The organism is Methylocystis sp. Sn-Cys, from assembly GCF_016745395.1.
GTDB lineage: Bacteria > Pseudomonadota > Alphaproteobacteria > Rhizobiales > Beijerinckiaceae > Methylocystis > Methylocystis iwaonis.
The window spans coordinates 113351-565919 of record NZ_JAERVJ010000001.1 but is presented as its reverse complement, the minus strand read 5'-3'; the positions used below and the strand labels follow the sequence as shown (position 1 = coordinate 565919).

Sequence of the window (452569 nt, the reverse complement as noted above, 5' to 3'; positions counted from 1 at the left end):
CGATCGGGAATCCAGAGCCAAAATAGCGCTGTTTTGCTCTGGATTCCCGATCGCTCGCTGCGCGAGCGTCGGGAATGACACCCGAACCAATCAAGCGGATCCCCTATCATATCTCCCGCTTCTCCTCATGCGGTTTGGCGTGCGCACGGCCTTTTTCTTCGGCGCGCTTCAGCTCCTCGGCCTCTTCGGTTTCGAGCGCATGTTCGGCGTCTTTCGCCGCCTGCTCGACTTTGCCGCTCTCGACGAATTTCCGCTGCGCCTCATTATATTGCCTGGCGGCCGTGCGGTTGCCTTCGCCTTCGTTGCGCGGCGCCGTTTCATTCTGTTTGGTCATTGCCGTCTCCTTGCGAGAGAACAATGAGCTAGCGCCTGCGGCGCGAGCGGAAATAGCCGACGTTCGAAATGGCGGGGCCAAATCCTGTTCAAAAGCTGAAGGAACAACAAAACCGGGTTCGCGTTGCAGGGAGTGGCGTTGGGGCTTTGGCGGACAAGGACCCAGGAGAAGGCGATGAGGAACCTGAGTAAGACGTTTACCGCGGCGCTCGCGGCCACCATGCTGGTCGGCGCGCTTTCCGTCGCGACGCCCGCCGACGCGGCCTGGGGTCGCTGGGGCGGCGGCGGTTGGGGCCATGGCTTCGGTGGCTGGGGGCATGGCGGCTGGGGCCGTGGTTGGGGATATGGCGGCTGGGGTCGCGGCTGGGGCAGCGGCTGGGGATATGGCGGCGCGGCGGCGGCCGGCCTGCTCGGCGGTCTGGCGCTCGGCGCGGCGGCTTCCTCGCCCTATTACGGCGGCTACTACGGCTATGGCGGCTATCCCTACGGCTATTCCGCGGCTCCCTATTATCCGGCTACCTACGGCTACGGCGGCGGCTGCACCTGCTGGTGACGCGCGGCGAGCTGATCTAAGATCGCGGTCTGACACGCAAAAAATTGCAACCGCGCAGCAGCGCGGTTGCAGTCAGGATGATCGATGCTGAACGATCGGCGCCAGCGTTTCGCCGGCTTTGCGCTTCTCTTACCGTTACTTTCGTCGCCCGCCCTCGCGGGCTCGGTCGCTTCGTCGAATTGGATGGTTCCCAATAAGGACGTTGCGCTGCATTGCGCGCCGCTGCCTTACGAGATCCATTGCTCGATTTCGCGATTGGCGAACCCCGAATATAGCTCCCACTGCTTCTACGTCGGGCCCGATGGAAGCTCCTATCCGATGAAGCGCGACTATCGCTTCGGCTTTTACAACGGCATCGTGAGCATCAAGGTCCACGACGGACCGCGCATCTCCGGTCAGCTCACCGAGGAGAGGACCGGCCGGCGCGCGGTCTGTTCGGAATAAGCGCGGTGCGACTGCACTTCGAGCGTGAGGCATTTGGCGCCGCCGCCGGATTTCAGGAATTCCGATAGCGGCGTCACCACCGGTTGAAAGCCTGCCGCCGCAAGACGCCCCTGGAGGGAACGCGAGCAGGCGTTCATAAAGACTCGGCCGCCCGCCTCGACGGCGTTGCAGGCGAAGCCCATGGCGTCGGCCTCGTCGACTTCGATCCGCCGCTGCGCAGGAACGCGCGCCGCGATCTCCGCGCGCGACGCCTCATCGAAGGCGCCCGGATAATACATCAGCCACCCGCCGGAGAGCGGGCAGAGGCACGTGTCGAGGTGATAGAAGCGGGGATCGACCAGCTTCAACCCGACAGCCTCGCGGTCGAAGATGTCGGCCAAATGCGCCGCCGCCCGCGCATGCGAGCGCCAGCCATGCCCGCACCAGATCAGAGGCTGCGCACGATCGGGCAAAGCGTCTCCGGCGCCCTCGAAGGCGATGTCCTCGGGCCAGGGCGCGATCGTGAAGCCCCGCGCTTCGAACCAGTCGCGAAACAGATCTTCCTCGGGCCGACGCTCCCTGGCGTGGAAGCGCGCGACCGCGACCGTGTCGCCGATCGCCAGTCCGGCGTTCGCCGTGAATACCATATCGGGCAGGCCCTCGGCGGGCGGGACAAAATCCAGAGAGACATTGGCCCCGAGGTGGCGGCGTAAATTTTCCCATTGCTCGCGCGCGCGCGCGAGATCGGCGCGGCCGATTTGGTTCTCCATCCAAGGGTTGATGACGTAATCGACGCCGAAATGGTCGGGCGCGCACATGAGGATGCGCGCGCCTGGCTGCGCGGCGCGACGATTCGGCTCGTGCATGGTTTCGGCTTTGAGATGGACGTTCACGTCGAGGAGGCTCCTGGAGAGAGAGGGAAGTTAGTCGGAGAGTTTCATCGGCTCGGGAAGCGCGTCGCCGCGCGCCTGCCCCGTTTCGAGAGGATGCAACAGGGAGAAGAGGTCTTTCGGATTCGTCGGCGCGGCCGTCAGCTCCAAACCAGCGCCAACGCCGGTTTCACGCGCGAGGTCGCGCAAGAGTCGCAGCGCCGAAAAATCCTCGACCGCGAAGCCGACGCTGTCGAAGATCGTGATGGCGTCTTTGGACGCCCTGCCCGGCTTGCGGCCGGCGAGAAGCTCGTGCAGCTCAGTGGCCGGATGATCGGCGGGGAGCTGCTGGAGCTCGCCCTCGAGCCGCGTCTGCGGCGCATATTCGACATAAATGTCCGAGCGCAGGAGCAACTCGCGCGATAGTTCCGTCTTGCCGGGACAGTCGCCGCCGACGGCGTTGATATGCGTTCCGGGCGCAATCATGTCCTCGGACAGAATCGTGGCGCGCTTCTTATCGGCCGTAATTGTCGTGACGATATCCGCGCCGTGCGCCGCGTGACGCGCATTGTCGCAACGCGTTATGCCGAGACCAAACCCCGCGACGTTGGATTCGAACTTGTCGGCGGCCTCTTCGTCGACGTCGAAAATGCGCAGCCGGTCGATGCCGAGAACCTCGTGGAAAGCCCAGGCCTGGAATTCCGATTGCGCGCCGAGGCCGATGAGCGCCATCGTGCGGGTTCCCGGCCGCGCCAGATGGCGCGCCGCCAGAACGGACGTCGCCGCCGTGCGAAAGGCCGTCGCGAGCGTCATATCGGACATGAAGACCGGATAGCCCGTCGCGACGTCGGCCAGCGCCCCGAAGGCCACGACGGTCTGCAGGCAAAGCTGGGTGTTGCCGGGATGGCCATTGACGAATTTGAAGGCGAAAACCTCGCCGTCGCTCACCGGCATAAGCTCGATGACGCCGCCGGGCGAATGGCTGGCGAAGCGCGCGCATTTGTCGAAACGATCCCAGCGCAGGAAATCGTCGCGAAGACCCTCGACCAGACGCTCCCAGAAACGGCGCGCGCCAACGCGGCGCACAATCTTGGCCACGTCTGAGGCGTTCAGAAAAGTGACCATATCCAAGCCTCCAACATCCTCGGCGTGCGCCTGATGTTACGGGTGGCCGGCATCGATAAAAATCACAAATATATGCATAATATCGTAGCTTATTGAGCAAATTGACATAAGCTATCTGCAATTCGACAGGGACGCAGGCATGGACGATCTCGACCGCCGCTTGATCGCCGAGTTGAGGGCGGACGGCAGAGCCTCGCTGTCCGAGTTGGCGAAGCGGCTCGGCGTCTCGCGCGGCACGGTGCAGAACAGGCTCGACCGCTTGATCGAGTCCGAGGTCATTCTGGGATTTACCGTGCGGTTGAAGAGCGTCGCAGACGACGACCGCATCCGCGCGATCATGATGATCGAGGTCGCAGGAAAGAGCACCCGCCGTGTCGTACAAGTGCTCCGTGGCCTGCCTGAGATTCACGCGCTCTACAGCACAAATGGGGCTTATGATCTCATTGCGGAGATCGAGGTCGCCAATCTGGGGGAATTCGACAGGGTGCTGTCGACGGTAAGGTCGATCGAGGGTGTCGCGCGAAGCGAAACCAGCCTTCTCCTTGCGCCAGCGTGAGCGCAAGCGCGCCTGAAGGCGCGCGGTCCGGGCGCCGCATTGGACCGCGCGCCTTCAGGCGCGCTTCAGCTCGTCACAACGCCTGCTGAAACCGTATTGGCTTGCCCCGAGAGGGCGTCACCAGCTCGCCCTCCCACATCACCCGCGCGCCGCGCACGAAGGTCCCCACCGGCCAACCCGTGACTTCCGCGCCGTCGAATGGCGTCCAACAGGCGCGCGAAGCGATCCACTCGTTGCGGATGACCTCACACCGCTTCATATCCACGACAGTGAAATCCGCGTCATAGCCTTTGGCGATGCGGCCTTTACCAGCCATGCCGAAAACGCGCAGCGGGCCGGCGCTCGTCAAATCGACGAAGCGCGCGAGCGTCAGCTTGCCATTGTTCACGGCGTTGAGCAGCAGCGGCACCAGCGTCTGCACGCCCGTCATGCCGGACGGGCTTTTCGGATAGGGCTGCGCCTTTTCTTCGAGCGTATGCGGCGCGTGATCCGAGCCGATAACGTCGACGACGCCCTGCCGCAAGCCTTCCCACAGCGCGTCGCGGTGATGCGCCTCGCGCACCGGCGGATTCATCTGCGCCAGCGTGCCGATCCGCTCATAAGCGGAGGCGTCGAGCGTGAGATGATTGGGCGTGACCTCGACGCTCGCCAGATCTTTGTGATGCGACAGAAGCTCGATCTCTTCCGCCGTCGTCACATGCAGCACATGGATCAGCGCGCGCTTCTCGCGTGCGATCTTCAACAGGCGCAGGGTCGAACGCAGCGCCGTCTCGACGTCGCGCCAAATGGGATGCGAACGCGGATCGCCTTCGACGCGCAAATCCTTGCGCTCGTTCAAGCGATATTCGTCCTCGCTATGGAAGGCTGCGCGCCGGCGCGTATGCGCGAGCACCTCGGCAATGCCCTCATCGTCGGCGACGAGCAGCGAACCCGTCGACGAGCCCATGAAAACCTTGATGCCCGCCGCGCCCGGCAGCCTTTCGAGCTCGGCGGCGTGTTTGGCGTTCTGATGCGTGCCGCCGACCCAGAAAGCGAAGTCGCAATGCATGCGGTCCGTCGCGCGCGCGACCTTGTCCGCAAGCTCGGCTTCGCCCGTTGTGAGGGGCGTGGTGTTGGGCATTTCGAAAACGCCCGTCACGCCGCCAAGAACGGCGCTACGCGAGCCTGATTCGAGGTCTTCCTTGTGCGCAAGCCCCGGCTCGCGAAAATGCACCTGCGAATCGACGACGCCGGGGAGAATATGAAGGCCCGTGCAATCGATCGTCTCGCCGGCCGAAGCGCGGGAGAGATCGCCGATCGCGGCAATCTTGCCGCCGCGAACCCCCACATCCCGCAAGCCCTCGCCGTCCTGGTTGACGAGCGTGCCTCCAGATAGGATGACGTCGAATGTCTGCGGCATGAATGGCGCCCCGTTTGCAGCGATCCTGCCTAGATAAGCACAAGTCGCCGATGCGCCAAGTCAAATGCGCCAGTCGAATGCGCGAGCGAGCGTGCGATATGTCTTGCGCGCTCAAGCAACAGGAACAGAAAATGACCACAGCGATCCTGCTGACGGACCGCGGCGTCGTCGAGGTGAGCGGCGAAGACGCGGCCAAATTTCTTCACAATATCGTGACGAACGATGTGAAGTCCCTCGAGCCGGGCGACGCGCGCTTCGCCGCCCTGCTGACGCCGCAAGGTAAAATTCTCTTCGATTTTGTCGTCTTCGCGTTGGGAGAGGGACGTTTCCTACTCGATTGTCCGCTTTCGCTCGCGGACGATCTCGAGAAGCGGCTGAACCTGTACAAGCTGCGCGCGAAGATCACCGTGACGAATCTCAGCGACAGGCTGGAGGCCGTCGCTTTCCCGGACGCGGCGGAGCGCCCGGAAGCGCCAGCGATCGCGCTGGCGCCGGACCCCCGCGCCGAGGCGCTCGGTTGGCGCGCGCTTGCGGAAAAAGGCAAGATCGCCGCCTCCGGTCCGCTCGCAGACTATGAGATGCGCCGCATCCGCGCCGGCGTGCCGCTGGGCGGCGTCGATTTCGACTATAGCGACGCTTTCCCACATGAAGCCGATATGGACCTCTTCGCCGGTCTCGACTTCAAGAAGGGCTGCTATGTCGGCCAGGAGGTCGTCTCGCGCATGAAGCATCGCAATCTCGTGCGCAAGCGCGTGACGCAATATCGCGCCCCCGGCGGCGCGCCCAAGCCCGGCGAATCGATCCGCGCGGGCGATGTCGAGATCGGCGTCACGGGCTCTGCGATCGGCGAAGAGGGCCTCGCCCTCATCCGTCTCGACCGCCTCGCCGACGCCAAGGAAAAAGGCGAGGCCCCGATGGCTGGCGGAATCGCGCTGGAATTCATCGAGAGAGGGTAGCCAAAATCAATCGCCTCCCGACCCTGGGCGTCGGAAGGCGATCTTGAGCTTGACGACAGCCATTCCCTTTGCCCCGTTGCGGGAGGGCTGGGGCGAGATTGTGGCGCGCCTCTTTCAAATCACTCGGTGAGGAGCGCGACGCCCTCCTTGCCGAGTAGGCGGTGCACGTTCAGCAGGAGCTGAAGCACGACGCCGAAGACGCCGAGCGCCATCCAGCCGAAGAACACGAAGCCCCAATGGAGCGGCGCGACGAAGAGTTCCTCCATGAACCAGAACGTATGCCCCCATTCATTGAGGCCGACATTCGGGATGATCATGAAGGGGCCGATTGAGACGATCAGATAGGCGAGCGAATAGCCCTTGGAAAAGTAAGGGATGCGCGTCCTCGCGTGGAAGAAGCAGCCGACCGCCAGGATCGAATAGATCGGGTAGCTCATATAGAACTCGATGATATGCGAGGGCGTGAAGTCCGTGTCGCGGATCACCGTCATATGCCAGGTGCCATCCTGCTCGGTGAAGAAGGACGCGCCCCAATAGATCGCCGCCGCATAGCAGACGAGCCATTTCACATTATCGACGACGGCGCGCATTTCCTGACGCGGCGTGACAAGCGACATATCGCGCACGCGGGTCTTCCAAAGATAGCCGGCGAGGCCAAGGCCCGCGATCAGCTCCAGCGGAATTTCCGACCACAGGATCGACATCCAATAGGTCTGGAACTCGGGCGCGAATGAATCGAGGCCCGCGCGCCAGCCGAAGACTTGCTCATAGACGCGGACGATCAAATAGAAGCTGTTGAGCAGCCCCAATCCGATCCACATGCCTCTAAGATCCACGATCGGCTTTTCGGCCGCTGCGGCGCCTGCTGCAGTTTGTGTCGTTGCACTCATTTTTCTTCTCCATTGCGACCGGGAAACGACCGGCGTTTCCGGTGAGGAAGGAGGATAAAGAGCGCCTTACGCTTGCCAGCATGGCGAATTTGCCATTACTCTTGCAAAGTCAGACAGCGAATTTGCCACAAGACAGGCATTTTCCGCCAAGCGGGTCAGGTTATGGATATCGCCGTTCTCGGTTACGAAAACTGCTTGGGCCTCGGATTCATCGGCGCGGCCGATCTCCTGATGCTCAGCAGGCGCATGCTGAAGACGAAAGAGCGGCCGTCGCCCTATCGCGTCGTAACGGTCAGCCAGAGTGGCGCGCCGATCTGCGACGGCTCGGGCCGGACGCATGCGGTGGACGAGGCTTTCGGCACGCTCGATTCATGCGCGGCCGTCATCGTCCCGCCCTTCTTCTGCGAGGGCGGCAATTCTCTGCCGCCGACGCCCGAGATCAGCGCCGCAGCCGCCTGGTTGAGGCGCCAGCACGCTTTGGGCGCGATTGTCGCCGCCGCCTGCAACGGCGTCTTCCTGTTCGGCGAGGCGGGCCTGCTCGACGGGCGCCGCTGCACGACGACATGGTGGCGGCACGATGAATTGAAAGCGCGCTATCCCCGCGCCGACGCGGCGCGCGGCGCGTCGCTGATCGAAGATCGCCGCGTGGTGACCGCCGGCGGCCCGCTCTCATGGATCGATCTTTCTCTCCATCTCATTCGCGCGCTTGTCGGCGATGAAGCCGCAAAAACGGCGGCGGACTTCACCGTGGTCGACGCGGCGCCGTCGACCCAGACGATCTACATCCCGCCCGGCCATGTCTCGGCGTCCAATCCCTTCATCCTGCAAGCCGAACATATTGTGCGGCAGGCGGGCGACTCGCCGCTGACATCCGCGCAATTGGCGCAGGCGCTCGGAGTCTCGGATCGGACGCTGCATCGGCGCCTCAAGGAATTTACCGGCGAGACGCCCAAAAGCTTTCTCGACCGCGTGCGCTTCGAGACGGCGCGCATGCTGCTGGAGACGACGCAGAGTTCGGTGAAACAGCTCGCCAGCGCGTCGGGCTATGCGGACGAGACGAGCTTCCGGCGCGCGTTCCGGCGTTACGCCGGAATGACGCCGGGGGCCTACCGTAGCTGGTCTCTCGCAAGGCGCGGCGTGAAGGCGTAGAGGACACGCCCCCGGCCTCATACGGATCAGCGGCTTGCAAGCTCACGACGAACTGAGGGTGTCGTCGGCCTCGCCGTTGGCGCACGGCCCTTGAAGACGAATCTTTCGCGAGCAAGGTGATATGAAGGATCGGGTCCGAAGAAATTGATCCGCATCCGCGCGAGCTCCTCGGCGCGATAGGCCGCGAGCTGCTTCACCCGCTCGTCCTTCACGCGCTTTTCATGCTTCTCACGCAGCAGATTCCAGAAATCCATGCGCGTTGCGAGATGGGCCGCCCGCTCTGTAACTTCCTGCTGGAAGCTTTGCGCATTGCCGCCGAAGACATTGTCGATGAAGCCGATCGCCTTGGCCTCATGCGTCCCCATCGGCCGGCAACCGTTCATTACGTCATGCGCGCGCGCGGCGCCGACGCGTCTGGGGAGAAGATAGGTCCAGTATTCGGAGCCGTAGAGCCCGCCCATGCTCTTATAGTGCGGATTGAGGACGACGCCCTCGCGCGCAAAGACGCGATCCGCGGCGAGCGCCAGAATCGCGCCGCCCGCGCCGGCGTTGCCACACATGGACGCGATGACGATATGCGACATGGTGCTGACGATCTCATAAACGAGATCGTCGATGGCGTTGATGTTTCGCCACGATTCGAGCGCTGGGTCCTCGGCCGCCTCGATGACGTTCAAATGGATGCCATTGGAGAAATAGTCCTTGCCGCCGTGCAGCACGATCACGCGCGTCGGCCGGCTGCGCGCGAGAAGGAAGGCGTCGCGCAGACGATAGCATTGCTCCGTGCTCATCGCGCCATTGTAAAAATCGAAATGGATGTGCCCGACGCCGCCACGCTCGACATAGCGGATGTCGCGAAAAGTCTGGTAATCGATTTCCTCGTCCACGCGCAGCGCCGATTCCGGCGCGCCGCGCAGCAAGGGACCCAGTATGTCGCCGGCCGGCAGCTTGATCCCCGACACCGGGCAGAAATGCTCGTTGCAGTAATCGCAACCCTGTTCCGCAAAGCGGCAATTGGCGTCGTGCGCATCGCTTTTGAGCTTGAGATGCGTGATCCAGACCGCGCCATCGATCGTGGCGCGGCAGATCGCGCCATTGCGCTTGGCGATGATCGTTCCCGGCGGCCCCTTCAGCCCGTCTTCATAATGCGCGCCATAGAGAAACACCGGCAGGCCGAACAGCTCGTCCAAAACGCCCGGCGCGCTGTCGGCCGCGCGAATCTTGCGCACGACGTCGTCGGTCGGGTCGCGCGTCCAGTCGATGGCGCGATCCTTCTGCATCATGGTCGGGCGCAGCCGGCCCTGCGTGAGCGGGCAGGAATAATCGAGCGGCCAGGGCTTAAAGCTGCCGGATTCGAACTTGTCGACCGCTTCCAAAACCCCGCGCACGGCCGCTTCCGTCACCTCGTTGCGGTAAAGGCTGCCCTTAGCGTCGGCGACCTCCGGCAGGTCGAACTCATGGCTCGCCCAGATCGGCCCCGCGTCCATTTCCGCCGCCGCCTGCAGCACTGTCACCCCCCAGCGCCTCTCGCCGTCCATAATCGCCCAGTCGAGCGAAGACGGCCCGCGATCGCCCATGATTCCCGGATGCACGATCAAGCAGACGCGCTGCGTCCAAATCTCCTCCGGCACGGCCGCCTTCAACATGGGCGCGATGATGAGGTCGGGGTCTTGGGCCTCGACCGCGTTGAGCATCGCCGCGCCGCTGTCGGCGATGGTCACCGCGACTTTGTGGCCGCGCTGCGTCAGCTCGATCAAAAGGCGCTGACTGAGACTGTTATGCGCCGTCGTCAGGAACAAGATTTTCATGGGAAGCCTCTCCTATTGTAGGAAAGTCGATTGGAAGCGCTCTCGATATTCATTCGGGCCGACGGCGAGATTCCGCTTGAAGGCGCGCCGCATGCGCTCGATCGTCGTAAAGCCGCAGATTTCCGCAATGGTCTGAAGGGGGAGGCTGGTCTGTTCGAGTCGGCAGCGCGCGGCCTCGACACGGGCATATTCGACAAAGCGCGCGGGCGTCATGCCCGTCTCCGCGCGAAACCGCCGGGCGAAGTTGCGCGGGCTCATCGCAAGCTGCTCGGCGAGCCGCTCGACCGTGAGGTTTTCGCTCGAATTGCCGAGGATCCATGATTTCAGCTCGGCGATGTCCCGGCAGTTTCCCGTCTCCGCCTGGAGGAAAGGGCTGAATTGCGCCTGTCCACCGGGACGGCGCAGGAAGACGACCATCATGCCCGCCACCATGCGCGGGACTTCCCGGCCGAGATCTTCTTCGATCAGCATGAGCGCCAGATCGATTCCGGCTGTAATGCCGCCGGAGGTGTAGACGCCGCCGTCACGCACGAAGATGCGGTTTGCCTCCACGCAAAGAGAGGGATAGGCCGCCGCGAGCTGATCGCACCAGAGCCAGTGGGTCGTCACCTTGCGATTATTGAGAAGCCCGGCTTTGGCGAGGAGGAAAGCGCCCGTGCAAATCGAGGCGAGACGCCGCACGCCACCCGATATGCCCTTGATCCAGTCTATGAGGCTCTCGTCTTCGCAAGCGGCGAAGGCGCCCTCGCCGCCAGCGACGAGCAGCGTGTCGAGACCCGTGGGAATTTCGCTACAATCGTGGGTCGCTCTGAGTTCGAGGCCGCATTTGGCTCTGACGAGCCCCTTCGTCTGTGCGATGACGACGCATTCATAGCCCGGCTCGCTCGCCCGCTCGCAGCCGAGAGCGCGGTCGGCGTAATAGAAAACGTCAAGCGGGCCGCAAAGATCGATAATTTCAAAGTCAGGATAGATCAGAATGCCTATTTTTCGGTTCCGTCGGATATCCGAACGAACCGGCTCAGGCCATAGAGCGCCACGGAGATCGAATGGAGGCTCAACGCTTGTCATACAAATACTTTCCGGCCTGACGCGGACGCGCACAATGACAAAATCGCGACAAATTCTGCCACAGCGCTACTGTGGCTCAATTATCCATCCGGATGAGGCGGGCGGGCAAAAGGCTCCGATCGGCGTTGAAAAAACAAAGCCTTCCGACCTGTTGGGCGGAAGGCTGGGATTTCTCGCGCTCTAGCTGAGTTTAGCGGTGGATGGCGTCCAGCGCGATATCCAGGGCGCGGACCACGCCAATGTTAGCGAGGACGACGCCGAGGACCGCGAGCGCGGCGATTGTCGCGTCCCGTAAGGAAATCTCGTGCACCCTGAACTCCTGCCTGTCCATATCGCCCACCCAATGAAGAGAACTCCGCCTACGCCTCTTGTTTGAAACTTATGCGACAGAGGTTAAAACCATCTGGACGCTTGCGCGTCGCGAGCCGCTTTCGTTTCGCCGCAAAGACCGATAAGTTCGCGCCCGCGCCTGCCGCTGGCGGGATTCTCCGCTTTTATAGAGCGCCGGGAATCGAGCGGTAGAGCCACAGAAATTTCGAGGGAAGGACCACTAGTGAGCGCTAGCGAAAACACCGGCCGCGTCACGGCCAGCGTCAACACTCTCGCGGGCGAGATCGTCGACCGTCTCGTCGCCGGCGCCGAGCGCTATCGCGTTTCGGTGTCGCGCGGCAGCCTCGGCGAATTGCTGATCGACGCGGGCGCCAAGGCCGCGGGCGGCGTCGACGCCGGCCTGCTGCTCACGGAAATCTGCATGGGCGGTCTGGGCAAGGTCACGCTCTCCCATGCGCCGGGCGCCGCGAAATGGCCGTTCTGGCTCACCGTCTCCAGCAATGATCCCGTCGTCGCCTGCCTCGCCAGCCAATATGCCGGCTGGAGCCTGCAACACGAGAAATTCTTCGCCCTGGGCTCGGGCCCGGGCCGCGCCCAGGCGCGCGTCGAGAAGCTCTTCGAGGAGCTTTCCTATAAGGATCGCGCCGACCGCGTGACGATCGTGCTGGAATCGGCCGCGCCGCCGCCCAAGGAAGTCGTCGAGAAGGTCGCGGCGAAATCCGAGGTTTCCCCCGACAAGGTCGCCTTCGTCTACGCGCCCACGCAGTCGCTCGCCGGCAGCGTTCAGGTCGTGGGCCGCGTGCTCGAGGTGGCGCTGCACAAGGCGCATGAGCTGCATTTCCCGCTGGAGAACATCGTGGACGGCATTGCGACCGCGCCGCTCTCGCCGCCCCATCCCGATTTCATCCAGGCGATGGGCCGCACCAATGACGCCATCATCTACGCCGGCCGCGCGCATCTCTTCGTGAAGGGCCCCGCGGCGGCGGCCAAGGAGCTCGCGGAAAAGCTGCCGAGCAGCACTTCTCGCGACTACGGCCAGCCTTTCGCGGAAATCTTCAAGGCCTATAAGGGCGACTTCTACAAGATCGACGGCAGCCTGTTCTCGCCGGCCGAAGCGCTGGTGACGGCGGTCGAAACCGGCGAAACCTTCCGCGCCGGCAAGATCGACGAGGCGCTGCTCGACAAGTCGTTCGGCGGCTGATTAGTCGCCTCTCCCCGTGAAAATGGGGAGAGGCCTTCCCACGTGTGAGAACCGTCATGGCCGGGCTTGTCCCGGCCATCCACGCCAGTGTGCACGGCCTACCCTGGGGCGGGAGTTCAAACCCATTCCTCCATATGAGCTACCATTGCGCGGCGTGGATGGCCGGGACGAGCCCGGCCATGACGAGGCGGCGAATTGACGATGTCTGCATGCGGTAGCCCTGGACGCGGCGAGAGCGGGCTGCCCCGCGTCGCCGTCTTCACCGACAAGCTCGACTGGCATGTCGAGCACACGCTTGCAGCTTTCCGCGCATTGGGGGCGACGCCGGTCGCCGTGCGGCTTTCCGCCTGCCGGATCGATTCGTCCCGCCCGCACGGCCTCGCCATTCCAGGCTTTCACGCGCTTCCCGACCTCGTCGTCGTGCGCGCCATCGGCGACGGCTCGCTGGAGGCGATCACCATGCGGCTCGGCGTGCTGCATGCGCTGGAAGCCTTGGGCGTTCCGCTCGTGAACAACGCTCGGTCGATCGAGCGCTGCACCGACAAAAGCATGGCGAGCTTTCTGCTCGCGCGCGCCGGCGTCCCGGCGCCCGAGACCTTCGCGACGCAATCCCTGGCGCAGGCCCGTGAAATCGCGCGGCGGGAATGCGCCAGCGGCGTCCTTGTGATGAAGCCGCTTTTCGGCGCCCAAGGCTGGGGCTTGCGGCTCGTGGAAAAGGAAAGCGACATTCCTTCGCTCGGGGAGGCCCGGGGCGTCTATTATCTGCAGCGCTTCGTCGGCCCTGAGCGCCCGCCCTATGAAGACATGCGGATTCTCGTTTCACGCGGCGAGGCAGTCGCGGCGATGAAACGTCGTTCGAGTCATTGGATCACCAATGTGCGCCAGGGAGCAAAGCCCGTCGCAGCGGAGCCGACGCGCGAAGAGCGCGACATGGCGCTTGCAGCGTCGGAGGCCATGGGAACGATCGTCGCCGGCGTCGATCTCATCACGAGCGCGCAAGGGCGGCCCATGGTTCTGGAAGTCAACAGCATGCCGGGCTGGAGCGGCCTGCAACGCATCACGCCCTTCTCCATCGCCGAGCGGCTGGCGGCTGACGCGCTTTCCCTCCTTCCCGCTCGCCGCAATGCGGTGAGCGCGTTAGGATGAGCGACGCAGCGGCGCTCTCGCAGGCCGCCCAGTTCGATGATAAACCTCGAGGCGGCCTCTCCTTCGAGACGCGAGCTTCGCTCGCTCCTCAGGATGAGGCCTAAGTGTTTGACGAAGTTTCGGAAGCCCCTCATGCTGAGGAGCCTGCACAGCAGGCGTCTCGAAGCACGAGGGGCGTCACCGCCACTTTGTCGGCAATCTGAGCGACGCTCTCGGACGCCTCCCCTCGGGTAAGCATATCATTCGCAACGTGACAGCCCCCCTCGCCCCAATCAATGCCGCGGTCGCCCAAGCCTTCGTCGCGGCCTGCGAGGCGGAGCTTGCCGCGCCCAAGCCCGGCAATGTGCATCACTTTGCGCCGGGCCATGGCATGGAGGCGCGGGACTTCATCGAGAGCGCCCGCGCGGCCGCGCCTTTCATCGCCGCGCCCGGCGCGAGCGTCGGCCAACGCATCCTCGGCGCAGTCGAGGCCACCTGGGCGGCGGTCGCTCAAAACACCAATCTCGGCATCATCCTGCTCTGCGCACCGCTCGCCCACGCCGTGCTGACCGCCGAATCGCCCGACCTTCGCCGGGAGACCGCGCGCGTGCTCGCGGCGCTCGACGTCGCCGACGCCGACGCTGCGTTCCGCGCCATCAGCCGCGCCAATCCCGCGGGCCTCGGCGCGGCGAATGAGCATGACGTCTCCGGCCCGGCGCAGACGTCTTTGCTGGAAGCCATGCGCGCGAGCGCCGATCGCGACCGTATCGGCTATCAATACGCCCATCATTTCGTCGATATTTTCGAGACCGGGCTCGACGCGCTGCAGCGCGCCCGCGCGCGCGGCCATGACGCGCCGCGCGCAACGCTCGAAACATATCTGGCGTTTCTGGCCGCTTTCCCCGACAGCCACATCGTCCGCAAGTATGGAATTGAAAAAGCGCGCGCCGTTCGTGAGGACGCCATATGCGCAGCCGCACGCATCGAAAGCGCCCCGCGGCGCGACGAAGCCTTCGCATTGGCGCTCGATTTCGACCAGAACCTTAAGAAAAACAAAATCAATCCGGGCACGAGCGCAGACCTGACGGTAGGCGTTCTTTTCGCCGATTCGCTTCCCGCCATCTTGGCAAAAGCCCACAAAAATGGTTGAGTCCGCGCCGCGCGGGGTGGTCTCGCGGCTATCCGGCTAACCGGTCGGGCGATTAGGCCGACGTCGAAAACGAAGGATAGAGGCGGTCGCGGCGCGCAGCGCGCGAACGCTTGGGGGAAGCTGAAAGGGAACGCACAAATGGCGAAGATCAACAAGATGCTGGTGGGCGAGTCGCTCGTCGGCGAAGGCAACGAAGTCGCTCACATCGACCTGATCATGGGCCCGCGCGGCTCGGCCGCCGAGCTCGCTTTCGCGAACGCTCTCGTCAACAACAAGGACGGCTTCACGACCCTTCTCGCGGTTGTCGCGCCGAACCTGCTCTGCAAGCCCAACACGATCCTCTTCAACAAGGTCACCATCAAGGGCGCCAAGCAGGCCGTCCAGATGTTCGGCCCGGCTCAGCACGGTGTCGCCAAGGCCGTCGCCGATGCGGTCGCCGAAGGCATCATCCCGGTCGAGGAAGCTGACGACCTCTTCATCTCCGTCGGCGTGTTCATCCACTGGGACGCCAACGACGACAAGAAGATCCAGGACTACAACTATCAGGCCACCAAGGAAGCCATCGCCCGCGCCGTCGCCGGCGAGCCGAAGGCCGCCGAAGTCGTCGCCAAGCGCAACGACGCCAAGCACCCCTTCGCTCCGAACTGAGTTCGGAACGCCTGAGCGTTTTCGATCCGAAAACGCTCGAGCCAGCGAGATAATCAGGGGAGCCGGAGCCGGCTCCCCTTTCTGCCGAACACGATACGCGCCGCGGTCAAATCCGGCGTTCAACGGACAATCGGGCTCCGCGCGGGCGCGCAATAAACAAGCCGCTGGACGCGAATGGCGCCGGGAGGGATGAACATGGCTTCTTTCTTTGAAAAGATTCTGGGCGCGCTGTTTCCGAAGCCGGCGACGGGCTTCGCGGGCTCCAGCAGCGCCAAGATGGGCGTCGGCGAATCGCTCGTCGGCGAGGGCAATGAGGTCGCCCATATCGACCTGATCATGGGTCCGCGCGGCTCGGCGGCGGAGAAGGCGTTCGCCAACGGCCTCGTGAACAACAAGGACGGCTTCACGACGCTGCTCGCGGTCATCGCCCCGAACCTGCTCGTCAAGCCCTACACCATGATGTTCAACAAGGTGACGATCAAGAACGCCAAGCAGGCCGTGCAGATGTTCGGCCCGGCCCAGCATGGCGTCGCCAAGGCTGTTGCGGATTCGGTCGCCGAAGGCGTCATTCCGCTCGACAAGGCTGAAGACCTGTTCATCTGCGTCGGCGTCTTCATCCACTGGGAAGCCAACGACGACCAGAAGATCCAGGACTTCAACTATCAGGCCACGAAGGAAGCCATCGCTCGCGCGATGAAGGGCGACCCGAAGGCCTCGCGCGTCGTCCAGGAGCGCGTCACCGCCAAGCATCCTTTCGCCGCCAACTAAGCGCGAAAGTTTTTGCAATCAGGGGAGCCCGTTGCGGCCCCCCTTTTTTATTTTGCGGAAATCCGGGAGAGGTCCGCCCGGCTCAGGCGGCCGTCATGCAGAGCGGTGGCGACAAGCGCGCCGGCGGCGCCGGCCTCTTTCAGGGCGACGAGATCGTCGATCCCGCGCGCGCCACCCGCAGCGTAGATGTTTTTTCCTTTGGCCCGCGACAGAATTTCATTGAGGCGGCCGAGGTCCGGCCCCTGACCCGCGCCGACGCGCGCAAGCGTCATAACGATCACCTTCTCAGGCCACAAGTTGGCGTCACGCTGGATTTCAGCGTCGCCGAGGAAGCCTTGTGCAGAAAAATCCAATGAGAGCGCGAAACGCGCATTGTTTCTAACGGCGCGCAATTCGCCCGCGTCTTTTAGGCTTTCGCTGCCGATGACGATATTGACATTGTGCTGGGCGAGCCAACGCTCGGCGTCAGCGCGCCGCGCGATCCCCGCATCCACCCAGAAACACGCGTCGGGAAAGGCGCCGCCGATGCGCGTGATGAGCGCATAATTATCGTTCCGGCCTTCGATCGCATCGAGATCGGCGATATAGAATGTGCGAAACGGATGGAGCGAGGCGAGACCGCGCGCGACATCGAGTGGCGCGCTCGTTTGTGCGAGCGGCGTCTGCAACGGCTGATATTCGGAACGTCGACCCGCGACGGCGCGCACGGTGACGCCATTGCGAATATCGATGACGGGGATGACCTGCATGAGGCATTATAGGCGCATGCTGATGAGAAGACACCTCGCGCTTGCCTTGACGGCCCAACTCCTCCTCGCCACGTCGGCAGTCGCGCAATCCGCGCAGAGCGACTGGCCCTGTAAGCAGGTGCGCGTTCCCGAGATCGCGCTGGGCGGCGTTTGGACCGGCCCGTCCATCGAGACAGAGCGAAAGAGCTGGCGCGATGACGGCGCCATCGCCGACCTCGTGGCGCGCATCGCCGCACGCCGCACGCCGATCGAGGAAGCTGAAAAGCTCATTGGCGAATTCTCGAAGAGCGCCGGCGATCATCGCAAGGAACGTCTGACGATGCTCTTTGCCGGTCTCTATGAGCGCATGAACGACGAGCGCCGCGACGTCGTAAACGGTCTCGACCGCTTCGGCCGTCGCCTCAAGGAGATGGCCGAGAAAACCCGCGAGGAGACCCAGGCCTTTTATGATTTGCAGAACAAAAAGCCGCCGCTCGACGCCGAGTCGATGCGGAAGGCGGCCGAGACGCTGCAGTGGCGCGTGCGGCTCTTCGAGGAGCAGCGCAAGATGGCGAGCTTTGTTTGCGAAAGTCCGGCGCTAATCGAACAGCGTTTCGGCGAGCTGGCGCGCAAAATCTTGGCGGAGATGGCGTAGCCCGGACGCGGTAAAAGCTACTCGCGCGGCTCAGGCTTGCGTTCTTCGAGCGGATGCTTTTCCGCGGCCCAGCCATCCGTGCCTTCCGGATACCAGGAGATGTTGGAGTAGCCGAGCGACATGGCGCGCTTGGCGGCGTTCCAGGACATCCAGCAATTGGTCAGGCAATAGAAGACCAGCGCCTTCTTTTTGTCCTGCCCCGTCGCCTTGGCGAGGCCCTTTTCGAAATAGGCCTGCGTCGCCTCCGAGAGCGCGCCAAAACCGGTGTCGGGCAGCCAAATACTGCCGGGAATATCGAGACGCGGCTGCTCGCGCCAAACAGCCTTCTTCGGCAAGCCCTCGGGCTTTGGCGCATGCGGCAGCGCATCGACGAAGACCGCCGCCTTGGCGCGCCACACGTCGAAAGCCTTCGCAGTGTCGACGACAACAGCGCCTTTCAGCGTCGCAGGCACGGGCGCGCGGTAGGCGTCGAGGCGGTAACCTTCAGGCTCTGGCGTCGGCGCGACTGTTTCGGCCCACGCAGTCGATGAAAAGGCGGCAATGAGCGCGGCGACGGCGAGCCGCCTCATTGCGCTTTCCTCAGCGGCTGACCGGCTTCGTCGAGCATGGGCACGCCATAATCGGCCAGGATCTTTTCGATCTCGGCCTTGTTCTGGCCAATGAGATTATTGAGCTCGCGCTTCCAGTTCTGGTCTGAGTTGCGCACGCCGAATCCAATGCGAAAAGCCATGCGTACGCCCGGGGTTTCCGGGAGCAGCGTCACATCGAGCTTTGCGCTCGATTGCTTCGCATAATAGCCGGCGATCGGCCCCCAGAGCAACGCCACGTCGATGTCGCCCGTCTCGAGATCGTGGATCATCGTCGCGCTCGACGATTCGACACGCGTGTCGACCATCAGCGGATAGGGCTTCACGAGGCCGATCATGCCGTTCTTGGCGAGGACATTGCCCGGCGGCGTATTGGCGACGAGGCCGATGCGGCCTTTCTTTTCCTTCAGACGCGGATCGTCGAGGTTCTGTATCCCGTCGAGATCAGAACCGGCGCGCGTCACCATGGCGTAGGTCGTGCGGTAATAAGGATTCGTCGGCTGCACGAGATCATTGCCCTGCGGCATGCCGAGAATGACGTCGCACAGATGCGCGTTGAGCGTATTGCGCACGAAACCCGTCGCGCCGGGATAGAAGGCGTAGGCGAGTTCCTTGTGGAGCTTTGCGGCCAGGAACTCCGCGATCTTGTTCTCGAAACCTCCGCCCTTCTCGTTGGAGAACGGCAGATTATTCGGGTCGGCGCAGACGCGAAGCGTTTTGGGATCGATGAGCTCGATCCCGCCGGCGTTGTCGGAGCCCTTGGCGCCCGCATCCGGGCCCATATGCTGCGCAAAGCCAGACGCCGCCGCGAACAAAATCGCGGCGGCGCCGGCTGAGGACAGGAGCGCGGCGAGGCCGCGCTGATATGTCCGGGAGACGATCATGTGATCGACCTCTTTGTAACGGGCCTTACTTGGCGGCCATGCAGTCGGCTTCGGCCTTTTTGAAGGCCTCCGGCGCCGGCTCTTTCTTCTCCGGGCGGCCAGGCTGGACGGCGCCCGTCGACAGCGCGCGGAGATAGACGTAAAGGTCGTCGATGTAGCAGACGGCGTTCTTATTGTCGGCGAAGGCCGGCATGACGCTGTTGCCGTTCTGACGGCCGCCGATGACGATGCCCGCGAATTCGGCGTAGTTGAAGCGCTTCACCGACTCCTTCAACGCCGGGGCGTAGGTCGAGCCGCCGCCGTTCGGGCCATGGCAGACGTGGCATTCGGCGTGATAGCGGCGATAACCGGAGAAGGTGTACCAATCGACCGCGCCGTCGGCGCCGACGTTATAGGTGGGATCGCCTTTCGCGTCGAAATATTTGCCGTTCTCGGATTTGACGGCTTTGGGATCTCCGGGGGCCTCGGCCATGGCGGAGGTTCCCACAAACATCATGACGCCCAGGGCGACAGCCCCGGCAATCGACGATCTCATCACACACTCTCCTGGTCGGTTCTTCATTCACTCGTAAACGACAGCGCTCGGCGAGGCCCTTATTGTCAGGGTTCGCCGAGCGCCGGTTTTCTATCTTACGCTCTGCTTAGTTGGGCAGGGCGAAGACGGTCAGCACGCCGCCGAGGGCGGTGTAATTGGCGAGCGAGGCGTAGTTGCCCACCGCGCCGAGACCTTCGTTCGACTTCGACAGACCGGCCGCGAGGCCGATGCCCGCCCAGCCGCCGACGCCCGACAGAACCGCCACATACTGCTTGCCGGCCGATTCATAGGTGATCACGTTGCCGATGATGCCCGACGGGGTCTTATACTTGTAGAGCTCCTTGCCGGTCTTCGTGTCGACCGCCTTCAGATAGCCCTCCAGCGTGCCGTAGAAGGTCACGCCGCCGTCCGTCGACACAGCGCCCGACCAGGCCGAGAACTGCTCCTTGTTCGACCAGACGATCTTACCCGTCCGCGCGTCCCAGGCGATGAAGTTGCCGGTGTGGTTCGTGCCGTCGCCCAGCACCTTGCCCGCCGGGAACATTTCCAGCGTCGCGCCGACATAGGGCTGGCCCGCCGTGTAGGACACGCGGAACGGCTCATAGTCCATGCAGACGTGGTTGGTCGGCACCATGAACAGGCCCGTCGCCGGATCGAAAGAAGCCGGCTGTTCGTCCTTCGAGCCGAGAGCGGCCGGGCAGACGTTCTGGGTGTTCGTGTCCTCGCCATTGTGCTGCGTCGAGTATTTGTCGACGACCAGCGGACGGCCATAGGTCTTGGACGACTTGTCCATGTCGACCTTCGTCGCCCAGTTCACCGCCGGATCATACTTCTCGGCGACGAGCAGGTCGCCGTTGGTGCGATCGAGCGTATAGGCGAAGCCGTTACGGTCGAAGTGGACGAGCGTCTTGACCTTCTTGCCGCCGATGTCCTGGTCGGCGAGGATCATCTCGTTGATGCCGTCATAGTCCCACTCGTCGTGGGGGGTCATCTGGTAGAGCCACTTCACCTTGCCGGTGTCGAGGTCGCGCGCCCAGATGGTCATCGACCAGCGGTTGTCGCCCGGACGCTGGTTCGGGTTCCAGGTCGAGGGGTTGCCGGAGCCGTAGTAGACGAGGTTCAGCTCGGGGTCGTAGCTATACCAGCCCCAGGTGGTGCCGCCGCCGGTCTGCCACTGGTCGCCCTGCCAGGTGCTGATGCCGGAGTCCTTGCCGACCGGCTGGCCGAGATGGGTGGTCTTCTCGGCGTCGATCAGCGTATCGGCGTCCGGGCCCATGGAGTAGCCGCGCCACGCCTGCTTGCCGGTCTTGACGTCGTAAGCGGTGATATGGCCGCGCACGCCGAACTCGCCGCCGGCGATGCCGACGAACACCTTGTCCTTGAAGACATGCGGCGCGGCGGTCGAGGTCTGGCCCTTCGACGGATCGCCGTTCTTCACCGACCAGACGAGCTTGCCGGTCTTGGCGTCGAGCGCGATCAGCGTGGTGTCGGCCTGAGCGAGGAAGATTTTGCCGTCGCCGTAAGCGAGGCCGCGGTTGACCGTGTCGCAGCACATGACCGGAACGACCGCCGGATCCTGCTTGGGCTCATATTTCCAGAGGATCTGATGCGCCGGATCCTTGGCGTCGAGCGCATAGACGATATTGGGGAACGGCGTATGCAGATACATCACGTCGGTCGTGATGGTCTTGCCGGAGCTGTCGGTGACCGACACATTGTTGAGAACGAGCGGCGCGCCCTCGTGGCCGCGCAGCACGCCCGTCGAAAACTGCCAAGCCGGCGCAAGCTTGCCGACGTTGTCAGCGGTGATCTGCTTGAGGCCCGAATGGCGGAGATTGGCGTAGTCGCCGGTCGGAGAGACCCACTGCTTGGGGTCTTTCGACAAGGTCAGCAATTCGTCGTCGGCTTTCGCAGCGCCGACTGAAAACAGCGCAAGAACACCAACTGAAGTCGACAACAACAGCTTATGCATGAGCATTTCCTCCTGAGACGCCGAGGCGCGCCTTACCGTTGCGCCGCCGCCGACGTCACGCCTCTTTGGGCGCCTCGACATTGGGAAGGCGTTTTCCGTCTTGCTCCCGGGCCGCTTGGGCAAAAAATTGCCTGCAGCGCCGGGATGCTTCCGGTTCCCGTCCGGAAGGCATCTTCTAACTCGGAAACGGCGGGATAATATGTCGCGTGCGGCTGAATCGCAATCGCAAAAAACGGAGGCGTGAGCGTGGCGCCTTGTGGCGCTGAAGCTCCGTAATAAATCAATATGTTGCCATCTCTTCTCGCTCTTCTCGCCATGTGTCTCGGGGTTTTTTGCGCCCCCGCTCTCGCGCGCGACGCGGCGCCTTTCACGCTCGATGAGATCGCGCCCGGCGTCTATGCCCATCAGGGCGAAACGTCCCTGATGACCCGGGAAAATTTCGGCGGCATCGCCAATCTCGGCGCTATCGTCGGGGATGACTCTGTCGCCGTGATCGACACGGGCGGGAGCCTCGTTCAGGGCAAGGCTTTCCTTGCCGCGCTACGCGAGAAGACGCAAAAGCCGATCCGCTATGTCATCAATACGCATGCGCATCCGGACCATGTCTTCGGCAATGGGGCCTTCGTCCTGCCGGGCGTGACATTCGTGGGCCACAAGAATCTGCCGCGCGCCCTCGCCGCCCGCGGCGAGCACTATCTCGCCTCCTTCCGCCAGATCATGGGCGACGCGCTCGACGGGGTGACGATCGTTGCGCCGACGATGCTCGTCTCGGAGACGACGACGCTCGATCTCGGCGGCCGGGAGATCGTTCTACAGGCGTGGAAAACGGCGCATAGCGAGGCGGATTTGACCGCGCTCGACACGAAGAGCGGCACGCTCTTCGCCGGCGATCTGCTGTTCCTGCAGCATGTGCCGGTGGTCGACGGCAGCCTGCTGGGCTTTCTGGACGTCGCCGACCGTCTGGCGGGAATCAAAGCCGAGCGCGTCGTGCCGGGGCATGGCCTCGAGGTCGCGCCCTGGCCCAAGGCGCTCGACGACGAACGCGCTTATCTCTCGCGGCTGACCGCCGATCTGCGCGCCGCGATCAAGAAGGGCGAAAGCGTCAAGGACGCCGCGAAGGATGCCGGAAGCGAGGAACGCGGCAAATGGCGCCTTTTCGACGATTATAACGCCCGAAATGCCACGGCCGGCTTTGCGGAGCTGGAGTGGGAGGGGCCGTGACTTTGTCTCACGCTCAGGCTCCAAGCTGCGCTAAGCTCTCGCGAGAGTTTTGGAGGATTCCCATGTCAACCGCCCGCACGGCGCTCGCCGCCGCAATGCTTGCCGCCGCCCTCGCCTCTTCGGCGTTGGCGGAATCCAACGCGCCCGACCCGTGGCCGGGCCTCGTCACGGACATTTTCCACGGCCGCGAGATCGCCACGGCCGACGGCGCCGTTTCGCTCGACGCGCCCAAGCGCGCGGAGGATGCGGCGATCGTGCCGATGACCTTGCGTTTCCCCGAGCCCGCCAAAGTGAAGACGGCGACGCTCGTCATCGATCAGAACCCCATGCCGATGGCCGCAAGCTTTACCTTCGGCGAGAAGGCCGGCGTGGATGCGATCGAGACGCGCGTGCGGGTGAACAGCTACACCAATGTCCACGCCGTGGCGGAGACGCGCGACGGCAAGCTTCATTCGGAAGTGAAATTCGTGAAGGCCTCGGGCGGATGTTCGGCCCCTGCCGGAAAGGACCCGGACGAGGCGCTCGCCAATATGGGCAAGATGAAATATCGCGAATTGAAGAGCGCGGCGGCGGGCAAGCGTGACGCGCAAATCATGATCCGTCACCCGAATAACTCCGGCCTGCAGATGGACCCGATCACGCGCGCCTATACGCCGGCGCATTACATCGACGCCGTCGAGGTCTGGCAGGGCGACGATCTGATCTTCAAGATGGAGGGCGGGATTTCGCTTTCGGAAGACCCGAACTTCCGCTTCACCTATGCGCCCAACGGCGCCAGGACGCTGCGCGTGATCGCGCATGACAATATGGGCGGAGAGTTCAAGGGCGAATGGCCGATCGCCGACGCCTCGTGAGGGACAGGGAGCGCTTGCCGCTCCCTTAGACTGCCGATAACGCCCCTCGTGCTTCGAGACGCCTGCTGCGCAGGCTCCTCAGCATGAGGAGCTTCTGCTACTTGGTTAAACACTTAGGCCTCATCCTGAGGAGCGAGCGAAGCTCGCGTCTCGAAGGACGAGGCCGCCTCGGAGGTTTGCCAACAGACTGAGGGAGCGCTCCGTCTCCGGCCCAACCTCAGCCGAAAATCGTTACGGCCGCGCAGAAGGCGAGCGGCAGCGTCGCCAAAGCGCAAAGCGCCGTCACGCAGGCCAGTTTCTCGAATTCGGGCGCCTCGTCGCGCATTCTTCTCACCAACGCCATCTTACCCGCTCCCAAGCAACGCTTATCGCGCGCTCGTTGACGTTGGCGCGCCGATGTTAACGCGCATCGACGTAGATTCGTTGCAATTATAACGTCGTAGCGGCATTTCCAATGTTGCCGATCTCATACCCGAAACGTGGTTACGCCTGGGTTAAGCGCGGGCGCCGGCGCGGCCATTTGGCGGCGAATTTTCGCTGAAGAGCTCCGCTAGCTTTTCGGTCATGGCGCCGCCGAGCTCCTCGGCGTCGACGATGGTCACGGCGCGGCGGTAATAGCGCGTGACGTCGTGGCCGATGCCGATAGCGATCAGCTCCACCGGCGACTTGGTCTCGATGTCGAAGATCACTTGGCGTAGGTGGCGCTCCAGATAATTCCCCGGATTGACGGAGAGCGTCGAATCGTCGACCGGCGCGCCGTCGGAGATCATCATCAGGATGCGGCGCTGCTCCGTGCGCGCCAGCAGACGCCGATGCGCCCAATCGAGCGCCTCGCCGTCGATATTCTCCTTCAGGAGCCCCTCGCGCATCATCAGGCCGAGATTGCGCCGCGCCCGCCGCCAGGGCGCGTCGGCGGCCTTGTAGATGATATGGCGGATGTCGTTGAGGCGGCCCGGATTGGGCTTCTTGCCTTCATTGATCCAGAGCTCGCGCGACTGGCCGCCCTTCCAGGCGCGGGTGGTGAAGCCCAGGATCTCGACCTTCACGCCGCAGCGCTCCAGCGTGCGGGCGAGAATATCGGCGCAGGTCGCGGCGACTGTGATCGGGCGGCCGCGCATGGAGCCGGAATTGTCGAGCAGCAGCGTCACCACCGTATCGCGGAAATCCGTGTCCTTCTCGCGCTTGAAGGAGAGCGGCTGCTGCGGATCGATGATGACGCGCGGCAGGCGCGCGGGATCGAGCATGCCCTCTTCGATGTCGAATTCCCAGGACCGGCTCTGCTGCGCCATCAGCCGGCGCTGCAGGCGGTTGGCGAGGCGCCCGACGACAGACGACAGATGCAGAAGCTGCTTGTCGAGATAGGCGCGCAGCCGGTCGAGCTCCTCCGAATCGCACAGCTCCTCGGCCCGCACGGTCTCGTCGAAACGGGTGGTGAAGGCGTGGTAATCCGCGCCGGAGCGGTCGGCGGCCGTTGTCGAGGGGCGGCGCGCGTCGGCGGCCTCCTCCATATCGCCCGTATCGGACTCTTCCGCCGATTCGCCATAAGGCGCCTCGGCGGATTCGCTCTCTCCCTCCTGCTCGGAGTCCTCGGCGGCGAGCGCGGTCTCCATCTCGGCGGCGCTCTTGGCCTGATCTTCTTCCTGCTGAGGCTCTTCGCTTTCCTCGGGGTTCTGCGGCGCTTCGCTGCTGTCCTCGTCCGCCTCGGTCTCTTCCGGCGCCTCGGCGCCGGCCATGTCGAGATGCGAGAGAAGCTCGCGCACGATCTGCGCAAAATGCTTCTGGTCCTCGACCGCGCCGACGAGCCGGTCGAGATCGCCGCCGGCGCGCTGCTCGATCACCTCCCGCCAGAAATCCACGATCTTCGCGCCATGCGGCGGCGGTTCGAGGCCGGTGAGGCGCTCGCGGGCCATCAGCGCCAAAGCGTCTTCGAGCGGCGCGTCGTCGCGGCTGGTTATCTTCTCGGAATGGCTGCGCGCATAACGGTCTTCCAGCATCGCGCCGATATTGGCGGCGACGCCGGCCATGCGCCTTGCGCCGACCGATTCGACCCGGGCCTGCTCCAAAGCGTCGAAGGCGGCGCGCGCCTCCATCGTCTCGGGGGCGTAGCGCCGATGCAGCGTATCGTCGTGGCAGGCGAGGCGCAGGGCGATCGAATCGGCCTGGCCGCGCAAAATCGCCGCGTCCTTGGGGGAGAGCTTGCGCGGCGGGTCCGTCAGCCGCGCCTTGGCGCCCTCGGGCGAGGCGAGAAGCGACGGGCGCTCGGGCGCGAAGGCCACTTCGAGCTTGGCGGTTTTCGCCATGGCGCGCATGGCTCCGGCGACGGCCCTTTTGAAGGGTTCCTGCGGGGCTTCCTTGGGAGCGGCGGGGCGACGGTTGGTGGGCGCGGGCGGCATGGCGCCACTATATGCGCGGGTGCGGGGAAAGGAGCAAGTCGGCAGGCGCTCCAGCGGGGACGCGCATCGAGGTAACATCGAGAAACCGGACGCGCGCCGCCTCCGCCCCACTCGTTGGGCTACGGGGGGCACAGATTCCGCGAACGTCAGGTCGGGCCGGACGAGCTCGGCCATGAGAGGCTGCAAAGTTCACAATGTGTGCATGCCATAGCCCTTGGGGGCAGGATGCGCGCCGCCGCCCAGGAAGGCGTGTTATCCCCTCTAATCCTCCGACAGTCGCGTCTTCCCCGGCCCATGTGGCTCCACTACGGCGCCGAAATCATGCGGCTCCTTGCGGGCGCGGCGTAGCGCCGCTTCCAGGAAGCGCGTGACGGCGTCGATGTCTTCCTCATGGGTGCGGTGATTGATGATCGCCGCGCGGATCGCCGGCGCGCCGTCGAGGATCGTCAGCGAGGGCGCCGCCTCGCCGCGTTCGTGCAGCTCCATCACGATCTCGCGGGCGAGCGAGCCGTCGTCGTCGCCCTTCACCCCAAAGCACACGATATTGAGCGCCACTGGCGCGCGCATCACGAAACTGTCGGACGTCTCGATCCAGGCTTCGAGCCGCTTCGCCATGCGGCAGCATTGCTCGATGCATTGGGCGAGCTTGTCGGCGCCAAAGGTCTCGATGGTCATCCAGGTTTTCAGCGCGCGAAAACCGCGCGAGAGATCGGGGCCGAGATCGCAGGGCCAGGTGTCCCCGGCGGCGAGCCCGCGCGGCGCCCGCGAGAGATAGGCGGCGTTGGCGGCGAAGGCGCGTTTATGCGCCTTGGGATCGCGCACCAGGAAGAAGCCGGCGTCGTAAGGCACATGCAGCCATTTGTGGAAGTCGAAGGCGATGCTGTCGGCGCGCTCCAGCCCCTTCACCAGCGGCTTTAGGCGCGGCGAGAGCGCCGCCAGAGCCCCGAAGGCGCCATCGACATGGAACCACAAATCCTCCGAATGGGCGACGTCGGCGAGGCGATCGAGCGGATCGATCGCGCCCGTATCCACCGTCCCCGCCGTGCCCACGATGAGGAAGGGCCGGAAGCCCGCCGCGCGGTCGGCCGAGATGGCGTGGCGCAGCGCGCTGATCTTCAGGCGGCGGTTGTCGTCCGAAGGAATGAGCCGCAGATGCCGCGCGCCGAGGCCGGCAAGCTCCATGGCCTGCCGCACGCAGTTGTGCGCCTCGCGCGAGGCATAGGCGATGAGCTGGCCGCGCTGCGCGCAGAGCCCGTTGAGGCGAACGTCCTTGTCGCCATAGGCCTGGTCGCGCGCGACGAGCAGCGACAGGAAATTCGCCATTGACGTGCCGGTGACGAAAATTCCCGAGGCGTCTTCCGGCAGGCCGAAAGCCTGCGCCATCCATTTGGCGATCTGTCGCTCGACGTCGATGGCGATGTGGTTGCGCCCGCCGCAGTTGGAATTCATGCCGGCGGCGAGCATCTCCGCGATCATGCCGACCGGCGTGCCCGCGCCCTGCACCCAGCCCATGAACATCGGATGGATGTTGCCGGTGGCGAAGGGCTTGATGTAGCGCTCGAAATCTTCGAGCACGGCGGCAAGCTCGCGGCCCTGCGCCGGGAGGTCGCGATCGAAACGCGCCTTGGCCTCCTCGCTCGGCGGCGTCCAGACGGGCCGCGTGCGCAGGTCGCGCAGATAGTCGATCATGGAATCGAGCGCGCGATGGCTCTCGGCGCGGAACGCGTCCCAATCTTCGGGGTCGAGATCGACCGGCTTGGTCATGTCGCGGCGCTCCCGCGCCAGGGCGGCGCAAAGGCGGTCATATGGGGCATGCGCCGCGCGTCTCCCGGCGTTTCAACGGCAAAGCCAAATAGCCGCCTTTGCCCGCCTTGCGCAACCCGGCCTTGTGCGCTGCGTCGATCATAGGAAATCTGCTCATGGGTTTCCCGACGCTCGCAAAGCGAGCGATCGGGAATCCAGAGCAGAATCAGCGTACTTGGGGCTCTGGATCCCCGGTCGGGCCTGCGGCCCGCCGGGGATGACGACCCACGCGCGCTGTTCAAGCGGAAACAGAGTCACCTGGCGAAAGTGACGCGGACGGTCCCCACGCCCGCGATCTCGCCCTCGGCCGTGTCGCCCGGCTGCAGCGCGCCGACGCCCGAGGGCGTGCCGGTGAAGATGAGGTCGCCCGGAGCCAGCGCGACATAGGTGGAGATCGCCGCAATGATCTGCGGCAGGCTCCAGATCATGTCGCAGAGGTCGCCCTGCTGGCGCACCACGCCGTTTACCGAGAGCGCGATGCGCCCCCGCGCCGGATGGCCGATGTCGGACGCCTTGCGGATCGCCCCGATCGGCGCGGAGTTGTCGAAGCCTTTGGACATATCCCAGGGCCGCCCGGCGTTGCGCGCGGCCGTCTGCATATCGCGGCGGGTGAGGTCGATCCCGGCGGCGTAGCCATAGACGCAATCGAGGGCGCGATCCGCCGCGATGTCAGCCCCGCCAGACTGCAGCGCGGCGACAAGCTCGATCTCGTGGTGCAGATCCTGCGTCAGCCCCGGAAAGGGAATGGTCTCGCCGTCGGCGACCACGGCGTCGGCGGGCTTGGTGAAGAAGAAGGGCGGCTCGGCGCCTTTCCCCATTTCGCGCGCATGGTCGGCGTAATTCAGGGCCACACAGAAAATACGCCGCACCGGAAAGCGCCGCGCATCGCCGGCGACCGCGACGGAAGGGGTGGGCGGCGGAGGAAAGACGTGGGACATAGCGATTCCTCTACGTTGCGTCGTCCGCTTATAGAGTGACTTCGCCTGACGCGGCTATTGTTTTGGACATGAGCTTGACTGGGAGCATAATCGCCGACGAGGCGCTCGCGCGCGGGCAAATCGGGCTCGCGGTGGCGGATGAGCGTCTCTTTGTTCGCCAGCGCTTCGGGCCGCTCAGCGCCTGGCTGCCCCGCGTGGGGACGCCCGTCTGCGACTCGCCGCTCCTCATCCATATGGAGGCGGCTTTCGCACGCCTGCGCGAAGAAGGGGGCGAGATTGTTCTCCCCTCGATGCGCGCCGCCTTGGAGGGCCGGCGCGTCACGATCTCGATCGGCTGGAGCGCGCGCGCCCAAGGCTACCTCATCGTCACCACGCCGGATCACGGGTCGGAGCAGATCGACCGCCTGCTGGCCTCGGACCGGCGCGAGAAACAGCTTTTGCAGCAGCAGGCCGACGCCGCCGCCGCGCGACTCAAGGTCGCCGACGCGCTCTATCGCGACATTGTAGAATCCTCCGGCAATCTGGTCTTGCGGTTCACGCCCGACTTCCGGCTGGTCTTCGCCAACCGGGCGGCGGCGTCCTTCCTCGGCAAGCCGCAGGATGCGCTGATCGGCGAAGCCCTCGACAAACTCTTTCCCTCTCAGGGCGCTCCCTGGCGGCTCGGCCGCGGCGCCGAGGGGCGGTCCTTCGAGATGTCGGCCCGCGACGCGAGGGGTCGCGCCTTCTGGCTTTCCTGGGACATTCGTTTTCTGGGGCCCGAGGCCGGCGGCGAGTTTCAGGCCGTGGCGCGCGACGTCACCGCCGAGCGGCGTCTGCGCGTCGAGCGGGAGAAGGCGCAGGAAGAGGCGCGCGCGGCGGCAGTCGCCCATGAGCGTTTGCGGATCGCCCATGATCTCCACGACACGCTGGTGCGCTCCATCGTCACCATGATCGCCGAGGCGCGGCTGATCGCGAAGAAGACCGCCGACCCCGAGGCGAAGAAAGCCTTGGCCGAGGTCGACGCGCATGCGCGGCAGGGCTTATGGGAGGCGCGCGAGGCCATCGCCCAGATGCGCGAGACGCGACGCGAGGACGCCGATCTGCGCGCCATCGCTTTGGCGTTCCAGGCGCGCTGGCCCGATGTCGCCGTCACGCTGGATTTTGCCGCCGAGCGGCCGCTCGCGGCGCAGACCGAAATGCTTTTCGCGGCGATCCTGCGCGAGGCGTTGCGCAATATCGAGCTGCATTCGGGCGCGAAAAACGTGCGCGTCGCCCTGCAGGTGAACGACGCGCACGCAGAGCTCGTCATCGAGGATGACGGCGCAGGTTTCGACCCAACGGCGCCGACGCCCGGCCATTTCGGGGTGCTGGGCATGCGCGAGCGCGCGAGCCTCGCGGGCGCGACGCTGGAGGTCGAGAGCGCGCCGGGCGAGGGGGCGCGGCTGAGGCTCCAAATTTTCGGGGTGTAACCACTTCTGCCGACATCAAACCGCACAAGCTCGCGTGGCCACAGCTCCTAACATCTCTTCCGGCCTCACTGCGTTGAGCTGACTGCGCCCTCAGAACTCCTCCCAGCCGCTCTCCTTCGCGTCGGCGGCGAGCTTTCGAACCGCGGCGCCGCCAGCCGATGCAACGTGCTTCAACGCGACGGCGGCTGATTTCCTCCCAGCGGAAGGGATCGACGCCCGCGCAGCGAGATTTTGCGCAACCTTGAAGTCTTGCACGGAACGAACAAGACCTTCGGTCTCCTGCAGAAGATTGTGGGTCGCCGCAGTGGTTTCCTCCACCATCGCGGCGTTCTTCTGGGTGTCCTGATCCATCTGTCCGATTGCAATGTTGATCTGCTGTATTGCTGCGGACTGCTCGGAGGCGCCTGACGCCATTTCGGCGATGATCTGATTGACTCGCACCACTTCGGCGACGATGCGCTCGAGCGCCTTCCCGGTTTGCGTCACCCTTTCGACGCCCACGCGGACGTCGTCCGACGAGACCGAAATAAGTCCCCTTATCTCCTTCGCCGCTTCCGCCGACCTCTGCGCAAGCGCGCGAACCTCGGCGGCGACGACGGCGAACCCTCTGCCGGCGTCGCCCGCGCGCGCCGCTTCCACTCCCGCATTGAGCGCCAGAAGATTGGTCTGGAAGGCGATCTCGTCGATCACCCCGATGATTTGGGCGATGTCTTGTGACGACTTCTCGATGCGGCTCATCGTATCGATCGCGCCGCGGACAATCTCGTTGCTCTTTTCGGCCTCGGATTTGGCGTGCGACACGGTCTCCCGGGCCTGGCGTGCGCCCTCTGTGGTTTTGACGACGGTGTTAGAGATCTCGTGGATCGCCGCGGCGGTTTCTTCGAGCCCAGCGGCGGCCTGCTCGGTGCGTCGCGCCAGATCATTCGCCGCGCTCGTGATTTCGCGCGTCGTCGAGCAGAGCATATCGGCGCCGCCGATGATACCCGTCAAAGCGCCTTCGAGCTGGCCAGCCGCTGCGTTGAAATCCTGCTCGAGACTGCGATATGTTCCGGGGAAATTTTGAAGTCGGGCTGTGAGATCCCCCTCGGCCAAGCTCTTCAATCCCTGTCCCAGCTCATCGACGATTTGCGTCTGCTCCGCTGCGGCCTTGGCCCGCGCCGCCTCGACGGCCGATTGCGCTTTCACTGAATCGTTGATGACCTCGGCGGCGTTGCGGAACGCGCCGTCCAGACCCTCCAGAAAGATGCGCCGGTAATAAACATTGCGACATACGGCTGCGAGACTTGCCGTCGCTTCGCGCACGAAAGCGTCGGAGCGGTCGATCATGTCGTTCACTTTGTGCTGCACGTCCGCTTCGCCGCCGATCTCTTGAATGTCCGTAATTCGCGCTTCGAAGTTCCCTTTGGCGGCCTCTCCGCAGACTGTCGCAATCTTGTTTATCACGCGCGCGTGCGCCCTGTCGTTCTTCACAAGCGCGATGAGCGAGAGGACGCCAAGCGCCGCCGATGCGACGGCCCCAGCATGCTCGAGCGTATATGCGCCGAAAAAGCCGGCCAGCGCCGCACACGCCGATGCGCTCGCCGCAGCGATAATGGCGGTCTTTCCTAGGGCGGAAGATTCAAAGCGAGAAAATGAGCGCGTCATAGGTCGTGTGCTTCGATTGGAGGAAGTTGACGACGAAGTCGAAGCCGGCGGCGAGCTGTTTCTGCCCGTTTTGGTGCTGCTGCTCTTCGCTCAGGATCGCGGCGTAGAGCGGGGCTATGACGTTCTCGACGACGTTGCGATTGGGAACCCGACGGGTCGAGTGGAATCCGACAAGGTTTCGATTTTTGTCATAGGAAGGCGTGGCGTGCGCGAATACCCAATAGTAATCGCCGTCCTTGGTCATGTTCTTGACGTAGGCGAATATCTCGCGACCGTCGAAAAGCGTGTCCCACAAGAGCTTGAAGACCGCGCGTGGCATCTCGGGGTGGCGGACGATGCTGTGGGGCTGCCCCATGAGCTCGGCTTCGCTATAGCCCGCGATCTTGCAAAATGTTTCATTGGCGTAGGTGATACGCCCCTTGGTGTCGGTTTTGGAGACGATAATCTCGTCCGCCGGAAAGAAGACTTCCCTGTGAGTTGGCGTGATTCTCTTCATGGGCCTGCACGATCGAACGCTGCGAAAACGCGGGGGCCAGCCCGAGCCCTCATGCTGGCGTGCACGGCGGCCTCAAGGCTGCGACGAGAGGGGTAATGCCGGAGTGGAACCGGCCGGGGTCGTCGGCGTCATGCCTCAAATCTCGAAAGCGAACGAGAAAAGCGAACCGCCCGAAGAACATGCGTTGTTATTGGTTAAAGTCTGGTCATTGCGCAGGGTGTGCGGATAAGCGGCGCCCTGCGTCAAATTGACGTAGTCACTGGCTAAGTCGAGTTCGAGGCTTCAGGCGAGGACGCAGCGGCGCCTGGTCCGGCGGCTGATTTCCGGTTGAATAGCCCGCATGGGAACTTGTCGTTCCCGGCGGGCTGAAAGCCCGCCCGGGAATCCAGAGCCACAAAAGCGCTGGTTTGGCTCTGGATTCCCGATCGCTCGCTCGAGCGAGCGTCGGGAATGACACCGGCCCAATCAAGCGGACCTCGTAGGAGACGTCTGGGTCTAACCATTTTATTCTATACCCATTATCGCTGATTGGTCAGGCGCGTCGAGGCTGCATGGGCAGCCTGAACGAAGCCACGCCGATCATATAGAGTGTAGCCTCAGCCGCCCGTCATCCGCTCCAGATGCTCCGGATAACGGTCTCCCTGCACGGGAATCTGCGCCGCCGCCGCGTCGATCTCAGCGAGGTCATCACCCGTCAGCTCCAGCCCCGCCGCCGCGAGGTTCTCCTCCAGGCGCGCGCGTTTCGTCGTGCCGGGGATCGGGACGATCCATGGCTTTTGCGCGAGGAGCCAGGCGAGGGCGATTTGCGCTGGCGTGGCCTGTTTGCGCTCGGCGACCGCGCGGATCAGCGCGATGAGCGCCTGGTTCGCCTGCAGCGCCTCGGCCTCGAAACGCGGCAGTCCGCTGCGCATATCCTTCGCGTCGAAGGTCGTGCTTGCGTCCATCTGCCCCGTGAGGAAGCCGCGCCCGAGCGGGCTGTAGGCGACGAGGCTGATGTCCAGCTCCTCCAGTGTTGGGAGGATTTCCGCCTCCGGTTGCCGCCACCACAGCGAATATTCGTTCTGCAGCGCCGTCACCGGCTGCACGGCATGCGCGCGGCGGATCGTCTGGACGCTCGCTTCCGACATACCGAAATGCCGGACCTTGCCCTGTGCGATGAGGTCCTTCACCGCGCCCGCCACATCCTCGATCGGCACATTGGGATCGACGCGATGCTGGTAGAGAAGATCGATCGTCTCGATCTTCAGCCTTTTGAGCGACGCCTCGACGACGTCCCTGATGTGTTCGGGGCGGCTGTCGAGACCGGTCCACGGCCATTTGCCATTGGGGTCGACGGCGAAGCCGAATTTCGTCGCGATTACTAAATCCGCGCGCAGCTCCGACAACGCCTCCCCGACAAGCTCCTCATTTGCAAAAGGGCCATAGATCTCGGCGGTGTCGAAGAAGTTCACGCCGCGCTCGACCGCCGTGCGGAGCAGCGCGATCATCTCGCGCTTATCTTTGGGCGCGCCATAGGCGCCGGTCATCCCCATGCAGCCGAGACCGATGGCCGAGACCTCCAGGCCGCTCGCGCCTAATTTGCGCTTTTGCATGTCTGCGCTCCTCGAATTCGCGCCTTACGCCTTCAACGACGCCATGTCGATGACGAAGCGATATTTCACGTCGCTCTTGAGCATACGTTCGTAAGCCCCGTTGATGTCCTGCATCGCGATCACCTCGACGTCCGAGACGACGCCATGCGTCGCGCAAAAGTCGAACAGTTCCTGCGTCTCCGCCATGCCGCCGATGAGCGAGCCTGCGACGGACCTGCGGCCCATGATCAAGGGAACCGTGCCGAGCGCGGGTTCGAGCCCGCCGAGATAGCCGACGAGCACCAGCGTCCCGTCGATGGCGAGCGTCGGCAGATAGGGATTGAGATCGTGAATGGAGGGCACGGTGTCGATGATGAGATCGAACTTGCCCGCGGCGCCCGCCATTTGCGCTTCGTCGGTCGAGACAATGATCTCGTCCGCGCCGAGCCGCTTGGCGTCCTCGGCCTTGCCCGGCGAACGGGTGAACAAAGCGACCTGCGCGCCGAGCGCCTTGGCGAGCTTGATCGCCATATGCCCGAGCCCGCCAAGACCGATGACCGCGACCTTGCTTCCCGGACCGACCTTCCAATGGCGCAGCGGCGAATAGGTCGTGATTCCTGCGCAGAGCAGCGGCGCAGCGCCCGCGAGGTCGATTCCGTCGGGGATCTTCACCACGAAGCGCTCTTTGACGACGATGCGGTCGGAGTAGCCGCCCTGCGTCGGCTGCCCGTTCTTGTCGAGCGCATTGTAGGTGAAGGTCGGGGAGCAGTTGCAGAATTGCTCCTGTCCCTGCTCGCAAGGCTCGCAGGTGAGGCACGAGTCGACCATGCAGCCGACGCCCGCATGGTCGCCGATCTTGAAGCGCGTGACCTGCGGCCCGACCGCCACCACGCGCCCAATGATCTCGTGACCGGGCACCATCGGATAAATCGAATTGTTCCAGTCGTTGCGCGCCTGATGCAGATCGGAGTGGCAGACGCCGCAATACAGAATTTCGATTGCCACGTCGTCGGCGAGCGGGTCGCGCCGCTCGAAGTGGAACGGAACCAGCGGCGTGGTCGCCGAATGCGCGGCATAGCCGAAAGCTTTGATCGTCATCTGCGGGTCTTCTCCAACGGCGCGGGCGGGGACGCCTCTGCGCCGGAGATAACACCTGGACTGTCGCCTCATTAGAGCGCTATATCCGCATGCGCTTATGAATAGGGTTCATGAATGTTCCGGCAGAACGCCCATGATCTTTTCGGCTTCGTCGCCGTCGCCTCGGAGCGCAGCTTTACGAAAGCGGCGGCGAAGCTCGGCGTCTCGCAATCGGCCCTGAGCCATGGCGTGCGCGGGCTGGAGGAGCGTCTCGGCGTGAGATTGCTCTCGCGCACGACGCGCAGCGTGGCGCTGACGGCGGCCGGCGAGCGCCTGCTCGAAGCCCTGGGGCCGCGTTTCGACGAGATCAATCTGGAACTCGCGGGCTTGAGCGACTTGCGCGACAAGCCCGCGGGCGCGATCCGCATCACGGCCAGCGAGCACGCCGCCGAAACCATCCTGTGGCCGGCGCTCGCCAAGCTCGTGGCCGGCTATCCCGACATCAAGATCGAGATCGCCGTCGAGCAGGCGCTGACCGATATCGTCGCGGAGCGTTTCGACGCGGGCGTGCGCTTCGGCGAGCAGGTGGCCAAGGACATGATCGCGGTGCGCATCGGGCCGGACGCGCGCATGGCGGTCGTCGGCGCGCCGTCCTATTTCGTGCGGCGCAAACGGCCAAAAAGCCCGCAGGAGCTGACCGAGCACATCTGCATCAATCTGCGACTGCCGACCTATGGCGGTTTCTACGCCTGGGAGTTCGAGAAGGGCGGGCGCGAGGTGAAGGCGCGCGTCGACGGCCAGCTCGCCTTCAACAGCCTGCGGCTGATCCTCGACGCGGCGCGCGCGGGCTACGGACTGGGCTATCTCCCCGAAGATATGGTCGAGGCGCCGCTTGCGCGCGGCGAGCTGATCCGGGTGCTCGCCGATTGGCTCCCGCCCTTTCCGGGCTATCATCTCTATTACCCTAGCCGGCGCCAGCCCACGCCGGCTTTCGCCTTGGTGGTGGAGGCGTTGCGTTACCATGGCGGTTAGGAAAAATTGGCGTGGCCGCCTTCCGATTTGTCTGAGGGCTTCCTCTTAATCGAAAGCCCCGGCGGCCAAGTTTCTCTCGAAATCAAAATGCTGGAATGAATTTTTCGTTAGAATTCGCTTTGAAGAGCGATGCTGCGCTGCGCAATTACATTTTTGTCGTTATGTGCTTTTAAGGAGGCGTCACTGCATTTTTTTTCATCAGGAGCGCTTTGATGTCCGCATTTACGTTCGAATATTCTCGAGGAGGCGAGACGCCGCTTCTCGCCGAGAAAATCGAGATTTCGGACCGCGCGGCCATCTGGCGCCATGTCGAGACGCTGGCTTTGCGCTTTCCAGAGTGCCCCGGCGCCCTCATCCGGGTGCGCGACGAGCGCGGGCAGGTCGTGGTGCGGGCGGGCGTCGCCACTGCTCTCGCGGCGATCGAGCAATGTCCCTGCGGCTGTTGCGAGCTAAAGGAGACGGCGCGGGGCGAGAGAAAAGTCGATGATCTGAGGCGCTCGTCTTGCACGAACTCCGGCGCCTGCCCTTGCGAGGCGCATTCGGCGCCGAAAAACTAATCGAAATCCGCCGGATCGAAGCTTCTGAAGGTCGCGCAGAATTCGCAGGTGACGCCGATGCGCCCGTCGTCGCCGACCATGTCGGCGCGCTCCTGCGGCGTGAAGCTTTTCAGCAGCCGCTCGATGCGCTCGGTCGAGCAGCGGCAGAATTCTTCGAGCGCGCGCTCGTTGAACACTTTCACGCCACGCTCATGAAACAGCCGATAGAGCAGCCGCTCGCCGGAGAGCGAGGGGTCGACGAGTTCGTGGTCTTCGAGCGTCCCGGCGAGCGCCTGACCCTCCATCCAGGCGTCGTCCTGCTCTTCTAAAGCAATCTCGCCATCGTCGGGCGCGTCGCCCGGCGCCAGATCGCGCACGCGCGCGCCGGCCACAGGCAGATATTGCAGCAATAATCCGCCCGCCCGCCAGCTTCGGCCCTGCGGCGTCACCACTTCCGCGACGGCGAGGCGCACGAAAGAGGGAATTTGCTCGGACTGGCGGAAATAGGTGTGCGCCGCCTCGGCCAGGCTCTCGCCTTCAAGCGGCACAACGCCCTGATAGCGCGCGGCGTCTTCCTCTCGTTCGATCGTCAAGGCGAGATGCCCACGCCCCAGCAGCGCCGCCGGCGCGGGGTCGGTGATCTCGCTGAGGCGCGCGGCGTCGAAGCGGGCGAAGCCGCGCAGCTTGCCCGGCGCGTCATAGTCGACGACCAGCATATCGACCGGGCCGTCGCTGCGCGTCTGCAACTGGAAACGGCCATGCGACTCCAGGATCGAGCCGAGCAAGGCCGCAAGCGCGATGGCTTCGCCGAGCAGGCGCGCCACCTGCGGCGGATAGTCATAGTGATCGAGGATCGCGTCGACCGTCGGCCCGAGACGCACGAGACGCCCGCGCAGATCGAGCGCCTCGACGGCGAAAGGCGTCACGCGATCGTCGCGCGCCTCTTTCGATACCGGCCGGCTCGGCGCCTCCTGCATCAATAAATTCCCGGCGCGAGGCACCAGGCGAGCACGCCCTTCTGGGCGTGGAGGCGGTTCTCGGCCTCGTCGAAAACAACCGATTGCGGTCCGTCCATGACCTCGTCTGTCACTTCCTCGCCGCGATGGGCCGGCAGACAATGCATGAAGACGGCGTCCTTGGCGGCGGCGCGCATGAGTTTGGCGTCGACCTGATATGGCGCAAGAACCCTGCGACGGAAGTCCTCGTCTTCATCGCCCATGGAGACCCAGCAATCCGTGATGACGGCCTGCGCGCCGGCGACCGCAGCGTAAGCGTCGGCCGTGACGTTCATCGCGCAGCCATTGGCCTTGGCCCAATCGAGGAGGGCTTGCGGCGGCGCGAGCTCCGGCGGGGTCGCGACATTGATCGTAAAGCCGAAACGCGCGGCGGCGTGCACCCAGCTCGCCAGCACATTGTTCGAGTCGCCGACCCAGGCGACCGTGTTGCCGTCGATGCGGCCGAGGCGCTCCTCGAAGGTCAGCAGATCGGCCATGATCTGGCAGGGATGCGACAGCTTGGTCAGCCCGTTGATGACTGGCACGCTCGCGTGGCGGGCAAGCTCGGTCAAATCTTCATGCGACAAAATGCGGATCATCACCGCATCGACGAAGCGCGACAGCACGCGCGCCGTATCGGCGATGGTTTCGCCGCGGCCGAGCTGCATCTCGCCGCCGGTGAGCATGATCGTCTCGCCGCCGAGATCGCGCATGGCGATATCGAAGGAGACGCGCGTGCGGGTCGACGGCTTGTCGAAAACCATCGCCAGATATTTGCCGGCGAGCGGGCGCTCTAGGGGCGGCACGCCCTTCACGCGCTTGGCTTTCAGGGTTTTGGCAAGCTCGAGGATCTGGCGCAGCTCTGGGCCGGGAAGATCGCAGATATCCAGAAAATGACGCGGCCGCGTCATGGTGTGCGCGGTCATCATGCCGCCCCCAATTGCTCGGCTGTCGCGGCGAAACGCGCGCAGGCCCGATCGAGGCGGTCAAATGCCTCCGATATATGGCTCTCGTCGATAATGAGCGGCGGGAGCAGGCGAACGACATTGTCTCCGGCGATCGGAAGGAGCAGCCCCTCCGCGCGCGCGGCGGCGGCGAATTCCCCATTGGGAACGCGCGTCTTGACGCCGAACATGAGCCCTTCGCCGCGAATGGCCTCGATCACGCGCGGATGGCGGTCGTGCAGCTCCGCGAGGCGCTGGCGCAGAAGGCCGCCCAAGGCGGCGACGCGCGCGAGGAAGCCCTCGGCGAGAACGACGTCCAGCACGGCGGCGCCCACTGTGGTCGCGAGCGGATTGCCGCCGAAGGTCGAGCCATGCGTGCCGAGCGTCATGCCTTTGGCCGCCTCTCGCGTGGCGAGGCAAGCGCCGAGCGGGAAGCCGCCGCCGAGCCCCTTGGCGAGCGCGACAATATCGGGCGTGACGCCGGAGTGCTCGCAGGCCAGGAATTTTCCGGTGCGGCCGACGCCGCACTGAACTTCGTCCAGCACGAGCAGCAGGCCGCGCGCGTCACACAAAGCGCGAAGCTTTCGCAGGAATTCATGCGGGAAGACGCGCAGACCGCCCTCGCCCTGCACGGGTTCGAGCAGCACGCCCGCGGTTTCCTCGGTGATGGCGGCTTCGACGGCGGCGAGATCATCGAAGGGGACCTGGTCGAAGCCGTCGAGCGGCGGGCCGAAGCCATCGAGATATTTCGGATTGCCGCCGGCGGCGATGGTCGCGAGCGTGCGCCCGTGAAAGGCGCCCTCGAAGGTAATGAGGCGGTAGCGCTCCGGCTGGCCATTCGCCGCATGATATTTGCGGGCGGTTTTGATGGCGCATTCCACGGCTTCGGCGCCGGAATTCACGAAGAAGACCGTTTCGGCGAAGGTAACGGCGACAAGGCGCGCCGCGAGACGTTCGGCCTCAGGGATGCGGAAGAGATTGGAGACGTGCCAGGGCTTTTCAGCGGCGGCCTTGAGCGTCGCGACGAGATGCGGGTGGTCATGGCCAAGCGACAGCACAGCGACGCCTGAAGCGAAATCCAGGTAGCGGTCGCCGTTCTCCGCGAACAGCCATGCGCCTTCGCCCCGCGTAAAGGCGACGTCGGCGCGCGCATAAGTCGGATAGAGCGCAGAAGTCAAAATTATGCTCCAAGCCAACAGATCCGCCATTTCGGCGGTCGGGCCAAAAAACAAAGCGCCGCCCTTTTCGGGGCGGCAGTTTGAGAAGGCGATTTTATGCGGGCAGGCTGTTTCGGTCAAATCCTAACGTCGCAGCCAACTTGGCTGACGCGCCGAGACGCGCTTTTGTTTCGACTTCGGCGCGGAGTGAGTCGTTGCGGCAACACTCCGCGCATAATGCGCTCAGAAAGCCTGTGCAGAACGCGCCCTTTGGCTTGCCAGCGACTCTTGCCCGTGATTCAAAGGTTTTGTTAAGTTTTTCCCGCCGGCGCGGTAGCGTTGTTTCCGCCTGGCGTCCCTCGAGTTTCGATGCGCGCGACGTCGCCGCTGGTTCGCTCCGGCGCAGCGAGGGTTGGTGGATTCTGCCCGGTTGCGCGCTCGAACCGGCCGCTTGGAGGTCAAAATGTCTTGGACCGATGAACGCGTCGAGCTGCTGCGTAAGCTTTGGAGCGACGGTCTCAGCGCGAGTCAGGTCGCAGCGGAGCTTGGTCCCGGCATCACGCGCAATGCGGTGATCGGCAAGATTCACCGTCTTGGCCTCGCCGAGCGCGCCAAGACGGCCAGCGCGCCGCGACCCCGCGCCGCAAAGCCGGCGTCGCGCCAGGCGGCGGTTTCCGCCCCCGTGGCGGCGGCGCCGCGCGTCGGCGGGCACGCCGTGCACGGCAATGTCGCCCTCGCCTTCGCGCCCGAGACGGTCGTGGTGGCGCGCGTGACGCCGGATACGGAAGTCGTCGTCCCGATGTCCGAGCGCGTGACGATCATGGAGCTGCGCGAGTCGATGTGCCGCTGGCCGATGGGCGATCCGACGTCGCCCGAGTTCCGCTTCTGCGGCGGCAAATCCCCGATCGGCGGCGGGCCCTATTGCGCGCATCACGCCCGCATCGCCTATCAGCCGGCGCAGGATCGCCGGCGCGCGCGCGATCAGCTCAGGGCGCCGCGTTACGCCTGATAAAGCGCGGGCGCGCGATCGGCTGCGGCCGACGTCACTCCCGGCCGAAGGTCTCGTCGAAGGAATAGCCGGAGCCGCGCACCGTGCGGATCGGGTCTTTTTCGCGGCCGCGGATGAGCGCCTTGCGAAGCCGTCCGACATGCACGTCGACCGTGCGCTCGTCGATCTCCGCCGACATGCCCCAGACGCTGTCGAGGAGCTGGGCGCGGGTGAAGACGCGGCCGGGCTTCTCCATGAAATATTCGAGCAGCCGGAATTCGGTCGGGCCCAGATGGATTTCGCGCCCCGAGCGGCGGACGCGGCGCGTCTCGCGGTCGAGGTCGATGTCGCCCAGCGTCAGCTTGGAGGCGACGCGCTCCGGCCGGGCGCGGCGCAGCAAAGCGCGCACGCGCGCCATCAGCTCCGGCGTCGAGAACGGCTTCACCACATAGTCGTCGGCGCCGACCGAGAGCCCGCGCACGCGCTCGGCCTCTTCGCCGCGCGCCGTCAGCATGATGATCGGCATGTCGCGCGCTGTGTCGCGCGCGCGCAGGCGCCGGCAGATTTCGAGGCCCGAGACGCCGGGCAGCATCCAGTCGAGCAGCATCAGGTCGGGCGGCGATTCCGCGATGCGCAGCTCGGCTTCGTCGCCATTATCGACATGCTCGACCTGATAGCCTTCGGCCTCCAGATTATAAACCAGCAGAGTCGCGAGCGGGACCTCGTCCTCGACGACGAGAATCCTCGGGGCGCGGTCGCTCTTGCCGTCGCGGGCGCCGGTCGGCGCGGTGGTCGCGTCACTCATGCGATGCGTCGCCCCCTGCGCCCAGAACGCCTGGCCGCGCCTTTGGGCGCTCGAGCGGCATGGATTCGCCGGTCACGAGATAGACGATCGTCTCGGCGATGTTGGTCGTGTGATCGCCGATGCGCTCGAGATTCTTCGAGCAGAACAGAAGATGCGTGCAGAAGGAGATGTTGCGGGGATCTTCCATCATGAAGGTGAGAAGATCGCGAAACACCGAGTCTTCCAGCGCGTCGAGATCGGCGTCGTTCATCCACACGGTGCGGGCGCGCTCCTCGTCGCGCAGCGCATAGGCGTCGAGCGCGTCCTTGAGCTGCGTGGCGGCGATTTCGTGCATCGACTTCAGGCCGACGATGGCGCGCGGCAAACGCGCCTCGGAGGCGATTTTGAGCGTGCGCTTGGCGATGTTCTTGGCGAGGTCGCCGATCCGTTCGATGTCGCCGGAGATGCGGATCGCGGCGATGCACTCGCGCAGATCTATGGCAAGCGGTTGCCGCCGCGCGATCGTCATGACCGCGCTCTCTTCGATCTCACGCTGAAGCGTGTCGAGCCGCGCGTCGCTTGCGACGACTTGCTTTGCGAGCTCGACGTCGAGGTTGGACAGCGCGTCCATGGCCTCGGCCAGCATTTTTTCGGCAACGCCGCCCATCTCGGAGATGCGACGTCCCAGCGACTCGAGGTCGCGGTCATAGGACTTGACGGTGTGGTCAGTCATCGCTCGTTCCTTAAATGAGCTTCAGCCGAAGCGGCCGGTGATGTAATCCTGCGTGCGCTTTTCTCTCGGCCGGTTGAAGACGTCGTCCGTGTCGCCGAATTCGATGAGCTCGCCCAGATACATGAATGCGGTGTAGTCGGAGACGCGCACCGCCTGTTGCATATTATGGGTCACGATCGCGATCGTGTATCTCGTCGAGAGCTCCTCGATCAGCTCTTCGACCTTCGCCGTCGAGATCGGGTCCAGCGCGGAGCAGGGCTCGTCGAAGAGCATGACCTCGGGTTGGACGGCGACGCTGCGGGCGATGCACAGGCGCTGCTGCTGGCCGCCGGAAAGGCCGAGCCCGCTCGCCTGTAGCTTGTCCTTGACTTCGTCCCAGAGCGCCGCGCCGCGCAGCGCCTCCTCGACGCGAACGTCCATATCGGCGCGCGACAATTTCTCGTAGAGGCGGATGCCGAAGGCGACGTTCTCATAGATCGACATCGGGAAGGGCGTCGGCTTCTGGAAGATCATGCCGACGCGGGCGCGCAGGGCGTTGAGGTCGATCGCCGGATCGAGGATGTTCTCGCCGTCGAGCAGCACCTCGCCCTCCGCGCGCTGGCCCGGATAAAGGTCGTACATCCGGTTCAGCACGCGCAGCAAGGTGGATTTGCCGCAGCCCGATGGGCCGATGAAGGCGGTCACCTTATGGGTGTGCAGCGACAAGGACACGGATTTCAGGGCGCGGGTGGCGCCGTAGTAGAAATCGAGGCTGCGAACCGAGATCTTGGTCGCGGACTGGTTCACCTGAGCGAGGGCGTTCATTTCGATTTTCTCCGGCCGGCGCTCAGCGCGCGGGCTGTGATCGACAGGGCGAGAACGGCGAAGGTGATCAACAGGGCGCCCGTCCAGGCAAGCTGCTGCCAATCTTTGTAAGGGGACAGGGCGAACTGGAAGATGACGACCGGCAGGCTCGCCATCGGCGCGTTGAGGTCGGCGCTCCAGAACTGGTTGTTGAGCGCGGTGAAGAGCAGCGGCGCGGTTTCGCCCGAGACGCGCGCCACCGCGAGCAGAATGCCCGTGACGAGACCCGCCTTGGCGGCGCGATAGGCCACCTTGCCGATGACGAGGGCGCGCGGCGCGCCGAGCGCGCTCGCGGCTTCGCGCATCGAGCCCGGCACCAGCAGCAGCATGTCCTCGGTCGTGCGCAGAACGACCGGGATGACGAGCAGCGCGAGGGCGACCGCGCCGGAGATGCCGGAGAAGTGCCCCATCGGCCCGACGAGCAGCGTGTAGACGAAGAGGCCGATGACGATCGACGGCGCGCTGAGCAGGATGTCGTTGATGAAGCGCACGACGATGGTCAGCTTCGAGTAGCGGCCGTATTCCGCCATATAGGTGCCGGCGAGCATGCCGAGCGGCGCGCCGATGGCGACGCCGATGATGGTCATGACAAGCGAGCCGGCGATGGCGTTCAGGAGGCCGCCCTGGCTGCCGGGGGGCGGCGTCATCTGGGTGAAGACGGCGGGAGAAAGTCCGCGAAGCCCTTCGTAGAGAAGCGCGGCGAGGATCAGCAGCAGCCAGGTAAGGCCGAAGATCGCGGCCCCCCAGGCGAGGCTGGTCGCCATCGAATTGCGCCGGCGGCGCGTGGCGTAGAGCGACATGGGCGCGGGGCTCCTTAAGCCGACTTCCGCTCGATGCGCATCAGCATGTAACGCGCGATCGCCAGAACGATGAAGGTGATGACGAAGAGGATCAGGCCGAGTTCGATGAGCGCGGACGTGTAAATGTCGCCGACGGCCTCGGTGAATTCATTGGCGATGGTCGCGGAGATGGTGGTTCCCGGCGCAAGCAGCGACGGCGAGATTTTATGGGCGTTGCCGATGACGAAGGTGACCGCCATCGTTTCGCCGAGCGCGCGGCCGAGGCCCAGCATGACGCCGCCGATGACGCCGACGCGCGTGTAGGGCAGAACCACATAGCGCATCAATTCCCATGTCGTGCAGCCGACGCCGATCGCCGCTTCCTTGAGGACCGGCGGCACGGTTTCGAAGACGTCGCGAGAGATGGAGGCGATGAAGGGCAGCACCATGATGGCAAGAATGAAGCCGGCGGTCAGCATGCCGATGCCATAGGGCGGGCCGGCGAAGATCGAGGACAGCACGGGCACGTCGCCAAAGAGCGAGATCAGGCCGGGCTGCACATGGGTCTGCACGAAAGGCGCGAAGACGAAGAGGCCCCAGATGCCGTAGATGATCGAGGGGATGCCGGCCAGAAGCTCGATGGCGACGCCGATCGGACGGCGCAGCGCATGGGGGCAGAGCTCGGTGAGGAAGGTTGCGATGCCGATGCCGACGGGCACGGCGATGAGCATGGCGATGACCGAGGTTACGATCGTGCCGAAGATCGCCGGCAAGGCGCCGAAATTATCGGTGACGGGGTTCCACGCCTGCGAGAGCAGGAAACCCGGGCCGAAGGCCCTGATCGCCGGCAGAGAGCCGTGAACGAGCGAGACGATGACCCCGCCGAGGATGATGAGCACGATAACCGCGGCGGCGCGCGTCACCTGGAAAAAAATCCAGTCGAGCAACGCAATGCTCGAAAGCGCCTTTGTGCGGTCGACGACCGCTGGACGCGGCGCAGCGCTCTCCATTGCTAGCTCCGACATATTGCCCGCTCCATTCGATCCACGTTGGGTGGGTTCGCTCGTCGTCATCGGTTACTCCTGACGCCGGTTCTCTCGAACCGGCGTCCATGGTCGCTGGCGGCTCCTCATTGAGCCGCCGTTGATGCGCGGCTCAGTGCGCGAGCGGCTTGCCGTCCGCGCCCTTCACATTCGCCCAGCTCTTCTTGATCAACTCGACGACCGGCTTCGGCATCGGGATATAGTCCAGCTCCTCGGCGGCCCTGGCGCCATTGGCGAAGGCCCAGCCGAAGAATTTCAGGGCTTCCGAAGCCGCAGCCTCGTCCTTGGAGTCCTTCGGGAGGAGGATGAAGGTCGCAGCCGAGATCGGCCAGGACTTGGCGCCCGGCTCATTGGTGATGATCTGGAAGAAGCCCGGGGATTTCGCCCAATCCGCGCTGGCGGCGGCGGCCTGGAAGCTCTCGACGCCAGGCGCGACGACCTTGCCGGCGGCGTTGATCAATTTGGTGTGGGTCAGCTTGTTCTGCTTGGCGTAGGCATATTCCACATAGCCGATCGCGCCCTTGGTGTTGGCGACGTTGTTGGCCACGCCTTCATTGCCCTTGGCGCCGATGCCCGTGGGCCACTCGACCGCTGAATTCTCGCCGACCTTGGACTTCCAGTCCTCTGAGACCTTGGAGAGATAGTTGGTGAAGTTGAAGGTCGTGCCCGATCCGTCCGAACGATGGACGACGACGATCGGGGCCGAGGCGAGCTTGGCCTTCGGATTGAGCTTCTTGATCGCGGCGTCATCCCAGCTCGTGATCTGGCCGAGATAGATTTTCGCGATGGTCGCGCCGTCGAGGACGAGCTCGCCCGGGACGACGCCGTCGAGATTGACGACCGGCACGATGCCGCCGATGACCTGGGGCCACTGGATGAGATTGGCCGCGTCGAGGTCTTCCGGCTTCAGCGGCTGGTCGGAGGCGCCGAAGGTCACGGTGCGGGCCTTGATCTGCTTGATGCCGCCGCCGGAGCCGATCGACTGATAGTTGAGGCCGTTGCCGGTCTCTTTCTTATAGGTCTCCGCCCATTTGGCGTAGATCGGATAAGGGAAGGTCGCGCCTGCGCCGGAGATATCCAGCGCGAACGCCGCGCCGGCCATGGTCGCGAACGCCATCGTCGCGACGGCCGCGCGCTTGAAGAAGTTGGAGATCATTCGATGATCGCTTTCAGCTCGAGAATATTACACGAGAGGCGCGGAGCGCCTGTCACGCCCTAGTCCTTTAGCGGCCAGGCAAGAGAGTTTTGTGATAGTTTTATTACAGTACGATGACATAAGAATTTCATATAAAAACAGCATTTTAGTCACTTTCCTTGAGCTTGGTCGATTGCCGGAAGCGTCACACGGAAGAGCGACCCCTCGCCCAAAGCGGACTCTATGCCGAGCCGTCCGCGATGGCGCAGCACAATATGTTTGACGATCGCGAGGCCAAGCCCGGTGCCGCCTTTCGCGCGGCTCTTGCCGGCGTCGACCCGGTAGAAGCGTTCGGTCAAGCGCGGAATATGCTCCTGCGCCACGCCGGGGCCATGATCGCGCACCGAGAAGACGGCGGTCGCGCCTTTGCGGGCCAGCGAAATTTCGACCGGCTCCGGCCCGTTTTCGCTTTGGCCGTATTTCAGCGCGTTCTCGATGAGGTTCTCGGCGATCCGCGCGAGCTCGTCGCGGTCGCCGGGGACGATGACATTAGGCTCGAGGTCGAGCGCCAGCGGAATGTTGTTTTCTTCCGCCATCGGCGTCAGCGTGTCGACGATATGCGCGACGAGCATAGTGAGATCGACCGCTTCGGCCGGCCGCACATGCATATGCTGCTCGATGCGCGAGAGCGACAGCAGATCGTCGACGAGGCGCGCCATGCGTTGCGCCTGCTCGCGCATGATGCTCAGGAATTTGTCGCGCGCCGCCGGATCGTTTTTCGCCGGACCCTGAAGCGTCTCGACAAAACCGAGAAGCGAGGCGAGCGGCGTGCGCAATTCATGGCTGGCGTTGGCGACGAAATCGACGCGCATGCGTTCGACGCGATGCGCTTCCGTCAAGTCGCGCATGCTGATCATGGCGGCGGTCGCGTAGCCGGGGAAGCGAATGGGCGCGATATGCGCCTCGAACCAGCGCTCGAGAGGAAGACGCTCCACCCATGAGGCCTTCTCGGCGTTTCCGCCGGCGAGCACGCGCATGGCGGCGTCGAGCATGTCCGGCGAGCGCAGGCTGCGCGACAAAGGTTCGCCGATGCGCAATGTCGGCGCAAGGACGCGGGCCGCCGCATTGAAAGCGAGCGCGTGAGTCTCCGCGTCGATGACGAAGACGGGCTCCGCCAGCGCGTCGATCACGGGGCCGAGCATATCCTCGGCGGGCCATTTGAGGTGCGCCATGTGAAAATCGCTTCCGGCTGAACGTCAGGTCCGTTCTTCGATGATGCGCGCAACGGCGTCGCGCAATGCGCCCCAGCGGCGCGCGCCCTCGTCGGCGCCGAGCGTGGCGAGCGCGACGATGAAGGGCAGGAAATAATAGACGACGCGGAAAAGCAGCAGCGAGGCGAGAACGCTCTCCTGCGATGCGCCCGGCAGCGCATGCAACATCGTGGCCTCGAAGACGCCGATGCCGCCCGGCGCATGGCTGACGACGCCGAGAATGCAGGCGAGGACATAGACGGCGAGGAAAGCCGTATAATCGAGGTCGACGCCTGCCGGCAGCAGCATGTACAGCACGGCCGAGGCGGCGCACAGATCGGCGACGCCGACGGCGAGCTGCTCGACGGTCGATCCCACGCCCGGCATTTCAAGCACATGGCCGCGCAGGCGGATGCGCCGCGGCTCGAGCGCCACCCAGGCGCCATAGCCGGCGACCATCGCCAGGATGACGACGCCGATTGCGGTGTGCAGCGGGGTGGGCAGGCCATCGAGCGCCGCGAGGGAGCCGGCCGCCTTCACCAGCGTGAAGCCGACGACCGCCGTCATGCCGAGCCAGAAGGTGACGCCGGTGATGACCGTGAGATTGGCGACCTGCAGTGCGCTCATTCCGATGCGCGAGTAGATCCAATAGCGCACGGCCGCTCCGGTGACGATCGGAAAGCCGAGATTGAAGGAGATGGCGTAGCTCGCAAAGGAGGCGAGCGCCGTCACCCGATAGGGCGAATAATGGCGGATCTGGCGAAGCGCCGAGACGTCATAGCCGGTGAGCGCGACATAAGAGAGGATTGTGAAGAAAAGCGCGGCGAAAATCTGACCGCCGCTCGTCGCCGTCAGCGCCTCGGCGACGTCCGCGAAGCGGACATGCGACAGGGTGTTGGCGAGGATATAAGCGGCGATCCCGAAGAGCGCGAGGCTGGCGAGGACGCCGAAAAGATGGCTCGCCCCATGGGGAAGGCGCTCCTGCAGCGACTCGAAAAAGCTCTTGCGCCGGATGACGGCCGGCAGGCCGGAGTGAGACGATATGGCGAGGTCCTCGTCTTGTTGCATCTACCGCTCGTTGGACGTGGGGCCGGTTTCGCAGGCGAGCGCCGGCCAAAGACTTCGTCCTGAAAAGATGACGTCAGAATGACGGACAACCGCCTTTTAGCTTGGCGCCCGCGCCGGTCGAGTCAAGACAGGCCATGCACGAACCAGCGGGGATCGTCGGTTTCCCGCCCGTAAAGCCCCTCGCGGAAGAGCCAGAACAATTGGCCGTTTTTATCCTGTGCGTGGAAATAATCCCGGGTAAATTGCTGCGGCGCATCGCCCCACCAGGGCGCGGCGATGCGCTCCGGCCCCTCGAAGGCGACGATTTCCCGCAGAACCCGCCGCCAGCGGAATTTGAGCGGCGGGCCGTCGGGAAACAGCGCGATGGCCTCGATCGGTTCCGGGCGCTCGAAAAGCCGCAGCGGCCGCATCGCGCTTTCCGCGGATTTTTCAGTGTGGGGCGGAGGCGCCCCGAAGGCGGCCGGAACGGCGGCCACGGCGAATTCCGGCAGATGCGCGGCCTCCGGGTGAAGCCGCAGCACGCGGCGCAGGCCGAGCCGCGCGCCGAGCCGGTCGAGAAGATCGCCGAGGTCTTCGTCGCTTCCCCCGCCGCGCGGCGGGGCGACGAAGGCCGTCTGCGGGGCCGCCGCGCTCTCGACCTCGGTCGCCGCAAGTTGCAGCACGTCGAAGCCATAGCCGGTGTCGAGCCCCTCCTCCGCGACCGCCGACAGGCGCTCGGCAAGAAGGGCGGCGAGGCGGGCGGGGTCGCGCAGCGGCCGGCTGGTTCCGGCCGCGATGCGTTTCACCGCGCCGTCGACGCGATAGAAAACCGCCTCCAGCCGCCGCGCGCCGACGCCGGCGCGTTCGAGCATGGGGCAGAGATCGCCGGCGAGGCGCGTCAGCGTCGCCGCGAGATCCTCCTGCCGGGTCAGCCCGTCGGGAAAGCGCCGCTCGGCGATGAAGGCCGGCGCCTCGAAGCGCGGCGTGATGGGATCGCGGATGCGGCAGGTGAGCGCGTCGAGCCGCGTCAGCGCCTGGGCGCCGAAGCGCGCGGCGAGCGGGGCGCGGGGCCGCTCGAGGAGATCGCCAATGTCGCGCAGACCGGCGCGGCGCATGCCGGCGAGGGTCTCCGCTTCGAGTCCCAGCGCGTCGATCGGGAAAGAAGCAGCGAGGCGGTCGAGCTCTTCCTGCCGCGCCTGCGCGGCGACGAGGCGGGTGTCGGAAAAACGCGCCAGCGCCCGGGCGAGGGCCGGGCCCGGCGCGATGGCGGCGCGGGCGGTAAAGCCCAAAGCGCGCAGGCGGCTTTCGATGTCGCCCAGAAGCGCCGCCTCGCCGCCGAAAATATGCGCGGCGCCGGTCACGTCGAGCAGCAGGCCGTCTGGCGGGTCGGGCGCGGCGAGCGGGGTGAAGCGGCGGCCCCAGTCGGCGAGCCCCGTAACGAGCGCGGCCTCTGCTTTCGGATTGGCCTCGGCCAGCGCCAGCGCCGGGCAACGCGCGCGGGCGTCGGCGACCGCCATGCCGGGCGCAAGGCCGCGCTTTTGCGCCCGCGCGTCGACGGCGGTCAGGCGCTCCGCCCCCTTCAGGCGGGCGTAGAGGGCGAAGGCCTCAGGCGCGGCGCCGCGACGGCGCCGCAACAGGCGGTCGGTCGCGAGCCTCGGCAGGAAAACGCTCAGGAAACGCATGACGAAACGCTACTCTTTCAGGATCGAAGGCGATGTGGCGCCATTGCGCCGGGTCGATCTCGCCCGGCGCGCCCAGAAGGCCGGCGCGAGCTTTGAGGACCCGCAGCCGCCACAGGAAGGGCGCCAGCGGAGAGAGCGGCGGGCGCGCCGCGGGGAGCGCGGACGAAGGGACCGGCGCAGATTTGGCGGCGATCTCGACGCGCAATTCGGCGGCGCTGGAGACGCGTCCGGCCGGCGTCCCCTGCGGCGCAAGAACGCCCAACGCGCCGCCGCGCCTTGCGGCGAGCAGCAGGCGGCGCGAAGCGGCGAGGTCATAGAGGCGGGCGTCGAGAAAAGCCTCGGTGACGACCGCCGCGCAGCCCGGGCTTTTCAACGCCTCCTCCATGGCCCAGAGCGCCTCGCGCGGCCGGCGGACCCTGACGAGCGCGACGCGGGAAAGATCGACGCCCGCCGCCATGAGGCCCCGCCCGTAAGGCAGGCCGAATTCGCGCGCGCTCATATCCTCGATAATGAAGACGAGCGCGCCGCCGCCGCGCGCCGCCTGCGCCCGCAGCGCCATGGCGAGGGCGAAGGCCGCCGCAGCGGGCGCGTCCGGCGGGCGGGCGGAGAAAATCTCGCTCAGGGCGCCGCGACGGGCGGCGAAAAGCGGCTCCAGAAAATCATCGCCGTCATTGGGAGCGCAGCGAAGCAATCCAGGGCCGCGATGGGGCTCTGGATTGCTTCGTCGCTGACGCTCCTCGCAATGACGGGGGGAGTCGCGCGCCGCCGTTGTATCCCGCGCCTCGATGGCGGCGATGCGGCGGCGCAAAAAGAGGATGCGTTCCGAAACGCCGCTCTGCGACATCGGTCCAAAAGCCCTGATCTGGAGAGAGCGCCCTCGGCGCGTGTTCGATATTTGTTCTCACCTGAGGAAGAGTCAAGCCGGATTCTAAGATCGGGGCAGACCATTGGAGCCGTGCGCCCGATGGTTTGTCGGAAAAGCGACATTGGCGCGTCGTCCATCCCAGAGCCCATTGGGCTTTCTACTCTTTTCGCGTCAGGAACAGGTTTTGCTTGCCTTGCGCCCGTATGTATTCCCTGCGAGGACCGACATGCCCCTTTACGCCTATGCCTGCAACGACTGCGAGGCCGAGTTCGAGCTTCTGGTGCGCGCTTCCGACACCCCGCAATGTCCCGCCTGTGGGTCCGCCAAATTGACGCAGCAGGTGTCGCGCATCTGCAATGAAATCAAATATCCGGCCATCGCCCGCTCGTGGCGCCGCCGCGCGGCGGCCGAGGGCGATCTTTCGAATTTCAGCAAAGCCGAGCGCGGGAAACTCTAAGAAGGGCTCTTTTGCTCTTCGCCAACGCGCTGACCGGCCTCGCGCCCTGTCGGACAAACCCGCGCGCCGAAAGCCGCTGAAAAACAGTGATCTTGCGCAGGGGGAGCGCTCAGCCTATCCCACCGTTACGGTCAAGCGTTCGAGAGACGAACGCGGCCCGGCGGAGGAGTCCAAGCATGAGCGCAAAGGGTTACGACGGGGACATTCCGCAGAACTACGATCGCGGGCTCGGCTCTGTCCTCTTTCTGCCTTACGCCGAAGAAGCGGCGCGGCGCATCGCTGCGTTGGAGCCGCAGGACGTTCTGGAGGTCGCCGCGGGCTCCGGCGTCGCGACCCGCGCGCTGCGCGACCGGCTTCCCTCGACGGCGAAACTGACCGCGACCGACATTGGCGCGGACATGCTCACAATCGCCCGCTCCAAAATCGGCGACGGCGAGCAGGTGAGGTTCGAGACCGTCGACGCCTGCGCGCTTCCCTATCCGGACGCGAGCTTCGACGCCATTGTCGGCCAGTTCGGCTATATGTTCTTTCCGGAAAAGCAAAAGGCGATGCGAGAAGCCTGTCGCGCGCTCAGGCCGAACGGCCATTATGCGCTCAGCGTATGGGACGCCGAGCAATATAATCCCTGGGCGAGCCTCTGCCTCGAGGTCTTGAAAGGGTTTTTCCCCGAGAACCCGCCGCAATGGATGCGCGAGCCGGTTTCCTGCGCGGCGATCGACCCCATCAAGGAAAATCTCCTCGCCAGCGGCTTCGAAAACATCTCTGTCTCTGTGCTGAAACGGGCGCGTGACATCGACGCCCTCGCATTCGCGCACGGCATCGTCTTCGGCAGTCCGGTTTTCGACGAAATCCGCGAGCGCGGCGGCGTCGAGCCGGAAACCGTCATGCAGGCCTATGCGGAGGCCCTCACCCGCGCTGTCGGGCGCAGCATGCCGATGCAAGCGATCATGTTCGAGGCGCAAAAGCCCGCCTGACCGGCTCTCAGTTCGTTGACAAACTTCCGAGGCGGCCTCGTCGAGACGGACGCTTCGCGCCCTCCTCAGACCGCCGGCATGGCCGGATGTGCCCGCAACGCCGACGCGAATACGTCTTCCATGAGGCTTCTCTCCTTTTAGGGCGTCAGCATGGCCTTGCCGACGCAGCTCGCGCCTTTCGCCATGAGCAGCAGGACCGTCTCGCAGGACGGCGCCGACGCGGTAATCGATGAGAGGCGGCAAGAAAGCGTCGCGAGGTTACGCGATCATGCCTGACTTTGGCGTTGCGGCGAGCCTGGACCATTTTCGAAGGCATTTGCCGTCTATGTTTTGTCCAATACGCGAGAAACCTTTCGCGGCTAAGGCGCAAGCCGCGAGCTTTGCATCGCGCGGTCCACACGACCTTGCAGCCACCGAAACAGAGAATGAAATTCCATAAGTCGCGACTATGCAACACATAAATAAAACAGAGATTGCGATGAGGATTTTCTTCGCGATAGTTCGTTCCAACTCGCGAGGGAGCGCGTGATGATTTGTCGTCGATATTTCAATCGAGCGGTCGTCGCGTCCGCTCTCGCCCTACCCGGCGTCGCACGGTCGGAATCTTCCGTGCTGCGCCTCGGAACTATGCGTCTGAATAGCGCCGCGCCGTTTTTTGTCGCGTCCGACAAAGGCTTCTTCGAGGACGAAGGTTTGAAGGTTCAAATCGAATATTTCGACGCCGCCGCTCAATTGCCCGTCGCCGCCGTCGCAAATTCGATCGACGTCGGCATGACCGCCTTCACCGCCGCTTATTTCAACCTCGCCGCAAAAGGCGGGCTGAAACTCATCTGCGGCGATAGTCGACCGCACCCGGCCTTTCCCAATAACCAATTGGTGGCTAGCCGCAATGGCTACGACGCCGGATTGCGCTCTTTCGCCGACATTCGAGGACGACGCCTGGGCATAACGACCATTGGATCGTCGTTCCATTATCAATTCGGCGTGATTGCTATGAAGTTCGCCTTCCCACTGTCACAAGTCGAACTCCTCCCTCTGCAAACTTTACCGAACGTCGGTTCGGCGGTTGTAGCGGGAAAACTGGATGGCGCCATCCTTCCCTCGACGGTCGCAGACCCCTTGATTAGAGCAGGCTCTGGCGTCTTCATCGGAAATACGGCCGAAGTCGATATGACGCAAGGAAGCGGCGTGTTTACCCGCCCCGATGTCATCGCCGCCAATCGCGCGGGGATAGAGCGCTTCATCCGTGCGCATCGGCGTGCGATGGCCTTTAGCAACAGAGCTGTCAATCGGATCGACGAGCAAGGCCGACCGGTCACTAGCGACGAACGAGAGGAGCTTCTCGAGATCGTCGCTCGCCGCACCGGCCAGACCAGGCAGCAAATCAGTTCGACTTTTGGCTATTACGATCCCGCCGCCAGCTTGAATGTCGAGGACGTTCGCAAGGTGCTCAGATTTTGGCAAGACCTAGGGCTCGTGAAGCGAGAAGTCGACGCCGAACACGTCGTCGACCTCTCTTTCGCGACTTGAAGTCGACCTCGAACCCTCGGGGAGGACGGCATGGAACTGGAGCTTCGAGGATTGGGGCACGACTTCGGGCCGTTGACCGTCCTCGACGACGTCTCGTTCGCGGTGCGCGAATCCGAGATCGTCTCTGTCATCGGTCCCTCCGGTTGCGGAAAGTCGACTCTGCTGTCGATCGCCGGCGGCCTCATCGCGCCGTGCCGAGGATCGGCTGTCACGGTCGGTGTTCCGCCGGCGGCGAGCCTCAACCCTTTCACCTTCGTTTTTCAGGACGCCGGGCTGCTGCCGTGGCGAACCGTGGCAGGCAACGTCGGGCTGGCGCTGGAGGATCGACTACCATCGAGAAAAGCGCGGGCTGAGATTATCGAAGAAGTGTTGGAGCGAACCGGTCTGCGCGAGTTCGCACAAGCGTATCCGAAGCAATTGTCCGGGGGCATGAAACAGCGCGTCGGCATCGCCAGGGCGCTGGCCGCTCGTCCAGCCTTCCTTCTCATGGATGAACCATTGTCCGCCGTAGACGCGCAGACGCGCGAACTTCTGATGGAGGAGTTCCTTACCCTGTGGCTGCGAGACCGCGTTTCGATCCTCTATGTCACACATAATCTCGACGAGGCGGTACGACTTTCCGACCGGATCGTCGTGCTCTCCAGACGGCCCGGCCGGATTCGCGAAATCGTCGACGTCGGAATTCCGCAAGCCGAGCGCGGCCGCCCCGATGTCGCGAGCGAGTTGTCGGCGATGCAGAACGACATCTGGAACCTGCTTCGATCGGAAGCGCGCAACGCTGACCGAGAGCTTCTGTCCCTGGAACAAGCCGATGTCTGAAGTCCATGCGTCATCTGCGATCGGAGCGAGCACGGTAAGATTCCGGGGCGGTGGATTCGAGATCACCCCGAAGCGGTGGTTCGCTCCGGCATTTGCCGCTGTGCTCGTCGGAGCCTGGCAGGTCGGATCGACTTCAGGGCGGATTGATCCGCTGCTGCTACCGGGGCCGGTCGATGTCCTGGAGACACTCTACCACGAGCTAGCGCGAGGGGACTTGGCGATCCATATCGGCCAGTCGCTCACGCGACTGCTGTTGGGCTGGTCGATCGGAAGCCTCACCGGCCTGAGCGTCGGCCTCGCAATGGGCCTCTGGTCCTGGTGCCGAGCGATCGGCGACGCCGCGATCTCCTCCCTGTACCCCATCCCCAAGATAGCCCTTCTGCCCCTCTTCATACTCTGGCTCGGAATCGGGGAGTCCAGCAAAATAACCACGATTGCTCTCGGCGTTTTCTTTCCTATGGCGGTTTCCGTATGCGCCGCCGTGGACGCCGCGCCACGTCCTTTCATACGCATGGCCCAGAGCTTTGGACTCGCTCGCCTGTCGATCATCATCAAAGTCGTACTGCCGTCGGCCCTCCCGGCCATGTTGGCCTGCGCGCGTATAACCATTTCCACCGGTCTCGTGCTTCTCGTCGCCGCCGAAATGATCGGCGCACAATATGGGATCGGCGCCTATATTCTCGCCGCCGGTAACATCATGGACTCCGAGAAGCTTCTCGCGGGCGTTTTCGTACTCTCTCTACTCGGAACATGTGCCGGGGCCGTGATCGCGACGCTCGAACGCACGCTCTTGCGCTGGCGTTGATCTGCTCGCTCATCGGATCGTCATTCATGAAAGCTCTCCAAAAAACTGCGCCGACCTTCGGAGTCGAGTTTCGCGAGGTTCCCCGTCCAGTTCCTCGCCCCGGCGAGGCGCTTATCGAAATCACTGCCGCCGGCGTTTGTGGGACGGACGTGCATATCTTTGAATGGAGCGGCGGCTATGATTTCATGGCGCGATTGCTTCCGCTGACGCTCGGGCACGAGTTCGCCGGACGCGTGGTCGAGGTCGCCGGTGAAGCAGAGGGCCTGGCGCCCGGCGAGCTCGTCGCCGTAATCCCTTCCGCCCCATGCGGAAGTTGCGCACATTGCCTGAGAGGTGCAGCGGAACACTGCGAACATCGATCAGCCAAAGGCACCAGCGCTGACGGCGGTTTCGCGCCTTGGATCACAGTGCCTGTCGTCAATTGCCTCAAGGCGCCGAACGGCGTGGACGACGAACTCGCTGCGCTCGTTGAACCATTAACTGTCGCGCAAGAAGCCGTCCTGAAAGGCGGAGTGATGCGCGGCGATCGGGTGCTCGTCGTCGGCCCGGGCACGATCGGACAGGCGATCGCCCTTTACGCCCGCATGGCCGAAGCCGCGGAGGTCGTCGTCGTGGGGAAGAATGATCCTCATCGTTTCGAAACGCTACGCGCTCTGGGTTTTTTGGACCTTATCGACACGCGCGACGGCGACCTCGAAACCGCGCTGGCGTCCCGCTTCGCAGGCCGGAAATTCGATATTATTTTCGAGGCGACCGGCGTTCCGGAGGTGGTTCAAGGAGCTCTCACATTCTTGCGGAAGGAGGGCGTTCTACTCGTTGCTGGGATACACCCGCGCCCGGCAGCGCTCGATCTCACCCGCCTCGTGCGCGAAAGACATCAAATCCGGGGGTCACAACGCGCGCCGCGTCATGTCTGGCCACGTGTGCTCGACAGCCTCGTGACCGAAGGCGAAAGGATTCGCCACATGATCACTCATCGCATGCCACTCGATCAAGGCGTAGAGGCATTGGAGTTGGCGCGCACTCGTCAGGCCTCGAAAATCATTCTCTCACCGGTTACTCGAAAGAGAAGTTCATGACCGCCGTCTCGATCGCCCCCCATGGAAATGTTGTCGTAATTTCGATCGATCGCCGAGAGCGACGAAACGCCATCGACATCGACGTCGTCCACGGACTGCAACACGCGTTCGCCCAATTCGACGCATCCGATGGCCGCGTCGCGGTACTGACCGGGGCCGGCGATGATTTTTCCGTTGGATCCGATCCCCATGTCCCGGTAACAGAGCTCTGGCGCTGCATGCCGACGATCGGAACCGTCACGAAAAAGCCCATCGTCACCGCCGTCGCTGGCGAATGCCGAGGTAGCGCCTTTACTCTCAATATGTTCGCGGATCTCTGTGTCGCAGATGAAAGCGCGAACTTTTGTTATCCAGAAGGAACGCACGGGGCCTGGGGCGGTCTCGCAGCAGGTCTTGCGGCGCGCGTTCCGCACAAGATCGCGATGGAAATTCTGCTGTTATCGCAGCCTATCTCGGCGCGTCGCGCCTATGAAGCCGGGCTCGTCAACCGCGTCGCGCCACGAGGAAAGCATCTGGAAACAGCGCTCGGAATCGCCCATGTCGTCGCGACGCGCGCTCCCCTCGTCATGCAGTCGATGAAGCATTTCGTGACAGATCATGTGCTCGTGCAGAGCCCATCGGAGATACTCGGCCGGACGACGCGCGATCTTACGGGGGTCCGCGCGAGTCAAGATGCAGCAGAAGGCAAACGCGCGATGGCCGAAGGACGTCCACCAGAGTTCGTCGGCAGATAAGCGCCGTGCTTAGTGATAACAAGGGAAACCGACCGACCGCGACGACGCGCGCCGTCGATGCAGGCACGATCATTCGCCGCAATCTCCGAGATGACCCGCCGCGCGTCTTGACGACTGATCTCTGTGTGGTGGGGTCGGGAATTGCCGGCGTATCCGCCGCTATCGAAGCGGCAAGGCTGGGGCATCGGGTCGTTTTAGTCGAGGCGGGCGGATCTCTTGGCGGTCAGTCCGTCGCAGCGCAGATCAACACCTTTTGCGGGTTCTATGCGAATGGACCCATCCCAAGACAAATTGTTTTCGGCATAGCGGACGAAATACTCACCGACCTCGGGAAGAGCGGTGACATCATGCTGCTTCGGAGCCGTCATAACTCGTTCGTCGTGCACTACGATAGCGTCGCTCTGCAGCGCTGGATCGAGCGCACGACGGGCCGCGAGGGCATTACTCCACTCCTCGGTGCGGCGCTGTTCGATGCTCGCGTCGAAGACGAGCGTCTGGTCTCCATTTCGGTGGCCGCGCGTTCGGGAATTGTGCACATCGAAGCCGAGTCCTTCGTGGACGCGACGGGAGACGCCGCTATCGCCTGGACGAGTGGGCTCGCCACGCGAGAGCCGGCCACCGGACCGATCTACGGGTCACAGAACGGCATTCTTCGCAATGTCGATGAGCAGGCGCTCGCGGCGATCGATCGCGCTACCCTACGGTCACGCCTCGCCGACAAAGGCCGCGCCTATGGCTTGGACCGAAGCGACGCCTTCGTATTCACAGCGCCCGGATCGGGCGAGACGCTCATCAATATGACGCATGTAGAGACGCCTCTCGATCCCATCGAGGCAAGTAAGATGGTGGCCGTGGGCCATGACAAGATGGATCTCGCCGTCGATTTTCTCCGCGCTGAATTTCCCGAAGCTTTTTCTCGCGCCGTTGTAAGCATATATGGCGCGCTCGGCGCGCGCCAGACGCGGTGGTTCAAGAGCCGCTATCAGCTAAGCGCGGACGATGTGCGCGCCGGAACGGTCTTCGATGATGCGATCGCCCGCTGCGCCTGGCCGATCGAGCTCCACAACAATCTGGAGCAAATTTATTTCGAAGCATTCGACGAGAAGCACATCCATACGATTCCGTTTCGCTGCATGGTTCACGACGAGGTAGAAAACCTGCTCGCAGTCGGCCGATGCGTGGATGGCGACGCGCTCGCTCTGTCCTCTATTCGCGTGATGGGGCCATGTATCGCAATGGGGGCCGCGGCCGCCCACGCTTTCGATCTGACCGGCGGCCGGTTCGACCACGTGCCGATTGGGCGCCTGCGTAGACGTCTGGCCGCCAATCTCGGGTTGGTGGAACTCGCGTGAGCGCTTTGGCCGTCTCCTAGCCCCGGCTTCGACTTAAGAAAAAAGCGGCTTGAATTACATTATTTCTATAGCTATAATAGACTTATATCGGGGAGTTCCTGACGCATGTCTTTGAACTTTCAGCCGCGGCGAAATGCAAATACGGCGCTCGCGCCGACGCGAGCCGACCGGCCGTCCGGCGTCAGCGTCATTCGCAATCAGATTCTCGAGAATGACCTTCTCCACGTGTTCGTGACTGTCGTCGATCAAGGCGGGTTCACTGCCGCCGCCCGCACGCTGCACAGAACCCAAGCGGCCGTCAGCCTCCAGATCAAGCGTCTCGAAGAAGTTATCGGCGTCAGCTTAATCATGCGTCCGCAGAGGGGTTTCCGCCTCACTCCCGAAGGGGAGCTCATGCTCGATTACGCGCGGCGTATGTTGGCGCTCAATGCCGAGGCGCTTCGCACGCTCCGCGCGGAAGAAACCGATTGCACGGTTCGCCTCGGCTCGATCGATAATTACGTCGCGAACACTCTGCCACCGCTTGTCGGCGCATTCTGCCGTTTGTATCCACGCGTCAATGTCGAGCTCTACGGCGGCATGCCGAGTTCCATGCTCACGCGCATTGGCACGCATTTCGATATTGTGATCGCCATGGAGCCGGCGGGCACAAGCCAGGGACAGGTGCTTCGTCGCGAGCCGGTCGTATGGACGACATCGTCCGAGCACAATCAACATGAGCGATTGCCCTTGCCGCTGGCTGTCGCTCCGCCCGGAAGCATGTTTCGTCACTGGGCGATCACCGCCCTTCAACAACGTGGCGTTCCATGGCGCCTCGCCCATGTAAATTCGAATGTTTGCGGCATCGAAGCTGCCGTGCGACAAGGCTTGGGTGTAGGCGTGTTCAAAGCGAGCACGATCGATGATCGACTGCAGCGTCTCGATGAGGGTGACGGCTTCCCGCGACTTCCCGATGTGGACGTAGCGCTCTATTCGATTCGCTCGTCTCCGTCCTCGCCGACCATGCGGTTACGAGACTATCTCATCGAGCGGCTCGGCGATCCTTCTCACTCAGAATGATGACCACGCGAGAACTGAACATGCTGCGCCGGTTATTCGACGAATAACGGGATTTCGTGTTTCCAAATCTGCATGGTCGAAGCAAATTCGTCGGTCGTGAGCGCGTCGCCGAGGAGGCGGCGATTGCGGGAATCCATTATATTTCGTGGCCATGATCAACGTGTATCCGAGCCTTTGTCCTCGACCGTTTGAATATGATAAATCGAATGTCCTGAGCTCGGACGGCGTGAACATCGCCGTGAGACGATGGGGCAACCGCCGAGGGCGGCCAATCATCTTCATTCATGGCTTCGCGCAGAGTGGCCTCGCCTTCATCCGGCAATTACGGGACGTGCGACTGGCAGAGAAATATCACCTGATTACCTACGATCTTCGCGGCCATGGGGCGTCGGACAAACCGCTCGATCCCGACGCCTACCAAGACAACAGGCTCTGGGCGCATGATCTGCGCGCTGTGGCCGCTTCCGTCGACGCCGAGCGGCCGGTTCTTGTCGCCTGGTCATTCGGCGGCCGCGTCGTATGGGACTATCTCAAGGAATATGGCGGCGAGAGCCTCGCCGGCGCTCAGCTCGTCGGATCGTCGTGGCGCCGAAGCCCCGAATGGGCGAGCGAGGCTTCGGCCGCGAGTCTGCCCTTGATGCTCGAAGATGATCTCCCTACCAATATCGTCGGAACGATTGCCTTTCTTTCGAGCTGCTTTGCGACGCCGCCGGCGCCGGAGGAGTTCGCGCAGATGCTTGCCTATAATATGACGCAGCCGCCCGCAGTGCGCAGGATGATCGTTGGACGTCCGCCGCAGCCGCAGGAGTTCATCGCCTCGATCTCTCTGCCACTTGCTTTCGTCGTCGGCGAAAAGGATCTCCATTGCGATCCTCGCGCCTCGCGCGCCTCCGCCGAGCATATTCGCGGCGCAAGTTTTCTCGAGCTGCCCAATGTCGGCCATTCGCCGTTCTACGAGGACGCGCTGGCGTTCAACACGCAGTTGCTCGGCTTCGCGGAACGCGTCCTTACGCGCGGATGAGGGACTCCATCGTTCCTCGATATTCGACTCATAAGAAGAATGAGCGTTGCCTGAGCTTTTCAAAAATCTTTAGCTTTCTGGACTATGTCGTTGCGTCAGAAAGTTTGAATGATGAGACGGTCGCTTATAGCCGCTATTCCGCTTTGCTTCGCCCACACTATCACCAGCGTCGCGCAAACGCTTCCTGCCGAGGAGGCGCGAGTTCCAGAAGTCGTGATCTCCGCGCCGAAAACAACCGCCGATTTGTCCGAGCGTCAAGCAACCGCATTCCAGACGACGCCGCAGGCAGCAACCGTCATCACGAAGCAGCAGATCGACGCGTTGCAGATCAGCAATCTTCTGCAAGCGCAAAAGCTCGAACCGAGTCTGCAGATCCGCTTCGCCGACGTTCGTTCGCTGACCGTCAATGTCCGAGGGTTCGGGTCATCGACGTCTGTCGCAACCGATGGAATTTTCGGCGGCGTGCCCATCTATGTCGACGGCATATATCAGCCTCGGCCAGGTCAAGCCATCTTCGATATTCCCGACCTCGTCGGCGTCGACGTCTTGAAAGGGCCGCAAGGAACCAAAGGCGGTATGGATGGAACGGGCGGCGCCGTCTATCTCAACACAGCCGCTCCGAGCTTCGAGAGGCAACAGAAAGTCGAAGTCTCTGCCGGCAACTATAGCAATGTCCAGGTTCGCGGATCGGCGACGGGCCCGATCGCCGACAGCGACAAGCTGGCGTTCCGCCTTTCATTCGCCAGCGTCGATCGTGACGGATATGTCTCCAGCTATTACAGCGGCCAAAAATACAATGACTGGCACAACAAGAGCGTTCGCGCGCAGTTCGTGTTCCTGCCGACCAACGACCTCAGCGTGCGTCTGATCGCCGATTACTCGCATGTCCATCAGGCGTGCTGCCCGAATGTACTGAATGGCGTCGTTGCAAATTATGCAAATGGCGCAGTGGTTCCGAACAATCTCTACGCTCGCTTGGCGAGGCTGAACTATGTGCCGACGTCATTCTACAATATCGACAGCTACAAGGGCGACATCTCCGGCTACCTTCAGAACACGCAGCAGAGCTATGGTGTGGCGGCCATAGTCGGCTACAACGCCGGCGGCTATGAGTTCTCCTCTCTCACCTCCTTTCGTGGATGGAACTTCGATCCGCTGAACCAAACGAGCAGCGCGCTCGCCCCGGTGCGGACAACCAACTCGAACAATCAAATCGCCGAGCGGTCGCTGCAGCAAGAATTCAAAGTATCGACGCCCGCCAATGGCCCCATCGAGGGAACAGCAGGCCTCTTCTATCTATTCGAGCAGCTCTATGACTGGGGATACTCGAGCTATGGCCCAGCGGCCGGCGGCTGGTACGGTTCGCCTGCGAATTCGATAGCCTTTAACGATATCGCACTCAATAATCTCGCCTCGAAATCCTACGACAATCCCCGCAGCCATATCATCGCGCCTTATGCGAGGGCGGTCTGGCATGCGACGCCGGATCTCGATTTCACCTTCGGTCTTCGCTACTCCTATGCGGCGAAGAGCACGCTCTTTCGCCAGTATCAGTTTGCCGCCAACAGCCTCGACGGACTGGCGGGGGCGCAACAGGCAGCGGCGCGCAGCATGCGAATTGGCTTGATCGGGGCAGATCGCGAATTCAACGCAACAACGCGCCAGGGACTGATTTCCGCTCTGGCCTCCGCCTCCTATAAAATCTCATCCGACACGCTCGCATACGCGACCTACGCGCGCGGAGGACGCGCTGGAGGTCCAAATCCGATAGCGAATCTGCCGACGACGGCCTCCACGACAGTGCGGCCGGAGGAATTGGACGATTACGAAATCGGACTGAAGACCACCTTCTTCGAGCGTCGATTTCTCGCGAACGTCGCCGCATTCATCATGGTCGATCGAAATTACATCACCAATATCACCGATATATCGGGCGCTCGACCGATCACCTATCTTTCCAACGCCAAGAGGGCGATCTCGCGAGGAGTCGAGTTTGACCTGCGAGCGAGTCCGGTAGAGGGGCTGACGACATATGGTTCTGTCACCTACAATCACACTTATTACGGTTCATTCGAGAACGCGCCTTGCCCCTTCGAGCTCGGGTTCTCGAGGTCTTGCAGCCTGACCGGCCGACCGATCTCCCTGACGCCGCGATGGGCTCTCGCCGTCGGCGGCGAATATGCACATGACATCGGACGAGTGTTCGAGCCGATCGAAAAATCGGTGGTTGCCTATTTCGGAGCCGATTTTTCATATCAAACGAAGTTTTTTTCGGTTCCAGATGATTCGATCTACAGCATCATCGATGCGTACGGCCTGCTCAATCTGCATGCGGGACTGCGCCTCACTGACGAGCGTGTCGATCTGTCTGGATGGGTGCATAATGTGACGAATAAGCATTATTTCACGACCGTGTCGCCGAATTTCACTGCCGGAGGAGTGATCGGCACCCCCGCTGATCCGATTATGGCGGGGTTCACGCTGAAGGCGAAATTCTGAATGCGAGTCCAAAGTCGGACCCGTCGTCCCCAAGCAATGTTCGCGATTGCTCTGGGCCTCGTCGAGCTGCGCGGAGTCGGCGAGCGCCTACGCGACTCTGACGACCGACGCTGGGCAAATGTGCAGCGCGTTCGGCATGACACGGCGATCGCATGTTCGCGAATGACGTGGTCGCAGGCCGGGGGCCTCCCTCCGGTCGAGAGGCGCATTAGCCGGAGCGATCACACACATAATCGAAACGAGCATTGCTAAATGCGACCGAAATCAGCATAGCAAGGAAACGTGCTTGTGCCCATCCCTGTCGAGTTATCCCGCGAAATGTCGCTCGAGCAACAGAGCCGCAGCAATGGAGTTATCGCCGCTCACGATCGGTGGCGTTGGGTCCGCTTCGCGGTGTTGCTCACGGGCGTTTTTCTATCGCCGCTCGATTTTTTCATCGTCAATATCGCGCTGCCGGCGATCAAAGAGGAGTTCGGCGCGACGCCCTCCGATCTGCAGCTCGTTGTTTCCGGCTACATGACGACCTATGCCGTTTTCCTTATCACGGGGGGTAGGCTCGGAGACATTTTCGGACATCGGGCGATCTTTTTGGCCGGACTCGCCGGTTTTGCCGGAGCATCGGCGATATGCGGTTGGGCCCCCTGTTCCAGCGTTCTCGTGGCGGGCCGAATTTTCCAAGGACTTGGCGCAGCGCTGATGGTTCCCCAGGGGCTCGCGTCCATCAATATGATTTTCGCGCCGAGAGAAAAATCGCTCGCGCTGGGTCTTTATGGCGCAACGCTCGGACTTGCCGCGGGGAGCGGACAAATCCTGGGCGGATTCCTGGTCTCGGCTGATGTCTTCGGTCTCGGCTGGCGGATCGTCTTTCTCGTCAATCTGCCGATCGCAGCGGTCGTTCTCATTTTAGGTCTTCTCTTATCCGGCGCCTCTAATCCACGTCCGCCGCGGCTCGACATTTTCGGCGTAATGCTTTCGGCCCTCACGCTCGCGCTCGTCGTCACGCCGCTGATCGAAGGACGTGAACAAGGCTGGCCGCTCTGGTCCCTACTATTACTGATGGCGGCGCCGATCGCTGGATCGCTGTTCCTGCGGAATGAGGACAAACTTCTGCGGGAGGGCGGAGCTCCGCTTTTCGACCCGCGCGTCATGGAACTGCCAGGCTTCTCCCTGGGGTTGCTGGCGGCCCTCTTCTTTTACGCTATCGGCGCGTTTTTTCTTATTTTCTCCATTTATCTGCAAAGTGCGCTCGGCGAATCTCCTAGAGAGGCGGCGCTCGTCTTTCTGCCATTCGGCGTCGGCTCATTTCTCGCTCCACTTCTCAGCCCCTATGCCGGCCGGATGCTCGGCCAGCGAACAGCTCCCGCAGGAATCGCTCTCGAGACGATCGGCATTCTGAGCCTAGCTTTGGTCGTTTGGAATTGGCGAACCGACCAGCCGCTCGATCACGCGCTTCGCGGCCTTTCATTGTTCGCGATCGGCTTTGGGCAAGGGACGGCGTTACCGAGCCTCCTTCGCGCCATTATCGGCAAAGTAGAGCCGGCATGGTCGGGTCTCATATCCGGCATTATCAACACCACCTTGCAGGTAAGCTCCGCATTGAGCATTGCCACTGTTGGCGGACTGTTTTTTGCGATCGCCGGTCGTGAACCCGTCGCTGACAATATCTCGTTCGCCCTGGTGGTCTCGTTGCTCGCTACCGCGTGCTGCCTCGTCATTGCCGCGCTCGCAACCGTCGCTCTCACGCAACCGACGCTCGTCAAGCGCCGCACGCCGACCGAAAAGAAAATACCCTAGCGCGCGCCAGTCGATGTAGTTCGCGATCGGCATCGCGTGCAGCACAATAAATAACCAAAATAAATTTTTATACTGCCTATAATTAATAATAATGTTGCTATTTTCAAACGACGCAATATTATATATACGCCAGCATATCTGCTACAATATTTGCTTGTTTTATGTGCGGTATTTACGGATGCTCAGACTCGCTCTGGATTTGTTCTCGGGAGGCCCGAATGACGCCCCGACAATTCGTCGAAACAGATAACAAGAATTTTTTCAGGGTGCATCGGCAAGTCTATGTATGTGAAGACACATGGCGCCGGGAGCTGACGCAAATATTCGACAAATGCTGGCTGTATGCCGGTCATGCAAGCGAGTTCGGAAAGCCCGGCGACTTTCTCACGCGCAAGATTGGCGGTCGGCCCGTCATCTTGGTCAGAGACGTAGCTTCCGAAACGCCGCTCGCGTTCTTGAACGCCTGCGCGCACCGCGGCGCCGTCGTCTGCTCGGACGCGAAAGGAACCACGAAGCGATTTGCATGTCCCTATCACGGATGGATGTACGATACGTCCGGCGCGCTCACCGGCGTGCCGGGAAGGTCCGCGTATGGACGCATCGGCGAGGGACTGCCCGAGCGCTCCTTGCCGCAAATCAAGCTCGACGATTATCGCGGTTTTCTATTCATCAGCTTCGGCGAACCGTCGGCGAGCCTCGCCTCCTATCTCGGAGGTGCGAAGGAATACATAGACCTGGTCTGCGATCAGTCCGAAGGCTCCGTCGAAGTGCTGCCCGAACACCTTCATCATTCCATACGAGCCAATTGGAAACTACTCGCTGAAAACGGCGTCGATGCTTATCATCTGCCAATTGCGCACAAGCGATTCCTCGACCTTCTCGATTCGCTTGGCACAGATCCGAACTCGCACAAGCGCAGCGGCATCGGCTATGCACTCGGTGGCGGCCACGCCGTCATAAAGAGCGGGCCGCCTTCGACTGGACGGCCAATTGCCTATTGGAGTCCGCTTTTCCCAGCCGAAATGAAAGCGGAGATCGATAAGAAGTTCGACGATCTCGTTGCCCGTGTCGGGCGCCGACGCGCGGAGGACATGGCTCATACCAACCGCAGCCTTTTTATTTTTCCAAATCTGGTCATCAACGACATACTCGGCTTGAACATCCGGACTTTTTTCCCAACGTCCCCCGACGAGGTCGAAGTGACCGTCTGGGGCGCGGGATTTTCGGATGAGACGACGGAAGAAAGGGCCATGCGCGTCAGCGCGCTTATCTCCTTCATCGGGCCGGGTGGATTCGGAACGCCCGACGACGTCGAAATTCTGGAATCCTGCCAGCGGTCATACGCACACGCGGGCATCGGCTACAGCGACTTCTCGCGCGGCATGAGCGTCGGGACGACAAATCATACGGATGAAGAGCAGAACAGAGCCTTCTGGCGTGAATGGGCCAATTATGTGGAGCAGCCGTAATGACAGCAACATCCGTCGTTTCCTATATAGGCGCCGTCCCCATCGTTTCGGATATCGTAAGCCGCATCACCTCCTTTCTCGCCTTGGAAGCGGACCTGCTCGACGATTGGCGCCTCGAAGACTGGTTTGAGCTTTTTGAACCGGGTGGACGCTACATTGTCGCTCCATTGCAGCGCCACGCCGAAAGCGCGCCTGAGCAAGCCCTCTGCCTGATCTTGGACGACTATGACCGATTGCGGGCGCGCGTTCGGCATTTCGCGGGCGCGTCGACCTGGATGGAACAGCCGCGCTCGCGTACGCGTCGCCTGATGTCCAACTTGCGACTTTTGGCCCCTCCGACCGAAGAGATCGTTGTGAGAGTGAACTTCGTTGTCTATCAATTTCGAAATCACGAATCCTGGGAGTTCATCGGCAGCGCGAGATATCGGCTCGTCACGCATGAAGCCGAATTTCGAATTCGCGAGAGATTTGTGCATTTGGACCACGAGTCCATTTCGAAGCAACGGCGCATCAGCATTATCATCTGAGACGTTCTCGGAGAACGCCATGCAGAACCATGACAGCAATTTGAAGAACGAAAGTGAAGCCTATATCCATGATGTCGGCTACGCCGATCGGGAGCGATTGGAGATATTGACCGAGCTATACGACCCTGCGAGTAGAGACTTCGTCTCGAGCCAGCTTCCTAACGACGCTCGTTCTGTGTTGGAAATTGGATGCGGGCATGGCCAAATGGCGTTCTGGTTCACAGATCAGGTCAGGTCACGCAACGGCGTTGTAGTGGGGATAGACGAGTCGCAAGCTCAAATCGACGTCTGTCTCCATAGACGAGACGAGCGCGGGATCGACAATATTCGCTTCATTCGCCACGACATGACATCCACGCTGGACATCGGACAAGCGTTCGACGTCGTCTACTGTCGCTTCGTTCTCGCGCATATCACTAACTGGACGACATTTTTCGAGAACGTCCTATCTCTATGCAAGGACAACGGCTCGATTATCATCGAGGAGCCGACGACACGGCGCTTTTCCATTCCGCATCATCCCTCCATCCCCCGTTCGGTCGAGCTGCTCGAAAGGCTGGGCGAGATAATCAACGTCAAATTCAATTGCGCGGAGCCGCTCTGGACATATGTGCAGAACATCGACGTCGATATCGAAGCGGCGCAGTTCACGCAACCGGCGCTCAGGAGCCCGCGTCAAAAGAGCCTAATCTGGCGTTCGTTCGATCAGATCCGAGATCGGCTGCGAGAACTCGGGCTCGCGACCAGTCCAGAGATCGAAGCTCTCGACCGCGACCTCCGGAACATCGCAGAGGACGATGGCTACCTACTGGAAGGCGTTCGTATTCTTCACCTGCATTTGAGAAAGCGTTCTCCCGTGCGAAACTAAATGGTGACAGTCCGAGCGCGGAGCTACACGGCCGAGCGTCTCTTCATCCTTCGGCCGCGTGGCGGAAACGGCCACGAAATCAGGTCTGCGGAAGAATGCGGGAGTCTGCATGTCTCATAATAGTTTCGGCCGCCTCTTCCGCGTCACGACATTCGGCGAGAGCCATGGGCCGGCGCTTGGGGTAGTGGTCGACGGTTGTCCGCCCGGCATTGAGCTGACGGCAGCAGAGATTCGACATGCGCTCGACAGACGTCGACCCGGCCAGTCGCGCTTCACCACGCAACGGCGGGAGCCCGATGACGTGAAAATTCTCTCCGGAATCTTCACGGACGGAGATGGCCGGCAGATCACGACGGGTACGCCGATCGCTTTGATGATAGATAACACCGATCAGCGCTCGAAAGACTACAGCGAGATCGCGAACAAATTTCGTCCCGGTCATGCAGACTACGCCTATGATGCGAAATATGGAATTCGCGACTATCGCGGTGGCGGACGCGCATCCGCGCGGGAAACGGCCGCACGCGTTGCGGCGGGCGCAGTCGCTCGTAAAGTCGTCGCGTGCGTGTCGATTCGCGGGGCGCTCGTGCAGATCGGCTCGGACAGAATCGATCGTGAGCGCTTCGATTGGAGCGAAGTGGGCAGAAATTCGCTATTTTGCCCGGATCCACAAGCGGCGCGGCGTTGGGAGGATGCTCTCGACGAGGCGCGGAGAGCGGGTTCATCCATTGGCGCTGTGATTGAAGTGATCGCGGAAGGCGTCCCCGCAGGCTGGGGCGCACCGATCTACGGTAAGCTCGACGCCGAACTCGCGAGCGCCCTCATGTCGATCAATGCCGTCAAGGGAGTTGAAATCGGGGCGGGCTTCTTGGCCGCGGAACTCTCGGGTGAAGCCAACGCCGATGAAATGCGCTCGGGCAAGGACGGCAGACCGGTCTTTCTTTCCAATCACGCCGGCGGCGTGCTCGGAGGTATTTCGACGGGACAGACGATCATAGCGCGTTTCGCTGTCAAACCGACATCATCAATCCTCACGCCGCGGCTGACAATAGACAACCTCGGCGGAGACACGGAAATCGTCACGAAAGGCCGGCACGATCCCTGCGTCGGCATTCGCGCGGTGCCCGTCGGCGAAGCAATGATGGCGATCGTGCTTGCCGATCAATTTCTGCGGCATCGTGGTCAAGTCGGATAGAGTCGAAAGCGCTAGAAACTTGGCGTCGCGCGGCGAACCTGCGTATCTCCGCTGGGAGCGCTGGACCGCCGCGAATCGCCCTCGCGCGGGCGCGCCAGTCTGGTCAATAGCCGGGTAAGCGCTGCATCAAAGACGGACGTGCGGGGCTGTGAGGGCCGCAGCCGGCCTAAAAGCGATGGTCGCTGCGCACTGCGATTCGGCGCTCAAAGTTTTTCGAGTGCGCGTCTCCATTGAGAACCGAAAATGGTCGCTCTCGCCGTTGTTGCAAGAAAGCTCTCTCCTCGACGGCCTATTCCAGAATTCTACGCCGTGGCGCGATCAACCGCTTGATCCTGAAGCGGTGGGCTCTTGACCGAACCTACGATTGGCGGGCGCCGCCCGGGGGGCCTGAACTCGATGTCTCCGGCTCTTCTCCAATTCACACAGATGGCTTTGTCGCCTGTATCCTAACTGGCGGATCAGATTGTGGAGTCGATCATGCGCCGCGCCGACTTTAATTTGCTCGAAGCAGCGGGTTTCGATGATGTGCGGCGCTTGATCATTGCCCCAGGAGTAAAGGACGATAGCCAAGCGGGGCGCTTTTGGAGCGCAACTCCAACGCGGCGGCATCGAGTGGCGGCCGCACGTCGATCTGCGAGTTCTGGAGCGACTTTCCGCCTCGTCGAAACTCGCGGATTATTTTAATGCTGTCGCGTTACGGCTCGGCGCCGCCTCAAGCGAGAACCAGGTCGCCAAGAGCCTTCCGCAGTGGTGGGGGTCTTTCACCGCCGGCCACTCAAGGACCGTTACAAGGTCGACGGCTGGCGGCGCTGCACGACGTCCACCCGCGCGCCGCCTTCCAGCGCTGGGCGCAAAATCCGCAAGTCCTCAACAAGGTGCACGGGTCGCCGAGTAGAAGGAGGACGCCAATCCCAGGGCCGCCGCCCACTGGAGAGACGACCACGACGAGTTTTTGACCTGTTTCCGCCTCAAGATCGAAAAAAGCGAGAAAGCGGTTGCGAACCAAGAATGCCATCGAACGGGCGGTTTAGCGAAGCGCGCCGAAGAGCCCGCCACGTGATGGGCGCCTTCCAGGACAAGACCAGCTTGGACCGCATCCTTTTCGCTGTCTTCACCTACGAAAAAAAATCACAAGGCGTCCGCTGCCCTTTCTCGCTGATCCAAACAATTTGACGTTATCCAAGCTTGATCATTTCGTCGTTGTGATCTCGCATACCGCAATGCGCCACACCGATTGCGCCGTTCGATATTTCGATCCCAGTTTCCAATAGCCTCCACTACGAATACGAACTTCTGTTGTAGGATTGGAGTGAGATTTGAGTTTTTCTTCTGCGTCGCGGGCCCGTCAAGGACCGAACAGAGATGTTTAGTCGCCAAACCAATGTCCCTGTTCACCGTCCTGACGGAAATTCCCAGTTTTGCTGCGATTTCGGCATTGTCTAGTTCGTAAACCCGACTGAGAAGAAAAATATCGCGACAACGACCAGAAAGTCGGGACAATTCCGTGAGAACGGCGTTAAACGTGAGCCAATCGTCGAAGGGTGTGTCGCTCGTCATGTTAATTGTAGAGCATTCGTCAACCCCATCGGCTTCCACCAGAAAAGCGGCGCGTGTTCGCGCCTTGCGCAACCAGTCAATAGCGATATAAAGCAACGACGCCTTTCCCTATTGTAGGAAGCGCGCCGCCGACCGCGGTAAGCGGACCGCCTAAGAAAATGATGGCGAGCACGAAGCTCGTCAAAGTGCCTTGCGAAACGGAAGCGTAACGTGGCGCAATCAAGAGCATCACGCCGAGAAGAATAAAAAATAACATTTCCGCCGAGCGATCAACCGACACAAAAATGACGAAGGCCTTCATGCGTTGCATCTTCAACGCATGAGCGGAGCGGCGCAATTCATCGTCGAGAAAAGCGCGCCGACGCTCCGCATTCATTTTGAGCTCCTTGCCGCCTTCCGTGGCGGCGCGAAAGAGCCCAAATATGGCGTTTTCCGTTAGACGTGCGCGATCCAGGAACGACCATGCCCATTTCTGTGGGACATATAGAATAAACACGCTCAACGCGACAGAGCCGAAGACAAAGAGGAAGAACGGCGGCGAGACGGACCAAAGATAGACAAAGACGGCTAGAACTTTTGAACCCTCGATGAAAAGCGTCGGAAGGACTTCTTGAGCGGTCACGACATTATCAACGTCGGTCGTCAGCGCAGCCATCAATTTGTGGGGCCCGAGTATCTGAATGTTGCGAAGCGGCGCGGCGAGAACGCTGTGGCTGAGCCAGAGCCGGATCTTGAACAGATTTTCTTGAGCGATTTGACACAAGAGAATCTGCGAAGCGGCGCTGGAAGCAAGAGAGAGCAAGCAGAGCGCAAAGAACGACAACGCAAGATCCACTGTCTCTTTTTGAGGCGACTCAATCGTTTGAGTGACAAGGGCCAACAGCCATGCGCTGGCGGAGCCGCCGATCAACCCGGTCGCGACAGAAGATAAGAATAGGAGCTTGGACGCTGCGAAAACGCGCATAAGGCCAAGCACGGAGGCCGGGCTCGTTGCCGCTGCTTCCTCGAACAAGCGCCTCTCCCAGCACTTTCGCGGCACAAACGCGTAGCGCCGCTTCTCTTCTCGCTAAGAGAGACGATTCGAGCGGCCGAATCCGGCCAAATTAATTCAGAGCGTCAACCAGCGCGCCCCGCCCGCAAGCTACGTCGTCAGCGCGGAAAGCCCATCCTGATTTTTTTTGGCGTGAATGTCGTCGAAAATCGTCTCACCCAATAGGGGGCGTCATCTTGCGTCAGCCGGTAAGCGTGAAAGAAGGTGCGCCATGGCGGAAGGAGCGCAAACGCTGGCAGGCGGTAATGCGCCGCGTTCAGGCGATTTGAAGTCGACGTTCAAGCCCCAGGGCGTGCAGGCGGGATCGATCGATGAACTCGATCGAGACTTCCAGATCGGCGCCGACAAGGCGCAATTTCCCATATATTCATCCTTCGGAAACGACCTTCTGACGCGTCAGGCGGATATCGAATCCAATGCGAGGACGTATCCGCGCAAAATTCCCCTTGCGCTAAAACGGGGCAGGGGAATTTACGTCGAAGACACAGAAGGGCGAACCTTTATCGATTGCCTTGCCGGCGCCGGCGCGCTCGCACTCGGTCACAGCCACCCGGTCGTCATTGAGGCGATTCAGTCCGCTCTGGCGGAAGAACCGCCGCTTCAAACTCTGGACTTGCCAACTCCCTTAAAAGATCGGTTCACCCGTGAACTCTTTGACAGTCTGCCGGCGGCATTCCAGGAAAATTACAAGATCCAGTTCTGCGGCCCCTCGGGCGCTGACGCAGTCGAAGCCGCGCTAAAATTGGTGAAAACAGCGACTGGCCGGAGAGGGCTCGTTTCGTTTAGCGGCGCGTATCATGGCATGACGCACGCGACCCTAGGCCTAACAGGGGAGCCGACGCCAAGGCGCGCCGTTGGGGGCCTAGGGGGAGAGGTGCAGTTTCTCCCATTCCCTTCAGAATATCGTTGTCCTTTCGGAATCGGCGGCGAGGCGAGCGCGGCGATCAGCGCCAGATACATCGAGACCCTATTCGACGATCCGAATAGCGGCGTTCTGACGCCCGCGGGAATGATAATCGAAGTGATTCAGGGCGAAGGCGGGGTGATTGCGGCGCCGGACGGATGGCTTCGTCAATTAAGGGACATCACTAAGGCGCGTGGAATCCCACTCATCGTTGACGAGGTTCAGACCGGGCTTGGCCGAACGGGCCGCCTTTATGCCTTTGAGCATGCCGGGATCGAGCCAGATGTCGTCGTGCTCTCGAAGGCGATCGGCGGCGGTCTCCCACTTTCAGTGGTGGTCTATCATCGCGACCTCGATCAATGGAAATCCGGCGCGCATGCAGGAACATTCCGGGGCAATCAGCTCGCATTCGCGACCGGCGCGGCGACCATTTCCTACGTCAGACAGAATTCTCTCGATTCGCACGCCGCGAAGATGGGCGAGCGTCTCATGGCGGGTCTCAGGGTTATTGCCGAGGAGCATCCATGCATCGGCGACGTGCGCGGACGCGGCCTGATGGTGGGGGTCGAGATTGTTAATGGAGACGCGACGAACGCGCCGGCGCCTGATCCCGCGCCAACGCTCGCTAAAACAATCCAACACGAATGCTTGCGTCGCGGCCTGATTCTGGAGCTCGGCGGCCGCTTTGGAGCCGTCGTCCGATTCTTGCCGCCACTGATCATCGCACAGGATGAGGTCGATGCAATTCTCGAGCGGTTCGGCGCAGCTGTCGTCGCAGCGCATCGTCAATAGCAAATTGCGGCGAGGGTTGCGGCAATTGCTGCTGGGAATAATGAGCAGGAGGGCGATATGGCGTGGGACGAAGAAGATCAAACAATTTACGCGATCGTTGTCAACGACGAAGAGCAATATTCAATCTGGCCGGAATACAAGCAGTTACCGGCTGGTTGGCGCACAGTCGGCAAGTCCGGACCGAAGGCCGAGTGCCTCGCTCACATCAAGGAAGTGTGGACCGATATGCGCCCCTTGAGCCTGCGCAAGCAGATGGATGCCGACGCGCGAGGCTCCGCGCAATGAGCATTACGACCGAGACAACGCAGTCGCACAGTCACATCGCCGCGCAGGACGAAATTGACGGGCACGGCGTCGATACGGTGCCGCATCTGACTAGCGTGGAATTCGCCGAACGCTATGTGGCGAAGAACCGGCCGGTGCTCATTAAACGCGCCCTTGCGGACAGTGTGGCGTTCAAAAGCTGGACATTCGATCGTCTCCGGCAACAATCCGGCAGTAACACCGTTTTGCTAAAGGATTGGCGCCCAGGTGGCGAGATATTGACGCGACAATCGAAGATCGCCGCATATCTCGACGAGATCGAACAATATGAAGTGAGACGGGCGGCTGGCGACGATCGCGCAAGAAGACCCGCTTATCTGCATGATATGCCGCTGACGAGCGTCTTTCCGGACGCCGCCGCGGGCCTTGCGGCGTTTCCACAGAATTTCTTTCCGAGCTGGTACGGCGCGAGTTGGACGGACTTCGCACAGTTCTTTTTGGGCCCATCCTGGAGCTATACGCCGCTGCACTTCGATTGTCTGCTGACGCACAACCTCTTCTTCCAACTGCGCGGAAGAAAGTGTTTCACCGTGTTGGATTACGATCAGCGGAACTATTGTTACGTCCATGATTGGCGGTGGTCCGCCGTCAATCCCGAGTCCCCTGATTTCGATATGCATCCACTTTTTCGTCACGCGAGGCCGCAGCAGGTCATCGTCGAGCCGGGTGACGTCTTCTTCATGCCATCCGGAATGCTGCACCATGTGCGCAGTCTCGACGCAGCCATGTCATTGAATGTCGACTGGCACACGAAGAGTAGCGCAGCCAGAGGCGTTCTCGCCTTAACCCAAGGAATGCCGCTGAAGAACGTCTACTACAACGCGCTCATCGCATTCGGGCTTTGGACCGGCGCGGGTCGGGACCGGATTTTCCCGTATTACCGGTCCTATCTCAATTACGTCTCGTGATGGCGCGCAGCGCGCGACATTCACGAAAGCAGCAGGGGCTTTCAGCATGACATTTTCCTTTGAAGCATCTTCGAAGCAACTGTCGCCATACGCAGCCGACAATCTCGTCGATCTGCTCAAAGCGCGGGCCGTCGAGCAGGCTTCGAAGCTAGCCTACGTCTTTTTGGAAGATGGCGAAAGGGAAGGGGATCGTCTCAGCTACGCGGATCTTGATCGCCGCGCGCGCGCGATCGCCGCGCGATTGACCTCTCTTGGCCTTCGAGGCGAGAGAGTCCTACTCCTTTATCCTCAGGGCCTCCCCTATATCGAAGCCTTTTTCGGCTGCCTTTATGCCGGAGTCGTCGCGGTTCCGGCCTATCCGCCGTCCGGGCGCCATATCCAGCGGCTACAATCGATCTTCCGCGATGCGACGCCATCGATGATCCTTACGACGGCGGCGTTGCGCGATCGGTTCGAAACAGAAGCGCAGTCTCAGCTTTCCGCTATTGCCTGCGGTTGGACGACGACAGACGAGATAGCAGTCGACGAAGCGGAGTCCTGGGACGGATATACGCCAGATCCCAATCAAATTGCATTTTTGCAATATACGTCCGGATCGACGGGCGATCCGCGCGGCGTGATGATCACCCACGCCAACTTGCTGAGCAACGAAGAGCTCATCAAGAAAAGCTTCGCGCATGACGATCTTTGCGATCTTGTCGGATGGCTGCCGCTCTATCACGACATGGGCTTGATCGGTAACGTATTGCAGCCGCTCTATGTCGGCGCCACTGCCTATCTGATGTCGCCGATGGCGTTTCTCGAAAAACCGGTGCGCTGGCTGAAGGCAATTTCTAAATACCGAGCCCACACAAGCGGCGGACCCAACTTCGCGTATGATCTTTGCGTTCGTAAAGTAAAGGAAGAAGGAAAAAAAGAACTCGATCTCAGTTGCTGGCGGATCGCTTTCAGCGGCGCCGAACCGGTTCGCGCGTCGACGCTTGATCGTTTCTCGGCCGCTTTTGCGGATGTCGGCTTTTCAAGGACGAGCTTCTTTCCGTGTTACGGTTTGGCCGAGGCGACGCTCGTTGTCACCGCGCCGCGCCGCGGCGAGCTGGCTCCCGTATTGAAAGTAGACCGCCAAGCCCTCGAGTCGCTTAATGTTGCGCCGAGTGACAGCCTTAAATCTGTGTCGATATCGTCGGATGTGGACACGTCTGGTCGGGAACCCATGTCGAGGTTGTTCATCCAGAAACTTTTGTCCGCTGTTCGGAAAACAAAATTGGTGAAATTTGGATCAAAGGCCCCGGCGTAGCGAAAGGCTACTGGCAGCGACCGGAGGAAACCGCGCGGACATTTGAAGCGACGATCCACGGGGACGACGGCCGTGAATATCTGCGCACTGGCGATCTCGGCTTTTTCAGCGGCGGCGACTGTTTCATCTCGGGAAGACTGAAGGATCTCATCATCGTCGCCGGACGCAACTTCTATCCCCAAGACATCGAAAGCGTTATCGAGGAGCGGACTCCCGGCGTTCGGCCCGGCTGTTCGGTCGCTTTTTCTTTTACGCAAGACGACCAGGAAGCTCTCGCGGTCATTCTCGAACCTGATCGAAGCGTTGCGGGCGCTTTGGAAAAAGGCGGCGCGCAGGACTTTTTCGCCAGGATTCGAAGCTGCGTGGTCGAAGCGGTCGACATAGAGCCGAGCGTCATCGCGCTTATCCTGACCGGCTCCCTGCCAAAGACGTCGAGCGGAAAAGTCCGACGGTCGGAATGCCGGAGAAGATTTCTTGCGGGCGAATTGAAGCTTCTGGCGCGTTCGGACAGACTGGCGCCGGCCGCGGGGGCCGGCGTGGAGCCGCCGGCATGGTCGCCCGAGGCATTCATCGCGAAGGCGTTGCCACATCTGCCCCGCGATCAGCAAGTCGAAGCGCTGACGCGCTTGCTGATAACGAACGCCGCTGCGCTTCTGAAGATGCCCGAAAGCATGATCGTTCCATCGGCGACGCTGCCGGAGGCGGGCTTGTCATCCATCCGATCGATCGAACTCAAGCATCGCCTCGACGCGACGTTGAGAATCGAAAGTCCGATCGGTCTGCTTCTATCAGACTCTCCGATTTCCTCTGTCGCGTCCGCCCTCGCGGATTGTCTGCGTTCGGTCGCGACGGAAACCGAAGCAAGTCCGTCCCCGTTCTCGCAGAAGGCGTCTTTGTCGCGCGCCCAGTCCGCGATGTGGACCATCCATCATCTCGATCCCGAGAGCAATGCTTATAATTTGCACCTCGCGCTCGAACTGAAGGGGGAGCTTTCCGGCGCGCAGATCATTTCCGCCCTCCGCGATGTCGTGCAGCGTCATGCCCAGCTGAGGTCGGTTTACGCGCCAGCGCCTCTGGGCGCCGTTCAAAAGGCTCTTCCCTCTGACGCGTCGAATGCATGGCTGACGCAAGAAAATGCAGACGACGCGTCCGACGCCGACCTCCAGCGCGCGATGGCCGCACAGGCGCGCAAGCCGTTCGATCTGGAGAGAAGCCCGCCGCTGCGCGTCACTGTCTATAATCGGCGGGGCAGGCCGACGATGGCGCTGTTTGTCGCGCATCATATCGCGATCGATCTTTGGTCGCTGCTCCTGCTGTTGAAACAGCTCGACGTCGCGCTGCGGTCAGATGCAGGCTCTGACCTGACGACCGCCGAGGATTACAGCGATTTCGTAGCCCGCGAACAGGAATTTCTCTCCTCACGAGCCGCGGAGGCGGACTGGGCCTTCTGGTCGAAGCGCCTCGAGGGACCGTTGCCGGTTCTTGCGTTGCCGGAGCGCAAAGCCTCGCAAGGCGCGCCGGACTATAGCGGCGGATCGGTTCCGCTTCGTCTCGATGCCGGGACGACTCGGCGCCTCGAAGCGCTTGCGAGAAAGAACGGCGCGAGCCTGCATACGCTGCTCGCTTCGATCTATTTCGTACTGCTGCATCGCTTGACCGGTCAGACGGATCTGATCGTCGGGACGCCGACAAGCGGCAGACTCGACCGCCGTTCCGCGCGGCTGATCGGCAACTGCGTCAACCCTGTTCCAATTCGCCTCGCGCTCGACCGCAGCGATCGCTTCACGGACGTGCTGCGGCGCGCCCGTATGGAAATGAGGGAGGTACTTGAGCATCAGCTCATGCCATTCCCCGTCATCGTCGAGCGCCTGCAGCCCGAGCGCGACGGCGGATATTTGCCAATCTACCAGACCTGGTTCGTCCTTCAGGAAGCGAACGCCGATCTTCCGGCCGAGTACGCGGCGCTGGCGCTCGGAGAAGCAGGGGCCTCCATCTCGCTTGGAGCGGGCGAGGCCAGAACCGTAAAATTGCTCGACCGCGTTGAACTTTTCGATCTGAAAGTTATGGGCGCCCGGCTCGGCGACGAGCTCCTTCTCTCCTTCCAATATCGAACGCAAGTCTTCGACGCTGCGATAGTCGAACGCTTCGCCCGCTATTTCAAAGCGTTGACGGACGAAATCTGCCGAGATCCGGATGGCGCAATCGCACGCTATCGTCTGCTCGACGACGCCGAGAGGCAGCAGATCCTTGTCGACTGGAATGCGACCGCTGACGACTTTCCACGTAATCTCGCACTGCATCAGCTTTTCGAGGCGCAGGCGGCGCGCGCGCCGCACGCTCTCGCGCTGGCGTTCGAAGACCAAACGCTCACCTATGGCGAATTGAACGCGAAGGCGAACCAGCTTGCGCATGGCCTGCGACGTCTCGGCGTCGGAGCGGAAGCGACCATCGGATTATGCCTCCATCGATCGGTCGAAATGGTCGTCGGGATGCTCGGCGTCCTGAAGGCGGGGGCCGCCTATCTGCCTCTCGATCCAGACAATCCCGACGAACGCCTTGCGTTCATGATCGAGGACGCAGCTCCCGCGCTCGTCCTGACGTCGACCGCGCTAAAGCCTCGCTTGCCGGGCGAGGTGTGCGCTCTAGCGCTCGACGGCGACTGGGCGACCTTCGCGAGCGAAGGTGGTTACAACCTCGAAGCGATCGCGCGCCCACTCAATCTCGCTTATGTCATCTACACCTCCGGCTCCACTGGGAAGCCGAAGGGCGTCGGCATGGCGCATGAGGCGATTGTGAACAGGCTCGACTGGATGCAGAAGCGCTATGGCCTCTGTGAGACAGACGCCATACTGCAAAAAACGCCCTTCGGTTTCGACGTCTCGGTGTGGGAGTTCTTCTGGGCCTTATCTACGGGCGCGCGCCTTATACTCCTCTCTCCGGACGCGCATCGTGATCCATATCAAATCCTGCAGGCGATCAATCGCTACGGCGTGACAACGCTCCATTTCGTGCCGTCCATGTTGCAGGCCTTCCTGAGTGCGGTCGATCTTCGCGACGCGCCCTCTCTCCAGCGAGTCTTCTGCAGCGGAGAGGAGCTCTCTGCGACTCTCGTGAAGAGCTTCCAGACCGCGTCGAATTGCGAACTGCACAATCTTTACGGACCGACCGAAGCCGCCATCGACGTTAGCGCCCACCAATGTTCGCCATGCGAAGGCCACCGCATCCCGATTGGGCGGCCGGTCTCCAACGTCTCGCTCTATGTCCTCGATTCGAATCTCGAGCCTACGACGATCGGCGTCGCAGGGGACCTCTATATTGGCGGGGTGTGTCTCGCCCGGGGATATCTGAGGCGTCCAGATCTTACGGCGGACCGCTTCGTCCCCAGTCCCTTCGATGAGCCGGGCGGAAGACTCTATCGCACCGGCGACGTCGCGCGCTATCGAGCGGATGGGGAAATCGAATATCTCGGGCGAAGCGATCATCAGGTCAAAGTCCGAGGATTCCGGATCGAGCTGGGCGAAATCGAAGCGGCGCTTTCGGCTCTGGACAACGTCGCGCAAGCTGTGGCGGTCGTGCCGCCTGCGCATGATGGCGGCAGGGTCATCGTCGCTTACGTCACTGGCGCCGGCGTCGACGTCGACCAGATCAGGATGGGTCTGCAACGCTGCCTCCCCGAATACATGATTCCTCATTTCATCGTCGCTCTCGATGAGATGCCGCTTTCGCGGAATGGCAAGATAGATCGGAGCGCCTTGCCTGCGCATAGCGCTGTCGCCTCGTCCGCCGGCGAGTATGTCGCCCCGGCCAGCAGGGAAGAAGAGGCAGTCGTCGAAGCCTTCGCCGATGCGCTGGGTCTCGAGCGCGTCGGCGCGCATGACGGCTTTTTCCGCCTCGGGGGCGATTCGATCAGGGCCATTCAGGTCGCCGCGAGATTGCGGCAAGCCGGCTACGAGCTTACTCCCCGTCAATTGTTCGAACGGCAGACTGCCGTGGCGCTCGCGCCGGCGCTGCGACGGTTGGGCGACGCTGACGCGCAAGTCGAGAATGACCGGCGCGCTTTGCAGGCGCTCGCGCCAAATTTCGCGCTGGCCGAACTCAATCCCGAGGAGACCGCCGGCCTCCGCCTCGAATTTGGCGACGTCGAGGATGCCTATCCGCTGACGCCTATGCAGGAAGGCATGTATTTCCACGCTCTGTCTCATAGCGGCACCGGCCTCTACCATATGCAGGAGCGCTACGAGATCAAAGGCGCTCTCGATATCCCGAAATTCGCCGAAGCTTGGCAGTGCGTCGTCGATCGGCATCCGAATTTACGCACGTCGTTTAGAGCCGCCGCCAATGGTCGCGTTCATCAGATCGTGCTCGGCAGAGCGCGCCTTGACGTCACGGTCGACGCGATTGATCACCTGTCTGCAGACGAACAGGATGCCTATGTCGACGACCAGTTGAAGGCTGAACGCGCCGAGGGTTTCGACCTGTCGCAAGCGCCTCTCGTGCGTATTCGAATCATCAGATTGTCGGCTGACCGCCACATCTGCGTGCGCAGCTTCCATCACATCATCATGGATGACTGGTGCACGTCGCCGCTGCTTCTCGACATGCGTCAGCATTATGCAGCGGCCTTGCGCGGCGAGGCGCCGCATACTGCTCCCGCGGGGCGCTTCCATGATTACATCGCGTGGCTACGCATCCGCGACGTCGCGGCGGCGGAGAAATTCTGGCGTAGCTATCTCCAGGGGTTCTCAGAGCCGACGCCCCTTATCGGCGCGACCGCCCTTTCGCAGGACGCCGCCGAGAATGTCGCCGACGCGATCGTGCGCATTTCTCCTGAGAGCTACGAAAATCTGAAGACTCTCGCACAGCAGAGCCAGCTTACGGTCAACACCTTCGTCCAGGGAGCGCTCGCTCTGCTACTGAGCGTCCTTTCGGGGCGCGAGGAGGTCGTCTTCGGCGTGACCGTTTCCGGACGCCCCATCGACCTGCCTGGTGTCGAGTCGACGCTGGGGCTCTTCATCAACGGACTGCCGCTGCGCGTCAAGTTGCGGCGAGACACGAAGGTGGTCGATTGGCTGAGAGAGATCCTCTCTGACAATCTCGAAATGCGCCAGCATGAGTTTCTGTCTCAACCGGCCATCCAGCGCTGCAGCGCGATCTCGCGCGCGGATGGCCTGCTGTTTCAACATCTGCTGACTTTCGAGAATGCGCCAATCGACCCATCGCTTCGTAGTGAGAAGGACGTTCTGGATATCGATCTTCTGCAGCTGCGGGTTCATACGAACTATCCGCTCACTTTCGTCGCGATTCCGGACGGCGATCTCACATTACGGCTGACTTACGATCGCGAGCGCTTCGACCCCGCCTTCATCGAAACCGTCGCCGAACGCTTCAAACGCGCCGTCGAGGAACTTGCAGCCAAATTCGACGGCCCGCTCGGCGAAGTTTCTCTGCTGAGTCGGGAGGAACATTCCACTCTATTGGAGATATCCGGTGGACGCGATTTTGACTACGGTTCTCCTCTCGACTTGGTCGACCGTTTTGAGGCGCAGGCGCTTCGTGAGCCTGAGACTGTTGCGGCGCGTTGTGACGGCGCGTCGCTGAACTATGGAGAACTGAACAAGCGCGCGAACGAGCTTGCGCATGTTCTGATCCGAGAAGGGGTGGGGCCGGATGTGATTGTGGCGCTTCTCGACGCGCGCGGGCTCGATTTCCTGATGATGCTGCTGGCGATCTTCAAGGCGGGCGGGGCCTATCTGCCGCTCGATCCGGCGCATCCGGACGGCCGCATCGCACAGGCGCTGGAGGAGAGCAGAGCTACGTTTCTGATTGTCGGGCGCGACATGCTGGCGCGCGGACAGACGATTGTGTCGGGGCTGTCGGACGCCGCGCAGCAGCAACAGCCACAGCTTCTGGCTCTCGAAGCGCTTCAAAATAAGCACGGCGCGACGAGCAACCCGCCCCGTTGTCACAGCCCCGATAATCTTGCTTTCATCATCTACACCTCTGGTTCGACGGGCAAACCGAAGGGCGCGATGGTCGAGCATCGCGGAATGTTCAATAATTTGATCACAAAGGTTCCTGTGCTGGGTTTGACGACGAACGACGTCATCGCCCAGACGGCGTCGCAATGCTTCGACATTTCGGTGTGGCAGTTCCTCACCGCGCTCGCGATCGGCGCGCGCGTCGAGATATTCCCCGATACGATCTCGCGCGATCCGCGACGCCTCGGCGCTGAGATCGCCGCTCGCGGCGTCACCATCCTCGAAGCGGTGCCCTCGATGATCCGCGCGCTGCTGGATCTCACCTTTGACGATGAGACGCCGCTTGCGGGGTTGCGCTGGCTGCTGCCTTGCGGCGAAGCCTTCGCGCCGGAACTGTGCCGGCGCTTCATGGCGCGCTATCCGCGGGTGCGTCTGCTGAACGCCTACGGCCCGGCCGAATGCTCGGACGATGTCTCCTACTTTCCGATCGAAACGCCGCCCGCGGGCGATGATCTGAGCGTGCCGATCGGACGGCCGGTCGACAATACGCAGATCTATCTGCTCGACCGCTGGCTGGAGCCGGCGCCGGCCGGCGTCGCGAGCGAGATTTGCATTGGCGGCGTCCAGGTTGGTCGCGGCTATTTGCATCGGCCCGATCTCACGGCGGCGGCGTTTACGCCCAATCCTTTTGGGCCACCTGGGAGCCGGCTCTACCGCAGCGGCGACCTCGGACGTTGGCGAGATGACGGCGTGATCGACTTCCTTGGCCGCGTCGATCATCAGGTGAAGATCCGCGGCCATCGCATCGAACCCGACGAAGTCGCCGCCTCTCTTCTGACCCATCCCGGAGTTGGGACCGCAACTGTCATTGCGCGCGCGGCCACGCCGGGCGTTTATCAACTCGTCGCTTATGTTGTCGCACAGGCCGACGCCATTGAGATCGACGAACTGCGGCGCCATCTGCAGCAAACGCTTCCCGACTATATGATCCCGTCGGCTTTCGTCTTCCTCGACGCCCTGCCGCTGACGCCCAACGGCAAGATCGACCGCAAGGCGTTGCCCGAACCCGACCTCGACGCGCTGGCGGCGCGCGCCTATATCGCGCCGCGCACGCCCACCGAGGCGGCGCTGTGCCGCATCTGGGCAGACGTTCTTCGGCTCGAACGGGTCGGCGTCTACGACAATTTCTTCGAACTCGGCGGACATTCGCTGTTGGCGATGACCCTGATCGAGAAGATGCGGCGTGAAGGACTGCGCAGCGATGTGCGCTCGCTCTTCGTCCAGCCGACGCCGGCTGGACTGGCCGTCGTCGTCGGACGGGAAAGCGCGATCGTCGTTCCGCCCAATCTCATTCCTGCTGGCTGCGACGCGATCACGCCCGAGATGCTAACGCTGGCGGATCTTACTCAAGAGGAGATCGACCGCATTGTCGCGGCGGTTCCGGGCGGCGCCACAAACGTGCAGGACATCTATCCGCTGACCCCGCTGCAGGGAGGTATACTCTTCCATCATCTCATGGCGACAAAGGGGGATCCATATCTATACCCCACTATCCTCGCCTTTAATAGCCGCGAACGTCTTGATGCGTTTTGCAACGCACTGCGGGCAGTCATCGCGCGCCACGACATATTGCGTACGGCGGTGATGTGGGACGGCTTGCGGGAGCCGATGCAGGTTGTGTGGCGGGAGGCTTCGCTTGCCGTGGAGGAAGTTAGCCTCGATCGGGCGGCGGGCGATGCTGCGCAACAACTGCTTGAGCGCTTCAGTCCTCGCCAATTTAGAGCCGATGTTCGTCAGGCGCCAATGATTCGTGTCTTCTGGGCAAAAGATGCGGCAAACGACCGAGTCGTATTGCAATTGCTTGTCCACCACTTGGTCCTGGATCATGCGGCTCAGGAATTCCTGCTTGGCGAGATCGCAGCCTATGTAGTGGGCCGCGCCGACGAACTGGCGCCTCCGATTCCCTTCCGCAATTTTGTTGCGCAGGCCCGGCTGGGGGTGAGTCAGGCGGAGCATGAAGCGTTTTTCGATGCGATGCTTGGCGACGTGACGGAACCGACCACGCCGTTCGGGTTATTGGACGTGCGGGGCGACGGCTCTGGCGTCGCGGAGGCCGAGCTCGACCTCGATCCGCGTCTCTCGAGACGCCTTCGCGGGGCAGCGCGTCTGCTTGGGGTGAGCGTTGCGAGCCTGTGGCATCTGGCCTTTGCGCAAGTGCTGGCGCGCGTTTCGGGGCGCAACGACGTGGTGTTCGGCACGGTTCTGTTCGGCCACATGCACGGCGGCGCAGGCGCGGACCGGGCGATTGGGATGTTCCTCAACACGCTGCCGATCCGCGTGCGGGTCGGACAGGAGAGCGTCGAGGAAAGCGCACGCGGCATGCATGATCGCCTGACAGCTTTGCTGCGGCACGAGCACGCGTCTTTGGCGTTGGCGCAGCGTTGCAGCGGCATCGAAGCGCCGGCTCCCTTGTTCTCGGCCTTGCTAAACTATCGCCACAGCGCGCATGAGGGAGCGTCTGTGCTCGCCTCGCAGGGGTTGGAAGGTGCTACCGAACTTTATTGGGACGAGCGAACCAACTATCCGTTTGATGTTTCGGTCGACGATTTTGGCGACGGTTTCGGTTTGAATGTCCAGACTCGATGCTCGGTCGATCCCAATGCCGTCTGCTCCTATATACAGGCTGCGCTTACAGGCCTTGTCACGGCTCTTGAAACGGCGCCCGAGACGCCGGCGCTGACAATCGATGTGCTGAGCGAAGCGGAGCGCCATAAACTTCTCGTCGAATGGAATGATACGGCGGCAGATTATCCGAAGGATGGTTGCATTCACGAACTGTTCGAGGCGCAGGCGGCGAAAACACCTGAAGCTGTCGCGGTCGTGTTCGAGGAGCAAAGTCTGACCTATGGCGAATTGAACGCCCGAGCCAATCAGCTGGCGCATCATTTACGTCGACTTGGGGTTGGCCCCGAGACGCTGGTTGGCGTGTCCATGACGCCATCAGACGACTTCGTTATCGCAATTCTTGGTATCCTCAAGGCCGATGGCGGATACGTTCCAATCGACCCATCGTACCCTTTAGAGCGTACCAGATACATATTGAAGGACGCCAACCTAAAGTTGATTCTGGCCTCGGAAGAGGTTGCCGGCAGCCTCGCCCATTTGCCAGATCCAAATGTCGCCATAGGAATCGATTCACTTCAGCTTGAGTCACTTCCAAGATCGGCGCCGCCGCGGCGGGCAAGCGGACAAAATACGGCCTACGTGATTTATACGTCAGGTTCCACTGGGCGCGCTAAGGGGGTGCCGATTTCACATAGCAGTGTTGTTGCGTCCACGTCTTCCCGTGCTCATTATTACGGCGCTTCTGTTCAAAACTTTCTGCTGATGTCGTCATTCGCCTTCGACAGCTCCGTCGCGGGACTATTCGGAACGCTTTGTCAAGGCGGAGCGCTGCATATCACCTCGGAAGAGAGACGCCGCGATCCGCGCGCGCTTGCGCAATTGGTTGCCGAGCGACAGATAACGCATTTGCTATGTCTTCCTTCGTTATTCTTCGCATTTTTGGAATCTCTCGGGCCTCATAGCGGTTCTAGTTTGCAAGTCTGCATCGTTGCTGGAGAGGAGTGCAAAAGCGATCTGGTGTTCCGGCATTTTAGTGAGCTCGCGCATGTCAGGCTTTACAATGAATATGGACCGACTGAGTGCTCCGTTTGGAGTACGGTACACCAATGTGAGAGCCGAGAGGTAAAGGCGGTTTCCGTTCCGATTGGCCGCCCGATATCGAACACGCAAATATATCTTCTTGACGGGTCTCTTGAGCCTGTTCCGGTTGGCGTTTCTGGAGAGCTCTACATTGGCGGGGCTGGTCTCGCGCGTGGCTATCTTGACCGGCCCGATCTCACGGCGGAACGATTTGTCCCCAATCCGTTTGGTTCTCCCGGGCAGCGACTTTATCGCACGGGCGATCTGGCGCGCTACCGTCAGGACGGGAACATCGAATACCTTGGCCGCGCCGATCATCAGGTTAAGATCCGGGGCTTCCGGATTGAGCTTGGCGAGATCGAGGCGGCGCTGGGGCGCCTGGAAGCGGTGCGTGAAGCGGTGGCGCTGGCGCGGGAAGACGCGCCGGGCGACAAGCGGATTGTGGCTTATATTGTCGGCAGAGATGGGGCAGAACCGAACAGTGAGCAGCTACGCGGGTCGCTGATGAGCGATCTGCCCGACTATATGATCCCGTCGGCTTTTATGTTTCTCGAAGCGTTGCCGCTGACGCCCAATGGCAAGGTCGACCGCAAGGCGCTGCCCGCGCCGGATCTCGATGCCCAGGAGACGCGCGTCTATGTCGCGCCACGAACCACCGCGGAATGGCTGCTCCTAAAGGAATTCAAGAATGTTCTCGGTCTGGAATCGATTGGAGTCGATGACAACTTCTTCGAACTCGGCGGGCATTCGCTGACAGCAATAAAGCTGATCGATGGAATTCGGCGCAAGATCAGTGGAGACTTGCCCACTATGGCGATCTTTCAAGCGCCAACGGCGAGAAAGCTTGCGGAGATGATCTCCGGTCATCAAAACGATAATCGATCTCTCGTCGTTCCGCTGTGTAAGGGGGGAGGAAATCCGCCGATCTATTGCATTCACCCTGCGGGAGGGTCGCCAATTCGTTATCAGGCGTTCGCGGATTCGCTGCAGGGGCTCGCACCGGTTAACGGCATTCAATCGCGTCGCATATTTGATGATCGACATATCGACGAATCGCTTGAGAAAATGGCTGAATGCTATGTTCGCCAGATTCGTGACCATCAGCCTCAAGGGCCCTATTTTCTACTGGGCTGGAGCAGCGCTGGCGTTACAGCAGTTGCAATCGCGGAGAAGTTGGAAGCGCTCGGCAAAAAAGTTGCTTTCGTTGGGGTAATCGATTCGTTTCTTGATTTCCCTAGCTTTGGCGATGGTGTCGATATTGCAAACGGTCCGACCGCCGTTCTGGACGGTTTTAGAGAATTTGCTATATTGGAAGGTAAGAATCCGGATGAACTCTTGACGGACGACGATCGCAAGCATCTCTTGGCTATGTCTGATCGGTTATCGGCCAAGGAACAAGTCCGATACATCGCGGTCTGGGGTCAAGAGCGAGGCTACTGGCAAGGGGTATCCAGCGAGTTAATTGACTTCATTTACACGGATACCGTGAACGCCATCAGAATGATTTGCGAACACGATCTAAAAAAAATTCAGGCGCCCATCCATTATTGGGCAGCACAGCAGTCGCTTAAGGCCGACGAAGCGACAAAATCCGAGTGGTCTCAGATTACGCAAAGCGGTCTGAAATTTCAGATCGTAGCCGGCGACCATACCTCGATCGTGTCGGACCCGATCTTGCATGCGCAAATTCGAGATGCATTGACCGCCATCTGGCGTGGCCACGCGGCCGACGCCTCATCGGCGAAACATGAAGCAATGCTGGAATGATTTGATACGCGGCTGAGTAACAATTTTGCAACAGTGTGGCAGTTCGGTTCGGCAATGCTCGATTCAATTCTTGAACTTTACCGTAGTTTCGACGACGATTTCATCGTCGGAGCCGCGGTGAATCTCGCTTCCCAGATTCGACCACAGGGGTAGGAAAGGTGGCATCCAAGACGATTCGGGCCCGTGGGCTGGCTGGGAACTGGACCAGTCGGCTCGCCGTCGCCGCGGCTGCTTGGCTGTTCGTTCTGCAGGTGCTTGCCGGATTTTGCTTCTCGCATCTTCCTGCAGGCTCGGCGCACGCTCAGATTGACTCGTCGTTGTCACAGCCCTTGTCAAACTGCTCGGCGATTGACATTGCAGATAAATCGACGCCTCCAGCAGGTGGCCAAATTGCGCTATGCTGTGTTTTTCATCATGGCGGCGATGACCAATTTTTGGCTCCCACCCGCTCGAAACGGATTGACGACCAAGCCTATTCAAATAATCAGCCTGCCGTTCCCAGAATCTTTGACGATACTCGTATCGCTGACGTTGAGCGTACTGGCTGGCTGAGTTCCTGGTCCGCGCTGGCCCCTCCTCGTACCTCCTGACTCTCATCGCCGTTCGAGGCCGTGCGCCTCGCTCCCATTGAGATATTAGCGGCTCAAACGCCGCATCAGGAATATGGCTATGCTTCTCAGTGTCTTCACGCGCGGCGTTTCCGCCGGCGCGCTCACTCTTGCGTTCTCCACCTGGGCCGTCGCCCAGCAGTCCCTGCCCACGATCGACGTGGGCGGCCAGCGACGTGCGGCGGCTGCGCGCACGCCAACGCACCGCGGCCAAGCTGCTTCGGTCGGTTCGGTCGGGCAGCCTTCGACGGCAGTTCCGCTTAATACGTCCGGCCTGCGGCTCGAGCCGAAAACGCCGACCGAGGCCTATATCGTTCGCAATGCCGATTCGGCGACCAAGATGGACGTTCCGATCAAGGAGATTCCTCAATCGATCGAAGTGATCCCCAGGCAGGTGCTGGTCGATCAACAGGTGACAAACCTCAAGGACGCGGTCAGCAATGCCAGCGGCGTGCTCTCGAACAATCTCGAGGGCCTCGGCGCGCAGTTCCATATACGTGGATTCAGGCAGAACTTCATATTCAGAAATGCGCTGTCCTTGTCGCAATTTACCAGTATGCCAATGCTTGTGGACACCGCCAATGTCGAGCGCGTCGAGGTGCTCAAGGGCCCCTCGTCGATACTTTTCGGCAGAGCGGATCCTGGCGGCGTCATCAATATCGTCACCAAGCAGCCGCTTGATGAGCCGCTCTATCGCGTCGACCAGCAGATCGGCTCCTATGATCACTACAGAACTCAGTGGGATGTCTCGGCGCCCATCGCCGAGGTTCCCGGCCTCGCCTACCGGGTGTCGGGCGCTTATCAGAATAATGGTTCGTTTCGCCAGTTTCAGGGTGGACGCAGGGCGTTTCTCGCCCCGGTCGTGCGTTATAGCCCGTCGGCCTGGACAGAGTTCACGGCCGAGGCCGAACTCCTGACCTCCAGGATACAGCAGGATCTCGGACTTCCGAGCGGCTCGCTTTTTGGCCCCCTGATCGCGCCACTCCCGCACACGCGTTCGTTCCAGGAGGCGAACGACCCGAAGGACACTTTCGATCGATATCTCGTCAGCTATAACTTCCGCCAGAATCTCAACGATGACTGGAAGGTGACCAATCGTTTTCTCTATCAGGACAGTCGCTCTGCCTCGAACATGTTGTCGAACGCAGGCTTTGGCCAGTTTGCTTACGACACGAGCTTCAACCCCGAGCAGTTTTTTCAGATGAACAGGCAAACGCAGTTTCAGGACTTTAAAAGGTACAATCTTTCGACAAATATCGACCTCAGCGGCAAGTTCGAGGCGCTCGGCGCCAAGCACAATTTTCTGTTCGGGCTGGATTACGCGAATCTAGGTTACGACTATGTCTATAATTTTGGGTTCGATAATTATCCGATCAACATCTACGCCCCCGTTTACGGAACCGTGCCGAACTCGGCGTTCTATGACTCCGTGATCGGGCGCGGCTACAAGTCCAGCTCCTCGGTGGTGGCGCGTCAGAAAGGAATGTACGTTCAGGATTATATTACCTTCGACCGGCTGCATCTGATGATCGGCGCGCGCTACGACATCGCCGACCTAACGAGAGGCAAGTCGCGATCCAATTTCGGCCTGTTCCCGGTTCTGGCGTCCGACAAGGAACTGGCGATCGCGGCTCGCCTTCGTCAGCCAACCACCATCTCTACCGGCTGGAGCCCGCGCGTCGGCGTCGTCTTCGACATTCTGCCCGAACTCAGCGCCTACGCCAGCTATTCCAGATCTTTCGGCCCACAGGCTGCTTTCGACGCCAAAAGCGTCGCCCTCCCGCCGGAGCGTGCCCTGCAATGGGAAGTCGGATTCAAGGCGCAGCCGCTTCCCGGCCTGCTCGCCACGCTTGCATTCTACCAGATCACGAAATCCAACGTCGCGACTGCGCTATTCGGAACAGTTGGAGTGTCGCAGCTTGCAGGTCTGCAGCGCAGCCGCGGCGTCGAGTTCGATTTGATCGGCGCGCTGACGGATCGCATGACGGTCATCGCCAACTACGCCTATATCAACGCGAAGGTGATAGACGACAATGCGCCGAACCGGCTGAATCCATTCGGTCTTCTTGATAGTGCGGTGTTCGGCGCACAGGGCGGCTTTCTCGGCAACCATCTCGAATTCGCGCCTCGTCACAGCGGCAAGCTGTTTCTCACTTACGACTTCGGGGACAACGGTCTTGGCTTTCGCGCCGGCGGCGGCGTGACCGCCTCCTCCAATTGGTGGGGCGATCTCGAGAATACATTCGTTATGCCCGGTTTTGCGCGGCTCGACGGATTCGCCAGCTACACGGCGGAACTCTACGGACACAGGATAACGGCGCAGCTCAACCTGCAAAACATCAACAATGTGCGTTACTTCGACGCCGTCGACGATACGTTCAACTACAACGCGGCGCCCAAATTCAGGATTCCCGCTCGTCCGTTCACGGCAGTGGGAGCGCTGAGCTTCAAATGGTGAGCGCGAACCTTCGCGACCTCAGGCCGTCCCGAAACGGGGCGGCCTCTTAGCCCTTCTCGTATCGAGGAGCCTTTTGATGTTGACGCGCGCGTTCTGGGTCTGGCTTCACCGCTGGGCGGGCCTCGTGATGGCTGGCTTTCTCATCGTCGTCGGGCTGACGGGAAGCCTGCTGGTGTTTTGGCTCGAAATTAATCATTGGCTGACGCCGGAGATGTATCCGGGCGATCGGCCCGGGATCACGCTCGATGCCGCGACGTTGGCGCGCCGCGCCGAGGCGATCGTTCCGCAGGCGCAAACGAAGACCGTATATCTCGGCTATCCCGGCTCGGTGATGATCGGCATGGAGGCGCGTGAGGGCGCCGCGCCGCTCGATTTTGACTACATCCATCTCGATCCGATCGACGGACATGAACGCGGGCGCGCGGCATGGCATGGACTGCCGAAGACGAAGACCGACATCATGCCCTTCGTCTACGCCCTACACATGTATCTCGCGATGAGCGGGATCGGCGACTGGATACTTGGCGTTGTCGCGTTCTTATGGACGATCGACTGCTTCGTCGGGTTCTACCTGACGCTGCCGACGCCGACCGGCCATTCGCGCAAAGGGTTTCTCGCGCGCTGGAAGCCGGCTTGGCTCATTAAGTGGCGCGGCTCCTCAGCCTACCGCGTCAATTTCGATCTCCACCGCGCCTTCGGACTTTGGCTCTGGGTCATGCTGCTGATATTCGCCTGGTCCAGTGTCTATTTGGATCTCAATTTCGTTTACACGCGCGTGACGCAATTCGTGCTCGATTATGAGCAGCCGATGTGGGCGCGTAGTGACGTCAAGCCGCCGGCGCCGTCGGGCCGGGAGCCGATGTCATGGGAAGAGGCGCTGGCGACCGGAGAGCGCCTGATGGCGACCGAGGCCACCAAGCGCGGCTTAACGATCGAACGCGTTCTCGCGCTATACCATTCCAAGCAGCTCGGCGGCTGGGAGTATCGCGTGCGCTCGTCAAGAGACATCGGCGACAAATACGGATCGACGTCGGTTTATTTCGACGCCTTCGACGGAAGGTTGCTCGGCGTCAAAATCCCTACGGGAGAGCAGAGCGGGACGACGGTGACGACGTGGCTCGTACAGCTTCACACCGCAAATCTGTTCGGCATGCCTTACAAGATTTTCGTCTGCGCCCTCGGCCTCGTCATAACGACGCTGTCCGGCACGGGCGTTTACATCTGGTGGCGGAAGCGGCGCGCGCGGAAGCGCCACGTAACTGGAGCTTCGCTTGCGGGTGTGCCGGCGAGCAGGAGTCCCGCTGAGTATTTCAGGCTTTTACGCTAAGGAGGAATTTATGCGCTCTCGCAATATCGATATGCAACTGCTCCGCCGCAGAATTTCGCGCCCGGCGCGTTTTGGCTTATGCGCGCGCGCCGCTTGTCGCGTTTCTGCGCGACCGGCTCGTTTCCCTTTCGACGCCGCCGCGATTGATGCTTTCGCGGCGTCATCGACGGCGGACCGGATCATGAACTCATGTGCCGTTTCACGATCGAGGGGGACGGGCAAGGACGCTCCTTCGTCGTGCCGCTGAGCCAGCTCTCTTTAGGCCGGGACATCCAGTTTCCAAATGCGCTCTCGCGTGAGTCTCGAATAGATTACCGACAACGATCGGAGCGCGCGGCCGGGGTACGGCGGCAAGGATCACGCGCGTGATTTGTCGTATACTGGCGTTTACTGGAGTTTCTTTCCAATGAGGATCGACGCAAAGGGAAAGAAAATTTCGATCGTCGGCGCGCTCGTATTTTCTGCGGTGGTTTTGTGCCTGACTCTCTGGTGGTCTTTCGGTAGCGGAAACGCCGACGCGACGCGCCTCTACCAAACGCAACTCCTTGGCCGCGGCGTCGTCGAGCGGAGCGTTACGGCGTCTGGCGCGGTCAAAGCGCTGGTGACGGTCGACGTGGGTTCGCAAGTTTCCGGGCCGATCACGGAGATGAAGGTCGATTTCAACAGCAAAGTGAAACAGGGCGATCTCATCGCCGTGATCGATCGCGCGCCGTTCGACGCGAAAGTGCAGGCCGCCTCGGCTAATCTCGCGATCGCCAGGGCGGATGTCTCGCGGCGCGAGGCGGCGATGGCGAAGCTGCAAAAGCAGCTTGGTCTGCTCGATCGCAATGTCGGGCGCTACAGCGCGCTGGCGTCGGCCGCGGGCGTCTCCCGCCAGCAGCTCGATCAGGCGCAAACGGAGAGCGGCGCCACGCGCCATGAACTCAGCGCGGCGCAAGCTGACCTCGAGTCGGCGAAAGCGACTGTCGCGCTGCGGCAGGCCGAATGCGATCAAGCCCAGATCAATTTCGATCGCACTTTGATCAAATCGCCAATCAACGGCGTGGTGATCGACCGAAGGATGCAGCGCGGGCAGACCGTGACGGCGGAGTATCAGACGCCCGTATTGTTTCAGATCGCACAGGACCTGTCGCAAATACAGATTCTGGCGCAGGTCGACGAGGCGGATGTCGGCGCCATCCGCGTTGGCGACGAAGTGAAGTTCACCGTCGAGACCTTTCCCGTCGAAACCTTTTACGGCGTCGTCGAGCAGATACGGCTGGCGGCGACGAAAACGAGCGGCGTCGTGACCTACACGGTCGTCGTTCGCGCGCAAAACCCGGACATGCGGCTTTTTCCGGATATGACGGCGACGGTTCGGATCGTGACGGCCCGACGCGAGAATGTGCTGAACACGCCAAACGAAGCGTTACGGTTTCATCCCTCCGCCGCCGTTTCGGACGACGCCGCGCCGCGCGCGGGGCAGACACGCCTCTGGGTTCTCGACGCGACAAATTCGCTGAAGTCGCGATCCGTTCGCCTGGGCGTCAAGGGTGACGCGGCGACCGAGATTCTCGACGGCGATCTGAAGCCGGGCGACGCGGCGATCCTGCGGGCGACAGTCGCCGCGACGCCGGAGAAATGACAGTGTCCTCCGCGTCGCCAGATCCCGCCATCGAATGCGTGGGGCTGACCAAGACTTACAATCTGGGGAACGAGAAAGTGCACGCTTTGCGCGGGGTGAGCTTTTCCGTCGCGCGCGGCGAGTTTGTCGCGATCATGGGCGCGTCCGGATCCGGCAAATCGACGATGGCGAATCTGATCGGGGCGCTCGATACGCCGACGTCCGGCGTCTTGAAGATCCACGGCCAGGCCGTGGCGTCGATGACGGGCGATGATCTTGCGCATTTGCGCAATCTTAGCATCGGCTTTGTATTTCAGCAGTTCAATGTGATGGCGCGGATGTCGGCGCTCGAAAACGTCATGCTGCCGCTCGCCTATTCGTCACGACCGGGCGTCGACGCCTTCGAGTGTGCGCGCGCGCGATTGCAGCAGGTCGGGCTCGGCGACAGACTCAGCCATCGGCCCAATCAGCTTTCCGGTGGACAGCAACAGCGCGTCGCGATCGCCCGCGCGCTGGTGAATGATCCCAAAATCGTCATCGCCGACGAACCGACGGGGGCGCTCGACACGCATAATTCGCATGAGATCATGTCGCTTCTTTCGTCACTCAACGAAGAAGGGCTGACGCTGGTCGTCATCACGCACGAGCCTGATATCGCGGCCTATGCCGATCGGCTACTGCGCTTTTGCGACGGCGAGATTGTCGAAGACGTGTGTCAGCGTCGCAGCGGCGCGCGTGCGAAGGAGCCAATGGCGTGACGCTTCAGACGCTTTTTCGAGAGGCGATCAACGCGCTTCGACTGAATCTACTACGCAGCGCGTTGACGGCGTTCGGCGTCATCATCGGCGTCGGCAGTCTCGTCTTGATGAGCGCGGCGAATTCGGGCGCGAACAAGCTCGTCGAGCGCCAGATCTCCGATCAGGGCACGGATGCGCTCGTCGTTCGCGCGGCCAAGGTGGAGAATGCGCTCCGGCGCGGCGCGGTGGTCGTCCTAACCGACCAGGACGCGAATGCGGTCCGTGAACTGGTCTCGAACATACAATATCTGTCGCGCGAGGTTTACAGTAAAGTCCCGCTTGTCGCGGGAAACTCTAGCTGGATCACCGAATATTGGGGAGTCGACGCGTCATACGAGCAGGTTTGGGGCGTCAAGCTTTCCGAGGGGCGGTTTTTCGACGAGGCCGAGGCGCGTTCCGGCGCAAAGGTCATCGTCATCGGCGCGACAGTTGCAAGAAAGCTGTTCGGAACTGCGTCTCCGCTGGATCAGACAGTCCGCCTGGGCACTATACCCGTCCGTATCATCGGCGTGCGCAGGAAGCGCGGCTCCTTCGGTGGCGTCGATGAGGATAATTTCATCATTCTTCCGATCAAGACGGCGCGCGCGCATATCCCAAACTCGGAAATGTCGACCGCTCGACAACTCAGCCTGATCGATATGAAAGTTTCTCCAGGCGCCAACCGCGAGAAGGTCAAACAGGACGTTCTCGCGCTTCTGCGCGAGCGCAAGCATTTGCGCGGCGCGCAGGAGGACAAGCTCGATGTGATCGACCTCACGCAGATGGTTCAGTTGCTGAACACGACACAATCCACGCTGAACCGGCTTCTCCTCGCGACGGCGGCGATCCTGCTTCTCGTCGGCGGGGTCGGGATCATGAATATCATGCTCGTGTCGGTCACCGAGCGCACGCGGGAAATCGGACTTCGCATGGCGATCGGCGCGCGCCGGCGCGACATACTCCTGCAGTTTCTGGCCGAAGCCGTCACGCTGTCCGTTGTTGCGGGACTGATCGGTCTCATGATCGGCCTCGCGGGAAGCGTTCTCGTGGCGCGCCTCGTGGACTGGCCGCTCATTATCCCGCCATTGGGCGCAGCGGCGGCCACTCTGGTTTCTGTCAGCGTCGGGATCATATTCGGCTACCTACCCGCGCGCCGCGGGGCGGGATTGAATCCAATCGACGCTTTGAGGAGGAAGTAACGCCTTGCGATTTTCCAGCGGCGGCAAGCAGCGACGGCGCGGCGCGCTCGCAAAGGAGTCGACGGCATGACTCCGCGCACGCTCCTGCAGGAGGCGGCCACGGCGCTTCGCTCGAATCTGCTGCGCAGCGCCCTGACGGCGATCGGGGTCATCATCGGCGTCAGCGGCCTCGTCGTCATGAGCGCGGCCAATGCGGGCGCGAATAAACTCGTCGAGCGGCAGATCGCCAGCGCGGGCACGGATGTGCTTTTCGTATTCACGACCAAGGTGGAGAATGCGCTCCGGCGCGGCGTGGCGGTCGTCCTAACCGACCAGGACGCGAATGCGGTTCGTGAGGTCATCCCCAACCTGCAATATCTGTCGCGAGAAATAAACGGCGGCGTCACCGTGGTCGCCGGCGATAAGAGCTGGAACACCAAATATTATGCCGTCGAGGCGACCTATCAGACGGTTTTCGGCGTCAAGCTCCTCGAGGGCCAATTCTTCGACGAGGAAGAGGTTCGCGCCGGCGCGAAAGTGGTCGTTCTTGGAGCGACCGTCAAAGAAAAATTATTCGGAAACGAGTCGCCGCTGGATCAGACCGTGCGCCTCGGCGCCGCTCCGGTTCGCATCATCGGCGTGCGGACGAGGCTCGGTTCGATGGGCGGCGAGAATATGGACAATTACATCTATCTTCCGATCACGACGGCGCGCGCGCATCTGCCGAATTCCGCATTGTCGAGCCCCCGGCAAATCAGCTCCATCGACATGAAAGTCAGGCCCGGCGCCGACCGCGAGAAGGTCAAAGAGGAGGTTCTTGCGCTATTACGCGAGCGCAAACATCTCGTCGGCGCTCAGGAGGACAAGCTCAACGTCTTCGACTCGACCCGATTTGTCGAGCTGCTGAACACGACGCAAACCTCTCTAACCTGGCTTCTCTCGGCGGCCGCCGCGATCTCGCTCTTCGTCGGTGGCGTCGGGATCATGAACATCATGCTCGTCTCCGTCACCGAGCGCACGCAGGAAATCGGGCTGCGCATGGCGATCGGCGCGCGCAAGCGCGATATCCTCCTGCAGTTTCTCGTCGAGGCCGTCACGCTATGCGTCGTCGCAGGGATCATCGGTCTTGGTATCGGCCTCGCGGGAAGCGCGCTCGTCGCGCTCCTGGTGGACTGGCCGCTCATTGTCCCTCCGGTGAGCGTCGCGGCGGCTCTGTTGGTCTCCGTCGGCGTCGGCGTGCTCTTCGGCTATCTCCCGGCGCGTCGGGCGGCGGGATTGAATCCGATCGACGCGCTGAGGTGGGAGTAGACTATGAGATTGCGGCTTCCCACGCTGCTGGTCGCGATGCTGCCGGCGTTCGCCGGAAGCGGCTGCAATCTCGACTGGGAGAAGCCGGATCTTGGCGCGCCGCCGCCCGAACGATTTCGCGCAGCGAGACCACGTTCCGCGCCGCCGCTGCGCGCGACTTCGTGCCGCTCTTCCGATCAAGGGAACTGACCGGATTCGTTGACCAGGCGCTCGATCAAAATCTCGACATCGGCGCGGCGGTCGCCCGGATAGAGCAGGCCGACGCGCAGGCGAGGGTGTCGAGCGCGGCGCTGTGGCCGTCTCTATCGGTGAATAACATCGCCCAGACGAACCGCACCCCGGGAACGGTCCTGGTCCCCACATCCGGCGCGGGTGGACTGACGCCCGCGAGTTCCGACGCCCTCGCCACTTCTGACTTCCAGGCTGTCAGCTTCGGCTTCTTTCAGCTTGGTCTGACCGCAAGCTATGAGATCGATTTTTGGGGCAAGATTCAGGACGCTTCCAGCGCTGCGCGGCTTCTCGCCAACGCCAGCCGCTTCGACCGCGACGTCGTGGAAATCACGACAATCGCCGCGGTGCTGAACGCCTATTTTCAGACTCTGGCGGCGCGCGACCGTCTCCGCATCGCCCGCGACAATGTCCGGATCGCAACCGAGGTGTTCGAGACGATCAAGCTGCGGTTCGGCGTCGGCACGGCGACGGGGATGGACGTCGCGCAGCAGCAAGCGATCCTCGCGGATCAACGCGCCTCGATTCCGCCGCTTGAGCAAAATTTGCAGCAGACGGAAAACCTCCTCGCGGTGCTGCTCGGCCGCGCGCCCGAGGACTTGCTGCTCGAGGGCGGATCGCTGGCGAAGCTCGCTGTTCCGGCTGTCGCGCCCGGCTTGCCGTCGGAAGTGTTGCTGCGCCGTCCGGATATTGCGCGGGCGGAAGCAAGACTCGCCTCGCAGGAATTTTCCGTGCTTCGCGCGCGCGCCGCGTTTTTTCCTTCGATCACTCTCACCGGACTCTATGGCTTGCAAAGCGCGCTTCTGAAAAACCTGCTGCGGCCCGAGGCCGTCGCCTGGCAATTCGGGTCCGAAGTGGCGCAACCTCTATTCGACGGCTACGCCTTGCAGGGACAATATGAGTTGCAGAAAGGCAGATATCAGGAGCTCGCGACCCTTTACCGCAAGCAGATTCTCTCCGCCTTGACGGATGTCGAGAACGCGCTCGTAGCCGCGCGCGAGACGGAGCGTCAGGTAATGCTGCAGGTCGAATCAGTCACGGCCTGGCGCCGCGCCTATGCAACAGCGTTGGCGCGGCTGCGCGAGGGGACCATCGACACCGTCACGCTCGCCATAACGCAGACCTCGCTCTTCCAGAGCCAGGATCGCCTTGCGCAGGCACGTCTGGCGCGCTTCCGAGCTGCGACCAGCCTCTATCAGGCGCTGGGCGGCGGTTGGTCGCCAACAACCCGCGACATCGAGATCGCGCAGGCGAACTCAGTCTACGAAGCCGAAAAGGGACCCTGGCCGTAGTCTCTCGTCGTCACCGCCGCACCCTCGACAGGCTTGTATCAGACGCCGAGCTGCCAGGAAGCCAAACTGGCAGGCATTGTGGAGCGGATCGGCGCCTGCGGAAACGACCGCGCGGGTTCTCGATCCCGATGGAGTAAATCCGCGCCTATCGGCCTCATCCTTCATCTCGTCGCCCAGAAGCATTCCTGAGGCACGTCAACCAAGTCACATGCGCCCAGCGGTGCTTCACACGGCGCCGTGGGACGAAGGAGGCGATCGAAAGGATTGTTTTCGGTCGCGAGCCTGAGAGGCTTGCCGCGGTCATGAGCGCCGAGGAAGTCGTTCCTGGAAGCGGTTGACGGACTACGCAACCGCGTCGCGCTGGCGACCGCTTATGCGGTAGGTTTACGGGTCAGAGAAGTTACGCTTCTGAAGGTCGCCTCGATCGACAGCACGCGGATGTTGATCGACGTCGAGATCGGTAAAGGCGGCAAGGGGCGCGTGACGTGGTGTGAAATGGACCCGCGGTTGCGTTCTAGCCTATTTGGAGATAGGAAAGATTTGGTTGAGGACTGCGCGGCGGCATTCTCTCATGTTTCGTACGATTTTCATTGTGTTTCTGGTATTGGCCCAGTCTGCTTTTTTGGGGCTGGGGTCTGCCAATCCGTTCGTAGCTCATAACGAGCAGGGTATTCAGGACGTAATATGCTCTACCAGCAATCTAAAAGAGCCGCTGTTGGCTTCCGACAGCGCATGCCGATTTGATGGCGTTTGTTGCCTTACCTCTTGTTCATGCTCATCACTTTTCCAAGGTCCCATCTCGCGCGGGTTCACGACGCGCACGCAGCTTGAAGCGCGCACGCATACGCTAAATGCGTCACTCCCTATTGGGCGCTATTGTTCGAGTTCATCGCCTCACCAACCCCGCGCGCCGCCTGTCCAATCCTAACATTGCATTTTTTCATATCTGCACCATCAGCGCCGTGAAAAAAGCGATTGATTTGGATCACTCGCGACTTTGATGCGCATCGTCTTGCGGTGGTGTTCTTCATTCGCTTGTCCCGCACGATCGTGCTGGCGAATGTAGTTCTGCGCCCACGGTTCTGAAGCGGTCCTCGGCGACGATGGATTGAGTCGGAACTGAACTTGGTGCAGCAGATCGGCTTTTTAACTGTTTTTAGCGCTCCAAATTTATGGGAGGCTTGAATGCGGCTCTCTAATGCGGCGATTGAAACCCTGTATCGAGATGAACATAAATCTCTGTGTAGAGTAACTCGGCGGAAAATGAACCACCAGGACTCGGAAGACGTTGCGCAAGAGGCGTTCCTCCGCTTACTCGAAATGGAACGGCGCGAGACCATAGCCGACCCACGTAGTTATCTTTTTCGTATTGGGTTGAATGTAACATTGAGAGACTGGGTCTGAGCCTCTCCAAGGAGACCGATGTTAACTCTCGGACAACGCCCGACTTTGCGCTCGCTCGGCCTGCCGCCCTGGAACTCAGCAAAATTACGCATCTCTATCGGAGTGAAGAATCTGAGGTGCGTCATCAACTCGGCCCGATCAACCTTCGCATTGACCCTGGCGCGCTTCTGTTCGTGACGGGCGGCAATGGGAGTGGAAAAACTACGCTGGCGCTGATTTTACTTGGCTTGTTTCCCCCCGACGACGGCGAGATCAAATTGGGCGGCCGCCGGGTTACGTACGAAAATCGCGAATCCTATCGCCAGAATTTCTCGGCGGTGTTTGCGGACGCCTACGTATTCGATTCCCTTCTTGGCTATTCCGGCATCGAGTCGCAGGCGCGGGCGCAGGAAATGCTTGTAGCGTTGAAGCTCGAAAACAAACTTCAGATCAAGGACGGCCGATTCTCAACGACGGAGTTATTGCGGGGGCAGCGGAAGAGACTTGCGTTGCTAACCGCGTATGTCGAAGATCGACCGTTTTATTTGTTCGATGAATGGGCAGCCGAGCAGGACCCGCAGTTCCGAGACGTTTTTTACCACCAACTGCTGCCGGAGCTCAAGGCGCGTGGCAAGACCGTGATCGTCATCACCCATGACGATCGCTATTTCCATATTGCTGATCAGGTATTGCGAATGCACGCCGGCAAAATCGTATCTTTTGCCGAACAACCTCGAACGACCGAGTTGCAATCGTGATAAGCGCCGCTAGTAGAACCATGCTTCGGAGAAGCGCGCTTGTCGTGCTTGGCGGCGCCGCCTCCTTGGTTATCGCCTGCTACGCCGCAGTGTCTTCTCTTCCATCTATCCAATTTCCTTCTGGACCACGGAACACGCCCGGGCTTAGCGCGGCTGTTTCGATCAATCTGGATCATTACGGCGTCCCGCATATCGAAGCGCGAACACGCGAGGACGCCTTTACAGCTCTTGGCTACATGACGGGCCGGGATCGTCTTTTTCAAATCGACATCATGCGCCGCAAGACCGTCGGCCGGCTCGCGGAGATTCTCGGCGAGCCGCTCGTTGAAGACGATCGCTTGAACCGCACCTTCGGCTTTTCGCGTCTGGCGGAACAGATCCTTGCGCGGCTGCCAGAGTCACAACGGACGGTGCTCGCCGCTTACGCGGCGGGCGTCAATCAGGCGATGGACGATTTGTTGACGTTGCCGTTCGAATTCTGGGCGCTCAATTACAAACCGGAACGATGGTCGCCCAAGGACAGCATTCTCGTGGCGCTCAATCTTTCAACGCTATCTTACGCCGTCGAGGAGGAACGCATGGCGAGCGTCATGCGTGAAGCGCTCCCGGCGGCTGTCGTTTCGTTTTTGACGCCGGATAGCGACTGCTACAATGAAAAGGTCGCTCCAAGCGGCGCGAACATTTGCGCCGATACTTCGCGCCCTCCCGATGAACTGCGCACGCTCCTTCATCAATCGACCAAGAGAGCCATTAAATCTGGTGCGATCCGAGAAACGAGCGCTGCGCGCGGTTCAAACGCCTGGGTCATTGGCGGCGGCAAGACACGTGATGGGCGCGCAATGGTCGCAAACGACATGCATCTCACTCTTGGATTGCCAAACATCTGGTACCAAGCCGATCTCCGCTACGGCCCGTATCGCATGGAAGGGCTTTTTCTGCCAGGCTTGCCGATGATGATCGGGGGATCGAATGGTCATATCGCTTGGGGGCTCACCAGCGTGGACGGCGATTTTTCGGATCTCGTCCGGCTGCGTAAAGACCCCGGCGACAACAATCTCTATGCGACGCCGAAAGGCGTTCGAGCATTTTCTTCCCGGTCGGAGAGCATCGCTGTAAGAGGCAAGAAGAGCGTCTCCGTCGACGTTCGGGATACGATATGGGGACCCGTTCTACCTCAACCGCTTCTCGAGGAAGAAGTCGCGGTCGCATGGTCGATGTTGGACGCCTCGGCGACAAATCTCAACCTGTTGCAATTGGATGAGGCGCGGACAGTTCGTGAAGCTCTGCCGATCCTGCAATCCGCGGGAACCCCGCCGCTAAATGGTTTGGTAGCTGACGATCGGGGGTCGATTGCCTGGACGCTCATGGGCAAAATCCCAGCGCGGCGCGGGCTTCGAGGAATTTATTCGGAACATTGGGACGCCAGCGAAGTTGGTTGGGACGGTTTTCTATCGCCTTCGGCGCTTCCAACGATTGTTGATCCTCCAGAGGGCCATATCGTCAGCACAAATCAGCGCATGTTGCCAACCTCAGTCTTTTCGACGCGCTTGAGTCGAGATTATCCCGGCGGATTTCGCGCTTGGCGCGTTGACGACGCTCTCAGGGGTTCATCGAAGCTCGGCGTCGCGGACATGGTCGCCTTGCAGCTCGATACAAAGACCGACTTCTATCGCTTCTATCAAGACATTGCCCTCAGAGCGCTAAAGGGCCCTGCTTCACAAGGCCAGCCCGAAGCCGCGCGGCTTCTCGCGGCCTTGGAATCTTGGGACGGTCGCGCAGAACCCCGAAGTAAGGGGTTGGCGTTGATCACGGAGTTCAGGCAAACTCTGCTCCAAGAAATATTGTCTCCAATTTTCGAAGATTGCCGGCGGTTGGATCCGGGTTTCACCTACAGATGGTCCAACTCCGACGTCCCGTTGCAAGCTATCATTCGCAGCGGCGATCCGTCATTCCTGCCAAAGTCAGAAAATTCGAGCGATTGGACCAATTTTCTGCAGGCTGCGCTGGCCGAAAGCGCGAAGCGCCTTGAGGCGAAACACGGTCGTCCAATATCGGAAATCAGTTGGGGCGACGTGAACCAAGTCGCGATCACTCATCCATTTTCGAGGGTGGCTCCATTTCTGTCAGCACTTCTTGATTTGCCGCGTTCGCCCGTTGCGGGCTGCCCGCAATGCGTGCGACTATATGAGGTTGCCGACGGCGAGGGAGTCGGCGCCAACGCCCGGACCGTCATCGTTCCCGGGGAGGAACAAAAAAGCGTGATCCAATTCGCTGGAGGCCAATCCGGTCAGTTCGGCTCGGCGCACTACGCTGATCGGCAGCAGGACTGGGTTTCCGGCCGCTCTACGTCTCTGCGCTCTCAAGAAGTCGTTTCCACGATCCTGTTGACGCCGGCGGGCGCTCGCTACAATCAATAGCGCCTTTGAAGGGCGGCACTGAAACCAGCCGATGTTTGAGCGCGATCGAAGGCCCCTGTCGCTATACTGTTTTCCATGCGCCGGCGGGAGCGCAAACTCGTTCCTGCGATGGCGCCCGAGTCTTCCGCCATGGATCAGAATTCGTCCGGTCGAGCTACCGGGTCGGGGCGTCAAAATTCGTGAGCCGCTGCTTCGCGATTTTGATGCGGTTGTCGAGAATCTGACGCAAGAACTGGTGCGTGAGTCTTCCGATCGCTGCGTATTTTTCGGGCATAGCCTGGGCGCGCTGATAGCCTATAGATGCGTGCACGCCCTACGCACCCGGGGAAAAGGTGAGCCGATGGCGCTCATCGCTGCTTGCAGCGCTGCGCCCTCTCGGCGCCGCGACGAGCGCTTAGCGCGCCTTAAAACCGATGCAGACCTTATCGGAGAGCTTGTGCGTCTGAACGGCACGCCCCCCGAACTCTTTACTGCTTCGACTCGCGTTGGATACGCTCGCCGCCGATTTTGCCGTTTGTTCGAGCTTTTCCTTCAAGAAGCGCGAAAAACTCTCTCTCGATATCGTTGTTTTGGGCGGGCGCGACGATATGATTGAAGAGGACGCCCTTTCCGCCTGGAGAGAGGAGACGCTCGGTCAGACGGCGCTGCTCATGTTCGCCGGAGGACTGAAAATAAAGCGTGTCAAAGCATACGAAGTCCAGCCTCACAGCTCAGGGTACGTGAGAACCCTTGTCCGCGGCAAGTCGCGTGGATAACCGCTACCTTTTCGTGAAAAAATTTCCATAGTCGCTCTGACGCGCGAGAGAAGCAGCGTCATCGATGTCCTCGTGAACGCCGATGATCCCCACCGACGCCTTTGTCAGCTTCGCGAGGCTGTCCGAAAGCGCATGGGGCGTCGACCATCTGACGGCGGAAAACGGATCGACCAAACGCGGTCGGCGTCGGAACCCCACCGCCCAGAAGCCTCCGTCCGCTGCGGGTCCAAACACCGCATCCCGATCTCCCAAGAGACGGAACGCGTGCGCGATTTCCTCCCGTGTGACGCCTGGAATATCGGAGCCGATGATGACTACAGGTCCTGGAGGAGGCGCTTTGGCGACGCGCATCATGCGGCGCCCCAGATCGCCGTCGCCTTGCGGCAAAAGCGGCAAGCGCATCGGCCAGGGGCCCGAACGATCGGGCGTCACTGCAAGCCAGGTCCGCCAGCGTGTGTCGGTCCCTAATCGGCGAAGGGTGTTTGCGAGCAGCACCCTCTGGACCCTCAACGCGCCAACGGGGCCAATGTCCGCCGCGAGGCGTCGCTTGCCCGCCCCGAACTGCGGCCAGCGCGTAAAGATGATGAGATGCGCGCGCACGCCCATGGTCAGCCGTAGATGCGTTTGATCATATGCGGCGGAACGCCCGCAAAATACAGCGAGAGACAGAGCAGATTGCGCGCGCTGCGTCTGAACCAGCCCTCCCGGCGCCAGCGCGCCGCCGACGTGCGGGCGGAGACAGGAAGGACCGCAAGTCGATCACGACCGATCCGGCGGACGAGATCGACATCCTCCATCAGCGGCAGCGCCTCGAATCCCCCCAGCGCTCGATAGAAATCACGGTGGATGAGCAATCCCTGGTCGCCATAGGGCAGGCCGAGCTTCCGAACGCGCCACGCGACCATCCTTTCAAGCCGGCGCGCTTGCAGCGACGGATCGTCGAGCGCGAAGCGGAACGCCGCCGCCTTCGCCCGGTTTTCCGGCACAGCGCAAAAGCCCGAGACGGCTTCCCGCCAGCCCTCCTCCAGAATCGTGTCTGCGTGAACGAACAACAGCCAGTCGCCCTGCGCCGCATCGGCTCCGGCGCGAAGCTGCGCGCCGCGTCCCCTCGGGGCCGCGATGACGCGGGCGCCGAGCGCCTCGGCCAACGCCACGCTGCCGTCGGTAGAGCCGCCGTCTACCACCACAATTTCGTCGTGGCCCCGCGCCAGAGCCGCAACGGTTTGTCCCAGGGTTCGGGATGCGTTCAGCACAGGAATGATGATCGACAATTTCATTGTCGGCGACGCTCCCCCGAGAGCCCGGGACGATCGGGCTCTATAATCCGTCGACGCGACGATTCGGCGCCGTCGAGTGAAACCTTTCATATCAGACGCGCGAAATCAGCGAATGGGGAGGCGGGGCGATCAATGCCAGGAGACCAACAACCCGCCCGGGAAGGCTTCCCGCGGCCCATCGCCAAATTTGCCGATCCCCAGGTCACCGCCAAAGGCGAGCGGCGGGCCGCCGTCTCTTTCCAGCGCCTGCAGACATTGTGGTTCAATACCGGCACCCTCTGCAATCTCGCCTGCAGCGGATGCTATATCGAGTCCTCTCCGCGAAATGACGCCCTCGTTTATCTGACGCGCGCCGACGCGGCTTCCTTCCTTCGTGAAGTCGAGGACCTCGCCCTCCCGGGCGCGCGGATCGAGATCGGATTTACGGGCGGCGAACCGTTCATGAATCCTGACATAATGGAGATGATCGAGGACAGCCTGGCCGCCGGCCATCGCGTCATCGCGCTCACCAACGCCATGAAACCCATGCAGCGCGTGAAGGAGGCGCTGCTTCGCCTGCGAGAAAAATATCCCGCCAGCTTCACGATCAGAGTGTCGCTCGACCACTACGAGCCGAACGGTCACGAAAGGATTCGGGGACCGAATAGCTGGGAGCCGGCGATCGAGGGCATCCGCTGGCTCGTTTCCAACCAATTCAGCGTGACGATCGCCTCGCGCCTGGCGTGGGGCGAGACGGAAGTCGAAGCGCGCAAAGGGTTCCAGTCGCTTTTCGACCGTCTTGGAGTGGGGTTTGGAGCGACCGAAGAACGGCTGGTTCTTTTCCCGGAGATGGACGCAGCCGAAGATGTTCCCGAGATCAGCGAAGGCTGCTGGAGCATATTGGGGAGAAAGCCCGACGATATGATGTGCGCGACCTCTCGCATGGTGGTCAGGCGCAAAGGCTCGGAGCGCGCGACGGTCGTCTCCTGCACGCTTTTGCCTCATTCGGAAGACTTCGAGCTGGGATCGACCCTGGCCGAATCCCTTCGGCCCATCAGCCTCAACCATGTCTTCTGCGCCCGCTTTTGCGTCCTCGGCGGCGCCTCCTGTCGTGCGCAGCCGAGCGCCGATGTCTGAGACGATCAATTGCGACTTGTGCGTCATCGGCGCGGGCTCGGCTGGCCTCTCCGTCGCCGCCGGGGCGGCGCAGATGGGCGCGAGCACGGTGCTGATCGAAGCCAACCGCATGGGCGGCGATTGCCTGAATTCGGGCTGCGTCCCGTCGAAATCGCTGCTGGCAGCCGCGAAGGCGGCGAAAAATTGTGGCGACGCTACCCGGTTCGGCGTCGATGGCGGCGCGCCACGCGCCGACTTTGCTGCTGTCCATGCATATGTCCGCGGCGTGATCGCTTCTATCGCCCCGCACGATTCAGTCGAGCGTTTTACCGACCTCGGTTGCACGGTGATAAAGGGGCGAGCCCGGTTTATCGACGATCGGACGGTCGAAGCCGACGGGAAACTCATCCGCGCCCGACGCTTCGTGATCGCCACCGGCAGCCGCGTCGCCATTCCCGATATTCCGGGCCTCGATGACGTCCCCTTTCTGACGAGCGACACGATCTTCGACAATGCGGTTTTGCCGGAACATCTGATCGTCATCGGCGGCGGACCGATCGGATGCGAACTCGCGCAGGCCTATCGCCGTCTGGGCGCGAAGACGACGCTGGTGGAGATGGCGCGCATACTGCCGAGAGAAGACAAAGACGCCGTTGATGTCGTGCGGCAGTCGCTCCTCGCGGACGGCGTCGTTATTCTGGAAGGCGTCCGTCTTTCGCGGATCGAAAAGGATCGGGACGGCGTCGCCGTCTTTCTGCAAGATCGGGAAGAGACGCGGATCGCTGGCTCACATCTGTTGGTCGCCACGGGCCGAAGGCCGAACGTCGAGACGCTCGGCCTCGAAGCGGCCGAGGTCCGCTATTGCGCGAAAGGCGTCGACATCGACGCCAGGTTACGCACGACGAACAAGCGCATCTATGTCGCCGGCGACGCCGCCGGTGGGCCTCAATTCACCCATATGGCGAGCTATCACGCTGGGATCGTCATTCGTAACGCGTTGTTCAGATGGCCGGCGAGAAACAGGCCAGCGGCGTTCCCAAGGGTTATCTACACCGGCCCCGAACTCGCACAGGTGGGCCTGAGCGAAAGCGAGGGGAGAGAACGCTATGGCGACGCCGTTCGTATCCTGCGCGCGGATTTCAAGGACAATGATCGGGCGCAAACCGAAGGGCTCACGCGCGGCTTTCTGAAAGTCGTCGCCACAAAGCGCGGGCACATTCTCGGCGCGACAATTGTCGGCCACGATGCGGGTGAGCTGATAACGCCCTGGACGCTGGCGATCTCTCAGAGGCTCGAGATCAGCGCCCTTGCAAATCTCATCACTCCCTATCCGACCTTGAGCGAGATTTCGAAGCGCGCTGCGGGAAGTTACTATACGCCGGCGCTGTTCTCGCCACGCACACGAAGGCTGGTGCGTTTCCTGAGGATTTTCGGATGAGATTCGCGCGATACGCGCCTATTCTTGCTCTCACCGTCGTTATCGCGGCAGCCTTCGCGTTTCGCCTGGATCGTCACCTGACGCTCGATGCGGTAAGAGACAATCGCGCATTGCTCATTGCTTTCGTCCAATCTCACGGTCCTCTCTCTGGCGTCGTCTTCGTCGCCGTCTATGCCGCGGTTGTCGCTCTCTCCCTGCCAGGCTCGACGATTATGACGCTCACCGGGGGATTTTTGTTTGGCGTCCCCTTTGGGGTAATGCTGTCCGTCGTGGGCGCGACATTGGGAGCGACCCTGCTTTTCGTCATCGCGCGCTCGGCTCTTGGCGACATGCTGTTCGAGCGCGCCGGCCCCACGCTCTCCCGGACGGCGAAAGGTTTCCGCAAGGACGCCTTCAGCTATCTGCTTTTCCTCCGCCTCGTGCCAGCGTTTCCATTCTGGGCGGTGAATCTGGCCGCGGCGGCGCTGGGGATGCGCCTGAAATCCTATGTGGCGGCGACCTCGATCGGCGTCATCCCATCAGCGATCATCTACGCGGCCTTTGGCGCCGGCCTGGCTAAAATATTCGATGCAAGCGGCGAAGTGCGGCTGGAAGAACTTTTGAACCCGTCCATGATCGGCGCCCTTGTCGGCCTCGGCCTGCTCGCGCTTCTGCCGGTCGCTCTGCGTCGCGACCGGGCGTCGCAACCTTGATCATCAACTTTCGGAGCAGAGAATGTCCGTCATCCCGGCAAAGGATTTGTCCGATTATCCGTGGTTCATCCGGCTTTTTTTCTGGAAGCAAAAGCGAACATATGGCCGCGTTCTCGATCCCGGCCTGTTGTGGGGGCGGTCTCCCTGGGTCTTTGCGGCCGTGGCGCTACTTTACGGCGCCCTCGATCGGCGGCGGTCCCCCTGTTCTCCCACCCTGCGTTCTTTGGTCACGGTCAGGGTTTCCCAAATCAATCACTGTGCATTCTGCGTGGACATCAACTCGGCGACGCTCGCAAAGCGCGGGGTTGCGATGGACAAGATCGACGCCCTTTCGAAGTGGCGCGATAGCGACCTGTTCTCGCAGGAGGAAAAACTCGCGCTCGAATATGCGGAAGCCATGACGATCACGACCCCCGGGGTCAGTGACGGGCTGCGTGCGAAGCTGAAACAACAATGGCCCGACGACACGATCGTCGAGCTGACGGGCTTGATCGCCTTCCAAAATCTCTCTTCGAAATTCAATGCGGCGCTCGATGTTCCGGCTCAAGGCTTCTGCAAGATTCCGATCGAACGCGATCCTTCGGCCACAGGCCGCGAGGTTTGATTCCCGCCTGATCGAACCGGACGCCGCCCCCAACTGCAATGGATACGGGCGGCATGGTCACTTGCAGAGCCCCTCCGGGAGACGGAGCATTCGCTGTCGTCCCCAGGAGCCGTCGATGAGACGGGGGCTCTGCGATCGGGGCCAATCCGATAATTAGCTGACTTCGCCACCCAATCGGACGCCGAAAGCTGCTATGAGGGCGTGGATACCGGGCTGGAGAGCGTGCGCCTGACGACGCCGAAGCTCTATTCCGAGGGTGACAATCGCATGCCGACTGAGAGATACGACCGCGCGAATACGGCGCGCGAGGCGCGGTGGCGGACGCTGATGAGCGCCGCACAGGAGGGGGACAACACCGCCTATGCGACGCTTTTGACCGAGATGCTTCCCTTGCTTCGACGATCGGTCGCCTACAAGCGACCCGGCGCATCGGACGTCGAAGATATTGTTCAGGAAATTTTGATTTCGATCCACACCGTCCGGCACACCTACGATCCGGGACGTCCTTTTATGCCTTGGCTCATGACGATCGTCGCACGCCGAGCGATCGACGCTCTGAGGCGGCAATCGGCACGAAGCGCGCATGAGACCACGGTGGATGTCTTGCCAGAAACCTTTTCGGGGGATGACGCGAAGAGCGAACAGGAGGTCTCAGATGACCAGGAATTCTTGCGGCGCGCGCTGGCGCAATTGCCCGACGGACAACGTGAGGCGATCGAGCTTATGAAAATAAGAGGTCTATCGCTCCAGGAGGCTTCGGTCGCGACCGGCAGGAGCGTGGCCTCGCTGAAAGTCAGCGTCCACCGGGCGATAAAGACAATGCGCGACTACCTGAAAAAAGAGAGCTCGAAGCGATGAATACCGAAGAGCTCATTCGTCGGCTAGCCCGCGGCGCTTTGCCCGTGCGCCGTTTACCACACCCCTTCGTCCGGACGGCTGTCTGGTTTCTTCTGTCCCTCACCTTCATGGGGGCCATGGTTTTTGTCGTGGGGCTACGACAAGATTTATCCGTTCGAATTAGAGAACCGCGGTTTATGATCGAATTGGCGGCCGCTGTCTTGACCGGCATGATGGCCGGAGCGGCTGCTTTCTGTTCGACCTGCCCCGGCCGGCCATTGTGGGAGCGTCTCGCGCCTTTCCCCTTCCTCGCTCTGTGGCTTGCCTTTATCGGCGAAGGATGCCAGCGCGAGATCGCCCTGTCCGGAATCCGGGCGCTGCATCTCAACCTGGATATCAGTTGCGTGTGGAAAATCGCGGCGGCAAGCGCGGCGCCGGCTGTGCTGATCTTCGTCATGGTCAGACGCGGCGCGCCGATTGCGCCTCACCTGACGACCGGTCTCTCGGCGCTCGCCGCCACGTCGCTGAGCGCCGCCGCGATGCTTTTGGTCCACAGGCAGGAGTCCGCCATAATGGTTCTCGTCTGGCAGTTCGGCTCGGTCATTGCGTTATCTGCCTTCGCTGCGCTGTTCGGTCGTCGGCTTCTCTACTGGCGAACCGCAGAATTGACTGCGCTTGAGAACGACACGATCTCTCATTGCTGAGGCGAGCAAATGAAGATTCAAGCAGTCAAGGATTACTACGGGAAAACCCTGAAAGGCTCGGAAGATCTGAGGACAAAGGCTTGTTGCACATCTGACAACATGCCCGAGCGGGTCAAGGGGCTTTTGGCCAATATTCACGAGGAAGTGCTCGCGAAATATTATGGCTGCGGGCTCGTCGTTCCCGAGCTATTGGGCGGGCGCCGCGTTCTCGATCTCGGTTGTGGCTCCGGTCGTGACGTCTATGCGCTTGCGCAGCTCGTCGGCCCAGATGGCGAAGTCGTCGGCGTCGACATGACCCCCGAGCAACTCGCCGTCGCCGAAGCTCATGTCGAATGGCACAGGACGAAGTTCGACTTTCCTCGCAGCAATGTGCGATTTATGCGCGGATATATCGAGACGCTCGATGCTCTGGGCCTGGAGGCCGGAACTTTCGACGTTGTCGTCTCCAACTGCGTCGTCAATCTGTCCGTCGACAAACTTGCCGTGCTGAGAGGCGCATTCAAGCTGCTCAAGCCGGGCGGCGAGTTTTATTTCGCAGACGTCTACGCCGATCGCCGTCTCGACGAGGCCCTCCGCGCCGACCCCGTGATCTATGGAGAATGTCTCGGCGGCGCGCTTTATTGGGGAGATTTTCTTTCCCTCGCAAAGGCCGCCGGCTTCGGCGATCCCCGACTCGTGACAAGTCGACCGCTGGAAATCGCCGATCCCCAGATCGAGCAAAAGATCGGCAATGCGCGCTTTTATTCCGCGACTTATCGTCTGTTCAAAATCGAGGGTCTCGAACCTGCCTGTGAAGATTACGGGCAGGCCGTGATCTACAAGGGCGGCGTTCCAGATGCGCCGCATGTGTTCGAGCTCGACGAACATCACAAATTCGAAAAGGGACGCATTTTTCCGGTCTGCGGCAATAGCTGGCGGATGCTCGCCGAAAGCCGCTTCGCAAACCATTTCGACTTTATCGGGGATTTCTCACGCCATTTCGGCATCTTTCCGGGTTGCGGCGCTAATACCCCGTTCGGCCCGGATAGCGCCGGCAAGAGCGCATCATCGGGGGCGTGCTGTTGACCGTATAGTCGCAGCGCCTTTGGAAGCGATGCGAAGCGCGCCGGGAGCGCAGCTTCGCCGCCGCTTGTCATGGAATCATCCAGTCTCCGACAGGCTCGACCGCATCATTTCTGTCCGGCGAGGTCCGCACGACGAAAACGCCGTGAGAAGCGACCCGCTGTCCGGGACCGAGAGAAAGACGCGGGAATATGCCCGGGTTCAGATCTCCCTCCGCTTCGTGCTCGACATTCTCGACAAGATAGTCGCGGAAGAAGTCCGTCTTGAGACGCCCAACCGCGGCGTCGAGGAGCGACAGGGCGTAATATGTCTGGAACTGAAGCGTTTGATTGGTGATTTGAACGCCACGCGTATTGATCCATGCGCGTACGCGGAAGGATAGAGGATGAGACCCGACGTCGACCTCGTAAGGGTCAACGAAAAAGAGACGGTCTGCGAAAGGCTGCGCCCATTTGCTTCTCGCGAAATCCAGTTTGTGTGAAGGTAGATAAAGAGGAGCCGCGGCAGGCGAAACAGACAACAAGGACGCGATCTTTTCATCGTCCATTTGTCCGGGCCACAGGACGACGCCGTCGGTCGCGCCATTCGACGCTGGTCGACGGCCAGCAATGTTGTCCGCTGCGGAGATCGTCTCCACGTCGACGCCCGCTGCGCGCGCCCCTTGCTCGAAAACCTTGGCCGGCTCGGCCGCGAGAGGCCCCTCGCCGACAATTTGCCGAATCCGCTTCTTTTCCCCTGTGCGGCGCGAGAAAAAAGTTACGAGACCCTTCGCTTCCAACTCGAGGCCGTGAGTGAAGTAGAAGGTCCGACTATCCTTGCGGTTTCCCAGCAGTTCCGTATTGGGAAAAAGAGCGGGAATTTTCTGGCTGTCGGAAAATTCGGCGATCGGGCCCCAGACGGGCGCCAGTCCGGAAACGAGCGCGAAGACGGGCTGAGCTCGATATTTTTGTTCAAGCTGCTCCGGCCAGCTCTCCGGCGCTCCGTCGAGCTCCCAAACATGCAGACGCCATTTGCGTGTTGCGGAGATGAGCTCGGATTGATGGTAGGGAGAAAATCCTTCTCGGCTGCGTTCTCCGCCGGAATTCTTGTTCGCCCAATCGAAATACGCCTCGATGACAGAAAGCATGGCGGCGCGGTCTTGTGGCGCCGCATCTTTACTGACGACCGTCGCAAAATGAAGCTCCTCGTCAGTGACGCCAGGATCGATTTTCGCCGAGAGGTTTTTCAGGAAGGCCTGAAGATTCGCTACATCGGCGTCCGAAAGCTCGTAGCGCGGCATAATGGGGTCGAGCTCTTGCCCCGCCGCGTCGACGCCATTTCGCAAAGCGCGTCCGAGCGTATCGAAATCATAGGCAGGCCGCATATGCGGCTGGCTGAGGCGCGCGCGATAGCGCTGCGGTTGCGCCTGCTCGAAGCGATTGAGAAGGAAACGTCCGCGGTCGAGTTTCCGTTCGCTGAACAGCGTCGCGCCGTTGATGGGAGGGACGAAATAGCCCCCCTCGCTGGTTCCGAATCCGCTCGGTCTATGGCAGGTGACGCAAGCCGCGCGCGAACCAGGCAAAGGCACATCGCTCTGCGTTTTTGCCAAGAGCGGCGAGCCGTCGACTTTCCGCCCTTCGAAATACAGGCGTTCGCCGAGAGCGGCGTCTGGGGCCGGCTCCCCGGCGGTCGCCAAAGGCGGGAGTGCGCCGAACGACAGGATTACCGAAATCGCGCGCGCGGCGCGCTCAATGTAGGTGGTGGGCGTTTTCGACAACGGATCGGTACTCGCTTACGAGCTGCTTGCAGTTGATGAGCCCTTCAATGCGGACCCAAGGCTGATCGGGAGCCCCGCGGAGATAAGTGTAAGCGCGATGGTTTGCTTTTGCATCATTTGCAAAGCGTGCGTCAAAGGTCGCAAGCACCCGCGCAATGTCGTCGCTGCGTCCCGTCAGCAGCCTCCAGTGGTCGTCGAGCGGGAAGTTCCCCGCAAACTCATGCAGGCGCTCGGGCGTATCGTAATCGGGGTCAATCGTGATCGAAATAGCTTGGTAGTCGCCGCCTATCGCCGATAACTCGTTCCTAGCCGCCGCCAGAGTCGAGGTGAGGACGCCGCAAATGGTCGTACAGCTCGTAAAAATGAACTGAACGATGACCGGTCGGCGCTCAGCCAGAAGCTGATCCAAACGCACGGGGCGCCGGGCGTCGTCCGTCAGGGTGATTTCGGGCGCGACGAAACGCAATTCACTACGAACGATCGCTGTATCGAGCTGGGCGGCGCGCGACCCAGCCAATGTTACGAGAGAGAGCGAAACAGAAAGCGCCACCCATATAGGAAGGCGGGGGGCGATACCGAAATTTGCCATCGTCGCCTCTTGCCGGGCAGGCGCCGGTAGTTCCGGCGCCTGCATTTTCATTAATGGATCGACCAGATTGCCTGCTCGTGATGGAGTGGATCGAACTGGTAAAGACGCAAGCGAAGCGACGGCTCGTAATTGAGCTTCAGGATCACTGTATGCTCGCCCAGCACGTCCCCGTTGGACACCGGGTAGCTCGGCGTCAAACGACCCCGGTGAACCGTCTTGCCCTCGGGATCCATTTCACGCTGCCAGAGATTCCGGTGCGCGAAGATCTCCGGCTTGATCTCGTCGAGCTCCTTCGTTTCCTCCTCCGACGTCCTGTAGCGCGGTCCCGGCGAAGCTGGGCCCGGCGTAGCGGCGGGGACAAGCACCGGAGTCGGCGTGTTCATCTCCCACCAGGCGCGGCCGAAGGTGAAGAAAGCGCCCGCGCCGTTCACCGGCAACGTATTTTGGAACGTGTTTTCCCAACCGCGCATGCCGCCGAAGTCGACCGCGACATAGCCATGGGGGAAGTAGTCGCCATTGATCAGCTTGACCTTCACCTCTGCGCCGCGCAGATGCCACTTCTCCAGAATCGGCTGGGCTTGATTGTTGACGACGATCCCCTTTTGGTGGCCGTAGATCGTGTTGTCCGCATAGAACAACGTCATGTCCGCGTTCGGATCCTCAGTCACGCCATCCGGCAGCGCGTTACGATCCTGCCACTGGAAGAAGGCGCGCTCGGCTTCTGCGATGACCGAGGGATTGAATCCACCCTGCTGAAGCTTGCGGAAAGCCTTCCACATGCGCTTCGACGGGGCGAGGTCGCCGATCATGCCGATCGCCGCTTCCTTTGCCGCCTGGCTCGCGCGCGGGTTTTCGCCGAAAGTGTCGGTTTCCCACTGCACGAGCGTGCGGCCCATCGCAACCTTGAGGGCGTTTTCCTGCACCTCGACGCGCGGGGGATGCCGGCGCCAACCCCAATGGTAGGTAAGGTTGAAGTTCTTGCCCGGCGCCATGGACAGTGGAATCACAGTGCGTGTGCCGTCTTCCATCGGGAAGAAGGTCAAATCCATGGTGACGAGCGGGATCGCGCCATTGCCGCCCGACGGATCGACATACATCTGCATCGGCGCGAAATCCTCGCGGCCTCGATTCAGCGTATCGAGCGTGTAAGTGACGGTGAAGGGAACATCCAGGACGTCCGACGGGTCGATGAACGCGGTGTCCGACTCGATATGCGTATCGAACCAGACCTGATGGACATGGACGTTGCCGCCAATGACCTTGCCATTCGCGTCCTTGACGGGGATAACCTTCTTCACCTTGTTCGGGCCATCATAGTGCATCATGGGGATGCCGCTATAGGCCCGATCCGAGATCGGGTTTCCCTCGAGAATGTCGAGCGCGCGCTGGACGTCCGCCTGCTTGAAGCCTGAAGGCGAATAAGGGTGTTTGTCGTCGCCGTGGCCGCGGTCGTCGCCCCGTCCAGGATTGTCCTTCCGGCGCCAGGCATTGAAAATCGCCGCGAGGTCGTCCGTAGGCGATGTCTTGTTTATCGGCGTGATCACCGGATCGGGGTGAAGGTTGTAGGGATGCTGTGGCGTAGACGACAGTGTGTTTGGAATTTCGTTCCCATCGGCGCCTTTCACATTTTCATAGCGCGTGGGAAGAAGATTCGTCGGATTGACCCACGGATCCGACTTCGGGAAAGGCCCTTCCGGCGTAATGAAAGTCGTCGTCTTTCCATCTGCCGAGTCGATGCGCGTGTAGCTCGAAGGCATCGGGAAAGGATTAGGAACGCGGCTATCCGGCGGGGGCGGCACTTGCGCAAAACTCGAACCGCCGAGGAAAAGGGCGATCACCGTCGAGGCGATCGTCACCTTGGGTGAATAATTCCACTTCATGACGTTGCTCCGATCGCTTCAAATGGCCCGATTGTTGAAGGAAGGTCCGTCCTCGTCGAGGCGACGCGGACCAGCCTGGACGAGTTCGCCCGTCACCGGCTTTCCATTCATGACCGACTTGACCCGCCACAGCGCGTCGTCCGGCCCGATCAAGGCCGGGAAGCTGGCCCACAAGCCAACAGCGTCATTGCCGTAGTGAACGAGATCGACGGAGGCGGGACGAGAGGGATCCCGGCCATGCTTATAGAGGCGCGACGCGTAAGCCGCATTGCCGCCGTTCGGCGCGCGGACGAAGGTCCAGCCCTTTGGCGCGCCGAATTTTTCGGCGAAGGCCGCGAGACGCTCCACCGTATCGTTTTCAGGATCGCCGGTTATGGAGATGATCCGAACCTCTTCTTCCATCCGGTCGCCGAGCAGCTTCGCGACTTTCGCGAGGCTCGCTGTGATGGGGAAACTCTCCTCGTTCGCGATCGACATGAAATTGATCATGACGACCTTGTTACGGATGAGATCGCCGTAGAGCTGCAGGTTGCGGCCGTCGTGCGTCTCGACGGCCGTTTCCGGCAATTGGCTGCGGCCATAGAGCTGAACGCCGCTATGGACATGCTCGTTCTCCTGCCCGGTCGTCATGGCCTGCGCGGCGTTGACGGCAGGCAGCAAACCCGCGAGCGACAGCCCCGCGAGGAATTTACGCCTCTCGTTCATCTAACTCTCCTTGGAATTGTTGCTGGCGGATCAGAAGCCCTGGCCGGGCTTCACGATGTCCCAGCGGATCATCATGGAATGGTCCTCATGCACGACGTTGTGGCAGTGCATGACATATTTGCCGAGGAAGTCTCGCCAGTGGCCATAGAACTTGACTTCGTCGCCCGGTCCGAGCTCGACAACGTCCTTTCGGGCGTTCAGCATGGAGCCTGGCGCGATCGGCTTTCCATTCCTTTCGATGATCTGGAATTCTTCGAAGTGTGTGTGGATCGGGTGCGACCAGTTGTTGCCGCCGTTTCGGATTGTCCAGATTTCGGCCGTGCCCTGCTCGATCGCGGCGTCGATGCGGCTCGGAACCATGAGCTTGCCGTTCACCGTCCAGAGACCATTGTCGTAGTCGAAGACGAACAGGCGCTCGCGCTTGACGTCCTTGAGGTTGATCGGCGGCAGCTCACGGAACTCGTCGGGAATGCGGCTCGGATCGAAGGCCATGGGGCCGACGACGTCGAAGCGCATGATCAGGTCGCCTTGATCCAGCAGATGACCCGAAAGACCAGCACCGTCTGTTCGCATGCCGAGGCGGTTCGTCAGATAGATCTTGTCGCCAGCGTTGAACTTCGAGAAGTCGACGATGATGTCGCAACGATTTGCGACCCAGAGATCGACATTGTCCGTCAGTATCGGCTGCGGCAGCAGATTGCCGTCATTCGAGATCGCCACGAACGGAATCGCGTCGTTGCCTTGCTTAGTGAGATAGAGCTTATAAAGACGCGAGGGGCCGCCATTCAGGAGGCGGAAGCGGTATTTGCGCCGCTCGACCCGGAAATAAGGCTGAATGCGACGGTTGACCGTGAAGCGGTCGCCGAGCATGCCATGGTTAGTATAGACCTCATTGCCGACGTAGCCGCCCAATTCGTGCGAATTTGTGATCGGATGTGCGCCAGTGAAGTCCCAAACCGGTTGGCCGTTCTGGTCGAATAGGACATCGTGCAGAATGAGTGGAACGTCGTATCTGCCGCTCGGGAGACGATAGGCCTTGGGGCTCGGATCCCGTTCGTTGCCCGAGTCGGCCTCGTCGAACATCAGATAAAAGCCCGACAATCCGGCGTACACGTTCGGCGCGGTGAAATCGAGACGGTGGTCGTGATACCACAGCGTGCTCAGCGCCTCGCGAGGATCATTGCCTGCATAGATGTTGGGATAGTGGTGATCCCAGAATTCGCCCGGGAACGTGAAGTCCGCGGGGTTGCCGTCGCTCTCGGACGCCTGATGGCCGTTATGGGTGTGGATCGTGCTCGACGGCAGCGCAAAGGAGACGTTTCCCGTCCCCACGGGCGGCAGATTGTTGATGCGGCGGACGAAGATCGGTTCGCCATAGCGCGCCATGAATGTTTCGCCCGGCGTCGCGCCGTTGAAACCGTATGCCCACGAGCCGTTCGCGTAAGGGCCTTCCGGATGGTAGACCCACCTGAATTCCGACAGAACCTGCTTGTAAAATTTCTTCGGCAGAAACTCGTTGTAGCGCTGATGCCGCGCCGGATCGGGCGGCGTTCCGAGAGCGCCGACGGGAACCGGTTGCGCGGTCGGCATGACATATAAAGGCGCGACAAACGGCGTCGCCGGCGGGCTCGGATGCGCCTGAAAGCCCGGGATATAGCCGTCGGGAAACAGCAGCCCGCTTTGCGGAACCGCATTCGCTTCTTTTGCGACGATTCCTGCGCCTGCGGCGCTCAGCCCCAATTTCAATGCATTGCGTCGGTTTACCATATTCAGCCCCTCCATTGCCGCCGCGCTGTAAAGAGAATGACGATTACTACTAAGTCAAGCTTAAATATCATCAATATTCCACCACGATCAGTATTTGTCAGATATTATCCGCCTGTAAGCAGAGACAATACTATGCATTCGGACGAAAGACGTTGCGTCTTCGCGTCCGCTACTACATTTCAGACAAAAGGAACCACGCCCGGCACACACCGTGTGCGGCCGAGTTATCAAGCCCCGTGCGCGATGAACGCACGAAGGAAAAATGTCAGCTTCGGAAATTCGGAGACATGCGTCCGCGCACATCCCGCCGCCATGCGCGACGCGAATGCACTCTCTCGAAAAATATTTTTTGGTGAGTTGTGCCCCCGCCTTTTCCCCCTAAGGGGACGCCCCACAAGGATTATTTCCGAAATCGAAAGACCTTCAAGCCACCAACGGTTGTATTTCAACCAATGCGAGAGTTCGACGCCATGCGTGACGGCTCATGTAACTTCCGCCCAATCCGTTTCGAATTGGATTGCGTAGCTGAGTAGCAGCGAAGCGCTTGCACGCGCGTACAATATCTACGACAGAGGAAGACGAATGAAGACCAACATCATTTCGGGCGCGACCCTCGCCGCCGCCGCCATTGCGCTCGCCGCCAGCGGCGTCGCCACGTCCAGCGCGCTCGCCAAGAAGGCGCCCGCCGAGCCCGTTCATTGCGCCGGCATCAACAACTGCAAGAGCATGGGCGCCTGCAAGACGGCAAGCAGCTCGTGCAAAGGCATGAATTCATGCAAGGGCCAGGGCTGGCTGCCGGCGAAATCCGCGAAGGCGTGTGAAGCCAAGGGCGGCACGGTTCAGACGATGTAATGGTCCTGGCGGGACCGGCGAGAAATCGCGCGCGTCCCGCCCCACAATCTCGGAATGGTCAACGACGTGACGACGCCTCGCTCGCTCGGCTTCGGGCTCGGTTTGCGGCCGATCTACTATCCCGACATTCTGGAGCGCAATCCGGCGGTCGACTGGTTCGAGATCATCTCGGAGAATTACATGGTTCCGGGCGGGCGTCCGCTCGTGATTCTCGATCGTATTCGAGCCTCGTACCCGATCGTGATGCATGGCGTCTCCATGTCTCTGGCTTCCGTCGATCAGCTCGATTTCGATTATTTGACCGCATTGAAGGCGCTCGCTGCGCGGATAGAGCCCGCCTGGATTTCGGATCACCTCGCCTGGACAGGCGTTGACGGCGCGAATCTGCACGACCTGCTGCCAATTCCATTTACGTCCGAAGCGCTCCGTCACGTCGCTGAGCGCATCATGCGCGTGCAGGATTTTTTGGGCCGAAGGATCCTCGTCGAGAATGCTTCCACTTACGTTTCGGTCGACGGGTCCGAGATGAGCGAGCATGAATTTTTAACCGAACTCGCCGAAAGCGCGGATTGCCTCCTGCTGCTCGACGTCAACAATGTATTTGTCTCCTCCTTCAATCATGGCTTCGATCCGGTCCGATATATCGACACGCTTCCGGCGGATCGCGTCCAGCAAATACACCTCGCTGGTCACAGCGATTACGTCACCCACAAGGTCGATACGCACGATCACCCCGTCTGCGGAGACGTCTGGGAGCTGTACGCGCACGCCCGGAATAGATTTGGCGACGTTTCGTCGATGATCGAGCGGGACGATCAATTCCCTCCGTTCGAGGAGTTGATGCGAGAGGTGGAAAAAATGCGAGGGATCGCGGCGTCGGTCGACTCGGAAAAGGTCCTCGCGTGAGTCTCCTTTCTTTCCAGAGAGCCTTTCAGGCAGCGATTCTCCAGCCTGAAGAACCGGATGCGAGCGAGCTTGGATTCATAGCGCCGCCGCGGCGGATAGACCGCGCGGCAGCTTTCGGCGTCTACCACACCGCCTACCGCCTGCGCCTGGCGGAATTCATCGCAACAGATTTTTCCGTCTTGCGTCGCCATCTCGGCGATGACCGCTTTGGTCGCCTTGTCGAAGAATACGTTTTGTCGAAGCCGTCGTCACATCGCAATGCGCGATGGTATGCGAGCGGTCTGCCAGAATTCATGCTCAGCTCGCAATCTTGGAGCGCTGATCCACGTTCTTGCGATCTCGCGCGATTTGAGCGCGCGCTCGCGGATGCTTTCGATGCGGCCGATGCGGCGGCCTCGAACTTTGAGGCGCTTCATCAGATCGACGTGGACCTCTGGCCGAATGTCGTTTTCTCGTTCCATCCCAGCCTGACCCTGCTCGACCTCGAACACGGAACCGTCTCGCTATATGAATCATTGCGAGACCAATTGGAGGCGCTCGGGACGGCCGATCGGGCCGAAAAAGATGTGGTCGCAGTTTGGCGGCGCGAATATGAGGTTTTCCATTGCGTCCTGGGCCCCGACGAACGCCTCGCCCTCAATGAGGCGATGCTAGGAAAGAAATTTTCCGACGTCTGTTCGCTCCTGTCGTTCAAATTCAACGGCGAAGACGTCAGCCAACTGATTGCCGGCTTCCTCTCCGCCTGGGTCGAAAACGGGCTGATTACAAATATCAGCGTCGAGCCGTGACGTGACGATCTCGCTCGGTGCGGCGCCGCTCGTTTGGTAACTTTCACGCATCGAGGCGCGAAGAACAGGAGTGAGACAATCTGATGCGAACGGGTCGCTGAGGCCCGTAGAGGAGGAAATAATGAACGATAATCGCACCTGCACAATGTTGATCGTTGCGGGCGCGCTCGCGACGGCGCTGTCGTCGATCGACTCGGCCAGCGCCAAGATCGAGCAGGAAAAATGCTACGGCGTGTCGTTGAAAGGAAAGAACGATTGCGCGGCTGGTCCTGGCTCCAGTTGCGCGGGATCAGCGACCAAAAATTATCAGGGCGACGCCTGGAAATATGTTCCCAAGGGAACCTGCACCTCGATTGTCACGCCCAAGGGAAAGGGCAGCCTCGACCCCATCGCCAATTGACGATTCCGACGTCGTGGAACGGGGAAAACGATGGACTCGGTGGAATCCGGCGCGTGCAGCGTCGGCGTCGGCTTCAAACCGCAGCACGCCGACGATATCGCTGATGCGCCAGGCTGCGTCGACATGTTCGAGGTTCACGCGGAAAATTATATGAGCGCCGGCGGCGCACGAATTGCTCAGCTCGAACGCATTCGGCGCGACTATCCCCTCTCCCTGCATGGTGTGGGATTGTCGCTTGGCGGGCTCGATCCCGTCGACCGCGCGCATCTTGCACGCGTGAGCCGCATCGTCGATCGATTTCAGCCGCATTTGTTTTCCGAGCATCTCGCGTGGTCGTCACATGCGGGGCGGTATTTCGCCGATTTGCTTCCCCTGCCCTATACGAGCCAAACGCTTCACCGCGTCGCGTCCAACATCGAGATGGTTCAAGACGCGTTGAAGCGGCGCATACTCCTCGAAAATCCAGCGACCTACTGCCGCTTCGAAGACTCACCGTTCGCCGAAACGGAGTTCCTCAGGCGAATTACGGGTCTTACCGGTTGCGGCCTATTGCTCGATGTAACCAATGTCGTTGTCTGCGCGTGCAATCATTGCTTCGACCCGGACGCCTATATCGACGCCTTTCCGATGTCTGCGGTGGAGGAAATTCATCTCGCCGGATATGCGGAGTCGCCAAATGAAGACGGCGACCTGCTCCTGATCGATGCGCACAACTCGGCGGTCCCGGACCCCGTATGGCGGCTTTACGAGCGCGTGCTGGCGAAGCGCGGACCCGTTCGGACTGTGATCGAATGGGACAACGACGTCCCTGAATGGGCGACGCTCTTGAACGAAGCCCAAAGCGCCAGGACCATCCTGCAAAACGCTCGAACTCTTACTGCGCCATCGAGAGGACGCGCCTGACCATGCGTTCTTTCGACCATGCCGGGCCATTCGCGGCAGCGTTGCTCGATCCCGACGCCCGGCCTCCGCAGCCCCTCGAGGCGCCCGATGTCGCGCGCCGTTTCGCGGTTTATCGCAACAACGTGTTTTCCAGCCTCATACATGCGCTGGAAGCCCAGTTCCCCGTCTGCCGCAGACTCGTAGGCGACGATTTTTTTAGAGGCATGGCGCAGGAATATATAAGGCGTTCGCCTCCGGCGTCTCCGGTGCTCTCGGAATATGGCGTCTCCTTCCCCGACTTCGTCGCGGCATTCGATCCAGCTCTCGAGTTGCCTTACCTTCCGGATGTCGCCCGGCTGGAGTTCGACATTGCGCGTTCTGGCGATGCAGAGGATGCAACGCCGATTTCAAATGAGGATCTTCTCGCCCTGTCGGGAGAGCAGATCGCCCGATCCCGGCTGCGGTTGCATCCCTCCTTGTTTCTGCGGTCATCCAGCTATCCGATCGTATCGATCTGGCTCACGAACAGCTTCGACGCCGAGGTCGAAACTTTGGACGCTTCCGTGGCGGAAGATGCGCTGATTGTTCGTCCATATCGGAACGTCGAGGTTCACCGGCTCCCCGCCGGGGGATTTCATTTCATGCGCGCCCTCGCCGAGGGCCACACGCTTGCTTCCGCGGCCCCCGTTGCGCAAGCGCGGGAGCCGCGCTTCGACCTCGCCGCTTGCGCCGGGCTGCTGATCTCGTCTGGCGCGATCCTGGCCTTGAAGCCTCTTCTCCCCGCCGCCGACAGTTGAGCCGGAGACCCCCATGAGACTGTTTCACTCGATCGCACACTATCTGGACGCGATTCCCTACTCGGTGCTCGCGCTTGTTCTGCGCTTTGTCGCCGCCCGGCCTTTCTTCATCTCGGGGCAGACAAAAATTGAAGGACCAACGATTGGCGGAGAATATTTCAGCTATGATATGACGATCCAGATTCCGACCAGCCTGCGAGACGCGACGGTCGCGTTGTTCGAGAATGATTATAAATTGCCGTTTCTTCCGCCCGAGAAAGCCGCTCTGCTGACAGCGGGGCTCGAATTCATTCTGCCTCTGCTGGTGTTTCTTGGCCTTGCAACGAGAATCTCGGCGTTGGGTTTGCTTATCATGACGCTGGTCATCCAGTTTTTCGTATATCCCGACGCTTGGTGGACCGCGCATGTCTACTGGGCAACGCTGCTGCTCATTCTCGTTGCGCGCGGTCCCGGAAAAATCTCCCTCGATTTTTTGCTTTTTCGGGAACGGCGCGCCTGATCTTCCGTAACCTTTCCACGCGTTCTCACGAAACCGATTACGACGCCGCGGTCGGTATCGTGCCCCAAAAACGTCGGCCGTGCGTCGACTCTCAGGCGGTGGCGGCAGGAGAGCGCTCGCTCTCGACGTCGCCTCCCTGCCTGAGAGTTCGAATGCGCTGGCGCCGTGGATGTACAAGAGGGTCATCCATGACAAATGCGGTTTGGCTGGCGCTTTTCGCGCTCGCCGCCTTCGCTCTCGAGGGGGCGTTGTCCTTGTCGCCGGCGCAAGCTCAGGCCGACATGCCGGCGCTGCAAACCAATAGTTCGCAATTCGTCGAACTGAGGCCCAGGTCCGACGCGCCCCAGCTTTCATTGGAGAGACTCGACGGAAAGTCGATGCGACTGGACGCTTTCCGAGGAAAAGTGATTCTCATGGCCTTCTGGGCGACATGGTGCCCGCCCTGTCGAAGAGAATTACGCTCGCTGCAGCGTTTGAGGGCGCAGGCGAATCCTCGCAAGCTCGAAATCGTCCCGATCTCCGTCGACACGCAGGGAAAAAATGCCGTCGCAGGGTTTCTGCAGCGCATGGACGTGAACGAACTCCCCATTTATCTGGATAACCGGCAAAAGATCGCCGCCCGCGCAGATGCAGAAGCAAATGCGCCGTTCACCCTCTACGGGATGCCGATCACTTATGTGATAGATAAAAATGGTTCGGTCGTCGGTTACATCACGGGCGAAGTCGATTGGACGTCGCCGGAAGCCATGTCGTTCCTGACATATTTTACAGAGCAATGAACTTACGGCTTCGGGGGACAGACCGGATTGTCGCAGTGCTTCGCGTTTGGAAATAAGTCTGTCGACAGCTTTTCTTCCCGGCCAACCGAGGAAACCGCCCCCCGCGATAATGGATGACGGGGTCATGGACATTCCGAGATCGGCCGCAAGGCGCGCCTGCCCCGCAAGACATCATGGTTGCGACACATCGCGCGCCGCGTCAGCAATAGTCTTTTCAAGCTTCGGACGCCGATTCATGCCTATACGCGCTCATCGTGAGGTGACATCTCGTTCGTTCATCTCAAAGACCTGCGCGAACGTAAAGGCGCAAGGACAGCGCGATCCTCGCGGTGATCGACGCTAGGTTTGGAGGGGCGGCGCCGATCAGACTTTTGGTTCGCGCAATCTCACCCGAGGTTACGCATGAGACGCCAGTAGCGCTCCCGAGACGCAATCTCTTTCGTCTTTCCGCAATTGCAACAGTAACCATCCGGCGACTTTCCCGAAATCATCTTCGTTGCGTCGCCGCTTCCACTAAAGGAAACTGGACCTATGAATATGCAATTTTTCGCGCGGCTTTTCGCCGCCGCCGGCATTATGCTCGCTCTGCCCGCCCAGGCAGACGACACAAAAAATCTCGTCGTCGCCTTGCGCGGCGCCGCAATAGGGCAGGTAAGGCCTGTGCCAAGGACGCCACAAGGCTCGACGCAAGCCAACTGCTTCGATCTTCAACTGGTCGACGTGCGGAAGGGCGAAATCATTGGAACCGCGACCGACTGCCTGTCGGATTTCACGCCGGAGGGCAATGGGACATCGCTGACCGCCACGACCATTTTCCATTTCCGCGAGGGTACTCTGGTGTCGCGCGGCCGCACGACGGTTCAACCTGTAAGCCCTACCGCCGCTCCGTCTCCCGCGACGCACATCACAGGTTCGATCCCCGTACCGGGAAGCAATGAAGTTCTTTCCGGCGACGGCAGGTTTCGTGGAAAGGCCGCGACAGTCCGTCTCTCCGGCGCGGTCGATTTGAGCCAGCTTGCAAGCGCGAACAAGATCGCGTTCGACTGTATTTTCGTTATTGACTTTCTGTAATCCGTAGTACGAAGCGGCGGGCCGACCTGCGACGCTCGGTCCGCCGATTGCCTTTGCAATTGTTCAAGTCTCCAAAGACTGCTCGATCTTGATTGGCGCAATGCGAAACATTCTCGGCCGCTCGAAAAGGCAACGCCAACCCAATCGCTCGGCGGCATGATAGATCGATAGCGCGCCCATTAGGCTTGAACAGGTGACGACCATCGAGACGAGGCCTACGTCGCTGATGACGCCGGTTTTCACCAGAACAGCGCGCGACAGCGCCATCGGCAGGAAGAATGCGAGATAGATTGCAATAGAGCGCCGGCCGAAGTAGCGGAACACGCCGAAGACCTTCGCCTCCGCCAGGAGCGCAGCGACTGAAATTACGGCGAGCGCGCCGAAGAGACCTAGAAAGAACGATACTAACGGGAATTGCGCATAACCGACAGACACGAGGAGCCCGTTCAGGACGCCCCAAACCAGGAGGCCGAAGAATCCCTGCGCCGGGCGAGACCGAACCGCCGCCGCAAAAGCAAAGATTTCTGACGAGAAGATATATCCCGTGAGGAAAAAAACGTATCGCGCCGCAAATTCGTCGACGAGTAGCACACCGGTGTGGAAATGAGCGACCTCTAAGGCGCCGGCGAGGACGTAGAGCAAGAGCGGCGGCACGCCCTTCAGCAGCTTCGTGGTCACGAAAAAGACAGACAGGATATAGACGAACCAGAGCGTCCCGAAGGGCTCGACAAAAGCTGTCAGATAATCTCGAAGGGCCGTCCAGCCGTCTGAATGGGCGATGATGGCGGGGGCTTTGAAGGCGAATTGTATCGTCAGCCAAAGAACGTAGAAATAGGCAAAATGCAGGACTTTGCGGTCGAGATATAACCGCCAGTCCCGTTCGATCGTCCTGGCAAGGAACAGGCCCGAGATCAGAAAGAAATCAGGCATCCTGAACGGCTTTGCAAACTCGACAAACGGGTGAACGAAACCCTCCGACGATAGCGCATTTTCAACTCCCAGCGTCGAATGCATCATAACGACGAGCACAATGCAAAAGCCTTTGGCGTAATCGACCCAATCCACCCGCGCGTCTTCCGCCAGTTTGGAACGCCTGAGGAAGATCGCCGCCCGAATGCTTTGATTCGGGCCGATTTCGAGCTCAGGCGCAATTGGCCCGTTATCTGCGAAATTTCCCGCAACTGAGCTCATGCGGTCCTCCAGAATTGAGCTTGCGAATTACAGCGAATTTCAGAAGCCAATTCGCGTGGCGCCCACGCAGAGGTTACGAAGGCGCTCACGAATAAAGTGGAGGCTACCATTAATAGTAAATTCTCGATTCCATTCGAAGCACGGACAACCGCCGCTCCTTTGGCGTTGAGATCGCATCGGCAGATAGCAACGAACCAGCGGCGCTCGGACGCGTTGCGCACCCGGTGGCCTGTCGCGCACGGTGACGCTCAAGGATTGACAATGGCCATTTCGAATGTCGCGAAAGTAGAGGCGGACGCCTTTCTAGCAAGGGGCCAGCAAGGGCGCGGAGGTAAGTCGCCGAATATCGGAGCGTACGATTGCGAAGAGAGGGGCGCCCGCGAGGTTCCCTTAAATTATGAGTAGGATTTCGGAGGATGGGAGTGGTGCCCAGGGGCGGAATCGAACCACCGACACTGCGATTTTCAGTCGCATGCTCTACCAACTGAGCTACCTGGGCGCGCGCGCAGCGCGTGGAGGGGCTTATAGAAAGGGCTTTGCCTCTTGTCCAGCGGTCGAGCGAAACTTTTCTCGCTTCTTGCCGGCCGGCCGAGCTTCGCCTAAACCCTCGGCGCAAACTCCGGGAGGCATTATGAGCGATATCAGGCGAATTGGCGCGGGCCCGCGCATGAGCAAGGCGGTCGTGCGCGGCAACGCCGTCTATACGGCGGGCCAGGTGGCCGAAAAGACCAAGGGCGGCTCCGTCGCCGACCAGACGCGGGAAATTCTCGGCCTGATCGACGAGCTGCTCGCCGAGGCCGGCAGCGAGAAGGCCAAGATCCTCTCCGTCACCATCTATCTTTCCGACATTTCGACCTTTCCCGAGATGAACAGCGTCTGGGACGTCTGGGTCGACAAGCAGAACCCGCCCGCCCGCGCGACGGTCGAGGCGAAGCTCGTGGCGCCGGAATATAAGGTCGAGATCGCCGTTATCGCGGCGAAATAGTCCCCGACAGCAGATTCTCGGGGTCCCAGGCGTAGCGCAAAGTCTCGAAGCGCATCGCGAGCGTGTCGATCAGGAGCAGGCGGCCGACGAGCCCCTCTCCGAAACCGACAATCTCGCGAATCACTTCGAGCGCCATCATGGAGCCGGCGACGCCCGTCAAAGCGCCGAGAATGCCGGCCTCCTCGCAGCTCGGCACGGTCCCGGGCGGCGGCGGCTCGGGGAAGAGGCAGCGATAGGTGGGGTTGGGGGCGCCGTCCGCCCCCGCCTCGAAGGGGCGCAGCGTCGTGAGCGAGGCGTCGAACCCGCCGACAGCGGCCGTGACCAGCGGCTTTTTCTCGAAAAAGCAGGCGTCTGAAACCAGATAGCGGGTGGCGAAATTGTCCGAGCCGTCCGCCACCACGTCGTAGCGCGCAATCAGGGCCCGCGCATTGTCTTCGGTGAGTCGCATCGCATACTGCTCCACGCGAACATGCGGATTGAGGCGGGCGATGGCCTCCCGGGCGCTTTCGACCTTCAGGCGGCCGACGCCGTAAGTCTCGTGAATGATCTGGCGCTGCAGATTGGAGAGGGACACGGCGTCATTATCCACGATGCCGATCGTCCCCACGCCGGCGGCGGCGAGATATTGCAGCAAGGGCGCGCCGAGCCCGCCCGCGCCGACAACGAGCACCCGCGCCGCCTTGAGCTTCTGCTGGCCCGGCCCGCCGATTTCGCGCAGAACAAGATGGCGGGCGTAGCGTTCGATCTCCTCCGGCGAGAGGCTCATTCTGTCTTCCTGTAACGGCGCTTGCATAACGCGCCAGCTCGGCGATGCTGCGTTCGTCGCCGATTCGCTCGGCACAGCAGACGGTCCTTTTCATGACCATAACCTCTTCGGCGCCCGCCCTCCAACTGGCGGATTACGAGGCGATCGAATCGACGCTCATGGCGACGGCGCGCGGCCGCGCATTCCTCGCTGAATATGCGCGCCGGGCGCGCGGGTCGGACAACGCCAGTCTGCTGGCGGCGATCGAACGGCTGGAGGCGCGGCTCGACGCGCAAGCCGGCGCGATTGCGGGTTTGGTCGAAGAGGCCGCAGACGGCGCCTCGGGCGACGCCCCTGACGCGGAAACCGCGGTTATCGCGGCGCCTCGGCCGGAACCGAGCTCGCCCGTCGACGACCCGCGCCTCGCGGCGCTGTCACGGCTGGACGGTCTGCCCCTTGTCGACCGCCTTGCGCTGTTCTCCTGAATTCTTCAGGGCTGCGAGGCCAACCGGCCCCAACGACGCTGCGCCACGCGCATAGGCGATATTGTCGAGAAATTCGCGGGCGCAATTTTCCCAAGTGAAGGCGCGCGCATAGGCGTGAGCCGCCTCGCGCGGGATGTCGAGCGCCGCCAGCGCCGCCGTGCGCAGATCTTCGTCCAATACGCCGACATTGCTGCCGCCCAAGACGTCGAGCGGCCCCATCACCGGATAGGCCGCCACTGGCAGGCCGCAGGCGAGCGCCTCCAGCAGCACGATGCCGAACGTGTCGGTGCGGCTCGGGAAGACGAAGACGTCGGAGGAGGCGTAAAGCGCCGCAAGCTCGGAAGGCGTCTTGAAGCCGAGGAAACGCGCGTCAGGGAATCGGGCCTCCAACGCCGCGCGGTCGGGGCCGTCGCCGGCGATGAGCTTCGTTCCGGGCAGGTCGAGCGCGAGGAAGGCCTCGACATTCTTCTCAACAGCCAGACGCCCGGCATAGAGAAAAATCGGCCTAGGGAAATCGAGCGGGATTTTGGCTTTCGGGTTGAAAATCGAATGGTCGACGCCGCGGGACCAGCGCAGCAGGCGGCGAAACCCGCGCGCGTCGAGCTCGCGCGCAAGGCTGGGCGTCGCGACCATCACGCCGGCGCCGGCGTTATGGAAGCGCCGCAGCGCCGCATAGGCCAGGCCCACCGGCAGGCCGGTGCGCGCATGGATATATTCCGGAAAGCGCGTGTGGAAGCTCGTCGTGAAGACGCGCTTGTCCCGCAGGCAGACCGCGCGCGCCGCAAGGCCAATGGGGCCTTCGGTGGCGATATGGATATGGTCGTAGCCTTGGGCCAACCGGCGGCGCACGGCGCGAGGCGTCGCCAGCGCGAGCGAGATCTCGCGATAGGTCGGCATGGGAAAGGAATTGAAATCGCGCGGCGTCAGAAAGTCGATCTCGGCGCCGAGAGGCCCCGCCGCCTGCGCGATTGATTCCAGAGACCGCACGACGCCGTTGACTTGCGGGCGCCACGCATCCGTCGCAACAAGTATCCGCATCTTACGCAGCCGCCGCCTTCGGCGCAGGCAGCGCCTTCACAGGCTGATTGGCCGACGCGGCCGCGCGCTCGGCCGCCGTCGTGCGCCAGCGCAAAATTTCGAAACTGCCGTCCTCATGCTCGGCGATGGCCGTGCAGCTCTCGACGAAATCGCCGGTGTTCACGTAAAGCATGCTGTTGATCGTCTTGATCGTCGCATGATGGATATGGCCGCAAACGACGCCATCGACGCCGCGGCGCTCGGCCTCGGCGGCGAGGGTCTCCTCGAAATCGCCGATGAAGTTGACTGCTTCTTTGACCTTCAATTTCGCCCAGGCGGAGAAGGACCAATAGCCGACGCCGAACAAGCGGCGGGCGCGGTTGAGGACCGTATTGGCCGCGATGGCGGCGTCATAGGCCCAATCGCCGAGCAAAGCGAGCCAGCGGGCGTTGCGGACGACGATATCGAATTCGTCGCCGTGTATAATGAGCATTTTCTTGCCAGTGGCGGTCTCGTGGATCGCATGATGCACGACCTCGACGCCGCCGAAGGTCAGCCCGGTATAGTCGCGCGCGAATTCGTCGTGATTGCCGGGGACATAGATGACCCGCGCGCCCTTGCGCACCCTGCGCAGCAGCTTTTGCACCACGTCATTGTGCGCCTGCGGCCAATGCCAGCCTTTGCGCAGCTTCCAGCCGTCCACAATGTCGCCGACGAGATAGATCGTCTCGGCGTCATTGTGCTTGAGGAAATCCAGCAGCAGATGCGCCTGTGAGGCCTTGGCGCCGAGATGCAGGTCGGAAAGGAAGAGGGTGCGGTAGCGCTTGGGCTCGGGCTCGACCGCCAGATTGGCGCGGAAATTCGCAAGATTCTGTTCGGGCATGAGCGTGTTCGCCTCCCCGCCATCGGATTAGTCTTGCGTCATTCAACAGATTCAGGTCACAGCGAGATGACAGCGGGGTGGGCGTCCCCGTCATTGCGAGCGCAGCGACGCAATCCGCGAGCCTCGGTGGCCGGCCTGGATTGCTTCGTCGCTACGCTCCTCGCAATGACGGCGTTAGCTCAGACCCCCGCCTCGGCCTCCTGCGGCGTCACCCGCAGCGCAGTTACGCGGTTTCGGATCCGGCGCATCACTTCGAAGCGGAAGCCGTGGAAGGTGAACACCTGGCCCGCCTCGGGAATCGCGCCCGCCTCATGGATCACGAGGCCAGCGATGGTCGTCGCCTCCTCGTCCGGCAGGCTCCAGGCCATGACGCGGTTGAGGTCGCGCACCGGCACCGCGCCGTCGACCAGCACCGAACCGTCCGGCTGCGGCCGAACGCCCTGCACGGCGAGATCGTGCTCGTCGCGAATATCGCCGACGATCTCCTCCAGAATGTCTTCGAGGGTGACGAGGCCCATCACCTCGCCATATTCGTCCACGACCAGCGCGAAATGCGTCTTGCGCTTGAGGAAGGCCTCGAGCTGATCTTCGAGCGTCGTCGCCTCCGGCACGAACCAGGGGGCGAACATCACCTCGTCGACGTCAATCTTCGCGGCGTCGCCGCCGGCGGCGTCCAGCGCCCGCAGCAGATCCTTCGAATGCAGCACGCCGACGAAATTATCCGGTCGCTCCCGCCACAGCGGCAGGCGTGTGAACGGCGACGACAGCACCTCGCGCACGATCTGGACGGGAGGAAGATCGGCGTCGATCGTGCGCATTTTGGTGCGGTGGATCATCACATCGGCGACATGCAGTACCTGCAAATCGAGCACGCCGCCGAACATGTCGCGCGCCGAGCGCTCGACCTCGCCCTCTTCATGCAGAATATCGACCGCGCCCTTGAGCTCCTCATAGGGCGAGATCAAGGTGCGGCCATGGCTGAGCTCCACGCCCACGAGGCCCAGCACGGTCCGCACGAACCACTCCACCGCCGCCAGCACCGGCCCGAAGATCGAAACAAACGGCATGATGAAACGCGCCACGCGCAGCGACATGGCGTCGGGGTGGTTGATCGCGAGCGTTTTCGGCAGAACCTCCGCGAAGACCAGAAGCAACGCCGTCATGAGGATCGTGGCGTAGACCGCGCCGTTTTCCCCGGCGACCGCTGTCAGCACGCTCGTGGTGAAGGCCGAGCCGCCGATATTGACCAAAGTGCTGCCGAGCAGCAGCGCCGCGATCATGCGGTTGCGCTGACGCAGCAGCCGGTTGACGGCTCCGGCGCGCTTGTCGCCCTCTTTTTCGAGCGTATGCATGCGGGCGTGCGAGGCCGCAGTCAGCGCCGTCTCGGAGCCGGAGAAAAAGGCCGACAGCAAAACGCAGGCGATGACGACGAGCACGTCCGTCCACGCGAAAGACCCGCCGCCGCCGGTGTCGAGCCCGTGCATGACCGTTACCGCGCCAATTCGTCGTTGAGAAAGCCAAGGACCTCGGTCGGCTCGACCGACTTCGCGATGAAAGCTTCGCCGATCGCGCGCAGGAGAATGAAGGTGAGAGCCCCGGCTTCAACCTTCTTGTCTTGATACATGGCGCTGACGATGGCGTGAACGTCGGCGTTCCAGCCGGGGATCTGCCGGATTTCGGTCGGCAGGCCGACGCTCGCGAGATGCCGCGCGATGCGGTCGGCGTCTTCCTTCGAGCAGAGGCCGAGCCGAGTCGAGAAGCGCGCGGCGCAGGCCATGCCGATGGCGACGCCCTCGCCATGGACGAGCCGCTCGCTGTCGTAGCCGGTGAGCAGCTCGAAGGCGTGGCCGAAGGTGTGGCCGAGATTGAGCAAGGCGCGGTCGCCTTGCTCCGTTTCGTCCCGCGCGACGATCATCGCCTTGGTCTCGCAGCTCACCGCCACGGCGCAAATCTGTTCGGCGCGGCTGTGGAACACGGCCTCGACGTCGGCCTCCAGCCATTCGAAGAAGCGCTTGTCGCCGATGAGGCCATATTTCACCACCTCGGCGTAGCCGGCGCGGAACTCGCGCAGCGAGAGGGTGCGCAGCACGTCGACGTCGGCGAGCACCAGCAAGGGCTGGTGGAAGGCGCCGAGGAGATTCTTGCCGAAGGAGGAGTTGATCCCGGTCTTGCCGCCAACCGAGGAATCGACCTGCGAGAGGAGCGTCGTCGGGATTTGCACGAAGAGCGAGCCGCGGCGCACGCTCGCCGCGACATAACCCGCGAGATCGCCCACGACGCCGCCGCCGAAGGCGACGATCAGGTCGCGGCGCTCGATCTTGGCCTCGAGCACCTCGTCGCAGACGCGCCCGAAGGTCGTGAGCGACTTAGAGCCTTCGCCAGGCTTCACGACGATCGTCGAATAGCGGATGCCCGCCTTTTTCAGGCTTTCTTCGAGCGTGGCCAGATGCAGCCGGGCGACATTCTCGTCGGTCACGATCGCGCAGGCCGCGCCGGGCGCGACGCGCTTGATATGCTCTCCCGCCTCTTCGAGGAGATTAGAGCCGATGAAAATGTCATAGGAGCGCCCGCCCAGCGCGACATGCACGGTCTCTCGATGCGCTGCGCCCTGCTCGGTCTGCGGACGGTCCAAATGCAGATGGGTCATGGCCTTGGTAAAATCCTTCTTCTGCGCGGCGCGGGCGGCGGCAACGCGCGGCAGGCTGGCGAAAAGGGCGTCGAGCGTCTCCTCCACCATAACGTCCTGCGGCTCGTCGCGCGATTGAACGCGAATGTCGGCGAGCTCATAGACCGGCCGGCGCTTTTCGAGGAGCTGGCGCAGCGTTTCTTCTGGGTCGTCAGTGTGGAGCAGCGGGCGGTCGTTCTTGCGGCGCACGCGCTTCATCAGCGTCTTCAGATCGGCGTCCAGCCAGACGGAAATCGCCCGCTCGCCGATCCGCTCGCGCGTGCGCGGGTCCATGAAAGCGCCGCCTCCGGTGGCCAGCACCATCGGCCCCGCATTGAGGAGCCGCATGATCACCCGGCGCTCGCCGTCACGAAAGTAGCGCTCGCCATATTTGGCGAAGATCTCGGGGATAGTCATGCCGGCGGCTGCCGTGACGATCTCCGCGTCGGCGTCCACGAAGGGCAATCCCAGGCGCATCGCGAGGCGCTGGCCGATAGCGCTTTTGCCCGAGCCCATCATGCCGACGAAGACGAGGGCCCGGCCGGCAAGCCCGGCCCGGATGGCGGCAATGTGCTCGTCTCCGGTGCAGCCGAATGTTTCCGTTCGTGTCATGGCCGGCAATCTATACCGAGCAAAGGGGAAATTCAGCCGGGGAATTTCAGGCCCAAGCAGCCGCGTGGGCCAGAAAGGCGGTCATGAAGGTCGGAAGGCGCGGATCGACGTGACGCCCCGGCGCCAGCATATGCGCGTCGCTGAGCTCTGGCTTGGCCTCCCCCGCGATATGCGCGCGCACTTGTTCTCTTATCGCCGAGGCCGGCGCCGGCCAGTCTATCCGTTTGAGGCAGGCGATGCGCTGGCCATCGAAAATCACGCTCCAGCCCGGCGCCGCGGCGCCGTCGGCAGCGTGAAGCCCCGTCTCTTCGAGAAGCTCGCGCACGAGACTTCCCTCCAGATCGACCACGCCGCCCTCGATGACATCGGAGGGGTCGGGTGTGCCGCCGGGAAAATAGCGGTAGCCGGCGACGGAATGGCCGGGGCCCATCTCGCCCAGGAGATAGCACCCGTCGCTAGAGCGCACGGCCGGCATGGCGAAGCAGTTGAAAACACTCGTATCCCGCCAGCCCAACTCCCGCCAGCCAAGGAAATGCGAAAAGCGGGTCTCGAAGGCGTCGAGCCTGAGCGTCCGCTGGCCGGCGTCCTCGACGACCTCGGCGCGGCAAGCGAGCAGCACAGGCCCGTCATAGAGGGCCGGATTGCGTGCGACCCGCTCGTCCCAATGCCGGCCCATCTCCTCGGCCGCTTCCTCGGCGTAAGCCCAGCGATGCGCGACGAGACGGCAATCGAGCCTGTCGACCTCGACAATTTGCGGCGCGTCGCTCAAATGAACAGCCTCCCCTGCCCGACGCGCACCACCTGGCCGCCAATGGCGATTCGCGTCAGCTCCCGGTTCTCGACCGCCATCCGCAAGGTGATGCGCGACGGGCGGCCCATTGCGTGCCCTTGCTCGATGAAGAGCTGATGCTCGCCGTCAGCGGGACGTTCGAACTCCAGCGCCACTCCGGCGAAGGCCGCGGCGGCGGCGCCGGTCGCAGGATCTTCGTCTATGCCGACCCCATTAGCGAACATTCGGGCGTTGATGGCGCAGGCCGTATCGACTGTCTCTCTTGTGTAAAGATAGGCGCCGACGGCCGCGCCCATCGCCGCGGAAAACGCATCCGGCGAGCGGCGAGCCCGATCGAGAACCTCGCGCGAGCGCACCGGCACAAAGACGAAGGCCGGACCAGCCGCGTAAACGACCGGGACATGCGACCCGAAGCCGATGTCCTCGACTGAAAGCGAGAGTGCGGAAGCAAGTGCTGCGGCCGAAGGGGCGCCGTCGAGGCGCTGCGGCGTGAAGGGCGGCGTGACTTCGACATAGGTGGCTTTGCCGAAGCCCCGCAACGCCTCGCAGCGTAGCACGCCGATCGCGGCTTCCAGCGCCACCACGATCCCATGCCGGGAGAGAAGCTCTCCTGCCCGCTGCTCCGCAAGAAGAGCTGCGGCGCCAATGGTCGGGTGGCCGGCGAAGGGCAGTTCGCGCTTGGGCGTAAAAATGCGGATGCGGGCGCTGTTCGTCGGGTCTCGCGGCTCCGAGAGGAACACCGTCTCGCTGAGATTGAACTCGCGGGCGACGTCCTGCATCTCGGCGTCCCGCAACGGCGCGTCGAGCTCCACGACCGCAAGCGGATTGCCCGCGAAGCGGCGGTCGGTGAATACGTCAAGGAGGTGATAGGAGAGGCTTCTCGTCACGTCTCTCTCGAACTAGCCCTGCATCTGCAGGAGCGCGACATTGTCGCGGAACTCCAGGAGCTCGACGATCATCCCGTCTTCGAAGCGTACGAAATTTGCGAGGTCGACGACGCCGCGCCGGCCCGTGCCGCGGTGGCGCCACTCCACGGAGCGGCGAACGGCGAGCGCCCCGCCATCGACGATCATCTCCGGCGCCGCGCCGCCTACCTGCTCGAATTCCATGCCCACAGTCCGGATGATATTGGTGAGAGCGTCGATCCCGCGGTGGCGGCCCGCATAGAATATCTTCGAGCGATCGCCGACAAATTCGCAGACGACATCCGGCGAGCAATATTGCCGGAAGAGCGCGACGTCCGGGCCCTGGCGGGAAAAGCTTCCGACGTCCGTCATCCGCTGGACCATCTCGTCCCGGGCGAGACCGGGCTCCGGCGCGCGCATCAGCTTTTCCAGACTTCCCGGCGGATCGACCGCGCGCGAGGCCGCGTGATGATCGATGAACTCGTGCATCCGCACGATCTTGTCCTTCCGCCAGCGCAGGAAATAAGCCATGTCCATGGCGTAGACTCGGCCGGTCGCACGGCGTCGCCAATTGGCGACGCAATGGAGCGCAGCGGCGGCGCCCTCAACGAGCACCGACCGAACCTCTGCGTCGAGTGGCTCATATTCGATGTCGGTGCGTCTTAAATTCTCGCGCAAGGCGTCGCGGCCGCGCCACTGGCCGGTTGGAAAATAGCCGACAGTTGCGCCGTTGTGGCTGATTTCCACATCGTCGGCGAAATAGTCGAGGACGGCCGGCGCGTCGCCCGCCATGCGCCGTTTCAAGAGATCGTGGACGCGCCTGCGCGTCTCATTGTCGGCGTCCTGGTTCGAACGCCAGTCCCACCCGTGCATTTGAGCCTGCGCCTCGAGGGCTCCATTCGCCCCGCGCCAAGCCGTCTGCCCCTCAGGCGGCTTGGTTTGCTTCTGATTAATTATGCAGGCGAGGCTGCTTTGTCGACACGCTTACGCCCGTAAGCGGCGCCAGCGAAGCCCAAATAGCAGTCAGTCCTGCATGCGTATGAGCGTGCCGGTGTCTCTAAACTCGATAAATTCGACGACTAACCCATCCTCGAATCTGACAAAATCGGCCAGCTCCGAACATCCGGCCCGACCGGTGCCACGGTGACGCCAAGCCACCTGCCGGCGTCCCGCCACTCTGGCCTCATCCGCAATCATTTCCGGCACGACAAGCGGCCATTGTTCGAAATCGACGCGGATCGCCTGGATAATGCCGAGCATCGTCTCGATCCCTTTATGACGGCCCGCATAGGGAATGCGTAGTCGATCCCCCATGAATTCGCAGACGATGTCCGGGGAGCACCATTCGCGCAGAAGGTCGAGATCGGGCCCGTCAGCTTCGAAACTGACGAGGCGGCGCGCCCGCTGTTCCATATCCTCGCGGCTCAAACCGGAGGGCAAAGGCGTCAACAGGCTTTCGAAATTCGGCTGAATCGGCGTCGCGGACAGCGCGGGGCTATGGGCGTCGAAGAACTCATGCATCTCGACGACGCGGCCGCCAGGGCCCCAGCGCAGGAAATGGGCGGCGTCTATTGTGTAGATCTTGCTGGTGGCGTGGCGCCGCCAATCGCCCCGCCAGCGGACCGCGGCGCGATCGCCGTCGACCATAATGTCGAGGATCTCGTGCTCGAGCGGGAAATAATCCTCGTCCGTGCGGCGGAAAAGCTGGCGCAGCGCCGGGGCCCCGTTCCAAACGTCGGGCCCGACAATTCCCTCTCGCCATGCGTTGCAATAGACAACGACCCGAGGGTCGAGATAGGCGGCAAAGCGCGCGTAATCGCGGCGCATGCGCAGCTCGAGCATTTCGGAGATGAGGCGACGCATTTCCGCGGCGGTCAGCCCAACCGTGCGGTTGCCCCCACTCTGCATGCCTCCTGCCCCCGTCGCGAGAAACCGGCGCGGGAGCCCCTTCCCGCGCCGGCCTTATTTTGCCTTAGTTTCGCTCTTTGTCGACCAGCTTGTTCTTGCCGATCCAGGGCATCATGGCGCGAAGACGCGCGCCAACTTCCTCGATCGGATGCGCGGCGTTGCGCGCGCGCGTCGCCTTGAACGACGTCTGGCTGACCTTGTTTTCGAGCATCCAGTCGCGGGTGAACTTACCCGACTGAATATCCTCGAGAACGCGCTTCATCTCGGCCTTGGTGTCCTTGGTGACGATGCGCGGGCCGGTGACATATTCGCCATATTCGGCCGTGTTGGAGACCGAGTAATTCATATTGGCGATGCCGCCCTCATAGATGAGGTCGACGATGAGCTTCACCTCGTGCAGGCACTCGAAATAGGCCATCTCGGGGGCGTAGCCCGCCTCGACCAGCGTCTCGAAGCCATTGCGAATCAGCTCCACGAGGCCGCCGCAGAGCACGACCTGCTCGCCGAAGAGATCAGTCTCGCATTCCTCGCGGAAGGTCGTCTCGATGATGCCGGCCTTGCCGCCGCCGATCGCGGAGGCATAGGAGAGCGCAATGTCCTTGGCGTTGCCCGAGGCGTCCTGATGGACCGCGACGAGGCAAGGCACGCCGCCGCCCTTGAGATATTCGCCGCGCACCGTGTGGCCGGGGCCCTTGGGGGCGACCATCAGCACGTCGAGGTCCTTGCGCGGCTCGATGAGGTTGAAGTGGATGTTGAGGCCGTGGGCGAAGAATAGCGCCGCGCCCTGCTTGAGGTTCGGGGCCAGCTCATTGGCGTAAATCTCGCCCTGCAGTTCGTCGGGCGTGAGCATCATGACGACGTCGGCCCATTTGGCGGCCTCCGGCACGCTCATGACCTTGAGGCCGGCGCCTTCCGCTTTGGCGGCGGAGGCGGAGCCCGGACGCAGGCCGACGGCGACTTCCGGAACGCCGCTTTCCTTCAGGTTCAACGCATGGGCAAAACCCTGGCTGCCATAGCCGATGATGGCGACCTTCTTGCCCTTGATCAGATTGATGTCGGCGTCCCGATCATAGTAAACGCGCATTTCCTGTCGTTCCCTTGGGTGTCTGTTGTTTTGGCGGATGACGGGACCGCCCGTAACGTCATTGAATGTCGCGCCCCTTCTACGCGGGGCGGCCGCCAAGGTCAAAGGCCGCCGAGCGTTCGCGGCCTTTTTCACGCGCAGCGGCGGCAAGAAAGGTCAGTAGCTGGCGGCGACCGGCGCGGGCGCCGCGCCGCCGAAACGCCAGTTGAGGCCAACACGGGTGACGTTGGTCGTGAAGCGGCTCGTTGTGAAAGCGCCGGCGAAGGGCGTGAGGCCAAGGCCCACGGCAGGACCGCTGACGCCGTCGAGGCTGACGTAAAGATATTCGGCTTTCAGCGAAAGGTTCTGCGTCAGCGCATATTCGGAGCCGCCGCCAACCGTCCAGCCGACATGCGTGCGGGCGCCCGACCCTGAAAACAGCGCGCCGGCGAACTGCAATCCCGTCGTGGTGATTTCGCCATAGGCGACGCCGCCCGTGGCGTAGGCCAGGGCGCGCCCCGAGGCAAAGCCCAGACGCGCGCGCGTCGTGCCGAACCAGCTCATGCCGTTCGGCGTGTCGGTGAAGACGAAGCCGCCGGGAACCCCCACGGTCGTCGCCTGGTGCCAGGCCTTCACGCCGCTCCATTGCGCGTCGCTTTCGACGCCAAGGACGATTTGGTTGGCAAGCTGATAATTATAGCCGATCTGTCCGCCCGCGATGGCTCCGCCCGTGCGGTTCGAGGCATAGGTCGAGAAGGCGAGGCCGGGTTGCCCGAAAGCCGTGACGCCCCCGACCTTGCCGCCGCCATAGCCGCCGTTCACGCCGACATAAAAGCCGGTCCAATCGACCTCCGGCTTTTGAAACAGCATGGCCAAAACCCCGCCTTCCGGCAGGAAGTCGCCGGCGCCGCCAAAGTGGTAGTTGACCCCTGCGCGGACCATATGCGCCTGCATCAGGCCGGTGGAGAATGAGCCGACCAGCGCCGGCAGCGGCGGCGCCGTCAGGCCGGCTGCGGGGGCGGAGACGCCCGGCAGTTGGAGATAAAGATACTCCGCCCGCGCCGAGAGGCGGTTTGAAAGGGAGATATCGAGGCCGGCGCCCGCGGTCCAGCCCACATTGGTGGAGCGCCTATAGCCGGAGGTGACGAGGCCTGCGGCGAGCGCCTGCACGCCATTGGCGGAAACCTCGCCATAGGCGACGCCGCCCGTCACGTAAGGAAGCAGGCGCCCAAAGGCGAAGCCGAGCCGGCCGCGCGTCGTGCCGAACCAGTCGAGATTCTGCCGCGTATTGGCGTAAGTGAAGAGCAATGGCGCGGAGGCCGTGGTCGTCGCCTGATGCGAGGAGCCGAGGTCGCTCCATTGCATATCGCTCTCGAGGCCGAGCACGACGCCATTGGCAAATTGGTAATCGTAGCCGACCTGCCCGCCGATGAACCAGCCGCCGCCCTGGTCGAAGGTGCGCGTCGTCGTTCCCAAGAAGGGATTGGCGATGGCGACATTCGCCGAATATACCGCGCCGCCATAGCCGGAATTATAGCCGATGTGGAAACCCGTCCAGGTGAAGATCGGCGCGGGCGGGGCCGGCGGCGGACCCTTGCGGGAGGGAAGATCGGCAGCTTGCGCGGGAAGCGCCAAGGCCCAGAACGCCACGCTGGAGAATAAAAGCTTTTTGAACATTCGGGCGCTCCACGCCGGGCCTGCATTGGCGGCAGTCGTACGTCCCAGAATGATCAAGGCTGGTAAAGCGTCAACGCGCGGCGTCCCGGCAAGCTTTACCGCCGGGCGCTTTTGCGCGCGGCTGTGTCATTTGGGCAACGAAGCCCGTTCGACCGAGCTCGAGGCGGGCGCTCAGATTGGCTCCGGCCCGCGCGAAATGGCGGCGACGCCGGTGCGCGAGACTTCGACAAGGCCGATGGGCCGCATGAGATCGACGAATTCGTCGATCTTCTCGGGCCTTCCCGTCAGTTCGAAGATGAAGCTCTCGGTCGTCGCGTCGACCACACGGGCGCGGAACGCCTCGGCAAGCTGCAGCGCGTCATTGCGATTGTCGCCGCGCCCGCGCACCTTGACCATGGCCAGCTCGCGCTCGAGCGCCCGCTTCGAGAGCGTGAGATCCGTCACCTGCCGCACGGGAACGATGCGCTCCAGTTGATGATGAATCTGCTCGATCGTCTCGGGGGCGCCGGAGGTGACGATGGTGATGCGCGAGCGGTGCTCGGCATGGGCCACCTCGGCGACGGTAAGGCTCTCGATATTATAGCCGCGCCCCGAAAACAGGCCGACGACGCGCGCGAGCACGCCCGGCTCATTGTCGACGAGCACGGAAAGCGTGTGCGACTCGACCTTGGAGTTGGGCGTCGCCGCGGAATAGGGGGACGGCGGGGAAGCTGGAGCGTTCATGGGTGTCGGCCTGTTCAGCAACCGCCGTCATTGCGAGCCGAAGGCTGCGCGCAATGACAGCGCAAATTATTGGGCAGCGAAGCGCGTCGAAACTTAAACGAGCATCTTGCCCTTTTCGTCGATGATCGCGCCGATGTCGACGCCTGCGTCATCCGAAAGATCGGCGAGCAGCATGTCGTTGTGCGCCTTGCCCGAAGGGATCATCGGGAAGCAATTCTCGACCTTGTCGACGAGGCAGTCGAAGAGCACCGGCCCGTCATAGTCGATCATCTCCTGAATGGCGGCGTCGAGCAGCTTGGGGTCCGAGCAGCGAATGCCCTTGGCCCCGAAGGCTTCGGCGAGCTTCACGAAATCCGGCAGCGCTTCCGAATAGCTGTGCGAATAGCGCCCGCCATGCAGCAGCTCCTGCCACTGGCGCACCATGCCCATATATTCGTTGTTGAGGATGAAGACCTTCACCGGCAGGCGGAACTGGATCGCCGTCGAGAGTTCCTGAATGTTCATCAGGATCGAGGCCTCGCCCGCAATGTCGATGACGAGCGCGCTGGGATGAGCGAGCTGCGCGCCGATGGCGGCGGGCAGGCCATAGCCCATGGTGCCGAGCCCACCGGAAGTCATCCAGCGGTTCGGCTCCTCGAAATGATAATGCTGCGCGGCCCACATCTGATGCTGGCCGACCTCGGTCGTGACGTAAGAGTCGCGGTCCTTGGTCAGCGCATAGAGACGCTGCACGGCGTATTGCGGCTTGATGGTCGTGTCGGAGTTGCGGAAGGCAAGCGATTTCTTCTCCCGCCATTCCGAGATCTGCGACCACCACTGATCGAGCGGCTGCTTGTCGGCGTGCATCGCCTCGGCGCGCCAGATGCGCACCATGGCTTCGAGCACATGGCCGCAATCGCCGACGATGGCGAGATCGACCTTGACGTTCTTGTTGATCGACGAGCGGTCGATGTCGATGTGGATTTTCTTCGAGCCCGGCGAGAAAGCGTCGAGACGCCCGGTGATGCGATCATCGAAGCGCGAGCCGACCGCGATCATCAGATCGCAATCATGCATGGCGTTATTGGCTTCATAAGTGCCATGCATGCCGAGCATGCCGAGCCAGTTCTGGCCGGAGCCCGGATAGGCGCCAAGACCCATCAGCGTCGAGGTGATGGGAAAGCCCGTGAGGCTCACCAATTCGCGCAGCAGGGTCGAGGCCGAAGGGCCGGAATTGATGACGCCGCCGCCGGTGTAGAAGATCGGCCGCTTGGCGGCCGCCATCATCTTCACCGCCTCGCGGATCGCGTCCATATCGGCGTCGAGCTTGGGCTGATAGGTCTTGTGCTGCGCGACGCGCGGCGCCGAATATTCGCCGCGCGCGAATTGCACGTCTTTGGGAATGTCGATCACCACCGGGCCCGGACGGCCCGAGGTCGCGACATAAAAGGCCTCGTGCAGAATACGCGGCAGGTCCGCGATATTTTTCACGAGATAATTATGCTTGGTGCAGTGGCGGGTGATGCCGACCGTGTCGCATTCCTGGAAGGCGTCGGAGCCGATGAGATGGGTCGGCACCTGGCCGGTGATGCAGACGAGCGGGATCGAATCCATCAGCGCGTCGGTGAGGCCGGTGATCGTGTTGGTGGCGCCGGGGCCCGAGGTGACGAGCAGCACGCCCACCTTACCGGAGGAGCGCGCATACCCCTCGGCCGCATGGGCCGCGCCCTGCTCGTGACGCACGAGAATGTGCTTCACCTGCTCCTGGTGAAAAAGAACGTCATAGATCGGAAGGACCGCGCCGCCGGGGTAGCCGAAGATAATCTCGACGCCCTGATCCTTCAGGGCCTCGACCACCATTTCTGCGCCGGTCATTTCCTTCGACATGGTCATTTTTCCGTTTCAACTCAGCGGCGGGCAATAAAAAAGGCCCTCTCCGGGGCCTTGGGGTCAAGCGCCATTGGCGGAATGCGGGCCTACTCCCGCTCCGTCTCCGGCGCCACATCTACTACGAGAAGACCGCGCATCGCGCCCCGCCTATCTTGATCTAGCGCGCAGAGGTTAAGGGAGGCGGGGCGGAGAATCAAGCGGCGATAACGGGCGCATTCGTCATCAAGCGTGACCCGCGCCCGTCATTACGAGCGAAGCGAAGCAATCCAGGAGCAGGCCCAGCCGCAGTGGGTTGTTGCGCCCGCTCGCGCCAGATCGTCACGCCCCCTCCGCGGCAAGCACATTCTTCACCGCCGGGTCCGCGGCCATCATGTCATGATGGGCGCGCACGGACGGAAATTCCGACAGCCCGTCATCCAGCAGGCTTTGCGCCCAGCGCTCCATGGGAAAGATATAGGCGTCGAGATAGCTGCGCCGCTCGCTCAGGAAAAAGCGCCGGCCGGCCAGATGCGCGTCGACAATGGCGAATTTTTTGTGCGCCAGCGCTTTCGCCGCCTCGCGAATATCGTCGAAGGCCTCCTTCTCCCGCGCACGCGTGTAGCGGTTCGGCACGAAGAGCGGGAAGAAGGCGGGGTGCAGATCGCCCGTGATGAAAAAACTCCAGCGGTCGGCCTCGGCCTCCTCCCGCGCCGAGCCATGGATGGCGAGGCCCGCTTTGGGAGAGCGCAAGGAGAGGTAGCGCAGGATCGCCGCGTCCTGGGTCAAAATCCAGCCCTCGCCATCGTCGAGCGCGGGCACGGCGCCGGCGGGGTTGATCTTGAGATAGTCCTTGTCGCCGAACGCGACTTCCTTCGTCGCATAGGGCTCGCCGATCCATTCGAGCACGATATGGGCGGCAAGCGAGCAGGCGCCGGGGTGGTAGTAGAGCGTGAACATGGCCGGAGCTCCTTTAGGAGACGCCCGGTTCAAATAGTGCGGCCCGCTTCCCGGCCGACACACGAGGCTCCGGGCCCGCCATCAACGGCTGGCGTAACGGGCGGGAGAGCTGACGATGGAAATGCTCGCGCCTTCGTTCTGGACCATTTCATAAAGCATCTTGGCGTGTTCCGGAGAGAGACGGACGCAGCCGTGTGAGGCGGGCGTGCCGAGCGCCGACAGCGCGTAAGTGCCGTGAATGGCGTAGCCGCCGCGAAAGAAGATCGAATAGGGCATCGGCGAGTTGTGGTATTTCTTCGAGTAATGCATCCGCTCCATGCCGATCGGCGCGAAACGCCCGAGCGGCGTCGTGAAGCCGGCGCGCGCCGTCGAAACCGGCCAGTCATAAGAGCCCGTGGCGGATTGGACGTGCATGTTCTGCGTCGTCAGATCGACGTCGATAACAACTTCGGCCTTCGCCGCGGAACCAATAGCAAAAACCGAAAGAGCGCCAGCGATGAGCGCGCAACTGAGAGATTTCTTCATTGTTGTATCCCCCTTGGCGGCGGTTCCCCTCGAACCGATGACGCCAAATTAGGAGGAAGAGGCTCGGGCCTCTGTGCGACAATGCACGCGGCCGGCATGGGCCTGTTTTCAGTGGAAGGCGATCGCGCCGGATCGGCTGGGCAGTCGTAGGGTTCTCATACGAGATCCGCTCGATTCGGCGCCATCGCCGACGCTCGCGCCGTTTGGATACACAGGGTATCACCGCCGTCATTGCGAGGAGGCGGAGCCGACGAAGCAATCTAGGGCCGCATCGCCGCCCTGGATTGCTTCGCTTCGCTCGCAATGACGGGCGCTGGGCAAAACTAGCGCTCTTGCGGCTCTGGATTCAAATGGCAATCCGAGCTGTTCAAACGGAAACGGGATCACCCCTTGGCCTTCGCGACCGCCGCCGCCATCACCCCCTGCACCGCGCCTTCGAGGACAGTGGCGGGGTCGGCCGTTTTCGCCGGATCGAAATGGCCGGAGATGGTCAGCATGGCGACGCCATGCGCCGCGGCCCAGATTTGCAGCGCCACATGACGCGCGCCCTGCGCCGAAGCGCCGGCCTGCTGCAGCCAGGCCACGGCGGCGCGCCACAGGATTTCGAGCGCATGGTCGGCCGCGCCGCCCGCCTGGGGATCTGCAAGCGTCGCCGCCTGGCCGAACATGGCGGCGTAGAGGCCCGGCTCCTCGCGGGCGAATTTGAGATAGGCCGCGCACATAGCGCGCATGGCCGATTGGGCGTCCGGCCGGCCCTCGTCCCAGGCCGCTTCTATCCGCGCGCCGAAGGTCTCGAAACCCTGGCGGGCGAGCTCGGCGAGCAACGCGTCGCGGCCGGAAAAATGCCGGTAGGGGGCGGCGGGGGTGACGCCTGCGCGGCGGGCGGCTTCCGTCAAAGTGAGGGCGGAAGGCCCGCCCTCGGCCAATATCTCGATCGCCGCATCCACCAGCGCCTGCTTGAGGGAACCGTGATGGTAGCGGCGTTTCACATGCATCGTGTCGGGCTCGCTTTCGGAGCGCGTTTCTCTCCCGGGCAACCGGGCAAAAGCCGGGCGTGAGCTTATCCCTCCCCTTTACGGGGAGGGTGGCGCGCGAAGCGCGACGGGTGGGGTAAGCCCCCAGCCGCTGCCGTCGCTGCATGGGCCCCACCCGGCGGCCTTTGGCCGCCGACCTCCCCGTAAAGGGGAGGTATGGGGATCAACGACGTTGGACCGCTATTCTACCAACAGTCTCAGCCTGCGAGCTTGGCCATCAGCGCGTCTGAAATCTCGAAATTGGCGTAGACGTTCTGCACGTCGTCATTGTCTTCGAGCGTGCCGACGAGCTTCAGGATCTTCTCGCCCACTTCATCGTCGACCTTGATCGTGTTCTGCGGCCGCCAGACCAACGCCGCCTTCTTCGGCTCGCCGAATTTGTCCTCCAGCGCCTTGGCGACGTCGCGCAAGCTTTCGACCGAGGTGACAATCTCGTGGGTTTCGTCGGTCGAGGAGACGTCGTCGGCGCCAGCCTCGATCGCGGCCTCCATCATGGCGTCCTCGGACGCGACCTTCTTGGCGAATTCGATCAGGCCGACACGGTCGAACATGAAGGACACGGCGCCGGTTTCGGCCAGCGCCCCGCCCGCCTTGGTGAAATAGGAGCGCACCTCGCCCGCCGTGCGGTTGCGATTATCGGTCAGCGCCTCGATGATGACGGCGACGCCGCCGGGGGCGTAGCCCTCGTAGCGCACCTCGTCGTAGTTCTCCGAATCGGCGCCCGAGGCCTTTTTGATCGCGCGGTCGATATTGTCCTTGGGCATATTCTCGGCCCTGGCCGCCAGAACCGCGGCGCGCAGCCGGGCGTTCATGTTGGGGTCGGGGAGCCCCATCTTGGCGGCGACGGTGATTTCGCGGGCGAGCTTGGAGAAGAGCTTGGAGCGGATCGCGTCCTGCTTGCCCTTCTTGTGCATAATATTCTTGAACTGACTATGCCCGGCCATCGTCCTTCGCCCTTGCGTCCAGCTTTCTTCGCCTCTAGCGGCGTCCGGGCCGTCTATACCTCCCAGCGCAACGGAAATAAAGAAAGGCGCGCGGCATGAGCGGGATCGACCACTCCGACGGCGAAGAGCCCGCCCCGCCCGATCCCTTCCGACGCCGCGAGCCGCTCCCGGAAGAGCGGCCCAAACCTCTCGATGACGACCCCGAAGCAGCGCAGCGGCTGGCGGCCCTGCTCGCGAGCCCAGCTTATCGAGAGGCCGACTCCGACGTTGATTTTCTCGCGACCGGCGATGCGCGCGGCCCAAGACTCGGGCTCGATTATCTGAAGGCCGAGCTGCTGCTGCAGCGTCATGGCGTCACAGACACGATCGTGGTCTGGGGCTCGACACGCATTGTCGAGCCCGGGGCGGCGCGGCAACGGCTCGAGCAGGCCGAGGCGGAAGCGGCGGCGCGGCCGGAGGACCCGGAAGCCGCCCGTCGCGCCAGGACCGCCCAGCGAATCGCTGAGAAGGCGCGTTTTTACGACATCGCGCGGGCGTTCGGCGGGATCGTGGGCGCGGCCGGCAACCTTCCCGGCGAACGGCGCCTCGCCATCGTCACGGGCGGCGGGCCGGGAATCATGGAGGCGGCCAATCGCGGCGCATTCGACGCCGGGGCCGAGACCGTCGGGCTCAATATCGCCCTGCCGCGCGAGCAATATCCCAACCCCTACATCACGCCGGAGCTTTGCTTCCGCTTCCATTATTTCGCGATGCGCAAGCTGCATTTCGTTTTGCGCGCCCGGGCGCTCGTCGCCTTCCCGGGCGGTTATGGGACGCTCGACGAAGTCTTCGAGACCCTCACCCTGTCGCAGACCCGCGTCTTGAAGCCGCTGCCGATCGTTCTCGTCGGCGAGGCCTATTGGCGGCGTGTGTTCGATCCGGATTTCCTGGTCGAGGAAGGGGTTATCGCCCCTGAGGATCGCGCTTTGTTCTGGTATGCGGAGACCGCGCAGGAGATTTGGGACGGAATTTTGCGCTGGTGGGAAAAGGCCGGCGAACCACTGATTTAGCCGCGTGAAGCCCGGGGCGCGGCGTTCCGCGTCATTGTATCGCCGCAGGTCGGTCCCTATCTGACGGGCGGCGCGGCGCACGCCGCCCGAGTTAAGGAGATGGATAGATGAGCTGGCTCAAAGCAATTGTCGGCGGCGCCATCGGCGCGGAAGCGCTCAGCCTCATTAAGGATTATGTCGAGAAGCAGGGCGGCCTCGACGCCGTGGTCAAGCAGTTCCAGGAGGGCGGCTTCAAGCGCCAAGTCGATTCCTGGGTTTCCACCGGCAAGAACGAGGCGATCAACGCCATCGAGGTCGGTCAGGCCATCGGCATCGAGAACGTGAAGAAATTGGCGGCGAGCGCCGGCCTCGACATCAACAAGGCGCGCGACCTTCTCGCGCAATATCTCCCCGTGGCGATCGATCAGGCGACGCCGGAGGGCAAGCTGCCCGCGCCCGGGACAGACGAAGCCAAAAAGGCGGATTGATTTAGCCGTCAGGGCTCCCGAAACTTCGCCGCCGGCCCGCGTCGGCGGCTTTTCCTTTCTCGGCCCCGAAAACGCGCTTTCTGCCGCGACTTGCCTCGCCGGGCGCGATTCAGTAAGCCCTTCGGCCGAGCCATTGGACAGGGAAGATTGATGACCACGCGCGCGCTTGTGACAGGCATTACGGGGCAGGACGGGGCCTATCTCTCGCAGTTTCTGCTCGGAAAGGGTTACGAGGTGCATGGCGTCGTCCGCCGCTCCTCGCATCGCGGCGTCGAGGACCACCGCCTGCGCTGGCTCGGGATCAGCGGCAAAGTGCATCTGCACGACGCCGATCTCATCGATCTCTCCAGCCTCCTGCGCACGGTCGAGGAGGTCAAGCCCGACGAGATCTATAATCTCGCCGCGCAATCCTATGTCGCCTCCTCCTGGCGCCAGCCGCTGCTCACCGCCAATGTCACCGCCGTCGGCGTAACCAATGTGCTCGAGGCCATGCGCCTCGGCGCGCCGAACGCGCGCTTCTATCAGGCTTCCTCCTCCGAGATGTACGGGCTCATCCAGGAGCCCATGCAGAGCGAGAAGACGCCCTTCTATCCGCGCTCGCCTTACGCCGTCGCCAAGCTCTACGGCCATTGGATCACGGTCAATTATCGCGAGAGCTTCGGGCTGCACGCCTCTTCCGGCATTCTGTTCAACCACGAGAGCCCGCTGCGGGGCGTCGAATTCGTCACCCGCAAGGTCACGCGGGGCGTCGCTCAGATCAAGCTCGGCCAGGCGAGCGAGTTGCGGCTCGGCAACATCGACGCCAAGCGCGACTGGGGCCACGCCAAGGATTATGTGCGGGCGATGTGGCTGATGCTGCAGCAAGACAAGCCCGACGACTATGTCGTAGCGACGGGCGTCACCACCACTGTGCGCGACATGTGCAAGATCGCCTTCGATCATGCCGGGCTCGACATGGGCAAGCATCTGGTCATCGACCCTGCCTTCTACCGACCGGCCGAAGTCGACGTGCTGCTCGGCGATTCGAGCAAGGCGCGAAAGGCGCTGGGCTGGCAGCCCGAGATCAACCTCGATCAGATGATTCGCGAAATGGTCGACGCCGACCTGGAGCGCCTGCGGCGCGAAGCTTGAGCCAAACACGAAAGAGCGCGGCGATGGCGGCGGCCTATGAGCGGATTTTAGTGACGGGCGGCGCCGGTTTCGTCGGCGCCCATCTCACCAACGCCCTGGTGGAAGCCTATCCCAGCGCCACCCGTATGCTGCTTCTGCGCCCGGGCGAGGCGGGCGCGAACGCCGCCTTCGAGTCCACGACGGCTGATCTCCTCGACGAGGCCGCGATCGATCGGCTCGTGGCGGAGCTGCGTCCCGATCTCATTGTCCATCTCGCGGGGCAGGCGTCCATCGGTCTCGCCGCGAGGGCGGCCGAGCACACCTGGCGCGTGAATTTCCACGGCTCATTCAGCCTCGCCGCGGCGATTGCGCAACATGCGCCGCGGGCCGTCACGCTCTTTTCATCCACGGCGGCTGTTTATGGCGCGAGCTTCCGCGACGGGGTACTCAATGAAGACGCACCACTGCGGCCGCTAGATATTTACAGCCGCTCCAAGGCGGCGGCCGAAGGCGCGCTCGCAGATATTCTCGGTCAGGAAGGACGGCTCATCGTCGTGCGCCCGGTCAATCATTCCGGCCCCGGCCAGAGGAATCACAACTTCGTCCTGTCCTCTTTCGCGTCACAGATCGCGTCGATCGAGGCGGGAAAGTCGGAGCCGCGCATCAAGGTCGGCGATCTCTCGAAGGAGCGGGACTTCCTCGATGTGCGCGACGTGGTCGACGCTTATATGCGGCTGATCGCCCGCGCGCACGACCTGCCCGAGCGCATCTCGACCTTCAATATCGGCTCGGGCGAGGCGCGCACGATCGCATCTCTTCTGGATGAACTGCGCGTCATGGTGCGACGCCCATTCGACGTCGAGGTTGACCCGAATTTGCTGCGCCCCTCCTCGACGGATATCGCCACGATCGCCTGCGACGCCTCCAAGCTGCGCGCCGCGACGGGGTGGGCCCCGCGCTACACGGCGAATGACATGCTGGGCGCGCTGCTCGCGGAATGGCGCGCGAAATTTGCTGGCGGCGAGGTATGAGCGAGGAGGCCTCGAAGGACAAAGAGCGCATCCGCCTCCTGGAATTTCAGCTCGATTACCTCCGCGCGGAACTTCTACACCTCACCCATGAACGCTATCGGCTGACCTATTCGGCCTCCGGCCACATCTATCGCTTTTTGCGGCCGGTCGAGCAACGGCTCGCCGACGCCGGCGCGGCGATCGCCGCCTATTTCCGGCCACAGGCCGAGAAAGCGCCTGCGCAGGCCGAGACGTCGCTTCCCATAACGGCCTCGACGCCGAGCTTGCCGGCAAGGCGGCTCCTCATCGACGTGACCGGCACGGTCAAGCGTGACGCAGGCACCGGCATACAGCGCGTGGTCAAGGAAGTCGCGCGCGCCTGCCATTCCTGCGCACGCTTCGACATCCCGGCTTTCGCCGTGCGCTGCGAGAACGGCAAGCTCTATACGGCCAACGCCTTTACCGCCGCCCTCGGCGGCGCGGAGACGGGCGACGACGTCGAAGTCGCCATCGCGCCCGGTGATCGATTTTTGATGCTCTCCGACAGTTGGAACGCTTTCGAGGAGCTGACCCGGACCACAGGCGGGACCACAGGCGCGCCTGAACGCGCGCGGTCCGTTTTCGGGCGCATCCGCGCGAACGGCGGCGAGATCGTCACCTGCATTTTCGACCTCATCCCCGAGCTTTACCCACACGCCTGTCACGAGGTGACGGTGCCGCGCTATCGCGCCTGGTTGCGCAAGGCGCTTCTCGAAAGCGACGCCTTTCTCGCCATCTCCCGCACGGTCGCCGAGGAACTCGCGGACTATATCGCTGCAGAGGGCCTACCCCATCGGCCGGGCCTGAAGATCGGCTGGTTCCAATGCGGCGCCGATCTCGCTGCGCCGCCGACGGCCACGCCGCGGGAGAAGATCGCCGCCGCCATCTCTGGAGACGCGCCCGCTTTCCTGATGGTCGGCACGATCGAGCCGCGCAAGGGGCACCGGATCGCGCTGCAGGCTTTCGACGCCCTGTGGCGCTCGGGCGTCGATCTGCGATTGATTGTCGTCGGCCGGCGCGGCTGGTTCGAGGAGGCGATCGCCGCCGGCATGGAAAGTCATCCGGAGTTCGGCCGACGTCTCTTCTGGTTCAGCGACGTCGATGACGGCGAGCTCTCCTACCTTTACCGCCACGCCCGGGCGCTGCTCCTGCCCTCCTATGCCGAAGGGTTCGGTTTGCCGATCGTCGAAGCGGCCCAGCACGGCCGCCCCGCCATCTGCAGCGACATCCCCGTATTTCGGGAGGTCGGAGGCGACGGCGCGATCTATTTCAGGGTCAACGACCCCGACGCGCTTGCCGAGGCGATGCGCGCCTTCCTGGCGGGCCGGGTCCCCGCCGATCCAGCAAGGACGCTCAACGTCTCCTGGGCGGATGCAGCGCGGCGCATCGTCGCGGTCGTCGCGCGCGAGGATTGGCTGACGCGCCTGCCCTGACCGCGCCCTTGGTTTCGGTAGGCGCAAAAGCATGTTAGAGAGGCGACAATGGGCCGCGCGCAACGACAAAGCGCGGCTTTTTCGCGCCGCTCGGCGCCGCCGACCAAGGGGACCAACGCTCATGGCGTTCAATATTCCGTTCATCAACGATCCGACGCCGAGGACGGTCCTCAAAATGCTCAATCTCGAGGCGTCGCAGCTCTCGCTCCCTGACTCGGAGCAACTGATGAAGGGCGCGCTTGCCGCCTATGTCGTGCTGCAGATCGGCGCGCAATATTTCTCCCATTCGCTGCCGGTGAGCATTTTCTACGGCCTCTCCACCGCGGCCGTGCTTTACGGCGCGACGCTGCTCCTGCTCCGCTACCTCAAGCAGGAGGACAGATTCATCAAGACCGTGAGCGCCTTGGCGATCCTGGGCGCCGTCGGGGCGGGCGCCTATATCGTCATGCATTTCATTGTCGGCGTCGCGCTGCCGCCGCCGCTGCCGACCGAACGCCTGACACGTTTTCTGCTTTTCCCGATCATCATCTGGCTCGTCTTCATTTACGCCTTCCTGTTCCGGCATGTGGCGCTGCGACCGATCCCGGCCTTTGTGACGGCCTCCGTCTATGTGCTGATCATCGAGATCGTTCTGTCGTCCGTGAAATTCTAAAGAACGACCGAACAGAAGAGAGCCTCAGGCGCCCGCGCTCAGTCGCGGACGCCTTTTTTGTTTATAAAGAAGACGGAAACCATGCTGGCGGATTAAGCCGCCATTAAGCATGATCGATCATTCTTCCTTCATTCCCGAGCGTGGCCGTCGCGCCCGTTCGGTCTCGACCAAGGAAGATAGCAATGGTTCGCCCGTTTTTGCGCGCCCGCGCGACGATCGCCACCGCGCTGCTGGGCGCGCTTATCGCGCCAGCGACGCAGGCCGCGGACTTTCCAGCCATTCAACCGCAGCAATTCGTCGAGGAAGGCCCTGTGGAATGGGGCTCGAACTGGTATTTGCGGGGCGATCTGGGCATCGCTCGCACCACGCCGACCGAGCTCAACGGCGTCACCTTGTCGAACAGTTTCCCCAACAATTGGACCATTGGTCTCGGCGGCGGCTACAAATTCAATGATTTTCTGCGCGCCGACGTGACGGTCGACTACGAGAGCCTCTATCAGAAGAGCGGCGTGCGCAACGATATCGGGCTACCTTGCACGATCGGGCTCTATCAGCCCAATCCCCTCGGCGATCCCGGGCTGGTTAATCCCATCTACTCGGCCTGTTTTCCCTGGGTCAGAAACAGAACCGAGTCGATGCTCACCCTGGCCAACGCCTATATCGACTTGGGCAATTGGTGGGGTTTCACGCCTTACGTCGGCGCCGGCGTCGGCCTCAACGTGCTTTACCAGAGAGTATCGTCCAACTGGTATATGTATAATGGCGTCCCTTATGCGGGCGTGACCTACACAGACCCCCGCACCAACGCCACTTACATGGCCAATTGGGACACGAAATACCAGGACACCTATGTTCGCTTCGCCTATGCCTTCATGGGCGGATTTTCCTACGACATCGACAACCATTGGAAGATCGACGTCGGCTACCGTTACGCGAATATGGGCAAAATCACCGGCGTCGACCGCTACAACAACGTGGTTTCCACTAATTTGATCAGCCAGCAAGTCCGCATGGGCTTCCGCTATGTGATCGACTAGCTAGGCGCGCCGGTCGCACGATGTTAAACAGGCGCCGGCCGCCCGTAAGGGTCGGCCGGTTTTACTTTTGGCGCCCCACCCGGATCGCTCTATGACCACTCTCGATGTTCTCGGCATTGGCAACGCCATCGTCGACACTCTTTCCCGCGCAGACGACGACGTGCTGGTCGGCGCCGGGCTGATAAAGGGCTCCATGGCGCTCGTCGATGAACAGCGCGCCGACGCGCTCTACGAGCTGATGGGACCGACGACGGTCATATCCGGCGGCTCAGCCGCCAACACCATGGCGGGCCTCGCTAGCCTCGGCGCCAAGGCCGGCTTCGTCGGCAAGGTGAAGGACGACGCGGCGGGCCGTGAATTCACCCATGACATTCGCAAGGCCGGCGTCGTCTTCGACACGCCGCACGCGATCGACGGCGCCGCGACGGCGCGCTGCCTGATCTTCGTGACGCCCGACGGCCAGCGCACGATGAACACCTTTCTGGGGGCCTGCCAGGCGCTGCAGCCGGAGGATATCGACGAAACCGCCGTCGCGGGCGCGAAAATCCTCTATATGGAAGGCTATCTTTGGGATCCGCCGGGCGCCAAGCAGGCGTTTCTGCGCGCCGCGAAAGTCTCCCGCGCCCATGGCCGCAAGGTGGCGCTGAGCCTCTCCGATTCCTTCTGCGTCGATCGCTATCGCGCCGAATTCCTCTCGCTGATTCGCGACCGCGTCGTCGATATTCTCTTCGCCAATGAAAGCGAATTGCACGCGCTTTACGAAACGGCGGATTTCGACGCGGCGCTCGCGGCGCTACGCGCCGAAAAGGGCCTGCTCGGCGTCGTCACCCGCTCGGAAAAGGGCTGCGTCGTCACGAGCGAGGGCAAAGTGATCGCCGCGCCCGCCTTTTCGGTCGAGGAAGTCGTCGACACGACCGGCGCCGGCGACCTCTTTGCGGCGGGCTTTCTCGCCGGCTACGCCAGGGACCTGCCGCATGAGCGCAGCGCCGCGCTCGGCGCAATGGCCGCCGCCGAGATTATCTCGCATGTCGGCGCGCGCCCCCAGAAGAACCTGCTGCAGCTCGCGCGCGACAGCGGCATCATGGCGTAAAGCCGCTACAATCATCCCGGAGGAAAAAATGCGCTTTTTCTCGAAGACTCTTTCGGTCGCGATCCTCGCCGCAGCGGCGGGACTGGCCGTCGCGCCGACTGCTGTCCGCGCCGAGCCCGAGACCACGCTCACGGCGAGCGGGCTGAAATATATCGACACGAAGCCGGGCACGGGCGCTTCCCCGAAGATCGGTCAGAACGTCACCGTTCACTACACCGGCTGGCTTTATGTGAACGGCGCCAAGGGCAAGAAATTCGACAGCTCGCGCGATCGGGGAGAGCCCTTCGATTTTCCGCTCGGCATGGGCCAGGTCATCAAGGGCTGGGACGAGGGCGTCGAGACCATGAAGGTCGGCGGCAAGCGCACGCTGATCATCCCACCGGAGCTCGGCTATGGCGCGCGCGCCATGGGCAACGCCATTCCGGCCAATTCCTGGCTGATTTTCGACGTCGAACTGCTCGGCGTGAAGTAAGCGTTCCTACTATTTCCGTTTGAACAGCTCGCATGGGGCATTGTCATTCCCGGCGGGCTGAAAGCCCGACCGGGAATCCAGAGCCGCAAGAGCGCTGGGTTTACTCAGAGCCCGTCATTGCGAGCGAAGCGAAGCAATGACGGGCTCTGGATTGCTTCGTCGGCTCCGCCTCCTCGCAATGACGGCGGTGATTCCCCGTGTGTCCAATCGGCGCGCGCGTCGGGGATGGCGCCGTTGGCCCCAACTTCGCATACGTGTCGTTCGGTCCCTATTTTCGTGAGCCGAACGGATGAGCGCCACCCTCGATCTCAGCGACGCGCTGCAAACATTCCTTGCGGAACATGGATTTCGGCGCGACGCCGTCAATGTCTTCAACAAGGACAAAGCGACGCCGCTGATGCTCGCGGTCCGGCTCGCGCCGCCGGCTCTGGTGCGCGAGCTGCTTGCCGCCGGCGCCGACATCCACGCCGAGAACGCTGACGGCAATCAGGCCCTGTGGCTCGCCTGCGTCGGCGAGAATGCAGAAAACATCGGTCTTCTCATCGAAGCCGGAGCCGACATTCAGCACGTCAACTGCACGGGCGCGACGCCGCTGATGTTCTCCGCCTCGTCGGGCCGAGCCAGGGCCGTGGCGCAGCTCCTGGCGGCGGGCGCCGATCCAGCGTTCGAGACGAGTCTCGGGTTGACGGCGCTCGACATGGCCTCGACAGCCGAGTGCCTGACGCTGATGCGCGATTCGGTTCGGCGCCGGAAAAAGCCCTAGATCAGCCTCACGGGCAACGGGTCTTCACGGTCACGCCGTCGCGATAGAGGAAATATTCGACGCAGGAACGGTCGTTGACCAGAACCGGCCGCTTGCCGATCTCCGCCGCCTTGAGAAAATCGAGCGGCGTCGTGCGCCCCTTGCCGTCCCAATCCATCTCCGCCCAGCCGTAGCCTGCCTGCCAGGCCGAGAACACCCTCGCGGACAGGAAGAAGACCGGGATGACGAGGATCGCCAAAATGCTCGTAACAATCAGGCGCTTGCCGAAGGGAGATGACATGGCGCGCTTTCTCCTGCGCCGCGGAAGACGGCGCTCCTCTTATGATAGCGCTACTGCTGAAACGGCTACAATCCAGATGGCCCAGGCTTCGCGCTCGTGCATAAGAATGTTGCAGACGCGCAACGGCGGTGGCTTATTTGGTTACGCTTTCGTTTAGCGAATTGACAGTCTGGCGGCGGGCCGTAGACAGTAAATTATGCGGCATTTTTACGACCAGATGATGGACTGCCTGCGCGCCTATCGCGCGCACGCGATCATTTGTCTGGCCATGCTGCAAGTGATCGCCTTTCTCTTATCGCCTTTCGGCGCAAGCCACGTCCAGAGCGATGCGCCGGGCGTTTCGCTGGCCGCGACGCAAGTGATTTGCGCGAACGACACAGACGGCGGCGATCGAACGCATTCCGACCATCAGCACGAATGCGTCCTTTGCTCGACCAGCAGCCGCGACCACTGGAGCGCCGCGATCGCTTTATTCGCGGTTGTCGCCGTTGTGCTCTCCCCGGGCGACGACGAGTTGGCGCGCCCGATAACTACGCAGGACTCTGCCTCGCGACCGTCGCTTCGATCGCGAATGACGCTGACGCGCGGGCCCCCGGCTTACTTCTCCTGATATTTCGCGCGAAACGCCCGCGTATATAAGCGCGGCCATTCTATCCCGTCCCCTCCACGTCGCAGACGAAGGCGCAGCGCATATGTGCGCTGACGGCGATTGTCACACGAGCATTTCAGCGCGCCTCGAGACCTGACCTAACCTGAAGGAATTTGATCCGTGATTAGCAAAATCCCTATGATGCGCGGCGTCTCCGTCGGCGCTCTCATCCTCGTTCTGGGCTCGTCGAGCGTATCGGCTCAGCAGAACTTGCCCCGCATCGACGTCGGGAACCGCCAGCGCGCAGTGGGCGGCCCCGCGCCTCGACAATCGGCGCCACACGCCAGTTCCGCGCAGGCTCCGGACGGCGCGCCGATCACCGCCCCTGGCTTCGAGCCCTCGCGCGCCAAATTGCCGATCTATCGCGATCCGCCGGGTCAGACCTTCACGTCGCTCAAGCACAACTTCCTGGAAACGACGCCCATGAGCACGGTGCAGGAATTCCTGCGCTACAGCCCCGGCGTGACATTCCAGGAAACGGGCGCGCCCACCTATGATTTCGTCATCAATATTCGCGGTTCGGGAAACCGCTTGAACCAACATACCCGAAACATACAAATGTATGAGGACGGCTTCCCGATCATGACGGCCGACGGCTTCGGCCGCACCGACATGCTCGATCCGCATTCCTTCAGCGGGGTCGACGTCTATCGCGGGCCCTCCTCGGCGCTCTTCGGCAACTACGCCTATGGCGGCGCGGTCAATTTCCGCTCCTTTTCGGGCGCTGAAATCGACGGGGTGGAATACGGTTCGGAATTCGGCAGCTTCGGCTATTTCAATAATTACCTTCGCGGCGGGAAGAAGGTTTCCGGTCCGGCGTTCGGCGAGGCGGACCTCTCGGTCTTCGCCTCGGACACGCGCAACGATGGTTATATCGCGCATACGGCGGGCGACCGCCAAAACGCCACCGTCCTTCTCAAGCTGACGCCGACGCCCACCGATCGCCTCATTCTGAAACTGATCTATAATAATACTTTTTCTCAGATGCAGGTTCGACAGTCTCTCAACCAGTATTACTACAACCCATATGTAAAGAACTATGGCTGCGCGATCCCGACGGCCGGGAATGTGCCCTTCTGCAATAACTTGAACACCTACGCCAACGGCATTTACGGCGCGACGATCAGACAAAGCTCCAGTCAACTGGGCTACCATCACAATATTCAGCGCGAGATCGCCGGGCTGCGCTGGGAGCATGATTTCGACGACGCCACGACATGGCGCAGCCAATTCACCTATGATTATCTCGAGAACAGATCCGCCACCTGGATGCCGGTCAAAATTATCGGCGGCACTGGCGGGCCGGTTTATATGAACGGCCCCACTGTCGGCATTTCGGCGAGCACCGACATCACCCGCCGCGCCGCTTTGTTCGGCTTTCCGACGACGAGCTATCTCGGCTTCTTCTACGATAATCTGAAGCTCACCAATCCGACCTACGCCTGGGTTCCCAACGTCTGGAGCTACGGAATGCCGGGAGGTCCGACGAGCAAAATGGACTCCTACCATTCCAACATCAGCTTGCGGGCGCGCGAGGAGATCGCTTTGCGTCCCGATCTGACGGCGGTGATCGGCTTCAGCACCAACTGGAACCGCGTCTGGGGCGTCAACAGCGTCTATAATTACTCCGCGAGGGGCGCGGTGCTGACGCCGACTCAGGTCGGCATCGACAACGACTATTGGAATACGGCGCCGGAAGCGTCCTTGACCTGGCGCTACAACCCCGAGTGGCAACTCCGCGCGCGCTACGCGGCTGGTTATGGCACGCCCAATTTCAGCTATCTGACAGCGACGGTCAATGGCGTCGGCAATAATGGCACGATGAAAGCGCAGACCAATATGGGCGTCGATCTCGGCGTCGACTGGACGCCGACCCGCGACCTGACCGTCGGCGTCACCGCGTTCCATGAGTGGTTTCGCAACGAGATCATGCAGCTAACAGCGCCCTCGCTGGTTTTCTATTGGGTCAATATTCCGCAGTCCGTGCACCGCGGAGTCGAGGTCAGCGCCGACTGGCGGCCCTTCGACGGCGCGCAGCTCCTTCTGGCCTACACCTACAACAACCAGCAATTCACAAACTTCATGGATCCGCTGTCGGCCACGGTCTATTACAACCGCAGCGGGAAAGCCATTCCGAACGTCGCGCCACATTCGCTCACGGCGCGCGCTGGCTATGACATTCCCTACGGCCAGTTCGCCGGGCTCGGAGGCTATGTCGAATATATCTACAAGAGCGACTATGCGCTCGATAATGCGAATCTGGCGTGGGCGCCCGGCTACGGCCTCGTCAACCTCAATCTGCATTATTCGAGAGACATCGCCCAAAGCTGGTTGAAGCGCTTCGACATCTTCTTCGATGTCAAGAATGTCACCGACCGCACTTATGTCGCCGGCGCCGCCGTGATGACCGATGGGCTGATCGGCAGGACAGGCATACAGCAGGACGCGGCCCTGTTGTCGACGAATACAGGCGCATCCGTAATCGCCGGCCAGCCGCGCGCTTTCATCGGCGGCGTCAAGTTCAAGTTCTGAGCGACATCTGAGCCGCCGCCGCAGGCGGCGGCTCGAAGGGGAGGAAGTCCCGTCTCGACGGGTTTTCCTCCCGCCTCAGGACCGCGAGCCTTCCGGCTCGCATCGCTGAGCGAGCCTGAAGGCTCGCGGTCCAAAGGCGTAGCCGCCGGAGCGGCTCGCATCGCGCCGCGCGCCCCCTGGAACGTCCTTACCAACCCATGAACCGCGGCGTCTCCGGCGCCGCGCCAATCGGGGACTTGCGGGACGAGAGGCGCACAAAGCAGGCACGAATCATAATCCTTGATTCGCGCGTCGCGCTCGTGAAGAAAGGCTTAATGCCCGAAAATCGAGGAGACCGCATGAGCGACGCGGCGACGACGACGAAAATCCTTTTGCGAGGCGCGCGGATGAAATGCCCGAGCTGTGGCGAGGGCCATATCTTCAAAGGCTATCTGACGCGCGAAGATAGCTGCCCGCATTGCCACGAGAGCTTCGAGGGCCTCGACGCCGACGACGGGCCGGCCTGGTTCACCATCGGCATCGTCGCCCATATTGTGGTGCCGCTGCTCATCTTCCTGGAGCGCGGGGAACTCATGCCCTATTGGCAGGAGGCGGGAATTCTCGCCATTGTGACGATCGTCTCGGCGCTCATCTTCCTGCCCATCTCGAAGGGCATTTTCGTTGCGGGTCTGTGGCTGATCAACCGCAAGCCGGCTTAAACCGCCGCCGCCTCCCGCGCGGCGGGCAGGGGCGCCGGCGCCGTCGAGAGCTGCGGCTCCCAATAGTCGCCCCGCTCGAACATGTGCCGCGCCTGCGCATATTGGAACAGAATGCGCGCCACGATGGTCATTGTCTCGGGCTTGCGGACCGCAGCGCCCCAGACTTTGTTCCACATACGCCCTTCCGCCTGCCCATATTTGACGATGCGCTGCATCGCCGCCTGCATCGCCTGCTTCTCGATAGTGCGTAGCGTATTCGCGTCCATCGGCCTCGGCGCCGGGCCGTTGCGATGACGCCCAAAGGTCTCGATGAGGCGCAGCATGCGTTCCTGGAAGGCGGCGGGCGCGTAAAGGGCGTTGCAGAGATTCTGCATGCCGAAATGCAGCTCCTCCATGCTCATCGTGCGACACTGGATATTGGAGCTCCAGGGCACGGCCTGGGTCTCGACGCCGCCAGTGAGAAGCCGCCCCTCTCTGGCGATGCGGTCATAGAGCGGCGTGGCCTCCGACGCCATCAGCGCGCCCAGACTAAAAACCGGGATCGGCGTCGCCATGGCGAAATCATATTGCTGCGCGAAGACGTTCGGCCCGTCGTGGTCGAAGCCGACGATCATGCCGCCCATCACCGAGATTCCGCGGTCGACGAGCTTCTGCACTTCCTCGACGAGGCTGATCTTGAGATTTTGGCGCTTGCCGGTCTCGCGCAGGCTCTCGACATTCGGGGTCTCGATGCCGACGAAAACCTGGGTCAGGCCGGCGGCGACGCACATGTCGATGAGCTCGTCGTCGCGTGTGGCGTCGATCGAGATTTGCGTGACGAACTCCATCGGCCGGTCGCGCCGCCAATCGGCGATGGCCGCGAGCAGCTCCTTGCAATGGGACCGATAGGCGGTGAAATTGTCGTCGGCCAAAAACGCCGTGCGATAGCCATGCGCCCAGAGCGCGTCGAGCTCGGCGATGACATTGGCGATTGGCTTATGGCGTTGCTTGCGCCCCAGATATTGGATGACGTCGCAGAATTCGCATTCGAAGGGGCAGCCGCGCGAGGTCTGCACCGCGCCGAGCATGGCGCGGTCGTTGCGGTAAAGATCCCAGCGCGGCAGAGGCGACAGAGCAAGCGACGGCTTGTCGCCAAAATAGCCGTCCTTCGGCTTGCCGGCGCGCAGATCGGCGAAAATGTCCCCTGCGATCGCCTCCGCCTCGCCGCAGACCAGGACGTCGCAATGGTCGCGCAAACGGGCGGGGCTCAAGCTGGCGTAGGGTCCGCCGATGACGACCGGCTTGCCGCGGCGGCGGAATTCATCGGCGATGGCGACCATGCGGCCGCGTTGGCTCACCTTGCCGGTGATGAGAATCCAATCCGCCGGATGGTCGAAATCGACCGGTGAAATCGATTCGTCGCAAAGTGAGATGTTGAAATCGGCGGGCGCCAGCGCGGCGATGGTGGCGCTCGAAAGGTCCGCCATCATCACGCCGCCCGGCGCGCCGGAGGCTGCAAGAACTTCTCCGCCGAAATAAGTTGGAAAATCGCCTGCCGGATTGATCAGATAAATCGAAGTCATAGCCAAGCCCGAGCAAATAAAGACTTGGCAATTATTTCACTGGCCGCGAGTCGTCGCAAGCTTGACCATCGCGACCGGGCGCTGGACTCAAGCAGATTTGCTTTCGGAAAAGAACAGGCGGGCGGCCTATCCTTTCTTGAAAGGCTTGATCTCGGTCAACGTCCATTCCGCCGTCTTTTCCCGACAGGCGACGCCTTGCAGCTTTTCGACATTGTCGCTCGCCGCAACTTCGGCCAAAAAAGAGCGGCAGATTTTGCCGTCGAGCGGATAGGCTTGGCCGACCGGCGTGAAAGATCCCTTGGCGCCCGATTGCGGGTTATCCCAATGAACGCTCGCGCCGCTGCCCTGCGGATCGAGCGCCGTGCCGAGCGCGGCATTGGCGCGGCGCGCGTCCTCGCTGTCCAGATGGCGGGAAAGCTTGGGCGGCGGCTTGGCGATGGAGCCCGTGACATCCTCGGGCGCGCCCTGCCACATGGACGAAGAAGACGAGTCGCCCATGGGAATGGCGATCGAGCAGCCGGAAAGCGCGCCGGCGGCGATCAAGGCGACAAGGACGCCTGGGAGCGGGAATTGAGCAAAGCCTTCAGCAGCGATATGTCTCTTACACAAGAACAGCAAAGCGCCACCTTACAAACGCCCCCGCCCCCCGAGGGCCCTCTGGAAAGGATTTTCGCTTGAACGCGTTAACGTCGGGTGACTTCGTCGACGCCGAGGAGCCTTTCGCCTTGTTTGGCAAATGGTTCCAGGATGCGAAAGCCAAAGAGCTCAACGATCCCGAGGCGATGGCGATCGCCACCGCCGGCGCCGACGGCATGCCGGACGCGCGCATGGTGCTGATGAAGGAATGGAGTCCCGAGGGCTTCGTCTTCTACACCAACGCGGAAAGCGACAAAGGCCGGCAGCTCGCCGAGAATCCGAAGGCGGCGGCGCTCTTCCACTGGAAATCCCTGCGCCGGCAGGTGCGGCTGCGCGGGCCTGTCGAACAAGTGAGCGAGGCCGAATCGGACGCCTATTACCAGAGCCGCGCGCGCGATTCGCGTATCGGGGCCTGGGCCAGCCAGCAGTCGCGGCCGCTCGAAAGCCGCTTCGCGCTGGAGAAATCCGTCGCGACCTACGCCGCAAAATATGCGATCGGCGACATACCGCGTCCGCCTTATTGGCGCGGCTTCCGCATCGCGCCCATCGCCATGGAGTTCTGGCAAGACAAACCCTTCCGCCTGCACGACCGGGTGCGGTTCGTCCGCGACGCGCCGGGCCAGGACTGGCGCAAGGATAGGCTCTATCCATGAGGCGCGCCGCTCGCGCGGCCGCGATGGCGGGGGCGTGTCTTTTGAGCTTCGACGCTGGCGCGCAGGGGCTTTTCGATTTCTTCGGCCCCGCCCGGCCGATGCGCGCGGCCCCACGCCCCGCCCGCGACATTCCGCACGCCGAGAAAAAGCGCGACGCCAAGCCGAAGAAGCGCGAGGCCGCCAAAGGCCAGCCGGAAGCAACGAAGCCGGCGCCCCAAGGCGCCGAGGCCCCGCCCCCGCCTTACGAGGGGCAGCTTATGCGCCTGTCCGAAATCATCGGCGCCCTCGCTTTCTTGCGCGACCTCTGCGGAGAGAAAGACGGGGAGGAATGGCGGGACAAGATGTCGGCGCTGCTCGACGCCGATGCGCCGAGCGGGCCCCGCCGGGAAAAATATGTCTCGGCCTTCAACCGCGGTTTTCGTGGCTATGAGCTGACCTATCGCGTCTGCACGCCGAACGCCAAGGCCGCCACCAGCCGCTATCTCGATGAAGCCGGGAGGATTTCCCGGGATCTCACCTATAGATTCGGCAATCCGTAGGGATTCTTTTCAATCACGAATTAACCTTTTGGAAAGAGGCGTGTCGCGCGGCGCGGCCAGCTTGTCTAATGTAGCCCTCATGACGCAGACGCCCTTCGCATCTCTCGACGACACCTGCGGTGAGCAACACCAGGCGGCGCTCGCTTATGTTACGGAAGCCTTCGCCGAGGCCATTTTGGCGGGGATCGAAAGCGACTCTTTCGCTCAGGCCGCGCTCATGGCCTCGCTGCGCGAGCTCGTCGCGACCTATGGCGAAGAGGCGGTCGTGAAGCTCGCCGAGGCCCTGCCGGGCAGGATTCGCGCCGGCGAATTCACTTACGCGGCGCGCCACTGAACGCGCCTCATTCCCCCCTTTCTGTAAAAGCGGACTGACTTTTGCGCCGGAATGGGGCAAAACAGCCCGGCGTATTCGGCGCGGCGGGCGATTTTTGCGCAAGGCCCGCGCGCCTATCGGCTCGGCCGCCCCAGACCAGCGATGACCCGCACGATTATCTGTCTCGCCCGCCACGGCGAGACAAATTGGAACATTGAAAGACGCTTTCAGGGGCAGTTCGATATTGCGCTCAACGCCCGCGGCCGCGCCCAGGCCCAGGCTCTCGCCCGCGAATTGGCGAACGCCCATTTCGACCGCGTCTATTCGAGTGATTTGCGCCGCGCCATGAACACCGCCGCCCCCATCGCCGAGGCGCGAGGTCTCACCGTGCTGGCGACCCAGCGGCTGCGTGAGAAGGACGACGGCGTCTGGCAGGGCCACACCCATGCCGAAGTGCAGGCCAAATACGCCGAGGATTACCAGCACTACCTGACCCGCGACCCCGATTTCGCCGCCGCCGAAGGCGAGACGCTCAATGAATTCTCGCGCCGCGTGCGCTCCGTGCTGGCCGACATCGCCCGCGAAAGCGCCGGGCTCACGGTTCTCGTCGTGGCCCACGCCGGCGTGCTCGACATCGCCTGGCGCCTGGCGACGGGCAAGAGCCTCTCGGAGAAGCGCGAGCATCCCGTGCTCAACGCCACGCCCAATTGGATCGCCTTCGAGGACGGGAAGTGGTCGCTCGTCGATTGGGCGCGTGCCGAAGGGCGGCCCGAGATCGCCGCGCCTTGGGACGGGCTCGTCCTGCCGCGGCGCGAAGCCGCCCGCGCATTGATTTTGAACCCCAAGGGCGAAGCGCTGCTCATGCAATATGCCGGCGGGCTCTCGCCGCATTTTCTGGCGCTCGGCCATCATCATTTCTGGGCGACGCCCGGCGGCGCGCTGAAGGAAGGCGAGACCTTCGAAACCGCGCTGCGCCGCGAGCTGCGCGAAGAAACCGGGCTGATCCTGCCGGGCGACCCGGGGCCGGTTGTCGCGACTCGCGACTTCCCGATCGAGATCGGCGAAGACTGGCAGCAGGCGATCGAGCGATATTTCCTCGTCAGGACGGAAGGCTTCGAGCCGCGACCGCAATTGCTGACGCCGGAAGAAAAGATTCACACGCTCGGCTGGCGCTGGTGGTCCGCCGACGCCATCGCGGCGTCGGACGAGCTGATCTTCCCGGAAGCCCTCGCGGCGCTAATTCGTAAATTGAACGCCTGAACGTCGCGCTCCTTCAGCGGGCCCGGCCAGGCTGGAGGAGACGCGTGACGCCGACCGCCCCCGCGAGAGTCAGCGCCGAGCTGCGCCGTTCGATCGCGGTTCCCGAAGGCGGCGCGCTGCTGAGACGACTCTTCGTCTTTCTCGGGCCGGGCTATCTCGTCGCCACCGGCTATATGGACCCCGGCAATTGGGCGACCGCTTTGGCGGCGGGCTCAAAATTCGGCGCGGCCCTCCTCTTTGTCGCCGTTCTCTCCAGCCTCATGGCGATCGTGCTGCAGTCGCTTTCCGCGCGGCTCGGGGTCGGCGCCGGACTCGATCTCGCGGAAGCCTGCCGGGCGCATATGCCCTTTCCGGTCGCGATCGGACTCTGGCTCCTGGCGGAAGCCGGGATTTTCGCGACCGATCTTGCCGAGGTGATCGGAACGGCGATCGGTCTTCAGCTTCTCTTCGGCCTGCCGCTGGCGATCGGAATCCTTGTGACGGCGCTCGACGCCTTTCTCGTGCTCGCTTTCGAACGGCTGGGCTTTCGCAAGCTCGAGCTCTTTGTCGTCGCGACGCTGCTGCTCATCGGCCTGTCCTTCGCCGCGCAACTCGCTTTGGCGCGCCCGGATATGCGGGCCGTCGCGCAGGGGCTGATCCCGAGCCGCCAATTCTTCACGGACCCGGAGATGCTCTATCTCGGGCTCGGCATCCTCGGCGCGACGGTGATGCCGCATAATCTCTTTTTGCATTCCTTCGTGGTGCAGACGCGCGCGGTCGGCGTCTCGACCGAAAAGAAGCGGGAAGCGGTGCGCTTCGCCGTAATCGACAGCGCGATCGCGCTGCTTTTCGCGCTTCTCGTGAATGGCGCCATTCTGGTTCTGGCGGCCGCGGCCTTCCATGCCCACGGGCTGACGGAGGTGGCGGAGCTCGGCGAAGCGCATCGGCTCATCGCGCCTCTCCTGGGCGAACCCGTCGCCGCGACGCTTTTCGCCGTGGCGCTCATCGCCTGCGGGCTGAACTCCACCGTGACCGCCACCCTCACGGGGCAGATCGTCATGGAGGGCTTCATCCGTCTGCGCCTCAGGCCCACGACGCGGCGGCTCGTCACCCGCGCCCTCGCCATCGCGCCGGCCATCGCGGTGACCCTTTCAGCGGGCGAGTCTGCGACCGCGCGGCTCCTCGTGCTGAGCCAGGTTGTGCTGAGCCTGACGCTGCCCTTTGCGATGGTTCCGCTCATCGTCTTTACGGCGAGGCGCAAGATCATGGGCGCGCTCGTCGCTCCCCGACGCACGACCTTGCTGGCCTGTGCGATTGCGGTCCTGATCATCGGCTTGAACGCGAAGCTCGTCTGGGACGCGGTCGCCTGAGCGATTTTACGAAAAGCGCTCCCATGCCGTCTGGCGGGACACGCCTAGGTTTTTGGCGATCTCCGACCAGGTCACGTCCTGGTCTCTCAGCGTCTCTACCATCGTCTGGAGCTGCTCACGGTAACCCTCCGCCGCCGCATTGACCGGCGCGAGCAGCTCGAGAAGGCGTTCCTTGGGCCAGCTTTTCGGATCGAAAGTCCTGTCCACGCCCTCGCCTTCTCCATGCATGATCGCCTGACAGACGCCCACGCATTCGTCGCAGATGTGGATGCCGCCCGGTCCGGCGGCAAGCTTCTGGATCTGGTCCTGGGATTTTCCACAAAAAGAGCAGTAAAGCTTCTTCGCCATGACGCCCTCGTCAGGATTGACCTGACTGTCAGGTAATACCTGACGCAGCCGCCGTCAAGATATCCTCCAGTATAGGAACATGGGCGCTGGCTTGCGCGTTCGAGCCTGAAAGGAATCCAAACCGGGGCATTAAATGAAAGTCTTGAACCTGGGCTCGGCCGAAATTGAAAAAGCCCTCATCTCCCCTGCCTCCGTCTTCGACATCCCTTCCGAGGTCGTCGAGAGCAAGGCGCTCGCCAAGCTGTTGAAGATCGAAATTCTGAAACGCTGGGAGCTCGACGCCCGCGCCCTCTTGCGCGCGACGGAAGAAAATATGGGCGGCGGTGAAACGAGCCAGATCGACGCCGTCAACGACGCGCTGAGCGAGCTCGACCCGGATGGCGAAGCCTTCGCTGATTTCGCCAAGGCGCCGACGAAGCTCTAAGAAGTTTCGCCCGCGCTGGCGCTTGCGTTGGAAGCGCGCTTCTCCCAAATAGTCTGTCAGACATATGCGCTCGCGCCGATTGCGGGCGGGCGCCGCCATGGGCTGATTGGACAAAATGCGCGACCCTTACGACGTTCTCGGAGTCACCAAGTCTGCGAGCGCGGCCGACATCAAGAAGGCCTACCGCCAGCTCGCGAAAAAATACCATCCCGACCGCAACAAGGATGACGCGAAGGCCAAGGAGCGCTTCGCCGAAATCAATACGGCCTATGAAATCGTCGGCGACGAAAAGAAAAAGGCCCAATTCGATCGCGGCGAGATCGGGCCGGACGGCAAGCCGCGCGGATTCGAAGGATTCGGCGCGGGACCGGGCGGATTTACGCGCGGCTGGCGGACGGCCGGGGGCGCTCCGGGGGGCGATCAGCATTACGACTTCAACTTTGGCGCACAGCAGGGCGCCGGCGCCGGCGCTGGCGGCTTCGATCCCAGCGATCTGTTCGCCGATCTCTTCGGCGGCAGGCGACGGCAGGCGACGCCCACGCGCGGCGACGACGTGGTCGCGACCGCGACCGTGCCGCTCGAAACCATCGCCAAAGGCGGCTCGGCCCGCGTGATCCTGCCCTCTGGCCGCACGCTTGAGGTGAAAATACCGGCGGGCGTCGAGGACGGCCAGCAGATCAGACTGCGCGGCCAGGGCCAGCCGGGCCTGCGCGGCGGCGAGCCGGGCGACGCGCTGGTGACCGTGAAGCTCGCCCCGCATCCCTATTTCAAGGTGGAGGGGCGCGATCTGCGCGTCGAACTGCCCGTGGCGGTCTATGAGGCCGCGCTCGGCGCAAAGGTGCAGACGCCCACCCTCGACGGCAAGGTGGAGCTCGGCGTGCCGGCCGGCTCCAACGGCGGCCGCGTGCTGCGCCTGCGCGGCAAGGGCCTGCCCGCGACCGACGGCAAGCCGGCGGGCGACCTTTATGTCGTGCTGAAAATCATGCTGCCCGAGGAGCCCGACGCCGACTTCGACGCCAAGATGCGCGAGCTGCGTGATCGGCATGGCTACGATCCGCGCCGGAAGATGGGTTAATCCAGCGCGGCGCGTAAATCGGCGAGGGTCGCCATGAGCGTCATCGGCTCCAGCGGCGAGGGCTCGAAGCCGACTGCTTCATAGAAAGCTGCGGCCTCCGGCGACAAAGCGTGAACCAATATGCCCCGAATGCCGATGGCTTCAGCCGCCAAAAGGACGCGCAACAGCGCATCCTTCACAAGAGCGCGGCCGAGCCCCTTTTTCTGCCACGCGCGGTCGATCGCCAGCCTCCCCAGGACGGCGACGGGAACCGGATCGGGCATATTGCGGCGCAGGCGCCCTGTCGCCTCGTCGAGATCGACGGCGCCGGACGCCAGCGCGAAATAAGCGACCACTCGGTTGCCCTCGCAGACCACATAGGTGCGCGAGGCGCCGCTCGCCTGATTGGCGCGGGCGCGCCGCCTCAGCCAATCGTCCAGCGCCAAAACGCTGCAATCGAAACCGGAAATATCGTCAGCGTCCGAGATAGGACGCGGCGCGGCGAGCGTCACTCCCAAGGCGCGCGCGTTTTCATGGTCCGGCGCAGCCTTTCATTTGGATTAGGCGGGGCGTCGAGCCGCGCGACAAAATCCGCATAGGCCGCCGCATCCACGCGAAAGAGCCTCTTGTCGAGAAGCGCCTCCTCGGCGGCGTTGCGCGCGGCGTCCAGGACGAAATCGGTTCGACTCTTGGAGACGAGCTTCGCCGCCCGGTCGATCAGCGAACGATCATCCGGCTTGATGCGGAGATTGAGCGTTTCACGCTTTGCGGGTTGCGTCTTGGACGACATCCCGGTTTCATAGCACAACGTAACGCAGACGTCATTACATGAGCGCCGTTCGCCTGCGCTTCACCTTGACCCGCGCCGATTTCCGCGCGACCTAGGGCCAAAGTCCAACGGAGCCCGCGACGAGAGCCATGACCGACGCCGTCGAAACCCGCCTGCCCGACCCCATCGCCGCCGAGCCGGCGACGCGCAAGAACACCTGCGCCGTGCGCATCGGCGAGGGCCCCGGCGCCGTCACGGTGGGCGGCGGCGCGCCCGTTGTCGTGCAATCGATGACCAACACCGACACCGCCGACGTCGATTCGACCGTGACGCAGGTCACGGCCCTCGCCCAGACCGGCTCGGAGCTGGTGCGCATCACGGTCGATCGCGACGAGGCGGCGGCGGCGGTGCCGCATATTCGCGAGAAGCTCGACAAAAAGGGGATCAACGTGCCCCTCGTCGGCGACTTCCATTACATCGGCCACAAGCTCCTCGCCGATCACCCGGCCTGCGCCGAGGCGCTCGCCAAATATCGCATCAACCCCGGCAATGTCGGCTTCAAGGACAAGAAGGACCGGCAGTTCGCCGCGATCGTCGAGCTTGCAGCCAAACACGGCAAAGCCGTGCGCATCGGCGCCAATTGGGGCTCGCTCGACCAGGAGCTGCTCACCCATCTGATGGACATCAACGCGGGTTCCGACCGGCCGATCGACGCCCGCGCCGTGACCCGCGAGGCGCTCGTGCGCTCGGCGCTGGTCTCCGCCGCCCGCGCCGAGGAAATCGGCCTCGCCAAAGACCGCATCGTCATTTCGGCGAAAGTCTCGGCGGTGCAGGATTTGATCGCCGTCTACCGCATGCTGGCGCAGCGCAGCGATTACGCCTTGCATCTCGGCCTCACCGAGGCGGGCATGGGCACCAAGGGCGTCGTCGCTTCGGCCTCGGCGCTCGGCGTGCTGCTGCAGGACGGGATCGGCGACACGATCCGCGTCTCGCTCACCCCAGAGCCCGGCGGCGACCGCTCGCTCGAAGTGCGCGTGGCGCAGGAAATCCTGCAGACCATGGGCTTTCGCACCTTCGTGCCGCTCGTCGCCGCCTGTCCGGGCTGCGGCCGCACGACCTCGACCGTGTTCCAGGAGCTGGCGCGCGATATTCAATCGCACATCCGCGAGCGCATGCAGATTTGGCGGGCGCAATATCCGGGCGTGGAGACGCTCAATGTCGCGGTGATGGGCTGCATCGTGAACGGCCCCGGCGAATCGAAGCACGCCGACATCGGCATTTCGCTCCCCGGCACCGGCGAGACGCCGGCCGCCCCGGTGTTCATCGACGGCAAAAAGGCGATGACGCTGCGCGGCGAGGGCATCGCGGAGGAATTCACGCGCATCGTCGACGATTATGTCGCGCGCCGCTATGGCGGCGAGAAGGAAGGCGCGGCGGCGGAGTAAGCGCCCCCTCCCCGGGCCCGGCGGCTTGTAGCATGGACATGGTCTTCCGCTACGACGAATGCAGCGTACGATCCCGAAAATGCCCCGAGCAAAGACTCCCAGCGCCTCAAGCGAATGACCGCCGACTGGGACGACGAATTTCTCGCAACCCTCGTCGCTGCCTGAAGTCCTTCGCCCGATTCCCCTACCTAAACCGCCCAGCTTTCCAGCGAGAGGTCCGGCAAATCCTCGAAGTCGCGTGGCGCGAGCGTAATGAGGATTCGCCCTTCCGCGATGGCCTGGGCCGCCACCATGCGGTCGAGCATGCGCCGCCGCTTGGGCTCGATTTTGCGCAGCAAGGCGGCATAGGCTTCGGCCGCGGCGCGGTCGAAGGGGAGGATGTCGACGTTTTGCGCGAGCAAAGCCACATTCTCGGCGAGCCTCGGGCTTTTTCCCGCCGTGGCTGCGCCCCCCACGAGCTCGCAATAAACCAGCGCCGGGATCGCCACGTCGGAAATCGACAGCCGCGAGAGCTTGGCGAGCGTCGCCATCTCGCCGCTCGCCGCGGCAAAAACCACAGTCGCATCCAGGAGATAGCGGGGCGTCACTCGGCTTCGCTCCATTCGCGCCTCGGCGGCTTGAACTCCGGCGGCTCCAAGGGCGGCGGCGCGGGGGCGAGGGCAAGACGCGACACGAGCGTCTTCATGTCGAGACGGGCGGGCGACACGACGAGGCTTTCGCCCAGTCGCGTCACGACGACTTCCGATCCTTCTGGAAAAGCGATCTCGCGCGGCAAGCGCACTGCGAGACTATTGCCGGATTTGAAAACCTTCGTCGTCGCCATAGAGCGAACCTTCCAGCCGAGGCCGATTCTGTCAACACCTGTATGAACGTCGATACGTGTCTCTACAGTTATTGCACGATGCCGCCCAGCGCGGAGGCGGCTTTGAGGAAGCGCGACGGATCGACCGCCTCGCCGTCGATGCGCACCTCGTAATGAAGATGCGGGCCGGTGGAGCGCCCCGTGGAGCCGACGCGGCCGACGACGGCGCCGGGCCCGACCTGCTGGCCGGGGAAGACGTTGATCGCCGAGAGATGGCCATAGCGGGTCGACATGCCGCCGCCATGGTCGATCTCGACCAGATTGCCATAGCCGCCCTGCGGCCCGGCGACGCTGACGGTTCCTGCGGCGGTCGCCTTGACAGGCGCGCCATAGTCTTCGCGCAGATCGACGCCGCTATGCAGCGCCGGCCGGCCGAAGAAGGGGTCCGTGCGATAGCCGAAGATCGAGGTGAACTGGAGCTCGCCGGCCAGCGGCTTGCGCAGCGGCGTCGTCGGCAGCGCGCGGCGCAGCCCGTCGAGCGTCGCGACGGCCGTTTGCGCGGCGGCGAGATCGCGTTCGAACAGGCTGTCGCTGGCGCGCGCCGGAGCGCCGACGAAGGGACCGCCGACCGCAAGCGCGGCGTCCTTGCGCGGGCGCTTGATATAGCGATCGACGGAAACGCCCGCGATGTCGAACGCCTGCCGAAGACGGCTCGCGGCCTCGATGGCGGGGCGCACGATGCCGGAAAGACGCCGCGCTTGATCGCGCTCGACGTGATCGAGCAACACCGCGAGGCTTTCGAGGCGTAGCGGCATGGGCGCGCCGGGATCGGCGGCGTGCGCGAGCGCGAGCGACGGCGCACCTGTCCGCGGCGCCATCGAGGTGTCGATCGGGTCGACCTCGCCGCGCTTGGGCGCGGGGCTCGGGGGCGCGAGCGGCAGCGGCTTCGAGTCATCGTCGCCGAGCCGCAGCTCGAGCCCCTCGGGTTCGGGCTTTGCGGCGTAGCCGAGCGGGGCCGCCTCCAGTGCGCCTTTCTGGCCGTTGGCGGCGGCGGGAATGGGCGGCGCCTTTGCGAGCGGCAGGCCCGCCCTCACCGCCTTTACCGCGTTCAGCGCCGAAGGCTCGCGCGCGGCCGGCGTCACCAAGGTAACCCCGGCGTCGGGGGCGACGGTGCGTTCGAGGAGCTGGGCGACGACGGCGGCGCGCGTTTCGAGCTGGGCCTGACGGACAACCAGATTTTGAACCTTCCCCTCGACGCTGTCCTGGTCGATGAACTGCCGGCTCGCGAGCTGGTCGAGGCGCAGCCGCAAAGCGGCGATGCGATCCTCATAGGCATATTGCATCTGGGTCTGGCGATCGATCAGACCGGCGAGCAGCTCGTCGCGGAAGATGAGATAGGCGGCGGCGCCGACGATCGTGGCCACGAGCAGGGCGGCGACGGCGCCGCTAGCCACGAGCGCCGAAACCGGCAGGCGAAACTTGCGGGTGAACTGGCCGCGCGACAGCTCGACGATGTAATCGCCGGACGCATCGACAAAGGGGGAGAACTGGTTACGACTGCGCATTTTGGTTCCGGCGGAGCGGCGGGCGCTCCGTTGAGCTGGCCGGCGAGCGTTTGCTCGAGGGCGTTCTGGCCTCTGCGCCGATCAGAACCCATTAAGGTTAATGCTTCGCCAAAGCGCCTAAAGCCGCGGCGCCTCAAACAGGATCACCCCCGCAAAGCGGGCGGTCGCCGCGTGGACAGAGGCGCGCCATGCACTTATGGTTGGGCATATGCTGCGCCTTGTGACCCGCTTTCTCGGATTGCTGCTGCTCGCGGGAGGGTTCATCGCCCTCATCGTCGACGGCACCCGCTCGATCGCCGGCGGGACGCTTCTCGTCACCTCGCTACGCAGCGGGCTCTCGGATACTTTCCCGGCGCTTTACCGGTCTTTGGAATCGAGCGTCCAGGCGAAATCGGCCTCTCTATGGGATCCCGTGGCGACGACGCTGCTCCTGCTGCCGGTGAGCGTCGCTTTGGGCGGCCTTGGAGCCTTCTTGATTGTCTTCAGCCACAGGCGAGAGGCGTCGAATCGCTATTGGCGCCGCTGATCGGCGCGTTATTCTTCGAAGCATGTCTATCTTCGATGACCTCGCCCGGCGGCTGGGGCCTATCCCGGACCGCGAAACGCCCGTTCCGCATGGCGCGCGCCATTTCGTCACTGGCGCGCCGCTCGATCCGCCTTTCCCGGCGGGGACCGAGCGGGTTCTTTTCGGCATGGGCTGCTTCTGGGGCGCCGAGCGCAAATTCTGGCAGGCGGGCGAGGGCGTTTATGTCACCGCCGTCGGCTATGCGGGCGGGACGACCAAGAACGCCACCTACGACGACGTCTGCACCGGCAGGACCGGCCATGCGGAGGTTGTTCTGGTCGTCTATGACCCCGCCCGGATGTCCTTCGACAGCCTTTTGCGGATTTTCTGGGAGAGCCACAATCCGACCCAAGGCATGCGCCAGGGCAATGACGTCGGAACCCAATATCGCTCGGTCATCTACACGTCGACGCCCGCGCAACTCGCGGCGGCGCAGGCTTCGAAGGCTTTGTATCAACAGGTATTGACGAGGGCGGGCTACGGCCCCATCACCACGGAAATCATGCCCGCGCCGCCCTTCTATTACGCGGAAACATACCACCAGCAATATCTGGCCAAAAACCCGGATGGCTATTGCGGGCTCGGGGGCACGGGCGTCTCCTGCCCTGTCGGAACCGGGGCGGGCTGACCGCCACGCCACCCGCCGTCATTGCGAGCGAAGCGAAGCAATCCAGGGCCGCTATGGCTGCCCTGGATTGCTTCGTCGCTTTGCTCCTCGCAATGACGGGGCTCCGCGTCACTCCGCCCGCAGCACCTGCTGGCAGGCGCCGGGGAGGGCCGCCATGGTCATCGGCGGCCAGGACTTCGTCGATTTCTTGGGGTGCAGCGCCTCATCCGTGAACCACCAGGCCAGCGACTGGTCGCAGCCATCGCCGGCGGGCGTCGGGTCCTGATCCTTGCAGCTCGAGCCGTCGGGGCAGAAGAGCCGCACGTGGAAATGGTAATTGTGCCCCCACATCGGCCGCACCTTGCGCATCCAGGACTCGCCCTCGGCGACGCGGCAGAGGGCGCGCTTGATCGCCGGGTTGACGAAAATACGCTGCACCTTGGGCTCCATCGCGGCGGCGCGGATGAGCGCAATATGCCCCTCGCTCCAGACGTCCTGCTTCACGTCGAGGCGATCCTCGCGCACGACGTCGGTCGCCGACATCTCCTCGCGCTCGGCGCGGGTAAGCTCGCGCCTGGGCATCGGGGTCAGCCATATATCGGCGTCGAGGCCGATCTGGTGTGAGGCGTGGCCGGTCAGCATCGGCCCGCCGCGCGGCTGCGACATGTCGCCGACGAGAAGCCCCGGCCAGCCCGAGGCCTGCGACGCCTTGGCGGAGAAATTCTCGAGGAAACGGACAAGCGCCGGATGGCCCCAGTTGCGGTTGCGCGAGAGGCGCATGACCTGCCAATGCGGGCCGTTGACGGGGAGCTGTTCGCCGCCGGCGAGGCAGCCGCGCGAATAAAAGCCGATCGGGTCCGGCTCGAAGGGCGCGCCCTCCGTCGCGCGGCCGAAGAGCTCCTTCGCCGGCGTTGCGGGGTCGGAAGGGTTGGCGAGCGGCGGCAGGGGCTTCGGATCGAGCGTTCCCTTGTCCTGAGCGCCGGCCGCGCCCGTCAGGGCCAGCGTCAGCAGCGTCGTCACAAGTCTAAATGCGCGCATTTCTTTCACCGTTCTTGTCTTCCAGACGCAGGCTCGCCCTCTTTCAGGTAATCATCCCCTGTCAACCTTACCCTTTCATTTACATTGCTGTTTCGACACTCTTGCGGCACAATCTCGACAATAGTTTTTCTAAAGGGTGAGCGTCATGCGTTTGCGAATCGTCTTGCTGGCTCTGGCGGCCTTTTTCATGTCCTTGGGCCTCGCCCACGCTACCGCGAGCATCCACATCGATTTGTCGACGCAGACCATGCATGTCGACTCGAACGAGGGCAGCTACACCTGGCCTGTCTCGACGGCGCGGGCGGGCTATGCGACGCCGCGCGGCTCCTATGCGCCGACGGGCATGCAGCGCATGCATTATTCCCGCAAATATCACATGTCGCCCATGCCCTATTCGATCTTCTTTCGCGGCGGCTACGCCATCCATGGCACCTACGCCACCGGCGCCCTGGGCCGGCCCGCGTCGCATGGCTGCGTGCGTCTCGCCCCCGGCAACGCCAAGCGTCTCTATGAGATTGTGCAGACGGAAGGCGGCAGCATTTCGATCACGGGCGCCCCGCCGGCGCGCGCCACCCGCTACGCCAGCCTGCGGCGCCATCACGCGCACGCTATGGCCTATGCGCCTGTCCGTCATCATTATTATGGCACGGTTCGAAGCTGGCAGGCCTATCCCTTCGCGCCAATGTGGTGAACGCGCGCGCCCACGCATCATGTTAACGTAACTGCCCATTAACGGCTCTAAACCACAATGCTTGCCGGGCGGCGGGCCGATCCGGGGTCCGCTCAGGCAAGGGCTCCCGCCATGGCGAGGAGCCCGATTTTTCAGGGCTGGCATGGGCGAGATTGTCGAGACGATCATCATCGGGGCCGGCCCCGCCGGTTTGACGGCAGGATATACGCTCGCCAAACACGGGCGCGACGCATTGGTGCTGGAGCAGGACCCGATCTATGTCGGCGGCATTTCGCGCACGGCCAGCTACAAGGGGTTCCTCTTCGACATCGGCGGCCATCGCTTCTTCTCCAAGTCGAAGGAGATCGTCGACCTCTGGAATGAGATCCTGCCCGATGATTTCCTGGAGCGGCCGCGCCTGTCGCGCATCTATTACCGGGGGAAGTTCTACGCCTATCCGTTGAGAGCCTTCGAGGCGCTTAAGAATCTCGGCCTCTTCGAGAGCGCTCTGTGCATGGCCTCCTTCGCCTGGGCCAAGGCATTTCCGGTGAAGGAGCCCAAGACCTTCCATCAGTGGGTGCGCAATCAGTTCGGCGAGCGGCTCTTCGGCATCTTCTTCAAGACCTACACCGAAAAGGTGTGGGGCATGGGCTGCGATGATATTTCCGCCGATTGGGCGGCGCAGCGCATCAAGGGGCTTTCGCTGGGCGCCGCCATCATGGACGGGCTGCGCCGTTCGCTCGGCCTGCGCAAGGCGGAGGCCGGCGCCAAGACGCTGATCGAGAGCTTTCGTTACCCGCGCCGCGGTCCCGGCATGATGTGGGAGGCCTGCGCCCGCAAGATGCAGGAGATGGGCGGACGTCTCCTCATGGGCCGAAGCGTCGACCAAATTCACTACGACGCGGCGTCCCGGCTCTGGACCGTGCGCGCCGCCAGGCAGAATGGCGCCATCGAAACCTTCCACGCGCGCCATGTGATGTCGTCGGCGCCGATGCGCGATCTGATGAACGCCATCGAGCCAAAGCCTTTGAGCCTCTTCAACGCTCGCGATCTCAAATATCGCGACTTTCTGACGGTGGTGCTGATCGGGCGCCCGCAGGAGGAGCTGCCCGACAACTGGGTCTATATCCACGATCCTTCCGTGAAGGTCGGCCGGGTGCAGAACTTCAAGAGCTGGTCGCCCGAGATGATCGCCGATGGCGTCTCGACCTGTCTGGGGCTCGAATATTTCTGCTTCGAGGGTGACGGGCTCTGGGCCGCGCCCGACGAGGAGCTTATCGCACTGGCAAAACGTGAGATCGGCCAGATCGGGTTGATGGACCCTGACGACGTGATGGACGCCTGCGTGGTCCGGCAGGCCAAGGCCTATCCAGTTTACGACGACGCTTACGCCGAGAATGTTGAGACGATCCGCCGCGAGATCGCCGCGCGCTTCCCGACGCTGCATCCAATCGGCCGCAACGGCATGCACAAATATAACAATCAGGACCACGCCATGATGACCGGCATGCTCGCCGCGCTGAACATCATTCGCGGCGAAGAAGTCTTCGACATCTGGCGGGTCAATGAGGACGCCGAATATTCCGAGGCGGGGGTCGCGGGAGCCGAGGAGGCGCTGGCGAGCGAACGGCTCGTGCCGCAAAAGGTGGCGTGACCATGTCGCTTCTCACGGATGCGCATGGCGCGCTGACTGCGCGTCTGGCGCCGGGACGGCTCCTGCGCTTCATTCGCGACATGATCCGCTATGCGGCGGCGAGTGTCTTTGCGCTGGCGCTGGATTACGCGGTTCTGATGTCGCTGACGAAAGGCTTTGGCGTCGGCTATCTGCAGGCCGCCGCCGCCGGCTTCCTTTCTGGTCTCTGCCTGATCTATCTCCTCAGCATCCGCTACGTGTTCGAGGGACGGCGGGCCCGCGCGCCGCGCGTCGAGATCTTGGGCTTCCTGGTGACGGGCGTCATCGGCCTCCTGCTGACCGAAGCCCTCATGCGTCTTTTCGTCGGGGAGTTCGGCTTCGCCCTGTCGATCGCCAAGGCGGCGACGGCGGGCTTCGTCTTCATGTTCAATTTCGTCTCGCGCCGGGGCCTGCTGTTCAAGACCGAACGGTAGCGCTCGACGACGGCCGCTGAGCCAAGGACGGACGATGACGGATTTCGCCACGCCTGATGCGCCGAGCGTCGCGGGCCGCCAGGAGGCGGCGGACTCTCGCCTGCCCGTGGGGCTTGTGCTCGCTCTCGCGCTTCTCTGCGCGGCGGCGCTGTCCTTCTCCCGCGCGGAAGCCGTCTGGCGCACGGGCGCCTTTTTCGACTCCGACGACGCGATGCGGGCCGTCCAGTTGCGCGATTTCCTCGCGGGCCAGCCCTGGTTCGACCTGACCGCCTATCGCCTTGATCCGCCGGGCGGGCTGCCGATGCATTGGTCGCGGATCGTCGACGTTTCGCTGGCGGGGCTCGATCTGCTGTTTTCGCGCTTTCTCGCGCCGGAATATGCGGAGCGGGCGACGCGGCTCGTCTTTCCCTTTCTTTTGCTGGCCGCGCTTTTCGCGGTCGTCGGCTGGCTCGCCGCCATTCTTTCGGGCCCCCGCGCGCGAAGCCTCGCGGTTTGGCTCGCCATGCTGTCAGGGGCGACGTTTCTGCAATTCACGCCCGGACGCATCGACCATCATGCGCCGCAGATCGTCACTTTGGCGGCGTCGCTTTGCTTCTTTCTGCAAGGCCTCGACGCAAACCGGGCGAGCCGCCTCGCCGCCAGCGCGGCGCTCATGGCGCTGTCTTTCGCGATCAGCCTCGAAAACCTGCCCTTCTTCGCTGTGATGATGGCGGCGCTGCCCTTGTTCTTCGTCTTCGAGGGCGCGTCGGCGCGGGGGCGGCTTTTATGGTTTGCCGGCGGCGCGCTCGTCGCCTTTCCCTCCTTCTACGCGGCCACCGTTCCGAGCGCCCGCTATTTCGCTTCCGTGTGCGACGCTTTCTCTTTCGCGCACATCGCAGCGCTTTGCATCGGCGCCTTGTCGCTCGTTGCGCTGGCTTTGGCCGCCCCTTGGCTCCCGACATTCCCCGCCCGCCTCCTCGCAGCCGGCGGGGCCGGGCTCGCAACGCTTTCGAGCGTCCTCCTGCTTGCGCCCCATTGCATCGGCGATCCGCTCGTGGGGCTCGACCCGCTGATACGGGATCTCTGGCTTTCCCATGTGGCAGAAGCGAAGCCGTTGCTCGCGCTCTTTCCTAAAGCGCCCGGCATTGTCGTCGCCACCGCGGCGCCCGTCGCGCTTGGACTTGCGGCGGCAACCGTCTTCGCTTGGCGCGTGCAGGGTCTCGCGCGGCGGCGCTGGCTGCTCACGGCCGCTGTCGTCGCCACCGGCCTTGCGGCGGGTCTCTGGCAGCTACGGGTTTTCTCCTCCGTGACGCCGCTGGCGATGGCGCCGCTCGCCGCCGCCATCGTCGCGCTGGTCGAACGCCCGCGCGTGGGCGTGGCGTTGCGCGCGCCCCTCGCCGGCTTCCTTGCGATCCTCGTTTCGCCGATCGGCCTCGCGCTGGCGCTTCCCTCGGGCGATGACAATGAGGCGGATGGCGAGCGCGCCTGCCTGACGCCGCAGGCGCTGGCGCCGCTCGCCGAGATGGCGCCGACGCGCGTCCTCGGCTCCTTCGATCTCGGCAGCCATATTCTCGCCCATACGCCGCACAGCGTTTTTGCGGCGCCCTACCATCGCGACAATCACGGCAACCTCTTCGCCGCTCGCGCCTTCATGGCCGCGCCCGACGAGGCCGAGGCGATGTTGCGCAAGGCGGGCGTGGGGCTCGTTGTGTGGTGCGCCCGCGCCAAGGCGCTCTCGCCGCTCGTTTCCGCCGCGCCGGACGGGCTCGCCGCCATGCTGGCGCGGGGCGAATCTCCGGCATGGTTGGAGCGCAAGTCGCAGAAAGACGCGCCTCTCCTTGTTTTCGCCTTGAGAGCCGTGAAATAAGCGGCGCAACACTCCTGTACCTTCGAGGAAGCCCCGTGACGTCTTTCGATCGCCGCCGATTTCTCATGGGCGCCGGCGCGCTCGCCGCTACGCCTGCTTTCGCCCAGCCCTCGGCGCAGGAGCAGCTCGACGAGCTGCAAGTGCGCGTCGAGAACAAATCGGTGCAGGAGCTCTGCGCCGAGAAGGACAATATCGAGCTCGACTTCGTCTCGCCGCGCATTCGCGGCCTGCAGATCCAGGCGGTGCATCCGTCCTACATCAACACGATCGTGTCCGACCGCTGGGCGCCGGACTGGTCGAGCTGCGATCTCTCCCACGATCCGAAATTCTTCGCCCAGGCGCGCCGCCGCACCTTCTGGGAGACGCCGGAATTCTGGATGACCGGCTATACCTTCCCCTCCTTCTGGCGGCCCAACGACGTGCCGATCCGCATCGGCGACCAGGTCGAGACGGGCTTCCATCTCATCCAGGTCTGGATGTGGTATCGCGAGCGCGCCGAGGAGATCATGGTCTTCTATCCGCCAGACGGGTATTGGCGCGCCCGGCCGCTGCCCTTCGAGGATATGCGCTGGACCGCCTACGGCTCCTCTTTCCTCGTCGGCCCCGTCGAGACGCAGGAACGCCCGATCGTCGCTTATGAGGAGATCGTCTTCGATCCGAAGACGCGCAGCTTCACGCTGAAGTTCAAGCGCGGCGGCGAGGCGAAGGTTTCTTTGAAGAGCATCGATCAGGAGCGGCTGACGCTCGATGTCTCCTATGATGACGCAATGCCCGGCGGGCGGCCCTTCGCGGCGCTGCGCTCGATGTATGCGATGGAGACGATGAGCGACGCGGCGATCGTCGCCTGGCGTAGCAAGCGCGGCAAGGGTTGGGAGGAAGCCCCCGTCATCGACTTCCCCGGCGCCAGCGCCACGGAGGTCTGGGTTGGCCGGCATCTGCCCTCGCGCCATAATCTCTCGGCGCCCGATATGGTGTTCAGCAAATTCCAGGGCGCTACGGGCAAATGACCGCCGGGCGCTGGGGCGCGCTCGACGTCGCGCGCGGCCTCGCCGTTCTGGCGATGGTCGCCTTTCACCTGACCTGGGATTTGGGCCATTTCGGCTATATCGCCGTGTCTATCCCCTGGTCGGCGCCGGTGAAGGCCTTCGGCCACGCGATCGCCTTCTCTTTTCTCTTCATCGCCGGCGTGTCGCTGGCGCTGGCGCATCGCAATGGCGTGCAGTGGCGGGCCTTCTGGCGGCGCTTTGCGATCGTCGCCGGCGCGGCGGGGCTGGTGAGCGTCGGCACCTATATCGTCTTCCCGAGCGCCTTCGTCTTTTTCGGCATTCTTCACTGCATCGCGGCGGCGAGCCTGCTCGCGATCGGATTTCTCTTCCTGCCCTGGCCGGCGGCGCTGGTTGCAGGCGCTCTATTTTTCGCCGCGCCGCATGTTTTGGCGTCGCCGGTCTTCAATTCGAGCTGGCTGCAATGGCTGGGCCTTTCGACGACCGAGCCTTACACACAGGATTGGCGGCCGTTTTTCCCCTGGGCCGGGGCGATGCTTATCGGCGTCGGGGCGGGACGGGTGATCGTTCGCCGCCTTTATGGCGAGAAGGCGGAGGATCAGAAGCCGGAGCAGACGTCCGCCGAGCCGGGCCAGCCCCCGGCGTGGCTGACTCGGCAGGCTTCTCAGCCGATCCCTTTCCCCGCGCGCGGAGAGAAAGGCTGGCTATCCCTCGCGGGCCGCAACAGCCTGCTCATCTATCTCGTCCATCAGCCTGTGCTCTTTGCGGTTTTCACCGGCCTCGTGATGGTCGCGCCGCCGCCGGAGGCCGCGAGTGATTTCATCGCCGAATGCGTCAGAAGCTGCCGCGCGGAAGGCGCCGAAGAGGGCTTTTGCCATAACGCCTGCGTTTGCACGGCCGAGGAGGCGACGCGCAGCCATGCGCTCGCCGGGGTCACGGATGACGCCGAACGGGGGAAGAGGCTGAGAGAAATCGCCGGAAAGTGCATCGCGTCGCAAAAATAGGGTGCGACGAACGCTCCCCTTCACGGCTGCGGGAGTTCGTCATGGCCGGGCTTGTTGTTCAGTCCGGATAGATGACCGACGGGTGTTCGGGGACATAGCCGACACGTTCGCAATGGCTTGGATTGGCAATTTGGAGCGCCGTCCATGCCGATGGGCGCGGCCTCCCCCGGGGGACGGAATGAAATCCTAGCTTTCCCTTAGGAGATTTTGGCCCGACTGGACCCATCCGCCTCACATGAGCAGTCGTTGCGCTGCGTGGATGGCCGGGACGAGCCCGGCGACGACATGGGAGTGGAGGGACGATGCATCGAGACGGGGAAGGGCTCTGCTAACCGCCCGTCCTACTTGCGGGTGAGAAGGTCCGGCCGTCTCGCCCGAGTGAGCTTCAAAGCCTCTTCATGGCGCCATCTGGCGATCTTCGCATGGTCGCCGGAGAGCAGAATGTCCGGTATCGCGCGCCCCTCGACGTCGCGCGGCCGCGTATATTGCGGATATTCCAGAAGGCCGCCCTCGAAGCTTTCTTCTTCCCCTGAAAGCTCCTCGCCCATCACGCCGGGCAGTAGCCGCACGCAGGCGTCCATGAGCGCCAGCGCAGCGATCTCGCCGCCCGAGAGAATGTAATCCCCGATCGAGATTTCCTCGAGGTTTCGCGCGGAAATGATCCGCTCGTCGACACCCTCGAAGCGGGCGCAGAGGATGATCGCGCCAGGCCCCTCCGCCAGAGCGCGCACCCGCTGCTGTGTAAGCGGGAGGCCGCGCGGGCTCATGAGCAGGCGGGGGCGGGGATCGCCCTCGGGCGCCGCCGCGTCGATCGCCGCCGCGAGAACATCGGCGCGCATCACCATGCCGGGACCGCCGCCGGCCGGAGTGTCGTCCACGGCGCGATGCCGGCCAATGCCGTGCTCGCGGATCTGCTTGGTCTCCAGCTCCCAAACGCCCCGCGCGAGCGCGTCGCCAGCCAGAGACAGCCCGAGCGGGCCGGGGAACATTTCGGGGAAAAGGGTGAGGATCGTCGCGCGCCACATGGGCCGGTTATGGCACGCCTGCGGCTGCGGGAGAAAGGGCGATCGGATATGCTGGTCTCGTAGCGGAGATCTGCTGAAATGAATTTTTTGAGACTCGAGGTCAGAGGCCCGATTTGGAAATATCCAGGCCCCGGCGGCTGGTATTTTCTCTCTCTCGACGGCGAGGAGTCCAAAAGGCTGAAAGGAGAGCGCAGAATCAATCGCACCGGCTTCGGCTATGTGCCGGTCACTGTGACGCTCGGCTCCAGCGTCTGGGAGACGACCTTGTTTCCATCAAAAGAGGGGCCCTATCTGCTCGCGATAAAAGCGAGCGTGCGCGCCAAGGAGCGGCTCGGAGTCGGCGACGAGGTCTCGGCAAAATGCGTCGTCAGGCTCTCCGATCCTCGCCCGGACGCCTTTCCGTAGGTCAGTCGGCCGGGCCTTCGACTTCCGCCGGCGGCTCGACGACGACCCGACCGCCCGCAACGTCGACGATCGGAACCACCGCCTTGGTGAACGGCAGCAGGATCGTCTCGCCCTGTGGCGGTTGGATTTCGAGAATATCCCCCGCGCCGAAATTGCTGAGGCCGACGACGTGACCGATCAATTCGCCGTCACGCGCCTCGGCGCGCAGTCCCACGAGATCGGCGAGGTAGAATTCGTCTTCGTCTTCCGGCGCTGGAAGCTTCTCGCGGGCGATGTAAAGCTCGACGCCCGTCAGCCGCTCGGCGCCCGAGCGGTCGGCGACGCCTTCGACGCGCGCGACGAGCATGTCCTTGCCCTGGGGGCGGACGGATTGAAGCTTGAAGGTCTTGGCGCCACTTTTGTCGGTGAGCGGGCCGTAGGAGCCGATCGCGAGCGGATCAGCCGTGTGGCTCTGCAGGCGAATCTCGCCGCGCACGCCATGCGGCGCGCCGAAACGGCCGAGAAGGACGAGGTTGGGTTTGGTCATGGCGGCTTGGCCCCCTCCCTGGCCCTCCCCCGCAAGCGGGAGAGGGGACGCTCGCGATCAGCATCGTAGATGAAGGCGACGGTCCGCTCCCTCTCCCGCGCAAGCGGGGGAGGGTTGGGGAGGGGGAAAAAGCGATCGATTACGCAGCCGCGTCCGCAGCGGCGGCGGCGGCTTCGGCCGCGGCGGCGGCGCGTTCCTGGGCCTTCTTCTTCGGCTGCGCCTTCTCGGGATTATTGCGGGCCTCGCGCTTCACCACGCCAGCGGCGTCGAGCAGGCGAGCGACGCGGTCGGTCGGCTGCGCGCCCTTGGCGATCCACTCCTTGGCCTTCTCAAGATCGAGAATGACGCGGTCGGCGGCGTCCTTGGCCTTCAGCGGGTCGAAGGTGCCGAGCTTCTCGATATAGCGGCCGTCGCGCGGCGAGCGGGAGTCGGCGACGACGACGCGATAGAAGGGGCGCTTCTTGGCGCCGCCGCGAGCGAGACGAATCTTGAGAGACATGTCAGTTTCCTTGTGAGTCTTGTGATTACTTTTTCTTTCCGAACGGGTTGAGCCCGCTCAGCAGTCCGCCGCCGAGCCCCGGAAGGTTCGGCTTCTGCGCAAGGAGATCGGCCGGGGGAGCGGCCGGAATGCCGGGGGCGCCGGGAGGGGCGCCGCCGAGCTTCTCCTGCAGTTTCTGCAGCTCCTCCTGCGAGGGCATTTGCATGCCGCCGGGGCCGAGCCCCATCATCTGCGCGGCCTTGCCCATGAGCCCGCCGCGCTTGCCGGCGCCGAAGGACTTCATGAGATCCGCCATCTGGCGATGTTGCTTGAGGAGCTTGTTGATATCCTCGACCTTCATGCCGGAGCCGGCCGCGATGCGCTTCTTGCGCGAGGCCTTGAGCAGGTCGGGATTGCGCCGCTCCTGCGGCGTCATGGAGAGGATGATGGCGCGCTGGCGCTTGATGACCTTGTCGTCGAGATTGGCCTTGGCGAGCTGGTCCTTCATTTTGCCGACGCCCGGCAAGAGGTCCATCATGCCGCCGAGGCCGCCGATCTTCTCGACCTGGGCGAGCTGGTCGCAAAGGTCCTGAAGGTCGAACTTGCCCTTGGCCATGCGCGCGGCTGTCTTGCGCGCTTCTTCCGCGTCGATGGCGGCGGCCGCCTTTTCGACGAGGGCGACGATGTCGCCCATGCCGAGAATGCGGTTGGCGATGCGGCTCGGCGAGAATTCGTCGAGCGCGTCCATCTTCTCGCCGGTGCCGATGAGCTTGATCGGCTTGCCGGTGACGTAACGCATGGAGAGCGCCGCGCCGCCGCGGCCGTCGCCGTCCATACGGGTCAGCACGATGCCGGAGAGGCCCACGCGCTCGTCAAAGTTCTTGGCGAGATTGACCGCGTCCTGGCCGGTGAGCGAATCGGCGACGAGCAGGGTCTCGTGCGGATTGGCGTAGGACTTGATGTCCGCCATCTCCTGCATGAGCGGCTCGTCGATATGGGTGCGGCCGGCGGTGTCGAGCATCACCACGTCGTAGCCCTGCAAACGCGCGGCCTCCATGGCGCGGCGCGCAATCTGCAGCGGCGTCTGGTTGGGCTCAATCGGCAGAGTGTCGACCTCGACCTGGCGGCCGAGCACGGCGAGCTGCTCCTGCGCGGCGGGGCGCTTCACGTCGAGCGACGCCATCAGCACGCGCTTGTCGTGGCGCTCCTTCAGCCGCTTGGCGATCTTGGCCGTCGTGGTGGTTTTGCCGGCGCCCTGCAGGCCGACCATCATGATGGCGACGGGCGGGCGGGCGGCGAGGTCGATCGGCTGCGCCGTCTCGCCCAGCGTCTCGATCAGCACGTCATTGACGATCTTGACGACCATCTGGCCGGGGGAGACCGATTTGATGACGCCCGCGCCGACCGCGCGGTCGCGCACCTTATCGGAGAAGGAGCGCACGACATCGAGCGCGACGTCGGCCTCGAGCAGCGCGCGGCGGATTTCGCGTAGCGCCTCGTTGACGTCGGCTTCGTTCAGCGCGCCGCGGCGCGTGAGCTTGTCGAATACGGCGGAGAGCTTGTCGGAAAGGCTCTCGAACATTTTGTCACTCCTGCAGCGCCTGCGTCAGCCGCCGCGCCAAAGCAAAACGCGCCCGGGGGCGCATCGCGCTGCCGGGCGTTGACCTGCCGCCTCATGGGGCGGCTCGGCTGGTCGAACTTTTTTCTCTTTCGAGATCAGCGCGCTTTTTAGGAGCGTCGGGGCGCGTCTGTCAATGGCGGCGGATCAGCGCGTTCCGCCGAGGCGGCGCAGCAGACCCACATTTTCGAAGAACATCTCCCGCGCCGCCGGGCTGATCGCCGCGTGTCCTTCGTCGGCGACGTAGAGAAGCTCCAGCTCCTTGAGCCGCGCAAGTTGCTCTTCGGCGAGACGCGCGGCCTCCTCCATGCCGCCCGAGCCCGCGCCGTCGCGGATATAGCGGGCGAGTTCGATGACATTCTCGGGCGTCGGGTCGCGCGTCTGGCTCATGGCGGCTTTGCTCCTTATTCAAAAGGAGCGTGGGCGCAAAATCCTAAACGGGCCGGTGTGCGGAATATGTAAAATGCTCAGCAATTGGCGCGCGGCATTCCCCTGGTTTATCGGGGCCTTCCGCGCGGCAATGATTTTTATGAACCAGCGCGTCATTGCGAGCGACGCGAAGCAATCCAGAGCCGCGGTAGCCGCCCTGGATTGCTTCGTCGCTGCGCTCCTCGCAATGACGGTGGTCACTGGTTTTCCGCCCCTCCCGTAGGAGGGGTGCCGGTCAAAGACCGTAGATCCTGGCGAAATCAGCGTCCTTGGCGGCGACCTGCTTGGCGAGGTCGACCACGACCTTGCACTGTTTCCAGGTGGCGTCGTCCTGCATGCGGCCGTCGATCATCACCGCGCCGGTGCCGTCGGGCATCGCCTCCAGCACGCGCTTGGCGAAGGCGACTTCCTTGGGATCGGGCGAGAAAACGCGCTTGGCGATCTCGATCTGGGTCGGATGCAGCGACCAGGCGCCGGCGCAGCCGAGCAGGAAGGCGTTGCGGAACTGGGACTCGCAGGCCGGGCCGTCCGAGAAATCGCCAAACGGGCCGTAGAAGGCCTTGATGCCGGCCGAGGCGCAGGCGTCGACCATTTTGGCGATGGTGTAGTGCCAGAGATCCTGCTGGAAGGTCGCGCGCAGGCCGGCGCCCGGATCGGCGTCGGCGATGACCTTATATTCCGGATGGCCGCCGCCGACGCGCGTGGTCTTCATGGCGCGCGAGGCCGCAAGATCGGCCGGGCCCAGCGAAATGCCATGCATGCGCGGGGAGGCCGCGGCGATGGCGTCGACGTTCTTGACGCCCTCGGCGGTCTCCAGAATGGCGTGGATAAGGATCGGCTTGGTCACGCCGTTCTTGCCCTCGAGCTGGGCGAGAAGCTGGTCCAGATAGGCGATGTCCCAGGGGCCTTCGACCTTGGGCAGCATGACGACGTCGAGCTTATTGCCCACCGCGCCGACGATCTGGATCATATCGTCGAGCGCCCAGGGGCTGTTCAGCGAGTTCATGCGGGTCCAGAGGCCCGTCGAGCCGAAATCGGTCGACTTCGCCATCTCGATGAAGCCGGCGCGGGCGGCTTCCTTAGCGTCGGCCGGGATCGCGTCCTCGAGATTGCCGAGCACGACGTCGACCTGCTTGGCGATCTCCGGAACCTTGGCGCGCATTTTTTCGAGATGCGGCGGCACGAAATGGATCATGCGCTCGACCTTGACCGGCAGCTCGCGATAGGGAGCCGGCGCGCCAATGGCCAGCGGACGGTAGAACTGATTAGGCAGTTTCATGCGGGAAAGCTCCGTCACGCGCGTTCCCTCTAGGACGAGCGGCCGAAGGGCCGAAGGGACGCGGAAAAGACCGGGTCGAGCTAGCGCAGACGGGACGGATTGGCAATGGCGCGGCGAAAAGCGCGTGAGGAACGACCATCCGGGGCTTTCCGCATGGGGCGCGCGAGGCCATGATACGCAATAGGACCCCGCCGGATCACCCAATCCTCATGACACGACCCAGTTGGCGAGCTGACCCGAGCGAGATCGCGGCGATTGTCGCGGCCCGCCATGGCGATCCTTTTGGCGTCCTCGGCCCCCATGAGACCGGCGACGGCCGCGTCATTCGGGCCTTCATCCCCGGCGCCCGGACGCTGGCCGCCGAGACGCCGCAGGGCCGGCCCGTCACTGAGCTGGAGCTGGTCCACCCGGACGGCTTTTTCGAGGGGCTGGCCTCTATTGACCCAGGCGCGCCCTATGTTCTGGCGGCCTCGAACGGCCAATCGCAGTGGCGCCTCGTTGATCCTTATGCCTTCCCGCCCTTCCTCGGCGCGATGGACGATCATCTCTTCGTCGAAGGCGCGCATCGGAAGCTCTACGAGCGTCTCGGCGCCCATGTCGTGAGGCATATGGGCGTCGAGGGGACCAATTTCGCCGTCTGGGCGCCGAACGCCAGGCGCGTCTCCGTCGTCGGCGACTTCAACCAATGGGACGGGCGGCGCGCACAAATGCGCAAGCGCGTCGATAGCGGGATTTGGGAGATCTTCCTTCCCGGCGTCGGCTCCGGCGCGGTCTATAAATATGAGATCCTCGGCCGTGACGGAAATCTCCTACCGCTGAAGGCCGATCCTTTCGGTTTCGAAGCGGAGCTGCGCCCTTCGACGGCTTCAGTGGTCGCCTCCGACGCGCCCTATGACTGGGGGGACGAAAAGCACCTGCGCGCGCGCGCCGAGCGCGACCCGCGCCGCGCCCCCATGTCGATCTACGAGGTTCACCTGCCCTCCTGGCGGAAGGCGGATGGATGGCGCTTCCTCACCTATGACGAGCTTGCCGATCAGCTCATCCCTTACGCCGCTGATATGGGCTTCACCCATATCGAGCTTCTGCCGATCAACGAACATCCACTCGACGCCTCCTGGGGCTATCAGCCGATTGGCCTGTTCGCGCCGACGCGGCGACATGGCGACGCGGAAGGCTTCAAGCGCTTTGTCGACCGCGCGCATCAGGCGGGGCTCGGCGTCGTCCTTGATTGGGTTCCCGCGCATTTCCCGACCGACGAACATGGCCTCGCGCAATTCGACGGCGGGCCGCTCTACGAGCACCCGGACCCTCGGCGCGGCTTTCACCCGGACTGGAACACGGCGATCTATGATTACGGCCGGCGCGAGGTCGCGAATTTCCTGATCGCCAATGCGCTCTATTGGCTGGATCGCTTCCACATCGACGCGCTGCGCGTCGACGCCGTCGCCTCCATGCTCTACCTCGATTACTCGCGCGCGCCAGGCGAATGGGCGCCCAATCCCGACGGCTCCAACGACAACAAAGACGCGGTCGCCTTTCTTCAAAACGTCAACACGCTTGTTTACGGGCTCTACCCTGGCGTCGTGACCATTGCAGAGGAATCGACGTCCTGGGCCGGCGTCACGCGGCCCGTCGACATGGGCGGGCTCGGCTTTGGCTTCAAATGGAACATGGGGTGGATGAACGACACGCTGCGCTACATGTCGTCCGATCCCGTCTATCGCAAATGGCGGCACAATGAGATCACTTTCGGCCTGCTCTACGCCTTCGCCGAGAATTTCGTGCTGCCGCTCTCTCATGACGAGGTCGTCCATGGCAAAGGCGCGATCGTCTCGAAAATGCCGGGCGACGAGTGGCGGCGCTTCGCCGGCGCGCGCGCCTATTACGGCTTCATGTGGGGCCACCCCGGCAAGAAGCTCCTCTTCATGGGGCAGGAGTTCGGCCAGACAAGCGAATGGGATTATGCGCGCGAGCTCGAATGGGGGTTGCTGGCGCACGCCTTCCACAAAGGGCTGCGCGACTTTGTTCGCGACCTGAACCATCTCTATCGCAGCCACGAGGCTTTGCATGCGCGCGACTGCGAAAGCGAGGGATTCGAATGGGTCGTCGTCGACGACGCGGAAAGTTCCGTCTTCGCCTTTCTGCGCTATGGCTCCGACCGCACGCGGCCGATCCTTGTCGTCTCGAACTTCACGCCCGTGCCGCGGCGCCATTACCGCTTGGGCCTGCCCTACGCCGGGCGCTGGCGCGAAATCCTCAACTCGGACGCCAGCCCATACGGCGGCTCCGGGCAAGGCAATCTTGGCGGGGTGGATGCGAAGGAAGAGGGCTTCGCCGGCTTCCCGGCGATGGCCGAGATTCAAATCCCGCCGCTCGCCACTTTGTTCTTCGAATTCGACAACGCCGGACTACAATGAAACTCGAATCGCAGACTGGGTGTGACTGATGGCCGCCTATGACAATCCGCCTTTCGCGCGCCACGCCATGGCCTATGTCCTCGCTGGCGGGCGCGGCTCGCGGCTCATGGAACTGACCGACCGGCGCGCCAAGCCCGCGGTCTATTTCGGCGGCAAATCGCGCATCATCGACTTTGCATTGTCCAATGCGCTCAACTCCGGCATTCGCCGCATCTGCGTCGCCACGCAATATAAGGCGCACAGCCTCATCCGCCATTTGCAGCGGGGCTGGAGCTTTTTTCGCGTCGAGCGCAACGAGAGCTTCGACATTCTGCCGGCGAGCCAGCGCGTCTCCGAAGACCACTGGTATCTCGGCACGGCGGACGCAGTGTATCAGAACCTCGACATCATCGAAGGCTACGATCCGAAATATATCGTGCTGCTCGCCGGCGATCACGTCTACAAGATGGATTACGAACACATGCTCAAACAGCATGTGGAGCAAGGCGCGGACGTCACCATCGGCTGTCTCGAAATCCCACGCAGCGAAGCGTCCGGCTTCGGCGTGATGCATGTCGGCGATGACGACCGCATTATCTCCTTCATCGAAAAGCCCGCCGATCCACCCGCCATGCCCGGCCATCCCGATCGCGCGCTCGTCAGCATGGGCATTTATGTGTTCGAGGCGAAGTTTCTGTATGACCAACTGCGCCGCGACGCGCAGGACCTCGGCTCCACGCATGATTTCGGCAAGGACATCATCCCTTACATCGTGAAGCACGGCAAAGCCGTGGCGCATCATTTCTCGCGCTCCTGCGTGCGCGCGGCGAGCGAGCCGCACGCCTATTGGCGCGATGTCGGCACTGTCGACGCCTATTGGGCGGCCAATATCGACCTCACCGATTTCGTGCCGCAACTCGATCTCTATGACCGCAACTGGCCGATATGGACCTATGCGGAAATCACGCCGCCCGCCAAATTCGTGCACGACCAGGTGGGGCGGCGCGGGCAGGCGCTTTCTTCGCTCGTTTCCGGCGGCTGCATCGTCTCCGGCTCGACGCTGCGCCGCTCGCTGCTCTTCACCGGCGTGCGCGTGAATTCCTATGCCTCGGTCGAGAATGCAGTGATCCTTCCTTACGTCGATATCGGCCGTTCGGCGCGGCTTACCAATGTCGTCGTCGATCGCGGCGTGCGCATTCCGCAGGGCCTCGTCGTCGGCGAGGACCCTGAGGAAGACGCGCGGCGCTTCCGTCGCAGCGAGCAGGGCATTTGCCTCATTACGCAGCCGATGATCGACAGGCTCGCGCCATGACTCTACGCGTTCTCGCCGTCGCCTCCGAGATGAGTCCGCTCGTCAAAACCGGCGGGCTGGCCGATGTCGTCGGCGCGCTGCCGGGCGCCCTTGCGGCGGAAGGCGTCGAAACGCGCACGCTCATCCCCGGCTATCCGGAAGCGCTTGCGGCGCTCGGCGCGGGCGAGACGGTTTTGTCTTTCGACGATCTCTTCGACGGGCCCGCATGGGTCCATGCCGGGCGTCTCGGCGCAAGCATCGTCTATACGCTCGTCGCGCCGCATCTTTATGCGCGCGAGGGCGGGCCTTACACTACCGCGGACGGCGTCGATTATCCGGACAACGCCTTCCGCTTCGCGGCGCTCGCCTGGGTCGGCGCGCAGATGGCGCAGGGCGCGCTCGCTGATTTTACGCCGGATGTGCTTCACGCCCATGATTGGCAGGCGGCGCTTGCGCCCGCCTATCTGCATTACAGCGGCAGGCCGCGACCGGCGACGATCGTCACCATTCACAACATCGCTTTCCAGGGGCAGTTTGCGAAGGAACTGCTCACGGAGCTGCGCCTGCCGCCAGAATCCTTCCGGATGGAAGGCGTGGAATATTACGGCGCGATCGGCTTTCTAAAAGCCGGCCTGCAGCTTTGCGACCGCATCACCACCGTCTCGCCGAGCTATGCGCAGGAGATCGAGACGCCCGAATTCGGCATGGGGTTAGACGGCCTGCTGCGTGCGCGGGCCGACGTCGTGAGCGGCATTCTCAACGGCGTCGATGAAGACGTCTGGAACCCCGCCACGGACGAGCGCATAGAAGCGACCTATGACGCCGCGACCCTCTCGGCGCGCGCAAAAAACAAAGTCGCGCTACAAAAGCGTATGCATCTCGACGCTGACCCCGAGGCTTTTCTCCTCGGCGTCGTCAGCCGCATGTCCTGGCAGAAGGGGCACGACATGCTGCTCGCCACTCTGCCGTCGCTCATGGCGCGCCATGCGCAGCTCGCCTTGATCGGCACGGGCGAGAGACATCTCGAAGAAAGCTTCCTCGCCGCGCGGGACGCCTATCCCGGCCGCGTCGCGGTATGGGTGGGTTACAGCGAGGATCTGGCGCATCTCATACAGGCGGGCGCCGACGCTTTCCTTGTCCCCTCGCGCTTCGAGCCATGTGGGCTGACGCAGCTTTACGCCTTGCGCTACGGCGCGGCGCCGATCGTCTCGCGCGTCGGCGGATTGAAGGATACGATCGTCGACGCGAATGAAATGGCGCTCCAGGCGGGCGTCGCCACAGGTTTCCAATTTTCACCGCCGACAGCGGAGGCGCTCGACATTGCGCTTCGCCGGGCGCAGGAAATTTTCAGGGACAAGGACACGTGGCGCAAATTGCAATTGAACGGCATGAGCACGGACGTCTCCTGGCGCCATCCGGCGAAACGCTATGCGACGCTGTATCGCGAGGCGATTGCGGCGCGGAGCTGAGGGGCTTCTTGCCCCCTCCCTGTCCCTCCCCCGCTAAAGCGGGAGAGGGGACGCTCACGATCGGCATAGTGGATAAAGGCGACAATCTGTCCCCTCTCCCGCGCGAGCGGGGGAGGGCTAGGGAGGGGGCCTGATGCGCATCTCCCCCGGCGCCCTGGAGCCACTCGGCGTCACGCTCGACGACACAGGCGCCAATCTCGCCGTCTTCTCGGCCCATGCCGAAGAAATTCATCTCTGCCTTTTCGAAGAAAGCGACGCAGAGACGCAGCGCATTCGCCTCCCCGCAAAAACGGGCGACGTCTTTCACGGACATATTGAAGGATTGAAAGAAGGCCAGCGCTACGGCCTGCGCGCTTACGGCCCCGACGCGCCGCATGAGGGCCATCGCTTCAACGGCGCGAAGCTTCTCATCGATCCTTACGCGCTCATGCTCGATCGCGCGCTGACGCTGCATGACAGCATGTTCGCATCCGGCGCGGCTGCTCGGGAAGACAGCGCGCCTTTCGTCGCCAAATGCGTGATGACGCGCCCGGAGGCGGCGGCGCCTTCGCGCCCGCGCCATTCGTGGCGCGACACCATCATCTATGAGATGCACGTTAAAGGCTTCACGGCGATGCATCCGGATGTGCCGCCGCAGTTGCGCGGCACATTCGCAGGCCTTGCGCATGAAGCGTCCATCGCGCATCTCACAAAGCTCGGCGTCACCACGCTTGAACTCTTGCCCTGCGCCGCCTGGATTGACGAGCGCCATCTGCCGCCGCTGGGTCTCACGAATTACTGGGGCTACAACCCCATCGCCATGATGGCGCCCGACCCGAGTCTGGCGCCGGGCGGATGGCGCGAGGTGCGCGAAGCGGTTGATGCGCTGCATGCGGTTGGGCTCGACGTCATCATCGACGTCGTCTTCAACCATACGGGCGAGAGCGACGAATGGGGGCCGACGCTGTCGCTGCGCGGCCTCGACAATGCGAGCTATTACCGCCTTGCCGACGACCGCGCGCGCTATGTGAACGACGCCGGCTGCGGCAATATCCTCGCCTTCGACCGCGCGCCCGTCGTGCGTCTCGCCATGGATGCGCTGCGCGCCTGGGCGATCTATGGCGGCGTCGATGGTTTTCGCTTCGATCTCGCGACGACGCTGGCGCGTCATCCATCTGGCTTCGACCGTAACGCGCCTTTCCTCGCCGCGCTGCTGCAAGACCCGGTTTTGCGCGACTTGAAGCTCATCGCCGAGCCCTGGGACATGGGGCCGGGTGGCTATCAGCTTGGGCATTTCCCGGCCGCCTTCGCCGAATGGAACGACCGCTATCGCGATTGCGTTCGCCGCTTCTGGCGCGGCGACGCTGCGGGCGTGGCGGAGCTTGCGACCCGCTTCGCCGGCTCGCAGGATTTCTTCCCGCGCCGCAGCCCCTCTCACAGCATTAACTTCATCACCGCCCATGACGGCTTCACGCTGCGCGACCTCGTCTCCTATGAGCGCAAGCACAATGAGGCGAATGGCGAAGAGGGGCGTGACGGCGCAAACGAAAACCTCTCCTGGAACAAAGGCGCCGAAGGCGAGACCGACGATGCGGCAATCGTCGCGGCGCGCGCGCGCGACCAACGCAATCTCTTGGCGACGCTGCTGCTCTCACGGGGGACGCCCATGCTCTCCATGGGCGCGGAGCTGGGCCATACGCAAAAAGGGAACAACAATTCCTATGCGCAGGACAATGAAACAAGCTGGCTCGATTGGGCGGCGGCCGATCCTTCGCTGATCGAGGCCGTCGCGCGGCTGATCGAACTGCGCAAGGCGCATGTCTGTCTACGTGACGATCGCTTTCTCGATGGCGGCGCGCAGGATGAAACACTTCTTCCCGACGTCGAATGGCTCGGCGCCGACGGCGCGCCGATGCGCGAGGAAGACTGGCGGCGTGGCGACGCTGAGACGCTGATTGTGTCACTTTATGCGAATGGCGACCGCGCGCTCGTAATCCTCCATCGCGGCCGGGCGCCTCGCGAGGTGACGCCGCCGCCGGCGCGCGACGGTTATGACTGGCGCGTGGCTTTCGACGCCTCTGACACCGCCGGTGTCTCGGTCGTTGCGGACAGGCTGACAACGCCGGCGCGCAGCGTGCTACTTCTCAGGGAAGAAAAAAGCGCCGCGCGACGCGCGCCTGCTCCCGTCGCCGACGCAATGCTCGCGCATCTTGCAGAAGCTGCTGGAATCGCCCCGAATTGGCGCGACGTCGACGGCGCGGCGCATGACGTTCCCCGAGAGACGCTCCTGAACCTGCTGGCAGCCCTCGGCCTGCCGGCGCAGACGCGCATTGAGGCCACAGACAGCCTCGTCCGCCTCGCAGACGCGCGGGATCGACGCGCGCTTCCGCATCACGCCGTCGCGCGTGACGGAGAAGCAATTACTTTGCGCCTCGCCGCCGCTGATTGCCGCGCGCCGTCGAACCTTATTTTATCGGATGAAAACGGGTGCGACGCGCGCACCCTAAAACTTCCAACACTCTCCCCCTATGCGTGGCGGGGCGTGGATGGTCGGGTGACGCACGGGTATCTTGCGCAATTGCCGCCCCTCGATTCAGGCCGCTACATTTTGCGCGCGGAGCATGAAGACATCGCCTGCCGCCTGATCGTTTCGCCCGCGCAATGCAATTTGCCGCAGGGCCAGCGTGAGTTCGGCATATCCGCGCAGCTCTATTCCTTGCGTCGCGACGGCGATCAGGGGATCGGCGACTTCACGACGCTCGCGCGGCTCGCGCGAAACAGCGCCGAGTCGGGCGCGGCGCTTGTCGCCATCAATCCGCTGCATGCGCTCTCCTCCCAGGATCGCTCGCGCGCGAGCCCCTATTATCCGTCGGACAGGCGCTTTCTCGATTCGCTCTACATCGACCTCGAAAGCCTCCTTGGCGACGGCTTCAATGAGACAATTGCGCGTGCGCTCTCGACGCGCGACACGGTCGATTATCCGGCCGTTCATGCGTTGAAACAGCAGGCGCTCGAAAAAGCATTCGCGCGTTTCGATGCGCTGGCGCATCAGCAGCAAGACCACACGCTCGTCGTCGCCGACTTCACCAAATTCCTCACGGAAGGCGGCGAGGCGCTCACGCGTTTTGCGCTGTTCGAAACGATCAGCGAAGCGCGCGGCGGCGCGGATTGGCGCCAATGGCCGCAGGAGCTGCGCGACGGCGCGCCACATGCGCTCGCCGCTTTTGCCTTGGAGCACGCAACGCGCATTCGCTTCCAACGCTTCCTGCAGTGGATCGCCGATCGCCAATTCGCACAAGCGGCGCAAGACGCGCGCGACGCGGGCCTTGCGCTCGGCTTCTGCCGTGACCTTGCCGTCGGCGCCGCGCCCGATGGCGCCGAGAGCTGGAGCAAGGCATCTCGTCTCCTCGACGGCTTCTCGATCGGCGCGCCGCCCGATCCCTTCAGCCGCAAGGGCCAAAGCTGGGGACTGCCGGCGCTAAACCCGCTGGCGGTTGAGAAAGATGGCGGCGCGGATTTCGCCGAGCTGCTGCGCGCCAATATGCGCCACGCCGGCGCGCTGCGTATCGATCACGCAATGGGACTGGCGCGGCTTTTCCTCGTGCCAGAGGGCGAGAAGGCCGGCGCCGGCGCCTATGTCTCCTACCCGTTAGAGACCTTGCTGGCGCAGCTTGCACTCGAGAGTCGGCGCGCCGGCTGCATGGTGGTCGGGGAAGACCTCGGCACCTTGCCCTGGGGCTTCCGCGAGCGGTTGGAGGCGGCGAATGTGCTGAGCTATCGCGTCGTTTGGTTCGAGCGCGCCGGCGAGGGCTTCATCCGGCCGAGCGATTATCCGGTAAAGGCCATGGCTTGCGTCTCCACCCATGACCTGCCGACATTGGAAGGCTGGTGGCGCGGCGCGGATATAGACGAAAAAGAAAGGCTTGCGCTTCTCACGCCTGAAGCGGCGGCGGCCGAGCGCGAAACGCGCACAAAAGACAAGCGCGCGATGCTCGACGCCTTGCGCGACGAGGGCCTGTTCGACGCCGCTGCGGAAGATATTGCGTTCGACGATGCGCTCGCGGCTGCGCTGCATCGCTTCGCCGCCCGCGCCCCGTCTTTGCTCGCCATGGCGCAGCTCGACGATCTGGCTGGCGAAAGCGTCGCGGTCAATCTCCCTGGCACGGATGCGGAGCGGCCCAACTGGCGGCGCAAGCTCGGCCCTTCGATAGAAGCGCTTTTCTCGACCCCGCGCGCGGCCGCGATCATCGATGGGATTCGCCGCATTTCGGTCTAGATTGAGTCGGCATAGTCGCGGCTCTTCATGGAACCAGGCTATATGGCGCGCATGACATGGGCGAGCGAGCAACTGCGGACAGGCGAGGGGCGTGGTCTCTTCGTCCTGCTGTCGCTGGCCGCCGCCCTTTCCGCGCACGCTGAAGAAAAGGCGGGCGATTCAAGCGATCTATCGATCAAGCGCCTGGAGCTGCGCGGGGTCGAGAGCACGATAGACGAGGCGAGAGAGCGGGCGAAGAAGCTCGAAGGAGAGATCGCCTCGCACGCCGCCATACGCGAAAACCTCAACAAAGTTCTGCTCGAGGCGACCGGCCGTCTGCAGGAGACGGAAGAGCACGCAGCCCAGATCGAAGAAAGACTGACCAAGCTTGCCGGCGACGAGAAAAAAATCGTCGACTCGCTAGATAGCCGCCGGGCGACGATCGGCGAGGTGCTGATGGTTCTCCAGCGCATGGGCCGGCGCCCGCCGCCCGCGCTCCTGGCCCGCCCGCAAGATATTCTCGACGCTCTGCGCGCCTCGCTGGCGCTGGGCGATATGCTGCCGCAAATGCGCGCCGAGGCGCGCGCGCTGCAGGACGATCTCGCCGAGCTTGTCCGTCTTCGCGACATGGCCCGCCACGAGCAGGACCGCCTGAGCGAGGAGAAGAAGGCGCTGGCCGAGCAACGCGCGCGGCTCGGCGACTTGATCGCCATGCGGCAGGAGGCGATCGAAACCGCACAATCGGCGATGCAGAAGGAGGCCGCGCGCTCTGCGGCGCTGGCGCGGCAGGCGTCCAGCCTGAAAGATCTGATCACGCGCATGGAGGCCGAAAGCGAAGCCGCCCGCAAGGCGGCGGAGGCGGCGCGCAAGGCCGATGAGGAACGGGCGGCGGCGCAGGCAAAGCTCAGCGAGGAGCAACGCCGCAAGGCGCTGGCGGCGCCTTTCAAGGACGCGGCGCGTCTCGCGCCCGCTGTCTCCTTCGCCGACCTCAAGGGCAAGCTCAACTTCCCGGTGGCGGGGCCGGTGCTGAAGCGCTTCGGCGCGCCGGACGGTTTCGGCGGCAAGGAAAAAGCCTATTACATCGGCGCAAGGGACAATGGCGTCGTGGTCGCGCCCTCCGATGGCTGGGTTCTATTCTCGGGACCATACAGAAGCTACGGACAACTCTTGATCCTTAACGCAGGCGACGGCTATTATGTCGTCCTGGCCGGCATGAATCGCTCTAACGTGAACGTCGGACAATTCGTCCTGGCGGGCGAGCCGGTGGCCAGCATGGGAGACGGAGCCGCGCAGACGGCCGCAACCGTCGCGATCGGCGCGAAACAACCCATTTTATATGTCGAGTTCCGCAAGGACGGTAACTCGATCGACTCGAGCCCATGGTGGGCCAAGTCAGACAGTCGGAAGGTCGGCGGATGATTCGCAAAACTGCTCTAATCGCTACCGGAATCGCCATCGGAGCCGGAAGCGCGACGCTCGGCCAACAGGCCCGCGCTCTGATCGGCGCGCCGGCCGCCGCCGCCACCACCGCCGATACGTATAAAAATCTGAGCCTCTTCGGCGATGTGTTCGACAAGGTCCGCGCCGATTATGTCGAGAAGCCCGATGAGCAGAAGCTCGTCGAAAACGCGATCAACGGCATGCTGACCTCGCTCGATCCGCATTCGAGCTACCTCGACGCCAAGGGCTTCAAGGACATGCGGACGCAGACGGAAGGCAAGTTCGGCGGTCTCGGCATCGAAGTCACCCAGGAAGACGGCCTCGTGAAGGTTGTTACGCCGATCGACGACACGCCGGCCTCGCGCGCGGGCATCATGTCCGGCGACCTCATCGGCGCCATCGACGACGAGAATGTCCAGGGCATGACGCTCAACCAGGCCGTCGATAAAATGCGTGGCCAGATCAACACGCCGGTCAAGCTGACGGTCTACCGAGGCAAAGACAAGGACAAGATCGAGGTCAAGATGACCCGCGCGGAGATTCACATCAAATCGGTGCGCTCGCGGACCCAGGACAATGACATCGCCTATGTCCGCATCTCCCAGTTCAACGAGGAGACGGCAGACGGCCTGCGCAACGCCATGGCCAAGGCGCAGCAGGAGATCCCGGCCGACAAGTTCAAGGGCTATATCATCGACCTGCGGAACAATCCGGGCGGCCTGCTCGACCAGTCGATCCAGGTGGTCAACGCCTTCATCGACAAGGGCGAGATCGTCTCGACGCGCGGCCGCAACGCCGACGAGACCCAGCGCTACAACGCCCGTCCCGGCGATCTTTCCAAGGGCAAGCCGGTCGTGGTGCTGATCAACGGCGGCTCGGCCTCGGCCTCGGAGATCGTCGCTGGCGCGCTGCAGGACCACAAGCGCGCGACGCTCATCGGCACGCGCTCCTTCGGCAAGGGCTCGGTGCAGACCATCATCCCGCTCGGCGGCGCGGCCGGCGCGCTGCGCCTCACCACGGCGCGCTACTACACGCCGTCGGGCCGCTCGATCCAGGCCAAGGGCATCGATCCCGACATGCAGATCCTGCAGGAAGTGCCGGATGAGCTGAAGGGCAAGGACGACACCAAGGGCGAAGCCTCGCTCAAGGGCCATCTCAAGAACGGCGAGGACGAGAAGTCGGGCTCGCAGGCCTATGTCCCGCCGGATGAGAAGAAGGACAAGCAACTGACCGCGGCCATCGACCTGCTGCACGGCAAGTCCCGGGCGCAGATCATCGCCGAGCAGACCAAGGAAATCGCCAAGGACTCGACAAAAGCTCCGACCAAGGCCAATTAAGCGGGGCGGACAGGGCTAGAAAAGCGGGCGCCGCGGGAAAGCGGCGTCCGCTTTCTTATTTCTGGCGGTTGGGCGCCGCTGCGCTGGATTCCCGATCGGGCTTCGCCTGTCGGGAATGGCAGAGGCCGATTATCGAAGGATCCGACGTTCCACGATGCCGAATATCCTCGACTACGCCAATCCGACGCGCTTCCTCAATTTCGCGCGCATCGTCCTGCCCTGGCTCTCCGGCCTCACGCTTATTCTGCTCGCCGTCGGGCTCTACGGCGCCTTCACCGCGCCGCCCGACTATCAGCAGGGCGAGACGGTGCGGATCATGTATATCCATGTGCCGTCGGCCTGGCTGGCGATCTTCGCCTATATTGTGATGACCTCGGCGTCGCTCGGCGTTCTGGTGTGGAAGCATCCGCTCGCCGACGCCGCGCAGAAGACCGCCGCCTCGCTCGGCGCCGCCTTTACTTTCGTCTGCCTCGTCACCGGCTCGCTGTGGGGCAAGCCGATGTGGGGGACATATTGGGTGTGGGACGCCCGGCTCACTTCGATGCTGGTGCTGTTCCTGCTCTATCTCGGCCTTATCGCCGTGCGGCAGACGATGGACGACACCCCGCGCGGGGCGCGCGTCGCCTCGATCATGACGCTCGTCGGCGCCATCGACATTCCAATCATCAAATATTCGGTCGATTGGTGGAACACGTTGCATCAGCCCGCTTCCGTCTTCCGCATCGGCGGGCCGACGATCTCGGGCTCCATGCTGTGGCCGCTGCTGGTCATGGCGCTCGCGGGGACGCTTTTGTTCCTGACCCTGCATTTCATGGCGATCCGCAATGAAATCCTGCGCCGCCGCCTCGCGCGCCTCTCGATGCAGGCGCTGCAGGAGGCGGCCCGGGACGAAGGCGAGGCGCCCACGCTCGAGGCCGCGCAATGAGCGAACATCAAACCTTTGTGGCGATCGCCTATGCGATCGCCTTTCTGACGATCGGCGGCGCCGCCGCGCGCATCATCCTCGACTACCGGCGCCTGAAGGACGAGCTTGCCCGCTTTGGCGCCAAAGGCCAACGGGATGAGGGAGGCGCGGCGTGAGCGAACCCGTCATCGCCCAGCGCTCGCCGCTGCGTTTTCTGCCGCTCATTCTTTTCGCCCTGCTCGCAGGGCTGTTCCTCATCCGGCTCTTTGCCGGCGACGCGTCGCGCATCCCGTCGGCGCTGATCGGCAAGCCCGCGCCGACATTCAACCTTCCTGCTCTCGATGGCCTCAAGGACACGCCCGGTCTTTCGACCGAAGACCTGCGCAAGGGCCATGTCAGCGTCGTCAATATTTTTGCGAGCTGGTGCGCCCCCTGCCGGCAGGAACATCCCGTGCTGATGGCCATGGCGCGCGACGCGGCGCTGAAGGAAAAAGGCATCGAAATCTATGGCCTTTCCTACAAGGACGAGCCCGCCAATGCGCTGGGCTTCCTGCAGGCGGGCGGCAATCCGTTCCAGCGCGTCGGCGTCGATCCGGCGGGTCGCACGGCGATCGACTTCGGCGTCTATGGCGTGCCGGAAACCTTCGTGATCAAGGGCGACGGAACCATCGCCTATAAATTCGTCGGGCCGTTGTCGCCCTCGGCCGTGGCGACGACGCTCCTGCCGGAGATCGAAAAGGCGATGGGCAAATAAGCCTATCGCCGCTCCGGGAGCCGGGCGCCGTCGCGCGGCGGCTTCGATCCCTTCTGGAACTCCACCCCGACCAGCGTCTGCCGGCGCCAGACCACCCGGGCGACATGTTTCGCTTGGCCGGCATGGAGGATGAAATTGTCGGGCAAGGTCGCGCCCAAGCCGTCGATCTTGGCGCCGGTCGTCGAAATGTCGACGATCCGGCACGGTATCGCCGGCTCCATTCCGCCCGGATCGGCCCAGACATCGGTGTAAGACTTGTGCCTCGGGGCCGCGCGCCTGTCGCTTAAGGCGCCGGTCTGCTGCCGGGATTTGTCCGAGAAGGTGGCGGCCATGGAATCTCGCGCGGCAAGCAGTTCGACAAGACCGCAAGCCTATTCCAAAGCTGCTTACGCTTTCCTCAACGAAGCCGCTAAATAGCTCCTAATACCATTTCCGGTTGAGTAGCTCGCATGGGGACTTGTCATTCCCGACGGGCCGAAGGCCCGATCGGGAATCCAGAGCCACAAGAGCGCTGCTTTTGCCCAGAGCCCGTCATTGCGAGCAAAGCAATCCGGGGCGGCGATGCGGCTTTGGATTGCTTCGTCGGCTCCGCCTCCTCGCAATGACGGCGGTGAGTCCCTGTGTGTTCAAACGACGCGAGCGTCGGGGACGGCGAACCAATCGAGCGGATTTCGGAAAGCGCGTTAGCGATTCGCTTACGGCGCTTTCAGAAAGAGCCCCACTGTCAGCAGCGACCCGATGACCACAATGAATATCCGCAGGATTTTCTCGTCTATCCGGTGAATGAGATGGGCGCCGCCGACGCCGCCGATCGTCGCGCCCGCCGCCGTGACGAGCGCCTGCTCCCAGTGAAGATCCGGCGAAAACAGGAAGATGACGACAGCCGACGCGTTCATCACGCCGGCGAGCACATTTTTGGTCGCGCTGGCGATGCGCACCGCCTGGCCGGCCATGGTGAGCGCCGCAACCATCAGGAACCCGGCGCCGCCGCCGAAATAGCCGCCATAGGTGGCGATGAGAAATTGAATGAAGCCGGCGCCGGCGGGAGAAAGATGGCCCTCCGCCTCTCCCGGCTTGCGAAAGAAGCTGCCCCAGGCGAAGAGCCCCGTGGCGAAGAGCACCAGCCAGGGCACGAGCCGGGCGAAAAGGCCGCGCGGGGTCTCCAGCAAGATCACCGCGCCAATGGCGCCGCCGATAATGCAGATGACGAAGAGCCAGGCCAAGGTGAGCGCGCCAACGCCTCTGGCGTGGCTGCGCCCAGTCCAGCCGGTCGCGACCTGCGCCGGAAAGAGCGCGACGCAGGAGGTGATGTTCGCCGCGAGGGCGTCCATGCCGGTGAACATCAGCGTCGGCAGAATGAGGAAGGAGCCGCCGCCCGCGAGCGCATTTTGCGCGCCCGCCCAGATCGCGACGGCGAAAAGCAGAAGGTAGGCCATAAAGGGGCTATGTCAGCTCCCATGCCGCATGGCAAGCGGTTCAGGATTTTGGAGCCGCCTCTTGCGCCAGACCAGCGGCGATGAGGCGCACGAGGGTCTCCAATTGCGCGTCGAGCGCCTCGGGAGGCGTTTCCTCGAGCTTCTCTTCGAGACCGAGCGCCACGACGCCATGGACCGCCGAGAAGAGCGTGCGGGCGAGACGCGCGCGGGATTTTTCGTCCCAGCCGGGCAAAAGCGCCGCCAAGGGCGCCTCGAGGCGCCCGAACAATTGGTTGCGCTCGTCCGAATACCAATCGGGAACCCGCGCGCCGCCCGAAAGGCGATGTTCGAAAAGCGCGCGCCAGCTCGGCTCCTCTCTGCGGGCGAAATCGAGATAGGCGCGGGCGAGCGCGAGCAGCGCCGCCGACGGGTCCGCCTGGCTCAAGGCGGCGTCGAGGGAATCGCCCAGCCGCTCCAGCGTCGAGAGATTGACGCGCAGGATCAGCTCGTCGAGATCGTCGAAAGCCGTGTAGATCGCGCCGAGCGCGCAACCGGCCTCGGACGCGAGGTCGCGCGCCTTCAGCCCGCCGAGGCCGCGCGCCGCGACGGACTGCCGGGCGACATCGAGAAGGCGCTCCCTGAGCTTCTGGCGTCGCTGCGTTCCGGCTTCGGTTCTGGTCTCGCTCACCGATCATTCCTTTCGAGGCCGTAAGGCCGCCGCGGCGGCAAGAATGGGCGGGGAAGGCGGCCGCGCCAAGGCGAGCGGCGTTCTTCCGGTGTTTCAAAACCGCGCAACCTATTGAGCGGTTCCAGACTTGCGCATGTCCTAGAGCACAGCCCCGAGCCGCGTTCAATGTTTTCTTGAACTTCGTTCACAGCGATGCTAAGTAGGGCTTGTGAACATTGTTCAGTAACGCTCAGGGGAGAACCCGAATGCTAAAGACTGTCGTCACATTGTTCCGGGGAAAGGCGTACGAAGCCGAGGAACGGCTCGCAGACCGCCATGCGCTCGCCATCCTCGATCAACAAATGCGCGACGCCGCCCTGGCGGTGGAACGCGCCAAAAAGACGCTCGCCCTGGCGAGCGCGCAGGACAAGGCGGAGGAGCGAAAGCTCGACGCCACGCGAGCGCAGATCGCCGAGATCGAAACCCGCGCCGTCGCGGCCTTGAAAGCCGGGCGCGACGACCTTGCCGGGAAAGCCGCTGAAAATATCGCAGACCTCGAAAGCGACGCCACGGCGGCCGAGAAAGCGCGCGCGCTGTTCTCAGTCGAGATCAAGAGCCTCGAACGTCATCTGCGCGACCAATCCGCCCGCCTCGCCGAATTGGAGCGCGGCAGGCGGATCGCCCGCGCGGCCGAGGCCGTTCGGATCGCCCGTCGCGGGAGGCTCGAAGAGGCGCCTTGCGGTCAATCGACCCTTTCGGAGGCGGAAGCCACATTGGCGCGGCTGCGGGAACGGCAGGCGGAAGCCTGCGCCGCTGAAGCCGCTCTCGATGATTTGGACGCTCGCGACAAAGCCCAGGACCTCAACGCGGTCCTCGCCGACGCCGGCTTCGGCCCGCCGGTGAAGCCGCGCGCGGCGGATGTTCTCGCAAGGCTGAAAGAAAAGGCCGGCGCGGCGTGAGCCAGCCCGCCGGCCTCGTCGCCTGAAAGCAAGGCCCCAACTACAGTCCCGATAGAAGGAAATGAAAATGTCCGCTCAACCAATCAAACATTCCGCCGCATTCGTCGGCTTCTCCTATGTTTCCTTCGGCATTGCCGCGCTGATGGTGGGCGGCGGCGTCTTCGTCATGCCGATCGACCATTGGATGAAAGGCTTTCTCATCATGGGCGTGGTGATGCTCGTGCAATCCTGCATCATCCTCACCAAGACGATCCGCGACAATGTCGAGGCGGAAAAGCTGCTCAACCGCATAGAGGACGCCAAGACCGAGCGCCTTCTGATGGACGTCTCCAAAGGCGTCTCCGCGTAGATTTTTGCAACCGGCCGGCGGTCTTGACCGATCCTTAACAGGCTCTGTTCAATTTTCGCCGGCCCAGCCCTTTGGATTGACCGCCATGTCGCAATCGCTTCTGGCCACCCGCCGCTTCGCGCCGCTCTTCTGGCGCCAGTTCTTCGCCGCCTTCAACGATAACTTCCTCAAGAATGCGCTGGTTCTGATGATCCTCGCGCAGATCGGCGGCGAAAAGGGCGCGTCTCTCGTCACGCTCGCCGGCGCCATTTTCATCGCGCCCTTCTTCCTGCTTTCGGGGATCGCGGGCGAGATGGCGGATAAATTCGACAAGGCGACCATCGCGCGCCGCCTGAGCCTCGCCGAGATCGGCGTCGCCGGCCTCTCCGCGGCGGGTTTCTATTTCTCGGACGTGACGACGCTCTTCGTGGCGCTCGCGCTCTTCGGCGTCACCGGCGCGCTGTTCGGCCCGGTCAAATACGGCATTCTGCCGGATCATCTGACCCGCGAAGAGCTGCCGGCCGGCAACGCCCTCGTCGAGAGCGCGACCTTCCTCGCTATTCTCGCCGGCACCATCGCCGGCGGCCTCGCGATGCAGGCGCATGACGAAGCCTATGGCGCGCTCGCCTTTGTCGGCGGCGTCATCGCGGTGGCGCTCGCGAGCTACGCCGCGGCCTGGTTCATCCCCTCGACGCAAAGCGCGGCGGCCGATCTGAAGATCGACGCCAATATCTTCCGCTCGACCTTCAAGCTGATGAAGGCGCTGCGCGCCGCGCCGTCGCTGCGCCGCCTCACGACCGTCACGAGCCTCTTCTGGCTCTATGGCTCCATCGCCATGTCGCTGATGCCGCCGCTCGTCACGCATTCGCTGCATGGCGCCGAAAGCGTCGTCACGCTGCATCTGACGATTTTCGCCGTCGCCATCGGCGCGGGCTCGGGGCTTGCCGCCTTTCTACTCAAAGGCCGCATCGTCCTGCTGCCCGCCGCAATCGGCGCCGCCCTCGTCGCCATCGCGTCCTTCGATCTTGGGGTCGCCGAGATTTCCCGCCTCGTGACGGAAAGCCCCACCCTCGGCATCGCCGATTACTTCAACCAGCCCGGCGCGCTGCATGCGTCGCTCGACCTCGCGCTGCTCGCCCTCGCGGGCGGCCTGATGATTGTGCCGTCCTTCGCCGCTATTCAGGCGCAGAGCCCGGCCGATCAGCGCGCCCGCACCGTCGCGGCGGTCAATGTCCATAACGCCGCTTATATGGCCGCGGGCGGCGCCGGCGTCGCTTTTCTGCAGGCGCAGGGCGTGACCCTGGCGCAGCTTTTCCTCGGCATGGGCGCGGTCGCGCTGCTGTCGGCAATCTGGATTCGCTACGCCGTGGTGAAGAACCCGATCCTCGACTTATTGTCGATTATTTTTCGGTCCTTCTACCGGCTCGAAGTGAAGGGGCTCGACAATCTGGAGAGAGCGGGCGCCAACCCGATCATCGCCCTCAATCATGTCAGCTTCCTCGACGCGGCCGCGATCCTCTCTGTGCTGCCGAAAGACCCGGTCTTCGCCATCGACCATGGCATCTCGCAGCGCTGGTGGGTGAAGCCCTTTCTCAAGTTCACCCGCGCCATTCCGCTCGATCCCACGAAGCCGCTCGGCACGCGCACGCTCATCAATGCGGTGAAGGCGGGCGAGTCTCTAGTGATCTTTCCGGAAGGACGCCTCACCGTCACCGGCAGCCTGATGAAAGTCTATGACGGCGCCGGACTGATCGCGGAGAAATCCGGGGCCATGATCGTGCCGGTGAAGATCGACGGGCCGGAGGCGACCATCTTTTCGCGGCTGACGCGCGACCAGGCGCGCCGCCGCTTCTTCCCGAAATTCACCCTCACCATGCAGGAGCCGGTGCGCCTCACCGTCGACGATGAGCTGAAGGGCAAGGCGCGGCGCATGGCGGCGGGCGCGGCGCTCTATCAGATCATGTCGGACATGATCTTCCGCACGACCAAGCAGGACGAGACGATTTTCGAGGCCGTCGTGCGGGCGGGCGACAAGCATGGTTTCTCGCGCGTCGCGCTGGAAGACCCGCTGACGGGCGCGCTCACCTACAAAAGGATCCTCATCGGCGCCCGCGTGCTGGGCGAAAAAATCGCGAAGATCGATACGGCGGGCGATTGCGTCGGGATCATGCTGCCGAACGCCAATGCGGCGGGCGTGACTTTCCTTGCGGTGACGTCTGCCGGGCGCGTTCCCGCCATGATCAACTTCACCGCCGGCGCCGCAAATATTCTCTCCGGCTGCGAAGCGGCGGGCGTCAAGACCATCCTCACCTCGCGCGCCTTCATCGAGAAGGCCAGGCTCGACAAGCTCGCCGCCGCATTGGAAGAGAAAGTCGCGCTCGTCTATCTCGAAGACATGCGCGCCGGCGTCTCGTCATTCGACAAACTGAACGCCCTGCTGCGCTTCAAAAAGCCGGTCGTCGCGCGCAAGGCCGGCGATATGGCCGCTGTGCTCTTCACCTCCGGCTCGGAGGGCGCGCCCAAGGGCGTCGCGCTGTCGCACGCCAATATGCTCGCCAACGCCGCCCAGGCGGCGGCGCGCATCGACTTCGGCCGCCAGGACAAGGTGTTCAACGTGCTGCCGGTGTTCCACTGCTTCGGGCTGACGATCGGCTTCATGCTGCCGCTCATCTCCGGCGTGCCGGTCTATTTCTACCCCTCGCCGCTGCATTACCGCATTGTGCCGGAGCTGATTTACGGAACTAACGCCACGATCTTCTTCGGCACGGACACCTTCCTTGCCGGCTATGCGCGCAGCGCCCACGCGTACGACTTCCGCTCGATCCGCTATGTCGTCGCCGGCGCGGAGCCGGTGAAGCAATCGACCCGCGACATCTGGTGCGAGAACTTCGGCATCCGCATTCTAGAGGGCTATGGCGTCACAGAGACGGCGCCGGTGCTGGCGCTCAACACGCCGATGTTCAATAAATTCGGCACCGTGGGCCGCATCATGCCTGGCGTCGACGTCAAGCTCGAACCCGTGCCCGGCGTCGAGGAAGGCGGCCGCCTGCTCGTGCGCGGCCCCAATGTGATGATGGGCTATCTCATGGCCGACAAGCCGGGCGTGCTGCAGGCGCCGGAGGGCGGCTGGCACGACACCGGCGACATCGTCACGATCGACGCGCAGGGTTTCGTGACGATCAAGGGCCGCGCCAAGCGCTTCGCCAAGATCGGCGGCGAAATGGTGTCGCTCGCCGCAATCGAGCAGCTCGCCGCCGAGCTCTGGCCCAAGGCCCTCTCCGCGGCGGCGACCGAGATCGACCCGCGCAAGGGCGAGCGCATCGTGCTCGTCACCCAGCAAAAGGACGCGACCCGCGCCGATTTCGCGGCCTACGCCAAATCGAAGGGGGCGTCGGATTTGTCCATCCCGGCGGAAGTCATGCTCGTCGAGCATGTGCCGCTGCTGGGCTCCGGCAAGCTCGATTTCGCGGCGGTGACCAAAATGGTGCGCGACCGCAACCGCTACCTCGGCGGTGGACCGCGCCTGCCCAATGGAGTGCTCGGGCGGATCGATGGGAATGTCGCGGTTGTGGGGTGAGCCCCCACCCCAACCCTCCCCCGCTTCGCGGGAGAGGGAGCAGAGCGTGGCCTTCATAAACGACGCTAATCGTGAGCGTCCCCTCTCCCGCGAAGCGGGGGAGGGACAGGGAGGGGGCAAGCGCTACTCCCAAAACGGCTCCAGCTTCCTCAATCGCTTCTCGCTCTTCTTTGCATGCGCCGCGCCGGCCTGGGCCGCGTGGGCGAACCAGCCGCGCACAAAGCCCGAGGCGCGCAGGACCGTGGCGCCCTCGGCGTCGATCTCGTCGAGCAGCGTATTCGCCGTCTCCATGTCGTTATAGTCGCCAAGCCCGTCCTGCAGCTTGGCGAGCGCGGCGGAGAATTCCTCGGCGTCTTCGACATGCGCAAACAGGCTCTCGAAAAACTCCGCGCCATAGCGCGCTTTTTTCAAAGCAATGCGCACCTGATGCCGCTCCTCCGGCGCCAGATCGGCGAGACCCTTGGCTTTCTTCATCACGCGCTTGCGCAGCTTGGTGAGGGCTGCTTGTGCGAAGTCCTTCGCGGAGCCCTCGTCCCTCGCGCGGGGCTGCGCGGTCCAATCGCGCTTGGCGATCGCCTCGCGAAAATCAGCAAGAAAAGCGCGCGCCTCCGGGCCCTCGACCGCGGCGCGCGCGGCGCGATAGGCCTTGGCGCGGCGCGTTTCGATCGCGGCGAGAAGCGCCTCGTAGCTCGCTTCGTCCTTGAGCGTTTCGCCGGGGCCCTCCGCGAGCATGTCGAGGAAAACGTCCCAATTGCGCGCCTGCCCGAGAGTTGAGGCAAGCGTTTTGGCCCGATCGCGCGCCGCGGCGAGGGCAGGGCCGGCCAGCGCGTCGCGGAACGTCCCGATCGCCGCCCGCAAACGCCGCAGCGCCACGCGCATCTGATGCACGCTTTCCGCCGGCTCATCAGCCAGAAAGACCGGCGCATTGGCCTCGAAATGGTCGAGCGCGGAGGAAAAGACGCAGACGGCGGCGTCCTCGACCGTGTCAGTCGCAAGCAGCTTCACCGGCCGGGCCTTCTGCGGCCCCGCCGGCTTGGCGACCTTGGCAGGCTCAGGGCGCACGTCGGCCGCCGGGGCGATCGCCTCGGGAGAGACGCCATGGGGCGCGGGCCGTTCCATGCTTGCTCCACTCGGAATTGCCCAAGATTTTGGGTGTCGCGCGCATCAGGTCAAGCGCGGGCGATGCAATAAACCGGCGCCGTACTTGATTAAGACGCCCGCGCCTGCTTTATCGCGGCGCACCATTCGCACAAGGAGGCAAGAGTAAATGTCCGTATGGCCCGTCTATGGCAAAATCACCGGCCCGATCGTTCTGATCGGCTTCGGCTCCATCGGGCGCGGCATCTTGCCCCTGATCGAACGTCATTTCGACTTCGACAAGAGCCGCTTCACGGTCATCGACCCGGTCGATACGCACCGCCGGCTGCTCGATGAACGCGGCATCGCTTTTCTCAAAGAAAAGCTCACCCCTGAGAATTATCGCGAAGTGCTCACGCCGCTTCTCACCAAGGGCGGCGGACAGGCCTTCATCGTCAATCTCTCCGTCGACGTCTCCTCGCTCGACATGATCAAGCTCGCGCGCGAGCTGAAGGCGCTTTACGTCGACACCGTCATCGAGCCCTGGCCGGGCTTCTATTTCGACAAGAACATGGGCAATGACGCGCGCACGAATTACGCGCTGCGCGAGACCGTTCTGGAAGAGCGCCGCAAGAACCCGGGCGGCTCCACCGCCGTCTCCTGCGTCGGCGCCAATCCCGGCATGGTGTCCTGGTTCGTCAAGCAGGCGCTCGTCGACATCGCCAAGGACACGGGCGTCTTTGATAAGGAGCCGACGACCCGCGCCGAATGGGGCGCGCTGGCGCAGAAGCTCGGCGTCAAGGGCATCCATATCGCCGAACGCGACACGCAGCGGGCGCGTGACCCCAAGCCGCAGAATGTCTTCGTCAACACCTGGTCGGTCGAGGGCTTCGTGTCTGAGGGCATGCAGCCGGCCGAGCTCGGCTGGGGCACGCATGAGAAATCGCTGCCGGACATCGGCCGCACGCATGCTGCCGGCTGCGGCGCGGCGATCTACCTGCTTTCGCCCGGCGCCAACACCCGCGTGCGTAGCTGGTGCCCGACGCCCGGCGCGCAATTCGGCTTCCTCGTCACGCATAATGAGGCGATTTCGATCGCCGATTACCTGACGGTGCGCGACGGCGCGGGCAATGTCGCCTACCGGCCGACCTGCCACTACGCCTATCATCCGGCCAATGACGCGGTGCTGTCGCTGCATGAAATCTTCGGCGCCGCCGGCAAGATGCAGCCGAGCTGGAAGATTCTCGATGAGCACGAGATCGTCGACGGCATCGACGAGCTGGGCGTGCTGATCTTCGGCCACGCCAAGAACGCCTATTGGTACGGCTCGCAGCTCTCGATCGAAGAGACCCGCGACCTCGCGCCCTATCAGAACGCGACCGGCCTGCAGGTGTCCTCCGCCGTGCTCGCCGGCATGGTGTGGGCGCTGGAGAACCCGGAAGCCGGCATCGTCGAGGCGGACGAAGTCGACTATAAGCGCTGCCTCGAAGTGCAACTGCCCTATCTCGGGCCGGTGAAAGGCTATTACACCGACTGGACGCCGCTGGAGGGCCGCCCCGGCCTGTTCCCCGAGGACATCGACGAGAGCGATCCCTGGCAGTTCAAGAACGTCCTCGTTCGCTGAGCGGACCTCGCAACGAAACGCATGGAGGCGGCGCGCAAGCGTCGCCTCTTTTTTATGTCGAAAGTCTCAAGGCCGTCATTGCAAGGAGCGAAGCGACGAAGCAATCCAGGGCAGCCACCGCGGCCCTGGATTGCTTCGCTTCGCTCGCAATGACGGCGTTCGTTTGCTTCTGATCCCTGCCGGGCCGCCGGAGGAAAGCCTCGATTGAGCCGCCCAAGCGGGACGCGCTTTCTCCGCCCGAGCGCTTAACGTCATCTTAAACCCTCTTGCATGCTCCGAGAATGTTCTTTATTCGTTCTTTATTCGCGCTATGTTCCGCTTCGGCAGGTCGAGCCGCGTCGGGACATGAAGTCCCCAAAGTCGCGATCACGGGAGGCCGGTTCCGGCCGGCCTCCCCTTAGGGGCCGTTTTGTCGGGAGTGGATCATGGGTCGGCTCGCTGAAATCTCGACGGATGCGCAGGCGCAAATCGGCGCGCTGGTCGACCCCGAGCGGCGGCGCGGGCGCGGTTCGCTGTCGAAGCGCAGCGGCCGCTATGAAAAGGAAATCCGCGAGGAAGCGGACGACGGCTGGGGCTCGCTCGAGACCCTTGAGGCGCTGAAGACCAACATTCACGTCGAAAAGCCGCGCTCGATCATCACGAAGAACGATTCCCCCGATATCGGATTCGATCGTTCTATCAACCCCTATCGCGGCTGCGAGCATGGCTGCGTTTATTGTTTCGCGCGGCCGACCCACGCCTATATGGGCTTTTCGCCCGGGCTCGATTTCGAGACCGAGATTTTCGTGAAAGAAGGCGCGGCGCAGCTTTTGGAGCGTGAACTCTCGGCGCAAAACTACGCGCCGAAAGTCATCGCCATCGGCACGAACACCGATCCGTATCAACCGTCGGAAAAGCGCCACCGCATCATGCGCTCTATTTTGGAAGTGCTGGCGCGCGCCAAACATCCGGTCGCGATCGTGACGAAATCCGCGCTCGTCCTGCGCGATCTCGATCTTCTCGCCCCGATGGCGCAAGACGGTCTCGCCAAGGTCGCTTTTTCGGTGACGACGCTCGATCCGCGACTCGCCCGGACCATGGAGCCGCGCGCCGCGACGCCCGAGCGCCGGCTCGACGCCATGGAGAAGCTCGCTGCCGCCGGCGTGCCGGTCGCCGTGATGGCCGCGCCGATCATTCCCGCGATCAACGACGACGAGATCGAAGCAATCCTCACCCGCGCCCACGCGGCCGGCGCGCGCGAGGCCGGCTACATCATGCTGCGCCTACCGCTGGAAGTGCGCGATCTCTTCAGCGAATGGCTGGTCGCCAATTTCCCGGACAAGGCCCGCCGCGCCCTGTCGCTTGTGCGTTCGACGCGCGGCGGCAAGTTATACGACCCGACCTTCGGCAAACGCTTTACCGGCGAGGGGCCTTACGCCTGGATGCTCGGCCGGCGCTTCGAGCTCGCCGCCAAGCGCCTCGGATTTTCGAGCTCGACATTCAAACTCCGCACGGACCTCTTCGAGCCGCCGCGCCGAGGTCCTCAGCAGCTCAGCCTCTTTTGAGCGGGCGAGCCGCGAATTTTTCATTGCCAATAAGACGGCCAGCCGCTTTTTAGATCGCCATGCACATGACCGACCGAAATTTCACCCGGCCCTTTCATTCTGGCGTTGCGCCATGAGCGCCGGCCCCGACTTCCGCATCGAAGGCCGGTTGCATCGGCAGGGAATCTGGCCGGTCGCCGGCGTGGACGAAGTCGGGCGCGGCCCGCTCGCCGGGCCGGTGGCCGCCGCCGCGGTCATTCTCGATCCAAAGCGCCTCCCGCGCGGGTTGGACGACTCGAAAGTCCTGAACCAGAAAGAGCGGGAAGCCGCATTCGAGCGGATTATGGAAAAGGCGATCGCCGTCAGCATCGCCTTCGTCACGCCCGCTGAGATCGACGCCATCAACATCCGACAAGCATCGCTCGCGGCCATGGTCCGCGCGGTCGCCACCCTGTCGCACGCGCCGGCCTATGTGCTCGTCGATGGCTCCGATCCGCCGCGCCTCGCCTGCCCGTGCCGCGCGATCGTCAAGGGAGACGCGTCGACCTTATCCATCGCCGCTGCGTCGATCGTCGCCAAAGTCGCGCGCGACGCAATGATGCGGCGACTTGCCGCACATTATCCAAGCTATGGATTCGAGACCAATGTCGGCTACGCCGCGCGGCGCCACCTCGACGCCTTGCGCGAGAACGGCCCAACTCCGGCACATCGCTTAAGCTTCTCGCCGCTGCGGGAGAAAGTATAAACGAGGCATTAAAGCTAAGTTTCTTACTTCATTAAGATTTTCGTTCGAAAAAGAGACGCCCTCCCGCGCCGGCTCTATACGCGCTTTTTACCTAGTTCCGGCATCTTCACACGTGTTGGTAGCGTATGTGGTGTCGAGTTCATGAGTAGCGCGCGCGTCGGGGCGGCCCGCCTCAAATCCCGGATAAAGGTCACGCGTACCGGGTTATCCATCGCCGGGCCGCTCCACGCGCAGCCTGCCAGAAATACGATATTGCGCGGCGATTGCGTCAAGCTGATGCAGACGCTCCCTGAAGAGAGCGTCGATCTCGTCTTCGCGGATCCGCCCTATAATCTCCAGCTCGCCAATAAGTTGACGCGCCCGGACCAGAGCCTCGTCGACGCCGTCGATGACGACTGGGACAAATTCGCAGATTTCTCGACCTATGACGCCTTCACGCGCGAATGGCTCGCCGCCGCCCGCCGCGTCATGAAGCCGACAGCGACGATCTTCGTCATTGGCTCCTATCACAATATCTTCCGCGTCGGCGCGATCATGCAGGATCTCGGATTCTGGATCCTGAACGACATCGTCTGGCGCAAGAATAATCCGATGCCGAATTTCCGCGGGCGCCGCTTCACCAACGCCCATGAGACGATGATCTGGGCGGCGCGCGACCCGGCCGTGAAGAGCTATACCTTCAACTATGAAGCGTTGAAGGCCGGCAATGAGGATTGCCAGATGCGCTCGGATTGGCTCCTGCCGATCTGCACCGGCTCCGAGCGGCTGAAGGACTCCGAAGGCCGCAAGGCGCATCCGACGCAAAAGCCGGAGACACTACTCGCGCGCGTGCTCCTCTCCGCCTCCAATCCCGGCGATCTTGTGCTTGATCCCTTCTTTGGCACCGGCACAACGGGCGCGGTCGCGAAACGATTGCGCCGAGATTTTATCGGACTCGAGCGCGAGGACGGCTATGCTCAGGCGGCGGCCGCGCGCATCGCCGCCGTCGAGCCGCTTTCCGAAGACGCGGTTGCGCTCGCGCCATCCAAACGCGCCGAACCGCGCATTGCTTTTGGGAGCCTCGTCGAAGCGGGCATGATCGCGCCCGGCGCCGTGCTGACGGACGTCAAAAAACGCCATACGGCGATCGTGCGCGCCGACGGCGCCGTCTCGCTCTCGGGTTTCGTCGGCTCAATTCACAAGACCGGCGCGCTGGCGCAGGGTCTCCCGGCCTGCAATGGCTGGACCTTTTGGCACTTCGAGACAAACGGCCGCCTGGCGCCGATCGATGAATTGCGCTCCCAGGCGCGCGAAGCGCTCCGCGAAGCCGCGGAGTAAAAGCCCCCGGACCGCGGGCCTTCAGGCCCGCGCAGACTTGCTTGAAAATTGGCGATGACGCCCCTCGCGCTTCGAGACGCCTTGCTAATGCAAGGCTCCTCAGCATGAGGGACTTCTGTTATCTGCGTCAGACACTTAGGCCTCATCCTGAGGAGCGAGCAAAGGTCGCGTCGCGAAGGACGAGGCCGCCTCGGAGGTTTGCAAACAACCAAGCGCGCCTGAAGGCGCGCGGTCCGTTCGCTAGGCCAGAAAGCCGCCGTAAAAGCCCACGAGCAGCACGACGCCGATGAAGGCGCGATAGGCGACGAAGGGCCAGGCGGAAAAGCGCTCCAGGATGCGCAGCAGGCCCCAGATCGCCGCAAAGGCGGAAATCGACGCGACGAGAAGCCCAAGCGACAGCACCGACCAGCCGTGAAAATCGAGATGCGCCTTGTGCAGTTCCCATAATTCCTTGAGGCCGGCGAGTGCGATCGCGGGCAGGCCAAGCAGGAAGGAGAAGCGCGCGGCTTCTTCGCGCTTGAGGTCGAGAAAGAGCGCCGCCGTCAGCGTCGAACCCGAGCGCGACACGCCGGGAACAAGCGCGCCGACCTGGGCGAAGCCGACGATCAAGGCGTCTTTCAGGCTCACATGGTCGAGCGTGCGCTTGTGATTGCAGTAAAGCTCGGCGAGCGCGAGCAATGCGGCCATGACGATGCAGGAAATGCCGATGACCGGAAGCGAACGCAGCGGTGAGCCGCAGGTGTTGAGCGTATGCGACAGAAGAATGCCGGCGAGCCCGATCGGCACGGTCGCGAAGCCGATCCAAAGGACGAAGCGGAAGGTCCAGTCGTTGAAGTCGCGCCGCCGAATTGCGCCAATGGAGCCCACAGCCAGCGCGCGGATGTCGCCCCAGAAATAGCTGACCACCGCGGCGAGCGCGGCAAGCTGCATCGCCGCGGAGAAAGCCGAGCCCGGATCCTTCCAGCCGAGCAGCGCCGGCACGATGCGCATATGCGCCGTCGAGGAGATCGGCAGAAGCTCGGAAATGCCCTGAACGACGCCGAGCGCCGCCACCTTCATATAACCGAGGTCGACAAAACCTGTGTCGAGACCATTGGTGCAAGCCGTCGCCATTTTCTCTCCGCCGGAATGGGGCGCGGGGGCTCCGCGCGGGGCGCTACGGAATATCGACCATGCGCGGTTGTGGTTAATGGAAAGAAAACGAGGCGCCATGGGGGCAAGCAAAAGGGCCCCCGCGTGCGCCGCTCGATCCAGCTCATTTGAACAGCGCCATCGCCTTCAACAGCGTGATCGACACGCCCCAGGCGAGCGGAATGCCGACCGCGAGCCAGGAGAGGATCAAGACCGGCGAGAGGCGCGGCGCCGCGCGAAGGGCGACCGAGGGCACAGGGTCATGCGGCTCCAGCCCCTCCTCCAGAAAATCCTCGAAATCGGCGTGGGTCTCTTCCTCTTCCTGCTTCACCGCGGCGATGCTGGTCTTCTTCTCGGCCGCGACCTCTTCATCGGTCATATAATATTTCTCGGCGACCGGCCGAACGAGGAGATTGCAGACAAGCCCCGCCAGCAGCAGGCTGGCGAGCACATACATTGTCTGGTTATAGGCAGCCTCGCGCGGCACGCCGATCGAAAGCTGATATTCGCGAATGTAGTTGACCAGCACCGGGCCGAGCACGCCGGCCGTCGACCAGGCGGTCAGCAGCCGGCCATGAATGGCGCCGACGTAATGCGTGCCGAAAATATCCGCGAGATACGCCGGAATAGTCGCGAAGCCGCCGCCATACATTGTGATGATGACGGCGAAGAGCAGCACGAACAGGAAGACGAGCCCGCCCTTTGCCGCGAAAGGCGCCGCGGCGTAGAGCGCGAGGCCGAGCACGAAGAAGATCGCATAAGTGACCTTGCGGCCGAAGGCGTCGGAGGCCGAGGCCCAGCCGATGCGCCCGCCGATGTTGCACAGGCTCAGGAGGCCGGTGAAGCCCGCGGCGATGGCGGCGATCTGCTTCTTCTGGTCGGCGTTGAGGGCGTCGAAGCCGAGGTCGAGGCCGATAAGCTTGCCGCCGAAGACCTCTTGCAGCATGGGCGAGGCCATGCCGAGCACGCCGATGCCGGCCGAGACATTGAGGCAGAGCACGCCCCAGAGCAGCCAGAATTGCGGGGTCTTCCAGGCGACGTCGAGATGGACGTGGCGGTGGGTGACCATGGCGTTGGCGGCCGGCGCCGGCGGCGTCCAGCCCTTGGGCGCCCAGCCGTCGGCCGGCACGCGATAGCCCAGCGAGCCGCTGACCATGAAGATGAAATAAATGCCGGCGAGCGCCACGAAGGTCTGCCAGACGCCGGGCGAGGTCGGCGTGGCGAAATAGCCCATCAGCCGATCGGCGAGCGGCGCGCCGATCATGGCGCCGCCGCCAAAGCCCATGATGGCGAGGCCGGTCGCCAGGCCGCGCCGGTCAGGGAACCATTTGATGAGCGTCGAGACGGGCGAGATATAGCCGAGCCCGAGACCGACGCCGCCGATGACGCCGGAGCCGAGCCAGAGCATCCAGATCTGGTGAAGATAGACGCCCAGCGCCGAAATGAGCAGGCCGCCGCACCAGCAGAAGGCGGCGGCGAGGCCGGCTTTGCGGGGGCCGGCCGTCTCCAGCCAATGGCCGAAGATCGCCGCCGAGGAGCCGAGCAGGACGAAGAACAGCGTGAAGGTCCAGCCCAGCATGCTGATCTTCCAGTCGCAATTGGTTGCGACGATGGTCTGGAAGAAGCCCATGTCGGCCGGGCATTCCTTGGGCGCCGCGCCGCCGACGATGCGCGACAGCGGCAGCCAGAACACTGAGAAGCCATAGGCCATGCCGATGCAAAGATGCACGGCAAGCGCGGCCGGCGGAACGAGCCAGCGGTTGAATGTCGGCGAGGCGATGGAGCGCTCGCGGCTCAGGAAACTTGGTTGCGGCGCAACAGCGGCGTCCATCTCTCGACCTTTCGCGGCGCGGGACGGCGCCGAATTGACGCGAATAAAAAGCAAAGGCGCTTGGTGGCTTGCTTCTTATCGCGCCGCGAAAGATTGATCAAATGAAGCGGGAGCTTCTGCGGATGCGAAAAGGATGGCGGGGTGAGGTTGCCCCCTCCCCAATCCTCCCCCGCTTCGCGGCCCCCTTTACGGAGGATGGCGGCGCCAGGGCGTCGTTTAGGCGCCCGTCTTTCAGACGGGCTTCGGCGGCGCCGGGTGGGGGCCGCCCCGTCGCGCGCTACTCCACGTCCTCCACCTTCTCGGGCCCGCCGCCATAGATGCGCTGGGCGAGAGAGGCCTGCATGAAGTCGTCGAGCTCGCCGTCGAGCACTTCGGACGGCGTGCCCGACGTGACGCCGGTGCGCAGGTCCTTCACGAGCTGATAGGGCTGCAGAACATAAGAACGAATCTGGTGCCCCCAGCCGATGTCGGTCTTGCTGGCGGCTGCCTTGTTCGCCTCGGCCTCGCGCATTTCCAGCTCGCGCTCATAGAGACGGGCGCGCAGCATGTTCCAGGCGGTCGCGCGGTTCTTGTGCTGCGAGCGCTCAGCCTGACAGGCGACGACGATGCCGGTCGGCATATGGGTGATGCGGATCGCCGAATCGGTCGTGTTCACGTGCTGGCCGCCCGCGCCCGACGATCTATACGTGTCAATACGGCAGTCCGACTCGTTGATATTGACCTCGATCCGGTCGTCCACCACCGGATAGACCCAAACCGAGGCGAAGCTCGTATGCCGGCGCGCATTCGAGTCGAAGGGCGAGATGCGCACCAGGCGATGCACGCCCGATTCGGTCTTGGCCCAGCCATGGGCGTTGTGGCCCTTGACCAGAAGCGTGCCCGATTTGATGCCGGCCTCTTCGCCGGCGGTCTCCTCGATCACCTCGACTTTGAACTTCTTGCGCTCGCCCCAACGGGCGTACATGCGGAACAGCATGCGCGCCCAGTCCTGGCTCTCGGTGCCGCCGGCGCCGGAGTGGATTTCGATGAAGGTGTCGTTGCCGTCGGCTTCGCCCGAGAACAGCGCCTCGATCTGACGGCGCTGGGCCTCTTTGAGCAGGGCTTTGAGCGCCTCGACGCCCTCTTTCTCGGTCGCCTCGTCGTCGGCTTCTTCGCCAAGCTCGACGAGCGTCAGCGCGTCTTCGAGATCGCGCGCAAGCTTGTCGATCGCGCCCATCTGCTCCTCGAGCTGGGTGCGTTCGCGCATGAGCTTCTGCGCTTCGTCGGCGTTGTTCCAAAAATTGGGGTCTTCGGCTTTGACGTTCAGTTCGGCGAGACGGCGGGTTGCAGTCTCGACGTCAAAGATGCCTCCTCAGCAGTCCCATGGACTGCTCGATCTGTTCTTTGAGCGCAAGCGGCTCGGCGCGCATGGGTTTTTGTCTTTCGGAAAGCTTGGGGAGCGGCGCTCCCCGTTTCAGAGTGGTGCGGAAATTATGCGGGGTGGGGCGCCATGTAAAGCGCCGATCGCGCCCGCTTCAGTAACTGCTGGTGTCGGCCGGCGGCGCCGGCGGCTTTGAGCCGCGCGGCCGGCTCTCCTCGGCGCCCTCGGAGTCGGTAAGGCCCCAACGCCGCATCAACAGCAGCACGAGCCCCGCCGCAAAGATGCAAACAATGGTGGCGTAGACGACGCCCTCCTCGCTTTCCGAAAAGGGCAAATTCTTGAGATTCATCCCGAAAAAGCCGGTGACGAAGGTCGCCGGCAGCAACAGCGTCGTGACTACGGTCAGCACATAGAGCCGGTCGTTGGTCTCGAGATTGAGAATGGCGTTCAGCTCGTCCTGCAGCAGGCGGGCGCGATCCTGCAGGGTTTGCATATCGCGGGCGAGCGACTCGGTATGCTGCACGAGCCGCGACGCCGTCTCGCGCAGCGCATTGTCGGCGGCGCTGTTGGGATCGTCCTCGATGTCTTCGAGGCGCGCCAGCGTCGAAACAAGGCCGCCGATCTGCCGCGAGAGCCGCACGGCGTCGCGGCGCCCGGCGCCGAGCAAAGGCCGCGCATCGCGCCCGCGCGCGTCGATGATCAGATCCTCGGCGCGATCGAAGGCGAGGCCGATGTCATTCGCCATCCGGCTCAGCTCATCGACGATATGGGTCGTCATCATCTCGAAGAGCGCGAAGGGCGACTCGACGATTGTCCCGCGGCCAACGGCGCTGCGGATGGCGTCGACGCAGCTCATCGGCCGCCGCCGGGCGGTCACCAGGAAGCTTTCGTCGATCGCAAAGCGCAGGAAATCCGTGCGCGAGGCCGGGCCGGCGAGGGTGCGCTCGTGATCGAGCAGGGCGCCGCTCAGCAGGTTTTCCGAATATTCGAGATATTGGTGATCGATCGGATCGCGGAGCGCCTCGCGCGCGCTGTCCGAGAGCGCCTCGATCCGGCCGATGAGCGGCCGCGCGCGCACGTCGGTCAAATCGAGATGCAGCCAGATGAAGCCCTCGCGCGCCTTGCCGAGCGCGTCGAGATCGGCCGCCGCGCCCGGCTCCGCCCGGCCCTGCGCGTCGAAGCGGATGATCCAGAGACAGCCGGGAATGCCGGCGTGAAGGGGTTCTTTCAGGCGGTCGGCGGTCATGAGCTCGGGCTATCGGGAAATCGTCTTGAGCCGCGCCGAGCCTCCGCAGTGATGTCCGGCGCAACCGGGCGCAATGGTTTCGGGGGTTCGGGAACGCCCCGGCGCCGGGAAGAGAAAGCGCGCTCAGCTCCGGCTTCAGACGTCTCAATTAAACGCCTCCTTTGCGCTTGGGAAGGGCGCCGCGCACATTTTCGTCGGCCCCGCCCGTTACCGCCAAGCTTTGTGACACTATTGCGACGCAGTATGTTCAACAACGCGCTGGAATATTTACGTTTTTTTCAACTCCCGCCGACACCTTCAGGCTAAATTCCGATCGATTTCTGGTGCGGCGTCATGATGTCTATGGATTCGGCGGACGACATATCCGCCGCTTATGGAGTGCTGAGCGACTTCGAGGAAGTCCGCGAGCTGTGCGTGAGCTGGGGCTGCCAGACAGATAAGCCGTCTGAATTCCCGCGCTTCGAGGAACTTGCTCTGGGGAGTCTCGGAACGCTCGCCGACGATCTCGGCCTCATGGGGGAGGGGCGCGGCGGCGGCCTCGAAATCTATTATGCGGGCAGGTCGATCGAAAGCTGGCTCGGTCAGGAGCTGCGCTGCACGGCCCTGGAGGCGATCGATCAATATTGCGCCGCGTGCTTACGTGACGCTACGGCCCTCGCGACGCAGCGTCGCGCGCCAGCCATGCAGGTGCTGCATTGGCTGCGGGACGGTCTCGCGACGAGCCGCGAGGTCGTCATCTTCCCCTTGTCGACCAGAAAAGGCGCGACGGTTTTCCTCGTCTTCTCGCGCGAACGAGCGGAGGCGCACAATGTCGTCGACGCCATTTACCGCGCGACCGACGACGGTCTCGTCACGCTCGCGGCCGTCTTCGACGACGCCGCCGACGCGATCTCGGATTTCCGCATTCTGAGCCTCAATAACGGGGCCGCACGACTGTTTGGCGATTCGGAGACGGCGCTTCGCTGGCGGCGCCTGTCCGAGGCGGCCCCCACTTTTGCGCGCGACGGCACGCTCGCCCGTCTGATCGAATTGTCGAAGAACAGGCGCGGCGACGAATTCGAGATCGCCGGGCCGCTCCCGGAGTCTCCCCGGCATTTGCGCCTCAGCGCCGCCCCGATGGGCGCGGATCTCATCGCCATCACCTTGACCGACGTCACCCGGCTCAAAGCCCGAGAGGAATATTTCCGGCTGCTGTTCGAGGAAAACCCCATGCCCATGTGGGTGCACGATCCACAAAGCAGGCGCATTCTCGCAGCCAATGACGCGGCGGTCCGGCATTTCGGCCATTCACGCGACCGCCTCCTGGACGCCACTCTCGAAGCTCTTTTCGAGGAGAAAGAACACCCGCACCTTCCGGGCATCCAAGGAATCCCGGGCGACGCAAGCGCAGATCGAATCTGGCAGGGGCGCTCCGCCGACGGGCGGCGTCGGGATTTGGAAATTCACGCTCGGGAGCTCGACTTCGACGGCCGCCGCGCCGTCCTCGTCTCGGTGGTCGACGTGACCGAGCAGCTCGCGGCTTCGGCGCGCATCGCCCATATGGCGCTTCACGATTCGCTCACCGGTCTTGCGAACCGCAACCAGTTTCGCATGCGCCTCGCGGCCAGCCTGGAGGCCCTGCAACCTGACGAGGCCCTCGCCGCACATTACATCGATCTCGATGATTTCAAGGACATCAACGACACGCTGGGGCATCCCGCGGGCGACCAATTGCTGGTCGCCGTGGCGGAGCGGCTCTCCGACATCCTGCGGCCGGGGGACATGGTCGCCCGTCTCGGAGGTGACGAGTTCGCTTTTGTCCAAGCCGGTCTCACCTCGCCGGACGAGGCCGGCGAGTTTGCCGAAAAAATCGTCGGCGCGCTCGGCCATCCGCTCAAAATCAACGGCCAGAACGTGCTGGTGAACGCGAGCGTCGGCGTGGCCATCGCCCCGGCGCACGCCAGCGACCCCGACACGCTGCTGCAATACGCCGATATTGCGCTTTATCAGGTCAAGCAGGCCGGCGGCGGCGCCTATCGGCTGTTCGACGCGGGGATGGCGGCGGCGCTGATACGTCGCCGCGTCTTGGAGGCGGATCTCAGGGACGCGCTGATGCACAACGCTTTCGACGTGCATTATCAGCCGATCGCCGAGATCGAGAGCCGCCGGATCGTCGCGATGGAGGCTTTGCTGCGCTGGACCCATCCGACGCGCGGGTCCATTTCTCCCGCGGAGTTCATTCCCATCGCCGAGGCCAGCGGACTCATCATCCCGATCGGCGAGATGGCGCTGAGCCGCGCTTGCCTCGAAGCCATGCACTGGCCGCCGACGACGCGCCTGAGCGTCAATCTTTCGCCGGCGCAATTCAAGTCCGAGACCCTCGTCCAGTCGGTCGTCCGGGCGCTGGAAGCCAGCGGTCTGCCGGCGAGCCGCCTGGAGCTCGAGATCACCGAGTCCGTCCTGCTGGTGGAGAGCCGCGACAATCTCGCGATCTTGCACCAGTTGCGCGCCCTGGGCGTGCATATTTCGCTCGACGATTTTGGAACGGGCAATTCCTCGCTCTTCTATTTGCGTGCATTCCCCTTCGACAAAATCAAGATCGATCGCTCCTTCGTGCAGGAGCTGCCGACCAACCTTCAATGCGTCGCCATCGTTCGCGCGGTGACGGGAATCGGCCAGTGTCTGAATGTGGCGACAGTGGCGGAAGGGGTGGAGACGGAAGAGCAGCTCGCGCATCTGCGCAAGGAAGGCTGCACGCAGATGCAGGGCTATCTCTTCGCCAAGCCGCTGCCGGCGGAAGCGGCGCGAAAGCTGTTCGGCGCGTGGCAAGAGGAGGAGGTAGCGTGAGGAGCGCCGGAATTCGTTTTCGCCGCAAAGTTCGGGCAAAGCCCGCCGTCAGCTTGTTGGCAAACCTCCGAGGCGGCCTCGTCCTTCGAGGCGCGAGCTTCGCTCGCTCCTCAGGATGAGGCCTAAGTGTTTGGCGTAATTTGCAGAAGCCCCTCATGCTGAGGAGCCTGCGCAGCAGGCGTCTCGAAGCACGAGGGGCGTCAGCGCCACTTTGTCAGCAGTCTCGTACGAGATCCGCTTGATTGGGTCGGCGTCATTCCCGACGCTCGCGCCGTTTGAACACACAGGACTCACCGCCGTCATTGCGAGGAGGCGGAGCCGACGAAGCAATCCAGGGCCGCATCGCCGCCTTGGATTGCTTCGCTTCGCTCGCAATGACGGACTCGGCAAAGCCCGCCGTTGCACGCGTTCAGAATTTCACTTTGACGCCGCCTTGGACGCTGATCGGGGCGCCCGCGTAGATCGAACCGGTGGCGTTCTGCGCCAAATAAGAACCGGGGGCCTGGAAGCCATACATCAGGGTGTTGGTGACGTTCGTCGCCCCCGCGACCCAATTCTGGTTCAGCACATTATTGACCTGAACAAAGGCGGTGAACTCCTTGAGGAAACTGTCCGATAGCTCCCGCTTATAGTGAGCGTTGAGGTTCAACAGCCCATAGCTCGGGATGGTGAGCTGGTTTCCATTGTCGATATAATAGGAATATTGGTAGATATACTCGATGAACGCCCCGAGCCCTTTGAAGTCCCCATTGGGCTGATCGTAGGTCAGCCGCGTCGTCAACTGATGGGCGGGCACGTTGGGAACCTTATAGCCGGCTCTGTTCAAATAGTAGGTGTTGGCGCTGTAGGGCGCGCCGCCGCCGCTATTTCTCTGCTCGATGTAATTCGTGAAGACCTGATTGTTGTAGGTGTAGTTCACGAGCCCCTTCAATCCCTCCCGCAGCTCGTAATCGGCCGCGAATTCGGCGCCGCGATGGACGGAGCCGGGGGCGTTGAACTGGTAGGTCAATTTGCCGGCGCCGGGCCGCTGGGCCAGAATCTCGTCGGTCCACCACTCATAGAAGCCGGTCAAAGAGACGGTCAGCTTGTCGTTCGGGGTCCAGACAATCCCGCCGTCGACGCCCGTATTTGTTTGCGGCTTCAAGCCGGTGTTCGGTCCGATATTGCCCTGCTGGTCGACAAAAAACGCCAAATAATTCGGCGTGCCGAAGCCGCGCGACGTGCGCGCCCGCACCTGCCACTCGCTGTTCGGCCGCCAGGTGAGCGACGCCTCATGCGCCCAGTTCACCCAAAGATCACTGAACTTCACGGTGCTGAAGCTCGTCGGAAGAAACGGGTTGTTGACGTTGGCGTAGCCGAGGTTGTCGGACTGCGAATTGTTCCGGCTCGCCTCGACGTCCATGCCGACGACGGCGGTGAGAGTCGGCGCCAGCGCATATTCCGAACGGAAGCGAGAGCCGAAATTGGAGACAAGCGCGTCCAGCTTGTTGACCGGCTGCGGCATCACATTGCCCGGGCCGAACATGGCCAGGGGCTTGGTGTTGGTCATGAATCGGCTGCTGTTGTAATAGACTTCCGCATTGTTGCGCAGATCGCGCCCGAGGAATTGGCCGAGCGTCGTCACATCCGTCCGGATGTCCACCCCAGGGACGTTGGCGTAGGTGACCGGCGTGTCGATCGGCTGCCAGAAATCCTTGTCGTAATAGATTCCGGTCGTGCGGATGACGGTGCTGGCGTCGACTTCATGCTCCCAACGCAAGCCGAGCGCGTCGAAACGATCGTTGCGTAACCAGCCACTTTGCGTTGCGGTGATGGGAAGCGACGCGCCATTCACGCCATTGATGAACAGGCTCGTGCCGCCGCAAGATTGGTTCGCGACGCCCAGCGCCGGGGCAATGGCGTTGCACCCCCTTTGGAACGGGTTCGCATAATACTGGTTGAGCGACAAGCGCGCCGGCAGCTCGCCATAGAGCTGATTATGGATGAATTTGAAGGTCACTTTATCCTGCGGCGTCACCTCATAGGTCGCGCGCAGATTCACGGTTTGCGTGTTGCTGTTGTTGTTGAGCGTAAACCCTTCGAGCCGCATGTCGCTTGCGAAGACGGCAAAGTCGAGCTTGCCGATTTTCTTGCCGATGGTCACATAATTATTGACGTAGCCGAAGCTGCCCCCTTCGCTCCCCGCTTCGACGCCGTCGATCTCCGCGCCGCTGCGCGTGCGGAAATTGATCGCGCCGCCAACCGCGAAATTGCCGAACAAAGCCGAAGACGGCCCGCGATACACGTCGAAGCCGGCATAGGCGTGAGGATCGACCCAGTCGGCGCGGGAGAAGCCATCCGGCATCGCCATTCTGAAGCCGTCGTCCAAAAGAATGATCCTCTGGATCGCACCGCCGACCCGGGCCCCCGAGCCGCGGATCGAAATGGTCATGTCCCTTGGACCATTGCCCTGTTTGAACGACACGCCGGGGCTGTAGCGAAGCATGTCGCCGACCGTGCCCAAGGGTTGTTCGGCGAAGGTTTTGGCGTTGATTTCTGTGACGGTCTGACCGGTTGGCTCGCGGTAAATGGGGAGCTTCAATTTTTCGGGGCTGAAGCCCGGCGCGGCCTGCGCGCTGACGAGCGGCGAAGAGGCGGGCGCGGCGCTCGCCCGCCCGTTCGGCGCTTGATGATTTGGGACGGCCCCCGCAGGCCTTCCGCCTGTGTGTTTTTGACGTTGCCCACCGATGTCGATTGTCGGCAGATTTTGTTGCGCGTAGGCGTGAGAGTTCGCGACAATGGCGATAGCGAGCAGCGACGCGCCCGCGCTTAGAGACTTCCGGCACATGGGAAGAAGCTTTCGTATCTCGAAACAGGAAAGAACGCTCCAGAAGCGCTACGCCATGCGATCACGCGATCGCTCGGGCCACAGATGATTGAGAACGCTTCGGGGCGCGGCTTGCTGTCGTATCGGGCGGCGTCTCCTCGGAGGCGCGATCGATCGACGCAGGAAAAGAACTAAATCGTCGGCGGCGCCGTGGCCGACCAAGCGGTCAGCGCGCCCTGTATCGGCGCGGGCGGAATATCTCTCGCTGGGAATTCGAGCGCCGTCGGCGCGTCAGGAAACTCTACAAGGAAGACAATCGCCGGGACGAGGCCAAGGCGCAGGAAATCCTTATCGCTGTCGAAGCGGCAAAAAACGCAGCAGTCTAGACCATCCGCATGATGATCCGTTTGATCGCCGGCATGCTCTCGCCGCTCGCAAATGGCGTTTTGCGGCCCGACAGAACGCTCGACGCCCACACGCGTCGCGCCAGCAGCCCAAAGCAGATTGCCGAAAACGCGCGGCGCGACGCTGAAAATAAGGCAAACGATCAGCAGCGCATGCACCAGGCGCGCTGCTAGAGCCGATCGTTTTACTTTCCGCCGCATGGCTTTAGGCAGTACTACCCACAGCCAAGCTGGCGCAAGGTAGGCCAACAAAGGCCGTCTCATCTAATCTTGCAATGTTGCACATTCGCAACAGATTGCTTCGTTCTTTTCGACGAGGCGCCCCTCCTTCGCGTTTCAGACGCTTGTGATCCCCACCCCCGCCCCGCTATGCTGCGCCGCCGAAGGCGCTGCAATCGGAAAGGCTTGCGGAACATGAATGAGAGCATGAGCGATCGTCCCGTCGTCACCGACAAGGAGGCGCTGCTCTTCCACTCGCGCGGGCGGCCGGGAAAGCTCGCCGTCGTGTCGACCAAGCCCATGGCGACGCAGCGCGATTTGTCGCTCGCCTATTCGCCGGGCGTCGCCGCGCCGGTGCACGCCATCGCCAAAGACCCGACCCTCGCCTTCGATTATACGACGCGCGGCAATATGGTCGCGGTCATCACCAATGGCACGGCGATCCTCGGCCTCGGCGACCTGGGGCCCCTCGCGGCGAAGCCGGTGATGGAAGGCAAGGCGGCGCTCTTCAAGCGCTTCGCCGACATCGATTCGATCGATCTCGAAATCGACACCAAGGAGATCGACGAATTCGTCGCCGCCGTGCGCTATCTCGGGCCTTCGTTCGGCGGCATCAACCTCGAGGACATCAAGGCGCCCGAGTGTTTCGTGATCGAAGAGCGCCTGCGCGCGCTCATGGATATTCCCGTCTTTCATGACGACCAGCATGGTACGGCGATCATTTCCTCCGCCGGCCTCATCAACGCGCTGCTGCTGACGGGCCGCGACATCAAAAATACGAAGCTCGTCTGCAATGGCGCCGGCGCGGCGGGCATCGCCTGTCTCGATCTCGCCAAGGCGCTCGGCTTCGATCACCGCAACGTCACGCTCTGCGACACCAAGGGCGTGGTCTATCGCGGCCGCGAGGCGGGCATGAACCAATGGAAGAGCGCGCACGCCGTCGAGACGAGCGCGCGCACGCTCGCCGAGGCTCTCGAGGGCGCCGACGTCTTCTTCGGCCTGTCCGTGAAAGGCGCGCTGACGCCCGACATGCTGAAATCCATGGCGCCGGACCCGATCATTTTCGCCATGGCCAATCCCGATCCGGAAATCACGCCGGAAGAAGCGCGCGCGGCGCGGCCGGACGCGATCATCGCCACGGGACGCTCGGACTACCCGAACCAGGTCAACAATGTCCTGGGCTTTCCCTACATCTTCCGCGGCGCGCTCGACGTGCGCGCCAAGACGATCAACATGGAGATGAAGATCGCGGCCGCGCAAGCGCTCGCCGATCTCGCGCGCGAGGACGTGCCGGACGAAGTCGCCAACGCCTATCGCGGCGCGCGCCCGCGCTTTGGCCGCGACTATCTCATCCCCGCGCCTTTCGATCCGCGCCTCATCTCGGTGATTCCCCCGGCGGTGGCGCGGGCGGCGATGGAGTCGGGCGTCGCGCGCCGTCCGATCATCGACATGAAAACCTATCGCGCCGAACTCTCGGCGCGGCGCGATCCGGTCGCGGGCCTCATGCAGACCATCTATGAGCGCGTGCGGCGCGAGCCCAAGCGCGTCGTCTTCGCCGAGGGCGAGGAGCAGCAGGTGATCCGCGCGGCGGTCGCTTATGTGAATCAGGAATTGGGCGAGGCGGTGCTCGTCGGGCGCGAGGATCGGGTGCGGGCCAACGCCGCCAACGCCGGCGTGGAGCTCGTCCCCGGCATCGAGATTCACAATGCGAAGCTGTCGCAGCGCAACGGCGTCTATGCGCAATTCCTGTTCGAGCGACTGCAGCGCAAAGGCTTCCTGTTCCGCGACTGCCAGCGCCTCATCAATCAGGACCGCAACCATTTCGCCGCCGCCATGGTGGCGCGCGGCGACGCCGACGCCATGGTGACGGGCGTCACCCGCAATTTCTCCAATGCGCTGGAAGAAGTGCGCCGCGTCGTCGATCAGAAGCCCGGACATCGCGTCATCGGCGTGTCGCTCATTCTCGCCAAAGGCCGCGTTGTGGTCGTCGCCGATACGGCGATCACCGAATTGCCGGAAGCCACGGAGCTTGCCGAAATCGCGATCGAGGCGGCGGGCGTCGCGCGGCGCATCGGCCTCGTGCCGCGCGTCGCCATGCTGGCTTTCTCGACCTTCGGCTATCCGCCGGGCGAACGCACGGCGCGCGTGCACGAGGCGGTGCGCGTGCTCGACCAGCGCCGCGTCGATTTCGAATATGAGGGCGAGATGGGCGCGGATATCGCGCTCAACAAAGACTTGATGAGCGCCTATCCCTTCTCCCGGCTGAAGGATACGGCGAATGTCCTCATCATGCCGGCCTTCCACTCGGCGGCGATCTCGACCAAGATGCTGCAGGAGTTGGGGGACGCGACCGTCCTCGGCCCGCTGATCGTCGGCCTCGACAAGCCCATTCAGATCGTCCAGCTCGGCTCGACGGACACGGAGATCGTCAACATGGCGGCGCTCGCCGCTTTCGGCCTGGGCGGCTAACGCGCGGCCCCGCACTGGCGCGTATCATTCCCGGCGGGCTGAAAGCCCGACCGGGAATCCAGAGCCACAAGAGCGCTGGTTTTGCCCAGAGCCCGTCATTGCGAGCAAAGCGAAGCAATCCAGGGCAGCGATGCGGCCCTGGATTGCTTCGTCGGCTCCGCCTCCCCGCAATGACGGCGGTGAGTCCCTGTGTGCCCGACGACGGGGGCGTCGGGAATGACAACGAACCATCCGCCACAACGAAAAAGCCCCAAGCTGCATGCAGCCTGGGGCTCCGATTTCACGACAATCTTAGACGCGTGACCGTATTACTGCGCCGCGAGCTTGATCTCGGGATAGGTGCAGCGCTCGGCGCTCTTCTCGTCGACATGGAGATGCGACGGCGGCTCGGCGAAGGCGATCCCGAGCGTCTGCCAGACATCGACCATCGCTTCGACTAGATGAGCGATATGGTCATGCGTATGGCGCGGCGTCGGCGTGATGCGCAGGCGCTCGGAGCCCTTGGCGACGGTCGGATAGTTGATGGGCTGGATGTAGATATTGTGCCGCGTGAGCAGCAGATCGCTCGCCGCCTTGCACAGCTCGGCCTCGCGCACCATCACCGGCACGATATGCGAGCCGTTTTCCAGCACCGGAAGACCGGCGGCGGCCAGCGCATGTTTGGTGATATGCGCCGCGCGCTGATGCGCGGCGCGCAGATCGGAGCGGCGCTTCAAGAGCCGGACGGCGGCGCAGGCGGCGGCGGCCACCGGCGGCGGCAAAGCGGTCGAGAAGATGAACGCCGGCGCATAAGACCGAATGGCGTCGATCACCGCTGCGTCGCCGGCGACATAGCCGCCCATGGCGCCGAAGCCCTTGGCCAGCGTGCCCTCGATGACATCGATGCGGCCCATGACGCCTTCGCGCTCGCAGATGCCGGCGCCGCGCGGGCCATACATGCCGACCGCGTGGACTTCATCCACATAGGTCATGGCGCCGTAGCGCTCGGCGAGGGCGGCAATCTCGGCGACAGGCGCGACATTGCCGTTCATGGAATAGAGGCTCTCGAAGATGACGAGCTTCGGCCTGTCGCCGGCTTCGATCAGCAGCTCTTCGAGATGGGCAAGGTCGTTGTGGCGGAAGATTTTCCGCTCCGCCCGCGAGCGCTTCACGCCCTCGATCATGGAATTGTGATTCGACGCGTCGGAGAGGATCACGCAATTGGGCAAAAGATCGGCGATGGTCGAGATCGCCGCGAGATTGGAAATCCAGCCCGAGGTGAAGACGAGCGCCGCTTCCTTGCCATGGAGGTCGGCGAGCTCCCGCTCCAGCTCGACAATCGCGTGGCTCGTGCCGGAAATATTGCGGGTGCCGCCCGCGCCGGCGCCGACTTTGCTGGCGGTCTCCACCATGGCGTCGATGACCTCGGGGTGCTGGCCCATGCCGAGGTAATCATTCGAACACCATACGGTGACGTTTTCGATAGAGCCGTCGTCTCGAATCCATCGGGCGAGGGGGAAGCTCTCCACGTCGCGCTCGAGATGCGCAAAGATGCGATAACGGCGTTCGTCCTTCAGACGGGAGACGGCCGCCTCGAAATATCGCCGATAGACCATGTGACCCAACCCTCGATCTTTGACGCCCATCAAACCCAGACTGCCGGCCCCGTCCTGCCCAGCGCCTTGTTTGGACGTTTTCTTACATAGCCCATCCTAAGCCGGAAAGCGAGTGGCGGAACGTCGCGGCAGAGGCGTCAAGCTTGACGCTCTGGGCGCCGGTTCGCAGACCCGATATGGAGGCTGCCTAAAACTCGGCCGGGCTTAGTTAAAAGGTCAGCATTATGAAATTCTTTAAGGTCGCGCTGGGCCTTGCCGCGCTTGCGACGGCGCCCGCCGCCGCCCAGGAAGAAGACCACGGGGGGCTCGGCGATTTCGACAAGATCGTGGTCATCTACCAGGAGAACCACAGCTTCGATAATCTCTATGGGCTCTGGGGCGAGGTCGGCGAGCGGGAGGTCAACGGCCTGCGCGCGCTCGAAGATGTCGAGCATTCCGGCCAGCCGGCGCCCTGGTGGGCGCAGATCCGGTCCTCCGCCGAGGGCTCCAAGCCCTATCTCTGCCTGCCGCAGAACGACGCCAATCTCACGTCGCCCGCGCCGCTCGCCACAGGCTGCACGGATAATACAGCGGGCGCCGGTTCGCCGATCAACAGCGCCTTTTACAATCGCCCGTTCAAGATCGACGACTATATCGCAGCGACCGACACGACTTGCCCGGCTCCCGGCGTCACCGCGTCGAACGGCGTGGCGAAAGGCCAGGGTCTGGCTGGGGGCTGCACGCGGGACATCGTGCATCGCTTCTATTCGGAGCAGTATCAGATCAATGGCGGCCAGCAGAATCGCTTTACGACGGGCAGCGACGCGATGGGCCTCGTCATGGGCTACTACGACACCCGCAAGCTGCCGATCTATGAATATCTACACCAGCCGGGCGCGCCGAAATATGTCGTCGAGGACAATTTCTTCCAGGCGGCCTTCGGCGGCTCCTTCCTCAACCATCAATGGCTGATCGCCGCGAGGACGCCGGTCTTCGCCAGTCCGGCGACCGACGGCTCCGGCAACGACCTACACTCGGTCGTCGACGCCAATGGCATGCCGACCAAGACGCCGCTCTATTCCTCGACGGACGCCGCGACGGCGGCGAAGCTTCGCGACAGGTCGCTGACCGCTTATTGCGCCGGAGACGCCCGCAATGCCGCGAAGCTGCCGCCTGCGCCCGCCGGCGTCGCCTGCGGCGATTATGTGGTCAACACCACGCAGCCCAGGGCGTGGCCCTACGCGCCCGGAACCGTCGACGCGAAGCGCCTGCCGCCGCTCGCCGATAAGACGATCGGCGATCTGCTGACCGATAAAATCATCGACTGGGCCTGGTATTCCGGCGGCTGGGACAACGCCGAGGGCAACACGAGCGGCAAGGGCTGGACGAATGGCGCCGCCGGCGCCTGCTCCGATCCCAACGCCAACCAGCAGATAATCGGCGGCGCGCTCCGCTGTCCGGATAAGAACTTCCAGTATCACCATCAGGCGTTCAATTATTTCGCCGCCTACGCGCCGGGCACGGACGCGCGCAAGGCGCATCTGCTCGACGAGGCCGAGTTCATCGACGCCGCCAAGAACGGAAAGCTCAAGGCTGTGAGCTTCGTGAAGCCGCTGGGCGCGGACAATGAACACCCCGGCTATGCGAGCGAATCCAACGGCAGCAACCATCTCGTTGAGCTGGTTGACGCGATCATCAAGGGCCCGGACGCCCAGAAGACGCTGATCATCGTCACCTATGACGAGTTCGGCGGCGCCTGGGACCATGTGCCGCCGCCGCCCCACAACGCCGACAAATCCGCGCCGTCCGATCAGTGGGGCCCCGGCACCCGCATCCCTGCGCTGGTCATCTCCGCCCGCTTCCGCCGCTCCGGCGTCGACAGCCAGGCGCATGACACGACCTCGGTGCTGAAGCTGATCGAGGAACGCTTCGGCCTCCCGTCGCTCTCCACGCGCGACGCGGCGGTTCGCAGCCTCTCGACGGCGGTGATGATCGCCCGCTAAGGCATCGCAAGCTATCAAGGCCCCCGGTCGGCGCGCGAGCCCGGCCGGGGTTTTTCATGTGTGGCGGCGCAAGGCGCGGAGGCTCGCCATCGCCGATCATCCCCTCGCCAGGAAGGAAGCGATGGGTGAGATGGCGCTGGTCCAGCAAGAAGAGTTCACGGAGAGCTGCGGGCGCTTCGCGTCCCTGCCGACGGAGACCGTCTTCGCCTATTGCAGCTTCGAGGGTTTCGAAATCTCCCGGCCGAGCGTCGGGGGCGCCATTCTGGGCTGCAGTTTCACGCGGATGAGCTGGTACTGGGAGCTGTTCAACACAGCCCTCATCTCGCGCACGACTTTCGAGGACTGCATATTCCGCGGTTGCTCTTTCCGGGGCGTCGATTTCCTCGACTGCGCCTTCACGCGCTGCCGATTCGAGCTCGACAATCTCGGCGGCGCTTGCCTGTTTAGCGACTGCCGGCTGGTGGAATGCGTTTTCGAGAATTGCGCATTCGTGAAAGACGAGCGGCCCGGCAAGCGCGAGCCGCTCTTCGAGAAGAACCGCTTCTATGATTGCCGGCAAATCGGGACGCGCGGGGAGCGCCTGCCTTTCGGCTGAGCCTCATGAGGCCAATGCGTCCAGCACACGCGCCCAGCTACGCGCGCCCTTGTGGAACGACGTGTAGCTGTATTTCTCATTGGGCGAATGGATGCGGTCGTCGTCGAGCGCGAAGCCGATCATCAGGGCGTCCATGTTGAGGTCGCGCTTGAAGGCGCCGACGATCGGGATCGAGCCGCCGCAGCCCGCCAGCGCCGCCTCCTTCCCCCACTCCTCGCTGAGCGCCCGCCGCGCCCGGTTCAGAGCCTCGGAGCCAAAGGGAAGCTGCAGCGCGTTGGAGGCGCCGTGGTTGATGAATTCGACCTTGGCGTCGGCCGGCAGCCGCTCCTTCACAAAGGCGCGGAAGCTCTCCAGCACCGCTTTGGCGTCCTGCTTGCCGACAAGCCGGAAGGAGAATTTGGCGGACGCTTCCGCCGGCAGCACCGTCTTCGAGCCCTTGCCGGTATAGCCGCCGACAACGCCATTCACGTCGCAGGTCGGCCGCGCCCAAATCTGCTCCAATATGCCGCGGCCCGTTTCGCCGCCGATCCGCGTCAGTCCGATCTCGCCGAGCCACTTCGCCTCGTCGAAATCGAGCGCGCGCCACTGCTCGGCGATGTCTTCGGGGATCTCGGGCACGCCGGCGTAGAAGCCGGGGAGCGTGACTTTGCCTTCTTCGTCGTGCAGATCGGCGATGATTTTCGCGAGCACATGCACGGGATTGTTCACCGGCCCGCCGAACATGCCCGAATGCAGATCATGGCTCGCAATGCGGATGAAGACTTCTTCCTGCGCCAGGCCGCGCAACATGACCGTGATCGCCGGCGTCGTAGCGTTCCACATGCTGGTGTCGCAGACGAGCGCGATGTCGGGCCGCGAGAGCTCATCCTTATTGGCGGCGAGGAAGCCGGGGAGGGACGGCGAGCCCGTCTCCTCCTCGCCCTCGAAGAGGAAAGTGACGTTGCAGGGCAGGCCGCCGTTCGCTTCGAAGGCGCGGCAGGCCTCGACGAAGGTCATGAGCTGGCCCTTGTCGTCGGAAGCGCCGCGCGCGACGATCTCGTCGCCGTCCTTGCCGGCCGCAAGACGCGGCGCGAAGGGGTCTGTCTCCCATAGGCCCAGCGGGTCGGCCGGCTGCACGTCGTAATGGCCGTAAAACAGCACATGCGGCGCATCCTTGCGCTTCGCCTTGGCGTGGCCGACGACGATCGGATGGCCGGGCGTCTCGCGTACATCGGCCGTGTATCCCAGACCCTTGAGCTGGTCCGCCAGCCAATTGGCGGCGCGCTGGCAATGCTGGGTATAGGCGGGGTCGGTCGAGACCGAGGGGATGCTCAAAAGGTCGAATAGGCGCTGTGTCGACGCGGGGAGATTCGCGTCGATGGTGTTCAGGACGGCGTCGATCGTGGCCATGGGAATCAAGTCCTTCGCAGTTGGAGCGAAGCTAGTGCGAAGTTAGGGCGGAGAAAAGGCCGGAGAGATCACGGGCTCCAAGCCTGAGCGCGCGACCAGCCGTCATTGCGACGCTGCCCGCCGTCATTGCGAGGAGCGAAGCGACGAAGCAACCCAGGGCAGCCATTACGGCTCCCGGGTTGCTTCGCTTCGCTCGCAATGACGGCTAGACAGTCACTCTCGCCGCCAATCGCCGCTCTTGCCGCCCTCATCCGGCTTCTTGCGCTTGCGCTTGGGGCGGCCGCTTTTGGTGAGATGTTTCCACTCGTGCGGCGCGAGGTCGATGGTCTGCGGGCCGGCCGGCTTGTGGGGGCTCCTCCCACGGTTCCGGATGCGGCTCAGCACCGCAGAGCGCACGGACGGCGATTTCAGCGCGAGCCCCGCGACATCGGAGGCGAAGCCCGGCAAAATCAATAAGAAAGAGGCAAACGCCTGAATCGCCCCATCGAGCATGGCGCCCTCCGCGCGCCATTTTCCGCGCTCCCGCCAGACGGCGAGGAGCCCCTTGACGTCCGAAAGGCCGAGCGCAGTCGTGCCGAGCCCGAGAAGAATCGCGGCGAGGAGCCCGACCGCGCGCAGGACGAAGGCGAAGGCCAGAATTTCCAGCGCGAGCCAAAGGCCGAGCGCCAAGCCGATGAGCTTCGTCCTGTCGGTCACTCGTGAAACACTCCCGCGCGCGCAAACGCTTGGCCGCGCACGCCCGATTGGGCGCGGAGCCGGCCTTGATTCGTGACATGTGAGCGGCGACATGTTAGCCGACAAGAGAAGAATCCGGGAGTGACCAATGTCGCCGAGCGGCGAACCTTTCGACCCGTCGCTGATCGTCTTTGCGGCGCTCGCCATTTTCGTAGTGTGGAAGCTGCGCTCCGTGCTCGGCATGCGCGTTGACCGCGACGCGCCCCCGCCCACGCAATTCGAGCCGCGCCGCGCGCCGGTGGGGCCAGCCCCGCTGCCGGGCGCCGCGCCCGCCGATGATCTGCCGGCGGTGCGGCCGGAGGATCGCTGGAAGGGCGTCGCCGAGAATCGCGCCGAGGCGATCACGGGCCTCGACGCCATCGCCGCCGCCGATCCGCGCTTCGACGGCAGAGCGTTCGTCGACGGCGCGCGCCGCGCCTATGAGATGATCGTCGGCGCTTTCGCCAAGGGCGACCGCGACGCGCTGCGCCCACTCCTCGCCAAGGACGTCTTCGACGGATTCGCCGGCGAGATCGCCCGCCGCGAGGCGGTCGGGGAGACGGTGGAGACGGCGATCGTCGCCATCGATTCGGCGCTGGTCGATTCCGCCAGCGCCGCGCCGCGCCTCAATGAGATCACCGTCCGTTTCGCCGTGCGGCTGATGAATATCCGCAAGGACAAGGCGGGCGAAGTCATCGAAGGCGGCGCCACCATGCCGGTCGAAGAGCTGTGGACCTTCGCACGCGACCCGCGCGCCTCGGACCCGAATTGGAAGCTCGTCGCCACCCGCGCCGTGTGATTCCGTGCGTCCGCCGTCGGATCTCGAACCGGTCGCCTTCGATGCGATTGCGGGCTTTGGCGAGGACGATCTCGACGCCGCTTTTCCCGTCTTCCGGCGCTCCGCCGAGCGCATTCTCGAAGCCGCGCAGGAACAGCGGCCAGCCTGTCCGCCGCCGCCGGAGCTGATCGCCGCGGCGCGCACGGCGCTCGAAGGGCCAGAGTCCTGCGCCGCCTTCTTTCGGCGCTGGTTCGAGCCGTTTCGCCTCGTCAAAAAGGGCTTTGTCACCGCCTATTACGAGCCGGAGGTCGAAGCCCGCCGCGCCCCCGAGCCCGGTTTCGAGACCCCGGCGCTCTCACGCCCGTCCGATCTCGTCACATTGAACGACGCGCCGCTTTCCCTAGCGTCCGGGGAGGCGCTCACGAGCGCACGGCGTCTGAGGGATGGGAGCCTCATTCCCTATCCGCCTCGACGCGAGATCGAGGAAGAGGGGGCGGCGACGGGGTCGGTCCCGCTCGCTTATGTCGCAGACCCGGTCGAGCTCTTCCTCATTCAGGTGCAAGGCTCCGCCCGATTACGGTTTCCGGACGGAACCGCGCGCGCGCTCACCTATGACGGCCGCAACGGTTGGCCTTACACCTCGATCGGCCGATTGATGATCGAGCGCGGGCTCATGCCCGAAGGCGCCATGTCGCTGGAGGGGCTGAAAGCGGCTCTGCGCGCTATGGGCGTCGGCCCCGGCCAGCCTGGACGAAGGCTGATGCAGGAAAACAGTTCTTATGTTTTCTTCCGCATCGACGAATCGAAAGACCGGGCGCTCGGGCCGATCGGGGGCGAAGGCACGGCGCTCACGCCGCTGCGCTCCATCGCCGTCGATCGGTCGATCTGGTGTTACGGCCTCCCCTTCTGGATCGCGGCGCGCGTTCCCTGGGAGGGCGAGGCGCCGACCCGTTTCGCGCGGCTGATGATTGCGCAGGATACCGGATCGGCGATTTTAGGGGCGGCGCGCGCCGATCTGTTTTTTGGCTCAGGCGCACGCGCGGGCGCGCTGGCGGGCCGCGTCAGGCATGAAGCGGATTTCCACGTTTTCCTACCCAAAAAGGACCCATTGCCGTGAGCGACGACAGGCGACGCTATTCCCGCCGGCTGACTCGCGCCGAGTCCGAGCTTTGGTCGATTGTCACCGCCAGCGTGCGCCCTTTCCGGGCGCGGCCTGCTCCTGTCGCCGAGCCGCCCGCGCCGGCAAGCGCGCCCGAGCCGGTGCGTGAGAAGGCCCCCGCGCCAGTCGCCCATCGCGACCGGCCGCCGGCGCCCAAGCCGGCGACGCCTCTCGTCGAGATCGACCATCGCACGCGGGTGAAGATCAAGCGGGGGCGGCTGGAGGTCGGCGCCAAGCTCGATCTTCACGGAATGCGGCAGGACGAGGCCCAGCGCGCGCTCAACGCCTTCCTGCGCCGCGCGCAGGCGGAGGGCGCCAAGGTCGCGATCATCGTCACCGGCAAGGGCCTCTCGCGCGAGGAGGGCGGCGTGCTGCGCCGCGTCGTGCCAATGTGGCTTCAGGCGCCGAACCTGCGCGACGTCGTTGTCGGCTTCGGCGAAGCGGCGCGCCATCACGGGGGCGAAGGCGCGCTTTACGTGCAGATCCGCCGCGCGGATCGCCACCGCGTCGGCTGATTTCCGCGGTCGCCCAAGCTGTCATTCCCGACGCTCGTGAAGCGAGCGATCGGGAATCCAGAGCAAAACCGGCGCTTTTGCGGCTCTGGATTCCCGGTCGGACGTTCAGCCCGCCGGGAATGACAAGTCCCCATGCGAGCTATTCAAACGGAAAAAGTATCACGCGTTAGTTTCGGCGGGAGCCGCCGTCAGCGCCGGCTTCTCCACCGGCGCGGCCAAGAAAGCGGCCGGAATATTGCGACGCCCCTCCTCTGCGAGCTGCGGCGCCGAATGCGGCGGCGTCTTCCATTCGAACGCGTCCAGCCGGCCGGTGGCGGGCGACATCGGCAGCCAGTGCTTGGAGACCACCCCATCGGCAATCCAGGCAGGGTCGCGCGGGGCGCGGCTGCCGCGCGCCAGCCATTCGCGCACCTGTCCACTCTGGCCGTTCTCGGCGTCTTCGATTTCCGCCATGAGCAGGCAGGTATGAGCGCTCGGATGCTGCCCCTCGGCGACGAGCGGCGCGAGCGCCTCGCGGGCCTTGGCGAAATCGCGGGCCGCGAGCGCCGCCTCGGCGACGATGTGGCGGCTTGCGGGCGCCTGGGACGCAAGCTTGGCGAGCTTTTCGACCCGCGCCACCCGCTGGCTATTCGATTCTCCCGGCAGCGCTTCGAGATAGAGGGCCGCAAGCTCTGGATGCGGCGAAGCGGTCCAGACGCCCTCGATGAGCTTGGCCGCCTGCTTGTAATCGCCGTGGCGGATGAGCACCTGGGCGGCGGTCACGGCGGCGGGAACGAAGCCCGGCCGGCGCTTCAGAGCCTGGCGGGCGAGATGCAGCGCATCATGGGGATGCTCGCGCTCGCGCGACACCGCCATGGCCGTCTCGATGACCGCCCGCAGCTTCTGCGCCGAAGCAAGGTCGATCGCCTTGGCGTTGACGCTTTTCTCCAGCGCCTCGCGCGCCTTCTCCCAATCGCCGGACGCGGCGAGATGCTCCAGCACGGCGGAGCCGGCCCAGGGCAGGGGCGCGATCTCATGGGCGGCGTTGGCGAAATGCGCCGCCGCCTCGGCGTCCTCGCGGCGCTTGGCCTCGATATGCAGCCCGCGCAGGCCGAGCAGCTTGGTCTCCGGCTTCAGCGTCATTTTATGAAAAGCCTTGGCCGACGTCGCGCGGTCGCCAGAGAGCTGCGCCGCCTGGGCGACGAGCATTTGGGTCAGCGGCTCCTCGGGCAGGAGCTTCTCGGCGAGCTGGGCCGCCTTGCGGGCGCGCGCGGCGTCGCCGGAGCCGACGGCGATCAACCCTTGCGAGATCACGTCGAGCCCCTTCGCCTTGCGACGCTCACGCGAGCCGCCGGCCACGCGGCCGGGAAGCCGCACCAGCGCGATAACGATCGCCCAAACCAGGATGACGGCGGCGGTGAGCGCCAGCAGGCCGCCGATCGCGACGGGGATCGAGGTCTCGATATGATTTCCGGCGAATTCCAGCGTCAACGAGCCGGGCTGCTGAATCAGCCATTCGAGCCCGTAGGCGGCGGCGGCGAGGGCGAGGATGAAGAAGAAAACGAATAGCATGACCTTCGCTCCCGCTTATTTCTTGCCGATCGCCGCTATGGCGCCGCGCAGCAGATCATCGGCCGCCTTGGCCGCCTCGCTGCGTTGGTGAAGCGTTTCGCCGAATCCCTTGGCGTCTGCTTTGGCCTCGTCCGGCAGGCTGTCGTAAAGGCTTTCCGCGTCGGCGAAATCATTGCGCCCGAGCGCGGTTTCGATACGCTGAACCTTGCCGGCGACGCTTTCCGGATGAGCTTCTCCCGCTGGCCGGACCTTCACGAGCTTGCTTGCGCTCTCAAGCAGTTGTCCGGTCAGATTGCCGCCTTCATGCGCCGCCCCGGAATGGGCCTCATGCGCTTCGAGCTTCTTGGCGACCCCACGCAGCGACTCGCGAAGCTGTGCGCCGGTCGGCGCCCCTTTTTCCGAGAACTCGACCAAAGCCGGCGCGGGCTCTGCGTCGAGGCGGGAAAGCGCCGCGATTTCCTCAGTGAAGGGCTTGCCGGCCTCGAGATCGCGCTGAAGCGCGAAAGCGACCACAACTTTCGCGCTCGCCGTGTCGACGACAGGGACGACGACCGGCGCCGGCGCGGGCTTCGGCGCCTCCTCGACCTTGGATACTTCGGTCTTGGAAACCTCTGTCTCGGGAGCGGCGCGCGCTTCGCTCTTGGGCGCCTCGAGCTTCTGCCGCAGAGCCTGGATTTCGTCGCTCATGGCCTCGATGCGGCCTTCGAGCGCGGAGATGAGGTCGCGGTCGGTGAAGCCGTCGGCGTCGCGGGCCTCGCCCTTGGCGACGGGCGCGGGCTTCGTCGTCTCGACGGGCGCAGCGGCAGGGGCAGGCGGCGGCAAAGGCGCCGGCGCCTCCTCGACGGTTTCGACAGGCTTTTGAGAAGGCTCCGGTATGTCCTGGGGCTTGGTCTCCGCCGCGGGAGCCTCGACCGGCTTTTCGGGCTCCTTCACGGGTTCGGCTGGAGGCGGCGGCGCGGTTTCAGCCGGAGCCGGGGCAGGAGCGGGCGCAAGCGGCGCCTTGTCGAGCAAGGCGTGGCGCGAGGGCGCCTTGGGCGCGGGCTTGGCCGATCCAGTCAGATCGTCGAGAAATCCCCGCGCTTTATCGACAGCTCCCTGCGCCGCGACGAGACCCGCGTCGATTTGAGTCGCGACCTCGCCGACGCGCGGATCCACGTTCCGGAAGGTCAGCGCGCCATAGCCGGCGGCGCCCAGCGCGACCAGCAAGGCCAGGGTCGAAACGACAAGCTTGGAAGCAACGCCTCCCGAGCGCCGTTTGCCCGGCGGACGGGCCGGCGGGACTTGCGCCTCCGTCGCCACAGGGGCCTCGACCTCGGAAGCTTGATCCTTCGTCACCTCTGATTCAGGCGCCGCCATGCTGATCGTCCTCGCTGCGTTTCACCCCATGGGTGAAGCAGGTATAAAGTACGCAGATTGCGCGCGAAACAGGCTAATGCGCCGGCATCCGCTTGTCAGCCGGCGGCCTCCATCAGCGCCAGGGTGCGGCGGGCGATATCGAGATGGAGCCGCTCGACCATCTTGCCGTCGATCTGCACCACGCCCTTCTCGGCGTTTTCCGGCTCGTCGAAGACGGCGATGATCTTGCGGGCGAAATCGACTTCCTCGGCGCTCGGCGCGAAAATCTCATTGACCGGCCCGATCTGGTTCGGGTGGATCAGCATCTTGCCGTCGAAGCCCATATCGCGGCCCTGCTCGGCCTCGCGCCGCAGACCCGCCTCATCGTTGAAATCGTTGTAGATGCCGTCGATGATCTCGATATTGTGCACGCGCGCCGCCAGCACGCCGGCGGAGAGCCACGACAGGAGCGCCGGCCGGCCGGGCGTCAGGCGCGCGCGGGTCGATTTGGCGATGTCATTGGGCCCGAGCACCAGCACTTCGAGGCGCGAAGCCGGATCGTCCGACGCGCTGGCGATCTTCTCGATGTCGAAGATGGCGCGGGGCGTCTCGATCATCGCCCAGAGTTTCGTTTTGAAGGGCGCGCCGGCCGCGACAAGATCGGCGGCGGCTTTCAGAATGTCGTCGCGGGAATTGACCTTGGGGATGACGATGGCGTCCGGCCCCGTCGGCGCGATCGCGGAAATGTCGGGCTTGTACCATTCCGATCCGCGCGCGTTGACGCGCACCACCACCTGCCGCTGGCCGTAGCCGCCGCCCGTCACCGCCGAGGCGACCTGCTCGCGCGCCATGGCCTTGGCGCCCTCGGCGACGCCGTCTTCGAGCTCGAACATCAAAACGTCGGCGGGAAGGCTTTTGCCTTTTTCCAGCGCGCGGGCGTTGGAGCCGGGCATGGCCAGGACGCTGCGTTTCAGTTTCGAAATCATCTTTGAGCTCGCTCGGGTGGTAGGTTCATCTTTTTCTTGCCGTGCCGGCTGGTCTACACAATAAGAGGCGTCTCCGCCATTCACATCTCGGAAACAATCGATGGCAGCCGCACCCGGCCCCGCGAAAAAGGGCGGCCTCCCGCCGCGCCTTATAGAAGGATACGAGGTTTTTCTTTCCGGCCGCTTCCGCTCGGCGCAGGCGCGTTTTCGCGCGCTCGCCGAAGAGGGTCAAAAACCGACGACCATGGTGATCTGCTGCTGTGATTCGCGTGTCGACCCCGAGTCGATTTTCGACGCAGGGCCAGGCGAACTTTTCGTCCTGCGCAATGTCGCGGCGCTGGTGCCGCCTTACGAGCCCGACGATCACTTCCACGGCGCGTCGGCCGCGCTCGAATATGCGCTCATGGCGCTGGAAGTTCAGCACGTCGTCGTGCTGGGCCACGGGCAATGCGGCGGCGTGAAGGCCTATGCGATGATCGCCGCCGATCCCGAGACGCCGCGGCTGAGCCACAGCGATTTCGTCGGCGACTGGATCAAAATGCTTGCGCCAGCCGCCGAACGGCTCGGCCGGGAGCCCGATCCCGAAGATAAGGATTATCTGCATCGGCTCGAATTCGAGTCGGTCAAGCAGACCCTCATCAATTTGCGCAGTTTCCCCATGGTGCAGGTTTTGGAGCATCGCGGCTATCTCACGCTCCACGGCGCCTTTTTCAGCGTCTCGGATGGAAAGCTGCTGGCGCTCGACGAGCAATCGGGCGACTTCCTTCCCATCGCGGAAAAAGCCCACGCCGACGCATTTTTGGAGGCGCGCTTTTGACGGACGTTCCCATGATCGCCGGTCTGCATGAGCTTGCCGGGCGCTATGACGCGCTGCTGTGCGACGTCTGGGGCGTGCTCATCGATGGCAAGAAGCATTTTCCGCGCGCCGCCGACGCCTTGCGGCGTTTCCGCGCGCAGGGCGGGCGGGTGGTGCTCATCACCAACGCCTCGCGGCCGGACGCCGAAGTGCGTCGGCAGCTTTTGGGGCTGGGCCTGCCGGAAGACACGTTCGACGATCTCGTTTCCGCCGGCGAATTGACGCTGCGCGAGATCGTCTCGCGCAAGGGGCAGGCCTGCTATCATCTTGGTCCGCCGCGCGACAACGGCCTCTTCGAGGAAGCAGGCCGCCGCCTCGGCGCTCCGGTCGTGAAGGTTTCCCCCGAGGAGGCGGACTACGTCGTCTGCACCGGCCTCTTCGCCGAGCGCGAGGAGATTCCACAGGATTACGACGAAAGGCTCGCGGCGCTGAAAGCCCGCGATCTCACCATGCTCTGCGCCAATCCGGACATTGTGGTCGCCATCGGCGGCGACATCGTCTATTGCGCGGGCGCGCTCGCCGATCGCTATGCGGCGATGGGCGGCAAGGTGCTGATGTTCGGCAAGCCGCATCCGCCGATCTACGCCGCCGCCCTCGAACGCCTGGCCGCTCTGCGGGGCGGCGCGGTCGATAAGAGCCGGGTCTTCGCCATGGGCGACGGCGCGCTGACCGATCTCGCCGGCGCCGGGATGGCGGGGCTCGATTGCGTCTTCGTCACCGACGGGGTGCACGCCGAGGAGCTGCGCCCGAATGGCGGAGCCGTGGATCGTGACGCGCTCGCGCGCTTGACAGAGCTTGCGGGCGCGCGTCCTGTGGCTTTGGCTAGCGAAGTTTTCTGGTAAAAGGGGGAAAATGGGCCCCTGGCCCGCCCCGTCAAACGATCTGGTGACTACATGTCGACGCCGTTCAAAATCTATTATTTCGAAGACCTGAGCGTCGGCATGCGCGAGACGCTGATGAAGGCGGTGATGGACGACGACGTGATCGCCTTCGCCGATCTGTCGGGCGACCGCAATCCGATCCATCTCTCCGACCATTTCGCGTCAAAGACGCGTTTCGGCGAGCGCATCGTGCACGGGCTCTATACGGCCTCGCTGATTTCGACCGTCATCGGCATGTATCTGCCCGGGCCGGGCGCGGTCTATCTCTCGCAAACCCTGAACTTCCGCGCGCCGGTGAAGATCGGCGACGTGATCACGGTCGTGGTCGAGGTGGTGGAGCTCGTCGAAAAGGGCCGTCGCGCCAAGCTCAAATGCGAATGCCTTGTCGACGGTAAGGTGGTGCTGGACGGCGAGGCGGCGGTAATGGTGCCGTCCCGCGAGCAGGCGATGCGGCCGGCGGCGGAGAAGCCGGCGACGGCGTAAGCTGCGCGGCCGCCGTGGCGCAATCATCGTTCATCCTCGCCCGAGACCCTATGAGCCCCCCCGCCGGGCTCGAAGGCGCCGTCGCGGCCATTGGCAATTTCGACGGGCTGCATCGCGGCCATCGCGGCGTTGTCGCGCACGCCCAGGCGCTGGCCAGGAAGCTCGGCAAGCCCTGCGTCCTGCTCACCTTCGAGCCGCATCCGGCCGATATTTTCGCTGGCAAGCCGGTGATCTTCCGTCTGACGCCCCCTGAGGCCAAAGCGGCGCAGGCCGCGCGGCTCGGGCTCGACGGGATGATCGTTCTGTCCTTCAACAAGGAATTCGCCGCCCGGCCTGCCGAGGATTTCACCCGGGACATTCTCGCCAAGCGGCTGGGTCTCTCGGCTGTCGTCGCGGGCTATGACTTCCGTTTCGGGGCCGGCCGCAAGGGCGATGCGGCCTTCCTCAAATCGGAAGGCGCGCGGCTGGGCTTTGCGGTCGAGATCGTCGACCGCATCACTCGGGACGAGGAGGGAAGCCTGGAAGCCGTCTCCTCCACCGCCACGCGCGAGGCGCTGGAAAAAGGCGACGTCGAACTGGCGCGTCGTCTCCTGGGCCACCCTTACTTTGTGCGCGGCGTCGTCCGCCACGGCGACAAGCGCGGAAGGCTGCTCGGCTTCCCGACCGCCAATATCGCGCTCGATGCCTCGAACCGGCTGCGACACGGCATCTATGCCGTCACGATGGAAATGGACGGCGTCCTGCGCGACGGCGCAGCCAATTTCGGACGCCGGCCGACCTTCGATAACGGCCCGCCGCTGCTCGAGGTCTTCCTCTTCGACTTCTCGGGCGATCTCTACGGCAAAGAGGTCGAGGTCGCCTTTTTCGGCTTTATCCGCGGCGAGGCGAAATTCGACAGCATCGAAGCGCTGATCGCCCAGATGGAGGACGACTGCGTCAAGGCGCGGGAAATTCTCTCGCGCCGCTGAAACCTGCGCCTGCCCCGCTTGGCCCGAGGGCCAGGGGCCCTAGCCTCCTAGTCCTAACGCCAGGAGGATCAGACATGAGCGGCGCGCGTCTTTTTGCGGCTTTCCTTTCTCTCGCCGCGCTTGCCGGCCTCCCTCCGAGCGCGCAGGCGCAGCCCAAGCGGGTGCTCATCATCGGCGACAGTTTGAGCGCCGGCTATAATCTGCCGGAGGGGACCGCTTTCCCCTGGGCGCTCAACCGGCGGCTCCACATGCGCGATCGAAATGTCGCAGTTCTCGACGCTTCCGAGATGGGCGACACCACCGGCGACGCGCTCGAGCGGCTGCCCAAAGCCTTCGCCTATGGCGCCGACGCCGTCATCGTCGAGCTCGGCGGTAATGACATGCTGCAGCAGGAAGACCCTGCCGTCGTCTATCGGAATCTCGACGCCATCGTCCGCTACAGCAAGGCGCGCGGCTCGCGGGTCATCCTCGCCGGCATGCTGTCGTACCCCCGCCGCCGCGACCTCGCCTATAAGCTGCGCTTCGATTGGGTCTATCCGACGCTCGCCGCCCAGCACAAAGTGGCGCTCTATCCCTTCTTCCTCGACGGCGTCTACAACAACCCCGCGCTTATCCAGGACGACAACAAGCATCCTAATGTGCTGGGCTCGGATTACATCGCGGCGCGCATGGCGCCCATGGTCGAGCGGACGCTGCGGGCGCCCGAGCGCCGGCGCTACCACGCTTGGCGGTGACGACCGGTAGAGGGCCGTCATTGCAAGGAACGAAAGCGACGAAGCAACCCAGAGCCACAATGACGCCCTGGATTGCTTCGCTTCGCGCGCAATGACGGCCGGCGGGCGGCGGCGTCGAGAAACAGGGTTCCGAATCCAGGTTAACGAACCTACGCAGCCGCGTCATGCCCGCGCTTGTCGCGGGCATCCACGCCAGAACATTGCGACACGCGGGGAGAATAAGTGGCGTTATTCCGGCTCACGCTCTCAGCTTTCCGCGTCGGCGGCGTGGATAGCCGCGACAAGCGCGGCCTGACGCGGGAACACGTCTGCTCGTCAACCCGAATTCGGACCCCTGCGTTGAGACGCGCCGCATTGCAGCGGGGTTCGCCAATCCCTATCTTCGCATCCGAGGGGTAATGAAGATGAGCGACGAACGCAGAGGCGACATAGAAATCATCCCGCCGGGTCAGAAATCGCGCGCCGAGGCGGAGGACGACGGCTTCCCGACCTCACGCGTCTGGATTTCCTCGGGCCAAAGCGAGGTTAAGTTCGTCAAGCTCGGCCCGTTCCAGAGCATGCTGGTCGGCGCCGGCCTGCTGCTCTTCGTCGGCCTCTGCCTGTTTTTCCTCTCCGGGCTCCTGCTCATCCTCGTCCCGGCCGTGGCCTTGCTCGGCGCGGGCGCCTGGGTGGCGAACGCTTTGGGCCTTGGACCCTTCCGCCGGCTGCGCTAGATTTTTTTGAGGCTTTCCGACCCCCGCGCCCCTTGCTAAAGAGAGGCATGGCGATTTTGCGGCGCATACGAATTACCGGCCCGGTCCGCGCTTGAGCTGCGCTCGCGCGGGTTCCGGGTATTTGGCGCGATTGGCGCTTCCTTTCCAAATCCATTATGTGACGCGGACCTTGCCGGCCGTCCCGGCGCCGCCCGACCCCGGTTTCGAGACCCCATGAACGACGACACGCCCAAAGGGCCCGACTATTCCAAGAGCCTCTATCTGCCGGTCACGGATTTTCCGATGCGCGCCGGCCTGCCACAGCGGGAGCCCGAGTTCCTGAAGCGCTGGGAGGAGATCGGCCTCAACGCCAAAATGCGCGAGGCCGCCAAGGGTCGGCCGAAATTCACGCTGCACGACGGCCCGCCCTACGCCAATGGCAACATCCATATCGGCCATGCGCTGAACAAGATCCTCAAGGACATCGTCACGCGCAGCCAGCGCATGACCGGCAAGGACTGCGTCTATGTTCCGGGCTGGGACTGCCACGGCCTGCCGATCGAATGGAAGATCGAGGAAGAAAACTACCGCGCCAAGGGCAAGAAGAAGCCCGATTTCGCGCAGCCCGACGAGATGATCGCGTTTCGGCGCGAGTGCCGGGCCTATGCCGAAAACTGGCTCAGGGTCCAGCGCGAGGAGTTCAAACGGCTCGGCGTCGCCGGCGAATGGGACAACCCCTACGCCACCATGGCCTATCCGGCCGAGGCGATCATCGCCCGCGAGATCATGAAATTCGCCGAGAACGGCTTGCTCTATCGCGGCTCCAAGCCCGTGATGTGGTCGGTCGTCGAGAAGACGGCGCTGGCGGAAGCGGAAGTCGAATATGAGGACCACACTAGCGATACGGTGTGGGTGGCGTTTCCTATCCCACGTGGCGCGGATGAGGACCTTGCTGACGCGCGCGTGGTGATCTGGACCACGACGCCCTGGACGCTGCCGGGCAATCGCGCGATCTCCTTCTCTTCCAAAATCGCCTATGGCCTCTATCGCGTGACCGAGGCGCCTGAGAACAATTGGGCCTTCCCAGGCGCCAAATTCATCCTTGCCGACAAGCTGGCGGGAGATGTTTTCAAAGCCGCCAAGGTCGACGGCTTCGAGCGGTTGCGCGATGTGCCGGCGTCAACGCTCGCGGAGCTCATCTGCGCCCACCCGCTCGCGCATCTGGGCTATGCCTTCGACGTGCCGCTCTTCGACGGCGATCACGTTACCGACGACACGGGCACCGGCTTCGTGCATACGGCGCCGGGCCACGGCCGCGAGGACTTCGACATTTGGATGGCGAACGGCCGGCGTCTGGCCGAGTCCGGCATCGACAACCGCATCCCCTATACGGTCGACGAAGACGGCTTCTATACGAAGGAAGCGCCGGGCTTTGCCGGCAAGCGCGTGCTTACCGAAAAGGGCGAGAAGGGCGACGCCAATGAGGCCGTGATGGCGGAGCTGGTGAAAGCCGGCAATCTCATCGCACGCGGGCGCCTCAAACACCAGTATCCCCATTCGTGGCGCTCGAAGAAGCCGGTCATCTTCCGTAATACGCCGCAGTGGTTCATCGCGATGGACAAGCCCATTGACCGCGCGCCTTCAGGCGCGCATGGGGGCGGGCCTGAAGGCCCGCGGTCCAATGCGCCGACGCTGCGCGAGATCGCTCTGGAAGAAATCTCCCGCACGCAATGGACCCCCGCGGCGGGCGAGAACCGCATCCGCGGCATGATCGCCAATCGCCCCGACTGGGTCGTGTCTCGACAGCGCGCCTGGGGCGTGCCGATCGCCGTCTTCGTCAAGAAGGGCACGCATGAGATCCTCGTCGATCCGCGCGTGAACGCCCGCATCGTCGAAGCGTTCGAGAAGGAAGGCGCCGACGCCTGGTACGAGACGCGCGCCGCCGAGCGCTTCCTCGCGCCCGACTATGATCCGAACGACTATGAAAAGATCGCCGACGTTCTCGACGTCTGGTTCGATTCGGGCTCGACGCACGCCTTCGTGCTCGACGATCCGAAGAGCTTCCCCGCGCTTGCTGGCCTCCACAGAAAGCGCGACGGCGGCGACGACGAGGTGATGTATCTTGAAGGCTCGGACCAGCATCGCGGCTGGTTCCACTCGTCTCTTCTCGAAAGCTGCGGCACGCGCGGCCGCGCGCCCTATGACGCCGTGCTGACGCATGGCTTCGTGCTCGACGAGAAGGGGCGCAAAATGTCGAAGTCGCTCGGCAATGTCGTCGCGCCGCAGAAGGTGATCTCGGATTCGGGCGCCGATATTCTGCGCCTGTGGGTCGCGGCCTCCGATTACGCCGACGATCTGCGCGTCGGCCCCGAGATTCTCAAGACCTTCGTCGATCTCTATCGCAAATTGCGCAACACGCTGCGCTGGATGATCGGCGCGCTCGCGCATTATGGCGCGGACGATGACGCAGCGCTGGAACATGCGAGCGAGCTCGAACGGCTGATGCTGCATCGTCTCGTCGAGATGGATGCGCAAATCCGCGTCGCCTATGCGGCCTATGACTATAAGCGGGTCGTGGCGCTGCTCACGCCCTTCATGACGAGCGATCTCTCGGCCTTCTATTTCGACATCCGCAAGGATGCGCTTTATTGCGAGCCGCCGTCGAGCGTGAAACGCAAAGCGTCGCTCGCCGTCATCGAGCGTATCTTCCGCTGCGTGACGACATGGCTCGCGCCGATCCTCGTCTTCACGGCGGAGGAAGCCTGGCTCGCGCGCTATGCGGACGCCCTCTCGGTGCATGTCGAGAGCTTCCCGGATATTCCCTCGCACTGGCGCGACGACGCGCTGGCGAAGAAATGGGAGGGCGTGCGCGCCATCCGCGCGGTGGTGACCGGCGCGCTTGAAATCGAACGCGCGCAAAAGCGCATCGGCTCCTCCTTGGAGGCGGCGCCGATCGTCTATGTCGCGGACGGCCATTTGCGCGCTGCGCTGGACGGAGTCGATTTCGCGGAAGTGTGCATTGTCTCCGACATCGTGATCGAGACGGGCGAGGGCCCTGCCGACGCCTTCCGCCTCCCTGAGGTCAAGGGCGTCGCCGTCGTTCCGAGCCGCGCAAACGGCGTCAAATGCGCCCGCTCGTGGAAATATTTCGACCCCGCTACCGCGGACCCGGACTATCCCGACGTCACGCCCCGCGACGCACAGGCGCTCAAAGAGCTGAAGGCGCTTGGGCGCTGGAGCGCGTAGGCAGGAAATGGACGGGTTGGGAATTTTTCACGCCCCCTCCCTGTCCCTCCCCCGCTCCGCGGGAGAGGGGACGCTCACGATCCGCGTGAGTGGGTCCCTTGATGCAGACGGCGCTCTGACTCCCTCTCCCGCGTTAGCGGGGGAGGGCTGGGGAGGGGGCCTTTGAAAGTCCTCCTCGCCTTTCTCGCCAACACCGCCACCAATTTCATCATCGGCCTGATAGTCGCGAAATTCCTCGGCCCGGAGGAATATGGCCGCTTCGCGCTCGCTTTCTCCATCGCGGTCGTGGTGCAGACGGCGCTCTACGACTGGCTGCGGCTCTCGGCGACGCGCTTCTATTCCCAGCGCACGCGCGAGAACGAGCCCGTCATCCGTTCGACCCTCGGGACCTCCTTCGTCGTCGTCAGCGTCTTTCTGGCGCTGAGCACCTTGCTCTATTCGCTCGTCGGCCCTGAGCTCGACTTCGACAGCGAGCTGATCCTGCTTGCGCTCCTCACCGCGACCGCCAACGGCCTGTTCGACTATTCGACCGCCCTCGCCCGCGCGCGTTTCGAGGACGGCGCCTATGGAAGGCTCGTCTTCGTCAAGAATATCCTCGCCTTTATCCTGCTCGGCGGCGGCGCCTTCATTTTCCACTCGGCCGGCGTGGCGCTCGCAGGCGGCGTTGCGAGCCTCCTGGGCTCGGTGTTTCTCACGCGCGCCTCGCTGCACGATCCAGACGCACACTGCTTGGGCGCCCAACCGAAGACCGCGAAGCTGCTCATCGCCTATAGCGCGCCCATCGTCGCGGCCCACCTTCTGTATACATCGATGCCCCTCGCCGCGCGCTCGATCGTGGCCAGCGTCTACGACTTCGCCGAGACCGGCCAGTTCTCCCTTGCCTATGACCTCGGCATGCGCGCCATCACGGCCTTCGGCTCGGCGTTCGACGTGCTCTTGTTTCAGATCGCCGTAGCCGCCCATGAGGAGCATGGCGAAGATCGCGCCCGCGTTCAGGTCGCGCACAATATGAGCGTCGTCTTCGCCTTCCTGCTGCCGGCCTGCGCCGGGCTGTGGCTCGTTCTGCCCTCGGTCGAGGCGCTGATCGTGCCCGCGCAGTTCCGCGGCCCCTTCGGCCATTATCTCGGGCTGCTGATGCCGGGGCTTTTCGCCATGGGCATCATCAACTTCGGCTTGAACCCCGTTTTCCAGATCAGCAAGCGCACCGGGCCGCTGATCGCGGCGGCGCTCGCCGCAGCCGTGGTCTCGCTGACCTTGCTTTTCGCTCTACCCTGGGGGAAAGACGCCTCCAACCTCGCCGTCGCGCAAGCCGGCGGCTATTTGGCGGCGCTGGCCACGACGATTTTCTTCGCGCTGCGGGCGCAACCCGTCTGGCCGTCGTTCTGGGATCTTCTCGCGGCGATCGTCGCCACGGGCGTCATGTTCATCGCGCTACTCCCGCTGCGCAGCATGGCGCCGGGATTTGCGACGCTGCTGCTGCAGATTTTCTCGGGCGGCGCCATCTATGGCGTGATGGTTGCGGCCTTCGACATCGCCGGCCTGCGCACGCAGGCGATCGCCTGGCTGCGGCCCCGCCTCCAGCGGGCGTGACAGAAGCGCTGGCGCGCTTATGTTAGGCCTATCGTGCTCCAGCCGGTGAGGTTTTTGCGATGGTCATGCCGCTCTACGACGACGCGCCCCTGCGCCATCTCAAGCGGCCGATCGTCAATCACGCGCTGATCGTCCTCAATATTCTGGTTTTCGCAGTCGTCTACAGCGAGTTCTTCGGCGATCCCTTAACCATCATGCGCGGTTTCGCCATCATCCCGCGCGTGCTGTTCGGCGAGGCCGATCTTGCCGATTGGATCGTCGGCCCGCCGGCGCCGGCGACGCTCGTCACCTCGCTGTTCTTCCACTCCTCGCTGCTTCATATCGCGAGCAACATGCTCTTCCTCTATGTCTTCGGCGACAATGTCGAAGACGCCATGGGCTCGCTGCATTATCTGCTGTTTTATCTCTGCTGCGGCGTGGTGGCGGGCGCCTTCTATGTCTATGCGACGCCCCAGTCCATCGTGCCGCTCGTCGGCGCCTCAGGCGCCATATCGGGCGTGTGCGCAGCCTTTCTGCTGCTCTATCCGCGCACTACGGTCACAGGCTTTTTCCCGCCGCTCACATTCGTGATGTTTCCCTTCTGGCTCATCACGCTTGCGGAGAAATCCCGCTCGCCGCTGCGGCCGCTTTTCGGATTGAAGCCGCCGCTGTTCTCGTTCCACGCGTCCGGCTTTATCTTCATCGGCGCCTGGATTCTGCTCCAACTGTTGAACGCCAGTTGGGGCGGCGGCGAAAGCCATGTCGCCTGGATGGCGCATGTCGGCGGCATCGCGGCGGGGCTCGTGCTGACGCCATTTTTCAAGCGGCGCAGCCATAGACTTTTCGATCGGGGATTGCCTCGCCCGACCACGACGTCGTCTGCGCCTCCGGCCCTGCCGCCGGAAGAGACCCCTTCCGAAAACTGAAGGGGCTTGAAAAAGAGGCTTGACCTCCCCGTTTGACTTGCGCGCGCGCCCCCGTTACCAGACCGCCACAGTTTTTAGCGGGACGCGCCGCGTCCGCTCTTCATCTCCAGAGGTCGCGCGATGAAAATTCTCGTGCCCGTCAAACGGGTCGTCGACTACAATGTTAAAATCCGGGTCAAGCCAGACGGTTCAGGCGTCGATCTCGCCAATGTGAAAATGTCGATGAACCCCTTCGACGAAATCGCCGTCGAAGAGGCGCTGCGCCTGAAGGAAGCCGGCAAGGCGACGGAGGTCGTCGTCGTCTCCATCGGCCCGGCCAAGGCGGACGAGACGCTGCGCACCGGCCTCGCCATGGGCGCCGACCGCGGCATTCTGGTCAAGACCGACGAGACGGTCGAGCCGCTCGCCGTCGCCAAGATCCTTGCCAAGATCGCGGCCGAGGAGCAGCCGGGCCTGATCATCCTCGGCAAGCAGGCGATCGACGACGATAGCAACCAGACCGGCCAGATGCTCGCCGCTTTGCTCGGCTGGGGCCAGGGCACTTTCGCCTCCAAGGTCGATCTGACCGACGGCTCGGTCGACGTGACGCGCGAAATCGACGGCGGCCTGCAGACGGTGAGCCTGAAGCTTCCGGCGGTCGTCACGACCGACCTGCGCCTCAACGAGCCGCGCTACGCCTCGCTCCCCAACATCATCAAGGCGAAGAAGAAGGAGGTCGCCGTGAAGGCGCCGTCCGACTATGGCGTCGACATTGCGCCGCGCCTCGAGGTGCTGAAGACCGCCGCGCCTGCGACCCGCGCCGCCGGCATCAAGGTCGGCTCGGTCGCCGAACTCGTCTCCAAGCTGAAAGAAGCGGGAGTTCTCTGATATGGCCATTCTGCTTCTTGCTGAAACCGCCAATGGCGCGCTTGCGCCCGCAACCGCCAAGGCGCTCACCGCCGCGAAAGAGATCGGCGGCCCGATTCACATCCTCGTCGTCGGCCCGGGCCTGCAAGGCGCCGCCGACCAAGCCGCCAAGCTCGCCGGCGTCGAGAAAGTTCTTTATGCGGAAGACGCCGCGCTCGACCATGTGCTCGCGGAGCCGGTCGCGTCCCTCATTCTGTCGCTCGCCCCGAGCTATGACGTGATCATCGCGCCCTCGACCAGCGCGACCAAGAACGTCCTGCCGCGTGTCGCGGCGCTGCTCGACGTCGCCCAGGTTTCGGACATCATCAAGGTCGTCTCGGCCGACACTTTCGAGCGCCCGATCTACGCCGGCAACGCCGTGCAGACGGTCCGCGCCAAGGACGCCAAGAAGGTCATCACCGTCCGCACGACGGCCTTCGCCGCCGCGCCGGAAGGCGGCTCTGCTCCGGTCGAGACCATCGGCGGCGGCGCCAATCCGGGCGTCTCTTCCTTCAAGAGCGAGGAACTGGCCAAGTCCGAGCGTCCTGAGCTGACCTCGGCCCGCATCATCATCTCCGGCGGGCGCGCGCTCGGCTCCGCGGAGAATTTCCAGAAGGTGCTGGACCCGGTCGCGACCAAGCTCAACGCCGCGATTGGCGCCTCGCGCGCCGCGGTCGACGCCGGCTATGCGCCGAACGATTTGCAGGTTGGCCAGACCGGCAAGGCCGTCGCGCCCGAGCTCTATGTCGCCGTCGGCATTTCCGGCGCGATCCAGCATCTCGCCGGGATGAAGGACTCGAAGATCATCGTCGCCATCAACAAGGACGAAGAGGCGCCGATCTTCCAGGTCGCGGACTATGGCCTCGTCGCCGATCTCTTCCAGGCGATCCCCGAGTTCGACGCGGAACTCGCCAAGCTCGGCAAGTAAGAATAACGCTCCCCGCCCCTTGTGGCGGCGGGGAGCGAGATCCTGACATTTTGAAGCTTGCCGGTTTTCTTTCGATCCATTCGCGCGTTATATTGCACTGCAATGTTGGCCGCATTTGCATCGCAGCCGTCCCGCCCTATGACGGCGGTCCTCTCGGAATGGTGTTCGAACTATGAGCTTCGAAATTCGCAAAGTCGGCGTCATCGGCGCGGGGCAAATGGGCAAAGGCATCGCGCATGTCTGCGCGCTTGCCGGATTGGACGTCGCGCTCAACGACATCACGCCGGAACGCGTCGAGGCCGGGATCAAGGATGTCGGCGTGCAGATGACGAAGTCTGTCGAACGCGGCTTCCTCACCCCCGAGGCCGTCGACAGGGCGCTGCCGCATGTCTCGGCCGCGCCGACGCTGCAAGATTTCGGCGACTGCGACATCGTGATCGAGGCCGCGACCGAGAATGAAGAGGTCAAGCGCAAGATTCTCTCCGACGTCGCGACGGTCGTGAAGCCGGACGGCATCATCGCGTCCAACACTTCGTCGATTTCCATAACGCGCCTTGCGTCCATCACCGGCCGGCCGGAACGCTTCATCGGCATTCATTTCATGAATCCCGTGCCGCGCATGCAGCTTGTGGAGCTGATCCGTGGCATTGCGACCGACGACGTCACCTTCGAAGCGGCCAAAGGTTTCTGCGCCAAGCTCGGCAAGACGGTGACGGTCGCCGAGGATTTCCCGGCCTTCATCGTCAATCGCATTCTGCTGCCGATGATCAACGAGGCCATCTACACGCTCTATGAGGGCGTGGGATCGGTCGAGGCGATCGACACGGCCATGCGGCTCGGCGCCAATCATCCCATGGGACCGCTACAACTCGCTGATTTCATCGGCTTGGATACCTGCCTTTCGGTGATGCAGGTGCTCCACGAAGGTCTGGCGGACACCAAATACCGCCCCTGCCCGCTGCTCGTGAAATATGTCGAGGCGGGCTGGCTCGGCAAAAAGACGCAGCGCGGTTTCTACGATTATCGCAGCGGCACGCCGACGCCGACGCGCTGACGTCTCACCGCCCTCCGAAGAGGCGCCTCCCTGCCTTGTTCCGCATGGGGAGACGTGTTAGGCGGGCCCCACTTTCCGCCATCCGGCGGCACGGCTGGAGATTCTCGAATGACCGATACGAATGGAAACGGCGGCGGCGCGCAGGGCGGCGCTCCGGCCCTCAATGCGCTTGTGCAATATCTGAAGGACTTTTCCTTCGAAAACCCCAACGCCCCGAATTCTCTTGGACCGCAAGAGCAGGCGCCGAACATTTCCATTCAGGTCAATGTCAACGCCAAGCAGTTGGCCCCGGCCGACTTCGAGGTGACGCTCACCCTCGACGCCAAGGCCGGCGAGGGCGCGGGCCTGCTGTTCAAGCTCGACCTGGAATATGGCGGCGTCTTCCGCCTCATCAACATTCCGCAGGAGCAGATTCATCCCATCGTGATGATCGAATGCCCGCGCCTGCTGTTCCCCTTCGTCCGCCAGATCGTAGCTGACGCCACGCGCGACGGCGGCTTCCCGCCGCTCTACGTCGACCCGATCGATTTCGTCGCGCTTTACCAGCAGAAGGCCGCCGAAGCCGCCGCTCAGCCGCCGGTCGCGAACGCCTGAGGTTGTTCTAATTCACACCGTTAACGGTTGAGCAGCTCGCATTCGAATTTGTCATTCCCGGCGGGCTGAAAGCCCGACCGGGAATCCAGAGCCGCAAGAGCGCCAGTTCTATTCTGGATTCCCGATCGCTCGCTTTGCGAGCGTCTGGTGACGCTGAACCCATCAAGCGGGATAAAACGATTCACGCGGCGGAGGGCGATTGCTCTCCGCCTTCTTGTTTTTTGGGCAGATATTTTTCCCAGATCGCCGATTTGAGGCCCCCGACAAAAGCGAGATGCGCCTCTTCTTCTTGCGCCGTCAGACGGCTCGGCAAGGGTTCGGGACGGGCGCGCAGCAGATCGCCAGTCTGCGCGCGGCGCGTGCGGCCGACCGTCGCGAGCGAGAGCGCCGCCTGGCGTCCGCCGCGCAGCTCCGCATAGACTTCCGCCAACAGCCCGGCGTCAAGGAGCGCCCCGTGCTTGTCGCGGCGCGACAGGTCGACCCCGTAGCGCTGGCAAAGCGCGTCGAGCGAGGCCGGGCTTCCCGGATGCAGCCGGCGCGCCATGGCGAGCGTATCGACGATGCGCGCAGGCGCGAGCGGCGGCAGCTTCTGCAACGCGAATTCGGCGTTGATGAAGCGCACGTCGAATTCGGCGTTATGGGCGACCATCGGCGAGTCTTCGAGAAAATCGATGAACTCGCGCGTGATCTCGGCGAATTTTTTATGCTGGGCGAGGAATTCCCGTGACAGCCCGTGAACGCGGAAAGCCTCTTCCGGCATGTCACGCTCAGGATCGATATAGACGTGAAAAACGCGGCCGGTGGGAATGAGATTCAAAATCTCGACGGCGCCGATTTCGACGACACGATCGCCCTTAAAAGGATCGAGGCCGGTGGTTTCCGTATCGAAAACAATCTCGCGCATCGGACTTCAATCTCTCATTCGACAAGGCGCCACAGAAGGCCGAACACCCAGCGGATGAGGGTGAACGCAAGCTTCAAAAACCATCCGACGAACTCCAGACCGTCGAGAAGATCGGCGAGAAAGTCTACCGCCTTTCGCCACCCGCTTTTACCCGGCGGCGGGTCATCTTCTTCTTTCGAGCTCATCGAGAATGGCCTGCACTTCCCGCCGCGCCGCTTCGATCCCCTTCTCGGTGTGCACGATAAAGTCCGCGCGGGCGCGTTTTTCGGCGTCCGGAACCTGTTTAGCGAGAATGGCCGCGAATTTCTCTTCCGTCATGCCCGGCCGCGCCAGGACACGGGCCTTTTGCACATCTTCCGGCGCAGAGACGACGACAATCGCGTCGACGCTCTTTTCCGCCCCCGTCTCGAAAAGGAGCGGCACGTCATAGACGACAATCGACGCGCCCTTTTTCTCCTGCTCGTTCAAAAAATCATCCCGCGCCGCCCAGACCAGCGGATGAACGATCGCCTCGAGACGTTTCAATGCTTGTGGGTCGGCAAGCACCTGCGCCGCCAGCCTTCCGCGATCGACGACGCCATCGACGCTCACGCCCGGAAAGGCCGCCTCGATCGGCGCGACGGCGGGGCCGCGATAGAGGTCATGGACGATCTGGTCGGAATCGAGCACGGGGACGCCCGCCTCGCGGAACATTTGCGCGGTCGTCGATTTCCCCATGCCGATGGAGCCGGTCAGGCCGACGCGCAACATCGCCCGGCTCACGCGGCGAGCGCGCCAAGACGGCGCAAGGCGTCGAGAAGCGGCAGGATCGGCATGCCCATGATGGTCCAATGATCGCCGCAGACCTCGGAGAAGAGATGCGCGCCGAGCCCTTCGACCTGATAGGCCCCGGCGCTCGTGAAGGCCGCCGCGCCCATCGCGTCGAGATAATCATCGATGAACGCCGCGCTCAGCTCCCGCATGGCGAGATCGGCGTGGACGACGGTCTCGAAGCAAACTGCGCCGTCCCGGCACAGAGCGATCGCCGAATGCAAACGGTGTCGGCGGCCGGACAGGAAACTCAATAGCTCGGCCGCTTTCTCCCTATTCTCCGGCTTGCCGAAAATCCGGCCCTCACAGCTCGCGACCTGATCCGCGCCCAAGACGAGGCGCCCGCGTTCAGCCACTGATGCGGCGGAGGCCTTCGCTCTCGCCAAAGCCTGAGCGATCGCATCGGCGCCAACCGGGCCGAGCGATGATTCGATCGCGCGTTCATCGAGATCGACGGGACGGCAATCGAAGGGAATTCCCGCCTGCGCGAGCACCTGCCGCCGGCCCGCGCTTTTGGAGGCGAGAATCAGCGGCGCGGAGGCGCGCCAGAAGGGGAAGGAAGCGACGTCGCTCACGGTAAGGGCTCGATCCACAGGCTCGGCTGGAAGGAGGGAAAGCGGGGACAATTATGCGGCCGCAAGGACCACCCTGTCGACTGCTGGGCATATCCGCCCCAATCCATCAACAGGGTTCTCCCTGTCGCTGGATTCGCCGTGAATCCGCGACTCATGACTCATAAACAGCCAATGCGCCTGTTTTCCACAAGGAAGGATAGACGTAAATAACTGTAAAAACGTGTTATACGCCCTATTCCCGCTGTCCGGCTCTGGCTGCCCCAACTTATCCAGATTCAGCTGAGGCTGTGGGCAAAGTGTTAACGAAAATTAACCTCTGCGGCGCATTGGTTAATAAAAAGTAAATCATCCCTTTTTTAAAGGGTTTTTAATTTTATCGCGTTCGGGCTAGGTCTGGGTTCACCGGAGCCGAGCGAAGCGGGGAATACCAATTGTCAGAGGAAAAACGCCTGATATCCGCCCTTCGCGGCAATGCGCATGAGGTTCCGCCACTCTGGCTGATGCGTCAGGCGGGACGCTATCTGCCCGAATATCGCGAGCTGCGCGCCAAGGCGAAAAGCTTCCTCGACTTCTGCTACACGCCGGCCATGGCGGCGGAGGTGACGCTGCAGCCGATCCGCCGCTTCCATTTCGACGCGGCGATCCTGTTTTCCGATATTCTCGTCGTGCCCGACGCCATGGGCCAGACGGTCTCCTTCGAGAGCGGCGAGGGCCCAAGGCTCGATCCAATCGAGACGCCGGAGGGCGTGACTAAGCTTGGCGCATTCGAGATCGAGAAGCTTTCTCCGGTTTTCGAAACCATCGACCGTGTGAAATCCGAGCTTCCCGCCGACGTCGCCTTCATCGGCTTTTGCGGCGCACCCTGGACGGTCGCAAGCTATATGATCGCCGGCAAGGGCACGCCGGATCAGGCGCCGGCGCGGCTTTTCGCCTTTCGCCACCCTGAGGCTTTCCAGCAGCTCATCGACCGGCTCGTCGACGCCTCGGTCGATTATCTGCTCGCTCAGATCGCGGCCGGGGTCGAAGCGATTCAGATTTTCGACTCCTGGGCGGGGGTTCTGCCCGCCAATGAATTCGAAGCCTGGTGCGCGCGCCCGATTGCGCGCATGGTCGCGCGGCTGAAGGAGAAGAGCCCGCAAACGCCGGTCATCGCTTTCGTGCGCGGCGCCGATGCGCAGCTACCTGCGCTCACCAGAAAGCTCCATGCCGATGGCTATGGGCTCGATACGGCGCTCGATCCCAAATGGGCCGTGGCCGAAACCGCCGCCAACGTGTGCCTCCAGGGCAATCTCGATCCGCTGGCGCTGCTGGCCGGCGGTGCGGCGCTCGATCGGGAGGTCGATTCGGTTCTCGACGCCTTCAAAGGCCGACCGCATATTTTCAATCTCGGCCATGGGATTTTGCCGCAGACGCCGATCGAGAATGTCGAGAGGCTCGTGGCGCGGGTGCGACGCGGCTGATTTCACCGGGGCTGGAGCGGGTTTATGTATCTTTGGATCAAGGCCTTGCACGTCATCGCCATCATCGCCTGGATGGCCGGCCTGCTCTATCTGCCGCGGCTTTTCGTCTATCACGCCGAGGCGGCGCCCGGCCGGCAGTCGGAAACCTTCAAGATTATGGAGCGTAGGCTTTACCGCGTCATCATGACCCCGGCGATGGTCGTCGCTTGGCTGACGGGGCTGTTCATGGCCGTGGATAGCGGCGCGTTTCAGCATCCCTGGTTTCATGTGAAAGCAACGCTCGTCGTCTTGCTGACGGCAATGCATATCCACGACGGCGTTTTATTGGGTCGGTTCGCGGGAGACGCAAACACCCATCCCGCTCGCTATTTCAGGATAATCAACGAGCTCCCGACGCTGCTCATGTTCGGGATCGTCGTCATGGTGATCGTGAAGCCGTTTTGAACGCTCTTGCGTCCGATTCGAAAAAGATTTATGTAGGTGACCTTACCTCTGGCAGATAGTCGTATCGACGACCGCCGATTCCCTCCGGCGCTCGGGAAAAGTCTTCCCGCATCTTGCCCGCTCTCCTGAACGCTTGTCTCCTTCGAAGGCCCACATGCGGGAAATCAAACTTTCGGATTTAAAAGCTAAATCCGCTGCCGAGCTTCTTGCTTTCGCTGAGGAGCATGAAGTTGAAAATGCTTCCCTGCTTCGCAAGCAGGAATTGCTTTTCGCGATCCTCAAACAATTTGCCAGCCGCGACGTCGAAATCGTCGGCGAGGGCGTTGTCGAGGTATTGCAGGACGGCTTCGGCTTCCTGCGGTCGCCCGACGCCAATTATCTGGCCGGTCCAGACGACATCTATGTGTCGCCGTCGCAGATTCGCAAATTCGGCTTGCGCACCGGCGACACCGTCGAGGGCATGATTCGCAGCCCGAAGGAAGGCGAACGTTACTTCGCGCTTCTCAAGGTCAATACGATCAATTTCGAGGACCCGGAGAAGGTGCGCCACAAGGTGCCCTTCGACAATCTGACGCCGCTCTATCCCGATGAGCGCCTGAAGCTCGAAATCGAGGATCCGACGAAGAAGGACCTCTCGGCGCGCGTCATCGATCTCGTGGCGCCGATCGGCAAAGGCCAGCGCGCCCTCGTCGTCGCGCCGCCGCGCACCGGTAAGACCGTGTTGCTGCAAAATATCGCGCAGTCGATCACGACCAACCATCCCGAGTGCTATCTGATCGTGCTGCTCATCGACGAGCGTCCCGAGGAAGTGACCGACATGCAGCGCTCCGTGCGCGGCGAAGTGGTCTCTTCGACCTTCGACGAACCGGCGGTGCGCCACGTGCAAGTTGCGGAGATGGTGATCGAAAAGGCCAAGCGTCTTGTCGAACACCGTCGCGACGTGGTGATCCTGCTCGACTCGATCACCCGCCTGGGCCGCGCCTATAATACGGTGGTGCCCTCCTCCGGCAAGGTGCTGACGGGCGGCGTCGACGCCAATGCCCTGCAACGGCCGAAGCGCTTCTTCGGCGCGGCGCGCAACATCGAGGAAGGCGGCTCGCTGACGATCATTGCGACGGCGCTGATCGACACCGGCTCGCGCATGGACGAAGTCATCTTCGAAGAGTTCAAGGGCACCGGCAACAGCGAGATCATTCTCGATCGCAAGGTCTCCGATAAGCGCGTCTTCCCAGCGATCGACATCACGCGCTCGGGCACGCGCAAAGAGGATTTGCTGGTCGCCACGGACATCCTCAAGAAGATGTATGTTCTGCGCCGCATCCTCAATCCGATGGGCACGGTCGACGCCATCGAGTTCCTGCTCGGGAAGCTGCGCGAGACGAAGGGCAATCAGGCCTTCTTCGATTCGATGAACACGTAAGGCGTGGGCGCATAGTGATGCGCCCACTTTGTCTTTTTGGTTCGCGTTCACAGACCTTGGGAACCGTCATGGCCGGGCTCGTCCCGGCCATCCACGCCGACGAACGCGGCCGGTCCAGAGCGGGACGACGCTTACGCCAAAGACCGGCCGGAGGACTTGCCCAGTTCCGAGCCTCGCTTGTTCCCGAACGTCGGCAATGTCATTCTGACCGTCCTTCAACCGTGGCGCGCGGCCTGACCTATGGACACGATCTTCGCGCTTGGCACTGGCCCCGGTCGCGCCGCTATTGCGGTGATCCGTCTATCCGGGCAGGCCGTGCAGCAGGTTCTCACTGACGTCACGGGCGGCGTTCCCGATCCCCGCGTCTTGCGTCTTGCGACGCTGCGTGACCCGGCCAATGGCGAAGAGCTTGACCGGGGTCTGACATTCTTTTTCCCTGCCCCCCATTCGGCAACGGGGGAAGATTACGCCGAGCTTCATCTCCATGGCGGCCGCGCCGTTGTCGACGGCGTATTATCAGCGCTTTCCCGGCGACCCGGTTTGCGAATGGCTGAGCCCGGCGAATTCGCGCGGCGCGGCTTCGCAAATGGCAAGCTCGACCTCTCCCAGGCGGAGGCGCTTGCCGATCTCATCGACGCCCAGACGGAGGCGCAGCGGCGGCAGGCGTTGCGCATTGCCGGCGGCGCATTGCGGCGCGAGGTCGAGCGTTGGCGCGCCGCGCTGATCGAGGCTCTGGCGCTCGTCGAGGCTGAACTGGATTTCAGCGACGAAAGCGACGTCGGGAATTTCGATCAAGCGCGGCTACGCCAATTGCTGGAGCCCTTGCTTGTGGAGATGCACGCCGCGCTGAAAGCGGCCCCCGCCTCCGAGCGAATGCGCGAGGGCTTCCTCGTAATGATCCTCGGCGCGCCTAATGCCGGGAAATCGACGCTCCTCAACGCGCTGGCGCGCCGCGACCTCGCAATCGTATCGCCCACCCCGGGCACGACGCGGGACATGATCGAGGCGCATCTCGACGTCGAGGGATTGCCGGTGACCTTCGTCGACACCGCGGGCCTGCGCGACGCGGCGGACGAAATTGAGCGGATTGGCGTCGATCGGGTGCTTGAGCGGATCGGAACGGCTGATCTCGTCCTCTGGCTGTCCCCGGACGCTCAGGAGCCAACGCCGGAGATGGCGGCGCAAGTCGATGTGTTGAAGATTGCGACCAAGACGGATTTAGCGCCAGCCCCCGCTGGCTGGCTTGGGATTTCCGCAAAAACGAGCGCGGGCGTGGACGCCCTCTTGAAGGAAGTGGGCGCGTTCGCAAAACAGCGCTTGGGTGACGGGGCTTCTGCGCTGCTCATCCGCGAGCGTCACCGCACGGCCATTTCGGCCGCCGCGGCCTGCCTCGTCTCGGTTCTGACAAGCGAAAAGGACTTGGAATTCGTCGCGGAAGATTTACGTTCCGCCGGAAGAGCGCTTGGGCGTATCGTCGGCGCGATGGATGTCGAAGACGTTCTCGAAGCTGTGTTCGCCCGCTTTTGCATCGGTAAGTAAACAGACTGTTTCACGTGAAACAGTGCGAGGGCTTCGGAGAAGAAGCTTGCAGGGGGATATGAAACATTTCGATGTCATCGTGATCGGCGGCGGGCACGCCGGCTGCGAAGCCGCGGCTGCGGCTGCGCGGATGGGCGCGAAGACGGCGCTCGTCACGCATTCCCGCGCGACGATCGGCGTGATGTCGTGCAATCCCGCGATCGGCGGGCTCGGCAAGGGCCAACTGGTGCGCGAGATCGATGCGCTCGACGGACTCATGGGTCGCGTCGCCGATCTGGGCGGCATCCAATTTCGAATGCTCAATCGCTCAAAGGGCCCGGCCGTGCGTGGGCCCCGCGCCCAAGCGGATCGCAAGCTCTATCGAGCCGCCATGCTTGCAGCCATCGAAGCGGTCCCAAATTTATCGATCGTCGAGGCCTCTGTCGAGGGCCTTCTGGTCGAAGGGGATCACGTTCGAGGCGTTTTGACGGCCGCGGGAGAGGCAGTCCACGCAGACGCTGTCATCATCACCACCGGCACTTTTCTCGGCGGGATGATCCACATTGGAGACGAACGCACGCCGGCTGGCCGGATGGGCGATCCGCCGGCTCTCGGACTTTCGCAACGCCTGCGGTCGGCGGATTTTGCGGTTGGTCGCCTCAAGACCGGCACCCCGGCCCGCCTCGACGGCAAGACGATCGACTGGGAAGGCCTCGAAAAGCAATATGGCGACGAGACGCCCGAGCCTTTCTCGACGCTCACGGAGCGGATCGGAAACCCCCAGGTTGCCTGCGCGATCACGCGGACGACGGCGCGCTCGCATGAAATTATCCGTGCCGATCTCCACCGTTCTCCGCTCAAGACCGGCGCCATCTCCGGGCCCGGTCCGCGCTATTGCCCTTCGATCGAGGATAAGGTCACGCGCTTTGGCGATCGTGACGGGCATCAAATCTTCCTGGAGCCGGAAGGGCTCGACGACGACACGGTCTATCCGAACGGCATATCGACCTCTCTGCCGGTCGCGACTCAGCACGCCTTCATTCAGTCAATACCGGGCCTCGAACAGGCGCGTATTCTTCGGCCCGGCTACGCCATCGAATACGACTATGTCGATCCGCGCGAACTTCTGCCCAGTCTCGAAACGAAGCGGCTGAAGCGCCTTTTCCTGGCCGGGCAGATCAATGGCACGACCGGTTATGAGGAAGCTGCCGCCCAGGGCCTCGTCGCGGGGCTCAACGCCGCGCGTTTGGCGCAAGGAAAGAGCGCGGTGATTTTCGATCGCGCCGAGGCTTATCTCGGGGTCATGATCGACGATCTCGTCACGCGCGGGGTAACGGAACCCTATCGGATGTTCACCTCTCGCGCCGAATATCGGCTCTCTCTGCGGGCGGATAATGCGGACGAGCGATTGACGCCGAAGGGGTTAGACATCGGTTGCATCGGAGGCGAGCGCCAGGCGGTTTACCGCGCAAGGGCGGAGAAACTGGCCCGCGCGCGTGCTTTGCTGGAAAGCATCTCTTTGACATCAGCGGCGGCGTTGAAACACGGACTTGCTGTCAATCAGGACGGCCAGCGCCGCAGCGGTTTTGCTCTCCTCGCTTTGCCTTCTGTCACGCTTGGGTCTTTGAGGGAGATTTGGCCTCAACTTGGCGAGATTGATCCAGCGACAGCCGAGCGGATCGAGACGGATGCGCGCTATGCGGTCTATCTCGACCGGCAACAGGCAGACATCGACGCTTTCAGAAGAGACGAGGAACTCGCTCTGCCGGATACGTTGGATTATCACGCCATTGCTGGTCTATCCGCTGAGCTGCGTGGGAAGCTCGCCTTCCTGAAGCCGCGGACGCTCGGCCAGGCGCAGCGGATCGACGGCATGACGCCCTCAGCTCTGACGCTCCTCGCAGCGCGGGCGCGTCGCGCGTGAGTGGAGCCTCTCGCGCTGCGGCGCTCGAACTTGTCCCAGCCCTGCGGAAGATCGAAGAAGAGCTTTCGGTCTATGAGCAATTGCTTCAGCGCTGGCAGGCGAAGATCAATCTCGTCGCCCCCAACACGCTGGGCGACGTCTGGTTGCGCCACTTTGCAGATTCGGCGCAGGTCTGGGAGTGCGCGCCTGAGGCGCGGATTTGGGGTGACCTTGGTTCCGGCGCTGGGTTTCCTGGTTTGGTGACATCCCTCTTGTTGAAAGGTGTCGACGGCGCTTTAGTTCATTTGATCGAGAGCGATCAGCGCAAGGCGGCGTTCCTGCGGGCTGTTTCACGTGAAACAGGCGCGCCCGTCGAAGTCCATGCCGAGCGCATCGAGAAAGCCTTGCCACCGCTTGCCGGGAAAATCGAGGCCGTCAGCGCCCGCGCTTTGGCGCCGCTCGCCCGGCTTGTGGAAATGGCGCGCGAACCTTTGGAAAACGGCGCAAAAGCGGTGTTTTTAAAGGGCGAGGAATGGCGTGACGAATTGACCGCCGCTCAGCCTGTCGGTAATTTTACTTACGAGACTGTTCAGAGCCGCACGCATAAGCGCGCCAGATTGATCGTCGTCCATTCACCTTCAGAGGCAGATTTTGTCCGGAGAAAATAACGGCCAGCGCGTGCTCGTCCTCGCCAATCAAAAGGGCGGCGTCGGCAAAACCACCACAGCGATCAATCTCGGCACGGCGCTTGCCGCCGTGGGCGAGGAAGTGCTGGTCATCGATCTCGATCCGCAGGGCAATGCCTCGACCGGCCTCGGCGTCGATCGTAAGAGCCGCAAGATTTCGACCTATGACGTCCTGCTTGGCGAATCGAGCCTTGCCGACGCCATTGTCCAGACCGTGGTGCCGCGTCTGTCGATCGCGCCCTCGACCCTCGATCTGCTGGGCGTCGAATTGGAGATCGCCGGCGACAAGGACCGCGCCTTTCGGCTGAAGCGCGCGCTGGCCGAGCTCGCCGCAGCGGAGCATCATCTCGACGGCAAGCGCTACGACTATATTCTCGTGGATTGCCCGCCGTCGCTCAATCTGCTGACCATCAATGCGCTGGCGAGCGCCGATGCGGTTGTCGTGCCCTTGCAATGCGAATTCTTCGCGCTCGAAGGCCTGTCGCAGCTTCTCTCGACCGTCGAGCAGGTGACGCGGACGCTCAATCCGAAACTGTCGATCCATGGCGTCGTGCTGACCATGTACGACCCGCGCAATAATCTCGCGACCCAGGTCGCCGCCGATGTGCGCCGCTTCATGGGCGACAAGGTCTATGAGACGATGATCCCGCGCAATGTGCGCGTTTCCGAGGCGCCGTCTCATGGAAAGCCGGTGCTGCTCTATGATCTGAAATGCTCCGGCAGCCAGGCCTATCTCAAGCTCGCCTCCGAAGTGATCCAGCGCGAGAAGCGCCTCAGGGCGGCGTAGCTTCGGCAATACAGTTTACGACCATTAGGGAGCGTTTTCGATATGGCAGAAGAACCGCGCCGACGGCTTGGTCGCGGCCTGGCGGCGCTTTTGGGCGACGCCGGAGATGAGGCGCCCACTGAGCGTCCGCGTGGACAGCGCAAGGTTCCGATCGAATTTTTGCGCCCCAATCCGCGCAATCCGCGCACCATGTTTCGCGAGGAGGACCTCGCAGACCTCTCGAATTCCATTCGCGAAAAAGGCATTATCCAGCCGATCGTCGTGCGCGCGATTCCGGGCGTCGCCGACGCCTATGAGATCATCGCCGGCGAGCGACGCTGGCGCGCCGCCCAGGCCGCCGGTCTTGCGGATGTTCCGGTCGTCATTCACGAGGCCGACGACAAGGAAGCGCTGGAGCTCGCGATCATCGAAAATGTCCAGCGCGCTGACCTCAACGCCATAGAAGAAGCGAAGGGCTATGAGCGTCTGGGCGCCGAGTTCAGCTATTCCCAGAGCGACATCGCCAAGATTATCGGCAAAAGCCGCTCTCATGTCGCCAATACGATGCGGCTGCTGAACCTCCCGGAAGGCGCCAAAGCGCTGGTGCAGGACGGCAAGATTTCAGCCGGTCACGCCCGTGCGCTGCTGGCGGTCGAGAACCCGGAGGCGGTCGCGCGGCAGATCGTCGAACAGGGGCTGACCGTGCGCGATGTCGAGGCCATGAGCCAGGCTCAGACGAACGCCCAATCTCCGGCTAACGACCCTGATGGCAGTAAAAGGCCGCGCCCGGAAAAGGACGCCAATACCCGCGCCTTGGAAAAATCGCTCGGCGATTCGCTCGGCATGGCGGTGGACATCAAAAATCAGGGCGAGCGGGGCGAGATTCGCATCCGCTACCAATCGCTGGACCAGCTCGACGCGATTTGTCGGCTGTTGAATGGGTGATTTGAGCGGCTCGGCGAAGCCGCGGTGAACTGCGTTATTCCCAGCGGGCTGAAAAATTCGGTTAGAGCAGCGCTGCCGTCATTGCGAGGAGCGTAAGCGACGAAGCAATCCAGAGCCCCATCACTGCCCTGGATTGCTTCGCTCCGCTCGCAATGACGGCCGAGATCCTTTAGCGAAAACGCGTAATACGAGATCCACTTGATTGGTTCGGTGTCATTCGACGCTCGTGCAGCGAGCGATCAGGAATCCAGAGCCAAACCAGCGCGTTTGTGGCTCTGGATTCCCGATCGGGCCTTCGGCCCGTCGGGAATGACAAGCCCCAATCCGAGCTATTCAAACGGAAACGGTATAAGACCACGGCTAGCAAACTGGTCTACTCGCCAATAAAAAAACCGGCCGCTAGGGCCGGTTTTCTTTTGAGCGGGTGACGTTCAAATTAGAACGGCAGGAGCTTCGGAAGGCCCCAATCGCCGCCGAAACGGTAGGTCAGACCGGCGGAGACGACCAGCGGGTTGATCTTCACCGCAGCGTTGACCGGGACAAAGACCGGATTGAGCGCCGCGCCAACCGGGCCCGGGATGAAGGCCACGATATTGGCGTGCGCGTTGGGCTCCACCATGATGTATTTCACATCGACGTTGACGCCCCAATGTTCGTTGAACATGTAGTCCGCGCCAGCCTGGCCGACGACGCCCCAGGACGGGGTGATGCTGGCCGAATAGAAGCTGGCGTTGGCGCCAAAAGCCCCGAGCCCGGCGGCGATAGAATTAGGAGCGAAATTGAGCGCCCAATTGTTGTTGCCGGCGCGGGTGCCCCAGAAGGTCGTGAAGTTCACGCCGACGCCCAGGTAAGGCTGGAAGGCGCCGAAGTTCGTGAAGTGATACTGCAGCATCACGGACGGCGGGAACGCCCAGGTGTGCGCCAGGCTGGAGCCGGCCAGAACGCCCGTGCCCTGGATATGATGCGGCGAAACGCAGCAGATGGCCTCGATCGCCCAGTTCTTGGTCAGATAATAGGCGACGTCGAGCATCGGGATGACGGAGGTGGAGATGCTCGTGCTGGCGCCCGGCACCAGGCTGCCATAGCCGGCGCTCAGGCCAGTGGCGACGCCGACGCTGCCGCCGGGAACGCCGAGGGCGGCGAGCGTGGGATGCACCGCGCCAGCGTCATAGATCTTGGCGGTGCCGTCGAGCGGGATCAGGCTGCCGACCTTGAGGCGGATCTGGAAGGGCTGATAGGTGTCGACGAACACCGGCGCCGGCGGCGGAGCCTTGATGCTCGGCAGATCGGCCGCGTGAGCAGAGACGGCGGCCGTCCCCAACGCAATGGCGGCGACAGCGCCGCGAACAATATTCCTCATCGGAACCCCCTCGAAATCGCTTCGGTGGACGGTCGACGCCGTCCGCGCCGAGTCGGCAAAGAAGTTGCTACGTTTTTGGTCTCCATAACTTGATAAACATCAATAAAAACGCTGTGGACTGTTCATTCTTTGGCATTGTGTCCGTAGCGCAACATTTTTGTGCTGTTGCCTTGCGGGACGCCCGGCGCTAATCGAGGTTTACGAAAAAACGCCTGAGACTCTCAGGCAGTTCCGGCGCTTTCAGCGCCCCCGCGGCGCCCAAAAAAGCGCCGCCTTTGCGCAGGGCCTGCTCATTTGACCGCCAACGCCTCCCCCGCTGAACCCAAGGTCGACGCCGAACTCGCCGCCGCGCATGGGCTCAAAGCCGACGAATATGACCGCATCCTGAAGCTGATCGGCCGTACGCCGAGCTTCACCGAGCTCGGCATTTTCTCGGCCATGTGGAACGAGCACTGCTCGTATAAATCCTCGCGCATCCATCTGCGCAAGCTGCCCACAAAGGCGCCCTGGGTCATCCGGGGCCCCGGCGAGAACGCCGGCGTCATCGACATCGGCGACGGCGACGCCTGCGTCTTCAAGATGGAGAGCCATAACCACCCGTCCTTCATCGAGCCCTATCAGGGCGCAGCGACGGGCGTGGGCGGCATTTTGCGCGACGTCTTCACCATGGGCGCGCGGCCGATCGCCTGTCTCAACCTCTTACGCTTCGGCCGGCCGGCCCATCCCAAGACGCGGCATCTTGTCTCGGGGGTCGTTGCGGGCGTTGGCGGTTACGGCAACAGCTTCGGCGTGCCGACGGTTGGCGGCTCGACCGAGTTCGACGCGAGCTATGACGGGAACATCCTCGTCAACGCCATGGCGGTGGGCCTCGCGCGCGCGGATTCGATTTTCTATTCGGCTGCCGCGGGCGTCGGCAATCCGATCGTGTATCTCGGCTCCAAGACTGGCCGCGACGGCATTCATGGCGCGACCATGGCCTCGGCCTCTTTCGAGGCGGACGCCGAGGAGAAACGGCCGACTGTGCAGGTGGGCGACCCCTTCTCCGAGAAGTTGCTGCTCGAAGCCTGCCTCGAGCTCATGGCCTCGGGCGCGGTCATCGCCATTCAGGACATGGGCGCGGCGGGGCTCACCTCCTCGGCGGTTGAAATGGGCGCCAAGGGCAATCTCGGCATCGAGCTCGATCTCGACGCCGTGCCCTGCCGCGAGGAAGGCATGACGGCCTATGAGATGATGCTCTCGGAGAGCCAGGAACGCATGCTCATGGTGCTGAAGCCGGAGCTCGAGCAGCAGGCCGAGGGCATTTTCCGCAAATGGGGGCTCGATTTCGCCATTGTCGGCAAAACGACCGACGATTTGCGTTTCGTCGTGAAGCACAAGGGCGAGGTAAAGGCCGACCTGCCGATCAAGGAGCTCGGCGACGAGGCGCCGGTCTATGACCGGCCGTGGGTTCCCTCACCCAAGCAGCCCGTGATCGACCCTGCGTCCGTGACGCCGCCGCTCTCGAACCGCGACGCGCTCTTGAAGCTGCTCTCGACGCCCAATCTTTGCTCCAAGCGCTGGGTCTGGGAGCAATATGATCATCTCATTCTCGGCAACAGCGTGCGCCGTCCCGGCGGCGATGCAGCGGTGATTCGCGTCAAGGAGGGGCCGAAGGGTCTGGCTGTGACGGCCGACGTCACCGCCCGCTACTGCGCCGCCGACCCGGTCGAGGGCGGCAAGCAGGCGGTGGCGGAGGCTTGGCGCAACATCACGGCGACCGGCGCCAAACCGCTGGCGCTGACCGACAATCTCAACTTCGGCAATCCCGAACGGCCTGAATATTTGGGCCAGTTCGTCGGCTGCCTGCAGGGGATCGGCGAGGCGGCGGCGGCGCTCGACTTCCCGATCGTCTCCGGCAATGTGTCCCTCTACAACGAGACGCAGGGCGCCGGCATTTTGCCGACGCCGGCGATCGGAGGCGTGGGCGTGATCGCGGATGTCGCAACGTCCGCCTCTGCGGGCTTGGCGCGCGAAGGCGAGACGATCCTTCTCATCGGCGAAACCAGGGGCTGGCTTGGCCAGTCCGCTTATCTCGCCGAGCTTTGCGGCCGCAAGGAAGGCGCGCCGCCGCCCGTCGATCTGACCGCCGAACGCAAGAACGGCGATCTCGTCCGTGAGCTGATCCTCTCTGGAAAGGTCTCCGCCGCGCATGACCTCTCCGACGGCGGTCTCGCGGTCGCCCTGTCGGAAATGGCGCTTGCAGGCGGGATCGGCGCCGCAATTTCGGCGCTTCCCAAAGGCCCGGAAAACGCCGTTCTCTTCGGTGAGGATCAGGCGCGTTATCTCGTTACGGCGGGGGACGCCAACGTCGTTTCCGATGAAGCTGCGGCGCATGGCGTCAGCGTCTTCGCGCTGGGCGTCACGGGCGGCGATTCCTTGAAGCTGCCAGGCGAGGCGCCGATATTGCTCTCCGAACTGCGCAAAGCGCATGAAACGCCGCTTCCGGCCTTCATGGCCGGGGACGACAGTGTCTTTCCCGACAATTCATGACGCAAAGAGGACGAACCCAATGCCTATGCCCGCCGCCGAGATCGAAAGCATCATCAAGGCCGCCCTCCCCGACGCGACCATCGAGCTGACTGCGCTCGCCGACGACAACGACCACTGGGCTGCGACGGTTGTTTCCGAGCAGTTTCGCGGGCTGTCGCGGGTGAAGCAGCATCAGCTCGTGAATGCGGCCTTCGGCTCGCGGCTGGGCGGCGAGCTTCACGCGCTGGCGTTGACGACCCGCGCGCCGTAAAATGACGAGGCCAGAAGCGGCGCCTTGAACGCCGCAGGAAAGGAAAAGCAGATGTCCGACGCCAACAGCCGCATCAAGAGCGAGATCGAATCTTCCGACGTCGTCCTCTTCATGAAGGGCACCCCGCAGGCCCCGCAGTGCGGATTCTCCATGCAAGTGGTGCAGATCCTCAACCATATCGGCGTGCCTTACAAGGCGATCAACGTGCTTGCCGACGGCGAAATCCGTGAAGGCATCAAGACCTATTCCAACTGGCCGACGATCCCGCAGCTCTACATCAAGAACGAGTTCATCGGCGGCTGCGACATCACCCGAGAAATGTTCCAGTCGGGCGAACTCGTTGCGCTCTTCGACAAGGAAGGCGTGCCGCACGCCCAGGCCGGCAAGGCGTAACACTATTTTCGTTTGAACAGCTCGCATCGGGGAATGTCATTCCCGGCGGGCTGAACGCCCGACCGGGAATCCAGAGCCAAAAAACGCTGGTTTTGCTTTGAATTCCTGATTGCTCGCTCGAGCGAGCGTCGGGAATGACGCCGGCCCAATAAGCGGATCGCGTATAAGACCGCTTCCCGATCGCATCGTCGTGCGCGCCGCTCGTCCCGAGCGGCGCGCATTTTTTTGAGCGTCCGAACATATTGGGCGAATATGTCCGCGAGGGGGGAATCCAATGTCCACTTTATTGTGACAGTGAGATGAACAACACTCCTTTTTACAGACGCAATGTCGGGTCGGCGGTCGCCGAAACCGGGAGGCGCTCTGGAGATGGAGGAAACCAATGTCCGTCAAATTGCTCTTTGCGGCCGCGGCGCTGGGCGTTGTGCTCTCTGCCGCCCCGGCCTGCGCTTCCGACAGATTCTTCGATTTCGATGAGGTCTGGGATCAATCGATGCAAAAGCACCGACGCGACGAGGTGCTGAGCGTCACGCCCCGCGACGCGACGCGTCATCAGTCGCCTTATGTCTTCCGAGGGCGCCCGCACGACCCAACGGGCAACATCACTCTCGAGGGCGCTCGCTGAACCGGCGATTCACGAGAACCCGCAAAGGCCCCGGCGTGATCGCCGGGGCATTTTTTCACCGCTCGTCGGTTGGAGAACGGGTTGATCGACGAGGCCGAATCCTCGTCGGCGTAAAGGTCTCGAACATCCATTGTGGACCGAGGCGCTTCACGCATTGGCGCCCCCATTTGATTTCCGCGACGTCCTGCGCAACTGTTTCCCCATGAGTTCACGACTGACGCGCCGCCTGCGCCGATCCACCAAATTGGGCGCTCGATGACCCTCCCGCTCGCGCTGACCCAGGGCGATCCTTCAGGCATCGGGCCGGAGCTGGCCCTCCAAGCCTATGCCGCGAGGGACGCCGCCGGCCTTCCGCCCTTCTTCATCATCACCGACGCAGCTCACCTTATGCGCGTCGCAAGGTCGCTCGGGATGAACGTCCCGCTCGAGGAGACGACGCCAGCACATGCGGCCGAGATTTTCGACCGCGCGCTACCCGTCGTTTCCCATGGTTACGACGTGCGGGGTCCATTCGGCCGTCCCGATCCAGAGGACGCCAAGGCGACCATCGCCTCGATCGAACAGGCCGTCGAACATGTCGTCGCTGGGGAAGCGCGCGCCGTCGTGACAAACCCGATCGCAAAATCCGTGCTTTACGCAGCAGGCTTCCCGCATCCCGGACATACGGAGTTTCTCGGCGAATTGGCGCGGCGTCGCTTCAAGGCTGACGCCCGCGCGGTGATGATGCTTTGGTCGCAAGAACTCGCCGTCGTGCCCATCACCATTCACATTCCGCTCGCCGCGGCGCCGAAGCAATTGACGAAAGCGCTCATCATCGAGACCGGCGAGATCGTCGCTCGCGATCTGAAAACCCGCTTCGGCCTCACGGAACCGAGGCTCGCCTTCGCCGGGCTCAATCCGCACGCCGGCGAAGACGGCGCGCTCGGGCGCGAGGAGATCGAGACGATCGCGCCCGCGCTCGACGTCCTGCGCGCCAAAGGCATCCGCGTCAGCGGCCCGCACCCGGCCGACACGATGTTCCACGCCGCCGCCCGCGCAAAATATGACGTCGCGCTCTGCCCGACACACGATCAGGCGCTGATCCCCATCAAGACGCTGGCCTTCGACCGCGGCGTGAACGTCACGCTCGGCCTGCCTTTCGTCCGCACGTCGCCCGACCATGGCACGGCCTTCGACATCGCCGGGAAAGGCGTCGCCAACGCTACGAGCCTGATCGAGGCGATCAAGCTCGCAGGACGGATGACCGCGTGATCGACGATCTGCCCCCGCTGCGCGAGGTCGTCGCGCGTCATGGCCTCGACGCCAAAAAGACGCTCGGCCAGAATTTCCTCTTCGATCTCAATCTCACGAGCCGCATCGCCCGCGCCGCCGGGCCATTCGAGGATACGGTCGTCATCGAGATTGGCCCCGGCCCGGGCGGCCTGACGCGCGCGCTTCTGGCGCAGGGGGCGCATGTCGTCGCAATCGAGCGCGACCAGCGCTGCCTCCCCGCCTTGAGCGAGATCGCCGCGCATTACCCCGGCCGTCTGACGGTCGTCGAAGGCGACGCGCTGGAAATCGACGTTGGGGAGCTTGCGCGCCAGCATCAGCCCTCATTGCGAGCCGAAGGCGAACAGCCAAGGGCCCGCATCTGCGCCAATCTTCCCTATAACGTCGCGACAGCCTTGCTCACCCGCTGGATCGAGGCCGAGCCCTGGCCGTCGGTCTTCGACCGCTATGTGCTCATGTTCCAGAAGGAAGTGGCGCTTCGAATCGTGGCGACGACGGCGAACCGCGCCGATTACGGTCGCCTCGCCGTGCTCTGCGGCTGGCGCGCGCGGGCGCGCATTCTCTTCGACGTGTCTCCCGCCGCCTTCACCCCGCCGCCGAAAGTGACGTCTTCCGTGGTGGAGCTGGTCCCAAACCCGGCACCGCTGCCCTGTGATCCGCGCGCGCTCTCGCGCGTGACGCAGGCCGCCTTCGGCCAGCGGCGCAAGATGCTGCGCCAGAGCCTCAAAGGCCTCGGCGTCGACGCGGGGGCGCTACTCGCGCAGGCCGGCATAGAGGAGACCAAGCGCGCCGAAGAGGTGGATGTCGCGGGTTTCGTGGCGCTGGCGCGCGCGTTCGATATGCTTCGGCAATAGCGGACCGCGAGCCTTCAGGCTCGCTTGAAAAATGCGGGCCTGAAGGCCCGCGGTCCATTAGCTTGCTTTATGGCGCAGGACGCCTCGCAGCACGACCGCGTTGTTCATTTCCTCGTCGTGGGCGGCGTAGAGCAGCGTCACGCGTCCCTTGTGCGCCATGGCGCGCAGCGTCGCGATCTGCTCTTGCGCTTCCGGGCTTTCGAGCTCCTCGCGATAGCGCGCCTGAAACTCCCCCCAGCGCCCGAGCGCGTGGCCGAACCAGCGGCGCAATTCATGGCTCGGCGCGACGTCCTTGGCCCAAAGATCGACCGCCGCCTTTTCCTTCGTCAGGCCGCGCGGCCAGAGCCGGTCGACAAGCACGCGCGCGCCGTCTTCCGGCTCTGGCGGCTCATAGACACGCTTGAGGGCGAAGGCGGGCATGGGGGCGAGATAGCGCACCCCGCGCGGAAGCCTATTCGTCGAGAAGCTTGGCGACGAAGCTTTCGATCTCGCGCTCGCGCCGCGAGCGGCGCTGGCGCTCGGCGCGCAATATGGCGATCAGATCGTCGAAGGAGCGCTGCAGATCGTCGTTGACGATGACATAGTCATAGTCCTTCCAGCGCGCGATCTCCTTGCGGGCGTTCTCGAGCCGCCGTTCGATCACCTCGGGCGCGTCCTCGGCGCGGCGCTCCAACCGGGCGCGCAGCTCCTTCATCGACGGCGGGAGGATGAAGACGGTCACCGCGTCGGCGCCCATCTTTTCGCGCACCTGGCGCGTCCCTTGGTAGTCGATGTCGAAAAGCGAATCGCGCCCCTGCGCCAGGATCGCCTCGACCGGCCCACGCGGCGTGCCGTAGAAATTGCCGTGCACCTCCGCCCATTCCAGCAAGTCGCCGGCGTCGCGCATGGCGACGAACTGGCGCTCGGTGATGAAGCGGTAGTGAATGCCGTCGACCTCGCTCGACCGGCGCGCGCGGGTCGTCACCGATATGGAAAGCGTGAGGTCGAGATCGCGGTCCTGCAGCAGCATCCGCGTCAGCGTGGTCTTGCCGGCGCCGGAGGGAGAGGAAAGGATGAGCACGACGCCGCGGCGCAGCGGAAGGGAATGGTCCATGGCGACGATTGTCACGAGTGTTGGCGATCGGCAATAGGCAATTGGGGCCGCTCTTTCAACCGCTGGGATGGCCTATTCGATATTTTGCACCTGCTCGCGCAACTGCTCGACCTCGATCTTCAATTCCAGCCCGATCTCGGTGAGCGCCGGATCGTTGGACTTGGCGCAAAGCGTATTGGTCTCGCGCGAAAATTCCTGCGCCAGAAAATCGAGCCGCCGCCCGACAGGGCCGCCCTCGGCGAGGAGCTTCTGCGCGCTCGCCACATGCGCCGCGAGACGATCGAGCTCCTCGCGAATATCTGCCTTGACCGCGAGCAGCACCGCCTCCTGATGGAGACGCGCGGGGTCCAGGCCCTCGGCGCTTTCGAGGAGCCGCGCCACTTGCTGGGCGAGCCGCTGGCGCACGGCTTCGGGCTGGCGCGCCGGCAAAGCGTCGGCCTGGGCGGTGAGCGCGCCGATCCGGGTCAGGCGCTCACGCAGCACGGCCGTCAGTGCGGCGCCTTCCGCGCGGCGCGAGGCAAGGAGCGCGTCGAGCGTCTCGTCCAAAGCGGCGAGGACATTCTTTTCCAGGCCCGCGCGCTGCGCCTCGTCGTCTTCCGGCTCGACGATCTCGACAACGCCCCGAATCGCCAGCAGGCCGTCGAGCGAAGCGGGTCGCAGGCTCGCAAGCTGCGGGAGGTCGTCGAGCGCGGCGAGCAGCCGGTCGAGCGCCGCGCGATTGATCCGCGCCGCGCCTTCTTCCTCGGCGCGTTTGGCGGTCAGATTGGCGAAGACCGAGCCGCGCGCCAGGCGGGCGGAAATCGCGGCGCGGGCCTTGATTTCGACGGCGTCGAAATTCGGCGGGACGCGTAGCCGCAGGTCCAGCCCCTTTGCATTGACGGTTTTCAGCTCCCAGGCATAGCTCCAGGGGCCGTGGCTTCCGCGCGCGCGGGCGAAGCCGGTCATGCTGGCGACAAAAGAAGCGGTCACGGACTCTCCGGGGTCTGACGCATACCGTTTTCGCTTGAACGGCTTGGCGGCGGGGTTTTGTCATTCTCGGCGGGCTGAAGGCCCGACCGGGAATCCAGAGCCGCAAGAGCGCTGGTTCTGCTCTGGATTCCCGCTCGCCCGCTTCGCGAGCGTCGGGAATGACAGCTCGCCGGATTTAGCGAATTTCGGCGCTCGAGGGAACGGTCTTCGCCGACGTCAGATCCCAGCTCTTGTCGCGCAGCGGGTCGAGCGTCGTGCCTTCCGAGGCGTCGAAAGCCCGCGGGCGGGCGTGTTGTGGCGCCGCGGCGAGAGCGATCGGCCCTCCCGCCGGAGAGGCCGCCGCTGTTTCTTCCATCGAGGCCTTCACGGCAAGGGTATCGGCGGGCAATTCGTCAGAGCCCGTCGCGAGGCCCAACCGGGCCGCGCGGGCCTTCTGCTCCGCCCGGCGCGCTGGAGAGACCGGATAGGAGGCGACCTCTTCCGGGAGCGCCTTTCCGTCGGCGCCCTCGCGCGCCATCATGTCGGGGCCAATCGCGCCGTCTTCGCCTTCATTGTCGGAGGCCGGCGCCCCGGCGGCGAGGAGCGTCGGGTCGAAGCCATTATGGCGCGCCGTCGGCTGGGCGGATTCCTGCGTGAAATAGGGCCGGGCGACCCGCAGGCGCGCGAGGTGTGGGGCGGCGTCGGCGGTGGGATCGTCATGTCCGCCGAGAAAAAAGGCCGCTCCCGCCGGGCTGAACTTGCCCAGCCGATGCGGGGCTCCTTCGCGGGGCGACATGGCGCGGCCCGGCGGAAAATCCGGGTTGCCGGCGTCGAGCGCCATCAGCCGGCCGATCGGCGCCTGGGTGCGCTTGTCGGTCTTGGGCGTGGCGGGCGGAACCGCCGCCGGGACGGATTGGTCCGCGCCGGGGGTCAGCTTGGCTTTCTGATCCTGCTCGAGCTTGCGCCAGTTCTGGACGTTGCGAGCGTGCTGGTCGAGCGATTCGGCGAAGACATGTCCGCCCGTCCCGTCGGCGACGAAATAGAGATCGCGCGTATTGGCGGGATTGGCGGTCGCTTCCAACGCCGCCTTGCCGGGATTGGCGATGGGCCCCGGCGGCAAACCATCGACGGCGTAAGTGTTGTAGGGCGTCCACTTCTCGATTTCGGAACGCATAATGCTATGGCCCAGCGTGCCCTTGCCGCCGACGAGGCCGTAAACGATCGTGGGGTCGGACTGCAGGCGCATGCCCTTGCGCAGGCGGTTAGCGAAGACGGCGGCGACGCGCGGGCGCTCCTCCGTCTTGCCGGTCTCCTTCTCGACGATGGAGGCCAGCGTCACCAGCTCATAGGGCGAGCGCAGCGGCAGATCCTTGGCGCGCTTCGCCCAGATCTGCTCGAGGAGCTTGCGCTGGTCCTCCTGCATCTTGGCGATGAGCTTGGCCCGCGGGAAACCGCGCGGGAATTTATAGGTCTCGGGCAGCAGCGCGCCTTCCTTCGGCGTTTCCAGAATATCGCCGAGAAGCATGTCCGATTCGCGCAGGCGCTGGGCGATCTGCTCGCTCGTCAGGCCTTCGGGGATGGTCAGGCTATGCATGAGCTGCTTGCCGGCGACGAGCTCGTCGATCACCTCGCGTAGGCTGGCGCTTTTCTTGAAGAGATATTCGCCGGGCTTCAGCTTGCTGCGTGCGCCTTCGATCAAGAGCGCGAAATTCATCAGGCCGGGACTGTCGATCACGCCGTCGCGTTCGAGCTGCGAGAGCATCTCCGGCACGTCGCTGCGCGGGGGCATATAGACGATCTTGTCGGCGCCGAGCGGGCCCGGCTCCTTGAGCTTGTGCATCACCGCGATCACGCCGAAAACCCCGGCGACCAGTGCGACAAGAAGGAAGCTCAGGAAGCCGCTCATCGCCGAAAGCGTGCCTTCCCGGCGCCGCTTCTTCTTCGGCGGGGGGGCTGGCGGCGCCTCGGCCGGTTTGGCGCTTTGTATGGCGGCGCGGCGGCGGAAGAAGGAGGAAGCCGCCGGCTCCTCCGCCGGCGCTGCGAATTTCGCCTCGGCGCCGTCCGGGGGCGCCGCGGGCTCGGGGCCCGGCGACTGCGGCTGAGTTTGTGTCGATTGCGCCGTCGCTTCCGGAGCGGTCTTTGCCTCGTCTTTCGGCGTCGCCGTCTTCTCGCCCGTCTGGTCGCTCATAATCGTCACCACGCCAATCCAGATGACCCTGCCGCAAGCGCCCGCAGTCGCCTGTCAAGAACCGACTTACACTATCGGTTATTGTGGCGAATTCAGGAACGAACGGCCATGGTTAACAGACGTGCGGCCCGGGCGAAACGCCTTCGCCCGGGCCGCACGCTGAAAACACTCGTGTATTCGATACCTTACGACACGCGGCGGAAGAGCAGAGAGGCGTTGGTGCCGCCGAACCCGAAGGAGTTGGACAGCGCCACATTGATCTCACGCTCGCGCGCGACCTTGGGCACGAGGTCGATCGCCGTCTCGACGGAAGGGTTGTCGAGATTGCGGGTCGGCGGCGCGACGCCATGGGTCATGGCGAGGATCGTATAGATCGCCTCGACCGCGCCGGCGCCGCCGAGGAGATGGCCGATCGCCGATTTGGTCGAAGACATCGAGAGCTTCGCCTCGAGATTGCCGACCAGCCGCTCGACCGCCTTGAGCTCGATTTCATCGCCGAGCGGCGTCGACGTGCCATGCGCGTTGACATAGTCGATCTCGCTGACCGGAAGATTCGAGCGCCGCAGCGCCATCTTCATGCAGCGATAGGCGCCGTCGCCGTCGGGCGACGGCGCTGTGATGTGGTGGGCGTCGCCCGACATGCCATAGCCGATGAGCTCGCCGTAGATACGTGCGCCGCGGGCTTTGGCGTGCTCATATTCTTCGAGCACGACGCAGCCGGCGCCCTCGCCGAGGACGAAGCCGTCGCGATCCTTGTCATAGGGGCGCGAGGCCTCGGCCGGGCGGTCGTTGAAACCGGTCGACAGCGCGCGACAGGCGGCGAAGCCCGCAACGCCGATGCGGTTGACCGGCGATTCGGCGCCGCCCGCCACCATGACGTCGGCGTCGCCCATGGCGATGATGCGCGCGGCGTCGCCGATGGCGTGGGTGCCGGTGGCGCAGGCCGTCACGACCGCATGATTCGGGCCCTTGAGCCCGTGCATGATCGAGACATAGCCCGCGACGAGATTGATGATTCGGCCCGAGACGAAGAAGGGCGATACGCGACGCGGGCCCTTTTCCTTCAGGGTGATCGAGGTCTCGTAAATGCCGCCCAGACCGCCGATGCCGGAGCCGATGAGGACGCCGGTCGTCTCCTGCTTCTCCGCAGTGTCGGCCTTCCAGCCGGCGTCGGCGAGCGCCTGGGTCGCGGCTGCGGTACCGTAGATGATGAAATCGTCGACCTTGCGTTGCTCCTTGGGGTCGAACCAGTCGTCCGGATTGAAGGAGCCGTTGGAGCCGTCGCCGCGCGGCACGACGGCCGCGATCTGGCAAGCGAGGTCGTTGACCTCAAAAGTGTCGATGCGGCGGAAGCCGTGTTCGCCGGCGACGAGACGCCGCCAATTCGTTTCGACGCCGCAGCCCAGGGGCGATACGACGCCAAGGCCGGTGACGACCACCCTGCGCATGGCTTACTCTCAGATTTTTCTTGATTGTTTATATTCGCCGCCCGTCGGAGTCGTCGGGCGGCGCGCGATGGAAAAAGCGCGCGGCCTGCCGCCGGCGCGCCTTTCTCGTCAGCGCCTGATCAGGCGGCCTTGGCCTTCTCGAGGAACTTCACGGCGTCGCCGACCGTGAGAATGGTCTCCGCTGCGTCGTCGGGGATCTCGACGCCGAATTCTTCTTCGAAAGCCATGACCAGCTCGACGGTGTCGAGCGAGTCGGCGCCCAGATCGTCGATGAAATTGGCCTTGTCGACAACCTTTTCGGGCTCGACGCCGAGGTGTTCGACAACGATCTTCTTCACGCGCTCGGCGACATCGCTCATCTGATTTAGTCCCTGTTGCTGTGGTGCAGCCGCACCGATTCGGCGATGCGGAACATTATCCGCTCGCCGTGTTCTCCAAAGATTTCATGTGCGCCGGCCGCGTCCCGAGGGCGGCGCGGCAAAGCTGCGCTCATGCCCTCTAGTCTCTGGGAAATACGGCGGCGCCGCCCCACTCGCGGCGAGGTCTGGTAACACACTTCCATTGGGTTGGCGAGAGGGCCCAGGCTTTCGCGCGTTTTCGAGAAAATCGGCCGCGAAGCGGCGTTGCGGCGGCAAAAAACCAGCGCCGCCGCCACCAGTTTTCGCGTTTTATATCATGGCCATGCCGCCATTGACGTGCAGCGTCTGGCCGGTCACGTAGCCCGCCTCTGCGCTCGCGAGATAAACGACCGCGGCGGCGACGTCGGCGCCGGTTCCGAGGCGGCCGGCCGGCACGGCGGACAGGATCCTTTCCTTCTGGGCGTCGGTGAGGCCGTCGGTCATCGGGCTCTCGATGAAGCCGGGCGCGACGCAGTTGACGGTGACGCCGCGCGAGGCGACCTCGCCCGCGAGCGATTTCGACATGCCGATCATGCCCGCCTTCGCCGCGGCGTAATTGCCCTGGCCCGGATTGCCGGTGACGCCGACGACCGAGGTGATGCCGATGATTCGGCCGAAGCGCTTCTTCATCATGCCGCGCAACACGGCGCGCGAGAGGCGGAAGGCCGCGGTGAGATTGATGTCGAGCACTGTGTTCCAGTCCTCGTCCTTCAGGCGCATGAAGAGCATGTCGCGCGTGACGCCGGCGTTGTTGACGAGAATATCGACCCCGCCCATCGCCGCTTCCGCCGCCGGAACGAGCTTCTCGGCGTCTTCCTTATCGGCGAGATTGCAGGGGACGACATGCGTGGTCCCGCCGATCTCGGCGGCCAGCGCCTCGAGCGCTTCGCGGCGCGTGCCGGAAAGCGCCACCGTCGCCCCAGCCGCGACGAGGCCGCGGGCGATGTCCTTGCCGATGCCGCCGCTCGCGCCGGTCACCAACGCGGTTTTGCCTGATAAGTCGAACATCAACGGCCCTCCCTGACCGGGCGCGACGCGCCGCGCCGGTTCTTTTCTCGTTTCCGTTTAACGGCAAATCGGAAAATTGCGAGGCCCTTTCGGGGGCTGGGGGCAAATGCGGCGCCAAGGCGGCGGGAATTTGTCGCCCCAACCATACGTCCTTAAAGAAACAGGAAAAAATTATGGCTAACATTCTGTAAACTGGCCAGGTTCTCTTGTGACACAAATACCACACCGGCAAGGTTTCAGCTCTGGCGCGGCCAGATTCTGCGCATCCTTGGTTGAATTCGAATCTCGTTTTCGGACACAATCGCTGTGCTTGGGGTCCGCATCACCTTAGAGCCGCCAAGTCAGGGCGGATGCGGCCATTTTTGGTTTCTGACTTGAGCAAAGGGTTATGAAATGAAGACGACTCTCTCCGCTATCGCCGTCGCGGCCGCCTTGGCGGCCGGCGCTGCGCAGGCTGCGGATCTGCCTTCCCGCAAGGCTCCGCCGCCGGTTTTCGTTCCCCCGCCGCCGGTCCTCACCTGGACGGGCTTCTACGCCGGTCTGAACATCGGCGGCGGCTGGCAGGACTCCTCGTCCTCCAACGTCGCGAATTGGGGCTGGAACTCGGGCAACGGCGGCTCCGGCGGCGTCGTCGGCGGCGGCCAGATCGGCTACAACTACCAGCTCTCCCCGCTGTTCGTCGTCGGTCTCGAGACCGACTTCCAGGGCACGAGCATCGGCTCGGGCGGCGGCAACGGCTGGTGGGGCGGCGCTGACCGCGCTCGCATCAACTGGTTCGGCACCGTTCGTGGCCGCGTCGGCTTCAACTTCCCGGGCTACTCGCAGTTCCTGGTCTATGGCACGGGCGGCTTCGCCTATGGCGAGGTGCAGCGTAACTCCTGGTGGAACCAGTACAGCACCGTGCAGACCGGCTGGACCGCTGGCGGCGGCGTCGAGTGGCAGTTCCTGCCGAACTGGTCGGCCAAGGCTGAATATCTCTACACGGATATCAGCGGCAGCAACCAGAACGCGTTCTTCAACCCCGGCTGGGGTCTGAACAACGTCAACAATCACACCCGCTTCCACACGGTCCGCGCGGGCGTGAACTATCACTTCAACTTCGGCGGCGCTCCGGCTCCGGTGCTCGCGAAGTACTGATTCGGCTTTCAGCCGAAGATGGGAAGCCCGGCCGCTCGGCCGGGCTTTTCTTTTTTAGCGGGCTTAGAAAGCCCGATAGGCGTCGAGATCGGCCGGCGCGCCGACAGAAATGCCCGTGACGCCGGGCGCGATTCGCTTCAGAAGGCCGGCGAGCACCTTGCCCGAGCCGACTTCGACGAACTTATCCACCCCCTGCGCCGCAATGTAAGAGACGCATTCGCGCCAGCGCACCGCGCCGGTCACCTGCTCGACTAGCAGACGGCGAATCGTTTCAGGCTCCGTGACCGGCGCCGCGGTGACATTGGCCACCACGGGAACGCGCGGCGTAGAGATGGCGGCGCCGGCGAGCGCCGCGGCCATGGCGTCTGCGGCGGGCTGCATCAGGGCGCAATGGAAGGGCGCGGAGACCGGCAGCAGCACGGCGCGCTTGATTCCCTTTTCCTTGGCGATCTCCATCGCCTTTTCGACCGCGCCTTTCGCGCCGGAAATGACGACCTGCCCGCCGCCATTGTCATTGGCGACCTGGCAGCAGGCCGAAAGGGCGGCGGCCGCTTCGGCCGAGATTTCCTTCGCCTGATCGAGCTCGGCGCCGAGCAGCGCCGCCATGGCGCCTTCGCCGACCGGGACGGCCTTCTGCATGGCGTCGCCGCGAATGCGCAGCAGCTTCGCCGTATCGGCGATCGAGAGCGCCCCGGCGGCGGCAAGCGCTGAATATTCGCCGAGCGAATGGCCGGCGACGAAGGCGGCGTCGCGGGCGAGATCGAGGCCGCACTCGGCCTCCAGCACGCGAATCGCGGCGAGGGAGACGGCCATCAGCGCCGGCTGCGCATTGGCGGTCAGCGTGAGTTCGGTTTCCGGGCCTTCGAACATCAGCCTGGAGAGCGACTGCGACAGGGCCGAATCGACCTCTTCGAAAACTGCGCGCGCGGGCGCGAAGCTCTCGGCGAGCGCCTTGCCCATGCCGACCGACTGCGAACCTTGACCGGGAAAAATAAATGCCTTCGCCATGCGCGTTGCGCCCTTTCGTCTTGTCTCGGGCGCGAGTGGCATTGGCGGGCGCGGCGTGTCAAGTTTTCGCAAAGCTCGGGGGGAACGGCGATGCGCGAGAAACTTTGCAATTGCGGTTGCGGCGTTAGCCGCCGCGCCTTCGTGATCGGCGCGACCTGCGCCGCCGCTCTCGGCGCGGCGCCTGCGCGCGCGAGGGCTGTCCTGGCGTCCTCGCGGGCGGAGGACGAACGACTCATGCGGCTTGCGGTGGAGGAGGCGAAGAAGGGCGACTTTCCCTTCGGCGCCGTCATCGTGCGGGAGGGAGGGGTCGCGGCGAGCGGGCGCAATATGGGGATCAGAACCAACGACCCGACGGCCCATGGCGAGATGGTCGCGATTCGCAATTTCTGCGCCACGCGCCCGGCGTCCGAGTTGAAAGGCGCGACGATCTATACGACGGGCGAGCCCTGCCCCATGTGCATGAGCGCGATTCTCTGGAGCGGTTTCGGGCGCATGGTCTACGCCGCGTCGATCGAACAGCTCGCCACGCGCATCGGACAGATCATGATGAGAAGCGAGGCGGTTGCCGAGGCGGCGCCTTTCGAGACGATCGAGATCACCGGCGGCGTGCTGGCGGGGGAGGCATTGGCGCTGTTCAAGTGAAGAACTCGCCCGCCGGGCCTTCGGGTTCCTTAATGGCGGGTTATGCGACTGGCGCAAGGGGCCTCCGCTTGTTGCCCCACGCGCTGAACCCGGCGCACCCAAACCGAGGAACGACAATGGAGATGCCCTTCAACCAGATAGAACGAGAGGTGATCATTCTAAATGCAGTCTTAGAACTGATTGATGAGATGGTGAATTACGAAATGTTCGTTAAGCTCAGGCGCACAAGCGATGCAGAGTTAAGGTTCAATACCAGTACGCATCAGCGCCTATTCAATATCATTCTTGTAGACTTCCTTTCGCAACCTCAGATCAAAGGACAAAAACCGATTCCGTTCGATCTACCGAAGCCACATTCAAGTGCTCGCCCCAGTGATTACACATACTTATTTTACATTCGGAGCATATGCGATGACCCAAAACTGAGCCACGACGTCTGTCACCTCCGCGCCCCCATCGATGCTTTCGCAGATTGGCTCGATGCAGAATGCCTGATCGAACAGGTTTGGCTTCCATCGATCGATACCGAGCTGGATATTCGGGTGCCTCGCATCACTTTCCTCAAAATCTGTGGTGACATAGGCAAACATAATTTTGCGCGGCTTGAGGGAAATGTGAAGAAAATATGTGGCATCCTTGCCAAAAATCATCACATGATCGATGAAGGGAAAGGGTATCTCGTTCTGCCGGAATTTTACGATTGGTTCCACAAACACGTTTTTGCCTATCACGCCAGCGCGATTGCAGAATTCCTGAACAATATCCGGTGGGGCATATACGACTACCTCGGGCCAGAATTTGCAAAGTCATTCACAAAGGACAATCCTACTTCGATTGCTTACAGATATATCTACCCGCAGGATTGTAACAGGCCAATTGCTCAGGCCATGTATTGGAGCCTCATGAACGCGGTTCGATCTGAGCCGCATATGCCGAGGTTTGACGTAACGCGCTTTCTCAAAATGAGATATTAACCCTCGGTCTGTGGAACTGGTTTCGTTTCGGATGCTCCGTTCTTGGCGCATAAATCAAAAATTCTGGAACACCGATTTCGGGCCATAAATCGGGGCCTTTTGAGAGATCGACGAAAAGGCGTGTAGAGTCGCGCCCTCAGTCAAGGCAGGGAGGCACCCTTGAGTCTCGATTACATCAGCGAAAAGCTTACGAACGCCGTCCTCGTGCTCGCCACCAGCACGGAGTCTCTGCAAAAGCGCTTGGAGTTTGCCGCGCTCTGCGCTCACACAATTTCCGGCCCTCCCCATTCGGAAGAGGGTTTCCCGACTGATGAACTCAAGAGGCGGTTCATCGAATGGTGGAGAGCGCTCACAGCGAAGCAGGCGCATGGGGATGAAGGAACCCTTGCAGCCACCGCCCGAAGCCTAACGGATGATGAGGCGCGCCGGTTCGCGGAAGAACTTTTCAATATCTACACCGAGGTGGAGGTTCATTACGTACGCTTGCGGCGTCTTCACGACTAAGACCCCGGCGACCTCGGCAAACCGAGCATAAATTAAGATTTGCGCACCAGATCCGACGCTTTGATTCTAAAGCGTTATTTTCGTGCAAAACATAGGCGCGAAATTCCGAGGCAAATCCAAGCCGGCGACTCACGTCGCCGGCCGCCCCCGCACCAGCTCCTCCACCACCCCCGGCTCCGCCAACGTCGACACATCCCCCAGCGACCCGAACTCCCCCTCCGCGATCTTCCGCAAAATCCGCCGCATGATCTTACCCGAGCGCGTCTTTGGCAGGCCCGGCGCGAATTGGATTACGTCGGGGGTCGCGATGGGACCGATTTCCTCGCGCACCCATTTCACCAGCTCTTTGCGCAAATGCTCGGTGGGGTGGGCGCCTTCCATCAGCGTCACATAGGCGTAGATGCCCTGGCCCTTGAGATCATGCGGATAGCCGACGACGGCGGCTTCCGAGACCTTCTCATGGGCGACGAGGGCGCTTTCGATTTCCGCCGTGCCGAGGCGGTGGCCGGAGACGTTGATGACGTCGTCGACGCGGCCCGTGATCCAGTAATAGCCGTCCGCGTCGCGCCGGGCGCCGTCGCCGGTGAAATATTTGCCGGAATAGGTCGAGAAATAGGTCTGCACGAAGCGCTCATGGTCGCCGAAAACCGTGCGGACCTGGCCGGGCCATGAATCGGCGATGACGAGATTGCCCTCGCAGGCGCCCTCCAGCACTTCGCCGGCGCTGTCGACGATCTCGGGGAAGACGCCGAAAAGCGGCCGCGTTGCGGAGCCCGGCTTCAGCGCGGTCGCGCCGGGCAAAGGCGCGATCAGAATGCCGCCCGTCTCGGTCTGCCACCAGGTGTCGACGATCGGGCAGCGATCTTCGCCCACGACGCGGTGATACCACTCCCAGGCTTCCGGATTGATCGGCTCGCCCACCGAGCCGAGCAGCCGCAGCGATTTGCGGCTGGATTTTTTCACCGGCTCCTCGCCCGCCGCCATCAGCGCGCGGATCGCGGTCGGCGCGGTGTAGAAGATGTTGACGCTGTGCTTGTCGATGACGTCCCAGAAGCGGGAGACGCTGGGGTAATTGGGCACGCCTTCGAACATCAGCGTCGTCGCGCCATTGGCGAGAGGGCCGTAGAGGATGTAGCTGTGGCCCGTCACCCAGCCGACATCCGCCGTGCACCAATAAACTTCGCCGGGGCGATAGTCGAAGACGAGCTCATGGGTGAGCGACGTATAGACGAGATAGCCACCCGTCGTGTGCAGCACGCCCTTGGGCTTGCCGGTCGAGCCCGACGTATAGAGGATGAAGAGCGGGTCCTCGGCGCCCATTTCCGCATAGGGGCAGTCGGCGTGAACGCTCGCCGCCTCTTCCTCATAGCGGAAGTCGCGGCCCGGAACCCAGTCGATCTCCGCGCCCGTGCGCGTGACGACGATGACGCTTTTCGCCTCCACCTTTTCCAGCGCGGCGTCGACATTGGCTTTCAGCGCCACTCTGCGGCCGCCGCGCAGACCTTCATCCGCGGTGACGATAACGTCCGATAGCGCATCCTCGATGCGCCCGGCGAGCGCCTCGGGCGAAAAGCCGCCGAAGACGACCGAGTGAATGGCGCCGATGCGCGCGCAGGCCAGCATGGCGTAGGCGGCCTCGGGGATCATGGGCAGATAGATGGTGACGCGGTCGCCCTTCTTGACGCCGTGTTTTTTCAGCACATTGGCGAAGCGGCAGACATGATCGTGCAATTCGCCATAGGTGATGTGCTTCGAGACGGACGGATCGTCGCCCTCCCAGATGATCGCCGTCTGGTTCGCGCGCTCGGGCAGATGCCGGTCGATGCAATTCATCGCGACATTGGTGGTCCCGTCCTCGAACCATTTGATCGAGACGTTATGCGTGTCGAAGCTCGAGCGCTTCACCGTGGTGAAGGGCGAAATCCACTCGATCCGCTGCGCCTGCTCCGCCCAGAAGCCGTCGGGGTCCTTCATCGAGCGCTCGTAGAGGGCGTGGTACGTCGCTTCATCGACGCGGGCGTTCTTCCAGTCCTCCGGAACGGGGTAGATCTTCTCGGACATTTCTTTCCCTTGTTTCTCGTCCCGTGAGGCGGGCGTCTTGTCTGTCGATGGTAACAGCCCCGGCAGGGCTTGTCCTCTTTGCGCGCCTGAAGGCGCGCGGTCCGCGGCGCCTCTGGACCGCGCGCCTTCAGGCCCGCTTCTCCCTTACGCCTCGCCCGGCCGGTCGCGATCGAGCCCTTTTGCCGCCAGCTCTTGTAGATAGGCCGCAAAGCTCGCTTCCGCCGTCTCCCCCAGCTCGCGAAGGTAGCGCCAGGTGTAGATGCCTGTCTTGTGGAGGTCGTCGAAGTCGAGCCTGATCGCGTAATTGCCGACCGGCGCGACGGCGATGATCGCGACATTGCGCTTGCCGCCCACGGTCTTCTGGTCCGCCGGCGAATGGCCCTGCACCTCGGCGCTGGGGCTGCGCACCCGTAAAAGCTCCGCGCTCGTCGTGAAGCTCGCCCCATCGTCGAAGGAAATGCGCAGATTATGGCCGTTGTCGAGCAGGCGGATTTCGGTGGGCCAGGGTTCGGCGGTCAAGTGAGGGCTCCAATGATGCGCCCCGCGGCGCGGTTGGGGGAAAGCCTATTACGGCGCGAAATCGGCCGCCAGCCCGCCGGTCTTATTGGAAATCCCGATGGCTGCACGGAAATTGCTGGCTTCACGGCTTTGACGGACAGCAATATATGAAAGGATCAAGACGGCGCGCGACCGTCCCCGAGGAAGCCTAACCAGATGAACGCCCATGCCCATCGGCCCGCGATCGCGGCGCCCGCGCCGCTTATAGATCCATTCGGGCGCGCGGTTTCCTATGTGCGCGTCTCTGTGACCGATCGCTGCGACTTCCGCTGCGTCTATTGCATGGCGGAGCACATGACCTTCCTGCCGCGCAAAGACCTGCTCACGCTCGAAGAGCTGGACCGCCTCTGCACGGCCTTCATTGCGCGCGGCACGAAGAAGCTGCGCATCACCGGCGGCGAGCCGCTGGTGCGCCATGATCTGATGAAGCTCTTCCGCGCGCTGTCGCGCCACCTCGTCTCCGGCAAGCTCGAGGAGCTGACGCTCACCACCAATGGCTCGCAGCTCGCGCGCTTCGCTTCGCAGCTTGTCGATTGCGGGGTTGAGCGCATCAATGTCTCGCTCGACACGCTGGACGCGGATCGTTTCCGGGCGCTGACCCGCACGGGCGATCATGCGCGGGTGCTGGCGGGGATCGACGCGGCGCTGAAGGCGGGGTTGAAGGTCAAGCTCAACGCCGTGGCGCTCAAGGGCGTGAATGAGGATGAATTCATCCCTCTCGTGCGCTTCGCGCATGAGCGCGGTATGGACATGACCTTCATCGAGGTCATGCCGCTCGGCGAAATCGACGGGCCGGCGCGGGTCGATCAATATCTGCCGATGACGCAGGTGCGGGACAGGCTCTCGGAAGCGCTCACCCTCACCGAGATCGACTATCGCACCGGCGGCCCGGCGCGCTACATGCGCGCCGAGGAGACCGGCGGGCGCGTGGGTTTCATTACCCCCCTTACCCATAATTTCTGCGAGAGCTGCAACCGCGTCCGCGTCACTTGTACCGGCACGCTCTACATGTGCCTCGGCCAGGAAGACGCCGCCGATCTGCGCGCGCCGCTGCGCGACAGCGGCGACGACGCGCTGCTTCACGCCGCCATCGAGGCCGCGATTTTGCGTAAGCCCAAGGGTCATGACTTCGTCATCGATCGGGCGACCCAGATCCCGGCGGTCTCCCGCCATATGAGCACGACAGGCGGTTGAGAGAATGTCCGTTTCGAAGAATGTCGCTTTTCTCGGCCTCGGCGTCATGGGTTTCCCCATGGCGGGGCATCTCGCCCGGGGCGGCCACAAGGTCACAGTCTATAATCGCACGACGGCGAAGGCCGAGAAATTTGCTGCGCTGCAGCAAGGCGCAGCAAAATGGGCCCCGACCCCTCGCGAGGCTGCCGAGGGGGCTGATTTCGTCTTTACCTGCGTCGGCAATGACGACGACTTGCGCTCGGTCACGCTCGGACCGGACGGCGCTTTTGCCGGCATGACGGAAGGCGCCATTTTCGTCGACCATACGACTGCCTCGGCGCAAATCGCCCGCGAGCTCTATGCGGAGGCGAAGAGCCGCAGCCTCGGCGCCATCGACGCGCCGATCTCGGGCGGACAGGCGGGGGCGGAGAATGGCGCGCTGACGGTCATGTGCGGGGCGGAGCCGGAGATTTTCGCCCGCGCTGAGCCGGTGATCGCCTCATACGCCCGCGCCTGCCGGCTGATGGGCCCGCCAGGCGCCGGCCAGCTCACCAAAATGGTGAACCAGATCACCATCGCGGGGCTGATCCAAAGCCTCTCCGAGGCGCTGCATTTCGCCAAAGCGTCGGGCCTCGACGCCGCCGCTGTGATGGATCTTCTGAAGAACGGCGCAGCGCAATCCTGGCAGATGGAAAACCGCACCAAGACCATGCTCGCCGGCGAATTCGACCATGGCTTCGCCGTGGAGTGGATGCGCAAAGACCTCGCCATCTGCCTTGCGGAAGCGCGCCGCAATGGCGCGAAGCTCCCAGTCGCGGCGCTGGTCGACCAGTTCTACGCCGAGGTCGAGACGATGGGCGGCAAGCGCTGGGACACGTCGAGCCTGTTCGCGCGGCTGGAGAAGTAAATCAGTCATCGCGCAGGCCGCCCGTCATTGCGAGCGCAGCGAAGCAATCCAGAGCCGTAACGCGGCTCTGGATTGCTTCGTCGCTTTGCTCCTCGCAATGACGGATCACCCTTGCCGTTATGCCATCCGGCAATTCCTGGAATGACTGCGGCCAAGGTTGAGCATTAAGGCGCAAATATGGCCAGTCGTGGCTAAGAATGAATTTTTCTGTGGCTTGAATGCAACCATTTCTACGGCTCGGCGTTTCCCCCCGACAAAAAAAGGAACACCCAAGGGCATTCGGCTCTGGGACAAGTCCTGCCGCAAACCTGTTCGGGGGGAGGCTGTTATGGCCGTCACGCGCGAAAGCCCGTTTGCAAGCCGCTCGTCGCGGATTGTCCTTGGTTTCACGGTCGCCTTTGGGCTCTGCGCCGCCGTCGCCGCGGCCCCCACCGCGCCGACCCTGAAGGGACAATCCCCCGCAGCCGTGAAGGCGGCGGTGAGCCTCAATGACGATGGCCTGCGCCCGCTCGCGCGTGGACCGGCGATCAGGGTGGGACGCGCCTATGGCGCCGAGGACGAAGACTGCACGCTCGTTCTGAAACCAAGCACAGACGAGAAGGGTCGCGTCCGCTACATGCGCAGCGTGACCTGCGCCAACTGAGCGCAGGGCGTTCCAACTCGCGCGGTCGAAGGCCGACTGGAAGGCGACGGCGGCTCGCAACGAGCGCCTCGCCTTCTGTTTTTTAAACTCTTATTTTTTCAAAATTCTTTGACAGCGCGCTTGTCTCAACCATGACGAGGCGGCTCATTCCGTCTCGCCCCATTCGCGATCGAAAAATGCCTTATCAGCCTTCTCTCCGGTGCGGCCGGCGGCGCGCACGCGGGCGTGAACGGCGGCAAGGCGCAAGGCGACCGGGCGCGCGCGCTGGTCGCGCTCCAAGGCTTCCTGACAGGCGACTTTGACGGCCTCGGTCAGCGTGAGCTTTCTGACCTTGGCGAGCGCTCGGACGGCGGCCGTCGCCTCCTCGTCCTTGATATGAAGGGGCATGGTGCGCCTCAATATGTGTAGACGTGTTGATGACAATTTATACACCGCTCGAATAAGCCGCAACGCTGTTAAGCCCAATCATAGGCACACTCAGCGTTGACGCCCTTCGCGCCGCTCCCTACTGTGCCCCGCTTCCCACACACGCTCGATGGTTGCGCCTCGCACATGCCCGCTTCGTTGACCTTTTCGCCCGAACTTCTCGACGCCGCGCGCGTTTCTCCCGCCTGGCCTTTCGAGGAGGCGAAGAAGCTCGTCAAAAGGGTGAAGGACAGCGGCCAGACCTCCGTCCTGTTCGAGACCGGCTACGGCCCCTCGGGTCTGCCGCATATCGGCACTTTCGGCGAAGTAGCCCGCACCAGCATGGTGCGCCGCGCTTTCGAGGTGCTGACCGAAGGCAAGATCGCCACGCGCCTCATCGCCTTCTCCGACGACATGGACGGGCTGCGCAAGGTTCCCGACAACATCCCGAACAAGGAGCTGGTCGCGGCCCATCTCGGCAAGCCGCTGACGCAGGTGCCGGACCCCTTCGGCACGCATGACAGTTTCGGCGCGCACAATAATGCGCGACTGCGCGCCTTTCTCGACGCCTTCGGCTTCGACTATGAATTCGCCTCCTCGACCGATTATTACAAAGGCGGGCGCTTCGATGCAGCGTTGAAGCATATGCTCGCCCGCTATGATGCGGTCATGAAGATCATGCTGCCGAGCTTCCGCGAGGAGCGCGCGGCGACCTATTCGCCCTTCCTGCCGATTCACCCCAAGACCGGCGTCGTCATGCAGGTCGCGCTCACCGGCATGGACGCCGAGGCGGGCACGATCGACTGGGCCGATCCGGAAACGGGCGAAAAGTTCACGAGCCCCGTCACCGGCGGCCATTGCAAGCTGCAATGGAAACCCGACTGGGCGATGCGCTGGTATGCGCTCGGCGTCGATTATGAGATGGCCGGCAAGGATCTCATCGACTCGGTCAAGCTCTCGGGCCAGATCGTGCGGGCCCTTGGCGGCCGGCCGCCGGAGGGCTTCAATTACGAGCTCTTCCTCGACGAGAAGGGCCAGAAGATTTCGAAATCCAAGGGCAATGGCTTGACGATCGAGGAATGGCTGACCTACGCCAGCCCCGAGAGCCTCGCTCAATTCATGTTCCAAAAGCCGACGGCGGCAAAGCGTCTCTCTTTCGACGTCATTCCGCGCGCCGTGGACGATTATCTGAACTTCCTCGACGCCTATCAGCGCCAGGACTGGAAGAACCGGCTCGGCAATCCGGTCTGGCACATTCACGCCGGCAATCCGCCGCCGCCCGAGACGCTGGCCCATGAGGGCGAGGCAAAGGGGACGAGCGTCTCCTTCTCCATGCTGCTCAATCTCGCGGCCGTCGCCAACGCCGAAGACCCGGCGGTTCTATGGGGCTTCCTGCGCCGATACGCGCCCTCCGCCTCGCCGGAGAACCATCCGCATCTCGACAAGCTTGTCGGCTATGCGGTCGCTTACTTCCGCGACTTCGTGAAGCCGGCGAAGCAATATCGCGCGGCCGACGAGGTCGAGCGCGAGGTCTTGCAGAAGATCGACGCGGTGCTCGGCGCGCTGCCGCACAGCGCGACGGCGGAAGACATTCAGACCGCCCTCTACGACGTCGGCCGCGCCGTGCCGCGCTACCAGGATTTCGCCGCCAAGAATGCGACGCCGGAGCGGCCGGGCGTCTCCAACGATTTCTTCAACATGCTCTATGAGGTGCTGCTCGGAGAGAAGAAAGGCCCGCGTTTCGGCTCCTTCACCGCGCTCTATGGCGTCGCGAACACGCGCAAGCTGATCGACGACGCGCTTGCCGGCGCCTTTGTGAAATCGGCCGCCTGATGCGCGCCGCCGACGCGGATATACTCGTCATTCCGGGTTATCTCGGCTCGGAACCGGACCATTGGCAGAGCCGCTGGGAGCAGAAGCTGTCGACCGCCCGCCGGGTGCAGCAGCGCGACTGGGCGAGCCCTAACCGGGCGGAATGGGTCGAGGCGATCTCCCGGGACATTCGCTCGGCCAAGCGGCCGGCAGTGCTCGTCGCCCATTCCCTGGGGGTTATTGCTGCGCTTCATGCTGCGCAGCAATTGGGGGAGAAGATTGCAGGGGCTTTCCTGGTTGCGCCGCCGTCCGAGGCGGTCCTGCGCGAGATGCCGACGATCGACTCCGCCTTTTTGCCCATCCCGCGCGCGCGCCTGCCTTTCCCGGCGATCGTGGTCGGCAGCAACGACGATCCTTATTCCGACGCTTCTTTTGCGCAGAATCTGGCGCAGGACATCGGCGCGCGTTTCATCGACGCCGGCGCCGCCGGGCATATCAATGTAGACAGCGGCCACGGCCCCTGGCCGGAGGGCTCGCTGGCCTTCGCGCATTTTGTGGCGAAGCTGTAGGGCGCCCTTGGACCGCGAGCCTTCAGGCTCGCCCAGGCTTAAATGCGCGCCTGAAGGCGCGCGGTCCACGAGGAAGCCGAGAACTCTAAGCGGCTCCCGGCGTTAGCCCCTTATGTCCGAGTTCGTCACCCTCGCGGCGCTCGCCGGCGAGGAAGAAATCTGCACGCGCTGCCCGCTCTATCGCAATGCGACGCAAGCCGTCCCCGGCGAGGGGCCGCGCGGCGCGCGGGTCATGCTGGTCGGCGAGCAGCCGGGCGACGTGGAAGACCTCTCGGGCCGCCCCTTCGTCGGCCCGGCCGGGCGTCTCCTCGACAAGGCGCTCGCCAAGGTCCATCTGCCCCGCGAGGAATGCTTCATCACCAATGCGGTGAAACATTTCAAATTCGAGCCGCGCGGCAAACGCCGCCTGCACAAAAAGCCGGACGCCGGCGAAATCGACGCCTGCCGCTGGTGGCTGGAGCAAGAGCGGGGGCTCGTCCAGCCTGGGCTCATCGTGGCGATGGGCGTCACGGCGATAAGAGGCGTGCTTGGCCGCTCCGAATCCGTCTCGCGGTTGCGCGGGCGCCTGATCGACCTCGATGAAAAGGCCAAATTCCTCGCTACCATCCACCCCTCTTTTCTGCTGCGGCTTCAGGAAGAAGAAGATAAGCGCAGGGAGTGGACGCGCTTTCTCGGCGATCTGGAGATCGCCGCGGAATGGACGCGGGCGGGTGATGGATTGGTTTCGAATGGATAGACGCTTCAGGCTTTTCTGCGCAGTCCTCCTTCTTTCAACGCCCGCCCACGCAGAGCTTCTCGCATTCGAAGAGTCGGGCTCCGACGTCCATGCGACGCTGAAAATTGAGGGCAAGGAATACCGCCTCGACGCGAAAATGCTGCGCACAAAAGCGGCGGCGCCGCCCGGCGTCTTGCTGATCGACGCCGCGCAAAATGAGGATCTCGCGGCGACGGCGCTGGGGCGCGGGATGAATGTCTTTGCGCTGGATCTCGCCAAGCTGCCGGCGCCGGCGCGCGCTCAGGCGCTACGCGATCTGCTGCCGCGTCTGCGTGGGACGACCCGCGCCAAGAGGGTTCTCGCGCGCGGGGCCGGCGAAACGGGCGCGTCGCTCGCCGAGGCGGGGGCGCTGTTCGACGGGCTTTTGCTGCAGGACGCCCGCGCGGCAAACGGCTTGCGCAGCATCGAGATTTGGGGGAGCGACGCCTATTGGCGCGCCTCCCCGCCGCCCGCGCCGGCAGGGCCGGACGACGCCAATCGCCGTCGCTTCTTTATCGCCGGAACGACGACAGGCGCGGGTGCCAATTGCATCGGCCCCCTCAATACGCGCTCGCAAGCCCCAGCGCTGCGGGCGCTGCTCGTCGTGCTGGACGATTGGACCAAGGGCGTGAAGCCGCCAGCCTCGCGCGCCCCGGCTGTGGCCGATCTCGTCGACGCCCGCAAGCTCGTCTGGCCGAAAATCCCCGCGCTGCCGGCGCCGCCCTCAGGAGAGCGACTCGTTCCCAAAATCGACGCCGACGGGAATGAGTCAGCGGGGCTGCGCCTGCCCGATCAGGCGCTGCCGATCGCGACTTTCACCGGATTTGGCGCGCAAAAAGATAAAGCCGGCCCCGGCTGTGCGGCGGGCGTAGCTTTGCCTTTTCCCTCGACGAAGACGGACCGCGAAAAAACCGGCGATCCCCGTCCCTCGCTTGTCGAGCGCTATGGCTCGCGCGCCTATTTCGTCGCGACCATGCGGATTGTCGCCGACAAGCTCGTCAAGGAGCGGCTGCTTCTGAAGGAGGACGCCGACGCTTATGTCGCGGCCGCGAGGACCGCGCCTTTTTAGGGATTGGGCGCGCGTCCATCTTTCAGCAAAGCCCGCTGTCATTCCCGACGCCCGCAAAGCGGGCGATCGGGAATCCAGAGCAAAACCAGCGCTTTTGTGGCTCTGGATTCCTGGTCGGGCTTTCAGCCCGCCGGGAATGACGAACCCCGACGCGCGCCATTCAAGCCGATGAATGCATGGACAGCGCGCCCTAAGGCTGCGCCACGTTCGCGCCGCTCTGCAGCGTTTCGCCGGCCTGTTCGCCCACGGCCTGCAGCCGGTCGGCGAAATTCTCTCGCGTGCGCGGATCGACGATGGCGAAGGGCGCCGCCACGGCGGCCCCGGCCGCGACGCCCACCGTCGAGGCCGCGCCGGCGGCGACCATGCCGAGCTTGTCGCCGACCCCGGCGCCTCCTTCGCTCAGCGACTGGCCGGTGGCGAGCCGCGCGCCGATGGCGCGGACCACGCCGGGCGCCTCGGCGAATTTCGAATGGCCGAGCTTGTCCTCGCCGCCCGAGGCGACATCGGTCAAATCGACCACCAGCAGGCGGTCGTGCGCGAAGACGTCGCGATAGGGTTCGGCGTTGGGATTGACGGCGCCGACTCGCGGCTTGTCGCCCCACACGCGACGCGACACCGCCAGCGCCTCGTCGTCACGCGAGACGAAAATCGTGAAGATCGACGGCCTGGCGTCCATCGTCGCAATCTGGCGCTTGAAGACGTCGAAATCGACGTCCGGCGAGGCGAGCATGACATTTTTGATCTTGTCCGGCAGGCCGCGATTGCGGATCGCCATCTGACGCAGCGCTTCGAGCGTCACCCAATTGCCCATGGAATGAGCGAGGATCGAAATTTCCCCGACATTGGGGTCGCGCGCGAGCGCCTGCAGGACGTTTTCGAGCGCGTCGCGGGAATAGTTAGCGCTCTCATGATCATAGCCATATTGCAGCAGCTTGCCGCGCGACGGCCAGGTGAAGAGCACCGGCGCGACCGGCGCATCGGAATCGTGCACGATCTGGGCGAAGCGATAGACCGCGTCGGCGAAGCGCGTGTTGTAGCCATGGACGAAGAGCAGGACCTGCCGCTTTGGCGTCTCGGCGAGCCGCTTGTTCAGTTCCGTGATCGCCCCCGGTAGGCTGAGGGTTTCGGCGTCGACGGTCGTGAAGGCGCGCATCGGATCGGGCGGCGCGCTCTCGGGCCATTGCACCTCGCCGACCGTCCGATAGGCGTCGGGCGGGATCGAGACGGTCATCGCCGCAAAAGAAAGCCCGGCGCCGCGCTCGCCGGAGAACATCTCGCCAGGGTCTTTAAGGTCGGGCGCGCGGGTCGTCGCCACCAGCATATTTACGACGCTCGTGCCCGGCGCGCGCTGGTGGGTGGGCAGAAGAACGCCTTCCTGCCGTCCCGCGCAGGCGGCGAGGCCGAGCGCCAGAAGAGCGGCCGGAGCGCGCATGAACCTTATGGAAAATCGCATTTGAAAGCGCCGACGAAAGAGGAACGATCCCACGGGAGGCCGAAGCAAAAGCGTCCGAGATTTATGGCGGCAATTTGACTGGTGCGTCAACGCACGTCGTCCCGGGCGGGATTCGTTCAAGAATGCATCGTCCGTTCTTAAAAAAACGGGCGTCGGAAGCAGGGGCTGACGCCAGGGGGCTTCCGAATCGGCGGGAGGAAATTGTCCCCAGCGCTTCCTCCCGCCGAACACCCGCTCGAACAGCGCTCCCGTCATTGCGAGGAGCGAAGCGACGAAGCAATCCAGAGCCACGTCGCGGTTCTGGATTGCTTCGCTTCGCGCGCAATGAGGGTTATCGCCCGGGAAGTTGGGCTGAATCCGGATCAGTCGTTGGGCGCCAGCATCTTTTCCGGCCGCACGATCTCGTCGAACTCGGCCTCGGTCACCTTGCCGGAGGCCAGCGCCTCTTCCTTCAGGCTCGTGCCGTTCTTATGGGCGGCGCGGGCGATCTTGGAGGCCGCGTCATAGCCGATCTTCGGCGCAAGCGCGGTGACCAGCATCAGCGAGTGATCGACGAAGCGTTTGATATTGGCTTCGTCCGCCTCGACGCCCTCGAGGCAGCGGGTGATGAAGCTGTCGATGCCGGAGGCCATCAGGTCGACGGATTCGAGCAGCGCGAAGGCGATGACGGGCTTCATCACATTGAGTTCGAGATGGCCCTGCGAGGCGGCGAAGGTGATCGTCTGATGGTTGCCGAACACGCGGGCGCAGACCATGGTGATGGCCTCGACCTGCGTCGGATTGACCTTGCCCGGCATGATCGACGAGCCCGGCTCGTTCTCAGGGAGCTTCAGCTCCGCGAGACCGGCGCGCGGGCCCGCGCCCATCAGGCGGATGTCGCAGGCGATCTTGTAGAGGCCCGTGGCCAGCGCATTGATCGCGCCATGGGCGAAAGCCTCGGCGTCATGCGCGGCGAGCGCCTCGAATTTATTGGGCGCGGTCACGAAGGGCAGGCCGGTTTGGCTCGCGATATGCGCCGCCACTTCCTCGGCGAAGCCCTTGGCCGTATTGACGCCAGTGCCGACCGCCGTGCCGCCCTGAGCGAGGGCGAGAAGATCGGGGAGCGTGGCGCGGATGCGCGCTGCGCCATATTTCGCCTGGGCGGCGTAGCCCGAAAATTCCTGGCCGAGCGTGACGGGCGTCGCGTCCTGCAGATGGGTGCGGCCGATTTTCACGAGATGAGCGAATTGCGAAGATTTGCGCTCAAGCGCCGCATGAAGGCGCTCGACCGCGGGCAGCAGCTTGCCGCTGATCGCAAGCGCGGCGGCGACGTGAATGGCAGTCGGGAAGCTGTCGTTCGAGGACTGGCCGCAATTGACGTGATCGTTGGGATGCACGGGCGCCTTGGAGCCGCGCGGCGCGCCGAGCTGCTCATTCGCCCGGTTCGCGATCACCTCATTGACGTTCATATTCGATTGCGTGCCGGAGCCCGTCTGCCAGACGACCAGCGGGAAGTGGTCGTCGAATTTGCCGTCGATGACCTCCTGCGCGGCCTCGGTGATCGCCTTGGCGATTTCCGGCTTGATGAGCCCCTTGGCGGCGTTGACCTGCGCAGCGGCGAGCTTCACGCGCGCGAGCGCATGGACGACCTCGATCGGCATGCGCTGGCCGCCGATGGGAAAATTCTCCCGCGAACGCTGCGTCTGCGCGCCCCACAGGGCCCAGGACGGCACGGCGATATCGCCAAAGGAATCGCGTTCAATGCGGTTGTCTTCAGTCATCGGTCTCGCTCGAGAAGCTGGTCGTGACCGCGCGCGGGGCGCGGTAGAACGCTCCCTATGCGGCATTTCGCGCGGCGGTTCAATCTCGGCCGGCTGGCGTCAGCGCGGCGGCGCGCGGTTCGGCGACCTCGCGCCCGGAATTGGGGAGCGACATAAGATCGGCTAAGCGGTTGCGGGCGCGATTGACCCGGCTTTTCATGGTGCCAGGGGCGCAGCCGCAGATTTCGGCGGCTTCCTCATAGGACATGCCCTGGGCCGCGACGAGGATCAGCGCCTCGCGTTGATCGAGCGGCAGCTTCTGCAGCGCCTCGCGAAAATCCAGGAAGTCCATATGCGCATTTTGCGATTCCGGCGTGACCAAGCGCGCGGCCATCTCCCCGTCGGGGTCTGACGTCTCGCGGCGGCGCCGACGATGCTCGCTGTAGTAGATGTTGCGCAGAATCGTGAAAAGCCAGGCAGTGAGATTCGTGCCCTCGGCGAAGGAGTCGAGGCTCCCCCATGCTTTGACGAGGGTCTCCTGCACGAGATCGTCGGCTCGGTCGGAGCTGCCCGAAATCGAAATAGCAAAGGCGCGCAGGCTGGGGATCGCTGCGATCAGGTCATTCTTGAGACTTTGTCCGTCGCTGGATCCTTGTCCTTCGGCGCTCACTCTCTCTCCCCGGGCGCGCTGCTCGACAGGCCCGACGATACCACATTCTTTTCTAGCTGGTTCAGGAGATTCAGAAATCGTTCCGGAACAGGCTGGGCGACCAGATCGTCATAGAGATTTCGAAGCTCTTTGCCGAGGGCGTCCCCAAAATCGACATGATGTGGGCTTCTTGTTATTTTGGCGGAACAAAGAGTTACGCCGTTTTTCCTTACGCTGGTCTCGCTCCCGCGCCGGGGGCCGTCGTCCGCCTGGAGGCCCCCTGCAAAAACCGCCATGCCTGGCTGAAGCGCTCCCGGTGAATGTCGCGTCTCGGCGCGCGGCTGGTCCTGCCCATATTGCACACGCGCAACAACATTCTCCGGATTGTTTTTCGCCATGGAGCCCCCGATCGGCAAAGTCATGATTTTCTGTGGCGGACCGATTTCGTCGCGCGGTATAGTGCGTTGCACGGAGAGCAAAACGCCGCGCTCACGGATTGGTTCCTTAAATTGTGCGGATTGTTTTGACGCAGGTCTCATGCTTTCGCTTCCTTTCCGTTCAGCAGCCGCCTCCGGAGTGGCGTAACATGTCTGTTTCACAAGAGATTTCCGCTCACCTTCCCTATATGCGCCGCTTTGCCCGGGCCCTGGTGGGGGATCGAGAAGGCGGCGACGCTTATGTTCTCGCAACGCTCGAGGCTGTTGTCGCGGAGCCGCGACGCCTTCATGACAGCCAGGATCTGAGGGTCTCCCTCTACAAGCTTTTCCTCGACATCTGGTCCGCCGCGCCGGTCGCTGTTCATTCCGGGGCGGGCGATGCCCTCGACGACGCGGGCGCGCGCCACAACCTCGACGCGATTTCGCTCAGACCGCGCATCGCCTTCCTGTTGAACGCCCTGGAAGGCTTCGATCTCGAACAGGTCGGCGAAACGCTTGACGTCCCCGAACGGGAGGCCGCGGAGCTTATCAACGCGGCGAACGCCGAAATTGCCGACCAGATCGCAACGGACGTCCTCATCATCGAGGATGAGCCGCTGATCGCGCATGATCTGCGCAGCATTGTGGAGGAACTGGGGCATAACGTCGTTGGAATCGCGCGCACCCACCGGGAGGCGATCGCAACCACCGAGATCGGCAAGCCCGGCTTGATCCTCGCCGACATTCAACTTGCCGACGGCAGCTCCGGCCTGGATGCGGTGAACGAAATTTTGGGGTCGCTTTCGACTCCGGTGATCTTCGTGACTGCCTATCCGGAGCGATTTCTGACCGGCGCGCCGCCGGAGCCTGCCTTTTTGGTCGCCAAGCCGTTCAGCGTCGAGAGCCTTAAGGCGGTGATAAGTCAGGCTCTCTTCTTCAACCGTAGGTCGCAACGGAAATCTGGCTGATCGATAGGTCAAAATCGCTGTAAAAATGGATTTAAGTACAATTACCAAGGGCTTTTTCGCTACGTCGCAAGCTTAGCTACGTATATTCCACGATTGCAGAAACCTTGGCCGATTAGGCAAGTTATACGCGTGGCGCTGGGGGCAAGAGAGGCGACCATGCAGGAAGTGCAAGTGAAAAAATCCAATCGAGGTTTTGCGTCGATGGATCCTGAGAAGCAGCGGGCGATTGCGCGTAAGGGCGGCCAGAGCGTCCCGGACGACAAGCGCAGCTTCTCTCAGAATCCGGAACTGGCGGCGCGCGCTGGCCGCAAGGGCGGGCAGAGCGTCAATCCGTCGAAGCGCAGTTTCTCGCGCGATCATACGCTCGCGTCGGAAGCTGGCCGTAAGGGCGGTCACGCCTCGCACGGCGGCGGACAGCCGAAGCAGCAGCGGGGGGCGTCTATCTAAGACGCCCGCAGCAAAAGCGTTACGCAGCGTAGGGCTTGGAACGCTGCGAGATTAAAGAGTAAAGCGCGTCATGGTCTCGCGTGGCGCGGATGGTTGCGACTAGGCCAGGGTCGCGAAGCATCCGCGCCGCGCAGGCAAGGGCTTTGAGGTGATCGGCCCCGGAGGTTTCTGGCGCGATCAGGAGAAACACCAGATCGACCGGGGAGCCATCGAGCGCCTCGAACTCCACCGGTCGCTCCAACCTGGCGAAAATCCCAAAAATCGACTTTACCTTCGCGAGCTTGCCATGCGGTATGGCAATGCCCTCGCCGATGCCCGTTGAGCCGAGACGCTCGCGATGCAGCAGCGCGTCGAAGATTTCACGCGCCGACAGTCCGGAGAGCTTCGCCGCCCGCTCGCTCAGTTCCTGAAGCAGTTGCTTTTTCGTCGTCGCCCTCAGATTGGCGATGACTGCTTCCGGCGTGACAAGATCCGTGAGCCGCATGCGACGCCCTATCCGTTCAAGCGTTGGAGAACCGCCTTCACCTGGCGACAGCGCCGGGAAGGAATCGCAAGATACATGCCGGGAAAGCCACGATTATGTCTTCTCTGTCCTCGCGGCGGCGTTTCTCTTTACCTCGGAACGCGCTTTCTATGCTCGACTATGCGCCGCCGGGGGTATCGATCCATCCGATATTGTTGTCGGCGCGCCGATAGACAATATTCACGCGGCCAGTATTTGCATGGCGGAAGACCATGACTGGCGCGCCCGACAGGTCGAGGTCGAGAACCGCGGCCGACACCGACAGGCGACGCAATTTGGTTGTGCTCTCGGCAACCACGGCGGCGCTGAATTCGACGGGCGCCTCGGCTTCCTGATCGGGCGCCTCGAGCACGTGATAAGGCACAACCTCCGGCGACTCATGGACCTGGCCATGACCCTTCAGCCGCTCCTTGTAGCGGCGCAAGCGCTTTTCCAGCCGGTCGGCCGCCTGATCGAATGTGGCGTAGGGCTCGTGCCCGCGCCCGTCGGTCTGGAGCACGATGCCCGAGGTCAAATGCAGCGCGCAGTCGGCGCGATAGCCGGAGCCTTCAGGCGCGATCGTGACATGGCCGCTGACGCCGCCGTCGAAATATTTCGACGTGGTCTGCTCGAGGCGCTGCGTGATATGGACGCGCAACGATTCGCCGATGTTGATGTTCTTGCCTGAAACTCTCAGGGACATGCCGTTTTGCCTTTCCGAAACGCGGCCAATCGTGATCGAGGCCGAGACGCCTCGCCGTCGCTAACCGCCAATTACGGATTTTCTTCTATACGCTTCCGAGACCCGAACGCGCCCCGACGGGCTCGCGGTTCAGACGGTTTTCCCGCGGAACGCTGCGGAATTTCGGGCAGCGTTAGAAGCCTGGGGCTGCGAAGTCAATGGGCGCCGCAAAATGAGGCGGCGGCGCCCGCCCTATTCACAATTCAATGAACTTGCTCGCGCGCCATCGCCATTTTCGCCCGGCGGCGGTCGACCGAAGAAGGAATGCGCAGGCTATCGCGATATTTGGCGACGGTGCGCCGGGCGATGTCGATGTCGATCGCCTTCAGCTTGGCGACGATGGCGTCGTCGGAGAGCACGTCGTCGGCGGTCTCCCTGTCGATCATCTGCTTGATGCGGAATCGCACGGATTCGGCTGAATGGGCCTCCGCGCCGCTCGTTGTCGCGATGGAGGCCGAGAAGAAATATTTGAGCTCGAAGATGCCGCGCGGCGTCATCATATATTTGTTCGAGGTGACGCGGGAGACGGTCGACTCGTGCATGCCGATCGCATCGGCGATAGTGCGCAGATTGAGCGGCCGCAAATGTTCCACGCCTTTGGCGAGAAAAGCGTCCTGCAGCCGAACGATCTCCGAGGCGACCTTCAAAATGGTCCGGCTGCGCTGCTCCAGGCTTTTCGTCAGCCAATTGGCGTTCTGCAGGCAGGTGGAGATGAAGGTCTTGTCGCCGTCGCGCGCCCCGGCGCTGACCTTCGCCGCATAGCTGTGATTGACGAGCACTCTCGGCAGCGCGTCGGAATTCAGCTCCACATGCCATGAGCCGTCAGGGGCGGCGCGCACGATGACGTCGGCGACGAGCGGCTGGATCGGCGAATCGCCAAAGGCGCGACCGGGCTTGGGGTCGAGGCTGCGCAGCTCGGCGGCCATGTCGGCGATGTCCTCGCCGTCGACGCCGCAGAGCTTGGCGAGCTGAGCGAAATCGCGCTTGGCGACAAGCGCCAGATTAGCCACGAAAATCTGCATCGCCGGATCGTAGCGATCGCGCTCCTTGAGCTGAATCGCCAGGCATTCGGCGAGATCGCGGGCGCCCACCCCGGATGGCTCGAAACTCTGGATCGCCGCGAGCACCGCCTCGGTTTCGGCGAGGCCCGCGCCGAGCCTGTCTGCAATCTCCTCGATGGCCTCGCGCAGATAGCCGGTCTCGTCGATGCCGTCGATGATCGCCTGACCGATCATCCGCCGGCCGGGCTCCGGGCAAACAAGCGCGAGCTGTTCGGCAAGATGCTCGTGCAGGCTGGGGCGGGACGCGACATAAGCCTCGAGATTGGGCGCCTCGCCATCGTCGCCCCCGCCGCCGGCGGAGCCGCTCCAGGAAGTCGCGGACAGGCCCGCGCCCTCCAGCGCCTCACGCGGCGCCTGGGCTGTCACCGCCGGGCCCTCGGGGTCGAAGGTGTTGCTCAAATCGGCGCCGAGATCGGAGGAAAGCGTCGCGGAATCGACCGCGAGCGAATCGCGGGCCCAATCGCCCTCGTGAGGCTCCGCGCCGAAATGATCCGCTTCGCCCTGCGATTCCACGCGGAAATCGTCGGAATGGCTCGCCTCGCGCTCCGCGGCTGGACCGTCGGCGTAGTCGCCTTCCTGCGCCTCGAGCAGCGGGTTGCGCTCGAGCTCGTCGTGCAAAAAGGCGGAAAGCTCCAGATTGGAAAATTGCAGCAGCTTGATCGCTTGCAAGAGCTGCGGGGTCATCACCAGGGCCTGGCCCTGACGCATCATCAGCTTGGTCGAAATCGCCATCTGCGCCCACTCGCACGCTTGTCTCCGGGCCACTTTCGCGGCCTGTTTTTTGCTTATAGCACGGGGCAGAAAGCTCGGCAGGGCCAAATAGACGGCGCCGTCAGAGCCGAAACGCCTAAAGGTTAATCACTAACCCTCGAATCCTTTAGAGTGGGCAGGTGAGCGAGACGGTCGTGCCGGCTTGCGACGACCTGATGCCGAGGTCGCCGTCGATCTGGCGCGCCAGCTCCTGCATGAAATTCAAACCTTCCGACCTCTGCCGCGTCGCGATCTCGACGTCGAAGCCAAAACCGCTGTCGACGACCGTCAGCGCGAGCTTTGCGCTATCGATGCGCAGCGTCGCATAGACAGCGCCTGAGCTGAGGCCGGGGAAGGCGTGTTTGAGCGCGTTCGAGGCGGCTTCTGCGTAGATAAGGCCGATGCAGTGGGCGCGCCGGAAATCGAGCGTGATGGTCGGGTCGACGGAGGTTGCCAGCCTGATTCGGTTGTCGAAGCTCGTGACCAGCACCTTGGAAAGCGTCGGAAGATATGCCGCCATGGAAATCCGTTCGTCGCCAATATCTTCCAGATCATAGACACCGACCAGACAGGAAACGCATTTGCGGCAAAGTTCCGGCTGGACGGTTCGTCGCGCCTGAGCGGCAAAAAGCATGGAAATCGTCGCGAGATTATCTCTAAAGCGCCGGCAAAGCGCGTTATATTTCTCTTTTAACTGCTGTAATTCCTGATCCTTTTCATGAAGATGAGCCATAAGCTCGGCATTTCTGCCGGAAAAGTCCGAAGCGAGACTACCCACTGGCGCCTCCAAATCTATTTGCGCAACCGCAAGGATTAAATCAATTCTCCTCAAATTTTGAAAGCTTGGCAGGTTAAACTACATCCTAAAATCCTCGCCGAGATATATTCGGCGCACATCGGGATTAGCCACGATCTCTTCAGGTCGCCCTTCGGTCAGCACATGGCCGTTGTAGATGATGTAGGCGCGATCGGTCAGGCCCAGCGTTTCGCGCACGCTATGGTCGGTGATGAGCACCCCGATGCCGCGCGCCTTGAGGTGCCGCACAAGGTCCTGAATGCCGCCGACGGCGATCGGGTCGATGCCGGCAAAGGGCTCGTCGAGCAGCATGAATGACGGATGCCCGGCAAGCGCGCGGGCGATCTCGCAGCGCCGGCGTTCGCCGCCGGAGAGCGCAACCGCCGGCGTATGCCGCATGCGGGTGAGGCGGAATTCGTCGAGCAGGCCTTCGAGCTCGTCCTTGCGCTTCTTCTCGTCCGGCTGGGTGATCTCGAGGACGGCGAGGATGTTGTCCTCGACAGAAAGCCCACGAAAAACAGACGTTTCCTGCGGTAGATAGCCGATCCCGAGGCGCGCGCGCCGATACATGGGCAAGGGCGTCACGTCATATCCGTCGAGCGACACCACGCCCTTATCGGGCTTCACCAGCCCGGTGATCATATAGAAGACGGTCGTCTTGCCTGCGCCATTGGGGCCGAGCAGGCCAACGGCCTCGCCGCGCGCGACGTGAAGGCTCACATCCTCGACCACGCGGCGGGATTTATAGGCCTTGGCGAGATTATGGACAGAGAGAAGCCCCTGTCCGTCATAGCCGGGATCTTCGAGATAAGACCCGGCGGCGAAGGCGCTTGGGTCGCCACTCGGATCGGCGGATTTGGGCTGCGCCCAGACGCGGGCGTCCTCCGGAAAGGCGCCTAAATTTTCAGCAGCGTCTTCGCCGCGCCAGTCGGCCTCGGCCAGATCGTCCTTCTTATGGGAAGGAGTCGTCTTGCCGAGACGCGCCTGGAGCGCGCCGATTGGCCCGGTCAGAGACTGGGCGGCGGCGCGCAGGCGCGTCGCAAGGCCGGCGAATCTAGTCAAGGGCGTCCGTCGAGAACTGGGAAGAGGCAATTGCGGCCCCCGGCGGCGCCTGCTCTTCCGGTCAGGCGTCGTCCCCCGCGTTCCTAACTCAGGCGCGGCTGCGCCGCTAGATGGTTCTGCGCCGCGCTTCCGTTGCGGGCCAATCTAAGCCCAGGGGCGAGACTGCCCGGCCGCCTTCTCGAAAGCGTCGATCTTATCGGCCTTTTGAAGCGTCAGCCCGATGTCGTCGAGGCCGTTCAGCAGGCAATGCTTGCGGAAAGGGTCGATGTCGAATTTCACGACGCCGCCGTCGGGACCGCGAATCTCCTGGGCTTCGAGGTCGACGGTCAGCGTGGCGTTGGCGCCGCGCGCCGCGTCGTCGAACAGCTTGTCGAGTTCGGCCTGCGAGACCTTGATCGGCAGAATGCCGTTCTTGAAACAGTTATTGTAGAAAATATCGGCGAAGCTCGTCGAGATGATGCAACGCAGGCCGAAGTCGAGCAGCGCCCAGGGCGCGTGCTCGCGCGAAGAGCCGCAACCGAAATTATCGCCCGCGATCAGGATCGTCGCCTGGCGATAGGCGGGCTGGTTCAGCACGAAATCGGGGTTCTCGGACCCGTCCTCGCCATAGCGCATCTCGGAAAAGAGACCCTTGCCGAGGCCCGTCCGCGCGATGGTTTTGAGATACTGCTTGGGGATGATCATATCCGTGTCGACGTTCATGATCGGCAGCGGCGCGGCGACCCCGGTGAGCGTAGTGAACTTTTCCATGTCCTGCCTGGCGCGTTTAAGAGTTGACGCGCCCTTTAGCAAATTGCCCGCACAAGCGCAAAGCGGTGGAAGGCTTCCCGCCAGTTTCAGTTCGAGAAGCGGGCGCGGAGGCTCGCAGGCGCGCCGGCCTTTCTGATATGATCTGCAAAACGGCGCGATTTCGGGCAGGCGATGATTCCAGGAAATTGGCTCGTCGAGGCAATCGGCTATCTCGCTGCGGCGGCGAATGTCTTCGTCTTCGTATCGAATACGATGATCCCGCTGCGCATTGCGGCGATCCTCGCCAATGCGCTTTTCGCCGCCTATTTTTTTCTCAAGGGCTATTACCCGCTCTTCGCGCTCAACGCCTTCATGGCGCCGATCAACATCTTCCGCCTGCGGCAGATGCAAAGGCTCATCCGCGACATGCGGTCGGCGACGAGCGCCGCGAGCGGGGGCGAATTCGATTACGAATGGCTGCGCCCCTACATGAAGCATCTCGCGCTCCCCGATGGCCTCACGCTGTATCGCAAGGGCGATCTCTCCGAGGAGGCATATATCCTCGTGCGCGGCCGGATATCGCTGCGTGAACTCGGCGTCACGCTCGAGCCGGGGGCGTTTTTCGGGGAGATGGGGCTCTTCACCGATGAGAACCGCCGCACGGCGACGGCCGTCGCCGTCAGCGAGGTCGCGCTCCTGAGCGTGCGCTATGACGAATTGTTGGAGCTTGCGGCGCAAAATCCGCAATTCGGCTTCTATCTCATGAAGCTGATGATGAAGCGCATGCAGCATAATGTGGAGCTGGCGCGGTCTCGTAGCGACGCTTGACCCGCGGCGGCGTACCGCCAAACGGCCGGCGTCGAGACCGGCCGCGAGACCGCAAACAATGTTGTGTTGACGCCCCTCGTGCTTCGAGACGCCTGCCGTGCAGCCTCCTCAGCATGAGGGGCTTCTGCGTCTCTTACCAAACACTTAGGCCTCATCCCGAGGAGCGAGCGAAGCTCGCGTCTCGAAGGACGAGGCCGCCTTGGGAGTTCGCCAACAAACTGACGGCCGGCACCGAGGCCGGCCGCTTTTAGAATTGTCCCAAGCGCGTCGCTTATCGCGTCACCACCACGCGGGTGCCGACCTTCACGCGGTCATAAAGGTCGGTGACGTCGTCATTGGTCATGCGAATACAGCCCGAGGACACGGCCTGACCGATCGTCTCCGGCTCGTTGGAGCCGTGGATGCGATAGAGCGTGCCCGACAGATACATGGCGCGCGCGCCGAGCGGATTGTTGAGGCCGCCCTCCATGTGGCGCGGCAGATCGGGGCGGCGGCGCAGCATCTGGGCCGGCGGCGTCCAATCAGGCCATTCGCGCTTGCTGGAAACGTAGCGCACGCCCGACCATTCGAAGCCAGGACGGCCGACGCCCACGCCGTAACGGATCGCCTGGCCATTGCCGAGCACGTAATAGAGACGGCGCTCGCTCGTGTTGATGATAACCGTGCCGGCGGGATATTTGGCGTCGAGCGCGACGATCTCGCGCGGAATGGCGATGGCCTGCGGACGACCATCGGGCCCGGTCGGCGCGGGGGCGGCGGCGGGCGCGCCGCCAAAGAGTTCGGTCAGCGGATCGGTTTCGGCCTGGGGAGCGGCGCTTCGCGCCTGGCTTTGCGAGAGGAAGGCGCCGGAAGCGGCAAAAATGCAGAGCGATGCTAGGACGAGCCGTCGCATGAGTATCCCTTGTTCGATTGCGGCAGAAGACAAAAAGCCCCGCACCGCCAAGCTAGGCGCGGGAAAGCGATCACCTTGATTAGTCTCGCAGACGCTCGGCCATCGCAAGCGCGAAGCGCCCCGCCTAGGCGACAGGCGCGCGTTTCCGTGTGGGGAGTGACTCTCGTGCAACAGTGTAAGAGCTAGAACGGGAGCATAGCTCCCGCCTGACGCCGGGGAGGGCGGAACGCGGGCGGGAAGCGCGGATTAGCCCGAGTGGGCCCAGTCTTCGACCGTCAGCCCTTCAACGCGGCGGAACTCTTTTACATTCGCGGAAACGAGCGTGAGACCCCGCGCCAGCGCCTGCCCGGCGATGAGGAGATCATATGGGCCGATGGGCGTCCCTTCCGCGCGCAACTTCGCGCGAATCTCCCCCGAGGCGATAGAGTCTTCCAGATCGAAGGGTAGCACCTCGAACTGCAAGGCTTGCAGCCGGGCGAGATTGGCCTCGACCCGAGCGCTTTTGAAGGCGCCGAAATAGAGTTCGTGGGTGACGATCGCCGAGATGCAAACGTCTTCCGGCCGGTGCTGGCGCAGCCTTCGCGCGAGCGCGGAGTCCGCCGTCTTCAGGAGGTGGATGACGGCGTTGGTGTCCAGAAGGTAGCGCAAGGATCAAAATACGCTGTCGAGGTCAGGACGCTCTTGGATGGGCGGCTGCTCGCGGCCCTCTTCCAGAAAGTCCTCGGAGAGCGTTCCCGCGAGCGTGTCGAGCCAAGTCCAGTCTTTCGGGATTGGCTCGAGAATGATCGCGTCGCCGCGCCGGCGGATTCGCACCTCATCCGCTTCGATCCGATAGTCTTTCGGCAGCCGCACCGCCTGTGAACGGCCGGACCAGAATAGCTTCGCTTTGTCCATATGAGCCTCCAGCGCGGATATATCCGAAAAAGATATATCAACGCGCAGGGAGCATCAAGGTCAGCCAACCGCCTCGACCGTCGCCGTCGCCTCCGCATAGGCCCAGTCGAGCCATTGCGTCAGGATCGCGACGTCGGACGCCTCCACCGTCGCGCCGCACCAGATGCGGAAGCCGGGGGGCGCGTCGCGATAGGCCCCGAAATCGAAGCCCGCGCCCTCCGCCTCGATCATGGCGACCATTTTCTTGGCGAGCGCCGCCTTCTCGGCCTCGCTCTGCGCCGCGCTCTTGCCCGAGAAGACGAGGCAGACGCCGGTGTTGGAGCGCGTCGCCGGATTCTCGGCGAGATGCTCGATCCAGGGCGTCTTTGCGACCCAATCCGCGACGGCCTTGGCGCTGGCGTCGCAGCGGGCGCGCAGCGCCGGCAGGCCGCCGATCGACTTCGCCCAGCTCAGCGTGTCGATATAGTCCTCGGTCGCAAGGAGCGAGGGCGTGTTGATCGTGTCGCCCTCGAAAATGCCCTCGACGAGCTTGCCGTTGTGCGTCAGGCGGAAAATCTTGGGCATTGGCCAGGCCGGCGTGTAGCTTTCCAGCCGCTCCACGGCGCGCGGCGAGAGGATCAGCATGCCATGCGCCGCCTCGCCGCCCATCACCTTTTGCCAGCTATAGGTGGTGACGTCGAGCTTGGCGAAATCGAGGTTCTGCGCAAAGGCGGCCGAGGTCGCGTCGCAGATCGTCAGTCCCTTGCGGTCGGCCGGGATGAAATCGGCGTTGGGCACGCGCACGCCCGCCGTGGTGCCGTTCCAGGCGAAGACGAAGTCATTGTCGAAATTGATCTGCGAGAGATCGGGCAGCTCGCCGAAGGCGGCGGTGAAGGTCCGGGCGTTGGGGAGCCGCAGTTGCGTGATGACGTCCGTCACCCAATCGGCCGAAAAGCTCTCCCAGGCGGCGACGTCGACGCCGCGCGGGCCCAGGAGCGACCACAGCGCCATCTCGACAGCGCCGGTGTCGGAGGCCGGGACGATGCCGATGCGGTAATCGGCGGGAACCTGCAAAACCTCGCGGGTCAGCGCGATGGCCTGCGCGAGCTTGTCCTTGCCGGCCTTGGAGCGATGCGAGCGGCCGAGCGCCGCGCCTTTGAGGTTCTCGAACGACCAGCCGGGACGCTTGGCGCAGGGGCCGGAGGAAAAACGCGGGTTCGCCGGCTTTTGGCCGGGTTTGGACGTAGCCATGGGATGTCCTGAGAAAGGCGGGACGAGAAAAGTCCGCCCCGCGCTACGCTTTCGTCACGAAATCGTCAAGACTCCCAGAGGCGCGGATCAGCCGCGCACGGAGAGCTTGCGATGGGCGTTTTCCAGGCCGGTGAGATAGATATGGCCATATTCCGTCTTCTCATAGGTGACCGTCTCGGCCGGCAGAGAGATCTTCAGCGACAGAACCTTGAGGGGAAAGCCCGGGGTTGCGGAGATGCTGTCGAATTTGATCTCGGCAGCGCCTGCTCCGGCGGAGAAATCGGCCACGACCGCGCCGTCGGCGGAAAACGCACGGGCCCAGCCCGGGGTTCCGACCAACGCCACCGTAACGGGGTTCTCGGCGAAGACGGGGGTCTTGGCGTCATCGACGGCCGGGCTCGCGAAGACATATTCGGCAAGGGCGGCGCTGCGGGTGACCTTATGGTCCGGCGACGGCGGACGGCCGACGGAAAAAACCACAAGCTTGCCGCCGGCAAGGGCGGCTTCGATTTGTTCGATAGTTGCGCTGGCGTAGGCTTCGGCTAGTCTCATTTCTCGCACTCCTCTTCATGTATTCTGTCGCAGTTGCGACAATGCAGGCCCGTCGAGGGGCTGCTCGGAGCGCTTTCCGCAAGCGTCGTGCCGGATCGATGTTGGCGCGATTCTTTCTAGGCACATAACGCATAAGAAAACGGGAGGATCGACAATGTCGCAGGCCAAAGAATATCGCTATTTTCTCACCTATAGCGGCGTGCGCATGCCGCTCAAGCTGGTCGAGCCATTGGCCGAAAGCGAGCTGGGAAATCGCAATACTTATTTTCGGGTCAGCTATGACGCCTCCGGCCGCATCGCGACCTGCGAGAAGCTGGTCTATGGCGAGGTGGAGCTTTCCCACCAATATGCCTATCGCGACGACGGCTCGCTCCTGCGCGCGCGCGTCGAGCTGGGAGACGAGGTGACGGAGGTCGATTGCGACGAGAACGGAGCGCCCCTGCGGGCGTGAGGCTGGGTTAGATGGCCTTGCTCTCGACCGCGCCGCCCGGGCGGCCCTCCAGCTTTCCATGGACGCGGTAGTGGCTCCACCCGGAGCGAATGGCGCCGTTGTAGACGCCGATGGCGATGTCCGGGTTGTTGTAGAGGTAAGACGTCTCGTCGAAAGTCGATGGGACGTTCTCCATGAGGAGCCGATAGGAAAATTTCCTGGCGCGCCGAAAGACAAATCTCAGAACGTCTTTCACGCGCCCCAAAATCAGCCGCGCAAAGGACGTCGCCTCATTGGCGGCGATGCTGTCGAAGACTTTCCCGTAATATTCAAAGCCGTCATTTTCGAACATGATGAGAAAATAGAGCTTTTTCAGCTCGGCTCTTCGAATGGGGTCACGCATCCAGGCAAGATGCGTTCTCTTCAGCCCGTGGAAATGCACAATGTAGGCGAGCGGGTTTGCGCCCCAATAGGTTTTCCAATGATATTCGATGGGCAGGCGGTCGATGCGGCCGACGAAATATTCGTTGAGAACTTCCTGATCGTAATAGGCAGGCCGGCCAAGATTTGCCGCCGCATATTTCATATAGGCAGGATATTCCGCCCGCATGTTTTTGACGTTGAGCAGCAGAACGCCGGAGCAAATCATGTCCCATTCGTTGGGGTTATGGCCCGGGGCGGCGGCGAAAAAACGTGGTTTTACGCCATATAGATCCACCGCCCGGGTGAAGAGCGTGTCGCAGTCGCAGTAGAGGACATAATCATCGTCGGTTTCGACGACCGGAATTTCCAGCCGCAGCAGCGCGCCTTCGGCAACGCCTCTGCGCCATTCGGCGGTCTCCTCGGTCTGCGCGATCTCGTTGGCGATGCTGGATTTTTGCCTGTGTATGGCCGCCTCGCAGCCAGCCAGCGCCTCTTTCAGGATCGCCGGGTCGCCGTCGAAGAGAATATGCGGCTCCAGCCGGCCGATCTGGCGCGCCGAGCGCACGGCCGCGCGCAAGTGATCGATATAATGAACGAGGCCGCTTTCATTGATGCAGAAATAAACTTTCATCGGCGGCGTCATTTCCCCGCGAGCGTCGAAGCCGGTTTATAGCCGCCAAAGGCTTATACGCGGAATGGCGGGGGGTAGAGGGGGCATGTTTCGAAGGCTCTCTCACTAAATCACCTTCCGCAAGATGCCTGTCGCCTATAGCATGTTCGTACACGAATCACTTGGATAACTAAGGCAAAAGCACGGGAAATCCTACGCTATGACGACTCAATTTGACATAAAGCGTTTTAGAAAAAGCGATTCTCCAACTGACCAGTATGAGAGACAGCTTAAGCGGCTGCGCGATAGCAATAAAGAAGTGAGCAGCATCGAGGCCGCTGTCGGCGAGGCTGTCCGAAACATATCTAAACTCGATGGGCGATCATTTGTTATTTACGGCGAGCCACAAAGCGGAAAGACTGAGATGATGATCTGTCTTTCGGCTAAACTACTTGATGAAGGTTTTGATTTCATACTCCATCTTCTTAACGACAGCGTGGACCTTCTGGGTCAAAATCTTGGGCGCTTCAAATCCTCTGGCCTTGCGCCGGCAGCTCGGAACTTTAGTGAAATTCTTGACCCGGCAGTTAAGCTAAATGGCCAGCGCCATGTTGTATTTTGCAAAAAGAACGGGAACGATCTTCGTAAATTAATCGACAAAATCAAGGGGATAAAGAAAATTGTAGTGATTGACGACGAGGCCGATTACGCGTCGCCGAATGCAAAGATAAACTCTGGCTCAAAGTCAGCGATAAACCAGTTCATCACGCAGATTTTGGGGAGTGATGGTATTTATATAGGCGTCACGGCTACTCCAGCTCGCCTTGATCTGAACAACACGTTTGAAAATGATAGCAGATTGTGGGTAAATTTCCCTCCCCATTCGAAATACACTGGTCAAGACACATTTTTTCCTCTTGATGGGGAAGTGAATTATCACTTAACTCTTTTACCTGACAGTGGTTCTGATCAAAAATATGCAAGGCAGGCTCTCTTTGGATTTCTAGTTAATGCTGCCTATCTCAATTTGTATGTAAATAACAAGGAAAAAAACTACTCTATGCTTGTGCATACGAGCGGAAAGAAGGTGGATCATAAAAGCGACTGGAGCACGATGCACAATGCACTCGTAGCGTTGGCCACTCAGGATGACAGCACTTTCGAAAAATATACAAGATATGTGTGGGATCTCTGCAAAAAAAGATATCCAGACGCTGATCCAGATCAGGTCACTAGTTACATTCTAGAGAATATCGCTAGGTATGCAATTATTATTCTAAATAGCGAACGGGATTGGAAAGACAATTCGTCTGCCGCGACAAATCCTACTAGTTTATTCACAATAATCATTGGGGGGAACATCGTGTCGCGCGGCGTTACACTCGATAACCTTATTTCCATGTTTTTTACAAGAGATGTTCAGCATAAAATTCAACAGGATACGTATATACAGAGGGCTAGAATGTTCGGTAGTCGAGGTGATTACCTTCGATTTTTCGAATTAACTATTCCGGGCGCATTGTATTTAGACTGGCATCGTTGTTTTGTCTTTCATCGTCTTGCGCTTTCTGCGATTCGAGAGGGGTACGGTTCCCTCGTATGGTTGGGAGATCACAGGATTTCTGCGATCGCAACGTCGAGTATCGATCGGTCCACGGTGGACCTGGATCGCGGGGAGATGTCGTTCAGTCTCTTCGATTATAAGACCGAGATTGAAGCCCTTCTCCGTGGCGGCTCTGCCTTTGATAAGATGGAGCAGCTGGCCAAGATTCTAGACGAGACTGCGTTTCCGGAATATCTGAGGCGCTATATCCAGAGAATGGCTGGCTCATCTAGCGCGATTGTTGTTCATCCGCCCACTGACATATCTGGCTACAAAGATGCAGATGGCCTTGATAAACGGAACATAATTCGTAAGCGTGGGTTTATCGGCAAATCTCAGATTGACCGGCATCCCAACGCTCTTCATCATCTTGTGATTTTCCATAATGGGGGGAAAAAAGCACGGCTGTTCTACAAGTTTGTGGGATCAATCCAGTTTATCAAGAATACCTATCATGATAGCCGATTATAGATTTTACCATGGGGTCGTCTTAGCCGAGTTAGTCAATCTGAAGGCGGGAGCGATAGCAATCGATGTGATAAGTGAGGACGGAAGGTTTTCTTCGTATGTGCTAGACGGGGAGATCGGTTTGCAAATAAAACACTGTGCAAACAGATTGCATCCGTGGCAATTTACATTTACCAAGGCAAATCTTGTCGATTTGCTTGCCCTACAACAAGCCTATAAGTGTGTGTTTGTCGTTTTAGTTTGTCACACTGACGGGATAGTAACTCTGTCTCTCGACGAGGCAACTGGAATTTTGGCCGGTGGAGAATCGGAGCAGGCTTGGATCAGGGTGGATAGACGAAGAAATGAGTGGTACAGCGTTACTGGAGGTGCAGCTGAATTGATCGGGAAGCGCCCTTCAGGTGTCAAAAAAATCATTCAGGCGCTTTCTGAAAAGCGATAAGTCTGCAGGACCTCCGTTCTCATTCGTCTTGCAAGCGCACCGCTGGAGTCGGTAATAGGAAGGTAACGGCGGTTGCTTTGTAAAGGACGTTTCCGTTCGTTTGTTAAAGTAAAGCCGATCCCCTCAGCAACATGTCTGAAAATTTTGGAGTTATACACCGGAATTCCACGAACGTTAGAGTCCCCAAGAACCAAGAGAATTTCGCCGTGTTTGCAAAGAATTCGGCTCATCTCGCAAAGAATTAGCTCGGCGTCTTCCGCATATTTGTGAACAATCGCGCGTTGGCGCGGAGGCAGATTAGCAATCGAGCGAACCGAGCGCTCAAGATTTTCGAGGTCGATGGATTTTCGTGAGCCACGAGTGTTCTCTGTTCCAACAGAATTCGAGCGTAAAGCACGGAGTTGCGGGATCGTATAACCAATCCAAACAAGAGAAAGTTTATGCCCTCGCAAATAATCTATGGCGTTTAAATATGGGGGTGACGTTATGATAAAATCGACAGAATTACTCTTGACGGAATCAAGCTGTCTGCAGTCGCCAGATTCTACGTGGCCTCCTCTGGGGAGTGTCTCGGAATCGAGATGATTAACTATCTGATTTGCAGCTTTGAGAAAGCCAGCATATACATCAAAGTCGTTCTCATCCCTAACCCGATGAGGGCGGCTGTGGGAAACATCCCAGGCTAACGAAGCCCCAGCCTGTTTGGTAACGATGATTCTGCTCAAGGCGAGTTTAAGGACGTCGCAAATCCAATTTTCCTCGGTTTTACTTAAATTTGAAATTAGCTTAGTCAAGCGCGCTAGTTGCGAGCGCTGGGGCTCCGCGAACCAATATTCGATAAATTGCGTTGTCTCGTTACAGTGTGCTACCCAGTTCAAATCAGTATGTTTGAAATTTTGCAATTTTTCTGCGCGGATGACAAGTTTCCGAGCGATGTCGCAAACGGATGCATGCCTTCCTTTTCGGGTCCAAACCCTGCTCATCAAGACCGCGAGCGGATCGATATCAAAGCCTTTGACCGAGTGACCCAATAATGCGGACTGCCGAAGGACAACACCTGAACCGCACATCGGATCCATAATTCGGGAACCATGTGGGAGCTTTTTCAGATAATCTGCTACTGTGTCGGGCGCCATGCGGGCGGGAAAGGGATGGATCGAGCGCATGAAGCCAATTATCCTTTCAAGGAACTATTTCTGCTCTTGTTAAAGGAGAGATTGGCCTTGCTCAAGGTGACAATTTTTTCTAAATCACGATCTTGCTAATCCCCCGGCGCCTTGGCCGTCACCGCCAGCGCATGCAGCCCCTCTTTAAGCTCCTGGGCCAGCAGGGCGTTCACCATCCGGTGGCGCTCCACCCGGCTCTTGCCCTCGAAGGCGGCGCTCACCACTTCCACCCGGAAATGGCTCTCATTGCCGTGGCGCTTGTCGCCGCCGTGATGATGGCCGGCGTGGTGATGCGATTCGTCGATGACATTCAAAGCGATCGGCGCGAGCGCCTCGGTGAGCTTCGACTCGATGCTCGCTGCGACCGGCCCTTTCACGGCGCCTTTACCCTGATCCGCCATATTCCTTCTCCATGTCTAGAGCTCGAGAGCGGGTTCCTCGCGGGAGCCCGCTCCGGTCTTTCCACCCGGCGCCGATTCCGTTGCTCGCTCTAGACGCAATCGGAAGAAGCGCCAAGCTCCGGGCGCCTCTCTTGCAAGATCGGGCGCACAACAAAATTGGCGCGGTTCGCGCTTGCGGCGCCGCCCCGCGCCATCATAATGAAACCCGATGGATCTGAATTCGCCCCTCTTCGACCGTATCAGAACGCAGCGTCGGCCGCGCGAGGAGAAGCGCGAATCGACGATGAAATGCGATTCGCCGGGCTGCGAGGCCGACGGCGCCTATCGCGCCCCCATGGGCCGGCTGCGCGAGGGGCAGTATTTCTGCTTCTGCCTGGACCATGTTCGCGAATACAACGCCACCTACAATTATTTCAACGGGATGAATGACGCCGACGTCGCCCGCTACATGAAGGACGCGACCATTGGCCACCGCCCGACCTGGGCGATGGGCACGCGCCGCGGCGCGACGGGCTTTCGCGAGGAGGGCGGCCCGACGGCGGACCCGCTGGGGATGAACCGCGCCAAATTCCATCGGCGCGCCCCCGAGAAGCGCGAGCCGCGTTATTCGCCGGTGACGATGCGGGCTTTCGCGGCGCTCGATCTCGACGAGACCGCTGGACCCGAGGCGGTGCGGGCGCGCTATAAGGAGCTCGTCAAGCGTCATCATCCCGACGCCAATGGCGGCGATCGCTCCCGCGAGGAGAAATTGCGGGAAATCATTCATGCCTATAAGACGCTGAGGGCCGCGCGGCTCGCCTGAGCGCGAGTGCCGGCCCGCCAGACGGAGGACGGTTTTGGTCGAAGAAGTTAAATCCGGCTCGGGTCTCGAAAGCGTGCCCGACATCAAGGTTTCGGCGCGCGAGGTTTTTGGGATCGACACGGATCTCGTGGTTCCGGCCTTTTCCGAGCGCAACGAGCATGTGCCGGACATCGATCCGGACTATCTCTTCGACCGGCAGACGACTCTCGCCATTCTCGCGGGTTTTGCGCGCAATCGCCGCGTGATGGTCACGGGCTATCATGGCACCGGCAAATCCACCCATATCGAGCAGGTGGCGGCGCGGCTCAACTGGCCCTTCGTGCGGGTCAATCTCGACAGCCATATTTCGCGTATCGATCTCGTCGGCAAGGATGCGATCGTGCTCAAGGACGGCAAGCAGGTCACGGAGTTCCGCGACGGCATTCTGCCCTGGGCGGTCCAGCACAATGTCGCGCTCTGCTTCGACGAATATGACGCGGGCCGTCCCGATGTGATGTTCGTTATCCAGCGCGTGCTGGAGGTCTCCGGCCGCCTGACGCTCCTCGACCAAAACCGCGTCATTCGCCCCCACCCGGGCTTCCGCCTCTTCGCCACCGCCAATACGGTGGGTCTTGGCGACACCTCGGGCCTGTATCACGGCGTGCAGCAGATCAATCAGGCGCAGATGGACCGCTGGTCGATCGTCACCACGCTGAATTATCTGTCGCATGACGCCGAGACCAATATCGTGATCTCGAAGGTCAAATCCTATGGCGTCTCCAAGGAGACGCGCGACGTCGCCAATAAAATGGTGCGTGTGGCCGACCTGACCCGCAACGCCTTCATGGCCGGCGACCTCTCGACCGTCATGAGCCCGCGCACGGTCATCACCTGGGCCGAGAACGCCGAAATCTTCAACGACGTCGGCTTCGCCTTCCGCCTGACCTTCCTGAATAAATGCGACGAGCTGGAGCGCCCGCTGGTCGCGGAATTCTACCAGCGCTGCTTCGGCAAGGAGCTGCCGGAGAGCGCGGTGAATGTGGTGATGACCTAAGGGACGGCCTCGGCATTTTGGGAAGCGCGACCCCTCATTGCTTCGCTTCGCTCGCAATGACGGGAGTCTAACGACGGACTAAAGTGTGACTTCCGTCTCATACGAGATCCGCTCGCTTGGTTCGGTGTCATTCCCGACGCTCGCAAAGCGAGCGATCGGGAATCCAGAGCCGAACCAGCGCTATTGCGGCTCTGGATTCCCGGTCGGGCTTTCAGCCCGCCGGGAATGACACGCCCCAAAGCGAGCCGTTCAAACGGAAATGGCACCAATCGTGGACTCATCCCCAACCAATAGCCGCGCGGCCTCCTCGGCCTGGGCGCGCCGTTTTTCGATAAGCGGGGCGGCGGTCGCCTGAAAGCGGGCGAGGACTTGCGGCGGCGCCGATTGGGGCGAGCCCGCATGAAAGGGCGGTTGGGGATCATATTCGAGGCCGAGCTGGATCGCCTGCGCTACATCGGCGCCGGCGATTTCGGCGAGGACGGTCAAGGCGAAATCCATCCCCGCCGTCACGCCGCCGCCGGTGATGATGTCGCCGTCGCGCACCACCCGGTCGGCTTGTGGGATAGCGCCGAAGAGCGGCAGGAGATCGCGCCAGGCCCAGTGACAGGCTGCGCGCTTCCCTTTCAGAAGCCCCGCCGCGCCGAGGATCAGCGAGCCGGTGCAGACCGACGTCACATAGCGTGCGCCGAGCCCTAGGCGACGAATCTCCGCAATGAAGACCCGGTCGAGCGCGACTGCGGTGGCCGAGAGGCCGCCTGGGACGCAAAGCAGGTCGCAGTCTGAAACGGTCGTCAGCGGAACTGTCCCGCCGAATTCGAGCCGGTCGGATTTCACCGAGCCGCCGTCGCGGCTGGCGACAAGGGTCACTGCCCCGGGCGTCCGGCTCAGAAATTCATGCGGGCCGGTGAAATCGAGCTGGGTCATTCCGTCATAGAGCGCGAAGACGATGGTGAAAGGGCGTGTGCTCATGGGGCGCCTCCATTTTCGGGCGCTCCTATTTCACCTTCGGCGCGTCATTGTCGAAACGACCTTTTTCCCTCATTTTAGGCCATGATCCGGACCGTGGCCTTTTTCCTTTACGAGGACTTTCAGCTCCTCGACGCGGCCGGCCCCATTGCGGTCTTCGAGATCGCGTCGCGTTTTGTCGCTGGCGGCGCCTATCGCATCGTTTTGGCCGCGAAGGAAAAGGGGCGCGTGCGCGCCTCCTCGGGCGTCGAATTGCCGGTCGAAGCGCTTTGCGAGATCGAGACGATCGACACATTGATCGTCGTCGGCGGCGAGGGCGCACGAACCGCCATGGCGTGCAATGAAACCCTAGACGCCGTTCGCGACGCCGACCGACGCGCGCGCCGGCTCTGCAGCGTCTGCTCCGGCGCCTTCATCCTCGCCGCCGCCGGGCTGCTCGACGGACTCTCCGTGACGACCCATTGGCGCGCCGCGCCGGCTTTCGCGCGGCAGTTTCCGCAAGTTCAGACCCGGGCCGATCGAATTTACATCCGCCAGGGGCGGGTCTGGACGTCGGCGGGCGTCAGCGCCGGCGTCGATCTGGCCCTTGCTTTGGCGGCCGAGGATTTGGGCGAGGAGATCGCCAAGCGCGTGGCGCAGGAGATGGTCGTTTATTATCGACGGCCCGGCGGTCAGTCGCAATTTTCGACGCTGCTCGAACTCGATAGTCCCGACCATCGCTTCGCATCTCTGCTCGAGAAAGTGCGCGGCCGGCTCGATCGACGTTGGACGGTCGAAAAGCTCGCGGAAGAAGCGTGCATGAGCCCGCGCCACTTCAGCCGCGCCTTTGCGGCGGCAACGGGCTTGAGCCCCGCCAAAGCCATCGAGCGGCTGCGGCTCGAAGTTGCGCGCGAACGGGTGGAGGCGGGAGTCGAACCCATCGAGATCATCGCCGACAGAGTGGGCTTCGGCGACCCTGAAAGGATGCGTCGCGCATTTGTCCAAACCTTTGGCGTTCCGCCTCAAGGTTTGCGCCGACAGGCGCGCGGGATCTCATCGTAATCCAACGCAAGCGGCGCGCACCCTGGCCTCCTCGCCCCCGCCCGCGCGCCGGAACATTCACCCCTCTCCCGCGTTGTCGCATCTCTTTTCAGCTCCCGGCGCAACTGCGCGCCGAAGGGAGGCCGTGATGCACAACATCATCTATCTTATCGGTCTGGTCGTGATCGTCATGGCGATCCTGTCGCTCCTCGGTCTGCGGTAGGAGGTCGCCATGGCAGACGTCATCGGGCGGGGCCTGGAGCCCACCGCCGAGCGCCTCGCGCTCTCGCGTTTCACCGCCGTCGATTGGGGCGCCATTCTCGCGGGCGTCGCCGTAACGACGGCCATCTCCTTCGTCATGGCGGCCTTCGGCTCCGGAATCGGGTTGTCGCTTGCGTCGCCCTATGAGGGCTCCTCGCCCTTTACCCACGCCCTCGCGCTGGCGCTCTGGGTGCTTTGGGTGACGGTCGCGAGCTATGCGGCCGGCGGCTATGTCTGCGGGCGGCTGCGCCGGCGCAATATCGATGCGCCGCGCGACGAGGCGGAAGTGCGCGATGGCGCGCATGGGCTCGTGGTCTGGGCGACAGCTATTCTCATCGTCGCCTTCGCGGCTGGTTCGTCTCTCTACAACCTCGGCAAAGCCGGCGTGGAAAAGGCGACCCAGCAGGCGCAGCAGAGCGGGATGACCAACCCGGTCGATTATCGCGTCGATACGCTGATGCGCGGCGACGGCGGCGCGCGGGCCGGGGCGGCTCCGTCAGGGACCAATGAGGCCGAGACGCGGCAGATCGTCTCGCGCATCGTCGCGCGCGGCCAGGCGACAGGCGAGATCAGCGGCGAGGATCGCAGCTATCTCCAGAACGTGCTGGCGTCCACCAGCGGCGTCTCTCCCGCCGACGCCGGCGCCCGGGTCGACGCCGTCGCGCAGCAGGTGAAGGACGATCACGCGCGCGCCAAGGAACTTGCCGACAAGGCCCGCAAGGCCGGGATCATCGCGAGCTTCGTCGCCGCAGCGGCGATGCTGCTCGCGGCGGCCTCCGCCTGGGGCGGCGCCACTCTTGGCGGGCGTCACCGCGACGAGAATCTGGGCTTCTCATCCGCCATGCGTTGGTAGGAGGCGAAAATGGGCGTAGGCCGTTCCGTTCTGCTCTGGCTCCTCGGGGTGCCGATCCCGATCATCATCCTCCTGGCGCTCTGGAGGTAGGCGCAGCCCCGGGTCTTCGATCCGGGGTTTTTCTGCGCGCTCCACAATGAAAGCGGCGCCTCGAATGGCGCCGCCGCCGGGCCGCCGCTAAAGTGCGGCCATGGAAAAAGTAGCGGAGCAAGGGCAGGATCAGACCGGCGCGGCGCGCGCGACGCCGATGATCGCACAATTTATCGAGATCAAATCGGTAAACGCCGATTGCCTGCTCTTCTACCGCATGGGCGATTTCTACGAGCTGTTTTTTGAGGACGCCGAAATCGCCTCGCGCGCGCTGGGCATCATGCTCACCAAACGCGGCAAGCATCTCGGCGAAGATATTCCAATGTGCGGCGTGCCGGTCGAGCGCGCCAATGATTATCTGCAAAAGCTCATCGCCCTCGGCTTCCGCGTCGCCGTCTGCGAGCAGATCGAAGACCCGGCCGAAGCCAAGAAGCGCGGCGCGAAGTCCGTCGTGAAGCGCGACGTGGTGCGCCTCGTAACGCCAGGCACGATCACCGAAGACGCGCTGCTCGACCCTGCGCGCGCCAATGCATTCGCCGCCGTCGCCCGCGCGCGCGGCGATGGGGCGTGGCGATATGGCGTCGCAAGCGTCGATATTTCGACGGGCGTGTTTACGGTAGCCGATTGCGCGCAAAGCGAATTGTCCTCCACGCTGGCGCGGTTGGAGCCGCGCGAGATCGTCGCCGCCGAAACGCTGTGCCGGGAAGAGGCGCTCGCAACGATCTTCTCAGGGCTCGGCGCGCCCGTCGCTCCGCTGGGGCGAGACGCCGGCGACGCGGCGCGGCGGCTCATGGATTTCTATGGCGTTTCGACGCTCGAAGGTTTTGGCGCGCTGAGCGAGGCGGAGCTTGCCGCGGCGGCGACGGCGATCCTTTACGTCGAGCGCACGCAAAAAGGCGGCCGCCCGGCGCTGTCGCGGCCGATGAGCCTGCGCGAAAGCGCTACGCTCGATATCGACGCGGCGACGCGGGCCAATCTGGAGCTGTCCCGCACGCTGTCCGGCGCACGCGAGGGATCGCTGCTTTCGGTTGTCGATCTGACCGTGACATCCGCTGGCGCGCGGCTTCTCGCCGAGCGGCTGGCCGCGCCCTCCACCGATCCTTTTTTGATCGACGCGCGGCTCGACGCGGTCGCTTTCTTTCTCGAGAAGCCGGAGATCCGCGCGTCCTTGCGCGCCAAGCTCGCACGTGCGCCGGATCTTGCGCGCGCCGTTTCGCGTCTCGCATTGCAGCGCGGCGGGCCGCGCGACGTCGCGAGCGTCGGGGCGGCGCTTTCGGCTGCCCGCGACATTGCGGCGATCTTCTCAGGCGCCGAGGCGCCGGCGGAGATCGCCCGCGAAGCGGCGACGCTGGCAACCGCCGACGCTGCGCTCGCTCACGAAATTGCGACAAGCCTGAAGGACAGCCCGCCGCTCGACAAACGCAACGGCGACTTTATCCGCGAGGGTCGCGACGCCGAACTCGACGAAGCGCGTTCGCTGCGCGACGAGAGCCGCGTGGTGATCGCCTCGCTGCAAGCGCGCTACTCGGAGCAGACCGGCGCGAAGCTCAAAATCAAGCACAATAATTTTCTCGGCTTCTTCCTCGAAGCGCCTGCGGCGCAGGGCGAGAAGCTGTTGCGCCCGCCCTTCGATTCGACCTTCACGCATCGCCAGACCATGGCCGACGCGATGCGCTTTTCGACGCAGGAACTCGTCGAGCTACAGAGCAAGATCGCATCCGCCGCCGATCGCGCACTGGCGCGTGAGCTCGCCATCTTCGACGCGCTCGCCGGAGAGATTCTCGCCGGCTCGGACAATCTACAGGCGCTGGCGCAATCCTTCGCGCGGCTCGATGTCGCCAGCGCGCTCGCCGAGGTCGCCGAGAAACGCGGCTGGACCCGACCGCATGTCGATCATTCGCTCGAGTTCGTCATTATCGGCGGCCGTCATCCGGTCGTGGAGGCGTCGTTGCAAGCGCAAGGCAAGGCCTTCGCCGCCAATGACTGCGAACTCTCCGGCGACAAAGCCGGCCGCATCGCCATTGTGACGGGCCCGAACATGGCGGGCAAATCGACGTTCCTGCGCCAGAATGCGCTGATCGCGCTTCTTGCGCAGGCGGGCTCTTACGTGCCGGCGCAAGAGGCGCGTCTCGGCGTCGTCGATCGTCTCTTCTCGCGCGTCGGCGCTTCGGATGATCTCGCGCGCGGGCGTTCGACCTTCATGGTCGAGATGGTGGAGACCGCCGCGATCCTCAATTGCGCGACGTCGCGCTCGCTCGTCATTCTCGACGAGATCGGCCGCGGCACGGCGACCTTCGACGGCCTCTCCATCGCCTGGGCGACGATGGAGCATTTGCATGAGATCAATTGCTCCCGCGCAATTTTCGCCACGCATTTCCACGAGCTGACGCAACTGACAAAACGCATGGCGCGGCTGGTCAATCTCACCATGAAGGTGACCGATCACGCAGGCGAAATAGTGTTTCTGCACGAGGTCGTGAAAGGCGCGGCCGATCGTTCCTATGGCGTGCATGTCGCGCAGCTTGCCGGGCTGCCCGCGAGCGTTGTGACGCGCGCGCACGCCATTCTCGCCGAGTTGGAGGCGGCCGACCGACGCGCGCCGGTCGAGGCGCTGATCGACGATCTGCCGCTGTTCAAACATGTGGCGGAGACGATGCAGCCCAAGGACGCGCTCAGAGAGGCGCTTGCGAAGATCGATCCTGACGAGATGAGTCCGCGCGATGCGCTGGCGGCGTTATATGAATTGAAGAGAAAATCATAGCGCCTCTCGTCATTGCGAGGAGCTTAAGCGACGAAGCAATCCAGGGCAGCCACAGCGGCCCTGGATTGCTTCGCTTCGCTCGCAATGACGGAACGATGCTTTTCATACCACGACCCTTCCGTAGGCCGGTAACGACAGCGAGTAGAGATGTGGGCGGCGTTATACGCCGCCCTTTGCGCGTCAGGCTTTGGCCGATGCTTTTTTCGGCGCTTTCTTGGCCTCAACAGCGTCGACCTCGGCGTCGTCCGATTCAGCCTCGGTCACTTCGGCATCGTCCGGCGCGTCCTCCGATGCTGCCTCCGCCGTCGCGGCATCGTCTGGCGCGTCCTCTGAGACGGCCTCTGTCGCCTCGTCGGCCGCCGCTTCCTACTGCTTCTGCCGTCTCGGCATCGACAGACGCTTCTTCCAACACAGGCGCCGCGGCAGGAACAGCGATGTTGCGTTTGGCGTCAGCTAACACAAGACGACGCAGATAAGATGTGTCCGAGTCCGGCGCTTCTTCGCCATCTGGCCTCTTCACGCGGATGATGAACGCTCGTTTCGATGTATCCAGCAACTGTCGCCTTGCGCTCGCACGAGTCCCATCAGGCTTGAAAAAGATGCAGCGCGATTCGCTTGATCAACTTCGCCAACGCGCCACTCAACGCGCAACGCGCGCAAACACGAATTGCGTGTCGCCATATCGGCGCGCGTCTTCCAGCTCGAGAGAAGACGGCAATTCGATCGCCGCGTTGGCGGCCTCTTCGATGACGACAAGCGCATCATCAGTAAGCCAGCGGCCTTCGATCAACGTGCGCAACGCCGGCTCAGCGAGCCCCTTGCCATAGGGCGGGTCGAGAAAGGCGAGCGAGAAGATTTCGCCCGGCGGCGCGAGGCCGAGCTTTGTCGCGTCACGGCGAAAGATACGGGTGACGCCGCCCAGGCCCAGCGTCTCGATATTGGCGCGCAGAAGCGCGCGCGCTTCCGTTCCGTCGTCGACGAAAAGCGCGCCCGCGGCGCCGCGCGAGAGCGCTTCCAAGCCCAGCGCGCCGGTGCCGGCGAAAAGGTCGATCACCGCGGCGCCGGTGATCGGATCGTCGAAACCATGGGCGAGAATGTCGAAGACAGATTCGCGCAAGCGGTCCGTTGTCGGGCGGATCGCTTGCGAGCGCGGGCTCGCGAGCGCGCGGCCGCGTAGCGCGCCGCCGACGATGCGCATGGCTTATTCTCCGCGCGGCTTGCGCGGTCCTCTCGACGGACCTTTGCTCGGGCCTTTGCCGGGGCCGCGGCCCTTTGGCGGGCCTTTCGGCGGGCCCTTGCGCGGCCCGCCGCTGCGGGCGCCGCGAGGCGCGCCTTCGCCTGAGGTCCGGCCTTCGCCGCTGCGCGGACGCTGCGATTTGCGCTCGTCCCCGCCGCGCGCAAAGCCGCGCTCGGCGCGCGGGCCCTCGAACTTGCGCGGCCGCGCCTCCCGTTCGTCTGCCCCGCGCGCGCGACGGGGAGCTTCCCCATCACGACGAGGCGGGCGGCGTTCGGCGCGAGGCTGGTCGCCTTCATGCGTGCGCGTGCGCGCATGACCGCGCGCAGCCGTTGCGTCGCCATGGTCGCGCCGCGCTTGCGTGTCACGCTCTCGCGGCGGCCGGGCGGCGCGTTCGCCGCGCTCACCCTCGAAACGCGGACGGCGATTTTCGCCGCTGCGGCGATCGTCCCGCGCGAAACCTTCGCCGCGCCCGCCTCTCGCGGGGCCACGTGAAGACTCGCGCTCACCCTCGAAACGCGGGCGGCGATTTTCAGCGCCGTGTCGATCATCCCGCGCGAAACCTTCGCCGCGAGCGCCCCTTGCGGCGCCGCGCCCAGACTCGCGCTCTCCTTCGAAACGCGGGTGGCGGTTTTCGGCGCCGCGCCGATCGTCTCGCCCAAAGCCCTCGCCGCGCGCGCCCCTTGCGGCGCCGCGCGCGGGCCGCTCGGCCTCCGCCTCGTCACGTCTGGGGCGGCGGCCCGTGCGCATCGCGTCGAAACGCTTGGCGTTGCGCGACGGCGCTTCGTCCTCGGCCGCAGGTTTGCGGCGCGTCAGCGTCACGCGCTCAACGGCGACGGCGCGGCCCTTGCGGTCGGCCGTGGCGGTGCGCTCGATGCGCGCGCGTGGACCTTTTTCGGCATTCTCGTCGCGCTGCTTGCGCAGCACGGAAACATGTTTGCGGGACCGCTTTTCAGTGCGTTCGCGCTGCTCCTGCTGTTCGGTCGGGGTCGCCTCGCGCAAGGGCGAGGCAAAATCAGCGCCCGCAAGCTCCGCGAGACTCTTGCCCAATTGCTCGCGCAGCGTTTTGAGCTTCACTTCCTCGACAACGCCCTCGCCCAGCTCACCGAGCTGGAAAGGCCCATAGGAGACGCGGATCAGGCGCGTGACGTCGAGGCCGAGATGCTCCATCACGCGCTTGACTTCGCGGTTCTTGCCCTCGGTGAGGCTCAAGGCGATCCAGGCGTTGCCGCCCTGCACGCGCTCGAGCCGCGCCTCGATCGGAGCGTAAGTGACGTCCTCGACGGTGACGCCTTTCTTCAGCTCGTCGAGCTGCGCCTGATCGATTTCGCCATGCACGCGCACGCGATAGCGCCGCGTCCAGCCGGTCGCCGGCAATTCCAGCGTGCGCGCGAGGCCGCCGTCGTTGGTGAGAAGCAGCAGGCCTTCGGTGTTGATGTCGAGCCGACCGACGCTGACGAGGCGGGGAAGATCGGGGTGCTTTTCATCGAGATAGGCGAAGACGGTCGGGCGTCCTTCCGGATCGCTCGCCGTGGTGACGAGTCCCTGCGGCTTATGAAACAAAAAGAGCCGCGTGCGCTCGCGCGCCTGCATCGGCTCGCCGTCGATGGTGATCTTGTCGGCTTCGGTGACATTGACGGCCGGGCTCGTGAGCGTCTCGCCATTGACGGCGATGCGGCCTTCCGCAATCCATTCTTCGGCGTCCCGGCGCGAGCAGACGCCGGCGCGCGCCATCGCCTTGGCGATCCGCTCGCCTTCGAAAGCGCTGGTTTTTTCGACCGGCGCGGGGATCGGCTTCGTCCGCTTGGCTGCGGGCCGCGGCTTATCGAATTGCGGCTTGGCGGCTTTTTCGCCGCGCGGCTTATTGAATTTCGGTTTGTCCGAATCGAATTTCTTGGGCGCGCCGTCGCGCGCAGCGGTCTTGGAGTCGCGGCGGCGCATGGGGCGGTCGCCGCCGGGCGCGCCGGAGCGCTTGGTTGGTTTTTTGTCGGCCATGATCTTTGATAGCAGGCGCCGAGATGGCTTTGAAGCGCGATCGACGGAGATAAACGAAATGTATGGAGAGATGAGACGCCAACCTAGTGGCGAGATTGGCGCGACTCTCTACGTCCGCCAATCCCTCCCCTTTATGGGGAGGGTGGCCCCGCGAAGCGGGGTCGCGTGGGGTTTGCTCCAACCGTCGTCATTGCTGCGCGAACCCCACCCGGCGGTCTGCGACCGCCGACCTCCCCGTAAAGGGGAGGTATTTGGCGCCGCCGCGTTGGCCAATGATGGCGCCTGACCCCTTCGCAGCCGCCTTCGACGCCGCTCGTGCGGCGGCGCAAGCCGAGGAAGTGCCTGTCGGAGCCGCCATCTTGCGCGCCGGGCGGATCGTCGCAACCGCCGGCAATCGCACGCTGCGCGACAAAGACCCCACGGCGCATGCCGAAATGCTGGCGATTCGCGCCGCCTGCGAGGCGATTGGCAGCGAGCGGCTGATCGACTGCGATCTCTATGTCACGCTGGAGCCCTGCGCCATGTGCGCCGCCGCGATCTCCTTCGCGCGCATCCGGAGGCTTTATTTCTCAGCCGACGATCCGAAGGGCGGCGGCGTGGAGCACGGGCCGCGCTTCTTTTCTCAGCCGACCTGCCATCACGCGCCGGACGTCTATGGCGGCATCCGCGAGAGCGAGGCGGCGACATTGCTGCGCGATTTCTTTCAGTCGCGGCGCTGAGGTTCGAGCCGCTCGGCGGCCTTCAACAGCCCCTCGCGCAACTTGTCGCGGCAGGCGTCGCCCGCTGTAAAAATGCGCGAGGCCTTGAAGAGGTCGAGCGCCAGATATTGATGCACGCCCGGCGCAAGCAGCACGTCGGGCGGGTTCTCCTCGATCATGCGCGAGCTGATGGAGTTCATGAGGATCTGGGTCGCGACGATCATCGTCTGGAAGGGCGAGGGCGCACGGGTCTCGCTTTCCATGCCCGAATTGCCGGAGACATTCACCGCGACGATGATGTCGGCCTTCCCCTGCAGATGGTCGTAAGGCAGCGGATTGACGAGGCCGCCGTCGACCAGATAGCCGAGCTCGCTTTTGGGCGGGCGCACCACGCCCGGAATCGCCATGGAGCCGGCGATGGCCGTGCGCAGCGACCCTTTGGAAAACACCGCCTCGCAGCGGCGACGAAAGTCTGTCGCTACCACGGTCATGGGTATGTCGAGGTCTTCGAAGCGTTCCGGCATGCCCTCGGGCCAGAAGGCGTCCAGAAAACGCACGCCGTCGAAGAGCAGTGGATGCGCGAGACGCGTCAGAAGCGGCTGGCGGCGGCGCGCCCGTGCGTAAAGCAGCTTGCGCGCGAGGCCGAGCCGGTTGCTCAGGATCGCCTCGGTATGGGCGCGTAGCTCCGCGCCCGAGAAGCCCGCGGCATAAGCGGCGCCGATAATGGCGCCGATCGAGGTTCCCGCCATGGCGACCGGCCGCACGCCCATGTCGTCGAGCGCCTGCAGCACGCTGATATGGGCGAGGCCGCGCGCGCCTCCGCCGCCGAGCGCCACGGCGACTGTTTTGCCGCCGAGAACGCCGCGGCGCTTCGTCAAAGGAAGCGTTCCAGGGCTTGCAGCGTCGCCTCGGGCGCCTCCTCCATGGCGTAGAGACCGGCGTCGACGGCGGCGCCGGTCACGTCGTCGCCCCATTCCTTCCAGGCGTCGACAAGCGAGGGGCCCTCAGAGGGGAAGGTCGTTTCGCCATAGAGGATGAGCGTCGGCGTCAGGAGCTTCTTGCCTGCAGCCTTGTCGGCGAGCAGCGCCTCCTTGTCGATGGTCGCGCCGGCGCGGAAGTCCTCGCAAAAGGCGTGAATGCGCGCGGGGTCGTTGAAGGCGGCGCGATAATGCGCAAGCGCCGCCGCGCCGAAGACGTCGAGCGACTTCTCCTTGGTCGAGCTTTTCAGCGCATCCTCGAGGAAGTCGTTCGGGTCGAGGGCGATCAGCTCCTCGGGGCGCGGAGCCTCGGTCGCGAGGAAGCGCGCCCGGCCCAGACGCCAGAGGTCGCCGGCGCCGAAATTGTCGTCGATGGGCGCGATATTGATCAGCGCGAGCTTCGTCAGCCGTCCTGGATGATCGAGCGCCAGGCGCAGGCCGACGCGCGCGCCGCGGTCGTGGCCGACAAGCGCGAATTGCACATGGCCGAGCGCCTCCATGACCTTGACGACGTCGTCGGCCATCTCGCGCTTCGTATAGGCCTCGCCCTTCTCGCTCTCGGGCGCCGCCGACCAGCCATAGCCGCGCAGATCCATGGCGACGACGCTGAAGCGCTCGGCGAGCTTCGGCGCAATGCTGCGCCAGGCCACATGCGTTTCGCCGAAGCCGTGGAGCAGGACGAGCGCCGGTCCGGCGCCGTGAGACCGCGCGAAGATTTTGCCGGCCTGCGTATCGATCCAATGCGAGGCGAAACCGGGGAAGAGATCGGCAAGTTCAGACATTTGGTCAACCATGTTCAGCGGGGCCGCAGCAGCCCTTGGGGTGGATGTTATATTGTAACAACCCTCGAACTGCCACGTTTTTTCTTCTCTATGCGCCGACCGGGGACTTTGTCACGGAAACAATATTCCTTATTTGCTTGAATGAAACGCCGGAGCGCCGTGCTTACAGGCTCGGGCGACGTGAAAAATCAGAACAAGCTTGTTTGGCCTTGTGGGAGAAAATGATGAGCAGGATCGTCGACGAAGTTTTGTCCGCCAACGCCGCTTACGTGTCGGGCTTCGGCTCGAAGGGCGATCTCGCTTTGCCGCCGGCGCGCGGTTTCGCGATTCTGACCTGCATGGATGCGCGTCTCGACCCGGCGAAATACGCCGGCCTTTCGGAAGGCGACGCCCATGTGATCCGCAACGCCGGCGGCCGTGCGTCCGACGACGCGATCCGCTCGTTGGTTATTTCCCACAAGCTGCTCGGCACGAATGAGTGGTTCGTGATCCATCACACCAATTGCGGCATGGAGCTTTTCTGTGACGAGGTGATGAGCGAGCTGCTCGACGACAACCTCGCGACCGCCTCGCTCGACATGGCGACGTTGAAATGGTCGAACCCGCAGCATGGCGGCGGCTGCTCGGCGGGTCATTTCATCAAATGGCACACGATCAAGAATCAGGAAGAGAGCGTCGCGCAGGACGTCGCGCGCATCCGCTCGCATCCGCTGGTCCCGAAGAACATACCGATCTACGGCTATATCTATGATGTGAAGACCGGCAAGCTGAACGAAGTGCCGGGGGCGTCGGAGATCGGGCGTGCTGCCTGATTTCTAGAAGCGAACGGAAAGCAATTAAGCGGGCCCCCTCCCTGTCCCTCCCCCGCTGACGCGGGAGAGGGGACGCTCATGATCGGCATTGCTGATGAAGGCGACGATCTGCTCCCTCTCCCGCGCAGCGGGGGAGGGTTGGGGAGGGGAAGCCGCGTTACGCCTGCACCGCGCCGCCGCGCGCGCGCCAGCCGCCGGTGCCCGGCGCATAATGGCGCACATTCTTGCGGCCGGCCTGGATCGCCTGCCCCAGCGCCTTGGCCGAGCGACCGCCCGCCTGGCAGATGATCACGCAATCGCCTGCCGGCAGCTTCGACGGATCGAATTGCGAGAGCGGCAGATTGCGCGCGCCCGGCACATGGCCGGCGGCATATTCATGCGGCTCGCGCACATCGACGATGGCGCAGGAGCCTTCTTTCACGAGGCGGGCGAAATCCTCATGCTCGATCGTCGGCAATTCGCCGCCGCCTCCGGTGAGCTTGGACATCAGGCCTGACAGCATTTTCTTCTTCCTTTCTTCTTGCTCAAGCGGTTTTCGCTTGAGGGGTTTGCGCGCCGCCGGCTTCGCCGCCGGCAAATTGATTGAAAGCCGAAAGCGCATGGCTCGCGTACATCACCGAGGGGCCGGCCCCCATGTAGATCGCCATGCCGAGCGTCTCCAAAATCTCCTCGCGCGTCGCGCCGCGCTGGCAGGCGGCCTTTGTGTGGAAGGCGATGCAATCGTCGCAGCGCACCGCGACGCTCACAGCGACGGCGATCAGCTCCTTCGTCTTGGCGTCGAGCGCGCCGGGGGCGCCGGCGGTCGTCGCCATGGCGGAGAAGGTCTTCATCACATCGGGCGCGCCGACGCGCAGATTGCGAAGGTCTGCCGAGAGCGTCTTGGCGAGTTCGGGCCAATCATTGGTCATGCGAGCTTCCCTCCTTGCGGCGCGCCTGGCGCCGGTGGGCGTTGGTCGTCGCGCAGGACGACATAGATGGCCGGGATCACGAGCAGCGTCAGCGCCGTCGAGGACGCCAGGCCGAAGACGAGCGAGATGGCGAGACCTTGGAAGATCGGGTCGGTGAGGATGAAGGCCGCGCCGATGATCGCCGCCGCGGCGGTGAGGAAGATCGGCTTGAAGCGCACCGCGCCCGCCTCGACCAATGCTTCGCGTAGCGACATGCCGCGCTCGCGCAGATGGCGGATGAAGTCGACGAGCAGGATCGAATTGCGCACGACGATGCCGGCGAGCGCGATGAAGCCGATCATCGACGTCGCCGTGAAGGCGGCGTTGAAGAGCCAATGGCCCAGCACAATGCCGACGAGCGTGAGCGGCACTGGCGCCAGAATGACCAGCGGCAGCTTGAACGAGCCGAATTGCGCGACGACGAGCAGATAGATGCCGAGCAGAGCGACCATGAAGGCCGCGCCCATGTCGCGGAAGGTCACATAGGTCACCTCCCACTCGCCGTCCCAAAGGAAGGTCGGCTTCGCGTCGTCGAGCGGCTGGCCGTGATATTTGATCGTCGGCGCGCCCGAGGGGCCCCAGTCGATCTTGTTGATCTCGTCCTCGACCGCGAACATGCCGTAGATCGGCGCCTCGAAACGGCCGGCGACCTCGGCGCTTACCATTTCGGCGAAGCGGCCGTTGTGGCGGAAGATGGGATAGGAACCGAGCTCGCGCGTCGCCTTCACCACATCGCCGAGTTCGACATTGGCGCCCTGTCGCACCGTGCCGCCGGCGGGAAGCGGCGTCGAGAGAATGCGCTCGCCGGGCGTCATCTGTGAGCGTGGCAAAGCGACGGTGATGTCGATGGGCTTGGCCCCGCCGCCGCGTTGCGAGAAGCCGATCTTCACGCCGCCCACGAGAGCGCCGATCGTGTCATAGACCGCGCGCTCCTCGACGCCGTGATATTCGAGCGCCTCCTGGTCGATCGCAAAGCGCAGCCGCTCCGCGCGCTGGCCGAAGCTGTCATCCGTGTCCACCACGAAATCGACCGCGTCGAAGGCCTTGCGCAGCTTGGTCGCGAGGTCGCGCCGCGTCTGCGCGTCCGGCCCATAGACTTCAGCGAGAAGCGTCGAGAGCACGGGTGGGCCGGGCGGCACTTCGACGACCTTGATCGCTGTATGCTCGGGCATGGGGAGGCCCTTGAGCTTCTCGCGAATCTCCAGAGCGATCGGGTGGCTGGCGCGCTTGCGCTCGTCCTTGGGCAGGAGGTTGATCGCGAGATCGCCCATCTCCGGCGCCGAGCGCACGTAATAATGGCGCACAAGGCCGTTGAAGTTGAAGGGCGCCGCCGCGCCGGCATAGGACTGGATGGAGGTGAGCTCGGGAATGTCCTTGAGGCGCTCGGCCGCGGCTGTCAGCACGCGATCCGCCTCCTCGAGCGAAGCCCCGCGCGGCAGATCGACGACCACCGCGACTTCCGACTTATTGTCGAACGGCAGCAGCTTCACGCGCACGCTCTTCGTGGCGAAGAGGCCGAGCGAGAGCAGCGTCGCCACGCCGACAGCGGTGAGAAAGCGTTGCGAGCGCTTGCGGCCCTGCAGCAAGGGCGTGGCGATGCGGGCGTAGAAATTGCCCATGGCGCCGCGTTCGTGGGAGTGGTCATGGCCCGCGCCGCCCTCCTGTTCGAAACGCTTGCCGGCGATCTTCAACAGAAGCCAGGGCGTGATCGTCATGGCGACGAAGAAGGAGAAGACCATGGCCAGCGAGGCGTTGGCCGGAATGGGGCTCATATAGGGCCCCATCAGACCCGAGACGAACATCATCGGCAGAAGCGCGGCGATGATCGTCAGGGTCGCGACGATGGTCGGATTGCCGACTTCCGCGACGGCCTCAACGGCGGTGTCGATCAGGCTGCGATCGCCACGCATTTGCCAGTGGCGAACAATGTTCTCCACGACGACGATGGCGTCGTCGACGAGAATGCCGATGGAGAAAATAAGCGCGAACAGGCTGACGCGGTTGATCGTGTAGCCCATCAGCCAGGAGGCGAAGAGGGTCAGCAGGATCGTCGTCGGGATGATGACGAAGACGACGACGCCTTCGCGCCAGCCCACCATCACGACGATGAGCAGAACGATGGAGACGGTCGCGAGCGCCAGATGGAAGAGAAGCTCGTTCGCCTTCTCCGTGGCGGTCTCGCCATAGTTGCGGGTGACGGCGATCTCCAAATCTTCGGGGACGATGCGGCCTTTGACCGACTCCAGCCGATGCAACACGTCCTCGGCGACGATCACCGCATTGGCGCCCTTGCGCTTCGCGATGGCGATGCTGACGGCCGGGCGCTTCAAGAGCGCGCCGTCTTTCTCCTTGGTCATCGTCCAACTGCGCTTGTCGGGCTCGGCGGCGCCGACGATGACATTCGCCACGTCTTTCACATAGACCGGGCGCCCGTCGCGCGTCGTCAGCAGCAGCAGGCCGATGTCCGGCACGCCCTGCAGCGTCTGACCGGCGACGACGGGGATGGAGTGGTTGTCCTCGCGGAAGGCGCCGACCATGAAGGAACGGTTGGCGTTGGTGAGCTTGTCGATGAGCTGGTTGAGCGTCACGCCATATTGCGACAGGCGCTCCGGATCGGCCTCGACGCGAATCTGATTGGGGCTGCCGCCGACGATATAGCTCAAGCCTACATTCTCGACCTTGGTGAGGTCGTGCTGCAGTTCCGCTGCAACCTGATAGAGGCCGTTATCCGTCCATTGAGTGGCGCGCTCGGGCTTGGCGGAGAGTGTGAGAACCACAATGGCGACGTCGTCGATGCCGCGGCCGATGATGACCGGCTCGGGAATCCCTTTGGGCAAGTCGAGTATGTTGGCGCGAATCTTATCGTGCACGCGCAGCACGGCGTTGTCCTGCGGCGTGCCGACGAAGAAGCGCGCCGTCACCATCACCTGATCGTCGCGCGTCTGCGAATAGACATGTTCGACGCCATTGACGCCCTTGATGATGTCTTCGAGCGGACGGGTGATGAGCTCGATCGCGTCTTCCGCCTTGTAGCCGTTCGCCTGCACCATGATGTCGACCATGGGCACGGAGATTTGCGGCTCCTCCTCGCGCGGCAGCGCCTGCAGCGCGATGAGGCCGACGAGAATCGAGGCAAGGAGCAGAAGCGGCGTCAGCGGCGAATTGATGAAGGTCCGCGTCAGCGTGCCGCTGATGCCGGGGTGGAATTCCTCGGCGTTTTCCTTTTCCTGGCTCATGGCGTGTGCACCACATCGCCGTCATGCAGGCCCGAGAGAATCTCGATCGCGTCGCCATGCGCGTCGCCGGTCTGCACGACCACTTCGGCGCCGTCCGCGAGGCGCACGAAATCGACGCCCGCCCGCCGGTAGATCGCGGATTTCGGCGCAAGGATCGTGTCGCGCTTGCCGGTCGTCACATAGACGCGGGCGCGCTCGCCGACGAAATAATTATCCAGCCCTTTCACATCGACGTCGGCAATCACGCGGCCGCCCTGGATTTCGGGATAGACGATGCGCACGCGCCCTTCCTTGCGGGCGCCGGCGCCCGTGTTGACGCCGCGTTCGCCGATCTCGACGCGATCGCCCGCGCGCATGAAGCGGGCGTGGCGCTCCGGCAGTTGCAGGCGCAGGATGTATCTGTCCTCGGCGAGCGTCGCGATGGTTTCACCCGGCATCACCACGCGGCCGATGGAGACGGGGATCGTCAGGATGCGGCCGGCGCCCGGCGCCTTCACCGAGCCTTCCGCCGTCTGCTGCTCGATGACGCCGCGGTCGGATTGCAGCGCGGCGAGAGTGCGCTCGGCGACGTCGAGCGCGGTCTTCGCCTGATCGGCCATCACTTTTGTCGAGGTGCCGCGGCGTAGAAGCTCCTGCGCGCGATCGAAGTCGCTTTGGGCCTTGTCGCGCTGCGCCTGCTGGGCGCGAATGCGCTGATCGAGGGACTGCATCTGCAAGAAAAGCTTCTGGTCCGCAACAAGCGCGATCTCGGCTCCGGCGGCGACATTGTCGCCTTCCTTGATCTTGAGCGTCGTCACTGTGCCGCCGATGCGGGCGCGGGCGATAAGCTGATGCGCGGGTTCGACGGAAGCGACGACCGCCTTCATATCGTCGATCGGCGCGATGTGAACGGCGGTTTCGCCGGCGCAGACGGCGGACGGCGCCGCGAGGGTGATCAAAAGAAAAGCGAGTCGGAAGCGATTCATGAAGTCTCCCACGCTGTCGCTGCTCAGATATATTCGATACACGTAAATTAGCAAGAACGAATTTAAAAGCTGCTGCTGTTGGCGCTTGCATTCGGAACGATCTGATCCGGTCCGCCGAATGTAGCATGAGTGGGCGCGGTCGATCGGGGCCGAGCTAACAAACCCTATGCAGCCGCGTCATGCCCGCGCTTGTCGCGGGCATCCACGCCGGAACATTACGACACGCGGGGAGAAGAAGCGGCGTTGCTCCCGCTCATGTTCGCAGCTTTCTGCGTCGGCGCGGCGTGGATGGCCGCGACAAGCGCGGCCATGACGCGGGAACGCGTCTGCTCATCAACCTGAATTGACAGTCCTCCGCGGTCAATTTGATGCTTGACACATATATGCGTCAAACTTAATTTAGAGATCATGAATATAGACCCAGCCGATCTTGCGCCAAAGGCCGAAGAGGCTGAAAGCTTCTTGAAGGCCCTCGCCAATCGACACCGGCTCATGGTCCTGTGCGAATTGCACAAGGGCGAGCTGTCGGTGAACAAGCTCCAGGAGACGATTGGCCTCAGCCAGTCTTCCCTCTCGCAGCATCTCGCCCGGCTGCGTGACGACAAGCTCGTCAAAACGCGGCGCGAGTCGCAGTCGATCTTCTATTCGCTCGCCGATGACAACGTCTCGCGTTTTATCGGCTTGCTTTACGAATTGTTCTGCGCGGACGAATGCAATGCGCGCAGCCGGCCCAAGAAGCGCCCGCGGGCGCGCAACTGATGGAGCGTTCCATGAACGTCGATCGCATGGTCATGGCTGTCGCCGGCGCGATGGTGCTCGCGAGCGTAACGCTGGCTTATCTGTTTTCGCCCTGGTGGATGGCTCTCGCTGCTTTTGTCGGGGCGAATATGTTGCAGGCCTCCTTTACCGGCTTTTGCCCTTTGGCCTTGATACTCAAGCGCATCGGCGTAAGACCGGGATCGGCCTTCTGACTTGCCAGGGCTCACGGCGTCGCGGCGCCGTCGCCTTTGGGCGGGTTCGACGTGAGGACCAAAAATGGCGTCTGACTGGATCGAGGATGTCCCCCTCCTGCGCGCGCTCGACGGGCCGACCAAGGCGATGCTGCGCGACGCGGCCATCCGCAAGCAAATCCCGCGCGGCGCTGTGCTTTTCCGTCCCGGCGACCAGTGTGTACAGTTTCCCTTGATCGTGTCGGGAACCGTCCGCGTCCAGCGCGTGACGGAATCGGGGCGCGAGATCGTGCTCTACCGCGTCTCGACCAATGAGACCTGCATTCTCACGACCGCTTCGCTGCTCTCCGACGACGCCTATGCGGCGGAGGGCGTCGCCGAGACGGATGTCGTCGCTTATATCGTGCCTGCCGAGCGCTTCGCCGCATTGATGAACGCTTCGGAAGGCTTTCGCGCGCTCGTTTTCGACGGCTACAGCCGGCGCATCGCCACGCTGATGTGCCGCATCGAAGAGATCGTCTGCACGCGCATCAATGTGCGGCTCGCCGAGCGGCTGCTCGCCTTGCGCGGCGCCGACAATCGCATTTGCGTCACTCAGCAGGCGCTCGCGGCCGATCTTGGAACGGCGCGGGAAGTTGTCGGGCGCACGCTCAAGACGTTCGAGCGTTCGGGCTGGGTCAAACTATCGCGCGGAGGAACAGAAATCACCGACGCAGGGGCTTTGCGCGCGCTTTGCGACGCTGAGCGTGACTAAGTCGCTGTGAGCATCTCCTAATTTAGCTAGTTCGAATATAACGAGCGCGCGGCAGTCTGCCGCGACTGTGGGAGGATGTCAGATGGCTCACGTGGTGGTTCTCGGCGCCGGCATCGGCGGCGTCGCGGCGGCGATCGAAGTGCGCGAATCCTTGAAGAAGGAGCACAAGGTCACCGTTATTTCCGATCTGCCGAACTTTCAGTTCACGCCGTCAAATCCCTGGCTTGCGGTCAATTGGCGCAAGCCCGATGAATTGAAGGTGCCGCTCGCGCCGGTCTTCAAGAAGAAGAACATCGACTTCACGGATGTCGGCGCCAAGCGCGTGCATCCGGCGGAAAACCGCATCGAGCTCAATGACGGCGAGAGCATTTCCTATGACTATCTCGTCATTGCGACGGGGCCCAAGCTCGCTTTCGGCGAAATCCCAGGGCTGGGCCCGCATGGCGGCCATACGCATTCGATCTGCACGCTGCAGCACGCCGAAATCGCCTCGAAGGCCTGGGAAGAATTCTGCGAAAATCCCGGCCCGATCGTTATCGGCGCGTCGCCGGCTGTCTCGTGCTTCGGCCCCGCCTACGAATATGCGATGATCATCGTGTCGGATCTGCGCAAGCGCGGCATCCGCCACAAGGTGCCGATGACCTTTGTCACTTCCGAACCCTACATCGGCCATCTGGGTCTCGGCGGCGTCGGCGACACCAAGGGCCTGCTCGAATCGGCTTTTCGTGATCGCGACGTCAAATGGATCACCAACGCCAAAACCACCTCGGTGGAGCCGGGCGTCCTGAAATGCCAGGAGCTGAACGACGACGGCTCGGTGAAGAAGGAGCATGAGCTCCCCTTCAAATTCGCGATGATGATGCCGGCCTTCACGGGCATCGACGCCTTGATGGGAATTGAAGGATTGGTTAACCCGCGCGGCTTCGTCATCATCGACAAGAACCAGCGCAATCCGACCTTCAAAAACGTCTTCGGCGTCGGCGTCTGCGTCGCCATCCCGCCGGCCGAGCCGACTCCTGTCGCGACGGGCATGCCCAAAACGGGCTATATGATCGAATCGATGGTGACGGCGACCGCCCACAACATCGCGGCGGTCATCAACGGTAAGGAGCCGAAGGAAGAAGGCACCTGGAACGCCGTTTGCCTCGCGGATTTCGGCGATCGCGGCGTCGCCTTCGTCGCCCAGCCGCAAATTCCGCCGCGCAACGTCAACTGGTCGAGCCAGGGCCGCTGGGTGCACTGGGCGAAAGTCGCATATGAGAAATACTTCTTGCGTAAGGTGCGCAACGGACAGAGCGAGCCGGTTTACGAACGCTACATCATGAAGCTGATCGGAATCGAGCGCTTGCGTCGCGTTCTCTGATACAGCCGGCCCGGCGCGACCATCGGCCGCGCCGGGCCGCCAGACGACCGAGGAATCAACGCCAAATGCCGCGCAGCACCCTCCGCCGCGAACTGACCGTCGCGATCATTGTCAAAGTTGCGGCAATCTTCTTGCTTTATTTTCTGTTCTTCAGCCCGGCGCATCGCATCCATGTGACGCCGGCCGACATGGCTGCGGCGCTCCTGGAGAAGCCGCAACCGCGCTGATTCGAATATTGCGGTGTCTCTCGCTTCCCGCGAGCCAGGAGACATCTCGCAAGGCCGCCGAGCAGGCTCTGACCGGAGGGGCGCGTCTCCCTTTCCGGCAGCTTGCGCCAACGCAGGACAGTCGCAATGGACTTCGACGTCGTCACACTTTCCCGTCTGCAATTCGCGCTGACGGCTCTATACCACTTCCTCTTTGTGCCGCTCACTTTGGGTCTCGCCTTGCTGCTCGCCATCATGGAGAGCGTCTATGTGATGACGGGGCGCGAAGTCTGGCGCGACGCGGTCAAATTCTGGGGCACGCTGTTCGGCATCAATTTCGTGATGGGCGTCGCGACCGGCATCACCATGGAATTCCAGTTCGGAACGAACTGGGCTTATTACTCCCATTATGTCGGCGATATTTTCGGCGCGCCGCTGGCCATCGAAGGGCTCATGGCCTTTTTCATGGAGGCGACTTTCGTCGGCCTCTTTTTCTTCGGCTGGAAGCGGCTCACCAAGGTGCAGCATCTTGTCGTCACCTGGCTCGTCGCGCTCGGCTCCAATTTCTCGGCGCTCTGGATTCTCGTCGCCAACGCCTGGATGTCCAATCCCGTCGGCGCCGCCTTCAATCCGCAGACGATGCGCATGGAGCTCAGCTCCTTCCTGGAGGTGCTGTTCAATCCGGTGGCGCAGTCGAAATTCGTCCACACGGTCAGCGCCGGCTATGTGACCGGCTCCATGTTCGTGATGTCGATCGGCGCCTATTACATCCTGCGCAAGAAGCACATCGAGATTGCGCGCCGTTCGCTGACGGTCGCCGCGAGTTTCGGCCTTGCGTCCGCCTTGTCGGTCGTCGTGCTCGGCGACGAGAGCGGCTATACGGCGGGTGAGAACCAGAAGATGAAGATCGCCGCCATCGAGGCGATGTGGGAGACGGAGCCCGCGCCGGCGTCCTTCACGCTCTTCGGCCTGCCCGATCTCGAGACCCAGACGACCAAATATGCGATTGAAATCCCCTATGTCCTGGGCCTCATCGCGACGCGCTCATTCGACAAGCCCGTCGAAGGCATCAAGCCGCTTGTCGAGCACAATGCAGAGCGCATCCGCAACGGACTTCCCGGCTATATATGGATGACCCAGGAGGGCGGCCGCGTTGGCGTTTCCGTGCCGCCGCAGCTCGAAGGCTCGATGCGCGACGTCGGCCATTCGCTGCTGCTCAAGCGCATTCGCCCCGACATCGAGAACGCCACCGAGGACGAGATCAAGCAGGCGGCGCTCTCGACCGTCCCCGACGTGCCGGTTCTCTTCTGGAGCTTCCGCATCATGGTGGCGCTCGGCTTCTATTTCATCGCGCTTTTCGGCGTCGCCTTTTATCTCTCCAGCCAGCGGCGCTGCGGCCAGCCGTGGTTCCTGCGGCTGACCATGTTCAGCCTTCCCCTGCCCTGGATCGCGGCCGAGCTCGGTTGGATCGTCGCCGAATATGGCCGCCAGCCCTGGATCATCGACGGCGTGATGCCGACCTTCGTCGGCGTTTCGAGCGTGCCCGCCTCCAATGTCGCGGCGAGCCTCGCGGCCTTTGTCATCTTCTACACGGCGCTCGCCGCTGTCGATGTGGCGCTGCTCCTCAAATATATTCGCAAGGGCCCGCATCCCGCGCCTGCAGCCCCACCGCTGGCCGGCGCTTTGCCCGAAGCGCAACCCGCCTTCGACGCCTCGCGCTAAAAGGAACGCCATATGTTCGATTATGCGACCCTGCGCTTCATTTGGTGGGCGCTCCTCGGCGTGCTGCTCGTCGGCTTCGCCATCTTCGACGGCTTCGACCTCGGCGTCGCCCTGCTGCACCCCTTCGTGGCCAAGAAGGATGTCGAGCGCCGCGTGTTGATCAATACGATCGGCCCGGTGTGGGAAGGCAATCAGGTCTGGTTCATTCTCGGCGGCGGCGCGGTCTTCGCCGCCTGGCCGCCGCTCTACGCCGCCTCCTTCTCGGGCTTCTATCTGGCGATGCTGCTGGTGCTGATCGGCTTTATCCTGCGACCTGTCTCCATCACCTTTCGCAGCAAGCGGGACGAGCCGCTCTGGCGCGCGACCTGGGACTGGCTGTTTTTTGTCTCGGGCGCCTTGCCGTCGGTGTTGTTCGGCGTCGCTTTCGGCAATCTGCTGCTGGGCGTCCCCTTCCATTTCGATCAGTCGCTGCGCTTCCAATATGAGGGCGACCTTCTCAGCTTGCTGCATCCCTTCGCGCTGCTTTGCGGGATCGTGAGCGCGGTGATGTTGTTCATGCAGGGGGCCGCCTGGCTCGCGGGAAAGACGGAAGGCGAGATCAACGCGCGGGCGCGGGGCATCGGCGCGGCCGCCGCGCTGGCGCTTGTCTTGCTGCTTCTGGCGGGAGGGCTCTGGATCGCCACCGGAATCGAGGGCTATCGAATCGAGTCGGACGTTAATTACGCCGGCCCGTCCAACCCCTTCGGCAAGACAGTCGTGGCCGGCGCCGGCGAGTGGCTCCTCAATTACGCACGCTTTCCGCTTGCCGCATTTGCGCCGCTCGCCGCCCTTCTCGGCGCGCTCGGCGCCGCGATCCTGCTGGCGATCGGTTCGCCGCTCGCTATATTGGCCTCGAGCGTCTCTGTCGCGGGCGTCGTGACGACGGCGGGCTTCAGCCTGTTTCCCTTCCTGCTCCCCTCGTCCTCCCATCCGGACGAGAGCCTGACCGTGTGGGATGCGTCGTCGAGCCAGGCCACTCTCGGCCTCATGCTCGTCGCGGCCCTCTTCTTCCTCCCGATCGTGCTTACCTATACCTCATGGGTCTATTGGGTGTTGCGCGGCGCGGTGCGCGAGGCGGCGATCGAAAAAGGCGACGATCACTATTACTGAAAGGAGAAGCGGCATGTGGTATTTTTCCTGGATCCTCGGCCTAGGGCTCGCCTGCGCCTTTGGCATCCTCAACGCCATGTGGCTGGAGCTCGACGACGACGACGAGCGCCGCAAGTAAAACGCGACGATGCGCCGCGGCCTTTTGGCGACAAAGTCGCTGATGGCATTGGCCGCGGCGACGCATATCTTTTGGGAACAAAAACCAAGGTAGGGTCGTGATGGAAGCGAATATCGGCCAGACGGATAAAATCATCCGTATCATTGCGGGTCTCGTGCTGCTCAGCCTTGCCTTTATCGGTCCGAAGACGGCCTGGGGCTTTATCGGACTTGTGCCCCTCGCTACGGCCTTCATCAATTTCTGTCCGGCCTACAAGCTTCTGGGCATGAATACGCTGGGCAAATAGCAGATTCGTTTTCAGTCGACGCCGGCGGCGAGGCGTGGATCTTTGGGCGACGAGACGGTCATTTTTCGCGCCCATGGCATGCATTGTCATGGGTGCGAGCACATTATCGAAAGGAGTCTGCGAAGACTTCCTGGCGTGCGCCGCGCCGTCGCCAGCTATCCGACCGAAACGGTCACGGTCGACTTCGATCCTCAGGCGTTAAGTTTCGACGCGATACGTGACAGCGTCGAGGAAAATGGTTATCGCGTCGAAACTGGTGAGCGGCGCGAAAAGCCGCTGCTGCAACGGCTTGCATTATTCGGCGCCGCCGCTGCCGGTCTCGCAGGGCTGATCTACGTCGACACCCAATGGATCAGCGCGCACGGCTCCCCCGACATTGCGCAGCATATGAGCCTGTGGCTCATCTTCCTTCTCGGGCTCGTCACGGGCTTCCACTGCATCGGCATGTGCGGCGCCTTCGTCGTGAGCTACACGGCCGGGGATGCGCGCGCGGGCCGCTCGTCGCTCCTTTCGCATCTCGCTTTCGGCGCCGGCAAAACGCTGTCCTATACAGCGATCGGCGCTGGCTTCGGCGCGCTGGGCGCCATCATCGCCTTCACGCCGCTGTTGCGGGGTGCGGCGGGCGTGGCGGCGGGCGCTTTTCTCATCATCTTCGGGCTCAATATGCTGGGCCTGTTCGCGCCGCTGCGGCGCTTTCGCCTCGCCCTGCCTGCGCCGCTCGAACGCTGGGTGCATCGCGAGGCGAGCGGACGTCACCGACCCTTTGTCATTGGTCTCCTCAACGGCTTGATGATCGCCTGCGGCCCCTTGCAGGCGATGTATGTGATGGCCGCGGGAACCGGCAGCGCCATTGAGGGCGCGAAAATGCTGCTGGCCTTCGGGCTCGGCACGCTGCCGGTCATGCTCGCCTTCGGCGTCATCGCCTCGATGCTCTCGAATGCGCTGACGCACCGCCTGCTGAAATCCTCGGGCGTGATCGTCGTCGCGCTCGGCGCGGTGATGATCAATCGCGGGCTCATCCTCACTGGCTGGGGCGTCGATCTCGATTCTGTCGTGGCGCGGATGCAGCGAGGCGCCGCGCCGATCGCAACGAGCGTCCCGGCGCCCGCTCCCGCCGCGCAGACGATCGAGATGGAGGCGAATGCGCTCGGTTTCACGCCTTCCCGCTTCACGCTCATTCGCGGCGCGCCGGTCAAATGGGTGATCAACGCCACGCGCATCACCCAGTGCAATCATCGCATTGTCGTGCCGGCGCTTGGCCTCGAATTCGATTTGAAGCCGGGGCTCCAGACCATCGACTTCACGCCACAAAAAGCCGGCGTGATTCCCTGGAGCTGCTGGATGGGCATGATGCGCGGCGAATTCGACGTGGTGGAGCCCGGCACGCCGCCGCCGGCGCCGAAAGAAGCCGCGCCGTCCGCTGCGCCTTGCCCGCTGGAGGCGGAACCAGCGACGGCGACTGTCGAGACATATGTCGTCCAGCGCGGCGATACGCTGACACGCATCGCCAAGAAAAAATACGGCAGCGTCGCGCGCTGGCGTGAGATCGCTGCGGCAAATCCGGGCGTGCATGAAGGGAGACTGAAAAAGGGTCAGGTTCTGACGCTGCCGCCGAAAGCGCGGCCGTGACGATTTGCTCTGGCGGGTCTTGGAGAAAGCGCGCTAGGCTCAGCCATTCGAGTGGGGAGAAAGAGATGCGGGTTCTATTCCCTGTTGCGATGATTTGCGGCCTGTCGCTTCTCGCCGTTGGCGCCATGGCGCAGGACCATCACGATCACATGCAGATGATGTCCAAGATGGCGACGGACTCGCGCATCGAGGTCGACATGCCGCCGCCGATGAAGGCGCATATGCTCACGAATATGCGCGGCCATCAGCAGGCGGTCGCGGACATTCTCGCGGCGCTCGCCAAAAGCGACGGCGAGGGCGCGGCGAAAATCGCCGAGACGCATCTCGGCATGGGCTCGCCGGGCTCGGCCGCCTGCAAGCCGAATGCAAAGTCGGGCGGCCTCGGCGAGATGCCGATGATGATGGCGAGCCATATGCCGGAAGCCATGCAGGGGCTCGGCATGGCCATGCATGCGCAGGCGACGAAATTTGCCGAAGAGGCGGCAAAGTTGAAGCAGGGCGGCGATCCGCGTCCGGCGCTTGCCGAGCTTAGCCAGGTCGTGCAAGCCTGTAACGCCTGTCACGCCGCCTATCGGCTGCAGTGACCGAACGAGCGGGCCCGCCGCGCTCTATCAGGAGTCTTTCTTGCGCATCGCGACCTGGAACGTGAATTCCGTCCGGCAGCGGCTCATGCCGCTCTTGGCATTTTTGAAGGAGACCGCGCCGGACGTCCTCTGCCTGCAGGAGCTCAAATGCGAGGAGAGCGCCTTCCCGCGCATGGAGGTCGAAGACGCGGGCTATAATGTCATTCTGCATGGGCAGAAGACCTTCAACGGGGTGGCGATCCTCTCCAAACATCCGATCGAGGAATCGCGCGTCGGCCTGCCCGATTTCGATCATGAGGGGCAATCGCGCTACATCGAGGCCGTGATCTCGCACGATGGCGGGGCCCTGCGCGTCGCGAGCATTTATGCGCCCAACGGCAATCCCGCGGACACGCCCAAATACGACTATAAGCTCGCCTTCATGGAGGCGCTGACGCGCCACGCGGCTGCGCTCCTGCAGCTCGAGGAGGCGACGGTGCTCGCGGGCGATTACAACATCATCCCGGAGCCTTGCGACGTCCACGACCCGGCCGCCTGGGCCAGCGACGCGCTGTTCCTGCCGCAGAGCCGAAAGGCCTATCGGCGGCTCCTGAACCTCGGCTATGCGGATGCGCTGCGCGCCGTCACCGATGGCGCCGGGCTTTATACCTTCTGGGATTATCAGGCGGGCGCCTGGCAGAAGAACAAGGGTATCCGCATCGACCATCTGCTGCTCTCGCCGCAGGCCGCCGACCGGCTCGAGGGGGTGGAGATCGTCAAGGCGATGCGGGCCGGGGAGAAGCCCTCCGACCATGTGGCGATATTTGCTCAGCTCGGCTGATCAGGCCAGCGACCCGACCGACCGCCAGATAACATAAAGCGCGACAGTGACGACGATCCCGGCGAAGGCTGTCGCCAGCGTGCCGCGCTGGGCGGAAAGGCGGCGCGCGGTCGCCGCGCCGATCATGCCGCCGATGACGCCGCCGCCGAGGATCGCGCCCGCGAGCGCCCAGTCGACCAGACCGGAGACCGCATAGTTAGCCGCCGTCGTTACGCCGAAGGCCGTGACCGAAACAAGCGAGGAGCCGATCGCGTTGAGGATCGGCAGATTGGCCGCGAACATCAGGGCCGGAACGATCAGAAAGCCGCCGCCGACGCCGAAGAACCCGGAAAGCGCGCCGGTCGCGGCGCCCGTTGCGGCGAGGCGCGGGAAATTCTCGCGGCTCAGCCGCACCTGGGGATGGCCCTGCCCGCGTCGGTTCAGGAACATCAGCGCGCCGACGACAAGCATCAAAAGCCCGAAGAGGGCGAGCAGCTTCTCGCCATTGATGAGCTTGCCGAGGCTCGAGCCGCCAAAGGCGCCGAACGCGCCGAAAAGGGCGAAGACCGAGGCGCAACGCCATTTGATCGCGCCCGATCGGGCGTGGTTGACGAGGTTGAAGACGGCGTTGACCGACACAGCGACAGAGCTCGTGCCGATGGCGATATGAGGCTCCGGCACGCCGACGAAATAGACGAGAAGCGGCACGGCGAGAACCGAGCCGCCGCCGCCGATGAGTCCGAGCGTAAAGCCGACGAAGACGCCGGAGAGCGCGCCGGCGGCAAGTTTCATCACAAACGGCGTCAGCATCGGCGATCCTCTGGATCACAACATTAGATATTGCTTATTTAGATAGTTCGCATATATGCTTGCGGCAAGCAAGCGCGCGACGGAGAGAAAACATGTCGGCGACGATCAGGGGGTTCTTCGACGAAGCCACCTTTACCATCACCTATCTCGTGTCCGATCCAGCGACCAAGACGGCCGCGATTATCGACCCCGTGCTCGATTTCGAGCCGGGCGGGGGCATTGCCGACACACGCGGGATCGAAACCGTTTTATCCGTCGCGCGCGAAGAAGGGCTGACGATCGCGTGGGTTCTCGAAACCCATGCACATGCCGACCATCTCTCGGCCGCGCCAATAGTGAAAGCCGCCACCGACTCGCAAGTCGGCATCGGCGAGCATATCATCGAGGTCCAGGACATATTCCGCCCAGTATTTTTGGCTGACGACATCGCGCCCGCGGGCCGCGACTTCGACCGGCTGTTCAAGGACGGCGAGCGCCTGCCGCTCGGCGAGATCGACATAGAGGTCTTGTATACGCCGGGGCATACGCCCGCCTGCGTCTCCTACAAGATCGGCGACGCCGTCTTTGTCGGGGATACGCTGTTCATGCCGGATTACGGAACCGCCCGCGCTGATTTCCCGGGGGGAGACGCGCGGGCGCTTTACCGGTCGATCCGCCGCCTGCTGGCCCTGCCGCCGCAGACGCGCCTTTTCATGTGCCACGACTACAAAGCGCCCGGCCGTGATTTCTATCGTTGGGAGGCGACGGTCGCCGAGGAGCGCGCGAAAAACGTGCAGATAAAGGAAGGGGTGAGTGAAGATGAGTTCGTCGCAGACCGCCAGAAGCGGGATCAGGCGCTAGCGGCGCCCCGTCTTCTGCTGCCATCCATCCAAGTGAATATCCGCGCCGGCCGCTTCCCGCCGCCGGGACCGGACGGCGTCCGCCGGCTCCTTGTCCCGGTAAAATTCAAAGGCGCCGCAGCGTCCGAGGAGTAGCCTCACACGAATAGGCCTCGCCGTCATTGCGAGCGAAGCGAAGCAATCCAGGGCCGCCACACGGCTCTGGATTGCTTCGTCGCTTCGCTCCTCGCAATGACGGCGGGCGCTCAATTAGTTCCGCTCGCGCAGATAGTCTTCGAGCAAAGCGACGGCGGCTTTGCGTTCCGCCTCGTTGGCGGTCGCCAGCGCCTTTGCGTGCGAGTCGACGATCCATTGCTCGTTGACCCCGCCGCCCGCCGCAGCGTCGCGGGCGAGCGTCAAATACATCAGTCCGCGCGCTTTCTGCGCGCCGCCGCCCGCCTCGCCGTTGAACATCAATCGGCCAAGCATGGCTTGCGCTTGCGCATGGCCTTTGCGCGCGGCAAGCTCGAGCCAATTGACGCCCTGCCGCATGTCTTTCTTCACGCCTGCGCCGTCGAGATACATGCGGGCGAGATAAAACTGCGCGTCGGCGTTGCGGAAATAGGTCGCCGCGTAGCGGAAGAGATCAAAGGCGCGGTCGAGATCGGGCTCGATCTTGGCCGAGGTCAGGCCGTCGCGCAGATAGAGGCCGACCGCCACAAAGGCGTTCGCCGCCATGGAGCGCTCGCGCGGGTCCGGCTCCTCCTCGGCGAAATGGTCGACGATCTTCGAGAAATAGTCGTAAGCCTTGGCGTCGTCGCGGTTGACGCCGTCGCCGTCGGCGTACATCCGGCCGAGCTTCCACTGCGCCAGCGGCTCGCCGCCTTCGGCGGCGTAGCGCAGCGCGGCGACCGAGGTGGCCGCGTCGCCGGCGTGATAGCTCTCCAGCCCGGCGCGCAGAGCGGCGCGGGGATTCTTGAAGATGGGAAGCGGCGTTGTCTCCGGCGCGCGCGCGGAGGGGGCGTCGAGCGCCGGGGCGGGGGCGACGAAGGCGGTCACGAGCATGGCGAAGCTCGCCGCGAAGAGGCCGAGCGGAAGCGCCACACGCTTTGTCGTTTGCGGTGCGGCGAGAGTAAAATATTTTTGCGCGGATCCGACCATAATTATCCGACTTCCTCGACCCGAGACGCCAAAGCCGGCGCCTGAACGCGACACACGCACCGGCCGGCATCCTCGACGCGCAACGAAAAATAGGAGAGCGCGCCCACGGGGCGAGGTCGCCGCCGAAGGTGTCTTCCCGCGTCTTGGAGGAGCAAGTGACAGGGGGGAGCTTATCTCAGCTTTTATGGCTGAAAAGGGGCTTCTGAGCCATGTTCGCGGCTGTTAAATCTAATCTTCGGCGCCTGTTGCAACAACAACACAACTACTGTTGCAAAATTGCAGCAGGCGGCAGGCTTGGGCCCTGCCATTCGGCCCGAATCCTACCGAGAGATTAACGCTGTGCGTTTCTCGCCCCTTGGGAGTTGTGCTTACATCCCCAGCGGCCGATGGGGCGAATCAGGGCCCCGGCCCCGCGCATAAGGACCGACGCATGGCATCATATTCACGCGCCCCCGTCTTCATCAGCCTTGCTGCGAGCGCCGCGCTTTTCGCTGCGCCCGCTCTCGCCGCCGGAGATGCGCAAAAGGGCGCGGTCATCGCCAAGCGCTGGTGCGCGAGCTGCCATGTCGTCTCCGGCGATCAGACGACGGCGGTCGCCGACGCGCCCTCCTTTTTCGACATCGCCAAGCGGCGCGCCGACAAAAAGCAAATCGGCAATTTCCTCATCGACCCGCACCCGCCGATGCCGGATATGCATCTCTCGCGCAGGGAGATCGACGACATCACGAGCTACATCCGCAGCCTCGACCCCAGCCCCCAGCCGCCGGAGCAGAAGGACAAGGACGATGCGCTGCCGCAGAAGGGCTGAGTAGGACGGAAAGCCGGTGGTCTACGCGGTCAAGGAAGCTTTCAAGACGCTGCAGGGCGAGGGACGGCACGCGGGCCGCGCCGCCGTCTTCTGCCGCTTCGCAGGGTGCAACCTGTGGAGCGGACGGGAGCAGGATCGCGCCGCGGCGCAATGCCGTTTTTGCGATACGGATTTCATCGGGACGGGCGGCGAGGGCGGGGCGAAATTCGGCGACGCCCAGGCGCTCGCCGCGCATCTTGCCGCGCTTTGGGGGCCGGGCCGCGAGGGGCGGTTCGCCGTGCTGACCGGCGGCGAACCCATGCTTCAAATCGACGCGGCTCTCGTGGACGCGCTGCACGCCGAGGGGTTCGAGATCGCGGTCGAAACCAATGGGACGCTCCCCGCAACGCCCGGTTTGGACTGGATTTGCGTCTCCCCCAAAGCCGGAACGACGCTCGCGCAGACGCGCGGAGACGAATTGAAGCTCGTCTATCCGCAGGAAGGAGCCGATCCGGCTCTATATGAAAGCCTCGACTTCCGGCATTTTCTGTTGCAGCCCATGGACGGCCCGGAGATTCTGCGCAATACGAGGGCCGCGGTCGACTACTGCCTCGCTCATCCGCGCTGGCGGCTGTCGCTGCAGACGCACAAAATGATCGGGGTGAAGTGACGGTGGCGAGTTTCGAGGTCTTCCGCGAATTCTATTTCGAGGCGGCGCACGCCCTCTACGACCCCGAGGCGAAGGACGGCGGCAAATACCGCAACCTCCACGGGCACTCCTTCCGCGTCCGCGTGACCCTGCGCGGCGAGCGCCATGGCGAGGAGCAATGGGTCATGGACCTCGGCAAGCTCGGCCGCCGGCTCGCCGAGCTGCGCGAGAAGCTCGACCATTCCTTCCTCAATGATCTGGAAGGTCTCGGCAAGCCGACGCTCGAAAACCTGTGCCTTTATATCTGGCGCGACCTCGCGCCCGCGCTCCCCGGCCTCTGCGAGATCGGCATTTTCCGCGATAGCTGTTTCGAAGGCTGCGTTTATAGGGGCAACTAGCCTTAACCCAGGACGGCGGGCGCCTCCGCGACGAGAAAGTCGATTGCCCGCCTGACGCGCATCGGCATTTGCGGCCCTTGCGGCCAGAGCAGCATGATGTCGAACATGACGGGCGGCTCGTTTGGCATCACCTCGACCAGAGCGCCGGTCTCCAGCCACTTCTTCGCCAGATAAGATGGGAGCCAGGCCAGGCCGAACCCCATGACGGCGGCGCTGGCAAGCGCGTCGAGATCGTCGAAACGCGCGCGGGCCGTTGTCGCGAAAGCGGGGACGCGCCCGCAGGCGCCGGGAAAGCGCCAATGGCGCATGGCGTTGGCGCGCGTGTAGATCAGCGATCGTGGTTTTCGAGATCGGCCGGCGTCGCCGGCGCGCCGCGCCGCGCCAGATAGTCGGGCGCGGCGCAAATTGTCATCCTCTGCGCGCCGAGGCGCCGGCCGGCGACGCCGGTCGAATCCAGACTCGCGGCGATGCGGACCGCAAGATCATAGCCTTCCTCGATCAGATCGACGGGCCGGTCGGAGAAGGAGATCGCGAGCTCGAGGCGCGGATGCGCCGCCGCAAATCTCAAGAGCAATGGCGCAATGCAGTGGCGGCCAAGGCAGACAGGCGCCGTGACCCGCAGGACGCCCGCCGGCTCCCGCCGGCCCGAGGCCATTACGCCTCGCGCCGCATCGAGCTCGGCCATCGCGCGCCGCGCGTGCTCATAGTAAAGCTGGCCGTCTTCCGTCAGGCTTTGGCTGCGCGTGGTGCGATGGAAGAGGCGAACCCCGAGCTGCGCCTCGAGCCGCGCGATGGCTTTGCCCACCGAGGATCGCGATAGGTTGAGCGCCCGGCCGGCGGCCGAAAAACCGCCCGCCTCCGCGCAAGCCAGGAAAATTGACGTGAGGCTGAGACGGTCCATCAGCGCCTCATTCCATTTCCGGTTGAACAGCTCGCGTTGGGGCGTGTCATTCCCAGCGGGCTGAAAGCCCGACCGGGAATCCAGAGCCACAGAAACGCTGATTTTGCTCTGGATTCCCGCTCGCTCGCTCCGCGAGCGTCGGGAATGACACTGAACCGATCAAACGGATCTCGTATCATTGGCTCTCAAAACGATACAATATGCAGGGCAATCAGCGCAACTGTAGCCCTTTAGCGCATTTATCGTTCCAGCTCCGCATCGAGACAGGAGCATTGGAATGAAGGCTTGGACGATCGATTCTTTCGGCCGCGATAATCTGAAGCTCGTTGAATTGGCCCGCCCCGAGCCGGGCCCCGGCGACGTGCTGGTTCAGGTCGCGAATGTTTCCCTGAATTATCGCGACCAGCTCGTCATCGACGGAAAGTTCGGCGGCGGCTTCGACTTTCCCTTCACGCCCGGTTCTGATTTCGCCGGGAGGGTGGCGTCCTGCGGCGCCGGCGTCACGCGTTTCAGCGTCGGCGACCGCGTCATATCGAGCTACGTGCCCGGTTGGATCGACGGGCTGCCGCCGGGGTCGGCGGCGCGGCCCTATACGACGACCATGGGCGGGCCGCTGCCGGGCGTGCTGGCGGAGTTCGTCGCTCTGCCCGCCGATTGGCTGCTCCGGGCGCCGCGGAGCCTCTCCGACGCGCAGGCGAGCACGCTGCCGGTCGCCGGCGTCACCGCCTGGACCGCGCTGGTCGAAGCGGGGCGGCTTCGCGCCGGTCAGACCGTCCTCGTGCAGGGCACGGGCGGCGTCGCGCTATTCGGCGTGCAGATCGCGCGGGCGCATGGCGCAAGGGTGATCGTCACCTCCAGCGACGACGGCAAGCTCGAACGGGCCAAGGCGCTCGGCGCCGACATCGGCGTCAATCGCACCGCTGGCGATTGGGCGAAGGCGGTGATCGAGGCCACCAACGGGCGCGGGGCCGACCACATCCTCGAAATCGCCGGCGGGGCAAATCTCCGCAAGTCCGTGGAGGCGGCCGCCGTCGGCGGCCAGATTTCGATCATCGGCATCATAGAGGGCCTCGACCTCACGGCGCCAGCGCTTCCCCTCATGCTCAAGCAACTTGTTATCAGGGGCGTTTTCGTCGGCCATCGCCGCGCCACCGAGGATTTCGTTGCGGCGGTCGAGACGATCGGCCTGCAGCCCGTGATCGACCGGCGCTACCCCTTCGACGCGCTGCCCGAGGCTCTCGCCCATCTGGCGCGCGGGCCCTTCGGAAAGATCGTCGTCGACGTCGCGCAAGCACAAAATGGCTGACCGGCGCGTGCTCGCGTGATGGGCGCGTGGGTCGATCCCCGCGCGCCATTCATAGATTTGTTCTCTCCGCCTATCCGAAAAGAGCCCTAGAAATCATGCGGCATCGTCGCTATTGCGCTTACAAGGCGCGGTCTCTACGCTTGCGCCCATCATTTCAGCAAAAAGTCCGCCGAGGCGGCCGCAGCCGGCGCCGCTTACAAGAGCGGAGTCGAGGGGAACCCACAGGAAATGGCGAATAACAAGGTCATCAGCGCCGACGAGGCGATTGCGCTCATCCGCGACAATGATGTCGTGACCACCACGGGCTTCGTTCAGAGCTGCATTCCCGAGGCGCTCCACGCCGCGCTGGAGAAGCGTTTCGTCGAGTCCCAGCATCCGCGCGACCTGACCTTGATCATGACCGCCGGCGCCGGCGACTCCAAGGGCCTCGGCACCGGCCGCTTCCATCACGAGGGCCTGCTCAAGCGCGTCATCGCCGCCAATTTCGGCCGCATGCCCAAGGTCGCCCAGGCCGCCCAGGAGAACAAGATTCTGGGCTACAACCTGCCCCAGGGCGTCATCTCGCAGCTCTACCGCGCCTGCGCCGCCGGCCAGCCCGGCCTGTTCTCGAAAGTCGGTCTTTATACTTATGTCGATCCGCGCTTCGGCGGCGGCAAGGTGAACGACGTCACCACCGAAGACATTGTCAAATATCACAACATCCAGGGCGAGGAGTGGCTCTTCTACATCTCGACCAAGATCGACGTCGCCTTCATCCGCGGCACTTCGGCCGATCCTTCCGGCAATATCAGCATGGAGAAGGAGGCGCTCGTCCTCGACAATCTCGCCCAGGCGATGGCTGCGCACAATAATGGCGGCCTTGTCATCGCGCAGGTCGAGCGCATCGTCGAGCAGGGGTCGATCAAGCCCAAGGACGTGCATGTGCCGGGCATTCTGGTCTCGGCCGTGGTGGTCGCCGATCAGCCCGAAATGCACCGTATGAACTACGGCGTCATGTACAATGCGGCGCTCGCCGGCGAAGTGCGCGTGCCGGTCGAGAAGCTCTCGAAGATGCCGCTCGACGAACGCAAGGTCATCGCGCGCCGCGCCTCCTTCGAGCTGCCGCCGAATGGCGTCGTCAACCTCGGCGTCGGCGCGCCGGAGGGCATCGCCGCCGTCGCCAATGAAGAAAAGCTCACGCCCTATATCACGCTGACGACGGAAGCCGGCGCCATCGGCGGCGTGCTCGCCTCGGGTTCGAGCTTCGGCGCCGCGACCAACGCCGACAGCATTATCCAGCAGAACCAGCAGTTCGATTTCTATGACGGCGGCGGTCTCGACATGACCTGCCTCGGCATGGCCGAATGTGACCTGCAGGGCAACGTCAACACCTCGAAGTTCGGCGGGCGCCTCAACGGCTGCGGCGGCTTCATCAACATCAGCCAGAACGCGCGGCTCGTGGTCTTCGCCGGCACCTTCACCAATGGCGGACTGCGCGTCGAGATCGCCGACGGCAAGGTCAATATCCTTCAGGAAGGCCGCAACAAGAAGTTCCTGAATTCCGTCGAACAGACGACCTTCTCCGGCAAATTCGCGCAGAAGCGCAAGCAGCCGGTCTATTACGTCACCGAGCGCTGCGTGTTCCAGCTCAAGGAGAATGGTCTGGAGCTGGTCGAGGTCGCGCCCGGCATCGACATCGACAAGCACATTCTGCCCTTCATGGACTTCAAGCCGATCATCAACGATCCGCAGCTCATGGACCGTCGCATCTTCATCGACGAGCCCATGGGCCTGATCAACGATCTGCTCAACCTCAATCTCGATCAGCGCATCAGCTACGACGCCGCGCGCAATATTCTCTTCCTCAATCTCGAGGGCTGGAACGCGCGCACCAAGAAGGACGTCGACGAAATGCGCCAGGCGCTCGTCGCGGCCTGCCAGAAGGTCGGCAAGCGCGTGAATTCGGTGGTCAACCACGATGGCGCGCGGATCGCCGAGGCGCTCTACGACGACTACGCCGAGATGATCGAATATCTGAGCCAGCATTATTATCTGACGACGACGCGCTATGCGACGAGCGCCTTCGCGCGCATGAAGATGAAGGAAGCCATGGCCAAGCGCGGCCTGCAGCCCCACGTCTTCGAGCGCCGCGAGGCGGCCGAGACCTTCCTCGAAGTGGTCGCGGCCGAAGAGGAAAAGGCGCCGGCGTAAAGCGAGGGCTTCGGCGATTGCGACGGCCGCCTCCGGGCGGCCGTTTCTTTTTGGAGGTTTATCAGGGGCCGTCATTGCGAGGAGGCGAAGCCGACGAAGCAATCCAGAGCCCCTGTAGCCGCCCTGGATTGTTTCGCTTCGCTCGCAATGACGTGGCGCCCTAAAAAGCAAAGGCCCCGTCGCCTTGTGCGAACGGGGCCCAATGCTTCTCTCGGAAGCGGCTGGTATGATGTCCAGTTTCGGGAAGGAACGCTCGCTGCTTGGCCTTCGCGGCGAGCTGTCCTCAAATGCTAAGGAATTTTTCGGAACGGGACATGTCAGGCAGCGCTGAGCCTGGCTTCCCGCTTTGACCGGAACCAAACGCCGGTCAAATGATCTGACCCGGTGGCGTCATGCTCCTCCGCAACTAAAGTTGCTCGACCGCTCCGCCGGTGACAGGGAGTCCGCCGGCGTCTCCTGTATCGCTGCCGCATCGAGGTCCCGCCCGAGCGATCCCGCCTCTATTTGCCGAAGCGGTTGCGATGTAAGGGAAATGTTGCTCCCGTTTCCCGTTTCCGTCAAGCGACAAGTTGAAGCAGCCAGGGCTCCGAATCCAGGTTAACAAACCCTGCGCAGCCGCGTCATGCCCGCGCTTGTCGCGGGCATCCACGCCGGGACATTGCGACACGCGGGCAGAAGAAGCGGCGTTATTCCGGCTCATGCTCTCAGCTTCTCACGTCGGCGCGGCGTGAAGGGGCCGCGACAAGCGCGGCCGTGACGCTGGAACATGTCTGCTCGCTAACCTGAATTTGGGGCCCTGTCGAAGTGGGCCATTGGCCCCCTGCCGCATTTGCGCCTTGCGCGATGTGCGATCAACGCATATAGATATCTTTATATCTCGCAGCAGAGGCCGCATGACCGCCCCCAATTCCCTAAGGCTGGACCCCGCGCTCGCGGCGCTCAACGCCGCCGCGGAAGAGACGCGGCTGCGGCTGCTCGCCCTGCTTTCGCAGTCCGAGCTTACCGTCAGCGAGGTCGTCACCATTCTTGGCCAGTCGCAGCCGCGCGTTTCCCGCCATCTGAAGCTTCTGGTAGAGGCAGGCCTGGTCGAGCGCCGGCGTGAAGGCGCCTGGGCATTCTTCCGACTGTCGCCCTCCGGACAGGCGGGCGCCATGGCGCGCGACATCGCCGCCTGGCTCGATCCCAAAGACACGGTTCTCGCCGAGGATCAGTCGCGCCTCGAAGACGTGCGCCAGGCCCGCGCCGAAAACGCCGCCCGCTATTTCGCCGCCCACGCCGCCGAATGGGACGATATCCGCTCGCTGCATGTGCCCGAGGCGCGCGTCGAGGACGCCATGCGCGCGGCCGTGGGCGACGCGCCGGTGCGCTCCCTTCTCGATCTCGGCGCTGGCGCCGGGCGTATGCTGGAGCTTTTTGCACCGCTCGCGGAACGCGCTATCGGCGTCGATCTTTCGACCGCCATGCTTGCCGTCGCGCGCGGACGCATGGAGGAGACGGGGTTGCGCAATGTTCAGTTGCGCCAGGGCGACATTTACGCTTTGCCGATCGAGCGCAACTCCGTCGATCTCGCGATCATGCATCAGGTTCTGCATTATCTTGACGATCCCGCCCGCGCGCTGCGCGAGGCGGCGCGCGTATTGGCGCCCGGCGGGCGTCTGCTTGTCGTCGACTTCGCGCCCCATCAGGAAGAGGCCCTGCGCGACAAGCACGCCCATCGCCGCCTCGGCTTTTCCGAGAGCGAGATCGCCGACCTTCTCGCCCAGGCGGGCTTGGAGACGGTGATGCACCGCGCGCTTTCGCCCGCGGCCGGCGAGGGCGCAAAGCTGACTGTTTCACTATGGCTCGCGCGCGATCCGCGCATGATCGCCGATCCGATTCCTGCTTCTTCCTATGAGACCGCCTGATGTTCAACGCGCTGCATCCGACCGCCTCCGGCACGCGGTTCAATATCTCTTATGAATTCTTTCCGCCCAAGACGGCGGAGATGGAGACGCAGCTTTGGGCGTCGGTGAAGCGTCTCGAAGCGTTGAGGCCGCATTTCGTTTCCGTCACCTATGGCGCGGGCGGCTCGACGCGTGAGCGCACCCATGCGATCGTCGCGCGCATCGCCCGCGAGACCATCATGAAGCCGGCGGCGCATCTCACTTGCGTGTCTTCCTCGAGAGAAGAGATCGACGAGATTTTGAGCGCCTATTGGGAGGCTGGCGTGCGCCACATTGTGGCGTTGCGCGGCGATCCGCCGACAGGCGTCGGCACGGCGTTCGAACCAAACCCCAAGGGCTACGCCAGCTCCTCTGATCTCGTGAACGGCATTCGGCGTCTGCATGATTTCGAGATTTCGGTGTCGACCTATCCGGAGGGCCATCCCGAGAGCCGCTCCATCGAACAGGATCTCGACGCGCTGCAGGCGAAGATCGATGCGGGCGCGACGCGCGCCATCACGCAATTCTTCTTCGACAACGACGTCTATTTCCGCTTTCTCGACAAGGCGCGCGCGCGCGGCATAACGATCCCGATCGTGCCAGGGATCATGCCGATCCGCAATTTCAAGCAGGTCGCCAATTTCGCGGCAAAGGCTGGCGCAAGCGTGCCGCGCTGGGTCGCCGAGCGTTTCGAGGGCCTCGACGAAGATCAAGAGACCCGCGCGCTCGTCGCCGCGACGACCGCTGTCGAGCAGGTGATGGGCCTCGCTCGCGCCGGCGTCGAGGAGTTTCATTTCTACACCAACAACCGCGCCGATATGGTCTTCGCCATATGCCATCTTCTCGGCGTTCGTCCCCTTCGCGAGAAAGCAGACGCATGACTTTCGACAAAGCTCACGGCCCGAACATTCTGAAGGCGCTCGAAGAGGCGGCGAGCAACCGCATCCTCATTCTCGACGGCGCCATGGGCACGATGGTCCAGCGCCATAAATTCGAGGAAAGCCATTTCCGCGGCGAGCGTTTCAAGGACCACCCCAGGGATCTGCGCGGCAACAACGATCTTCTGATCCTCACTCAGCCAGAGGCGATCAAGGCGATCCACGTCGCCTATCTCGAGGCCGGCGCCGACATCATCGAGACCAACACCTTCAGCGGCACGACGATTGCGCAGGCGGATTACGGGCTCGAATCCATCGTGTTCGAACTCAACCGCGAAGGCGCCAAGCTCGCACGCGCGGCGGCTGACGAAGTGGCGGCAAAGACCGGCGTGCGCCGTTTCGTCGCCGGCTCGATGGGGCCGACGAACCGCACGGCGTCGATTTCGCCGGACGTGTCAAATCCAGGCTTCCGCGCCGTCACCTTCGACGAGCTGCGCGCCGCTTATAAGGAGCAGGCGCTCGGCCTCATCGCCGGCGGCGCCGACATCATGCTGGTCGAGACGGTCTTCGACACGCTGAACGCCAAGGCGGCGATCTATGCGCTCGAAGACGCTTTCGAGGAAGTCGGCACGCGCTTCCCGATCATGATCTCGGGCACGATCACCGATCTCTCCGGCCGCACGCTCTCCGGCCAGACCTCGGTCGCCTTCTGGAATTCGCTTGCGCACGCCAAGCCGTTTTCCATCGGCTTCAACTGCGCGCTCGGCGCGCGCGAAATGCGCCAACATATCGCCGAGATCGGCCGCGTGGCCGACACGCGCGTCTGCGCCTTCCCCAACGCCGGCCTGCCGAATGAGTTCGGTCTCTATGACGAGAGCCCGGAATATATGGCGGAGCTTGTCGGCGAATTCGCCGCGGCTGGGCTGGTGAATGTTCTCGGCGGCTGCTGCGGCACGACGCCCGACCACATCGGCGCCATTGCGCAAAAGGTGAAGGGCATGGCGCCGCGTGTCGTGCCGACGATCGAGCCGCTGCTGCGTCTTTCCGGGCTCGAGCCCTTCGCGCTCACCAAGGATATTCCCTTTGTGAACGTCGGCGAGCGCACCAATGTCACGGGCTCGGCCAAGTTCCGCAAGCTCATCACCAATGGCGATTACACGGCGGCGCTCGACGTCGCGCGCGACCAAGTGGCGAATGGCGCGCAGGTGATCGATATCAATATGGACGAGGGCCTGCTCGATTCGCAGCAGGCCATGGTCGACTTCCTCAATCTGCTCGCCGCGGAGCCGGACATCGCCCGCGTGCCGGTGATGGTTGATTCATCGAAGTTCAGCGTCATCGAAGCCGGGCTGAAATGCCTGCAGGGCAAGGGCGTGGTGAATTCGATTTCGCTGAAGGAAGGCGAAGAGAAGTTCGTCTCCGACGCTCAGAAAGTGCGCCGTTACGGCGCTGCGGTTGTCGTCATGGCCTTCGACGAAACCGGTCAGGCCGATACGCTTCGGCGCAAGACGGAAATCTGCGCGCGCGCCTATAAGATCCTTACAGAAGAAGTCGGCTTCCCGCCGCAGGACATCATCTTCGATCCCAATATCTTTGCGGTCGCGACGGGCATCGAGGAGCATGAGAATTACGGCGTCGACTTCATCGAGGCGACGGGCGCCATCAAGCGCGATCTGCCTTACGCCCATGTCTCGGGCGGCGTGTCCAACCTCTCCTTCTCCTTCCGCGGCAATGAGCCGGTGCGCGAGGCGATGCATTCCGTCTTCCTGTACCACGCCATTCAGGCGGGCATGGATATGGGCATCGTCAACGCCGGCCAGCTCGCGGTCTATGCCGAGATCGATCCGGAGCTGCGCGAGCTTTGCGAAGACGTCGTGTTGAACCGCCGCAAGGACGCGACCGAAAGGCTGGTGGAAGCGGCGGAGCGATTCAAGGGCGCCGGCGCCAAATCGGCGGAGAAGGACGCCGCCTGGCGCGAGAACAGCGTCGAGAAGCGTCTCGAATATGCGCTCGTGAACGGCGTCACCGAATATATCGACGCCGACGTCGAGGAAGCGCGTCAGAAAGCGACGCGCCCGCTCGACGTCATCGAAGGCCCGCTGATGGCCGGCATGAATGTCGTGGGCGATCTCTTCGGCGCCGGCAAAATGTTCCTGCCGCAAGTCGTGAAATCCGCGCGCGTGATGAAGCAGGCGGTCGCCTATCTCATGCCCTTCATGGAAGACGCGAAGGACGCGCGCTCTTCGGCCGGCAAGATCCTGCTCGCCACGGTGAAGGGCGATGTGCACGACATCGGCAAGAACATCGTCGGCGTGGTGCTCGGCTGCAACAATTTCGAGGTGATCGACCTCGGCGTCATGACGCCGGCGGCGAAGATTCTCGAAATCGCGAAGCAGGAAAAGGTGGATCTCATCGGCCTCTCCGGCCTCATCACGCCCTCGCTCGATGAGATGTGCTTCGTCGCTTCCGAGCTGGAGCGCGAAGGGCTCGACACGCCGCTCCTGATCGGCGGCGCGACGACGAGCCGTGTGCATACGGCGGTGAAGATCAATCCGAACTATCGCCGCGGGCAGGCGGTTTATGTCACCGACGCGAGCCGCGCAGTGGGCGTCGCGCAGGCGCTCGTCTCGCAAAAGACGCGCGGCGACTACATCGCCGAGACGCGCGCGGAATATGAGCGCGTCGCGGACGCGCATGCGCGCGCGCAGGCGGAGAAGCAGCGCGTATCGCTCGCGCAGGCGCGGGCCAATCGCTACAAGATCGATTGGGCCGCCTATGAGCCGACCAAGCCGAGCTTCACGGGCGCGCGCGCCTTTGCGAGCTACGACGTCGCGGAGCTTGTGCCCTATATTGACTGGACGCCCTTCTTCCAGACCTGGGAGTTCAAGGGCCGCTATCCCGCTTTGCTCGACGATCCCGAGCGCGGCGCGGCGGCGCGCCAGCTCTTCGAGGATGCGCAGGCGATGCTGAAGCGCATTGTGGAAGAGCGCTGGTTCACGCCAAAGGCGATCATCGGCTTCTGGCCCGCGAACAGCGTCGGCGACGACATCGCGCTTTACACAGGCGAGTCGCGCAACGAGGCGCTCGCGACCTTCTTCACGCTGCGCCAGCAGCTCGGCAAACGCGACGGCAAGGCGAATATTGCGCTCTCGGATTTCGTCGCGCCAAAGGAGAGCGGCAAGGCGGATTATATCGGCGCCTTCGTCGTCACTGCCGGCGCGGAGGAAGAGAAGATTTCCGCCCGTTATGCGCGCGCCAATGACGACTATGGTTCGATCATGGTGAAGGCGCTCGCCGACCGCATCGCGGAAGCCTTCGCCGAGCGCATGCACGAGCGCGTGCGCCGTGAGTTCTGGGCCTACGCCAAGAACGAGACCTTTGCGCCGCAAGAGCTGATCGGCGAACCCTACGCCGGCATCCGCCCGGCGCCCGGTTATCCGGCGCAGCCCGACCACACCGAGAAGGCGACGCTCTTTACGCTTCTCGACGTCGAGAAGCGCACGGGCGTGAAGCTCACGGAAAGCTTCGCGATGACGCCGGCGGCGTCGGTCAGCGGCCTCTATATCGGCCACCCGCAGGCGCACTACTTCGGCGTCGCCAAGGTGGAGCGCGATCAGGTCGAGGATTACGCGCGCCGCAAGGGCATGTCGGTAACAGAGGTCGAGCGCTGGCTGGCGCCCATCCTCAACTATGAGCCCGCGACGGCTGAAGCGGCGGCGTAAAAAAGGCGCGGCCGGCGCTTTGCGTCGGCCGCCTTTTCGAGAATTCCACAGTATTTCAAAAACAACTCAAACTTTACGCAAAAACATCCTCATTTAGTATACAAAACTTCGCAGTCTTGAATACAACTTGCAAACCCTTGCAAGCATTCGGGAATTTGATTTCCAAAAAATTGACTATGCTTGCTTCGCGGCATGATGGCGCGGTCTTTCTCGGCGGGGCCGCGTCTTTTTTTTGGGCGAGCAAGATGAAACTGTCAGCAGGGCGGAAAGCGTTTTCGGCGCGAGGATCATTCTTTCGGGAGGACTCCGGCTCGACCGGCGTTATCTTCGGTTTGGCCTTCATCCCCGCCTTTCTGATGGTGGGCGCCGCGCTCGACTATCGCAACGCCACGGTCATGAAATCGCGGCTCCAGAGAGCGGTCGATTCCGCCTCGATTGCGATTGCACAGGCCGATGCGACGACCTCGCTCACGGCGCAGCAAGCGATTGCGCAAAACATCGTCTACGCCCAGCTCGGTTGGACGGCGACCGCGATTGGCGTGACCGTTGCCGCCAATGACCACACGGGCGGCTATGTGGTGAGCGCCGCCGCACGCGTCCCCACGATCATCATGAAGCTTGCACAGGTGGACGCCATCCCGATCTCCGCTTCGGCGACGGCGGCGCAGACCCAGGCGAGCGTCAGCGGCGGCGGCGCAGGTTGCGTCCTGTCGCTCAACCAATCCGCCGTGGAGGCGCTCGACTGGACCGGCAACGCCAATGTCACGCTCCAGAGCTGCGACATTTACGGCAATTCCGGCGCGAGCGATGCGCTCCAGGTGAGTGGCTCGGCGCAACTATCGGCGCGGATGGTCAGCGTGAACGGCAATATCGCTGTGCAGGGCGGCGGGACGCTCAACGCCATCCAACTGACCGGGCAGCCGCGCCTGCCGGACCCCTATGAGTCGCTCCCTCTGCCGAGCTTCTCCGGCTGCGACCACAATGGATTTTCGACCAATGACGGCGGCCCACTCAACCCCGGCGTCTATTGCAACGGCCTGTCGATCAACACCAACAGCGGCTCCAAAGGGCCCGTGACGCTGAACCCGGGTCTTTATGTCATCGACGGCGGCCAGCTCTCCATCAACAGCCAGGCGCAGGTGACCGGCGTCGGCGTGACGATCGTCTTTACGCAACACTTGGGGACCGGTTGGGCGAATGCGACCATCAACGGCGGCGCGCAAGTCGATCTCGAGGCGCCCCTGCCGGGCGCGACAGCCGGCGTCCCCGGCGTCGTCATATATGGCGACCGCTCGATGGCGACGGGGACGCCGTTCAAGTTGAACGGCGGCTCCTCGCAGACCTTCAAAGGCGTGGTTTATCTTCCCGAAGCCAGCGTGTCGTTCAACGGCGGCGCGGCGACGTCGAGCGGGTGCATGCAGCTCATCGCCGATACGGTGACGTTCACCGGAGATTCCAACATCGACATCTCAGGGTGCGGCGCGTTCGGCGTGACAAGCTTCGGCTATAGCCTTCAGCGCACGGTGCGGCTCGCCTTTTGACAGCCGTTCCGTGCGGGCGGCTTCCACGGCGCATGTTTTCGCCCTATGCAGGTTGAAGCGCGTCCGGCCGTCTCTTAAGGTGCCGCCTTCTCTGGCCGCGCCGAAGGGACCGATCTCGCTTGGGGGGCGCTTGGGCCGCGACTGAGAGTATGTGACATGTCCGTTTCTATTGCCCGGGGGCGCGGCGCCCCCGCCGCCTTCGGTTGGGCCGCCGTTTTCGCCCTTGCGCTTTTTTCGCTCTATACGCTTGCGAGCGCGCGCGGCGAGCCGGTCAACGCCATGTGGCTGGTCACGGCGGCGATCGGCGTTTACGCCATCGGCTATCGTTTTTATTCGCGTTTCATCGCGGACACTGTGCTCGGCCTCGACGCCAGCCGCAGCACGCCCGCGCACCGTCGCAACGACGGGCTCGATTATGTGCCGACGGATAAATGGGTGCTGTTCGGCCATCACTTCGCGGCCATCGCCGGCGCAGGTCCGCTGGTCGGTCCCGTGCTCGCCGCGCAAATGGGCTATTTGCCGGGAACGCTCTGGCTTTTGACCGGCGTCATTCTCGCCGGCGCGGTGCAGGATTTTCTCGTCCTTTTCATCTCGACGCGCCGCGACGGCCGCTCGCTCGGCGATCTCATCAAGACGGAGATGGGCCCCATCCCCGGCGTCATCGCGATGGCGGGCATTCTCTCCATCATGATTATTCTGCTCGCGGTGCTGGCGCTCGTCGTCGTCAAGGCGCTGGCGGATAGTCCGTGGGGCTCCTTCACTGTTTTCGCCACGCTCCCCATCGCGGTCTTCATGGGCGTCTATGGCCGCTACATCCGGCCCGGCCGCATCGGCGAAATGTCGATCATCGGCTTTGTTCTGCTTCTCGCGAGCATCGCCTTCGGCCGCACTGTCGCCGAGAGCGCGACGCTCGCGCCGCTCTTCAGCTATAAGGGCGAGACGCTGGCCTTCATGCTGATCGGCTATGGCTTCGTCGCCTCTGTCTTGCCGGTGTGGCTGCTGCTCGCGCCGCGCGACTATCTTTCGACCTTCCTGAAGATCGGCACGATCCTGTCGCTGGCGCTCGGCATCTTCGTCGTCTGGCCGGAGTTGAAAATGCCGGCGGTGACGCGCTTCATCGACGGCACGGGGCCGGTCTTCGCCGGCAGCGTGTTCCCCTTCCTCTTCATCACCATCGCCTGCGGCGCCGTCTCGGGCTTCCACGCGCTCGTCTCCTCCGGCACGACGCCGAAGATGATCGCCGACGAGACGCAGACCCGCTTCATCGGCTATGGCGCCATGCTGAGAGAGCTTCGTCGCCATCATGGCGCTGATCGCCGCGAGCTGCCTGGAGCCCGGGGTCTATTTCGCCATGAACAGCGCTCCGGCTGTGATCGGCGCGACGCCAGAAACCGCGGCGGCCGCCATTTCCTCATGGGGCTTTCCCGTGACGCCGGAAACGCTCGCGGGCGTCGCGCATGATGTCGGCGAGAAGAGCGTGCTCTCGCGCACCGGCGGCGCGCCGACGCTCGCGGTCGGCATGGCGACGATCCTGTCCTCGGTCATCGGCGGCTCCGCCGCCATGTCCTTCTGGTATCATTTCGCCATCCTGTTCGAAGCCCTGTTCATCTTGACGACGATCGACGCCGGCACGCGCGTCGCCCGCTTCATGATTCAGGATCTCGTCGGCACATTCGTTCCGGCCTTCCGCAACACAAGAGCCTGGGGCCCCAATCTCGCGGCGACGGCGATCGCCGTCGCCGGCTGGGGCTATTTCCTCTATCAGGGCGTCATCGATCCCTTGGGCGGCATCAACACGCTCTGGCCTTTGTTCGGCATCGCCAATCAAATGCTGGCGGCGATGGCGCTCACGCTCTGCACGGTCGTGCTGTTCCGCATGAAGCGCGAGCGCTACGCCTTCGTCGCCATCATCCCCACGACATGGCTCTACATCTGCACCATGACGGCCGGGCTCGAAAAAATCTTCCATGACGATCCGAAGATCGGCTTCCTCGCCCATGCGCGGAAATTCGCCGCCGCCGCCGACAGGAGCGAGATTCTCGCGCCGGCGAAGACTCTCGAACAGATGCGCCGCGTGATCTTCAACGATTACGTGGATGCGGGTCTCTGCGCGATGTACATCGTGCTCGTGCTCGCCATTCTGGGCTTCGCCCTGTCATCGATACGGCAGGCGCGCGCCGCCGAGGCCGCCACCACCCGGGAAAGCGAAGATGAACTGCTGCCTGCCAGGGCTTGATCTCGCAAAGCTCGCGAACAAATTGCGCGACGGCGCGCGGCTGATGGTCGGGCAGGGCGATTACGACGCCTATGTCGCGCATATGCGCGACAAACATGACGAGCGGCGGATGATGACGCGGGAGGAATTCTTCCTGGAGCGGCAAGCAAGCCGTTTCGGCGAAGGGGGCCGGCGCGCGCTACGTTGCTGTTGAGCGCGCCTCATACGAGATCCGCTTGATGGGTTCGGTATCACTCCCGACGCTCCGCAGCGAGCAATCGGGAATTACCGCCGTGATTGCGAGGAGGCGGAGCCGACGAAGCAATCCAGGGCCGCATCGCTGCCCTGGATTGCTTCGCTTCCCTCGCAATGACGGGCGCTGAGCAAAACCAGCGCTCCCAAGCCCCAATGCGAGCTGTTCAAACCGAAATGGCGTCACGCGCCGGTTTCATCGCACAACAAGTCGACGACCTGGCGGATTTCTTCCGGCGCGAAGGGCTTCTCGACAACGGGGCAGCCCGAACGCGCGATGAAGCGGTCGGCCGCGGGGCCCAGAATGTCGCCGGTCACGAAGGCGATGCGATTCGTCATCTGCGGACGTTCGACGCCAAGCCAGTCGTAGAGCGCCGGGCCGTCGCCGTTGGGCATGCGGATGTCGCATAGGATGAGATCGACCGCCTTTTCGGCGAGCGCCTGCTTTGCCTGCTCGCCGCTCGTCGCTATCTCGCAGTCGAAGGCGAGCCGGCGCAAAATCTCCGCGAGCAGGCCGGCGATTTCGACCTCGTCATCGACGATCAGCGCGCGCCGCTGTCGCGTCGCCGGTTGCGACGGGGCCGAACCGGTCGTGACAACGGCGGTCTCGGTCGCCTCGATCGGCAGTCTTACCATGAAAACTGCGCCCATCCCCGGCTGTTGCGGCTCCAGAACGAGCGAGCCGCCATGAGCCTCGATGAGGCCGCGCGAAACGGCGAGCCCGATGCCGGTTCCGACGCCCTGTGGCTTCGTCGTGAAAAAAGGATCGAAAATGCGATTGCGAATGGCCTCGGGAACGCCCGGACCATTGTCTGAAATCAGGATTTCGAGCTTCTGCGTCGACGGCTCCGCGCGCGCGACGATGGCGATCCGGCGCGGCGCCGGCTGCGCTTCCAGCGCCTGCTTGGCGTTCACCACGAGATTGAGCAGCACCTGATGGAGCTGGTCGCTGTCGGCGAGAAGCGGCGGCAGATCGGCTGGAATATCCTTCGTCACCTCGATGCCGGCCGTGCGTAGCCCATAGGACAAAAGTTCGAGCACACGCTCGACGAGTTCCGGGATCTCGACGCGCCCACGCTCGGCCTCCCGCTGGCGGGCCATGGCGAGAAAGATTTTCACGATGCGGGCGCAGCGGTTGGCTGCGGTTTCTATTTTCGTTCCACGGTCGGCGAATTCCTCGAACTGCTTATCGAGAATGGCGTGCGCTTGCGCCGCCTCGCGCAGCATCAGCGCCTGTCCGATGACGATAGAGAGCGGATTGTTGAGCTCGTGCGCCACGCCGGCGAGGAGAGACCCGAGGGCTGCGAGTTTTTCGCTCTGATAGAGGGCTTCTCGCTGCCGTTCGATTTGCGCCTGCGCTTCCCGCGTGGGACGCAGATCGCGAAGATGCGCGGTAAAAAGCGCGCTCGGCCCGGAGCCGACTGCGGTGATCGCCAGCTCGATCGGAATGCGCGAGCCATTGGCGCACATGGCCTCGAGCTCGACGCGTTTGCCGATGACCGAGGATGGCCCGCCCGACCGGAAGCGCGCCAGGCCGGCATCGTGACTGGCGCGCATTTCGGGGGGCACGATCAGCTCGGCCACGGTCTTGCCGATCGCCTCTTCGCGGGAATAGCCGAAGGTGGCCGCCGCCGCCGGGTTGAACTCGACGACATGGCCTTGCGCATCGATGACGACGATGCAGTCGAGCGCGGAATCGACAACAGCGGAATGGATGGCTTCGCGCGCCTTGTGCGACTCGAGCCATTCGGCATGTGTCGTTTCGCATTCCTGCGGTTCGGCGACATGATGCGCGACGCAGACGACGCCCTGCATTGCGCCGCCGGGCGCGAAAGGTTTGAGCTCCTCTTCGAGCGAGCGGCGCACGCCGTCTTCCTCGATTGTGCGGCGCAGATGTTGCGGTTTGCCGGCGACAAGCCCTGGCATCGCCGCCCGATAGGACGCGCTCGCCTCAGGGCCGAGAACCTCCTCGACGCATTTGCCGACGACGCAATCTTCCGTGGTTCCGAGGCTCGCGAGAAACTCACGATTGACGTAACGGTAACGCAGCTCGACATCGAGAAACGCCGCCCGGCCCGGGATCGCGTCGAACAGGGCGCGCAACAAAGCGCCGCCATCCGAAACGGCGTTGGTCGTCGCTTTTTGCTGGATGCTCATCTAACCGCGCTTTCTCCGTTGGACGCGCTTGCCGCGATTGCTGCGCTCGGCCCCTCGTGCAGCCATAATTCCATCGGCTCGGCGATATTCTTGAGCGCATGTCGCCTCGCGACGAAATCCTCGCGAATTTTGCCGCGCGTCATGGCGCGCGCGACATCCGAAATCATTACCGACCCGGCCGGCGCAGCTTCCTGAATGCGGGCGGCGAGCGCCACGACTTCGCCGAACCGGTCTCCGTTACGAACAACGACGTCGCCGACGGCGACGCCAATGCGCAGCCGCAGCGATTGCGCCTGCCCATGGGCGGCGGCGTAGGCGCGCGTTTCCGTCTGGCACTCCAGGGCCCATTCGACGGCGTTCTGCACGCTCGGGAAGTCGATGAGCGCGCCGTCGCCCAGCATTTTGAACAGATTTCCCGCGCGGCGCGGAAGAGATTGCGTGACCACGTCCCGAAAAAAACGATCGGTGAGCGCAAGTCCGTTCTGCTCGTCGGTCTGGATCAGGAGCGTGTAGCCGACGATGTCGATCGAGGCGATGGCCGCCAGTCTTTTGCCGGCGAGCGCGGCGCGCGCCATCTTGCGACGTCGCAACAGGCCGCGTATGCGCGCCAGCATCTCCCGCATATGATAAGGCTTGGTGATATAATCGTCGGCGCCGGACTCGAGCCCGACGATGCGGTCGATGGCCGAAGCGACCGCCGTCGCGAAGATAATGCTCGTGGAGCCGCGGGCGTTGAGCCACCGCGCGAGCGACAGCCCGTCTTCGCCCGGCATGTTGATGTCCAATATGGCGAGATCGACAGCTTCGAATTCGACCATCGCGCGAAACTCGGCGGCGCTCGCCGCCGCGAGGACGCGGTAGCCATTGCCCGAGAGAAATTCCGCGAGCAGCTCGCGCAGGTCCTGTTCGTCCTCGGCGATCGCAATGGTTTCCTGCATCGGCCAAATTTTCCAAAATTGCTGTTGCGACACTATAAGAGTTCTAATCTGCTACGCAAAATGCGCGGGGTCGCATCTCTCTGTTGATCCTCCCGCGGATTCCGCTAGGGTTTTCGCCATGCGCGCCGAAGTTCCGGAGAATCCCGCGAGCGCCCTCTTGGCCCTGCTCGATTGGTATGCGGCCGTCGGCGTCGATCTCGCGCTTGATGACGCGCCGCACGATCGCTACGCCGATAGCGCGCGCCCAGCGGCTGCGCCGGTCGTCGAGGCGCCAGCGGCGCCGGCCCGTCGAGAACCCCCGCCGCTGCCCGCCCTGGCTTCTGAAACGCAAGCCGCGCGGCCACGGGTCGCCGCCATCGCCGCGCCGGACGAGGCCGTCCGCGCCGCTGAGGCGGCCGCCGCGAGCGCGACTACGCTGCAAGACCTCGCCGCCGCGCTGGCCGAATTCCCCCACGCGCCGTTCCGCGACATGGCGCAGCATTTTCTATTCGGCGCCGGCGCGCCCGGCGCGCGGCTGATGGTTCTGGATGCGGCGCCGGGGGCGACGGAGGAGTCGACGGGTGAAGCTTTCAGCGGCCTGCAGGCGAAGCTCCTCGACAATATGCTCGCCGCGACCGGTCACCATCGCGAGAACGCCTATCTCGCCTATGTCTCGCCCTGGCGCCCGCCAGGCGATCGAAATCTGACGCCGCCCGAGGCCGCCACTTTCGCGCCATTCGCACGCCGCCACGTGGAGCTGGCGCGCCCCGAGGTTCTGCTGCTGTTCGGCGACGCCCCGGCGCGCGTCATGCTCGCGACCACTGAGCCGCTCGCGAAATTGCGCGGCAAGCCGTTCGACATCGCCAGCGGCGCCCATATGGCGCGCGGTTTCGTTTTCTCGGGGCTCGATTCGATGCTGAAGAGCCCGGCGTTGAAGCCGGCGGCGTGGCGGGATTTGCGGGCGGCGGCGGGCTCGTTGCGCGCCTAAATTACCCCCTCCCTGTTCCTCCCCCGCTTCGCGACCCGCTTGCGGGGGAGGGTTGAGGGGAGGCCTTACGCCACCGTTTTCTCGATGATATGCGCCAGATCCGTCATGATGACGTTGAGGTCGTAGTTCTTCGGCGTATAGACCGCCGCCACGCCGGACTCGAGCAGGAGCTTCTCATCCGCCGGCGGGATGATGCCGCCGACGACCAGCGGCGCCGAAACGCCCTCCTCCTTCATCAGCCGCATCACCTCATGGGCGAGCGTCACATGCGAGCCCGAGAGAATGGAAAGGCCGATGCAATGCGCGCCTTCCTTCTTCGCGGTCTCGACCAGCTCGGCCGGAGTGGAGCGGATCCCGGCATAGATCACGTCGAAGCCGGCGTCGCGCGCGCGGACGGCGATCTGCTCGGCGCCGTTTGAGTGGCCGTCCAGGCCCGGCTTGCCGACCAGGAATTTGGCGCGCGTGCCGATCTTCTGCGAGACGCGCTCGACCTCGCCGCGCACCGCGTCGAGCTGGCCGCCGACCTGGCGCGCCGTCGAGGAGACGCCGGTCGGCGCGCGATATTCGCCGAAGACGCCGCGCAGCACATTGCCCCATTCGCCGGTCGTCACGCCCGCCTTGGCGGCGGCGATCGACGGCTCGACCATATTGCGGCCTTCCTTGGCGGCGCGGACGAGCTCGTCGATGGCGGCCTGCGCCGCCTTGTTGTCGCGAGCCTCGCGCCAGGCGTTTAGCCGCGCGATCTGCTCCGCCTCGACGCCTTCCGGCACGACCATGATCGAATCTTCGCCCGTGGCGAGCGGCGACGGCTCGGTCGAGGTGAATTTATTGACGCCGACGACGGTCTGCTCGCCGGCTTCGATCGCCTCGAGACGCGCGGTGTTGGATTCGACAAGCTTCGACTTCATATAGCCGATCTCGACGGCCGCGGCGGCGCCGCCCAGCGCGTCGATCTTCTTCAGCTCAGCCTTGGCCTCTTCCTTCAGCTCGGCGACCTTGCGGGCGATCTCCGGGTTGCCGTCGAAAATGTCGCCATATTCCAGAAGGTCGGTCTCATAGGCCATGATCTGCTGCATGCGCAGCGACCATTGCTGGTCGAAGGGACGCGGCAGGCCGAGCGCCTCGTTCCAGGCGGGCAACTGCACGGCGCGGGCGCGGGCGTTCTTGGAGAGAACCACCGCCAGCATTTCGATGAGAATGCGATAGACGTTGTTTTCCGGCTGCTGCTCGGTAAGGCCAAGCGAATTGACCTGCACGCCGTAGCGGAAGCGGCGCAGCTTCTCGTCCTTCACGCCATAACGGTCGCGGGTGATCTCCTCCCACAGCTCGGTGAAGGCGCGCATCTTGGAGAGTTCCGTGACGAAGCGCATGCCGGCGTTGACGAAGAAGGAAATGCGCCCGACGACCTGGCCGAAATCCGCCTCCGAAAGGCCGGCGGCCTTCACGCCGTCGAGGATCGCTACCGCCGTGGCCAGCGCATAGGCGAGCTCCTGGGCCGGCGTCGCGCCCGCTTCCTGCAAATGGTAGGAGCAGACGTTCATCGGGTTGAATTTGGGGCATTCCTTCGTGGTGAAGAGAATGAGGTCCTGCGTCAGGCGCAGCGACTGCTTCGGCGGGAAGACATAAGAACCGCGCGACAGATATTCCTTGATGATGTCGTTCTGCGTCGTGCCCTGCAGCTTTACGCGCGGCGCGCCTTGTTCTTCAGCGGCCGCAATGTAAAGCGCCATCAGCCACACAGCGGTGGCGTTGATGGTCATCGACGTGTTCATCTCGGCGAGAGGAATGCCGTCGAAGAGGGCGCGCATGTCGCCGAGATGCGAGACCGGCACGCCAACCTTGCCGACCTCGCCGCGCGAGAGGATGTGGTCGCTGTCGTAGCCGGTCTGGGTCGGCAGGTCGAAGGCGATGGAAAGACCCGTCTGCCCCTTGGCGAGATTGGAGCGATAAAGCCGGTTCGACGCCTCGGCGGTCGAGTGACCGGCGTAGGTGCGGAACATCCAGGGCTTATCGCGGCCAGCGTTCCGGGTCTTCTCGGCAGACTTGTCGTTCATTTGGCTCCTCCTGGCCGCTGCGATAGCACAGAGGGACGTTTTGACAAGTCACGCCTTAGACGCAGCGCCGTGAACGCCTTTCACTCCTCCGACCGCGCCTTCGCCTGCTTCTGCGCCTCCTCCGGCCACAGTTCGCGCAGCGGCATGGGCAGGTCGGACACGACCTTCGCCGTTTCGTTGAAATCCAGCTCCCGCCACAACACCTCGAAGACGGCCCGCGCCGCGGTGGCCACGTCGACGGGGAAGCCCGGCGGCAGCTCGATGGCGATGCGCTCCTCGAATTGCTCGATCCGGCGTTGAACATCGGGCTTGTCGGCGAGCCGATAGCCTTCGAAGTAAAGCCCGCGCACCAGCATGGGAAGCTGCGCGCCAAGATGCATCGCCTGTTCCGGGGTCAGCCGGTCGCGCAGCGCATGGAGCACGGCGCGCAGCGCGCTATAGGCGTGCGGCCGGTCGCCCAATTGGCAGTCCTCGGCCAGGCTCTTGAGCCAGACATTGGTGAGCTGGACCGTGTGATCGAGCGCGGATACCTGGGTGTCGCTCATGACGCACGCCTTTCGAAAAGCCTTCGCCCCGCGCCCAATCTGCCCCGATGTCCAGAATTATGCGTCGCCCGCGCGCCCGCAAGCTGGGGCGGGCGTCGGATCGCCTTAGTTAAGTCTCTGAACGGCGCTTTAAGGGGAGCTTCACCCCAAAGAATTCCCCGTATATGAATGCGCCCGGCGGGACGGCGACCGCGAAGAGGCCGTCATCCCTGAAGGAATTCGACCGACGGGCCGCCGCGACCAAAGAAGCGCCCGAGGAGACGCGACGTTGACCGATAAAAAAGATCTTTACGAGTTGGGTGAAATTCCGCCGCTCGGCCATGTTCCCAAGAACATGTACGCCTGGGTGGTGCGCAAGGAGCGTCACGGCCCGCCGGATCAGGCGATGCAGCTCGAGGTCGTGCCGACCTGGGAGCTCGACAGCCATGACGTGCTCGTTCTCGTGATGGCGGCCGGCGTCAACTACAACGGCGTCTGGGCGGCGCTCGGCGAGCCGATCTCGGTGCTCGACGCGCACAAGCACCCCTATCACATCGCCGGCTCCGACGCGGCGGGCATCGTCTGGGCCGTCGGCTCCAAGGTGAAGCGCTGGAAGGTCGGCGACGAAGTCATCGTCCATTGTAATCAGGACGACGGCGACGACGAGGAATGCAACGGCGGCGATCCGATGTTCTCCGCCTCGCAGCGCATCTGGGGCTATGAGACGCCGGACGGCTCCTTCGCCCAGTTCTGCCGCGTGCAGGACCGCCAGCTCATGCAGCGCCCCAAGCATCTCACCTGGGAAGAATCGGCCTGCTATACGCTGACGCTCGCCACCGCCTATCGCATGCTGTTCGGCCATGAGCCGCATGAGCTGAAGCCCGGCCACAATGTGCTGGTGTGGGGCGCCTCGGGCGGCCTCGGCGTCTTCGCCGTCCAGATCTGCGCGGCGTCGGGCGCCAACGCCATCGGCGTGATCTCGGACGAATCCAAGCGCGATTACGTCATGTCGCTTGGCGCCAAGGGCGTGATCAACCGCAAGGATTTCAAGTGCTGGGGCCAGATGCCCAAGGTCAACTCGCCCGAATATGTCGAGTGGACCAAGGAAGCGCGTAAGTTCGGCAAGGCGATCTGGGACATCACCGGCAAGAAGGACGTCGACATCGTCTTCGAACATCCCGGCGAAGCGACCTTCCCGGTCTCCTGCCTCGTCGCCAAGCGCGGCGGCATGGTGGTGTTCTGCGCCGGCACCTCGGGCTTCAACATCACCTTCGACGCCCGTTATGTGTGGATGCGCCAGAAGCGCATTCAGGGCTCGCATTTCGCGCATCTGAAACAGGCGGCCGCCGCCAACCAGTTCGTGATCGACCGCCGCGTCGACCCCTGCATGTCGGAGGTCTTCGCCTGGGACAAGATCCCGCTGGCGCATATGAAGATGTGGAAGAACGAGCACGCCCCCGGCAATATGGCCGTGCTGATCAACGCCCCCGAGCCCGGCCTGCATACGGTCGAGGACGTGGTCGAGGCTTACAACAAGAAAAAGTAAGCTGCTCTTGGGAGTAGCAAGGCTTGGGCGGTGGGCGCCAAATACCTCCCCTTTACGGGGGAGGTCGGCGGCCGACGGCCGCCGGGTGGGTTCGCGCCGCAACGTAGTGGTGGGGCTGTAACCCGCCCACGACCCCGTTTCCGGGGCCGCCCTTGCCGTAAGGGGCAACCTATCTCGCCATGGCCGGGCTTGTCCCGGCCATGGCGGTTCTGCAATGCGTGAAGACGTCGGCTCAAGCCTGCGGCTTCAGCGCCAGGGCCTTCTCGATTTCCGGCAGCGGGTGCTTGGTCAAATCCTTGTCCAGCTCGCCGGCGACCTTGCTTTGCGCCTTGGCGCTCAGATCCTTGCGGATTTCGCCCAAGGTCCGGGGCGGGGCGACGATGACGATTTCCTTCAGCTCGCCGCTTTCGGCGGCGGCGTTGATGCGGTCGGCCATGGCGCGGGCGAAGCGCTCTTCTTCGAGCTCATGCCAGTCCACATTCCCCATGCCGCTGCGCGCGTGAGAGCCGGCGGCGGCGAAGGCGCGACCCGGCGCATCCGATCCCTGCTCGCGGGTCGGCGGATTTTCTTCGACGCGCGTTTCGATCACGCGCAGGTCGAGAATTTCGGCGTCGCCGTGGTTGGAGAAGAATAGCGCGCGTCGGCCATCGCCGATCAGAACCCACGCGCCATTATGGACAGCAACTGCGCTCATAGCGTCCCTCGCTCACAAAAGCTCACGCCTTGGATGTGGCGGCTGGAGGAGGGGAGAGCAAGCGTGGCCGTGGCGCGTCGAAAGGACGCGCCTACCCACGTCTCATCTGTATCAGGCGGCGAGCTTCTCGGGGGGCGCCGCCGGGGCTGGCGTCAGCTTCTCGACAACCGTCTTCAGATCGCCAGCGGCTTGGGGCGCGACGCCCGCAAGCGCGGCCACGCGGCGCTTGATGCCGGCCTCGTTCACCGCCCAGGCGAGATAGCACACGGCCGCCACGAACAGCAGCGCCGTGAAGGGTTCGCCATTGCCGAGGAAGGAGAGGTCCGGGGCGCATTCATTCGCGTATTCGCAGGCGTCCGACCAATCCTGGAGATATGTTTTGACTGCTTCCAACATCGTAACCTCCTTGGCCCGTCACCATCGTGCCGGAAAAACCTTTCCCGCTCGTGGACGCGCCGACCTCTAGCTCATGTATGTCGCCGTGCTTGTGCGTTGCAACATATATTGCGCCGAGAAGCTTTCGCCAGAGTAAATTCCAACCTGCCTCGAAAAGCTATCCCGAAGGATAACAAGGCTCCGCGCCATGTTGTCGCACTGCAAAAACATTGAGCAGAGCATGCGACAGCGAGCCGACAAAGCTGTCGGCAAGCCAACAAAATACGGGGCCCCGTAAGGGACCCCGCAAATAGCGTTCCAACCTGAAAGGACGGAGGAAATCAGCCCTCCAGCAGGCGCCGGGCGATGATCTGAGCCTGGATTTCCGCCGCGCCCTAGATGTTGAGGATGCGGGCGTCGAGCAGCTTGGACGGCCTATAGATTGCCGCCGGAGTGTCTGTCATCCACATGTTCCGCTTAATCCATAGGGTCTTTCGGGCGCTTTGGAGGAGGGGATGAAGCCCGCGTCGTTGCCGCGCTGACTTTTCGACTCTTCATAAATCAGCGTGAATTCTCCGACGTAATCAAGGCCTCGATAAAAAAGCGAGGCTGGCGGGGCAGTCGGATAATCCCCGGTCAGGTTTTTTCTCGCCATCTGTGGACGCTCCTTGGCGCCCGGGGTCAGAAGGTCCAATTCGCGGCGCCGTTCATCATAAGTCATTCTACGAAAGCGATCCGACAATTCGGTATATTCGACAATACCTTCTGAATTGCAGTGCCGACGTAATTCGCCAGTTAAGACATCGAATGTAAAAACAAAATTACCGTGTCCAAGATAATATGTCTTTTTCTCGCGAGAGAAATATAGCATAATTGACGTATTGTAGGGCCGTTCTGGTATGCCGAGCCAGTCGCTAGAATGTGAGATTATCGGCAGCCACCGGCGCTTAAAGTAAAACCGCTCCTCCATCGACAGTCCCCAATGGATGGAATAGGTCAGCTGGTAGTCGGCGTCGGGAAGATCGATAGTGACAGATCGATTTTCAGCGCCATAAACAAGCAAAAATCCACAGGATAGCAGCACAGAAGTTACGAATAACTTCCGGTGAGATTTTATGTATGAGAAATTCATAAAAGGTCTCGTGAAAATGTAGACCTCCGCCCGAGGCGCCGGGCGGAGGTCAGCAATCTTGTCACCCCTCCAGCAGGCGCCGGGCGATGACCTGCGCCTGAATCTCCGCCGCGCCCTCGAAGATGTTGAGGATGCGGGCGTCGCAGAGGACGCGGGAGACCGGATATTCCAGCGCGAAGCCGTTGCCGCCGTGAATCTGCAGGGCGTTGTCCGCCGCCGCCCAGGCGACGCGGGCGCCGAGCAGCTTCGCCATGCCGGCTTCGAGGTCGCAGCGCTTGCCCTCGTCCTTCTCGCGCGCCGCGAAATAGGTGATCTGGCGGGCGATGTGAACCTCCACCGCCATCGACACGATCTTGTTGAAGACGCGCGGGAAGGCGAACAAGGGCTTGCCGAACTGGATGCGCTCCTTGGCGTATTTCAGGCCGAGGTCGAGCGCGCATTGCGCCACGCCCAGCGCGCGGGCGGCGGTCTGGATGCGGGCGGATTCGAAGGTCTCCATGAGATGCTTGAAGCCCTTGCCCTCCTCGCCGCCGAGGAGGTTTTCGGCCGGCACCTCGAAATTATCGAAGCCGATCTCGAACTCCTTCATGCCGCGATAGCCGAGCACCTCGATCTCGCCGCCGGTCATCCCGTTGGCGGGGAAGGGATTTTCATCCGTGCCGCGCGGCTTTTCGGCAACGAACATGGAAAGGCCCCTATAGCCCTTCTCGTTGGGGTTAGTGCGGGTCAGCAGCATCATGATGTCGGCGCGGACCGGATGGGTGATCCAGGTCTTGTTGCCGGTGACCTTGTAGACGTCGCCCTCGCGCACGGCGCGGGTGCGCAGATTCGCAAGGTCGGAGCCGTTGTTCGGCTCGGTGAAGACGGCGGTGGGGAGGATTTCGCCCGCCGCGATGCCCGGCAGATATTTCTGCTTCTGCGCTTCCGTGCCGCCGACGAGAATAAGTTCGCCCGCAATCTCGGAGCGCGTGCCGAGCGAGCCGACGCCGATATAGGCGCGCGACAGCTCCTCGGAGACGACGCACATGGCGATCTTGCCCATGCCCGAGCCGCCATATTCCTCAGGGATGGTGAGGCCGAAGACGCCGAGCTCGGCGAGGCCGCCGATCACTTCCAGCGGAATATAGGCGTTCTTGGAATGCCACTCATGCGCGAAGGGCACGACATTGTCGGCGGCGAATTTGCGCATCTCGCTGCGGATGGCTTCCAGCGTCTCGTCGAGGCCGGAGGCGCCGATGGTTTCGGCCGCCGAATGATGGTCGATCAGCTCGGCGAGGCGGGCGCGGTTCGCCGGCGTGTTGCCCGAAAGAATGAGCGCGTCGACGCAGGCCGGGCGCGCGGCGGCGACCTTGGCCGAGGAAAGGCCGAAGTCCGACAGGCGGACGAATTCGCCCTGGCTCATCGGAATGCCGCCATAGACCTGGGCGAGCAGCTCGGCGTAGCCGATCTGGTTCAGCAGCTCTTCCGTCTCGCCATAGGCGCCCTCGGCCGAGAGGCGCTCGGCGTAGTCGATGAGCTCTTTAAGGCCCTGCACATAGGTCGCGAACCAGGAGAGGCCGTGGGCGGCGTGCTGGTCGGCCTCGATCAGCTCGTTGGAGAGCTTGCCGTCCTTCGTCACGCGGGCGCGCACGCTGGCGAGCGCGTCATTATAGAGCGCCTCGACGGCGGCGAGCGCCTCCTTGGCGTTGGCGAGCCAGCTTTGGGGATCGAGTTTCGTCGCGACGGCTGCGGTCATTTCTTTCCTGTCTGGAATAGGGCCCGTTGAGGGCGCGGCCTGTGGAAAAATTTGCGCCCTACATGCCGCCATTTCGCCCGGGACGCAACTGGAAGGGGCATCCGCAAATCTCTCGGGTTCGCCGCCCTAATGTCCCGTCAGCATCGCAATTCTCGCCGCGCCCAATTTCAAAAAGAGCCTCAAGGGAAATCCCCGATAGCTCGGCGCGTCGGACGGCAATTCCATTTCCGACTTTCGGTGGCGCGTTTGGGTTCTCATTTCGATCGGCGGCGGGTTTCCGTCGTATCGGAGCCGATAGGTCGAGACCCAGAACCCCGGGTCGAATTTCACGAACATGCCGGAGTTGCAGCAGGAAGCGACCATTCTTCGCGTCGGCGAATTGGGTTTCAGCCGATGCTCCTCGAGAAGATCGGCGCCAGAGACGCAACGGAACCGATCGTCGCGGTAGGTCAAATAAGGCGTGCCGCCGTCTGGGTCGCGGACCAGCGCGGCGTTGGGGAGCGCTTCGATGCGCCGACCGCCTTCCTGGCAATCCGCGCAATAGCAAACGGCGCTCAGGATCGGCTCGCCGATGGCTTCGCAACGGACGCGCCCGCAGGCGCAGGAGGATATTCTGGTGGTGAGTCCCATTCGGCTCCCCTCATCAAACCGGCGTCACCCACAGCGGCAGGCCTCCCCTTGGCCGCGTCGTAAAGTCAGGGGCAAGCTCCAGCCGATGGCCGTCGACCGTCGTGAAACGAAAATCACGGACGAGCGTCGCAAGGATGGCTGTCATCTCCAGCATAGCGAAGCTCATGCCGATGCAGATGCGCGGGCCCGCGCCGAAGGGCAAATAGGCGCAACGGTGGCGCGCCTTGGCCTTTTCGGGCGCGAAACGGTCGGGGTCGAAGGCGCTCGGCTCGTCCCATAATTTCTCGTGACGATGCAGCGCCCAGATCGCGACAAAGATCGGCTCCTTCTTGAGGACCTTATGCGGGCCGAGCGTCGTATCTTCCCGCGGCTGGCGGCCGATGGCCGCAGCGGGCGGAAAGAGGCGCATCGCCTCCTGAACGACCTGTTTCGTGAACTGCAGCCTCTCGACCGTCTCCGGCCCGATGTCGTCGGCGCCGGCGATCTCTTGGACCTCCGCGCGCAGCCGTTCCTGCGACGCCTGATCCTTTGCGAGCAGCCACAAACTCCAGCCGAGCGCCACGGCGGAGGTTTCGTGTCCGGCGACCATCAGCCCGTAGAGATTGCCGATGAGCTCGGAATCCGTCATCGCCCTGCCGCTTTCGGGGTCGGTCGCGTTGAGCATCAGATCGACGATCGCGAGCGTCTGGGCGCGGGTGGCGCGGCGCGCGGCGACGATCCGCGCGGTTTCGTCATAGAGGTAGCGCATGTCCCGGTTGATCTGCGACGATCCCGGAAAGGGCAGCCAGTTCGGCAGGCTGAGCAGCGCCAATATGCGCTGCCAATTGACGCCTGAAAGCGCCCGCGTGAGCGCGGTGAGGAACCGCTCGCGGTCGAATGTCCCCTGCGCGCCGAGAACGGCGCTTTCGATGATGGAGAAAGTGACTTCCGACATCGCTTTCATGGCGTCGATCGGCGCGGTCGGCCGTTCTCGGCGCCAGGCTTGGCAAAGCTCCCCGGCGCAGCGCGCGAAGATTGGAGTCAACGCCAGAAGATTTTCGTGCCGGAACGCCGGCGCCAAAGCGCGCCGCTGCCATTTCCAATCGACGCCCTCTGCAAAAAACAACGAGCCCTTGTTGATTGCTCCTGAAAGCGCCTGAATTGTCATCACGTCGCGTTGGAAAAATTCCGCGCGCGTGAGCAGCATTTCTTCAATGAGGGCCGGGTCCGTCAGATAGATGGTTTTCGGCACGATCGGCCAAATGCCCCGCAACGACCAGAATCCCTCCCGATACGCCGCTGGCGGCCAGTTTTCGAGGAAGTTACGCTGGGTCGAGCGAAAACTCGGACGCTCATTTGGGGTGAAAGGCATGAAATCGGGATCGTGAAGCATCGCGGGTCGCCCCTGATGAATCGATAATGGCAATACCATACCTTATAGTATGTTTTTGGCAAGAGCCGCGCGCTGTGCGAGCCTAACCCTATGAGTCGTTTCAAGAAGGAAGACTGGCTGGCGCTCGGCGCAAAGCTGCTGGCGGAAGAAGGGCCGGCGGCGCTGACGATCGACCGCCTCACCGCGGCGGCGCGGCGCACGCGCGGCAGCTTCTACCACCACTTCGAAGACCGCGACGCCTTCCTGCGCGCCATGATGGAGCGCTGGCGCACGCAGGTGATCGAAATTGCAGGCAAGCGTTACGAGGCCGCGCAATCCGAAGCGGAAGTCCGCGCGCTGATGCGTGAGCAGCCCTTCGAGCTGGATTTCCGTTTCGAGCGCGAAATCCGGCGTCTCGCGGCGAGCGAGCCGATCGTGCGCGAGATATTGAACCAGGTCGACTGCGCGCGAATCGAGGGGCTCGCGTGCCTGTTGACGCATATGCGCCCGGACGTCGACGATCCGATGTCCTTCGCCTTCGTGCAATATTGCGCGGTTGTCGGCGCGCAATGGCTGCTGGAGGACCCCGACGATCCGCGCCTGCCGGCGATTCGCCGAACAGGCAACCGGCTCTTCGGTCTCAGCGAGCCGGAAGAGCCTGTGCAGTAACGGCTCGCCCTCATCCTTGGGATGGACGAGGGCGAAATGCGCCTCAAACCATTGCCGCTTGGACAGCGCGCGGTGGGATGTGTCATTCCCGGCGGGCTGAAAGCCCGACCGGGAATCCAGAGCCAAAATAGCCTAATGCTGCTCTGGATTCCCGATCGCTCGCGAAGCGAGCGTCGGGAATGACGGGTCACATCTCGCCGAGAACCTCCGCGACGGTGAAGATATCCTTGTCGCCCCGACCGCTCAGATTCATCACCATCAGATGATCTTGCGGCTTTTGCGGCGCAAGCTCGAGAACTTTTGCGATCGCGTGCGAGGGCTCCAGCGCCGGGATGATGCCCTCGAGTTTCGAGCAGATCTGGAAGGCGGCGAGCGCCTCCTTATCCGTGGCGTTGAGATATTTCACGCGGCCGGTCTGGTGCAGCCAGCTATGCTCCGGGCCGACGCCGGGATAATCCAGGCCCGCCGAAATCGAGTGGCCTTCAAGAATCTGTCCGTCGTCGTCCATGAGCAGATAAGTGCGATTGCCGTGCAGCACGCCCGGCCGGCCGCCCGCAATCGACGCCGCATGGCCGTTCGGCACAGAGACGCCGTGGCCGGCCGCCTCGACGCCGTAAATCTCGACGTCGCGATCGTCCAGGAAGGGGTGGAACAGGCCGATGGCGTTGGAGCCGCCGCCGATGCAGGCGACGAGCGAATCGGGCAAGCGCCCCTCCGCCTCCTGCATTTGCGCGCGCGTCTCATTGCCGATGATCGACTGGAAATCGCGCACCATGCCCGGATAGGGATGCGGCCCGGCGGCCGTACCGATGCAATAGAAAGTGTTGGAGACGTTGGTCACCCAATCGCGCAACGCCTCATTCATCGCGTCCTTCAGCGTGCGTGCGCCCGATTGCACGGGGTTCACCGTGGCGCCCAGCATTTTCATGCGGAAGACGTTGGGCTTTTGCCGCTCGACGTCGACGGCGCCCATATAGACGACGCATTCGAGCCCGAAGCGCGCGCAGGCCGTAGCCGTGGCGACGCCATGCTGGCCGGCGCCCGTCTCGGCGATGATGCGCTTCTTGCCCATGCGCTTGGCGAGCAGAATCTGCCCCAGCACATTGTTGATCTTATGCGAGCCGGTGTGGTTCAGCTCCTCGCGCTTGAAGTAAATCTTCGCGCCTTTTCCCTCCTCCGCATTCTGGCGGACATGCTCGGTCAGGCGTTCGGCGAAATAGAGCGGCGAGGGGCGCCCGACATAATGCGTGTGCAGATGCGCGAGCTCCGCGTGGAAGGCGGGATCGTTCCTGGCTTCGTTATAGGCGCGCTCCAGATCGAGCACGAGCGGCATCAGCGTCTCGGCGACGAAGCGGCCGCCGAAAATGCCAAAACGGCCGTTCTCGTCCGGGCCGGCGCGGAAGGAATTGGGAAGCGGCTTGGTCACGGAGCGGTTCCTCTTTGCGGTCGCCTTTCGCCCCCTCCCCAACCCTCCCCCGCTCCGCGGGAGAGGGAGTCAGGCCGCCGCCTTCATCGACGCTGCTGATCGCGAGCGTCCCCTCTCCCGCGAAGCGGGGGAGGGACAGGGAGGGGGTGCATGCAGCTATTCGTCTCGGCGAGAACCTTTAGAGCCTTCCGGCTCCAAATCAAAGCGAGCGGACGGCTTCGAGAAAGGCGCTGATCTTTCCGGCGTCCTTGACGCCCCTCTCACGCTCGACCCCGGACGACACGTCCACCGCCGGCGCGCCCGTGCGGCGCAGCGCTTGGGCGACATTCTCGGCATCGAGGCCGCCCGACAGCATCCAATGTTTCGCGCTGATGTTGCGCAGCAAATCCCAGTCGAACTGGACGCCCGCGCCGCCGGGAATCGCAGCGTCCGGCGCCGGTTTGGCGTCGAACAGCAGAATATCCGCGACGTCCTCATAAGATTGCGCGGCCGCCACATCCTCGGCGGTAGCAACGCCGATCGCCTTGATCGCGGGAAGGCCGAATCGGGCCTTCACCGCGGCGACGCGCGCCGGGGTTTCGCGCCCATGCAATTGCAGAAGGTCGGGCTCGAGGTGGTCAACAATTGCTTCGAGCGCGTCGTCGTCCGCGTCGACCGTCAGCGCCACTTTGCGAATGCGCCCCGACGCCAGCATGCCCAACGTGCGCGCCGTCTCCAGATCGATATGGCGCGGGCTTTTCTCGAAGAACACGAAGCCGGCCATATCCGCCCCCGCGGCGATTGTCGCGAGCAGGGTCTCGGGCGAAGACAGGCCGCAGATTTTGACGAGCGTATCGGACACTGCAGCCCCTCGGACCGCGAGCCTTCAGGCTCGCTCGGCTTGAATGCGCGCCCGAAGGCGCGCGGTCCTTTTATCCCCGATTATACACGTCCTGGAAACGGACGATGTCGTCTTCGCCGAGATAGGAGCCGGTCTGCACCTCGATCAGCTCCAGATCGATCTTGCCGGGGTTGATCAGGCGGTGCTTGCAGCCGATCGGCAGATAGATCGACTCATTCTCGTGCACGAGATGAACTTCGTCGTCGCGGCCGACCTCCGCCGTGCCGCGCACGACGATCCAATGTTCCGCGCGGTGGAAGTGCTTCTGCAGCGACAGGCGCTCGCCCGGCTTCACCACGATGCGCTTCACCTGATAGCGCTGGCCCTCGTCGATCGACTGGTAATAGCCCCAGGGGCGAAAGATGCGCTTATGCGCCGCCGCCTCGCGGCGGTTCTGCGTCTTCAACTCGTCGACGAGATTCTTCACCTTGTCGCCGTGCTCCTGGTTCAACACCAGCACGGCGTCCTGCGTCGTCACTACGATGACGTCGTCGACGCCGACGACCGTTGTGAGCGTGTCCTCGGAGCGCACATGGACGTTTTTGGCGTCCATCACCACGCCCTGGCCGCGCACCGAATTGCCCTGCGCGTCCCGCTCCGACAGCTCCCAGACGGCGCGCCAGGTGCCGACATCCGACCAGCCGATGTCGGCGGGGATCAGCGCGGCCTTCTCGGTCTTCTCCATCACGGCGTAGTCGATCGACTTCTTGGGCGCGCGGGCGAAGGCTTCCGCGTTCAGCACGCAGAAATCTAGATCCCGCGCGGCGCCGTCGATCGCCGCTTCGGCCGCTTCGGAAATTTCGGGCTCGAAATGCGCGATCTCGGCCTGCATGACGTCGGCGCGGAAGATGAAATTGCCGCTGTTCCAGAAATAGCCGGCCTCGATATAGCGCTGCGCCGTCTCGCGGTCGGGCTTTTCGACGAAGGCGTCGAGCTTGAGGACCTCGCTTCCCTCGTGCAGCGGCGCGCCCGGCCGCAGATAGCCGTAGCCGGTCGCCGGATGATCGGGCTTGACGCCGAGCGTGACGATATAGCCCTCGGACGCGGCTTCGGCGGCTTTCTTGCAAAGCGCGACGAGGCCGGCGCGGTCGCGCACTACATGGTCGGCGGCGAGCACGACGACGATCGTCTCGGGCGCGCGGCGCGCGGCGAGGCCGGCGGCCACGGCGACCGCCGGGCCCGAATCGCGGCGCGAGGGCTCGAGCACGATGTCGGCTTGCGCGCCGATCGCGCGTAGCTGATCGTTGATCAGAAAGCGATAGTCGCTGTTGGAGATGACGATCGGCGTCTCGAAGGCCGGGTCGGCCAGCATCGCCATGGTCGTCTGAAAGGTCGAGCGCTCGCCGACGAGCGGAATAAATTGCTTCGGCAGGCTCTCCCGCGACTCGGGCCAGACGCGCGTTCCGGAGCCCCCGCACATGATCACAGGAAGGATTTTAATCATTCAGTCCTTCTCCGGCCAACGATTTTGGGCTGCGTCGCTTGCGGCCTAAAAAACCGTTCTTCACCGATAGCTTAAGCAGACCAGAAGAAGAAAGCGCGAGCCTCCTTCAAAAATTCAGACAAGGCTTTTCTGTCGCCGTGAGCAGAATGTCATTTCTGCTCACTTCTTGTCGAGAATTTGGCTGGAGTCCAGCAGCTCGATTAGGCTTTGCCCTTTTTCTCCAGCTCCGCCTTGAGCGCGGCGAGCTTTGCGAAGGGCGAATCCGGATCGGGCTGGCGCTCGCGTCTCTCGGGAGCCGCGAAACCGCCGCCCGGCCGGCAGCGCCTGTCGTCGCGCGGGCCCCGGTCGGGCCGCGACTTGTCGAAGCGCGGCTTGTCGAAATGCGGCTTGCCGGCGGGGCGGGGCGCGCCTTCCGCGGCCGTGGCGGCGCCTTCAGGCTGGCGCGGACGGTCGCGGCGGGGCGGGCGGCGTTCGCCCTCGGCGCCGCCTTCGCGCGGTCCGCGCTGAGGCGCGCCCTGATGGCGGCGCGGGCCGGCATGGGCGTGGCGTTGCGGCGCCCAGACTTCGATCGTGGCGGGCGCTTCCGGCGGGGCTCCTTCCGCGGCGGCGGGCGCCTCGGCGGTTGCTTCGACCGCGGTCGCCTCTGCCGGCGCCTCAATGGCGGCGGTTTCCGCGACGACGTCGACGGCCGTTTCCACCGGGGCTTCCGCGACCGGCTCCGCCGGCGTTTCAGGCGGCGCAGTCTCGGCAGCCGTCTCGCTCGCCGCCTCTGCGGCGGCTTCTTCCTCGCCCGCCGGCTTCTGCGCGATCGGCTCGGTCGAGGCGGCCGGAATCAGCGGCACGGTGATCGCCGGACCCGGGCGCTGCGCGGAGGCATAGCCGAGCGACTTCAGAATCGAAGAGAAAGCCTCGCCCGAGCAGCCGGTGAGCGAGGTCATGGCGACGGTGACGACGAAGCCCTCGCCATCGGCCGCGCCGGCGGGCGGCTCGCCCGCCGTGACGCCGGGCTTATAGGCGATCGCCGGGCGGATGAGATCGGCCAGGCGCTCCAGAATATCGACGCGCACCACCCGCTCGCCGCAGACGCGGAAACCCGCGGCGCGGTAGAAGCCCTTGTGGATCGTGGGATCGGCCGCGAAGGAGGTGCGGCCCGAGGCCGCAAGATGCGGCACTTCCTCCAGCCCTTTCACGGTATCGAGCCCGCCGTGCTGCAGCGCCCACAGCAGGGACGCCAAAGCGCGGGGCGCCGGCTTCAGCAGCAGCGGCAGATAAATGTGATAGGCGCCGAATCGCACGCCGAGCTTGCGCAGGGCGGCGCGGTCCTCCTGGGAGAAGGACTTCACGTCCTTGGCGACGCGGGCGCGGTCCAGCACGCCGAGATCCTCGGCGATCTGGAAGGCCACGCCGCGCGTGACGCCCTCGAGACCCTCGCCCTTTTCGAGCGTCTCCAGCGAGCCGAGCAGCTTTTTCACATGCTGCGCCAGCCAGAGATTGAGGCGGGTCTGGACCTTCTCCAGCGCCGCGCCGGTGAGCTGCTCGTCGGCGAGGATGCGGGTCGTGGGCGTGAGCACGCTCGCGCCGGCCGCGATTTTCGCCACAGGCTCGCCGAGCCAGCGGATGACGCCGTCATTGCCGAGCACGAAGGCGTCGTCGACGGCGTCGAAGACGCGGGTGGCGCGCGCCTCGAACTCCCCGGCAAGGGCCTTCTGGGCCGCCGCATTCAGGGCCTTGGCGGCTTCGCCGGCCGCCCCCGGATCGGGCGTGAAGCGAAAGCCCTGGAGGCTCCCGACATGCTGGCCTTCCACCAGCACGTCGCCGGCGGCGTTGATTTCGGCTTCGAGCATCGCATTCTCTCTTAAACGGCGCATCAGCACGCTGGTGCGGCGATCGACGAAACGCTGCGTCAAACGGGCGTGCAGCGCGTCGGACAGGCTGTCCTCTACCCGACGCGCGACGCTCTGCCAATGCTCGGCGTCATCGAGCCAGCCAGAACGGTTCGAGATAAAGCTGACCGTGCGGACCTGCGCAAGCCGGTTGGACAGCGTGTCGATGTCGCCGTCGACCCTATCGACGGCGTCGATATGCTTCGCCATCCAATCGGGTGGAATTTTGCCGCGCCGCGCGATGAAAGAAAAGACCGATAGAGCGAGATCGGCGTGGGCGGCCGGCGAGGTCTTGCGATAATCGGGAATTTGGCAGGCTTCCCAGAGCCTTGTGACGTCGGCCGGGGTTTTGGCGTTCTTCTGCGCGATTTCGTCGCGGCTCGCCGCCTCCAGGGTCAACTGGTCGACGGCGATGGGTGCGCGCGTGAAGCGCGGATGGTCCGGCGTCTTGTCCAGCGAATGGGACAGCGCCTGGATCGACGAGAAGTCGAGATTACTGTTGCGCCATTGCAGGAGTTGGACGGGATCGAAGCGATGGTCCTCCAGCGCCTCGATCAGCTCCTCCTCGAAAGGCGGGCAGCGGCCGGTCGCCCCGAAGGCGCCGTCGCTCATATGGCGACCGGCGCGGCCGGCGATCTGGCCGAATTCCGCCGGGGTGAGGCGGCGATAGCGCCAGCCGTCGAATTTGCGGTCGGAGGCGAAGGCCACATGATCGACGTCGAGATTGAGTCCCATGCCGATGGCGTCGGTCGCAACGATGTAATCCACGTCGCCCGATTGAAAGAGTTCGACCTGGGCGTTGCGGGTGCGCGGCGAAAGCGCCCCGAGCACCACCGCCGCGCCGCCCCTTTGGCGCTTGATCCATTCCGCGATGGCGTAGACCTCCTCGGCTGAGAAGGCGACGATGGCGGTCTTGGGCGGCAGGCGGGAAATTTTCTTGTCGCCGGCGAAGGTCAACCGCGACAGGCGCGGGCGCGAAAAGATCGGCGCGCCGGGGAAAAGCTCGCCGATTAGCGGCGCCATTGTGTCGGCGCCGATCAGCAGGGTCTCCTGCCGCCCGCGCCAGCGCAAAAGCCGGTCGGTAAAAATGTGCCCTCGGTCCAGATCAGCGGCGAGCTGGATCTCGTCGATCGCGAGGAAATCCACGTCGATGTCGCGCGGCATCGCCTCGACAGTCGAGATCCAATAGGCCGGCGCGCGCGGTTTGATCTTCTCTTCGCCGGTGATCAGCGCGACGGCCTCGGAGCCGACTTTGGCGACCACGCGGCCATAGACCTCGCGCGCCAGCAACCGCAGCGGCAGGCCGATGATCCCCGTGGGAAAGGAGAGCATCCGCTCGATCGCGTGATGGGTCTTGCCGGTGTTGGTGGGGCCGAGCACCGCCGCGACCCCATGGGCGGCGGCGCGGCTTCCAGGCGGGAGCGGCGGCATGAGAATTTGTCGCTTTTCTTTTTTCTGACCCCGGGCGCCGTTATCGCCGGTGCGGCCGTCTCATAACGGAACTTTCGACGGAGCGCGAATTCACCTTCTGAACAGCCGGCGAACGAATCGCGGCCGAATCGCTGACTCGCGCCGAGTCACGCTTCGTTCCAACCAGATATGGTGTGACCTGCCTAAGTGCGACCCAGAAATGGTAGATATTGGGTTTGGTTCCGTCCGCAAGATCGGACGGGCAGCGGGACTCGCGGGGCCGCTTCTGTCAACCCTCGAAACGAGCAGCTTTTGGCGCGCCAATTAACCAGCCGGCAGAAGCGAGAACGGAGCAGGCACGAATCGCTTCTCTGGCTGGTTGCTGGTTGGTTCCGTTTAGATCTTGTGGCGCCACTTGGTAGGGGCGCAAAATGTAGCGCCGCCCCGCTGGAGCGCGTTCTGTCGCGCGAGACGGAAAGCGGTGGGCTGTTAAGGAAATCGTCTCATTCCGGCGCCGGCGGGTCGAGCCTGTGCCGCGTTCCGTGATCTTGGCCCCCGCCGCCGCCGTTCCCCAGCATGGTTAATGCGGGAGCTTTACGGTAGTCGCCCCGCCGCATGCGGATAAACAGGGCCTTAAGCTGTCGCCCGCATAGTGCGCGTGAATCATAGGAAAACCGGACGTTTCGGGGCGCGCATGGGCATTGCCTTAAGTGAAATTTGCGCCACTCTCGAAGCCTTCGCTCTCTTGTCGCTTATCGTCAGCGGCGCCGGCGCGGCCATTGCCGACCGGCTGCGTTTCCCGGGATTTGCCGAAGGCTCCCGACTCGAGCGTCTGGGCCTGTCGCTGATCTGCGGCTTCGGCTGCGTCCCCGTGATCCTCAATCTCGCCGCCCGCCTCGGGCCCGAATCGATGACGATCGCCGCCTTGGCGCTTGCGGCGTTGGGCTGGGTAGCGCTGGCGCGGCCGGGCGTGACGACCTCGCGGCTACATCCCGCCTGGATAGGCGTCGCGCTGTTCTGGATCATCTTTGCCACGGCGCTGCTCGTGGACATGCCCGGCGTCGGCAAGCTGCAGCATTCGCTGCTCGCCGTCGATTATGTGAAGCACGCCGCGGCGACCTGGTCGCTGGCGCAGTCCGGCGCGCCGCCCTGGAGCCCGACCTTTTACGATCCGGGCCGGGGGATGTCCTATTACTACCTCTTCTACACCTTGCCCGCCGCGGTCGCTGTCGTCGGCGCGCCGCTCGGCGTCGCCGCGCGCCATGCCGCCTATGCCTGCGCGCCGCTGATCGGCTTCGCGCTATTCGCGCTCGCCCAGGCGGCGCTTGCGCAGAGCGGCGCGGAAACGGCCGTCGGGGTTGCAGAGCCGAAGCCTCGGGCGCGCAATGCGCTGCTGCTGGCGCTGCTCTTTGCCACGGGCCTCGATTTCCTGCCGCTCATGACGGTCTATGTCGCGGGCGGGGGAAGCGCGGACTTTCTGTTCCTGCATTTCACCGATTGGGACGAGCAGGTCACCTCCTGGTTCAACAGCGTGATGTGGGTGCCGCATCACGTCGCGGCGCTCTGCGCGGCCTTCGCTGGTTTTATCGCGCTCACCGCGCCGGGCGCCGACTGGCGGCGCGTGGCGCTCGCGGGCCTCGCCTTCGCCTCCATGGCGGGCGAATCCGTCTATGTCGCCATGCCGGCGGCGCTCGGCGCCGGCTTCTGGCTACTCTCCCTTCTCTGGCGGCGCCGGGCCGAAGATGCGATTCGTCTCGGCATTGCTGGCGTTCTTGCGCTTGGCCTGGCTGCGCCATGGCTCGTGACGCTGCTGCCGCGCGTCGGGGGAGGGGGCGAGGCGACGCCGATCGGCTTCGCCTTGCGCGGCCCGGAATGGATCGACATCCTTGCCGGCTCGCGCGAGGCGGGGACGATGTACCGCGGCCTGTCGATACCGCTCTTCTATCTCATCGATTTCGGCGTCTTCGCGCTTGGCTCCGTGGTCTTCTGGCGCAAGGCGGGCCGGCGGGGGCGCGCGAGCGAATTCGGCTTGCTGCTCATCTGCCTTACCGTCGCCTCCCTGCTGATCGGTTCATTCTTTCGCTCGACGGTCCTTCTCAACGATCTTGGCTGGCGGGCGATGCTCTTTGCGCAATTCGCCACGCTCGTCTGGACCGCCGCGGCCGCGCGGCAAGGGCATTTGTTTCGCGGCGGGATCGGCGTCTCCGCCGGCGCCTGTCTCGTCCTCGCCTATCTGGCGTTGGGCGTCGCGGTCGCGCAACTGCGCCTTTATTTCCCTCTCGAGCACTTGCGCGCGACGCTCGCCGACGAGATGGCGGCCTGGAGCTGGCTGGACGCGCATCTGCCGACGGGCGCCGTCGCGCAGGCGTATCCTGAAAAGAACCGCGCCTATGGCTATGGGCTCTATGGGCGTTTTCCTGTCGCCGTCGCCGATCGGCACAATGCGCGGCTCTTCGGCGCCCGCGAGGCCGAGATCGACGAGCGCATCGCTTTCCTCGGGCCGATCTTTGTGGATGCAACGCTCTCGCTCGACGAGGCGCGTCGTCGTGCGGCGCGCCATAATATCGCGGCGCTGGTCGTCGCTTCGCGCGACCCGGTTTTTGCCGCGCCCGGCGCCTGGACCGCGACGGCGGCGCCCGCCTACGCCAATCAAAATTTCCGCGTCTATCTCCTGAACGGCGCCCATCATGACGCAAATGACTGAGACGCGGTCGACACTCCGCCGCGCCTTCGCGCTCGTCCTTCTCTACGCCGCGGCGACCCTCGTCGGCGGCGTGATCTTCGTCGCGCTGCTGCGCGCGGCGCTGGCTCTTCTTGGTCCCGGCGTCATGTTCTATCGCGGCGTCGGCGCGCTCATTGTCGACTTCCTCCTGCTGATCGTGCTGGTTGCGGCGGCGGCCGCGCGCCTGCCGCGCCGCTTCGGGATCGACGGCGCCGACGCGCTCGGCGCGGCCATGGTCGCGACGTCGCTGCTCTTTGCGGCTTTCGTTTTGGGACCGATCACAGCCGATCGGTCGATCTCGGTTTTCATGTTGTCGCAGTTCGACGCCGCCGATCGTCCGGTGACTGCGGCGGAAGCGCGCGACGCCTTTGTGCGCGTCTATGTGGACGATTGGGCGCAGATCGACCGGCGACTGAAGGAGCAGGCGCTCTCCGGCAATCTCGAACAGGGACCGGACGGCTGGCGTCTGACCGCGCAGGGCCGCGCTTTCATGAAGACCGCACGGGCCCTGTCGTCGATCTTCGGCGGCGACCCGCGCTTCGTCGGGCGCAAGGATTAGGAGAAGGGGCCGTAACAGTTCTCGCTGCGAAGCCGCTGACTCTGGTCGAATCGCCGCCGCACGGACAGTTTCTGAGCACTGGTTTGCCAGAAATTCACTCGTCGACAAACCTCCGAGGCGGCCTCGTCCTTCGAGACGCGAGCTTTGCTCGCTCCTCAGGAAGAGGCCTAAGTGTTTGGCGTAGATGCAGAAGCCCCTCATGCTGAGGAGCCTGCGCAGCAGGCGTCTCGAAGCACGAGGGGCGTCAACGCCACTTTATCGGCCGCCGCATGTCCGCGCCCTCTCACGTGCCGTAAAATTGCCTGTGCGCGAATCGCGCCGCCGGCCGCCCCGTCTTTGACTTGCCCCGCCGCCCTTGGCTACAAGCCTCCCTCCCTTCACGGAGAGAGGCGAGCATATGGCGTCGATCGTCGAGCGGCTGAGCGAGGAACTTGCGGCGAAACCTTGGCAGGTGGAGGCTGCGGTCGGCTTGCTCGACGGCGGTTCGACAGTGCCCTTCATCGCCCGCTACCGTAAGGAGGCGACGGGCCAGCTCGACGATACGCAGCTTCGCAAGCTCGAAGAACGGCTGCGGTATCTTCGCGAGCTCGAAGAGCGCCGCAAGGCGATTCTCGAGTCGATCGAGTCGCAGGGCAAGCTCGACGACGCGCTGAAGCGCGTCATCATGGAGGCCGACAATAAGGCGCGCCTCGAAGATATTTATCTGCCCTTCAAGCCCAAACGCCGCACCAAGGCGCAGATCGCCATCGAAGCCGGCCTCGCGCCGCTCGCCGAGGCGCTGCTCTCCGCGCCCGACAAGGACCCGAAGGCTCAGGCGGAAGCCTTTGTCAACGCCGAGAAGAATGTCGCGACCGTCGAAGCGGCGCTGGAGGGCGCGCGCGCCATTCTCGTCGAGCGATTCGCGGAAGACGCCGACCTCATCGGCGCGCTGCGCGAAACCCACTGGCAGCAGGCGGTTCTCAAATCAAAGCCGCGCGAGGGCAAGGAAGCCGCCGGCGCTAAATATTCCGATTACTTCGAGTTTTCGCAGCCGATCTCCAAGCTTCCCTCACACCGCATCCTCGCGCTGTTCCGCGGCGAGAAGGAGGAGATGCTGGAGCTCGAAATGGCGCCCGAGGCAGAGCCCGGCTTAGGGGGCTATGAAAGCCGCATCGCGCGGCGCTATCAGATCGAAGATCGTGGCCGGCCCGGCGATAAATGGCTCACCGATACGGCGCGCTGGGCCTGGCGCACCAAGATCGAGCTGCATCTTTCGGTCGACGCGCGCGCGCGCCTGTGGCGTCTCGCGGAAGACGAAGCCATTCGCGTCTTCGCCGAAAATCTGCGCGATCTTCTGCTCGCCGCGCCAGCCGGCGCGCGCGCGACCCTAGGCCTCGATCCGGGCTTTCGCACCGGCGTAAAGGTCGCGGTCATCGACGCGACCGGCAAGATCGTCGCCACCACCCCCATCTATCCGCATGAGCCGCAGCGGCGCTGGGACGAGTCGATCGCCACGCTCGCGAGCTTGGCGCGCCAGCACAAGATCGAGCTCATCGCCATCGGCAATGGCACGGCCTCACGCGAGACGGATAAGCTCGCGAGCGAGCTGATCTCCAAGCATCCGGAGTTGAAGCTCACCAAGATCGTCGTGTCGGAGGCCGGCGCCTCGGTTTACTCGGCTTCCGAATACGCTTCCAAGGAACTCCCCGACCTCGATGTGACGCTGCGCGGCGCCGCCTCCATCGCGCGACGTCTGCAGGACCCGCTCGCCGAGCTCGTGAAAATCGAGCCTAAATCGATCGGCGTCGGGCAATATCAGCACGACCTTTCCGAGATGAAGCTATCGCGCGCGCTCGACGCTGTAGTCGAAGACTGCGTGAACGCCGTCGGCGTCGACGTCAACACGGCTTCCGCCCCGCTGCTGGCGCGCGTGTCGGGCCTTGGCGAGACGCTCGCCGCCAATATCGTCGCGCATCGCGACGCCAACGGGCCTTTCCGCACGCGCGCGGAATTGAAGAAGGTGCCGCGCCTCGGCCCCAAGGCGTTCGAGCAGAGCGCGGGCTTTTTGCGCATCATCGATGGCGACGATCCGCTCGACCGCTCGGGCGTACACCCGGAAACCTATCCGCTGGTGCGCCGCATCCTCGACGCGGCGAAGACCGACATCAAATCGCTGATCGGCAATACGAACGAATTGCGTAAGCTGAAGCCCGCGCAATTCGCGGACGAGACCTTCGGCGTCCCGACCGTCACCGACGTGCTGGCGGAATTGGAGAAGCCCGGCCGCGATCCGCGCCCCGCCTTCAAGACCGCGACCTTCCAGGAGGGCGTCGAGACCCTCAACGATCTGAAGCCCGGCATGGTCCTGGAGGGCGTCGTCACCAATGTCGCCGCCTTCGGCGCCTTCGTCGACATCGGCGTGCATCAGGATGGTCTGGTGCATATTTCGGCCTTGTCGAAGGAGTTCGTCAAAGACCCGCGCAGCGTGGTGAAGCCCGGCGACATCGTCAAAGTGAAGGTCATGGAGGTCGACGCGCCGCGCAAGCGCATCTCGCTCTCCATGCGCCTCGACGACGCCCCGGGCCAGCAGGGCAAGGGCGGGCAGGGCGGCGGCGGCGCCGGCCGCGATCAGGGGCGCCCGCGCGGGCCGCAGCAATTCACCTCGGCGCCGAAGGGCGGCAAGCCGGCCGGCAATAGCCCCGGCGGACTCGGCGAAGCGCTGCTGGCGGCGATGAAGCAGAAGGGCGGGCGTTAAAAAGAGGCGATCGCATAGGGGGCGAAAACGCTCGCGCCGATCGCGGCCGCTCCCAGCGCCGCAATCAGAACGGCGCCGGCGGCGACGTCTTTCGCCTTCTCGACCTCGGGATGATGCTGCGGCGAGACGACATTGCAGACATGCTCGAAGGCGGTGTTCACCGCCTCGGCCACCCAGACGGTCGTCACCGCGGCAAAGAGCCAGCGCCATTCCTCGGGCCGGACCTTATAGGCAAGCCCCGCCGCCACAACGCCAATGGTTGCGCCGGCGTGAAGCCAAGCGTTGTGCTGGGAGCGCAGCATGAAGCCTAGCCCCGCGAAAGCATAGGAGAAGCTTTTCAACCGCGCCTGCGGCGAAAAGGCGCCCGGCTTTTTCAAGGGTTTGCTCTCCCCGAATCGCGGACACTCAGCCCTGCGGACGCTTTGCCGGCGTCGTCGACCAGCCGTTCGAGCACTTTCAGATAGTCGGAAAAGCGTTTGCGTCCGGGGCTCGTAATGCGGCAGGTCGTCAGAGGGCGATTCTCCTCCAAACGCTTGTCGATGGCGATGAGGCCGTCTTCCTGCAGCACCGCAAGATGGCGGCTGAGATTGCCGTCCGTCAGGCCGCAAAGGCGTTTGAGCTCCGAGAATGGCAAGCCCTTCGGAAAAGAGAGGAGCGCGGTCAGAAGGGCGAGGCGCGCCTTCTCGTGAATGACGCGGTCGAGGCCCTCATAGGCGAAACGCCCTTTCTCGGTCTCGCGCCGCGGCACCTGTCTCCTCCGTCACTAGCGACCGGGGCAACCCCGGCCGCCCGCCAGGCCAAGCCTCCGCCTAAGCTTTGCATGGCAAAGTATGCGGTGGCCCGGGCGCACGTCAAGCGCGCGCGGGCCCATCTCAGGGCGCGGAATTCGGGGTAACAAACCCTCCGCAGCCGCGTCATGCCCGCGCTTGTCGCGGGCATCTACGCCGGGACATGACGACACGCGGGGAGAAGAAGCGGCGTTGGTCCCGCTCATATTCTTAAGCTTTCCGCGTCGGCGCGGCGTGGATGGCCGCGACAAGCGCGGCCATGACGCCGGAACACGCGCGGCTCATTCTCTGAAAGTAATGGTCCCGCTCGACGCCGTCATAGCGGCCGGTCTTCAAGCAGCAGCGCTTGAAAGCTTTTCAGGGAGCCGCAGGGACAGGGATCGGCGCGGCCGAGCTTTTCCACGAGCTCCTTATCGCCGTGAATGATTCGCGCGCCGCGCTTCACATGGGTTTCGGAGTTGAAGCCCTTACGGCGCTTGGACGTGCGCTCGAAAGCAGGCGAAGTTGTCTAAAATTTTCGGCATAATCGCCTCCCTATGCATTTTGAGAAAAATGGAGCGGGTGAAGGGAATCGAACCCTCGTATTCAGCTTGGAAGGCTGCTGCTCTACCATTGAGCTACACCCGCGACCCTTTTTCTATGCCAAGCCGCGCGCCGCTTTGCAACGGCGAATCCGTCGCGTGGGCCGCGCGCATTTATCTATTTGACAGCGCCGCCGGAGCCCACTAACCCGAGCGCCCGATGGTCAATCAACAGGCGGGCGTTCCAACGCTGCCCCTTTCGTAAGGATCAACGAACCGTGGCCAAACCGGAACTCGGCGCCAAGCGCCAATGCCAGTCCTGCGCAACGAAATTCTACGACCTCAACAAGAGCCCGATCGTCTGCCCGAAGTGCGGGACGATCTTCCAGATCACCGCGCTTTCGCGCGCGCCCGGCCGCGTGGAGGAGGAAGAGAGCGAGGTCGAGAAGGAGGGCGTCGAAACCGTGTCGCTCGATGAGGTCGAGGAGAGCGAGAATGCGGCCGAGACGCTCGATGTCGACGAAGACGTCGAGATCGACGACGCCGGCGACGACGACACCTTCCTCGAAGAGGAAGAGGGCGAGGACGACGACGTCTCCGGCCTCATCGACGGCGACATCGAGACCGACGACGAGGGGTGAGCGTCGCGCCCTTTCGGGCGTGGGGGCGAAATAGCCAACAAAAAACCCGCGGCGAGCGCCGCGGGTTTTTTTGTTTGTGTTGAGGAATGATTATTTGCCGCGACGGCGGCGCTGCTGACCCAGGCCCATCTCTTTGGCGAGATTGGAGCGCGCCTGGGCGTAATTGGGGGCGACCATCGGATAATCGGCCGGCAGGCCCCATTTCTCGCGATATTCCTCGGGCGAGAGGCCGTATTGCGTGCGCAGATGGCGCTTCAGGGATTTGAACTTCTTACCGTCTTCGAGACAGACGATGTAGTCGTTCGTCACCGAGCGCTTGGGGGCGATGGCGGGCTTCGGCGGCTCGGCCGGTGCGGCGGCCACGGTGGAGCCGACGCGCTGCAACGCATTATATACTTCGCTGATGAGCTGAGGCAGATCGGAGGCTGGCACGGAATTGTTGCTGACATAGGCCGATACAATGTCCGCGGCGAGTTCGATATTGTTGGGCAGGTTCATTTAAGGGCGCCTATTGCGTCACGTGGGGACCCTGAGAGGGCTGGCGTCTTCTCTCGGGAAGCGTCGCCGCTTCAAATAGCTCGGACAAAACCTTTTACGCGACGGGCTTTATCGAACAGGCGAAGACTAAACGTCAATTTATGCCATTTATCCCCCTGCATCAAGAATTATGCTCCATTAAATTTAGGTCATCTCATTTACGCCATATGTTTCTCTTTCGAGCGCGCCGCAGCAGCGCAGAGCCGCCCAGAATCGCAAAGTCTTGAGCCCGTCCATGGGACGAACAGGCGAAGATCGGCCTAGATGAGGTTATGGAGGATGGTTATTGAGCAGTAACACAATGCCTTGCCTGTTCGACTCGACTTGGAGCCGCAATGTCCACTTTCAGGGCCGTACGAATTGATGTCCAGTCGGGCGCCCAGAGCGCCGATTATGTGGAGATGACAGAGGACGAGCTGATGCCCGGCGACGTCGATCTCGCGGTGCTCTACTCGGCCATCAATTACAAGGACGGTCTGGCGGTGACCGGAAAAGCCCCGGTGGTGCGCCGCTTTCCGATGATTCCGGGCGTCGATCTCGCCGGACGGGTCACCCGATCGGCGCATGCGGGTTTTGCGCCGGGGGACCTCGTCGTCGCCACGGGCTGCGGCCTGGGCGAGGCGCATTTTGGCGGCTTCGCGCAGAAGGCCCGGCTCCCCGGCGAATGGCTGGTCAAGCTCCCCGGAGCGTTGACGCCCGCGCGCGCGATGACGATCGGCACGGCGGGGCTTACCGCCATGTTCTGTCTTTTCGCGCTCGAGCGGCATGGCCTCTCGCCCGCTGACGGAATGGCCGTGGTCTCCGGCGCCTCTGGCGGCGTCGGCTCCTTCGCCGTCGCCCTCCTGGCGCAGGCCGGCTGGCGCGTCGCCGCCATCACGGGGCGTCCCGCCGAGGCCGATTATCTGAGATCCATCGGCGCGGCCGAAATATTGACGCGGGAGGATTTTTCGTCCCCCGGCAAAGCGCTGCAAACCCAACGCTTCGCCGCCGGCGTCGATACGGTCGGCGGCGCCACGCTGGCGAATATGCTTGCGCAGACCCGGTTCGACGGCGCGATCGCCGCCTGCGGCAATGTCGGCGGCATGGATCTGCCCGCGAGCGTCGCGCCTTTCATCCTGCGTGGCGTGTCGTTGCTCGGCGTCGAAAGCGTTCGGCCAAGAATAAATTTGCGCCGCGAAGCCTGGGCGCGGCTCGCGACAGACCTGGACGTCGCGATGATCGACGCCATGTGTGAGATAATCCCCTTCGATCAGGCGCTGGAGAGGGCGCGCTCGATCGTGGGCGGGAAGATACGCGGGCGGGTCGTCATCGAGATGCGCTGAGCGTCGCTTCGACCAATTGTCGCAGCGCCGCGCGACGCCTCGACGAACGCATTCGCTTCGGTTGTAATCGGCATTCGGCCGCCGAGCGGATCGCGCTCCCGGACCGCGCTCTTGGACCGTTTAGCTTTTCATGCCCTCGGGGCGCCAAAGGTAGGACGCATGAGTTCGGCATTCACCAAAGAACAGGACGACGACAATCCGCGCGAGGATTTGCCCGATCGTCCGATCAGCCCGCATCGCAATCTGGTGACGCAAGAAGGCTTGCAGCAGATCGACGACGCTATGACGCGCCTGCTGGCCGATCTGGAAAAGGCGAACGCCGCTGGCGACAATCATGCGATCGCGCTCGCCCAGCGCGATTTGCGCTACTGGCGGGCGCGCCGCGCCAGCGCTGAGATCGTGCCGCGCATCGCCGACCATTCGCATGTGCGCTTCAGCCACCGTGTCGTGGTGGAGCTGGAGGGCGGGGAGCGCCGGGCGTTTCGCCTTGTGGGCGAAGACGAGGCTGATCCGGCGAAAGGGCTGCTTCCCTATGTCGCCCCGCTTGCGCAGGCCCTGATGGGCAAGGCCGTCGGCGACGAGGTCGAGGTCGGCCATCACCGCGCGCAGATCGTCGAGATCGCGTAACAAAAAGCCGCGCGTTTCCGCGCGGCTAATTTGTCGCCAAACCTCCGAGGCGGCCTCGTCCTTCGAGACGCGAGCTTCGCTCGCTCCTCAGGATGTGGCCTAAGTGTTTTTGCAGAAGCTCCTCATGCTGAGGAGCCTGCGCAGCAGGCGTCTCGAAGCACGAGGTGCGTCACCGCCATTTTATCAGCAGTCTGAGCCGCGCGTTCCCGCGCCGCTCGACTTCGTTCTCTATCCTACGCGCCGGCGCTATGCCGCCTTGCGCGCAACCTTCTTGGCGGGGCTCTTGGTTTCCTGCGTTTCGGCCTTCTGCGCAACCGCGGCCGCCTTCCGAGGCGCTTCCGGCTTGGCGACAGCGGCCTTCGGCGCAGAGGCTTTTTGAGCCGGGGCGGGTTTTTCCGCTGCAGCTTTATCAGCCGCCGGCTTCGCCGAGGCGCGTTTCAGGCGGCGCTTGATCGAGCTCCACAGCTCTTTCATTTCCTGCGCGGCGACGCCCTCGGGGTTATATTCCGCGACCCCGAGGCCCAGACGCGCGGCTTCCTGGTAGTCGACGCGCGAGGAGACCAGCGGCGCAAGCAGACCGCCCATCGCCTGCAGCGCTTTGGCGCCGAGATCGACGCGCGCGCTCTGCTGCGACGGCGGGCATTGGTTGAGCAGGAAGGCGTAGTCACAACCTTCCTCCTTCACCTGCGCGCGGGTTTTTTCGCTGGCCCAAAGATCGAAAGCGTTCGGACGCGCGGGAATGATGCAAAGGTCCGCCGCGCGCACGGCGGCAAGCAATTGTTCGCCGTCATGGCCCGGCGCGTCGAGGATGACCAAAGTGATCCCCTTTTTTTCCAACGCCGAGATTGCCTTGGCGAGCTTTCCCGCCGGCGCGTGCTCGACGCCGATGTCGGACGCCTCGCGCGAGCTCGCCCATTTGACGAGAGTTTGCAGCGGGTCCAGATCGAAGATGAAAACGCGCTCGCCGGCCGCGCGCGCGGCGACGGCGACGCTGCTCGCGAGGGTGCTCTTGCCCGCGCCGCCCTTTTGCGTAACGAAAGCTATTGTTCGCATTCTTTTGGTTCCGTTTTGGCGTTTGCTCGGTTCGGCAAGGCTTTACGCGAAACGCGGCAATTGTCGGCAGCACCCAAGCTTATGCGGCCGAATCATTTACTTGCGTGCAGGGTAAGCTTTGGCTAACGCGCCGTCGAGGCGTCAATTGATCGGCGCCGACACAAGTAAAGACTCTGACCATCCGAGATTCCAATGCCCGACCTCTTCGAAAACGCGAAACTCGACGAAAGCGCGCCGCGCCCCTTGGCGGACCGTCTGCGCCCGACTCGCCTCGAAGAGGTGGTTGGACAAGATCACTTGCTCGGAGCTGACGGCGCGCTCACGCGGCTCGTTCGCGGCGGCTCGCTCGGCTCGCTTATTCTTTGGGGGCCGCCCGGCTCCGGCAAGACAACGGTGGCGCGCCTGCTCGCGCATGAAACAAAACTCGCCTTCGTGCAGATTTCGGCGATCTTCTCCGGCGTCGCCGATCTCAAGAAGACATTCGAGGCCGCGCGCGCGCGCCGCACGACAGGGCAGGGCACGCTGCTCTTCGTCGATGAGATCCATCGTTTCAACCGCGCCCAGCAGGATAGTTTCCTGCCTGTGATGGAAGACGGCACGATCACACTGATCGGCGCCACGACGGAAAACCCGTCTTTCGAGCTCAACGCCGCTTTGCTGTCGCGCGCGCGCGTCATGACCTTCAAATCGCTCGACGCCGCGGCGATCGAAAAACTACTGGCGCGCGCCGAAGAGACGGAAGGCAAGAAGCTGCCGCTCGACGCCGACGCCCGCGAGGCTCTGGTCGCCATGGCCGATGGCGACGGCCGCGCCGCGCTCACTCTGTCGGAGGAAATCTGGCGCGCGGCGCGCGCGGGCGAAATCTTCGACCGCGCCGCGCTGGCGGACGTCGTTCAGCGGCGCGCGCCCATCTACGACAAGGCGCAGGAGGGCCATTACAATCTCATCAGCGCGCTGCACAAATGCGTGCGCGGCTCGGACCCCGACGCGGCGCTCTATTACTTCGCGCGCATGCTGGACGCGGGCGAAGACCCGCTCTTTCTCGCCCGGCGCATCGTGCGCATGGCGGTCGAGGACATCGGCCTCGCCGATCCGCAGGCGCTCGTCATCGCCAACGCCGCAAAGGACGCCTACGACTTTCTCGGTTCGCCGGAAGGCGAGCTCGCTCTGGCGCAGGCGGTGATCTATGTGGCGACCGCCCCCAAATCCAACGCCGGCTATGTCGCCTATAAGAAGGCGCGCCGCCTCGCGCAGGAGAAGGGCTCGCTCATGCCGCCCAAGGTCATCCTCAACGCGCCGACCAAGATGATGCGCGAGGAAGGCTATGGCGAGGGCTATGAATATGACCATGATTCTCCTGACGCCTTCTCCGGGCAGAATTACTGGCCCGAGGCGCTCGGGCGCCAGCGGCTCTATCAGCCGGTCGAGCGCGGCTTCGAGCGGGAACTCGCCAAGCGCCTCGATTATTGGGAGCGGTTGCGGCGCGAACGCAACGCAAAATGACCGGGGAACTGCACGATTATGTTGCGCAATTGTCACGCAGGCTGGCAAACGTGATGCACAAGGCTTGTTCAGGTCGCCTTTCGATTGACCGTCCGCGAGGTCAGCCGTAAGTCTAGCCGTGACGGCGCGGAGGTCGCATTCAAGCGGCAGAAGCCCAAGAATTCGAAATATCTACGAAGGGGTCGATTATGGCCAAGTTTCCTGTCGCCGCCGGCGTTGTGCTGGCTCTTGTTGCGGGTTCCGCTTTTGCCGCCGATCTCCCGTCGCGCAAGGGACCGCCGCCGGTCTTTGTTCCCCCGGCGCCGAGCTTCACCTGGAACGGCCTCTATGGCGGTATCAACATCGGCTATGGTTTTGGCGCCGGCTCCAATGAGACGGGCGGCTTCATCTATCCGTCGCCGTCGGCTGCTCCGGGCTTCTCCGCTGCGTGGAACGCTCCGCAGAATCTGAACGGCGTCACGGGCGGCGGTCAGATCGGCTACAACTTCCAGTTCTCGCCGTGGCTCGTTGTCGGCGCCGAAGCTGACATTCAGGCGGCCGACATCAACAGCCAGTCGAATGTCGTCGGCGCGACGACCAGCCCGTCGACCGCTTTCGCGGCCACCCGGGCCGGCGGCCCGATCCTGCACAGCGCCTTCGTGAACTCCGCGAAGAGCGTCGATTGGTGGGGCACGGTTCGTGGCCGCATCGGCGTGACGCTTCCGTCCTGGCCGAATCTGCTGGTCTACGGCACGGGCGGCTTCGCCTATGGCCAGGTGGATCAGACCGTCTCGGTCGCCGACATCTTCCTGACGGGCCCCGCCGGCGGCGCCGTGATCGGTCGCGCCAAGTCGTTCGGCACCAAGACGGGCTGGACCGCCGGTGGCGGCGTCGAGTGGTCGCCGCTCGCTTTCCCGGCCTGGTCGCTGAAGGTGGAATATCTCTACACCGATCTCGGCTCGACCAATGTGGTCATCCCGGGCGTGCTCACGACCTTCGTGGTTCCCGGCTGGGCTGGTTCGCACAGCTCGCCGACCCAGTTCCACACGGTTCGCGCCGGCCTGAACTGGCACTTCAATCCCTTCGCCGCTCCGGCGCCGGTTCTGGCGAAATACTGAGCCTTTCGCCAGCTTAGACGATTGCGAAGCCCGGCCCTTGTGGCCGGGCTTTTTCATTTGATTACAAATGCGTCATGTTGCGGGAGCGGCATGGACGCGCGTTGCAGCGCGGCCTATAGCAGGGGCGTCGGAGCATATTTGGGCAAGTCCCGCTCGAGCCGTGTCGCGCTTGGCGTCGGGCGCGTGCGGGTGCTAACCCTGTTCACTGGACCTTCGCCGACGCGCCCCGGAGCCCCACAGCTTAAATGCCCCGCAAAGCGCCCCTTCTTCTCGCAATCATTGTGAGCCTCGCCATTGGCGCGGCTCTGCCGGGCCTTTTCGCGAAGATGCGCGGGAGTGCGCCCGGCGACTCCGGCGCCGGCGCGCAGCAGGCGGCGAGCCCCGCTGCGCCCGAAGGGCTGATCAAGCTGTCGCCCGAGCAGATCGACGCCGCCAAGATCGGCGTCGCGAAGGCGGGCCCCGGCGTGCTCAAGCGCCAGATCACCGTGCCAGCGACGGTGAAGCCCGATCCCGACCATCTCGCCCGCGTCGCCGCCAAGGTCTCCGGCGTCGTCGCCGAAATGCGCAAGAAACTCGGCGACGAGGTGGCGAAGGGCGAGACGATCGCCGTCATCGATTCGCGCGAGGTCGCTGACGCCAAGAGCGAATATCTCGCCGCGCTCGCCAATTACGAGCTGCAATCCCAGCTCTTCCAGCGCGAGAAGGGCCTCTTCGAAAAGAAGATCACCGCCGAGCAACTGTTCCTGAAAGCCAAGGCGACTTTCACGGAAGCGAAGCTCCGCCTCGATCTCTCGCGCGGCAAGCTCGCGGCCCTCGATCTCTCCGAAAGCGAGATGACGGCGCTCGCCAATCAGCCCATCGCGCGGCTGCGTGAGAAGGAGATTCGCGCGCCGATCAAGGGCCGCGTCATCGAGCGCCTGACCAATCTCGGCCAGCCGGTGACGCCGGAAAGCCAGATTTACGTTCTGGCCGATCTTTCCGAGGTGGAAGCCGAGCTCGCGGTTCCCATCGCCAATCTCGCCAGCGTGCGCGTGGGACAGCCGGTGGTCGTCAAGGGGGCGGATGGGCGCGCTTTCCAAGGCGCCGTGCGCGTCGTCAACGCCCTCATCACGCCCGAGACGCGCACGGGCCATGTGATCGCCGCCTTCAAAAACCCGGATTACGCCATTCACCCTGGCGTTCTGCTCAACGCCGAGATCGCACTTGAACAGAGCCCCGCGAAAGTCGTCGCGCCGCGCGCCGCGGTGCAGCTCATCCACAATGAGCCGACGGTCTTCGTGCGAGTGAAGAATGGCTTTGAAAAGCGCGTCGTCGAACTGGGCGACGGCGACGAAGGTTCTGTGGAGATCGTGAAAGGCCTCTCGCCCGGAGAGACGATCGCGGTGGATAACAGCTTCGTGCTGAAGGCCGAAGCCGGCAAGAGCGAAATTCCCGAGGAGTGACGGCTCTAAGACCATGATGCAGCGGATCATCGCCTTTTCGGTCCATAGCCGCTGGCTGGTCGTCCTCCTGGTCGCGCTGGTCGGCGCCTTCGGCGCTTTCGCGCTCGTGCATCTGCCGATCGACGCCGTTCCCGACATCACCAATAATCAGGTGCAGATCAACGCCCGCGCGCCGGCCCTCTCCGCCTTCGAGATGGAGAAGCAGGTCACTTATCCGATCGAGAACGCGCTCGCGGGCATTCCGGGTCTCGACTATACGCGCTCGCTCTCGCGCAACGGCTTTGCGCAGGTGACGGCGGTCTTTTCCGATGGCGTCGATATTTTTTTCGCGCGTCAGCAGGTGAATGAGCGCGTTGCCCAGGCGCGCGAGGATTTTCCGCCGCAGATCGAGCTGCGCATGGGCCCGATCGCGACGGGCCTGTCCGAAATCTACATGTGGACCGTGCGCTACGCGGAGCCGCATAAGCTCGCCGATGCGGGCGAGCCCGGCTGGCAGCGCGACGGCGCCTATCTGACGCCGGAAGGCGCGATGCTGCGTACGACCGTCGCGCAGGAATCCTATCTGCGCACCGTGCAGGACTGGATCATCCGCCCACAATTGCGCACGGTGCCGGGCGTCGCCGGCGTCGATTCGCTCGGCGGTTTCATGCGGCAATATCATGTGCAGCCCGACCCCGCGAAGCTAACATCGCTCGGCCTGTCCTTCGGCGATCTTGCGGCGACGATCCAGAAGAACAACGTCAGCCGCGGCGCCGGCTATGTCGAGCGCAATGGCGAGGGCCTCGTCGTGCGCAGCGGCGGCCGGCTGGAGACTGTCGAGGACATCGCCAATGTCGTGGCGACGACGCGAAATGGCGTGCCCGTGCGCGTAGGCGAGATCGCCAATGTCGCCATCGGCAAGGAGCTGCGCACGGGCTCGGCCAGCATGAATGGCGAGGAAGTGGTTATCGGCACGGCGCTGATGCTGATCGGCGCCAATAGCCGCACCGTCTCGGCGGCGGTGGACGCCAAGGTGAAGACCGTCACGAAGTCCCTTCCCCCGGGGATCGAAGTCAAGACGATCCTCAACCGCACGCTCCTGGTCGACGCGACTATCAAGACCGTCGCCAAGAATCTCCTGGAAGGCGCGGGGCTCGTCATCCTCGTGCTCTTCGTGATGCTGGGCAATTTCCGCGCGGCGGTGGTGACGGCGACGGTCATTCCGGTGACCATGCTGCTGCTCGCCATCGGCATGTATATCGGCAAGATCAGCGCCAATCTGATGAGTCTCGGCGCGCTCGATTTCGGCCTCATCGCCGACGGCGCCATCATCGTCGCGGAGAACAGCCTGCGCCGCCTCTCCGAACGCCAGCATATGGCGGGGCGCCCGCTCACCACCGAGGAACGTCTCGAGACGGTCATCGATTCAGCCGTCGAGATGCGGCGGCCCACCGTCTATGGCCAATCGATCATCATTCTCGTCTACTTACCGATCCTGAGCTTCACGGGTGTCGAAGGAAAGATGTTCCATCCGATGGCGATGACCGTGATCATCGCGCTTCTGTCGGAGTTCCTTCTCTCCCTCACCTTTTTCCCCGCGATGATCGCGCTTTTCGTCTCGGGCGCCAGCGAAGAGCACGACAATGCGATCGTGGGCTCGCTCAAGCGCATGTATGAGCCGGCCTTGCGTTGGGCGATGGAGGCGCCGGTGAAAGTTATGGCGATCGGCGTCGCCTCCTTCCTCTTCGCCGTGCTTCTCTATTTGAACCTCGGGCAGGAGTTCATCCCCAAGCTCGATGAGAAGAATCTCGCAATGCAGGCCAATCGCATTCCGAGCACATCGCTCACGCAGTCGCAGGCGATGCAGATTGACGTCGAGAACGCGATTCGCAAGCTGTCGCAGGTCGATTACGTCTTCTCGAAGACCGGCACGGCCGAAGTCGCGACCGACCCCATGCCGCCGAATCTGACCGACACTTTCATCATGCTGAAGCCGGAAGATCAGTGGCCCGATCCGCATCTGCCCAAGGATACGCTGATCGACGATATTTCGGCCGCGATCTCGAAGCTCCCCGGCAACGCCTATGAGTTTTCGCAGCCCATTCAATTGCGTTTCAACGAGCTTCTCGCCGGCGTGCGCGGCGACATCGCCGTCAAGGTCTTTGGCGAGGACTTCGACGCCATGCTGAAGACCGCCAATCATATCGCGGCCATCCTGCGCGCCACGCCGGGCGCGACCGATGTGAAGGTCGAGCAGGTGACGGGCCTGCCGGTGCTCGACATCAAGGTCGATAAGAGCGCCATTGCGCGCTACGGCCTGTCGCTCGGCGCCGTGCAGGACACGATCGGCGCGGCGATCGGCGGCGAGCAGGCGGGCATGATCTTCGAGGGCGACCGTCGCTTCCCGATCTTCGTGCGCCTGCGCGACAATCTGCGCGAGGACGCCAGCGCTTTGGAGACGATCCCCGTCTCCTTGCCGCCCGACGCGCAGGGCCGCATCTCGACCATCCAGCTCAAGCAGGTGGCAAGCTTCTCCACCGTCGACGGACAGAACCAGATCTCGCGCGAGAACGGCAAGCGGCGCGTGGTCGTCAGCGCCAATGTGCGCGGACGCGACATCGCCTCGGTCGTCAATGAAGCGCGCGCCAAGGTCGACGCCAAGGTGCAAATCCCCGCCGGTTATTGGATCGAATGGGGCGGGCAGTTCGAAAATCTCGCGGCGGCGCGGGCGCGGCTCATGATCGTCGTGCCGGTCTGCTTCTTCATGATCTTCCTGCTGCTGTTCTCGGCGCTGGGCTCGGCGCGCGACGCGCTGCTGGTCTTCTCGGCCGTGCCGCTTGCTTTGTCTGGCGGCGTGCTGGCTCTGTGGCTGCGCGGCATGCCCATGTCTGTCTCTGCGGCCGTGGGCTTCATCGCGCTTTCCGGCGTCGCCGTGCTCAACGGCCTCGTGATGCGCACTTATATTCACCAGCTCATGGTGAGCGGAATGGATGAGCGCGCGGCGATCTTCAAAGGCGCCATGACGCGTCTGCGTCCCGTGACGATGACGGCGCTTGTCGCCTCGCTCGGCTTCGTACCGATGGCGCTCGCGACCTCGACTGGCGCCGAGGTGCAGCGGCCGATCGCCACTGTCGTCATCGGCGGTCTCATCAGCGCGACGGTGCTCACGCTGATCGTGCTGCCGGCGCTTTACGCCTTCTTTGGTGAAAACAAAGCCTCGCTCGCCGCCGCGCGTGAAAGGGAGGCGGTGTGAGACAGGCGCGCCGCACAGGACAATCGGCCGAGCGCCAATTTTGCTCGGACGTCGGGCGCCAAATACCTCCCCTTTTCGGGGAGGTCGGCGGCCAAAAGCCGTCGGGTGGGGTTCGCGCCGCTACGACAGTTATTGGGGCTTGCCCCACCCGACCCCGCTTGCGCGGGGCCATCCTCCCCGTAAAGGGGAGGGATGAGCTCACGCCCAGCGGTTGCGCGGCCGCTTTCGTGCGGGCCGCCTTTTTTGCTCTGTGTTTCACGTCGTCTGCGGCGTCGGCCGAGACGCTCGATGGCGCCTTGCTGCGCGCTTACAACAATAGTCCGGTGCTGAATTCTGGCCGCGCCGGCGTGCGCGCGCTCGACGAGAAGGTGCCGCAGGCGCGCTCGGGCTTGCGTCCGCGCGCCAATGCAAGTCTCTATCTCGGCAAGCAGGAAAATCGCGCGATCGCGCGGCAAATCGACGAGGAAATTGCCAATCCGGCCTTAACCCGCGTCCAGACCAAAAGCATTCAGACGGGGGGCAGCATGCCCCGCTCGGCGACCCTCACGGTGGAGCAGCCCGTCTTCGACGGTTTCAAAACGCAGAACGCCACCCGCATGGCGGAAACGAATGTCTTCGCCGGGCGCGAGCGGCTGCGTCTTACCGAGCAGCGCGTGCTTTTCAACGCGGCCTCCGCCTATATGAACGTCTTGCGCGACACGGCCGCGCTCAAATTGCAGGAAAACAACGTCGCGGTTCTCGCCGAGCAATTGCGCCAGACGCGGGAGCGCTACAATTACGGCCAGATTACTTTGACCGACATTGCGCAGGCCGAGGCGCGGCTCGCCGCCGGGCAGTCGCTCGTCGGTCAGGCGCGCGCCGCGCTCGAGGCGAGCGTCGGCTTTTATCGGCAGACGATCGGCGTCGAACCGAAGAAATTATCCCCCGGCGCCGCGGTCGATCGTCTGATCCCGAAAACCCGCGAAGAGGTCGAGCGCAACGCCCTGGCGGAGCATCCGGTCATTCTCGCGGCTCTGCACGACGCCGACTCGGCGGACCTCGACATCAAAGTGATCGAAGGGGATTTCATGCCGAAATTCTCGATCGTGGGCAATGTCTTCACCCAGACGGACATCAGCGGCGTCTATAACCGCAACATTGGCGCGTCGATCGGCGGGCGGCTCAATGTGCCGATCTACGAGGGCGGCATAACCTATTCGCAAGTCCGGGAAGCCAAGGAGACGGCGGGGCAGCGGCGTCTCGACGTCGATGTGGCGCGCGCCGACGTCATCGCGCTGGTGCGCGCCAATTGGGGCGCCCTGCAGGCGGCGAAAACCCAGATCGCCGCCGCGCAGGCGCAGATCGCGGCGGCCGAGCGCGCGCTCTATGGCGTGCGGGAGGAGGCCAAGGCCGGTCTGCGCACGACGCTCGACATTCTCAACGCGCAGCAGGAATTGTTGAACGCCCGCATCAGTCTCGTCTTCGCCCAGCGTGAGCGCGTGGTCGCCTCTTACGCCGTGCTCGCCGCCATGGGCCGGCTGTCGACGGAAACGCTCAGCCTAGACGCGTGGCAATATGACCCGGCGGTCCATTTCGAGCAGGTGAAAGACTCCTGGGTCGGGACCGCGACGCCCGACGCCGGGCGTTGAAGACATTTCATACAAAGCGTTTTACTCTGCGGCCAATCGCCGCTCGCGTTGCGGCGCAACAAAGAAGAGGAAACGCTATATGCGAGGCGCGTATCTGAAATTCTTCGCCAGAGGTTTTGCGCTGGCGCTGGTCGCGGCGCCCATGGCGGCCGGTCCGGCCGCGGCCATCTGCTGGTTCGGCTGCGGCGATCCGACCGAGGAGCACGCCCGCAAGATTTTCGAAAATCTCCTCCCGCAGCATTTCGACAAGCCCGGCAAGATTCTCGACTTCAAGCAGACCATGTCGGAAGCGCTCGAAATGCACGCGACCGGCGAGAAGGGCTTCGAGATCTTCTTCAACGCCAAAGTGCAGTTCCCGGAAGGCGCGAATCTCGACTGCAAACCCGACGACGCCGGCAAGGTCAAGGAAGGCTGCTCGCCCAGCAAGCATTATGTGACGGCGCCGCGTAACTCCGATCCCAAGGGCAAGCAATATGTGGCCCCGGGTGAAACGGTGGTCTTCGACGAGGAATATCGCTTCTACGAAGACTCGAACGGCTGGAAGGGCCCGGACGGCAAAGTCTATCGGCAGTAAGCAAAAAATATGGGCGCGCAATAATTGCGCGCCCCTGAGCGTCGGCCTCTACTCGCTCGAAGAGGCGAAACGATCTTACTTCAGCAGGTCGGAGTTCTGCGGGCAGCCGGCCTTCTCATTGCAGGCCTTGAAGTTGGCGCGCAGCTCGTCGACATTCGCGCCGTAGTTCTGCTTGCGGGCGAGATATTCGTCGTAGCACTTCGACGCGGCCGCAGCCTGCTTGTCATCGTCGGCGTTGCGGGTGTCGCAATCGGCGAAGGCCGGGGTCATCATGCTGGCAAACAGGGCCGCCGCAACAAAGGCGAATTTGTTCATTTTGACGCTTCCTCTTCTTCATATTTTCGGCTGTGCTTGCTTGCGCTGGCGCAGAACCCTCCCGCCGACAGTAACGGCCCCTCATAACGCGCAAAGCGGGGCGGACGATGGGGGAAGATTGGCCCAGTGTCAATCACACGTCATTGATATGACAGAGACGAGGGGGCGATCGGCAGGCTGGCGAGCCCGCGCTTCCCTATTGCTAAAGATTGAATCCAAAAGATTATTCCCATAAGGGCCCCCCGCTCTCGGGCGCCTCCCCGGGGCTAAAAATTTTGAGATGGTCGGCAAGAAGGGCGCGCTTTTCGCGCGCCCTCGCATTTTTCTCAGCTCCGAGGAAAAGCTCAGAGTCCCTTCGAATTCTGCGGGCAGCCGCACTTCTCGTCGCAGGCCTTCTTGTTGGACTTGACTTTCGACATATCGGCCGTCCAGCCCTGCTGATCCTTCAGATATTGATCCTCGCACTTGGAGGCGCAAACGGCCTGCTCGTCTTCCGCATGGGTGTCGCAGCTAGCGAAGGCCGGAGCGGTCATCGCCGCAAAGATAGCGACGGCCGTGGCAATGGAGAATTTCTTCATCCTGAGCTTTCCTCTATCTTCCTGTTTTATTTTTGCTTCTTGCGCCGCATGTCTAGCTGCGCCGCCGTTTGGAACGGCGGCGCGCAAGCTCTTACGCTCAAGCGTCAGGAAGATGTCGCAAGAAAAACGAGCCGTCAATAATAGCGAAGGTTTGCGACAGCACTTTTACGGGGCGAGTTGTCGCAGCACGTAAGGCAGAATGCCTCCATTTTTGAAGTATTCCAATTCGTCGAACGTATCGATCCGCAAGAGGAGCGGGGCGGAGACAACCTTGCCGCTCTGGAAGGTGATTTCGGCGGCCAGCGTCTGGCGCGGTGCAAGTCCTTTCTCGAGCCCGCGAATGGCCACGGTCTCCTCGCCGGTCAGGCCGAGCGACGCCCAGCTCGTTCCGGGCTCGAAGGTCAGCGGCAGCACGCCCATGCCGACGAGATTGGAGCGGTGGATGCGCTCGAAGCTCTGCGCGATCACGGCGCGCACGCCGAGCAGCGCCGTGCCCTTCGCCGCCCAGTCGCGCGAGGAGCCATTGCCATATTCGGCGCCGGCGAAGACGACGAGCGGCGCGCCGTCCTTCTGGTAGCGCATGGCGGCGTCGTAGATCGAGAGCGTCTCGCCGCCGGGGTAGTATTTGGTGAGGCCGCCTTCGGGCACGACGCCATGGGCGTCCTTCATCATGTTGTTCTTGATGCGGATATTGGCGAAGGTGCCGCGCATCATGACTTCATGGTTGCCGCGCCGCGTGCCGTATTGGTTGAAATCCTTCTGCGCGACGCCATTGTCCATCAGCCATTTGCCCGCGGGCGAGGCGGCCTTGATGGAGCCGGCCGGGGAAATATGGTCGGTGGTGATCTTGTCGCCAAAGAGCGCGAGGACGCGTGCGCCGACGATATCCGTAACGGGCTTGGGCTGCTTGGCGAGGCCCACGAAATAGGGCGGGTTGCGGACGTAGGTGGATTTGTCGTCCCAGCCGTAGGTTTCGCCGGCCGGGGCCGCCACCGCGCGCCAATGTTCGTCGCCCGCAAAGACATTGGCGTAAGTCTCGCGGAACAGGTCGCGCGTGACATTGTCGCGGATGAACGAGTCGATCTCGGCGCTCGACGGCCAAATGTCGCGCAGATAAACCGGTTGGCCGTCCGAGCCCTGGCCCAGCGGCTCTTTCGTCAGATCGGTGGCGACCGTGCCCGCGAGCGCGAAAGCGACGACGAGCGGCGGCGAGGCGAGATAATTCGCCTGCACGTCGGGGTTCACGCGGCCCTCGAAATTGCGGTTGCCGGAGAGCACCGAGGCCGCGACGAGGTCATGGGCGTTGATGGTCTTGGAGACCGGCGCCGGCAGGGGCCCGGAATTGCCGATGCAGGTCGTGCAGCCAAAGCCCACGAGATTGAAGCCCAATTCGTCGAGCGACTTCTGCAGGCCGGAGTTGGCGAGATATTGCCCGACCACCTGGCTTCCCGGCGCGAGCGAGGTCTTCACCCACGGTTTCACCTTGAGGCCCTTGGCGACGGCGTTGCGCGCCAGCAGCCCCGCGCCGATCAGCACGCTCGGGTTCGAGGTATTGGTGCAGGAGGTGATGGCGGCGATGACCACGTCGCCATGGCCGAGGTCGTAATTCGTGCCCTCGACCTTGTGGCGCGGCCCGAGACCGCCGTCCTTTTTATATTCGCCGGCGAGCGCGGTCTCGAAGGCCCTGCCGATGTCCTCCAGCGGCACGCGGCCTTCGGGGCGCTTGGGGCCCGCGAGCGAGGGCGCGACCTCGGCGAGGTCGAGCGCCAGCGTGTCGGTGAATTCGGGGTCGGGCGAGGAGGCGTCGCGCAGCATGCCCTGCGCCAGCGTATAGGCCTCGATCAGCGCGATGCGCTCGGCGGCGCGGCCGGACATATTCAGATAGGCGAGCGTCTCGGCGTCGACCGGGAAGAAGCCGCAGGTCGCGCCATATTCCGGCGCCATATTGGCGATGGTCGCGCGGTCGGCGAGCGACAAATGGTTGAGGCCCTCGCCATAGAATTCGACGAATTTGCCGACGACGCCCTTTTTGCGCAGCATTTGCGTGACGGTGAGCACCACGTCGGTCGCGGTGACGCCTTCCTTGGGCGCGCCGGTCAGCTTGAAGCCGATCACCTCGGGCGCGAGCATGGAGAGCGGCTGGCCGAGCATGGCGGCCTCCGCCTCGATGCCGCCGACGCCCCAGCCGAGCACGGCAAGGCCGTTGACCATGGTGGTATGCGAGTCGGTGCCGACGAGCGTATCGGGATAGGCGACCTCGACCGCCGCGCCATCGGCTTTCTCGGTGCGGGTCCAGACCGTCTGCGCGAGATATTCGAGATTGACCTGATGGCAGATGCCCGTGCCCGGCGGCACGACGCGGAAATTGTCGAAGGCCGACTGGCCCCATTTCAGGAAGCGGTAACGCTCGCCGTTGCGCTCATATTCGAGCTCGACATTCTGCTCGAAGGCCTTGGGCGTCCCAAACTCGTCGACGATGACCGAATGGTCGATCACGAGATCGACCGGCACGAGCGGATTGATCTTCTGCGGGTCGCCGCCCAGCGCAACAAAAGCGTCGCGCATCGCCGCGAGATCGACCACCGCCGGCACGCCGGTGAAATCCTGCATCAGCACGCGGGCCGGCGAAAAGGCGATCTCGCGCTCGGTCTTGCCCTTCTCGGTCAGCCATTTGGCGAAGGAGTGGATCGTGTCCTTGGTGACCCAGCGTCCGTCCTCGTTACGCAGCAGGTTTTCGAGAACGACCTTGAGCGAATAGGGGAGTTTGGAGACTCCTTCGAGCCCGTTCGCCTCGGCCGCTCTCAGTGAGAAATAATCATAGGTTTTATCCCCCACGACGAGCTTTTGGCGGGATTTGAAACTGTCGAGCGAAGTCATGGGAGGTCCTTGCAGACGTAAAGGCGAAACGTCGCCTTCATAGAAAATTCCATGCCACCGGCACAAGCGGCCGACGGCAGATTACATAGGTCAGTGTCGCCGCTCGCCACGCAGGGGACGCGCTTCCATCCGCGCCATGAAGGCGAAGGAGAAGCCCATGCAGACGGCGAGCGCGGCGAAGACCAGCTTGAAGCTCGCGGCGAGCCGCGCCGCTTCCTCGGGCGAGAGCCGTGCTTCCGCGATGTAATCGGCCCGCCCGCCGCCGAGCGCCAACGCGCCGAAAAGCGCGACGATGAGCGCCGCGGCAAGCTGGCGGAAGAACTGCATCGTCGCCGTGGCGGTGCCCAGATCGCGCGAATCGACGGCGTTCTGCACGGAGACCGTCGCGATCGGCAGCATCGTGCCCACGCCCAGGGAGGCGATGGTGAGCAGGCTGTCGAGCACGATGAGCGAGGCGCTCTCGACTTTCCATGCGGCGAGCGCGGCGGCGAGCGCGCCCGCGCCGAGCCCCAGCAAAGGGATGATCTTGTAGTGATCGATCACGGCCATCAGCCGGCCGGAGATGGTCGCGCCGACAACCGTGGCGGCCATCATCGGAATGAGCGCGAGGCCCGAGTCGTGGGCGCTCAGGCCCGCCGCGACCTCGAAATAGATCGGCATGACGACCGAGAGCCCGATGGAGGCGCCGAGGCCAAAGGAGCTCGAGACAGTGGCGTTGCGCACGATCGAGAGGCTCAAGATCCGCAGGGGGATCAAAGGCTCCTGCGCGGCGCGCGTGCGCCAGGCGAAAGCCGCCCAAGACAGGGCCGAAAAAGCGAGAAGGCCGAAGATCGGCGCCGAAGCCCAGGGGTAACGCGTTCCGCCCCAGCCGAGGGCCAGAACCATCGAGCCGGACGCCAGCGTCAGAAGAGCGGCGCCGAGATAATCGATACGATGCGGATGGCGTCGCTCGGGCAGGCGCTTTAGCCCGGAATTGACCATCGCGAGCGCGGCGAGGCCGAGCGGCAGATTGATCCAAAAGATCAGCGACCAGTGCAAATATTGCGCAAAATAGCCGCCGAGCGCCGGGCCGGCGATGCTGGCGACGACAAAGACGGCGGCGAGATAGGTTTGGTAACGCCCGCGCTCGTGCGGGGAAACGAGATCGGCGACGACGGTCTGGGCGAGCGCGATCAATCCGCCGCCGCCCAGGCCCTGGACGAGACGCGCCAGCGCGAGCGCCGTCATGCTGGGGGCGAGCGCGCAGGCGACCGAGCCGAGGACAAAGGTCGCAACGCCCGCCAGAAGCATGATCCGTCTGCCATAGACGTCGGCAAATTTGCCATAGAGCGGCGTCACCACGATCGAGGCGACGAGATAGGCCGTGACGATCCATGGCAGATTCTCGGGCGCGCCGAGGTCGGCGCCGATCGTCGGCATGGCGGTCACGACAATGGTCCCGTCCAGCGCCGAGAGCAGCATGGCGAGGCCGAGCCCGATCATGATCGGCCGCATTTCTGCGGCGGGCGGCGGCAGGGAATCGTCGATTGCGAGCATGAGAGCGTCCTTCGCGGAAGCTTGTCATAGCCCGTTGCGGCGCAGCATGGAACCGGCTGCGTTTCAGGCGCCGTCATCCCGGACGGGCGGGAGGGCGCTCCGGAATCCTGGGGTGGCGCTAAGTCTGGGGTGTCGCTCTGGATTCCCGCTTTCGCGGGGATGACATGGCCGCCGCGCGCGGCTCACCCCTCGGCATTCGCCTTTTCGATGACGCCCAGAAAAGCGCTCGCCTCCTCGACGTCGTGGAAGATCGGGTCGTCGATTCGGTGCGGCCGCGCCGCGGCGAGGGCGGCGAGAGTCGCGTCACTGGCGATGCGCCTGGGGGCCAGGCGGCGCCTTTTTGCGATTTTGCCGCGCTCGGCTTGCAGCGCGCGCAGCAGCCGCGCCTGCGAGACGGTGAGGGCTTTCGCGGGAGGCGCGGCTGATTCGAAAACAGCCTCTTGGGGGGCCGTGGGCGTCGGCGACTCGTCGATTTCCTCGCCAGAAACATGCGCAAGCTGGCTCGCCGCCGCGACGCGAATGCCGAGCGCCAAAGCGCCTGCCCGGCGCGGCCAGGCCAGCGGCCCGCCCCGGCAATGATCGCATCGACCGCAAGGCGCGCTGTCCTCGCCGAACTCCATGAGCAACGTCTGGAAACGGCAGCGGGGCGTGGCGCAGAGCCGCGCCATGGCCTGGCGGCGGGCATAATCCCCGGCCGCTTCTTCGTTTTCGGGGTCGATCTGCGGCGTTCGCCAGCGGGTCGCCAATTCGCGCGGATCGAACAAAGCCAGGGCGCGCGCCGGCGCCCCATCGCGCCCGGCGCGGCCGATCTCCTGGTAATAGCTCTCGATCGAGGTGGGCAGATCGGCGTGGATCACGAAGCGCACGTCCGGCTTATCCACCCCCATGCCGAAAGCGATGGTCGCGACCATGACGACACCCCTGCGCGCGAAAAACGCGTCCTGATGGGCGTCGCGCGCATAGGCTTCGAGGCCGGCGTGATAGGGCAAAGCGTCGAGTCCGAGAGCGGCGAGGTCGGCGGCGAGCGCATCCGCCTTGCGGCGCGAATTGCAGTAGACGATGCCACTTTCCCCGCCTCGTCCGATGAAGCGCAGGATCTGGCGCAGCCCCGCGCGCTTGCGCCGGAAAGAAAGGGCGAGGTTGGGCCGGGCGAAGGAACGAATAAAGACTTCCGGCTCCCGCGCGAAAAGATTGCGTTTGATGTCCGCGCGCGTGCGCGGCCCGGCGGTGGCCGTGACGGCGAGCACCGGCGCGCCGAGCCTCGTCGCGATGTCGCCGAGCCCGCGATAGTCCGGGCGGAAGTCGTGTCCCCAATGCGAGACGCAATGGGCTTCGTCCACCGCGAAAAGCTTGATGCGGTTTTTGCGCAGCAAATTCTGCGTCGCCTCTTGAGCCAGCCGCTCCGGCGCGGCGTAGAGGAGTCTCGCCCGCCCCGTCGAGACGGCGTCCAGCGCGGCGATCGCCTCGGCGTCGTCCTGGGCGGAATGGAGCGCGACGGCGGGGATGTCTTTGGCCGCGAGCGCCCGCAATTGGTCGCGCATCAGCGCGATGAGCGGGGAGGCGACGACGACGAGGCCCGGCCCCGCCGCCGCGGGCAATTGATAGAGCAGGGATTTGCCGGAGCCCGTCGGCATGACGGCGAGCGCGTCGCGACCGGCGAGGATGGCCTCGATGACTTCCTCTTGGCCCGGAAGAAAATCGGCGAAGCCGAAGACATCGCGCAGCAAGCGGCGCGCGGCGTCCGCCATGGCCTATCGCTGCGCGAGGAGGGCCGAGGCAATCGCCCGCCACTCCTCCTCGAGGGGACAATCCTGCGGCGGAACGCCTGCGCGCGCGTACCAGTAGCGCGCGTTCGAGAGATCGCCTTCCTTGCGGTGGAGATAGGCATGGACCCGCATGCCGTCCGCGTCCTCGGCGTCGGTGACGCATTGATGCGCGCCGTCCCAGTCGCCGCTGGCGTCGAGCCACAAAGCGCGCAAAGGCGCGGGCAGCGCTGGCGGCTCGGCGGCGCCCAAAGAGGTGAGGAAGGATGAGAAGGAAAGGGTCATCGACGAATCCTTGCCCCCTCCCCGACCCTCCCCCGCTGGCGCGGGAGAGGGAGCAGTCCGCGGCCTTCATCGGGAATGCCGATCGTGAGCGTCCCCTGTCCCGTGAAACGGGGGAGGGACAGGGAGGGGGCCTTCCAGCGCTGAGAAGATTGACACGCCGGCGCCCCCTCGGCCATTTGCGGGAGACACCCGAGAGCCCTGATGATCCCCAGCCCCTGCAATAAAATCTGCACGCTCAACTCCGCCAATGTCTGCATCGGCTGCGGCCGCACGCGCGAGGAAATCGGGAGCTGGTCCCAGCTCGCCGACGCCGAGAAAAGCCGCGTCGCCGAGCGCGCCAAGGCGCGCCTCGACTCAATGGGTGGGCCGAAGGCGCCCGTTAAAACAAAGACCTGAAACAAAGGCCGCCCCTGGGCCGGCCCAGAGTGCTGACAAGTGGCGCCGACGCCCCTCGTGCTTCGAGACGCCTGCTGCGCAGGCTCCTCAGCATGAGGAGCTTTTGCAACTTCGCCAAACACTTAGGCCTCATCCTGAGGAGGGCGCGAAGCGCCTGTCTCGAAGGACGAGGCCGCCTCGGAGGTCTGTCAACGAACTGGGCCGACCCCGCCGGGGCCGGCCTTGCGCGGCTCAGAGCTTTTCCAGCGTCGCTTCGGCGCTGGAGACGGTGGCAAGGCTCGAATTCTCTTCGACGTTGATCCATTCGAGGACCCCGTCGTTGACCACCGCCGAATAGCGTTTGCCGCGAACGCCGAGGCCGAAGTCGGTCAGATCCAGCTCCAGCCCCAGGGCTTTGGCGAAGGCCGCCGAGCCATCGGCGAGGCCGTCGATCTTGCCCTGCGCGCCGCGATCCTTGAGCCAGGCGTCGAGGGTGAAGACGTCGTTGACGGCGGTCACCGCCACGGCGTCGACGCCCTTGGCTTTCAGCGCGTCATATTTTTCGACGAAGCCCGGCAAATGCTTGGCGTGGCAGGTGGGCGTGAATGCGCCCGGCACCGAAAAGAGCGCGACCTTGCGTCCCTTGAAATAATCCGAGGTCTTGATCGGCTCCGGGCCGTTCTTGCCCATGATGGTGAGGGTGACGTCGGGAATTCTATCGCCGGCTTTGATGGTCATGCGCGTCTCGCTTCCGTGAAAGGCGGGGGAGGCTCCCCCTAATTAGCGCCTTTTTCGAGAATGTCTCCCGTAAAGGCGCCGCTTTGCATGGGCGTCGCCCAATGCGACTCAATTGCTGCTCGTCAATATGCTTGTGACCAGACGCAATGCGATGCAACATGCCACCGAGCGGCGCAAAATTCGAGCAGCGCATCAGGGGAGGTTTGGAAATGCCGAACACGGAAGGACCAAACGGGCAGCCGCCGGCCGCCTGGGTGTGGAGCCAATACCGCGGCGTATTGCCGGCCGATGCGCCGATTCGCGAGACGCCCGCCGCGTCGCCGGTCGACCCCGTCGATCCGCCGTCTTCTGTCTATCCCGCCTCCGCCATCGATCCCGTTGCGCCGGCCGCTTCGAGACGCACAGGATGGATCGGCCTGGGCGTTGCCGGCGCGGTGCTCGTGATCGCCGGCCTCACCTGGCTCTTCACCTCACGGCCGGCGGCCGAATCCCCGGCCCCAGCGCCGACCGAAGCGACCCAGCAGAAGAGCGAGGCGGCTCCGCCGCCTGCCGTGGAGCCGGCGGCCGTGATCGCGCCCGCCGCCGACCCCGCCCCGGCGCCGGCCGTCCAGGAAGCGCCGAAGCCCGCCGAAGCCGCTCCGGCCCCGGCTCCGGCCCATGCGCCCGAGCACGCCAAGAAGAAGAAGCACAAGGGCTGACGCGCGTCCCATCGGAACGCGCCATTATTCCCGCCGGGCCGCGCCCGGCGGGAACTCACGACGGATAAGCCCTGCGGTCACGTCCGCCAGGGGTGTTCCGGCAGTTCCGCGACGCCGAGCGTCGCGACGCCGGCCGAAGCCACGGCATGGTCGTTCTCGACCGACGAGCCGCTGACGCCGACCGCGCCGATCATCACCCCATCCTTGTCGACGATGGGGAGACCGCCGGGGAAAGTGACGAGCCCATCGTTGGAATGTTCGATGCCATAGAGCGGTCCGCCCGGCTGCGAGAGCTTGCCGATCTGCCCGGTCGGCATGCCGAAGAAGACGGCGGTCTTGGCCTTCTTGATTGCAATGTCGACGCTGCCCACCCAGGCGTCGTCCATGCGGTGGAAGGCCTTGAGCACGCCGCCGGAGTCGACGACGGCGATGCACATTTGCGTGCCGAGCGCGAGCGCCTTCTGGCGCGCGGCGGCGATCGCCTTTTCGGCCTGTTCGATCGTGACATGCATGGCCCTGCCTCCTTCTCCGCCCGGCGAAGGCCAAGGCGCATGTCAGAGATAGGGCGTGGGCCGGTTATTTTAAGCTCGCCGCCTCGACGGCTTTGCTCACCAGCGCCTTGGCGTCGGCCGAATGCCAATTCGCCGGCCCGTTCATGAGCCCGATCTGACAGCCTTCCGGATCGACCAGCACGGTCACCGGCAGGCCCAGCGCCTTGCCGGCCTGTTTCATCTCGAAGAAAATATTGGCCTTGGGGTCAGAATAGAGGGTGAGCGCCTTCACGCCGGTCTCCTCGAAGAATTTCTTCGGCCGCTCCAGCCGGGACGTATCGATATTGACTGTGACGACCTGAAACTTGTCCGAGCCTTCTTCCGCCTGCAGCTTGTCGAGCTCCGGCATCTCGCCGCGACAGGGCACGCACCATGTCGCCCAGACGTTGAGAAGCACGGTCTTGCCCTTGAAGGCGGAAAGGGCGACGGGCTTTCCGTCCGGGCCGGTAAAGGCGTAGTCGGGGAGCTTCTCCGGCTTTTTGGAGATGGTCATCGCGGCGACCTCGCCCTTGGCGATGTCCTTGACCGCGTCGGCTGTTTTCACCGCGCCCGCGCAGTCTTCGGCATGCGCTTGCGACGTGGCTTCCTTGCCGCTCGGGCCGCCCGCGTATAGAAACCCCGCGCCGGCCGCTGCGATGACGAATGTCGCGAGGCGACGCGGGAAGGCGGCAAGCTTTTTCATATGGCGCAGGCTCCGGGGTAAAAATGACGAGCAAAATATGGGGCGGTCGCTTTCAGAGCGCAACCGACGCGGTTCTCGAGGCCATCAACGTCTCCATCGATTTCGACAAGCGCCTCGGTCCCCAGGACATCCGCGGCTCGCTCGCCCATGTCGCCATGCTGGCGAAGCAGGGGATCGTCTCCGAAGCTGACGCCGCCAAGATCACCGAAGGTCTGACCCAGATCGCCGGCGAGATCGAGCGCGGGGAATTTACATTCTCGCGCGCCCTCGAAGACATCCATATGAACGCCGAGTCGCGGCTCGCCGAGCTGATCGGCCCCGCCGCCGGGCGGCTGCACACGGCGCGGTCGCGCAACGATCAGGTGGCGACGGATTTCCGCCTGTACATCCGCGACGAGATCGACGCGCTCGACGCCCAGCTCGCCGATCTGCAGCTCGCGCTGGCCGAGCGCGCTTTGGAAGAAGCCGGCAGCGTCATGCCGGGCTTCACCCATCTGCAAAGCGCCCAGCCGGTCACGCTCGGACATCATCTTCTCGCTTATGTCGAAATGGTGGGCCGCGACCGTGGGCGCCTGCGCGACGCGCGTGCGCGCCTCAATGAATGCCCGCTGGGCGCAGCGGCGCTCGCCGGCACGTCCTTTCCCATCGACCGCCATATGACGGCGCAGGCGCTGCACTTCGACCGGCCCACCGCCAATTCGCTCGACAGCGTCTCCGACCGCGACTTCGTGCTGGAGACGCTCTCGGCCGCCGCAATTTGCGCCACGCATCTCTCGCGCTTCGCGGAAGAAATCGTGCTGTGGACGACCTCGCAGTTCAGTTTCATTTCGCTGTCGGACAAGTTCACCACCGGCTCCTCGATCATGCCGCAGAAGCGCAATCCGGATGCGGCGGAGCTAGTGCGCGGCAAATCGGGCCGCATCATCGGCGCGCTGCAGGCGCTGCTCATCGTGATGAAGGGTCTGCCGCTCGCCTATTCCAAGGATATGCAGGAGGATAAGGAAGGCGCCTTCGACTCGCTCGACTCGCTCTCCCTCTGCATCGCCGCCATGTCGGGCATGGTCCGCGACATGAAGGTGAACCGCGCGCGCATGAAGGCGGCTGCCGGCGCCGGCTTCTCCACCGCGACCGACCTCGCCGATTGGCTGGTGCGCAAGCTGAACCTCCCCTTCCGCGAGGCGCATCATGTCACCGGCCGTGTGGTGGCGCTGGCCGAGGGCAAGGGCGTGGGTCTCGAAGACCTCTCGCTCGCCGATCTCCAGAGCGTAGAGCCGCGTATATCCGAGGATGTTTTCGCGGTGCTGGGCGTCGAGAAATCGGTCGAAAGCCGGGTGAGCTTCGGCGGCACGGCGCCCGAGAATGTGCGCAAACAGGCGCAAAGCTGGCTCGAACGTCTCAAAGGCTAAAATCATGAGCGAAGACGCGCCGCGCCTCTATCTCGCCACGCCGCCGCTGGCCGAGGCCCGTGATTTCCTGCCCGCGCTCGAAAACGCGCTCTCGGCGGGCGACGTCGCGTCGCTCCTCATTCGGCTTGCGGGTGACGATCCTCGCAAGAACGAAGAGATCGTGCGGGCGCTCACGCCTTTGGCGCAGGAGAAGGGCGTCGCTGTTCTCGTCGAGGGCTCCGCCACCGTGGCGCTGCGCGCCAGGGCCGATGGCGCGCACATAAACGGCTCCGGTGAGGAGCTGGTCGACGCCGTAAAGAAGCTCTCGCCCAAATATATCGTCGGCGCCGGCGGCTTCGAGCTGCGCGACGACGCCATGCGCGCCGGCGAGCTGAATGTCGATTACGTGCTGTTCGAGGGTGCGGATTTGGCCGGGTTGATCGAGCGCGTCGCCTGGTGGGCGGAGCTGTTCAACACGCCCTGCGTCGCCCGCGCCGCATCGCTCGCCGACATCGCGCCGCTCGCCGAAGCGGGGGCCGATTTCGTGATGGTCGACGACGCCGTCTGGACGGATAAGCGCGGCCCAGCGCAGGCTGTCGCGGAGGCGTTGAAGCTTTTGGAAGGAACGCGCGCATGATCCGCCGTTTCATGGCGCCCTTCGTCGCCTTGAGCCTCTCGACGCTCGCTCTCGCCGCGCCAGTCGAAACACCGACCGCCTCGCGCGATCTCGCCTTCGGCGCCTATCAGCGCGGCGACTACAAGGCGGCTCTGGCCGAGGCGAAGAAACGCGTCGACGCCAATCCCAAGGACGCCGCCGCGCAGACCCTTATTGGCCGGCTTTATCTCGAAGGCGCCGGCGTCGCGCGCGATATGAAACAGGCGATGGACTGGTTCCGGCGCGGGGCGGACAATGGCGATGCGGAGGCCGCCTATCTTTATGGCGTGGGGCTGCTCGAAGGCATCGACATCGCCAAGGATCGCGCCCGCGCCCGCGCCTATCTCGAAAAGGCCGGCGCCAAGGAACATGCGGCGGCGCTGCATCTTCTCGGCGAGATCGCGCTCGAGAATGACGGCAGGGACCCCGATTTCGCGAAGGCCCTGAGCTTCTTCAAGCGCGCCTCGGCGGCCGGCTCAGCCGATGCCGACTATGCGCTGGGCATTCTCTACAAGACCGGCAAGGGCGTCGAGAAGGACGAGCGGCAGGCGGCGGATTGGTTCAAGCGCGCCTCGGATCTCGGTCTCGCCCCGGCGATGGTCGAATACGCCATCATGCAGTTCAACGGCGCCGGCGTGGCGCGCGACCGGGCCGCCGCCGTCGATCTCCTGCGCAAGGCGGCGCAGAAGGGCAACGCCGTGGCGCAGAACCGCCTCGCGCATCTCTACGCGGAAGGGCTCGGGGTGGAGGTGGATGTCGCGCAGGCCAAGCAATGGCGCGACAAGGCGAAGCAAGGGGGGCTCAACGATCCCTCGCTCGATTTCCTCTCCAACGCCCCCGCGCCAAAGCCGGCGAAATGACGGAGCGTCAGGGAAGCCCCGCGGCGCGGCGAACCGCTGCGCTTTTGCGCAGATTTGTGAAGCCGCGGCTCTTGGGAACGATTGCGTCGCTGCGGCGCTTTCAGGGCTTCGTTGAACGACTCTCTCCTGAAAACCGCGCGCCCTTCATGCCGGATGTTCCTGGCGATTGGGTTCCGGCGACCAGGGCGCCGGCCGGCGCGACGCTCGTCTATCTCTATGGCGGCGCCTTTCTCGTCGGCTCCTCGCGCTTGTTCCGTTTCATCGCGCGCGATTTCGCCCGCGCTGGCTTCGATGTTTTCACGCCCGACTATCGGCTTGCCCCCGAGCATATTTTTCCCGCGGCGCTCGACGATGTTCTGTGCGCCTATAAGGCGCTGCTGGCGTCCCGGCCGGGCCCGATCGTTCTCGCTGGCGACTCGGCCGGCGGCGGGCTGGCCGTCTCGCTGATGCTCCGCGCGCGCGACGAAGGCCTGCCCCTCCCGAAAGCCGCCGCGCTGTTTTCGCCCTGGACAGACCTTGCCGTGGCCGGCCCCTCGGCGCGCGAAAACGAAGAGAAGGACGCGCTCTTCACCCGCCGCGTCATCCTTTCCGGCGCGCGGTCGGCGCTCGGCCGGACGAGCGGGAAAAACCCGCTGGCCTCGCCCGTCTACGCCGATCTGTCAGGCCTGCCGCCGCTCATCGTCCACGCGGGGCGCGACGAGGCCCTGCGCGACGACTCCGCCCGCCTCGTCGAGCGCGCGCGGGCGGCGGGTGTGGAGGTGGATTTCGAGCTTTGGCCGGATGTCCCTCACGCCTGGCAATGGATGGGCTTCATCCCCGAAGCACGCGAGTCGCGCGACAAGGCGATCGCTTTCCTGAAGCAAAAGCTGGCGGTCGGCGCGGCCGTTTGAACGTCTCGGTTTGAGCCTTGGCATTCCCCACGTTCGCACAGTTCGGACACAGGGGATTCCGGAGCAAGGTTAGCGCTCGCTGCGCGATCTGGCGCGCAAGCCCGTGCTGCTCCGTCATTGCGAGCGTAGCGAAGCAATCCAGAGCAGCTACTGCGGCCCTGGATTGCTTCGCTACGCTCGCAATGACGGGCTTATGCGTTGTCATTCGCGATCGCGCTACGCGCGCGTGGGGATTGACAACCCGCGCTGGAAATGGCGTCAGTTCTTCTTCTCGCAGACCGGCTGATCGCATTTGCGCGCATTGGCGATGATCTCGCGCAGCGGCTTGGCGCCCGGCCAGCCGAGGATCGCCGTTCCGGCGATGATGAACGCGGGCGTCATAGCGAGGCCCAGCGCGGCCGCGAGGCGCGTTTGCTTTTTGACGACGTCGCTGACTGTTTCGCTGTCGGCCGAGTCTTCCACCTTGGCCGCGTCGAGTCCCATGGCGCGCACGATGGCGAGCGCCGAGGGTCCATTGGCGCCGCCGCGCGCCGCATACATTTTCAGGTGAAACTCATTGGCCTTCGCCGGGCCGTAGAGGCGCAGGACCGATTGCTGAACTTTTGCCGCCTGCACCGATCCGATTGAGAGGATGGCGTTGTTGATCAGCCCCACCCGCAAATTCGGATCGCTCGCTGAGATGCTCGCCAGCTCGCGCGCCGCCTTGCGACAGAAGACGCAATTATAGTCGAAGAACTCATAGAGGATCACATCCCCGTCGCGTCGGCCCTCCCACAAAATGCCGGGAAGACTCGCAGGGTCCAGCTCCGAGGGGATGCGGAAATTCTGCATCGGCTCGCCGGTCTCGCCGCGTAGAGGAAAGGCGGAGTCGTCCTGTGCGCGCAGTGGAGAGATCGAAAGAAAGGGGGCCGCGCCAAGAGCGCCGAGCGCCGCGCGTCTCGTTAATTGCCTGCTTGGGCGATCAAATTTCAATTTATAGGCTCCTCGGCTTTTGAGCGGGACCAACGCGTGGGACGAAACGATCACCCCCACGGGCCGGGCTTCGGCGGATCGAGGGGGGTGCGGCCGTCCTGGGGCAGGAAAGACCCTTCCTCAGGCCGCGGCTCGATGGCTTCAGGCGCAGCTTCCTCGATCGGCGCCGGATCTGGCGCGATCTCAACATCCCGTCCGCCGGCATAATCGATCAGCGCCCTGATGCGCTCGTCGACGCTCGGATGTGTTGCGAGCCAGCTCGATTCCTCCACGCGCGCGGGGCTCTCGATAAAGAAGGCGTGCATGCGCGAGGGCATGTCGGGGATGACCGAATGCGCCTCAATTTTCCGCAGCGCCGAAATCATGGCGTCGGGATTCTTGGTGAGCTCCACAGAGCCTGCGTCGGCGAGAAATTCGCGCGAGCGTGACAGCGCGAAGCGGATCAGCACCGAGGCGCCCCAGCTCAGCAGGATGATCAGCAGCGCCAGGACGATCGCAATCAATGCCCCGCCATCGCGCCGGTTGTCCTCGCGATCGGAGGAGCGGGTTGGCATGAAGCCGAAGGGGAAGTTCCAGTTGCGGAAGGTCAAATCCGCGACGAAGGCGAAAATGCCCGCGAAGATCACCGCGATCACCATCATCTGAACGTCGCGGTTGCGGATATGGGTCAGCTCATGGGCGAGCACCGCCTCGATTTCGGGGTCGGTCAATTCCACGAGCAGGCCGCGCGTGACGGCGATGCGATATTTCCCCTCTTCGAGGCCCGAGGCGTAGGCGTTGAGCGCGTCACTCTCGACGATCTGCAGCGCCGGGATGGGAATGCCGCGCGAGATGCAGAGATTTTCGAGGAGATTGTAAAGCCGCGGCGTTTCTGCGCGGGTGACGTCATGCGCGCCGGTCGCGAAGTCGATCATCCTCTGGTGAAAGAAATAGGCGATGGCGAACCAGGCCCCCGCCGCCGCGACGCCGATCGGCCAGCCATATTCGAGGTCCTTTGTCGCGCGGGCGACGATGACGTCGAAAGGCGCGTCGCCCGCATTCAGGGCCTCGAAGATCAGCGCGAAGGAAAACATTAGCGCCAGCAGCAGGACGACAAAGCCCGCAAGCAGGAAGGCCGAGCGCATCCGATTGGCGCGGATGTGGGAATAGAGGCCGTAGGCTTTGAACATTGGAGTTTCCCGTTTAGGGGCGCCGGCCGTAGCGCACCCGTCATTGCGAGCGAAGCGAAGCAATCCAGGGCGTCATCGCGGCTCTGGGTTGCTTCGTCGCTTACGCTCCTCGCAATGACGGGCTGGCTCTTTGGTTAGAACTGCACCTTCGGCGCCGCTTCGATGGCCTTCTGCTCGGCTTCGCCGAGGTTGAAATAATCCATCGGCTCGAAGCCGTAACGCTGGGCGATCAGGAAGCCCGGAAAGCCCTCGCGCGTGCCGTTGTATTCGGCGACCGTATTGTTGAGGAAACGCCGCGCGGCCGAGATCTTGTTCTCTATATCCGCAAGCTCGCTCTGCAACTGCTGGAAGTTCTGATTGGCCTTGAGATCGGGATAGGCTTCGCTGAGCGCAATGAGGCGGGAGAGCGCGCCAGTCAGCGCGCCCTCGGCCGCGCCCTGGGCGGTGGGGCCGGCCGCCGAGACGGCGAGGTTGCGCGCCTTGATCACGTCGTCGAGCGTCGTCTTCTCATGCGTGGCGTAGCCCTTCACCGTCTCGACCAGATTAGGGACGAGGTCGTGGCGCTGCTTGAGCTGGACATTGATGTCCGAGAAGGCCTGTTTGCAGCGCTGCCGCAGATTGACGAGACCATTATAGGCCCCGACCAGCCAGAAGCCGACCGCCGCCGCGAGGCCGAGCAATACGAGTAGCGCCATTTGACATTCCTCCCCTTGGCCCGCCGCGTGAAACCGCCGCCGGAGCGCGCGCATGTTAGCCCTGCGCCGCGTCCGGGCAAAGGCCGAGTCTATTTGACGGAACGGCCGCTCACGCCTATCTCTTGACGAAAGGCTCACGGCTCGCTGAATGCGACGAACCCTAAAAGAATTAACGATGGCTCTTCTGCCGATCATCACCCTGCCCGATCCCCGGCTGCGCAAGGTCTCGCAGCCGGTGGAGCGCGTCGACGCCGAGATCTTGCAGCTTCTCGACGACATGCTGGAGACCATGTACGAGGCGCCCGGCGTCGGGCTCGCGGCCATTCAGGTCGCCGTGGCCAAGCGCATCGTTGTCATCGACCCCGGCAAGACGGAGGAGGAGCGCAGCCCGCTCTTCCTCATCAATCCCGAGATCATCTGGGCCTCGGAGGAGCTGTCCTCCTACAACGAGGGCTGCCTCTCGGTGCCGGACTATTTCGACGACGTGAAGCGCCCGGCGCGCGTGCGCGTGCGCCATCTCGACCGCGCGGGCGAGAGGCAGGAGTTCGACGCCGACGGCTTCCTCGCGACGGTCGTGCAGCATGAGCTGGAGCATCTCGAGGGCGGCCTTTTCATCGACAATCTGTCGCGGCTGAAGCGCGAGCGGGTGGTCAAGAAATTCACCAAGGCGGCGCGGATGGACGAGATCGTGGCCCAGCGCCGCGCCGACGCCGCCCGCCAGTCGGAAGACGTCGAGGCCTGACGCTTGCGCGTGATTTTCATGGGCACGCCGGACTTCGCGACGGCGCTGCTGAAAGAGCTTTGCGCGCGCGGTCACGAGATCGCCGCCGTCTATTCCCAGCCGCCGCGCCCGGCGGGGCGGGGGATGTCGGAGAAGAAATCCAGCGTCCACCAATTCGCCGAGAGCAAGGGCCTTCTCGTGCGCACGCCGAAGAGTCTGCGTGGGGCCGAGGAGCAGGCGGCTTTCAAGGCGCTGCAGGCCGATGTCGCGGTCGTCGCGGCCTATGGCCTGCTGCTGCCGCAACCCATTCTCGACGCGCCGAAATTCGGCTGCCTCAACCTCCACGGTTCGCTGCTGCCGCGCTGGCGCGGCGCCGCGCCGATCCAGCGCGCGATCATGGCCGGAGATAAAGAGAGCGGCGTCGAGGTGATGAAGATGGACGCCGGGCTCGACACGGGCCCTGTCGCGCTCACCGCGAAGACGCCCATCGGCCCCGATATGACGGCCGGCGAGCTGCACGACCGGCTCGCCGAGCTCGGGGCGCCCTTGATGGCGGATGCGCTCGATCTGCTTGCCAAGGGCGACTTGCGCTTCACGCCGCAGCCAGAGGAAGGCGCCTGCTACGCCGCCAAGATCGACAAGGCCGAGGCGCGCATCGACTGGCGCCGGCCGGCGCAGGCGCTGCATGACCATGTGCGCGGCCTCACGCCCTTTCCGGGGGCCTTTTTCGAGGGCGACCTCGGCCATGGCGTCGAGCGGGTGAAAGTGCTGCGCACGCAAGTGGAAGCTGGCAAGGGCGCGCCGGGGACGATTCTCGACGAGGCCGGCCTCATCGCCTGCGGCGACGGCGCGCTTCGGCTCCTGCGCGTGCAGCGCGCCGGCAAGGGCGAGATGGCGATCGAGGAATTTCTGCGCGGCCGCAAGCTCGCGAAGGGCGCCGTGCTGGGATGATGGCGACGCAGGCACGGGTTTGTTGGGACGAAAGTAAACCTAGCTCGATCGGCGCCCAATACCTCCCCTTTACGGGGAGGTCGGCGGCCGCAGGCCGCCGGGTGGGGTTCGCGCCGCTACGACAATGGTTGGGGCCTTACCCCACCCGACCCCGCTCACGCGGGGCCACCCTCCCCGTAAAGGGGAGGGATAGGCTCACGCCCAGCGCCCCCGTTTGGCCCTGAGACATGCCCCGCTACGCGCTCACCATCGAATATGACGGCGGCCCCTTTGTCGGCTGGCAGCGGCAGGCCAATGGCATGTCCGTGCAGCAGCGGCTGGAGGAGGCTGTGTCCGCCATCAACGGCGCTCGGGCCGCCATCCATGGCGCCGGGCGCACCGACGCCGGCGTCCATGCGCTGGGTCAGGTCGCCCATGTCGATCTCCTTCGGGAATGGCGCGCGGATCGCCTGCGCGACGCGCTCAATGCGCATCTCAAGCCCGACCCCATTGCGGTGGTCGACGCGCGGGCGGTGGATGAGCGTTTCGAAGCGCGCTTCTCCGCCGTCCGCCGCCACTATCGCTACATCATCGACAATCGCCGCGCGCCCTTGACCGTCACGCTCGGCCGCGCCTGGCACGTCAAGCGCCCGCTCGACGCCGAGGCGATGCACGACGCCGCGCAGCGTCTTGTCGGCCGCTATGATTTCACCACCTTCCGCGCCTCCGAATGCCAGGCCAATTCACCGATCCGCACGCTCGAGCGGCTCGACGTGCGGCGCGAGGGCGATCGCATCGAGATCGTCACTTGCGCGCGGTCCTTCCTGCATAATCAGGTGCGCTCCATGGCTGGTTCGCTGGAGCATGTCGGGACCGGCAAATGGTCCGCCGACGATCTCGCCGCCGCCCTCGCGGCGAAAGACCGTGCGCGGTGCGGCCAGGTTGCGCCGCCGCACGGTCTCTATCTCGTCGCCGTGGATTATTGAGTCACGGTCGCAGGCGCGTTGGCCCCGCTGCTTTCGGATTTCGCGGCGTCATCCTTGGGCGCCGCCTGCTTGTCCGTTTTTTTCACCGCCGCATGGTCGATCTTCTTGGCGGCGGTCCTGGGCGCGTCGGGCGATTTCGGCTTGGCCAACGCGCCATGCATGGGAACGATGCTCGCCGACAGCACGGCGGCGAGAATGCCATTCACGCGGCTTCGATTCTGGATCATGAAAACCCCTCTCGTCGAATGCCCCCATTCCGGCGAATCACCGGCCGCCCGAGACGATAACAACCGCCTACCGTGGAGATGTTGAGCCTTGCGCTAGGCGAGGCCGGGATGATTTCAAGGCGTAACGGCCACGATTGAGGCGGGCTTGCCGCAATCATGTTGTCCGGTATGCAGGAGCGAATGTTGCGCCTGCCATACCATTTCCGTTTGATCAGCTCGCACCGGGGAATGCAGAGCCACAAAAGCGCGGGTTTTACTCAGCGCCCGTCATTGCGAGCGCAGCGAAGCAATCCAGGGCGGCGATGCGGCCCTGGATTGCTTCGTCGGCTCCGCCTCCTCGCGATGACGACGGCTCGGATGATCGCGCGCTATGAGCCGCTGAACCAGTTGTAGCCCTTGTCTTCCCAGTAGCCGCCGGGATTATCGTTGGTGACTAAAATCTCCACGACGAATTTCGGGTTTTTGAACCCGAGCTTCGTTGGAATGCGAATCTTCACGGGAAAGCCATATTTGGTCTCTCCCGGCAGGCCCGGAAAATCCAACGCAAGCAGCGTCTGAGGATGCAGAGCGCTCGGCATGTCGATGCTCGTCGAGTAATTATCGGCGCAGCGGAAGCCGACATAGCGCGCCGTCATATCGGCGCCGATGCGTTCGAGGAACACTCGGAACGGAACGCCGCCCCATTTGCCGATGGCGCTCCACCCTTCGACGCAGACATGGCGCGTGATCTGCGAAACTTGCGGCAGGTCGCGCAGCTCTTCCAGCGACCAGGGGCGCTTGTTTTCGATGAGTCCCGAAAGCAGCAAGCGATAGCGCTCACCATCGATGACCGGTGCGAGCCCTTCTTCGTAATAGGCGTTGAAAGGAAAAGGCGTCGTGATCTCGGCTTCGGAATAGAGAGGCGCGAGCTTGCTTGGGTTGAAGAGCGCCGCCTGAGCGGCGTCGTTGAAGCGCGACATGGCGAAGAGCAGGCGGTCGACAGCGTCTTCGTCTTTCAGCGTGCAGCCGGAGAGCATGGTCAGCGCGCCGAGAGAGAGGCTTTGCTTCAGGAAATGCCGGCGCTCAATGCGTTCGAGTTGCGGGCGGAAATCGGACAAAGAGATTTTGCGTTTCACTGCGCCCGCTCCTTGCTGCCGATCGTCATGGCTTTCAGAACGCTCTTGTTCGAAAGCGCCAGTGAAATATGGGCGAGAAGAAAGAAAACCAGGGCCGCCATGGCGACGAAATGCACGCGCCGCGCCGTCTCGAAGCCGCCCATGAGCGCGGTCAGCTCCTGCAATTGCACGGGCTTCCACAAAGCGAGCCCGGACAGAATCGCGACGATGGTGGCGAGAATCGCGAAGACGTAAGCCGCGCGTTGCGCGGCGTTGTAACGACCGGGAACATGCGCCATGTGGCCCGTGAGTACGGCTCGCGCGTCACGCCAGATCGCGCCCGGCCACAGCGGCAGGAAAAGACGCAGGAAACGCCCGGTTGCGACTCCATAAAGCAGATAGGCGAGGAGATTGGCCGCCAGCAGCCACATGGCGGCGAAATGCCAGGCCAGCGCCCCCGCGAGCCAGCCGCCGAGCGTAAGTTCGGCCGGGAATAGGAAGCCGTAGAGCGGCGAGGCGTCATAGATCCGCCAGCCGGACAGGATCATCACGATCACCGCGAAGGCGTCGATCCAGTGCAGGGCCCGCAACAAGAGCGGGTGGTTTGGGGCGTCCATCTTCTCGCTCCGCGTCTCGCCGCAAACTTATCGCGCCATGGCGCGCGTTGACAGGGGCAAGGCGATTGCCCAAGACGGCGCGGCGGCGATCTGTCCGCCTAGAGCCAGGCTAAGCGATGCGCGTTTTCATCACCGGCACTTCCGGCTTCATCGGCTTCCACCTCGCGCGGCGGCTGCTGGCGCTGGGCCATACGGTCGACGGCTTCGACGGCATGACGCCCTATTACGATCCGCGGCTCAAGGAGGCGCGGCGCGAAATCCTGGCGCGCGAAGAGGGCTTTCGCGACACGGTCGCCATGCTCGAGGATATGGCGGCGCTGACGCAGGCCGCCGAGCGCAGCGCCCCCGACGTCATCATCCATCTCGCGGCGCAGGCGGGCGTGCGCTACAGCCTCGAAAATCCGCGCGCTTATGTGGAGTCCAATCTCGTCGGGACCTTCAACGTGCTGGAGATCGCGCGCATGTTGAAGCCGCGCCACCTCCTCATCGCCTCGACGAGCTCGGTCTATGGCGCGAGCCCGACGGTGCCCTTCCGCGAGGATGACAAGACCGATCATCCGCTGACGCTCTATGCGGCAAGCAAGAAGGCGGGCGAGGCCATGGCGCATTCCTACGCGCATCTGTGGTCGATCCCGACGACCATGTTCCGCTTCTTCACGGTCTACGGCCCCTGGGGCCGGCCGGACATGGCGCCGTTGAAATTCCTCGAAGCGATCGAAAGCGGGCGGCCGATCGACATTTATAATCATGGCAATATGTCGCGCGACTTCACTTATGTGGAGGACCTCGTCGAGGCGGTCGCGCGGCTGATGGCGTGCGTTCCAGAGCGCGACTCGGGCGACGACTCGGTCTCGCCGCAGGCGCCCTATCGCATCGTGAACATCGGCCGCGGCGCGCCGGCGCCTTTGCTCGATTTCATCGACACGCTGGAAAAAGCCGCGGGCAAAAAGGCGATCCGCAATTATCTCGACATGCAGAAAGGCGACGTGCCGCGCACCTTCGCCTCGGCTGATCTCCTTGAGCGGCTCACGGGATACCGCCCGCAGACCTCGGTGGCGGAGGGCGTGAAGGCGCTCGTCGAGTGGTACCGCGATTACCGGGAGAAGAACGGGCCGTTGCGGCTTTGACCGGAAGCGACACTCCCGTCATTGCGAGCGAAGCGAAGCAATCCAGGGCGGCAATGTGGCTCTGGATTGCTTCGTCGCTTTGCTCCTCGCAATGACGGCCTTGGAGAGACAGCGCCGTGAAATGGTTCAAGATAACGCTGGCCAGCATCGCAACGATTTATCTTCTCTCATTCTCTGGCCTCGCGCTCCAGCAGCGCGCCATGATCTATCCTCGGCATGCGCTCCTCGTGACGCCCGCGCAAGCGGGGCTCTCGGACGTCGAGACGCTGCGGCTCGAGACTGAGGACGGGGAGACGCTCGAAGCCTGGCATCGCCCCCCGAAAGACGCGCGCTTTCCGCTCATTCTTTATTTCCAGGGCAATGCGGGTCCTCTGGCCGACCGCAAGAAGCGCTTCGACACATTGACGCGCCATGGCTACGGCCTGCTGGCGACCTCCTGGCGCGGCTATGGCGGATCGACCGGCGCGCCGTCGGAAGAGGGGCTCATGCGCGACGCGGAGGCGGCCTATGCCGAAGCCCTCAGGCGCGGCTTCAAGCCCGAGCGTATCGTGGTGATGGGCGAGTCGCTTGGCACGGGCGTCGCGACCATGCTCGCCGCCCGCCATGGCGCGGCGGCGCTGGTGCTGGACTCGCCCTATGACTCAGTCCTTGCCGTGGCGCAGTCGCGCTTTCCGATCTTCCCGGTGAGCCTCGTCCTTCAGGACACCTTCCGCGCCGATGAGGCGATCGGCAAGGTGCGCGCGCCGGTGTTGATGTTGGTGGGCGAGGACGATCGCATCACCCCCGCCGCCAACGCCCGGCGGCTTTTCGAGCGGGCGGGCGAGCCCAAGCAGTTGATCGCCTTGCCGGGGGTCAGCCATCTCGCCTTGTCGAGCCCAGGCGCGCTGGAAAAGACGATGGACTGGATCGACGCCGCGGCTACAGCCAGTCCGGCACGCGATCCAGCGCAATAAGCTCCGCGACGCTCGGGCGCGGGCGGATCACGGCGTAGCGCGCGCCGTCGACCAGCACCTCCGGGATCAGGGGCCTTGTATTGTAGGTTCCGGCCTGCACCGCGCCATAGGCGCCGGAGGTCAGCACGGCGATCAGCTCGCCGGGCTTGGCGTCCGACATTTTGCGGTCCAGCGCCAGATAGTCGCCCGTCTCGCAGACCGGGCCGACGACGTCGGCGACGATCTCGGCGCGGTCCGTCGGCTCGCGCACGGGCGTCAGGTCGTGGTGGGCGTCATAGAGCGTCGGCCGCACCAGATCATTCATGCCCGCGTCGACGATGACGAAGGTCTTGGCCTCGCCCCGCTTCACATAGATCACGCGCGTGATCAGCACGCCGGCGTTGCCGACGATCAGGCGTCCGGGCTCGAAGACGAGCTTGCAGCTTAAGCCCCCGAAATGCCGGCGCACGATCTCGGCATAGCGCTCCGGGTGGTAGGACTGCGGATCGTCGCCCTCGTGATAGGGGATGCCGAGTCCGCCGCCGAGATCGACGTGGGAGATGTCATGGCCGTCGGCGCGCAGATCGCGCACTAGCTCGGCGAGCAGCGAGAAAGCCTCATCGAAAGGCTCTAGGTCGGTGAGCTGCGAGCCGATATGCATATCGGCGCCGGTGACCTTTATGCCCGGCAGCTTCGCGGCGCGGGCGTAGACCTCGCGGGCGTGAGAGAGCGGCACGCCGAACTTATTCTCTGATTTGCCGGTCGAAATCTTTTTGTGGGTACGGGCATCGACGTCAGGATTGACGCGTAGAGACACAGGCGCAGCACGGCCCTTGGCCGAGGCGATGCGCGAAATGGCTTCGAGTTCCGGCTCGGATTCGACATTGAAGCACAAGATGCCGGCGTCGAGCGCCGCGCCGATCTCTTCATCCGTCTTGCCGACGCCGGAGAAGGTGATCTTCGACCCCGGGACGCCCGCCGCCAGGGCGCGGGCGAGCTCGCCGCCCGAGACCACATCCATGCCAGCGCCTTCCTTGGCGAGGAGGCGCAGCACGGCCTGGTTAGAGTTGGCTTTCATCGCATAGCAGACGAGCGCGTCGAGCCCTGTGAAAGCCTGCGAGAACACCCGGAAGTGCCGGCGGATCGTGGCGGCGGAATAGCAATAGAAGGGCGTCCCGACGTCGCTGGCGAGCTCGGACACGGCGACGTCTTCGGCGAAGAGCGCGCCGTTGCGGTAATCGAAATGATGCATTGCGTCAGAGCAGCGGGTCGAGAGGGAAGGGATATTGTTCGGGCGGCCGGTTGCCGATCGTGCCGGGGATCGGCGGCGGCGGCGGTTCCGGAACCGCCTGCCCCGGAGCGGGCCTGGGCGCGTTTTTCGCCGATTTCGCCAGCGCGGCGGCCTGTTGCGCCTTCAGCGCTTCGCCCTGCGCCTGAATCTCGGGCGGCAGTTCGAGCGGCCCGCGCCGGCCGCACGCCGAGAGGCCGGTTGCGGCGAAAGCGGCCAGGAGAAGGAGCAGGCTGGGTCGGCGGATCGTCACAGGCGTCAAGTCCGGCGGTTGGCTAGGTCGCGGGCACTATACCGATCCGGACCGAAAAGGCGAGAGCGCCGCTCTTGAGGACCGCGCGGCTTCAGCCGCGCATTTTTGAGCGCGCCTGAAGGGGCGCGGTCCGCTTCCTTCAGCTCACCTTGCGCTTGAGCAGCCGGTTGGCCAGGCGCTTGGCCATTTCCCGCGCCTGCCGGCGGGCGTTGGCGCGCCGGCAGCTCGCGAGGAAGGCGCCGTCGCCATGCACGCCGAGCGACACGGCGACGTCGCAGACGCCGATGCGATCCGGCCAGATGCGGTCGATCATCGGGTGATTGGCGATGGCGCAGCTATCCACATAGTCGAGATCGCCGCCGTCGAGCGCCGCCTTGGTGTGCGCATAGACGAGCTGGATGCCCGGCGCCTGGGCGCGCAGGGACTCGTCGAAAGCGATCTTCCACAAATAGTTGCGGCTTTGGCTCTTCAGCACGATCGCCATGGCGATCGGGCGTCCGTCAAGCCGCAGCGACTGGACCTTGCAGCCTTTTTCGCGCGCGAGCAGCCGCGTCGCGCTGCGCAGGAAAGTGGCGAGCGCCGGCTGCGAGAGCAGCGCGCCGCGCCAGGCCTTCCAGCCCGAGGCTTCGAGGGCCAGGAATTCTTCGGCCGCGGCTTTGATTTCCGCTTCGCTGTCATGGGTTTCGAAGGTGACGCGACCCATCTCGCCGAGGCGGCGCGCCTGACGGCGGATTTCCGCGAGCTTTTTCGTCGCGCCGGCGCGGGGCCCCAGCGCGTCGGCCGCGCCGCCTGGCAGCAGCGCGGCGCGTTCGTAGGAATCGAGAACGTCGACGGCGCGGCCAGCGACAACGCGTTGCAGAGCCTGATGGAAGCGGCCGTTGGTCGGCATCCGCGCGAACAGGACGCCGGCGGATTTCTCGCGCGCCTCGACCCAGACGAGGAAGGCCTCGATCGTCTCGGGGGCGCAATCGCGGTCGACGAGCGGCGTCGCGAGCGCCGCCTGCTTGTGCAGCCACAGACGGATCAGCCCGTCGCCGAACAGCGGACTCGGCGCGACGATCGGGAAAACGCCGGTCAGCCGGCCGGCGACGTCGCGCACGACAATGAAGCGGGGGCGCTCGGCCGCCGGGCAATGCCGCGCCGCCGACAAAGCGAAACCCGGCTCGTAGAAGGCGTTCGGCTCGAGGGCGCGCCGCGAGAGATCGCGCCAATCCGGCGCGAGCGCGTCCATATGCTCGAGAGACAGCTCCGCCGCCCGAGAGGGAGCGGTCGGCGCGGCGACATCCGTCCCGCCCACGAGGCGCGGGAAGCGCTCGCCGGACGCGCGCCGATCGGCGCGGCCGAACTCGGCCATGGCCAATGCAACTCCTTTTACGTTCAGGAACGGCGCGAGCATCTTCGATAATCCTTGGCGCTGACCCATTTTGAGGCGGGAGGGCGTCTGAATGTGAGACGTTCGGCCCCGGCCCGCCTTGCGGCAGGCGTGAGGTTCAAGTCTGGCGCCAAAGCGTGTTCATCTCATCCGGCCGCCCGGCGCCTTTACGGGGACCACCCGGCGTGGTTAGGTTTTCGCCATGAAAATGTTCCGTTTCCTTCTCCTCACGGCGACGCTGCTGGCCGCCGCGCCCGCTTTCGCGACCGTGCGCATTTCGATCGACCTCGCGTCGCAGCGTCTGACGGCGGTGCGCGGCGGCGAAACGGTCGTGTGGAAAATCTCCAGCGGCCGGTCGGGCTACGAGACGCCCACCGGGCATTACGCGGTCATGCGCATGGAGGCTGATCACTACTCCGACGAGTATGACCAGGCGCCGATGCCTTACGCCATCTTTTTCTCGCCCCGGGGCCTCGCCATCCACGGCAGTTTCGAGCGCGGCCTGGGCGCCCCCCGCTCGCATGGCTGCGTCCGCCTGTCGGTCGCCAACGCCCAGAAGCTCTTCGAATGGGTCGAGCAACAGGGGGCGACGATCGACATCGTCGGCGAAACCCGGACGGCTCGCGCGCCGAGAAGCGAACGCGCCGACGACCTCACGCGCCCCGTCCGCGCCCGTCCGGTCGCGCGGGTTCGGCCGGCCCAGCCGGCTCCCTCGGACTTTTTCCTGTTCGAGGCCGATAGATATTGATTTTTGTCGGGCTGTGGCCCCATGAGCGTTGCGCCGGGGCAACAGTCTTCGGAGAATCCATTGGCGCGTGCGGCGGCGCATTTGCTGCGCCATGGCTTAGCGGATATGCCTAGACCCCAGAAAATTTCGGACATCCCAGACGAGAGCGACGCTTTGACGACATCGAAGACCCCCTTGCTCGATCAGATTCCGACTCCGCAGGAACTGCGCAAGCTGCAGCCCAATCAACTGAGGCAGGTCGCCGATGAGCTGCGCCGGGAGACGATCGACGCCGTCTCGGTCACGGGCGGGCATCTGGGCGCCGGCCTCGGCGTCGTCGAGCTGACGGTGGCGCTCCACTACGTCTTCAACACGCCGGACGACCGCATCATCTGGGACGTCGGCCACCAGACTTATCCGCACAAGATCCTCACCGGGCGTCGCGACCGTATCCGCACGCTGCGTATGGGCGGCGGCCTCTCCGGCTTCACCAAGCGCGCGGAAAGCGAATATGACGCTTTCGGCGCCGGCCATTCCTCGACCTCCATCTCCGCCGGCCTTGGCATGGCGATCGCGCGCGATCTCTCGCATGGCGACAACCATGTCGTGGCGGTCATCGGCGACAGCTCCATGTCGGCGGGCATGGCCTATGAGGCCTTGAACAACGCCGGCGCGCTGGATTCGCGCCTCATCGTCATCCTCAACGACAACGACATGTCGATCGCGCCGCCGACCGGCGCCATGTCGGCCTATCTCGCCCGCCTCGTCTCGGGCGGCGCCTATCGCTCGATCCGCGACGCCGCCAAGCAGCTCGCCTCGCATCTGCCGCGCTTCATCTACGACAAGGCGCGCAAGGCCGAGGAATTCTCGCGCAGCTTCATCACCGGCGGCACCATGTTCGAGGAGCTCGGCTTCTATTATGTCGGGCCGATCGACGGGCATAATCTCGATCACCTGCTGCCCGTGCTGATGAATGTCCGCGACAAGGACGACGGCCCGGTGCTGGTCCATGTCGTCACGCAGAAGGGCAAGGGCTATGCGCCCGCCGAGGCGGCCGAGGACAAATATCATGGCGTCGTCAAATTCGACGTCGAGACCGGCAAGCAATATAAGCCCAAGGCCAACGCCCCCTCCTACACGGGCGTTTTCGCCAAGGCGCTGATCGCCGAGGCGGAGCACGACGACAAGATCGTCGCCGTCACCGCCGCCATGCCGTCGGGCACCGGCCTCGACGCCTTCGGCAAGCATTTCCCGACCCGCACCTTTGACGTCGCCATCGCCGAGCAGCATGCGGTGACCTTTGCGGCCGGATTGGCCTGCGAGGGCTACAAGCCCTTCTGCGCGCTTTATTCGACCTTCCTGCAGCGCGGCTACGACCAGGTCGTGCACGACGTCGCCATCCAGCATCTGCCGGTGCGCTTCGCGATCGACCGCGCCGGGCTCGTGGGCGCCGACGGTCCGACCCATGCGGGCGCCTTCGACATCGCTTATCTGGGCTGCCTGCCGGGCATGGTGGTGATGGCCGCCGCCGACGAAGGCGAGCTGATGCATATGGTCTCGACCGCCGTCGCTTATGAGGAAGGCCCGATCGCCTTCCGCTATCCGCGCGGCGAGGGCGTGGGCGTCGAGCTGCCCGAGCGCGGCGAGGTCCTCGAGATCGGCAAGGGCCGCATTGTCCGCGAGGGCTCCAAGGTCGCGCTGCTCTCGCTCGGCACCCGCCTCGGCGACGCGCTGAAGGCCGCCGAGGAGCTGGCGAATTACGGGATTTCGACGACGGTCGCCGACGCGCGCTTCGCCAAACCCGTCGACCGCGACCTCATCCGTCGGTTGGCCGCCAATCACGAAGTGCTGATCGCGATCGAGGAAGGCTCCATCGGCGGCTTCGGCTCGCAGGTCTTCCAGGTTCTCTCGGACGACGGCCTGCTCGACGGCGCGCGCGGCGCCTTCAAGTTCCGCAGCATGACGCTGCCCGACGCCTATATCGACCACGACAAGCACGAGATGATGCTCGCCCGCGCCATGCTCGACAGCAAAGCGATGGTGGCGAAGGCGCTGGAGCTGCTCGGCGACGAGAAGGCCGCCGCGCGGGTGATGATCGCGTAAAACACGCCTCTGTCATTCCCGACGCTCGTGCAGCGAGCGATCGGCCCCCGCCGTCATTGCGAGGAGCGTAAGCGACGAAGCAATCCAGGGCGGCCATAGCGGCTCTGGATTGCTTCGCTGCGCTCGCAATGACGGGAGGCTCCCCATGGCGCGTTGGCGTCAGCCGGTTTCATTATCCCGCACAATCAGACGCGGGTATTTTTCGGCGCCCGATTTCGTCAGATCGCCGGGCAAAAAGTTCATCCCCGCAGAGGCGATGACCGCCGCCTTTTTTGCGCTGATCCGGTTCCGTGCGACCGTGGCGTCGCCGGCCCCTTCGCCGGTGGCGAGCACGACGCCGTAATCCACGCCTGAAATCTCATTGGCCTCGGCGCGCAGATTTTCGCGCCAGCCGCCCAGCGCAATGCCGATCCATCCCGGGCCGACGATCCTGTTGCCCGTGATGTCGGCGTTCTTCTCGGCGAGAATGCCGGTGAGCCACAGCATCTGCGGCCCGAACTCGGGGTCTGGATGGCTCTCTTTCATAGAGATGATCGTATTTCCCGAGACGATCGCGCCATCCGTGCCCTGATCGGCGTTGGCGACGGCGATGCCGGCGCCGGCGTCCTCGATGCGATTGTCGCGGAACACCGAATTCTTGGCGCCGAATTCGGCGTACATCGCTTTTTCCCGGAAGCCCTTGCAGTCGTTGCCGATGACCTCCACGCCGTGGCCGGCGTTGTTGCGCACGGCGCTATAGGCGCAGCGATAGATGCGGTTGCGCTCGACGCGGATCGTCCCCGCGCCCCAAACGAGGACGCCATTGCCATAGGGCCCATTGCCGCCCGAGTGGTTGTCGACATCCTCGACGAGCGTGTTGCGGATGCGCGAGCCGTCGTAGCGGCCCGCGGAGGTCGCGTGAATGACGAGGCCGTTGTCCCCGCAACGATGAATATGGTCGTTGTCGAAATCGACGCCGAGACCATCGCGCGAATAAATGCCGGCGTCGGCGACCTCCGCGATCTCATTTTGCGCGAAAACGCCGCCGCAACGGGCGAGCATGACGCCGCGCGCGGAAGCGCGGCGGATGACGCAGCCGCGGATCGAAAGATCGATCACATCGGTGAAGTCGAGCAGCCCCTTTTCCTTCGGGGTGACGCCGCCAGCGCCTTCGAAGACGAGGTTCTCCAGCGTGATCTTGCGCGCCATGGTGGCGGAGAGCAGCGGGCCGAGGCCCGAGAGCTTCAACACGGTGCGGCCGGGAACGCCTTGCAGAATGGCGCCGTCCGGCAGATCAAGCCCGGCGAGCGTGATCTCGCCCGCGGGGAGCGACACCGCCGCCCTCTTGCGCGCCGCCTCACGCAGCCTTTGCGCGAGATCGTCCGCCCGCGCCAGGGCGAGTGGATTTGGCAGGCAAAGTGAAGCGCTTGCTGCGCAGCAAAGGCGCAGCATGTCGCGGCGGGAAAGGGGGGCAGGAAAATAGCCGCTGGACATTCTCGTAAGTCGCCCTTCCGCGCGGCTCGGTCGACCCCAAGATGCCCGAGCGGTGAATTTCATACAGGATCCGCTTGATTGGTTCGGCGCCATTCCTGAAAAACAGCGAATCTTGGCCCGCCGTCATTGCGAGGAGCGTAAGCGACGAAGCAATCCAGGGCAGCTATAGCGGCTCTGGATTGCTTCGCATCTCTGCGAAGTCGGGTTTACCCGACTTCGAAAAATATGCTCGCAATGACGGAGGCTCTGGATTCCCGGTCGGGCTTTCAGCCCGCCGGGAATGACATTCCCCAATGCGAGCTGTTCAAGCGGAAACAGACAAGTCTCAATTCATATGCCAGCCATGGCTGACGATGATCGACTCGCCCGTCAGCGCGTTGGTCTTGAACGCCGCGAGCATCAGCGCGACTTCCGCCACATCCTCGACCTTGGTGAACTGGCTGTCGACGGTTTCTTTCAGCAGCACATCCGTCACCACCTGCTTTTCACTGAGGCCGAGCTCCTGCGCCTGTTCGGGGATTTGCTTCTCGACGAGCGGCGTCATGACGAAGCCGGGACAGATGGCGTTGGCGCGGACGTTATGTTTCGCGCCTTCCTTGGCCATCACGCGCGTCAGCCCCAATATGCCGTGCTTCGCCGCGACATAGGCCGATTTCAAAGGCGAAGCTTCATGGCTGTGGACCGAGCCCATATAGATCAGCGCGCCGGAGCGCTGCGGATACATATATTTCACGCAGGCTTTCGTCGTGAGAAAGGCGCCGTCGAGATGAATGGCGAGCACCTTTTTCCAATCCGCGAACGGGAATTCCTCGATCGGATGGACGATCTGGATGCCGGCGTTGGATACGAGCGCGTCGATCGCGCCGAACCATTTCGCCGCGGCGTCGACGCCGGCGTTCACCTGCTCTTCGTTGGACACATCCATGCCGACGCCGATCGCAACCTTCTCGCCGCCGAGTTCAGCGGCGGCCGCCTTGGCCGCGTCGAGATTGAGGTCGGCGATGATGACGCGCCCCTGCGCTTCGACGAAACGCTTGGCGATGGCGTGGCCGATGCCGCTCGCGGCGCCGGTGATCAGGCAAACTTTTCCGTCGAGAGTCATCAGCGGGGCCTTTCAGGAGAGAGATAATCGAAGACGACCGTTCCAAGACCAAGCGTGAGGTCGGCGAGGATATGCGTCGCCGAGAGGATTTCCCGCACGGGAAGATCGGCGACGGGCGCGAGCGCGTGGTGGGCGAGTTGAAGCGAGGCGGGACCGGTCCAGGCGCCTTTCACCGTGATGTCCTCGAGCCGGAAATCGACCAGCTCCAGAATTCGGGGCGCGCCATCGACATGCGGTATGATCTTGAGAAGAAAATTCGGCGCGGACATGGACTTCGCCATCGCCGCCGGATCGAGAGCCACATGTTTGTAGCCCATGACGCCCGTCGCGATGCGCACGGAGCCATAATCGAGCGTGCCGACGAGCGCGTCGCGTTCGACGGCGAGCGAGGGTTGCGCGAATTTCTTCGGAAAGCCCCACAATTCGCGCCCGCCGTAAATAGGCGGGCCGTCGTTGAGATACATGGCGTGCGTGTAGTTCCCGCGCCGCCCCTCGAAAACGACAGGAATGACCTGGCCCGACTCCGTATAATCGCCGAACCCCGTCGAGTTGGGCATGCGGATGAATTCGAAATTCACGATGGGGTCGACGAAAGAAAGCGGTTCGGGAACAACTTTCGCAAGGGCTTCCCGATCAGTGCGATACGAAACGATCAGATATTCGCGGTCGACGAATCGATAGGGGCCTTTCGGGAAGGCCGGGCTCGTCAACGGCATGGCGAAGGCAGTGCGACGGATCTCGTCTAGGGTCATGAGTCTTGTTCCTTCGTCAAATCAAGAATGGCGACGCCATAATCGGGCGGCGTTCGATCGCGCCACGCCGGGTGGGCAAGCGTGGTTTCGACGTCGCGCACGCCCGCCGACCAGTTTTCCATCATCGTGTAACGGGAAAATTCGTAATCCTTGGAGTTCGTCTCATAGGCGGCGGCGCGGTGAATCAGTTGCACGATGGTGATCGCTGCGCCGCAGCCGAAATCGCTCAGCGCGCGCCAGTCGGGATCGTCGCGCAGGGCTTCGGGAAGCCTTTCGCTCAAACGCCGGATGTGACGGCGGATCGTCTGGAGGTCGCGGAATACGTCGGTATTGAGCCGCGTCCGACTCGAAAAACGAATATCCTTTTCGCGTTGGCTGACGTCGATCAGCGTCGTCGGCGCGGGACCGCGCGCGCTGAAAAGATCGATTTGGAAGATGCACATGTGGTCGCGGGGACCGCACATTTCGAGCACATATTGGAGCGGCGTGTTGGAGACGAGGCCGCCGTCCCAGTAGAGTTCGCCATCGATTTCCACCGGCGGAAACCCTGGCGGAAGCGCGCCGCTCGCCCTGATGTGCTCGGGCGTGATGCGCTCGTTCCGCGAATCGAAATAGCGAAAATTTCCCGTGCGCACATTGACGGCGCCGACGCTGATCCGCGTTTCGCCGGCGTTGAGCCGGTCGAAATCGACGAGCTCCAATAAAGTCTCGCGCAACGGCTTGGTGCCGTAGATGCTGACGGACGTCTCGTTTGCGGGCCAGAGGAGAGGCAGGGAGGGGCGCGGCGAAAAAAATCCGGGCACGCCGAAAGTCGCCGTCGTCGCCGCGCTGAACTCGTTGAAAGCCCGCCGAACCACGACGTCGTCGGAAAGCGGCGAAACCTGCAGGCCGCTTGTCATGCGACCCCAGAGTTCGCGCAATCGGTCGACGCGCTTTTCGGGGGGATTTCCGCAGATAATGGCGGCGTTGATCGCGCCGATGGAGATGCCGGCGACCCAATCGGGCGCATGGCCCGCCTCCATGAGGGTCGCGACGGCTCCGGCCTGATAGGAGCCGAGCGCGCCGCCGCCCTGCAAGACAAGAACGTTTTTTTCGCCCATCGCCGTGGCCATTCAACCCCGCGAAGCATAAGAATCGAAGAAAGCGCCGGCAGCTTAGCGGTTAAGGGCGGGCTGCGGTAAAAGTTTTTGCAGTGCGGCAAATTTTGCGTTTACGGCGCGGCGGAAGCGAAAAATTCTGATTACGAGATCCGCTTGATTGGTTCGGCGCCATTCCCGACGCTCGCAAAGCGAGCGATCGGGAATCCAGAGCCAAATCAGCGTATTTGCGGCTCTGGATTCCCGGTCGGGCTTCCAGCCCGCCGGGAATGACATCCCCCAATGCGAGCTGTTCATGCCCCGATTGGCCTTCATTGTCGCCGCCGATGGCGCGCCCCCAAGCCCCGGCGCCTATGCCTTGTGGTTGCGGCTTCCCGCGCCGCTGGCTGTGAAGGCCGGCGCGCGCGTCGGCGCATTGGAGCCCGGCGATTATCTCTATTGCGGCTCGGCAAATGGCCCCGGCGGGCTGCGCGCCCGGCTGGCGCGCCATATGCGCCGCGACAAGCGCGCCCATTGGCATGTCGACCAGCTCACCATGGCGGGCGACGTTCTGGGCGCCTTTATCGTCGAGGGCGGAAGCGAATGCGCGCTCAATGCGGCGCTCGGCGCCTTTCCTTTTCCCCTGCCGGGCTTCGGCAGCTCGGATTGCCCGCGCTGCGTCTCGCATCTGCGGCTTTTTCCCGCCAACGCACGGCTTCCCTCCGAATGGGAAAATGCTAGGAAGGCGGCGAGATTCAGCCCCCTCCCCGGGAGGGAGCGCGCAGCGGAACTAAATTGAATGTCCAGCGACGAAAAGAAATCGAAGGTTGAGGCCAGAAGCCCGCGCGGATTTGCGGATCGCGAGGCGGGAGAGCTTGCCGCCACGGGCCGCATGCTCGACGTCATCCGCTCGGTCTATGAGCTCTACGGCTTCGAGGCGCTGGAGACCCCGGCCTTCGAATATACCGACGCGCTCGGCAAATTCCTGCCCGACCAGGACCGGCCGAATGAGGGCGTCTTCTCTCTGCAGGACGACGACGAGCAATGGCTGTCGCTGCGCTACGATCTGACGGCGCCGCTCGCCCGTTTCGTCGCGCAGAATTACGACCGTCTGCCCAAGCCCTATCGCTCCTATCGCTGCGGCCATGTCTATCGCAACGAGAAGCCGGGGCCGGGGCGTTTTCGCCAGTTCATGCAATTCGACGCCGACACGGTGGGGTCGGCTTCGCCCGCCGCCGACGCGGAAATCTGCATGATGGCGGCGGAGGCGCTGGAGCGGCTCGGCATCGCGCGCGGCGATTATGTCATCAAGATCAACAGCCGCAAGGTGCTCGACGGCGTCATGGAGGCGATCGGCGTCGGCGGCGCGGAGAACGCTGCGCGCCGTCTCGTCGTGCTGCGCGCCATCGACAAGCTCGACCGGCTCGGGCCGGATGGCGTCCGCCAACTGCTGGGCGACGGCCGCAAAGATGAAAGCGGCGATTTCACGAAAGGCGCGGGCCTGCCGCTGCCGGCGATCGACACCATCCTCTCCTTCAGCCTCGGCGGCCAATATAAGGACGGCAAGCCGCAGTTCGACCTCTTCGGCCTGCTCGGCAAGAGCGAGATCGGCGCGCAGGGGGCGGAGGAGCTGCTCGAGATCGAGGATTTGGCGCGCGACGCCGGCTTCGGGCCGGACCGCATCCGCATCGATCCTTCCGTCGTGCGCGGGCTCGAATATTACACCGGGCCGGTCTTCGAGGCTGACCTCACTTTCGAGACGCGCGACGAGAAAGGCAATCCCGTGCGCTTTGGCTCGGTCGGCGGCGGCGGGCGCTACGACGGCCTCGTCGGGCGTTTCCGGCCCGAGAACACGCCGGCGACCGGCTTCTCCATCGGCGTCTCGCGGCTCTTTGCTGCCCTGAAACTCGTCGGCAGCCCCATCGTGACGGCCCGGCCGCATGTCGGGCCGGTGGTGGTGCTGGTGCTCGACCGCGACCGCGTCGCCGATTACCAGCGCATGGTCGCGCAATTGCGGGCGGCGGGGATCGCCGCCGAGCTGTATCTGGGCGCGGCGGGCATGAAGGCGCAGATGAAATACGCCGACCGCCGCAACAGCCCGCTCGTGGTGATCCAGGGGTCGGACGAAAAGGCCAGGGGCGAGGTTCAGATCAAGGACCTCATCGCCGGCGCCAGGGCGGCCGCGGCCATCGCCACCAATGAAGAATGGAAGGCGGCGCGCCCCGCGCAGATCTCCGTGCCCGAGAGCGAGCTGGCCGCGGAAGTCGCGAAGGCGCTGGCGGCGCAGCGAGAGCAGTAGGCCGGGCGGGCGTCATTGCGAGGAGCGTCGCGAGGAAGCAACCCAGAGCAGCTACTGCGGCCCTGGATTGCTTCGCTTCGCTCGCAATAACGGAGGGTCGGTGCGACAACGCCGTACTAGGCGCGGTCCTCGAGGCGATATAGGTTTCTACTAGACAAAGAGAGCCGGGAGAGACGCGATGATCGGTAACCCGCCCAAATCCATTGTTCATCCGACGGACCTCTCCTTTTCGGGCCAGGACGCCTTCGCCCATGCGCTGCGCATCGCCGTGGCGACGCAGGGCGCGCTGCATCTTCTGCATATCGAGAATCTCGAAGAGGAAGCGCCCGACGGCTGGGAGCGCTTCCCGCATGTGCGGGAGACGCTGGCCCGCTGGCGGATGATCGACCCTGCCGCGTCGCGCGCCGAGGTCGCCGAAAAACTGGGCGTGCAGTTCGTGAAGGCTGCGGTCGAGGCGGGGTCGCCGGTGCATGGCGTCGCCGCCTATGTGACGCGCCATCTGTGCGATCTGATGGTGCTGATGACGCATAACCGCACGGGGCTCGAGCGCTGGCTCGACGAATCGGTCGCGGAGGAGGCGGTCCGCGAGACCCTCATACCGGCGCTCTTGCTGCGCGAGGATCAGGCGGGCTTCGTCGATCGTGAGACCGGCGCCGTGTCGCTCAATACGGTGCTGATGCCGGTCGAGCCCAATGTGGCGCCGCTCGACGCCTTCCGGCACATCGCCGATTTCGCCCATGCGATGAATCCGGCGGCCGACGTCATGCTGCTGCATGTCGGCGAGCGGCTGCCGATCTTCGAGGGTCTGCTGCCGCATATCGAATTGCGGCAGGGGCCGGTGGTCGAGACGATTCTGGCTTATGCGGCGGAGATCGGCGCCGATCTCATCGCCATGCCGACGCAAGGACGCCGGGGCCTGCTCGACGCGCTGCGCGGCTCGACGACCGAACGCGTGCTGCGCGAGTCGCCTTGCCCGGTTTATGCGGTGCCGGCGCGGTAGCAACCGTCATTGCGAGCGAAGCGAAGCAATCCAGGGCGGCGACGCGGCGCTGGATTGCTTCGTCGCGTTGCTCCTCGCAATGACGGAGAGGCGTCTTACAGCGACCGTTCGAACTTCAGCACGCCGCCCTTGAAGCCCTTGAGCGTCAGCGTGTCGCCCTTCACGTCCCAATAGGGGCCGGAGAGCAGCACGCCCCAATAGTCGCGCTCGATGCCGGCCAGCGCGCCGTCGCATTGGCGTTCGTTGGTGGCGGGCATGGCGCGCGGGCCGAGGCGGTCCGGGCCGATCACGAAGACGCCCGACCAGTTCTTACAGCCCGAAAAACCATTGGCGCGGCCGGTCGAGTCGATGTTGATCCACATCTCCACGGGCGGCGCCTTGCCGTTGATTTCCTTCAGCGTGAAATTGCGGTTGTGCGGGAAGGGAACGTAACGCGGAATGCCGCCCGAATCCTTGCCGCCGTCCTCGCCGCCCTGCTGCTGTTCCTGCGCCTGGCCGTCGGCGGCGGGCTTGGCGTGTTTCTTGGCCTCGGCCGGCGCCGTGATCATCGCGACGCACAGAGCAGCCGCGAGGATCGAGAATAGCTTGTTCATGTAAGTCCCCTCCCTTGCGCGCTCCGCTCGCTCAGCTCGTGCAAGCGATGGAAGCGGCGCCGAATCAAAATGCCGAAGCGCTTCTCGCCGCAAAAGCGGAACGCGCTCTCAGGCGCTTGATTCGCATGCAAAAAAGCCCGAATCGCGGCGGCGCGCCGCGCGGCAAGGCTAAGACGCGATGGTTTTTATCACAACATGCTGGGCAGCACGCGGTCCGGCGGGCGGTGGCCGTCCATGAAGGTCTTGATATTGATGATGACCTTCTCGCCCATGTCGATGCGGCCCTCGATGGTCGCCGAGCCCATATGCGGCAAGAGCGTCACCTTGCCGCTCTGGGCGAGCTTGAGGAGCTTGGGCGACACGGCGGGCTCATGTTCGAAGACGTCGAGGCCGGCGCCGGCCATTTCATTGGCCTCCAGCATGCGCACCAGCGCGTTTTCGTCGACGATTTCGCCGCGCGCGGTGTTCACTAGGATTGATTGCGGGCGCAGATATTTGAGCCGGCGCGCCGAGAGCAGATGATAGGTCGCCGGCGTGTGCGGGCAGTGGACCGAGACGACATCGACGCGCGCCAGCATCTGGTCGAGCGACTCCCAATAGGTCGCCTCGAGCTGCTCCTCGATCTCGACGGGGACGCGGCGGCGGTTGTGGTAATGGATCGAGAGGCCGAAGGCCTTGGCGCGCCGCGCCAGCGCCTGGCCGATGCGGCCCATGCCGACGATGCCCAGCCGCTTGCCGGTGATGCGGTGGCCCAGCATCCACGTCGGCGACCAGCCGGTCCAGGCGGCTTCGGGGATCGCCCGCGCGCCTTCGACCAGCCGCCGCGCGACCGCGAGAATCAACGCCATGGTCATGTCGGCGGTGTCCTCGGTGAGGACGCCCGGCGTGTTGGTGACGGTGATCGAGCGCCCGAGCGCCGAGGCGACGTCGATATTGTCGACGCCATTGCCGAAATTGGCGATGAGCTTCATCTGCTCGCCCGCTTGCGAGATGAGGCTCGAATCGATGCGGTCGGTGATGGTCGGCACCAGCACTTCCGCCGTGCGCATGGCCTCGGCCAGCTCCTCATGGGTGAGCGGCTTGTCGGTCTCGTTGAGCCGGGTGTCGAAGAGCTCGCACATGCGGGTCTCGATGACTTCGGGCAGACGTCGCGTCACGATTACGAGCGGCTTCTTCTTCGGCATGGTTGCGCTTCGTCCCTTCGGCTCGCCCGGATGGCTTCGTGGCAAAAACTCGAAAACTTGCTAAAAGCGTCGAGACCTCGGCCCTTGCGTCGGCGCGCCGGTTTCAACCCGGTCTTAACGATGGCAGGCGACAAAACGACGATGCCGCCCGGCGCCTGCTTTTTCGTTCCTAGCAGATGGCGGGCCAAAGACAAGACGAGCGATCATCCCCATCATGCGGCAGCAAAAAAGCAGGATTTCAATCGGCCTATTCGCGGCTTTCAGCTTGATTGCACTCCATTTTCCGCCTTTCGCGCGAGCGGAGGAGCCGCAGCTCGGCCCGGTGAGCAAATTGCCTATTCCCCGATATGTCAGCCTCAAATCGGATCGCGTCAATCTCCGCGAGGGGCCGAGCAAGGAGCACCCGACGCTCTGGATCTATCAGCGCGCCGGACTGCCTGTCGAGATTACCGCGGAATTCGAGACCTGGCGCAAGATTCGCGATTCGGAAGGCACGGAAGGCTGGGTGCTGCATTCGCTGCTCTCGGGCCGCCGCACGGCGCTGGTCGCGCCCTGGAAGAAAGAGCCGCAGCTTTTGATGGCGTCCAACCATTCGACGCCGGTGGCGAAGCTGGGCCCGGGGGTGATTGGCAATTTGAGGGGCTGCGACGGCAAATGGTGCCGAATCGCGGGCAAGGAATTCGATGGGTATATCCAGCAGGAGAATTTGTGGGGGGTGTATCCGGGGGAGAAGGTGGAGTAGGCCTGCCCTCATCCGACCCTCGCTGACGCGAGGGCCACCTTCTCCCGTAAACGGGAGAAGGAATCGCGCTGAAACTTTGTCGTTCAAAAACCTTGGGGTTCTCCCTTCTCCCGCTTGCGGGAGAAGGTGGCCCCTGCGTCAGCAGGGGTCGGATGAGGGCGGGGCCCTACCCCTCCCGCCGCAGCCGCACCACGACATCCACCCGATCGATCCGCAGCCCCTTGGGCGGCGTCGGCAGATTCGCCACCGCGACATTGGAGCCGGAAATATCGTAAAGCTCGCCGTCTTCCTCGATGAGGAAGTGGTGGTGGTCGCTCACATTGGTGTCGAAATAGACCCGCGCGCCGTCGACGGCGATCTCGCGCAGGAGGCCGGCGTCGGTGAACTGGTGGAGCGTATTATAGACGGTCGCGAGCGAGACCGAGAGATTGGCGGCGACCGCCTCGTCGAAGAGGCGTTCGGCGGTCACATGGCGGTCGCAGCCGCGAAAGAGCAGCTCGCCGAGCGCGACGCGTTGCCGGGTCGGACGCAATCCCGCGGCGACCAGCATGTCGTGGACGGGCTTGCGGCGCTCGGGAAGGCCGGGCGATATCGGTTGGTTGACGAAAGCGTCCATTGGCGGGCAGCCCATATTTTTCTTTGACCTATACCAAAAAAAACCGGAAGCCTCAACTTCGTCCCGCTTTTTCCTGCATCGCCCTCCGGCGCGAGCAGCCGCTTCCGGCGGGCGCGCGCCTATGTTACGGAACGCAGCCCTAGAAATCCGTCCCGCCGTCCTGCAGGGCGCGGGATGGCGAACAACAAGCGGGCGGCGCGCGCTCGATCAGAGGGGCCGCGCGAGGGGAACAGGGCCTGTCGAAAGGCTGCAGCGGAGGCGGAGAGATCATGAGCGAACGGCGCTCGTCATTTGGCTATGAGGATTTGTTGGCCTGCGGGCGCGAGGAGCTCTTCGGGCCCGGCAATGCGCAACTGCCGCTGCCGCCGATGCTGATGTTCGACCGCGTCACCGAGATTTTCGAGACCGGCGGCGAGCACGGCAATGGCTATATGCGCGCCGAGCTCGACGTCAAGCCGAGCCTCTGGTTCTTCGATTGCCACTTCAAGGGCAATCCAGTCATGCCCGGATGCTTGGGCCTCGACGCGCTGTGGCAGATGGTCGGCTTCTATCTCGCCTGGCTCGGCAATCCCGGCCGCGGCATGGCGCTCGGCGTCGGCGAGGTGAAATTCTCCGGCCAAGTGCGCCCGACCGTGAAGACCGTCACTTACGGCGTCGATCTCAAGCGCGTGCGCACGGGCAAGCTCGTGCTCGGCATGGCCGACGGCTGGGTGGCGGCGGACGGCCAGCGCATCTATGAGGCGAAGGACCTCAAGGTCGGCCTCGCCAACGCCCCGGCGCCGGCGGCGTGAGGCGATGCGGCCCATCCCTCGAGACGCCCGCTTCGCGGGCTCCTCAGGATGAGGTTGTCGTTTTAAACGAGAGTCGACGGTCCCCGCCGTTTTCCTCACCCTGAGGAGGCGGCGCGGCCGCCGTCTCGAAGGGCGAGGCAAACCGGCCCGGATCTAAAGGAAACGGCGTCAAGCCGCGCAGGGAGAGAGAAATGAGACGAGTCGTCGTCACCGGCATGGGCATCGTATCGTCGATCGGCAATACGACGCAGGAAGTGGTCGCCTCTCTGCGCGAGGCGCGCTCCGGCATCGTCCGCGCCGAAAAATATGCGGAGCTGGGCTTCCGTTGTCAGGTCTATGGCCTGCCGACGCTCGATCCCTCGACTGTGGTCGATCGCCGCGCCATGCGTTTCCACGCCACGGGCACCGCCTGGAACCACGTCGCCATGGATCAGGCGATCCTCGACTCCGGGCTCACCGAGGCGGATATCTCCAATGAGCGCACCGGCATCATCATGGGCTCGGGCGGCCCCTCGACCCGCACCGTCGTGGAGGCCGCGGACATCACCCGCGCCAAAGGCCCCAAGCGCGTTGGCCCCTTCGCCGTGCCGAAATGCATGTCCTCGACGGCCTCCGCCACGCTCGCCACATGGTTCAAGATCAAGGGCGTGAACTATTCGATCTCCTCGGCCTGCGCGACCTCGAACCATTGCATCGGCAACGCCTATGAGATGATTCAATATGGCAAGCAGGATGTGATGTTCGCCGGCGGTTGCGAGGAATTGGAGTGGGAGCTCTCCGTCCTCTTCGACGCCATGGGCGCCATGTCTTCCGCCTATAACGACCGCCCGGCGACCGCCTCGCGCGCCTACGATAAAAACCGCGACGGCTTCGTGATCGCCGGCGGCGCTGGCGTGCTGGTGCTGGAGGAATATGAGCGCGCCAAGGCCCGCGGCGCCAAGATCTACGCCGAGATCGCCGGCTATGGCGCGACCTCCGACGGCCACGACATGGTGGCGCCCTCGGGCGAAGGCGCGGTGCGCTGCATGAAACAGGCGCTCGCCACCGTTAAATGCCCGATCGACTACATCAACCCGCACGCCACCGCGACGCCGGTCGGCGACGCCAAGGAGATCGAGGCGTTGCGCGAGGTCTTCGGCCGCGAGGACAAATGCCCGCCGATCGCCGCCACCAAGTCGCTCACCGGCCACTCGCTCGGCGCGACCGGCGTGCAGGAGTCGATCTATTCGCTGCTGATGATGCAGAACGGCTTTATCTGCGAGAGCGCCAATATCGAGGAGCTCGATCCCGAATTCGCCGACATGCCGATCCTGCGCCAGCGCCGCGACAATGTGAAGCTCGGCGCGGTTCTGTCGAACTCCTTCGGCTTCGGCGGCACCAACGCCACGCTGGTTTTCAAGCATCCCGATGCGTGAGGCGGTCTGGGTCGCCAAACCGGCGCCAGCCGACATACGGCAAGCTGAAATATATGGCGACCAATACCTCCCCTTTACGGGGAGGTCGGCGGCCGTAGGCCGCCGGGTGGGGTTCGCGCCGCAACGACCGCGGTTGGGGTTTGACCCCACCCGACCCCGCTTACGCGGTGCCACCCTCCCCGTAAAGTGGAGGGATGAGCTCACGCCCAGCGGGATCGCGCTCATCATGGCGCTCGCCGCCGCCCTTCTCCCCGCGAGCGCGAGCGCTTTCGAAGGACGCTATGTCGCGGGCTCGAAATCCTATTCGCAGGACATCGAGATCAAGAAGAGTAGCGACGGCAGCTATAATGTCCGGGCCAGCGTCGCGTCGCAGGCTTGCACGGGTGATTTCGACGGCGCCGGTCCGGTTGCGGGCGACGTTCTCCGGGCGACCGCCGTCATGGAAGCAGACAAATGCACGCTGATTCTTCGCCGCACCAAGAAGGGCGTCAGCGTCGAGGAAGAAAACTGCCTGCCGTTTCACGGCGTGGCCTGTGATTTTACCGGCGATTATCGCAAGCGCTAGCGCGCTTCAACGGTCAGCGATAAGACATCGCCAGTTCGAAAGCTGGCGCTTTCAGGCCTTTCGAGTAGAGAAAGAGCGAGATGACGGTTTCTACCGGTTTGATGCAGGGTAAGCGCGGGCTCGTGATGGGCGTCGCGAACGACCATTCGATTGCATACGGCATTGCCCGCGTGCTGGCGCGCCATGGCGCTAAGCTTGCCTTCACCTATCAGGGCGAGGCGCTCGGCAAGCGCGTGAAGCCGCTCGCCGAGGAGCTGGGCTCCAATCTCGTCCTGCCCTGCGACGTCGAGGATGTCGAGACCGTCGACGCCGTCTTCGCGCGGCTCGAGCAGGAATGGGGCGAGATGGACTTCCTCGTCCACTCCATCGCCTATTCCGACAAGAGCGAGCTGAAAGGCCTCTACGCCGACACTTCGCGCGAGAATTTTGTCCGCACCATGGTGATCTCCTGCTTCTCCTTCACGGAAGCGGCGAAGCGCGCGGCCCGCTTGATGAAGAACGGCGGCTCGATGGTGACGGTGAGCTTCGGCGGCGGCACCCATGTCATGCCGAACTATAATGTGATGGGCGTCGCCAAGGCCGCGCTCGACTCCAGCGTGCGCTATCTTGCCGCCGACTACGGCGACCGCGGCATCCGCGTGAATGCGCTGTCGCCCGGGCCGGTGCGCACCATGGCCGGCGCCGGCATCACCGGCGCGCGCGCCATGGGCGCCTTCCAGAAGCAGCATTGCCCCCTGCGGCGAATGATCACGCTCGATGAAATCGGCGGCTCGGCGCTTTATTTCCTATCGGAACTCTCGGGCGGCGTGACCGGCGAAATCCATCTCGTCGACGCCGGCTACAACATCATGTTGCAGCCGCGCCCGGAGGATTTGAACGGCGGCGAATAATTTGAAGCGCTTTCCGCCGAAGTGGCGGCCGGTTCGGCGAAAGGAAAGCGCGACATAATCGGGGGAGAGGGAGAGGAAAATGAGATTGGCGTTTCTGTCGGTTTTGCTTTTCCTCTCCGCCGCGACGGCGCCGGCTCTCGCCCAGGGGCCCGATGAGACGGTCGGCAAGCGCATCGCGCAGGACACCTGCGCCTCATGCCACGCCGTGACCGCCGACCCCGACGCCATCAGCCCCGACCCCAAGGCCCCGCGCTTCCTCGACGTCGCCAGAATGCCCTCGACGACGGAGCTGTCGCTGAAGGTGTTTTTGCGCTCCTCGCACCGGAACATGCCGAATTTCATCCTCTCGCGGGAGGAGAGGGATTCGGTTACGTGGTATATTTTGGGGCTGAAGAAGAAGTAGGGGCAAAGACGTCGGCGATGGTCAGCGCTCGACCCACGCCATGCGCCGAATGATCCCTAAAGAAGCCGGCATTCGCGCACACGAGCATTAGATCAAAGATCGGCATTCCGTTTCTTAGTAATGCGGAGGCGGCGGCTCGGGCGTTTCACGGGAAGCGCCGATGTTCTGAAATTCCTCACGCAACTGGGCGACTTGCCGCTCGAGAATATCGATTTTGCGCCATTGTGAGGCGATGACGTCGCTCAGTTCGGCGATCGTTCTGTCCTGGTGGGCGATCAGCGTTTCCAGCGCGTCGAGGCGGGCCGCGTAATCAAAAGGTTCGTCGCTCATGTCGAACTCCATTGCGTCTCGATGATTCTGACGAGTTTACAACATCCCCAAACGAAAATGCCCGGCCGCCTGGGCCGGGCATTCTTTTTCGCGGACGGACCGAAGCGCCTCAATAGGAGGTCAGCGAGGGCGCGCCGCCGAGGTTGAAGTGATAATTCACGCCGGCGCGCACGACATTATATTGCGTATGGCGGCGATCGGTCGCAGTGGCGGCCAACGCGCTTTGTGCGCCGCCGCTGTTGAGGTCGGTGAAGAGATACTCGCCCTTGGCCGACCAATTGGGCATGAACATCCATTCGGCGCCGCCGCCGGCCGTCCAGCCCGTGCGGGTGCTGCTCGCGCCCGTGAACTGGCTCTGAAGATTGCCATAGGCGAAGCCGCCCGTGCCATAGACCAGCAAAGTCGGCGCGACCAGGAGGCCGGCGCGGCCGCGCACCGTGCCGAACCAGTTGAGCGCGATGCCCCGGTTGCCGGCGGGCGATAGCGGAACCAGAAACGCGCCACCCCCGGCCGGATCAGGATAAAGCGCCGTATTGGCGGCGCCGCCCGAGCGCATGCTCGTGCCCTGGAAGTCGGTCTCGGCGCCGAGCACGAACGAGCCGATCTGATAATTATAGCCCACCTGGCCGCCGCCGACGACGCCCCCCGTCGAATTGCCGCCCTTCGTATTTCCTGGCAGGAGGTAAGTGGCGCCGTTCACCGGGCTGCCATAGAGGGCGAAGTTGTTGGGATTGGCGCGGTTGGCGCTCCAGCCGCCGCCGAGGTTGAGGCCGCCATAGGAGCCGGTCCAGGTCATTATCGGTGGCGGCGGCGGGACATAGGCCGGCGGGGGTGGCGCCTTGCGCGAGGGAAGGTCGGCGGCGAAGGCCGAACCGCCCACCGCCGTCGCGATCATCACAATCGCGGCGATTTTTCCCGTCTTCATTGTCATTCACTCCGTTACGCTTGCTCGACAGGCCTCGAACGTAACGGTCGACCCGGGGCAAAGTTGGGTGAGAAAATGTTCATATCTTGCAATGCTTTATAGTTAGAGCGCGGGTGCGCCCGCCAGTAGAAAGGCGGGTCGTCGCCGCCCCGCCTTCGCAAAACGCCCGATTTCGGCGCATGCTTACA

Annotated in this window: 417 protein-coding genes, 2 tRNA genes and 3 pseudogenes (1 of these 422 only partly in view); 235 read left to right on the top strand and 187 right to left on the bottom strand. The window is 63.6% G+C overall.

All coding sequences use genetic code 11. The features are described 5' to 3' along the window. Positions 1–106: 106 nt before the first annotated feature. The gene (locus JJT62_RS02590) at positions 107–334 is read right to left on the bottom strand and encodes a hypothetical protein (protein WP_202071109.1); all 228 of its coding nucleotides are present in this window, start codon (positions 332–334) and stop codon (positions 107–109) included. A gap of 174 nt (positions 335–508) precedes the next feature. Between JJT62_RS02590 and JJT62_RS02585 the strand changes: the two genes are divergently transcribed. After that, complete coding sequence (locus JJT62_RS02585) at positions 509–886, top strand: hypothetical protein (RefSeq protein WP_202071108.1); 378 nt, start codon at positions 509–511, stop codon at positions 884–886. 84 nt (positions 887–970) lie between these two features. Beyond that, positions 971–1330, top strand: coding sequence for a hypothetical protein (locus JJT62_RS02580; protein WP_202071107.1), 360 nt, complete (start codon positions 971–973; stop codon positions 1328–1330). Here the strand turns inward: JJT62_RS02580 and JJT62_RS02575 are convergent. Both JJT62_RS02575 and JJT62_RS02570 read right to left on the bottom strand, forming a co-directional pair. Continuing rightward, positions 1282–2202 carry a dimethylarginine dimethylaminohydrolase family protein gene (locus JJT62_RS02575; RefSeq protein ID WP_370568471.1) on the bottom strand — a complete coding sequence of 307 codons (921 nt, stop codon included), beginning with the start codon at positions 2200–2202 and terminating at the stop codon, positions 1282–1284. The genes JJT62_RS02580 and JJT62_RS02575 overlap by 49 nt on opposite strands. A 30-nt stretch (positions 2203–2232) precedes the next feature. Continuing rightward, positions 2233–3303 carry an ornithine cyclodeaminase gene (locus JJT62_RS02570; RefSeq protein WP_202071106.1) on the bottom strand — a complete coding sequence of 357 codons (1071 nt, stop codon included), beginning with the start codon at positions 3301–3303 and terminating at the stop codon, positions 2233–2235. 139 nt (positions 3304–3442) lie between these two features. On the opposite strand from JJT62_RS02570, the gene JJT62_RS02565 reads away from it, so the two are divergent. After that, positions 3443–3859: an Lrp/AsnC family transcriptional regulator gene (locus tag JJT62_RS02565; RefSeq protein WP_202071105.1), complete on the top strand. Its 417-nt coding sequence runs from the start codon at positions 3443–3445 to the stop codon at positions 3857–3859. Between the two features lie 73 nt (positions 3860–3932). On the opposite strand, the gene JJT62_RS02560 is transcribed toward JJT62_RS02565, so the two are convergent. Continuing rightward, positions 3933–5258, bottom strand: a complete 1326-nt coding sequence (locus JJT62_RS02560) for a dihydroorotase (RefSeq protein ID WP_202071104.1) — start codon at positions 5256–5258, stop codon at positions 3933–3935. Between the two features lie 131 nt (positions 5259–5389). Between JJT62_RS02560 and JJT62_RS02555 the strand changes: the two genes are divergently transcribed. Further along, positions 5390–6214, top strand: a complete 825-nt coding sequence (locus tag JJT62_RS02555) for a folate-binding protein YgfZ (RefSeq protein WP_202071103.1) — start codon at positions 5390–5392, stop codon at positions 6212–6214. A 119-nt stretch (positions 6215–6333) separates the two neighbouring features. Here JJT62_RS02555 and amoC read toward each other — a convergent pair whose 3' ends face one another. Beyond that, positions 6334–7104 (bottom strand): bacterial ammonia monooxygenase, subunit AmoC, encoded by a 771-nt coding sequence (gene amoC / locus JJT62_RS02550; RefSeq protein ID WP_202071102.1) that lies wholly within the window; start codon positions 7102–7104, stop codon positions 6334–6336. A 162-nt stretch (positions 7105–7266) separates the two neighbouring features. Between amoC and JJT62_RS02545 the strand changes: the two genes are divergently transcribed. Further along, entirely contained in the window at positions 7267–8253 is a 987-nt protein-coding gene (locus JJT62_RS02545; protein WP_202071101.1) for a GlxA family transcriptional regulator, read from the top strand. Positions 8254–8279: 26 nt separating this feature from the next. Here JJT62_RS02545 and JJT62_RS02540 read toward each other — a convergent pair whose 3' ends face one another. Together JJT62_RS02540 and JJT62_RS02535 are read right to left on the bottom strand one after the other, a co-directional pair. Continuing rightward, positions 8280–10061, bottom strand: a complete 1782-nt coding sequence (locus tag JJT62_RS02540) for a hydrogenase maturation protein (protein WP_202071100.1) — start codon at positions 10059–10061, stop codon at positions 8280–8282. Between the two features lie 12 nt (positions 10062–10073). Beyond that, positions 10074–11129 (bottom strand): GlxA family transcriptional regulator, encoded by a 1056-nt coding sequence (locus JJT62_RS02535; RefSeq protein ID WP_202071099.1) that lies wholly within the window; start codon positions 11127–11129, stop codon positions 10074–10076. A gap of 553 nt (positions 11130–11682) precedes the next feature. On the opposite strand from JJT62_RS02535, the gene mch reads away from it, so the two are divergent. The 5 genes from mch to fae (JJT62_RS02510) all read left to right on the top strand — a co-directional run bounded on the left by mch (position 11683) and on the right by fae (JJT62_RS02510) (position 16351). Then, on the top strand, positions 11683–12660 hold the full coding sequence (gene mch / locus JJT62_RS02530) for a methenyltetrahydromethanopterin cyclohydrolase (protein ID WP_202071098.1): 978 nt from the start codon (positions 11683–11685) through the stop codon (positions 12658–12660). 201 nt (positions 12661–12861) lie between these two features. Continuing rightward, a complete protein-coding gene (locus JJT62_RS02525) occupies positions 12862–13806 on the top strand; it encodes a RimK family alpha-L-glutamate ligase (RefSeq protein ID WP_202071097.1) in 945 nt (314 codons plus the stop codon). A gap of 250 nt (positions 13807–14056) precedes the next feature. Next, positions 14057–14935, top strand: coding sequence for a triphosphoribosyl-dephospho-CoA synthase (locus tag JJT62_RS02520; protein ID WP_370568470.1), 879 nt, complete (start codon positions 14057–14059; stop codon positions 14933–14935). Positions 14936–15073: 138 nt separating this feature from the next. Then, positions 15074–15583 (top strand): formaldehyde-activating enzyme, encoded by a 510-nt coding sequence (fae, locus tag JJT62_RS02515; protein ID WP_165054956.1) that lies wholly within the window; start codon positions 15074–15076, stop codon positions 15581–15583. A 195-nt stretch (positions 15584–15778) separates the two neighbouring features. Next, positions 15779–16351, top strand: a complete 573-nt coding sequence (gene fae / locus JJT62_RS02510; protein WP_165054957.1) for a formaldehyde-activating enzyme — start codon at positions 15779–15781, stop codon at positions 16349–16351. Between the two features lie 47 nt (positions 16352–16398). Here fae (JJT62_RS02510) and JJT62_RS02505 read toward each other — a convergent pair whose 3' ends face one another. Beyond that, entirely contained in the window at positions 16399–17100 is a 702-nt protein-coding gene (locus tag JJT62_RS02505; protein ID WP_202071096.1) for a HisA/HisF-related TIM barrel protein, read from the bottom strand. A gap of 22 nt (positions 17101–17122) precedes the next feature. On the opposite strand from JJT62_RS02505, the gene JJT62_RS02500 reads away from it, so the two are divergent. Further along, complete coding sequence (locus JJT62_RS02500; protein ID WP_202071095.1) at positions 17123–17734, top strand: hypothetical protein; 612 nt, start codon at positions 17123–17125, stop codon at positions 17732–17734. A 17-nt stretch (positions 17735–17751) separates the two neighbouring features. On the opposite strand, the gene JJT62_RS02495 is transcribed toward JJT62_RS02500, so the two are convergent. The 4 genes from JJT62_RS02495 to JJT62_RS02480 form a co-directional block, all read right to left on the bottom strand. Then, on the bottom strand, positions 17752–18303 hold the full coding sequence (locus tag JJT62_RS02495; protein ID WP_202071094.1) for a PQQ-dependent catabolism-associated CXXCW motif protein: 552 nt from the start codon (positions 18301–18303) through the stop codon (positions 17752–17754). Next, on the bottom strand, positions 18300–19205 hold the full coding sequence (locus JJT62_RS02490; RefSeq protein WP_202071093.1) for a substrate-binding domain-containing protein: 906 nt from the start codon (positions 19203–19205) through the stop codon (positions 18300–18302). The genes JJT62_RS02495 and JJT62_RS02490 overlap by 4 nt, the downstream gene beginning before the upstream one ends. A gap of 25 nt (positions 19206–19230) precedes the next feature. Then, positions 19231–19698, bottom strand: a complete 468-nt coding sequence (locus tag JJT62_RS02485; protein ID WP_165054980.1) for a c-type cytochrome, methanol metabolism-related — start codon at positions 19696–19698, stop codon at positions 19231–19233. Between the two features lie 148 nt (positions 19699–19846). After that, positions 19847–21712, bottom strand: coding sequence for a methanol/ethanol family PQQ-dependent dehydrogenase (locus tag JJT62_RS02480; protein ID WP_202071092.1), 1866 nt, complete (start codon positions 21710–21712; stop codon positions 19847–19849). A 285-nt stretch (positions 21713–21997) separates the two neighbouring features. Between JJT62_RS02480 and JJT62_RS02475 the strand changes: the two genes are divergently transcribed. After that, entirely contained in the window at positions 21998–22933 is a 936-nt protein-coding gene (locus JJT62_RS02475; protein ID WP_202071091.1) for a quinoprotein relay system zinc metallohydrolase 2, read from the top strand. 62 nt (positions 22934–22995) lie between these two features. After that, positions 22996–23787, top strand: a complete 792-nt coding sequence (locus JJT62_RS02470; protein WP_202071090.1) for a quinoprotein dehydrogenase-associated SoxYZ-like carrier — start codon at positions 22996–22998, stop codon at positions 23785–23787. Between the two features lie 217 nt (positions 23788–24004). On the opposite strand, the gene JJT62_RS19350 is transcribed toward JJT62_RS02470, so the two are convergent. From JJT62_RS19350 to JJT62_RS02455, 4 genes are all read right to left on the bottom strand, one after another. After that, positions 24005–24130 (bottom strand): hypothetical protein, encoded by a 126-nt coding sequence (locus JJT62_RS19350; RefSeq protein ID WP_255537152.1) that lies wholly within the window; start codon positions 24128–24130, stop codon positions 24005–24007. A gap of 151 nt (positions 24131–24281) precedes the next feature. Next, entirely contained in the window at positions 24282–26180 is a 1899-nt protein-coding gene (cobT, locus tag JJT62_RS02465) for a cobaltochelatase subunit CobT (protein ID WP_202071089.1), read from the bottom strand. Positions 26181–26441: 261 nt separating this feature from the next. Continuing rightward, positions 26442–27944, bottom strand: coding sequence for a pyridoxal-dependent decarboxylase (locus JJT62_RS02460; protein ID WP_202071088.1), 1503 nt, complete (start codon positions 27942–27944; stop codon positions 26442–26444). Positions 27945–28237: 293 nt separating this feature from the next. Beyond that, a complete protein-coding gene (locus JJT62_RS02455; protein WP_202071087.1) occupies positions 28238–28921 on the bottom strand; it encodes a fumarylacetoacetate hydrolase family protein in 684 nt (227 codons plus the stop codon). Positions 28922–28995: 74 nt separating this feature from the next. On the opposite strand from JJT62_RS02455, the gene JJT62_RS02450 reads away from it, so the two are divergent. After that, positions 28996–30369 carry a histidine kinase gene (locus JJT62_RS02450; RefSeq protein WP_202071086.1) on the top strand — a complete coding sequence of 458 codons (1374 nt, stop codon included), beginning with the start codon at positions 28996–28998 and terminating at the stop codon, positions 30367–30369. A 90-nt stretch (positions 30370–30459) separates the two neighbouring features. On the opposite strand, the gene JJT62_RS02445 is transcribed toward JJT62_RS02450, so the two are convergent. The 4 genes from JJT62_RS02445 to JJT62_RS02430 form a co-directional block, all read right to left on the bottom strand. Next, entirely contained in the window at positions 30460–32013 is a 1554-nt protein-coding gene (locus JJT62_RS02445; RefSeq protein ID WP_202071085.1) for a methyl-accepting chemotaxis protein, read from the bottom strand. Continuing rightward, positions 31988–32509, bottom strand: coding sequence for a PAS domain-containing protein (locus JJT62_RS02440; RefSeq protein ID WP_202071084.1), 522 nt, complete (start codon positions 32507–32509; stop codon positions 31988–31990). The genes JJT62_RS02445 and JJT62_RS02440 overlap by 26 nt, the downstream gene beginning before the upstream one ends. A gap of 596 nt (positions 32510–33105) precedes the next feature. Next, positions 33106–34101, bottom strand: coding sequence for an aldo/keto reductase (locus tag JJT62_RS02435; RefSeq protein WP_202071083.1), 996 nt, complete (start codon positions 34099–34101; stop codon positions 33106–33108). Between the two features lie 24 nt (positions 34102–34125). Beyond that, positions 34126–35178 (bottom strand): NAD(P)-dependent alcohol dehydrogenase, encoded by a 1053-nt coding sequence (locus JJT62_RS02430; protein WP_202071082.1) that lies wholly within the window; start codon positions 35176–35178, stop codon positions 34126–34128. Positions 35179–35292: 114 nt separating this feature from the next. Here JJT62_RS02430 and JJT62_RS02425 point away from each other — a divergent pair, with 114 nt between their 5' ends. Together JJT62_RS02425 and JJT62_RS02420 are read left to right on the top strand one after the other, a co-directional pair. Next, positions 35293–36189, top strand: coding sequence for a LysR family transcriptional regulator (locus JJT62_RS02425; RefSeq protein ID WP_202071081.1), 897 nt, complete (start codon positions 35293–35295; stop codon positions 36187–36189). Positions 36190–36401: 212 nt separating this feature from the next. Next, entirely contained in the window at positions 36402–36746 is a 345-nt protein-coding gene (locus JJT62_RS02420; RefSeq protein WP_202071080.1) for a hypothetical protein, read from the top strand. Here JJT62_RS02420 and JJT62_RS02415 read toward each other — a convergent pair. From JJT62_RS02415 to JJT62_RS02405, 3 genes are read right to left on the bottom strand one after another with little or no spacing between them, the layout of a single operon-like run. Continuing rightward, positions 36743–37702 (bottom strand): Hsp33 family molecular chaperone, encoded by a 960-nt coding sequence (locus JJT62_RS02415; RefSeq protein ID WP_202071079.1) that lies wholly within the window; start codon positions 37700–37702, stop codon positions 36743–36745. The genes JJT62_RS02420 and JJT62_RS02415 overlap by 4 nt on opposite strands. Further along, the gene (argF, locus tag JJT62_RS02410) at positions 37702–38646 is read right to left on the bottom strand and encodes an ornithine carbamoyltransferase (RefSeq protein WP_202071513.1); all 945 of its coding nucleotides are present in this window, start codon (positions 38644–38646) and stop codon (positions 37702–37704) included. The genes JJT62_RS02415 and argF overlap by 1 nt, the downstream gene beginning before the upstream one ends. Then, positions 38646–39842, bottom strand: a complete 1197-nt coding sequence (locus JJT62_RS02405; protein ID WP_202071078.1) for an aspartate aminotransferase family protein — start codon at positions 39840–39842, stop codon at positions 38646–38648. The genes argF and JJT62_RS02405 overlap by 1 nt, the downstream gene beginning before the upstream one ends. Before the next feature lie 442 nt (positions 39843–40284). Between JJT62_RS02405 and JJT62_RS02400 the strand changes: the two genes are divergently transcribed. After that, the gene (locus tag JJT62_RS02400) at positions 40285–40830 is read left to right on the top strand and encodes a GcrA family cell cycle regulator (protein WP_202071077.1); all 546 of its coding nucleotides are present in this window, start codon (positions 40285–40287) and stop codon (positions 40828–40830) included. Positions 40831–40864: 34 nt separating this feature from the next. Here JJT62_RS02400 and phoB read toward each other — a convergent pair whose 3' ends face one another. The 10 genes from phoB to JJT62_RS02350 all read right to left on the bottom strand — a co-directional run bounded on the left by phoB (position 40865) and on the right by JJT62_RS02350 (position 50949). Next, positions 40865–41614, bottom strand: a complete 750-nt coding sequence (gene phoB, locus JJT62_RS02395; RefSeq protein ID WP_202071076.1) for a phosphate regulon transcriptional regulator PhoB — start codon at positions 41612–41614, stop codon at positions 40865–40867. Further along, positions 41607–42326 (bottom strand): phosphate signaling complex protein PhoU, encoded by a 720-nt coding sequence (phoU, locus tag JJT62_RS02390; protein ID WP_202071075.1) that lies wholly within the window; start codon positions 42324–42326, stop codon positions 41607–41609. Before phoU ends, phoB begins: the two co-directional genes overlap by 8 nt. 21 nt (positions 42327–42347) lie before the next feature. Then, entirely contained in the window at positions 42348–43130 is a 783-nt protein-coding gene (gene pstB / locus JJT62_RS02385) for a phosphate ABC transporter ATP-binding protein PstB (RefSeq protein WP_202071074.1), read from the bottom strand. After that, positions 43127–43969 carry a phosphate ABC transporter permease PstA gene (pstA, locus tag JJT62_RS02380; RefSeq protein WP_202071073.1) on the bottom strand — a complete coding sequence of 281 codons (843 nt, stop codon included), beginning with the start codon at positions 43967–43969 and terminating at the stop codon, positions 43127–43129. Before pstA ends, pstB begins: the two co-directional genes overlap by 4 nt. Positions 43970–43983: 14 nt before the next feature. Beyond that, positions 43984–44973 (bottom strand): phosphate ABC transporter permease subunit PstC, encoded by a 990-nt coding sequence (pstC, locus tag JJT62_RS02375; RefSeq protein WP_202071072.1) that lies wholly within the window; start codon positions 44971–44973, stop codon positions 43984–43986. Positions 44974–45103: 130 nt separating this feature from the next. Beyond that, positions 45104–46147, bottom strand: a complete 1044-nt coding sequence (gene pstS / locus JJT62_RS02370; RefSeq protein WP_202071071.1) for a phosphate ABC transporter substrate-binding protein PstS — start codon at positions 46145–46147, stop codon at positions 45104–45106. A gap of 149 nt (positions 46148–46296) precedes the next feature. After that, positions 46297–47358: an ATP-binding protein gene (locus JJT62_RS02365; protein ID WP_202071070.1), complete on the bottom strand. Its 1062-nt coding sequence runs from the start codon at positions 47356–47358 to the stop codon at positions 46297–46299. 24 nt (positions 47359–47382) lie between these two features. Beyond that, complete coding sequence (locus JJT62_RS02360; RefSeq protein ID WP_202071069.1) at positions 47383–48444, bottom strand: lysylphosphatidylglycerol synthase domain-containing protein; 1062 nt, start codon at positions 48442–48444, stop codon at positions 47383–47385. A gap of 122 nt (positions 48445–48566) precedes the next feature. Then, entirely contained in the window at positions 48567–50105 is a 1539-nt protein-coding gene (locus JJT62_RS02355) for a DNA polymerase Y family protein (protein WP_202071068.1), read from the bottom strand. Then, entirely contained in the window at positions 50029–50949 is a 921-nt protein-coding gene (locus JJT62_RS02350) for a hypothetical protein (protein WP_202071067.1), read from the bottom strand. Before JJT62_RS02350 ends, JJT62_RS02355 begins: the two co-directional genes overlap by 77 nt. 247 nt (positions 50950–51196) lie before the next feature. Here JJT62_RS02350 and JJT62_RS02345 point away from each other — a divergent pair, with 247 nt between their 5' ends. From JJT62_RS02345 to aroC, 16 genes are all read left to right on the top strand, one after another. Further along, positions 51197–51427 carry a zinc ribbon domain-containing protein gene (locus JJT62_RS02345; protein ID WP_202071066.1) on the top strand — a complete coding sequence of 77 codons (231 nt, stop codon included), beginning with the start codon at positions 51197–51199 and terminating at the stop codon, positions 51425–51427. Between the two features lie 176 nt (positions 51428–51603). Continuing rightward, positions 51604–52401 carry a class I SAM-dependent methyltransferase gene (locus JJT62_RS02340; RefSeq protein WP_202071065.1) on the top strand — a complete coding sequence of 266 codons (798 nt, stop codon included), beginning with the start codon at positions 51604–51606 and terminating at the stop codon, positions 52399–52401. A gap of 528 nt (positions 52402–52929) precedes the next feature. Continuing rightward, a complete protein-coding gene (locus JJT62_RS02335; protein WP_255537151.1) occupies positions 52930–53931 on the top strand; it encodes an ABC transporter substrate-binding protein in 1002 nt (333 codons plus the stop codon). A 30-nt stretch (positions 53932–53961) separates the two neighbouring features. After that, on the top strand, positions 53962–54750 hold the full coding sequence (locus tag JJT62_RS02330; protein ID WP_202071063.1) for an ABC transporter ATP-binding protein: 789 nt from the start codon (positions 53962–53964) through the stop codon (positions 54748–54750). Continuing rightward, positions 54743–55555, top strand: a complete 813-nt coding sequence (locus JJT62_RS02325; protein WP_202071062.1) for an ABC transporter permease — start codon at positions 54743–54745, stop codon at positions 55553–55555. Before JJT62_RS02330 ends, JJT62_RS02325 begins: the two co-directional genes overlap by 8 nt. Before the next feature lie 26 nt (positions 55556–55581). After that, positions 55582–56634, top strand: a complete 1053-nt coding sequence (locus JJT62_RS02320; protein WP_202071061.1) for a zinc-binding dehydrogenase — start codon at positions 55582–55584, stop codon at positions 56632–56634. Continuing rightward, entirely contained in the window at positions 56631–57368 is a 738-nt protein-coding gene (locus JJT62_RS02315; protein ID WP_202071060.1) for an enoyl-CoA hydratase-related protein, read from the top strand. The genes JJT62_RS02320 and JJT62_RS02315 overlap by 4 nt, the downstream gene beginning before the upstream one ends. A 5-nt stretch (positions 57369–57373) precedes the next feature. After that, a complete protein-coding gene (locus tag JJT62_RS02310) occupies positions 57374–58720 on the top strand; it encodes an FAD-dependent oxidoreductase (RefSeq protein WP_202071059.1) in 1347 nt (448 codons plus the stop codon). A 225-nt stretch (positions 58721–58945) separates the two neighbouring features. Continuing rightward, positions 58946–59779 carry a LysR substrate-binding domain-containing protein gene (locus JJT62_RS02305; RefSeq protein WP_202071058.1) on the top strand — a complete coding sequence of 278 codons (834 nt, stop codon included), beginning with the start codon at positions 58946–58948 and terminating at the stop codon, positions 59777–59779. Between the two features lie 151 nt (positions 59780–59930). Further along, the gene (locus JJT62_RS02300) at positions 59931–60800 is read left to right on the top strand and encodes an alpha/beta fold hydrolase (protein WP_246744707.1); all 870 of its coding nucleotides are present in this window, start codon (positions 59931–59933) and stop codon (positions 60798–60800) included. Between the two features lie 108 nt (positions 60801–60908). Beyond that, positions 60909–63299 (top strand): TonB-dependent receptor, encoded by a 2391-nt coding sequence (locus tag JJT62_RS02295; RefSeq protein WP_202071056.1) that lies wholly within the window; start codon positions 60909–60911, stop codon positions 63297–63299. Between the two features lie 318 nt (positions 63300–63617). Next, entirely contained in the window at positions 63618–65093 is a 1476-nt protein-coding gene (locus tag JJT62_RS02290; protein ID WP_246744706.1) for an MFS transporter, read from the top strand. Positions 65094–65254: 161 nt separating this feature from the next. Beyond that, positions 65255–66562, top strand: coding sequence for an aromatic ring-hydroxylating dioxygenase subunit alpha (locus tag JJT62_RS02285; RefSeq protein ID WP_210340535.1), 1308 nt, complete (start codon positions 65255–65257; stop codon positions 66560–66562). Continuing rightward, complete coding sequence (locus JJT62_RS02280) at positions 66535–67089, top strand: aromatic-ring-hydroxylating dioxygenase subunit beta (protein WP_202071053.1); 555 nt, start codon at positions 66535–66537, stop codon at positions 67087–67089. Before JJT62_RS02285 ends, JJT62_RS02280 begins: the two co-directional genes overlap by 28 nt. Positions 67090–67108: 19 nt before the next feature. Next, positions 67109–67957 (top strand): bifunctional 2-polyprenyl-6-hydroxyphenol methylase/3-demethylubiquinol 3-O-methyltransferase UbiG, encoded by an 849-nt coding sequence (locus tag JJT62_RS02275; protein ID WP_202071052.1) that lies wholly within the window; start codon positions 67109–67111, stop codon positions 67955–67957. A 109-nt stretch (positions 67958–68066) separates the two neighbouring features. Next, positions 68067–69152 carry a chorismate synthase gene (gene aroC, locus JJT62_RS02270; RefSeq protein ID WP_202071512.1) on the top strand — a complete coding sequence of 362 codons (1086 nt, stop codon included), beginning with the start codon at positions 68067–68069 and terminating at the stop codon, positions 69150–69152. A 1128-nt stretch (positions 69153–70280) separates the two neighbouring features. Here the strand turns inward: aroC and JJT62_RS19485 are convergent. After that, positions 70281–70709: a sigma factor-like helix-turn-helix DNA-binding protein gene (locus JJT62_RS19485; protein WP_370568479.1), complete on the bottom strand. Its 429-nt coding sequence runs from the start codon at positions 70707–70709 to the stop codon at positions 70281–70283. Between the two features lie 76 nt (positions 70710–70785). Beyond that, positions 70786–71721: an ABC transporter transmembrane domain-containing protein gene (locus JJT62_RS02260; RefSeq protein ID WP_246744654.1), complete on the bottom strand. Its 936-nt coding sequence runs from the start codon at positions 71719–71721 to the stop codon at positions 70786–70788. 250 nt (positions 71722–71971) lie between these two features. On the opposite strand from JJT62_RS02260, the gene JJT62_RS02255 reads away from it, so the two are divergent. The 17 genes from JJT62_RS02255 (at position 71972) to JJT62_RS02175 (ending at position 103523) form a co-directional block, all read left to right on the top strand. Beyond that, a complete protein-coding gene (locus JJT62_RS02255; protein ID WP_202071050.1) occupies positions 71972–73456 on the top strand; it encodes a diaminobutyrate--2-oxoglutarate transaminase in 1485 nt (494 codons plus the stop codon). A 57-nt stretch (positions 73457–73513) separates the two neighbouring features. Continuing rightward, positions 73514–73741 (top strand): MbtH family NRPS accessory protein, encoded by a 228-nt coding sequence (locus JJT62_RS02250; protein ID WP_202071049.1) that lies wholly within the window; start codon positions 73514–73516, stop codon positions 73739–73741. Beyond that, the gene (locus JJT62_RS02245; protein ID WP_202071048.1) at positions 73738–74688 is read left to right on the top strand and encodes a cupin-like domain-containing protein; all 951 of its coding nucleotides are present in this window, start codon (positions 73738–73740) and stop codon (positions 74686–74688) included. Before JJT62_RS02250 ends, JJT62_RS02245 begins: the two co-directional genes overlap by 4 nt. A gap of 46 nt (positions 74689–74734) precedes the next feature. Then, positions 74735–75982 carry an AMP-binding protein gene (locus JJT62_RS02240; protein ID WP_202071047.1) on the top strand — a complete coding sequence of 416 codons (1248 nt, stop codon included), beginning with the start codon at positions 74735–74737 and terminating at the stop codon, positions 75980–75982. Next, positions 75865–87432, top strand: a complete 11568-nt coding sequence (locus tag JJT62_RS02235; RefSeq protein ID WP_370568478.1) for an amino acid adenylation domain-containing protein — start codon at positions 75865–75867, stop codon at positions 87430–87432. The genes JJT62_RS02240 and JJT62_RS02235 overlap by 118 nt, the downstream gene beginning before the upstream one ends. A 669-nt stretch (positions 87433–88101) precedes the next feature. After that, positions 88102–90498: a TonB-dependent siderophore receptor gene (locus tag JJT62_RS02230; RefSeq protein ID WP_202071045.1), complete on the top strand. Its 2397-nt coding sequence runs from the start codon at positions 88102–88104 to the stop codon at positions 90496–90498. Between the two features lie 76 nt (positions 90499–90574). Continuing rightward, complete coding sequence (locus JJT62_RS02225; protein WP_246744653.1) at positions 90575–91825, top strand: PepSY domain-containing protein; 1251 nt, start codon at positions 90575–90577, stop codon at positions 91823–91825. Between the two features lie 406 nt (positions 91826–92231). Beyond that, positions 92232–93449, top strand: coding sequence for an efflux RND transporter periplasmic adaptor subunit (locus JJT62_RS02220; RefSeq protein ID WP_202071044.1), 1218 nt, complete (start codon positions 92232–92234; stop codon positions 93447–93449). Then, a complete protein-coding gene (locus JJT62_RS02215) occupies positions 93446–94186 on the top strand; it encodes an ABC transporter ATP-binding protein (RefSeq protein ID WP_202071043.1) in 741 nt (246 codons plus the stop codon). Before JJT62_RS02220 ends, JJT62_RS02215 begins: the two co-directional genes overlap by 4 nt. Then, on the top strand, positions 94183–95403 hold the full coding sequence (locus JJT62_RS02210; protein WP_202071042.1) for an ABC transporter permease: 1221 nt from the start codon (positions 94183–94185) through the stop codon (positions 95401–95403). Before JJT62_RS02215 ends, JJT62_RS02210 begins: the two co-directional genes overlap by 4 nt. A gap of 66 nt (positions 95404–95469) precedes the next feature. Then, positions 95470–96690, top strand: a complete 1221-nt coding sequence (locus JJT62_RS02205) for an ABC transporter permease (protein WP_202071041.1) — start codon at positions 95470–95472, stop codon at positions 96688–96690. Further along, positions 96681–98210: an efflux transporter outer membrane subunit gene (locus JJT62_RS02200; RefSeq protein ID WP_370568469.1), complete on the top strand. Its 1530-nt coding sequence runs from the start codon at positions 96681–96683 to the stop codon at positions 98208–98210. The genes JJT62_RS02205 and JJT62_RS02200 overlap by 10 nt, the downstream gene beginning before the upstream one ends. Before the next feature lie 1185 nt (positions 98211–99395). Then, on the top strand, positions 99396–99614 hold the full coding sequence (locus JJT62_RS19480) for a sigma factor (protein ID WP_202071040.1): 219 nt from the start codon (positions 99396–99398) through the stop codon (positions 99612–99614). Between the two features lie 116 nt (positions 99615–99730). Then, positions 99731–100351, top strand: a complete 621-nt coding sequence (locus tag JJT62_RS02190; RefSeq protein WP_370568468.1) for an ATP-binding cassette domain-containing protein — start codon at positions 99731–99733, stop codon at positions 100349–100351. A 44-nt stretch (positions 100352–100395) separates the two neighbouring features. Further along, entirely contained in the window at positions 100396–102768 is a 2373-nt protein-coding gene (locus JJT62_RS02185; protein WP_202071039.1) for a penicillin acylase family protein, read from the top strand. A gap of 31 nt (positions 102769–102799) precedes the next feature. Beyond that, positions 102800–103363: an alpha/beta fold hydrolase gene (locus JJT62_RS19475; protein ID WP_202071038.1), complete on the top strand. Its 564-nt coding sequence runs from the start codon at positions 102800–102802 to the stop codon at positions 103361–103363. Further along, positions 103254–103523: a hypothetical protein gene (locus tag JJT62_RS02175; RefSeq protein WP_202071544.1), complete on the top strand. Its 270-nt coding sequence runs from the start codon at positions 103254–103256 to the stop codon at positions 103521–103523. The genes JJT62_RS19475 and JJT62_RS02175 overlap by 110 nt, the downstream gene beginning before the upstream one ends. Positions 103524–103526: 3 nt before the next feature. Here JJT62_RS02175 and JJT62_RS02170 read toward each other — a convergent pair whose 3' ends face one another. Both JJT62_RS02170 and JJT62_RS02165 read right to left on the bottom strand, forming a co-directional pair. Next, positions 103527–104129, bottom strand: coding sequence for a DUF2064 domain-containing protein (locus JJT62_RS02170; protein WP_202071037.1), 603 nt, complete (start codon positions 104127–104129; stop codon positions 103527–103529). Positions 104130–104131: 2 nt separating this feature from the next. After that, the gene (locus tag JJT62_RS02165) at positions 104132–104800 is read right to left on the bottom strand and encodes a TIGR04283 family arsenosugar biosynthesis glycosyltransferase (RefSeq protein WP_202071036.1); all 669 of its coding nucleotides are present in this window, start codon (positions 104798–104800) and stop codon (positions 104132–104134) included. Positions 104801–104932: 132 nt separating this feature from the next. Between JJT62_RS02165 and JJT62_RS02160 the strand changes: the two genes are divergently transcribed. The 7 genes from JJT62_RS02160 to JJT62_RS02130 all read left to right on the top strand — a co-directional run bounded on the left by JJT62_RS02160 (position 104933) and on the right by JJT62_RS02130 (position 111235). Further along, positions 104933–105916: a radical SAM protein gene (locus JJT62_RS02160; RefSeq protein ID WP_202071035.1), complete on the top strand. Its 984-nt coding sequence runs from the start codon at positions 104933–104935 to the stop codon at positions 105914–105916. Further along, a complete protein-coding gene (locus JJT62_RS02155) occupies positions 105909–107333 on the top strand; it encodes an NAD(P)/FAD-dependent oxidoreductase (RefSeq protein WP_202071034.1) in 1425 nt (474 codons plus the stop codon). Before JJT62_RS02160 ends, JJT62_RS02155 begins: the two co-directional genes overlap by 8 nt. Next, on the top strand, positions 107330–108025 hold the full coding sequence (locus tag JJT62_RS02150; protein ID WP_202071033.1) for a TVP38/TMEM64 family protein: 696 nt from the start codon (positions 107330–107332) through the stop codon (positions 108023–108025). The genes JJT62_RS02155 and JJT62_RS02150 overlap by 4 nt, the downstream gene beginning before the upstream one ends. A 22-nt stretch (positions 108026–108047) precedes the next feature. Further along, positions 108048–108629 (top strand): carboxymuconolactone decarboxylase family protein, encoded by a 582-nt coding sequence (locus tag JJT62_RS02145; protein WP_202071032.1) that lies wholly within the window; start codon positions 108048–108050, stop codon positions 108627–108629. Positions 108630–108851: 222 nt separating this feature from the next. Continuing rightward, positions 108852–109487, top strand: coding sequence for a sigma-70 family RNA polymerase sigma factor (locus tag JJT62_RS02140; protein WP_283483634.1), 636 nt, complete (start codon positions 108852–108854; stop codon positions 109485–109487). Beyond that, positions 109484–110170 (top strand): NrsF family protein, encoded by a 687-nt coding sequence (locus JJT62_RS02135; RefSeq protein ID WP_255537150.1) that lies wholly within the window; start codon positions 109484–109486, stop codon positions 110168–110170. The genes JJT62_RS02140 and JJT62_RS02135 overlap by 4 nt, the downstream gene beginning before the upstream one ends. Before the next feature lie 9 nt (positions 110171–110179). Beyond that, positions 110180–111235 carry a methyltransferase domain-containing protein gene (locus JJT62_RS02130; protein ID WP_202071030.1) on the top strand — a complete coding sequence of 352 codons (1056 nt, stop codon included), beginning with the start codon at positions 110180–110182 and terminating at the stop codon, positions 111233–111235. Between the two features lie 67 nt (positions 111236–111302). Here JJT62_RS02130 and JJT62_RS02125 read toward each other — a convergent pair whose 3' ends face one another. Genes JJT62_RS02125 through JJT62_RS02105 form a run of 5 tightly spaced genes read right to left on the bottom strand, consistent with a single transcriptional unit; the run spans position 111303 to position 117929 of the window. After that, a complete protein-coding gene (locus tag JJT62_RS02125) occupies positions 111303–112988 on the bottom strand; it encodes a c-type cytochrome (protein ID WP_202071029.1) in 1686 nt (561 codons plus the stop codon). Further along, positions 112960–113628 (bottom strand): SCO family protein, encoded by a 669-nt coding sequence (locus JJT62_RS02120; RefSeq protein ID WP_202071028.1) that lies wholly within the window; start codon positions 113626–113628, stop codon positions 112960–112962. Before JJT62_RS02120 ends, JJT62_RS02125 begins: the two co-directional genes overlap by 29 nt. Continuing rightward, a complete protein-coding gene (locus JJT62_RS02115; RefSeq protein ID WP_202071027.1) occupies positions 113628–115457 on the bottom strand; it encodes a hypothetical protein in 1830 nt (609 codons plus the stop codon). The genes JJT62_RS02120 and JJT62_RS02115 overlap by 1 nt, the downstream gene beginning before the upstream one ends. An 18-nt stretch (positions 115458–115475) precedes the next feature. After that, positions 115476–116162, bottom strand: a complete 687-nt coding sequence (locus JJT62_RS02110) for an SCO family protein (protein ID WP_202071026.1) — start codon at positions 116160–116162, stop codon at positions 115476–115478. A 30-nt stretch (positions 116163–116192) separates the two neighbouring features. Further along, positions 116193–117929, bottom strand: coding sequence for a multicopper oxidase family protein (locus tag JJT62_RS02105; protein WP_202071025.1), 1737 nt, complete (start codon positions 117927–117929; stop codon positions 116193–116195). A gap of 582 nt (positions 117930–118511) precedes the next feature. Here JJT62_RS02105 and JJT62_RS02100 point away from each other — a divergent pair. The 10 genes and pseudogenes from JJT62_RS02100 to JJT62_RS02060 all read left to right on the top strand — a co-directional run bounded on the left by JJT62_RS02100 (position 118512) and on the right by JJT62_RS02060 (position 124903). Next, positions 118512–118781: a hypothetical protein gene (locus JJT62_RS02100; RefSeq protein WP_202071024.1), complete on the top strand. Its 270-nt coding sequence runs from the start codon at positions 118512–118514 to the stop codon at positions 118779–118781. A 66-nt stretch (positions 118782–118847) separates the two neighbouring features. After that, a complete protein-coding gene (locus JJT62_RS02095; RefSeq protein WP_370568467.1) occupies positions 118848–119687 on the top strand; it encodes a DUF692 domain-containing protein in 840 nt (279 codons plus the stop codon). Further along, a pseudogene (locus tag JJT62_RS19470) lies at positions 119684–119971 on the top strand (DNA-binding domain-containing protein); the annotation flags it as partial. The gene JJT62_RS02095 and the pseudogene JJT62_RS19470, both read left to right, overlap by 4 nt. Positions 119972–119980: 9 nt before the next feature. Continuing rightward, a complete protein-coding gene (locus JJT62_RS19025; RefSeq protein ID WP_246744651.1) occupies positions 119981–120475 on the top strand; it encodes a hypothetical protein in 495 nt (164 codons plus the stop codon). A gap of 121 nt (positions 120476–120596) precedes the next feature. Further along, positions 120597–120875, top strand: coding sequence for a DUF2282 domain-containing protein (locus tag JJT62_RS02085; protein WP_202071021.1), 279 nt, complete (start codon positions 120597–120599; stop codon positions 120873–120875). Positions 120876–120905: 30 nt separating this feature from the next. Continuing rightward, positions 120906–121778 carry a DUF692 family multinuclear iron-containing protein gene (locus JJT62_RS02080; protein WP_202071020.1) on the top strand — a complete coding sequence of 291 codons (873 nt, stop codon included), beginning with the start codon at positions 120906–120908 and terminating at the stop codon, positions 121776–121778. Positions 121779–121780: 2 nt separating this feature from the next. Next, positions 121781–122554, top strand: coding sequence for a DUF2063 domain-containing protein (locus JJT62_RS02075; protein WP_202071019.1), 774 nt, complete (start codon positions 121781–121783; stop codon positions 122552–122554). 13 nt (positions 122555–122567) lie between these two features. Next, a complete protein-coding gene (locus tag JJT62_RS02070; protein ID WP_202071018.1) occupies positions 122568–123053 on the top strand; it encodes a DoxX family protein in 486 nt (161 codons plus the stop codon). A 188-nt stretch (positions 123054–123241) separates the two neighbouring features. Continuing rightward, positions 123242–123832, top strand: coding sequence for a TlpA disulfide reductase family protein (locus JJT62_RS02065; RefSeq protein WP_202071017.1), 591 nt, complete (start codon positions 123242–123244; stop codon positions 123830–123832). Positions 123833–124363: 531 nt separating this feature from the next. Then, the gene (locus tag JJT62_RS02060) at positions 124364–124903 is read left to right on the top strand and encodes a hypothetical protein (protein WP_202071016.1); all 540 of its coding nucleotides are present in this window, start codon (positions 124364–124366) and stop codon (positions 124901–124903) included. 63 nt (positions 124904–124966) lie between these two features. On the opposite strand, the gene JJT62_RS02055 is transcribed toward JJT62_RS02060, so the two are convergent. After that, entirely contained in the window at positions 124967–126094 is a 1128-nt protein-coding gene (locus JJT62_RS02055) for an acyltransferase family protein (protein WP_202071015.1), read from the bottom strand. A gap of 423 nt (positions 126095–126517) precedes the next feature. Then, positions 126518–126593 (bottom strand) — tRNA-Phe (locus tag JJT62_RS02050). Between the two features lie 132 nt (positions 126594–126725). Here JJT62_RS02050 and JJT62_RS02045 point away from each other — a divergent pair. After that, on the top strand, positions 126726–127079 hold the full coding sequence (locus tag JJT62_RS02045) for a RidA family protein (RefSeq protein WP_202071014.1): 354 nt from the start codon (positions 126726–126728) through the stop codon (positions 127077–127079). On the opposite strand, the gene JJT62_RS02040 is transcribed toward JJT62_RS02045, so the two are convergent. Further along, positions 127063–127845: a molybdopterin-synthase adenylyltransferase MoeB gene (locus tag JJT62_RS02040; RefSeq protein ID WP_202071013.1), complete on the bottom strand. Its 783-nt coding sequence runs from the start codon at positions 127843–127845 to the stop codon at positions 127063–127065. The genes JJT62_RS02045 and JJT62_RS02040 overlap by 17 nt on opposite strands. 92 nt (positions 127846–127937) lie before the next feature. On the opposite strand from JJT62_RS02040, the gene JJT62_RS02035 reads away from it, so the two are divergent. Further along, positions 127938–128309, top strand: coding sequence for a hypothetical protein (locus JJT62_RS02035; protein ID WP_202071012.1), 372 nt, complete (start codon positions 127938–127940; stop codon positions 128307–128309). Here the strand turns inward: JJT62_RS02035 and JJT62_RS02030 are convergent. The 16 genes from JJT62_RS02030 to JJT62_RS01955 form a co-directional block, all read right to left on the bottom strand. After that, positions 128259–129347 (bottom strand): glycosyltransferase family 1 protein, encoded by a 1089-nt coding sequence (locus JJT62_RS02030; RefSeq protein WP_202071011.1) that lies wholly within the window; start codon positions 129345–129347, stop codon positions 128259–128261. The two genes, JJT62_RS02035 and JJT62_RS02030, sit on opposite strands and share 51 nt — an antisense overlap. A gap of 1 nt (position 129348) precedes the next feature. Then, positions 129349–130209, bottom strand: coding sequence for a UDP-2,3-diacylglucosamine diphosphatase (locus tag JJT62_RS02025; protein WP_202071010.1), 861 nt, complete (start codon positions 130207–130209; stop codon positions 129349–129351). A gap of 179 nt (positions 130210–130388) precedes the next feature. Next, entirely contained in the window at positions 130389–131693 is a 1305-nt protein-coding gene (locus JJT62_RS02020) for an HlyC/CorC family transporter (protein ID WP_202071009.1), read from the bottom strand. A gap of 5 nt (positions 131694–131698) precedes the next feature. Then, positions 131699–133486, bottom strand: coding sequence for a 3-dehydroquinate synthase (gene aroB, locus JJT62_RS02015; RefSeq protein WP_202071008.1), 1788 nt, complete (start codon positions 133484–133486; stop codon positions 131699–131701). Positions 133487–133532: 46 nt separating this feature from the next. Continuing rightward, positions 133533–134255 carry an NUDIX hydrolase gene (locus JJT62_RS02010; protein ID WP_202071007.1) on the bottom strand — a complete coding sequence of 241 codons (723 nt, stop codon included), beginning with the start codon at positions 134253–134255 and terminating at the stop codon, positions 133533–133535. Continuing rightward, a complete protein-coding gene (locus JJT62_RS02005; protein WP_202071006.1) occupies positions 134252–135163 on the bottom strand; it encodes a PhzF family phenazine biosynthesis protein in 912 nt (303 codons plus the stop codon). The genes JJT62_RS02010 and JJT62_RS02005 overlap by 4 nt, the downstream gene beginning before the upstream one ends. A 12-nt stretch (positions 135164–135175) precedes the next feature. Then, positions 135176–136054: a nuclear transport factor 2 family protein gene (locus tag JJT62_RS02000; RefSeq protein ID WP_202071005.1), complete on the bottom strand. Its 879-nt coding sequence runs from the start codon at positions 136052–136054 to the stop codon at positions 135176–135178. Positions 136055–136204: 150 nt separating this feature from the next. Next, positions 136205–137089, bottom strand: a complete 885-nt coding sequence (locus JJT62_RS01995; protein WP_202071004.1) for a nuclear transport factor 2 family protein — start codon at positions 137087–137089, stop codon at positions 136205–136207. A 64-nt stretch (positions 137090–137153) separates the two neighbouring features. Further along, a complete protein-coding gene (gene ilvC / locus JJT62_RS01990; RefSeq protein WP_330084939.1) occupies positions 137154–138212 on the bottom strand; it encodes a ketol-acid reductoisomerase in 1059 nt (352 codons plus the stop codon). Positions 138213–138329: 117 nt separating this feature from the next. Further along, on the bottom strand, positions 138330–139829 hold the full coding sequence (locus JJT62_RS01985; RefSeq protein ID WP_202071002.1) for an outer membrane protein: 1500 nt from the start codon (positions 139827–139829) through the stop codon (positions 138330–138332). 171 nt (positions 139830–140000) lie between these two features. After that, positions 140001–140552, bottom strand: a complete 552-nt coding sequence (ilvN, locus tag JJT62_RS01980) for an acetolactate synthase small subunit (RefSeq protein WP_202071001.1) — start codon at positions 140550–140552, stop codon at positions 140001–140003. Between the two features lie 93 nt (positions 140553–140645). Then, positions 140646–142418, bottom strand: coding sequence for an acetolactate synthase 3 large subunit (locus JJT62_RS01975; protein ID WP_202071000.1), 1773 nt, complete (start codon positions 142416–142418; stop codon positions 140646–140648). A 321-nt stretch (positions 142419–142739) separates the two neighbouring features. Beyond that, entirely contained in the window at positions 142740–143357 is a 618-nt protein-coding gene (locus JJT62_RS01970) for a glutathione S-transferase family protein (RefSeq protein WP_202070999.1), read from the bottom strand. 81 nt (positions 143358–143438) lie between these two features. After that, the gene (locus tag JJT62_RS01965; RefSeq protein ID WP_202070998.1) at positions 143439–143882 is read right to left on the bottom strand and encodes a L,D-transpeptidase; all 444 of its coding nucleotides are present in this window, start codon (positions 143880–143882) and stop codon (positions 143439–143441) included. Positions 143883–144265: 383 nt separating this feature from the next. Beyond that, positions 144266–144877 (bottom strand): TetR/AcrR family transcriptional regulator, encoded by a 612-nt coding sequence (locus JJT62_RS01960; RefSeq protein ID WP_202070997.1) that lies wholly within the window; start codon positions 144875–144877, stop codon positions 144266–144268. Positions 144878–145113: 236 nt separating this feature from the next. Next, positions 145114–145860, bottom strand: coding sequence for a YebC/PmpR family DNA-binding transcriptional regulator (locus tag JJT62_RS01955; RefSeq protein WP_202070996.1), 747 nt, complete (start codon positions 145858–145860; stop codon positions 145114–145116). A gap of 95 nt (positions 145861–145955) precedes the next feature. Between JJT62_RS01955 and JJT62_RS01950 the strand changes: the two genes are divergently transcribed. From JJT62_RS01950 to JJT62_RS01905, 10 genes are all read left to right on the top strand, one after another. After that, on the top strand, positions 145956–146909 hold the full coding sequence (locus JJT62_RS01950) for an LOG family protein (RefSeq protein ID WP_202070995.1): 954 nt from the start codon (positions 145956–145958) through the stop codon (positions 146907–146909). Between the two features lie 107 nt (positions 146910–147016). After that, entirely contained in the window at positions 147017–147376 is a 360-nt protein-coding gene (locus tag JJT62_RS01945) for a YidB family protein (RefSeq protein WP_202070994.1), read from the top strand. A gap of 150 nt (positions 147377–147526) precedes the next feature. Beyond that, on the top strand, positions 147527–148507 hold the full coding sequence (gene gmd / locus JJT62_RS01940) for a GDP-mannose 4,6-dehydratase (RefSeq protein WP_202070993.1): 981 nt from the start codon (positions 147527–147529) through the stop codon (positions 148505–148507). Continuing rightward, complete coding sequence (locus tag JJT62_RS01935; RefSeq protein ID WP_246744650.1) at positions 148504–149517, top strand: NAD(P)-dependent oxidoreductase; 1014 nt, start codon at positions 148504–148506, stop codon at positions 149515–149517. The genes gmd and JJT62_RS01935 overlap by 4 nt, the downstream gene beginning before the upstream one ends. Next, positions 149514–150968 carry a glycosyltransferase family 1 protein gene (locus JJT62_RS01930; protein ID WP_202070992.1) on the top strand — a complete coding sequence of 485 codons (1455 nt, stop codon included), beginning with the start codon at positions 149514–149516 and terminating at the stop codon, positions 150966–150968. Before JJT62_RS01935 ends, JJT62_RS01930 begins: the two co-directional genes overlap by 4 nt. Before the next feature lie 121 nt (positions 150969–151089). Then, the gene (locus JJT62_RS01925; RefSeq protein ID WP_202070991.1) at positions 151090–151620 is read left to right on the top strand and encodes a hypothetical protein; all 531 of its coding nucleotides are present in this window, start codon (positions 151090–151092) and stop codon (positions 151618–151620) included. A gap of 182 nt (positions 151621–151802) precedes the next feature. Further along, positions 151803–152657 carry an outer membrane beta-barrel protein gene (locus JJT62_RS01920; RefSeq protein ID WP_202070990.1) on the top strand — a complete coding sequence of 285 codons (855 nt, stop codon included), beginning with the start codon at positions 151803–151805 and terminating at the stop codon, positions 152655–152657. Positions 152658–152748: 91 nt separating this feature from the next. After that, complete coding sequence (locus JJT62_RS01915; RefSeq protein ID WP_202070989.1) at positions 152749–153747, top strand: adenosine kinase; 999 nt, start codon at positions 152749–152751, stop codon at positions 153745–153747. 28 nt (positions 153748–153775) lie between these two features. Continuing rightward, complete coding sequence (locus JJT62_RS01910) at positions 153776–154219, top strand: FKBP-type peptidyl-prolyl cis-trans isomerase (RefSeq protein ID WP_202070988.1); 444 nt, start codon at positions 153776–153778, stop codon at positions 154217–154219. A 289-nt stretch (positions 154220–154508) separates the two neighbouring features. Next, positions 154509–154982, top strand: a complete 474-nt coding sequence (locus JJT62_RS01905) for an ankyrin repeat domain-containing protein (protein ID WP_202070987.1) — start codon at positions 154509–154511, stop codon at positions 154980–154982. A 7-nt stretch (positions 154983–154989) separates the two neighbouring features. Here JJT62_RS01905 and JJT62_RS01900 read toward each other — a convergent pair whose 3' ends face one another. Next, positions 154990–155262: a hypothetical protein gene (locus JJT62_RS01900; protein WP_202070986.1), complete on the bottom strand. Its 273-nt coding sequence runs from the start codon at positions 155260–155262 to the stop codon at positions 154990–154992. 196 nt (positions 155263–155458) lie between these two features. Between JJT62_RS01900 and JJT62_RS01895 the strand changes: the two genes are divergently transcribed. The 4 genes and pseudogenes from JJT62_RS01895 (at position 155459) to JJT62_RS01885 (ending at position 159141) form a co-directional block, all read left to right on the top strand. Then, positions 155459–155872: a hypothetical protein gene (locus tag JJT62_RS01895; protein ID WP_202070985.1), complete on the top strand. Its 414-nt coding sequence runs from the start codon at positions 155459–155461 to the stop codon at positions 155870–155872. Positions 155873–156049: 177 nt separating this feature from the next. Continuing rightward, positions 156050–156598 (top strand): annotated as a pseudogene (locus tag JJT62_RS19465) (TonB-dependent receptor plug domain-containing protein); the annotation flags it as partial. Positions 156599–156895: 297 nt separating this feature from the next. Next, the gene (locus tag JJT62_RS19460) at positions 156896–158443 is read left to right on the top strand and encodes a TonB-dependent receptor domain-containing protein (RefSeq protein WP_370568477.1); all 1548 of its coding nucleotides are present in this window, start codon (positions 156896–156898) and stop codon (positions 158441–158443) included. Between the two features lie 338 nt (positions 158444–158781). Further along, positions 158782–159141 (top strand): DUF983 domain-containing protein, encoded by a 360-nt coding sequence (locus JJT62_RS01885; protein ID WP_202070984.1) that lies wholly within the window; start codon positions 158782–158784, stop codon positions 159139–159141. Here the strand turns inward: JJT62_RS01885 and JJT62_RS01880 are convergent. Together JJT62_RS01880 and JJT62_RS01875 are read right to left on the bottom strand one after the other, a co-directional pair. Continuing rightward, positions 159138–160703 (bottom strand): radical SAM protein, encoded by a 1566-nt coding sequence (locus JJT62_RS01880; RefSeq protein WP_202070983.1) that lies wholly within the window; start codon positions 160701–160703, stop codon positions 159138–159140. The genes JJT62_RS01885 and JJT62_RS01880 overlap by 4 nt on opposite strands. Positions 160704–160829: 126 nt before the next feature. Beyond that, positions 160830–161312, bottom strand: coding sequence for an RT0821/Lpp0805 family surface protein (locus JJT62_RS01875; RefSeq protein ID WP_246744649.1), 483 nt, complete (start codon positions 161310–161312; stop codon positions 160830–160832). Between the two features lie 65 nt (positions 161313–161377). Between JJT62_RS01875 and pdxH the strand changes: the two genes are divergently transcribed. From pdxH to JJT62_RS01850, 5 genes are all read left to right on the top strand, one after another. Next, on the top strand, positions 161378–161992 hold the full coding sequence (pdxH, locus tag JJT62_RS01870; RefSeq protein ID WP_202070982.1) for a pyridoxamine 5'-phosphate oxidase: 615 nt from the start codon (positions 161378–161380) through the stop codon (positions 161990–161992). Then, entirely contained in the window at positions 161989–162531 is a 543-nt protein-coding gene (locus tag JJT62_RS01865; protein WP_202070981.1) for a TIGR02301 family protein, read from the top strand. The genes pdxH and JJT62_RS01865 overlap by 4 nt, the downstream gene beginning before the upstream one ends. Before the next feature lie 61 nt (positions 162532–162592). Beyond that, positions 162593–162865, top strand: a complete 273-nt coding sequence (locus tag JJT62_RS01860; protein WP_370568466.1) for a hypothetical protein — start codon at positions 162593–162595, stop codon at positions 162863–162865. A gap of 141 nt (positions 162866–163006) precedes the next feature. Further along, a complete protein-coding gene (locus JJT62_RS01855) occupies positions 163007–164104 on the top strand; it encodes a histidine phosphatase family protein (protein ID WP_202070979.1) in 1098 nt (365 codons plus the stop codon). Positions 164105–164148: 44 nt separating this feature from the next. Then, entirely contained in the window at positions 164149–165453 is a 1305-nt protein-coding gene (locus JJT62_RS01850; protein WP_202070978.1) for an Nramp family divalent metal transporter, read from the top strand. A gap of 6 nt (positions 165454–165459) precedes the next feature. On the opposite strand, the gene JJT62_RS19455 is transcribed toward JJT62_RS01850, so the two are convergent. After that, positions 165460–165801: a ClpX C4-type zinc finger protein gene (locus JJT62_RS19455; protein WP_202070977.1), complete on the bottom strand. Its 342-nt coding sequence runs from the start codon at positions 165799–165801 to the stop codon at positions 165460–165462. A gap of 133 nt (positions 165802–165934) precedes the next feature. Between JJT62_RS19455 and JJT62_RS01840 the strand changes: the two genes are divergently transcribed. Both JJT62_RS01840 and JJT62_RS01835 read left to right on the top strand, forming a co-directional pair. Continuing rightward, positions 165935–166225: a hypothetical protein gene (locus tag JJT62_RS01840; protein WP_202070976.1), complete on the top strand. Its 291-nt coding sequence runs from the start codon at positions 165935–165937 to the stop codon at positions 166223–166225. Positions 166226–166340: 115 nt separating this feature from the next. After that, entirely contained in the window at positions 166341–167300 is a 960-nt protein-coding gene (locus tag JJT62_RS01835) for a DnaJ C-terminal domain-containing protein (RefSeq protein ID WP_202070975.1), read from the top strand. On the opposite strand, the gene JJT62_RS01830 is transcribed toward JJT62_RS01835, so the two are convergent. Together JJT62_RS01830 and JJT62_RS01825 are read right to left on the bottom strand one after the other, a co-directional pair. After that, a complete protein-coding gene (locus JJT62_RS01830) occupies positions 167297–167791 on the bottom strand; it encodes a GNAT family N-acetyltransferase (protein ID WP_202071504.1) in 495 nt (164 codons plus the stop codon). The two genes, JJT62_RS01835 and JJT62_RS01830, sit on opposite strands and share 4 nt — an antisense overlap. Then, entirely contained in the window at positions 167788–168069 is a 282-nt protein-coding gene (locus tag JJT62_RS01825) for a DUF1778 domain-containing protein (RefSeq protein WP_202070974.1), read from the bottom strand. Before JJT62_RS01825 ends, JJT62_RS01830 begins: the two co-directional genes overlap by 4 nt. Before the next feature lie 128 nt (positions 168070–168197). Here JJT62_RS01825 and ispG point away from each other — a divergent pair, with 128 nt between their 5' ends. Next, positions 168198–169493 (top strand): flavodoxin-dependent (E)-4-hydroxy-3-methylbut-2-enyl-diphosphate synthase, encoded by a 1296-nt coding sequence (ispG, locus tag JJT62_RS01820; protein WP_202070973.1) that lies wholly within the window; start codon positions 168198–168200, stop codon positions 169491–169493. A 188-nt stretch (positions 169494–169681) separates the two neighbouring features. Here the strand turns inward: ispG and JJT62_RS01815 are convergent, their stop codons facing one another. From JJT62_RS01815 to JJT62_RS01805, 3 genes are all read right to left on the bottom strand, one after another. Continuing rightward, a complete protein-coding gene (locus JJT62_RS01815) occupies positions 169682–170080 on the bottom strand; it encodes a PIN domain-containing protein (RefSeq protein WP_281929731.1) in 399 nt (132 codons plus the stop codon). Beyond that, a complete protein-coding gene (locus JJT62_RS01810; protein ID WP_202070971.1) occupies positions 170077–170316 on the bottom strand; it encodes an antitoxin in 240 nt (79 codons plus the stop codon). The genes JJT62_RS01815 and JJT62_RS01810 overlap by 4 nt, the downstream gene beginning before the upstream one ends. A 68-nt stretch (positions 170317–170384) precedes the next feature. Further along, positions 170385–171860, bottom strand: coding sequence for a M23 family metallopeptidase (locus JJT62_RS01805; RefSeq protein WP_246744648.1), 1476 nt, complete (start codon positions 171858–171860; stop codon positions 170385–170387). Between the two features lie 220 nt (positions 171861–172080). Here JJT62_RS01805 and JJT62_RS01800 point away from each other — a divergent pair, with 220 nt between their 5' ends. Then, complete coding sequence (locus JJT62_RS01800; RefSeq protein WP_370568465.1) at positions 172081–172386, top strand: hypothetical protein; 306 nt, start codon at positions 172081–172083, stop codon at positions 172384–172386. A 22-nt stretch (positions 172387–172408) separates the two neighbouring features. Continuing rightward, positions 172409–173053 carry a peptide-methionine (S)-S-oxide reductase MsrA gene (gene msrA / locus JJT62_RS01795; RefSeq protein WP_202070969.1) on the top strand — a complete coding sequence of 215 codons (645 nt, stop codon included), beginning with the start codon at positions 172409–172411 and terminating at the stop codon, positions 173051–173053. Positions 173054–173161: 108 nt separating this feature from the next. On the opposite strand, the gene mepA is transcribed toward msrA, so the two are convergent. Then, complete coding sequence (gene mepA, locus JJT62_RS01790; protein ID WP_202070968.1) at positions 173162–174070, bottom strand: penicillin-insensitive murein endopeptidase; 909 nt, start codon at positions 174068–174070, stop codon at positions 173162–173164. Positions 174071–174215: 145 nt separating this feature from the next. Between mepA and JJT62_RS01785 the strand changes: the two genes are divergently transcribed. From JJT62_RS01785 to JJT62_RS01760, 6 genes are all read left to right on the top strand, one after another. After that, entirely contained in the window at positions 174216–174761 is a 546-nt protein-coding gene (locus JJT62_RS01785) for a L,D-transpeptidase (RefSeq protein WP_202070967.1), read from the top strand. Between the two features lie 142 nt (positions 174762–174903). Next, on the top strand, positions 174904–176394 hold the full coding sequence (locus JJT62_RS01780) for an NAD(P)/FAD-dependent oxidoreductase (RefSeq protein WP_202070966.1): 1491 nt from the start codon (positions 174904–174906) through the stop codon (positions 176392–176394). Positions 176395–176396: 2 nt separating this feature from the next. Next, positions 176397–176846, top strand: coding sequence for a GtrA family protein (locus JJT62_RS01775; protein ID WP_202070965.1), 450 nt, complete (start codon positions 176397–176399; stop codon positions 176844–176846). A 34-nt stretch (positions 176847–176880) separates the two neighbouring features. Beyond that, positions 176881–178692 (top strand): hypothetical protein, encoded by a 1812-nt coding sequence (locus JJT62_RS01770; protein WP_202070964.1) that lies wholly within the window; start codon positions 176881–176883, stop codon positions 178690–178692. A gap of 65 nt (positions 178693–178757) precedes the next feature. Then, the gene (locus JJT62_RS01765; RefSeq protein WP_202071502.1) at positions 178758–179699 is read left to right on the top strand and encodes a hypothetical protein; all 942 of its coding nucleotides are present in this window, start codon (positions 178758–178760) and stop codon (positions 179697–179699) included. Further along, positions 179696–180700, top strand: a complete 1005-nt coding sequence (locus tag JJT62_RS01760; protein WP_202070963.1) for a heparan-alpha-glucosaminide N-acetyltransferase — start codon at positions 179696–179698, stop codon at positions 180698–180700. The genes JJT62_RS01765 and JJT62_RS01760 overlap by 4 nt, the downstream gene beginning before the upstream one ends. Before the next feature lie 341 nt (positions 180701–181041). Here the strand turns inward: JJT62_RS01760 and trmD are convergent, their stop codons facing one another. Further along, positions 181042–181725 (bottom strand): tRNA (guanosine(37)-N1)-methyltransferase TrmD, encoded by a 684-nt coding sequence (trmD, locus tag JJT62_RS01755; protein ID WP_202070962.1) that lies wholly within the window; start codon positions 181723–181725, stop codon positions 181042–181044. Positions 181726–181803: 78 nt separating this feature from the next. Here trmD and JJT62_RS01750 point away from each other — a divergent pair, with 78 nt between their 5' ends. Next, entirely contained in the window at positions 181804–182130 is a 327-nt protein-coding gene (locus JJT62_RS01750) for a DUF1905 domain-containing protein (RefSeq protein ID WP_202070961.1), read from the top strand. A gap of 1 nt (position 182131) precedes the next feature. On the opposite strand, the gene rimM is transcribed toward JJT62_RS01750, so the two are convergent. The 5 genes from rimM to JJT62_RS01725 all read right to left on the bottom strand — a co-directional run bounded on the left by rimM (position 182132) and on the right by JJT62_RS01725 (position 186460). Next, the gene (rimM, locus tag JJT62_RS01745; protein ID WP_202070960.1) at positions 182132–182656 is read right to left on the bottom strand and encodes a ribosome maturation factor RimM; all 525 of its coding nucleotides are present in this window, start codon (positions 182654–182656) and stop codon (positions 182132–182134) included. Between the two features lie 139 nt (positions 182657–182795). Further along, entirely contained in the window at positions 182796–183155 is a 360-nt protein-coding gene (gene rpsP, locus JJT62_RS01740) for a 30S ribosomal protein S16 (RefSeq protein WP_165049614.1), read from the bottom strand. Positions 183156–183180: 25 nt separating this feature from the next. After that, positions 183181–184716: a signal recognition particle protein gene (ffh, locus tag JJT62_RS01735; RefSeq protein ID WP_202070959.1), complete on the bottom strand. Its 1536-nt coding sequence runs from the start codon at positions 184714–184716 to the stop codon at positions 183181–183183. A gap of 183 nt (positions 184717–184899) precedes the next feature. Then, positions 184900–185142, bottom strand: a complete 243-nt coding sequence (locus JJT62_RS01730) for a hypothetical protein (protein WP_202070958.1) — start codon at positions 185140–185142, stop codon at positions 184900–184902. Positions 185143–185416: 274 nt separating this feature from the next. Continuing rightward, positions 185417–186460: a CoA ester lyase gene (locus tag JJT62_RS01725; RefSeq protein WP_202070957.1), complete on the bottom strand. Its 1044-nt coding sequence runs from the start codon at positions 186458–186460 to the stop codon at positions 185417–185419. 209 nt (positions 186461–186669) lie between these two features. Between JJT62_RS01725 and glgB the strand changes: the two genes are divergently transcribed. The 9 genes from glgB (at position 186670) to JJT62_RS01680 (ending at position 200285) form a co-directional block, all read left to right on the top strand. Then, a complete protein-coding gene (glgB, locus tag JJT62_RS01720; RefSeq protein WP_202070956.1) occupies positions 186670–188877 on the top strand; it encodes a 1,4-alpha-glucan branching protein GlgB in 2208 nt (735 codons plus the stop codon). Between the two features lie 28 nt (positions 188878–188905). Continuing rightward, the gene (gene glgC / locus JJT62_RS01715; RefSeq protein WP_202070955.1) at positions 188906–190168 is read left to right on the top strand and encodes a glucose-1-phosphate adenylyltransferase; all 1263 of its coding nucleotides are present in this window, start codon (positions 188906–188908) and stop codon (positions 190166–190168) included. Next, positions 190165–191616, top strand: coding sequence for a glycogen synthase GlgA (glgA, locus tag JJT62_RS01710; RefSeq protein WP_202070954.1), 1452 nt, complete (start codon positions 190165–190167; stop codon positions 191614–191616). Before glgC ends, glgA begins: the two co-directional genes overlap by 4 nt. 133 nt (positions 191617–191749) lie before the next feature. Beyond that, positions 191750–195871 carry a glycogen debranching protein GlgX gene (gene glgX / locus JJT62_RS01705; RefSeq protein WP_202070953.1) on the top strand — a complete coding sequence of 1374 codons (4122 nt, stop codon included), beginning with the start codon at positions 191750–191752 and terminating at the stop codon, positions 195869–195871. A gap of 42 nt (positions 195872–195913) precedes the next feature. Next, entirely contained in the window at positions 195914–197269 is a 1356-nt protein-coding gene (locus JJT62_RS01700; RefSeq protein ID WP_202070952.1) for a murein hydrolase activator EnvC, read from the top strand. Continuing rightward, positions 197266–198627 carry a S41 family peptidase gene (locus JJT62_RS01695; RefSeq protein WP_202070951.1) on the top strand — a complete coding sequence of 454 codons (1362 nt, stop codon included), beginning with the start codon at positions 197266–197268 and terminating at the stop codon, positions 198625–198627. The genes JJT62_RS01700 and JJT62_RS01695 overlap by 4 nt, the downstream gene beginning before the upstream one ends. A gap of 154 nt (positions 198628–198781) precedes the next feature. Further along, positions 198782–199552, top strand: a complete 771-nt coding sequence (locus JJT62_RS01690; RefSeq protein ID WP_202070950.1) for a heme ABC transporter permease — start codon at positions 198782–198784, stop codon at positions 199550–199552. After that, positions 199549–199707, top strand: a complete 159-nt coding sequence (gene ccmD, locus JJT62_RS01685; RefSeq protein ID WP_202070949.1) for a heme exporter protein CcmD — start codon at positions 199549–199551, stop codon at positions 199705–199707. The genes JJT62_RS01690 and ccmD overlap by 4 nt, the downstream gene beginning before the upstream one ends. After that, a complete protein-coding gene (locus JJT62_RS01680; protein WP_202070948.1) occupies positions 199704–200285 on the top strand; it encodes a DsbE family thiol:disulfide interchange protein in 582 nt (193 codons plus the stop codon). Before ccmD ends, JJT62_RS01680 begins: the two co-directional genes overlap by 4 nt. A 2-nt stretch (positions 200286–200287) precedes the next feature. Here the strand turns inward: JJT62_RS01680 and JJT62_RS01675 are convergent, their stop codons facing one another. From JJT62_RS01675 to JJT62_RS19450, 3 genes are all read right to left on the bottom strand, one after another. Further along, on the bottom strand, positions 200288–200617 hold the full coding sequence (locus JJT62_RS01675) for a PilZ domain-containing protein (protein WP_202070947.1): 330 nt from the start codon (positions 200615–200617) through the stop codon (positions 200288–200290). 363 nt (positions 200618–200980) lie between these two features. Continuing rightward, positions 200981–201721 carry a sulfite exporter TauE/SafE family protein gene (locus JJT62_RS01670; RefSeq protein ID WP_202070946.1) on the bottom strand — a complete coding sequence of 247 codons (741 nt, stop codon included), beginning with the start codon at positions 201719–201721 and terminating at the stop codon, positions 200981–200983. Between the two features lie 40 nt (positions 201722–201761). After that, positions 201762–202388 (bottom strand): TetR/AcrR family transcriptional regulator, encoded by a 627-nt coding sequence (locus JJT62_RS19450; RefSeq protein WP_202070945.1) that lies wholly within the window; start codon positions 202386–202388, stop codon positions 201762–201764. A 245-nt stretch (positions 202389–202633) separates the two neighbouring features. On the opposite strand from JJT62_RS19450, the gene JJT62_RS01660 reads away from it, so the two are divergent. The 3 genes from JJT62_RS01660 to JJT62_RS01650 all read left to right on the top strand — a co-directional run bounded on the left by JJT62_RS01660 (position 202634) and on the right by JJT62_RS01650 (position 207231). Continuing rightward, positions 202634–203326 (top strand): PspA/IM30 family protein, encoded by a 693-nt coding sequence (locus JJT62_RS01660; RefSeq protein WP_202070944.1) that lies wholly within the window; start codon positions 202634–202636, stop codon positions 203324–203326. 61 nt (positions 203327–203387) lie between these two features. Beyond that, a complete protein-coding gene (locus tag JJT62_RS01655) occupies positions 203388–203675 on the top strand; it encodes a YiaA/YiaB family inner membrane protein (protein ID WP_202070943.1) in 288 nt (95 codons plus the stop codon). Between the two features lie 85 nt (positions 203676–203760). Then, positions 203761–207231: an acyl-[ACP]--phospholipid O-acyltransferase gene (locus JJT62_RS01650; protein ID WP_202070942.1), complete on the top strand. Its 3471-nt coding sequence runs from the start codon at positions 203761–203763 to the stop codon at positions 207229–207231. A 123-nt stretch (positions 207232–207354) separates the two neighbouring features. Here the strand turns inward: JJT62_RS01650 and JJT62_RS01645 are convergent, their stop codons facing one another. Then, the gene (locus tag JJT62_RS01645; protein WP_202070941.1) at positions 207355–208350 is read right to left on the bottom strand and encodes a CHAD domain-containing protein; all 996 of its coding nucleotides are present in this window, start codon (positions 208348–208350) and stop codon (positions 207355–207357) included. A gap of 148 nt (positions 208351–208498) precedes the next feature. Between JJT62_RS01645 and JJT62_RS01640 the strand changes: the two genes are divergently transcribed. The 4 genes from JJT62_RS01640 (at position 208499) to JJT62_RS01625 (ending at position 213517) form a co-directional block, all read left to right on the top strand. Beyond that, positions 208499–209932, top strand: coding sequence for a homospermidine synthase (locus JJT62_RS01640; RefSeq protein ID WP_202070940.1), 1434 nt, complete (start codon positions 208499–208501; stop codon positions 209930–209932). A 425-nt stretch (positions 209933–210357) separates the two neighbouring features. Then, positions 210358–211476, top strand: a complete 1119-nt coding sequence (locus JJT62_RS01635; protein ID WP_202070939.1) for a PA0069 family radical SAM protein — start codon at positions 210358–210360, stop codon at positions 211474–211476. 112 nt (positions 211477–211588) lie between these two features. After that, positions 211589–212200, top strand: coding sequence for a ribonuclease HII (locus tag JJT62_RS01630; RefSeq protein ID WP_202070938.1), 612 nt, complete (start codon positions 211589–211591; stop codon positions 212198–212200). Positions 212201–212341: 141 nt separating this feature from the next. After that, positions 212342–213517, top strand: a complete 1176-nt coding sequence (locus JJT62_RS01625) for a site-specific DNA-methyltransferase (protein WP_202070937.1) — start codon at positions 212342–212344, stop codon at positions 213515–213517. Positions 213518–213757: 240 nt separating this feature from the next. Here JJT62_RS01625 and JJT62_RS01620 read toward each other — a convergent pair whose 3' ends face one another. From JJT62_RS01620 to JJT62_RS01605, 4 genes are all read right to left on the bottom strand, one after another. After that, positions 213758–214630: an undecaprenyl-diphosphate phosphatase gene (locus JJT62_RS01620; RefSeq protein WP_202070936.1), complete on the bottom strand. Its 873-nt coding sequence runs from the start codon at positions 214628–214630 to the stop codon at positions 213758–213760. 142 nt (positions 214631–214772) lie between these two features. Next, positions 214773–216479 carry an OFA family MFS transporter gene (locus JJT62_RS01615; protein ID WP_202070935.1) on the bottom strand — a complete coding sequence of 569 codons (1707 nt, stop codon included), beginning with the start codon at positions 216477–216479 and terminating at the stop codon, positions 214773–214775. 277 nt (positions 216480–216756) lie between these two features. Beyond that, positions 216757–217888 (bottom strand): peptide chain release factor 2 gene (gene prfB / locus JJT62_RS01610; protein ID WP_202070934.1). Its coding sequence is split into 2 segments (ribosomal slippage): positions 216757–217818 and positions 217820–217888, totalling 1131 coding nucleotides; the frame shifts between segments, so codons are not numbered across the junction. Between the two features lie 105 nt (positions 217889–217993). Continuing rightward, positions 217994–219085 (bottom strand): CorA family divalent cation transporter, encoded by a 1092-nt coding sequence (locus tag JJT62_RS01605; protein WP_202070933.1) that lies wholly within the window; start codon positions 219083–219085, stop codon positions 217994–217996. Between the two features lie 333 nt (positions 219086–219418). Between JJT62_RS01605 and JJT62_RS01600 the strand changes: the two genes are divergently transcribed. Further along, positions 219419–221911, top strand: coding sequence for a bifunctional diguanylate cyclase/phosphodiesterase (locus tag JJT62_RS01600; protein WP_246744647.1), 2493 nt, complete (start codon positions 219419–219421; stop codon positions 221909–221911). Positions 221912–222320: 409 nt separating this feature from the next. On the opposite strand, the gene JJT62_RS01595 is transcribed toward JJT62_RS01600, so the two are convergent. Together JJT62_RS01595 and JJT62_RS01590 are read right to left on the bottom strand one after the other, a co-directional pair. Beyond that, a complete protein-coding gene (locus tag JJT62_RS01595; RefSeq protein WP_246744646.1) occupies positions 222321–224492 on the bottom strand; it encodes a TonB-dependent receptor domain-containing protein in 2172 nt (723 codons plus the stop codon). Positions 224493–224908: 416 nt separating this feature from the next. Further along, positions 224909–225280: a hypothetical protein gene (locus JJT62_RS01590; protein ID WP_210340533.1), complete on the bottom strand. Its 372-nt coding sequence runs from the start codon at positions 225278–225280 to the stop codon at positions 224909–224911. A gap of 267 nt (positions 225281–225547) precedes the next feature. Here JJT62_RS01590 and JJT62_RS01585 point away from each other — a divergent pair, with 267 nt between their 5' ends. Next, positions 225548–227809 carry an NADP-dependent malic enzyme gene (locus JJT62_RS01585; RefSeq protein WP_202070930.1) on the top strand — a complete coding sequence of 754 codons (2262 nt, stop codon included), beginning with the start codon at positions 225548–225550 and terminating at the stop codon, positions 227807–227809. A 308-nt stretch (positions 227810–228117) separates the two neighbouring features. On the opposite strand, the gene hemA is transcribed toward JJT62_RS01585, so the two are convergent. Continuing rightward, entirely contained in the window at positions 228118–229404 is a 1287-nt protein-coding gene (hemA, locus tag JJT62_RS01580) for a 5-aminolevulinate synthase (RefSeq protein WP_202070929.1), read from the bottom strand. Positions 229405–229628: 224 nt separating this feature from the next. Here hemA and JJT62_RS01575 point away from each other — a divergent pair, with 224 nt between their 5' ends. Continuing rightward, positions 229629–231386: an alkaline phosphatase family protein gene (locus JJT62_RS01575; protein ID WP_202070928.1), complete on the top strand. Its 1758-nt coding sequence runs from the start codon at positions 229629–229631 to the stop codon at positions 231384–231386. Between the two features lie 121 nt (positions 231387–231507). Further along, entirely contained in the window at positions 231508–231981 is a 474-nt protein-coding gene (locus JJT62_RS01570; RefSeq protein WP_202070927.1) for a right-handed parallel beta-helix repeat-containing protein, read from the top strand. A gap of 3 nt (positions 231982–231984) precedes the next feature. Here the strand turns inward: JJT62_RS01570 and JJT62_RS01565 are convergent, their stop codons facing one another. Both JJT62_RS01565 and JJT62_RS01560 read right to left on the bottom strand, forming a co-directional pair. After that, on the bottom strand, positions 231985–233370 hold the full coding sequence (locus tag JJT62_RS01565) for a M20/M25/M40 family metallo-hydrolase (protein ID WP_202070926.1): 1386 nt from the start codon (positions 233368–233370) through the stop codon (positions 231985–231987). A 213-nt stretch (positions 233371–233583) separates the two neighbouring features. Further along, positions 233584–234066 carry an FxsA family protein gene (locus JJT62_RS01560; RefSeq protein WP_370568464.1) on the bottom strand — a complete coding sequence of 161 codons (483 nt, stop codon included), beginning with the start codon at positions 234064–234066 and terminating at the stop codon, positions 233584–233586. A gap of 127 nt (positions 234067–234193) precedes the next feature. Between JJT62_RS01560 and JJT62_RS01555 the strand changes: the two genes are divergently transcribed. The 3 genes from JJT62_RS01555 to JJT62_RS01545 are packed head-to-tail and all read left to right on the top strand — an operon-like array spanning position 234194 to position 236536. Beyond that, entirely contained in the window at positions 234194–234883 is a 690-nt protein-coding gene (locus tag JJT62_RS01555; protein ID WP_202070924.1) for a Tim44/TimA family putative adaptor protein, read from the top strand. A gap of 4 nt (positions 234884–234887) precedes the next feature. Beyond that, positions 234888–235979, top strand: coding sequence for an MltA domain-containing protein (locus tag JJT62_RS19445; RefSeq protein ID WP_202070923.1), 1092 nt, complete (start codon positions 234888–234890; stop codon positions 235977–235979). Next, entirely contained in the window at positions 235976–236536 is a 561-nt protein-coding gene (locus JJT62_RS01545) for a Smr/MutS family protein (protein ID WP_202070922.1), read from the top strand. The genes JJT62_RS19445 and JJT62_RS01545 overlap by 4 nt, the downstream gene beginning before the upstream one ends. Positions 236537–236695: 159 nt before the next feature. On the opposite strand, the gene JJT62_RS01540 is transcribed toward JJT62_RS01545, so the two are convergent. The 3 genes from JJT62_RS01540 to JJT62_RS01530 form a co-directional block, all read right to left on the bottom strand. Further along, positions 236696–238087, bottom strand: coding sequence for a heme biosynthesis protein HemY (locus JJT62_RS01540; protein WP_202070921.1), 1392 nt, complete (start codon positions 238085–238087; stop codon positions 236696–236698). 15 nt (positions 238088–238102) lie between these two features. Next, positions 238103–239443, bottom strand: a complete 1341-nt coding sequence (locus JJT62_RS01535; protein ID WP_202070920.1) for a COG4223 family protein — start codon at positions 239441–239443, stop codon at positions 238103–238105. A 95-nt stretch (positions 239444–239538) separates the two neighbouring features. Further along, positions 239539–240408 carry a CoA ester lyase gene (locus JJT62_RS01530; protein WP_202070919.1) on the bottom strand — a complete coding sequence of 290 codons (870 nt, stop codon included), beginning with the start codon at positions 240406–240408 and terminating at the stop codon, positions 239539–239541. Positions 240409–240508: 100 nt separating this feature from the next. Here JJT62_RS01530 and JJT62_RS01525 point away from each other — a divergent pair, with 100 nt between their 5' ends. From JJT62_RS01525 to secB, 13 genes are all read left to right on the top strand, one after another. Beyond that, positions 240509–241225 (top strand): carbonic anhydrase, encoded by a 717-nt coding sequence (locus tag JJT62_RS01525; RefSeq protein ID WP_202070918.1) that lies wholly within the window; start codon positions 240509–240511, stop codon positions 241223–241225. After that, positions 241222–242106, top strand: coding sequence for a TIGR01459 family HAD-type hydrolase (locus tag JJT62_RS01520; protein ID WP_246744645.1), 885 nt, complete (start codon positions 241222–241224; stop codon positions 242104–242106). The genes JJT62_RS01525 and JJT62_RS01520 overlap by 4 nt, the downstream gene beginning before the upstream one ends. Before the next feature lie 51 nt (positions 242107–242157). After that, positions 242158–242628 carry a MaoC family dehydratase gene (locus JJT62_RS01515; RefSeq protein ID WP_202070917.1) on the top strand — a complete coding sequence of 157 codons (471 nt, stop codon included), beginning with the start codon at positions 242158–242160 and terminating at the stop codon, positions 242626–242628. A 50-nt stretch (positions 242629–242678) separates the two neighbouring features. Continuing rightward, the gene (locus JJT62_RS01510; protein ID WP_202070916.1) at positions 242679–243596 is read left to right on the top strand and encodes a bifunctional riboflavin kinase/FAD synthetase; all 918 of its coding nucleotides are present in this window, start codon (positions 242679–242681) and stop codon (positions 243594–243596) included. A 74-nt stretch (positions 243597–243670) separates the two neighbouring features. Continuing rightward, positions 243671–244330 (top strand): arylesterase, encoded by a 660-nt coding sequence (locus JJT62_RS01505; RefSeq protein ID WP_202070915.1) that lies wholly within the window; start codon positions 243671–243673, stop codon positions 244328–244330. A gap of 404 nt (positions 244331–244734) precedes the next feature. After that, on the top strand, positions 244735–245043 hold the full coding sequence (locus tag JJT62_RS01500) for a hypothetical protein (protein WP_202070914.1): 309 nt from the start codon (positions 244735–244737) through the stop codon (positions 245041–245043). A gap of 213 nt (positions 245044–245256) precedes the next feature. Continuing rightward, positions 245257–248268 (top strand): isoleucine--tRNA ligase, encoded by a 3012-nt coding sequence (gene ileS, locus JJT62_RS01495; protein ID WP_202070913.1) that lies wholly within the window; start codon positions 245257–245259, stop codon positions 248266–248268. 162 nt (positions 248269–248430) lie between these two features. Beyond that, positions 248431–249858 (top strand): lipopolysaccharide biosynthesis protein, encoded by a 1428-nt coding sequence (locus JJT62_RS01490; RefSeq protein ID WP_202070912.1) that lies wholly within the window; start codon positions 248431–248433, stop codon positions 249856–249858. A 59-nt stretch (positions 249859–249917) separates the two neighbouring features. Beyond that, a complete protein-coding gene (locus tag JJT62_RS01485) occupies positions 249918–250763 on the top strand; it encodes a rhomboid family intramembrane serine protease (protein WP_202070911.1) in 846 nt (281 codons plus the stop codon). Positions 250764–250883: 120 nt separating this feature from the next. After that, positions 250884–251630: an electron transfer flavoprotein subunit beta/FixA family protein gene (locus tag JJT62_RS01480; protein ID WP_202070910.1), complete on the top strand. Its 747-nt coding sequence runs from the start codon at positions 250884–250886 to the stop codon at positions 251628–251630. A gap of 1 nt (position 251631) precedes the next feature. Continuing rightward, entirely contained in the window at positions 251632–252576 is a 945-nt protein-coding gene (locus JJT62_RS01475; protein ID WP_202070909.1) for an electron transfer flavoprotein subunit alpha/FixB family protein, read from the top strand. A 172-nt stretch (positions 252577–252748) separates the two neighbouring features. Next, complete coding sequence (locus JJT62_RS01470) at positions 252749–253630, top strand: 3-hydroxybutyryl-CoA dehydrogenase (RefSeq protein ID WP_202070908.1); 882 nt, start codon at positions 252749–252751, stop codon at positions 253628–253630. Between the two features lie 108 nt (positions 253631–253738). Continuing rightward, the gene (secB, locus tag JJT62_RS01465; protein WP_202070907.1) at positions 253739–254224 is read left to right on the top strand and encodes a protein-export chaperone SecB; all 486 of its coding nucleotides are present in this window, start codon (positions 253739–253741) and stop codon (positions 254222–254224) included. Between the two features lie 181 nt (positions 254225–254405). Here the strand turns inward: secB and dnaQ are convergent, their stop codons facing one another. The 4 genes from dnaQ to JJT62_RS01445 are packed head-to-tail and all read right to left on the bottom strand — an operon-like array spanning position 254406 to position 256513. Continuing rightward, the gene (gene dnaQ, locus JJT62_RS01460; protein ID WP_202070906.1) at positions 254406–255128 is read right to left on the bottom strand and encodes a DNA polymerase III subunit epsilon; all 723 of its coding nucleotides are present in this window, start codon (positions 255126–255128) and stop codon (positions 254406–254408) included. Between the two features lie 14 nt (positions 255129–255142). Beyond that, the gene (locus JJT62_RS01455; protein ID WP_202070905.1) at positions 255143–255313 is read right to left on the bottom strand and encodes a hypothetical protein; all 171 of its coding nucleotides are present in this window, start codon (positions 255311–255313) and stop codon (positions 255143–255145) included. Beyond that, a complete protein-coding gene (gene coaE, locus JJT62_RS01450; protein ID WP_202070904.1) occupies positions 255291–255878 on the bottom strand; it encodes a dephospho-CoA kinase in 588 nt (195 codons plus the stop codon). Before coaE ends, JJT62_RS01455 begins: the two co-directional genes overlap by 23 nt. Before the next feature lie 8 nt (positions 255879–255886). Next, entirely contained in the window at positions 255887–256513 is a 627-nt protein-coding gene (locus JJT62_RS01445) for a nucleoside triphosphate pyrophosphatase (protein WP_370568463.1), read from the bottom strand. A 431-nt stretch (positions 256514–256944) separates the two neighbouring features. On the opposite strand from JJT62_RS01445, the gene hemE reads away from it, so the two are divergent. The 8 genes from hemE to JJT62_RS01405 all read left to right on the top strand — a co-directional run bounded on the left by hemE (position 256945) and on the right by JJT62_RS01405 (position 265655). Continuing rightward, the gene (gene hemE, locus JJT62_RS01440) at positions 256945–257973 is read left to right on the top strand and encodes a uroporphyrinogen decarboxylase (protein WP_202070903.1); all 1029 of its coding nucleotides are present in this window, start codon (positions 256945–256947) and stop codon (positions 257971–257973) included. A gap of 24 nt (positions 257974–257997) precedes the next feature. Beyond that, complete coding sequence (gene hemJ, locus JJT62_RS01435) at positions 257998–258417, top strand: protoporphyrinogen oxidase HemJ (protein WP_202070902.1); 420 nt, start codon at positions 257998–258000, stop codon at positions 258415–258417. A 154-nt stretch (positions 258418–258571) separates the two neighbouring features. Further along, on the top strand, positions 258572–259837 hold the full coding sequence (rho, locus tag JJT62_RS01430) for a transcription termination factor Rho (RefSeq protein ID WP_202070901.1): 1266 nt from the start codon (positions 258572–258574) through the stop codon (positions 259835–259837). 240 nt (positions 259838–260077) lie between these two features. After that, positions 260078–261376, top strand: coding sequence for a tRNA uridine-5-carboxymethylaminomethyl(34) synthesis GTPase MnmE (gene mnmE, locus JJT62_RS01425; protein ID WP_202070900.1), 1299 nt, complete (start codon positions 260078–260080; stop codon positions 261374–261376). Positions 261377–261434: 58 nt separating this feature from the next. Next, positions 261435–263279: a tRNA uridine-5-carboxymethylaminomethyl(34) synthesis enzyme MnmG gene (gene mnmG, locus JJT62_RS01420; protein WP_202070899.1), complete on the top strand. Its 1845-nt coding sequence runs from the start codon at positions 261435–261437 to the stop codon at positions 263277–263279. Continuing rightward, a complete protein-coding gene (gene rsmG, locus JJT62_RS01415; RefSeq protein ID WP_202070898.1) occupies positions 263276–263926 on the top strand; it encodes a 16S rRNA (guanine(527)-N(7))-methyltransferase RsmG in 651 nt (216 codons plus the stop codon). Before mnmG ends, rsmG begins: the two co-directional genes overlap by 4 nt. Beyond that, on the top strand, positions 263910–264731 hold the full coding sequence (locus JJT62_RS01410) for a ParA family protein (RefSeq protein WP_165049435.1): 822 nt from the start codon (positions 263910–263912) through the stop codon (positions 264729–264731). Before rsmG ends, JJT62_RS01410 begins: the two co-directional genes overlap by 17 nt. A 42-nt stretch (positions 264732–264773) precedes the next feature. Continuing rightward, on the top strand, positions 264774–265655 hold the full coding sequence (locus JJT62_RS01405) for a ParB/RepB/Spo0J family partition protein (protein ID WP_202070897.1): 882 nt from the start codon (positions 264774–264776) through the stop codon (positions 265653–265655). Positions 265656–266091: 436 nt separating this feature from the next. Here the strand turns inward: JJT62_RS01405 and JJT62_RS01400 are convergent, their stop codons facing one another. Continuing rightward, a complete protein-coding gene (locus JJT62_RS01400) occupies positions 266092–267015 on the bottom strand; it encodes an OmpW family protein (protein WP_202070896.1) in 924 nt (307 codons plus the stop codon). A gap of 294 nt (positions 267016–267309) precedes the next feature. Here JJT62_RS01400 and purL point away from each other — a divergent pair, with 294 nt between their 5' ends. From purL to rsmA, 6 genes are all read left to right on the top strand, one after another. Beyond that, complete coding sequence (purL, locus tag JJT62_RS01395; RefSeq protein WP_202070895.1) at positions 267310–269544, top strand: phosphoribosylformylglycinamidine synthase subunit PurL; 2235 nt, start codon at positions 267310–267312, stop codon at positions 269542–269544. Between the two features lie 19 nt (positions 269545–269563). Beyond that, complete coding sequence (locus tag JJT62_RS01390; RefSeq protein WP_202070894.1) at positions 269564–269794, top strand: BolA/IbaG family iron-sulfur metabolism protein; 231 nt, start codon at positions 269564–269566, stop codon at positions 269792–269794. A gap of 51 nt (positions 269795–269845) precedes the next feature. Further along, complete coding sequence (gene grxD, locus JJT62_RS01385; RefSeq protein WP_202070893.1) at positions 269846–270187, top strand: Grx4 family monothiol glutaredoxin; 342 nt, start codon at positions 269846–269848, stop codon at positions 270185–270187. A gap of 382 nt (positions 270188–270569) precedes the next feature. Further along, positions 270570–270812, top strand: a complete 243-nt coding sequence (locus tag JJT62_RS01380; protein ID WP_202070892.1) for a hypothetical protein — start codon at positions 270570–270572, stop codon at positions 270810–270812. Positions 270813–271067: 255 nt separating this feature from the next. Beyond that, positions 271068–272063 (top strand): 4-hydroxythreonine-4-phosphate dehydrogenase PdxA, encoded by a 996-nt coding sequence (pdxA, locus tag JJT62_RS01375; RefSeq protein ID WP_202070891.1) that lies wholly within the window; start codon positions 271068–271070, stop codon positions 272061–272063. Further along, a complete protein-coding gene (gene rsmA / locus JJT62_RS01370; RefSeq protein ID WP_202070890.1) occupies positions 272060–272935 on the top strand; it encodes a 16S rRNA (adenine(1518)-N(6)/adenine(1519)-N(6))-dimethyltransferase RsmA in 876 nt (291 codons plus the stop codon). Before pdxA ends, rsmA begins: the two co-directional genes overlap by 4 nt. Positions 272936–272992: 57 nt before the next feature. Here rsmA and JJT62_RS01365 read toward each other — a convergent pair whose 3' ends face one another. From JJT62_RS01365 to fabG, 7 genes are all read right to left on the bottom strand, one after another. Beyond that, complete coding sequence (locus tag JJT62_RS01365; RefSeq protein ID WP_202071498.1) at positions 272993–273355, bottom strand: DUF488 domain-containing protein; 363 nt, start codon at positions 273353–273355, stop codon at positions 272993–272995. A gap of 31 nt (positions 273356–273386) precedes the next feature. Continuing rightward, entirely contained in the window at positions 273387–274028 is a 642-nt protein-coding gene (gene gmk / locus JJT62_RS01360) for a guanylate kinase (RefSeq protein WP_202070889.1), read from the bottom strand. Between the two features lie 72 nt (positions 274029–274100). Then, positions 274101–274973, bottom strand: coding sequence for a YicC/YloC family endoribonuclease (locus JJT62_RS01355; RefSeq protein ID WP_202071497.1), 873 nt, complete (start codon positions 274971–274973; stop codon positions 274101–274103). 199 nt (positions 274974–275172) lie between these two features. Further along, positions 275173–277164 carry an endolytic transglycosylase MltG gene (mltG, locus tag JJT62_RS01350; protein WP_202070888.1) on the bottom strand — a complete coding sequence of 664 codons (1992 nt, stop codon included), beginning with the start codon at positions 277162–277164 and terminating at the stop codon, positions 275173–275175. A 185-nt stretch (positions 277165–277349) separates the two neighbouring features. Beyond that, on the bottom strand, positions 277350–278612 hold the full coding sequence (gene fabF, locus JJT62_RS01345; RefSeq protein WP_202070887.1) for a beta-ketoacyl-ACP synthase II: 1263 nt from the start codon (positions 278610–278612) through the stop codon (positions 277350–277352). 119 nt (positions 278613–278731) lie between these two features. After that, the gene (locus JJT62_RS01340) at positions 278732–278971 is read right to left on the bottom strand and encodes an acyl carrier protein (RefSeq protein ID WP_016918578.1); all 240 of its coding nucleotides are present in this window, start codon (positions 278969–278971) and stop codon (positions 278732–278734) included. 309 nt (positions 278972–279280) lie between these two features. Next, positions 279281–280018, bottom strand: coding sequence for a 3-oxoacyl-[acyl-carrier-protein] reductase (fabG, locus tag JJT62_RS01335; protein ID WP_202070886.1), 738 nt, complete (start codon positions 280016–280018; stop codon positions 279281–279283). A 393-nt stretch (positions 280019–280411) separates the two neighbouring features. Between fabG and JJT62_RS01330 the strand changes: the two genes are divergently transcribed. After that, a complete protein-coding gene (locus JJT62_RS01330; protein ID WP_202070885.1) occupies positions 280412–281155 on the top strand; it encodes an outer membrane protein in 744 nt (247 codons plus the stop codon). A 63-nt stretch (positions 281156–281218) separates the two neighbouring features. Here JJT62_RS01330 and fabD read toward each other — a convergent pair whose 3' ends face one another. After that, positions 281219–282163 (bottom strand): ACP S-malonyltransferase, encoded by a 945-nt coding sequence (gene fabD / locus JJT62_RS01325; protein WP_202070884.1) that lies wholly within the window; start codon positions 282161–282163, stop codon positions 281219–281221. 90 nt (positions 282164–282253) lie between these two features. On the opposite strand from fabD, the gene JJT62_RS01320 reads away from it, so the two are divergent. The 3 genes from JJT62_RS01320 (at position 282254) to JJT62_RS01310 (ending at position 284283) form a co-directional block, all read left to right on the top strand. Continuing rightward, positions 282254–282805, top strand: a complete 552-nt coding sequence (locus JJT62_RS01320) for a nucleoside deaminase (protein ID WP_246744642.1) — start codon at positions 282254–282256, stop codon at positions 282803–282805. A 116-nt stretch (positions 282806–282921) separates the two neighbouring features. Further along, entirely contained in the window at positions 282922–283779 is an 858-nt protein-coding gene (locus JJT62_RS01315) for a hypothetical protein (protein ID WP_202070883.1), read from the top strand. A 159-nt stretch (positions 283780–283938) separates the two neighbouring features. Next, entirely contained in the window at positions 283939–284283 is a 345-nt protein-coding gene (locus tag JJT62_RS01310) for a hypothetical protein (protein WP_202070882.1), read from the top strand. Positions 284284–284412: 129 nt separating this feature from the next. On the opposite strand, the gene acs is transcribed toward JJT62_RS01310, so the two are convergent. Then, entirely contained in the window at positions 284413–286344 is a 1932-nt protein-coding gene (gene acs / locus JJT62_RS01305) for an acetate--CoA ligase (protein WP_202070881.1), read from the bottom strand. 144 nt (positions 286345–286488) lie between these two features. Continuing rightward, positions 286489–286863, bottom strand: coding sequence for a gamma-butyrobetaine hydroxylase-like domain-containing protein (locus JJT62_RS01300; protein ID WP_202070880.1), 375 nt, complete (start codon positions 286861–286863; stop codon positions 286489–286491). 195 nt (positions 286864–287058) lie between these two features. Here JJT62_RS01300 and moaA point away from each other — a divergent pair, with 195 nt between their 5' ends. From moaA to JJT62_RS01285, 3 genes are all read left to right on the top strand, one after another. Next, positions 287059–288096 (top strand): GTP 3',8-cyclase MoaA, encoded by a 1038-nt coding sequence (gene moaA / locus JJT62_RS01295; RefSeq protein ID WP_202070879.1) that lies wholly within the window; start codon positions 287059–287061, stop codon positions 288094–288096. 4 nt (positions 288097–288100) lie between these two features. Next, positions 288101–288982 (top strand): NAD(P)-dependent oxidoreductase, encoded by an 882-nt coding sequence (locus tag JJT62_RS01290; RefSeq protein WP_202070878.1) that lies wholly within the window; start codon positions 288101–288103, stop codon positions 288980–288982. A gap of 328 nt (positions 288983–289310) precedes the next feature. Next, positions 289311–289625 carry a hypothetical protein gene (locus tag JJT62_RS01285; protein ID WP_202070877.1) on the top strand — a complete coding sequence of 105 codons (315 nt, stop codon included), beginning with the start codon at positions 289311–289313 and terminating at the stop codon, positions 289623–289625. Positions 289626–289769: 144 nt separating this feature from the next. Here the strand turns inward: JJT62_RS01285 and JJT62_RS01280 are convergent, their stop codons facing one another. Further along, positions 289770–290012: a type II toxin-antitoxin system VapB family antitoxin gene (locus JJT62_RS01280; protein ID WP_202070876.1), complete on the bottom strand. Its 243-nt coding sequence runs from the start codon at positions 290010–290012 to the stop codon at positions 289770–289772. A 165-nt stretch (positions 290013–290177) separates the two neighbouring features. On the opposite strand from JJT62_RS01280, the gene JJT62_RS01275 reads away from it, so the two are divergent. The 4 genes from JJT62_RS01275 (at position 290178) to JJT62_RS01260 (ending at position 294234) form a co-directional block, all read left to right on the top strand. Next, a complete protein-coding gene (locus JJT62_RS01275; RefSeq protein WP_202070875.1) occupies positions 290178–291863 on the top strand; it encodes a lysine--tRNA ligase in 1686 nt (561 codons plus the stop codon). Further along, a complete protein-coding gene (locus tag JJT62_RS01270; RefSeq protein ID WP_202070874.1) occupies positions 291863–292411 on the top strand; it encodes an alpha/beta hydrolase in 549 nt (182 codons plus the stop codon). Before JJT62_RS01275 ends, JJT62_RS01270 begins: the two co-directional genes overlap by 1 nt. A gap of 112 nt (positions 292412–292523) precedes the next feature. Beyond that, complete coding sequence (locus JJT62_RS01265; RefSeq protein ID WP_202070873.1) at positions 292524–293147, top strand: UdgX family uracil-DNA binding protein; 624 nt, start codon at positions 292524–292526, stop codon at positions 293145–293147. Next, a complete protein-coding gene (locus JJT62_RS01260) occupies positions 293140–294234 on the top strand; it encodes an alpha/beta hydrolase domain-containing protein (RefSeq protein ID WP_202070872.1) in 1095 nt (364 codons plus the stop codon). Before JJT62_RS01265 ends, JJT62_RS01260 begins: the two co-directional genes overlap by 8 nt. Positions 294235–294424: 190 nt before the next feature. On the opposite strand, the gene JJT62_RS01255 is transcribed toward JJT62_RS01260, so the two are convergent. From JJT62_RS01255 to JJT62_RS01240, 4 genes are all read right to left on the bottom strand, one after another. After that, positions 294425–295687, bottom strand: a complete 1263-nt coding sequence (locus JJT62_RS01255; protein WP_246744641.1) for an alpha/beta hydrolase — start codon at positions 295685–295687, stop codon at positions 294425–294427. Between the two features lie 362 nt (positions 295688–296049). Continuing rightward, complete coding sequence (gene fumC, locus JJT62_RS01250; RefSeq protein ID WP_202070871.1) at positions 296050–297447, bottom strand: class II fumarate hydratase; 1398 nt, start codon at positions 297445–297447, stop codon at positions 296050–296052. Positions 297448–297526: 79 nt separating this feature from the next. Continuing rightward, complete coding sequence (locus JJT62_RS01245; RefSeq protein ID WP_202070870.1) at positions 297527–298096, bottom strand: sigma-70 family RNA polymerase sigma factor; 570 nt, start codon at positions 298094–298096, stop codon at positions 297527–297529. Further along, positions 298093–298614 carry a NepR family anti-sigma factor gene (locus JJT62_RS01240; protein ID WP_202070869.1) on the bottom strand — a complete coding sequence of 174 codons (522 nt, stop codon included), beginning with the start codon at positions 298612–298614 and terminating at the stop codon, positions 298093–298095. The genes JJT62_RS01245 and JJT62_RS01240 overlap by 4 nt, the downstream gene beginning before the upstream one ends. A gap of 47 nt (positions 298615–298661) precedes the next feature. On the opposite strand from JJT62_RS01240, the gene JJT62_RS01235 reads away from it, so the two are divergent. Beyond that, positions 298662–299459, top strand: a complete 798-nt coding sequence (locus tag JJT62_RS01235; RefSeq protein WP_202070868.1) for a response regulator — start codon at positions 298662–298664, stop codon at positions 299457–299459. Between the two features lie 156 nt (positions 299460–299615). Further along, positions 299616–299906, top strand: a complete 291-nt coding sequence (locus tag JJT62_RS01230; protein WP_202070867.1) for a general stress protein — start codon at positions 299616–299618, stop codon at positions 299904–299906. 19 nt (positions 299907–299925) lie between these two features. Here JJT62_RS01230 and ptsN read toward each other — a convergent pair whose 3' ends face one another. From ptsN to leuD, 6 genes are all read right to left on the bottom strand, one after another. Then, the gene (ptsN, locus tag JJT62_RS01225; protein ID WP_202070866.1) at positions 299926–300390 is read right to left on the bottom strand and encodes a PTS IIA-like nitrogen regulatory protein PtsN; all 465 of its coding nucleotides are present in this window, start codon (positions 300388–300390) and stop codon (positions 299926–299928) included. Positions 300391–300547: 157 nt separating this feature from the next. Next, positions 300548–301111: a ribosome hibernation-promoting factor, HPF/YfiA family gene (gene hpf, locus JJT62_RS01220; protein WP_202070865.1), complete on the bottom strand. Its 564-nt coding sequence runs from the start codon at positions 301109–301111 to the stop codon at positions 300548–300550. Positions 301112–301353: 242 nt separating this feature from the next. Beyond that, a complete protein-coding gene (gene rpoN, locus JJT62_RS01215; RefSeq protein ID WP_202070864.1) occupies positions 301354–302943 on the bottom strand; it encodes an RNA polymerase factor sigma-54 in 1590 nt (529 codons plus the stop codon). Between the two features lie 145 nt (positions 302944–303088). Next, the gene (locus JJT62_RS01210) at positions 303089–303694 is read right to left on the bottom strand and encodes a sensor histidine kinase (RefSeq protein WP_202070863.1); all 606 of its coding nucleotides are present in this window, start codon (positions 303692–303694) and stop codon (positions 303089–303091) included. 123 nt (positions 303695–303817) lie between these two features. After that, positions 303818–304819: an LPS export ABC transporter ATP-binding protein gene (gene lptB, locus JJT62_RS01205; RefSeq protein WP_202070862.1), complete on the bottom strand. Its 1002-nt coding sequence runs from the start codon at positions 304817–304819 to the stop codon at positions 303818–303820. Positions 304820–304963: 144 nt separating this feature from the next. Continuing rightward, positions 304964–305569 (bottom strand): 3-isopropylmalate dehydratase small subunit, encoded by a 606-nt coding sequence (gene leuD, locus JJT62_RS01200; RefSeq protein WP_202070861.1) that lies wholly within the window; start codon positions 305567–305569, stop codon positions 304964–304966. A 171-nt stretch (positions 305570–305740) separates the two neighbouring features. Between leuD and JJT62_RS01195 the strand changes: the two genes are divergently transcribed. Continuing rightward, a complete protein-coding gene (locus JJT62_RS01195) occupies positions 305741–306376 on the top strand; it encodes a Crp/Fnr family transcriptional regulator (protein WP_202070860.1) in 636 nt (211 codons plus the stop codon). 271 nt (positions 306377–306647) lie between these two features. On the opposite strand, the gene JJT62_RS01190 is transcribed toward JJT62_RS01195, so the two are convergent. The 5 genes from JJT62_RS01190 to JJT62_RS01170 form a co-directional block, all read right to left on the bottom strand. Further along, entirely contained in the window at positions 306648–307268 is a 621-nt protein-coding gene (locus JJT62_RS01190; protein ID WP_202070859.1) for a L,D-transpeptidase, read from the bottom strand. A gap of 246 nt (positions 307269–307514) precedes the next feature. Beyond that, on the bottom strand, positions 307515–307916 hold the full coding sequence (locus tag JJT62_RS01185; RefSeq protein WP_202070858.1) for a type II toxin-antitoxin system VapC family toxin: 402 nt from the start codon (positions 307914–307916) through the stop codon (positions 307515–307517). 3 nt (positions 307917–307919) lie between these two features. Further along, positions 307920–308162, bottom strand: coding sequence for an antitoxin (locus JJT62_RS01180; RefSeq protein ID WP_202070857.1), 243 nt, complete (start codon positions 308160–308162; stop codon positions 307920–307922). Positions 308163–308222: 60 nt separating this feature from the next. Next, the gene (locus JJT62_RS01175; protein ID WP_202070856.1) at positions 308223–309392 is read right to left on the bottom strand and encodes a phosphoserine transaminase; all 1170 of its coding nucleotides are present in this window, start codon (positions 309390–309392) and stop codon (positions 308223–308225) included. An 87-nt stretch (positions 309393–309479) separates the two neighbouring features. Then, the gene (locus JJT62_RS01170) at positions 309480–309944 is read right to left on the bottom strand and encodes a hypothetical protein (protein WP_202070855.1); all 465 of its coding nucleotides are present in this window, start codon (positions 309942–309944) and stop codon (positions 309480–309482) included. Between the two features lie 154 nt (positions 309945–310098). On the opposite strand from JJT62_RS01170, the gene JJT62_RS01165 reads away from it, so the two are divergent. After that, complete coding sequence (locus tag JJT62_RS01165) at positions 310099–310395, top strand: DUF6156 family protein (RefSeq protein WP_202070854.1); 297 nt, start codon at positions 310099–310101, stop codon at positions 310393–310395. Positions 310396–310402: 7 nt separating this feature from the next. Here JJT62_RS01165 and JJT62_RS01160 read toward each other — a convergent pair whose 3' ends face one another. Further along, on the bottom strand, positions 310403–311428 hold the full coding sequence (locus tag JJT62_RS01160) for a hypothetical protein (RefSeq protein WP_202070853.1): 1026 nt from the start codon (positions 311426–311428) through the stop codon (positions 310403–310405). A 199-nt stretch (positions 311429–311627) separates the two neighbouring features. On the opposite strand from JJT62_RS01160, the gene JJT62_RS01155 reads away from it, so the two are divergent. Both JJT62_RS01155 and JJT62_RS01150 read left to right on the top strand, forming a co-directional pair. Continuing rightward, entirely contained in the window at positions 311628–313481 is a 1854-nt protein-coding gene (locus tag JJT62_RS01155) for a Z1 domain-containing protein (RefSeq protein WP_202070852.1), read from the top strand. Then, positions 313465–313920 (top strand): hypothetical protein, encoded by a 456-nt coding sequence (locus JJT62_RS01150; protein ID WP_202070851.1) that lies wholly within the window; start codon positions 313465–313467, stop codon positions 313918–313920. Before JJT62_RS01155 ends, JJT62_RS01150 begins: the two co-directional genes overlap by 17 nt. Here the strand turns inward: JJT62_RS01150 and JJT62_RS01145 are convergent. Both JJT62_RS01145 and JJT62_RS01140 read right to left on the bottom strand, forming a co-directional pair. Continuing rightward, a complete protein-coding gene (locus JJT62_RS01145) occupies positions 313896–315086 on the bottom strand; it encodes a hypothetical protein (RefSeq protein WP_202070850.1) in 1191 nt (396 codons plus the stop codon). The two genes, JJT62_RS01150 and JJT62_RS01145, sit on opposite strands and share 25 nt — an antisense overlap. A gap of 95 nt (positions 315087–315181) precedes the next feature. Beyond that, entirely contained in the window at positions 315182–315487 is a 306-nt protein-coding gene (locus JJT62_RS01140) for a BolA family transcriptional regulator (protein ID WP_202070849.1), read from the bottom strand. 208 nt (positions 315488–315695) lie between these two features. Here JJT62_RS01140 and JJT62_RS01135 point away from each other — a divergent pair, with 208 nt between their 5' ends. Together JJT62_RS01135 and cobS are read left to right on the top strand one after the other, a co-directional pair. Then, complete coding sequence (locus JJT62_RS01135) at positions 315696–316289, top strand: J domain-containing protein (RefSeq protein ID WP_202070848.1); 594 nt, start codon at positions 315696–315698, stop codon at positions 316287–316289. A 34-nt stretch (positions 316290–316323) separates the two neighbouring features. Continuing rightward, the gene (gene cobS, locus JJT62_RS01130; protein WP_202070847.1) at positions 316324–317322 is read left to right on the top strand and encodes a cobaltochelatase subunit CobS; all 999 of its coding nucleotides are present in this window, start codon (positions 316324–316326) and stop codon (positions 317320–317322) included. Positions 317323–317571: 249 nt separating this feature from the next. Here cobS and JJT62_RS01125 read toward each other — a convergent pair whose 3' ends face one another. Further along, positions 317572–318291 carry a DJ-1/PfpI family protein gene (locus tag JJT62_RS01125; RefSeq protein ID WP_202070846.1) on the bottom strand — a complete coding sequence of 240 codons (720 nt, stop codon included), beginning with the start codon at positions 318289–318291 and terminating at the stop codon, positions 317572–317574. An 81-nt stretch (positions 318292–318372) separates the two neighbouring features. Here JJT62_RS01125 and JJT62_RS01120 point away from each other — a divergent pair, with 81 nt between their 5' ends. The 3 genes from JJT62_RS01120 (at position 318373) to mutS (ending at position 323273) form a co-directional block, all read left to right on the top strand. Then, positions 318373–319329, top strand: coding sequence for a GlxA family transcriptional regulator (locus JJT62_RS01120; RefSeq protein WP_202070845.1), 957 nt, complete (start codon positions 318373–318375; stop codon positions 319327–319329). Positions 319330–319540: 211 nt separating this feature from the next. Further along, complete coding sequence (locus JJT62_RS01115; protein WP_202070844.1) at positions 319541–320422, top strand: hypothetical protein; 882 nt, start codon at positions 319541–319543, stop codon at positions 320420–320422. Positions 320423–320612: 190 nt separating this feature from the next. Continuing rightward, positions 320613–323273: a DNA mismatch repair protein MutS gene (gene mutS, locus JJT62_RS01110; RefSeq protein ID WP_246744640.1), complete on the top strand. Its 2661-nt coding sequence runs from the start codon at positions 320613–320615 to the stop codon at positions 323271–323273. A gap of 640 nt (positions 323274–323913) precedes the next feature. Here mutS and rsmD read toward each other — a convergent pair. Both rsmD and JJT62_RS01100 read right to left on the bottom strand, forming a co-directional pair. Further along, on the bottom strand, positions 323914–324471 hold the full coding sequence (gene rsmD / locus JJT62_RS01105; protein ID WP_202070843.1) for a 16S rRNA (guanine(966)-N(2))-methyltransferase RsmD: 558 nt from the start codon (positions 324469–324471) through the stop codon (positions 323914–323916). 3 nt (positions 324472–324474) lie between these two features. Next, complete coding sequence (locus tag JJT62_RS01100; RefSeq protein ID WP_202070842.1) at positions 324475–326502, bottom strand: pseudouridine synthase; 2028 nt, start codon at positions 326500–326502, stop codon at positions 324475–324477. A 272-nt stretch (positions 326503–326774) separates the two neighbouring features. Here JJT62_RS01100 and JJT62_RS01095 point away from each other — a divergent pair, with 272 nt between their 5' ends. After that, positions 326775–327221, top strand: a complete 447-nt coding sequence (locus JJT62_RS01095) for a nucleoside deaminase (RefSeq protein WP_202070841.1) — start codon at positions 326775–326777, stop codon at positions 327219–327221. On the opposite strand, the gene JJT62_RS01090 is transcribed toward JJT62_RS01095, so the two are convergent. Continuing rightward, positions 327206–328078 (bottom strand): patatin-like phospholipase family protein, encoded by an 873-nt coding sequence (locus JJT62_RS01090; RefSeq protein ID WP_246744639.1) that lies wholly within the window; start codon positions 328076–328078, stop codon positions 327206–327208. The two genes, JJT62_RS01095 and JJT62_RS01090, sit on opposite strands and share 16 nt — an antisense overlap. Continuing rightward, positions 328075–328959 carry an alpha/beta fold hydrolase gene (locus JJT62_RS01085; protein ID WP_202070839.1) on the bottom strand — a complete coding sequence of 295 codons (885 nt, stop codon included), beginning with the start codon at positions 328957–328959 and terminating at the stop codon, positions 328075–328077. Before JJT62_RS01085 ends, JJT62_RS01090 begins: the two co-directional genes overlap by 4 nt. 221 nt (positions 328960–329180) lie before the next feature. Here JJT62_RS01085 and JJT62_RS01080 point away from each other — a divergent pair, with 221 nt between their 5' ends. Beyond that, positions 329181–329771, top strand: coding sequence for a carbonic anhydrase (locus JJT62_RS01080; protein ID WP_202070838.1), 591 nt, complete (start codon positions 329181–329183; stop codon positions 329769–329771). A gap of 157 nt (positions 329772–329928) precedes the next feature. Here the strand turns inward: JJT62_RS01080 and JJT62_RS01075 are convergent, their stop codons facing one another. Genes JJT62_RS01075 through JJT62_RS01060 form a run of 4 tightly spaced genes read right to left on the bottom strand, consistent with a single transcriptional unit; the run spans position 329929 to position 334919 of the window. After that, positions 329929–330273 carry a rhodanese-like domain-containing protein gene (locus JJT62_RS01075; protein ID WP_165049324.1) on the bottom strand — a complete coding sequence of 115 codons (345 nt, stop codon included), beginning with the start codon at positions 330271–330273 and terminating at the stop codon, positions 329929–329931. A 22-nt stretch (positions 330274–330295) separates the two neighbouring features. Next, the gene (locus tag JJT62_RS01070; RefSeq protein WP_202070837.1) at positions 330296–330679 is read right to left on the bottom strand and encodes a carboxymuconolactone decarboxylase family protein; all 384 of its coding nucleotides are present in this window, start codon (positions 330677–330679) and stop codon (positions 330296–330298) included. Continuing rightward, complete coding sequence (locus tag JJT62_RS01065; RefSeq protein WP_202070836.1) at positions 330676–333954, bottom strand: efflux RND transporter permease subunit; 3279 nt, start codon at positions 333952–333954, stop codon at positions 330676–330678. The genes JJT62_RS01070 and JJT62_RS01065 overlap by 4 nt, the downstream gene beginning before the upstream one ends. Beyond that, positions 333951–334919, bottom strand: a complete 969-nt coding sequence (locus JJT62_RS01060; protein ID WP_202070835.1) for an efflux RND transporter periplasmic adaptor subunit — start codon at positions 334917–334919, stop codon at positions 333951–333953. Before JJT62_RS01060 ends, JJT62_RS01065 begins: the two co-directional genes overlap by 4 nt. Positions 334920–335327: 408 nt before the next feature. Here JJT62_RS01060 and JJT62_RS01055 point away from each other — a divergent pair, with 408 nt between their 5' ends. From JJT62_RS01055 to xth, 12 genes are all read left to right on the top strand, one after another. Then, a complete protein-coding gene (locus JJT62_RS01055) occupies positions 335328–335678 on the top strand; it encodes a helix-turn-helix transcriptional regulator (RefSeq protein ID WP_202070834.1) in 351 nt (116 codons plus the stop codon). An 11-nt stretch (positions 335679–335689) separates the two neighbouring features. Next, positions 335690–335890 carry a DUF2892 domain-containing protein gene (locus JJT62_RS01050; protein ID WP_202070833.1) on the top strand — a complete coding sequence of 67 codons (201 nt, stop codon included), beginning with the start codon at positions 335690–335692 and terminating at the stop codon, positions 335888–335890. A 64-nt stretch (positions 335891–335954) separates the two neighbouring features. Next, positions 335955–336623, top strand: coding sequence for a Crp/Fnr family transcriptional regulator (locus tag JJT62_RS01045; RefSeq protein ID WP_202070832.1), 669 nt, complete (start codon positions 335955–335957; stop codon positions 336621–336623). Positions 336624–336705: 82 nt separating this feature from the next. Beyond that, entirely contained in the window at positions 336706–337986 is a 1281-nt protein-coding gene (locus tag JJT62_RS01040; protein WP_202070831.1) for an NAD(P)/FAD-dependent oxidoreductase, read from the top strand. Between the two features lie 65 nt (positions 337987–338051). After that, positions 338052–338213, top strand: a complete 162-nt coding sequence (gene cydP / locus JJT62_RS01035; protein WP_202070830.1) for a cytochrome oxidase putative small subunit CydP — start codon at positions 338052–338054, stop codon at positions 338211–338213. A 126-nt stretch (positions 338214–338339) separates the two neighbouring features. Then, the gene (locus JJT62_RS01030) at positions 338340–339914 is read left to right on the top strand and encodes a cytochrome ubiquinol oxidase subunit I (protein ID WP_202070829.1); all 1575 of its coding nucleotides are present in this window, start codon (positions 338340–338342) and stop codon (positions 339912–339914) included. Positions 339915–339926: 12 nt separating this feature from the next. Then, complete coding sequence (gene cydB / locus JJT62_RS01025; RefSeq protein WP_202070828.1) at positions 339927–341063, top strand: cytochrome d ubiquinol oxidase subunit II; 1137 nt, start codon at positions 339927–339929, stop codon at positions 341061–341063. A 13-nt stretch (positions 341064–341076) separates the two neighbouring features. Then, complete coding sequence (cydX, locus tag JJT62_RS01020; RefSeq protein ID WP_165049298.1) at positions 341077–341181, top strand: cytochrome bd-I oxidase subunit CydX; 105 nt, start codon at positions 341077–341079, stop codon at positions 341179–341181. Between the two features lie 100 nt (positions 341182–341281). Next, complete coding sequence (locus JJT62_RS01015) at positions 341282–341467, top strand: DUF2892 domain-containing protein (RefSeq protein WP_202070827.1); 186 nt, start codon at positions 341282–341284, stop codon at positions 341465–341467. Positions 341468–341509: 42 nt separating this feature from the next. Further along, on the top strand, positions 341510–343096 hold the full coding sequence (locus JJT62_RS01010; RefSeq protein WP_202070826.1) for a sulfite exporter TauE/SafE family protein: 1587 nt from the start codon (positions 341510–341512) through the stop codon (positions 343094–343096). Positions 343097–343161: 65 nt separating this feature from the next. Next, positions 343162–343680 (top strand): hypothetical protein, encoded by a 519-nt coding sequence (locus JJT62_RS01005; protein WP_246744638.1) that lies wholly within the window; start codon positions 343162–343164, stop codon positions 343678–343680. 40 nt (positions 343681–343720) lie between these two features. After that, complete coding sequence (xth, locus tag JJT62_RS01000; RefSeq protein ID WP_202070825.1) at positions 343721–344500, top strand: exodeoxyribonuclease III; 780 nt, start codon at positions 343721–343723, stop codon at positions 344498–344500. On the opposite strand, the gene JJT62_RS00995 is transcribed toward xth, so the two are convergent. Next, positions 344501–345289 carry a sulfite exporter TauE/SafE family protein gene (locus JJT62_RS00995; protein WP_202070824.1) on the bottom strand — a complete coding sequence of 263 codons (789 nt, stop codon included), beginning with the start codon at positions 345287–345289 and terminating at the stop codon, positions 344501–344503. 92 nt (positions 345290–345381) lie between these two features. On the opposite strand from JJT62_RS00995, the gene JJT62_RS00990 reads away from it, so the two are divergent. Beyond that, on the top strand, positions 345382–346263 hold the full coding sequence (locus JJT62_RS00990; RefSeq protein ID WP_202070823.1) for an MBL fold metallo-hydrolase: 882 nt from the start codon (positions 345382–345384) through the stop codon (positions 346261–346263). 114 nt (positions 346264–346377) lie between these two features. On the opposite strand, the gene JJT62_RS00985 is transcribed toward JJT62_RS00990, so the two are convergent. Next, the gene (locus JJT62_RS00985; protein WP_202070822.1) at positions 346378–347268 is read right to left on the bottom strand and encodes a tetratricopeptide repeat protein; all 891 of its coding nucleotides are present in this window, start codon (positions 347266–347268) and stop codon (positions 346378–346380) included. Positions 347269–347698: 430 nt separating this feature from the next. Here JJT62_RS00985 and JJT62_RS00980 point away from each other — a divergent pair, with 430 nt between their 5' ends. Genes JJT62_RS00980 through JJT62_RS00970 form a run of 3 tightly spaced genes read left to right on the top strand, consistent with a single transcriptional unit; the run spans position 347699 to position 349102 of the window. Further along, a complete protein-coding gene (locus JJT62_RS00980) occupies positions 347699–348076 on the top strand; it encodes a cytochrome c (protein ID WP_202070821.1) in 378 nt (125 codons plus the stop codon). Positions 348077–348092: 16 nt separating this feature from the next. Next, a complete protein-coding gene (queE, locus tag JJT62_RS00975) occupies positions 348093–348725 on the top strand; it encodes a 7-carboxy-7-deazaguanine synthase (protein ID WP_202070820.1) in 633 nt (210 codons plus the stop codon). After that, the gene (locus JJT62_RS00970; protein ID WP_370568462.1) at positions 348722–349102 is read left to right on the top strand and encodes a 6-pyruvoyl tetrahydropterin synthase family protein; all 381 of its coding nucleotides are present in this window, start codon (positions 348722–348724) and stop codon (positions 349100–349102) included. The genes queE and JJT62_RS00970 overlap by 4 nt, the downstream gene beginning before the upstream one ends. A 2-nt stretch (positions 349103–349104) precedes the next feature. Here JJT62_RS00970 and JJT62_RS19340 read toward each other — a convergent pair whose 3' ends face one another. Together JJT62_RS19340 and JJT62_RS19335 are read right to left on the bottom strand one after the other, a co-directional pair. Beyond that, the gene (locus tag JJT62_RS19340; RefSeq protein WP_255537146.1) at positions 349105–349410 is read right to left on the bottom strand and encodes a LysR substrate-binding domain-containing protein; all 306 of its coding nucleotides are present in this window, start codon (positions 349408–349410) and stop codon (positions 349105–349107) included. A 20-nt stretch (positions 349411–349430) separates the two neighbouring features. Then, on the bottom strand, positions 349431–350003 hold the full coding sequence (locus tag JJT62_RS19335; RefSeq protein WP_255537145.1) for a LysR family transcriptional regulator: 573 nt from the start codon (positions 350001–350003) through the stop codon (positions 349431–349433). 277 nt (positions 350004–350280) lie between these two features. On the opposite strand from JJT62_RS19335, the gene JJT62_RS00960 reads away from it, so the two are divergent. The 8 genes and pseudogenes from JJT62_RS00960 (at position 350281) to JJT62_RS00925 (ending at position 363991) form a co-directional block, all read left to right on the top strand. Further along, positions 350281–351309: an NAD(P)-dependent alcohol dehydrogenase gene (locus tag JJT62_RS00960; protein WP_202070819.1), complete on the top strand. Its 1029-nt coding sequence runs from the start codon at positions 350281–350283 to the stop codon at positions 351307–351309. Positions 351310–351537: 228 nt separating this feature from the next. Further along, positions 351538–353499 (top strand): acyl CoA:acetate/3-ketoacid CoA transferase, encoded by a 1962-nt coding sequence (locus JJT62_RS00955; RefSeq protein ID WP_202070818.1) that lies wholly within the window; start codon positions 351538–351540, stop codon positions 353497–353499. An 893-nt stretch (positions 353500–354392) separates the two neighbouring features. Continuing rightward, entirely contained in the window at positions 354393–355403 is a 1011-nt protein-coding gene (locus tag JJT62_RS00950) for a metalloregulator ArsR/SmtB family transcription factor (RefSeq protein WP_202070817.1), read from the top strand. After that, complete coding sequence (gene metF, locus JJT62_RS00945) at positions 355403–356302, top strand: methylenetetrahydrofolate reductase [NAD(P)H] (RefSeq protein WP_202070816.1); 900 nt, start codon at positions 355403–355405, stop codon at positions 356300–356302. Before JJT62_RS00950 ends, metF begins: the two co-directional genes overlap by 1 nt. Next, the gene (gene metH / locus JJT62_RS00940; RefSeq protein ID WP_202070815.1) at positions 356299–360021 is read left to right on the top strand and encodes a methionine synthase; all 3723 of its coding nucleotides are present in this window, start codon (positions 356299–356301) and stop codon (positions 360019–360021) included. The genes metF and metH overlap by 4 nt, the downstream gene beginning before the upstream one ends. Positions 360022–360266: 245 nt before the next feature. Next, a complete protein-coding gene (locus tag JJT62_RS00935) occupies positions 360267–361562 on the top strand; it encodes a TadE/TadG family type IV pilus assembly protein (RefSeq protein WP_202070814.1) in 1296 nt (431 codons plus the stop codon). Positions 361563–361718: 156 nt separating this feature from the next. After that, a pseudogene (locus JJT62_RS00930) lies at positions 361719–363798 on the top strand (carbon starvation CstA family protein). Further along, complete coding sequence (locus JJT62_RS00925; protein WP_202070813.1) at positions 363773–363991, top strand: YbdD/YjiX family protein; 219 nt, start codon at positions 363773–363775, stop codon at positions 363989–363991. The pseudogene JJT62_RS00930 and the gene JJT62_RS00925 overlap by 26 nt, the downstream one beginning before the upstream one ends. Before the next feature lie 221 nt (positions 363992–364212). On the opposite strand, the gene JJT62_RS00920 is transcribed toward JJT62_RS00925, so the two are convergent. After that, positions 364213–366186 carry a PAS domain S-box protein gene (locus tag JJT62_RS00920; protein ID WP_202070812.1) on the bottom strand — a complete coding sequence of 658 codons (1974 nt, stop codon included), beginning with the start codon at positions 366184–366186 and terminating at the stop codon, positions 364213–364215. After that, positions 366183–367124, bottom strand: a complete 942-nt coding sequence (locus tag JJT62_RS00915; RefSeq protein ID WP_202070811.1) for a response regulator — start codon at positions 367122–367124, stop codon at positions 366183–366185. The genes JJT62_RS00920 and JJT62_RS00915 overlap by 4 nt, the downstream gene beginning before the upstream one ends. Before the next feature lie 118 nt (positions 367125–367242). Between JJT62_RS00915 and JJT62_RS00910 the strand changes: the two genes are divergently transcribed. Further along, positions 367243–368091 (top strand): uracil-DNA glycosylase, encoded by an 849-nt coding sequence (locus JJT62_RS00910; protein ID WP_202070810.1) that lies wholly within the window; start codon positions 367243–367245, stop codon positions 368089–368091. Positions 368092–368156: 65 nt separating this feature from the next. Here JJT62_RS00910 and JJT62_RS00905 read toward each other — a convergent pair whose 3' ends face one another. Both JJT62_RS00905 and JJT62_RS00900 read right to left on the bottom strand, forming a co-directional pair. Next, on the bottom strand, positions 368157–370145 hold the full coding sequence (locus JJT62_RS00905) for a protein meaA (protein ID WP_202070809.1): 1989 nt from the start codon (positions 370143–370145) through the stop codon (positions 368157–368159). A gap of 80 nt (positions 370146–370225) precedes the next feature. Beyond that, complete coding sequence (locus tag JJT62_RS00900; protein ID WP_202070808.1) at positions 370226–370690, bottom strand: DUF2267 domain-containing protein; 465 nt, start codon at positions 370688–370690, stop codon at positions 370226–370228. Positions 370691–370958: 268 nt separating this feature from the next. Between JJT62_RS00900 and ccrA the strand changes: the two genes are divergently transcribed. Continuing rightward, positions 370959–372215, top strand: a complete 1257-nt coding sequence (ccrA, locus tag JJT62_RS00895) for a crotonyl-CoA carboxylase/reductase (RefSeq protein ID WP_202070807.1) — start codon at positions 370959–370961, stop codon at positions 372213–372215. 232 nt (positions 372216–372447) lie between these two features. Here ccrA and JJT62_RS00890 read toward each other — a convergent pair whose 3' ends face one another. The 6 genes from JJT62_RS00890 to JJT62_RS00865 form a co-directional block, all read right to left on the bottom strand. Then, complete coding sequence (locus JJT62_RS00890) at positions 372448–372909, bottom strand: host attachment protein (protein WP_202070806.1); 462 nt, start codon at positions 372907–372909, stop codon at positions 372448–372450. A 111-nt stretch (positions 372910–373020) separates the two neighbouring features. Beyond that, the gene (locus tag JJT62_RS00885) at positions 373021–373305 is read right to left on the bottom strand and encodes a hypothetical protein (protein ID WP_246744637.1); all 285 of its coding nucleotides are present in this window, start codon (positions 373303–373305) and stop codon (positions 373021–373023) included. A gap of 439 nt (positions 373306–373744) precedes the next feature. After that, positions 373745–374416 carry a hypothetical protein gene (locus tag JJT62_RS00880; RefSeq protein ID WP_202070805.1) on the bottom strand — a complete coding sequence of 224 codons (672 nt, stop codon included), beginning with the start codon at positions 374414–374416 and terminating at the stop codon, positions 373745–373747. Between the two features lie 61 nt (positions 374417–374477). After that, entirely contained in the window at positions 374478–376151 is a 1674-nt protein-coding gene (locus tag JJT62_RS00875; protein WP_202070804.1) for an acyl-CoA dehydrogenase family protein, read from the bottom strand. A 126-nt stretch (positions 376152–376277) separates the two neighbouring features. Further along, positions 376278–376781: a GFA family protein gene (locus tag JJT62_RS00870; protein ID WP_202070803.1), complete on the bottom strand. Its 504-nt coding sequence runs from the start codon at positions 376779–376781 to the stop codon at positions 376278–376280. Positions 376782–376794: 13 nt separating this feature from the next. Continuing rightward, complete coding sequence (locus JJT62_RS00865) at positions 376795–378132, bottom strand: cytochrome P450 (RefSeq protein ID WP_246744636.1); 1338 nt, start codon at positions 378130–378132, stop codon at positions 376795–376797. 111 nt (positions 378133–378243) lie between these two features. Here JJT62_RS00865 and JJT62_RS00860 point away from each other — a divergent pair, with 111 nt between their 5' ends. Beyond that, complete coding sequence (locus JJT62_RS00860; protein WP_202070801.1) at positions 378244–378801, top strand: TetR/AcrR family transcriptional regulator; 558 nt, start codon at positions 378244–378246, stop codon at positions 378799–378801. 187 nt (positions 378802–378988) lie between these two features. Here the strand turns inward: JJT62_RS00860 and trpB are convergent, their stop codons facing one another. The 4 genes from trpB to JJT62_RS00840 form a co-directional block, all read right to left on the bottom strand. Continuing rightward, positions 378989–380227, bottom strand: coding sequence for a tryptophan synthase subunit beta (trpB, locus tag JJT62_RS00855; protein WP_202070800.1), 1239 nt, complete (start codon positions 380225–380227; stop codon positions 378989–378991). Between the two features lie 199 nt (positions 380228–380426). After that, complete coding sequence (locus JJT62_RS00850) at positions 380427–381068, bottom strand: phosphoribosylanthranilate isomerase (RefSeq protein WP_202070799.1); 642 nt, start codon at positions 381066–381068, stop codon at positions 380427–380429. A 70-nt stretch (positions 381069–381138) separates the two neighbouring features. Continuing rightward, complete coding sequence (locus JJT62_RS00845) at positions 381139–382551, bottom strand: mannose-1-phosphate guanylyltransferase/mannose-6-phosphate isomerase (RefSeq protein ID WP_202070798.1); 1413 nt, start codon at positions 382549–382551, stop codon at positions 381139–381141. 200 nt (positions 382552–382751) lie between these two features. Beyond that, positions 382752–385865 (bottom strand): helicase-related protein, encoded by a 3114-nt coding sequence (locus JJT62_RS00840; protein ID WP_202070797.1) that lies wholly within the window; start codon positions 385863–385865, stop codon positions 382752–382754. 673 nt (positions 385866–386538) lie between these two features. Between JJT62_RS00840 and JJT62_RS00835 the strand changes: the two genes are divergently transcribed. The 3 genes from JJT62_RS00835 (at position 386539) to JJT62_RS00825 (ending at position 391859) form a co-directional block, all read left to right on the top strand. Continuing rightward, positions 386539–388548: a hypothetical protein gene (locus tag JJT62_RS00835; protein WP_202070796.1), complete on the top strand. Its 2010-nt coding sequence runs from the start codon at positions 386539–386541 to the stop codon at positions 388546–388548. Next, entirely contained in the window at positions 388532–389125 is a 594-nt protein-coding gene (locus JJT62_RS00830) for a hypothetical protein (protein ID WP_202070795.1), read from the top strand. Before JJT62_RS00835 ends, JJT62_RS00830 begins: the two co-directional genes overlap by 17 nt. A 397-nt stretch (positions 389126–389522) precedes the next feature. Next, a complete protein-coding gene (locus JJT62_RS00825; protein ID WP_202070794.1) occupies positions 389523–391859 on the top strand; it encodes a Tex family protein in 2337 nt (778 codons plus the stop codon). Here JJT62_RS00825 and JJT62_RS00820 read toward each other — a convergent pair. The 3 genes from JJT62_RS00820 to JJT62_RS00810 all read right to left on the bottom strand — a co-directional run bounded on the left by JJT62_RS00820 (position 391856) and on the right by JJT62_RS00810 (position 393274). Next, positions 391856–392236 (bottom strand): diacylglycerol kinase family protein, encoded by a 381-nt coding sequence (locus JJT62_RS00820; RefSeq protein WP_246744635.1) that lies wholly within the window; start codon positions 392234–392236, stop codon positions 391856–391858. The genes JJT62_RS00825 and JJT62_RS00820 overlap by 4 nt on opposite strands. After that, on the bottom strand, positions 392233–392607 hold the full coding sequence (locus tag JJT62_RS00815) for a transcriptional regulator (protein ID WP_202070793.1): 375 nt from the start codon (positions 392605–392607) through the stop codon (positions 392233–392235). The genes JJT62_RS00820 and JJT62_RS00815 overlap by 4 nt, the downstream gene beginning before the upstream one ends. A gap of 593 nt (positions 392608–393200) precedes the next feature. Continuing rightward, positions 393201–393274 (bottom strand) — tRNA-Gly (locus JJT62_RS00810). Positions 393275–393446: 172 nt separating this feature from the next. Between JJT62_RS00810 and JJT62_RS00805 the strand changes: the two genes are divergently transcribed. Next, positions 393447–393809, top strand: a complete 363-nt coding sequence (locus JJT62_RS00805) for a TIGR02300 family protein (RefSeq protein WP_202070792.1) — start codon at positions 393447–393449, stop codon at positions 393807–393809. 90 nt (positions 393810–393899) lie between these two features. Here the strand turns inward: JJT62_RS00805 and JJT62_RS00800 are convergent, their stop codons facing one another. Next, the gene (locus JJT62_RS00800; RefSeq protein WP_202070791.1) at positions 393900–394307 is read right to left on the bottom strand and encodes a MucR family transcriptional regulator; all 408 of its coding nucleotides are present in this window, start codon (positions 394305–394307) and stop codon (positions 393900–393902) included. A 374-nt stretch (positions 394308–394681) separates the two neighbouring features. Here JJT62_RS00800 and JJT62_RS00795 point away from each other — a divergent pair, with 374 nt between their 5' ends. Then, positions 394682–395668 (top strand): MDR family oxidoreductase, encoded by a 987-nt coding sequence (locus tag JJT62_RS00795; RefSeq protein ID WP_202070790.1) that lies wholly within the window; start codon positions 394682–394684, stop codon positions 395666–395668. Between the two features lie 159 nt (positions 395669–395827). After that, positions 395828–396295 carry a transcription elongation factor GreA gene (gene greA / locus JJT62_RS00790; RefSeq protein WP_202070789.1) on the top strand — a complete coding sequence of 156 codons (468 nt, stop codon included), beginning with the start codon at positions 395828–395830 and terminating at the stop codon, positions 396293–396295. A gap of 246 nt (positions 396296–396541) precedes the next feature. Here greA and JJT62_RS00785 read toward each other — a convergent pair whose 3' ends face one another. Further along, on the bottom strand, positions 396542–397348 hold the full coding sequence (locus JJT62_RS00785; protein ID WP_202070788.1) for a division plane positioning ATPase MipZ: 807 nt from the start codon (positions 397346–397348) through the stop codon (positions 396542–396544). Between the two features lie 192 nt (positions 397349–397540). Between JJT62_RS00785 and JJT62_RS00780 the strand changes: the two genes are divergently transcribed. The 6 genes from JJT62_RS00780 to JJT62_RS00755 all read left to right on the top strand — a co-directional run bounded on the left by JJT62_RS00780 (position 397541) and on the right by JJT62_RS00755 (position 406824). After that, positions 397541–398851, top strand: coding sequence for a replication-associated recombination protein A (locus JJT62_RS00780; protein WP_202070787.1), 1311 nt, complete (start codon positions 397541–397543; stop codon positions 398849–398851). Between the two features lie 188 nt (positions 398852–399039). Continuing rightward, positions 399040–399948: an outer membrane protein gene (locus JJT62_RS00775; protein ID WP_202070786.1), complete on the top strand. Its 909-nt coding sequence runs from the start codon at positions 399040–399042 to the stop codon at positions 399946–399948. A 245-nt stretch (positions 399949–400193) separates the two neighbouring features. Further along, positions 400194–401390, top strand: a complete 1197-nt coding sequence (locus JJT62_RS00770) for an efflux RND transporter periplasmic adaptor subunit (protein WP_202070785.1) — start codon at positions 400194–400196, stop codon at positions 401388–401390. A 13-nt stretch (positions 401391–401403) separates the two neighbouring features. After that, positions 401404–404622: an efflux RND transporter permease subunit gene (locus tag JJT62_RS00765; RefSeq protein ID WP_202070784.1), complete on the top strand. Its 3219-nt coding sequence runs from the start codon at positions 401404–401406 to the stop codon at positions 404620–404622. 227 nt (positions 404623–404849) lie between these two features. After that, on the top strand, positions 404850–406250 hold the full coding sequence (locus JJT62_RS00760) for a TolC family outer membrane protein (RefSeq protein ID WP_202070783.1): 1401 nt from the start codon (positions 404850–404852) through the stop codon (positions 406248–406250). A gap of 79 nt (positions 406251–406329) precedes the next feature. Further along, complete coding sequence (locus JJT62_RS00755) at positions 406330–406824, top strand: hypothetical protein (protein ID WP_202070782.1); 495 nt, start codon at positions 406330–406332, stop codon at positions 406822–406824. A 75-nt stretch (positions 406825–406899) separates the two neighbouring features. Here the strand turns inward: JJT62_RS00755 and JJT62_RS00750 are convergent, their stop codons facing one another. From JJT62_RS00750 to JJT62_RS00725, 6 genes are all read right to left on the bottom strand, one after another. Then, positions 406900–407139 carry a hypothetical protein gene (locus tag JJT62_RS00750; RefSeq protein ID WP_202070781.1) on the bottom strand — a complete coding sequence of 80 codons (240 nt, stop codon included), beginning with the start codon at positions 407137–407139 and terminating at the stop codon, positions 406900–406902. Between the two features lie 344 nt (positions 407140–407483). Beyond that, positions 407484–407717 carry a hypothetical protein gene (locus JJT62_RS00745; protein ID WP_202070780.1) on the bottom strand — a complete coding sequence of 78 codons (234 nt, stop codon included), beginning with the start codon at positions 407715–407717 and terminating at the stop codon, positions 407484–407486. A 165-nt stretch (positions 407718–407882) separates the two neighbouring features. After that, positions 407883–410594 (bottom strand): aconitate hydratase AcnA, encoded by a 2712-nt coding sequence (gene acnA / locus JJT62_RS00740; protein ID WP_202070779.1) that lies wholly within the window; start codon positions 410592–410594, stop codon positions 407883–407885. A 90-nt stretch (positions 410595–410684) separates the two neighbouring features. Continuing rightward, positions 410685–412130, bottom strand: coding sequence for an MDR family MFS transporter (locus JJT62_RS00735; RefSeq protein WP_246744634.1), 1446 nt, complete (start codon positions 412128–412130; stop codon positions 410685–410687). Between the two features lie 182 nt (positions 412131–412312). Further along, a complete protein-coding gene (locus JJT62_RS00730; protein WP_202070778.1) occupies positions 412313–413878 on the bottom strand; it encodes an ATP-dependent DNA helicase RecQ in 1566 nt (521 codons plus the stop codon). Positions 413879–413881: 3 nt separating this feature from the next. Next, entirely contained in the window at positions 413882–414178 is a 297-nt protein-coding gene (locus tag JJT62_RS00725; protein WP_202070777.1) for a hypothetical protein, read from the bottom strand. 201 nt (positions 414179–414379) lie between these two features. Here JJT62_RS00725 and JJT62_RS00720 point away from each other — a divergent pair, with 201 nt between their 5' ends. Then, positions 414380–414574 (top strand): DUF1289 domain-containing protein, encoded by a 195-nt coding sequence (locus JJT62_RS00720; protein WP_202070776.1) that lies wholly within the window; start codon positions 414380–414382, stop codon positions 414572–414574. 231 nt (positions 414575–414805) lie between these two features. On the opposite strand, the gene JJT62_RS00715 is transcribed toward JJT62_RS00720, so the two are convergent. After that, positions 414806–415291 (bottom strand): peroxiredoxin, encoded by a 486-nt coding sequence (locus JJT62_RS00715; protein WP_202070775.1) that lies wholly within the window; start codon positions 415289–415291, stop codon positions 414806–414808. A gap of 209 nt (positions 415292–415500) precedes the next feature. On the opposite strand from JJT62_RS00715, the gene JJT62_RS00710 reads away from it, so the two are divergent. Then, positions 415501–415989 (top strand): hypothetical protein, encoded by a 489-nt coding sequence (locus tag JJT62_RS00710; RefSeq protein ID WP_202070774.1) that lies wholly within the window; start codon positions 415501–415503, stop codon positions 415987–415989. A 77-nt stretch (positions 415990–416066) separates the two neighbouring features. On the opposite strand, the gene JJT62_RS00705 is transcribed toward JJT62_RS00710, so the two are convergent. After that, positions 416067–416501, bottom strand: a complete 435-nt coding sequence (locus JJT62_RS00705; RefSeq protein ID WP_202070773.1) for a heme-binding protein — start codon at positions 416499–416501, stop codon at positions 416067–416069. Positions 416502–416565: 64 nt separating this feature from the next. Continuing rightward, complete coding sequence (locus tag JJT62_RS00700) at positions 416566–417222, bottom strand: TlpA family protein disulfide reductase (RefSeq protein WP_202070772.1); 657 nt, start codon at positions 417220–417222, stop codon at positions 416566–416568. A 23-nt stretch (positions 417223–417245) separates the two neighbouring features. Between JJT62_RS00700 and argH the strand changes: the two genes are divergently transcribed. The 4 genes from argH to JJT62_RS00680 all read left to right on the top strand — a co-directional run bounded on the left by argH (position 417246) and on the right by JJT62_RS00680 (position 421012). Next, a complete protein-coding gene (gene argH / locus JJT62_RS00695) occupies positions 417246–418628 on the top strand; it encodes an argininosuccinate lyase (RefSeq protein ID WP_202070771.1) in 1383 nt (460 codons plus the stop codon). Positions 418629–418632: 4 nt separating this feature from the next. Next, positions 418633–419244 carry a thiamine phosphate synthase gene (locus JJT62_RS00690; RefSeq protein ID WP_202070770.1) on the top strand — a complete coding sequence of 204 codons (612 nt, stop codon included), beginning with the start codon at positions 418633–418635 and terminating at the stop codon, positions 419242–419244. Continuing rightward, on the top strand, positions 419241–420122 hold the full coding sequence (locus tag JJT62_RS00685) for a tetratricopeptide repeat protein (protein WP_246744633.1): 882 nt from the start codon (positions 419241–419243) through the stop codon (positions 420120–420122). The genes JJT62_RS00690 and JJT62_RS00685 overlap by 4 nt, the downstream gene beginning before the upstream one ends. A 71-nt stretch (positions 420123–420193) precedes the next feature. Further along, positions 420194–421012, top strand: a complete 819-nt coding sequence (locus JJT62_RS00680) for an alpha/beta hydrolase (RefSeq protein WP_246744632.1) — start codon at positions 420194–420196, stop codon at positions 421010–421012. Between the two features lie 258 nt (positions 421013–421270). Here the strand turns inward: JJT62_RS00680 and JJT62_RS00675 are convergent, their stop codons facing one another. The 3 genes from JJT62_RS00675 to JJT62_RS00665 form a co-directional block, all read right to left on the bottom strand. Continuing rightward, on the bottom strand, positions 421271–421984 hold the full coding sequence (locus JJT62_RS00675; protein ID WP_246744631.1) for a DsbA family protein: 714 nt from the start codon (positions 421982–421984) through the stop codon (positions 421271–421273). A 50-nt stretch (positions 421985–422034) separates the two neighbouring features. Next, the gene (locus JJT62_RS00670) at positions 422035–423153 is read right to left on the bottom strand and encodes a M48 family metallopeptidase (protein WP_202070768.1); all 1119 of its coding nucleotides are present in this window, start codon (positions 423151–423153) and stop codon (positions 422035–422037) included. 134 nt (positions 423154–423287) lie between these two features. Further along, positions 423288–423848 (bottom strand): LemA family protein, encoded by a 561-nt coding sequence (locus JJT62_RS00665; protein WP_202070767.1) that lies wholly within the window; start codon positions 423846–423848, stop codon positions 423288–423290. 175 nt (positions 423849–424023) lie between these two features. On the opposite strand from JJT62_RS00665, the gene def reads away from it, so the two are divergent. From def to truA, 3 genes are all read left to right on the top strand, one after another. Further along, positions 424024–424590 (top strand): peptide deformylase, encoded by a 567-nt coding sequence (gene def, locus JJT62_RS00660; RefSeq protein WP_210340530.1) that lies wholly within the window; start codon positions 424024–424026, stop codon positions 424588–424590. 3 nt (positions 424591–424593) lie between these two features. Then, a complete protein-coding gene (gene fmt / locus JJT62_RS00655) occupies positions 424594–425520 on the top strand; it encodes a methionyl-tRNA formyltransferase (protein ID WP_202070765.1) in 927 nt (308 codons plus the stop codon). A gap of 227 nt (positions 425521–425747) precedes the next feature. Beyond that, positions 425748–426485 carry a tRNA pseudouridine(38-40) synthase TruA gene (gene truA / locus JJT62_RS00650; protein WP_202070764.1) on the top strand — a complete coding sequence of 246 codons (738 nt, stop codon included), beginning with the start codon at positions 425748–425750 and terminating at the stop codon, positions 426483–426485. On the opposite strand, the gene JJT62_RS00645 is transcribed toward truA, so the two are convergent. From JJT62_RS00645 to JJT62_RS00635, 3 genes are all read right to left on the bottom strand, one after another. Next, positions 426479–426712 carry a hypothetical protein gene (locus tag JJT62_RS00645; protein WP_202070763.1) on the bottom strand — a complete coding sequence of 78 codons (234 nt, stop codon included), beginning with the start codon at positions 426710–426712 and terminating at the stop codon, positions 426479–426481. The two genes, truA and JJT62_RS00645, sit on opposite strands and share 7 nt — an antisense overlap. A 368-nt stretch (positions 426713–427080) precedes the next feature. Then, positions 427081–427827, bottom strand: a complete 747-nt coding sequence (locus JJT62_RS00640) for a molybdopterin-dependent oxidoreductase (RefSeq protein WP_202070762.1) — start codon at positions 427825–427827, stop codon at positions 427081–427083. Further along, entirely contained in the window at positions 427824–428423 is a 600-nt protein-coding gene (locus JJT62_RS00635; protein WP_202070761.1) for a cytochrome b/b6 domain-containing protein, read from the bottom strand. Before JJT62_RS00635 ends, JJT62_RS00640 begins: the two co-directional genes overlap by 4 nt. A gap of 116 nt (positions 428424–428539) precedes the next feature. Between JJT62_RS00635 and JJT62_RS00630 the strand changes: the two genes are divergently transcribed. Beyond that, a complete protein-coding gene (locus JJT62_RS00630; protein WP_202070760.1) occupies positions 428540–429550 on the top strand; it encodes an SDR family NAD(P)-dependent oxidoreductase in 1011 nt (336 codons plus the stop codon). Positions 429551–429666: 116 nt separating this feature from the next. Beyond that, complete coding sequence (locus JJT62_RS00625; protein ID WP_202070759.1) at positions 429667–430503, top strand: alpha/beta fold hydrolase; 837 nt, start codon at positions 429667–429669, stop codon at positions 430501–430503. On the opposite strand, the gene lysA is transcribed toward JJT62_RS00625, so the two are convergent. From lysA to JJT62_RS00610, 3 genes are all read right to left on the bottom strand, one after another. Beyond that, positions 430469–431734 carry a diaminopimelate decarboxylase gene (gene lysA / locus JJT62_RS00620; RefSeq protein ID WP_202070758.1) on the bottom strand — a complete coding sequence of 422 codons (1266 nt, stop codon included), beginning with the start codon at positions 431732–431734 and terminating at the stop codon, positions 430469–430471. The genes JJT62_RS00625 and lysA overlap by 35 nt on opposite strands. Positions 431735–431738: 4 nt before the next feature. Continuing rightward, complete coding sequence (locus JJT62_RS00615) at positions 431739–432023, bottom strand: lipoprotein (RefSeq protein ID WP_370568461.1); 285 nt, start codon at positions 432021–432023, stop codon at positions 431739–431741. A gap of 139 nt (positions 432024–432162) precedes the next feature. Further along, complete coding sequence (locus tag JJT62_RS00610; RefSeq protein WP_202070757.1) at positions 432163–433419, bottom strand: GNAT family N-acetyltransferase; 1257 nt, start codon at positions 433417–433419, stop codon at positions 432163–432165. Between the two features lie 178 nt (positions 433420–433597). Between JJT62_RS00610 and JJT62_RS00605 the strand changes: the two genes are divergently transcribed. Further along, a complete protein-coding gene (locus JJT62_RS00605; RefSeq protein ID WP_202070756.1) occupies positions 433598–434143 on the top strand; it encodes a L,D-transpeptidase in 546 nt (181 codons plus the stop codon). A 105-nt stretch (positions 434144–434248) separates the two neighbouring features. Further along, complete coding sequence (dxs, locus tag JJT62_RS00600; protein WP_370568460.1) at positions 434249–436225, top strand: 1-deoxy-D-xylulose-5-phosphate synthase; 1977 nt, start codon at positions 434249–434251, stop codon at positions 436223–436225. 159 nt (positions 436226–436384) lie between these two features. Here dxs and JJT62_RS00595 read toward each other — a convergent pair whose 3' ends face one another. From JJT62_RS00595 to JJT62_RS00580, 4 genes are all read right to left on the bottom strand, one after another. Then, positions 436385–437698 carry a TIGR03808 family TAT-translocated repetitive protein gene (locus JJT62_RS00595; protein ID WP_246744630.1) on the bottom strand — a complete coding sequence of 438 codons (1314 nt, stop codon included), beginning with the start codon at positions 437696–437698 and terminating at the stop codon, positions 436385–436387. Between the two features lie 325 nt (positions 437699–438023). Beyond that, complete coding sequence (locus JJT62_RS00590; protein WP_202070755.1) at positions 438024–438800, bottom strand: 3-hydroxybutyrate dehydrogenase; 777 nt, start codon at positions 438798–438800, stop codon at positions 438024–438026. Beyond that, a complete protein-coding gene (locus JJT62_RS00585) occupies positions 438800–439552 on the bottom strand; it encodes an acetoacetate decarboxylase (protein ID WP_202070754.1) in 753 nt (250 codons plus the stop codon). The genes JJT62_RS00590 and JJT62_RS00585 overlap by 1 nt, the downstream gene beginning before the upstream one ends. Continuing rightward, positions 439549–440664, bottom strand: coding sequence for a patatin-like phospholipase family protein (locus JJT62_RS00580; protein ID WP_202070753.1), 1116 nt, complete (start codon positions 440662–440664; stop codon positions 439549–439551). Before JJT62_RS00580 ends, JJT62_RS00585 begins: the two co-directional genes overlap by 4 nt. 280 nt (positions 440665–440944) lie before the next feature. On the opposite strand from JJT62_RS00580, the gene JJT62_RS19005 reads away from it, so the two are divergent. The 3 genes from JJT62_RS19005 to JJT62_RS00570 all read left to right on the top strand — a co-directional run bounded on the left by JJT62_RS19005 (position 440945) and on the right by JJT62_RS00570 (position 443927). Next, positions 440945–441427, top strand: coding sequence for a DUF123 domain-containing protein (locus JJT62_RS19005; protein ID WP_246744629.1), 483 nt, complete (start codon positions 440945–440947; stop codon positions 441425–441427). Next, the gene (gene hisS / locus JJT62_RS00575; protein WP_246744628.1) at positions 441428–442927 is read left to right on the top strand and encodes a histidine--tRNA ligase; all 1500 of its coding nucleotides are present in this window, start codon (positions 441428–441430) and stop codon (positions 442925–442927) included. Between the two features lie 178 nt (positions 442928–443105). Then, entirely contained in the window at positions 443106–443927 is an 822-nt protein-coding gene (locus JJT62_RS00570; protein WP_202070752.1) for a universal stress protein, read from the top strand. 95 nt (positions 443928–444022) lie between these two features. Here JJT62_RS00570 and JJT62_RS00565 read toward each other — a convergent pair whose 3' ends face one another. Continuing rightward, a complete protein-coding gene (locus tag JJT62_RS00565) occupies positions 444023–444520 on the bottom strand; it encodes an META domain-containing protein (RefSeq protein WP_202070751.1) in 498 nt (165 codons plus the stop codon). Between the two features lie 188 nt (positions 444521–444708). Then, positions 444709–445704, bottom strand: a complete 996-nt coding sequence (locus JJT62_RS00560; protein WP_202070750.1) for a D-glycerate dehydrogenase — start codon at positions 445702–445704, stop codon at positions 444709–444711. A gap of 214 nt (positions 445705–445918) precedes the next feature. Between JJT62_RS00560 and JJT62_RS00555 the strand changes: the two genes are divergently transcribed. After that, positions 445919–446446: an SH3 domain-containing protein gene (locus JJT62_RS00555; protein WP_202070749.1), complete on the top strand. Its 528-nt coding sequence runs from the start codon at positions 445919–445921 to the stop codon at positions 446444–446446. Between the two features lie 166 nt (positions 446447–446612). Here JJT62_RS00555 and irrA read toward each other — a convergent pair whose 3' ends face one another. Next, positions 446613–447062 (bottom strand): iron response transcriptional regulator IrrA, encoded by a 450-nt coding sequence (gene irrA / locus JJT62_RS00550; protein ID WP_202070748.1) that lies wholly within the window; start codon positions 447060–447062, stop codon positions 446613–446615. A 269-nt stretch (positions 447063–447331) separates the two neighbouring features. Between irrA and fabA the strand changes: the two genes are divergently transcribed. From fabA to JJT62_RS00525, 5 genes are all read left to right on the top strand, one after another. Continuing rightward, complete coding sequence (fabA, locus tag JJT62_RS00545) at positions 447332–447853, top strand: 3-hydroxyacyl-[acyl-carrier-protein] dehydratase FabA (protein ID WP_202070747.1); 522 nt, start codon at positions 447332–447334, stop codon at positions 447851–447853. A 191-nt stretch (positions 447854–448044) separates the two neighbouring features. Continuing rightward, on the top strand, positions 448045–449268 hold the full coding sequence (fabB, locus tag JJT62_RS00540) for a beta-ketoacyl-ACP synthase I (protein WP_202070746.1): 1224 nt from the start codon (positions 448045–448047) through the stop codon (positions 449266–449268). A 226-nt stretch (positions 449269–449494) separates the two neighbouring features. Next, positions 449495–449833: a hypothetical protein gene (locus JJT62_RS00535; RefSeq protein WP_202070745.1), complete on the top strand. Its 339-nt coding sequence runs from the start codon at positions 449495–449497 to the stop codon at positions 449831–449833. 80 nt (positions 449834–449913) lie between these two features. After that, positions 449914–450723 (top strand): enoyl-ACP reductase FabI, encoded by an 810-nt coding sequence (gene fabI, locus JJT62_RS00530; RefSeq protein ID WP_202070744.1) that lies wholly within the window; start codon positions 449914–449916, stop codon positions 450721–450723. Between the two features lie 79 nt (positions 450724–450802). Next, positions 450803–451126: a cytochrome c gene (locus JJT62_RS00525; protein WP_202070743.1), complete on the top strand. Its 324-nt coding sequence runs from the start codon at positions 450803–450805 to the stop codon at positions 451124–451126. Positions 451127–451240: 114 nt separating this feature from the next. On the opposite strand, the gene JJT62_RS00520 is transcribed toward JJT62_RS00525, so the two are convergent. The 3 genes from JJT62_RS00520 to JJT62_RS00510 form a co-directional block, all read right to left on the bottom strand. Next, entirely contained in the window at positions 451241–451456 is a 216-nt protein-coding gene (locus JJT62_RS00520; protein ID WP_202070742.1) for a SlyX family protein, read from the bottom strand. A gap of 109 nt (positions 451457–451565) precedes the next feature. Beyond that, positions 451566–452381 (bottom strand): outer membrane protein, encoded by an 816-nt coding sequence (locus tag JJT62_RS00515; protein ID WP_202070741.1) that lies wholly within the window; start codon positions 452379–452381, stop codon positions 451566–451568. Positions 452382–452564: 183 nt separating this feature from the next. Next, positions 452565–452569, bottom strand: the final stretch of a protein-coding gene (locus JJT62_RS00510; protein ID WP_202070740.1) for a DUF4142 domain-containing protein. Its footprint extends 565 nt past the window's final position; only the last 5 of its 570 coding nucleotides appear in the window; its start codon lies beyond the right edge, outside the window; it ends in the stop codon at positions 452565–452567.

What these genes read in the sequence shown, in the direction of transcription:
- JJT62_RS02590 (WP_202071109.1), bottom strand. Translation starts at nt 334, where the DNA reads ATGACCAAACAGAATGAAACGGCGCCGCGCAACGAAGGCGAAGGCAAC.
- JJT62_RS02585 (WP_202071108.1), top strand. Translation starts at nt 509, where the DNA reads ATGAGGAACCTGAGTAAGACGTTTACCGCGGCGCTCGCGGCCACCATG.
- JJT62_RS02580 (WP_202071107.1), top strand. Translation starts at nt 971, where the DNA reads ATGCTGAACGATCGGCGCCAGCGTTTCGCCGGCTTTGCGCTTCTCTTA.
- JJT62_RS02570 (WP_202071106.1), bottom strand. Translation starts at nt 3,303, where the DNA reads ATGGTCACTTTTCTGAACGCCTCAGACGTGGCCAAGATTGTGCGCCGC.
- JJT62_RS02565 (WP_202071105.1), top strand. Translation starts at nt 3,443, where the DNA reads ATGGACGATCTCGACCGCCGCTTGATCGCCGAGTTGAGGGCGGACGGC.
- JJT62_RS02560 (WP_202071104.1), bottom strand. Translation starts at nt 5,258, where the DNA reads ATGCCGCAGACATTCGACGTCATCCTATCTGGAGGCACGCTCGTCAAC.
- JJT62_RS02555 (WP_202071103.1), top strand. Translation starts at nt 5,390, where the DNA reads ATGACCACAGCGATCCTGCTGACGGACCGCGGCGTCGTCGAGGTGAGC.
- amoC (WP_202071102.1), bottom strand. Translation starts at nt 7,104, where the DNA reads ATGAGTGCAACGACACAAACTGCAGCAGGCGCCGCAGCGGCCGAAAAG.
- JJT62_RS02545 (WP_202071101.1), top strand. Translation starts at nt 7,267, where the DNA reads ATGGATATCGCCGTTCTCGGTTACGAAAACTGCTTGGGCCTCGGATTC.
- JJT62_RS02540 (WP_202071100.1), bottom strand. Translation starts at nt 10,061, where the DNA reads ATGAAAATCTTGTTCCTGACGACGGCGCATAACAGTCTCAGTCAGCGC.
- JJT62_RS02535 (WP_202071099.1), bottom strand. Translation starts at nt 11,129, where the DNA reads ATGACAAGCGTTGAGCCTCCATTCGATCTCCGTGGCGCTCTATGGCCT.
- JJT62_RS02525 (WP_202071097.1), top strand. Translation starts at nt 12,862, where the DNA reads ATGTCTGCATGCGGTAGCCCTGGACGCGGCGAGAGCGGGCTGCCCCGC.
- fae (WP_165054956.1), top strand. Translation starts at nt 15,074, where the DNA reads ATGGCGAAGATCAACAAGATGCTGGTGGGCGAGTCGCTCGTCGGCGAA.
- fae (WP_165054957.1), top strand. Translation starts at nt 15,779, where the DNA reads ATGGCTTCTTTCTTTGAAAAGATTCTGGGCGCGCTGTTTCCGAAGCCG.
- JJT62_RS02505 (WP_202071096.1), bottom strand. Translation starts at nt 17,100, where the DNA reads ATGCAGGTCATCCCCGTCATCGATATTCGCAATGGCGTCACCGTGCGC.
- JJT62_RS02500 (WP_202071095.1), top strand. Translation starts at nt 17,123, where the DNA reads ATGAGAAGACACCTCGCGCTTGCCTTGACGGCCCAACTCCTCCTCGCC.
- JJT62_RS02495 (WP_202071094.1), bottom strand. Translation starts at nt 18,303, where the DNA reads ATGAGGCGGCTCGCCGTCGCCGCGCTCATTGCCGCCTTTTCATCGACT.
- JJT62_RS02490 (WP_202071093.1), bottom strand. Translation starts at nt 19,205, where the DNA reads ATGATCGTCTCCCGGACATATCAGCGCGGCCTCGCCGCGCTCCTGTCC.
- JJT62_RS02485 (WP_165054980.1), bottom strand. Translation starts at nt 19,698, where the DNA reads ATGTTTGTGGGAACCTCCGCCATGGCCGAGGCCCCCGGAGATCCCAAA.
- JJT62_RS02480 (WP_202071092.1), bottom strand. Translation starts at nt 21,712, where the DNA reads ATGCATAAGCTGTTGTTGTCGACTTCAGTTGGTGTTCTTGCGCTGTTT.
- JJT62_RS02475 (WP_202071091.1), top strand. Translation starts at nt 21,998, where the DNA reads ATGTTGCCATCTCTTCTCGCTCTTCTCGCCATGTGTCTCGGGGTTTTT.
- JJT62_RS02470 (WP_202071090.1), top strand. Translation starts at nt 22,996, where the DNA reads ATGTCAACCGCCCGCACGGCGCTCGCCGCCGCAATGCTTGCCGCCGCC.
- JJT62_RS19350 (WP_255537152.1), bottom strand. Translation starts at nt 24,130, where the DNA reads ATGGCGTTGGTGAGAAGAATGCGCGACGAGGCGCCCGAATTCGAGAAA.
- cobT (WP_202071089.1), bottom strand. Translation starts at nt 26,180, where the DNA reads ATGCCGCCCGCGCCCACCAACCGTCGCCCCGCCGCTCCCAAGGAAGCC.
- JJT62_RS02460 (WP_202071088.1), bottom strand. Translation starts at nt 27,944, where the DNA reads ATGACCAAGCCGGTCGATCTCGACCCCGAAGATTGGGACGCGTTCCGC.
- JJT62_RS02455 (WP_202071087.1), bottom strand. Translation starts at nt 28,921, where the DNA reads ATGTCCCACGTCTTTCCTCCGCCGCCCACCCCTTCCGTCGCGGTCGCC.
- JJT62_RS02445 (WP_202071085.1), bottom strand. Translation starts at nt 32,013, where the DNA reads ATGACGCGCTCATTTTCTCGCTTTGAATCTTCCGCCCTAGGAAAGACC.
- JJT62_RS02440 (WP_202071084.1), bottom strand. Translation starts at nt 32,509, where the DNA reads ATGAAGAGAATCACGCCAACTCACAGGGAAGTCTTCTTTCCGGCGGAC.
- JJT62_RS02435 (WP_202071083.1), bottom strand. Translation starts at nt 34,101, where the DNA reads ATGCAAAAGCGCAAATTAGGCGCGAGCGGCCTGGAGGTCTCGGCCATC.
- JJT62_RS02430 (WP_202071082.1), bottom strand. Translation starts at nt 35,178, where the DNA reads ATGACGATCAAAGCTTTCGGCTATGCCGCGCATTCGGCGACCACGCCG.
- JJT62_RS02425 (WP_202071081.1), top strand. Translation starts at nt 35,293, where the DNA reads ATGTTCCGGCAGAACGCCCATGATCTTTTCGGCTTCGTCGCCGTCGCC.
- JJT62_RS02420 (WP_202071080.1), top strand. Translation starts at nt 36,402, where the DNA reads ATGTCCGCATTTACGTTCGAATATTCTCGAGGAGGCGAGACGCCGCTT.
- JJT62_RS02415 (WP_202071079.1), bottom strand. Translation starts at nt 37,702, where the DNA reads ATGCAGGAGGCGCCGAGCCGGCCGGTATCGAAAGAGGCGCGCGACGAT.
- argF (WP_202071513.1), bottom strand. Translation starts at nt 38,646, where the DNA reads ATGACCGCGCACACCATGACGCGGCCGCGTCATTTTCTGGATATCTGC.
- JJT62_RS02400 (WP_202071077.1), top strand. Translation starts at nt 40,285, where the DNA reads ATGTCTTGGACCGATGAACGCGTCGAGCTGCTGCGTAAGCTTTGGAGC.
- phoB (WP_202071076.1), bottom strand. Translation starts at nt 41,614, where the DNA reads ATGAGTGACGCGACCACCGCGCCGACCGGCGCCCGCGACGGCAAGAGC.
- phoU (WP_202071075.1), bottom strand. Translation starts at nt 42,326, where the DNA reads ATGACTGACCACACCGTCAAGTCCTATGACCGCGACCTCGAGTCGCTG.
- pstB (WP_202071074.1), bottom strand. Translation starts at nt 43,130, where the DNA reads ATGAACGCCCTCGCTCAGGTGAACCAGTCCGCGACCAAGATCTCGGTT.
- pstA (WP_202071073.1), bottom strand. Translation starts at nt 43,969, where the DNA reads ATGTCGCTCTACGCCACGCGCCGCCGGCGCAATTCGATGGCGACCAGC.
- pstC (WP_202071072.1), bottom strand. Translation starts at nt 44,973, where the DNA reads ATGTCGGAGCTAGCAATGGAGAGCGCTGCGCCGCGTCCAGCGGTCGTC.
- pstS (WP_202071071.1), bottom strand. Translation starts at nt 46,147, where the DNA reads ATGATCTCCAACTTCTTCAAGCGCGCGGCCGTCGCGACGATGGCGTTC.
- JJT62_RS02365 (WP_202071070.1), bottom strand. Translation starts at nt 47,358, where the DNA reads ATGGCGCACCTCAAATGGCCCGCCGAGGATATGCTCGGCCCCGTGATC.
- JJT62_RS02360 (WP_202071069.1), bottom strand. Translation starts at nt 48,444, where the DNA reads ATGCAACAAGACGAGGACCTCGCCATATCGTCTCACTCCGGCCTGCCG.
- JJT62_RS02355 (WP_202071068.1), bottom strand. Translation starts at nt 50,105, where the DNA reads ATGCGTTTCCTGAGCGTTTTCCTGCCGAGGCTCGCGACCGACCGCCTG.
- JJT62_RS02350 (WP_202071067.1), bottom strand. Translation starts at nt 50,949, where the DNA reads ATGTCGCAGAGCGGCGTTTCGGAACGCATCCTCTTTTTGCGCCGCCGC.
- JJT62_RS02345 (WP_202071066.1), top strand. Translation starts at nt 51,197, where the DNA reads ATGCCCCTTTACGCCTATGCCTGCAACGACTGCGAGGCCGAGTTCGAG.
- JJT62_RS02340 (WP_202071065.1), top strand. Translation starts at nt 51,604, where the DNA reads ATGAGCGCAAAGGGTTACGACGGGGACATTCCGCAGAACTACGATCGC.
- JJT62_RS02335 (WP_255537151.1), top strand. Translation starts at nt 52,930, where the DNA reads ATGATTTGTCGTCGATATTTCAATCGAGCGGTCGTCGCGTCCGCTCTC.
- JJT62_RS02330 (WP_202071063.1), top strand. Translation starts at nt 53,962, where the DNA reads ATGGAACTGGAGCTTCGAGGATTGGGGCACGACTTCGGGCCGTTGACC.
- JJT62_RS02325 (WP_202071062.1), top strand. Translation starts at nt 54,743, where the DNA reads ATGTCTGAAGTCCATGCGTCATCTGCGATCGGAGCGAGCACGGTAAGA.
- JJT62_RS02320 (WP_202071061.1), top strand. Translation starts at nt 55,582, where the DNA reads ATGAAAGCTCTCCAAAAAACTGCGCCGACCTTCGGAGTCGAGTTTCGC.
- JJT62_RS02315 (WP_202071060.1), top strand. Translation starts at nt 56,631, where the DNA reads ATGACCGCCGTCTCGATCGCCCCCCATGGAAATGTTGTCGTAATTTCG.
- JJT62_RS02300 (WP_246744707.1), top strand. Translation starts at nt 59,931, where the DNA reads ATGATCAACGTGTATCCGAGCCTTTGTCCTCGACCGTTTGAATATGAT.
- JJT62_RS02295 (WP_202071056.1), top strand. Translation starts at nt 60,909, where the DNA reads ATGATGAGACGGTCGCTTATAGCCGCTATTCCGCTTTGCTTCGCCCAC.
- JJT62_RS02290 (WP_246744706.1), top strand. Translation starts at nt 63,618, where the DNA reads ATGTCGCTCGAGCAACAGAGCCGCAGCAATGGAGTTATCGCCGCTCAC.
- JJT62_RS02285 (WP_210340535.1), top strand. Translation starts at nt 65,255, where the DNA reads ATGTGCGGTATTTACGGATGCTCAGACTCGCTCTGGATTTGTTCTCGG.
- JJT62_RS02280 (WP_202071053.1), top strand. Translation starts at nt 66,535, where the DNA reads ATGGGCCAATTATGTGGAGCAGCCGTAATGACAGCAACATCCGTCGTT.
- JJT62_RS02275 (WP_202071052.1), top strand. Translation starts at nt 67,109, where the DNA reads ATGCAGAACCATGACAGCAATTTGAAGAACGAAAGTGAAGCCTATATC.
- aroC (WP_202071512.1), top strand. Translation starts at nt 68,067, where the DNA reads ATGTCTCATAATAGTTTCGGCCGCCTCTTCCGCGTCACGACATTCGGC.
- JJT62_RS19485 (WP_370568479.1), bottom strand. Translation starts at nt 70,709, where the DNA reads ATGACGAGCGACACACCCTTCGACGATTGGCTCACGTTTAACGCCGTT.
- JJT62_RS02255 (WP_202071050.1), top strand. Translation starts at nt 71,972, where the DNA reads ATGGCGGAAGGAGCGCAAACGCTGGCAGGCGGTAATGCGCCGCGTTCA.
- JJT62_RS02250 (WP_202071049.1), top strand. Translation starts at nt 73,514, where the DNA reads ATGGCGTGGGACGAAGAAGATCAAACAATTTACGCGATCGTTGTCAAC.
- JJT62_RS02245 (WP_202071048.1), top strand. Translation starts at nt 73,738, where the DNA reads ATGAGCATTACGACCGAGACAACGCAGTCGCACAGTCACATCGCCGCG.
- JJT62_RS02240 (WP_202071047.1), top strand. Translation starts at nt 74,735, where the DNA reads ATGACATTTTCCTTTGAAGCATCTTCGAAGCAACTGTCGCCATACGCA.
- JJT62_RS02230 (WP_202071045.1), top strand. Translation starts at nt 88,102, where the DNA reads ATGCTTCTCAGTGTCTTCACGCGCGGCGTTTCCGCCGGCGCGCTCACT.
- JJT62_RS02225 (WP_246744653.1), top strand. Translation starts at nt 90,575, where the DNA reads ATGTTGACGCGCGCGTTCTGGGTCTGGCTTCACCGCTGGGCGGGCCTC.
- JJT62_RS02220 (WP_202071044.1), top strand. Translation starts at nt 92,232, where the DNA reads ATGAGGATCGACGCAAAGGGAAAGAAAATTTCGATCGTCGGCGCGCTC.
- JJT62_RS02215 (WP_202071043.1), top strand. Translation starts at nt 93,446, where the DNA reads ATGACAGTGTCCTCCGCGTCGCCAGATCCCGCCATCGAATGCGTGGGG.
- JJT62_RS02205 (WP_202071041.1), top strand. Translation starts at nt 95,470, where the DNA reads ATGACTCCGCGCACGCTCCTGCAGGAGGCGGCCACGGCGCTTCGCTCG.
- JJT62_RS19480 (WP_202071040.1), top strand. Translation starts at nt 99,396, where the DNA reads ATGCGGCTCTCTAATGCGGCGATTGAAACCCTGTATCGAGATGAACAT.
- JJT62_RS19475 (WP_202071038.1), top strand. Translation starts at nt 102,800, where the DNA reads ATGTTTGAGCGCGATCGAAGGCCCCTGTCGCTATACTGTTTTCCATGC.
- JJT62_RS02170 (WP_202071037.1), bottom strand. Translation starts at nt 104,129, where the DNA reads ATGGGCGTGCGCGCGCATCTCATCATCTTTACGCGCTGGCCGCAGTTC.
- JJT62_RS02165 (WP_202071036.1), bottom strand. Translation starts at nt 104,800, where the DNA reads ATGAAATTGTCGATCATCATTCCTGTGCTGAACGCATCCCGAACCCTG.
- JJT62_RS02160 (WP_202071035.1), top strand. Translation starts at nt 104,933, where the DNA reads ATGCCAGGAGACCAACAACCCGCCCGGGAAGGCTTCCCGCGGCCCATC.
- JJT62_RS02155 (WP_202071034.1), top strand. Translation starts at nt 105,909, where the DNA reads ATGTCTGAGACGATCAATTGCGACTTGTGCGTCATCGGCGCGGGCTCG.
- JJT62_RS02150 (WP_202071033.1), top strand. Translation starts at nt 107,330, where the DNA reads ATGAGATTCGCGCGATACGCGCCTATTCTTGCTCTCACCGTCGTTATC.
- JJT62_RS02145 (WP_202071032.1), top strand. Translation starts at nt 108,048, where the DNA reads ATGTCCGTCATCCCGGCAAAGGATTTGTCCGATTATCCGTGGTTCATC.
- JJT62_RS02135 (WP_255537150.1), top strand. Translation starts at nt 109,484, where the DNA reads ATGAATACCGAAGAGCTCATTCGTCGGCTAGCCCGCGGCGCTTTGCCC.
- JJT62_RS02130 (WP_202071030.1), top strand. Translation starts at nt 110,180, where the DNA reads ATGAAGATTCAAGCAGTCAAGGATTACTACGGGAAAACCCTGAAAGGC.
- JJT62_RS02120 (WP_202071028.1), bottom strand. Translation starts at nt 113,628, where the DNA reads ATGAAAATGCAGGCGCCGGAACTACCGGCGCCTGCCCGGCAAGAGGCG.
- JJT62_RS02115 (WP_202071027.1), bottom strand. Translation starts at nt 115,457, where the DNA reads ATGAAGTGGAATTATTCACCCAAGGTGACGATCGCCTCGACGGTGATC.
- JJT62_RS02110 (WP_202071026.1), bottom strand. Translation starts at nt 116,162, where the DNA reads ATGAACGAGAGGCGTAAATTCCTCGCGGGGCTGTCGCTCGCGGGTTTG.
- JJT62_RS02105 (WP_202071025.1), bottom strand. Translation starts at nt 117,929, where the DNA reads ATGGTAAACCGACGCAATGCATTGAAATTGGGGCTGAGCGCCGCAGGC.
- JJT62_RS02100 (WP_202071024.1), top strand. Translation starts at nt 118,512, where the DNA reads ATGAAGACCAACATCATTTCGGGCGCGACCCTCGCCGCCGCCGCCATT.
- JJT62_RS19025 (WP_246744651.1), top strand. Translation starts at nt 119,981, where the DNA reads ATGCTCAGCTCGCAATCTTGGAGCGCTGATCCACGTTCTTGCGATCTC.
- JJT62_RS02085 (WP_202071021.1), top strand. Translation starts at nt 120,597, where the DNA reads ATGAACGATAATCGCACCTGCACAATGTTGATCGTTGCGGGCGCGCTC.
- JJT62_RS02080 (WP_202071020.1), top strand. Translation starts at nt 120,906, where the DNA reads ATGGACTCGGTGGAATCCGGCGCGTGCAGCGTCGGCGTCGGCTTCAAA.
- JJT62_RS02075 (WP_202071019.1), top strand. Translation starts at nt 121,781, where the DNA reads ATGCGTTCTTTCGACCATGCCGGGCCATTCGCGGCAGCGTTGCTCGAT.
- JJT62_RS02070 (WP_202071018.1), top strand. Translation starts at nt 122,568, where the DNA reads ATGAGACTGTTTCACTCGATCGCACACTATCTGGACGCGATTCCCTAC.
- JJT62_RS02065 (WP_202071017.1), top strand. Translation starts at nt 123,242, where the DNA reads ATGACAAATGCGGTTTGGCTGGCGCTTTTCGCGCTCGCCGCCTTCGCT.
- JJT62_RS02060 (WP_202071016.1), top strand. Translation starts at nt 124,364, where the DNA reads ATGAATATGCAATTTTTCGCGCGGCTTTTCGCCGCCGCCGGCATTATG.
- JJT62_RS02055 (WP_202071015.1), bottom strand. Translation starts at nt 126,094, where the DNA reads ATGAGCTCAGTTGCGGGAAATTTCGCAGATAACGGGCCAATTGCGCCT.
- JJT62_RS02045 (WP_202071014.1), top strand. Translation starts at nt 126,726, where the DNA reads ATGAGCGATATCAGGCGAATTGGCGCGGGCCCGCGCATGAGCAAGGCG.
- JJT62_RS02040 (WP_202071013.1), bottom strand. Translation starts at nt 127,845, where the DNA reads ATGAGCCTCTCGCCGGAGGAGATCGAACGCTACGCCCGCCATCTTGTT.
- JJT62_RS02035 (WP_202071012.1), top strand. Translation starts at nt 127,938, where the DNA reads ATGACCATAACCTCTTCGGCGCCCGCCCTCCAACTGGCGGATTACGAG.
- JJT62_RS02030 (WP_202071011.1), bottom strand. Translation starts at nt 129,347, where the DNA reads ATGCGGATACTTGTTGCGACGGATGCGTGGCGCCCGCAAGTCAACGGC.
- JJT62_RS02025 (WP_202071010.1), bottom strand. Translation starts at nt 130,209, where the DNA reads ATGCCCGAACAGAATCTTGCGAATTTCCGCGCCAATCTGGCGGTCGAG.
- JJT62_RS02020 (WP_202071009.1), bottom strand. Translation starts at nt 131,693, where the DNA reads ATGCACGGGCTCGACACCGGCGGCGGCGGGTCTTTCGCGTGGACGGAC.
- aroB (WP_202071008.1), bottom strand. Translation starts at nt 133,486, where the DNA reads ATGACACGAACGGAAACATTCGGCTGCACCGGAGACGAGCACATTGCC.
- JJT62_RS02000 (WP_202071005.1), bottom strand. Translation starts at nt 136,054, where the DNA reads ATGCACGGGTGGGACTGGCGTTCGAACCAGGACGCCGACAATGAGACG.
- JJT62_RS01995 (WP_202071004.1), bottom strand. Translation starts at nt 137,089, where the DNA reads ATGCAGAGTGGGGGCAACCGCACGGTTGGGCTGACCGCCGCGGAAATG.
- JJT62_RS01985 (WP_202071002.1), bottom strand. Translation starts at nt 139,829, where the DNA reads ATGTTCAAAAAGCTTTTATTCTCCAGCGTGGCGTTCTGGGCCTTGGCG.
- ilvN (WP_202071001.1), bottom strand. Translation starts at nt 140,552, where the DNA reads ATGAACGCTCCAGCTTCCCCGCCGTCCCCCTATTCCGCGGCGACGCCC.
- JJT62_RS01975 (WP_202071000.1), bottom strand. Translation starts at nt 142,418, where the DNA reads ATGTCGAAGGAAATGACCGGCGCAGAAATGGTGGTCGAGGCCCTGAAG.
- JJT62_RS01970 (WP_202070999.1), bottom strand. Translation starts at nt 143,357, where the DNA reads ATGTTCACGCTCTACTACCACCCCGGCGCCTGCTCGCTTGCCGCCCAT.
- JJT62_RS01965 (WP_202070998.1), bottom strand. Translation starts at nt 143,882, where the DNA reads ATGAAGAAATCTCTCAGTTGCGCGCTCATCGCTGGCGCTCTTTCGGTT.
- JJT62_RS01960 (WP_202070997.1), bottom strand. Translation starts at nt 144,877, where the DNA reads ATGCATGTGAAACGCCGCTACCATCACGGTTCCCTCAAGCAGGCGCTG.
- JJT62_RS01955 (WP_202070996.1), bottom strand. Translation starts at nt 145,860, where the DNA reads ATGGCCGGGCATAGTCAGTTCAAGAATATTATGCACAAGAAGGGCAAG.
- JJT62_RS01950 (WP_202070995.1), top strand. Translation starts at nt 145,956, where the DNA reads ATGAGCGGGATCGACCACTCCGACGGCGAAGAGCCCGCCCCGCCCGAT.
- JJT62_RS01945 (WP_202070994.1), top strand. Translation starts at nt 147,017, where the DNA reads ATGAGCTGGCTCAAAGCAATTGTCGGCGGCGCCATCGGCGCGGAAGCG.
- gmd (WP_202070993.1), top strand. Translation starts at nt 147,527, where the DNA reads ATGACCACGCGCGCGCTTGTGACAGGCATTACGGGGCAGGACGGGGCC.
- JJT62_RS01930 (WP_202070992.1), top strand. Translation starts at nt 149,514, where the DNA reads ATGAGCGAGGAGGCCTCGAAGGACAAAGAGCGCATCCGCCTCCTGGAA.
- JJT62_RS01925 (WP_202070991.1), top strand. Translation starts at nt 151,090, where the DNA reads ATGGCGTTCAATATTCCGTTCATCAACGATCCGACGCCGAGGACGGTC.
- JJT62_RS01920 (WP_202070990.1), top strand. Translation starts at nt 151,803, where the DNA reads ATGGTTCGCCCGTTTTTGCGCGCCCGCGCGACGATCGCCACCGCGCTG.
- JJT62_RS01915 (WP_202070989.1), top strand. Translation starts at nt 152,749, where the DNA reads ATGACCACTCTCGATGTTCTCGGCATTGGCAACGCCATCGTCGACACT.
- JJT62_RS01910 (WP_202070988.1), top strand. Translation starts at nt 153,776, where the DNA reads ATGCGCTTTTTCTCGAAGACTCTTTCGGTCGCGATCCTCGCCGCAGCG.
- JJT62_RS01905 (WP_202070987.1), top strand. Translation starts at nt 154,509, where the DNA reads ATGAGCGCCACCCTCGATCTCAGCGACGCGCTGCAAACATTCCTTGCG.
- JJT62_RS01900 (WP_202070986.1), bottom strand. Translation starts at nt 155,262, where the DNA reads ATGTCATCTCCCTTCGGCAAGCGCCTGATTGTTACGAGCATTTTGGCG.
- JJT62_RS01895 (WP_202070985.1), top strand. Translation starts at nt 155,459, where the DNA reads ATGCGGCATTTTTACGACCAGATGATGGACTGCCTGCGCGCCTATCGC.
- JJT62_RS19460 (WP_370568477.1), top strand. Translation starts at nt 156,896, where the DNA reads ATGCAGGTTCGACAGTCTCTCAACCAGTATTACTACAACCCATATGTA.
- JJT62_RS01885 (WP_202070984.1), top strand. Translation starts at nt 158,782, where the DNA reads ATGAGCGACGCGGCGACGACGACGAAAATCCTTTTGCGAGGCGCGCGG.
- JJT62_RS01880 (WP_202070983.1), bottom strand. Translation starts at nt 160,703, where the DNA reads ATGACTTCGATTTATCTGATCAATCCGGCAGGCGATTTTCCAACTTAT.
- JJT62_RS01865 (WP_202070981.1), top strand. Translation starts at nt 161,989, where the DNA reads ATGAGGCGCGCCGCTCGCGCGGCCGCGATGGCGGGGGCGTGTCTTTTG.
- JJT62_RS01855 (WP_202070979.1), top strand. Translation starts at nt 163,007, where the DNA reads ATGACCCGCACGATTATCTGTCTCGCCCGCCACGGCGAGACAAATTGG.
- JJT62_RS19455 (WP_202070977.1), bottom strand. Translation starts at nt 165,801, where the DNA reads ATGGCGAAGAAGCTTTACTGCTCTTTTTGTGGAAAATCCCAGGACCAG.
- JJT62_RS01840 (WP_202070976.1), top strand. Translation starts at nt 165,935, where the DNA reads ATGAAAGTCTTGAACCTGGGCTCGGCCGAAATTGAAAAAGCCCTCATC.
- JJT62_RS01835 (WP_202070975.1), top strand. Translation starts at nt 166,341, where the DNA reads ATGCGCGACCCTTACGACGTTCTCGGAGTCACCAAGTCTGCGAGCGCG.
- JJT62_RS01825 (WP_202070974.1), bottom strand. Translation starts at nt 168,069, where the DNA reads ATGTCGTCCAAGACGCAACCCGCAAAGCGTGAAACGCTCAATCTCCGC.
- ispG (WP_202070973.1), top strand. Translation starts at nt 168,198, where the DNA reads ATGACCGACGCCGTCGAAACCCGCCTGCCCGACCCCATCGCCGCCGAG.
- JJT62_RS01810 (WP_202070971.1), bottom strand. Translation starts at nt 170,316, where the DNA reads ATGGCGACGACGAAGGTTTTCAAATCCGGCAATAGTCTCGCAGTGCGC.
- JJT62_RS01805 (WP_246744648.1), bottom strand. Translation starts at nt 171,860, where the DNA reads ATGCGCAGTCGTAACCAGTTCTCCCCCTTTGTCGATGCGTCCGGCGAT.
- msrA (WP_202070969.1), top strand. Translation starts at nt 172,409, where the DNA reads ATGTCTATCTTCGATGACCTCGCCCGGCGGCTGGGGCCTATCCCGGAC.
- mepA (WP_202070968.1), bottom strand. Translation starts at nt 174,070, where the DNA reads ATGCGCGCATTTAGACTTGTGACGACGCTGCTGACGCTGGCCCTGACG.
- JJT62_RS01785 (WP_202070967.1), top strand. Translation starts at nt 174,216, where the DNA reads ATGCGTTTGCGAATCGTCTTGCTGGCTCTGGCGGCCTTTTTCATGTCC.
- JJT62_RS01780 (WP_202070966.1), top strand. Translation starts at nt 174,904, where the DNA reads ATGGGCGAGATTGTCGAGACGATCATCATCGGGGCCGGCCCCGCCGGT.
- JJT62_RS01775 (WP_202070965.1), top strand. Translation starts at nt 176,397, where the DNA reads ATGTCGCTTCTCACGGATGCGCATGGCGCGCTGACTGCGCGTCTGGCG.
- JJT62_RS01770 (WP_202070964.1), top strand. Translation starts at nt 176,881, where the DNA reads ATGACGGATTTCGCCACGCCTGATGCGCCGAGCGTCGCGGGCCGCCAG.
- JJT62_RS01765 (WP_202071502.1), top strand. Translation starts at nt 178,758, where the DNA reads ATGGGCGCCGGCGCGCTCGCCGCTACGCCTGCTTTCGCCCAGCCCTCG.
- JJT62_RS01760 (WP_202070963.1), top strand. Translation starts at nt 179,696, where the DNA reads ATGACCGCCGGGCGCTGGGGCGCGCTCGACGTCGCGCGCGGCCTCGCC.
- trmD (WP_202070962.1), bottom strand. Translation starts at nt 181,725, where the DNA reads ATGTGGCGCGCGACGATCCTCACCCTTTTCCCCGAAATGTTCCCCGGC.
- JJT62_RS01750 (WP_202070961.1), top strand. Translation starts at nt 181,804, where the DNA reads ATGAATTTTTTGAGACTCGAGGTCAGAGGCCCGATTTGGAAATATCCA.
- rimM (WP_202070960.1), bottom strand. Translation starts at nt 182,656, where the DNA reads ATGACCAAACCCAACCTCGTCCTTCTCGGCCGTTTCGGCGCGCCGCAT.
- rpsP (WP_165049614.1), bottom strand. Translation starts at nt 183,155, where the DNA reads ATGTCTCTCAAGATTCGTCTCGCTCGCGGCGGCGCCAAGAAGCGCCCC.
- ffh (WP_202070959.1), bottom strand. Translation starts at nt 184,716, where the DNA reads ATGTTCGAGAGCCTTTCCGACAAGCTCTCCGCCGTATTCGACAAGCTC.
- JJT62_RS01730 (WP_202070958.1), bottom strand. Translation starts at nt 185,142, where the DNA reads ATGAGCCAGACGCGCGACCCGACGCCCGAGAATGTCATCGAACTCGCC.
- JJT62_RS01725 (WP_202070957.1), bottom strand. Translation starts at nt 186,460, where the DNA reads ATGAAACTGCCTAATCAGTTCTACCGTCCGCTGGCCATTGGCGCGCCG.
- glgB (WP_202070956.1), top strand. Translation starts at nt 186,670, where the DNA reads ATGACACGACCCAGTTGGCGAGCTGACCCGAGCGAGATCGCGGCGATT.
- glgC (WP_202070955.1), top strand. Translation starts at nt 188,906, where the DNA reads ATGGCCGCCTATGACAATCCGCCTTTCGCGCGCCACGCCATGGCCTAT.
- glgA (WP_202070954.1), top strand. Translation starts at nt 190,165, where the DNA reads ATGACTCTACGCGTTCTCGCCGTCGCCTCCGAGATGAGTCCGCTCGTC.
- glgX (WP_202070953.1), top strand. Translation starts at nt 191,750, where the DNA reads ATGCGCATCTCCCCCGGCGCCCTGGAGCCACTCGGCGTCACGCTCGAC.
- JJT62_RS01700 (WP_202070952.1), top strand. Translation starts at nt 195,914, where the DNA reads ATGGCGCGCATGACATGGGCGAGCGAGCAACTGCGGACAGGCGAGGGG.
- JJT62_RS01695 (WP_202070951.1), top strand. Translation starts at nt 197,266, where the DNA reads ATGATTCGCAAAACTGCTCTAATCGCTACCGGAATCGCCATCGGAGCC.
- JJT62_RS01690 (WP_202070950.1), top strand. Translation starts at nt 198,782, where the DNA reads ATGCCGAATATCCTCGACTACGCCAATCCGACGCGCTTCCTCAATTTC.
- ccmD (WP_202070949.1), top strand. Translation starts at nt 199,549, where the DNA reads ATGAGCGAACATCAAACCTTTGTGGCGATCGCCTATGCGATCGCCTTT.
- JJT62_RS01675 (WP_202070947.1), bottom strand. Translation starts at nt 200,617, where the DNA reads ATGGCCGCCACCTTCTCGGACAAATCCCGGCAGCAGACCGGCGCCTTA.
- JJT62_RS01670 (WP_202070946.1), bottom strand. Translation starts at nt 201,721, where the DNA reads ATGGCCTACCTTCTGCTTTTCGCCGTCGCGATCTGGGCGGGCGCGCAA.
- JJT62_RS01660 (WP_202070944.1), top strand. Translation starts at nt 202,634, where the DNA reads ATGCTAAAGACTGTCGTCACATTGTTCCGGGGAAAGGCGTACGAAGCC.
- JJT62_RS01655 (WP_202070943.1), top strand. Translation starts at nt 203,388, where the DNA reads ATGAAAATGTCCGCTCAACCAATCAAACATTCCGCCGCATTCGTCGGC.
- JJT62_RS01650 (WP_202070942.1), top strand. Translation starts at nt 203,761, where the DNA reads ATGTCGCAATCGCTTCTGGCCACCCGCCGCTTCGCGCCGCTCTTCTGG.
- JJT62_RS01645 (WP_202070941.1), bottom strand. Translation starts at nt 208,350, where the DNA reads ATGGAACGGCCCGCGCCCCATGGCGTCTCTCCCGAGGCGATCGCCCCG.
- JJT62_RS01640 (WP_202070940.1), top strand. Translation starts at nt 208,499, where the DNA reads ATGTCCGTATGGCCCGTCTATGGCAAAATCACCGGCCCGATCGTTCTG.
- JJT62_RS01635 (WP_202070939.1), top strand. Translation starts at nt 210,358, where the DNA reads ATGGGTCGGCTCGCTGAAATCTCGACGGATGCGCAGGCGCAAATCGGC.
- JJT62_RS01630 (WP_202070938.1), top strand. Translation starts at nt 211,589, where the DNA reads ATGAGCGCCGGCCCCGACTTCCGCATCGAAGGCCGGTTGCATCGGCAG.
- JJT62_RS01625 (WP_202070937.1), top strand. Translation starts at nt 212,342, where the DNA reads ATGAGTAGCGCGCGCGTCGGGGCGGCCCGCCTCAAATCCCGGATAAAG.
- JJT62_RS01620 (WP_202070936.1), bottom strand. Translation starts at nt 214,630, where the DNA reads ATGGCGACGGCTTGCACCAATGGTCTCGACACAGGTTTTGTCGACCTC.
- JJT62_RS01615 (WP_202070935.1), bottom strand. Translation starts at nt 216,479, where the DNA reads ATGGACGCCGCTGTTGCGCCGCAACCAAGTTTCCTGAGCCGCGAGCGC.
- JJT62_RS01605 (WP_202070933.1), bottom strand. Translation starts at nt 219,085, where the DNA reads ATGACCGCCGACCGCCTGAAAGAACCCCTTCACGCCGGCATTCCCGGC.
- JJT62_RS01600 (WP_246744647.1), top strand. Translation starts at nt 219,419, where the DNA reads ATGATGTCTATGGATTCGGCGGACGACATATCCGCCGCTTATGGAGTG.
- JJT62_RS01585 (WP_202070930.1), top strand. Translation starts at nt 225,548, where the DNA reads ATGAGCGATCGTCCCGTCGTCACCGACAAGGAGGCGCTGCTCTTCCAC.
- hemA (WP_202070929.1), bottom strand. Translation starts at nt 229,404, where the DNA reads ATGGTCTATCGGCGATATTTCGAGGCGGCCGTCTCCCGTCTGAAGGAC.
- JJT62_RS01575 (WP_202070928.1), top strand. Translation starts at nt 229,629, where the DNA reads ATGAAATTCTTTAAGGTCGCGCTGGGCCTTGCCGCGCTTGCGACGGCG.
- JJT62_RS01570 (WP_202070927.1), top strand. Translation starts at nt 231,508, where the DNA reads ATGGGTGAGATGGCGCTGGTCCAGCAAGAAGAGTTCACGGAGAGCTGC.
- JJT62_RS01565 (WP_202070926.1), bottom strand. Translation starts at nt 233,370, where the DNA reads ATGGCCACGATCGACGCCGTCCTGAACACCATCGACGCGAATCTCCCC.
- JJT62_RS01555 (WP_202070924.1), top strand. Translation starts at nt 234,194, where the DNA reads ATGTCGCCGAGCGGCGAACCTTTCGACCCGTCGCTGATCGTCTTTGCG.
- JJT62_RS01540 (WP_202070921.1), bottom strand. Translation starts at nt 238,087, where the DNA reads ATGCTATTCGTTTTCTTCTTCATCCTCGCCCTCGCCGCCGCCGCCTAC.
- JJT62_RS01535 (WP_202070920.1), bottom strand. Translation starts at nt 239,443, where the DNA reads ATGGCGGCGCCTGAATCAGAGGTGACGAAGGATCAAGCTTCCGAGGTC.
- JJT62_RS01530 (WP_202070919.1), bottom strand. Translation starts at nt 240,408, where the DNA reads ATGATTTCGAAACTGAAACGCAGCGTCCTGGCCATGCCCGGCTCCAAC.
- JJT62_RS01525 (WP_202070918.1), top strand. Translation starts at nt 240,509, where the DNA reads ATGGCAGCCGCACCCGGCCCCGCGAAAAAGGGCGGCCTCCCGCCGCGC.
- JJT62_RS01515 (WP_202070917.1), top strand. Translation starts at nt 242,158, where the DNA reads ATGTCGACGCCGTTCAAAATCTATTATTTCGAAGACCTGAGCGTCGGC.
- JJT62_RS01510 (WP_202070916.1), top strand. Translation starts at nt 242,679, where the DNA reads ATGAGCCCCCCCGCCGGGCTCGAAGGCGCCGTCGCGGCCATTGGCAAT.
- JJT62_RS01505 (WP_202070915.1), top strand. Translation starts at nt 243,671, where the DNA reads ATGAGCGGCGCGCGTCTTTTTGCGGCTTTCCTTTCTCTCGCCGCGCTT.
- JJT62_RS01500 (WP_202070914.1), top strand. Translation starts at nt 244,735, where the DNA reads ATGAGCGACGAACGCAGAGGCGACATAGAAATCATCCCGCCGGGTCAG.
- ileS (WP_202070913.1), top strand. Translation starts at nt 245,257, where the DNA reads ATGAACGACGACACGCCCAAAGGGCCCGACTATTCCAAGAGCCTCTAT.
- JJT62_RS01485 (WP_202070911.1), top strand. Translation starts at nt 249,918, where the DNA reads ATGGTCATGCCGCTCTACGACGACGCGCCCCTGCGCCATCTCAAGCGG.
- JJT62_RS01480 (WP_202070910.1), top strand. Translation starts at nt 250,884, where the DNA reads ATGAAAATTCTCGTGCCCGTCAAACGGGTCGTCGACTACAATGTTAAA.
- JJT62_RS01475 (WP_202070909.1), top strand. Translation starts at nt 251,632, where the DNA reads ATGGCCATTCTGCTTCTTGCTGAAACCGCCAATGGCGCGCTTGCGCCC.
- JJT62_RS01470 (WP_202070908.1), top strand. Translation starts at nt 252,749, where the DNA reads ATGAGCTTCGAAATTCGCAAAGTCGGCGTCATCGGCGCGGGGCAAATG.
- secB (WP_202070907.1), top strand. Translation starts at nt 253,739, where the DNA reads ATGACCGATACGAATGGAAACGGCGGCGGCGCGCAGGGCGGCGCTCCG.
- dnaQ (WP_202070906.1), bottom strand. Translation starts at nt 255,128, where the DNA reads ATGCGCGAGATTGTTTTCGATACGGAAACCACCGGCCTCGATCCTTTT.
- JJT62_RS01455 (WP_202070905.1), bottom strand. Translation starts at nt 255,313, where the DNA reads ATGAGCTCGAAAGAAGAAGATGACCCGCCGCCGGGTAAAAGCGGGTGG.
- coaE (WP_202070904.1), bottom strand. Translation starts at nt 255,878, where the DNA reads ATGTTGCGCGTCGGCCTGACCGGCTCCATCGGCATGGGGAAATCGACG.
- hemJ (WP_202070902.1), top strand. Translation starts at nt 257,998, where the DNA reads ATGTATCTTTGGATCAAGGCCTTGCACGTCATCGCCATCATCGCCTGG.
- rho (WP_202070901.1), top strand. Translation starts at nt 258,572, where the DNA reads ATGCGGGAAATCAAACTTTCGGATTTAAAAGCTAAATCCGCTGCCGAG.
- mnmE (WP_202070900.1), top strand. Translation starts at nt 260,078, where the DNA reads ATGGACACGATCTTCGCGCTTGGCACTGGCCCCGGTCGCGCCGCTATT.
- mnmG (WP_202070899.1), top strand. Translation starts at nt 261,435, where the DNA reads ATGAAACATTTCGATGTCATCGTGATCGGCGGCGGGCACGCCGGCTGC.
- JJT62_RS01405 (WP_202070897.1), top strand. Translation starts at nt 264,774, where the DNA reads ATGGCAGAAGAACCGCGCCGACGGCTTGGTCGCGGCCTGGCGGCGCTT.
- JJT62_RS01400 (WP_202070896.1), bottom strand. Translation starts at nt 267,015, where the DNA reads ATGAGGAATATTGTTCGCGGCGCTGTCGCCGCCATTGCGTTGGGGACG.
- JJT62_RS01390 (WP_202070894.1), top strand. Translation starts at nt 269,564, where the DNA reads ATGCCTATGCCCGCCGCCGAGATCGAAAGCATCATCAAGGCCGCCCTC.
- grxD (WP_202070893.1), top strand. Translation starts at nt 269,846, where the DNA reads ATGTCCGACGCCAACAGCCGCATCAAGAGCGAGATCGAATCTTCCGAC.
- JJT62_RS01380 (WP_202070892.1), top strand. Translation starts at nt 270,570, where the DNA reads ATGTCCGTCAAATTGCTCTTTGCGGCCGCGGCGCTGGGCGTTGTGCTC.
- pdxA (WP_202070891.1), top strand. Translation starts at nt 271,068, where the DNA reads ATGACCCTCCCGCTCGCGCTGACCCAGGGCGATCCTTCAGGCATCGGG.
- JJT62_RS01365 (WP_202071498.1), bottom strand. Translation starts at nt 273,355, where the DNA reads ATGCCCGCCTTCGCCCTCAAGCGTGTCTATGAGCCGCCAGAGCCGGAA.
- gmk (WP_202070889.1), bottom strand. Translation starts at nt 274,028, where the DNA reads ATGGACCATTCCCTTCCGCTGCGCCGCGGCGTCGTGCTCATCCTTTCC.
- JJT62_RS01355 (WP_202071497.1), bottom strand. Translation starts at nt 274,973, where the DNA reads ATGACCGGCTTCGCCCGCGCGCGCGGAAGCCACGGCCCCTGGAGCTAT.
- mltG (WP_202070888.1), bottom strand. Translation starts at nt 277,164, where the DNA reads ATGAGCGACCAGACGGGCGAGAAGACGGCGACGCCGAAAGACGAGGCA.
- fabF (WP_202070887.1), bottom strand. Translation starts at nt 278,612, where the DNA reads ATGCGCAGGGTGGTCGTCACCGGCCTTGGCGTCGTATCGCCCCTGGGC.
- JJT62_RS01340 (WP_016918578.1), bottom strand. Translation starts at nt 278,971, where the DNA reads ATGAGCGATGTCGCCGAGCGCGTGAAGAAGATCGTTGTCGAACACCTC.
- fabG (WP_202070886.1), bottom strand. Translation starts at nt 280,018, where the DNA reads ATGTTCGACTTATCAGGCAAAACCGCGTTGGTGACCGGCGCGAGCGGC.
- JJT62_RS01330 (WP_202070885.1), top strand. Translation starts at nt 280,412, where the DNA reads ATGAAGACGACTCTCTCCGCTATCGCCGTCGCGGCCGCCTTGGCGGCC.
- fabD (WP_202070884.1), bottom strand. Translation starts at nt 282,163, where the DNA reads ATGGCGAAGGCATTTATTTTTCCCGGTCAAGGTTCGCAGTCGGTCGGC.
- JJT62_RS01320 (WP_246744642.1), top strand. Translation starts at nt 282,254, where the DNA reads ATGCGCGAGAAACTTTGCAATTGCGGTTGCGGCGTTAGCCGCCGCGCC.
- JJT62_RS01315 (WP_202070883.1), top strand. Translation starts at nt 282,922, where the DNA reads ATGGAGATGCCCTTCAACCAGATAGAACGAGAGGTGATCATTCTAAAT.
- acs (WP_202070881.1), bottom strand. Translation starts at nt 286,344, where the DNA reads ATGTCCGAGAAGATCTACCCCGTTCCGGAGGACTGGAAGAACGCCCGC.
- moaA (WP_202070879.1), top strand. Translation starts at nt 287,059, where the DNA reads ATGAACGCCCATGCCCATCGGCCCGCGATCGCGGCGCCCGCGCCGCTT.
- JJT62_RS01290 (WP_202070878.1), top strand. Translation starts at nt 288,101, where the DNA reads ATGTCCGTTTCGAAGAATGTCGCTTTTCTCGGCCTCGGCGTCATGGGT.
- JJT62_RS01285 (WP_202070877.1), top strand. Translation starts at nt 289,311, where the DNA reads ATGGCCGTCACGCGCGAAAGCCCGTTTGCAAGCCGCTCGTCGCGGATT.
- JJT62_RS01280 (WP_202070876.1), bottom strand. Translation starts at nt 290,012, where the DNA reads ATGCCCCTTCATATCAAGGACGAGGAGGCGACGGCCGCCGTCCGAGCG.
- JJT62_RS01275 (WP_202070875.1), top strand. Translation starts at nt 290,178, where the DNA reads ATGCCCGCTTCGTTGACCTTTTCGCCCGAACTTCTCGACGCCGCGCGC.
- JJT62_RS01270 (WP_202070874.1), top strand. Translation starts at nt 291,863, where the DNA reads ATGCGCGCCGCCGACGCGGATATACTCGTCATTCCGGGTTATCTCGGC.
- JJT62_RS01265 (WP_202070873.1), top strand. Translation starts at nt 292,524, where the DNA reads ATGTCCGAGTTCGTCACCCTCGCGGCGCTCGCCGGCGAGGAAGAAATC.
- JJT62_RS01260 (WP_202070872.1), top strand. Translation starts at nt 293,140, where the DNA reads ATGGATAGACGCTTCAGGCTTTTCTGCGCAGTCCTCCTTCTTTCAACG.
- JJT62_RS01255 (WP_246744641.1), bottom strand. Translation starts at nt 295,687, where the DNA reads ATGCGATTTTCCATAAGGTTCATGCGCGCTCCGGCCGCTCTTCTGGCG.
- fumC (WP_202070871.1), bottom strand. Translation starts at nt 297,447, where the DNA reads ATGACTGAAGACAACCGCATTGAACGCGATTCCTTTGGCGATATCGCC.
- JJT62_RS01240 (WP_202070869.1), bottom strand. Translation starts at nt 298,614, where the DNA reads ATGAGACCTGCGTCAAAACAATCCGCACAATTTAAGGAACCAATCCGT.
- JJT62_RS01235 (WP_202070868.1), top strand. Translation starts at nt 298,662, where the DNA reads ATGTCTGTTTCACAAGAGATTTCCGCTCACCTTCCCTATATGCGCCGC.
- JJT62_RS01230 (WP_202070867.1), top strand. Translation starts at nt 299,616, where the DNA reads ATGCAGGAAGTGCAAGTGAAAAAATCCAATCGAGGTTTTGCGTCGATG.
- ptsN (WP_202070866.1), bottom strand. Translation starts at nt 300,390, where the DNA reads ATGCGGCTCACGGATCTTGTCACGCCGGAAGCAGTCATCGCCAATCTG.
- hpf (WP_202070865.1), bottom strand. Translation starts at nt 301,111, where the DNA reads ATGTCCCTGAGAGTTTCAGGCAAGAACATCAACATCGGCGAATCGTTG.
- rpoN (WP_202070864.1), bottom strand. Translation starts at nt 302,943, where the DNA reads ATGGCGATTTCGACCAAGCTGATGATGCGTCAGGGCCAGGCCCTGGTG.
- JJT62_RS01210 (WP_202070863.1), bottom strand. Translation starts at nt 303,694, where the DNA reads ATGGCTCATCTTCATGAAAAGGATCAGGAATTACAGCAGTTAAAAGAG.
- leuD (WP_202070861.1), bottom strand. Translation starts at nt 305,569, where the DNA reads ATGGAAAAGTTCACTACGCTCACCGGGGTCGCCGCGCCGCTGCCGATC.
- JJT62_RS01195 (WP_202070860.1), top strand. Translation starts at nt 305,741, where the DNA reads ATGATTCCAGGAAATTGGCTCGTCGAGGCAATCGGCTATCTCGCTGCG.
- JJT62_RS01190 (WP_202070859.1), bottom strand. Translation starts at nt 307,268, where the DNA reads ATGCGACGGCTCGTCCTAGCATCGCTCTGCATTTTTGCCGCTTCCGGC.
- JJT62_RS01180 (WP_202070857.1), bottom strand. Translation starts at nt 308,162, where the DNA reads ATGGACAAAGCGAAGCTATTCTGGTCCGGCCGTTCACAGGCGGTGCGG.
- JJT62_RS01175 (WP_202070856.1), bottom strand. Translation starts at nt 309,392, where the DNA reads ATGGCTACGTCCAAACCCGGCCAAAAGCCGGCGAACCCGCGTTTTTCC.
- JJT62_RS01170 (WP_202070855.1), bottom strand. Translation starts at nt 309,944, where the DNA reads ATGAGACTAGCCGAAGCCTACGCCAGCGCAACTATCGAACAAATCGAA.
- JJT62_RS01165 (WP_202070854.1), top strand. Translation starts at nt 310,099, where the DNA reads ATGTCGCAGGCCAAAGAATATCGCTATTTTCTCACCTATAGCGGCGTG.
- JJT62_RS01160 (WP_202070853.1), bottom strand. Translation starts at nt 311,428, where the DNA reads ATGAAAGTTTATTTCTGCATCAATGAAAGCGGCCTCGTTCATTATATC.
- JJT62_RS01155 (WP_202070852.1), top strand. Translation starts at nt 311,628, where the DNA reads ATGACGACTCAATTTGACATAAAGCGTTTTAGAAAAAGCGATTCTCCA.
- JJT62_RS01150 (WP_202070851.1), top strand. Translation starts at nt 313,465, where the DNA reads ATGATAGCCGATTATAGATTTTACCATGGGGTCGTCTTAGCCGAGTTA.
- JJT62_RS01145 (WP_202070850.1), bottom strand. Translation starts at nt 315,086, where the DNA reads ATGCGCTCGATCCATCCCTTTCCCGCCCGCATGGCGCCCGACACAGTA.
- JJT62_RS01140 (WP_202070849.1), bottom strand. Translation starts at nt 315,487, where the DNA reads ATGGCGGATCAGGGTAAAGGCGCCGTGAAAGGGCCGGTCGCAGCGAGC.
- JJT62_RS01135 (WP_202070848.1), top strand. Translation starts at nt 315,696, where the DNA reads ATGGATCTGAATTCGCCCCTCTTCGACCGTATCAGAACGCAGCGTCGG.
- JJT62_RS01125 (WP_202070846.1), bottom strand. Translation starts at nt 318,291, where the DNA reads ATGAGCACACGCCCTTTCACCATCGTCTTCGCGCTCTATGACGGAATG.
- JJT62_RS01120 (WP_202070845.1), top strand. Translation starts at nt 318,373, where the DNA reads ATGATCCGGACCGTGGCCTTTTTCCTTTACGAGGACTTTCAGCTCCTC.
- JJT62_RS01115 (WP_202070844.1), top strand. Translation starts at nt 319,541, where the DNA reads ATGGCAGACGTCATCGGGCGGGGCCTGGAGCCCACCGCCGAGCGCCTC.
- mutS (WP_246744640.1), top strand. Translation starts at nt 320,613, where the DNA reads ATGGAAAAAGTAGCGGAGCAAGGGCAGGATCAGACCGGCGCGGCGCGC.
- rsmD (WP_202070843.1), bottom strand. Translation starts at nt 324,471, where the DNA reads ATGCGCATCGTCGGCGGCGCGCTACGCGGCCGCGCGCTCGCGAGCCCG.
- JJT62_RS01100 (WP_202070842.1), bottom strand. Translation starts at nt 326,502, where the DNA reads ATGGCCGACAAAAAACCAACCAAGCGCTCCGGCGCGCCCGGCGGCGAC.
- JJT62_RS01095 (WP_202070841.1), top strand. Translation starts at nt 326,775, where the DNA reads ATGATGGCGCCTGACCCCTTCGCAGCCGCCTTCGACGCCGCTCGTGCG.
- JJT62_RS01085 (WP_202070839.1), bottom strand. Translation starts at nt 328,959, where the DNA reads ATGTCTGAACTTGCCGATCTCTTCCCCGGTTTCGCCTCGCATTGGATC.
- JJT62_RS01080 (WP_202070838.1), top strand. Translation starts at nt 329,181, where the DNA reads ATGATGAGCAGGATCGTCGACGAAGTTTTGTCCGCCAACGCCGCTTAC.
- JJT62_RS01075 (WP_165049324.1), bottom strand. Translation starts at nt 330,273, where the DNA reads ATGCTGTCAGGCCTGATGTCCAAGCTCACCGGAGGCGGCGGCGAATTG.
- JJT62_RS01070 (WP_202070837.1), bottom strand. Translation starts at nt 330,679, where the DNA reads ATGACCAATGATTGGCCCGAACTCGCCAAGACGCTCTCGGCAGACCTT.
- JJT62_RS01065 (WP_202070836.1), bottom strand. Translation starts at nt 333,954, where the DNA reads ATGAGCCAGGAAAAGGAAAACGCCGAGGAATTCCACCCCGGCATCAGC.
- JJT62_RS01060 (WP_202070835.1), bottom strand. Translation starts at nt 334,919, where the DNA reads ATGAATCGCTTCCGACTCGCTTTTCTTTTGATCACCCTCGCGGCGCCG.
- JJT62_RS01055 (WP_202070834.1), top strand. Translation starts at nt 335,328, where the DNA reads ATGAATATAGACCCAGCCGATCTTGCGCCAAAGGCCGAAGAGGCTGAA.
- JJT62_RS01050 (WP_202070833.1), top strand. Translation starts at nt 335,690, where the DNA reads ATGAACGTCGATCGCATGGTCATGGCTGTCGCCGGCGCGATGGTGCTC.
- JJT62_RS01045 (WP_202070832.1), top strand. Translation starts at nt 335,955, where the DNA reads ATGGCGTCTGACTGGATCGAGGATGTCCCCCTCCTGCGCGCGCTCGAC.
- JJT62_RS01040 (WP_202070831.1), top strand. Translation starts at nt 336,706, where the DNA reads ATGGCTCACGTGGTGGTTCTCGGCGCCGGCATCGGCGGCGTCGCGGCG.
- cydP (WP_202070830.1), top strand. Translation starts at nt 338,052, where the DNA reads ATGCCGCGCAGCACCCTCCGCCGCGAACTGACCGTCGCGATCATTGTC.
- JJT62_RS01030 (WP_202070829.1), top strand. Translation starts at nt 338,340, where the DNA reads ATGGACTTCGACGTCGTCACACTTTCCCGTCTGCAATTCGCGCTGACG.
- cydB (WP_202070828.1), top strand. Translation starts at nt 339,927, where the DNA reads ATGTTCGATTATGCGACCCTGCGCTTCATTTGGTGGGCGCTCCTCGGC.
- cydX (WP_165049298.1), top strand. Translation starts at nt 341,077, where the DNA reads ATGTGGTATTTTTCCTGGATCCTCGGCCTAGGGCTCGCCTGCGCCTTT.
- JJT62_RS01015 (WP_202070827.1), top strand. Translation starts at nt 341,282, where the DNA reads ATGGAAGCGAATATCGGCCAGACGGATAAAATCATCCGTATCATTGCG.
- JJT62_RS01005 (WP_246744638.1), top strand. Translation starts at nt 343,162, where the DNA reads ATGCGGGTTCTATTCCCTGTTGCGATGATTTGCGGCCTGTCGCTTCTC.
- JJT62_RS00995 (WP_202070824.1), bottom strand. Translation starts at nt 345,289, where the DNA reads ATGCTGACGCCGTTTGTGATGAAACTTGCCGCCGGCGCGCTCTCCGGC.
- JJT62_RS00990 (WP_202070823.1), top strand. Translation starts at nt 345,382, where the DNA reads ATGTCGGCGACGATCAGGGGGTTCTTCGACGAAGCCACCTTTACCATC.
- JJT62_RS00985 (WP_202070822.1), bottom strand. Translation starts at nt 347,268, where the DNA reads ATGGTCGGATCCGCGCAAAAATATTTTACTCTCGCCGCACCGCAAACG.
- JJT62_RS00980 (WP_202070821.1), top strand. Translation starts at nt 347,699, where the DNA reads ATGGCATCATATTCACGCGCCCCCGTCTTCATCAGCCTTGCTGCGAGC.
- JJT62_RS19340 (WP_255537146.1), bottom strand. Translation starts at nt 349,410, where the DNA reads ATGCGCCATTGGCGCTTTCCCGGCGCCTGCGGGCGCGTCCCCGCTTTC.
- JJT62_RS19335 (WP_255537145.1), bottom strand. Translation starts at nt 350,003, where the DNA reads ATGGACCGTCTCAGCCTCACGTCAATTTTCCTGGCTTGCGCGGAGGCG.
- JJT62_RS00960 (WP_202070819.1), top strand. Translation starts at nt 350,281, where the DNA reads ATGAAGGCTTGGACGATCGATTCTTTCGGCCGCGATAATCTGAAGCTC.
- JJT62_RS00955 (WP_202070818.1), top strand. Translation starts at nt 351,538, where the DNA reads ATGGCGAATAACAAGGTCATCAGCGCCGACGAGGCGATTGCGCTCATC.
- JJT62_RS00950 (WP_202070817.1), top strand. Translation starts at nt 354,393, where the DNA reads ATGACCGCCCCCAATTCCCTAAGGCTGGACCCCGCGCTCGCGGCGCTC.
- metF (WP_202070816.1), top strand. Translation starts at nt 355,403, where the DNA reads ATGTTCAACGCGCTGCATCCGACCGCCTCCGGCACGCGGTTCAATATC.
- metH (WP_202070815.1), top strand. Translation starts at nt 356,299, where the DNA reads ATGACTTTCGACAAAGCTCACGGCCCGAACATTCTGAAGGCGCTCGAA.
- JJT62_RS00935 (WP_202070814.1), top strand. Translation starts at nt 360,267, where the DNA reads ATGAAACTGTCAGCAGGGCGGAAAGCGTTTTCGGCGCGAGGATCATTC.
- JJT62_RS00925 (WP_202070813.1), top strand. Translation starts at nt 363,773, where the DNA reads ATGAACTGCTGCCTGCCAGGGCTTGATCTCGCAAAGCTCGCGAACAAA.
- JJT62_RS00920 (WP_202070812.1), bottom strand. Translation starts at nt 366,186, where the DNA reads ATGAGCATCCAGCAAAAAGCGACGACCAACGCCGTTTCGGATGGCGGC.
- JJT62_RS00915 (WP_202070811.1), bottom strand. Translation starts at nt 367,124, where the DNA reads ATGCAGGAAACCATTGCGATCGCCGAGGACGAACAGGACCTGCGCGAG.
- JJT62_RS00910 (WP_202070810.1), top strand. Translation starts at nt 367,243, where the DNA reads ATGCGCGCCGAAGTTCCGGAGAATCCCGCGAGCGCCCTCTTGGCCCTG.
- JJT62_RS00905 (WP_202070809.1), bottom strand. Translation starts at nt 370,145, where the DNA reads ATGAACGACAAGTCTGCCGAGAAGACCCGGAACGCTGGCCGCGATAAG.
- JJT62_RS00900 (WP_202070808.1), bottom strand. Translation starts at nt 370,690, where the DNA reads ATGAGCGACACCCAGGTATCCGCGCTCGATCACACGGTCCAGCTCACC.
- JJT62_RS00890 (WP_202070806.1), bottom strand. Translation starts at nt 372,909, where the DNA reads ATGAGCGCAGTTGCTGTCCATAATGGCGCGTGGGTTCTGATCGGCGAT.
- JJT62_RS00885 (WP_246744637.1), bottom strand. Translation starts at nt 373,305, where the DNA reads ATGTTGGAAGCAGTCAAAACATATCTCCAGGATTGGTCGGACGCCTGC.
- JJT62_RS00880 (WP_202070805.1), bottom strand. Translation starts at nt 374,416, where the DNA reads ATGAATTTCTCATACATAAAATCTCACCGGAAGTTATTCGTAACTTCT.
- JJT62_RS00875 (WP_202070804.1), bottom strand. Translation starts at nt 376,151, where the DNA reads ATGACCGCAGCCGTCGCGACGAAACTCGATCCCCAAAGCTGGCTCGCC.
- JJT62_RS00870 (WP_202070803.1), bottom strand. Translation starts at nt 376,781, where the DNA reads ATGGGACTCACCACCAGAATATCCTCCTGCGCCTGCGGGCGCGTCCGT.
- JJT62_RS00865 (WP_246744636.1), bottom strand. Translation starts at nt 378,132, where the DNA reads ATGCCTTTCACCCCAAATGAGCGTCCGAGTTTTCGCTCGACCCAGCGT.
- JJT62_RS00860 (WP_202070801.1), top strand. Translation starts at nt 378,244, where the DNA reads ATGAGTCGTTTCAAGAAGGAAGACTGGCTGGCGCTCGGCGCAAAGCTG.
- JJT62_RS00845 (WP_202070798.1), bottom strand. Translation starts at nt 382,551, where the DNA reads ATGATTAAAATCCTTCCTGTGATCATGTGCGGGGGCTCCGGAACGCGC.
- JJT62_RS00840 (WP_202070797.1), bottom strand. Translation starts at nt 385,865, where the DNA reads ATGCCGCCGCTCCCGCCTGGAAGCCGCGCCGCCGCCCATGGGGTCGCG.
- JJT62_RS00835 (WP_202070796.1), top strand. Translation starts at nt 386,539, where the DNA reads ATGGGCATTGCCTTAAGTGAAATTTGCGCCACTCTCGAAGCCTTCGCT.
- JJT62_RS00830 (WP_202070795.1), top strand. Translation starts at nt 388,532, where the DNA reads ATGACGCAAATGACTGAGACGCGGTCGACACTCCGCCGCGCCTTCGCG.
- JJT62_RS00825 (WP_202070794.1), top strand. Translation starts at nt 389,523, where the DNA reads ATGGCGTCGATCGTCGAGCGGCTGAGCGAGGAACTTGCGGCGAAACCT.
- JJT62_RS00800 (WP_202070791.1), bottom strand. Translation starts at nt 394,307, where the DNA reads ATGAACCTGCCCAACAATATCGAACTCGCCGCGGACATTGTATCGGCC.
- JJT62_RS00795 (WP_202070790.1), top strand. Translation starts at nt 394,682, where the DNA reads ATGTCCACTTTCAGGGCCGTACGAATTGATGTCCAGTCGGGCGCCCAG.
- greA (WP_202070789.1), top strand. Translation starts at nt 395,828, where the DNA reads ATGAGTTCGGCATTCACCAAAGAACAGGACGACGACAATCCGCGCGAG.
- JJT62_RS00785 (WP_202070788.1), bottom strand. Translation starts at nt 397,348, where the DNA reads ATGCGAACAATAGCTTTCGTTACGCAAAAGGGCGGCGCGGGCAAGAGC.
- JJT62_RS00780 (WP_202070787.1), top strand. Translation starts at nt 397,541, where the DNA reads ATGCCCGACCTCTTCGAAAACGCGAAACTCGACGAAAGCGCGCCGCGC.
- JJT62_RS00775 (WP_202070786.1), top strand. Translation starts at nt 399,040, where the DNA reads ATGGCCAAGTTTCCTGTCGCCGCCGGCGTTGTGCTGGCTCTTGTTGCG.
- JJT62_RS00770 (WP_202070785.1), top strand. Translation starts at nt 400,194, where the DNA reads ATGCCCCGCAAAGCGCCCCTTCTTCTCGCAATCATTGTGAGCCTCGCC.
- JJT62_RS00765 (WP_202070784.1), top strand. Translation starts at nt 401,404, where the DNA reads ATGATGCAGCGGATCATCGCCTTTTCGGTCCATAGCCGCTGGCTGGTC.
- JJT62_RS00755 (WP_202070782.1), top strand. Translation starts at nt 406,330, where the DNA reads ATGCGAGGCGCGTATCTGAAATTCTTCGCCAGAGGTTTTGCGCTGGCG.
- JJT62_RS00750 (WP_202070781.1), bottom strand. Translation starts at nt 407,139, where the DNA reads ATGAACAAATTCGCCTTTGTTGCGGCGGCCCTGTTTGCCAGCATGATG.
- JJT62_RS00745 (WP_202070780.1), bottom strand. Translation starts at nt 407,717, where the DNA reads ATGAAGAAATTCTCCATTGCCACGGCCGTCGCTATCTTTGCGGCGATG.
- acnA (WP_202070779.1), bottom strand. Translation starts at nt 410,594, where the DNA reads ATGACTTCGCTCGACAGTTTCAAATCCCGCCAAAAGCTCGTCGTGGGG.
- JJT62_RS00735 (WP_246744634.1), bottom strand. Translation starts at nt 412,130, where the DNA reads ATGCTCGCAATCGACGATTCCCTGCCGCCGCCCGCCGCAGAAATGCGG.
- JJT62_RS00730 (WP_202070778.1), bottom strand. Translation starts at nt 413,878, where the DNA reads ATGGCGGACGCCGCGCGCCGCTTGCTGCGCGATGTCTTCGGCTTCGCC.
- JJT62_RS00725 (WP_202070777.1), bottom strand. Translation starts at nt 414,178, where the DNA reads ATGACCCTTTCCTTCTCATCCTTCCTCACCTCTTTGGGCGCCGCCGAG.
- JJT62_RS00720 (WP_202070776.1), top strand. Translation starts at nt 414,380, where the DNA reads ATGATCCCCAGCCCCTGCAATAAAATCTGCACGCTCAACTCCGCCAAT.
- JJT62_RS00715 (WP_202070775.1), bottom strand. Translation starts at nt 415,291, where the DNA reads ATGACCATCAAAGCCGGCGATAGAATTCCCGACGTCACCCTCACCATC.
- JJT62_RS00710 (WP_202070774.1), top strand. Translation starts at nt 415,501, where the DNA reads ATGCCGAACACGGAAGGACCAAACGGGCAGCCGCCGGCCGCCTGGGTG.
- JJT62_RS00705 (WP_202070773.1), bottom strand. Translation starts at nt 416,501, where the DNA reads ATGCATGTCACGATCGAACAGGCCGAAAAGGCGATCGCCGCCGCGCGC.
- JJT62_RS00700 (WP_202070772.1), bottom strand. Translation starts at nt 417,222, where the DNA reads ATGAAAAAGCTTGCCGCCTTCCCGCGTCGCCTCGCGACATTCGTCATC.
- argH (WP_202070771.1), top strand. Translation starts at nt 417,246, where the DNA reads ATGACGAGCAAAATATGGGGCGGTCGCTTTCAGAGCGCAACCGACGCG.
- JJT62_RS00690 (WP_202070770.1), top strand. Translation starts at nt 418,633, where the DNA reads ATGAGCGAAGACGCGCCGCGCCTCTATCTCGCCACGCCGCCGCTGGCC.
- JJT62_RS00685 (WP_246744633.1), top strand. Translation starts at nt 419,241, where the DNA reads ATGATCCGCCGTTTCATGGCGCCCTTCGTCGCCTTGAGCCTCTCGACG.
- JJT62_RS00670 (WP_202070768.1), bottom strand. Translation starts at nt 423,153, where the DNA reads ATGTTCAAAGCCTACGGCCTCTATTCCCACATCCGCGCCAATCGGATG.
- JJT62_RS00665 (WP_202070767.1), bottom strand. Translation starts at nt 423,848, where the DNA reads ATGGCGCTACTCGTATTGCTCGGCCTCGCGGCGGCGGTCGGCTTCTGG.
- def (WP_210340530.1), top strand. Translation starts at nt 424,024, where the DNA reads ATGGCTCTTCTGCCGATCATCACCCTGCCCGATCCCCGGCTGCGCAAG.
- truA (WP_202070764.1), top strand. Translation starts at nt 425,748, where the DNA reads ATGCCCCGCTACGCGCTCACCATCGAATATGACGGCGGCCCCTTTGTC.
- JJT62_RS00645 (WP_202070763.1), bottom strand. Translation starts at nt 426,712, where the DNA reads ATGATCCAGAATCGAAGCCGCGTGAATGGCATTCTCGCCGCCGTGCTG.
- JJT62_RS00635 (WP_202070761.1), bottom strand. Translation starts at nt 428,423, where the DNA reads ATGGACGCCCCAAACCACCCGCTCTTGTTGCGGGCCCTGCACTGGATC.
- JJT62_RS00630 (WP_202070760.1), top strand. Translation starts at nt 428,540, where the DNA reads ATGCGCGTTTTCATCACCGGCACTTCCGGCTTCATCGGCTTCCACCTC.
- lysA (WP_202070758.1), bottom strand. Translation starts at nt 431,734, where the DNA reads ATGCATCATTTCGATTACCGCAACGGCGCGCTCTTCGCCGAAGACGTC.
- JJT62_RS00610 (WP_202070757.1), bottom strand. Translation starts at nt 433,419, where the DNA reads ATGCTCGCGCCGTTCCTGAACGTAAAAGGAGTTGCATTGGCCATGGCC.
- JJT62_RS00605 (WP_202070756.1), top strand. Translation starts at nt 433,598, where the DNA reads ATGAAAATGTTCCGTTTCCTTCTCCTCACGGCGACGCTGCTGGCCGCC.
- dxs (WP_370568460.1), top strand. Translation starts at nt 434,249, where the DNA reads ATGCCTAGACCCCAGAAAATTTCGGACATCCCAGACGAGAGCGACGCT.
- JJT62_RS00595 (WP_246744630.1), bottom strand. Translation starts at nt 437,698, where the DNA reads ATGTCCAGCGGCTATTTTCCTGCCCCCCTTTCCCGCCGCGACATGCTG.
- JJT62_RS00590 (WP_202070755.1), bottom strand. Translation starts at nt 438,800, where the DNA reads ATGACTCTCGACGGAAAAGTTTGCCTGATCACCGGCGCCGCGAGCGGC.
- JJT62_RS00585 (WP_202070754.1), bottom strand. Translation starts at nt 439,552, where the DNA reads ATGACCCTAGACGAGATCCGTCGCACTGCCTTCGCCATGCCGTTGACG.
- JJT62_RS00580 (WP_202070753.1), bottom strand. Translation starts at nt 440,664, where the DNA reads ATGGCCACGGCGATGGGCGAAAAAAACGTTCTTGTCTTGCAGGGCGGC.
- JJT62_RS19005 (WP_246744629.1), top strand. Translation starts at nt 440,945, where the DNA reads ATGCCCCGATTGGCCTTCATTGTCGCCGCCGATGGCGCGCCCCCAAGC.
- hisS (WP_246744628.1), top strand. Translation starts at nt 441,428, where the DNA reads ATGTCCAGCGACGAAAAGAAATCGAAGGTTGAGGCCAGAAGCCCGCGC.
- JJT62_RS00570 (WP_202070752.1), top strand. Translation starts at nt 443,106, where the DNA reads ATGATCGGTAACCCGCCCAAATCCATTGTTCATCCGACGGACCTCTCC.
- JJT62_RS00565 (WP_202070751.1), bottom strand. Translation starts at nt 444,520, where the DNA reads ATGAACAAGCTATTCTCGATCCTCGCGGCTGCTCTGTGCGTCGCGATG.
- JJT62_RS00560 (WP_202070750.1), bottom strand. Translation starts at nt 445,704, where the DNA reads ATGCCGAAGAAGAAGCCGCTCGTAATCGTGACGCGACGTCTGCCCGAA.
- JJT62_RS00555 (WP_202070749.1), top strand. Translation starts at nt 445,919, where the DNA reads ATGCGGCAGCAAAAAAGCAGGATTTCAATCGGCCTATTCGCGGCTTTC.
- irrA (WP_202070748.1), bottom strand. Translation starts at nt 447,062, where the DNA reads ATGGACGCTTTCGTCAACCAACCGATATCGCCCGGCCTTCCCGAGCGC.
- fabA (WP_202070747.1), top strand. Translation starts at nt 447,332, where the DNA reads ATGAGCGAACGGCGCTCGTCATTTGGCTATGAGGATTTGTTGGCCTGC.
- fabB (WP_202070746.1), top strand. Translation starts at nt 448,045, where the DNA reads ATGAGACGAGTCGTCGTCACCGGCATGGGCATCGTATCGTCGATCGGC.
- JJT62_RS00535 (WP_202070745.1), top strand. Translation starts at nt 449,495, where the DNA reads ATGGCGCTCGCCGCCGCCCTTCTCCCCGCGAGCGCGAGCGCTTTCGAA.
- fabI (WP_202070744.1), top strand. Translation starts at nt 449,914, where the DNA reads ATGACGGTTTCTACCGGTTTGATGCAGGGTAAGCGCGGGCTCGTGATG.
- JJT62_RS00525 (WP_202070743.1), top strand. Translation starts at nt 450,803, where the DNA reads ATGAGATTGGCGTTTCTGTCGGTTTTGCTTTTCCTCTCCGCCGCGACG.
- JJT62_RS00520 (WP_202070742.1), bottom strand. Translation starts at nt 451,456, where the DNA reads ATGAGCGACGAACCTTTTGATTACGCGGCCCGCCTCGACGCGCTGGAA.
- JJT62_RS00515 (WP_202070741.1), bottom strand. Translation starts at nt 452,381, where the DNA reads ATGAAGACGGGAAAAATCGCCGCGATTGTGATGATCGCGACGGCGGTG.